Source organism: Mesorhizobium sp. M3A.F.Ca.ET.175.01.1.1, assembly GCF_004791945.1.
Classification (GTDB): Bacteria; Pseudomonadota; Alphaproteobacteria; order Rhizobiales; family Rhizobiaceae; genus Mesorhizobium.
This window is the reverse complement of sequence record NZ_SRTP01000004.1, coordinates 1-453,534: the sequence shown is the minus strand read 5'-3', so window position 1 is coordinate 453,534 and position 453,534 is coordinate 1. Positions and strand designations below refer to the sequence as shown.

General features: G+C 64.7%; 439 protein-coding genes, 4 tRNA genes and 5 pseudogenes (1 of these 448 only partly in view). 231 read left to right on the top strand and 217 right to left on the bottom strand.

The features are described 5' to 3' along the window. The 4 genes from xylB to EN818_RS13655 all read left to right on the top strand — a co-directional run. Positions 1-710, top strand: the 3' end of a protein-coding gene (gene xylB, locus EN818_RS13670; protein ID WP_135904588.1) for a xylulokinase. 745 nt of this gene lie to the left of the window's left edge; the window shows 710 of its 1,455 coding nt (coding positions 746-1,455); its start codon lies off the left edge, out of view; the stop codon is at positions 708-710. Positions 711-871: 161 nt separating this feature from the next. Beyond that, positions 872-2,197 carry a xylose isomerase gene (xylA, locus tag EN818_RS13665; RefSeq protein ID WP_095805021.1) on the top strand — a complete coding sequence of 442 codons (1,326 nt, stop codon included), beginning with the start codon at positions 872-874 and terminating at the stop codon, positions 2,195-2,197. A 198-nt stretch (positions 2,198-2,395) separates the two neighbouring features. Beyond that, complete coding sequence (locus EN818_RS13660; RefSeq protein ID WP_095805022.1) at positions 2,396-2,599, top strand: hypothetical protein; 204 nt, start codon at positions 2,396-2,398, stop codon at positions 2,597-2,599. A gap of 147 nt (positions 2,600-2,746) precedes the next feature. Beyond that, positions 2,747-3,451 carry a TIGR01458 family HAD-type hydrolase gene (locus EN818_RS13655; RefSeq protein ID WP_348631408.1) on the top strand — a complete coding sequence of 235 codons (705 nt, stop codon included), beginning with the start codon at positions 2,747-2,749 and terminating at the stop codon, positions 3,449-3,451. 237 nt (positions 3,452-3,688) lie between these two features. On the opposite strand, the gene EN818_RS13650 is transcribed toward EN818_RS13655, so the two are convergent. Further along, positions 3,689-4,669, bottom strand: a complete 981-nt coding sequence (locus EN818_RS13650) for a GlxA family transcriptional regulator (protein ID WP_095805411.1) — start codon at positions 4,667-4,669, stop codon at positions 3,689-3,691. Between the two features lie 79 nt (positions 4,670-4,748). On the opposite strand from EN818_RS13650, the gene EN818_RS13645 reads away from it, so the two are divergent. From EN818_RS13645 to EN818_RS13590, 11 genes are all read left to right on the top strand, one after another. Beyond that, complete coding sequence (locus tag EN818_RS13645) at positions 4,749-5,666, top strand: 3-keto-5-aminohexanoate cleavage protein (RefSeq protein WP_095805024.1); 918 nt, start codon at positions 4,749-4,751, stop codon at positions 5,664-5,666. 101 nt (positions 5,667-5,767) lie between these two features. Further along, complete coding sequence (locus EN818_RS13640; protein WP_095805025.1) at positions 5,768-6,391, top strand: HD domain-containing protein; 624 nt, start codon at positions 5,768-5,770, stop codon at positions 6,389-6,391. 2 nt (positions 6,392-6,393) lie between these two features. Continuing rightward, positions 6,394-7,488, top strand: coding sequence for a carnitine 3-dehydrogenase (locus EN818_RS13635; protein ID WP_095805026.1), 1,095 nt, complete (start codon positions 6,394-6,396; stop codon positions 7,486-7,488). 4 nt (positions 7,489-7,492) lie between these two features. Further along, positions 7,493-8,656: an acyl-CoA dehydrogenase gene (locus EN818_RS13630; RefSeq protein WP_095805027.1), complete on the top strand. Its 1,164-nt coding sequence runs from the start codon at positions 7,493-7,495 to the stop codon at positions 8,654-8,656. Positions 8,657-8,720: 64 nt separating this feature from the next. Beyond that, complete coding sequence (locus tag EN818_RS13625) at positions 8,721-10,799, top strand: acetate--CoA ligase family protein (protein WP_135904586.1); 2,079 nt, start codon at positions 8,721-8,723, stop codon at positions 10,797-10,799. Further along, positions 10,792-11,574, top strand: coding sequence for a carnitinyl-CoA dehydratase (locus EN818_RS13620; RefSeq protein WP_095805028.1), 783 nt, complete (start codon positions 10,792-10,794; stop codon positions 11,572-11,574). Before EN818_RS13625 ends, EN818_RS13620 begins: the two co-directional genes overlap by 8 nt. A 216-nt stretch (positions 11,575-11,790) precedes the next feature. Continuing rightward, a complete protein-coding gene (locus EN818_RS13610; protein ID WP_095805030.1) occupies positions 11,791-12,732 on the top strand; it encodes an alpha/beta hydrolase in 942 nt (313 codons plus the stop codon). Between the two features lie 117 nt (positions 12,733-12,849). Further along, positions 12,850-15,069, top strand: coding sequence for a hypothetical protein (locus tag EN818_RS13605; protein ID WP_165349938.1), 2,220 nt, complete (start codon positions 12,850-12,852; stop codon positions 15,067-15,069). A 10-nt stretch (positions 15,070-15,079) separates the two neighbouring features. Continuing rightward, positions 15,080-18,820 (top strand): hypothetical protein, encoded by a 3,741-nt coding sequence (locus tag EN818_RS13600; RefSeq protein ID WP_135904584.1) that lies wholly within the window; start codon positions 15,080-15,082, stop codon positions 18,818-18,820. A gap of 146 nt (positions 18,821-18,966) precedes the next feature. Beyond that, on the top strand, positions 18,967-19,644 hold the full coding sequence (gene rpe, locus EN818_RS13595) for a ribulose-phosphate 3-epimerase (protein WP_095805033.1): 678 nt from the start codon (positions 18,967-18,969) through the stop codon (positions 19,642-19,644). A gap of 136 nt (positions 19,645-19,780) precedes the next feature. Continuing rightward, on the top strand, positions 19,781-21,307 hold the full coding sequence (locus EN818_RS13590; protein ID WP_095805034.1) for a malonyl-CoA synthase: 1,527 nt from the start codon (positions 19,781-19,783) through the stop codon (positions 21,305-21,307). Between the two features lie 215 nt (positions 21,308-21,522). Here the strand turns inward: EN818_RS13590 and nagA are convergent, their stop codons facing one another. From nagA to EN818_RS13565, 4 genes are all read right to left on the bottom strand, one after another. Further along, positions 21,523-22,683 (bottom strand): N-acetylglucosamine-6-phosphate deacetylase, encoded by a 1,161-nt coding sequence (gene nagA / locus EN818_RS13580; protein ID WP_095805035.1) that lies wholly within the window; start codon positions 22,681-22,683, stop codon positions 21,523-21,525. Further along, positions 22,680-23,711 (bottom strand): SIS domain-containing protein, encoded by a 1,032-nt coding sequence (locus tag EN818_RS13575; RefSeq protein ID WP_095805036.1) that lies wholly within the window; start codon positions 23,709-23,711, stop codon positions 22,680-22,682. Before EN818_RS13575 ends, nagA begins: the two co-directional genes overlap by 4 nt. After that, complete coding sequence (locus EN818_RS13570) at positions 23,708-24,487, bottom strand: GntR family transcriptional regulator (RefSeq protein ID WP_095805037.1); 780 nt, start codon at positions 24,485-24,487, stop codon at positions 23,708-23,710. The genes EN818_RS13575 and EN818_RS13570 overlap by 4 nt, the downstream gene beginning before the upstream one ends. Positions 24,488-24,577: 90 nt before the next feature. After that, positions 24,578-25,459 (bottom strand): N-acetylglucosamine kinase, encoded by an 882-nt coding sequence (locus tag EN818_RS13565; protein WP_095805038.1) that lies wholly within the window; start codon positions 25,457-25,459, stop codon positions 24,578-24,580. A gap of 199 nt (positions 25,460-25,658) precedes the next feature. On the opposite strand from EN818_RS13565, the gene EN818_RS13560 reads away from it, so the two are divergent. The 6 genes from EN818_RS13560 to EN818_RS13530 all read left to right on the top strand — a co-directional run bounded on the left by EN818_RS13560 (position 25,659) and on the right by EN818_RS13530 (position 32,156). Continuing rightward, complete coding sequence (locus EN818_RS13560; protein WP_095805039.1) at positions 25,659-26,567, top strand: N-acetylmuramic acid 6-phosphate etherase; 909 nt, start codon at positions 25,659-25,661, stop codon at positions 26,565-26,567. Positions 26,568-26,620: 53 nt separating this feature from the next. Continuing rightward, on the top strand, positions 26,621-27,880 hold the full coding sequence (locus EN818_RS13555) for an ABC transporter substrate-binding protein (RefSeq protein ID WP_135904582.1): 1,260 nt from the start codon (positions 26,621-26,623) through the stop codon (positions 27,878-27,880). A 210-nt stretch (positions 27,881-28,090) separates the two neighbouring features. Then, entirely contained in the window at positions 28,091-29,017 is a 927-nt protein-coding gene (locus tag EN818_RS13550) for a sugar ABC transporter permease (protein ID WP_095805041.1), read from the top strand. Positions 29,018-29,244: 227 nt separating this feature from the next. Then, positions 29,245-30,084, top strand: a complete 840-nt coding sequence (locus EN818_RS13540) for a carbohydrate ABC transporter permease (RefSeq protein WP_095805042.1) — start codon at positions 29,245-29,247, stop codon at positions 30,082-30,084. After that, positions 30,081-31,142, top strand: a complete 1,062-nt coding sequence (locus EN818_RS13535; protein ID WP_095805043.1) for a Gfo/Idh/MocA family oxidoreductase — start codon at positions 30,081-30,083, stop codon at positions 31,140-31,142. The genes EN818_RS13540 and EN818_RS13535 overlap by 4 nt, the downstream gene beginning before the upstream one ends. 15 nt (positions 31,143-31,157) lie before the next feature. Then, positions 31,158-32,156 carry an ABC transporter ATP-binding protein gene (locus EN818_RS13530; RefSeq protein WP_095805044.1) on the top strand — a complete coding sequence of 333 codons (999 nt, stop codon included), beginning with the start codon at positions 31,158-31,160 and terminating at the stop codon, positions 32,154-32,156. 206 nt (positions 32,157-32,362) lie between these two features. Here EN818_RS13530 and EN818_RS13525 read toward each other — a convergent pair whose 3' ends face one another. The 4 genes from EN818_RS13525 to EN818_RS13510 form a co-directional block, all read right to left on the bottom strand. Beyond that, a complete protein-coding gene (locus tag EN818_RS13525) occupies positions 32,363-33,208 on the bottom strand; it encodes a fumarylacetoacetate hydrolase family protein (protein WP_095805045.1) in 846 nt (281 codons plus the stop codon). Positions 33,209-33,338: 130 nt separating this feature from the next. Then, positions 33,339-35,711 carry an aldehyde dehydrogenase family protein gene (locus EN818_RS13520; RefSeq protein WP_095805046.1) on the bottom strand — a complete coding sequence of 791 codons (2,373 nt, stop codon included), beginning with the start codon at positions 35,709-35,711 and terminating at the stop codon, positions 33,339-33,341. 242 nt (positions 35,712-35,953) lie between these two features. Continuing rightward, positions 35,954-37,003: a deoxyribose-phosphate aldolase gene (gene deoC / locus EN818_RS13515; protein WP_135904580.1), complete on the bottom strand. Its 1,050-nt coding sequence runs from the start codon at positions 37,001-37,003 to the stop codon at positions 35,954-35,956. Between the two features lie 186 nt (positions 37,004-37,189). Continuing rightward, complete coding sequence (locus tag EN818_RS13510) at positions 37,190-38,017, bottom strand: ferredoxin--NADP reductase (protein ID WP_095805047.1); 828 nt, start codon at positions 38,015-38,017, stop codon at positions 37,190-37,192. A 220-nt stretch (positions 38,018-38,237) separates the two neighbouring features. Between EN818_RS13510 and EN818_RS13505 the strand changes: the two genes are divergently transcribed. From EN818_RS13505 to EN818_RS13495, 3 genes are all read left to right on the top strand, one after another. After that, positions 38,238-40,310 (top strand): hydantoinase/oxoprolinase family protein, encoded by a 2,073-nt coding sequence (locus tag EN818_RS13505; RefSeq protein WP_135904578.1) that lies wholly within the window; start codon positions 38,238-38,240, stop codon positions 40,308-40,310. 3 nt (positions 40,311-40,313) lie between these two features. After that, complete coding sequence (locus tag EN818_RS13500; protein WP_095805049.1) at positions 40,314-42,020, top strand: hydantoinase B/oxoprolinase family protein; 1,707 nt, start codon at positions 40,314-40,316, stop codon at positions 42,018-42,020. Between the two features lie 124 nt (positions 42,021-42,144). Continuing rightward, entirely contained in the window at positions 42,145-43,236 is a 1,092-nt protein-coding gene (locus EN818_RS13495) for a phosphatase PAP2 family protein (RefSeq protein WP_095805050.1), read from the top strand. 35 nt (positions 43,237-43,271) lie between these two features. Here EN818_RS13495 and EN818_RS13490 read toward each other — a convergent pair whose 3' ends face one another. Genes EN818_RS13490 through EN818_RS13465 form a run of 6 tightly spaced genes read right to left on the bottom strand, consistent with a single transcriptional unit; the run spans position 43,272 to position 50,351 of the window. Next, complete coding sequence (locus EN818_RS13490) at positions 43,272-43,733, bottom strand: MarR family transcriptional regulator (protein ID WP_095805051.1); 462 nt, start codon at positions 43,731-43,733, stop codon at positions 43,272-43,274. After that, entirely contained in the window at positions 43,730-44,314 is a 585-nt protein-coding gene (locus EN818_RS13485) for an amino acid synthesis family protein (RefSeq protein ID WP_135904576.1), read from the bottom strand. Before EN818_RS13485 ends, EN818_RS13490 begins: the two co-directional genes overlap by 4 nt. Beyond that, positions 44,307-45,188: a hypothetical protein gene (locus EN818_RS13480; RefSeq protein ID WP_095805053.1), complete on the bottom strand. Its 882-nt coding sequence runs from the start codon at positions 45,186-45,188 to the stop codon at positions 44,307-44,309. Before EN818_RS13480 ends, EN818_RS13485 begins: the two co-directional genes overlap by 8 nt. After that, the gene (locus tag EN818_RS13475) at positions 45,185-46,729 is read right to left on the bottom strand and encodes a 6-hydroxynicotinate reductase (RefSeq protein WP_095805054.1); all 1,545 of its coding nucleotides are present in this window, start codon (positions 46,727-46,729) and stop codon (positions 45,185-45,187) included. The genes EN818_RS13480 and EN818_RS13475 overlap by 4 nt, the downstream gene beginning before the upstream one ends. After that, complete coding sequence (locus EN818_RS13470) at positions 46,726-49,494, bottom strand: molybdopterin-dependent oxidoreductase (RefSeq protein ID WP_129553549.1); 2,769 nt, start codon at positions 49,492-49,494, stop codon at positions 46,726-46,728. The genes EN818_RS13475 and EN818_RS13470 overlap by 4 nt, the downstream gene beginning before the upstream one ends. Continuing rightward, entirely contained in the window at positions 49,491-50,351 is an 861-nt protein-coding gene (locus EN818_RS13465) for a xanthine dehydrogenase family protein subunit M (RefSeq protein ID WP_095805415.1), read from the bottom strand. Before EN818_RS13465 ends, EN818_RS13470 begins: the two co-directional genes overlap by 4 nt. 253 nt (positions 50,352-50,604) lie before the next feature. Here EN818_RS13465 and pncA point away from each other — a divergent pair, with 253 nt between their 5' ends. Both pncA and EN818_RS13455 read left to right on the top strand, forming a co-directional pair. Next, entirely contained in the window at positions 50,605-51,219 is a 615-nt protein-coding gene (pncA, locus tag EN818_RS13460; protein ID WP_095805055.1) for a bifunctional nicotinamidase/pyrazinamidase, read from the top strand. Between the two features lie 34 nt (positions 51,220-51,253). Next, on the top strand, positions 51,254-52,678 hold the full coding sequence (locus tag EN818_RS13455) for a sodium:proton antiporter (RefSeq protein ID WP_176478335.1): 1,425 nt from the start codon (positions 51,254-51,256) through the stop codon (positions 52,676-52,678). Positions 52,679-52,913: 235 nt separating this feature from the next. Here the strand turns inward: EN818_RS13455 and EN818_RS13450 are convergent, their stop codons facing one another. The 8 genes from EN818_RS13450 to gcvA (EN818_RS13415) form a co-directional block, all read right to left on the bottom strand. After that, positions 52,914-53,657: an ABC transporter ATP-binding protein gene (locus EN818_RS13450; protein ID WP_245420302.1), complete on the bottom strand. Its 744-nt coding sequence runs from the start codon at positions 53,655-53,657 to the stop codon at positions 52,914-52,916. Next, positions 53,650-54,378 carry an ABC transporter ATP-binding protein gene (locus tag EN818_RS13445; RefSeq protein ID WP_095805057.1) on the bottom strand — a complete coding sequence of 243 codons (729 nt, stop codon included), beginning with the start codon at positions 54,376-54,378 and terminating at the stop codon, positions 53,650-53,652. The genes EN818_RS13450 and EN818_RS13445 overlap by 8 nt, the downstream gene beginning before the upstream one ends. After that, the gene (locus EN818_RS13440) at positions 54,375-55,337 is read right to left on the bottom strand and encodes a branched-chain amino acid ABC transporter permease (protein WP_095805058.1); all 963 of its coding nucleotides are present in this window, start codon (positions 55,335-55,337) and stop codon (positions 54,375-54,377) included. Before EN818_RS13440 ends, EN818_RS13445 begins: the two co-directional genes overlap by 4 nt. Continuing rightward, the gene (locus EN818_RS13435; protein ID WP_135904574.1) at positions 55,334-56,215 is read right to left on the bottom strand and encodes a branched-chain amino acid ABC transporter permease; all 882 of its coding nucleotides are present in this window, start codon (positions 56,213-56,215) and stop codon (positions 55,334-55,336) included. The genes EN818_RS13440 and EN818_RS13435 overlap by 4 nt, the downstream gene beginning before the upstream one ends. Positions 56,216-56,322: 107 nt before the next feature. Continuing rightward, positions 56,323-57,627 carry an ABC transporter substrate-binding protein gene (locus tag EN818_RS13430; protein WP_095805060.1) on the bottom strand — a complete coding sequence of 435 codons (1,305 nt, stop codon included), beginning with the start codon at positions 57,625-57,627 and terminating at the stop codon, positions 56,323-56,325. Positions 57,628-57,766: 139 nt separating this feature from the next. Beyond that, the gene (locus EN818_RS13425; protein WP_095805061.1) at positions 57,767-59,212 is read right to left on the bottom strand and encodes a hypothetical protein; all 1,446 of its coding nucleotides are present in this window, start codon (positions 59,210-59,212) and stop codon (positions 57,767-57,769) included. A 67-nt stretch (positions 59,213-59,279) separates the two neighbouring features. Further along, positions 59,280-60,584: a nicotinate phosphoribosyltransferase gene (gene pncB / locus EN818_RS13420; RefSeq protein WP_095805062.1), complete on the bottom strand. Its 1,305-nt coding sequence runs from the start codon at positions 60,582-60,584 to the stop codon at positions 59,280-59,282. A gap of 175 nt (positions 60,585-60,759) precedes the next feature. Continuing rightward, the gene (gcvA, locus tag EN818_RS13415; protein ID WP_095805063.1) at positions 60,760-61,734 is read right to left on the bottom strand and encodes a transcriptional regulator GcvA; all 975 of its coding nucleotides are present in this window, start codon (positions 61,732-61,734) and stop codon (positions 60,760-60,762) included. Positions 61,735-61,943: 209 nt separating this feature from the next. Here gcvA (EN818_RS13415) and speB point away from each other — a divergent pair, with 209 nt between their 5' ends. From speB to EN818_RS13375, 8 genes are all read left to right on the top strand, one after another. Continuing rightward, on the top strand, positions 61,944-62,999 hold the full coding sequence (gene speB / locus EN818_RS13410; RefSeq protein WP_095805064.1) for an agmatinase: 1,056 nt from the start codon (positions 61,944-61,946) through the stop codon (positions 62,997-62,999). Positions 63,000-63,156: 157 nt separating this feature from the next. Beyond that, entirely contained in the window at positions 63,157-63,957 is an 801-nt protein-coding gene (locus EN818_RS13405) for a transporter substrate-binding domain-containing protein (RefSeq protein WP_095805065.1), read from the top strand. 128 nt (positions 63,958-64,085) lie between these two features. Then, positions 64,086-64,754, top strand: coding sequence for an amino acid ABC transporter permease (locus tag EN818_RS13400; RefSeq protein ID WP_095805417.1), 669 nt, complete (start codon positions 64,086-64,088; stop codon positions 64,752-64,754). Further along, positions 64,751-65,398 (top strand): amino acid ABC transporter permease, encoded by a 648-nt coding sequence (locus EN818_RS13395; RefSeq protein ID WP_095805066.1) that lies wholly within the window; start codon positions 64,751-64,753, stop codon positions 65,396-65,398. The genes EN818_RS13400 and EN818_RS13395 overlap by 4 nt, the downstream gene beginning before the upstream one ends. A gap of 77 nt (positions 65,399-65,475) precedes the next feature. After that, a complete protein-coding gene (locus tag EN818_RS13390; RefSeq protein ID WP_095805418.1) occupies positions 65,476-66,555 on the top strand; it encodes an extracellular solute-binding protein in 1,080 nt (359 codons plus the stop codon). A 75-nt stretch (positions 66,556-66,630) separates the two neighbouring features. Beyond that, positions 66,631-67,665, top strand: a complete 1,035-nt coding sequence (locus tag EN818_RS13385; protein WP_095805067.1) for an ABC transporter ATP-binding protein — start codon at positions 66,631-66,633, stop codon at positions 67,663-67,665. Then, positions 67,662-68,516 carry an ABC transporter permease gene (locus EN818_RS13380; protein WP_095805068.1) on the top strand — a complete coding sequence of 285 codons (855 nt, stop codon included), beginning with the start codon at positions 67,662-67,664 and terminating at the stop codon, positions 68,514-68,516. Before EN818_RS13385 ends, EN818_RS13380 begins: the two co-directional genes overlap by 4 nt. Continuing rightward, positions 68,513-69,316, top strand: coding sequence for an ABC transporter permease (locus EN818_RS13375; protein ID WP_095805069.1), 804 nt, complete (start codon positions 68,513-68,515; stop codon positions 69,314-69,316). The genes EN818_RS13380 and EN818_RS13375 overlap by 4 nt, the downstream gene beginning before the upstream one ends. 43 nt (positions 69,317-69,359) lie before the next feature. On the opposite strand, the gene EN818_RS13370 is transcribed toward EN818_RS13375, so the two are convergent. The 10 genes from EN818_RS13370 to gcvA (EN818_RS13325) all read right to left on the bottom strand — a co-directional run bounded on the left by EN818_RS13370 (position 69,360) and on the right by gcvA (EN818_RS13325) (position 80,901). Continuing rightward, positions 69,360-70,763, bottom strand: coding sequence for an MATE family efflux transporter (locus tag EN818_RS13370; protein ID WP_095805070.1), 1,404 nt, complete (start codon positions 70,761-70,763; stop codon positions 69,360-69,362). 170 nt (positions 70,764-70,933) lie between these two features. Further along, positions 70,934-72,520, bottom strand: coding sequence for an FGGY-family carbohydrate kinase (locus EN818_RS13365; protein ID WP_095805071.1), 1,587 nt, complete (start codon positions 72,518-72,520; stop codon positions 70,934-70,936). Continuing rightward, positions 72,517-73,200 carry an HAD family hydrolase gene (locus EN818_RS13360; protein WP_095805072.1) on the bottom strand — a complete coding sequence of 228 codons (684 nt, stop codon included), beginning with the start codon at positions 73,198-73,200 and terminating at the stop codon, positions 72,517-72,519. The genes EN818_RS13365 and EN818_RS13360 overlap by 4 nt, the downstream gene beginning before the upstream one ends. Positions 73,201-73,218: 18 nt before the next feature. Next, positions 73,219-74,697, bottom strand: a complete 1,479-nt coding sequence (locus tag EN818_RS13355) for a mannitol dehydrogenase family protein (protein WP_095805073.1) — start codon at positions 74,695-74,697, stop codon at positions 73,219-73,221. 157 nt (positions 74,698-74,854) lie between these two features. After that, the gene (locus EN818_RS13350) at positions 74,855-75,625 is read right to left on the bottom strand and encodes an L-iditol 2-dehydrogenase (RefSeq protein WP_095805074.1); all 771 of its coding nucleotides are present in this window, start codon (positions 75,623-75,625) and stop codon (positions 74,855-74,857) included. Continuing rightward, positions 75,622-76,626, bottom strand: coding sequence for an ABC transporter ATP-binding protein (locus EN818_RS13345; RefSeq protein WP_095805075.1), 1,005 nt, complete (start codon positions 76,624-76,626; stop codon positions 75,622-75,624). The genes EN818_RS13350 and EN818_RS13345 overlap by 4 nt, the downstream gene beginning before the upstream one ends. A 41-nt stretch (positions 76,627-76,667) precedes the next feature. Next, the gene (locus EN818_RS13340; protein ID WP_095805076.1) at positions 76,668-77,492 is read right to left on the bottom strand and encodes a carbohydrate ABC transporter permease; all 825 of its coding nucleotides are present in this window, start codon (positions 77,490-77,492) and stop codon (positions 76,668-76,670) included. A gap of 12 nt (positions 77,493-77,504) precedes the next feature. Next, positions 77,505-78,377, bottom strand: a complete 873-nt coding sequence (locus EN818_RS13335) for a sugar ABC transporter permease (RefSeq protein WP_095805077.1) — start codon at positions 78,375-78,377, stop codon at positions 77,505-77,507. A gap of 140 nt (positions 78,378-78,517) precedes the next feature. Then, complete coding sequence (locus EN818_RS13330; protein WP_095805078.1) at positions 78,518-79,828, bottom strand: sugar ABC transporter substrate-binding protein; 1,311 nt, start codon at positions 79,826-79,828, stop codon at positions 78,518-78,520. 164 nt (positions 79,829-79,992) lie between these two features. Continuing rightward, entirely contained in the window at positions 79,993-80,901 is a 909-nt protein-coding gene (gcvA, locus tag EN818_RS13325; protein WP_095805079.1) for a transcriptional regulator GcvA, read from the bottom strand. 110 nt (positions 80,902-81,011) lie between these two features. On the opposite strand from gcvA (EN818_RS13325), the gene EN818_RS13320 reads away from it, so the two are divergent. Continuing rightward, positions 81,012-81,197, top strand: coding sequence for a hypothetical protein (locus EN818_RS13320; protein WP_095805080.1), 186 nt, complete (start codon positions 81,012-81,014; stop codon positions 81,195-81,197). Between the two features lie 21 nt (positions 81,198-81,218). Here EN818_RS13320 and EN818_RS13315 read toward each other — a convergent pair whose 3' ends face one another. Together EN818_RS13315 and EN818_RS13310 are read right to left on the bottom strand one after the other, a co-directional pair. Beyond that, positions 81,219-82,175: a sugar-binding transcriptional regulator gene (locus tag EN818_RS13315; RefSeq protein ID WP_095805419.1), complete on the bottom strand. Its 957-nt coding sequence runs from the start codon at positions 82,173-82,175 to the stop codon at positions 81,219-81,221. Between the two features lie 124 nt (positions 82,176-82,299). Then, complete coding sequence (locus EN818_RS13310) at positions 82,300-82,776, bottom strand: Lrp/AsnC ligand binding domain-containing protein (protein WP_095805081.1); 477 nt, start codon at positions 82,774-82,776, stop codon at positions 82,300-82,302. 139 nt (positions 82,777-82,915) lie between these two features. On the opposite strand from EN818_RS13310, the gene EN818_RS13305 reads away from it, so the two are divergent. After that, complete coding sequence (locus EN818_RS13305; RefSeq protein WP_095805420.1) at positions 82,916-83,935, top strand: 1-aminocyclopropane-1-carboxylate deaminase; 1,020 nt, start codon at positions 82,916-82,918, stop codon at positions 83,933-83,935. A 121-nt stretch (positions 83,936-84,056) separates the two neighbouring features. Then, entirely contained in the window at positions 84,057-84,689 is a 633-nt protein-coding gene (locus tag EN818_RS13300) for an HAD family phosphatase (RefSeq protein ID WP_095805082.1), read from the top strand. Between the two features lie 81 nt (positions 84,690-84,770). On the opposite strand, the gene EN818_RS13295 is transcribed toward EN818_RS13300, so the two are convergent. The 7 genes from EN818_RS13295 to ureC form a co-directional block, all read right to left on the bottom strand. Continuing rightward, positions 84,771-85,529 (bottom strand): class II aldolase and adducin N-terminal domain-containing protein, encoded by a 759-nt coding sequence (locus EN818_RS13295; protein ID WP_095805083.1) that lies wholly within the window; start codon positions 85,527-85,529, stop codon positions 84,771-84,773. Between the two features lie 121 nt (positions 85,530-85,650). Beyond that, positions 85,651-86,325: an urease accessory protein UreG gene (gene ureG / locus EN818_RS13290; protein WP_095805084.1), complete on the bottom strand. Its 675-nt coding sequence runs from the start codon at positions 86,323-86,325 to the stop codon at positions 85,651-85,653. Next, on the bottom strand, positions 86,322-86,762 hold the full coding sequence (locus tag EN818_RS13285) for a DUF3995 domain-containing protein (RefSeq protein WP_095805085.1): 441 nt from the start codon (positions 86,760-86,762) through the stop codon (positions 86,322-86,324). Before EN818_RS13285 ends, ureG begins: the two co-directional genes overlap by 4 nt. After that, positions 86,759-87,466, bottom strand: coding sequence for an urease accessory protein UreF (locus tag EN818_RS13280; protein ID WP_245454877.1), 708 nt, complete (start codon positions 87,464-87,466; stop codon positions 86,759-86,761). Before EN818_RS13280 ends, EN818_RS13285 begins: the two co-directional genes overlap by 4 nt. Beyond that, the gene (gene ureE, locus EN818_RS13275) at positions 87,423-87,986 is read right to left on the bottom strand and encodes an urease accessory protein UreE (RefSeq protein ID WP_095805086.1); all 564 of its coding nucleotides are present in this window, start codon (positions 87,984-87,986) and stop codon (positions 87,423-87,425) included. Before ureE ends, EN818_RS13280 begins: the two co-directional genes overlap by 44 nt. Continuing rightward, entirely contained in the window at positions 87,983-88,588 is a 606-nt protein-coding gene (locus EN818_RS13270) for a glutathione S-transferase family protein (RefSeq protein WP_095805087.1), read from the bottom strand. Before EN818_RS13270 ends, ureE begins: the two co-directional genes overlap by 4 nt. Before the next feature lie 106 nt (positions 88,589-88,694). Further along, positions 88,695-90,410: an urease subunit alpha gene (gene ureC / locus EN818_RS13265; protein WP_165350084.1), complete on the bottom strand. Its 1,716-nt coding sequence runs from the start codon at positions 90,408-90,410 to the stop codon at positions 88,695-88,697. Positions 90,411-90,574: 164 nt separating this feature from the next. On the opposite strand from ureC, the gene EN818_RS13260 reads away from it, so the two are divergent. Beyond that, entirely contained in the window at positions 90,575-90,952 is a 378-nt protein-coding gene (locus EN818_RS13260; RefSeq protein ID WP_095805089.1) for a hypothetical protein, read from the top strand. Positions 90,953-91,081: 129 nt separating this feature from the next. Then, on the top strand, positions 91,082-91,558 hold the full coding sequence (locus EN818_RS13255; protein WP_095805090.1) for a hypothetical protein: 477 nt from the start codon (positions 91,082-91,084) through the stop codon (positions 91,556-91,558). 20 nt (positions 91,559-91,578) lie between these two features. On the opposite strand, the gene EN818_RS13250 is transcribed toward EN818_RS13255, so the two are convergent. The 5 genes from EN818_RS13250 to EN818_RS13230 are packed head-to-tail and all read right to left on the bottom strand — an operon-like array spanning position 91,579 to position 93,971. Continuing rightward, positions 91,579-91,884, bottom strand: a complete 306-nt coding sequence (locus tag EN818_RS13250) for an urease subunit beta (RefSeq protein ID WP_095805422.1) — start codon at positions 91,882-91,884, stop codon at positions 91,579-91,581. A gap of 8 nt (positions 91,885-91,892) precedes the next feature. Beyond that, positions 91,893-92,486 carry a HupE/UreJ family protein gene (locus EN818_RS13245; protein ID WP_095805423.1) on the bottom strand — a complete coding sequence of 198 codons (594 nt, stop codon included), beginning with the start codon at positions 92,484-92,486 and terminating at the stop codon, positions 91,893-91,895. Positions 92,487-92,514: 28 nt separating this feature from the next. Continuing rightward, on the bottom strand, positions 92,515-92,769 hold the full coding sequence (locus EN818_RS13240) for a DUF1272 domain-containing protein (RefSeq protein WP_095805091.1): 255 nt from the start codon (positions 92,767-92,769) through the stop codon (positions 92,515-92,517). 11 nt (positions 92,770-92,780) lie between these two features. Further along, on the bottom strand, positions 92,781-93,083 hold the full coding sequence (locus tag EN818_RS13235) for an urease subunit gamma (protein WP_095805092.1): 303 nt from the start codon (positions 93,081-93,083) through the stop codon (positions 92,781-92,783). Between the two features lie 36 nt (positions 93,084-93,119). After that, positions 93,120-93,971 carry an urease accessory protein UreD gene (locus EN818_RS13230; RefSeq protein WP_095805424.1) on the bottom strand — a complete coding sequence of 284 codons (852 nt, stop codon included), beginning with the start codon at positions 93,969-93,971 and terminating at the stop codon, positions 93,120-93,122. 201 nt (positions 93,972-94,172) lie between these two features. On the opposite strand from EN818_RS13230, the gene EN818_RS13225 reads away from it, so the two are divergent. From EN818_RS13225 to EN818_RS13215, 3 genes are all read left to right on the top strand, one after another. Continuing rightward, positions 94,173-94,427 (top strand): acyl carrier protein, encoded by a 255-nt coding sequence (locus EN818_RS13225; protein WP_095805093.1) that lies wholly within the window; start codon positions 94,173-94,175, stop codon positions 94,425-94,427. Between the two features lie 4 nt (positions 94,428-94,431). Further along, positions 94,432-95,640, top strand: coding sequence for a beta-ketoacyl-[acyl-carrier-protein] synthase family protein (locus EN818_RS13220; RefSeq protein ID WP_095805094.1), 1,209 nt, complete (start codon positions 94,432-94,434; stop codon positions 95,638-95,640). 126 nt (positions 95,641-95,766) lie between these two features. Further along, a complete protein-coding gene (locus tag EN818_RS13215) occupies positions 95,767-96,471 on the top strand; it encodes a glutathione S-transferase N-terminal domain-containing protein (RefSeq protein WP_129553551.1) in 705 nt (234 codons plus the stop codon). Positions 96,472-96,480: 9 nt separating this feature from the next. Here EN818_RS13215 and EN818_RS13210 read toward each other — a convergent pair whose 3' ends face one another. From EN818_RS13210 to EN818_RS13195, 4 genes are all read right to left on the bottom strand, one after another. After that, complete coding sequence (locus EN818_RS13210) at positions 96,481-96,807, bottom strand: hypothetical protein (RefSeq protein WP_095805095.1); 327 nt, start codon at positions 96,805-96,807, stop codon at positions 96,481-96,483. Between the two features lie 82 nt (positions 96,808-96,889). Next, positions 96,890-97,501 carry a nucleoside triphosphate hydrolase gene (locus tag EN818_RS13205; RefSeq protein WP_095805426.1) on the bottom strand — a complete coding sequence of 204 codons (612 nt, stop codon included), beginning with the start codon at positions 97,499-97,501 and terminating at the stop codon, positions 96,890-96,892. Positions 97,502-97,844: 343 nt separating this feature from the next. Beyond that, a complete protein-coding gene (locus EN818_RS13200) occupies positions 97,845-98,951 on the bottom strand; it encodes a hypothetical protein (protein WP_095805096.1) in 1,107 nt (368 codons plus the stop codon). 170 nt (positions 98,952-99,121) lie between these two features. Beyond that, positions 99,122-100,927 (bottom strand): chemotaxis protein, encoded by a 1,806-nt coding sequence (locus tag EN818_RS13195; RefSeq protein ID WP_095805097.1) that lies wholly within the window; start codon positions 100,925-100,927, stop codon positions 99,122-99,124. A gap of 227 nt (positions 100,928-101,154) precedes the next feature. Between EN818_RS13195 and EN818_RS13190 the strand changes: the two genes are divergently transcribed. The 3 genes from EN818_RS13190 to EN818_RS13180 all read left to right on the top strand — a co-directional run bounded on the left by EN818_RS13190 (position 101,155) and on the right by EN818_RS13180 (position 103,566). Then, complete coding sequence (locus EN818_RS13190; RefSeq protein ID WP_095805098.1) at positions 101,155-102,108, top strand: D-alanyl-D-alanine carboxypeptidase family protein; 954 nt, start codon at positions 101,155-101,157, stop codon at positions 102,106-102,108. Positions 102,109-102,321: 213 nt separating this feature from the next. Then, positions 102,322-103,248 (top strand): DUF1003 domain-containing protein, encoded by a 927-nt coding sequence (locus tag EN818_RS13185; RefSeq protein ID WP_135904572.1) that lies wholly within the window; start codon positions 102,322-102,324, stop codon positions 103,246-103,248. Positions 103,249-103,489: 241 nt separating this feature from the next. Continuing rightward, positions 103,490-103,566: transfer RNA gene (locus EN818_RS13180), tRNA-Arg, on the top strand. 102 nt (positions 103,567-103,668) lie between these two features. Here the strand turns inward: EN818_RS13180 and EN818_RS32675 are convergent. Continuing rightward, a complete protein-coding gene (locus tag EN818_RS32675) occupies positions 103,669-103,980 on the bottom strand; it encodes a hypothetical protein (RefSeq protein ID WP_176478338.1) in 312 nt (103 codons plus the stop codon). Here EN818_RS32675 and EN818_RS13175 point away from each other — a divergent pair. After that, on the top strand, positions 103,960-104,784 hold the full coding sequence (locus tag EN818_RS13175) for an ankyrin repeat domain-containing protein (protein ID WP_176478339.1): 825 nt from the start codon (positions 103,960-103,962) through the stop codon (positions 104,782-104,784). The genes EN818_RS32675 and EN818_RS13175 overlap by 21 nt on opposite strands. Before the next feature lie 118 nt (positions 104,785-104,902). Here the strand turns inward: EN818_RS13175 and EN818_RS13170 are convergent, their stop codons facing one another. The 3 genes from EN818_RS13170 to EN818_RS13160 all read right to left on the bottom strand — a co-directional run bounded on the left by EN818_RS13170 (position 104,903) and on the right by EN818_RS13160 (position 108,280). After that, entirely contained in the window at positions 104,903-105,709 is an 807-nt protein-coding gene (locus tag EN818_RS13170; RefSeq protein WP_095805101.1) for a class I SAM-dependent methyltransferase, read from the bottom strand. Positions 105,710-106,034: 325 nt separating this feature from the next. Beyond that, complete coding sequence (locus tag EN818_RS13165; protein WP_095805427.1) at positions 106,035-107,114, bottom strand: nitronate monooxygenase; 1,080 nt, start codon at positions 107,112-107,114, stop codon at positions 106,035-106,037. 50 nt (positions 107,115-107,164) lie between these two features. Further along, the gene (locus EN818_RS13160) at positions 107,165-108,280 is read right to left on the bottom strand and encodes a LacI family DNA-binding transcriptional regulator (RefSeq protein WP_165349941.1); all 1,116 of its coding nucleotides are present in this window, start codon (positions 108,278-108,280) and stop codon (positions 107,165-107,167) included. A 600-nt stretch (positions 108,281-108,880) separates the two neighbouring features. Here EN818_RS13160 and EN818_RS13155 point away from each other — a divergent pair. The 3 genes from EN818_RS13155 to EN818_RS13145 all read left to right on the top strand — a co-directional run bounded on the left by EN818_RS13155 (position 108,881) and on the right by EN818_RS13145 (position 112,537). After that, positions 108,881-109,843, top strand: coding sequence for a sugar-binding protein (locus EN818_RS13155; RefSeq protein ID WP_095805102.1), 963 nt, complete (start codon positions 108,881-108,883; stop codon positions 109,841-109,843). Positions 109,844-109,979: 136 nt separating this feature from the next. Beyond that, the gene (locus EN818_RS13150) at positions 109,980-111,545 is read left to right on the top strand and encodes a sugar ABC transporter ATP-binding protein (protein ID WP_095805429.1); all 1,566 of its coding nucleotides are present in this window, start codon (positions 109,980-109,982) and stop codon (positions 111,543-111,545) included. Continuing rightward, positions 111,542-112,537: an ABC transporter permease gene (locus EN818_RS13145; protein ID WP_095805103.1), complete on the top strand. Its 996-nt coding sequence runs from the start codon at positions 111,542-111,544 to the stop codon at positions 112,535-112,537. Before EN818_RS13150 ends, EN818_RS13145 begins: the two co-directional genes overlap by 4 nt. 45 nt (positions 112,538-112,582) lie before the next feature. Here EN818_RS13145 and phnN read toward each other — a convergent pair whose 3' ends face one another. The 9 genes from phnN to EN818_RS13100 all read right to left on the bottom strand — a co-directional run bounded on the left by phnN (position 112,583) and on the right by EN818_RS13100 (position 122,594). Next, positions 112,583-113,209: a phosphonate metabolism protein/1,5-bisphosphokinase (PRPP-forming) PhnN gene (gene phnN, locus EN818_RS13140; protein ID WP_165349942.1), complete on the bottom strand. Its 627-nt coding sequence runs from the start codon at positions 113,207-113,209 to the stop codon at positions 112,583-112,585. Continuing rightward, positions 113,206-114,345, bottom strand: coding sequence for an alpha-D-ribose 1-methylphosphonate 5-triphosphate diphosphatase (locus tag EN818_RS13135; RefSeq protein WP_095805104.1), 1,140 nt, complete (start codon positions 114,343-114,345; stop codon positions 113,206-113,208). Before EN818_RS13135 ends, phnN begins: the two co-directional genes overlap by 4 nt. Positions 114,346-114,376: 31 nt before the next feature. Further along, positions 114,377-115,084, bottom strand: coding sequence for a DUF1045 domain-containing protein (locus tag EN818_RS13130; RefSeq protein ID WP_095805105.1), 708 nt, complete (start codon positions 115,082-115,084; stop codon positions 114,377-114,379). A gap of 144 nt (positions 115,085-115,228) precedes the next feature. Beyond that, entirely contained in the window at positions 115,229-116,041 is an 813-nt protein-coding gene (iolB, locus tag EN818_RS13125; protein ID WP_095805106.1) for a 5-deoxy-glucuronate isomerase, read from the bottom strand. Between the two features lie 376 nt (positions 116,042-116,417). Continuing rightward, on the bottom strand, positions 116,418-116,627 hold the full coding sequence (locus tag EN818_RS13120) for a DUF3329 domain-containing protein (RefSeq protein ID WP_095805431.1): 210 nt from the start codon (positions 116,625-116,627) through the stop codon (positions 116,418-116,420). A gap of 63 nt (positions 116,628-116,690) precedes the next feature. Beyond that, entirely contained in the window at positions 116,691-117,608 is a 918-nt protein-coding gene (iolE, locus tag EN818_RS13115; protein ID WP_095805107.1) for a myo-inosose-2 dehydratase, read from the bottom strand. 172 nt (positions 117,609-117,780) lie between these two features. Then, entirely contained in the window at positions 117,781-119,631 is a 1,851-nt protein-coding gene (gene iolD, locus EN818_RS13110) for a 3D-(3,5/4)-trihydroxycyclohexane-1,2-dione acylhydrolase (decyclizing) (RefSeq protein WP_095805108.1), read from the bottom strand. Positions 119,632-119,657: 26 nt separating this feature from the next. Beyond that, on the bottom strand, positions 119,658-121,592 hold the full coding sequence (gene iolC / locus EN818_RS13105; protein WP_095805109.1) for a 5-dehydro-2-deoxygluconokinase: 1,935 nt from the start codon (positions 121,590-121,592) through the stop codon (positions 119,658-119,660). Between the two features lie 156 nt (positions 121,593-121,748). Next, on the bottom strand, positions 121,749-122,594 hold the full coding sequence (locus EN818_RS13100; RefSeq protein ID WP_165350085.1) for a MurR/RpiR family transcriptional regulator: 846 nt from the start codon (positions 122,592-122,594) through the stop codon (positions 121,749-121,751). 154 nt (positions 122,595-122,748) lie between these two features. Between EN818_RS13100 and EN818_RS13095 the strand changes: the two genes are divergently transcribed. Then, positions 122,749-123,858, top strand: a complete 1,110-nt coding sequence (locus EN818_RS13095) for a Gfo/Idh/MocA family oxidoreductase (RefSeq protein WP_095805110.1) — start codon at positions 122,749-122,751, stop codon at positions 123,856-123,858. A gap of 12 nt (positions 123,859-123,870) precedes the next feature. Here EN818_RS13095 and EN818_RS13090 read toward each other — a convergent pair whose 3' ends face one another. Then, on the bottom strand, positions 123,871-124,572 hold the full coding sequence (locus EN818_RS13090; protein ID WP_095805111.1) for a YafY family protein: 702 nt from the start codon (positions 124,570-124,572) through the stop codon (positions 123,871-123,873). A gap of 127 nt (positions 124,573-124,699) precedes the next feature. Between EN818_RS13090 and EN818_RS13085 the strand changes: the two genes are divergently transcribed. After that, positions 124,700-125,335, top strand: coding sequence for a LysE family translocator (locus EN818_RS13085; protein ID WP_095805112.1), 636 nt, complete (start codon positions 124,700-124,702; stop codon positions 125,333-125,335). 27 nt (positions 125,336-125,362) lie between these two features. Here the strand turns inward: EN818_RS13085 and EN818_RS13080 are convergent, their stop codons facing one another. From EN818_RS13080 to EN818_RS13040, 9 genes are all read right to left on the bottom strand, one after another. Then, complete coding sequence (locus EN818_RS13080; protein WP_095805433.1) at positions 125,363-126,454, bottom strand: 3-deoxy-7-phosphoheptulonate synthase; 1,092 nt, start codon at positions 126,452-126,454, stop codon at positions 125,363-125,365. A gap of 809 nt (positions 126,455-127,263) precedes the next feature. Then, the gene (locus EN818_RS13075) at positions 127,264-127,686 is read right to left on the bottom strand and encodes a type II toxin-antitoxin system VapC family toxin (protein WP_095805114.1); all 423 of its coding nucleotides are present in this window, start codon (positions 127,684-127,686) and stop codon (positions 127,264-127,266) included. Next, positions 127,683-127,949 carry a type II toxin-antitoxin system Phd/YefM family antitoxin gene (locus EN818_RS13070; protein WP_095805115.1) on the bottom strand — a complete coding sequence of 89 codons (267 nt, stop codon included), beginning with the start codon at positions 127,947-127,949 and terminating at the stop codon, positions 127,683-127,685. Before EN818_RS13070 ends, EN818_RS13075 begins: the two co-directional genes overlap by 4 nt. Before the next feature lie 160 nt (positions 127,950-128,109). Continuing rightward, positions 128,110-128,904: an SDR family oxidoreductase gene (locus EN818_RS13065; RefSeq protein ID WP_095805116.1), complete on the bottom strand. Its 795-nt coding sequence runs from the start codon at positions 128,902-128,904 to the stop codon at positions 128,110-128,112. Between the two features lie 29 nt (positions 128,905-128,933). Next, positions 128,934-129,926, bottom strand: a complete 993-nt coding sequence (gene iolG, locus EN818_RS13060) for an inositol 2-dehydrogenase (protein WP_095805117.1) — start codon at positions 129,924-129,926, stop codon at positions 128,934-128,936. An 80-nt stretch (positions 129,927-130,006) separates the two neighbouring features. Then, a complete protein-coding gene (locus tag EN818_RS13055) occupies positions 130,007-130,777 on the bottom strand; it encodes an ATP-binding cassette domain-containing protein (protein WP_040972873.1) in 771 nt (256 codons plus the stop codon). Positions 130,778-130,779: 2 nt separating this feature from the next. Continuing rightward, positions 130,780-131,856 (bottom strand): ABC transporter permease, encoded by a 1,077-nt coding sequence (locus tag EN818_RS13050; protein WP_095805118.1) that lies wholly within the window; start codon positions 131,854-131,856, stop codon positions 130,780-130,782. Positions 131,857-132,086: 230 nt separating this feature from the next. Continuing rightward, positions 132,087-133,028 (bottom strand): sugar ABC transporter substrate-binding protein, encoded by a 942-nt coding sequence (locus EN818_RS13045; protein ID WP_129553554.1) that lies wholly within the window; start codon positions 133,026-133,028, stop codon positions 132,087-132,089. 323 nt (positions 133,029-133,351) lie between these two features. Then, positions 133,352-134,383 carry a LacI family DNA-binding transcriptional regulator gene (locus tag EN818_RS13040; protein ID WP_095805119.1) on the bottom strand — a complete coding sequence of 344 codons (1,032 nt, stop codon included), beginning with the start codon at positions 134,381-134,383 and terminating at the stop codon, positions 133,352-133,354. Between the two features lie 170 nt (positions 134,384-134,553). On the opposite strand from EN818_RS13040, the gene EN818_RS13035 reads away from it, so the two are divergent. Genes EN818_RS13035 through EN818_RS13020 form a run of 4 tightly spaced genes read left to right on the top strand, consistent with a single transcriptional unit; the run spans position 134,554 to position 138,096 of the window. Further along, the gene (locus EN818_RS13035) at positions 134,554-135,660 is read left to right on the top strand and encodes a fatty acid desaturase family protein (protein WP_245420303.1); all 1,107 of its coding nucleotides are present in this window, start codon (positions 134,554-134,556) and stop codon (positions 135,658-135,660) included. Between the two features lie 46 nt (positions 135,661-135,706). Then, a complete protein-coding gene (locus EN818_RS13030; RefSeq protein ID WP_095805435.1) occupies positions 135,707-136,021 on the top strand; it encodes a MocE family 2Fe-2S type ferredoxin in 315 nt (104 codons plus the stop codon). A gap of 16 nt (positions 136,022-136,037) precedes the next feature. Further along, positions 136,038-137,255: an FAD-dependent oxidoreductase gene (locus EN818_RS13025; protein ID WP_176478344.1), complete on the top strand. Its 1,218-nt coding sequence runs from the start codon at positions 136,038-136,040 to the stop codon at positions 137,253-137,255. A gap of 34 nt (positions 137,256-137,289) precedes the next feature. Continuing rightward, positions 137,290-138,096 (top strand): 3-methyl-2-oxobutanoate hydroxymethyltransferase, encoded by an 807-nt coding sequence (locus tag EN818_RS13020; RefSeq protein WP_095805121.1) that lies wholly within the window; start codon positions 137,290-137,292, stop codon positions 138,094-138,096. 33 nt (positions 138,097-138,129) lie between these two features. Here the strand turns inward: EN818_RS13020 and EN818_RS13015 are convergent, their stop codons facing one another. From EN818_RS13015 to hslV, 5 genes are all read right to left on the bottom strand, one after another. Further along, on the bottom strand, positions 138,130-139,089 hold the full coding sequence (locus tag EN818_RS13015; RefSeq protein WP_095805122.1) for a DUF1402 family protein: 960 nt from the start codon (positions 139,087-139,089) through the stop codon (positions 138,130-138,132). Positions 139,090-139,345: 256 nt separating this feature from the next. Continuing rightward, positions 139,346-140,656 (bottom strand): ATP-dependent protease ATPase subunit HslU, encoded by a 1,311-nt coding sequence (gene hslU, locus EN818_RS13010; RefSeq protein WP_095805123.1) that lies wholly within the window; start codon positions 140,654-140,656, stop codon positions 139,346-139,348. Positions 140,657-140,661: 5 nt separating this feature from the next. Further along, entirely contained in the window at positions 140,662-141,261 is a 600-nt protein-coding gene (locus tag EN818_RS13005) for a DUF2585 domain-containing protein (RefSeq protein ID WP_095805124.1), read from the bottom strand. Between the two features lie 4 nt (positions 141,262-141,265). Next, on the bottom strand, positions 141,266-141,790 hold the full coding sequence (locus EN818_RS13000; RefSeq protein WP_095805436.1) for a GNAT family N-acetyltransferase: 525 nt from the start codon (positions 141,788-141,790) through the stop codon (positions 141,266-141,268). A gap of 15 nt (positions 141,791-141,805) precedes the next feature. Beyond that, positions 141,806-142,357 (bottom strand): ATP-dependent protease subunit HslV, encoded by a 552-nt coding sequence (hslV, locus tag EN818_RS12995; RefSeq protein WP_095805125.1) that lies wholly within the window; start codon positions 142,355-142,357, stop codon positions 141,806-141,808. A 213-nt stretch (positions 142,358-142,570) separates the two neighbouring features. Between hslV and hisB the strand changes: the two genes are divergently transcribed. The 11 genes from hisB to EN818_RS12940 all read left to right on the top strand — a co-directional run bounded on the left by hisB (position 142,571) and on the right by EN818_RS12940 (position 151,135). Beyond that, the gene (gene hisB, locus EN818_RS12990; protein WP_095805437.1) at positions 142,571-143,170 is read left to right on the top strand and encodes an imidazoleglycerol-phosphate dehydratase HisB; all 600 of its coding nucleotides are present in this window, start codon (positions 142,571-142,573) and stop codon (positions 143,168-143,170) included. Positions 143,171-143,173: 3 nt separating this feature from the next. Then, positions 143,174-143,650, top strand: coding sequence for a DUF2628 domain-containing protein (locus tag EN818_RS12985; RefSeq protein WP_095805126.1), 477 nt, complete (start codon positions 143,174-143,176; stop codon positions 143,648-143,650). 1 nt (position 143,651) lies between these two features. Further along, a complete protein-coding gene (hisH, locus tag EN818_RS12980) occupies positions 143,652-144,302 on the top strand; it encodes an imidazole glycerol phosphate synthase subunit HisH (protein WP_095805127.1) in 651 nt (216 codons plus the stop codon). 2 nt (positions 144,303-144,304) lie between these two features. Continuing rightward, on the top strand, positions 144,305-144,595 hold the full coding sequence (locus tag EN818_RS12975) for a DUF1330 domain-containing protein (protein WP_095805128.1): 291 nt from the start codon (positions 144,305-144,307) through the stop codon (positions 144,593-144,595). 2 nt (positions 144,596-144,597) lie between these two features. Next, positions 144,598-145,344, top strand: coding sequence for a 1-(5-phosphoribosyl)-5-[(5-phosphoribosylamino)methylideneamino]imidazole-4-carboxamide isomerase (hisA, locus tag EN818_RS12970; protein ID WP_095805129.1), 747 nt, complete (start codon positions 144,598-144,600; stop codon positions 145,342-145,344). After that, a complete protein-coding gene (locus tag EN818_RS12965; RefSeq protein WP_095805130.1) occupies positions 145,341-146,180 on the top strand; it encodes an arginase family protein in 840 nt (279 codons plus the stop codon). Before hisA ends, EN818_RS12965 begins: the two co-directional genes overlap by 4 nt. Continuing rightward, complete coding sequence (hisF, locus tag EN818_RS12960; protein ID WP_165350086.1) at positions 146,177-146,971, top strand: imidazole glycerol phosphate synthase subunit HisF; 795 nt, start codon at positions 146,177-146,179, stop codon at positions 146,969-146,971. Before EN818_RS12965 ends, hisF begins: the two co-directional genes overlap by 4 nt. A gap of 9 nt (positions 146,972-146,980) precedes the next feature. Beyond that, entirely contained in the window at positions 146,981-147,304 is a 324-nt protein-coding gene (locus EN818_RS12955) for a phosphoribosyl-ATP diphosphatase (RefSeq protein ID WP_095805132.1), read from the top strand. Positions 147,305-147,449: 145 nt separating this feature from the next. Continuing rightward, positions 147,450-148,409, top strand: coding sequence for a type I pantothenate kinase (gene coaA / locus EN818_RS12950; protein WP_095805133.1), 960 nt, complete (start codon positions 147,450-147,452; stop codon positions 148,407-148,409). Positions 148,410-148,487: 78 nt separating this feature from the next. Next, positions 148,488-149,525: a glycosyltransferase family 2 protein gene (locus tag EN818_RS12945; protein WP_095805134.1), complete on the top strand. Its 1,038-nt coding sequence runs from the start codon at positions 148,488-148,490 to the stop codon at positions 149,523-149,525. Positions 149,526-149,593: 68 nt separating this feature from the next. Beyond that, a complete protein-coding gene (locus tag EN818_RS12940) occupies positions 149,594-151,135 on the top strand; it encodes a hypothetical protein (protein WP_129553555.1) in 1,542 nt (513 codons plus the stop codon). Between the two features lie 3 nt (positions 151,136-151,138). Here EN818_RS12940 and EN818_RS12935 read toward each other — a convergent pair whose 3' ends face one another. The 3 genes from EN818_RS12935 to EN818_RS12925 form a co-directional block, all read right to left on the bottom strand. After that, on the bottom strand, positions 151,139-151,750 hold the full coding sequence (locus EN818_RS12935) for an alpha-ketoglutarate-dependent dioxygenase AlkB (RefSeq protein WP_095805136.1): 612 nt from the start codon (positions 151,748-151,750) through the stop codon (positions 151,139-151,141). 166 nt (positions 151,751-151,916) lie between these two features. Further along, complete coding sequence (gene arfB / locus EN818_RS12930; RefSeq protein WP_095805439.1) at positions 151,917-152,354, bottom strand: alternative ribosome rescue aminoacyl-tRNA hydrolase ArfB; 438 nt, start codon at positions 152,352-152,354, stop codon at positions 151,917-151,919. Positions 152,355-152,435: 81 nt separating this feature from the next. Further along, complete coding sequence (locus tag EN818_RS12925) at positions 152,436-154,046, bottom strand: phosphoenolpyruvate carboxykinase (RefSeq protein WP_135904569.1); 1,611 nt, start codon at positions 154,044-154,046, stop codon at positions 152,436-152,438. Positions 154,047-154,388: 342 nt separating this feature from the next. On the opposite strand from EN818_RS12925, the gene EN818_RS12920 reads away from it, so the two are divergent. From EN818_RS12920 to EN818_RS12845, 15 genes are all read left to right on the top strand, one after another. Then, positions 154,389-155,090 (top strand): response regulator transcription factor, encoded by a 702-nt coding sequence (locus EN818_RS12920; RefSeq protein ID WP_006201274.1) that lies wholly within the window; start codon positions 154,389-154,391, stop codon positions 155,088-155,090. 119 nt (positions 155,091-155,209) lie between these two features. Continuing rightward, on the top strand, positions 155,210-156,994 hold the full coding sequence (locus EN818_RS12915) for a sensor histidine kinase (protein WP_095805137.1): 1,785 nt from the start codon (positions 155,210-155,212) through the stop codon (positions 156,992-156,994). A gap of 13 nt (positions 156,995-157,007) precedes the next feature. Then, complete coding sequence (locus EN818_RS12910; protein ID WP_095805138.1) at positions 157,008-157,469, top strand: serine kinase; 462 nt, start codon at positions 157,008-157,010, stop codon at positions 157,467-157,469. A 166-nt stretch (positions 157,470-157,635) separates the two neighbouring features. Beyond that, positions 157,636-158,037: a PTS sugar transporter subunit IIA gene (locus tag EN818_RS12900; RefSeq protein WP_095805139.1), complete on the top strand. Its 402-nt coding sequence runs from the start codon at positions 157,636-157,638 to the stop codon at positions 158,035-158,037. Then, a complete protein-coding gene (locus EN818_RS12895; protein ID WP_095805140.1) occupies positions 158,034-158,330 on the top strand; it encodes an HPr family phosphocarrier protein in 297 nt (98 codons plus the stop codon). The genes EN818_RS12900 and EN818_RS12895 overlap by 4 nt, the downstream gene beginning before the upstream one ends. A 440-nt stretch (positions 158,331-158,770) precedes the next feature. Next, positions 158,771-160,171, top strand: coding sequence for an adenosylhomocysteinase (gene ahcY / locus EN818_RS12890; RefSeq protein WP_095805141.1), 1,401 nt, complete (start codon positions 158,771-158,773; stop codon positions 160,169-160,171). A gap of 187 nt (positions 160,172-160,358) precedes the next feature. Then, positions 160,359-162,920 carry a PAS domain-containing sensor histidine kinase gene (locus EN818_RS12885; protein WP_135904567.1) on the top strand — a complete coding sequence of 854 codons (2,562 nt, stop codon included), beginning with the start codon at positions 160,359-160,361 and terminating at the stop codon, positions 162,918-162,920. Positions 162,921-162,924: 4 nt separating this feature from the next. Next, a complete protein-coding gene (tsaE, locus tag EN818_RS12880; protein WP_095805142.1) occupies positions 162,925-164,436 on the top strand; it encodes a tRNA (adenosine(37)-N6)-threonylcarbamoyltransferase complex ATPase subunit type 1 TsaE in 1,512 nt (503 codons plus the stop codon). Further along, the gene (locus tag EN818_RS12875) at positions 164,433-165,194 is read left to right on the top strand and encodes a nucleotidyltransferase family protein (RefSeq protein WP_095805143.1); all 762 of its coding nucleotides are present in this window, start codon (positions 164,433-164,435) and stop codon (positions 165,192-165,194) included. The genes tsaE and EN818_RS12875 overlap by 4 nt, the downstream gene beginning before the upstream one ends. 60 nt (positions 165,195-165,254) lie before the next feature. Then, entirely contained in the window at positions 165,255-168,374 is a 3,120-nt protein-coding gene (addB, locus tag EN818_RS12870; RefSeq protein ID WP_095805144.1) for a double-strand break repair protein AddB, read from the top strand. Further along, positions 168,371-171,883, top strand: coding sequence for a double-strand break repair helicase AddA (gene addA, locus EN818_RS12865; RefSeq protein WP_095805145.1), 3,513 nt, complete (start codon positions 168,371-168,373; stop codon positions 171,881-171,883). The genes addB and addA overlap by 4 nt, the downstream gene beginning before the upstream one ends. A 74-nt stretch (positions 171,884-171,957) precedes the next feature. Continuing rightward, complete coding sequence (trxA, locus tag EN818_RS12860) at positions 171,958-172,281, top strand: thioredoxin (RefSeq protein ID WP_041000044.1); 324 nt, start codon at positions 171,958-171,960, stop codon at positions 172,279-172,281. A gap of 130 nt (positions 172,282-172,411) precedes the next feature. Beyond that, positions 172,412-172,693: a cupin domain-containing protein gene (locus EN818_RS12855; RefSeq protein WP_095805146.1), complete on the top strand. Its 282-nt coding sequence runs from the start codon at positions 172,412-172,414 to the stop codon at positions 172,691-172,693. A 179-nt stretch (positions 172,694-172,872) separates the two neighbouring features. Further along, entirely contained in the window at positions 172,873-173,121 is a 249-nt protein-coding gene (locus tag EN818_RS12850) for a type II toxin-antitoxin system VapB family antitoxin (RefSeq protein ID WP_095805147.1), read from the top strand. Beyond that, positions 173,118-173,531: a type II toxin-antitoxin system VapC family toxin gene (locus EN818_RS12845; protein ID WP_095805148.1), complete on the top strand. Its 414-nt coding sequence runs from the start codon at positions 173,118-173,120 to the stop codon at positions 173,529-173,531. The genes EN818_RS12850 and EN818_RS12845 overlap by 4 nt, the downstream gene beginning before the upstream one ends. A 22-nt stretch (positions 173,532-173,553) precedes the next feature. On the opposite strand, the gene EN818_RS12840 is transcribed toward EN818_RS12845, so the two are convergent. From EN818_RS12840 to EN818_RS12820, 5 genes are all read right to left on the bottom strand, one after another. Further along, positions 173,554-174,879 carry a folylpolyglutamate synthase/dihydrofolate synthase family protein gene (locus tag EN818_RS12840; RefSeq protein ID WP_095805149.1) on the bottom strand — a complete coding sequence of 442 codons (1,326 nt, stop codon included), beginning with the start codon at positions 174,877-174,879 and terminating at the stop codon, positions 173,554-173,556. A gap of 149 nt (positions 174,880-175,028) precedes the next feature. Then, positions 175,029-175,955, bottom strand: coding sequence for an acetyl-CoA carboxylase, carboxyltransferase subunit beta (accD, locus tag EN818_RS12835; protein ID WP_095805150.1), 927 nt, complete (start codon positions 175,953-175,955; stop codon positions 175,029-175,031). Positions 175,956-176,051: 96 nt separating this feature from the next. Continuing rightward, positions 176,052-176,891 carry a tryptophan synthase subunit alpha gene (gene trpA, locus EN818_RS12830; RefSeq protein WP_095805151.1) on the bottom strand — a complete coding sequence of 280 codons (840 nt, stop codon included), beginning with the start codon at positions 176,889-176,891 and terminating at the stop codon, positions 176,052-176,054. A gap of 2 nt (positions 176,892-176,893) precedes the next feature. Next, positions 176,894-178,144 carry a tryptophan synthase subunit beta gene (gene trpB / locus EN818_RS12825; protein ID WP_135904565.1) on the bottom strand — a complete coding sequence of 417 codons (1,251 nt, stop codon included), beginning with the start codon at positions 178,142-178,144 and terminating at the stop codon, positions 176,894-176,896. Positions 178,145-178,230: 86 nt separating this feature from the next. After that, positions 178,231-178,890: a phosphoribosylanthranilate isomerase gene (locus EN818_RS12820; RefSeq protein WP_095805153.1), complete on the bottom strand. Its 660-nt coding sequence runs from the start codon at positions 178,888-178,890 to the stop codon at positions 178,231-178,233. 110 nt (positions 178,891-179,000) lie between these two features. Here EN818_RS12820 and EN818_RS12815 point away from each other — a divergent pair, with 110 nt between their 5' ends. Then, positions 179,001-179,219: a hypothetical protein gene (locus tag EN818_RS12815; RefSeq protein WP_095805154.1), complete on the top strand. Its 219-nt coding sequence runs from the start codon at positions 179,001-179,003 to the stop codon at positions 179,217-179,219. Between the two features lie 255 nt (positions 179,220-179,474). Here EN818_RS12815 and EN818_RS12810 read toward each other — a convergent pair whose 3' ends face one another. The 4 genes from EN818_RS12810 to EN818_RS12795 form a co-directional block, all read right to left on the bottom strand. Beyond that, positions 179,475-180,227 carry a M48 family metallopeptidase gene (locus tag EN818_RS12810; RefSeq protein WP_095805155.1) on the bottom strand — a complete coding sequence of 251 codons (753 nt, stop codon included), beginning with the start codon at positions 180,225-180,227 and terminating at the stop codon, positions 179,475-179,477. A gap of 119 nt (positions 180,228-180,346) precedes the next feature. Next, positions 180,347-180,829, bottom strand: coding sequence for a DUF2852 domain-containing protein (locus EN818_RS12805; protein ID WP_095805156.1), 483 nt, complete (start codon positions 180,827-180,829; stop codon positions 180,347-180,349). Positions 180,830-180,945: 116 nt separating this feature from the next. Then, complete coding sequence (locus tag EN818_RS12800; protein ID WP_095805157.1) at positions 180,946-182,088, bottom strand: benzoate/H(+) symporter BenE family transporter; 1,143 nt, start codon at positions 182,086-182,088, stop codon at positions 180,946-180,948. A gap of 3 nt (positions 182,089-182,091) precedes the next feature. Next, entirely contained in the window at positions 182,092-182,862 is a 771-nt protein-coding gene (locus EN818_RS12795) for an alpha/beta hydrolase (RefSeq protein WP_095805158.1), read from the bottom strand. A gap of 237 nt (positions 182,863-183,099) precedes the next feature. On the opposite strand from EN818_RS12795, the gene infC reads away from it, so the two are divergent. The 8 genes from infC (at position 183,100) to EN818_RS12755 (ending at position 190,157) form a co-directional block, all read left to right on the top strand. After that, positions 183,100-183,636: a translation initiation factor IF-3 gene (gene infC / locus EN818_RS12790; RefSeq protein WP_095805159.1), complete on the top strand. Its 537-nt coding sequence runs from the start codon at positions 183,100-183,102 to the stop codon at positions 183,634-183,636. Positions 183,637-183,845: 209 nt separating this feature from the next. After that, complete coding sequence (locus EN818_RS12785) at positions 183,846-184,493, top strand: isoprenylcysteine carboxylmethyltransferase family protein (protein ID WP_095805160.1); 648 nt, start codon at positions 183,846-183,848, stop codon at positions 184,491-184,493. Between the two features lie 259 nt (positions 184,494-184,752). Continuing rightward, positions 184,753-184,956, top strand: coding sequence for a 50S ribosomal protein L35 (gene rpmI, locus EN818_RS12780; RefSeq protein WP_027166935.1), 204 nt, complete (start codon positions 184,753-184,755; stop codon positions 184,954-184,956). 93 nt (positions 184,957-185,049) lie between these two features. After that, entirely contained in the window at positions 185,050-185,451 is a 402-nt protein-coding gene (gene rplT / locus EN818_RS12775) for a 50S ribosomal protein L20 (RefSeq protein ID WP_071100686.1), read from the top strand. A 142-nt stretch (positions 185,452-185,593) separates the two neighbouring features. Continuing rightward, positions 185,594-186,691, top strand: coding sequence for a phenylalanine--tRNA ligase subunit alpha (gene pheS / locus EN818_RS12770; RefSeq protein WP_129553558.1), 1,098 nt, complete (start codon positions 185,594-185,596; stop codon positions 186,689-186,691). After that, positions 186,688-187,110, top strand: coding sequence for a GFA family protein (locus EN818_RS12765; protein ID WP_095805162.1), 423 nt, complete (start codon positions 186,688-186,690; stop codon positions 187,108-187,110). Before pheS ends, EN818_RS12765 begins: the two co-directional genes overlap by 4 nt. Continuing rightward, entirely contained in the window at positions 187,107-189,515 is a 2,409-nt protein-coding gene (gene pheT / locus EN818_RS12760) for a phenylalanine--tRNA ligase subunit beta (protein WP_095805163.1), read from the top strand. The genes EN818_RS12765 and pheT overlap by 4 nt, the downstream gene beginning before the upstream one ends. 39 nt (positions 189,516-189,554) lie before the next feature. Next, positions 189,555-190,157, top strand: a complete 603-nt coding sequence (locus tag EN818_RS12755; RefSeq protein ID WP_095805164.1) for a nucleotidyltransferase family protein — start codon at positions 189,555-189,557, stop codon at positions 190,155-190,157. A gap of 109 nt (positions 190,158-190,266) precedes the next feature. Here the strand turns inward: EN818_RS12755 and EN818_RS12750 are convergent, their stop codons facing one another. Continuing rightward, a complete protein-coding gene (locus EN818_RS12750) occupies positions 190,267-191,262 on the bottom strand; it encodes an aldo/keto reductase (RefSeq protein WP_095805165.1) in 996 nt (331 codons plus the stop codon). 96 nt (positions 191,263-191,358) lie between these two features. Between EN818_RS12750 and EN818_RS12745 the strand changes: the two genes are divergently transcribed. From EN818_RS12745 to EN818_RS34425, 9 genes and pseudogenes are all read left to right on the top strand, one after another. Then, the gene (locus tag EN818_RS12745) at positions 191,359-192,249 is read left to right on the top strand and encodes a LysR family transcriptional regulator (protein WP_095805166.1); all 891 of its coding nucleotides are present in this window, start codon (positions 191,359-191,361) and stop codon (positions 192,247-192,249) included. Between the two features lie 323 nt (positions 192,250-192,572). Beyond that, the gene (locus tag EN818_RS12740) at positions 192,573-193,145 is read left to right on the top strand and encodes a cytochrome b (protein WP_095805168.1); all 573 of its coding nucleotides are present in this window, start codon (positions 192,573-192,575) and stop codon (positions 193,143-193,145) included. 65 nt (positions 193,146-193,210) lie between these two features. Further along, positions 193,211-193,786, top strand: coding sequence for a YceI family protein (locus EN818_RS12735; protein ID WP_095805169.1), 576 nt, complete (start codon positions 193,211-193,213; stop codon positions 193,784-193,786). Between the two features lie 268 nt (positions 193,787-194,054). Continuing rightward, the gene (locus EN818_RS12730; protein WP_095805170.1) at positions 194,055-195,041 is read left to right on the top strand and encodes a Gfo/Idh/MocA family oxidoreductase; all 987 of its coding nucleotides are present in this window, start codon (positions 194,055-194,057) and stop codon (positions 195,039-195,041) included. Between the two features lie 40 nt (positions 195,042-195,081). Continuing rightward, a complete protein-coding gene (locus tag EN818_RS12725; protein WP_095805171.1) occupies positions 195,082-196,740 on the top strand; it encodes an FAD-binding dehydrogenase in 1,659 nt (552 codons plus the stop codon). A gap of 178 nt (positions 196,741-196,918) precedes the next feature. Next, a complete protein-coding gene (locus EN818_RS12720) occupies positions 196,919-197,737 on the top strand; it encodes an FkbM family methyltransferase (protein ID WP_095805172.1) in 819 nt (272 codons plus the stop codon). 234 nt (positions 197,738-197,971) lie between these two features. Continuing rightward, on the top strand, positions 197,972-198,334 hold the full coding sequence (locus EN818_RS12715; RefSeq protein ID WP_095805173.1) for a VOC family protein: 363 nt from the start codon (positions 197,972-197,974) through the stop codon (positions 198,332-198,334). A 233-nt stretch (positions 198,335-198,567) separates the two neighbouring features. Beyond that, positions 198,568-198,726: pseudogene (locus EN818_RS34310) on the top strand (ATP-dependent Clp protease adaptor ClpS); the annotation flags it as partial. Positions 198,727-198,897: 171 nt separating this feature from the next. Continuing rightward, complete coding sequence (locus EN818_RS34425) at positions 198,898-200,130, top strand: ATP-binding protein (RefSeq protein ID WP_348631410.1); 1,233 nt, start codon at positions 198,898-198,900, stop codon at positions 200,128-200,130. 382 nt (positions 200,131-200,512) lie between these two features. On the opposite strand, the gene EN818_RS12705 is transcribed toward EN818_RS34425, so the two are convergent. Together EN818_RS12705 and EN818_RS12700 are read right to left on the bottom strand one after the other, a co-directional pair. Next, on the bottom strand, positions 200,513-202,285 hold the full coding sequence (locus tag EN818_RS12705) for an SLC13 family permease (protein ID WP_095805175.1): 1,773 nt from the start codon (positions 202,283-202,285) through the stop codon (positions 200,513-200,515). Between the two features lie 199 nt (positions 202,286-202,484). Then, on the bottom strand, positions 202,485-202,913 hold the full coding sequence (locus tag EN818_RS12700) for a hypothetical protein (protein WP_245420304.1): 429 nt from the start codon (positions 202,911-202,913) through the stop codon (positions 202,485-202,487). Between the two features lie 138 nt (positions 202,914-203,051). Between EN818_RS12700 and EN818_RS12695 the strand changes: the two genes are divergently transcribed. After that, complete coding sequence (locus EN818_RS12695; RefSeq protein ID WP_245454702.1) at positions 203,052-203,672, top strand: TetR/AcrR family transcriptional regulator; 621 nt, start codon at positions 203,052-203,054, stop codon at positions 203,670-203,672. 109 nt (positions 203,673-203,781) lie between these two features. Here the strand turns inward: EN818_RS12695 and EN818_RS12690 are convergent. Both EN818_RS12690 and EN818_RS12685 read right to left on the bottom strand, forming a co-directional pair. Then, positions 203,782-203,858: transfer RNA gene (locus EN818_RS12690), tRNA-Arg, on the bottom strand. 155 nt (positions 203,859-204,013) lie between these two features. Continuing rightward, positions 204,014-205,507 carry a HAMP domain-containing sensor histidine kinase gene (locus EN818_RS12685; protein ID WP_095805178.1) on the bottom strand — a complete coding sequence of 498 codons (1,494 nt, stop codon included), beginning with the start codon at positions 205,505-205,507 and terminating at the stop codon, positions 204,014-204,016. Positions 205,508-205,756: 249 nt separating this feature from the next. On the opposite strand from EN818_RS12685, the gene rpmH reads away from it, so the two are divergent. The 5 genes from rpmH (at position 205,757) to yihA (ending at position 209,734) form a co-directional block, all read left to right on the top strand. Further along, a complete protein-coding gene (rpmH, locus tag EN818_RS12680; RefSeq protein ID WP_008833937.1) occupies positions 205,757-205,891 on the top strand; it encodes a 50S ribosomal protein L34 in 135 nt (44 codons plus the stop codon). A 16-nt stretch (positions 205,892-205,907) separates the two neighbouring features. Further along, positions 205,908-206,261, top strand: a complete 354-nt coding sequence (rnpA, locus tag EN818_RS12675) for a ribonuclease P protein component (RefSeq protein WP_095805179.1) — start codon at positions 205,908-205,910, stop codon at positions 206,259-206,261. Positions 206,262-206,274: 13 nt separating this feature from the next. Beyond that, on the top strand, positions 206,275-208,092 hold the full coding sequence (yidC, locus tag EN818_RS12670) for a membrane protein insertase YidC (RefSeq protein WP_095805180.1): 1,818 nt from the start codon (positions 206,275-206,277) through the stop codon (positions 208,090-208,092). Between the two features lie 335 nt (positions 208,093-208,427). After that, positions 208,428-209,066 carry a CatB-related O-acetyltransferase gene (locus EN818_RS12665; protein WP_095805181.1) on the top strand — a complete coding sequence of 213 codons (639 nt, stop codon included), beginning with the start codon at positions 208,428-208,430 and terminating at the stop codon, positions 209,064-209,066. 32 nt (positions 209,067-209,098) lie between these two features. Beyond that, a complete protein-coding gene (gene yihA / locus EN818_RS12660) occupies positions 209,099-209,734 on the top strand; it encodes a ribosome biogenesis GTP-binding protein YihA/YsxC (protein WP_280952434.1) in 636 nt (211 codons plus the stop codon). Between the two features lie 57 nt (positions 209,735-209,791). On the opposite strand, the gene EN818_RS12655 is transcribed toward yihA, so the two are convergent. Beyond that, positions 209,792-212,194, bottom strand: coding sequence for a DNA translocase FtsK (locus EN818_RS12655; RefSeq protein ID WP_245454703.1), 2,403 nt, complete (start codon positions 212,192-212,194; stop codon positions 209,792-209,794). Positions 212,195-212,427: 233 nt separating this feature from the next. Then, positions 212,428-213,123, bottom strand: coding sequence for a TetR/AcrR family transcriptional regulator (locus EN818_RS12650; RefSeq protein ID WP_129553562.1), 696 nt, complete (start codon positions 213,121-213,123; stop codon positions 212,428-212,430). Positions 213,124-213,257: 134 nt separating this feature from the next. Between EN818_RS12650 and EN818_RS12645 the strand changes: the two genes are divergently transcribed. Next, positions 213,258-214,442: an HlyD family secretion protein gene (locus EN818_RS12645; RefSeq protein WP_095805184.1), complete on the top strand. Its 1,185-nt coding sequence runs from the start codon at positions 213,258-213,260 to the stop codon at positions 214,440-214,442. 107 nt (positions 214,443-214,549) lie between these two features. Then, positions 214,550-216,151 carry a DHA2 family efflux MFS transporter permease subunit gene (locus EN818_RS12640; RefSeq protein ID WP_095805185.1) on the top strand — a complete coding sequence of 534 codons (1,602 nt, stop codon included), beginning with the start codon at positions 214,550-214,552 and terminating at the stop codon, positions 216,149-216,151. A gap of 109 nt (positions 216,152-216,260) precedes the next feature. Here the strand turns inward: EN818_RS12640 and msrB are convergent, their stop codons facing one another. The 5 genes from msrB to EN818_RS12615 all read right to left on the bottom strand — a co-directional run bounded on the left by msrB (position 216,261) and on the right by EN818_RS12615 (position 220,025). Beyond that, positions 216,261-216,758 (bottom strand): peptide-methionine (R)-S-oxide reductase MsrB, encoded by a 498-nt coding sequence (gene msrB, locus EN818_RS12635; protein WP_095805442.1) that lies wholly within the window; start codon positions 216,756-216,758, stop codon positions 216,261-216,263. Between the two features lie 195 nt (positions 216,759-216,953). Next, a complete protein-coding gene (locus tag EN818_RS12630) occupies positions 216,954-217,511 on the bottom strand; it encodes a fasciclin domain-containing protein (protein WP_095805186.1) in 558 nt (185 codons plus the stop codon). A 213-nt stretch (positions 217,512-217,724) separates the two neighbouring features. Beyond that, complete coding sequence (locus tag EN818_RS12625) at positions 217,725-218,444, bottom strand: anti-sigma factor (RefSeq protein ID WP_095805187.1); 720 nt, start codon at positions 218,442-218,444, stop codon at positions 217,725-217,727. Further along, a complete protein-coding gene (locus EN818_RS12620) occupies positions 218,441-218,980 on the bottom strand; it encodes a sigma-70 family RNA polymerase sigma factor (protein ID WP_095805188.1) in 540 nt (179 codons plus the stop codon). Before EN818_RS12620 ends, EN818_RS12625 begins: the two co-directional genes overlap by 4 nt. 115 nt (positions 218,981-219,095) lie before the next feature. Beyond that, positions 219,096-220,025, bottom strand: a complete 930-nt coding sequence (locus EN818_RS12615) for a DMT family transporter (RefSeq protein ID WP_095805189.1) — start codon at positions 220,023-220,025, stop codon at positions 219,096-219,098. A gap of 94 nt (positions 220,026-220,119) precedes the next feature. On the opposite strand from EN818_RS12615, the gene EN818_RS12610 reads away from it, so the two are divergent. The 4 genes and pseudogenes from EN818_RS12610 (at position 220,120) to argB (ending at position 223,695) form a co-directional block, all read left to right on the top strand. After that, the gene (locus EN818_RS12610; protein ID WP_095805190.1) at positions 220,120-221,010 is read left to right on the top strand and encodes a LysR family transcriptional regulator; all 891 of its coding nucleotides are present in this window, start codon (positions 220,120-220,122) and stop codon (positions 221,008-221,010) included. A gap of 89 nt (positions 221,011-221,099) precedes the next feature. Then, a pseudogene (locus EN818_RS12605) lies at positions 221,100-222,266 on the top strand (amidase); the annotation flags it as partial. A gap of 182 nt (positions 222,267-222,448) precedes the next feature. Continuing rightward, the gene (locus tag EN818_RS33615; RefSeq protein WP_245518821.1) at positions 222,449-222,595 is read left to right on the top strand and encodes a hypothetical protein; all 147 of its coding nucleotides are present in this window, start codon (positions 222,449-222,451) and stop codon (positions 222,593-222,595) included. A 206-nt stretch (positions 222,596-222,801) separates the two neighbouring features. Then, positions 222,802-223,695 carry an acetylglutamate kinase gene (gene argB, locus EN818_RS12600; RefSeq protein ID WP_095805191.1) on the top strand — a complete coding sequence of 298 codons (894 nt, stop codon included), beginning with the start codon at positions 222,802-222,804 and terminating at the stop codon, positions 223,693-223,695. Positions 223,696-223,702: 7 nt separating this feature from the next. Here the strand turns inward: argB and bchE are convergent, their stop codons facing one another. Both bchE and EN818_RS12590 read right to left on the bottom strand, forming a co-directional pair. Continuing rightward, complete coding sequence (bchE, locus tag EN818_RS12595; RefSeq protein ID WP_095805192.1) at positions 223,703-225,271, bottom strand: magnesium-protoporphyrin IX monomethyl ester anaerobic oxidative cyclase; 1,569 nt, start codon at positions 225,269-225,271, stop codon at positions 223,703-223,705. A 201-nt stretch (positions 225,272-225,472) separates the two neighbouring features. Continuing rightward, complete coding sequence (locus EN818_RS12590; protein WP_095805193.1) at positions 225,473-225,949, bottom strand: Lrp/AsnC family transcriptional regulator; 477 nt, start codon at positions 225,947-225,949, stop codon at positions 225,473-225,475. 139 nt (positions 225,950-226,088) lie between these two features. On the opposite strand from EN818_RS12590, the gene phhA reads away from it, so the two are divergent. After that, entirely contained in the window at positions 226,089-226,922 is an 834-nt protein-coding gene (gene phhA, locus EN818_RS12585) for a phenylalanine 4-monooxygenase (protein WP_095805194.1), read from the top strand. Positions 226,923-227,106: 184 nt separating this feature from the next. On the opposite strand, the gene EN818_RS12580 is transcribed toward phhA, so the two are convergent. The 3 genes from EN818_RS12580 to EN818_RS12575 form a co-directional block, all read right to left on the bottom strand. Beyond that, positions 227,107-228,546, bottom strand: a complete 1,440-nt coding sequence (locus tag EN818_RS12580) for a GMC family oxidoreductase (protein WP_095805195.1) — start codon at positions 228,544-228,546, stop codon at positions 227,107-227,109. A gap of 37 nt (positions 228,547-228,583) precedes the next feature. Beyond that, on the bottom strand, positions 228,584-228,712 hold the full coding sequence (locus EN818_RS34300) for a hypothetical protein (protein ID WP_280952436.1): 129 nt from the start codon (positions 228,710-228,712) through the stop codon (positions 228,584-228,586). A 166-nt stretch (positions 228,713-228,878) separates the two neighbouring features. Continuing rightward, positions 228,879-229,640 (bottom strand): GGDEF domain-containing protein, encoded by a 762-nt coding sequence (locus EN818_RS12575; RefSeq protein ID WP_095805196.1) that lies wholly within the window; start codon positions 229,638-229,640, stop codon positions 228,879-228,881. A gap of 150 nt (positions 229,641-229,790) precedes the next feature. Between EN818_RS12575 and EN818_RS12570 the strand changes: the two genes are divergently transcribed. Continuing rightward, entirely contained in the window at positions 229,791-230,498 is a 708-nt protein-coding gene (locus EN818_RS12570) for a pyrimidine 5'-nucleotidase (RefSeq protein WP_095805443.1), read from the top strand. Between the two features lie 58 nt (positions 230,499-230,556). Here the strand turns inward: EN818_RS12570 and EN818_RS12565 are convergent, their stop codons facing one another. Beyond that, the gene (locus tag EN818_RS12565; protein WP_095805197.1) at positions 230,557-231,396 is read right to left on the bottom strand and encodes an LOG family protein; all 840 of its coding nucleotides are present in this window, start codon (positions 231,394-231,396) and stop codon (positions 230,557-230,559) included. 145 nt (positions 231,397-231,541) lie between these two features. Between EN818_RS12565 and dapD the strand changes: the two genes are divergently transcribed. From dapD to EN818_RS12545, 4 genes are all read left to right on the top strand, one after another. Continuing rightward, positions 231,542-232,396, top strand: coding sequence for a 2,3,4,5-tetrahydropyridine-2,6-dicarboxylate N-succinyltransferase (gene dapD / locus EN818_RS12560; protein ID WP_095805198.1), 855 nt, complete (start codon positions 231,542-231,544; stop codon positions 232,394-232,396). Positions 232,397-232,468: 72 nt separating this feature from the next. Continuing rightward, positions 232,469-232,831, top strand: coding sequence for a DUF805 domain-containing protein (locus EN818_RS12555; RefSeq protein WP_095805199.1), 363 nt, complete (start codon positions 232,469-232,471; stop codon positions 232,829-232,831). Further along, positions 232,824-233,201 carry a DUF805 domain-containing protein gene (locus EN818_RS12550; RefSeq protein WP_165349944.1) on the top strand — a complete coding sequence of 126 codons (378 nt, stop codon included), beginning with the start codon at positions 232,824-232,826 and terminating at the stop codon, positions 233,199-233,201. The genes EN818_RS12555 and EN818_RS12550 overlap by 8 nt, the downstream gene beginning before the upstream one ends. Positions 233,202-233,215: 14 nt before the next feature. After that, positions 233,216-233,917, top strand: a complete 702-nt coding sequence (locus EN818_RS12545) for a hypothetical protein (RefSeq protein ID WP_095805201.1) — start codon at positions 233,216-233,218, stop codon at positions 233,915-233,917. An 85-nt stretch (positions 233,918-234,002) separates the two neighbouring features. Here the strand turns inward: EN818_RS12545 and EN818_RS12540 are convergent, their stop codons facing one another. Continuing rightward, on the bottom strand, positions 234,003-235,022 hold the full coding sequence (locus EN818_RS12540) for a 2-dehydropantoate 2-reductase (protein ID WP_095805202.1): 1,020 nt from the start codon (positions 235,020-235,022) through the stop codon (positions 234,003-234,005). Between the two features lie 116 nt (positions 235,023-235,138). On the opposite strand from EN818_RS12540, the gene dapE reads away from it, so the two are divergent. From dapE to EN818_RS12520, 4 genes are all read left to right on the top strand, one after another. Next, positions 235,139-236,338, top strand: coding sequence for a succinyl-diaminopimelate desuccinylase (gene dapE / locus EN818_RS12535; RefSeq protein ID WP_095805203.1), 1,200 nt, complete (start codon positions 235,139-235,141; stop codon positions 236,336-236,338). A 2-nt stretch (positions 236,339-236,340) separates the two neighbouring features. Beyond that, positions 236,341-236,943 (top strand): transporter, encoded by a 603-nt coding sequence (locus EN818_RS12530; RefSeq protein ID WP_095805204.1) that lies wholly within the window; start codon positions 236,341-236,343, stop codon positions 236,941-236,943. A 167-nt stretch (positions 236,944-237,110) separates the two neighbouring features. Further along, positions 237,111-237,392, top strand: a complete 282-nt coding sequence (locus EN818_RS12525; RefSeq protein WP_095805205.1) for a type II toxin-antitoxin system ParD family antitoxin — start codon at positions 237,111-237,113, stop codon at positions 237,390-237,392. Further along, the gene (locus EN818_RS12520) at positions 237,389-237,706 is read left to right on the top strand and encodes a type II toxin-antitoxin system RelE/ParE family toxin (protein ID WP_095805206.1); all 318 of its coding nucleotides are present in this window, start codon (positions 237,389-237,391) and stop codon (positions 237,704-237,706) included. Before EN818_RS12525 ends, EN818_RS12520 begins: the two co-directional genes overlap by 4 nt. Here the strand turns inward: EN818_RS12520 and truA are convergent. The 4 genes from truA to def all read right to left on the bottom strand — a co-directional run bounded on the left by truA (position 237,703) and on the right by def (position 240,535). Then, on the bottom strand, positions 237,703-238,473 hold the full coding sequence (gene truA, locus EN818_RS12515) for a tRNA pseudouridine(38-40) synthase TruA (RefSeq protein WP_129553563.1): 771 nt from the start codon (positions 238,471-238,473) through the stop codon (positions 237,703-237,705). The two genes, EN818_RS12520 and truA, sit on opposite strands and share 4 nt — an antisense overlap. An 86-nt stretch (positions 238,474-238,559) precedes the next feature. Next, positions 238,560-239,066, bottom strand: coding sequence for an N-acetyltransferase (locus EN818_RS12510; RefSeq protein WP_095805208.1), 507 nt, complete (start codon positions 239,064-239,066; stop codon positions 238,560-238,562). Further along, a complete protein-coding gene (gene fmt, locus EN818_RS12505) occupies positions 239,063-239,998 on the bottom strand; it encodes a methionyl-tRNA formyltransferase (protein WP_095805209.1) in 936 nt (311 codons plus the stop codon). Before fmt ends, EN818_RS12510 begins: the two co-directional genes overlap by 4 nt. A gap of 6 nt (positions 239,999-240,004) precedes the next feature. Next, on the bottom strand, positions 240,005-240,535 hold the full coding sequence (gene def / locus EN818_RS12500; protein WP_095805210.1) for a peptide deformylase: 531 nt from the start codon (positions 240,533-240,535) through the stop codon (positions 240,005-240,007). Between the two features lie 103 nt (positions 240,536-240,638). On the opposite strand from def, the gene EN818_RS12495 reads away from it, so the two are divergent. Beyond that, positions 240,639-241,892 (top strand): DNA recombination protein RmuC, encoded by a 1,254-nt coding sequence (locus EN818_RS12495; protein ID WP_095805444.1) that lies wholly within the window; start codon positions 240,639-240,641, stop codon positions 241,890-241,892. Between the two features lie 263 nt (positions 241,893-242,155). On the opposite strand, the gene EN818_RS12490 is transcribed toward EN818_RS12495, so the two are convergent. Both EN818_RS12490 and EN818_RS12485 read right to left on the bottom strand, forming a co-directional pair. Then, the gene (locus EN818_RS12490; RefSeq protein ID WP_095805211.1) at positions 242,156-242,560 is read right to left on the bottom strand and encodes a GFA family protein; all 405 of its coding nucleotides are present in this window, start codon (positions 242,558-242,560) and stop codon (positions 242,156-242,158) included. Positions 242,561-242,591: 31 nt separating this feature from the next. After that, positions 242,592-243,551, bottom strand: coding sequence for a cation diffusion facilitator family transporter (locus EN818_RS12485; protein ID WP_095805212.1), 960 nt, complete (start codon positions 243,549-243,551; stop codon positions 242,592-242,594). 248 nt (positions 243,552-243,799) lie between these two features. Here EN818_RS12485 and EN818_RS34295 point away from each other — a divergent pair, with 248 nt between their 5' ends. Together EN818_RS34295 and sugE are read left to right on the top strand one after the other, a co-directional pair. Then, positions 243,800-243,925 (top strand): hypothetical protein, encoded by a 126-nt coding sequence (locus EN818_RS34295; protein ID WP_095805213.1) that lies wholly within the window; start codon positions 243,800-243,802, stop codon positions 243,923-243,925. A 264-nt stretch (positions 243,926-244,189) separates the two neighbouring features. After that, positions 244,190-244,504: a quaternary ammonium compound efflux SMR transporter SugE gene (sugE, locus tag EN818_RS12475; RefSeq protein WP_095805214.1), complete on the top strand. Its 315-nt coding sequence runs from the start codon at positions 244,190-244,192 to the stop codon at positions 244,502-244,504. A gap of 81 nt (positions 244,505-244,585) precedes the next feature. Here the strand turns inward: sugE and EN818_RS12470 are convergent, their stop codons facing one another. Next, positions 244,586-245,014, bottom strand: a complete 429-nt coding sequence (locus tag EN818_RS12470) for a DUF6481 family protein (RefSeq protein ID WP_095805215.1) — start codon at positions 245,012-245,014, stop codon at positions 244,586-244,588. Between the two features lie 227 nt (positions 245,015-245,241). On the opposite strand from EN818_RS12470, the gene EN818_RS12465 reads away from it, so the two are divergent. The 9 genes from EN818_RS12465 (at position 245,242) to EN818_RS12425 (ending at position 255,153) form a co-directional block, all read left to right on the top strand. Further along, entirely contained in the window at positions 245,242-246,297 is a 1,056-nt protein-coding gene (locus EN818_RS12465) for an LLM class flavin-dependent oxidoreductase (protein WP_095805216.1), read from the top strand. A gap of 120 nt (positions 246,298-246,417) precedes the next feature. After that, complete coding sequence (locus tag EN818_RS12460; RefSeq protein ID WP_095805217.1) at positions 246,418-247,584, top strand: AI-2E family transporter; 1,167 nt, start codon at positions 246,418-246,420, stop codon at positions 247,582-247,584. A gap of 277 nt (positions 247,585-247,861) precedes the next feature. Next, complete coding sequence (locus tag EN818_RS12455; protein WP_095805218.1) at positions 247,862-248,860, top strand: LLM class flavin-dependent oxidoreductase; 999 nt, start codon at positions 247,862-247,864, stop codon at positions 248,858-248,860. A 465-nt stretch (positions 248,861-249,325) separates the two neighbouring features. Then, on the top strand, positions 249,326-251,242 hold the full coding sequence (dnaK, locus tag EN818_RS12450) for a molecular chaperone DnaK (protein ID WP_095805219.1): 1,917 nt from the start codon (positions 249,326-249,328) through the stop codon (positions 251,240-251,242). A gap of 202 nt (positions 251,243-251,444) precedes the next feature. Then, the gene (gene dnaJ, locus EN818_RS12445; protein WP_095805220.1) at positions 251,445-252,575 is read left to right on the top strand and encodes a molecular chaperone DnaJ; all 1,131 of its coding nucleotides are present in this window, start codon (positions 251,445-251,447) and stop codon (positions 252,573-252,575) included. Positions 252,576-252,743: 168 nt separating this feature from the next. Then, positions 252,744-253,349, top strand: a complete 606-nt coding sequence (gene pmtA, locus EN818_RS12440) for a phospholipid N-methyltransferase PmtA (protein ID WP_095805221.1) — start codon at positions 252,744-252,746, stop codon at positions 253,347-253,349. Positions 253,350-253,538: 189 nt separating this feature from the next. Continuing rightward, complete coding sequence (locus EN818_RS12435; RefSeq protein WP_095805222.1) at positions 253,539-254,135, top strand: NADPH-dependent FMN reductase; 597 nt, start codon at positions 253,539-253,541, stop codon at positions 254,133-254,135. Further along, the gene (gene pyrF, locus EN818_RS12430) at positions 254,135-254,842 is read left to right on the top strand and encodes an orotidine-5'-phosphate decarboxylase (RefSeq protein WP_165350090.1); all 708 of its coding nucleotides are present in this window, start codon (positions 254,135-254,137) and stop codon (positions 254,840-254,842) included. The genes EN818_RS12435 and pyrF overlap by 1 nt, the downstream gene beginning before the upstream one ends. 23 nt (positions 254,843-254,865) lie before the next feature. Continuing rightward, positions 254,866-255,153, top strand: a complete 288-nt coding sequence (locus EN818_RS12425) for a DUF1330 domain-containing protein (protein WP_095805223.1) — start codon at positions 254,866-254,868, stop codon at positions 255,151-255,153. 504 nt (positions 255,154-255,657) lie between these two features. Here EN818_RS12425 and EN818_RS12420 read toward each other — a convergent pair. From EN818_RS12420 to EN818_RS12385, 8 genes are all read right to left on the bottom strand, one after another. Next, positions 255,658-256,533 carry an SMP-30/gluconolactonase/LRE family protein gene (locus EN818_RS12420; RefSeq protein WP_095805224.1) on the bottom strand — a complete coding sequence of 292 codons (876 nt, stop codon included), beginning with the start codon at positions 256,531-256,533 and terminating at the stop codon, positions 255,658-255,660. Continuing rightward, complete coding sequence (locus EN818_RS12415) at positions 256,530-257,168, bottom strand: 2-dehydro-3-deoxy-6-phosphogalactonate aldolase (protein ID WP_095805225.1); 639 nt, start codon at positions 257,166-257,168, stop codon at positions 256,530-256,532. Before EN818_RS12415 ends, EN818_RS12420 begins: the two co-directional genes overlap by 4 nt. Continuing rightward, complete coding sequence (locus EN818_RS12410; RefSeq protein ID WP_095805226.1) at positions 257,165-258,100, bottom strand: 2-dehydro-3-deoxygalactonokinase; 936 nt, start codon at positions 258,098-258,100, stop codon at positions 257,165-257,167. Before EN818_RS12410 ends, EN818_RS12415 begins: the two co-directional genes overlap by 4 nt. Further along, a complete protein-coding gene (locus EN818_RS12405) occupies positions 258,097-258,864 on the bottom strand; it encodes an SDR family oxidoreductase (protein ID WP_095805446.1) in 768 nt (255 codons plus the stop codon). Before EN818_RS12405 ends, EN818_RS12410 begins: the two co-directional genes overlap by 4 nt. Positions 258,865-259,016: 152 nt before the next feature. Then, positions 259,017-260,366: an EAL domain-containing protein gene (locus tag EN818_RS12400; protein ID WP_095805447.1), complete on the bottom strand. Its 1,350-nt coding sequence runs from the start codon at positions 260,364-260,366 to the stop codon at positions 259,017-259,019. A 108-nt stretch (positions 260,367-260,474) separates the two neighbouring features. After that, complete coding sequence (locus EN818_RS12395; RefSeq protein WP_095805227.1) at positions 260,475-262,283, bottom strand: polysaccharide biosynthesis protein GtrA; 1,809 nt, start codon at positions 262,281-262,283, stop codon at positions 260,475-260,477. 99 nt (positions 262,284-262,382) lie between these two features. Continuing rightward, positions 262,383-262,769: a GtrA family protein gene (locus EN818_RS12390; protein WP_245420307.1), complete on the bottom strand. Its 387-nt coding sequence runs from the start codon at positions 262,767-262,769 to the stop codon at positions 262,383-262,385. 8 nt (positions 262,770-262,777) lie between these two features. Next, positions 262,778-264,022, bottom strand: a complete 1,245-nt coding sequence (locus EN818_RS12385) for a glycosyltransferase family 2 protein (RefSeq protein ID WP_095805448.1) — start codon at positions 264,020-264,022, stop codon at positions 262,778-262,780. 277 nt (positions 264,023-264,299) lie between these two features. Between EN818_RS12385 and gshB the strand changes: the two genes are divergently transcribed. Together gshB and EN818_RS12375 are read left to right on the top strand one after the other, a co-directional pair. After that, on the top strand, positions 264,300-265,241 hold the full coding sequence (gene gshB, locus EN818_RS12380; RefSeq protein WP_095805229.1) for a glutathione synthase: 942 nt from the start codon (positions 264,300-264,302) through the stop codon (positions 265,239-265,241). 151 nt (positions 265,242-265,392) lie between these two features. Beyond that, positions 265,393-266,909 (top strand): annotated as a pseudogene (locus EN818_RS12375) (YifB family Mg chelatase-like AAA ATPase). Between the two features lie 26 nt (positions 266,910-266,935). On the opposite strand, the gene EN818_RS12370 reads toward EN818_RS12375, so the two are convergent. The 11 genes from EN818_RS12370 to lepA all read right to left on the bottom strand — a co-directional run bounded on the left by EN818_RS12370 (position 266,936) and on the right by lepA (position 279,272). After that, complete coding sequence (locus EN818_RS12370; RefSeq protein WP_095805230.1) at positions 266,936-269,104, bottom strand: malate synthase G; 2,169 nt, start codon at positions 269,102-269,104, stop codon at positions 266,936-266,938. A 251-nt stretch (positions 269,105-269,355) separates the two neighbouring features. Then, positions 269,356-271,392 (bottom strand): hydantoinase/oxoprolinase family protein, encoded by a 2,037-nt coding sequence (locus EN818_RS12365; RefSeq protein ID WP_176478340.1) that lies wholly within the window; start codon positions 271,390-271,392, stop codon positions 269,356-269,358. A gap of 180 nt (positions 271,393-271,572) precedes the next feature. Beyond that, positions 271,573-271,944: an endonuclease domain-containing protein gene (locus EN818_RS12360; protein WP_095805232.1), complete on the bottom strand. Its 372-nt coding sequence runs from the start codon at positions 271,942-271,944 to the stop codon at positions 271,573-271,575. A gap of 130 nt (positions 271,945-272,074) precedes the next feature. Next, complete coding sequence (locus tag EN818_RS12350; protein WP_095805233.1) at positions 272,075-272,422, bottom strand: hypothetical protein; 348 nt, start codon at positions 272,420-272,422, stop codon at positions 272,075-272,077. A gap of 117 nt (positions 272,423-272,539) precedes the next feature. After that, the gene (locus EN818_RS12345) at positions 272,540-273,049 is read right to left on the bottom strand and encodes a hypothetical protein (protein WP_095805234.1); all 510 of its coding nucleotides are present in this window, start codon (positions 273,047-273,049) and stop codon (positions 272,540-272,542) included. Positions 273,050-273,060: 11 nt separating this feature from the next. Continuing rightward, positions 273,061-273,573 (bottom strand): hypothetical protein, encoded by a 513-nt coding sequence (locus EN818_RS32670; protein WP_165349946.1) that lies wholly within the window; start codon positions 273,571-273,573, stop codon positions 273,061-273,063. A 149-nt stretch (positions 273,574-273,722) separates the two neighbouring features. Then, positions 273,723-274,406, bottom strand: coding sequence for a hypothetical protein (locus EN818_RS12335; protein ID WP_135904561.1), 684 nt, complete (start codon positions 274,404-274,406; stop codon positions 273,723-273,725). A gap of 21 nt (positions 274,407-274,427) precedes the next feature. Continuing rightward, positions 274,428-276,209, bottom strand: a complete 1,782-nt coding sequence (locus EN818_RS12330; RefSeq protein ID WP_095805235.1) for a hypothetical protein — start codon at positions 276,207-276,209, stop codon at positions 274,428-274,430. A gap of 120 nt (positions 276,210-276,329) precedes the next feature. Next, complete coding sequence (locus EN818_RS12325) at positions 276,330-276,851, bottom strand: ABC-three component system middle component 5 (protein ID WP_348631409.1); 522 nt, start codon at positions 276,849-276,851, stop codon at positions 276,330-276,332. Further along, positions 276,851-277,327, bottom strand: coding sequence for an ABC-three component system protein (locus EN818_RS12320; RefSeq protein ID WP_095805237.1), 477 nt, complete (start codon positions 277,325-277,327; stop codon positions 276,851-276,853). The genes EN818_RS12325 and EN818_RS12320 overlap by 1 nt, the downstream gene beginning before the upstream one ends. A gap of 139 nt (positions 277,328-277,466) precedes the next feature. Next, on the bottom strand, positions 277,467-279,272 hold the full coding sequence (gene lepA, locus EN818_RS12315; protein ID WP_095805238.1) for a translation elongation factor 4: 1,806 nt from the start codon (positions 279,270-279,272) through the stop codon (positions 277,467-277,469). A 303-nt stretch (positions 279,273-279,575) separates the two neighbouring features. Here lepA and EN818_RS12305 point away from each other — a divergent pair, with 303 nt between their 5' ends. From EN818_RS12305 to msrA, 4 genes and pseudogenes are all read left to right on the top strand, one after another. After that, entirely contained in the window at positions 279,576-280,631 is a 1,056-nt protein-coding gene (locus EN818_RS12305; protein WP_245420308.1) for a TadE/TadG family type IV pilus assembly protein, read from the top strand. A gap of 296 nt (positions 280,632-280,927) precedes the next feature. Beyond that, positions 280,928-281,635, top strand: a complete 708-nt coding sequence (locus EN818_RS12295) for a DUF1223 domain-containing protein (RefSeq protein ID WP_095805240.1) — start codon at positions 280,928-280,930, stop codon at positions 281,633-281,635. An 84-nt stretch (positions 281,636-281,719) separates the two neighbouring features. Further along, positions 281,720-281,974, top strand: a pseudogene (locus tag EN818_RS12290) (hypothetical protein); the annotation flags it as partial. Positions 281,975-282,206: 232 nt separating this feature from the next. Then, complete coding sequence (msrA, locus tag EN818_RS12285; RefSeq protein ID WP_095805241.1) at positions 282,207-282,950, top strand: peptide-methionine (S)-S-oxide reductase MsrA; 744 nt, start codon at positions 282,207-282,209, stop codon at positions 282,948-282,950. A gap of 49 nt (positions 282,951-282,999) precedes the next feature. Here the strand turns inward: msrA and EN818_RS12280 are convergent, their stop codons facing one another. Continuing rightward, positions 283,000-284,004, bottom strand: coding sequence for a cytochrome d ubiquinol oxidase subunit II (locus EN818_RS12280; protein WP_095805242.1), 1,005 nt, complete (start codon positions 284,002-284,004; stop codon positions 283,000-283,002). 1 nt (position 284,005) lies between these two features. Further along, complete coding sequence (locus EN818_RS12275) at positions 284,006-285,376, bottom strand: cytochrome ubiquinol oxidase subunit I (RefSeq protein WP_095805243.1); 1,371 nt, start codon at positions 285,374-285,376, stop codon at positions 284,006-284,008. 231 nt (positions 285,377-285,607) lie between these two features. Between EN818_RS12275 and EN818_RS12270 the strand changes: the two genes are divergently transcribed. Together EN818_RS12270 and EN818_RS12265 are read left to right on the top strand one after the other, a co-directional pair. Next, the gene (locus EN818_RS12270) at positions 285,608-286,534 is read left to right on the top strand and encodes an ABC transporter ATP-binding protein (protein ID WP_095805244.1); all 927 of its coding nucleotides are present in this window, start codon (positions 285,608-285,610) and stop codon (positions 286,532-286,534) included. A 14-nt stretch (positions 286,535-286,548) separates the two neighbouring features. Beyond that, the gene (locus EN818_RS12265; protein ID WP_095805452.1) at positions 286,549-287,310 is read left to right on the top strand and encodes an ABC transporter permease; all 762 of its coding nucleotides are present in this window, start codon (positions 286,549-286,551) and stop codon (positions 287,308-287,310) included. Positions 287,311-287,361: 51 nt separating this feature from the next. Here EN818_RS12265 and EN818_RS12260 read toward each other — a convergent pair whose 3' ends face one another. Together EN818_RS12260 and EN818_RS12255 are read right to left on the bottom strand one after the other, a co-directional pair. Beyond that, positions 287,362-288,399, bottom strand: coding sequence for a phosphatidylglycerol lysyltransferase domain-containing protein (locus EN818_RS12260; protein ID WP_095805245.1), 1,038 nt, complete (start codon positions 288,397-288,399; stop codon positions 287,362-287,364). A gap of 254 nt (positions 288,400-288,653) precedes the next feature. Next, the gene (locus EN818_RS12255) at positions 288,654-290,651 is read right to left on the bottom strand and encodes a PhoX family phosphatase (protein WP_135904556.1); all 1,998 of its coding nucleotides are present in this window, start codon (positions 290,649-290,651) and stop codon (positions 288,654-288,656) included. 216 nt (positions 290,652-290,867) lie between these two features. Between EN818_RS12255 and EN818_RS12250 the strand changes: the two genes are divergently transcribed. The 4 genes from EN818_RS12250 to EN818_RS12235 all read left to right on the top strand — a co-directional run bounded on the left by EN818_RS12250 (position 290,868) and on the right by EN818_RS12235 (position 294,166). Beyond that, entirely contained in the window at positions 290,868-291,212 is a 345-nt protein-coding gene (locus EN818_RS12250) for a hypothetical protein (RefSeq protein WP_095805453.1), read from the top strand. Between the two features lie 4 nt (positions 291,213-291,216). Continuing rightward, positions 291,217-291,918, top strand: coding sequence for a phosphatase PAP2 family protein (locus EN818_RS12245; RefSeq protein ID WP_095805247.1), 702 nt, complete (start codon positions 291,217-291,219; stop codon positions 291,916-291,918). Positions 291,919-292,009: 91 nt separating this feature from the next. Then, a complete protein-coding gene (locus tag EN818_RS12240; protein WP_095805248.1) occupies positions 292,010-292,279 on the top strand; it encodes a helix-turn-helix domain-containing protein in 270 nt (89 codons plus the stop codon). 189 nt (positions 292,280-292,468) lie between these two features. Further along, positions 292,469-294,166, top strand: coding sequence for a SulP family inorganic anion transporter (locus EN818_RS12235; RefSeq protein ID WP_135904554.1), 1,698 nt, complete (start codon positions 292,469-292,471; stop codon positions 294,164-294,166). 15 nt (positions 294,167-294,181) lie between these two features. Here the strand turns inward: EN818_RS12235 and EN818_RS12230 are convergent, their stop codons facing one another. Both EN818_RS12230 and EN818_RS12225 read right to left on the bottom strand, forming a co-directional pair. Then, entirely contained in the window at positions 294,182-295,108 is a 927-nt protein-coding gene (locus tag EN818_RS12230) for a DMT family transporter (RefSeq protein ID WP_095805250.1), read from the bottom strand. Positions 295,109-295,215: 107 nt separating this feature from the next. After that, positions 295,216-296,076, bottom strand: a complete 861-nt coding sequence (locus EN818_RS12225) for an ATP/GTP-binding protein (protein ID WP_095805251.1) — start codon at positions 296,074-296,076, stop codon at positions 295,216-295,218. A 112-nt stretch (positions 296,077-296,188) separates the two neighbouring features. Here EN818_RS12225 and EN818_RS12220 point away from each other — a divergent pair, with 112 nt between their 5' ends. Next, positions 296,189-296,974, top strand: coding sequence for a helix-turn-helix transcriptional regulator (locus tag EN818_RS12220; RefSeq protein WP_095805252.1), 786 nt, complete (start codon positions 296,189-296,191; stop codon positions 296,972-296,974). A 60-nt stretch (positions 296,975-297,034) separates the two neighbouring features. On the opposite strand, the gene EN818_RS12215 is transcribed toward EN818_RS12220, so the two are convergent. From EN818_RS12215 to EN818_RS12205, 3 genes are read right to left on the bottom strand one after another with little or no spacing between them, the layout of a single operon-like run. Further along, on the bottom strand, positions 297,035-297,835 hold the full coding sequence (locus EN818_RS12215; RefSeq protein WP_095805253.1) for a lipo-like protein: 801 nt from the start codon (positions 297,833-297,835) through the stop codon (positions 297,035-297,037). 41 nt (positions 297,836-297,876) lie between these two features. Continuing rightward, positions 297,877-298,815 (bottom strand): CHAD domain-containing protein, encoded by a 939-nt coding sequence (locus tag EN818_RS12210; RefSeq protein WP_095805254.1) that lies wholly within the window; start codon positions 298,813-298,815, stop codon positions 297,877-297,879. Next, the gene (locus EN818_RS12205; RefSeq protein ID WP_135904552.1) at positions 298,812-299,285 is read right to left on the bottom strand and encodes a CYTH domain-containing protein; all 474 of its coding nucleotides are present in this window, start codon (positions 299,283-299,285) and stop codon (positions 298,812-298,814) included. Before EN818_RS12205 ends, EN818_RS12210 begins: the two co-directional genes overlap by 4 nt. An 89-nt stretch (positions 299,286-299,374) precedes the next feature. On the opposite strand from EN818_RS12205, the gene EN818_RS12200 reads away from it, so the two are divergent. Genes EN818_RS12200 through EN818_RS12185 form a run of 4 tightly spaced genes read left to right on the top strand, consistent with a single transcriptional unit; the run spans position 299,375 to position 303,091 of the window. Further along, positions 299,375-300,079: a DUF1956 domain-containing protein gene (locus EN818_RS12200; protein WP_095805256.1), complete on the top strand. Its 705-nt coding sequence runs from the start codon at positions 299,375-299,377 to the stop codon at positions 300,077-300,079. Beyond that, positions 300,076-301,029, top strand: coding sequence for an HlyD family efflux transporter periplasmic adaptor subunit (locus tag EN818_RS12195; protein WP_095805257.1), 954 nt, complete (start codon positions 300,076-300,078; stop codon positions 301,027-301,029). Before EN818_RS12200 ends, EN818_RS12195 begins: the two co-directional genes overlap by 4 nt. Then, positions 301,026-301,946 (top strand): ABC transporter ATP-binding protein, encoded by a 921-nt coding sequence (locus EN818_RS12190; RefSeq protein ID WP_095805258.1) that lies wholly within the window; start codon positions 301,026-301,028, stop codon positions 301,944-301,946. The genes EN818_RS12195 and EN818_RS12190 overlap by 4 nt, the downstream gene beginning before the upstream one ends. Further along, positions 301,943-303,091: an ABC transporter permease gene (locus EN818_RS12185; RefSeq protein WP_095805259.1), complete on the top strand. Its 1,149-nt coding sequence runs from the start codon at positions 301,943-301,945 to the stop codon at positions 303,089-303,091. Before EN818_RS12190 ends, EN818_RS12185 begins: the two co-directional genes overlap by 4 nt. Before the next feature lie 240 nt (positions 303,092-303,331). Here EN818_RS12185 and EN818_RS12180 read toward each other — a convergent pair whose 3' ends face one another. Further along, positions 303,332-304,309: a threonine/serine dehydratase gene (locus EN818_RS12180; protein ID WP_095805260.1), complete on the bottom strand. Its 978-nt coding sequence runs from the start codon at positions 304,307-304,309 to the stop codon at positions 303,332-303,334. A 340-nt stretch (positions 304,310-304,649) separates the two neighbouring features. Further along, the gene (locus EN818_RS12175) at positions 304,650-304,973 is read right to left on the bottom strand and encodes a hypothetical protein (protein ID WP_095805261.1); all 324 of its coding nucleotides are present in this window, start codon (positions 304,971-304,973) and stop codon (positions 304,650-304,652) included. A gap of 186 nt (positions 304,974-305,159) precedes the next feature. Here EN818_RS12175 and mbfA point away from each other — a divergent pair, with 186 nt between their 5' ends. Continuing rightward, positions 305,160-306,143, top strand: a complete 984-nt coding sequence (gene mbfA / locus EN818_RS12170) for an iron exporter MbfA (RefSeq protein WP_095805262.1) — start codon at positions 305,160-305,162, stop codon at positions 306,141-306,143. Positions 306,144-306,189: 46 nt separating this feature from the next. On the opposite strand, the gene EN818_RS12165 is transcribed toward mbfA, so the two are convergent. After that, complete coding sequence (locus EN818_RS12165) at positions 306,190-306,534, bottom strand: antibiotic biosynthesis monooxygenase (protein ID WP_095805263.1); 345 nt, start codon at positions 306,532-306,534, stop codon at positions 306,190-306,192. Next, positions 306,531-306,899, bottom strand: a complete 369-nt coding sequence (locus tag EN818_RS12160; protein ID WP_095805264.1) for an NIPSNAP family protein — start codon at positions 306,897-306,899, stop codon at positions 306,531-306,533. The genes EN818_RS12165 and EN818_RS12160 overlap by 4 nt, the downstream gene beginning before the upstream one ends. A gap of 170 nt (positions 306,900-307,069) precedes the next feature. On the opposite strand from EN818_RS12160, the gene EN818_RS12155 reads away from it, so the two are divergent. Then, positions 307,070-307,744, top strand: a complete 675-nt coding sequence (locus tag EN818_RS12155; protein ID WP_095805265.1) for a winged helix-turn-helix domain-containing protein — start codon at positions 307,070-307,072, stop codon at positions 307,742-307,744. Between the two features lie 75 nt (positions 307,745-307,819). Here EN818_RS12155 and ligD read toward each other — a convergent pair whose 3' ends face one another. From ligD to EN818_RS12140, 3 genes are all read right to left on the bottom strand, one after another. Then, positions 307,820-310,327, bottom strand: coding sequence for a DNA ligase D (gene ligD, locus EN818_RS12150; protein ID WP_129553574.1), 2,508 nt, complete (start codon positions 310,325-310,327; stop codon positions 307,820-307,822). Between the two features lie 12 nt (positions 310,328-310,339). After that, positions 310,340-311,212: a Ku protein gene (locus EN818_RS12145; protein WP_095805267.1), complete on the bottom strand. Its 873-nt coding sequence runs from the start codon at positions 311,210-311,212 to the stop codon at positions 310,340-310,342. Between the two features lie 111 nt (positions 311,213-311,323). Beyond that, entirely contained in the window at positions 311,324-311,830 is a 507-nt protein-coding gene (locus EN818_RS12140) for a ferritin-like domain-containing protein (RefSeq protein WP_095805268.1), read from the bottom strand. A gap of 397 nt (positions 311,831-312,227) precedes the next feature. On the opposite strand from EN818_RS12140, the gene EN818_RS12135 reads away from it, so the two are divergent. After that, a complete protein-coding gene (locus tag EN818_RS12135; protein WP_095805269.1) occupies positions 312,228-312,374 on the top strand; it encodes a hypothetical protein in 147 nt (48 codons plus the stop codon). A 280-nt stretch (positions 312,375-312,654) separates the two neighbouring features. On the opposite strand, the gene EN818_RS12130 is transcribed toward EN818_RS12135, so the two are convergent. From EN818_RS12130 to EN818_RS12120, 3 genes are all read right to left on the bottom strand, one after another. Further along, on the bottom strand, positions 312,655-313,017 hold the full coding sequence (locus EN818_RS12130; RefSeq protein WP_095805270.1) for a DUF1850 domain-containing protein: 363 nt from the start codon (positions 313,015-313,017) through the stop codon (positions 312,655-312,657). Beyond that, a complete protein-coding gene (locus EN818_RS12125) occupies positions 313,014-315,110 on the bottom strand; it encodes a TRAP transporter permease (RefSeq protein WP_095805271.1) in 2,097 nt (698 codons plus the stop codon). The genes EN818_RS12130 and EN818_RS12125 overlap by 4 nt, the downstream gene beginning before the upstream one ends. A gap of 191 nt (positions 315,111-315,301) precedes the next feature. Beyond that, positions 315,302-316,261 (bottom strand): TAXI family TRAP transporter solute-binding subunit, encoded by a 960-nt coding sequence (locus tag EN818_RS12120; protein ID WP_095805272.1) that lies wholly within the window; start codon positions 316,259-316,261, stop codon positions 315,302-315,304. A 339-nt stretch (positions 316,262-316,600) separates the two neighbouring features. Here EN818_RS12120 and EN818_RS12115 point away from each other — a divergent pair, with 339 nt between their 5' ends. Continuing rightward, positions 316,601-316,972 carry a YciI family protein gene (locus EN818_RS12115; protein WP_095805273.1) on the top strand — a complete coding sequence of 124 codons (372 nt, stop codon included), beginning with the start codon at positions 316,601-316,603 and terminating at the stop codon, positions 316,970-316,972. Between the two features lie 123 nt (positions 316,973-317,095). Further along, the gene (locus EN818_RS12110) at positions 317,096-318,343 is read left to right on the top strand and encodes a DUF6596 domain-containing protein (RefSeq protein WP_095805274.1); all 1,248 of its coding nucleotides are present in this window, start codon (positions 317,096-317,098) and stop codon (positions 318,341-318,343) included. A gap of 90 nt (positions 318,344-318,433) precedes the next feature. Here the strand turns inward: EN818_RS12110 and cysK are convergent, their stop codons facing one another. The 5 genes from cysK to hrcA form a co-directional block, all read right to left on the bottom strand. Beyond that, the gene (gene cysK / locus EN818_RS12105) at positions 318,434-319,414 is read right to left on the bottom strand and encodes a cysteine synthase A (RefSeq protein ID WP_095805275.1); all 981 of its coding nucleotides are present in this window, start codon (positions 319,412-319,414) and stop codon (positions 318,434-318,436) included. Between the two features lie 186 nt (positions 319,415-319,600). Next, positions 319,601-320,218 carry a LysE family translocator gene (locus EN818_RS12100; protein ID WP_095805276.1) on the bottom strand — a complete coding sequence of 206 codons (618 nt, stop codon included), beginning with the start codon at positions 320,216-320,218 and terminating at the stop codon, positions 319,601-319,603. A 259-nt stretch (positions 320,219-320,477) separates the two neighbouring features. Then, on the bottom strand, positions 320,478-321,818 hold the full coding sequence (locus tag EN818_RS12095) for a sorbosone dehydrogenase family protein (RefSeq protein ID WP_095805277.1): 1,341 nt from the start codon (positions 321,816-321,818) through the stop codon (positions 320,478-320,480). Between the two features lie 277 nt (positions 321,819-322,095). After that, positions 322,096-322,293 (bottom strand): hypothetical protein, encoded by a 198-nt coding sequence (locus tag EN818_RS12090; protein ID WP_095805278.1) that lies wholly within the window; start codon positions 322,291-322,293, stop codon positions 322,096-322,098. 37 nt (positions 322,294-322,330) lie between these two features. Then, positions 322,331-323,413 (bottom strand): heat-inducible transcriptional repressor HrcA, encoded by a 1,083-nt coding sequence (hrcA, locus tag EN818_RS12085; RefSeq protein WP_095805279.1) that lies wholly within the window; start codon positions 323,411-323,413, stop codon positions 322,331-322,333. Positions 323,414-323,568: 155 nt separating this feature from the next. Between hrcA and rph the strand changes: the two genes are divergently transcribed. The 5 genes from rph (at position 323,569) to EN818_RS12055 (ending at position 327,030) form a co-directional block, all read left to right on the top strand. Continuing rightward, positions 323,569-324,285: a ribonuclease PH gene (rph, locus tag EN818_RS12080; RefSeq protein ID WP_095805280.1), complete on the top strand. Its 717-nt coding sequence runs from the start codon at positions 323,569-323,571 to the stop codon at positions 324,283-324,285. Positions 324,286-324,453: 168 nt separating this feature from the next. Continuing rightward, positions 324,454-324,864, top strand: a complete 411-nt coding sequence (locus EN818_RS12070) for a VOC family protein (RefSeq protein ID WP_095805282.1) — start codon at positions 324,454-324,456, stop codon at positions 324,862-324,864. Then, the gene (rdgB, locus tag EN818_RS12065; protein WP_095805283.1) at positions 324,864-325,535 is read left to right on the top strand and encodes an RdgB/HAM1 family non-canonical purine NTP pyrophosphatase; all 672 of its coding nucleotides are present in this window, start codon (positions 324,864-324,866) and stop codon (positions 325,533-325,535) included. Before EN818_RS12070 ends, rdgB begins: the two co-directional genes overlap by 1 nt. A gap of 5 nt (positions 325,536-325,540) precedes the next feature. Next, positions 325,541-326,704: a radical SAM family heme chaperone HemW gene (hemW, locus tag EN818_RS12060; RefSeq protein WP_095805284.1), complete on the top strand. Its 1,164-nt coding sequence runs from the start codon at positions 325,541-325,543 to the stop codon at positions 326,702-326,704. 5 nt (positions 326,705-326,709) lie between these two features. Then, entirely contained in the window at positions 326,710-327,030 is a 321-nt protein-coding gene (locus tag EN818_RS12055; RefSeq protein ID WP_095805285.1) for a low molecular weight protein tyrosine phosphatase family protein, read from the top strand. 119 nt (positions 327,031-327,149) lie between these two features. Here EN818_RS12055 and EN818_RS12050 read toward each other — a convergent pair whose 3' ends face one another. Both EN818_RS12050 and EN818_RS12045 read right to left on the bottom strand, forming a co-directional pair. Further along, a complete protein-coding gene (locus EN818_RS12050) occupies positions 327,150-327,338 on the bottom strand; it encodes a hypothetical protein (protein WP_095805286.1) in 189 nt (62 codons plus the stop codon). A 7-nt stretch (positions 327,339-327,345) separates the two neighbouring features. After that, positions 327,346-327,543 (bottom strand): hypothetical protein, encoded by a 198-nt coding sequence (locus tag EN818_RS12045; protein ID WP_095805287.1) that lies wholly within the window; start codon positions 327,541-327,543, stop codon positions 327,346-327,348. 197 nt (positions 327,544-327,740) lie between these two features. On the opposite strand from EN818_RS12045, the gene rsmI reads away from it, so the two are divergent. Both rsmI and EN818_RS12035 read left to right on the top strand, forming a co-directional pair. Then, positions 327,741-328,637, top strand: coding sequence for a 16S rRNA (cytidine(1402)-2'-O)-methyltransferase (rsmI, locus tag EN818_RS12040; protein ID WP_095805288.1), 897 nt, complete (start codon positions 327,741-327,743; stop codon positions 328,635-328,637). Further along, complete coding sequence (locus tag EN818_RS12035; protein ID WP_095805289.1) at positions 328,630-329,007, top strand: YraN family protein; 378 nt, start codon at positions 328,630-328,632, stop codon at positions 329,005-329,007. The genes rsmI and EN818_RS12035 overlap by 8 nt, the downstream gene beginning before the upstream one ends. Before the next feature lie 26 nt (positions 329,008-329,033). On the opposite strand, the gene EN818_RS12030 is transcribed toward EN818_RS12035, so the two are convergent. Beyond that, positions 329,034-329,840 (bottom strand): undecaprenyl-diphosphate phosphatase, encoded by an 807-nt coding sequence (locus tag EN818_RS12030; RefSeq protein ID WP_095805290.1) that lies wholly within the window; start codon positions 329,838-329,840, stop codon positions 329,034-329,036. Positions 329,841-330,160: 320 nt separating this feature from the next. Between EN818_RS12030 and EN818_RS12025 the strand changes: the two genes are divergently transcribed. From EN818_RS12025 to EN818_RS11965, 13 genes are all read left to right on the top strand, one after another. Then, the gene (locus tag EN818_RS12025; RefSeq protein WP_095805291.1) at positions 330,161-330,853 is read left to right on the top strand and encodes a glutathione S-transferase family protein; all 693 of its coding nucleotides are present in this window, start codon (positions 330,161-330,163) and stop codon (positions 330,851-330,853) included. Then, on the top strand, positions 330,834-331,991 hold the full coding sequence (queG, locus tag EN818_RS12020) for a tRNA epoxyqueuosine(34) reductase QueG (RefSeq protein ID WP_095805292.1): 1,158 nt from the start codon (positions 330,834-330,836) through the stop codon (positions 331,989-331,991). Before EN818_RS12025 ends, queG begins: the two co-directional genes overlap by 20 nt. 13 nt (positions 331,992-332,004) lie before the next feature. Then, a complete protein-coding gene (locus tag EN818_RS12015) occupies positions 332,005-332,907 on the top strand; it encodes an SDR family oxidoreductase (protein WP_095805293.1) in 903 nt (300 codons plus the stop codon). An 82-nt stretch (positions 332,908-332,989) separates the two neighbouring features. Continuing rightward, positions 332,990-334,072, top strand: a complete 1,083-nt coding sequence (gene mepA, locus EN818_RS12010) for a penicillin-insensitive murein endopeptidase (RefSeq protein WP_095805294.1) — start codon at positions 332,990-332,992, stop codon at positions 334,070-334,072. Positions 334,073-334,396: 324 nt separating this feature from the next. Further along, positions 334,397-335,416 (top strand): glucokinase, encoded by a 1,020-nt coding sequence (locus tag EN818_RS12005; RefSeq protein ID WP_095805295.1) that lies wholly within the window; start codon positions 334,397-334,399, stop codon positions 335,414-335,416. A gap of 165 nt (positions 335,417-335,581) precedes the next feature. After that, a complete protein-coding gene (locus EN818_RS12000; protein WP_245420309.1) occupies positions 335,582-337,420 on the top strand; it encodes an ABC transporter ATP-binding protein in 1,839 nt (612 codons plus the stop codon). Beyond that, positions 337,417-338,238, top strand: coding sequence for a 4-hydroxy-tetrahydrodipicolinate reductase (gene dapB, locus EN818_RS11995; protein WP_135904550.1), 822 nt, complete (start codon positions 337,417-337,419; stop codon positions 338,236-338,238). The genes EN818_RS12000 and dapB overlap by 4 nt, the downstream gene beginning before the upstream one ends. A 78-nt stretch (positions 338,239-338,316) precedes the next feature. Further along, positions 338,317-338,937, top strand: a complete 621-nt coding sequence (locus EN818_RS11990) for a 2,3-bisphosphoglycerate-dependent phosphoglycerate mutase (RefSeq protein WP_095805454.1) — start codon at positions 338,317-338,319, stop codon at positions 338,935-338,937. 72 nt (positions 338,938-339,009) lie between these two features. Then, positions 339,010-339,094, top strand: a tRNA-Leu gene (locus EN818_RS11985). 124 nt (positions 339,095-339,218) lie between these two features. Next, positions 339,219-339,938 (top strand): hypothetical protein, encoded by a 720-nt coding sequence (locus EN818_RS11980; RefSeq protein ID WP_095805308.1) that lies wholly within the window; start codon positions 339,219-339,221, stop codon positions 339,936-339,938. A gap of 87 nt (positions 339,939-340,025) precedes the next feature. Next, positions 340,026-341,714 (top strand): FAD-dependent oxidoreductase, encoded by a 1,689-nt coding sequence (locus EN818_RS11975; protein ID WP_129553576.1) that lies wholly within the window; start codon positions 340,026-340,028, stop codon positions 341,712-341,714. Next, positions 341,714-342,019 (top strand): UBP-type zinc finger domain-containing protein, encoded by a 306-nt coding sequence (locus EN818_RS11970; RefSeq protein WP_095805310.1) that lies wholly within the window; start codon positions 341,714-341,716, stop codon positions 342,017-342,019. Before EN818_RS11975 ends, EN818_RS11970 begins: the two co-directional genes overlap by 1 nt. Positions 342,020-342,049: 30 nt before the next feature. Continuing rightward, positions 342,050-342,250, top strand: coding sequence for a DUF1778 domain-containing protein (locus EN818_RS11965; protein WP_095805311.1), 201 nt, complete (start codon positions 342,050-342,052; stop codon positions 342,248-342,250). Between the two features lie 21 nt (positions 342,251-342,271). On the opposite strand, the gene EN818_RS32665 is transcribed toward EN818_RS11965, so the two are convergent. The 3 genes from EN818_RS32665 to EN818_RS11955 all read right to left on the bottom strand — a co-directional run bounded on the left by EN818_RS32665 (position 342,272) and on the right by EN818_RS11955 (position 345,410). Further along, positions 342,272-342,445 (bottom strand): hypothetical protein, encoded by a 174-nt coding sequence (locus EN818_RS32665; protein WP_095805312.1) that lies wholly within the window; start codon positions 342,443-342,445, stop codon positions 342,272-342,274. An 847-nt stretch (positions 342,446-343,292) separates the two neighbouring features. Further along, complete coding sequence (locus EN818_RS11960; RefSeq protein ID WP_095805313.1) at positions 343,293-344,114, bottom strand: aspartate/glutamate racemase family protein; 822 nt, start codon at positions 344,112-344,114, stop codon at positions 343,293-343,295. A 54-nt stretch (positions 344,115-344,168) separates the two neighbouring features. Next, complete coding sequence (locus EN818_RS11955; protein ID WP_135904548.1) at positions 344,169-345,410, bottom strand: D-amino acid dehydrogenase; 1,242 nt, start codon at positions 345,408-345,410, stop codon at positions 344,169-344,171. 564 nt (positions 345,411-345,974) lie between these two features. Between EN818_RS11955 and EN818_RS11950 the strand changes: the two genes are divergently transcribed. The 3 genes from EN818_RS11950 to EN818_RS11940 all read left to right on the top strand — a co-directional run bounded on the left by EN818_RS11950 (position 345,975) and on the right by EN818_RS11940 (position 348,801). Further along, positions 345,975-346,337: a septal ring lytic transglycosylase RlpA family protein gene (locus EN818_RS11950; protein ID WP_095805315.1), complete on the top strand. Its 363-nt coding sequence runs from the start codon at positions 345,975-345,977 to the stop codon at positions 346,335-346,337. A gap of 308 nt (positions 346,338-346,645) precedes the next feature. Next, a complete protein-coding gene (locus EN818_RS11945; protein ID WP_095805316.1) occupies positions 346,646-347,923 on the top strand; it encodes a polyhydroxyalkanoate depolymerase in 1,278 nt (425 codons plus the stop codon). Positions 347,924-348,183: 260 nt separating this feature from the next. Continuing rightward, complete coding sequence (locus EN818_RS11940; protein WP_095805317.1) at positions 348,184-348,801, top strand: transglutaminase-like cysteine peptidase; 618 nt, start codon at positions 348,184-348,186, stop codon at positions 348,799-348,801. 173 nt (positions 348,802-348,974) lie between these two features. Here the strand turns inward: EN818_RS11940 and EN818_RS11935 are convergent, their stop codons facing one another. The 4 genes from EN818_RS11935 to EN818_RS11920 form a co-directional block, all read right to left on the bottom strand. Next, positions 348,975-349,346 (bottom strand): helix-turn-helix transcriptional regulator, encoded by a 372-nt coding sequence (locus EN818_RS11935; protein WP_095805318.1) that lies wholly within the window; start codon positions 349,344-349,346, stop codon positions 348,975-348,977. A 10-nt stretch (positions 349,347-349,356) separates the two neighbouring features. Continuing rightward, positions 349,357-349,881, bottom strand: a complete 525-nt coding sequence (locus tag EN818_RS11930; protein WP_095805319.1) for a Smr/MutS family protein — start codon at positions 349,879-349,881, stop codon at positions 349,357-349,359. Continuing rightward, positions 349,878-350,984: a murein transglycosylase A gene (locus EN818_RS11925; RefSeq protein ID WP_135904546.1), complete on the bottom strand. Its 1,107-nt coding sequence runs from the start codon at positions 350,982-350,984 to the stop codon at positions 349,878-349,880. The genes EN818_RS11930 and EN818_RS11925 overlap by 4 nt, the downstream gene beginning before the upstream one ends. 125 nt (positions 350,985-351,109) lie before the next feature. Then, positions 351,110-351,817 (bottom strand): Tim44/TimA family putative adaptor protein, encoded by a 708-nt coding sequence (locus EN818_RS11920; protein ID WP_095805321.1) that lies wholly within the window; start codon positions 351,815-351,817, stop codon positions 351,110-351,112. Between the two features lie 202 nt (positions 351,818-352,019). On the opposite strand from EN818_RS11920, the gene EN818_RS11915 reads away from it, so the two are divergent. Together EN818_RS11915 and secB are read left to right on the top strand one after the other, a co-directional pair. Continuing rightward, positions 352,020-352,517: an FxsA family protein gene (locus tag EN818_RS11915; RefSeq protein WP_095805322.1), complete on the top strand. Its 498-nt coding sequence runs from the start codon at positions 352,020-352,022 to the stop codon at positions 352,515-352,517. 197 nt (positions 352,518-352,714) lie between these two features. Next, positions 352,715-353,215, top strand: coding sequence for a protein-export chaperone SecB (gene secB / locus EN818_RS11910; RefSeq protein WP_095805323.1), 501 nt, complete (start codon positions 352,715-352,717; stop codon positions 353,213-353,215). Positions 353,216-353,487: 272 nt separating this feature from the next. Here the strand turns inward: secB and dnaQ are convergent, their stop codons facing one another. The 5 genes from dnaQ to EN818_RS11885 all read right to left on the bottom strand — a co-directional run bounded on the left by dnaQ (position 353,488) and on the right by EN818_RS11885 (position 357,280). Then, a complete protein-coding gene (gene dnaQ / locus EN818_RS11905) occupies positions 353,488-354,204 on the bottom strand; it encodes a DNA polymerase III subunit epsilon (RefSeq protein ID WP_095805324.1) in 717 nt (238 codons plus the stop codon). 75 nt (positions 354,205-354,279) lie between these two features. Continuing rightward, positions 354,280-354,885: a dephospho-CoA kinase gene (gene coaE, locus EN818_RS11900; RefSeq protein ID WP_095805455.1), complete on the bottom strand. Its 606-nt coding sequence runs from the start codon at positions 354,883-354,885 to the stop codon at positions 354,280-354,282. A gap of 14 nt (positions 354,886-354,899) precedes the next feature. Then, a complete protein-coding gene (locus tag EN818_RS11895) occupies positions 354,900-355,733 on the bottom strand; it encodes a shikimate dehydrogenase (RefSeq protein WP_095805325.1) in 834 nt (277 codons plus the stop codon). After that, a complete protein-coding gene (locus EN818_RS11890) occupies positions 355,726-356,325 on the bottom strand; it encodes a Maf-like protein (RefSeq protein WP_095805326.1) in 600 nt (199 codons plus the stop codon). Before EN818_RS11890 ends, EN818_RS11895 begins: the two co-directional genes overlap by 8 nt. 133 nt (positions 356,326-356,458) lie before the next feature. After that, positions 356,459-357,280, bottom strand: a complete 822-nt coding sequence (locus EN818_RS11885; RefSeq protein ID WP_095805327.1) for a pyruvate, water dikinase regulatory protein — start codon at positions 357,278-357,280, stop codon at positions 356,459-356,461. A 399-nt stretch (positions 357,281-357,679) separates the two neighbouring features. Here EN818_RS11885 and hemE point away from each other — a divergent pair, with 399 nt between their 5' ends. The 3 genes from hemE to rho all read left to right on the top strand — a co-directional run bounded on the left by hemE (position 357,680) and on the right by rho (position 360,686). Beyond that, on the top strand, positions 357,680-358,708 hold the full coding sequence (gene hemE, locus EN818_RS11880) for a uroporphyrinogen decarboxylase (protein WP_095805328.1): 1,029 nt from the start codon (positions 357,680-357,682) through the stop codon (positions 358,706-358,708). After that, positions 358,705-359,241: a protoporphyrinogen oxidase HemJ gene (gene hemJ / locus EN818_RS11875; protein WP_095805329.1), complete on the top strand. Its 537-nt coding sequence runs from the start codon at positions 358,705-358,707 to the stop codon at positions 359,239-359,241. The genes hemE and hemJ overlap by 4 nt, the downstream gene beginning before the upstream one ends. Before the next feature lie 179 nt (positions 359,242-359,420). Beyond that, positions 359,421-360,686, top strand: a complete 1,266-nt coding sequence (rho, locus tag EN818_RS11870) for a transcription termination factor Rho (RefSeq protein ID WP_095805330.1) — start codon at positions 359,421-359,423, stop codon at positions 360,684-360,686. Between the two features lie 123 nt (positions 360,687-360,809). On the opposite strand, the gene EN818_RS11865 is transcribed toward rho, so the two are convergent. Beyond that, a complete protein-coding gene (locus tag EN818_RS11865; RefSeq protein ID WP_135904592.1) occupies positions 360,810-362,837 on the bottom strand; it encodes a thioredoxin domain-containing protein in 2,028 nt (675 codons plus the stop codon). A gap of 121 nt (positions 362,838-362,958) precedes the next feature. Here EN818_RS11865 and mnmE point away from each other — a divergent pair, with 121 nt between their 5' ends. The 7 genes from mnmE (at position 362,959) to EN818_RS11830 (ending at position 370,443) form a co-directional block, all read left to right on the top strand. Next, positions 362,959-364,269 (top strand): tRNA uridine-5-carboxymethylaminomethyl(34) synthesis GTPase MnmE, encoded by a 1,311-nt coding sequence (gene mnmE, locus EN818_RS11860; protein ID WP_129553580.1) that lies wholly within the window; start codon positions 362,959-362,961, stop codon positions 364,267-364,269. A gap of 163 nt (positions 364,270-364,432) precedes the next feature. Then, a complete protein-coding gene (gene mnmG / locus EN818_RS11855; protein WP_135904544.1) occupies positions 364,433-366,307 on the top strand; it encodes a tRNA uridine-5-carboxymethylaminomethyl(34) synthesis enzyme MnmG in 1,875 nt (624 codons plus the stop codon). Continuing rightward, entirely contained in the window at positions 366,304-366,945 is a 642-nt protein-coding gene (gene rsmG / locus EN818_RS11850) for a 16S rRNA (guanine(527)-N(7))-methyltransferase RsmG (RefSeq protein ID WP_095805333.1), read from the top strand. Before mnmG ends, rsmG begins: the two co-directional genes overlap by 4 nt. A gap of 17 nt (positions 366,946-366,962) precedes the next feature. After that, the gene (locus EN818_RS11845) at positions 366,963-367,760 is read left to right on the top strand and encodes a ParA family protein (protein ID WP_095805334.1); all 798 of its coding nucleotides are present in this window, start codon (positions 366,963-366,965) and stop codon (positions 367,758-367,760) included. A 54-nt stretch (positions 367,761-367,814) separates the two neighbouring features. Further along, complete coding sequence (locus EN818_RS11840) at positions 367,815-368,705, top strand: ParB/RepB/Spo0J family partition protein (protein ID WP_095805335.1); 891 nt, start codon at positions 367,815-367,817, stop codon at positions 368,703-368,705. Positions 368,706-369,008: 303 nt separating this feature from the next. Further along, a complete protein-coding gene (locus tag EN818_RS11835; RefSeq protein WP_095805336.1) occupies positions 369,009-369,635 on the top strand; it encodes a DUF1326 domain-containing protein in 627 nt (208 codons plus the stop codon). A 7-nt stretch (positions 369,636-369,642) separates the two neighbouring features. Beyond that, positions 369,643-370,443, top strand: a complete 801-nt coding sequence (locus tag EN818_RS11830) for a DUF2182 domain-containing protein (protein ID WP_095805337.1) — start codon at positions 369,643-369,645, stop codon at positions 370,441-370,443. Positions 370,444-370,579: 136 nt separating this feature from the next. Here EN818_RS11830 and holA read toward each other — a convergent pair whose 3' ends face one another. Then, complete coding sequence (holA, locus tag EN818_RS11825; RefSeq protein ID WP_095805338.1) at positions 370,580-371,623, bottom strand: DNA polymerase III subunit delta; 1,044 nt, start codon at positions 371,621-371,623, stop codon at positions 370,580-370,582. Positions 371,624-371,980: 357 nt separating this feature from the next. Here holA and EN818_RS11820 point away from each other — a divergent pair, with 357 nt between their 5' ends. From EN818_RS11820 to lpdA, 4 genes are all read left to right on the top strand, one after another. Next, the gene (locus EN818_RS11820; protein ID WP_095805339.1) at positions 371,981-373,213 is read left to right on the top strand and encodes a 3-methyl-2-oxobutanoate dehydrogenase (2-methylpropanoyl-transferring) subunit alpha; all 1,233 of its coding nucleotides are present in this window, start codon (positions 371,981-371,983) and stop codon (positions 373,211-373,213) included. Position 373,214: 1 nt separating this feature from the next. Then, on the top strand, positions 373,215-374,228 hold the full coding sequence (locus EN818_RS11815) for an alpha-ketoacid dehydrogenase subunit beta (RefSeq protein ID WP_095805340.1): 1,014 nt from the start codon (positions 373,215-373,217) through the stop codon (positions 374,226-374,228). 11 nt (positions 374,229-374,239) lie between these two features. Further along, a complete protein-coding gene (locus EN818_RS11810; RefSeq protein ID WP_095805341.1) occupies positions 374,240-375,610 on the top strand; it encodes a dihydrolipoamide acetyltransferase family protein in 1,371 nt (456 codons plus the stop codon). Between the two features lie 267 nt (positions 375,611-375,877). After that, positions 375,878-377,275 carry a dihydrolipoyl dehydrogenase gene (lpdA, locus tag EN818_RS11805; protein ID WP_095805457.1) on the top strand — a complete coding sequence of 466 codons (1,398 nt, stop codon included), beginning with the start codon at positions 375,878-375,880 and terminating at the stop codon, positions 377,273-377,275. A 142-nt stretch (positions 377,276-377,417) separates the two neighbouring features. Here lpdA and EN818_RS11800 read toward each other — a convergent pair whose 3' ends face one another. Continuing rightward, the gene (locus EN818_RS11800; protein ID WP_095805458.1) at positions 377,418-378,521 is read right to left on the bottom strand and encodes a saccharopine dehydrogenase family protein; all 1,104 of its coding nucleotides are present in this window, start codon (positions 378,519-378,521) and stop codon (positions 377,418-377,420) included. Between the two features lie 148 nt (positions 378,522-378,669). On the opposite strand from EN818_RS11800, the gene EN818_RS11795 reads away from it, so the two are divergent. Further along, the gene (locus EN818_RS11795; RefSeq protein WP_095805342.1) at positions 378,670-379,098 is read left to right on the top strand and encodes an Lrp/AsnC family transcriptional regulator; all 429 of its coding nucleotides are present in this window, start codon (positions 378,670-378,672) and stop codon (positions 379,096-379,098) included. 221 nt (positions 379,099-379,319) lie between these two features. On the opposite strand, the gene EN818_RS11790 is transcribed toward EN818_RS11795, so the two are convergent. The 5 genes from EN818_RS11790 to EN818_RS11765 form a co-directional block, all read right to left on the bottom strand. Further along, a complete protein-coding gene (locus EN818_RS11790) occupies positions 379,320-381,353 on the bottom strand; it encodes an aldo/keto reductase (protein ID WP_095805459.1) in 2,034 nt (677 codons plus the stop codon). A gap of 57 nt (positions 381,354-381,410) precedes the next feature. Beyond that, a complete protein-coding gene (gene ugpC / locus EN818_RS11785) occupies positions 381,411-382,496 on the bottom strand; it encodes a sn-glycerol-3-phosphate ABC transporter ATP-binding protein UgpC (protein WP_095805343.1) in 1,086 nt (361 codons plus the stop codon). Between the two features lie 12 nt (positions 382,497-382,508). Next, positions 382,509-383,345 (bottom strand): carbohydrate ABC transporter permease, encoded by an 837-nt coding sequence (locus EN818_RS11780; RefSeq protein WP_095805344.1) that lies wholly within the window; start codon positions 383,343-383,345, stop codon positions 382,509-382,511. Further along, entirely contained in the window at positions 383,342-384,202 is an 861-nt protein-coding gene (locus EN818_RS11775) for a sugar ABC transporter permease (RefSeq protein WP_095805345.1), read from the bottom strand. Before EN818_RS11775 ends, EN818_RS11780 begins: the two co-directional genes overlap by 4 nt. 345 nt (positions 384,203-384,547) lie before the next feature. Then, a complete protein-coding gene (locus tag EN818_RS11765; RefSeq protein ID WP_095805346.1) occupies positions 384,548-385,816 on the bottom strand; it encodes an ABC transporter substrate-binding protein in 1,269 nt (422 codons plus the stop codon). A 106-nt stretch (positions 385,817-385,922) separates the two neighbouring features. Here EN818_RS11765 and EN818_RS11760 point away from each other — a divergent pair, with 106 nt between their 5' ends. After that, positions 385,923-386,789: a helix-turn-helix domain-containing protein gene (locus EN818_RS11760; RefSeq protein ID WP_095805460.1), complete on the top strand. Its 867-nt coding sequence runs from the start codon at positions 385,923-385,925 to the stop codon at positions 386,787-386,789. Between the two features lie 4 nt (positions 386,790-386,793). On the opposite strand, the gene EN818_RS11755 is transcribed toward EN818_RS11760, so the two are convergent. Both EN818_RS11755 and EN818_RS11750 read right to left on the bottom strand, forming a co-directional pair. Next, a complete protein-coding gene (locus EN818_RS11755; protein ID WP_095805347.1) occupies positions 386,794-387,009 on the bottom strand; it encodes a hypothetical protein in 216 nt (71 codons plus the stop codon). After that, complete coding sequence (locus EN818_RS11750) at positions 387,006-387,761, bottom strand: COG4280 domain-containing protein (RefSeq protein WP_095805461.1); 756 nt, start codon at positions 387,759-387,761, stop codon at positions 387,006-387,008. The genes EN818_RS11755 and EN818_RS11750 overlap by 4 nt, the downstream gene beginning before the upstream one ends. Positions 387,762-387,943: 182 nt before the next feature. Here EN818_RS11750 and EN818_RS11745 point away from each other — a divergent pair, with 182 nt between their 5' ends. The 7 genes from EN818_RS11745 to EN818_RS11715 all read left to right on the top strand — a co-directional run bounded on the left by EN818_RS11745 (position 387,944) and on the right by EN818_RS11715 (position 396,014). Then, positions 387,944-389,437: an aldehyde dehydrogenase family protein gene (locus tag EN818_RS11745; protein WP_095805348.1), complete on the top strand. Its 1,494-nt coding sequence runs from the start codon at positions 387,944-387,946 to the stop codon at positions 389,435-389,437. 148 nt (positions 389,438-389,585) lie between these two features. Then, the gene (locus EN818_RS11740) at positions 389,586-390,605 is read left to right on the top strand and encodes an LLM class flavin-dependent oxidoreductase (RefSeq protein ID WP_095805462.1); all 1,020 of its coding nucleotides are present in this window, start codon (positions 389,586-389,588) and stop codon (positions 390,603-390,605) included. Between the two features lie 136 nt (positions 390,606-390,741). Further along, on the top strand, positions 390,742-391,713 hold the full coding sequence (locus EN818_RS11735) for a sugar ABC transporter substrate-binding protein (protein ID WP_095805463.1): 972 nt from the start codon (positions 390,742-390,744) through the stop codon (positions 391,711-391,713). Positions 391,714-391,856: 143 nt separating this feature from the next. Further along, positions 391,857-393,359, top strand: coding sequence for a sugar ABC transporter ATP-binding protein (locus EN818_RS11730; RefSeq protein ID WP_176478342.1), 1,503 nt, complete (start codon positions 391,857-391,859; stop codon positions 393,357-393,359). Beyond that, the gene (locus tag EN818_RS11725) at positions 393,356-394,372 is read left to right on the top strand and encodes an ABC transporter permease (RefSeq protein ID WP_095805350.1); all 1,017 of its coding nucleotides are present in this window, start codon (positions 393,356-393,358) and stop codon (positions 394,370-394,372) included. Before EN818_RS11730 ends, EN818_RS11725 begins: the two co-directional genes overlap by 4 nt. A gap of 81 nt (positions 394,373-394,453) precedes the next feature. Next, entirely contained in the window at positions 394,454-395,455 is a 1,002-nt protein-coding gene (locus tag EN818_RS11720) for a substrate-binding domain-containing protein (protein ID WP_095805351.1), read from the top strand. Positions 395,456-395,567: 112 nt separating this feature from the next. Further along, positions 395,568-396,014 (top strand): hypothetical protein, encoded by a 447-nt coding sequence (locus EN818_RS11715; protein ID WP_095805352.1) that lies wholly within the window; start codon positions 395,568-395,570, stop codon positions 396,012-396,014. 113 nt (positions 396,015-396,127) lie between these two features. Here EN818_RS11715 and EN818_RS11710 read toward each other — a convergent pair whose 3' ends face one another. Further along, a complete protein-coding gene (locus tag EN818_RS11710; RefSeq protein ID WP_095805353.1) occupies positions 396,128-397,186 on the bottom strand; it encodes an ornithine cyclodeaminase in 1,059 nt (352 codons plus the stop codon). Positions 397,187-397,188: 2 nt separating this feature from the next. Next, complete coding sequence (gene rocF, locus EN818_RS11705) at positions 397,189-398,121, bottom strand: arginase (protein WP_095805354.1); 933 nt, start codon at positions 398,119-398,121, stop codon at positions 397,189-397,191. 135 nt (positions 398,122-398,256) lie between these two features. On the opposite strand from rocF, the gene EN818_RS11700 reads away from it, so the two are divergent. Next, entirely contained in the window at positions 398,257-398,697 is a 441-nt protein-coding gene (locus EN818_RS11700; protein WP_095805355.1) for an Lrp/AsnC family transcriptional regulator, read from the top strand. Between the two features lie 97 nt (positions 398,698-398,794). On the opposite strand, the gene EN818_RS11695 is transcribed toward EN818_RS11700, so the two are convergent. Continuing rightward, positions 398,795-398,869, bottom strand: a tRNA-Gly gene (locus EN818_RS11695). Between the two features lie 209 nt (positions 398,870-399,078). Here EN818_RS11695 and EN818_RS11690 point away from each other — a divergent pair. The 4 genes from EN818_RS11690 (at position 399,079) to EN818_RS11675 (ending at position 402,048) form a co-directional block, all read left to right on the top strand. Next, entirely contained in the window at positions 399,079-399,576 is a 498-nt protein-coding gene (locus EN818_RS11690; RefSeq protein WP_095805356.1) for a prolyl-tRNA synthetase associated domain-containing protein, read from the top strand. 74 nt (positions 399,577-399,650) lie between these two features. Continuing rightward, positions 399,651-400,637 carry a thioredoxin gene (gene trxA, locus EN818_RS11685; protein WP_095805464.1) on the top strand — a complete coding sequence of 329 codons (987 nt, stop codon included), beginning with the start codon at positions 399,651-399,653 and terminating at the stop codon, positions 400,635-400,637. Between the two features lie 240 nt (positions 400,638-400,877). Next, entirely contained in the window at positions 400,878-401,549 is a 672-nt protein-coding gene (locus tag EN818_RS11680) for an LON peptidase substrate-binding domain-containing protein (protein ID WP_095805357.1), read from the top strand. Between the two features lie 253 nt (positions 401,550-401,802). Further along, positions 401,803-402,048, top strand: coding sequence for a Trm112 family protein (locus EN818_RS11675; RefSeq protein WP_095805358.1), 246 nt, complete (start codon positions 401,803-401,805; stop codon positions 402,046-402,048). Between the two features lie 129 nt (positions 402,049-402,177). On the opposite strand, the gene EN818_RS11670 is transcribed toward EN818_RS11675, so the two are convergent. From EN818_RS11670 to EN818_RS11655, 4 genes and pseudogenes are all read right to left on the bottom strand, one after another. Beyond that, positions 402,178-405,510: an error-prone DNA polymerase gene (locus tag EN818_RS11670; protein WP_135904542.1), complete on the bottom strand. Its 3,333-nt coding sequence runs from the start codon at positions 405,508-405,510 to the stop codon at positions 402,178-402,180. Then, the gene (locus EN818_RS11665; protein ID WP_095805360.1) at positions 405,507-406,982 is read right to left on the bottom strand and encodes a DUF6504 family protein; all 1,476 of its coding nucleotides are present in this window, start codon (positions 406,980-406,982) and stop codon (positions 405,507-405,509) included. The genes EN818_RS11670 and EN818_RS11665 overlap by 4 nt, the downstream gene beginning before the upstream one ends. Then, positions 406,924-408,042: a hypothetical protein gene (locus tag EN818_RS11660; RefSeq protein ID WP_095805361.1), complete on the bottom strand. Its 1,119-nt coding sequence runs from the start codon at positions 408,040-408,042 to the stop codon at positions 406,924-406,926. Before EN818_RS11660 ends, EN818_RS11665 begins: the two co-directional genes overlap by 59 nt. A 114-nt stretch (positions 408,043-408,156) precedes the next feature. Then, positions 408,157-408,788: pseudogene (locus EN818_RS11655) on the bottom strand (LysE family translocator). A gap of 135 nt (positions 408,789-408,923) precedes the next feature. On the opposite strand from EN818_RS11655, the gene EN818_RS11650 reads away from it, so the two are divergent. After that, positions 408,924-409,361 (top strand): metallopeptidase family protein, encoded by a 438-nt coding sequence (locus EN818_RS11650; protein ID WP_135904540.1) that lies wholly within the window; start codon positions 408,924-408,926, stop codon positions 409,359-409,361. Positions 409,362-409,454: 93 nt separating this feature from the next. Here EN818_RS11650 and EN818_RS11645 read toward each other — a convergent pair whose 3' ends face one another. Then, a complete protein-coding gene (locus tag EN818_RS11645; RefSeq protein WP_095805362.1) occupies positions 409,455-409,661 on the bottom strand; it encodes a DUF1737 domain-containing protein in 207 nt (68 codons plus the stop codon). Between the two features lie 627 nt (positions 409,662-410,288). Here EN818_RS11645 and EN818_RS11635 point away from each other — a divergent pair. The 4 genes from EN818_RS11635 (at position 410,289) to EN818_RS11620 (ending at position 415,333) form a co-directional block, all read left to right on the top strand. After that, entirely contained in the window at positions 410,289-411,815 is a 1,527-nt protein-coding gene (locus tag EN818_RS11635) for a DUF4173 domain-containing protein (protein WP_095805364.1), read from the top strand. Positions 411,816-411,818: 3 nt separating this feature from the next. Continuing rightward, positions 411,819-412,514, top strand: a complete 696-nt coding sequence (locus tag EN818_RS11630; RefSeq protein WP_095805365.1) for a response regulator transcription factor — start codon at positions 411,819-411,821, stop codon at positions 412,512-412,514. After that, positions 412,502-414,076, top strand: coding sequence for a HAMP domain-containing sensor histidine kinase (locus tag EN818_RS11625; RefSeq protein ID WP_095805366.1), 1,575 nt, complete (start codon positions 412,502-412,504; stop codon positions 414,074-414,076). Before EN818_RS11630 ends, EN818_RS11625 begins: the two co-directional genes overlap by 13 nt. Before the next feature lie 90 nt (positions 414,077-414,166). Beyond that, entirely contained in the window at positions 414,167-415,333 is a 1,167-nt protein-coding gene (locus EN818_RS11620; RefSeq protein WP_095805367.1) for an FAD-binding oxidoreductase, read from the top strand. Between the two features lie 121 nt (positions 415,334-415,454). Here the strand turns inward: EN818_RS11620 and EN818_RS11615 are convergent, their stop codons facing one another. From EN818_RS11615 to EN818_RS32660, 3 genes are all read right to left on the bottom strand, one after another. Then, the gene (locus EN818_RS11615) at positions 415,455-417,344 is read right to left on the bottom strand and encodes a patatin-like phospholipase family protein (protein WP_135904537.1); all 1,890 of its coding nucleotides are present in this window, start codon (positions 417,342-417,344) and stop codon (positions 415,455-415,457) included. 120 nt (positions 417,345-417,464) lie between these two features. Next, complete coding sequence (locus EN818_RS11610; RefSeq protein WP_095805369.1) at positions 417,465-417,890, bottom strand: GNAT family N-acetyltransferase; 426 nt, start codon at positions 417,888-417,890, stop codon at positions 417,465-417,467. Next, positions 417,887-418,060, bottom strand: coding sequence for a hypothetical protein (locus EN818_RS32660; RefSeq protein ID WP_165349953.1), 174 nt, complete (start codon positions 418,058-418,060; stop codon positions 417,887-417,889). Before EN818_RS32660 ends, EN818_RS11610 begins: the two co-directional genes overlap by 4 nt. Between EN818_RS32660 and leuD the strand changes: the two genes are divergently transcribed. From leuD to leuB, 5 genes are all read left to right on the top strand, one after another. Then, the gene (leuD, locus tag EN818_RS11605; RefSeq protein WP_095805370.1) at positions 418,059-418,664 is read left to right on the top strand and encodes a 3-isopropylmalate dehydratase small subunit; all 606 of its coding nucleotides are present in this window, start codon (positions 418,059-418,061) and stop codon (positions 418,662-418,664) included. The two genes, EN818_RS32660 and leuD, sit on opposite strands and share 2 nt — an antisense overlap. 84 nt (positions 418,665-418,748) lie before the next feature. After that, positions 418,749-419,678: a hypothetical protein gene (locus tag EN818_RS11600; RefSeq protein WP_095805371.1), complete on the top strand. Its 930-nt coding sequence runs from the start codon at positions 418,749-418,751 to the stop codon at positions 419,676-419,678. A gap of 334 nt (positions 419,679-420,012) precedes the next feature. Next, positions 420,013-420,396: a RidA family protein gene (locus tag EN818_RS11595; protein ID WP_095805372.1), complete on the top strand. Its 384-nt coding sequence runs from the start codon at positions 420,013-420,015 to the stop codon at positions 420,394-420,396. A 58-nt stretch (positions 420,397-420,454) separates the two neighbouring features. After that, positions 420,455-420,805: a VOC family protein gene (locus tag EN818_RS11590; RefSeq protein ID WP_095805467.1), complete on the top strand. Its 351-nt coding sequence runs from the start codon at positions 420,455-420,457 to the stop codon at positions 420,803-420,805. 76 nt (positions 420,806-420,881) lie between these two features. Further along, a complete protein-coding gene (leuB, locus tag EN818_RS11585; protein ID WP_095805373.1) occupies positions 420,882-421,985 on the top strand; it encodes a 3-isopropylmalate dehydrogenase in 1,104 nt (367 codons plus the stop codon). On the opposite strand, the gene EN818_RS11580 is transcribed toward leuB, so the two are convergent. The 3 genes from EN818_RS11580 to EN818_RS11570 form a co-directional block, all read right to left on the bottom strand. Beyond that, positions 421,982-422,665, bottom strand: coding sequence for a DUF805 domain-containing protein (locus EN818_RS11580; protein WP_245518820.1), 684 nt, complete (start codon positions 422,663-422,665; stop codon positions 421,982-421,984). The two genes, leuB and EN818_RS11580, sit on opposite strands and share 4 nt — an antisense overlap. A 70-nt stretch (positions 422,666-422,735) precedes the next feature. Continuing rightward, a complete protein-coding gene (locus tag EN818_RS11575; RefSeq protein WP_095805375.1) occupies positions 422,736-423,446 on the bottom strand; it encodes a DUF805 domain-containing protein in 711 nt (236 codons plus the stop codon). 98 nt (positions 423,447-423,544) lie between these two features. After that, positions 423,545-425,416 carry a DEAD/DEAH box helicase gene (locus tag EN818_RS11570; RefSeq protein ID WP_095805376.1) on the bottom strand — a complete coding sequence of 624 codons (1,872 nt, stop codon included), beginning with the start codon at positions 425,414-425,416 and terminating at the stop codon, positions 423,545-423,547. Between the two features lie 77 nt (positions 425,417-425,493). Here EN818_RS11570 and EN818_RS32655 point away from each other — a divergent pair, with 77 nt between their 5' ends. Then, the gene (locus tag EN818_RS32655; protein WP_186815525.1) at positions 425,494-425,658 is read left to right on the top strand and encodes a hypothetical protein; all 165 of its coding nucleotides are present in this window, start codon (positions 425,494-425,496) and stop codon (positions 425,656-425,658) included. Positions 425,659-425,948: 290 nt separating this feature from the next. Beyond that, a complete protein-coding gene (locus tag EN818_RS11565) occupies positions 425,949-426,983 on the top strand; it encodes an aspartate-semialdehyde dehydrogenase (RefSeq protein WP_095805377.1) in 1,035 nt (344 codons plus the stop codon). A 172-nt stretch (positions 426,984-427,155) separates the two neighbouring features. Here EN818_RS11565 and EN818_RS11560 read toward each other — a convergent pair whose 3' ends face one another. Beyond that, a complete protein-coding gene (locus tag EN818_RS11560; RefSeq protein ID WP_095805468.1) occupies positions 427,156-427,545 on the bottom strand; it encodes an ACT domain-containing protein in 390 nt (129 codons plus the stop codon). Between the two features lie 194 nt (positions 427,546-427,739). Here EN818_RS11560 and EN818_RS11555 point away from each other — a divergent pair, with 194 nt between their 5' ends. From EN818_RS11555 to EN818_RS11545, 3 genes are all read left to right on the top strand, one after another. After that, on the top strand, positions 427,740-428,645 hold the full coding sequence (locus EN818_RS11555; protein WP_135904535.1) for a bestrophin family ion channel: 906 nt from the start codon (positions 427,740-427,742) through the stop codon (positions 428,643-428,645). A 130-nt stretch (positions 428,646-428,775) separates the two neighbouring features. Continuing rightward, positions 428,776-429,186 carry a DoxX family protein gene (locus tag EN818_RS11550; RefSeq protein WP_095805379.1) on the top strand — a complete coding sequence of 137 codons (411 nt, stop codon included), beginning with the start codon at positions 428,776-428,778 and terminating at the stop codon, positions 429,184-429,186. Positions 429,187-429,348: 162 nt separating this feature from the next. Next, a complete protein-coding gene (locus tag EN818_RS11545) occupies positions 429,349-429,612 on the top strand; it encodes a glycine zipper domain-containing protein (RefSeq protein ID WP_095805380.1) in 264 nt (87 codons plus the stop codon). Positions 429,613-429,688: 76 nt separating this feature from the next. Here the strand turns inward: EN818_RS11545 and rpsP are convergent, their stop codons facing one another. The 6 genes from rpsP to EN818_RS11515 form a co-directional block, all read right to left on the bottom strand. After that, positions 429,689-430,090, bottom strand: a complete 402-nt coding sequence (gene rpsP, locus EN818_RS11540) for a 30S ribosomal protein S16 (RefSeq protein WP_095805381.1) — start codon at positions 430,088-430,090, stop codon at positions 429,689-429,691. Positions 430,091-430,193: 103 nt separating this feature from the next. After that, complete coding sequence (locus tag EN818_RS11535; RefSeq protein WP_095805382.1) at positions 430,194-430,520, bottom strand: chorismate mutase; 327 nt, start codon at positions 430,518-430,520, stop codon at positions 430,194-430,196. A gap of 24 nt (positions 430,521-430,544) precedes the next feature. Continuing rightward, complete coding sequence (ffh, locus tag EN818_RS11530; RefSeq protein WP_095805383.1) at positions 430,545-432,146, bottom strand: signal recognition particle protein; 1,602 nt, start codon at positions 432,144-432,146, stop codon at positions 430,545-430,547. A gap of 310 nt (positions 432,147-432,456) precedes the next feature. Further along, complete coding sequence (locus tag EN818_RS11525) at positions 432,457-433,386, bottom strand: CPBP family intramembrane glutamic endopeptidase (RefSeq protein ID WP_095805384.1); 930 nt, start codon at positions 433,384-433,386, stop codon at positions 432,457-432,459. A gap of 266 nt (positions 433,387-433,652) precedes the next feature. Further along, a complete protein-coding gene (locus EN818_RS11520) occupies positions 433,653-434,252 on the bottom strand; it encodes a DUF1236 domain-containing protein (RefSeq protein ID WP_095805385.1) in 600 nt (199 codons plus the stop codon). Positions 434,253-434,317: 65 nt separating this feature from the next. Next, positions 434,318-435,415, bottom strand: a complete 1,098-nt coding sequence (locus EN818_RS11515) for a putative zinc-binding metallopeptidase (protein ID WP_095805386.1) — start codon at positions 435,413-435,415, stop codon at positions 434,318-434,320. Positions 435,416-435,679: 264 nt separating this feature from the next. Between EN818_RS11515 and EN818_RS11510 the strand changes: the two genes are divergently transcribed. Continuing rightward, on the top strand, positions 435,680-436,477 hold the full coding sequence (locus tag EN818_RS11510) for a lytic transglycosylase domain-containing protein (RefSeq protein ID WP_129553617.1): 798 nt from the start codon (positions 435,680-435,682) through the stop codon (positions 436,475-436,477). 251 nt (positions 436,478-436,728) lie between these two features. Here the strand turns inward: EN818_RS11510 and EN818_RS11500 are convergent, their stop codons facing one another. Next, positions 436,729-437,949: an argininosuccinate synthase gene (locus EN818_RS11500; protein ID WP_095805388.1), complete on the bottom strand. Its 1,221-nt coding sequence runs from the start codon at positions 437,947-437,949 to the stop codon at positions 436,729-436,731. A gap of 177 nt (positions 437,950-438,126) precedes the next feature. Here EN818_RS11500 and EN818_RS11495 point away from each other — a divergent pair, with 177 nt between their 5' ends. Continuing rightward, entirely contained in the window at positions 438,127-438,768 is a 642-nt protein-coding gene (locus EN818_RS11495) for a LysE family translocator (protein ID WP_095805389.1), read from the top strand. 4 nt (positions 438,769-438,772) lie between these two features. Here the strand turns inward: EN818_RS11495 and EN818_RS11490 are convergent, their stop codons facing one another. From EN818_RS11490 to EN818_RS11465, 6 genes are all read right to left on the bottom strand, one after another. Further along, entirely contained in the window at positions 438,773-439,240 is a 468-nt protein-coding gene (locus tag EN818_RS11490; RefSeq protein WP_095805390.1) for a hypothetical protein, read from the bottom strand. Continuing rightward, entirely contained in the window at positions 439,237-440,472 is a 1,236-nt protein-coding gene (gene rlmN / locus EN818_RS11485) for a 23S rRNA (adenine(2503)-C(2))-methyltransferase RlmN (RefSeq protein WP_095805391.1), read from the bottom strand. The genes EN818_RS11490 and rlmN overlap by 4 nt, the downstream gene beginning before the upstream one ends. A 149-nt stretch (positions 440,473-440,621) precedes the next feature. Further along, a complete protein-coding gene (locus EN818_RS11480; protein ID WP_245420310.1) occupies positions 440,622-442,028 on the bottom strand; it encodes a glycosyl hydrolase in 1,407 nt (468 codons plus the stop codon). 87 nt (positions 442,029-442,115) lie between these two features. Further along, the gene (locus tag EN818_RS11475; RefSeq protein ID WP_095805392.1) at positions 442,116-442,622 is read right to left on the bottom strand and encodes an invasion associated locus B family protein; all 507 of its coding nucleotides are present in this window, start codon (positions 442,620-442,622) and stop codon (positions 442,116-442,118) included. Between the two features lie 258 nt (positions 442,623-442,880). After that, entirely contained in the window at positions 442,881-443,243 is a 363-nt protein-coding gene (locus tag EN818_RS11470) for a YkvA family protein (RefSeq protein WP_095805393.1), read from the bottom strand. Positions 443,244-443,574: 331 nt separating this feature from the next. Next, the gene (locus tag EN818_RS11465; RefSeq protein WP_095805394.1) at positions 443,575-443,868 is read right to left on the bottom strand and encodes a 4a-hydroxytetrahydrobiopterin dehydratase; all 294 of its coding nucleotides are present in this window, start codon (positions 443,866-443,868) and stop codon (positions 443,575-443,577) included. 52 nt (positions 443,869-443,920) lie between these two features. Between EN818_RS11465 and EN818_RS11460 the strand changes: the two genes are divergently transcribed. Then, positions 443,921-444,439, top strand: a complete 519-nt coding sequence (locus tag EN818_RS11460) for a low molecular weight protein-tyrosine-phosphatase (RefSeq protein WP_095805395.1) — start codon at positions 443,921-443,923, stop codon at positions 444,437-444,439. Here EN818_RS11460 and thpR read toward each other — a convergent pair. Continuing rightward, positions 444,343-444,939: an RNA 2',3'-cyclic phosphodiesterase gene (thpR, locus tag EN818_RS11455; RefSeq protein ID WP_095805396.1), complete on the bottom strand. Its 597-nt coding sequence runs from the start codon at positions 444,937-444,939 to the stop codon at positions 444,343-444,345. The two genes, EN818_RS11460 and thpR, sit on opposite strands and share 97 nt — an antisense overlap. Before the next feature lie 118 nt (positions 444,940-445,057). Continuing rightward, a complete protein-coding gene (locus EN818_RS11450; protein ID WP_095805397.1) occupies positions 445,058-445,699 on the bottom strand; it encodes an arylesterase in 642 nt (213 codons plus the stop codon). Between the two features lie 76 nt (positions 445,700-445,775). Here EN818_RS11450 and EN818_RS11445 point away from each other — a divergent pair, with 76 nt between their 5' ends. The 4 genes from EN818_RS11445 to EN818_RS11430 all read left to right on the top strand — a co-directional run bounded on the left by EN818_RS11445 (position 445,776) and on the right by EN818_RS11430 (position 450,713). Next, the gene (locus tag EN818_RS11445; RefSeq protein WP_095805398.1) at positions 445,776-446,474 is read left to right on the top strand and encodes an ABC transporter ATP-binding protein; all 699 of its coding nucleotides are present in this window, start codon (positions 445,776-445,778) and stop codon (positions 446,472-446,474) included. Beyond that, on the top strand, positions 446,474-449,014 hold the full coding sequence (locus tag EN818_RS11440; RefSeq protein WP_135904533.1) for an ABC transporter permease: 2,541 nt from the start codon (positions 446,474-446,476) through the stop codon (positions 449,012-449,014). Before EN818_RS11445 ends, EN818_RS11440 begins: the two co-directional genes overlap by 1 nt. A 243-nt stretch (positions 449,015-449,257) precedes the next feature. After that, on the top strand, positions 449,258-450,025 hold the full coding sequence (locus EN818_RS11435; RefSeq protein WP_095805400.1) for a Bax inhibitor-1/YccA family protein: 768 nt from the start codon (positions 449,258-449,260) through the stop codon (positions 450,023-450,025). Positions 450,026-450,140: 115 nt separating this feature from the next. Continuing rightward, on the top strand, positions 450,141-450,713 hold the full coding sequence (locus EN818_RS11430; protein ID WP_095805401.1) for a GNAT family N-acetyltransferase: 573 nt from the start codon (positions 450,141-450,143) through the stop codon (positions 450,711-450,713). Positions 450,714-450,818: 105 nt separating this feature from the next. On the opposite strand, the gene EN818_RS11425 is transcribed toward EN818_RS11430, so the two are convergent. Then, positions 450,819-451,205: a DUF2794 domain-containing protein gene (locus EN818_RS11425; protein ID WP_095805402.1), complete on the bottom strand. Its 387-nt coding sequence runs from the start codon at positions 451,203-451,205 to the stop codon at positions 450,819-450,821. 419 nt (positions 451,206-451,624) lie between these two features. Next, positions 451,625-452,419 (bottom strand): thioredoxin family protein, encoded by a 795-nt coding sequence (locus EN818_RS11420; protein WP_095805403.1) that lies wholly within the window; start codon positions 452,417-452,419, stop codon positions 451,625-451,627. Positions 452,420-452,603: 184 nt separating this feature from the next. Between EN818_RS11420 and EN818_RS11415 the strand changes: the two genes are divergently transcribed. Then, positions 452,604-453,278 carry a ceramidase domain-containing protein gene (locus EN818_RS11415; RefSeq protein WP_095805404.1) on the top strand — a complete coding sequence of 225 codons (675 nt, stop codon included), beginning with the start codon at positions 452,604-452,606 and terminating at the stop codon, positions 453,276-453,278. Positions 453,279-453,534 lie beyond the last annotated feature (256 nt).

The following is a 453,534-nucleotide window of genomic DNA, read 5'->3' as shown; positions in this document are numbered from 1 at the left end:
GCCACGCCTTCGTGTCGCTCGGCACCTCAGGCGTGCTCTTCGCCGCCAACGCATCCTACCTGCCGAATCCGGAAAGCGCGGTGCACACCTTCTGTCATGCGCTGCCCGACACCTGGCATCAGATGGGTGTCATCCTGTCGGCCACCGATTCCCTCAACTGGCTGTCGGAGATCACCGGAAAGAGCGCCGGCGACCTGACCGGAGAACTCGGCGACACGCTGAGGGCGCCGACGGGCGTCACCTTCCTGCCCTATCTTTCGGGCGAGCGGACGCCGCACAATGATTCCGCCATTCGCGGATCCTTTGCCGGGCTGGCGCATCAATCGAGCCGGGCCGTGCTGACGCAGGCGGTGCTCGAAGGCGTCGCCTTCGCCTTCCGCGACAGTCTCGAAGCGCTGAGGACGGCCGGCACGACGCTGACCAGGGTGACCGCGATCGGCGGCGGCTCGCGCTCGCGCTACTGGCTGAAGGCGATCGCCACGGCGCTGCAGCTGCCGGCCGACATTCCGGCCGACGGCGATTTCGGCGCCGCCTTCGGCGCGGCGCGGCTCGGCCTGATCGCCGCGACGGGCGCCGATCCGCTTGCCGTCTGCACCGCGCCGGCGACCGATGCCACCATCGAGCCGGAGGCCGGCCTTGGCGGCGCCTTTGCCGACGCCTATCAGCGCTACCGCGCGCTTTATCCAGCGATCCGGGCGGCAACGGCGTGAGCGGGCGCGAGGCCCTGTAGTCGAATGGGGAGGCGCGAGGCACCCCGCTTTGCCCTGCCGGGCATCTCCCTCTCAAGGGGGGAGATCAGCTGAGGCGTCCCGCTTACTTGAACCAATTACGCCTGAGGTAATCGGGCGAACCATCTGGAGAGGAAGAAACCATGAGCAGCGGCTTTTTCGGCGACATCGAGAAGATCAACTATGAGGGGCCGGATTCGACCAATCCGCTGGCCTACCGGTTCTACAATCCTGACGAGGTCGTGGCCGGCAAACGGCTGGAAGACCATCTGCGTTTCGCCGTCGCCTACTGGCACTCCTTCGCCGCGCAGGGCGGCGACCCCTTCGGCGGGCAGACTTTCGATCGGCCCTGGTTCGCCAAACCCGGCGGCGTCGACACGATGGAACTGGCCAAGCTCAAGGCCGACGTCGCCTTCGAGATGTTCTCACTGCTCGGCGTGCCCTATTTCTGCTTCCACGATGCCGATATTCGCCCCGAGGGGAAGGACTTCTCCGAGAGCGCGGCGCGCCTCGACGAGATCGCCGACTACTTTTCGGCCAAGATGAAGCAGACTGGAGTCAAGCTGCTCTGGGGCACGGCGAACCTGTTCTCGCATCGCCGCTTCATGGCGGGAGCGGCCACCAATCCCGATCCGGACGTTTTCGCCTATGCGGCGGCGACGGTGAAGAAATGCATCGACGTCACCAAGAAGCTGAAAGGCGAGAACTATGTGCTGTGGGGCGGACGCGAGGGCTATGAGACGCTGCTCAACACCGATTTGGCGCGCGAGCAGGAACAGGCCGGCCGCTTCCTCAGCCTCGTCGTCGACTACAAGCACAAAATAGGATTCAAGGGCACGATCCTGATCGAGCCGAAGCCGCAGGAGCCGACCAAACACCAGTACGACTATGACGTCGCCACTGTTTACGGCTTCCTCAAGCGGTTCGGGCTGGAGAAGGAGGTCAAGGTCAATATCGAGCAGGGCCACGCGATCCTGGCGGGCCATTCCTTCGAGCATGAGCTGGCGGTGGCCAATGCGCTCGGCATCTTCGGCTCGATCGACATGAACCGCAACGACTACCAGTCGGGCTGGGACACCGACCAGTTCCCCAACAATGTGCCGGAAATGGCGCTGGCCTACTACCAGATCCTGCAAGGCGGCGGCTTCAAGACCGGCGGCACCAATTTCGACGCCAAGCTGCGCCGCCAGTCGCTCGATCCACAGGATCTGCTGATCGCCCATATCGGCGGCATGGACGCCTGCGCGCGCGGCCTCAAGGCGGCAACAAGAATGATCGAGGACAAGGCGCTGTCCGGCCCGCTCGCCGAGCGCTACGCCGGCTGGAACACGGCCGAAGGCAAGGCCATGCTCTCGGGCAAGCGCACGCTGGAGGACATCGCCGAGCGCGTGGTCAAGAAGAAGATCGAACCGCAGCCGCGCTCCGGCCGCCAGGAGCTTCTGGAAAACATCGTCAACCGTTACGTCTGACGAATCAGCTCATGGCCTGTCCCCGCATCAATTCGCGGGGCGCGGCTGGCTGCAATTGCCTTTTTGCGCCGGGCAAGACTCCACGACAAGGTTTTGCCCCGCGCCGCCCTCCAATCGCCCCGCTCTTGCCTTCAAACAGCCGTCACGGAATTCGTATAGTGTGCACATGTGGCGGGAAGGATAGAAGGAGGCGAACACATGCAGCACGAACGCGAAATCGACGCCCTGCTCTCGCCAGGCGAGGCCGGTTCGATCATCGATCGGCTGATGGCGCTGCCGCATTCGAAGGACGGCGCCCGCAAAACGAATGAATGGGATCGCGCGGTCGCCGTGCGGCTCGAAACAGCACTGGCCAAGAGCATGCGCTCGCGCATTGTGCGCGACAATCGCGACGCGGCCTGATGCCTTCCGTGACTGATTCTTCAGTAGTCTGATTCTTCCGTGGTTTGACGAACGGAGACTGTTTCTCCATCCTTCAGACATGATACGCGCGGTGCTTCTGGATCTTCTGGGTGTCGTCTACGATGGCGACGCTCCGATCCCGGGGCCGTGGCCGCGATCGAGCGTCTGCGCAAGGCAGGCTTGCCTCTCCGCTTCGTCAGCAACACGACACGCTCTGCCCGCAACGCGATCATCGCGCAGCTCGCCGGCATGGGTATTGCGGTTGAGGACGCGGAATTGCTGACGCCGGCGCGTGCGGCCGTCGACTGGCTGCGCATGCATGACAGGCGGCCGCATCTGCTCGTCCATCCCGACCTGGAAGCCGAATTTTCCGAAGTGGGAGACGGCAGCGGCCGCGCTGTCGTCGTCGGCGATGCCGGCGAGGTCTTCGACCATGCCAGCCTCAACCGCGCCTTCCGCGAACTCATTGCCGGCGCCGATTTCGTGGCTTTGGCCACCAACCGCACCTTCAAGGATACCGACGGCCAGCTCAGCCTCGACGCAGGGGCCTTCGTGGCGGCGCTCGAATTCGCCAGCGGCCGCAGCCCGGTCGTGCTGGGCAAGCCGTCGCCGGATTTCTTCCTCTCGGCGCTCGCCGGCTTGAACTGCCCGCCGGCCGATGCGGTCATGGTCGGCGACGATGCCGAAAGCGATGTCGCAGGCGCCCGGCGCGCCGGACTTGGCGCCGCGCTGCTTGTGCGGACGGGTAAGTATCGCGTGAATGATGAGACGCGTTTCGAGCCGGCGCCTACGGCCGTGGTCGACGACCTTGCCGCCGCGGCCGACTGGATACTCAAAAGCGCGCCGCGCTGAGAGCGAAGCGCTTTGAAGTCTTTGTTCGATGCATGTCGTTGCCCGCTGCGCACTTTTAGGCGACATGCATTAGGTTGATGCATGTCGTGTCCCCAAAACCGCTGCGCACTTTGGGCGACATCGCATTAGGTTGATGCATGTCGTGTCCCCAAAACCGCTGCGCACTTTTGGGCGACATGCATTAGGTTGATGCATGTCGTGTCCCCAAAACCGCTGCGCACTTTTGGGCGACATGCATTAGCCACGCCGCAACCTGACCGGCGCTTCGCCGAAGGTCCTGGAGAAAGCCCTGGAAAATGCCGCGGCGGACGAAAAGCCGGTACGGCCGGCAATGTCGGCCATCGCTATGCGCGTGTCGACCACCAGGCGGCGGGCGGCGCTGAGGCGCAGCCGCAGATAATAGGCGCCGGGTGTCTCGCCGATCGACTTGCGAAAAATGCTCTCCAGCGTGCGTGCCGTGACGCCGGCCCGCTTCGCCACCGCGTCGATGGTCAGCGGCTGGTCGACATGCGCTTCCATCAGGCGGATCGCCTGGGCGAGCCGCGGGTCGTAGCCGTCGAGCCGGCCGAGCGAGACCAGCGGCTGCGCGTCGGTCGCGGCCCGCGCCTGGTCGTAGATGAAGACGCTCGCCACATCGAGCGCGGCCGCCATGCCGAGCCTTGTGCGCACCAGATGCAGCATCAGGTCGAAGGTCGGCGAGGCGCCGCCGGAGGTGAAGACCGGCCCGTCGATGACATAGCGGTCCGGCCGCACGTCGACACCGGGGAACGCGGCGGAAAAATCCTCCATGTCCTCCCAATGCGTGGTGGCGCTGCGCCCTTCGAGCAGTCCGGCGCGCGCCACCAGCCATGTGCCGGCCTCGACGCCGCCGCAGGCGCGCGCCGCACGAGCGGCGCGGCGCAGTCCGGCTATCAGCGCCGACGTGGCATAGTTCTGCGTGCCGAAACCGGCGACGACGACCAGCATGTCGGTTGGCTCGGCGGCGTCGAAGCGGCCACTGACCGCCACCGGCAGACCGCAGGTGGTGACCGGCGCCTCGCCGGTGACCGAGACCAGCTTGAAGTCGAATAGCGTATCGCCGGAGATGCGGTTTGCGGCGCGCAGCGGGTCGACGGCCGACGCGACGCACATGATCGAAGCCCCAGAGAACACCAGGAACGTCACTTTCAACGTCTCGTGCTCGGGGCGAAAGATCGTCGGCTTTTCGCTTTTTATCATGATGCCTTCGTAAAACGCAAAACAGTTTCCGGCAAGTCGGGCATTGTTGGTGTCTGATATGAATTTGGGAGGAAAGACCATGCCGCTCGCGATGAACCGTGAGGTCTTCATTACTTGTGCCGTGACCGGCTCCGGCGGCACGCAGGACCGCAGCCCGAATGTGCCGCGCTCGCCCAAGCAGATCGCCGATTCGGCGATCGAGGCTGCCAAGGCTGGTGCAGCGATCGTCCACTGCCATGTGCGCGACCCGGAGACCGGCAAGCCCAGGCGCGACGTGCATCTCTACCGCGAGGTGACCGAGCGCATACGCGAGGCCGACGTCGACGTGGTGCTCAACCTCACCGCCGGCATGGGCGGCGACATGGTGTTCGGCTCGCCGGAGAGTCCGCTGCCGCTCAACGAAAAAGGCACCGACATGGGGGGTGCCTCCAACCGTGTCGAGCATGTGCGCCAGTGCCTGCCGGAGATCTGCACGCTCGATTGCGGCACCATGAACTTCGCCGAGGCCGACTATGTCATGACCAACCCGCCCGGCATGTTGCGCGCCATGGGCGGCATGATGACGGCGATGGGCGTGAAGCCCGAGATCGAGGCCTTCGACACCGGCCATCTGTGGCTCGCCAAGCAACTCGTCGAAGAACAGGTGCTGAAGCCGGATGCTCTGGTGCAGCTCTGTATGGGCGTGCCGTGGGGCGCGCCGGACGACCTCAACACCTTCATGGCGATGGTCAACAACGTGCCCTCGACCTGGAACTGGTCGGCTTTCTCGATCGGTCGCAACCAGATGGCCTATGTGGCGGCGGCGGTGCTCGCCGGCGGCAACGTCCGCGTCGGGCTCGAGGACAATCTCTGGCTCGACAAGGGCGTGCTTGCGACGAACGCGCAGCTCGTCGAACGGGCGGTGAGCATCGTTTCGAATCTCGGCGCGCGGGTGCTTGGTCCGGACGAAGTGCGCAAGAAGCTCAACCTCACCAAGCGGGCGCCGATCGCGGCATGAGCATTATCCCGAAAAGTGGGAGCGGGTTTTTGCTTCGCTGACCTTCGGTTCGGAAAAGATCATGCTCCAACAAGATTGAACAACGGGTGTCGGGTGTCGATATGGGTACCGTAAAGTTCACCGCGATGAAGGACGGCGACAGGGAAGACTACGAATTCCTGACCGCCCACGAGATCGACTATGCCGCCAGGACTGGCGACCGGCTGCTCGATGCCCTTGTGCAGCTCGACGAGGGCCTGTCGGGCTACAAGATCACCCGGCTCGGCCATTCGCTGCAGGCGGCGACGCGCGCCTGGCGCGACGGCGCCGATACCGATTGGATCGTTTCGGCGCTGCTGCACGACATCGGCGATATCTACGCGCCCTATAATCATGACGAATATGCCGCCACGATCCTGAAGCCCTTCGTGCGCGAGCAATGCACCTGGGTGGTGGAAAAGCACGGCGATTTCCAACGCCTCTATTACGCGCATCATCTCGGCGGCAACCGGCATGCCCGCGACCGCTTTGCCGGCCATCTCTATTTCGACGATTGCGACCAGTTCTGCGAGCGCTGGGACCAGTCGAGCTTCGATCCCGACTACCAGACGCTGCCGATAGACTTCTTCCGGCCCTTCGTGCTCGAAGTCTTCGCGCGCAAGGCCTACGACCCTGCGGTGATCCGCGCGGGCGAGCGCGTGCCGCTCACCGATCCCGAAACAGCCAAGACAAGAACCGGAGCCTGAGCATGAGCATCATCAACAAGGCGGCCGCCATCGGCGGCGGCGTCATCGGCGCCGGGTGGGTGGCGCGGCTGCTCCTGAACGGTATCGACGTGTCGATCTTCGATCCTGATCCCGAGGCATCGCGCAAGGTCGGCGAGGTGATGAAGGGCGCGCGACGCGCCTACAAGCAGATGCTGCCCGGCGGCCTGCCGAAGGAAGGCAGGCTCACCTTTGCCAAGACGATCGCCGAGGCGGTCGCGGACGCCGATTTCATCCAGGAGAGCGTGCCGGAGCGGCTCGACCTCAAGCACAAGGTGCTGGCCGAGATCGACCTGCATGCGCCGGCGAACGCCATCGTCGGCTCGTCCACCTCCGGCATCAAGCCGACCGACATGCAGGTGGCGATGAAGAAGCATCCGGAGCGGCTGGTCGTCGGGCATCCGTTCAACCCGGTCTATCTGCTGCCATTGGTCGAGATCGTCGGCGGCCAGCAAACCTTCCCGGAAGCAATCGAGGTCGCCAAGGAACTCTACGCCTCGATCGGCATGAAGCCGGTGGTGGTGCGCAAGGAGATCGAAGCGTTTGTCGGCGACCGCCTTCTGGAAGCCTGCTGGCGCGAGGCGCTATGGCTGGTCAAGGATGGCATCTGCACCGTCGAGGAACTCGACGATATCATGCGCTATTCCTTCGGCCTGCGGTGGGCGCAGATGGGCATGTTCCAGGTCTATCGCGTCGCCGGCGGCGAGGCCGGCATGCGCCACTTCATGGCGCAGTTCGGACCCTGCCTGAAATGGCCATGGACCAAGCTGATGGACGTGCCGGAGTTCAACGACGAGTTGGTCGACCTTATCGCAACGCAGTCGGACGAGCAGGCGAATGGCCTGTCGATCCGGGAGCTGGAAAAGATCCGCGACGACAATCTGGTCGCGATCATGGACGCGCTGTCGAAGCAGAACAAGGGCAAGGGCTGGGGCGCCGGCGCGCTGCACAAGGGCTATACCAGGCAGCTCGCCAGGCTGGCGGCGAAGAAGCCTGTTTCCAGGGCTGCCGAAAAGGCAAAAGCGGCCAAGCCGGTGAAGGCCGAAAAGTCGAAGAAAGTCGGCAAGAAGAAGGGCTGAGGCGATGCATTTCGGGCTTTCGGAAGAGCAAAAACTCATCGTCGAGACGACGCGCGCGTTCGTCGAGAATGAGCTTTACCCGCATGAGCGCGAGGTCGAGCGCACCGGCGTGCTGCGCCGCGAGCTGATTGACGAGCTGAAGGCCAAGGCGATCGAGGCCGGGCTCTATGCCGCCAACATGCCGGCCGACGTCGGCGGCGCGGGGTTGGATACGGTCAGCTGGCTGCTCTACGAGAAGGAGCTCGGCCGCGCCAACTACGCGCTGCACTGGACTTGTGTCGCGCGTCCCTCCAACATCCTGCTCGCCGGCACGCCGGAGCAGCGCGAGAAATATCTCTTCCCCTGCATCCGCGGCGAGAAGTGGGACTGCCTGGCGATGACGGAGCCCGGCGCCGGCTCCGACCTGCGCGGCATGAAGGCGACCGCCGTGCAGGACGGCGACGACTGGGTGCTCAACGGCACGAAACATTTCATCAGTCACGCCGACATTGCCGACTTCGCGATCGTGTTCATGGCTTCCGGCGAAGAGGATTCGCCGCGCGGCAAGCGCAAGAAGATCACCGCCTTCTTCGTCGACAAGGGCACCAAGGGTTTTTCGGTGCGCGACGGCTACCGCAACGTCTCGCATCGAGGCTACACCAACGCCATCCTCGAATTCGACGACTGCCGGCTGCCGGCGAGTCAGGTTCTGGGCGAAGTGCATAAAGGCTTCGAGGTCGCGAACTCCTGGCTCGGCGCGACGCGCCTGCAGGTCGGCGCCACCTGCCTCGGCCGCGCCGAGCGCGCGCTTTCGCACGCCATCGAGTATGCCGCGCAACGCCAGCAGTTCGGCCAGCAGATCGGCAAGTTCCAGGGCGTTTCATTCAAGCTCGCCGACATGGCGACGGAATTGAAGGCGGCCGACCTGATGGTGTTCGAAGCCGGCTGGAAGTACGATCAGGGCACCGTCACCGATCAGGACATGGCGATGGCCAAGCTGAAGGCCACCGAGATGCTGGCCTTCGTTGCCGATGAGGCGATCCAGATCCATGGCGGCATGGGGCTGATGGACGACCTGCCGCTGGAGCGGATCTGGCGCGACGCGCGCGTCGAGCGCATCTGGGAGGGCACTTCGGAGATTCAGCGACATATTATTTCGCGGGCGCTGCTGCGTCCGTTCGGCGCTTAGAGCATGATCAGCAAAAGCCGGACCCGGTTTTTGGAAAAAATCACGCTCAAACGAAAAGATGGCCATGCATAAACTCGAACGTCTCCTGCGCCCGAAATCGATCGCCGTGTTCGGCGGAGCGCAGGCCGCCATCGTGGTGGCGCAATCGATCAAGATGGGCTTTGCCGGCGAGGTCTGGCCCGTGCATCCGACAAAGGACGAGGTCGCGGGCCGCAAGGCCTACCGCTCGGTCGCCGATCTGCCGGGCGCGCCCGATGCCGCCTTCGTCGGCGTCAACCGGCATCTCACCATCGAGGTCGTCAAGGCCCTGGCCGAGCGCGGCGCCGGCGGTGCCGTCTGCTTTGCCGCCGGCTTTCTCGAGACCGAGGCCTATGACGAGGACGGCGAGCGGCTGCAGGCCGAGCTCGTCGCCGCCGCCGGCCAGATGCCGATCATCGGCCCGAACTGCTACGGGCTCATCAACTATGCCGACGGCGCGCTTTTGTGGCCCGACCAGCATGGCGGCATCCGGCTGCCGGAAGGCGACACGGGCGTCGCTATCATCACCCAGTCCTCCAACATCGCCATCAACATGACGATGCAGAAGCGCGGGCTGCCGATCGCCTTCCTGATGACGGCCGGCAACCAGGCGCAGACCGGCCTCTCCGAAATGGCGCTCGGCCTGATCGAGGACGAGCGCGTCACCTCGCTCGGCATGCACATCGAGGCCTTCGACTCGGTCGCCGGCTTCGAGCGATTGGCAGCGAGAGCGCGCGAGTTGAAGAAGCCGATCATCGCCATGAAGGTCGGCCGCTCGGAGCAGGCGCGGCAGGCGACGGTGACGCACACCGCGTCGCTCGCCGGTTCGGACGCCGCGTCGGGCGCCTTTCTGAGGCGACTCGGCATCGCGCGCGTCGATTCCATTCCGGCCTTCATCGAAGCGCTGAAGCTGCTGCACATCACCGGGCCCCTGCCCGGCAACAGGCTGTCGTCGATGAGCTGCTCGGGCGGCGAAGCTTCGGTCATGGCCGACACCGCGGAAGGGCGCTGGGTGCATTTTCCAGGTCTGACCGGCCAGCATCGCGCCCATGTCAAATCGACGCTCGGGCCGCTTGTCGCCGTCGCCAATCCACTCGACTACCACACCTTCATCTGGAACAACGAGCCGGCGATGACGGCAACCTTCACCGCCATGGTGTCGGGCGGCTTCGACCTCAACATGCTGGTGCTCGACTTCCCGCGTCCGGACCGCTGCTCGGATACCGACTGGTGGGCGACGCTGCGCGCCTTCGAGGCGGCGCTGAAGACCAACAAGGCGCAGGGCGCGATCGTCTCCTCGCTGCCCGAGAACCTGCCGGAGGAATACACGGCCGGGCTGATGGCGCGCGGCATGGTTCCGCTCTTCGGCATTTCGGAAGCGATGGACGCCGCCCAGGCGGCAGCCTTCATCGGCTGGGCCTGGCGCGAGCCCGAGGCGCAGCCGGTCGACACCACGGCCTCCGGCGCGACCGACGGCGGGCATGTAACCCCCGACGAAGCGGAGGCCAAGGACCGGCTGATCAAGGCCGGCCTGCCGGTGCCGAAGGGCGAGCGCGCGAGCAACGCGGTCGAGGCGGTGATCTCGTCCATGGCGCTCGGCTTCCCGGTCGCGCTGAAGGCGCTGGGCGTCACCCACAAGTCGGAAGTCGGCGCGGTGCTGCTGAACCTCAAGGACGCCGAATCCGTCAGCAACGCCGCGCATGACCTCCTGCCGCTCGGCACCGGGCTCTATGCCGAGCGCATGGTGCGCGACGGCGTCGCCGAACTGATCGTCGGCTTCACCCGCGACCCGATGTTCGGCGCGGTGATGACGCTCGGCACCGGCGGTGTGCTGGTCCAGCTTTTGCGCGACAGCGTCACCCTGATGCTGCCGGCGACGCGCGACGACATCGAGGCCGCCTTGCGCGGACTGAAGCTCTATCCATTGCTCGAAGGCTATCGCGGCCGGCCGAAGGCCGATGTCGCGGCCGCCATCGACGCGATCGCCGGCATTGCCGACTTCGTGCAGAAGAACGCCGGCGAGATCGAGGAACTCGACATCAACCCGCTGATCGTCTGCGCCGAAGGCAAGGGCGCCTGGATCGCCGACGCGCTGCTGGTGCTTGGAGAAAAGAAGAATGGCTGACGTCATCACCGCCCGCCGCGAGGGCACGATTCTCGAAGTCACGCTCGATAGGCCGAAGGCCAACGCCATCGACCTCAAGACGTCGCGGCTGATGGGTGAGACCTTCAAGGCGTTCCGGGACGATCCCGGTTTGCGCGTTGCCATCGTCAAGACGGCCGGCGACAAGTTCTTCTGCGCCGGCTGGGACCTGAAAGCGGCGGCGGGCGGCGATGCGGTCGACGGCGACTATGGCGTCGGCGGCTTCGCCGGGCTGCAGGAACTGCGGGACTTGAACAAGCCGGTCATCGCCTGCGTCAACGGCATGGCGGTGGGCGGCGGTTTCGAGTTGGCGCTGTCCTGCGACCTCATCTACGCCTCCGACCACTCCTCCTTCGCGCTGCCCGAGATTCGCGCCGGCACGCTGGCCGATGCGGCGACGATCAAGCTGCCGAAGCGCATTCCCTACCATGTCGCCATGGACCTGCTGTTCACCGGCCGCTGGATGGACGTCGCGGAGGCGCATCGCTGGGGTCTCGTCAACGAGGTGCTGCCCAAGGAAAAGCTCGAAGACCGCGTCTGGGAGGTCGCGCGGCTTTTGGCCAGCGGCCCGCCGCTGGTCTTCGCGGCGATCAAGGAGACGGCGCGCGTGGCGGAAGCGCTGACCTTCCAGGAAGCGATGAACAAGGTGACGCGCCGGCAGCTGCCGACGGTCGATATCCTCTACGGCTCGGAGGACAATCTGGAAGGTTTTCGCGCCTTTGCAGAGAAGCGCGACCCGGTGTGGAAGGGCAGATAGACCGCAGACGATGGCGTTCCGTCACACCCCCCTCTGTCCTGCCGGACATCTCCCCCGCATGGGGGGAGATTGGCAGTTTCATCGCCCGGGCTCTTCCTGCAACGTTGGCGATTGGCGAAAGCGAACGCGACATCCGATCTCCCCCCTTGCGGGGGAGATCTCCGGCAGGACAGAGGGGGGTACCTGGGCTCAACCTTGCCAGTCGGTCCGGCCAGCATGACCGACTACAACTCCCTCATCGACGCCGAGACCTGGGCCTTCATCGAGAGGACCAACTCCTACTATCCGCCTGACACGATCGACTGCACGATCGCGGAGCAGCGCGAAATCTACGACCGGATGTGCCGGGAATTCTTTGCCGGCTATCCGCAGGGCGTCAGCGCCGAAACCACCGCCATCGCCACGCCGGCCAACAGCATCCCGGTCCGCGTCTATCGCAATGCGACGCCGGACAGGGCCGCGATGGTGCTTTATGTCCATGGCGGCGGCTTCATCCTTGGCGGGCTCGACAGCCATGACGACGTCTGCGCCGAGCTTTGCGCGCGCACCGGCTACGAGGTCGTATCGGTCGACTACCGGCTGGCACCGGAGCATGTGCATCCGGCGGCCTTCGACGACGCCATGAGCGCCTTCGAGTGGGCTGCCAGCACCTACGATCGTCCCGTCCTGCTCTGCGGCGACAGCGCCGGCGGCAATCTCTGTGCGGCTGTCGCCCATGCGACGCGCGGCCACAAGAAGAAGCCCTTTGGCCAGGCGCTGATCTATCCCAGCCTTGGCGGCGACCATTCCCGCGGCTCCTATGTCACGCATGCCGAGGCGCCGATGCTGAGCATGCGCGATGTCGAGTTCTACAAGCATATCCGTACCGGTGGTGAGGACCGCACGGGCGACATCACGCTGTCGCCGCTGGCCGATGCCGATTTCGCCTACCTGCCGCCGACCGTGCTGATCACCGCCGAATGCGATCCGCTGTCCTCCGACGGCGAGGCCTATCGCGACCGCGTCGTCGCCGCCGGCGGACATGCCTACTGGCTCGAGGAGCCGGGGCTGGTGCACGGCTATCTGAGGGCCCGGCACACGGTCGGCCGGGCGCGGTCGAGCTTCACGCGCATCGTCGAGGCGGTGACCGTGCTCGGCAAGGGCGGCTGGATCTGGTGAGCGCCGCAACCGGCGACGCCTGCTTTCCCGGCTCATCGATCTCCCTGCATTGAACCTTTTCGCGTCTGCCCGCGACTGACGGAATGCGCCGCATCGGTGCGACCGGGAAGGACCGCCATGACCCAAAACCTGGAGCCTCCGAGATCTCGGGGAAGAACAGAACACCGTCTGCGCGACGGGGTCGATGCGCTGGGCTTTCGGCTGATTCCGTTGACCCTGCCAGGGAGCCGTCGTATCGTGAACAGGCGGAAAACAGACAATTCTATCAGGGACGAACGAGCCGGAACGCCGCGCCTTGCCCTGATTTGCGCGGCAAAACCGGATGGTTCTTCCGACGACTTCGGGGGGAGTTCCATGTCTTGCGACCATGGCTCGTTCAGGCATTCTCGTGGCGCCCGCTTGCGCCGAACAATCGCGACAGGCAGCGGAATTCTTGCGCTCGCGCTGTCCGCCGGCCTCTGGCTCGGTGGCGCGGCCGAAGCCCAGGAAACGCAAATCATCTATCCGGGCTCGATGGCGGTGACCGGCTTCCCCGGCACCATCATTCCCGGTTTCGACACTGCCGATTCCGAAAAGGGCGGCCTGCCGCCTGGCGTCGATCCGGTCGATGAAACCTTCATCGACACCTCGCGTCCCTCGTTGCGCATCTTCGATGTCTCGCATCTGGGCGGCCGGGCTTCCGGCCAGCTCGTCTACACCCCGCCGCCTTTCGAGGTGACCGCCGGCCAAATCGGCGAGGTGTTCGGGCTCACCTATGACGACGGCGTGCGCGACGGCGAGCCGTCCGGGATTCCGAACCTCTATGCGGCCGCGACCTCGCTGCACGGCATCCAGATCGTGAAGCCCGACGCCGATGATGACGGACGCCCCGAGCGGCAACGCCACGGCGCCGCGGGCGCCGTTTTCATGGAGGGCCAGTTCGGCGCCGAGAGCGGCGGCGGGCCGGGGACGATCTGGAAGATCGACGGCATCACCGGCGCCGTGTCGAAATTCGCCGACATCGAAACCAACAGCGGCCCCGGCATCGGCAACCTTTCCTTCGATCCGACGCACCGCGAGTTCTTCGCCTCGGATCTCGACACCGGGCTGATCCATCGCATCGACCTCGACGGCAACCTGATCGACAGCTTTGACCATGGCGTTGCCGGGCGCCCCAAGCATGGGCTTGCCCCGGTCGCCGACGACGGCGCCGTGATGAACATCCAGTCCGCCGCCTTCGATGCTCAAGATCCTGCCAGTTGGGGCTACACCCAGGACGAGCGGCGTGTCTGGGCCGTCACCTATCATGGCGGCCGGCTCTACTATTCGGTCGGCGAGAAAGCCGAGATCTGGTCGGTCGGCATCGCCAGCGACGGAGGCTTCGCCGGCGACCCTCGCTGGGAACTGACGGTCAAGGCCGAGAAGGACTATGCCGTCACCGACATCGCCTTCGACAACAAGGGCTTCATCTATCTCGCTCAGCGCGGGCCGGTCGAGAACCGCTACGACTACAGCCGCTTTGCCGATTCCGGCGAGGGCGAGGTCATGCGCTACGGACGCGAGGATCCGGACGATCCGGCGACGGAATCGGTCTGGGTCGAAGAACCGCAGGAATATGCAATCGGCTTCCCGCAGGGCAACCGGCAGTCGGCGGGCGGCGTCGACCTGCAATATGGCTACGATGCCGACGGCAATCTCGACACGAGCGTCTGCACCGACACGCTGGTCAACACCGGCGACAGGCTGCGCGACAATCCCGAGCTTGCCGAGCGGCTCGCCGCCGGCGGTCCCTTCGCCGTACATGGCGTGCAGGTGACGCCAAACGCGCAGGTCAAGCCGGCGAACATGCCGCCCTTCGGCTCGTGGTTCGTCGATTTCGACGGCTTTTTCGAAGATTCGGATGTCGAGGGCCATGTCGGCGACGTCAGGGTGTGGCGCCCCTGCGAGGGCCGCGCCGGCTATTATGAGGAAATCCCCGGCGGCTACCTGCCCCCCTTCTATCCGCCGGAGTTCCCGCCGCCCGGCAACCTGCCTCCCTGCCTGGACGTCGATGATGTTCACTATTTCTGCACGCCGCGCGGACTTGCGGCCGATCTCTATCTTCGGGACACAGCCGGCTTCGGCGGCGACTCGATCAAGGCCCTGTCCAAGACGCCTGGCGTCGAGGTGGTCTCGCCACCCCTGTCGCATGCGCCGGGCAAGCCCTACAGGATCGGCATCATCGGCCACAATGCGGGCGACACCGTCAATGTCGGGCTGTGTTTCTACAAGAAGTCGGACCAGGACAAGGGCGGTTACTATCCTTGCTGCAAGATGACGCTGCCGCTCAGAACGCCGGCCGTCAGTTGCGAACGCTGAGGAGGGATCGATGAAGACTCTCGCCCTTCCCCGCTTCGCCTCGAACAGCGCGAAAACCGTCATGGAGACGATCTCGAAACCCATGTCATATGCCAGGCGCGGCGCGCGCTGGCTGATGGCGGCTGGTCTCGCGTTCGCCATGATGCCGGCATTGTCGGCGCTCGCCCAGGACAAGGCTCCGGCCGCGACCAGTCAGGCGGCCAGTCCGGAATCCGTTGGCGGACGCGACAGACCGCGCGGCCTCAATCCGGAGCTCGGCCGGATCGTGCCTTTCTTCACCAAATCGGGCGGCCAGAGAAGCTGCGACGAGGTCGAATATGTCCTGACCTTCGGCATCCGCGGCGACCCGAAGGACTTCGACAGACCCAGCGTGGCGGCGCTGCTGAAGGCGACAAGGCTCGACTTCAAGGACCAGCTGCCACATGGCCTCCAGATCGTCAGTGTGGATGTCGCGGGCGACGGCACAAGCGCTTCGGGAGGGCCGCTGCCTGCCGCTTCGATCGCCACGTCGGCCGATCCGAACGACACCGCGACCGTCTCCAATTTCAGGATCAGCGCTTCCAACCTCGACGGCGTCGGCGCTGCACATGAGCGCGTCATCACCTTCCGGATCAAGGCGAAGATAGACCATGCGGTGTTTCCTGCGCCGTCGGCAGTCGACAACCAGGGCCAGATCAAGGTGTCGCTCAGGGGCGGTCCGGCAACCGTCATCCCCTCGCAGGACCCGGACAAGCCCGACGACGATGACTTCCTCACCGGCGTGAAGACCTCGGTCAAGATCGCCCCAACCAAGTGCAATCCGCCGCCTCCCCCTCCTGCCAAGGAATGCTTCAAGGTCGAACGCGGCACGGTCGATTGCGTGCCCGGCGGCGGCGCCTTCCTCTATCACATGCCGGTCGGCCCCGAGATGAGCGGGAAATGGGTGCAGGTGTCGACGACGACGCCCGGCGTCAGCATCGTTCCCGACATACAGCCGGTGCCTGCCGGCGGTGGCGTGCTGAACTGGAAGATCATCGGCGCCTCGCCTGGCCAGACCATCCATCTCGTCGTCACCGGCATCGAGACCTATGCCGGCCCGAAGCAGGGCTGGGGGCTCTGCTGCACCCAGACGATCGACATCGTCATTCCGAGCGATCAGAGATGTCCGCCCAAGGACAAGGAACCCGACCTCAAGGTCGAGAAGCACGCCGACGTTCCGCGCTGCACGATGGCCGGCGGCTGCGATTTCACCATCACGGTGACCAATGTCGGCGACGGTCCCTATAACGGCAAGATCGTGCTCGACGAGGTGACGCTGCCGGCCGGCTCGGTGCTCTCCTCGGGCCCGAACGCGCCCTGGGTCTGCGCGCCAGGGACGACGCCGATGACCTGCACCCATCCGGTGACCACGCTCAGCCCCGGCGCCTCCGTCGACCTCAGCCTCGGCTTCAAGCCGGCGGGAGGCTGGCAGGGTAGCGCGCTGCGCAACTGCGCCACCTACGACTACCGCGCCAGCGGCAAGCCGCTGTTCGGCAGCCAGCAGAACGACCGCGGCTGCGCCTCGATCCCGATCTGCCGCCGCGGCGACCATGATCCGCAGTGCCAGCCTCCGGTCGAGAAGAAGGTCGACCTGATCCTGAAGAAGCGCGCCCGGGTCCCGGTCTGCACGCCGAACGGTGTCTGCTATTTCGTGATCGACATCATCAACAACGGCACCAACAGCTATAACGGGCCGCTGACGGTGATCGACAGCTATCCCGGCGGCGCGCCGACCTCCTCGACCTTCGGGCCGAGCCCGCCCTGGACGTGCGGACCGAACGGCCCCGGCCAGTTCCGCTGCGACAATGCCGGCATCACGCTGCCCGCGGGCGCGTCGGCGTCGATCGTGGTCAAGGCGGTCATGCCGGCAAACTATCGGTTGGACGCGGTGCAGAACTGCGCCGAGGTGAAGGCCATTCCCGGTGAGGTCGACCTCACCAACAACCGGGCCTGCGCGAGCGAACGCATCCGCCGACCGAACGGCCAGCCGGGCCTGCACATCACCAAGATATGCGAGGGATCGCTCGCCGGCGCGGCCGCCGTTTCATGCCGCATCACCGTCAGCAACGCCGGCACCGCTGCCCCCACCGGCCCAGTGCGGGTCAACGATGCCGCCACGCTGGTGGCGGGCGGCGCGCCGGTCGCGATCCAGACCGTCAACCCCGACGGCGCGGAATGGATGTGCGGTCCGGTCCCTGCCAACACGCTGTCGTGCCAGATTCCAGGCGCCGCGATGACGCCCGGAGCGAGCCGGCATTTCGACGTGACCGTTTCCGCGAGGGGCGAATTCGAGAATTGCGCGCGCGGCTCCTACGGGCCGGCACCGGGAGACGACATCGTCTATCCGATCGGCCGCGCCTGCGACAAGGGCGGCGGCGGTTCAACGCTGCGCGTCGAAAAGACCGGCGATGCTGAGTGCCGGCCGGGCCAGCCTTGCGCGTTCGAGATCACCATCACGAATGAGGGGCCGAACGCCTTCTCCGGTCCGGTTCGCATCGGTGATGCGATCGGCATCGACGGCCTCGGCCGCCTGGAGGGCGTTGCGATCACCTCGATCGACCCGCCCTTCGGCTGCTCGCCGGAGCCGGCGACGCTGCCGGCATCCTGCATCGCCAGCCTGACGCTCGGTGCCGGCGAAAGCCATACGCACCAGGTCACGGTCACCCTCCCCGATGACGGACGCCTCGCCAGTCTGCAAGGCAGCCTCAACGGCCAGAACTGCGTTGGCGTGCTTTCTCCGAACACGCCGGTGCAGGGCGGCGGCGAGGTGCTGTCTGAGCCGAGCCAGATCCAGGGTGATCGCGGCAAGGCCTATGCGTGCCATCCCTTCAGCATCAGGCGCGAGGTGAAGGCCCAATGCTCGAACGGCATGGTGCTGAATGCGGCCGGGCGCTGCGTCTGTCCGGAAGGCACCAGCTTCCGCAACGGCCAGTGTTCCGGCGGCCCCAAGCTGCTGCCGCTTCCGGTGCCGGAGCGCTGTGTCCTGCTCAAGGGCCAGATCCGCACGGCAGATGGTCGCTGCGTCTGTCCGCGCGGCACCGAACTGGAGAACGGCAGGTGCGTGGCAAGCGAGCAGCCGCAGGAACCGCCGTGCACGCTGCGTCCCGGTCAGTATCGCGATCAGGACGGCAACTGTGTGTGCCGGCGTGGCGAACTGGTGAATGGCGTGTGCCAGGTCGTCCCGCCGAAATGCTCGATCCGCGGCGCGGTGCCGACACCGGACGGCTGCGCCTGCCCGGACAACACGCATCTCGACCGCGTCGCCAAGGCCTGCGTGCCCGACCGGCAGCCGCCGAGCCAGTGCCGCATCCGCGGCCAGGTGCGCAATGCCGACGGCGATTGCGTCTGCCCGAGGGGGACGGCGCTGAAGGGCAAAGCCTGCGTGCCGGTCAAGAAGCCGCAGACGTGTTCCATCCGCGGCCAGGTCCTCAACAAGCGCGGCGCCTGCGTGTGCCCGCGCGGGACCGAAGTGATCGACGGCAGATGCGGCAGGTTTGAAGACGCTGAATGCGCCCCGGGCTCGCAGATGATCGACGGCATATGCCAGCCGATCATCAGGCGGCGCTGTCCGGCCGGCACGACCGGACAGTATCCGGACTGCTTCCCGATCCGCAGACGGCCAAGCCTGGAGTTCGAGCCTGGCCTGCTGCTCAACCCGAACATCCTTCAGCAGGTGGTGCCGAGGCGGCCGCAGCGACTGCAGCAGGATCCGGCGACGAACGACATCCAGTAGCAGGCCCACCCCCGCCGGACCAGAAGCCGGCGGGGCATCGGCTTGCCAAACATGCTTCCCCTTGGCGGGCCGATGGTCTAGGCAGACGCGCAGACAAGGCGCCCTGCGAGGAGGCGCATGGAAAAGATGCCTGGAGAAGCCACAGCATGAGCAAGAAGACCCTGATCGCGCCATCGGTGCTGGCGTCGGATTTCTCCAAGCTCGGCGACGAGGTCGAAGCCGTCGTGGCGGCGGGCGCCGACTGGATTCATCTCGACGTCATGGACGGCCATTTCGTGCCCAACATCACCTTCGGGCCGCCGGTGGTGAAGGCGATCCGCAACCGCACCAAGGCCTTCTTCGACTGCCATCTGATGATCGCGCCGGCCGACCCATACCTGGCGGCCTTCGCCGATGCCGGTTGCGACGGCATCACCGTGCACGCCGAGGCCGGGCCGCATCTCGACCGCTCGCTGCAGACCATCAAAGGCCTCGGCAAGAGGGCCGGTGTCTCGCTCAACCCGGCAACGCCGGAATCGGCGATCGAATATGTGCTCGACCGGCTCGACCTCATCCTGATCATGAGCGTCAACCCAGGCTTCGGCGGTCAGGCCTTCATTCCGGCCATCGTCGACAAGGTGAAGCGGGTGAAGGCGATGATCGGCGACAGGCCGATCCGCATCGAGATCGACGGGGGCATCTCGCCGGACACGGCGCCGCTGGTCACCGCAGCCGGCGCCGACGTGCTGGTGGCGGGCGCGGCGATCTTCAAGGGCGGCAGCGTCGAGGCCTATCGGGCAAACATAGAGGCGATCCGCTCGGCAGCCGACAAGGCCGCCATCTAAGCGGCCGATTTGCTCGGCCGGCTCCGGCAGGGCGCGCCACAGTCGCAAATGGCTGTCGTTCAAGGGCAAATCTGATATTGCCCGTGAGGGACGACGAGCGCCGAATGCTTCGCCAGCCCAACGGCCAGGATGGATCATGATCAACCATTTGTTCGATGCCTTTCGCGCCCGCATGCCGGCGCCTGATCGTCTCCTGATGGAGGCCGACGACGGTCGTTCGATGTCTTATGGCGACATGCTGACGAGATCGGCGCAACTGGCGCATGCGCTGGTTCAGGCCGGCGTGAAGCCTGGCGATCGCGTTGCCGTCCAGGTCGAGAAGAGTCCCGAAGCCGCGCTTCTCTATCTCGCCTGCGTGCGCGCCGGCGCTGTCTTCCTGCCGCTCAACACCGCCTATACGCTGCCTGAGCTCGACTATTTCTTCCGCGACGCGGAGCCACAGCTGGTTGTCTGCGACCCGGAAAGAGCGGCCGACATCGACCCGCTTGCCGCCTCGGCGGGGGCTGCGACGCTGACGCTCGGTCACGATGGACGGGGCACGCTTGCGGACCGCGCCGAGACGCAGCCGACGAACTTCGACAATGTCGCGCGCGGACCGGACGACCTTGCCGCCATCCTCTACACATCCGGCACAACCGGCCGCTCCAAGGGAGCGATGCTCAGCCACGAGAACCTTGCCTCCAACGCCCGCGTGCTGGTCGAGCAGTGGCGTTTCGGCGCCGACGACGTGCTGATCCATGCGCTGCCGATCTTTCACACGCATGGGCTGTTCGTCGCCACCAACGTCCTCCTGATGGCCGGCGCCAAGATGCTGTTCGAGCAGAAGTTCGATCCGGGCCGGATCATCTCGCTTCTACCCCGCGCGACCGTGCTGATGGGCGTGCCGACCTTCTATGTGCGGCTGCTGCAGCAGCCCGGCCTGACGCAGGATGCGACCAAGGCCATGCGGCTGTTCATCTCCGGCTCGGCGCCGCTGCTTGCCGAGACGCACAAGGCTTGGCGCAAGCGCACCGGCCACGCCATTCTCGAACGCTACGGCATGACCGAAACCAACATGAACACCTCCAACCCCTATGACGGCGAGCGGCGCGCAGGCACGGTCGGTTTTCCGCTGCCGGGCGTTTCGCTGCGCATCACCGAGCCCGAAACAGGCAGTCCGCTCGCGCAAGGCGCGATCGGCATGATCGAGGTCAAGGGTCCGAACGTCTTTGCCGGCTATTGGCGGATGCCGGGAAAGACCAAGGCCGAGTTTCGCGGCGACGGCTTCTTCATCACCGGCGATCTCGGACTGATCGATGCCGATGGCTATGTCCACATCGTCGGTCGCGGCAAGGACCTGATCATCTCGGGCGGCTACAACATCTACCCGAAGGAGGTCGAAAGCGAGATCGACGCGCTCGACGGGGTATCGGAGAGCGCGGTGATCGGCGTTGCCCACCCGGACTTCGGCGAAGGCGTCACAGCGGTCGTGGTGCGCAAGCCGGGATCGGCAGTCAGCGCCGCCGACATTTCCGGCGCCATCGCCGGTCGGCTGGCGAAATACAAGCATCCGAAACGCGTGATCTTCGTCGATGAATTGCCGCGCAATACGATGGGCAAGGTGCAGAAAAACGTGTTGCGCGAGACGTACAAGGATATCTATGCGGCGGTCAAAGCCGGCTAACGGTTAGCGCGTCGAGACCTCGGATATTGGCCGAAACGCCTGTCGCTTCGTCATCCTATGGCGAAGCAAGGAGCGCAGCGACGCGGCGCAGACCATAGGATCCATTCCGTGACTTCAAAGCACGGCGACGGTCCAGAATTCTGCACCGCTGCATTTTTCGGCTGGGGTCACGGCATGGATCCTCGGGTCAAGCCCGAGGATGAGAAGGAATAGGCTCAGGCTCCAAAAGCCTTCTCACCGCCGATCCAGACGTTCCTGACCTCCAGCCCTTCCGACAGGCCGACAATGTCAGCGGCGGTGCCGTTGGCGAAGCGGCCGAGCCGGTGCGCCTGGCCGATCGCCTCGGCCGGATAGAGCGAGGCCATGCGCAGGGCTTCGTCGAGATCGACGCCGACGACGCGATGAACGAAGCGCACGGCGGAAATCATGTCGAGGTCGGCGCCGGCCAGCGTGCCGTCGGCGAGACGCAGGCTGCCGTCCTTGCGGTAGATGGTGCGGCCGTTCAGCGTGAACGACGTCATGTCGGTACCGATGGTCGCCATGGCATCGGTGACCAGCAGGATCTTGCCGGGTCCCTGCTTGGCGCGCAGAGCAAGCATCATCGTGGCGGGATGGACGTGAATACCGTCGGCGATGATGCCGGCATAGAGGCTATTTGTCTCGATTGCAGCGCCAGCCAGCCCCGGCTCGCGGTTGCCGACCTGGCTCATGGCGTTGAAGAGGTGGGTGACCACCTTGGCGCCGGCTTCGGCGAAGGCAATCGCCGTGGCGTAGCCGGTGTCGGAATGGCCGAGGCTGACGATGAGACCGGCTTCGGCGAGCGCCGTGACGCGGGAAAGCGCGACCGATTCCGGCGCGATGGTGGTGAGCAGGACCGGAAGGCGCTCGCGGGCGGCGATCAGCGCCGCCTCGTCGGCATCGGTCATCGGCCGGATCAGCGCCGGATCATGCGCGCCCTTGCGGGCGACGGACAAATGCGGCCCTTCGAGATGCAGGCCGAGAAAGCCCGGCACCTTCTTCCGCGCGGCCTCGGCGCCGGCGGCGACCGCGGCGGCGGTTATGGCCGGCGTGTCGGTGATCAATGTCGGCAGCAGCGCGGTGGTGCCGAAAGGCGCATGCGCGCGGCAGATGGTTTCGATCGAGGCGACATCCGGATGGTCGTTGAGCATGACGCCGCCGCCGCCATTGACCTGGATGTCGACGAAGCCGGGAGCCAGCAGGCCGCCGCCGGTCTCGACCCGCAAGGCGCCGGCTGGGATGGCGGTCTCGGGCAGAATGGCCTCGATCAGGCCGTCCCTGACGACAAGGGCGGCATCGTCGTGCCAATCGGCGCCGTCGAAGATGCGGGCGCCAGTGAGGGCGAAACGGTCGCTCATACGGTTTCCGTCACCTTGCGCAGGTTGCGCGGCGTGTCCGGGTCGAGGCCGCGATGGCGGGCGAAGCTCTCGACGAAGCCATAAAAGGACACGATCAGCGTCAGCGGATCGGTCAGCGGATGGCCGGTCGCGACATGCGGCAACAGTTGCGCGCTTGTCGCCTTGTTCGAGGTAACGAACACGGCAGCGCCCTTGCCGGCCAGACTGTCGGCGGCCTCGGCAACCGACGGCTCGGAGCCGTCGCGGGCGGCAAGCGCCAGTACCGGGAAGCCCGGCCCGACCAAGGCCAAAGGCCCATGCATCACCTCGGCGGCGCTGTAGGCCTCGGCATGCATGGCGCAGGTCTCCTTGAATTTCAGCGCCGCCTCGTTGGCGATCGCGGCCGACGGGCCGCGGCCGAGGATGAACAGCGAGCGCGGCGTCTCCAAAGCGCCAGCAAGCGCCATCCAGTCGCAGGCGATCGCCTTGCCGAAATGCTCGGGCAGGCGGGCGAGTGCCGAAAGCAGCGCCTGATCGCCGGTGGCGTGCGCCATCAGCGCCAGACCGGCCACGGCCGAATTGACGAAGGTCTTGGTGGCGGCGACGCTGCGCTCCGGCCCGGCGAGAATGTCGATGGCATAATCGGAAGCGCGCGCCAGCGGCGAATCGGCAGTGTTGGTGATGGCGACGGTCAAGGCGCCGCCGGCCCTTGCCGTTTCGGCCATGGCGACGATGTCGGGGCTCTTGCCCGACTGCGAGATCGCCAGACAGGCCGAGCCGGCCAGCCTCAGCTTCGCGCCGTAAATCGAGGCGATCGACGGGCCGACCGAGGCGACGGCGAGGCCGGCGGTCAGCTCGACCGCGTATTTCATGAAGGTTGCGGCATGGTCCGACGAGCCGCGCGCGACGGTGACGACGAAATGCGGATCGCGCTCGCGAATGGCGCGGCCGGCCTCGGCAAGCACCTTGGCCGAACCGTCCAGCAGACGGGCGGTGGCTTCGGGGATCTCGTCGATCTCGCGCCGCATATGGGTGACGGTTGCGCTCATGGCCGGCCCTCCTCGCCCGGCCCGGTCAGCCGGAGTTCGGCGACGAAGTCATAGGCGTCGCCGCGGTAGATCGAGCGGGTGAATTCGATCACCTTGCCGCTCGCCAGATAGGAAATACGTTCGATGTGCAGGCCGGCAACCCCCGGCAGCACTTCCAGGAGCTGCGCGTCCTCGTCGCCGAGATTGGCGGCGGAGATGCGCTGCACCGCCCGCACCGGGCGGTTGCCGGTCAGTTCCAACGCCGCGTAGAGCGAGGAGCCGATCGCTTCAGGGTCGGGGAGCACGCTGGCCGAGATTGCCGCGCGCTCGATCGCCAGCGGCGTGTCGTTGGCGATGCGCAGGCGCGCGACGCGCGCCACCAGTTCGTTCGACGACAGGCCGAGCACCATCATCTCGTCCGGAGAGGGCGCGTAGAGGCCGCGGTCGAGCCAGGCCGAGCGTACCGCCATACCGCGGCGCGCCATGTCCTCGGTGAAGGAGGTGAGCCGCGACAGCGACTGCTCGACCCGCTCCATGCGCGGCGCGACGAAGGTGCCGGAGCCATGGCGCTGAACGAGGATGCCGCCCTTGACGAGATCCTGCACCGCCTTGCGTACGGTGACGCGCGAGATGTCGGCCTTGCTGGCGATGTCGCGCTCGGACGGCAGCGCGTCACCCGGACCGATCAGGCCGCGATTGACCGCTTCCTCGATGCTTCTTCGCAGTTGCAGGTAGAGCGGGGCGCCGCTTTGCGAGGACTCCTTCAGCATGGCGAAGATCTGGTCGGCGGCGCTCATCGCGGCGCCTCCGGCAGCATGGCGAAGATCTGGTCGGCGGCGCTCATTGCGGCGCCTCCGGCAGCATGGCGAAGGTCTGGTCGGCGGCGCTCATTGGACGGCCTCCGAATCACGGGCGAAGATGCGCACGGCCATCTGCACCGCGCCGCCGAGCGCATCGTCGAGCGGGGCTTTCAGCAGCGCCTGGTAGCGCGCCGACAGGCGCGGCGCATAAAGCGGTGCCAGGCCGCCAAGCAGGCAGAGCGGCGCATCACCGGCAAGGTCGAGCGCCCCGAGCGACGCCTCGACGTCGGCAACCGCCTTGTCGAGGATCCAGTTGGCGACGAGATCGCCCTTGGCCGCATGCTCGAAGACCTTGGGCGCGAAACCACCGAAGTCGCCGGGCTTGGCCTTGGTGGTGAACTCGACGACGTCCTCGGGATTGTTGCGGAAGACGCCAAGCATCGCCTCCGTCAATGGCGAAGCCGGGCGGATGCCGTCATAGGCAAGCAGCGTCTGCTCGAGCAGGTCGCGGCCAATGCGGGCGCCGCTGCCCTGGTCGCCGACCTGGAAGCCCCAGCCGCCGATGGCGCGCGACTTGCCGCCCTTGCGCGCCATATAGGCGGTGCCGGTGCCGAGGATGGCCATGGCGCCGTCGCCGGAGCCGACCGCGCCTTCCAGCGCGATCTCGGCATCGGTCTCGACCCGGCTCTTGCTGAACGGCAGGATCGCTTGCAGCTGCTGCCTGTAGGTGCCGACATTGGCGCCGGCAAGGCCGAGAATGGCTGGCGTGTGCGGGATCAGTTCGGGATCCTGGCCCGCGGCAAGGAAAGCCTGCCTCGCCGCCTCGACGATGTTGGTGCGCGCGCCGGTAAGGTCGGTGCGGATGTTGGCCGCACCGCTCTTGGCGCGGCCGACGACAACGCCGTCCACGGTCGCTAGGGCCGCCCTGCAGCTGGTGCCGCCGCCATCGATGCCAAGCACGAAAGTCACGCGATTTCTCCTCCGAACGGATAATACCAATAAAATACCAATAGCCAAGAGTTAATTTCGGTTTCAAAAAGATTAAGGCATATTTTATTGATAACGCACGATAATTTGCCGAGCAGTCGATTTCCCGACAGGGAATTCGTTAATCGATATGGACAAGTGGTATTTTTTTGGTATTGTTCGCTCAGTCGGAGGACAACAAATGGCCGAGACGCGCACCGAAGCGCTCCACCAGAATGCCGAGGGACTGGATATCCAGAGCCCTGATGCCATTCTGATGTCTCTGGCCAATGCGCAGATCGAGGCCGCCAAGGCCGTGCACGGCGCCATTCCGGCCCTTGCCGAAGCGGCCGAGATCATAGCAAGGCAATTGAAGCGCGGCGGCAGGCTCGCTTACGCCGCCGCCGGCAGCTCCGGCCTCATGGCCGTTGCCGACGCGCTGGAGCTTCCGGGCACGTTCGGCATCGCGCGTGACCGGATCGCCATCCTGATCGCCGGCGGCGACGAGGCGTTCCGCACGCTCGCCGGCGGGCCGGAAGACGACACCGAGGAAGCCGCCGCTGCGGTGGCAAACGCCAACATCGGCGAGGGTGACTGCCTGATTGCCATCTCCGCCAGCGGATCGACGCCCTACGCCGTCCGGGCCATCGGCGACGCGCGGCGCCGGGGCGCGGCGACGATCGCGATCGCCAACAACAAGGACGCGCCGCTGTTCGGGCAGGCCGACGTCGCGATCCTGCTCGAAACGCCGCCGGAACTGATCGCCGGCTCGACGCGCATGGGCGCCGGCACCGCGCAGAAGATCGCGCTCAACATGCTGTCGACGCTGGCCGCGGTCCATCTCGGCCATGTCCATGACGGCTACATGGTCAATCTCACCGCCGACAACATTAAGCTGCGCGAGCGCGCGGTGCGCATGGTCGCCGCCATCAGCGGGCGCAGCCGCAACGATGCGGCGCGCCTGCTCGAAGAGAGCGGCGGCGTGGTCAAGACTGCCATTCTGCTCGCCGCGGGCGCTGCCAACGCCGATGCGGCCGAGAAGATACTGGAAGGAGCCGGCCAGAAGCTCAGGCCGGCGCTTTCCGCGATCGAGGGGAGCAAGGGGCGCTAGGCCTCCGTTCTCATCAAAACCGAACCTGCAAAAGGTCAACAGGGAGACTGAAGATGACGACCAAACTACTGACGGCCCTTCTGCTCGGCACGAGCATCCTCGGCACGACCGGGATGGCTCTGGCCGAGGACGTGACGCTCAACATCGAAAGCTGGCGCGGGGACGACCTCACCATCTGGAAGGACAAGCTGATCCCGGCCTTCGAAGCCAAGAACCCCGGCATCAAGGTGGTGTTCGCGCCGTCGGCGCCGACCGAATACGATGCAGCGCTGGGCGCCAAGCTCACCGCCGGCTCGGCTGGCGACCTGATCACCTGCCGGCCGTTCGACAAGTCGCTGGTGCTGTTCCAGAAGGGCAACCTCGCCGACCTCTCGTCGCTGCCCGGCATGGACAATTTCTCGCCCGTCGCCAAGGCGGCCTGGCAGACCGACGACGGCAAGGCGACGTTCTGCGTGCCGATGGCTTCGGTCATCCACGGATTCATCTACAACAAGGATGCCTTCGACAAGCTCGGCCTCAAGGTGCCGACCACGAATGAAGAGTTCTACGCCGTGCTCGACAAGATCAAGGCGGACGGCACCTATATACCGATGGCTATGGGCACCAAGGATCTCTGGGAAGCTGCTACCATGGGCTACCAGAACATCGGCCCGAACTACTGGAAGGGCGAAGAAGGGCGCCTGGCGCTGATCAAGGGCGAGCAGAAGCTGACCGATGCCGACTGGGTCGAGCCCTATAAGGAACTGGCCAAGTGGAAGCCCTATCTCGGCGACGGCTTCGAGGCACAGACCTATCCGGACAGCCAGAACCTGTTCACGCTCGGCCGCGCCGCCATCTACCCGGCCGGCTCGTGGGAAATCGCGCTGTTCAACACCCAGGCGCAATTCAAGATGGGCGCCTTCCCGCCGCCGGTACAGAAGGCAGGCGACACGTGCTACATTTCCGACCATACCGACATCGGAATGGGCCTGAATGCGGCCTCGAAGCATCCGGAAGAGGCCAAGAAGTTCCTGTCCTGGGTCGCCTCGTCGGACTTCGCCACCATCTATGCCAACGCGCTGCCGGGCTTCTTCAGCCTGAACAAGACGCCGGTGAAGATGGAAGATCCGTTGGCGCAGGAATTCGTCTCCTGGCGCGACAAGTGCAGGTCGACGATCCGCTCGACCTACCAGATCCTGGGGCGCGGCACGCCGAACCTCGAGAACGAGACCTGGGTTGAATCGGCCAACGTGATTAATGGCACAGACACGCCGGAGGCCGCGGCCAAGAAGCTGCAAGACGGTCTCGATAGCTGGTACAAGCCGGCGAAGTAACTCGCATCGGACCGGCCGGGCGCCTGCCCGGCCGGCCTCCCATAATAGCGATTGTCGGCGCCGCCTCTCGGTCTTACCCTCATCGTTGCGGGGAAGACGAAGCCGCAATTAGCGGGCCTTGTCCTCCCCGAGGGACCATCGGGCCGTGCATCGGGGCATCAGCTAGAGCATCATTCGACCTGGAACCGAGAGCCGGCGGAGACCGAACTCATGGCCGAAATACGACCCAAAAGACCGATCCGCTGGCATATCGGCGTCTTTCTGGCGCCGGCGGTGCTTGTCTACACGGCGATCCTGATCCTGCCGCTGTTCGGCACGCTGCAGCTCTCGCTGTTCCGCAACATCAGCCAGTCCCAGGTATTCGTCGGATTGGAAAACTTCCGCACGCTGTTCGGCGATCCCAACTGGTCCGCGGGCTTTTGGAATGCTCTGAGGAACAACGTCTGGTTCTTCATCATCCACATGCTGGTGCAGAACCCGATCGGTATCCTTTTGGCCGCACTGCTCTCCAGTCCGAGACTGCGCTACGCCACCTTCTATCGCACGGCGATCTTCGTGCCGACGATCCTGTCCTTCGTCATCGTCGGCTTCGCTTGGAAGCTGATCCTGTCGCCGCTGTGGGGCGTGGCGCCCTACATGCTCAACCTCGTCGGCCTGAAGAGCCTGTTCACGCCGTGGCTGGGCAAGGAAGAATACGCGCTGACCGCGCTCAGCCTGGTCTCGGTCTGGCAGTTCGTCGGCATCCCGATGATGCTGATCTATGCCGCGCTGCTGTCGATCCCCGACGAGGTGATCGAGGCCGCCGAATGCGACGGCGTCACCGGCATGGCGCAGTTCTGGAAAATCAAGCTGCCGCTTATCCTGCCTTCGATCGGTATCATCTCGATCCTGACCTTCGTCGGCAATTTCAATGCCTTCGACCTGATCTATACGGCGCAAGGGGCGCTTGCCGGGCCGAACTATTCGACCGACATCCTGGGCACTTTCCTCTACCGCGCCTTCTTCGGCTTCCAGCTGCAAGTCGGCGATCCGAACATGGGCGCGACGATCGCCACGATGATGTTTCTGATCATCCTTGCCGGCGTCTGCGTCTATCTGTTCCTCATCCAGACGCGCCTGCGTCGCTATCAGTTCTGAGGGTTGGAGATGTTGTGCCTAGCTACCCCCCTCTGGCCTGCCGGCCATCTCCCCCTCAAGGGGGGAGATCAGATGTCGTCGTCGCTTTCGCAACCCTTCAGCGCTGCAGAACAGGTGCCAAGTTCAACGCTGCCGATCTCCCCCCTTGAGGGGGAGATGGCCGGCAGGCCAGAGGGGGGTGCCTTGGCGTCATCCTCTGGGAAAGCAGCTCATCAGGAGGATTTCCAATGAGCACCGCGACCCATTCGCTTCCCCGCACCATCGGCGCCCATGCGGTCCTTTTGACCTATACGGCGATCGCGCTGTTCCCGGTGGTCCTGGTCATCATGAATTCCTTCAAATCCCGCGCGGGCATCTTCGGCGCGCCGCTGACGCCGCCGACGCCGAAGACTTTCGACCTGATCGGCTACACCACCGTGATCGGCCAGGGCGACTTCCTGCATTATTTCCAGAACAGCCTCGTCGTCACCGTCGCGTCGCTGTTCTTCGTGCTGCTGTTCGGCGCCATGGCCGCCTTCGCGCTGTCGGAATACCGCTTCCGCGGCAACACGATGATGGGACTCTACCTGGCGCTTGGCATCATGATCCCGATCCGGCTCGGGACCGTCGCCATTTTACAGCTGATGGTGGCGAGCGGGCTGGTCAACACGCTGACGTCGCTGATCCTGGTCTACACGGCGCAGGGGCTGCCGCTCGCCATCTTCATCCTGTCGGAATTCATGAAGCAGGTGTCCGACGATCTGAAGAATGCGGGCCGGATCGACGGGCTGTCGGAATACACGATCTTCTTCCGGCTGGTGCTGCCGCTGGTGCGCCCGTCGATGGCAACCGTCGCCGTGTTCACCATGATCCCGATCTGGAACGATCTGTGGTTCCCGCTGATCCTGGCGCCTTCGGAAGAGACCAAGACGGTGACCCTGGGTGCGCAGCTCTTTCTTGGCCAGTTCGTCACCAACTGGAACGCGATCCTGGCGGCGCTGTCGCTGGCGATCCTGCCGGTGCTGATCCTCTACGTCATCTTCTCGCGGCAGCTGATCCGCGGCATCACCTCGGGAGCCGTCAAGTGAGTTCAGAAAAGCCCCTTCGCGTCGTCGTCGCAGGCCTCGGCAATATGGGCCGCAGCCATGCGCTCGCCTATCACACCAATCCGGGCTTCGAGATCGCGGCTTTGGTCAACCGCTCCGACGTGCCTCTGCCGGACGGGCTGTCGGGCTACGGCATCCGGCGCTCCTTCGAGGACGCGCTGCGCGACGAGAAGCCGGACGTGGCCGCGATCGCCACCTATTCGGACAGCCATGCCGACTACGCGGTGCGAGCCTTCGAAGCCGGCTGCCACGTCTTCGTCGAGAAGCCGTTGGCAACGACGGTGGCGGACGCAAGGCGCGTCGTCGACGCGGCCAAAGCCAACGGCAGGAAGCTGGTGATCGGCTACATCCTGCGCCACCATCCGTCCTGGATGCGGCTGATCGCCGAGGCGCGCAAGCTCGGTGGGCCTTACGTGTTCCGCATGAACCTCAACCAGCAGTCTTCCGGCCACAGCTGGGAGACGCACAAGCAACTGATGCAGACGACGTCGCCGATCGTCGACTGCGGCGTCCACTATGTCGACGTGATGCTGCAGATCACCGACGCCAGACCGGTCGAGGTACGCGGCATGGGCCTGCGGCTGACCGACGAGGTCGCGCCTTCGATGTACAATTACGGCCATCTGCAGGTGCTGTTCGACGACGGTTCGGTCGGCTGGTACGAAGCCGGCTGGGGACCGATGATCTCGGAGACCGCCTTCTTCGTGAAGGACGTGATTTCGCCCAAGGGCTGCGTGTCGATCGTGATGAAGGAGGGTATCAAATCCGACGACATCGATACCCACACCAAGACTTCGAGCATCCGCCTGCACAGCGCCGCAACCGGGCCGGACGGCAGGTTCGCCAAAGAGGACGAGCTGCTGTCGATGGAAGGCGAGCCGGGCCACCAGGAGCTATGCGACCGCGAACAGGCCTTCCTGCTCAGGGCCATCCGCGAGGATCTCGACCTCACCCGGCACATGGACGACGCGGTGAAGTCGCTCGCGGTCTGCCTTGCCGCCGACGAAAGCGTGCGCAGCGCCGCCGCCGTAAAACTCTAGAACAGGAACGACGCCGTGGGCTCGCTGAAGATCGAGAATGTGAAGAAGGCCTTCGGGCCGGTCGAGGTGCTGAAGGGCATCGACCTCGAGGTCAATGACGGCGAATTCGTCGTCTTCGTCGGTCCCTCCGGCTGCGGGAAATCGACGCTGCTGCGCGTGATCGCCGGACTGGAGGACTCGACTTCCGGCCGCGTGCTGATCGACAGCGACGACGTCTCGGTGACGCCGCCTGCAAAGCGCGGCATCGCCATGGTGTTCCAGACCTATGCGCTCTACCCGCATCTGACGGTGAGGAACAATATGGCGCTCGGCCTCAAGCAGGCCGGCACGCCCGCGGCCGAAATCGAGCGCCGCATCAAGATCGCTTCGGCAATGCTGTCGCTCGAGCCCTATCTGGAGCGTCGGCCTGCAGAACTGTCGGGCGGCCAGCGCCAGCGCGTCGCCATCGGACGCGCCGTGGTGCGCGAGCCAAAGCTGTTCCTCTTCGACGAGCCGCTCTCCAACCTCGACGCAGCGCTGCGCGTCAACACAAGGCTGGAGATCGCGCAACTGCACCGGCGGCTGAAAGCGACGATGATCTATGTCACCCACGACCAGGTGGAGGCGATGACGCTGGCCGACAAGATCGTGGTGCTCAGCGCCGGCCGCATCGAGCAGATCGGCAGCCCGATGGAGCTTTACAATTCGCCGGCCAACGAATTCGTCGCCGGTTTCATCGGCTCACCGAAGATGAACTTCATCGACGGCGCCAAATTGGGCGAAACGGCCAAGACCATCGGCGTGCGGCCGGAACATCTGACCGTCGATGCGACGTCGGGCGCCTGGAAAGGCACGGTTGTGCATGCCGAGCATCTCGGCGCCGACACCAATCTTTACCTCGACTGCGAGAAGGCCGGGCTGATCACCGTGCGCATCTTCGGCGTCTACAATGCCGAACCCGGGGCCACGCTCTATGCGACGCCGGATCCGGCGAAGACGTACCGGTTCGGTGCGGACGGCAAGGTGTTGAGGTAGCGCCGACTTCTCCTTCTCCCCTTGCGGGAGAAGGTGGCCGCGAAGCGGCCGGATGAGGGGTGTTGGAAGGATCTCGCCGTAGCAGAATTAAGCGCCCGGGATCCTTCAATCTTCGAGGGCGCACTCCGCTGGAGCACCCCTCATCCGTCTCGGCGCTGCGCGCCGATCCACCTTCTCCCACAAGGGGAGAAGGGGAAGTCTGCGCCCTACTCGTCCGCCTTGAACGTCTGCTTCTGCTGGCCCATGCCTTCGATGCCGAGTTCCACAACATCGCCGGCCTTGAGGAACACCGGCGGCTTCATGCCGAGGCCGACGCCGGGCGGGGTGCCGGTGGAGATGATGTCGCCGGGATGCAGCGACATGAACTGGCTGAGATAGGAAACCAGATATCTGACACCGTAGACCATGGTCTTGGTCGAGCCGTTCTGCATCGTCTTGCCGTTGACGGTCAGCCACATATCGAGGTTCTGCGGGTCCGCGACCTCGTCCTTGGTCACCAGCCACGGGCCGATCGGGCCGAAGGTGTCGCAGGACTTGCCCTTGGTCCACTGGCCCTTGCGCTCGGCTTGGAAAGCCCGCTCGGAAACGTCGTGCGCGACACAATAGCCGGCAACATAGTCCAGCGCGTTCTCCTCGCTGACATATTTGGCGGTCTTGCCGATGACCACGCCGAGCTCCACTTCCCAATCGGTCTTGACCGAACCGCGCGGAATAAGCACGTCGTCGTCCGGCCCGACGATCGCCGAGCTTGCCTTCATGAAGATGATCGGCTCCGACGGCACTTGGGCGCCGGTCTCGGCGGCATGGTCGGAATAATTGAGGCCGATGCAGATGAACTTGCCGGTGCCGGCAACGCAGGCGCCGATGCGTGGCTTGCCGGAGACCGCCGGCAGCGATTTCGGGTCAAGCTTGGACAGCATGTCGAGCGAGGCCGGATGAAGCGCCGTGCCGGCGATATCGGCGACATGGGCCGAGAGGTCGCGGATCTTCCCGTCCTGATCGAGCAGGCCGGGACGTTCGCTCCCCACCTCGCCATAGCGCAGCAGTTTCATCTTCTTCTACTCCTCAGTGAGATTGCCTGGACCGCCCCGCCGCCGTCGATACTGCAAGCCGCAGCGGACGTACAGGTGGCGCGGCGAGATACACGGGAAGATCGAAGCTGTTCCAACGTGCCGAACGCAGTCAGTCGCCGTATGGCACCCAGACGTTCTTGACCTCGATGGCGCGGCGCAGGAAGACCTCGCCGGCGGCATCGTTGGAAGCCCAGTCGAGGCTGCGGCCGTTGCCGGTCCAGACGCGCTTGAGGTTGCCGATGGAATCGGCCTCCGCCTTGGCGCAGGTGTCGGCGTCGGCGAAGACCCAGAGCCCGTCGAGGTCGTCATGCTTGGCCAGCACCCCACAGAGCTCGGCGCTGCGGCCGGTGACGATGTTGATGGCCCCTGCAGGCAGATCGGAATATTCGATCACCTGGTAGAGATCGGTGGCAAGCAGCGGATGGCGTTCCGACGGCACGGCCACCACGGTGTTGCCCATAGCGAGCGCCGGCGCTATCAGCGAGATCAGCCCAAGCAGCGGCGCATTGTCCGGCGCGACGATGCCGATGACGCCGACCGGCTCATGCAGCGCCAGCGTGACGGCGCGGGCCGGCGGCTGGTGCACGCGGCCCTCGAACTTGTCGCTCAGCCCGGCATAGAGGAACAGCCGCTCGATCGACTGCTCGACTTCTTCCCGCGCGGCCTTTGCGGTGGCGCCGGTGAGTTGCACGAGCCGCGCAGCGAACTCCTCGGCGCGGCCGGACAGGTTTTCGGCGAGATAGTACAGAACCTGGCTGCGGTTGAAGGCCGTCGCCTCCGGCCAGGCCTTGCAGGCGCGCGCGGCGGCGACAGCGTCGCGGATGTCCTTGCGGTTGCCGAGGCCGACCTCGCCGGCGAGCTTGCCCTTGGCGGTGGCGACGGCAAGCGAGTAATTGCCGTCCGGCCGCACCTGCTTGCCGGCAATGAACAGCTTTGCCGTGCGATCGATGAGGGAGCCGTCGGCCTGCTCGACGGGTGAGGCGGACGGCGCCGCCGGCTTGATCACCGGACCGACGGGCAATTTCGCCGCAAGATATTCGAACATACCTTCGCGCCCGCCTTCGCGGCCAAAACCGCTCTCGCGGTAGCCGCCGAAGCCGCAGGCGGCGTCGAACATGTTGGTGCCGTTGACCCAGACAACGCCGGCCTTCAGTTGCGGCGCGACATGCAGCGCCAGGTTGACGTTCTCGCTCCACACGGACGCGGCAAGACCGTAGCGCGTGTTGTTGGCAAGCTCTATCGCTTCCTCGGTGTTGCGGAAGCTCATCGTCGCCAGCACCGGTCCGAAGACCTCTTCCTGCGCCAGGATATTAGCCGGCGAAACGCCAGTCGCGAGCGTCGGCAGGTGATAATAGCCGGAGGACGGCAGGGCGGCGTCCGGCTGCCAGCAGATGGCGCCCTGCTTCGCGCCTTCGGCGATCAGGCCCTTGACGCGATCGAGCTGGGTGCGGTCGACCAGCGGACCGATATCGGTGTTCTTGTCGAGCGGGCTGCCCACGCGCAGCCGGCTCATCCTGACCTTGACCTTGGCGATGAAGGCCTCGGCGATGCCTTCCTGCACCAGGAGACGCGAACCGGCGCAGCAGACCTGGCCCTGGTTGAACCAGATGCCGTCGACAAGACCCTCGACGGCGCTGTCTAGGTCGGCATCCTCGAAGACGATGAAGGCCGACTTGCCGCCGAGTTCCAGCGACAGCTTCTTGCCCGATCCAGCCGTTGCCTTGCGAATGATCTTGCCGACCTCGGAAGAGCCGGTGAAGGCGATCTTCTGAACGCCGGGATGATTGACGATGGCGGCACCCGCCTCCGGTCCGCCCTGGACGATGTTGACGACGCCCTTCGGCACCCCTGCCCGCTCGCAGATCTCGGCGAACAGGATGGCGGTGAGCGGCGTGAACTCGGCCGGCTTCAGCACCACGGTGCAGCCGGCCGCAAGCGCGGGCGCGATCTTCCAGGCCAGCATCAGCAGCGGGAAATTCCATGGAATGACCTGGCCGACGACGCCGACCGGCTTGTGGTCGGGAAAATCCTTCTCCAGCGTCTGCGCCCAGCCGGCATGATGGATGAAATGGCGGATCGCCAACGGCACGTCGATGTCGCGGCTCTCGCGGATCGGCTTGCCGTTGTCGATCGATTCCAGCACCGCGAACAGCCGCTGGTGGCGCTGCATGGCACGGCCGATGGCGTAGAGAACCTTGCCGCGTTGATAGCCCGAACTGGCGCTCCACTTCGGCAGCGCCTTGGCGGCGGCGGCAACCGCGGCATCGATGTCGGCAGCGCCGGCGTCGGAGACCTTGGCGAGCAGCTTGCCGGAGGACGGCTCGCTGGTGTCGAAGGTCTTGCCGCTCGCGGCCGCCTTCCAGGCCCCGTCGATGAACAGCGCTTTTGCGAAATCGCGTCCGGCAAGCCAGGCATCCGCCTCGTTGCGGGCCTCCGGCGCCGGGCCATATTCCATGGCGTGATAGCGTTCGAGGATGTTCATGCGGCGGCTCCGTAAGGGGAGATTTTCTTGAAGGCTGGCGTTCCTTCGCGCCCCCCTCTGTCCTGCCGGACATCTCCCCCACGAGGGGGGAGATCAGCCTTCGCGCCTGTCTGCTGCTGTCCTGCAATGTCGGCGATTGGCGAAATCATCGATGACAGCCAATCTCCCCACAAGTGGGGGAGATGTCCGGCAGGACAGAGGGGGGCGCGAAGGAACTCGACGTTCAAGGTTGCTAGCCCGGTTCAAGCCATCGCGTGGCGATGGTTGGCCGAATAATGGCCGGTCAGGTGATGCTCGAGCTGGCGCTCGATGTCGGTGAGGAGACTGGAGGCGCCGAAGCGGAACAGATCCGGCTCGAGCCACGGCCGGCCGAGTTCCTCCTTCATCAGCACCAGCCAGTCGAGCGACACCTTGGCGGTCGAGATGCCGCCGGCCGGCTTGAAGCCGATGAGATAGCCGGTCTCCTCGAAATAGGCACGGATGGCGCGTACCATGGCCAGGCCGACGGGAAGCGTGGCGTTGACGCTTTCCTTGCCGGTGGAAGTCTTGATGAAATCGGCGCCTGCCATCATTGCCACCATCGAGGCCAGCATGACGTTGCGCAGCGTGGCGAGGTCGCCGGTGCCGAGGATGACCTTGAGGTGGGCATCGCCGCAGGCGGCGCGCATGGCAACAATCTCGTTGAACAACTCGCGCCATTTGGCGCCGTAGACCAGGCCGCGCGGAATGACGACGTCGATCTCGTCGGCGCCGTCGCGCACCGAGGCCTCGATCTCCTGCAGTCGGGTCGAGAGCGGCGCGAGCCCGTGCGGGAAGGCGGTGGAGACGGCCGCGACGTGGATGCCGGTGCCGCGTACCGCATCGACCGCGGTGGCGACGAAGGTATGATAGACGCAGACCGCCGCCGGACGGATGCTTTCGCCGGCAATGCCGAGACCCTCGACGATATCCCTGCGCAGCGGGCTGATCGCCTTGGCGCAAAGCCGGCGCACGCGCTCATCGGTGTCGTTGGAGTTCAGCGTGGTAAGGTCCATGCAGGCAATGGCGCGCAGCAGCCAGGCCGCCTGGTTGTCGGCCTTGATCGAGCGCCGCTTGGTCAGCGTGGCGACACGACGTTCCAGCGCCGAGCGGTTGACGCTGCGCACCGAACCCAGGAAGCCGAGATCGAGCTTCATGCCGGGATTGCGGGCAAAACCGTGTTCCAGCGGCAGCGGCGTGTTGGCGGCAGTCCGCGCCGGCAGCGGCATGACCTTGGACGCGCCGGCGCCGGCCTCGCGGATGGTGCTGCTCATCTCCTGCCCTTTCATTTCAGCGCGCTAGCGCGCCTTATGCCTTCGTGCCTGTCGGCACGCAGGAAGATAGCTCGTGAAGCGACGCTTCACGAGTCTTTCAAGGGGTCATATCGGAAAAAGGCCGCCGAAGCAGCAGATTTTTGACCGTATGGTCAAAGCACCGATGTTGACAGGCTGCGACGCGCCTCAGCCGACGAAGGCGCGCTCGACGACGAAGCTTGCGGGATGGCTGAGCGAGCCTTCCTGGAAGCCGAGGCTTTCGGCGAGTTCCTTGACGTCCTTCAGCATGTGCATCGAGCCGCAGATCATGATGCGGTCGGTCTCGGGATTGAGCTTGTCGATGCCGAGATCGGAATAGAACTTGCCGGAGCCGATCAGCGCGGTGATGCGGCCCATGCGCGCGGATTCCTCACGCGTGGTGGAATTGTACAGCGTGACGCGACCGCCGGTCAGCTCGCCGATCAGCGGGTCGGTCTCGAGCGCGGCGACGAGTTCCTGGCCGTAGACGAGCTCGGCATTGTCGCGGCAGGTGTGGGTGAGGATGACCTCGTCGAACTTCTCATAGGTGTCGGGATCGCGCAGCAGGCTGGCGAAAGGCGCGATGCCGGTGCCGGTCGAAATCATGAACACGCGTTTTGCCGGCGTCAGCGCGTCGAGCACCAGCGTGCCCGTCGACTTCTGGCGCATGATGACGGTGTCGCCGACCTGGATCTTCTGCAGTTCGGAGGTGAGCGGGCCGTCCGGCACCTTGATCGAGAAGAATTCGAGCTCGTCGTCCCAGGCGGGGCTCGCGACCGAATAGGCGCGGAAGATCGGCTTCTCGGCGTTGGGCAGGCCGATCATGACGAACTCGCCGGAACGGAAGCGCAGCGACTGCGGGCGGGTGATGCGGAACGAGAACAGCCGGTCGGTGTAGTGCTTCACCGAAACGACGGTCTCGGCATAGACATTGGCCGGAATCGGGAACTTCAGCGGGCGGGCGCCGGCGATGTTGACCGCGGATGTCGTGTTCATAAAACCCAACCTTCCGGCGCAGACGCTGGGCCCCGGCGCCAAACTTTTCCCTGCGCGTCCGAACGGTCAGGTTCCGACGTGCTCCTCACACACTGCCAAGCGGTAAGCTCTTGTGTCGTGAATTTATTAGTATACAAATGATCTTCAGGTCAAGATGGCAGCGTAAAACGCCTTTCCAAACCGAGGCATATCCGTAGTCCTGGCATTTCGGGTTTCGGCGATGAATGAGAAATTTTCGGCGTCGGCGGGAAGTGTCGTTGCCGGCGTCGACGTCGGCGGCACCTTTACCGATCTGCTTTTGATCGACGGCAAGGCGGGCGGGAAGGTGCATATCGCCAAGACGCCGACCACGGTGGAAAATCAGGCCTTTGGCGTGGTCTCGGCGCTGGCCGCCACCGGTTTCCCGGTCGATGGCATCGACCTCATCGTGCACGGCACGACGACCACCACCAATGCCGTGCTGGAGCGCCGGCTGGCGCGGACCGGCATGATCACCACGCGCGGCTTTCGCGACGTGATCGAGCTTGGCCGGCGCACGAGGCCGCAAGCCTATGGCATGACCGGCATCTTCGTGCCGGTCATCCCACGCGATCTGCGGCTCGAAGTGTCGGAGCGGGTCGAAGCCTCGGGCGCGGTGCGTGTGCCGCTCGACGAAACGCAGATGCGCGAGGCGGTGAAGCGGCTTCTAGACGCCGGCTGCGAATCGCTCGTCATCCATTTCCTGCATTCCTACGCCAATCCCGCGCATGAGCGGCGGGCAGCCGAGATCGCGGCAGAGCTTTGGCCGAATAGTCACATCACCAGCGGCCATGAACTGCTGTCGGAAGCACGCGAGTTCGAGCGCGGCGTGACCGCCGCGGTCAACGCCTCGGTGCAGCCGATCCTGGAACGCTATGTCGAGCGGCTGCGCGCGGAATTGGCCTCCAAGGGCTATGCCCGCGACTTCCTGATCATGAACGGCAATGGCGGCATGATTTCGGCCCGTTTCGTCACCCGGGAATCGGCGAAGACGGTGATGTCCGGTCCGGCTTCCGGCGTGATTGCCGCTGCCTACACCGGCAAGCGCGCCGGTTTCGGCAATCTCGTCACCTACGACATGGGCGGCACGTCGACCGACGTGGCACTGATCCGCAACGCCGAACCGGCCGTGTCGAACGAGATCGAGATCGAGTATGCGATGCCGATCCACGTGCCGATGGTGGCGGTGCACACAGTCGGCGCCGGCGGCGGTTCGATTGCGCGCGTCGATGCGGCCGGGCTGATCCAGATCGGCCCGGAAAGCGCGGGCGCCAATCCCGGGCCGAACTGCTACGGACGCGGCGGCATGGAACCGACGATCACCGACGCCAACCTGGTGCTCGGCCGGCTGGCGCCGAACAAGCTGTTGGCCGTCGACAATCCGGCGACCGTCGAAAGCGTGACTGCAATCTTCGCGGACAGGATCGGCAAGCCCACCGGCCTCTCCGGCGTCGAGGCGGCGGGCGCCGTGCTGAGGCTCGGCAACATGAAGATGGCTGGCGCCATCCGCATGGTTTCGGTGTCGCGCGGCCACGACCCGCGCGATTTCGCGCTGTTCGCCTTCGGCGGCGCCGGCCCTCTGCATGCGACGGCGCTCGCACGCGAGCTTGGTCTGCCACGAGTGCTGGTGCCGGCCCGGCCCGGCATCACCAACGCGCTCGGCTGCGTCGTCGCCGACCTGCGCCACGACTTCGTCAACACGGTCAACCAGCCGGTGGGCAGTCTCGACGAAGCAAAGCTTCGCGAATTGTTGGAACGGCACCGGTACGAAGGCGAGGCGCTGATCGCCAAGGAAGCGGTGAAGCCGGATGCGATCCGCGTGACGCACTCCGCCGACATGCAGTTCGTCGGCCAGACCCACATCATCAACGTGCCGCTGCCGTCGTCGTCGGTGACGCGGACGACACTGCAGCAGCTGTTCGAGAAGGCCTATTTCGCGCGCTTCAAGGTCGAACTGCCGGAAATCCGCGCCAACCTCGTCAATCTCAACACCTCGGTCACCGGCGTGCGGCCGCAGGTCGACCTGTCGCGGCTGATCGACCCGGCGGGGCGCGCGGCAACGCTTGACGAGGCAAGGCGAGAGATCAGGCCGGTCTGGTATCACGGCGCCTGGCGCGAAACACCGGTCTATGCCCGCGAACAGCTGCCGCTCGACGCCGTCATCGAGGGGCCGGCGATCCTCGAGCAGATGGATGCCACCACGGTGCTCGAACCCGGCGACCGGGCGCGCTCGGACGCCGACGGCAACATCGTCATCGACATCGGCGAGGCCTGAACAATGGCCGTCGAAGCAGCAAAGCTCGACACGATCACGCTTTCGGTGCTGCAGGCGGCCCTGCAGCAGGTCTGCGACGAGATGGATTTGACGTTTTCCCGCGCCGCCTTCTCGCCGGTCATCGCCGAGGCCAATGACCGCTCCGACGGCATCTATTCGGCCGCCGACGGCTCGCTCGTCGCGCAAGGCAGCCAGGGCTTGCCGGTGTTCGTCGGGGTCATGCAATATTCGACCAAGACGGTGATCGAGATGATCGCCGACGGTCGCTGCCTGGCGCCGGAGCCCGGCGACATCTACATCGTCAACGACCCCTATCTCGGCGGCACGCATCTGATGGACGTGCGCTTCGTCATGCCGGTCTATCGCGACGGAAAAATCTTCTGCTGGCTATCCAACACCGGTCACTGGCCGGACATCGGCGGCTCGGTGCCGGGCGGCTTCTCGGCTTCGGCCACGGCGGTCGAGCAGGAGGGCCTGCGGCTGCCGCCGGTGAAACTGTTCAAGAAGGGCGCGCTCGATCCAGAGATCTACGCCATCATCTGCTCGAACATCCGGGTCGCGGACCAGCGCATCGGCGACATCCGCGCGCAGGCGGCGGCGCTGCTGATCGGCCAGGACAGACTCAATGAAATCCTGGATCGTTACGGCGACGAAACCGTTATCGAGGCGATCGCGGAACTGCGCCGCCGCGCCGCCGAGCAGATGCGCGCCTCGATCGCGGTCATACCGGACGGCGTCTACCGCTCGCAGGCCTTCGTCGATTCCGACGGAGTGGTGAACGAGCCGCTGAACATCAATCTGACCGTCGAGAAGACGGGCGACACGCTGACCTTCGATTTTGCCGGTTCGTCGAGACCCTGCGCCGGGCCGATGAACAGCGTGCTGGCGACGACCTTGTCATCCGTTTACCTCGCCATGCGCCATATCTTCCCGGAAGTGCCGATCAGCGCCGGCGCCTTCGAGCCGCTGGTCGTCAAGCGTCCGGAGGGCACTTTCCTCGACGCCAAGTATCCGCGGCCGGTGTCGGGCTGCGCGGCCGAGGTTTCGCAGCGTATCGCGGAAGCCGTGTTCGCGGCCATGGTGCAGGCGTTGCCGGAGAAGGTGACGGCCGCGCCCGCCGGCTCCAGCGGCAACTTCGCGCTCGGCGGCAACGACCCGGCGCGCGGGCGCGACTACGTCATGTATCAGATCTCCGGCGGCGGCTATGGCGGCAATGCCGGCCATGACGGCTTGAGCAACGGCTGCTCGACCATCGGCATTTCGAAGTCGCCGCCGGTAGAGATCATGGAGCAGGCCTTTCCGGTGCTCTACCGGCATTATGCGCTGCGCGAAGGTTCCGGCGGAGCGGGCAAGCATCGCGGCGGTTTCGGGCTTGCCTATGAGGTGGAGATCCTGCGCGGAGAGGCGCGGGCCTCCTTCGTCATGGACCACGGCCGCTTTGGGCCGCAGGGCGCGCTCGGCGGCAGGGATGGCGCGCCGAACAGCGTGACGGTGTTCCGGGGCGGCGAAGCGCATGTGCCGCCGCATCTGTCCAAAGAACAAGACATCGCGCTCAAGGCCGGCGACCGCGTGCGCGTCGGCACGCCAGGCGGCGGCGGCTATGGCGACCCGCGGGAGCGTGATCCGAAGCTGATCGCGGAAGATGTCAGGCTTGGCTACTATACCGCCGAGCAGGTCAGGGACGAATGGGGCCTTGATCTCGAAAAGTGAATTCGCGGTTATCTCACGCGAGACCAAGCAGTTGCCCAAAGGCGCCTCAAAACCAAGCTACCCGGATAAGGAGATATTAATTCTGCACCCATAGATGAAAAGGTGAACAGCGCTGGGGGCGTTCATGGACTTATCCAGTGGGGTAGCGGGGCATGCCATCGTGCCGGCTCAGACTGGCCGGCCGGTGGACGCCACAAAAGTCGACACCGTCTCACGCAGACTGCTCGCTCTGTGCCTGCTTTATGTCCTTGGAGCGGCTCTGGCCTGGCCTTCGGCATACGCCGACGTGGCGCAGATGTATTTGTCGGAACTGGCTGTCCGGGGATCATTCTCATTCCTCGTCATGATCATCCTGGCGGCCGTGATCCTGTCACCGGACGCGCCGGTCGGGTTCATGGTGAGATTGTTTCGCTCGAACGGGCTGCGGGCGGCACTTGTCGTTGTGATCTTCATTCTGTCGCTTGCGGCGTTCACGACGTGGAAGGTGAACATACCGGACATCGTGCCATTTTATTGCGACAGGGCTCTGGCCGATATCGGGGAGTTCCTGCACGGCCAAGCGCCATGGCGGATCGCTCACGCATTCGATTCCGACACCTTGGCGATGCTGGTGGCGGTCGCCTATGCCAAGATCTGGTTCGTCGAATGGTTCGGTTTGCTGTTCTTTGCGGCGCTAGGCGCCAATCAGTTGGTGCACCTGCGCTATCTCACCGCTCTTGCGCTTGTCACCATGGTGGTCGGAACCCTTCTGGCGACGCTGTTTTCCTCCGTCGGACCGATCTTTTACGATGAGTTTCTTGGCGGCACCCGCTTTGCGGAACTCGTGGAGGTGTTGAAGCAGCGACCGGGCAACCAGCATGTGCTGCTCTATTCCGACTACCTGCTCGACAGCTACAGGGCGGACCTGCCGGCTCTTGGCACCGGCATATCCGCCATGCCCAGCATGCATGTGGCGATCGCCACTTTGAACGCGTTCTATCTTGCGCGGCTCAACCGCTGGCTCGGCGTGGCCGGATGGGCATTCGCGATCTTCATCCTGTTCGGTTCGGTCTATACCGGCTGGCACTATGAAGTCGACGGCTACATCGCGATGCTGGTCGTCGCCGTGATCTGGCATCGCACCGCGGGCATAGAAGCCAAACTCGGCGCCGCCGGTTCGATGCCGGCATTGCACCCCTCGCCGGAAGCTCTAGCGGGCGCGAGTCCTGCGGGCTGACATCCTGGATGCGGCATTCCGCGCACGGCATCCGTTCACGCCAGCTTCGCCAGCAGCCTCAGGAACGTCGCGACTTCCTTGGCCGAGAGCGGCGCCAGCGTTTCCTCGGTGATGGTGCGGGCAAGCGGGATCAGCCGCTCGATCGCCTCGCGACCCTCGGCCGTGAGATTGACCAGCAGCCGCCTCTTGTCGACCTCGTGCTTGGAGAGCTCGACCAGGCCGCGTGCCTTCAAACGGTCGATGACGCCCTTCACCGTGGCGGCATCCATGGCGATCAGCGTGCCGAGCTGGTTCTGCGAGGTCTCGCCGATGTCGTGGAGCTTGGCCAAAGCTGCGAATTGCGGTGGCGTCAGATCGGCGATGTGGGCCGCGAAGATGGCGACATGGCGCTGATGGGCCTTGCGCAGGATGAAGCCGACCTGATCCTGCAGATGATAGCCGTTCTCGTCCGGCTCTTCGGCCTCGACCAGCCGCAGCAGATTGTCCTCGCCGCTCACCGCAGTCCGTCCCATGCCTTGATGTCGCTCGCAGCCAGCCCACCCATGCGGTCATGGATACGCGGGCCGCAGGTCATGGCGAGGCAGAACAGGATCTCGTCGGCACGCGGGCCGTCGCTGATGCCGACCTCGATCGCGTCGAAATGGCTGCGCACATAGGCGGCGTTGATGTGCCCGAGCGGCACGTCGAGCCGCGATCCGAAACCGCCGACCTTCTTCGCCGAGGGCACGATCGCCTTGGCGTCGCCGAGCCGCTCGCGCATGGCATAGCCGCCCGGCACGTGCCACAGCGCGCCGTGCTCGACCTCGCCGGCGGAACCGACGATGGCGCCCTTGCCGTAGCCGTCGATCTTCTTCACGTCGCCGCCCAACGCGGCGATCAGTCTGTCGGTCAAAAGCAGCCCGAGCGGCTTCAGGTCCTCCATCGCGCTCTGCAAATCCTCGACATAACGCCCGGCGAATGGATTCCTGACCACGGCAAGGGCGGCGGCGCGGCGGCGTGGCTCCTTGGCCACCGGCCCGCCGTCGTGAAAAATCTCCTCGGTCAGAACCGCGACCTTGCGGATCGGAAAGTCAGGCATGAGCAGTTTCCTTCACCTTATGCTTGTTGGGCGCGGCCAGCGCCACTGAGCCACTGATGCGGGATTGGCCCGCGAGAAACAGCGCCGATGCGGCAATCAAGCCGCGCCGGCGAAAATCTTCGGCGACGGCAAGGCCGTTGTCCAGCGCGCGAGTCACCTCGCGAGGCGAAAGCGCGCCGACGCCTTGCGTCACCAGTCGCTCGCCGAGATCGCTGTCGGGCACTAGATCGCATGCGCGCACGCGACGGATCGCCGGATGGCCGGGGAGGTCGACGGCGTTGGCGATTAGCGTTGCCGCCGCATCCGCCTCGGCGCCGGTCCGCGCAAGCACAGTGACGGCGTCGGCAATGCCCAGCGAGAAGGAACGGCCGCGCCAGCCACTGGTGGCAACGCCGCGCACATGATCCTCAGCGCGAACAGCGATGCGATCGGCAAGGCCGTGCCCGGTGCCGGCAATTGCCAATATCATCGACTGTGTCCGGCCGAGATGGATGGCGCTGTCGCCGCCATTGTTGACGTAAGCGCGATCGAGGCGGCGGCCGGCAAGCAGCGCGGCCAGAATTTCGTCGGCTACCGAACCGGCAACGGCTGCCATCGGCGTGATGAAGGTTTCTGCCAAGGGCACCACGGAAGCCTCCATGCGCAGCGCCGTCGGTCCGGCGAAAGCGCGCGGCCGCAAAGATGCAGGTCGGCGCAGTTCGGGGAGCTCCTCGACCAACTCGGTCAGGATCGTCTGGAAGCGGGTGACGGCCTGGCCATAGGCGGCCCTGCGCTCGTCCTCCTCGCCGAAGGCCTCGATGACTAGATCGATCGGTCCATGGTTGAGATGGAGCCGCCGGCCATCGGCGAGCCAATGCGCCTGCGGGCCGTTCATTGCCCGGCCTCGCTGGCCCGGGCGCGGCGCAGTTGCGCCAGCGGCGGCCAGGGATTGCCGGCCGGCGCGCCGGCACCACGGCGCGGGTTGAGGTATTCGCCGCCTCTGGCAAGAATGTCCTCGACGCTGCGGATCTCGCTCTCGTAGCCGCCAAGCCTGACATAATCGTCGCGGCGCATGGTGAACTCGATCGGCGCCACCAGCGCCGGCGTCGGCACGTAACCGAAGGCGCCTTCCGGCACGCGAGTGACGTCGACCATCAGCGTGATGCCGCCGCCCGGCCAGACATAGACCGGCGCGCCGCCGACCGTGACATAGGTCTTCAGGCCCTGCACCGAGCGGGTCAGGTTGACGGGGTTCTCGGTGACACCGGCGCGCAGCGAGCCGCCGGCGCCGCCGATGAAGAGAACCGTGCACAGCGCCGGCTCGCAATTGTCCTCGATGAGGCCGACGGATTTCTGCAGCCGTTCGGGGAAGGGCCTTTCCACCGGTTTGAGCTGGTCGTCGAGCTCGTAATACGCGAACTGCTCGCCGGTGGTCGAAACCATGAGCAGCGACAGGCCGGGACGGGCGCCTTTCTTGGCATTCCAGTCGCCCAGGATCGACAGCGGATCGGAAATCGTGGTGCCGCCCCAGCCGAGGCCTGGCTCGGAGACCTTGAAGTAGCGGCCGGGCGTCGAGCGGCGGCCGATGATTTTTATCCCCGTATCCTGCCAGCCCAACACCTTGCCGGCCTGGTGCTCGGAGACGACCCCGGTGATGTGGTCATCGACCACCACCACCTCGTCGACCAGCCCGCGCCATTGCGTGGCGAACATGCCGATGGTGGCCGAGCCGCAGCCGACGCGCATGCGGTGCTCGACCTTGCCGTCGATGACCGGCGCCTTGCCCGCCTCGACGACGACCGTCGCGCCGCCGTCGATGGTGAGCTCGACCGGCTTCCTGTTGCACAGATTGAGCATTGCATCGCAGGTGGCGCGGCCCTCGGCTTTCGAGCCGCCGGTCAGGTGATGGACGCCGCCCAGCGACAGCATTTGCGAACCGTATTCGCCGGTGGTGACATGGCCGATCGCCTCGCCCTCGGAACGCACGGTTGCCGTCTCGTCGCCAATGTGGCGGTCGGTATCGATCTTCACCTTGACGCCGCAGTAGGAGAAGATGCCTTCGGTCACGACCGTGACGAGATCGACGCCTTCGACCTCCTGGCTGACGATGAAGGGCGCCGGCTTATAGTCCGGATAGGTGGTGCCGGCGCCTATTGCGGTGACGAAGCGGCGGCCGGTGTTGACCAATTCGCCATTCCAGGCTTCGCCCTCGGCAACGAAAGGCACGACCGCGCCGCCGGTCTCGGCCGCATGATCGAGAATGGTCAGCGGATCCATGCGCACGATGCGGCCGCCGACATTGCCGTAACGGTCGCAGGCGCCGGTGCGGCCGTCGGCGATGTAGCACATGACCGGGCAGGCGTCGCAGCGGATCTTTTCCGCCACCTGCTTCTCGCCGGGATCGTGGGTTTCGAAACGTTCGGCAAGCTCGCTCATCTGCGTGCCTCCTTTTCGCGGATCGCCGCCAGGATGCGGCTCGGCGTCGCCGGCACCTTGGTGACCAGAACGCCGGCAGCATGACGGATGGCGTTGAGGATCGCCGGCGCCGTCGGGATCAGCACATGCTCGCCCAGGCCCTTGGCGCCGAAGGGTCCTTCCGGATCCGGAACCTCGACCAGTATGTGCTCGATCGGCGGCACGTCGCCGATGGTCGGGATGAGGTAGTCGTGCAGGTTCTCGGTGCGGCCGGGGATATATTCCTCCATCAGCGCCATGCCGATGCCTTGCGCGATGCCGCCCTCGATCTGGCCCTCGACCAGCAGCGGATTGATCGCCTTGCCGACATCGTGGGCGGCGGTGATCTTGATCAGCTTGACGATGCCCAGCTTGAGATCGACCTCGAGCTCGGCGATCTGCGCGCCATAGCCATAGACGGCGTAGGGCTTGCCCTGGCCCTTGGCGTCGAGCGGCAATGTCGGCGGGTCGTAGGTCTCCTCAGAGACGAACACCAACCCGTCGGCATCCATCTTCAAGCTCGACAGATCGACACGCCGGGTCGCCTCGCCCTCGCGGATATTGAGGCTGGCCCCCTCGAGCGCGATCGTCGCCTGTCCGGACACATTGGCGAAGCGCAGGATCTTTTCGCGCAGCGTGCGGCCAGCCTTTTCCGCCGCCTTGCCGGTCACGAAAGTCTGGCGCGAGGCGGATGTCTTGCCGGCGTCGGGCGTGATGGCGGTGTCGGCGCTCTTCAGCCGGAATTTGTCCAGCGGCAGCCCGAGCGCGTCGGCGCAGATCTGCGCGATCACCGTGTTCGAACCCTGGCCGATATCGACGGCGCCCTGGTGCAAAACGACGTCACCGGAAGCCGAAATGCCGACCTTGATGGTCGAGGGATTGGGCAGCGAGGTGTTGCCGCAGCCATACCAGCAGGAGGCGACGCCGACACCACGCTTGCTTGCCGTGCTGGCAGCGTTGAAGGCTTCCGATTCCGCCAGCGCGCGCTGCCAGCATGGGCGCAGCGCTTCCAGGCAATCGCCGATGCCAACCCCGGACGCAAGGTGCTGACCGGTGACTGTTTCGGAACCGTTACGAAGGCAATTTTTCAAGCGAAAATCGAGCCGGTCCATGCCGAGCTTGTCAGCGAGTTCGTCATAGAGGGTCTCCTGCATGATCGTCGCCTGCGGCACGCCGAAACCACGGAAGGCGCCGGCGATCGGGCCGTTGGTGTGGATGGCGCGGCCTTCCGCCCGGTAGTTCGGCGTTAGATAGGGACCGGAGGCATGCACCGGCACGCGGTTGGCGACTGTCGGTCCCCAACTCGCATAGGCGCCGGTGTTGAAGTCTCCCTCGAAAATCATGCCGATGACGCGACCCTCGGCATCCGCGCCGATGGTCGCCTTCATCTCGGCAGGATGGCGCTTGGTGGTCGACATCATCGATTCGTTGCGTGTATAGGCGAGCGCCGCCGGGCGTCCCGTCTTCATCGCCACCAGGCCGATCAGCGGCTGCAGCGATACATCGAGTTTCGAGCCGAAACCGCCGCCAGTGGCGGTCGGCACGATGCGCACGTTGTCGACAGGAAGGCCGAGCACCTTGGCGGTGTCGTCACGATCCATATAGGGTGCCTGCGTGCAGGCGACGACGACCAGCGTGTCGTCATCCATGTAAGCATAGCCGGCTTCCGGCTCGATGTAGGCGTGCTCGACAAACGAGGTCTCGATGGCGCCGGACACGGTGACGGCGGCGGCGGCAAGCGCTGCGTCGGGGTCGCCGCGCTCGACGAAGCCCGATGTGAGCAGGTTCGCCGGCCTGTGCTGGTGGATCAGCGCCGCGCGCTCGGCTTTCGCCTCGTGGGGCTGCAGGACATGCGGCAACTCCGTCCAAGCGATCGGGAAATCGGTCAGGTCGAGATCGAGGATCGCCTCACGCTCCCCGGCGACAAGCGCCACCGCCTCGCCGCGGAAACGGGCGAAACCTTCGGCGAGGGCCGGCTGGTCGGCAAAGGGACCGATGACGCCGAAGCAGTTCTTGCCGGCAATGTCGGCGGCGGTGAAAACGCCGGCAACGCCGGTATGGGCTTTGGCCCAGGCCTTGATATCGCCGAAACTGAAGCGGGCATGGTAGTGCGGGGAGCGGACCACGAGAACGGCCAGTGCGTCGGCCGGGAAGGTGTCGCCGCCAAATTTCTCGGCGCCGGTAACCTTGGGCAGGCCGTCGAGCCGGATGAGCGAGGCGCCGACAGCGCGCCCGGCCTCGGGCAAGCGATGGTCGACGCCGTTCATATGCTGCCAGGCATCCATCACCGCCGCGACGATTTTCCTGTAGCCGGTGCAGCGGCAGAGCACGCCGCCGAGCGCGTCCTGGGTTTCGGCCTCGCTCGGCGTGGGATTGCGTTGCAGCAGCGCTGTTGCGGATACCAGCAGGCCAGGCGTGCAGATGCCGCATTGCGCGGCGCCGTGTTCGAGGAACGACGCCTGCAGCGCGGAGAGCCCGCCATTGGCGAGGCCCTCGACCGTGGTGACTGATGCACCGGACACCGAGGCCGCCGGCACAAGGCAGGCGCAGACCGGATTGCCGTCGACCAGCACGGTGCAGGCGCCGCAATCGCCGGCGTCGCAGCCGACCTTGGTACCGGTCAGCCGCAACTCGTCGCGCAAGACCTGCGACAGCCGCCGCACAGGCGGCACAGACACGCTGACCGCAGCGCCGTTGACCTCGAAGGCAATGTCGGCACGTTCCATGCTGGAATCGGTGAGGCTCATGCCGCCGCCTTGGCGCCGCCACCGACGCCGGCGGCGGCACACACAGCACGGGCCACGATCTCGCGCGCCGCGTGCTCTCGATACTCGGCGCTGCCGCGCACATCCGCAATGGGAGAGAGCTCATCGACCGGTGCGGAAAACGCCGCATCGGCGAGCGCTGGCGTGACGGCTTGGCCGCGCAGGGCCGCCTCGACGCCCTCCAGACGGCGGGCGACGGCCGAACAGGCACCCACGGCGATTGCCGCATCCGCGACCACGCCGCCCTCTGTCACGAGCCGAGCCGCAGCCATGGCGATGGAGATGACGAGATAGCGCCGGGCGCCGAGCTTGACGAAGGAAGATGCGCCGGCGGCGGAGCGCTTCGGAATACAAATGGCGGTGACCATCTCGCCGGAGTGCAGCGCGGTGCGGCGGTTGCCGAGGATGAAGCCGTCGAGCGGCAGATGCCGTGTCTGCTGCGCCGATCGCAACTCGACCTCGGCATCCAGCACCATCAACGCCGGCACACCATCCGCCGCGGGCGAGGCGTTGCAGAGGTTGCCGGCAACGGAGGCGACGTTCTGGATCTGGACGGACCCCACTTCGCGGGCGGCTGCCTTCAGCGCGTCGAACGCCGGCGGCAGCGGCTGGCGCACGATATCGGTCCAAGTGGTGCGGGCGCCGATCCGCCAATGCTCTTCGGTCTCGACGATGCCGCGCAGCGCGGCCAGTCCGTTGATGTCGAGGATGTTGTCGCGAAAAGGTTTTGCGCCCTGCGCGGGATAGAAATCCGTGCCGCCGGCGAGGATGCGCCAGCTGTCCTCGCCAAGCAAAGCGAGCGCCTCGTCGACCGTGGTGGGTTTCGCGTAACGGATCACGCTTTGCCTTCCCAAAAAGGGGCCTTTCCGAGGGAACCTGCCGGCCTCCAGCTCGAGCAAATTCATTCGTATGCAAATGATATCAACTTCGCCGCGATTGTCAAAGCGATGTGGGCGCAAGAACCTGTCCCGATCCAGAGCCACGGCTTTGTTATGCCTTAGAGGTTGACGCCGCCGGCCATCTGATCAAGGTTCTGCCTCCGGTCGCGTCAGCGGCATTTTGCTGGAGCCCAGCCCAACGAGAGGGAGCCCCATGGCCGAGGAAGCGCTCATCGTCATCGACCTGCAGAACGACTTCTGTCCCGGCGGCGCGCTGGCGGTCGCCGGCGGCGACGAGATCGTGCCCTTAGTCAACGACCTGATCCGGCGGTCCGAGCATGTCGTGCTGACGCAGGACTGGCACCCGGCCGGCCATTCGAGCTTCGCCTCCAGCCATCCGGGCAAGCAGCCCTTCGAGGCCGTCGAAATGCCTTACGGGCCGCAGACGCTTTGGCCGGACCATTGCATCCAGGGCAGCCTCGGTTCCGATTTCCATTCAGGCCTCGCCTGGACCAAGGCCGAGCTGGTGATCCGCAAAGGTTTTCGCACGGCAATCGACAGCTACTCGGCTTTCTTCGAGAACGATCATACGACGCCGACGGGCCTCGCCGGCTATCTTAAGGAACGGGGGATCGAGGCGGTCACTTTGGCAGGCCTTGCCACCGACTTCTGCGTTGCCTTCTCGGCGCTCGATGCGGTGAAGCAGGGCTTCAGGACGACCGTGCGGCTCGACGCCTGCCGCGGCATCGATCTCAACGGGTCGGTCAATACGATGCTCTCACGCATGCGCGATGCCGGCGTGATGCTCGAAGACCATTTGGCGGACTGACCCGACTGTGAGGCATCGAGGGAGCTTCACAGACATGGCGGGAGCTTTGGCTGCGGGCGCGATTGCCGCGGCCATGACGGTTTTTCCGCAACCAGCCTTCGCCGCCGAGGCGCACGACCTCCCCGGCGCCGCGATGTCGCTCTGGTGGGCGCTGCCCTTTGCGGGACTGCTGCTGTCGATCGCGACAGGACCGTTATTGTTTGCGCATCTCTGGGAGCACCACTACGGCAAGATCGCCGCCACCTGGGCCGCACTTGCCGTCGTTCCGCTTGCTCTTGCCTTCGGCCTCCCGTCGGCAAGCGCGGCGGTGCTGCACACGGTGCTTACCGAGTATCTTTCCTTCATCATCCTTTTGTTCGCGCTGTTCACCATTTCCGGCGGCATCCTCGTTGCCGGCAACATTCACGGCACGCCGCTGGTCAATGCCGGCCTGCTGCTTGTCGGCGCGATCCTGGCCTCGGTGATCGGCACGACCGGCGCCTCGATGATCCTGATCCGGCCGATCCTGCGCGCCAACGACAACCGGCCGTTCAACGCGCATGTGGTGATCTTCTTCATCTTCCTGGTGTCCAACATCGGCGGCTCGCTGACGCCGCTCGGCGACCCGCCGCTGTTCGTCGGCTTCCTGCGCGGCGTCGACTTCTTCTGGACCACGGTGCACATTCTGCCCGACACGCTGTTCGTCGGCGGCCTGGTGCTCGCGGTGTTCCTGGCGATCGACATTCTCTTGCACCGACGCGAGGCCGGCGCGCCCAAGATCAAGGACCCGACCCCGGACACCAAGGTGCGCATCCGTGGCCTGCCCAATGTGCCGCTGCTTGCCGGCGTCATCGGCGCGATCCTGCTATCCGCGAGCTGGAAGCCGGGCGTTAGTATCCCGGTCCTCGGCGTTCACCTCGAGCTGCAGAACGTCGTGCGCGATGCAATCATCCTGATCACCGCCTTCGTCTCGCTCGCCGTCTCGCGCAAGGAGTATCGCGCCGCGAACGGGTTCAACTGGGGGCCTATAGCCGAGGTGGCTAAGCTCTTTGCCGGCATCTTCATCTGCATCGTGCCGGTCATCGCCATCCTGCGGGCCGGGATGGACGGCGCGCTGGCGCCGCTGGTTTCGCTGGTCACGTCGGCCGATGGCCAGCCCAATGACCTCGCCTATTTCTGGCTGACCGGAGGGCTGTCATCCTTCCTCGACAACGCGCCGACCTATCTGGTGTTCTTCGAGCTGGCCGGCGGCGATGCGCAGCACCTGATGACCGAGGCCGCATCGACGCTCGCCGCAATTTCGGCCGGCGCCGTGTTCATGGGCGCCAACACCTATATCGGCAATGCGCCGAACTTCATGGTCTACGCCATTGCCCGACACAGCGGCGTGAAGATGCCCGGCTTCTTCGCCTACATGGCTTGGTCGGGCCTGGTGCTGATTCCGGCCTTTTTGATCGCGGGATTTTTGTTTTTCGGGTGAGCTGAGCTATTCAACTTCCACCGCCTGCGCCGCCGCTCATCTGGCTGCCGCCATCTTCTCCCCGTGAACGGACAGAAGGGCACTGTCATCGCCGACGCTGTAGAATGGGCGCCGAGGCCGCAGCCAGCCTCTTTCTCCCCGTTCACAGACCGTTCACAGGGAGAAATGCCCGGCAGGGGCCATGAGGGCAGCCCGACGCTCGAAGAATCTTGGCACGGACAGCGAACTCGACGCCTTATCCAACCCCCACATATCGCCGGACTGCCGACGGATCGGCACGCAGCTCCTCGACGTCGACCGTCTCGCGGTTGCGGCCGTTCTCGATGAAGCAGACGCGGTCGGCGACCGACAGCACGGCGTCGACGCGCTGCTCGACCAGGACCGTCGAGACGCCGAGCCCGCGCAGCTTGGCCACCGTCTCGCGGATCTTGGCGATCATCGACGGCATCAGCCCTTCGGTCGGCTCGTCGAGCAGCAGCACCTGCGGCTCGAGGCAGAGCGCGCGCGCCATGGCAAGCATCTGCTGTTCGCCGCCGGACAGCGTGCCGGAACGCTGTTTCAGCCGCTCCCTGAGCAAGGGGAAGAGATCGAGCACTTTGTCGCGCGTCGCCTTGCCCTTGCCGCGCGCCATCAACCCGATCTCGATGTTTTCCGCCACGCTCATCTCGGCGAACAGCCGCCTGCCCTGCGGCACATAGGCGACGCCGGCCTTCGGCACGTCATGCGCGGCAAGCCCGGTCAGCTCCTTGCCGTCCAGCCTGATCGAGCCGGCCGCCGCCGGCACCAGTCCCATGATCGCCTTCAGCGTCGTCGTCTTGCCGGCGCCGTTGCGGCCGAACAGGCAAAGCACCTCGCCCTTGTTGAGGACCAGGTCGAGGCCGTAAAGCACCTGGACCTCGCCGTAGAAGCATTCGAGCCCGGATATGGAGAGCAGACCTTGGTCGACCATGAGGGGATCGACCATGAGCGGATCAGCCATGGGTCGCTCCGAGATAGGCATCCTGGACTTGGGCGTTGGCGCGGATCTGCTCCGGCGTGCCCTCGGCGAGAATCTTTCCCGAATTGAAAACCGTGATCCGGTCGGCAAGCTCCATGACCACCGGCATGTTGTGCTCGATGAGCAGCACGGTCGCGCTCTTGGCGATGTCGCGCACCAGCTCGATGAAATTGTCGATCTCGCTGTCGGCGAGGCCTTGCGTCGGCTCGTCCAGGATCAGCAGACGCGGCTTCAGCGCCAGGCCCATCGCAACTTCCAGCAAGCGCTGATGTCCATAGGATAGGTGCCCGGCAAGCGTTCCGGCGCGGTCAGCAAGCCCCGTGCGCTCCAGCGCCGCCATGACGCCGGTCCTGACCGCGCCCTTCGAGCGGCCGTCGGTCAGCGTGCGCTGCACCGGCAGCGCGACATTGTCAAAGGCCGTGAGGTTGGCGAGGACGCTGGTGATCTGGAACGTATAGGCGACGCCGAGGCGAACCCTGCGATAGGCCGCCATGCTGGTGATATCGGCACCATCGAAGAGGATCATGCCTGAGCTTGGCTGGATGCGGCCGCTGAGCAGGCTGACGAAGGTGGTCTTGCCGGCGCCGTTGGGGCCGATGATGGCGCGAATTTCGCCAGGCATCAGGGCGAAATCGACGCCATCGACGGCGCGCAGGCCGCCGAAATGGCGCGACAGCCCCTTGGTGGTGAGCAGCGGCATCATGGCAACCACCCGAGCCAGCGTTGGCGAATGCTGCCCAGAATGCCCTTCGGAAAGAACAGCACAAGCAGAATGAGCGCGATGCCGACGATCAAAAGATAGGCTGAGGTGAAGCTGCTGGCGATGTCGGTGACGTAATACATGAACAGCGTGCCGACGAGCGGCCCCAGCGCCGTCGCGGCGCCGCCGAGCAGCACCCACAGCAGCGGCAGGATCGAATATTGCACCGAGGCGAAACTCGAGCCGATATAGCCGAACAGCAGCGCATAGGCCGCGCCGGAGGCAGCGCAGATCGTGCCGGACAAGACCACGGCGGCGATCTTGTTGGCGACCGTATCGTAGCCGAGCATCTTGGTGCGCTCCTCATTCTCGCGAATGGCGACCAGCACGCGGCCGAAGCGGGAGCGGACGACGGCAAGGGAAGCGATCAGCACGAGCGAGAACAGCGCCAGCGCGCTCATGTAGCGCACGTTGGGGTTGGTGAGGTCGAGCGAGGCGCCGCCGAAGCTCAGCGTGCGCGCCGCCTGCTGGATGACCAGGCCCTGGTCGCCGCCGGTCCAGGCGGCAAAATACAGGATCAGCAGATAAAAGATCTGCGCGAACATCATGGTGACGATCATGAACGCCACTCCCGATGTGCGCAGCGCAAGCAGGCCGATGAGCAAGGCGAGCAGCGCGCCGCAGGCGATCCCGGCAATGAAGGCTTCCGGTACGCCCCAGCCGAGATGATAAACGGTCAACCCCGCTCCGTAGAGGCCGGCGGAAAAAAACATGGCGTGGCCGAGGCTGAGCAGGCCGACATAGCCGAAGAGCAGATTATAGCCCGTGGCGAAGACTGCGAGCGTCATGATGCGGGCAAAGAGACCCTGATGGTAGTCCGGCAGAATGAAATTCAGCACGAACAGAAGCGCGATGACGCCGATATGCAGCGCATAGATTTTTGCCGGCGAAGTCTCCGTCATCGCGGCGTCGTCCCGAACAACCCTTGCGGCCTGAACACCAGCACCATGGCAACCACCAGCGTGGCGATGATCTTGGCCAAAGTCGGCGAGAAGAACACCGAGATGATGCCGTCGGAGAGGCCGATCAGGATGGCGGCGATCACGGTGCCGCGCAACGAGCCCAAGCCGCCGATGATGACGACGATGAAGGACAGCAGCAGCGGGTCCTGCCCCATCAGGTAATGCGCCTGGCTGATCGGCACGATCAGCACCGCGGCGGTCGCGGCAAGCATGGCGCCGATGGCGAAGACGCCGGCATAGACGCGCACGACCGGGATGCCGAAGGCCTGCGCCGTCTCGCGATCATACTGGGTGGCGCGCATGACCAAGCCGATTTTGGTGCGGGTCAGCACCAGCCAGGTCAGGACGAGCAGCAGCGCGGAGGCGGCAACCACCGACAGCTTGTAGCCGGAATAGCCGAACCACGGCAGCAGGATGCGATAGCTGAAGGGCGGCTCGACCGGGCGCGCCTCCGGCCCGTAGAAGGTCAGCGCCAGCTGCTGGATGATGTAGAGCATGCCGATGGTGGCGACGATGGTGCCTTCAGGATTATAATTCAGCCGGCGCAGCACCAGCCGTTCGGCGATCAGCGCGACCAGCCCGACCACCAGGGGCGCGATCACGAGCGCGGCCACGAAGCCGATCGCCGGATGGCCCGCGATCATCGTCGAGATCGCCCAGGCAAGCACCGCGCCCAGCATGAAGAACTCGCCATGTGCGACGTTGACGACGCGCATGACACCGAACACCAGCGACAGCCCAAGCGCCGTCAGCGCCAGCACGGCGGACGTGACGAGGCCTTCGAGCGCGGCAAGGAGGAGATGGGGTCCGAAATGCATGGATTACACACAGGCTGGCGCCGAGTGCACCCCCCTCTGCCCTGCCGGGATGTCCGGCAGGACAGAGGGGGGTGGCTTGGCGCTCACGCTCGGTGAAACGTCAACGCTCACAGCGGCTGCGTCGTGTAATCCCCTTCCGGCTCGTAGAGGCCGTCCTCGATCTTGGTCTTGTGCACCACCTTGAGCTTGCCGCCCTCGACCTTGGAGATGTTCTGGATGCCGAAGCATTGGTGGATCTTGCCGTTGAAGGTTTTCGGACCCTGCGGATGCTCCGGTCCCTCGGCGAATTCGGTCAGCGCTTCGGTGGCCTCGACCAGCTTGGCGCGGTCTTCCGGCCCTTTGTAGCCGGCGTCCTCCATCGCCTTCTTGACGACGTAGAGCGTCTCCCAGCAGCCGAACATGTGCGAAGCGGTGGAGACGTCCTTGGGATCACCGACGGCGGCGCCGTTGTCGTCGATGCCGACGGCGGCGCGGTAGGTCTTCTGTGCGGCGGAGTCACCGGGCTGCGCATAGCGCGGCGAGCCCTCCCAGAAATGGCTGCCGTCGAGGAACTCGAGACCGGGGCTGTTGATGTCGGTCGCCTCGAGCGAGTCCATGAAGCCGAACAGCTGCGGACGGTTCGATCCGTAGAACTCGCCGAGCTCCTTGACGAAGGTGAGCACGGCCGGGCCGACCATGACGTGGTAGATCACCTCGGTCTCGGCCGGAATCTGCGGGAAGTATTTGGTGAAGGACGACTCCGTCGGCGGGATGGCGATCTGCGCGATGACGTCGCCGCCTTGCGCCTTCAACGCCGGCGGCAGGTAGTCGCGATGGTCGTAGCCGAAGGCGAAGTCGGGGAATATCTGCGTTACCTTCTTGCCGGCATTGGCGGCGATCCAAGGCGCCATCGACTGGATCTGGCTCTTCACATCGGTGATGCCGGGCTGGAAGACGTAGCGATTGAGCTTGGTCGAGGCGACATGATGGCCTTCGCTGACCACGAAATAGGGGATCTTGTTCTCGCCGGCGGCGGGGGCCGAGCCGATCACGACATGCGAGAACAGCGTGCCGAAGACGATGTCGGTCTTGTGCTGGGTGGCGAACTTGGCAACCACCTCGGCGCCGCGGGCGGGATCGGTGCCGTCATCCTCGATCACCAGCTCGACCTGGCGGCCGCCTATGCCGCCGGCGTCGTTGATCGCCTTGACCGCGGCGGCGCTCGTCTTCTCGTACCAACGGCCGTAGGCGGCGCCGATGCCGGTGCGGTGCGACTGGAAGCCGATCTTGATCGGCGCCGAGCTCTGCGCCTGGCTATAGCGGACGAAGCCGGGCGCAAGCGCAAGGCCGGCGCCGGCGGCGATGCCCTTCAGCGCGGTGCGGCGGGAAAGCCTTGTCTTGGAGAGGTCGAAGAATCCGTTCTTGTCAGCCATGTCCGTTCCCCTGTTTTTTCAGTTCTGACCAGCGATAAGGCGGCGCGATCCTCCTCTGTCGGAGGACACGAAAATTGCATGTGTACAAACTAAATCACCAAAGCTCCGACGTGGCAAGCGAGCTTCCCGAAGGACACTCTCAGCCCGCTGTCGGCGTGGCGAGCAGCCATAGGCCGAAGATGGTGTAGGCGATCATCAACAGGGTCAGCGGAAGCTGGCTGAGCGCGGCGCGCGAGGGCTGCGGATGCAGCCGCCAGGCGAGGCCATGCGCGACAAGCACGGCCAGCACATGGCCGGCAATGATGACGCCAGCCTGAACATTCCACAGCCACCAGGCCGACGCGGCGCCGGCGGCGACGCCGGCCTCGACCAGCCTGTCGGCGGTGCCGAACAGGTTCCAGCCGAGCGCGAACGGATCCGACAAGGCGACCAGCGCATATTGGCCGTCGACCAGCAGCGCGGTCAGGTAATGCGCGATGTGATAGGCAAGCGCGATCGGAACGATCGACCACACCAACAGACCGGCAGATTCCTTGAACGAGCGTCCACCGACAAGACGCTGGCCGAGAAGAACGGCGAGCGCGAACACGGCCGCGAGCAGGACGAAGGTGAGCACCAGGCCGAGGCTGCCGATGCCGATCAGCGCGGTGCGACCGGGAAACTCCAGCGGATTGACGCCGAACAGGCCAAGCCAGAAGAACGTCTTCGACAGGCCGTCGAAGGATACCGAGGACAGCGCCAGCAACAAGAAGGCCATGCCGCTCAGCGGCAAGGGCTCGGCGGCGAGCAGCTTCGCGCCCGGCCAGCAGAGACTGAGCCGGCCTTCTTCGCGCTGAACAGGCGCGAAGCGGGCGACCATGGAAAAGAAGATGGTCAGGAATTCGCCGCGCCGGCTCCAGTCGCCATAGCCAAAGGCAAGCATGGCGACGAAGCTGAGCAACCAGTAGGCGCCGGCGGCCGAGGCCAGGCGGGAGGGATCGTCGGGCGCCGGATCGATCAGCTCGAACCAGGCGAAGGCGAAGAACAGCACGAAAGCCGGCCAGACCCCGAACCATCTCGGCAGGCGTAACTGTTGTGTTCCGTCGCCCGAAAGCCGGAAGAGGCGAGCAGCGACACGCCACGGTCCGTACCAGGGATTGAGCCATGACCAGAGGTCGCCGAACACGCCTTGCAGCAGCGTGAAGCCGGCCCAGAGCAGGGTCCAGATCACCAGCGGCAAAGGGTTGGAGAGCGGGTCACGACTGCCGAACAGGCCGGCAGCGATCAAAAGTGCAAAGCCGGCAAAAGAAAGCAGGCTGACGATCGTGCGCGGGCTGTCTGCGAAGACGAACAAGGCGAGGCGTCTGCGCCAGAAGCGGTCGAGGGCGGCAGGCGGCAGCAGCGCGAGAGCGAGGAAGCTGACGGCCACGGCCAGCGCACCGCCGGCGATGTAATAGCCGGTCGGCAGAAGCAGGACATGGCCGCGGTCGGAGGCGTGGGCGAAGGCGGGGGTGGGGAGGACGAGGGCAGCGACTACTGCGAATGTCCAAGGGCAGTTATCTGCCGAGTCGAGATCCTTCGCACCCCCCTCTGTCCTGCCGGACATGTCCGGCAGGACAGAGGGGGGTGGGCGGGAACTCAAGCTATGCGAGATTTCCATTTGGCTGGCGGTCTCACACCTTGACCAGCTGCCTCACCCGATCCTTCTCGCCAAAGATCTGGAGATACCGTTTGATCTCCTTCTCGTCGCCCGTCGCCTTGGCCGGATTGTCCGAGAGCTTGACCGCCGGCCGGCCGTTGGCTTCGCTGACCTTGCAGACCAGCGAGATGGCGTCGAGGCTGTTGGTCTCGGTCGGCGCGCAGCCTTCGAAATCGTTGGTGAGGTTGGTGCCCCAGCCGAAGGACATGCGCACCTTGCCCTTGAAGTGGCGATAGGTCTCCTCGATGGTCTCGACCTCGAGACCGTCGGAGAAGATCAGCAGCTTCTGTTTCGGGTCCCTGCCCTTCTCGCGCCACCAGGAGAGGATCTTCTCGCCGCCTTCGATCGGCGGCGCGCTGTCGGGGCGGAAGCCGGTCCAGTCGGCGATCCAATCCGGGGCATCGCGCAGGAACGCAGATGTGCCGAACGTGTCGGGCAGCACGATCAATAGATTGCCGCCATAGTAGCGCTGCCAATCCTGCAGCACCTTGTAGGGCGATTCTTTCAGTTCCTTCTCGGAATTGGCGAGAGCGGCAAACACCATCGGCAATTCATGCGCATTGGTGCCGAGCGCCTCCAGGTCGTTGTCCATGGCCAAAAGCACGTTGGAGGTGCCGGTGAATGCTTCGCCGATGCCTTCCTTCAGCGCCTCGACACACCAGCGCTGCCACAGGAAGGAGTGGCGGCGGCGCGTGCCGAAGTCGGAGATGCGGATGCCCGGCAAGGCTTTCAGTCGCTCGGTCTTGTCCCACATCTTGGCCTTGGCGCGCGCATAGAGAACGTCGAGCGCGAACTGGCCGAAGGAGCGCATGGCGGCGCGCGAGCGCAACTCGTTGATGATGGCGAGCGCCGGGATTTCCCAGAGCGTCGTGTACATCCAGGGGCCGGCGAAGGAGAGCTCGAACTGGCCGTCGCGCTTCGAAAGCTCGTATTCCGGCAGCCGGAAGTTCTCCAGCCAGGCCAGGAATTCCGGCTCGAATATCTGCTTGCGGCCGTAAAAGGTGTTGCCGCCCAGCCAGATCATCTCCTTCTTGGAAAAGCGCAGGGTGCGGGCATGGTCGAGCTGCTCGCGCAATTCGCCCTCGTCGATCTCGTCGGCAAGCCGCACCGAGGTGGTGCGGTTGATCAGCGAAAAGGTGGCTTCGACCTTGGGGTACATGCCCCAGATCATCTGCAGCATCAGAAGCTTGTAGAAGTCGGTGTCCAGCAGGCTGCGGACGATCGGATCGAGCTTCCAAGTGTGGTTGTAGACGCGCCGCGCTATATCGGTCTTTGCCATGTCCTGCCGCCGCCTTCGCTGTTCGCTCTAGCTTCTTGTTTGAGCAATTCCCCGGAGGGAACCTGCCAAACACATTTCCTGGAACTGCTCCGAAAGCCTCTTAGCATCCAATTTTCGAAAGTTCTGCTCGGTTTGCGGGCTGGCCCGACAAAAAGCAACCGGGCAAGTCCAGCGATCAGGACGATGTGCGGGCGCCGATGACCTTGAGCGCTGGGCGTTTCCTGCGGCTGGGCAGGCGGCCGGCGACCGGCGCATCGGCGCGGCCTTCGTCCTGTTCCTTCTCGGCAAACAGCCAGTCGATGAAAAGCTGGACGATCGGCGTCAAGCGCATCTCGTTGCGGCAGACGACGTAGAAGTCGTCGACCGCCGGCACCGATAGCGTGAAGGGTGCGACGAGCATGCCTCGGGCGAGCAGGGCACGCGCCGTTACCGAGTCCCCCAGCGCTACGCCGTGCCCGTGGACGGCGGCTTCCGCCGCCGTGCGTGCGTCGCCCAGATGATGGCGGCGGCCGCGTTCCAGATCGAGCGCATCGGCGGCGGCCAGCCAGGTGTGCCATTCGCGGCCATCGTCGCCATGCAGGAAGACATGGTCGGCGAGGTCGCGAACGCTGCGGATCGGACGGTTGTTGATCAGCGTCGGGCTGACCACGGGAAACAGTTCGAGGCCCGACCATTTGCGCATCCAGCAATCCGTCCAGCTGCCATCGCCATAGTGCACGCAGACGTCGATGTGCGGGGCGCGGATGTCCCTGGCATCGTTGGACGGCATCAGCGTCAGCCGGATGTCCGGGTAGCGGGCGGTGAAGGAGCCCAGCCGCGGCGCCATCCACAACAGAAGCAGCGCCGGAACGCAGGAGACCGAGAGCGTGCCGGCGCTGGCGGGCCTCGTCATGCGCTGCGTGGCGGCAGCAATGCCGTCGAAGGCCGCCGACACGGCCGGCAGGAGCTCGGCGCCGTGCGGCGTCAGCTTGACCCTCTGGCCGGCCCGCTCGAACAGGCTGACGCCGAGCGACTGCTCGAGCGCCTTGATCTGGTGGCTGATGGCGCCGTGGGTGACATTCAATTCACCCGCGGCCTTGCTCAGCGAGGCATGGCGCGCCGTCGCCTCGAAGGCGCGCAGCGGGTTCAGCGGCGGCAGGCGTTTGGGCATCGGCAATCACCAGAAGGTTGTGAGATTTTCTCACAATGATCACCCTAACAATATCAATTGATTTTTGAAAGCAGCTGCCCGACACTTCGCCCATAACAGCTTCATGACGTGAAAACTGCAGGCAGCCTGCGCGCAGCGGTCCGACCCGTATGGTGGTCGGCACCGCGAGGTCCGCACAGGCATCCATCAGTCGTAGAGGAGGACAGAGCATGGGTTACGATCGCGGCAAGCTCGAAGCGTTGCGCCGCAAATATGGCGAGAGCCATGGCGGCGAAATGTTCGATCCGAAGTTCCGCAAGGTCGCCGACAAGATCTTCAACAAGAGCGGGACGCGGCTGGCGCCCTATTCGGGCATCCCGACCTTCCTTGCCGCGCCCTACCGTCAGGTGGCTGCCGACAATCCGGATTTCGGCGACCTGCAGGTGGCGATGATCGGCGTGCCGATGGATCTCGGCGTCACCAACCGACCGGGCTCGCGCTTCGGGCCGCGGGCGCTGCGCGCCATCGAGCGCATCGGCCCCTACAACCATGTGCTGGAATGCGCACCGACGCATGAGCTGAAGGTCGCCGATATCGGCGACGTGCCGTTCCAGAGCCGGTACCGGCTGGAGACCAGCCATGACGACATCGAGCGCCGAATGAACCAGATCGTCGACGCCGGCGTCATCCCGCTCTCGGTCGGCGGCGATCACTCGATCAGCCACCCGATCCTGAAGGCCGTGGGCAAGCACGCTCCGGTCGGGATGATCCATATCGACGCCCACTGCGATACCAGCGGCCTGTTCGACATGACGAAGTTCCACCATGGCGGGCCGTTCCGCAACGCGGTGCTGGACGGCGTGCTCGACCCGTCGCGCACGATCCAGATCGGCATCCGCGGCTCGGCCGAATATCTGTGGGAGTTCACCTACGAGTCCGGCATGACGGTCGTGCACGCCGAGGAGGTGACCGGCCTCGGCATTCCCGCCATCATCGAAAAGGCGCGCAAAATAGTCGGCGACGGCCCGACCTACGTTTCCTTCGACGTCGACAGCATCGATCCGGCCTTCGCGCCGGGCACCGGCACGCCCGAGGTCGGCGGGCTGACGACGCGCGAGGTGCTGGAACTGCTGCGCGGACTAAAGGGCCTCAACATCGTCGGCGGCGACGTCGTCGAGGTGGCGCCGCAGTACGACGCTACCACCAACACAGCCCATGTCGGCGCCCAGGTCCTGTTCGAGATCCTGAGCCTGATGGTGTTCAGCCCGGCGATCAAGAAGGACTGAACCAACTCTTTGTTTTCACGCAATTCCAGACGGAAGCTATGGCGAAGTCGCCAAGCCTGAACCGGGTCCACTTTCCTGGAATTGCTCTAGCCAATACGACCGCCGCGCTGGAGCCGGCGGCCGGATTCAACAACAAGCTTCCAGCAGGGGAACCACCATGACTTTTCACAACGCACTGAAATCCGCCTTCGCAGCAGCCATGATGCTCGGGGCCGCCTGCCTCGCCACGCAGGCGCGGGCCGATGCCGTCGACGACATCACCAAGGCCGGCGCTATCAACGTGGGCATCTTCTCGGACTTTCCGCCCTTCTCCTCGGCCAGCGCCGACATGAGCATCAAGGGCTATGACATCGACGTCGCGCAGGCGATCGCCGATTCGCTGAAGGTGAAGCTCAACCTGGTCAGCGTCACCGGCCAGAACCGCATCCCGTATCTGACCGACAAGCGCGTCGACATACTGATGAGCGTCGGCTACTCGAAAGAGCGCGCCGAGGTGATCGATTTCGCCGCCGCCTACGCACCCTACTACATCGCCGTCATCGGCCCGGCCGCGCTCGCCGTCAAAGGCAAGGAAGACCTCGCCGAGAAGTCGATCGCCGTCAACCGCGGCACGCTGGAAGACACCTCGCTGACCGAAGCGGCCCCGGCTTCCGCCGACATCCGCCGTTTCGACAACTACAATTCGGTCATCCAGGCCTTCATCGCCGGCCAGACGCAGCTGATGGTGGTCGGCAACGACGTCGGCGCCCAGGTGCTGGCCAAGCAGGACGCGCTGCAGCCGGAGCAGAAATTTCAGCTGCTGACCTCGCCCTCGCATATCGGCCTCAACAAGAACGAGGACCGGCTGAAGCAGGCGGTCAACGACGCGGTCGCCAAGATGCTGGCCGACGGCAAGCTCGACGAGAGCTCCAAGGCCTGGCTGAAGACGCCGCTCAATCCCGACAACCTCAAGGATTGATGCCTTCGAGCGGTTCAGCTTTCAAAGAAACGCTGAACCGCTCTAACTATTTTTTTACGCAATTCCGGACGGAAAACCGCGACGCAATTTTCCTGGAATTGCTTGAAGGGAAGCCAGGATCCATCGCCATGGGCTACAGCCTCGACTTCGGCTGGCTTGCAGGTGCGGCAGGCGCGATCGCGCGCGGCGCGGCGACGACGGTGCTTTTGATCGTCGTCACCACGCTGGCGGGAACGTTCCTCAGCATCCTCGGTGCGGCGGGAAAAAGGAACGGCCCCCGGCTGCTCAGGCAGGCGATCGGTGTCTATGTCGAGGTGATGCGCAACACGCCATTTCTGGTGCAGCTGTTCTTCATCTTCTTCGGGCTGCCCAGCCTCGGCGTGCGGCTCGACCCGATCCTGGCTGCCATGCTGGCGATGACGCTGAACATGGCGGCCTACACGATCGAGATTGTCGGCGCCGGGCTCGACGCCGTGCCGCGCGGGCAGACGGAGGCGGCGCTCGCGCTCGGGCTGAGGCCGCGGCTGGTGTTCGTCAAGATCGTGCTGCCGCAGGCGCTCAAGGTGATCTACCCGGCGCTGACCAGCCAGATCGTCATCATGATGCTGGAGTCGGCCGTCGTCTCGCAGATCGCGGTGCGAGAGCTGACCTATGAGGCCGACATGCTGCAGGCTCGCACCTTCCGTGCCTTCGAGACCTACCTGGTGGTGACCATGGTCTATCTCGGCCTGTCGATGGGACTGCGCCGGCTGCTCGTTGCCGGCGGCGGCCGCGCGCTTGGAGCCGGCGTGTCATGATCGAATTCACCTTCTGGGACATATTGCGCAACCTGCTGCTCGCCGCCCGGTGGACGGTGCTGTTGTCGCTCGCCGCCTTCGTCGGCGGTGCGCTGGTCGGGCTGGTGGTCCTGTTCTTCCGCATCGCCAAGAACAGAACGGTGCGGCGCATCGCTTCCGGCTATATCGCGCTGTTCCAGGGAACGCCGCTGCTGATGCAGCTGTTCCTGATGTTCTTCGGCCTGCCGATGCTTGGACTGCGCATCGAGCCGTGGACGGCGGCGGTGCTCGGCCTCACTTTCTTTGCCAGCGCCTATCTCGCCGAAATTTGGCGGAGCGGCGTCGACGCGCTGCCGCGCGGACAGTGGGACGCCGGCGCCAGCCTCGGGCTGCACTATTTGCAGGAACTCAGGCTGATCATCCTGCCGCAGGCCTTCTCGATCACGCGGGCGCCGACCGTCGGCTTCCTGGTGCAGCTGATCAAGTCGACGGCGCTGACCTCGATCATCGGTTTCGAGGAACTGGTCAGGACCTCCAACGCCATCAACAACGCGACATTCGAGCCGTTCACCGTGTACGGGCTGGTGTCGCTGATCTTCTTCGTCATGTGCTTTCCACTGACGCAATACGCCCGCGCGCTCGAGCAACGAGCGGCGGCCCACTGATCCGCCCGACGGCGGAATGCAACCGAGGGAACCCGCCGGACAACCGGCACAAACAGAGGAGAATAGAGATGAACGGACTGATCGAAAAATCCATCACGCGGCGCGGCCTGCTCGGCGCGGGCGTGGCCGCGGCGGGCGTGCTCGCCATGCCCGCGATCCTGCGGGCGCAAGACAAGTCGCTGAAGGTCGGCGTCTATGGCGGCTACTTCAAGAAGTCGTTCGACGAGCATGTCTTCCCCGCCTTCACCAAGGCGACCGGCATTGCCATCGAATCCGTCGCCGAGCCGACCGGCGAAGCCTGGCTGGTGCAGCTCGAGCAGGCGGCCAAGGCAGGCCAGGCGCCGGCGGATCTGTCTATGATGTCGCAGACCTCGACCTTGAAGGGCCAGTCGACCGAATTGTGGACGCCGCTCGACACCTCGAAGTTCAAGCACTTTGGCGACCTGTTGCCCCGCTTCGTCAACAAGTATCCGGACGGCCGCGTCGCCGGCATCGGCGCGGTGGCCTGGTGGATCACGCTGGTCACCAACACCGACGTCTACAAGGACGCGCCGACGTCGTGGGCGGCCCTGTGGGACAAGGCCAATGAGGACAAGCTCGGGCTGCTGGCGCTCGCCTCCAACTCGTTCCTGCTTGAGGTGACGGCCAAGACATACATGGGCGGCACCAACGCGCTCGATACCGAGGAGGGGCTCAACAAGGCGTTCGAGAAGCTGGCCGAAGTCAAGCCGAACGTGCGGCTCTGGTATCGCGACGAGGCGCAGTTCGAGCAGGCGCTGAAGTCGGGCGAGATCCCGATGGGCCAGTATTACCACGACGTCACCGGGTTGGCCGCCGCCGACGGCTTCCATGTCCGCTCGACCTTCCCGAAGGAAGGCGGCATCCAGGATTCCGGCAATTGGGTGCTGTCGCGCGCCTCGACCAAGGTCGACGAGGCCCACGCCTTCATCGACTTCATGAGCGAGCCGTCGATGCAAGGCGTCATGTCGCGCAAGGTGGGCACCACGCCTACCTTGAAGAAGGAGGTGCTCGACCTGACGGCGGAAGAGTTCGCCGCGGTGTCGTCGGACATCGAGCCGATCATCCCGCGCTACGACCTCTATACCTCGAAGGCCGACTGGATCAACCAGAAGTGGACAGAGCTGATCGTCGGCTGAGCCGCTTGACAGCATCGACCTGACCGGCCGCCGGACATTGTCCGGCGGTCCTCGCAGTTCAACGAGGGGTGAGCCATGTCCGGCCTCAACATCAACAGCATCACCAAGAAATTCGGCAACTTCGCCGCCGTCGACAATATCCAGCTGAACGTCCCGCACGGCACTTTCGTGTGCCTGCTCGGGCCATCGGGCTGCGGCAAGACCACGTTGCTGCGCATGATCGCCGGGCTGGAAGAACCGACCAGCGGCGCCATCCTGCTCGACGGCGATGACATCACGCCGCTGCCGACGCACAAGCGCAATCTCGGCATGGTGTTCCAGTCGCTGGCGCTGTTCCCGCACTTGTCGGTCGGCGACAACATCTCCTACGCGCTGCGCATCCGCGGCGCTTCCAAGGACGAGCAGCGCAAGCGCGTCGACGAGTTGCTGGCACTGATCCATCTGCCCGGCTTCGCCGACCGGCCGGTGACGAAATTGTCGGGCGGCCAGCGCCAGCGCGTGGCGATCGCCCGGGCATTGGCGCTGTCGCCAAAGCTGTTCCTGCTCGACGAGCCGCTGTCGGCGCTCGACGCCAAGCTGCGCGAGGCAATGCAGGTGGAACTGCGCCAGCTGCAGCAGCGGCTCGGCATCACCACCATCGTCGTCACCCACGACCAGCGCGAGGCCATGACCATGGCCGACCTCGTCGTGGTCATGGGCCACGGCAAAATCCTGCAGGCGGCGCCGCCGATCGAGATCTACCGCAAGCCGGCCGACGCCTTCGTCGCCGACTTCATCGGCATCACCAACCTGCTGCCGGCGGAGGTCGACAGCGCCGGGCGCACCACCATCCTCGGCACCGCCATTCCAGGCCTCACGATGCCGGCAGGGTGGCGCACAGCCTCGGTGTCGATCCGGCCGGAGGATGTGCATCTGGGCAAGCCCGGCAGTGGTATCAACGGCGAGGTCAGCTTCGTGCGCGATCTCGGCGGCACGATCGAGACCTTCATCGATGTCGGCGGCACCAGCATCGTCGCGGTGACGACACCGCGTCAGCGTCACGATGTGCCGGTCGGCGCCAAGGTCGGCGTCGTGCTGCCGCCCGAAAGCTGCGTGGTGCTCGGCTCATGAGACGCGACACCCCCAAGTCGGTAGCCGACTACACGCCGCTGTTCTTTCCGGGCCTGATGCTGATCATCTTCTTCGTCATCCCGTTCTCAACGATGATCGTGGTGAGCTTCTTCAGGCGCAATCCCTCGGGCTTCTACACGCCGGATTTCGTCATCGACAACTACGCGCGCTTCCTGTCCGCTTTCTTCGGCGGCGTGCTCGGTTTCTCGCTGATGCTGGCGGTGCTGGTCGCCGTCTGCTGCGTGGCGATCGCCTTTCCCTTCACCTATCTCCTGACCAAGCGGCCGCGCCATGTGCAGACCCTGTGGCTGGTCGGGCTGCTTTCGGTGCTGTCGCTGTCGGAAGTCATCATCGGCTTCGCCTGGTCGACGCTGTTCTCGCGCACCGCGGGGATCACCAACCTGTTCGTGGCGATCGGCTTGATGGACAAGCCGGTGGCGCTGCTGCCGACCTTCGGCGCGGTGCTGACCGGCATGGTCTACCAGGCGCTGCCCTACACGATCCTGGTGCTCTACCCGGCGCTGGTGCGCCTCGATCCGACCCTGCTCGAGGCGGCGCGCACGCTCGGCGCCTCGCCGGTGAGGGCCTTCTTCAACGTCGTTGCGCCGGCGCTCCGGAACACAATCGTGGCGACGTTGATCATGGTCTTCGTTTTCGCGCTCGGCTCCTATCTGCTGCCGCAGATCCTCGGGCGGCCGCAGCACTGGACGCTGTCGGTGCTGATCACCGACCAGGCGATCTACCAGTCCAACATGCCGTTCGCGGCGGCGATGGCGGTGTTCCTGGTGCTGATCTCATTGGCGCTGGTCGGCATGACGCTGCTCGTCGGACGCAAGGAGAACGCGCTATGACCGCCACCTGGCTTCGCCGCCTTTACTTCACCGTCGTCGCGCTGTTCCTGGCGGCGCCGCTCATCGTCGTCGCCGGCGTCTCGATCAACTCGCGGCAGGAACTCACCTTCCCGCCGGTCGGCTTCTCGCTCGCCTGGTATGCGCAGATCTTCACCGATCCGGAATGGCGGCTGGCGCTGATCCATTCGGTGACACTGGCGGTGTGCTCGGCGGCGATCGCAGTCGCTATCGCGCTGCCGCTCGCCTGGTTCCTGTGGCGCCGGATCGCGCCCTGGGCGAACATATTCCAGGTGCTCGGGCTGGCGCCCTTCATCCTGCCGCCGGTGATCACGGCGCTCGGGTTCCTCAGCTTCTGGGCGACGGTCGGTCTGTTCGGCCAGTTCTTCACCGCCATCATCAGCCACGCGATCTTCTTCGTGACGCTGCCGCTGGTGACGCTGTCGCTGGGCTTTGCCTCGATCGACCGCTCGCTGGTCGAGGCCGCCGCCACCATGGGCGCCGACGACCGCAAGGTGCTGAAGACCGTGGTGCTGCCGCTGATCCTGCCTTACCTCGTCTCCGGCTACGCCTTCGCCTTCGTGCTGTCGCTCAACGAATACATCGTCGCCTACATGACGATCGGCTTCACCACCGAGACCCTGCCGATCAAGATCTTCAACGCGCTGCGCTACGGCTACACGCCGACCATGGCCGCGGTGTCGGTGTTCTTCGTGGCGGTGGCGGCGCTGGTGTTCGGCGCGATCGCGCGGTTCGGCGACATCCGCAGGCTGCTCGGCGCGATGTCGTCCGACGGCAGCTGACCAGACGAAAACGGCTGCGGGTTGGCTCGCGGCCGTTTGTTTCTCAATGCCCGAAGGATAGTGCAGGCGCGATGCGGTCGCGCCGCAGCCAGCGCACCAGCAGCAGGGCAGCGACGACGGCAAGTCCCGACGACAGGCCGATCCAGATGCCGACGCCCTGGAGGCCGAAACGAAAAGCGAGCAGCACGCCGAGCGGCAGGCCGATGCCCCAATAGCCGATCGCGGCATAGATCATCGGGACCTTGGTGTCGTGCAGGCCGCGCAGCATGCCGGCGGCGACGGCCTGCGCGCCGTCGAAGATCTGGAACAGCGCCGCAAAGGCCAGGAACGACCCCGCAAGCGTGATCACCCTGGCATTGGCCGGATCGGCGAGGTCGATGAAGGCGCTGATCAAAAGATGCGGGCACAGGATCATCACCAGCCCCATCAGCGCCATGAAGGACACGCCCATGACAAAGGCGGTCCAGCCGGCGCGCGACACGCCGTGCGGATTGCCGGCGCCATGGGCGAGACCGACACGCACGGTCACCGCCTGGTTGAGGCCGAGCGGCACCATGAAGCTGATCGAGGCGATCTGAATGGCGATCGCGTGCGCGGCCAGCGAGTCCGCATCGATCAGGCCCATCAGGAGTGCGGCGGCGTTGAAGATCGTCACCTCGAAGGCGAGGATGCCGGCGATCGGCAGGCCAAGCCGAAGCAGACCCTTGAAGCGGGGCCAGTCGGAGCGCCAGAAACGGCCGAACAGGCGATAGCGGCGGAACCTCTTTTCCAGCATCACCACCGCCGCCAAGCCGGCAAACATCAGCGTGCTGGATAATGTGGTGGCAAGGCCGGATCCGGCAATGCCCATCGAGCGGACGCCGAGATTGCCGAACATGAAGACCCAGTTGAAGAAGACGTTGCAGGCGACGGCGACGAAGACGATGGCCAGCGCCCAGCCCGGCCGCTCCAGCGCCGAGATGAAGGAGCGCAGCACGATATAGCCATAGAAGGGCAGCACCGCCCATTGCAGCCAATGCAGGTAGACGCCCGCCTGATGCGCCAGCTCCGGCTTCTGGCCCATCGCCAACAGCACCTCTTCGCCATGCCAGAGGAAGATCCAGATCGGCACCGAAACGAGGATCGCCAGCCACAGACCCTGGCGCACGGTGCGGCGCAGGTCGCGCACCGAATGGCGATGGCGACCGAGTTCCGTCGCCATCATCGGCGAGGTCGCCAAAATCAGGCCGAGCCCGAAGATCAGCGGCATGAAATAGATGTTGGAGCCAAGCGCGCCGGCCGCCAGCGTATCGGGGCCAAGACGGCCCATCATCATGACGTCGGTGGCGGTCATGGCAGTCTGGCCGAGATTGGTGAGCACCATCGGCCAGGCGAGCGCCAGCGTCGCCCTGATTTCCTGACGCCAAAGATTTTCCGGCGCGCGAGCGCCGGCTTCGATCACAGACATTTTCCGCTCTTCCGACCGCGGCGCATCGGGACAAAGGCCCGGAAGCCGCAAGGCAAACGGCGAAAATGGGCGCCGTTTGCGTCGTCTTGTGAACGAAACGCGACATAATGGCAAGCAGGAGGAGCGCCCAGCCATTGAGCCAGCGGGAGTGGGCCGGCGGCGAAAGTCCGCTATTCTATTGCGTCGAGCGCGCGCCGCTGCCGGTGCATTTCCAAGAAAATGCGGTAGTCGCGATCGAAGCGCGGGGCTGCGGCGGGGTTCGAGGCACGCGTCTTGCCGCCCTGCTGCATGGCAACGCAGGCCGCGTTCAGGTCGGGGTAGAGACCGGCAGCTGTCGCCGCCACCATGCCGGTGCCGAGCAGCACCGCCTCGTCGGCCAGCGGCTCGATGACGGTGCAGCCGGTGGCATCGGCATAAAGCTCCATCAGCAGCGGATTCTTAGTGTGGCCGCCGGTGACATGCAGCGTGTCGATCAGGTAGCCGTTCTCGTTCAACGCTTCGAGCACATGGCGCACGCCGAGCGCGATGCCGACGGCGGTGCGCCAGTAGAGCCTGCACAGGCTGTCGAAGGAGGAATCCAGCGTCAGTCCGCTCACGACGCCGACCGCGTGCGGGTCGGCAAGCGGCGAGCGGTTGCCGTGGAAATCCGGCAGGACGTGCAGCCGCGCCGCCAGCGCCTCGCCTTCCGCGGCGCGCAGCTCGGTGACGCGCCTGGCGATCCTGGCATGCATCGCCGCATCCGGCTCGCCGCCGGCGCCATGCCAGCGGATGATGTGGTCGAGCAAGGCGCCCGTTGCCGACTGGCCGCCCTCCGACAGCCACAGCTTCGGCAAGGCCGCGCCGTAATACGGCCCCCAGACGCCGTCGAAAGGCTGCGGGTCCCGCGACATCGCCATGACGCAGGACGAGGTGCCGGCAATCAGCGCCAGATGACGGCTGATATTCGTCTCGTCGCTGGCAAAGCCGCCGAGGACACCGAGCGCGCCGGCATAGGCGTCGATGAGACCTGCGCCGACCCGGCATTTTTCGGTCAGGCCGAGCTCGGCCGCGGCCTGCGCTGTCAGCGGACCGATATCGGCGCCGACCGGGCTCGCCTTTTCCGGAAGGCTGCCGTGCTCGAAGAGATCATCGAGGCCGACGAGCGCGAAGAAATCGCGTCGCCAACCGGTTTCCTCATGCGCGAGATAGGTCCATTTGGCCGTCAGCGTGCATTGCGAGCGGGCGAGCGAGCCGGTCGCCTTCCAGGTCAGGAAATCGGCGAGATCGAACAGATAGCCGGCTTCGTTCCATGTCCCGGGCAGGTTGCGCTTCAGCCACATCAGCTTCGGCGTTTCCATCTCCGGCGACATCACGCCGCCGATATAGCCGAGCACGGCATGGCCGCTCCTGGTGCATTCGTCGGCCTCGGCGATGGCGCGATGATCGAGCCAGACGATGGTGTCCCAGCGCTTCTCGCCGCTGACCGAGACGCTGAGCTGGCCGCCCTGCCTGTCGCGAACGACCAGCGAGCAGGTGGCATCGAAGGAAATGCCGACGATATCGGCGGCAGCGACATTCGCTTTGTCGCGCGCCGCACGTACGGCGGCACAGACGGCCGACCAGATATCCTGCGAATCATGCTCGGCGTGATCGGCCTTCGGCTGGTGCATGGCGATCGGCCGCTCGGCACGCCCCAACAGGTTGCCGGCAGAGTCGAGAATGCCCGCGCGAGCGCTCCCGGTGCCGACATCGACCGCGCAAACGAAACTCGTCGTCAAGATGCTTTTACTCTCGCTCCCAGGCCTGCAATCAGATCGGGCAATTGCAGCATGTCAGCGAATATAGAGTCCGGTTCCGTCGACGCAAGCCGCGCCTTCAAGGCGGGGTTGTCGGCATGCGAACCGCCGGTGAAGGCAAAGACCCGCATGCCGGCCGCCCGTGCCGCCGCGATGCCGGCCGGGCTATCCTCGATGACCAGGCATTTGCGCGGATGCGCGCGCATGGCGGCGGCGGCATGGAGAAACAGATCCGGCGCCGGCTTGCCGCGCTTGACCATGGCGGCGCTGAAAAGATGCGGCTCCAGCAACGCCAGCAGGCCGGTGACGTCGAGCGCGTAGCGGATACGCTCCAGCGTGCCGGAAGAGGCGACGCAATAAGGCAGACCAAGCCTTGGCAGGATCTCCTTGATGCCGGGGATCGGCGCTAGTTCCTCACTGAATTTGCGCATCAGCTCGGAGCGCATGGCGGTCAGGTGCTGGTCGCTGATTTCGAGCCCGAAATCGCGGCCGAGGATCTCGCGCACGCTTTTCATGCTTTTGCCGAGGAAATGCTCATAGGCGGCATCTTCGCTGACCGTGCCGCCGGCAAGCTCGATCATGTCGAGCAGCGCCGAGACGGACAGCGCTTCGCTATCGACCAACACGCCGTCACAGTCGAAGATGACCAGATCGGGCGTCATCCCGGCTGTTTCCAGGACTCAGAGCTTGCCGGCGAGATAGCGCGTCAAGGTTTCGCGCGCGCCGTTCGCCCACAGCGCGTTCAGCGCATGGGCGAAGGCTCCGGCGAAGCCGGCGGAGCGGCCGACATCGCCGTAGATGTCCTCCATGGCAAGCCAGGCGCCGGGCGCATCCTTGGCGGCTTTCGCGCTCGCCTGCATCCGGTCCCAGTTCGGATCGTTCGGCTCGATGACGGCGCCGCTGTCGGTGGTGCCGAAGCAGTAGCGGCACCAGAGCGCCGATTCCAGCGCCAGGCCGGTGATACTTTTTCCCGCCTTCAGCCGGTCGGCAATAGTCGGGATGATGAACTTGGGCTGCCGGTTGGAGCCGTCGAGGCACAGCCTGCGGATGGTGTCGCCGATCTTCGGGTTAGAGAAGCGGCGTTCGATCAGCTGGTAGTAGTCCTCCAGCACAGTGTCGGGCACCGGCGGCACCGTCGGGATGATCTCGTCGCGCTCCAGCTTGGCGAGGAAGCCGCGCACCAGCGGCTCCTGCATCGCCTCGTGAACGAAATGGATGTCCATCAACCCGGCCGGATAAGCGATGGTGGCGTGCCCGCCATTGAGAATGCGGATCTTCATCAGCTCATAGGGCGCGACGTCTTTGACGAACTGCACGCCGGCCTTTTCAAGCGGCGGGCGGCCGGCGGTGAAATGATCTTCCAGCACCCATTGCTTGAACGGCTCGCAGAAGACCGGCCAGTTGTCGTCCAGCCCGAAGTCGCCGGCCAGGATGCCGCGCTCGCGGTCGGTGGTGGCCGGCGTGATGCGGTCGACCATGCCGTTCGGGAAGGCGACTTTGTCCCGCACCCAGTCGGCCAGGTCCTCGTCGATCAGCCGGGCAAGGCCGATGACGCCATCGGAAGTGACATGGCCATTGTGAGGGATGTTGTCGCAGGACATGACGGTGAAGGGCACGATGCCGTCGGCGCGCCGGCGCAGCAATCCGGCAAGGATGATGCCGAAGACGGTTTTCGGCACCGCGCCTGGCTGAGCATCCGCAACGATGTCGGGATGGGCCGGGTTGAACTTGCCGGAGGCTGGATCGATGAAATATCCGCCTTCGGTGATGGTCAGCGAGACGATCCGTATCGCGGGATCGGCGAGTTGCTCGACGATCGCGTTTGCATCCCCGGGCATCAGGAAGTCGATCATGGCGCCGGTGACGCGGGCGCTCATATGGCCCTGGTCCTGCTCGACCACCGTGGTCAGCCAGTCCTGCTCCTCGAGCCTGGCACGGCCGAGCTTTTCGCCCTCGAACACGCCGGCGCCGATCAGCGCCCAGTCATGTCCGAGCCCGGAATTGAACAGGTCGTCGAGATAGACGGCCTGATGCGAGCGGTGGAAGTTGCCGACGCCGAAATGCACGATGCCGGCTTTCAGCGAGGAGCGGTCGTATTTCGGGCCGGAAACCTTCGAGGGAAGCGTTGCGAGGTTGGAGGAAGAGAGTTTCACGGTCATCTTGCTTACCCTTCGGCCGATCTGCAGCCCAACAATTCCGTCTCGATCGGGAGAGCGGTGAGGGACGGCGCGGTTGTTCCGCGCTGCCCCTCACCAGCCCCGCGGCGCATTCTCTCCGGAGGAAGAGAGAAGCACCTTCCCCCTCAACTCATCCGCTTCAACTCATCCATTGGCCGCCATCGACGTTGTAGGTCTGGGCGACAATGTATTCGGCCTCGTCGCTGGCCAGGAACACGGCCATGCCGGCGAGGTCCTCCGGCTTGCCCATGCGGCCGTAAGGCACGCCTTCGCCGACCAAGCGCTTCTTCTCTCCCTTCGGCCGGTTCTCGTACTTGGCGAACAGCGCGTCGACCTGATCCCACATGTCGCTCTCGACGACGCCGGGGGCGATGCCGTTGACGTTGATGCGATGCTTGATCAGGTCGAGCCCGGCCGACTGGGTGAGCGAGATGACCGCGGCCTTGGTGGCGCAGTAGACGGCGACCAGCGGCTCGCCGCGCCGGCCGGCCTGGCTCGCCATGTTGATGATCCTGCCGCCCCGGCCAGCCGCGATCATCGAGCGGGCGGCGGCCTGCAGCATGAACAGCGTGCCGGCGACATTGACCGCGAACAGCTTCTCATAGCTCGCCTTCGTGATCTCCACGATCGGCGCCAGATCGAAGATCGCCGCGTTGTTGACCAGCACGTCCAGACCGCCGGCCCTCGCCTCGACCGCCTGCACCGCGGCATCGATCGAGGCCTGGTCGGTGACGTCCAGCTTCAAGGCGTAGGCCTTCCCTCCGATCCCGGCCGCCGTCTTCTCCGCGGCCTGAAGATCGATATCGGCAACCGCCACAGTTGCCCCTTCGCGCGCATAGGCTTCGGCGAAGGCCTTGCCGATGCCGCGCGCCGATCCGGTGATCAGCGCCGATTTGCCTTTCAGCCTCATTGCAGGAGCGCCTTCCCGTCGGCGCCGAAGCGATGGAGCTTGGCCCTGTCGGGCGTCAGATAGACGGTGTCGCCGTGCTTCACCGCGACCTCACCGTCGGCGCGCACATTGATTGTGCCGATGCCGTCGGTCTGGACATGCAGGAAGGTGTCGGAGCCGAGATGCTCGGCAACGCCGACCGTCGCCTTCCAGTCGCCGGCCGTGGTCGAGATGTTGATGTGCTCCGGCCGGATGCCGATGGTCTTGGCGCCGTATTTGTCGGCCGGCGCGCCTTCGATGAGGTTCATCTTGGGCGAGCCGATGAAACTGGCGACGAACAGGTTCTTCGGCGTCTTGTAGAGTTCCATCGGCGAGCCGACCTGCTCGATGTTGCCGGCATTGAGCACGACGATCTTGTCGGCCATGGTCATGGCCTCGACCTGGTCGTGGGTGACGTAGATCATCGTCGTCTTCAGCTGATGATGCAGTTCGCTGATCTCCAGCCGCATGGTGCCGCGCAGCGCCGCGTCGAGATTGGACAGCGGCTCGTCGAACAGGAAGGCCGAAGGCTGGCGCACGATGGCGCGGCCGATGGCGACGCGCTGGCGCTGGCCGCCGGAGAGCTGGCCCGGACGGCGCTCGAGATAGTTGGTGAGGTTCAAGACGCGCGCGGCGTCCTTCACCTTCTTGTCGATGGTTGCCTGGTCCTCGCCCGCCATCTTCAGCGGGAAGGCGATGTTCTTGGCCACCGTCATATGCGGATAGAGCGCGTAGGACTGGAAAACCATGGCAAGCTTGCGCTTGGCCGGCGCCTCGCGGGTGACGTCGCGGCCATCGATGCTGATCGTGCCGCCGCTGGTGTCCTCGAGACCGGCGATCAGACGCAGCAGCGTGGACTTGCCGCAGCCCGACGGCCCGACGAACACGACGAACTCGCCGTCCTCGATGACGAGGTCGATATTCGGAATGATGGTCGTCGACCCGAAGGACTTGGAGACGTTCTTGAGCGTGATATTTCCCATGGTTTCCTCCCCGGGGATTTCGTCCGCCGCTTGCGGCGCTGTTACTTCACCGCGCCAAATGTCAGGCCGCGCACCAGCTGCTTCTGGCTGAACCAGCCCATGATCAGGATCGGCGCGATCGCCAGCGTCGAGGCCGCCGAGAGCTTGGCCCAGAACAGGCCTTGCGGGCTGGAGAAGGAGCTGATGAAGGCCGTGAGGGGCGCGGCGTCGGTGGTGGTCAGACGGATGGTCCAGAACGCCTCGTTCCAGGCCAGGATGATGTTGAGCAGCATGGTCGAGGCGATGCCGGGCACCGCCATCGGCGTCAGCACATAGATGATCTCGTTCCACAGCGAGGCGCCGTCCATGCGCGCCGCTTCGAGGATCTCGCCCGGGATCTCGCGGAAGTAGGTGTAGAGCATCCAGACCACGATCGGCAGGTTGATCAGCATCAGCATCACGGTCAGGCCGACGCGGCTGTCGAGCAGGCCGGTGTCGCGGAAGATCAGGTAGATCGGAAACAGCACCGCGACCGCCGGCATCATCTTGGTGGAGAGCATCCACATCAGGATGTCCTTGGTGCGCTTGGTCGGCGAGAAGGCCATCGACCATGCCGCGGGGATCGCGATCAGCAGCGCCAGCACGGTCGAGCCGACCGACAGGATCACCGAGTTCAGGAAGAACTTGAAATAGCCGCTCTGCGCCTGCACCTCGGCATAGCTTTCGGTGGTGCCGGACGGGAACAGGGCGAAGCCCTGGATCGCCTCCTGCTCCGACTTGAACGAGGTGATGATCGTGTAAAGGATCGGGAAGAAGATCAGCAGGGCGACGATCCAGGCCGCGGCCGTGGCGATCGTCTTGTGCTGGGTGGTGACTGCGCGTGCCATCCTATCCTCCCTTTACTTGTCCAGGTTCTTGCCGACGGCGCGCATGACGAAGAAGGCGACGATGTTGGCGAGAATGACGGCGATGACGCCACCGGCGGATGCCTGGCCGATTTTGAATTCCAAAAGCGCCTTCTGATAGACGAGGAAGGGCAGGTTGGTGGAGGCGTAGCCCGGACCGCCATTGGTGGTGACCAGGATCTCGGCATAGACCGAGAGCAGGAAGATGGTCTGGATCAGGATCACGACGGTGATGGCGCGCGACATGTGCGGCAGCGTCAAATAGATGAAGCGGCTGATGAAGCCGGCGCCGTCCATCTCGGCCGCCTCCTTCTGCTCGCCGTCAAGCGATTGCAGCGAGGTGAGCAGGATCAGCGTCGCGAAGGGCAGCCACTGCCAGGCGACGATCAGAATGACCGCTGTCAGCGGGTGCTGACCGAACCAGTCGATCGGTTGCATGCCGAAGAAGCGCGCAATATCGGCGAAGACGCCGTATTGCGGATGCATGATCATGTTCTTCCAGACCAGAGCCGCGACCGGCGGCATGACGAAGAAGGGCGAGATGACGAGGATGCGCACGATCCCCTGCCCCCACATCGGCTGGTCCAGGAGCAAGGCCAGCAGGATGCCGCCGATCACGGTGATAGCCAGCACGCTGACGACGATTGTGAGCGTGTTCAGGATCGACTGCAGGAAGGCCGGGTTGGAATAGAAGAGCTTGTAGTTGGCGAAGCCGACGAACCCATCGCGGATCGGATTGAGCGGGTTGTACTGGAGGAACGAGAACCAGAGCGTGAAGACCAGCGGCACGATCATCCAGATGAACAGCAGGATCACCGATGGCGCCATCATGAAACGGGCAAGCGAACGGGTTTGCTGAGTAGCCATGACGGTCACCCTCCAAAGGTCAGCCAGATTTTCAGAGCCGTGCCAGTATTTTTCAGCTGCGAAGGTGGCCGCCCGAACTGGGTTTCGGGCGGCCGTTGCCGGTCATGATGCGCTACCGGCGTTCGGCACCGGGAGGAGCCTTACTTGATGTAGCCGCCTTCGGTCATCGCCGCGGTGGCTGCGTCCTGGGCCTGCTTCAGCGCGTCGTCGACGCTCGACTGGCCGGCGAGGGCTGCCGAGAAGAGCTGGCCGACGGTGGTGCCGAGGCCCTGGAATTCAGGGATGGCGACAAACTGCACGCCGACATAGGGCACCGGCTTGACGGTCGGATGCGTCGGGTCGGCAGCGTTGATGGAGTCCAGCGTCATCTTCGCGAACGGCGCCGCCTTCTGGTACTCCGGATTGTTGTAGAGCGAGGTTCGCGTTCCCGGCGGAACGTTGGCCCAGCCTTCCTTCGAAGCGACCAGCTCGAGATAGCCTTTCGACGTCGCCCAGGAGACGAACTTCTGCGCCGCATCCGCCTTCTGCGTGCCGGCGGGGATAGCCAGCGACCAGGCCCAGAGCCAGTTGCCGCGCTTGCCGAGACCGGTATCGGGGGCCAGCGCGTAGCCGACCTTGTCGGCGACCTTGGAGGCCTTCGGATCGGAGACGAAGGAAGCGGCGACGGTGGCATCGATCCACATGCCGCACTTGCCCTGCTGGAAGAGCGCCAGGTTCTCGTTGAAGCCGTTGGATGAAGCGCCCTCCGGGCCGTCGGCCTTCATCAGTTCGACATAGAACTGCAGCGTGTTCTTCCATTCCGGCTGATCGAATTGCGGCTTCCAGTTCTCGTCGAACCAGCGGGCGCCGAAGGAGTTCGACATGGCGGTCAGGAAGGCCATGTTCTCGCCCCAGCCGGCCTTGCCGCGCAGGCAGATGCCGTTCACGCCGTTGGCGCGGTCGGTCATCTTGTCAGCGGCTTGCTTGATGAAGTCCCAAGTCGGGGCGTCGGGCATCTTCAGCCCGGCCTTCTCCATCAGGTCCTTGCGATACATGACGAAGGAGCTCTCGCCGTAGAAGGGCGCCGCATAGAGCTTGCCGTCGACCGAGAGGCCGCCGGCGATGGCCGGGATGATGTCCTTGACGTCGTAATCGTCGCCGAGCTTGTCGAGCGGCAAGAGCCAGTTCTGCTTGGCCCAGATCGGAACCTCATAGGTGCCGATGGTCATGACGTCGTACTGGCCACCCTTGGTGGCGATGTCGGTGGTCACGCGCTCGCGCAGCACGTTCTCTTCGAGCGTGACCCAGTTGAGCTGGATGTCAGGGTTCTTCTTGGTGAAGTCGTCGGTCAGCGTCTGCATGCGGACCATATCGCCGTTGTTGACGGTGGCGATGGTGATGGATTCGGCATGCGCGGCGAAAGCGAAGGCGCTGGCCGATAACAGGCCAAGGGTGAGCGTGCGAAGTTTCATCAAAATTCCTCCCTAAAACCAAGTTGAGCATTTGCCTTGGCTTTGGGCAATTACTCACTTAGCGTGAATTATGTCAAGCCGGAATCGATGCTGCATCGCAGCACAAATCGACGCCGCGCGGCCCGGAGGGGCGCTGGGCGAGGTCTGACTTGATGTCGGGAACTTTACTGGGAGGCGATCTCGGAGAGGATCCAGTCGCGGAAGGCACGGATCTTCGGCACGTTGCGCCGCGCCGTGGGATAAACCAGCCAATAGGCATGCCCGTCGTCGCCGACCAGGTCGAAGGGCTGGATCAGGCGGCCGTCGGCGAATTCGTTCTGGAACAACGCCTTGGTGACGATCGCCACGCCTTGCCCCGCAATCGCGGCATTCGCCTCGTAGGCCTGCGCACCCATGCTGGTGCCAGGCCGGCTGGCGAGTTCTTCCGTCGGCAGGCCGGCGAGCGCGAACCATTCCTTCCACCAGATGTCGCCTGGATCGAGGATCGGCAGCTTCAACAGATCGGCCGGCTCCTTGACGCCGCCGATGCTGGCCGCGAGCTTCGGGCTCAGCACCGGTGTGAAGTCGGCCTTGAACAGCATGTGGGTTTCCACTCCCGGCCAGTTGCCGCCGCCGGAACGGATGGCGATGTCGATGTCCTCGCGGGCAAAATCGACGACCCGGTTCGAGGTGTCGACGCGCACCGCCAGCGAGGGATGCGCAACCTGGAACGAGCCCAGATGCTGCGCCAGCCAGTTCGAGGCGAAGGTGAGCAAGGTGGAGACGCAGAGCACGCCGTCGGCGCCGGCTCGGGCCGCCGCATAGGCGCCGCTCAGCAGCGCGAACGCCTCGCTGACGGCCGGTGCCAGGCGCTGTCCGGGTTCGGTCAGTTCGATCTGCTTGGGCCGGCGCAGGAACAGGGGCGCGCCGATGCGCTCCTCGAGCAACTTGATCTGATAGCTCGCGGCGGCCTGAGTCATGCCGAGCTCCTCGGCGGCCTTGGTGAAGGAGAGGTGCCTCGCCACCGCCTCGAACACCCGGATCGCCTGCAGCGGCGGGAGCTGGACATTCTGCCGGGCGGTGAGTTCGGGCATAAGGCCTCTTTATGGGTCATGATCGACGTTTGATTGGAAGCAATGGCCAATCGAGCCGATATCTGAGGTCGACGATCCGTCCAATTCAAGTCTAGCGGAGGCTGACGACCATGACCACGCTTCAGGAAAAGCTCGTTTCGATCCCTGCGAATGGCTGGTTTTCCGCGCTGACGCGCGAGTTTTCACGATTTTCGCGCCGCAGGCGCGGATATATCGACGTCAGGGAACTGTCGCCGCATCTGCAGCGGGACATGGGCTTTCTCGACGGCAACGATCCGCTCGGGCGCCACAAGTAGCCAGCTCTCTTTTATCAGCGATCAGCTCCCGAGCAAGGCCGCCGCCGTGCGCTCATCGGTGATGAGGCCGTTGACCAGCCGCCGGTTCACGGCGGCCAGGATACCCGGCAGCTTGCGCTCGCCCATGGCGAGCGCAATGACCAGGGACTTCTCGCGCGAAGGCAGCGCGGCCGACGACACCCGGTCGTTGGTGATGCCCTCGATCATGCGACCCTCGCGATCGAACACCCAGCCGACGATCTCGGCGACGCCGCCGGCCTTCTGCAGCGCCTTCAGTTCCGTTTCGGAAATGAAACCGTCCTCATAGAGCGGCGCTTTCGGGCCGAGATCGCCGATGCCGACGAAGGTGACGTCGGCCTCCGCCGCCAGCGCCAGCGTCGGCTGGATCATCGGCTGGTTGAGCAGCATCTCGCGCTCTTCCGGCGAGGAGGCGATGACCGGCAGCGGCATCGGAAAGGAGCGCGCCTTGACGCGGTCGGCCATGGTGAAGATGACGTTGTAGAAGGCCGCCGAACCGTCCGGCGAGATGTTGCCGGTCAGCGACACGACCTTGTGCTGCGGGCACTCCATCGGCGGAAGCTGCTCGATTGCCGCCTTCAGCGTGCGGCCGGTGCCGATCGCCATGACGATGGGCGTCGGCGAGCGCAGCCGCCGTTCGATCTCGGCGGCGGCCGCCTCGGCGACGCCGATCGTGGTCGAGGACGAGGTCGGATCGCTCGGCACCACCTCGACCAGATCGAGCGCAAAGCGTGATTTGAGCCGTGCAGCGAGGTCGAGGCAGTTGGCGATCGGATGATCGACCCTGACCTTGATCAGCCCTTCGGAGACGGCCAGCGACACGAGACGCTGTGCCGTCTGCCTGGAAATACCCAGCGTCGCGGCGATCTGGTCCTGCGTGTTGCCGGCAACATAATAGAGCCAGCCGGCGCGCGCGGCGTCGTCCAACCTTGTGCTGCCGGCTTCCTGTCGCGCGTTCACGTCCGCCTCCCCGAAACTGCGCATAGCTTACAGCGAATGCAGCCATGCGCAATTGTCTATTGAAAGAGCATTTGCTTGCCTGAAATTGCAGCGGCCGCGGGAGACGTTCCTCCGCATAGGGCCGTCAAAACGGCAGGCGCGCGTTCTCCTTGACCTCCTTGAGGACGAAGAAGGTGCGTATCTGCCTGACGCCCGGCAGCGTGATCAGCTTCTGCCCGTGCAGCTTGTTGAAATCCGCCATGTCGCGGACGCGGATCTTCAGCAGGTAGTCGAAGTCGCCGGCCACCAGATTGCAATCGAGCACGTCCTTCATGGTCAGCACCGCTTTCTCGAAGGCGGCGAAACTCTCCGGCGTCGAGCGGTCGAGAACGACGCCGACCATGACCAGCGTTCCCAGCCCCACGGCGGCCGGCGAAACCTCCGCCCTGACGCCGGTGACATAGCCCTCCTCGAAGAGCCGCTGGGTACGCCGATGGCATGTCGCGGGGCTGACATTCACGCGCACGGCGAGTTCGGCATTGGTGAGCCGGCCTTCCGCCTGAAGCGCGCGCAAAATCCTGACGTCGACGCGATCGAGAGTCGTTGTGAAAGATTCTTCCAAAATTTGGCTGCCAAATGATCGAATGCTGCGAAATCTGTATCACGGCATAGCTGGCAAGCAAAGGAGCCCTTGAAGATTGAGAGCACCTTTCGCGAGCTTTTGCTTATCTTTCCAAATGTCATTTTTCGGAGCCTGGTCGATGTCGCTGCTGGAGAAATTCGAACGCTACAAGCTCACTTTCGGCCCGACGCCGATCGAGCATCTGCCGCGGCTGACCGCGGCGCTTGGCGGCAAGGTGCAGGTCTATGCCAAGCGCGACGACTGCAATTCCGGCCTGGCGATGGGCGGCAACAAGCTGCGCAAGCTCGAATATATCGTGCCGGACGCGATCGCCTCGGGCGCCGACACGCTGGTGTCGATCGGCGGCGTTCAGTCCAATCACACGCGAATGGTAGCGGCGACGGCCGCCAAGCTCGGGATGAAGTGCGTCGTCATCCAGGAGAAGTGGGTGCCGCACTACGACGCCGTCTATGATCGCGTCGGCAATATCCTGATGACGCGCCTGATGGGCGCCGACAGCCGGCTGGTCGATGACGGTTTCGACATCGGCATCCGCAAGAGCTGGGAGGACGCCATCCAGTCGGTGAAGGACGCCGGCGGCAAGCCCTATCCGATTCCGGCGGGCGCCTCGGTGCACAAATATGGCGCGCTGGGCTATATCGGCTTCGCCGAGGAAGTGGCGCAACAGGAAGCGGAACTCGGCTTCAAGTTCGACTATATCATCGTGTGCGTCGTTACCGGGTCTACCCAGGCCGGCATGATCGTCGGCTTCGCCGCGCAGGACCGGGCGGATCGCGTGATCGGCATCGACGCCTCAGGGACGCTCGAGCAGACCCGCGCCCAGGTGCGTCAGATCGTCGACAACGCCGCCGAACTGGTCAGCCTCGGCCGCAAGGTCCGCGAAGACGAAATCGTCATCAATCCCGACTACGCCTATCCGGCCTACGGTGTGCCATCGGAGGAAACCAACGAGGCGATCCGGCTTGCGGCGCGCACCGAGGCCATGATCACCGACCCTGTCTATGAAGGAAAATCGATGCAGGGCCTCATCGATCTCACACGCCAGGGCTTCTTCCCGGCAGGTTCGAAAGTGCTCTACGCCCATCTCGGCGGCGCGCCGGCACTCAACGGCTACAGCTACTATTACCGGGAAGGCTGACCGGCCGATCTGAGTCACCAAGCCAGTTCCAGCATCAAGGCGCTTCCAGCCCGCCAATCGACGGCAGGGCGGTTTATCTCGGTGGCGAAACCCATTAAGGGGATCGGCAAAGGAGCCTTGCATGACGCCGAGAGCGGTTTTCTGGGATATGGACGGCACGCTGGTCGACAGCGAGCCGCTGCACGAGGCGGCGCTGATCGCCGCGCTGCGCAGCGTCGGCATCGCGCCGCCGACCAACCTGCATGAGCGCGTGCTCGGCATCGCCGCCTGGCCGGTGTACGAGATGCTGCGCGACGAGTTCGGCCTCGACCTGCCCTTCGACGACTGGATCGTGCGCAAATACGACCACTACCTGCCATTGGCCGAAACGCTGAGGCCACGGTCGGGCGCGATCGAAGTGTTCCACGAATTGCGGGCGCAGGGAATCGAGCAGGCCGTGGTGTCCAATTCCGACCGGCTGATCGTCGACGCCAATCTCAGCGCGGTCGGTCTCGTCTATCCCGGCATGCATACGGTGAGCCGCAACGACGTGCGCCAAGGCAAGCCGCATGCGGAGCCCTTCCTGCGCGCCGCCTACCTCGCCGGTGTCGATCCGGCGGATGCGGTCGCCGTCGACGACAGCCATACCGGCGCCATGGCGGGACTTGCGGCGGGAATGAAGACGATCTTCTGGCCGGAGGCGCCGATGGAAGGGCCCCCCGGCGCCATCGTCATCAACAGCGCCGAAGAGCTGCGAGCCGAACTCGGACTCTGAACGAGTCGCAAGGTCGCTACCGCCCCTCATCCGCCCTTCGGGCACCTTCTCCCCGTATGGTGACGGGAGAAGCAAGAAGCTTCAATTCCGGTAGGCGGGCTCCTCCTCGTCGAGGATCGCCTTCAGCTCGGAAAGATGGCGCTCGGCCTGGCCGGGATAGTCGTCCATCTCGCTGGCCGTCTTTTCCGCGATCTCGTCGGAGAGCCTGCGCAACGGGCGGCCGGTCCACAGCGCCTTGATGTAGGTCTCGGCGGCGCGCTCGAAATAGAACATGCGGTTGAAGGTGTCGGCGACAGTGTCGCCGATGACCATCACGCCGTGATTGCCCATGACCATCACCTTGACCTTTGGGTCGTTGAGAAGCTGCGAGCAGCGCTCGCCCTCTTCCTCGAAAGCCAGCCCGCCATAGTTGGCATCGACGACATGGCGATTGAAGAACATCGCCGAGTTCTGGTCGATCGGCGGCAGCGTCGAGTCAGCCAGCGAGGCAAGAACCGTAGCGTGGATCGAATGCACATGCATGACGCAGCGCGCATGCGGCACGTTGCGATGAATGGCGCCGTGCAGGCCCCACGCGGTCGGGTCCGGGGCGTTGGGGCCGGACAGCGTGTCGGGGTCGCTGGCGTCGATCAGGAGCAGGTCGCTCGCCTTGATGCGCGAGAAATGTACCTGGTTCGGGTTCATCAGGAACTTGGTGCCGTCCTCGTTGACGGACAGCGAGAAGTGATTGGCCACCGCCTCATGCATGTTCAGGCGCGCGGTCCAGCGGAAGGCGGCCGCGAGATCGACACGCTCTTCGTAGTAAGGCAGGTTGGTCTTCTGCAGGCGGGCAAGGCTCATCGCAAATCCTCCGGTGTCCCGGAGCATGCCGTGCAAGGCGGTGGCCAGCAACCGCAAACTGGTGGGTCAGGCCGTCACGCAGTTCGGTGTCCGAAGACGCTGGCTGCTTCCAATAGTCATTTTACGCAGTTCCGGACGGAAAACCGCTGTGCATTTTTTCCGGGATCGCTCCAAGCCGCGCCGATTGCAGCCCGCCATGCTCGACAATGAAGTCGATCACCTCCTGCAAGCCCTTGCCGCGCGATAGATCGGTGAAGGCGAACGGCCGTTTGCCGCGCATGCGGGCGGCATCCGCCTCCATCACGTCGAGGTTGACGTTCACATAGGGCGCGAGGTCGCTCTTGTTGATGATGAGGAAATCGGAGCGGGTGATGGCCGGGCCGCCCTTGCGCGGGATCTCCTCACCCTGGCAGACCGAGATGACGTAAAGCGTCAGGTCGGCGAGATCCGGCGAGAAGGTGGCGGCGAGATTGTCGCCGCCGGATTCGATGAAAACAATGTCGAGGCCGGGGAACTTCTTGTTCAGCTCGGCGATGGCCCGCAGGTTGATCGAGGCGTCCTCACGAATGGCCGTATGCGGACAGCCGCCGGTCTCGACGCCGACGATGCGATCCTCCGGCAGAGCCTGCAGGCGCGCCAGCATCATGGCGTCCTCCTTGGTGTAGATGTCGTTGGTGACGACGGCGATCGAGAACTGGTCGCGCAGAGCTTTGCAGAGCTTTTCGGTCAGCGTCGTCTTGCCGGAACCGACGGGGCCGCCGATGCCGATGCGAAGGGGACCGTTGGGCTGGCTCATGCCGGAAACTCCGTGATGGCGAGAACCGCGAAGCCTGCCCCGATCAGCAGGCAGAGCGGCGAATAAAGGCGCTGGTCGAGCCGGGCGAAAGGCTGCTCCGGCGCAAGCCGGCGCCACCAGGGCGTGAAGCCGGCTATGCCGCGGCCGAGGAAGACGAGGCCGATGAGCAAGGCGGTGGTGGCGAGCCCCTCTCTCGGAAAGGGCGTGGCGAATAGACCTGCGAGCGCCAGCGGCCAGAGCGTAGCAAGCGCAAGGCAAGCGGCAACCGCGAAGCTCGCCACGGGCGACGGCATCTCGTCGACGCCGCGAAAGCCGACGACGGCACGGGCGCAGGATTTGGCGTCCGTGCCCGGCCAGATGCCGCCGAGGCCCCAATAGACATGCAGCGTGGTGATCAGAAGCAGAACCAAGGAGATGATCAAGGCAAGGATGATCATGAGCGGAACAGTCGCGAATATTGGGTTTCGTGCTGCATGGCCATGATGTCCGACACGAAGGCCGAGCCGCCGAGATCGTCAAGCGAGGACCTCGCCGCGCGGGTCGCCGTCGCAAGTGCCAAAGGCTCGAAGCCGGCCAACAATGATGTGGCATCAACCTGACCGAGGACGCCGAGCCGGATCGCGGCCTGCAGGAGATTGGAGAAGAACGCCTGCAGAAAGGCGGAAAGCGCCTCGGCAAGGCCGATGCCATGGCTGCCGGCAACGGCGCCGACCGCAACGCAATAGGGACAGTCGCTCGGCAGGCGTTCCAGCGCCGGGCATGGCCATGCGGATGCGGCCTTGAGAAAGGCCGCGCCCTGCAGCATGGTTTCGAGGTGGCGCTCCTTTGAACCGGCAAGCGCCTCTGCAAGCGTGGCAAGCTCCGCCAGATCGCCGCCGTCCCGCGCCCGCCGCCAGCTTTCGGCGAACAGCACCGCATCGTTCCAACCGGAGCCCATCTCGACCAGCGTCTCCAGCCAGCCGGCAAGATCGTCGCGATCTGAGATCAGCCCGTCATGCACGGCGCGCTCGATACCATGGCTGTAGGAATAGCCCCCGACCGGAAAGGACGGCGACAGCCAGGCCATCAGCCGCAGCAGCGCTATGCCGGACGGCTGCTCAGTCATGGTGATGGTGATCATGACCATGCTCATGGCGGTCATGACCGTGATGATGGTGATGATGGTCATGCGCGTGGCCGCCATGGTCGTGACCATGTCCGGAATAGGCGCCGCGTACCGGACTGAACGGCTCGGACACTTCGCGCACCACAGCGCCAAGCCCTTCCAGCATCGCTTTGATGACATGGTCGCGCAGGATGAGGATGCGGTCCTCCTCGATCGCCGCTGCGAGATGGCGATTGCCGATATGCCAGGCGAGTTCGGTCAGATGCACGGCGTCGCGGGCGCGGACGTCGTAGACCTCTTCCGGCGCGGCGATAATCTCGAGCTGCCGGCCGTCCTCCAGCACCAGCCGGTCGCCATTGTTGAGCGCCACCGGTTCGGGCAGATCGACCAACACCTTGCTGCCAGTTGCCGTTTCGATGGCGCGGCGGCGCAGATGCCGCTCGTCATGCGCCAGCACGGCCTGGTCATAGGGTGCCACCGCTTCCGCCGCCCCGGCGGATAACACCCGGACGGCGCGCGGGAATTTGGTGAAATCGGTGGTGATGTTGAGCTTCATTTCATGGCTCCGCCATTAGCCTGCGATCTTGCACGAGCGGGTCGCGACAGCACGCGATCAAAATAGGCCTTGACCCGTTCGGATTCGATCGGGAATCGACCGGCGCGTGCCCAACCGCCCATGTCGCCGAGCAGGACATCGACGGCCGAGAAGCGGTCGCCAAGCGCGAACGGCTTGTCGCCAAGCCGCCGATTCAGCGCCTTCACCTCGGAAGCGAAATCATGGGCCGCGGCCGGGCCGACATCGACCCGCAGCTCCTTGGGCAAGATGAAGCGGTGACGCAGCTTGTTCCACAACGGCGCCTCGAATTCCGACTGGGCAAAATGCATCCAGGAATCCATCTCGGCGCGGCCGGCGAGACCGGGACCGGCGCCCATGCCCTTTTCCGCATGCTTGTCCGCCAGATAGACGCAGATCGCCGCCGAATCCGTGATCCTCAGATCGCCGTCGATCAGGATCGGCACCTTGCCGGAAGGATTGAGCGCAAAGGCCTCCGGCGAGCGCAGCTTGACCTCGACGAACTCGTAGGGCTGACCGAGTTCCTCGAGCATCCACAGCACACGGCTGACCCGTGAGCCTCGCGATCCGACAGCTTTGTACATTGTTGAATCTTTGCCTTTTTCCGGACCCTAGACCATCCCAGCCGTCAGACCAATGGCGGTCAAATGAAGATGTCGAAGAGCCGCAGATGGACCAAATCGAACAGCGTTAGAACAGGAAATACCGCTGCGCCATCGGCAGCACCGTCGCCGGCTCGCAGGTCAGCAGCTCGCCGTCGGCGCGGACCTCATAGGTTTCCGGGTCGACCTCGACATGCGGCGTGGCGTCGTTCAGCACCATCGAACGCTTGCCGATGCCGCCGCGCGTGTTCTCGACCGCGACCATGGCCTTCTCCACGCCCAGCCTGCCCTGCAGGCCGGCATCGAAGGCGGCCCTGGAGACGAAAGTCACCGAGGAGTTGGTCAGCGCCTTGCCATAGGCACCGAACATCGGCCGGTAATGCATCGGCTGCGGCGTCGGGATCGAGGCGTTGGGGTCGCCCATGGGTGCTGCGGCGATCGAGCCGCCGACCAGCACCATCTCCGGCTTGACGCCGAAGAAGGCGGGATTCCACAGCACGAGGTCGGCGCGCTTGCCCACCGTCACCGAGCCGATCTCCTTCGACAGGCCATGCGCGATGGCCGGGTTGATGGTGTATTTGGCGATGTAGCGGCGGACGCGGAAATTGTCGTTGTCGCCGGTTTCCTCAGGCAGCGCGCCGCGCTGGCGCTTCATCTTGTCGGCGGTCTGCCAGCAGCGGATCGCCACCTCGCCGACGCGGCCCATGGCCTGACTGTCGGAGGAGATGATCGAGAAGGCGCCGAGGTCGTGCAGTATGTCCTCGGCCGCGATCGTTTCCTTGCGGATGCGGCTTTCGGCAAAGGCGATGTCCTCGGGGATCGAGGGCGACAGATGGTGGCAGACCATCAGCATGTCGAGATGCTCGGCGAGGGTGTTCACCGTGTAGGGCCGGGTCGGATTGGTCGAGGACGGAATGACGTTGGGCAGGCCGCAGACCTTGATGATGTCGGGCGCATGTCCGCCGCCGGCGCCTTCGGTGTGGAAGGCATGGATGGTGCGACCCTGGATCGCCGCGACCGTATCCTCGACGAAGCCCGATTCGTTCAGCGTGTCGGTGTGGATCATCACCTGCACGTCATAGGCGTCGGCGACCGACAGGCAGCAGTCGATCGCGGCCGGCGTCGTGCCCCAGTCCTCATGCAGCTTCAGCGAGCAGGCGCCGGCAAGCACCATTTCCTCGAGCGCTGCCGGCCGGGAGGCATTGCCCTTGCCGGCCAAGCCGATGTTCATCGGGAAGGCGTCGAAGGACTGGATCATGCGCGCCATGTGCCAGGGACCCGGCGTGCAGGTGGTCGCCAAGGTGCCATGCGCAGGACCGGTGCCGCCGCCGAGCATCGTCGTGATGCCGCTCATCAGCGCTTCCTCGATCTGCTGCGGGCAGATGAAGTGGATATGCGCGTCGAAGCCACCGGCGGTCAGGATCTTGCCCTCGCCGGCGATGATCTCGGTGCCGGGACCGATGATGATGGTGACGCCGGCTTGGGTGTCCGGATTGCCGGCCTTGCCGATGGCCGCGATGCGCCCGTCCTTCAGCCCTATGTCGGCCTTGACGATGCCGGCCAGCGCATCGACGACCAGTGCGTTGGTGATCACGGTGTCGACCGCGCCCTCAGCCCGCGCGGCCTGGCTCTGGCCCATGCCGTCGCGGATGACCTTGCCGCCACCGAACTTCACCTCCTCGCCATGCACGGTGAAGTCCTCCTCGACCGCGATGAAGAGTTCGGTGTCGGCCAGCCGTACCTTGTCGCCGACGGTCGGGCCGTACATCTGCGCATAGGCGGCGCGGCTAATTCTGGCCATCAGCGATTGCTCCCGAAATGAAGTTCGATCGAATTTGGGCCGCACATTGTCGCCATCCAATGGTCACGCAATGACCCGCTCGGCGACACTTTGCGTACCCATTTGGCGGTTGAGGTGGCCGAGTCAGCCCAAAACAACCGTTTGCCCAACCGATGGAAGGAATATCCATGCGCAAGACGATACTCTTGGCCGCGGCCGCCACCCTGATGCTGGCGGGCGCTGCAAACGCTCAGCAACAGCCGACCCCGCAACCCCGCCCAGCGCCGGCTGAGCCGGCCACGCCGAAGGCCCAGCCGGGCGTGCCATCCATCCAGAGCGTCAGCATCGTCGACATCACCGAACTGCCCAAGGACACGCAGACCCAGGTCAACCAGATCGTCGCGCAGCGCGGCGACGCCGGCCTGCAGACATTGCGCAAGTCGATCGACGCCACGCCCAAGGTGAAGTCCGCGCTGGAAGCCAAGGGCATCACGTCGGCGCAGGTGATCGCCGCCAGCATGCAGCCGAACGGGGCGCTGACCCTGATCACCAAGAAGGCGAGCTGATCGCGCGCCGGGGCGGGTCGGATTTCGGCCCGCCCGTCCAACGACGCAAGGAACCTTCGCCCGAGAGGAATCGTTTTGCTTTTTTCGCGCCAGCTCGCGCCCCGCAACGAACCCTGTCAGGAGCGGACGATGGCGATCAGCCCGTTCAAGAGCCGACCTTTTATCGCCGCGACCTTCGTCGCGGCACTCGCGACACCTGCCTTCGCGCAGGGCCCGGAAAGCACCGAGACCGTCAACAGGATCGTCGGCTCCGCCGTCAACCAGGAAGAGGCCAGCACGAACGCCGAGATCGGAAAAGTCAGCTCGGCGATCGACCGGACGCGCGAGAACATCAGCGCGGTGCGCAAGACGTCCAAGCTCGACAAGGTCGATATCGTGTTCCTGACCGACGCCGCGCGCAGCGAAGGCGGTCCGCCGCCGGCGATCGAGAGCAAGGTACGGCAGCACAAGGACGACGTCGCGCAACTGCGCCAGGAGATCGAGGCGAACGCGCTGCTGTTCAACGCCATCGATTCCCGCCGCGTGCTGACCGAGGATGTCCTCGCCGTCGAATTCGACGATCCCGGCAAGATCGTCATCTACGCGGCTGCCAAGCCGGCGAAGTGATCGAAGCATCGGGGCAGACCTCACAGCTTGCCCATCACCTTCTGCTGAAATCCGAAGACCTCGCGCTTACCGCCGAGCGGCACCAGCGTCACGTCGCGCTCCTGCCCAGGCTCGAAGCGCATGGCCGTGCCGGCGGCGATGTCGAGCCGCATGCCGCGCGCGCGTTCGCGAGCGAACTTCAGGCCTGCGTTGGTCTCGAAGAAATGATAGTGGCTGCCGACCTGGATCGGCCGATCACCGCTGTTGGCGACTTTCAGCGTGACCGTCGGCAGGCCCTTGTTGAGCTCGATCTCGCCTTCTGCCGTGACGACTTCGCCGGGGATCATCACGAACCTCACAGCACGCCGAAGGCGAGGCCAATGCCGACCGCCGCGCAGGAGGCACCGGCGGCGCGGGTCAGGCCACGAAACCGCGTCCCGAGCCCGAGTGCTGCCGTGATGCCGACGGCGTGCAGAAGCGCCGTCGCAACGGCGAAGCCGGCCACGTATTCGAGGCCGGCTGCTGTCTCCGGCACTTCGGTGCCGTGCGCATGGCCATGGAAGAGAGCAAATAGGCCGATGATCGCGACACCTGCCGAGACCGGCAGGTCTACCGCCAGAGCCACAAGCAGGCCGAGCGCCACGACGGAGGCGAGAATGCCCGGCTCGACGAAGGGAACCGGCACCTGCAGCATTCCGAGCGCGGCGCCGGCCAGCATGACGCCGACGAAGGCAAGCGGCCATGCCCAAACTGCCCTGCCGCCTTTCAGCGCTGCCCACAGGCCGACGGCGATCATCACCGCCACATGGTCGAGGCCGGACATCGGATGCTCAAAGCCGGCGGTGAAAGAGGAGGTGGTGCCGATTCCGACATGGGCATAGGCGGGCATCACGGCTGCCACGAGCAGGATGGCTGCAAGCGTGGTGCGTATCGTCGAACCGAAGATCATCATAGCCTTCCTTCTGAACGTTTTCGGGTCAGGCGGCCTTGGCGGGGCCGCAGCCCTCGGCCTTGAGCACGCGTCTGGTCGAGGCCGGATATTTCTCCAGTTTTGCCGCCGGCCGGATCGGCCGGGGCGAGAAATTGCCGCCGCAGTTCGGGCAGACGCCCCCCAGCACATTCTGGGCACAGTCGGCGCAGAAAGTGCATTCGAAGGTGCAGATCACGGCGTCCGTGGCATCGGGTGCCAAGTCCTTGTCGCAGCATTCGCAGTTAGGCCTGAGCTCCAGCATTGCGCTTCTCCTCACCTGATCGGTTCGTGAACTGTCACCAGCTTGGTGCCGTCGGGAAACGTCGCCTCGACCTGGACGTCGTGGATCATCTCGGCAATGCCGTCCATGACCTGTGCGCGGGTGACGACATGGGCGCCGGCTTCCATCAGCTCGGCCACGGGGCGGCCGTCGCGGGCGCCCTCGACGACGAAGTCGGTGATTAAAGCAATCGCCTCGGGGTGGTTGAGCTTGACGCCGCGTTCCAGCCGCTTGCGCGCCACGATCGCCGCCATGGCGATGAGCAGCTTGTCCTTTTCACGCGGCGTCAAATTCATGCGTCTTTCCAGTATTCAAAACCAAACCATTCGAGGTCAGAGTGACCATAATTTGGGCAGGCCAGCCTGCCCGTTGAGCAGCTCGATGAGCGGTACCAGCCGCTTGCGGAGCCGGTAGCCATCGCCGGCGGCAAGCCTCGCAAGAAGCTTGCCAGATCGGCCGACGCTCCAGAAACTGGCGCCGCCCCGGTCTGCAATGATCGTGCGTGCCGGCTCGAGGAGCATCTCGGCGCGCGGTGAGACCAGGAGCAGCGTCGCAATGGCCACCGCCCCGCCAGCCACCGCCGGGTGCTGAAGCCTGGCCGCTATCTCAGGTTCGATGCGGAAATCTTCGGCATGGACCAGGGCGCCTTCCTGGCGGATCCGCCAACGGTCATGGAAGCTGCCGGCAATCATGCGCTCGCCCATGGCGAGCCGGCCGAAAAGCGTGGCCTCCAGCAGCAGCGCTTCGGCGCCGGCGGCGAGCTCGACATCCAGCGTGCGGGCGAAGGCCGCGCGGTCGAAGACGATTGTCTCCTGCGGCAGCCAGGCGAGGCGGCCACCAGCGCCGACGCCGAGATCGACGCGGGTCTCGGCCCGGTCCGAGGCCGCCCGATAGACCTTCTCGCACGCCTGGGTGGTAATGGAGACCGACGCGCCGGCATCGACCTTCACCTCCCAGGCCAGCCGGTCGCCGCCGGTCAGCCCGCCGGCGGTGTTGATCAGCACGGCCTCCAGCGGATCACCCCGCACGGCGGGCATGCGGATCTTGGCCGATCCGTCCTGATAAAGCCGTTGAAGACGCGTGCGGCCGCCGGCTCTGCCGCAGAAAAGCCTGGCTCGCCCGGCAACCCGTTGAGTGGCCGGCGTCGGGTTCGCGGTCAAGCGAGGCAAGCTATCGTCGATCATGTCCACGGCGCCAACGTTAAGCACTCCGGCCGCTTTGTCGATATAGAGCTTGTTGCTTGACATTGTTTCGGTTTCTATAGAGGGAAGCCACCCTGGAGCGTCACGCGGTGCCTGGCGAGGTAGAAGGCGACGACGTTCGCAGATCCGGGATCAAAGGGCGCTGATCCGTTGGCGTCGGGAAACGACAGGGGAAGGAACCGAATGGCTGACCAGCTGGCGACCGAAATCATCGAGAAGATCAAGGCTCATGCCGAGACCGGGGGCGAGGAAATCACCACCAGCACCGACCTCAACACGCTGGGAATCCATTCGCTGGAGCTCACCGAGATCATCTTCGATCTCGAGGAGAAATACGGCATCGAGATCGAGATGAACACGGTCGATGCCTGGAGCAACCTGAAGAACGTCGGCGACATGGTCGAGGCGGTTCGCGCGCTGATCGCGAAAAAAGCCTGACTGCATGCTGAAACGCGTCGTCATCACCGGCATTGGCGGGATATGCGGGCTCGGCAACGATGTGCCCGCCATCTGGAACGAAATGCGCGCCGGCCGCTCGGCGATCGGCACGATCGAGAATCCGTTCCTGCATGATTTGAAGGTGAAGGTCGGCTGCGAAGTCAAGACGTTGCCGGACCACGGCATCGACCGCAAGCAACTGGTGTCGATGGACCGCTTCAGCCTGCTGGCGGTGATCGCCGCCCGGGAAGCCATGCGGCAGTCCGGCTTGGCGGCGCATGCCGACAACACCTACCGGATGGGTGCCGTCGTCGGCGTCGGCGTCGCCGGCTTCGAGACCATCGAGGAGAATTATCGCGCGATCCTGGTGGATGGGCGCAGCCGCGCCGCCATCTTCACCGTGCCGAAGGTGATGCCGGGTGCGGCAGCCGGCCAGGTCAGCATGAATCTCGGCCTGCGCGGCCCGGTGTTCGGCGTCACCTCGGCCTGCTCGTCGGCCAATCACGCCATCGCCAGCGCCGTCGACCAGATCAGGCTCGGCCGCGCCGACGTGATGGTCGCCGGCGGCACCGAGGCGCCGCTGGTGTGGGGCGTGCTCAAGGGCTGGGAAGCGCTCAGAGTGCTTTCGCCCGATACGTGCCGGCCCTTCTCGGCCGACCGCCAGGGCCTGTCGCTCGGCGAAGGCGCCGGCATGGCGGTGCTGGAAAGCTACGATCACGCCACGGCGCGCGGTGCCACCATCCTGGCCGAGATCGCCGGCACCGGCCTGTCGGCCGACGCCTCCGACATCGTCGCGCCGACCGTCGAGGGACCGGAGGCGGCGATGCGGTTTTGCCTGGCGGATGCCGGGCTCAATCCGGAAGATATCGACTATCTCAACGCGCACGGCACCGGCACCAAGGCCAATGACCAGATCGAGACGGCGGCGATCAAGCGCGTCTTCGGCGAGCACACGCGCGGACTCTCGGTCTCTTCGACAAAGTCCATGCACGCGCACTGCCTCGGCGCGTCGGGCGGGCTGGAGATGATCGCCTGCATCATGGCCATCCGCGACGGGGTCGTGCCGCCGACGGCGAATTTCCGCGAGCCCGACCCCGACTGCGATCTCGACGTGACGCCGAACACGGCGCGCGAGCGCAAGGTGCGTGCTGCGCTCAGCAACAGCTTCGCCTTCGGCGGCACCAATGCGGTGCTGGCCTTCAAGGCGGTCTGATACCGCCCAGCCGGGCTTCATTTTTGTGCATGTCATTTTCGCAAAACCCGCTGCACAGCTTTGCGCGACATGCGGTAGTTCCTTGCGATGCTGCCCCGCGCCTCTCCGCGCAAGCTGGAGCCTTCGATGACCGACCTGTCCGCATTCCCGATCGCCCAGCGCTGGCCGGGCAAGCATCCCGACCGCATCCAGCTCTATTCATGGCCGACACCGAACGGCGTGAAGATCTCGATCGCGCTGGAGGAGATCGGGCTGCCTTACGAGGCGCATCCGGTCAACATCGGCAAGAATGAGAGCTGGACGCCGGAATTCCTGTCGCTCAACCCGAACGGCAAGATACCGGCCATGATCGACCCCGGCGGCCCCGGCGGCAGGCCGATCGGCCTGTTCGAATCGGGCGCCATCCTGCTCTACCTCAGCGACAAGACCGGCAAGCTCATTCCGGCCGACCCGATCCGGCGCTACGAGACAATCCAGTGGGTGTTCTTCCAGATGGCCTCGATCGGGCCGATCTTCGGGCAGGTCGGCTTTTTCAACAAATTCGCCGGGCGCGAGATCGCCGACAAGCGGCCGCTGGAACGCTACCGCGACGAGTCGCGGCGGCTGATCGGCGTGCTGGAGACGCGGCTGAAGGGCCGGCAATGGATCATGGATGACGACTACACGATTGCCGACGTGTCGACCCTCGGCTGGATGCGCAACCTGATCGGTTTCTACGAGGCGCGCGATCTCGTCGGCTTCGATGATTTTCCTGGTGTCGCTGCATGGCTGGAGCGCGGCCTCGCCCGACCCGCCGTGCAGAGAGGCCTGACCGTCCCGGCGCGAGGCTGAGAGCCGGTTTTACTTGGTCTTGGCCTTGGCACCGCCGCGGCCGAGCACGGAGGCTGCAAGGCGCGCAGTGGCGACCACCGCGCCGGTTGCAGCGCTTGCCACGGCCCGGATCGGTCCGGCCTTGCTCGCCGCCGGCTTGTGCGGCTTTGCCGGCTTCGCGGCGACCTTGTGCGTGGCGCCGGGCACTACCTTCTTGGGCGCCGCCTTGCCGAAGCTCGGCTTGGCGTCCTTGGAGCGCTCGGCAACCGCCGGGCCGGCGCCGGCCTTCGCCTGCGTCGCCCTGGACTGACTGGTCCTGCTTCTTGCAGGCGCGGGTTTTCTGGTCTTGGCTGCCATCGGACGGTTCCCTTTTTCTTATCGGCCATAACGGCCCGGAACTCTTAAGGTTCCCGCCCGAAAATATTGAAAATTGAGCGGGTTAACCAATAACCAGATCGGCTGCCCTGCGCCGTGCCAGCACCCGTTCGATGTTGGGCATGTCGTTGGAGGCGATCCAGGCGCGGGCGTCCTCGTCGGAGCGGCCGTGGCCGCGCCAGCGTTCCATCAGCCGGCGCTCTAGCTCGCCCCGCGCCACGTCGACGAAGATGGTGAAGTCGAACAACGGCGCCAGCCGCGACCACGGCTCCTCATCGAGCAGCAAGTAGTTTCCCTCGACCAGGATGAATTTGGTGTCGGCGGAAACGATCTCGGCGGCGGCGCGCGACAATTCCATGCTGCGGTCGAAGACCGGAATGGCAATGTCGGGCTCGCCGGAGCGGATGCGCTTCAACAGCGTCTCGAAGCCGGCGAAGTCGAAGGTCTCCGGCGCGCCCTTGCGCGAGCGCAGGCCGCGGCGGTTGAGAACGATGTCGTCATAGTGGAAGCCGTCCATCGGCACGACCTCGGATGTGCCTTCGGGCAGCAATTCATTGAGGTTCGCCGACAGCGTCGACTTGCCGGATCCCGGCGGCCCGGCGATGGCTACGATGAAGCGCTTGGCTTTGCCGGCACGCTTGAAGATGGCGGCTGCGATATGGGCGATTTCGGACATTCGGCGCCTTTCCGGAAGCGATTTCGGCCGCATCTTGGCGGCAGTCGGCGGAAATTTCAAACCTGCTCTTTGGTGATGGGATTCGATCGCTTGCGGGCCAGTCGGTGCCTTCGCGACTAGCTGGAGCGCCCATCCCTTCGTCATCCATGGGCGGATCAAGGAGCGTAGCAACGCAGCGCAGACCCGAGGATCCATTCCGTGACTTCGGATGTTCCGCCGCGATTCAGAATTCTGCGCCGTTGCGCCCTTCGGCGAAAGTCACGGCATGGATTCCAGGGTCTGCGCGACGGAGCTTCGCTCCTGCTTCGCCCTGGAATGACGACCTCAAGGCTGGCCCGAATGTTCAAGCCGGAGCCGAACGGCCGATACGCAGGAAGTCGCCGTCAAATGGCACCGCCTTCTCCGTGCCATCAGAGCCAAGGATGCGCATTCCCCCACTATCGGTTTCGATGCTCACCGGCGCCTCGGTATCGGCAGCCGGAACCACGCCTATGACATGGCGGAAGGAGACGCTGCGCCCTTCGTTCAGCGCGAAGGCCGTCGCCACGCCCTCATGCTTCAGCCAGTTGTCGCCGAGCGACGCGGCATGGCCGACCGCGGCACGGCCGTCCTCGATGCCGAGCACGCCGAGATGGCGGCCGCTCCAGGGCGCGTAGTCGCGCCCGCCATTGCTGAACCACAGCATCGTCACCGGCAGCTCGTCCGGGTTCTTCAGCACCAGCACCAGGTCCTGCTCGGCGCGGCGGGCGAGCGCCGTCCAGCCCGGTCCGCCGTGATCGGCCTCGACCAAAGTGATGAAATCCTCGCGCCGGTCCTCCATGCGGTAGTCGGTAAGATCGGTGGTGCCGCCGGCGGCGAGCGGGAACCGGGTCAGATCGGTGGCGCGGGCGGGATAGGCGAGCCGGAAACGGCCGCGCGCCGGATCGGGCTCGAGCGGGGTGGGCGGCGTCACCGCCAGGCGCTTCGGCGAGAAGCCGAGCCGCCCGCCGCCCCGCATCACGGTAATCGGATGATGCGCAACGGAGATGGCGCCGGAGCCGCCGGAAAAGACATGTTCCTGATAGAGGAACGGATTGCCGTCGCGAAGTGTGAAAATCTTGTCCACGCTGGCGCCCATTACCTTGCGCCGCAGGCGGAACACGGCCCGCCAGCCGTCGGCAATGGCGCCGTTCTCGACGACGTCCCACGCACTGTTGGCCGGCCAGCCATGCAGGGGTGCGGCCTCGACATCGCTGGTGGAAAACGGCGCGCAGAGGAAATCGCCCGAAAGCCGCACCGTGCCCTCAGGCAGGTTTTGCGGCAGCGTCTCGCGCGGCGCGCCGACCCAGGGCGCGCGGTGCAGCGGGTTGAGGACGTGGCCGTCGGCCTCGACCTCCATGGCGGCGATATGGCCTACCGTCAGATCGAGCGAAACCGAAATGCCCTTTGCACCGATCGTGACCGCGTCCATCGTTCTACCTCGAATCGTTCGGGGCGCCAGCAAAGCCTGCTGAGGGCGCTCGGCGCAAGCGAGGTGATTGGCAATTTGCATCATTGCTTGTCTAGCAGCGGTAGCGCGAGTCGATCACGGTCGACCGCCGGCGCTGCATGATCCCGGCCTCACCCAACGTCCGCCGCCCTTTACCGCTTATACTCCCGCACCGGCGACTTCGTGCCATCGGTGTAAGTCACCTGCACGGCCATCGAATTCACCTCGTCCTTGACCTTGAAGTAGGGCTGGTAGTCGGCGGGGATGGCGTAGGGGTCCTTCGCATCGCAGGGCGGCATGGCAAGCGTCTTGTCGAGCGCGGTGCCGTTCAGGCTGTAACGCACTTCCTTGATGGCGCAGCGGAAGGACAGCATCTGCGTGAAATAGACCAGCCCGTGGTTACCGCTGGCGTCGAAGGCGATCCATGAGGTCCAGAACTGGTCGAGGATCTGCTTGTTGCCCTGCTGCAGGGCCGTGTCCGGATCGAAGCGGATGTCGAACGGACCAGTCTCGCGGCCCCTGATGTCGAGATATTTTATCGCGATGCTGGTGGCCGCGGTGCTGTCGGGCAGCTCGAAACTGGGATTGGGCATCGGCTTGCCGGTGCGCTGGTCGTTCATCGCCATCAGCCCGGTGTCGGTGAACGGGCCGCTTTCGCCGAGCCGCCAGGAAATAGCGGTGGCCGGTTCTGGCAGCGAGATCGTCATCGACCAGCCGGCATTGGAGCGCGTCGGCGTCAGCGTCGGCCTGAAGCGTGACGGATCGAGCACGTCGCCGAGCGCGGCCAGCCGGGTCCGGCTGCGGTCCAGCCAGTCGGCCAACTGGGTCTGGTCGACAAAATATTTGAGCAGGCCGCCGTCTTTTTCATAGGAGACGAACTTGGTCAGCGCCTGCGCCTCGCTACGCTTGTCGGCCAGCGTCTGACTGCCCAGACGGTCCTCGGAGAATTCCTGCGCCTCGAGGAAATAGGCCGGCGCATAGTCCGGATTGGCCGATATGAAGGCGTTGAGCTTGTCGAGGCGCTGAGCGTCGTCGAACTGCAGGAAATGGACAAGCTTGATCGACGGCGCCTTGGCCTTCTCGGCCAAGGTGCCGAACACTTCGCGCGCGCCGGCCTTGCCGTCCTGGACGCGGAGCAGCGTGGCAAAGCGCGTGTAGGGGTCGATGGCGTCGACGTCGAAGCCGGCAAAGGCGAGGTAGGAGCGGCGGGCGTTCAGCATATCGCCGGCCAGCTCATAGACGCGGGCGTTGTGGTAGAACTCGTCGGGGCGTTTGGGGTCGGCGATCGCGCCGCCCTGGGCGGACAGCTGGGCGAAGCCCTTGGCTATTGCGTCGATGGACGCGGCGATCTGCTCGGTCGTCGCCTGCAGCTTGTCGGCCTGGGCCTGCTGCTGCTTCTGCCCGGCAGCCAGGGTGTCGGCGGTCTGCTTGACCGCCTCGACCGTCTTCTGCGTCTCGGCGCCCTGGGCCGCCTGCTGCTGCTGGGCGGAGGCGATCTCTTGCGTCTTCTGCGCCACCGTGTCGGTGGTCTGCTTCACCGCCTCAACCGTCTTTTGCGTCTCGGTGACGGTCTTTTCGATCTTGGCCACCTTCTCGGAAACGATGCCCAGCGACTGCTGCAGCTCGGCCACCGCCGGCACCAGGGCGGCGATGACGCCGTTCTGGGAACTGGTTTCCTGCTGGATGCCATAGACGCCGGCGGCGATCGCAGCCGCACTGGTGGCGAAGATCAGCGCCGGCATGGCCCTCGCCGCCAGAACCAGCCGCAGCACCATGGCGATGGCGATGACCAACGCCGCGACCGCCGCGCCCAGCGCAATATAGGCGGCGAAAGGCCCGAGCGGGTTGAGCACGTCGCCGATCGCGCCGCTGACAAAGGCAAAGCTCGCCGCCCATTTGCCGGTGCGGCTTAGCGATGCCCGCAGCAGCGAGGTCGTACCGGTGGCGATTTCCGACATGCCGATTCCCCCAAATCGATGAAGGCATCATAGCGGGAAGCTGGGGTGGAAGGCAAAGTGGGGGCCGGTGACCGCCAATGCCCTAGATTTGGCATGGAAGCAAAGTAACCCGGCACAAGCCATGAAAGCTGGGCAAACTCGCCGCCACAGCGGTTAACCAGTTGGACGCGGCGGGCGGGTTAGGCTAGCTTCGCCTCGTCTCAGCAACAGCCGCGTCCAGAACAGTCTTGTCCTACCTGCGTTCCTTTCCGCTCATCCAGAAATTGCTGGCCATGCTTGCGCTGTTCATGCTGGTCGCCGGCTGCACCACCGCGGCACCCCCGGAAAGCGTGCTGGCCGTGCCGGCGGCGCCGCAGAAATATGCGGCGATCGTGGTCGACGCCAGCACCGGCAAGCAGCTGTTCGAGGTGAATTCGACGGCGCAGCGCTATCCCGCCTCGCTGACCAAGATGATGACGCTCTATCTGCTGTTCGAGGCGCTGGAGAGCGGCCGGGTGAGCAAGGAGACGCAGATTCCGGTCTCCGGGCACGCCGCCTCGCAGCCGCCGACGAAGCTGCGCTTCCGGCCCGGCGAGACGATCGACGTCGATTCCGCCATCCGTGCGATCGTGGTCAAGTCCGCCAACGACGTGGCAGTGGCGGTGGGCGAATATCTGGGCGGCAGCGAGGACCAGTTCGCCGCCATGATGACGGCCAAGGCGCGCCAGCTCGGCATGACGAGCACCATCTTCCGCAACGCCTCCGGCCTGCCCGATGGCGGCCAGGTGACGAGCGCGCGCGACATGGCGGTGCTGGGAATCGCGCTCAGGCACCGCTTCCCGCAGCATTTCCACTATTTCTCCGAAAGCGACTTCATGTTCCGCGGCCGGCTGGTGCGCGGCCACAACGACATGCTGGGACGCGTGCGCGGCGTCGACGGCATCAAGACAGGTTTTATCCGCGCCTCCGGCTACAACATCGTGACGTCCTACAGCGCCGACGGCCGCCAATTGATCGTGGTGGTGATGGGCGCCGACAGCGCACGGCAGCGCAACGACCATGTCGAGGCGCTGATCCAGCGCAGTCTTACGGCGACCGTGGCGGATGCGCAGCCGAGGCTGATGTATGCCGGGCAGCAGCCGACGGGTTCTCCGCTTCCCGATTCGACGCCGTCCGGTTTGCCGGGTTTGCCATCACAGTAGATCGTCACAAAACAAATCGCCGGCGAAGGATCTCTTTCGCTCGAGGCGGAGGAGGGCAGCGCCACTCTGAGTGCTGCATGCATATCGCTGCTGGGCGCCATGCTGCGTCGCCCGCCCATCACAAGAACTTTACAGAGATGCGGCATTTCACCGTGACAATGGATATGCCGCGCCGGCTTGGCGTATCGTATCGGAAAGACAGGAGCACCGACGATGGCCAGCGACCCCAAAGCGCCCGAGCAGAAAGATAACGAGCAGCAGGAGACCGGCAGCGAATATTTCGAGGCGGCCACCGTTCCGGAAGACGCGCAGGAGGCTGCCGACGAGATCCTCGAAGCGCCGGAGGTGCCGGATTCGGAACCGCATGTGCCGGGAGCAGTGCGGGTCAAGCCGAAGAAGAAGCCGTCGGCGATCAGCGGCCGAAAGTTCCGCAAGCGCGACCTGGTGCGCATCGACGATCTCAGGCCGAGCCTTGCCGACCGCATCCGCTCCGACCATCCCGACCTGCCGCGCGGCGCCCGCATCAGCCGCGAGGAGCTGGGCCGCTACCGCATGCGCTACATGGAGGAACTGCTGCAGCAGGAGCACGGCGAATTCTCCGAGCTCGACCGCCAGGTGGTGGAATCGATCGCCAGGCAGGACACCATCTCGGAGAACTCCGAAGAGGAATTCGAGGAGCACCGCTCCTTCGCCGACCGCGTCTCCGACAACATGGCCGAGTTCGGCGGCAGCTGGTGGTTCCTGATCTCCTTCGCCGGCGTGCTGTTCCTGTGGATCGGCATCAACCTGTTCGAGGGCGTGGCGTCCGCCTTCGATCCCTACCCATTCATCCTGCTCAACCTCCTGCTCTCCTGCATCGCCGCCATCCAGGCGCCGGTGATCATGATGAGCCAGAAGCGGCAGGAGGCAAAAGACCGGCTGCGCTCCTTCAACGACTACCGGGTGAATCTGAAGGCCGAGCTGGAAGTGCGGCACCTGCACGAAAAGCTCGACTACCTGATCTCGCGCCAATGGCAGCGGCTGGCCGAGATGCAGCAGATGCAGCTCGACGCCATGCACGAACTTACCGGCGCCAAGAAGCCGAAGCGCGCGGCGCGGGGGGTGCGGCGGCGGGCGGTGAAGAGCGAGATGGCGGGGTGAGACGGCGGCATTCGCTCAGGAGATAGCGCGCTCAAGCCAGGCCGCGCTTGCCAGAACGGCGGCGGAGAGATCGTTCGCTTCGGGCGCCGGGATGTCGCCCGCTGCTGCCGAAGCCCAAGCTGGCGGTCACGGGCCTCAATGCCTCGCCATTCCAATTGGCCGTTGAAGCGCGCGTCTGCTTCCGCTAAGAAGCCGTGGCTGGCCGGCTCACTGGCCGGTTCGTTTTCCGGTTTCCCGGGAAGCACCCGTAGCTCAGCTGGATAGAGCGCTGCCCTCCGAAGGCAGAGGTCACAAGTTCGAATCTTGTCGGGTGCGCCAAAAAATCAAGTGCTTAGCTATTGTGTGTGTGGGCGACACCAGTTTCCCCCACGGCGTCTCGATGAATTTGCGATATTCTGTTCGAGTTCATCGCGCGGAAGTTCAAGCCGACAAACCAAAGAATAACCTGCCGTACTCCTTGGCCTTTACATAAGCGTCTGCTAAAATTCGCTCCTGCAGGGAGCCGGTGCCGCAATGCGAGCCAAGCTTCTGCGCGGCAGCGATGTCGGGTGGCTGCGTAATTGCACCCCGGCCAACGCTGTCGATGATGCCGTCTCGCCGTTGAAAATCCCAGAACTCATCAGAGAGGATGCAATGATCAAGCGGCGCATGTGGGGGATAGGGGTTTCGTGGGTTCTTTGGCTTTTGACACTGCCCGCCCAGGCGAGCGCCTTGGGTGATCTTGTCAGGCATGGCGACGTCGCAGGGGTGGCTTCCGCCTTGGACAAAGGAGCCGCTATCAACGAAGTAGACGGTGTTACTGCGCTCTATATCGCCTGCGAAGCCGGCAATGCCGAGTTGGCAAAACTTCTGATCAATCGCGGGGCGGACGTCAACCTGCCGGTCAGCTGGCAAAGGACGCCACTCTACGCCGCCAACAAGGCTGGTCATGCCGACGTCGTGAAATTGTTGCTCGACAATGGGGCCAATCCAAATCAGGTGGCGAAAGCGCAAACCCCGCTGCACGTGGCTGCCGAGAATGGCTGCCTTCAGTGCGTCATCTATCTTGTGGATGCTGGCGCAGACGTCAATGCACTGACATCGAATGGAAATCCGCCCATACATCTGGCCAAGCTCAGTGGTCATGAAGACATCGCGGCCTACTTACGCGGGCACGGCGCCGGACGACCGGCCGTTGCGCCGATTTCGGCACGACTTGCATCGGCAAGCGCTGAATCGGGCAAAGAGATTTTCGACGGTATCTGCGGGGCTTGTCATCTTGCATCGCCGAGCCTCAAGATTCCCAAACGGGTCAATCTGTGGGGCGTGGTGGGGCGCCCGAAGGCTTCACAAAGCGATGTCCCCTATTCGTCATCTCTGAAGGACGCCGGCGGCACATGGACCTTTGAGGAGCTCAATTCCTTTATCTCAAACCCCGCATTCACCTTTCCTGGGACAGATATGATTTTCCCGGGCCTACAGGACGAGAAGAAGCGAGCGGACCTGATTGCTTACCTGCGGACCTTGAGCGACGCGCCGTTGCCGCTTCCGAATTGATTGCGGCTGTGATGCCAACTGGCGAAGCTTCGGGCCTCGCAATCCTCATCGGCTGACACACGGTCCCGGTTGTGGAAATCCCACTTCGCCGGGCCGCCGCCCGGCCATCGATGCGGCGCTATTCCCGCCCAACCATACCCCTGCAAGCCCAAGCCACGTTGGCAAACGATCGCGGCCCATCCGGCCGCCCTGCCTCATAGGCATCCCGGACCGCCGCCTCCACGCGCTCCCTCTCATCGCCCCCCAGCGTGGTCATGTACTTGCCGAGCGGACCTTCGCCGGCGCCGATCGGGGCCCAGTAGTCGGCGAAATTCTCGTAGTCCATGCGGATCATCAGCTCGGTCTCGGTGACGTCGGCAAGACCGGCTTCGACGAAGGTACGCTTCATCTCGCCGGGCTGCATCATCGGCTGGAAGCAATAGCGGCTGCGCATCTGGCGGCCGGCTTCGCTCAGCGCGGCAGCCGTGTCGATCATCATGCGCATGCCGGGCATGCCGCCGTAGTGGTCCCACACCACGGCCGCGACCACGCCGCCCGGCCGCACCACGCGACGCATCTCGGCGACCGCCTTGCCGGTCTCCGGCACGAAGTGGAGCACCAGCAAAGCCAGCGCGCGGTCGAAGCCGTCGTCCTCGAATGGCAGGGCGGTGGCGTCGGCTTGGGCGATGGTGATGCGCGGATCGCTGTTGCGCTGCCTCGCCGACTCGACGAACACCGGCGAGAAATCGATCGCCTGGATCTCGGCGAGAGCGGCGGATTTCGCCAGCTCGAAGGTCAGGCTGCCGGTGCCGCAGCCGACATCGAGGATCTTTTCGCCGGCGCCGAGACCGGCGAAGTCGATGAATTTGGGGGCCAGCCTGCGGCTCCAGCGGCCCATGAGCTGCTCATAGCCAGAGGCGGCGTGAACGGTGAAGCTCGAGGTCATTTCGCCCTCCCTTCGCTTGGTTCAGGCGCTTGGTTCAGGCTAAACCGCGAGGGGAAGGATGCCAAGCCGCGAGTGCCGGGGCGACCGCCCGAGGCAAATGCATGTGTGTAGCGGTTGTGGGGCAACGACATGCATCAAATCAAATACTTAAAGCGCGTCGCCTGAATCCGTTTCAGCGCGACGCTTTAGATTGCTTCGGGCTGGCATCGTTTTGCTTGACAGGCCGGCGCCGCCCCTCATTGTCCTGCTGGACATTTCGCCCTGTAAACGGGGCGAAAGGGCTGCAGCAGGCGATTTCGCCAAACCCCAAAACGGGGAACCTCGCTCAGGCATGCGTGGTCTTGCGGGCCGAGAGGGCGTTGAACACCCTGCCCGTTTCAGCAACAAGCGTTCGCACCAGTTCCTGCGCCGGAAGCTCCCGGTTCAGCGCGGCCGCCTGCCCGTAGAGATGGAAGGCGAAATTTGCCTGGTCGGCATCGCCAAGCGGCCCGCTCAGCGCATACATTTGCGGGAAATCGGGGAGGCGCGTCCGGTTTTCCTCCATCTCCAGGGCATAGCGTGTGCGCCTGGCGCGGGCGACCCGGCCCGAATAGGCATCGGTGACCATCGTGTCCATGTCCGTCGCCGCACGGATCAATGCTCGGCGCGGTGGGTCGGTGCCGGCTTCGTCGCACGACAGAAAGCCGGTGCCGATCTGCACGCCGCTGGCGCCGAGAGCGAAGGCGGCCGCAATGCCCCGGCCATCGGCGATCCCTCCGGCTGCGATGACCGGAAGCTTGACGGCATCGACGATCTGGGGAACCAGCGCCATCGTTCCAACGCCATCGCCAGGGCCTGTGGGCGCGTGCGAACCCCGGTGGCCTCCCGCTTCCCATCCCTGCGCTATGACCGCGTCGGCACCGCTGTCGGCGAGCTTGCGTGCCTCGGCAACGTTCGTCGCGGTGCTGATGATTGCGATCCCGGCCTGCTTCAGCCTGGCGACCTTGGCCGGGTCCGGCATGCCGAAGTGAAAGCTCACGACCGGCGGCTTTATATCGAGGACCAGGTCGAGCTTTTCGTCATCGAAACCCGGCCCGATCGGGGGAAGCCTAGTCGGCGGCTCGAGAGACAGTTCTTCATAGTAAGGCCGCAGCCTGGCAATGGCCTCCGCCAGGACGGCATCGCTGGTGCTGGACTGCGGGCAGACGAGAAAATTGAGGTTGATCGGTTGGCTGGTCAGGGCGCGCAGCCGCTGCGTGACGCTGCGCAGGCCGTCCGGCAGCATCAATGCGCAGCCGAGCGATCCCAACCCGCCGGCGTTGCTTACCGCCGCCGCGAGTTCCGGTGTCGCCGAGCCGGCCATCGGCGCCTGGATGATGGGATGTTCGATGTTCAGCAGATCGCATAGGCGATGGTTCGGCCACATGAGCGCGTTTCCGGTGTAGCGCGCCAGCATAGGCCTGTGTCAGGTCCCGGTCACCGGAATTGTGCGGGCACGCTCGCCACGCTCTCCCGTTCCACCAAGGGGCATTCCAGCTTGGTGATCGGATAGCGGCCGCGGCCGGGCACCGGCGGGGTCTCGAGCTGCTCGATCGCCCACTGGCCCATCGCCAGATGCGGCAGGATCGAGGTGGTGAGCGGCGGGAACAGGTGGCGAGCGATCTCCTCGTCGTCATAGCCGACGACGGAAATGTCCCCAGGGATATGCAGGCCCGCTTCCTTCAGCGCCTCGTAGCAGCCGATCGCGGTGCGGTCGTTTTGGCAGAAGATGGCGGTCGGGCGGTCCTTCAGCGCCAGCAGCTTCACCGTGGCGGCATAGCCGGCGCTGGCCGACCAGTCACCTTCGACAACCAGCTCGGGATCGAAGGGGATGTCGGCGGTGGCCAATGCGCGGCGGTAGCCTTTCAACCGATCCTGCGCGGCCTGCATCCACGGCTCGCCGGTGATGGTGGCGATGCGACGGTGGCCATGGCCGATCAGATGCCTGGTCGCGCTCTGGCCGCCGGCGATCTCGGACGGCACCACGGCCGGAAAGGCATAATCGGCGGTGTAGCAGTTGAGCAGGATCACCGGAATGTCGAGGCTGTAGAGGAACTCGGGGGCGGTGATCTCGCGGGTGAAAATGGTCATGTAGATCAGCGCCGAGATGCCGCGCTTCGTCAGGGCTGAAATAGCGCGCAGTTCCATCACGGCGTCGCCCATCGTCTGCGCCACCAGAAGCACGTTGCCGGCATTCCACGAGGCCTGGCGGGCGCCTTCGATGGCGACCACCGCCTCCGGGCTGGTGGCGAGCTGGTCGACGGCAAAGCCGATGACGCCGTCCAACCCCTCGAAGGGCGTCACCGGCGGGCGCAGAGCGGAAAAGACCGGCGGCGAATAACCGAGCGAGCGGGCCGCCTCGATCACCCGGTCGCGCGTCTGCTGCGACAGGCGGATGCCCGGCGAATTGTTGAGCACAAAGGAGACCGTCGCCTGCGAGCAGCCGGCGGCGCGCGCAATGTCGGTCATGGTGACGCGGCCCTTCGGCCTCGCCGACGGCTTGCGGCGCCGAGAGGCATCCGGAGGGTCGCGCAGTTCCGTCGGTTCGCTCATGGTCGTTTCCCAAACCCGGCCGGTTGTTAAGCAAGGCCGGCCGCAACGGCAAGAAGGTTTTCGTCCGGCGCGCCGGCTTTGGTTATAACTATTATCAGACGCAACTTGTTCCGCGCCAGCCGCATCGCCTACCGACGAAATGGCCGAAGGGTCAGCAAGACTGACGATTCGTGGCGGAATTCCCGCCAGATGGCGGCTTCTCGACGCCGTCGGTTCTTCTTCCCTGACAGCCTCAGGTCCCGGCATCTCCGCTGCTGGCGCCCGCCCAGCGACTCCATTACTAATACTATTTACTAATATCTGTAAGCGTTCTACTGTCAATTCGTCGCGGCCGGCCCAGCTTCGCCGGCCCCGGCAGGTGCGATTGCGGCACGCCACGAGGCCGGCAGGGATCCGGAACAGGGCAGCCGCACTCTCACGAAAATGTCAGACAAATCGGACTATTTACGAACTGCAAATCAGTGTCTAGTGTTCCGGTCGCGGCTGGAGGGGCCCTGAACTTTGGTTGCCCGACCCCTTTTGCATACCAGGGCTTGGGAGGAGAGGCGTCGGGGCCGCAGCCGAGATTTCCGCGATCAGTTTTCAAAAGGGAGGTTGAACATGAAATCTGTGATCCGTAACGCATCCATCGCCGCGGCGGCGCTGGCGCTCGGCCTGTCGGCGAGCGCGATCGCGCGTGCCGACGACAAACCGACGCTGGCCTTCGTCGTCAACGGCGCGTCCGACTTCTGGAAGGCGGCGGAAGCCGGCGTGAAGAAGGCTCAAGGGGAACTGCCCGACTACAATCTCGAGCTCAAATATCCCGAGCAGTCCTCGGTCGCCATCCAGCAGCGGCTGATGGACGATCTGGTGACCGCAGGCGTCAAGGGTATCATGGTCTCCGCCGTCGACCCCAAGACCTCGACCGACGGGCTGAACAAGATCGCCTCCGAGACGGCACTGTTCACCACCGACTCCGATGCGCCGCAGACCAAGCGCGTCGCCTATATCGGCTCGTCGAATGTCGACGCCGGCAAGCAGGCGGCCGAGATCGCCAAGAAGGCAATGCCGAACGGCGGCAAGTGCCTGGGCTTCGTCGGCCTGCTCGGCGCCGACAACGCCAAGGAGCGCATCCAGGGCATGAAGGACGGCCTTGCCGGCAGCAAAATCGAGCTGGTCGACGTGCGCGGCGACGACATCGACCAGGCGCGGGCCAAGAAGAATGTCGAGGACGCGCTGGTCGCCAGCCCCGACATCACCTGCATGGTCGGCTTCTATTCCTACAACACGCCCCGCATCTATGAAGCGCTGCGCGACGCCGGAAAGCTCGGCCAGATCACCGTCGTCGGCTTTGACGACGATCCGATCACGCTGGGCGGCGTCAAGGAAGGCACGGTGGCCGCGACCGTTGTGCAGCAGCCGTTCGAATGGGCCTATCAGGGCATGAAGCTGATGGCTTCCTACCTCAAGGGCGACAAGTCGGGCATCCCGGCCAACGGCCTGATCATCGTGCCGACCAAGATCATCGGCAAGGACGACGTCGACGCCTATGCCGCCAACCTCAAGGCGATGGCGGGCAAATAAGCCCAATGGGCTTGCGCCGGCTCGAGCTCGACCTCGAGCCGGCGTCCGTATTGACGGGTCTGCCAAGGCCCGTCAGTCTGTTGCCGCAGGCTGCCGACAAGCGCCGTCAGTGTGGCGCGCGATGAATTATGGCGTGATGAATTATTCCGACCCATCCATCGTCCAATCCGCTCCGTTCCTGAGCCTCGAGAACGTGCGCAAGATCTATCCCGGCGTCGTGGCGCTGGACGGGTTCTCGATGGAGGTCAGGCCGGGCGAGGTCATCGGCCTGGTCGGCGAGAACGGCGCCGGCAAATCGACGCTAATGAAGATCCTGGGCGGCGTGACGCGGCCGGACAGCGGCAGCGTCACCGTCGACGGCACAGCGCATGACGGCCTTACCGTGGAAGCCAGCATCGGTTCCGGCATCGCCTTCGTGCACCAGGAACTCAACCTGTTCGAAAACCTCGACGTCGCCGCCAACATCTTCTTCGGCCGCGAGCCGCTGAAGGCCGGGCCGCTGAGGCTGGTCGACCGCGCCAGGCTGCGCGAGATGGTAGCGCCGCTGTTGAAGCGCGTCGGCGCCAATTTCTCGGCCGACACCCCGGTCGCCTCGCTGTCGCTGGCGCAGCAGCAAATGGTCGAGATCGCCAAGGCGCTGTCGATCAAGGCGCGGCTGGTGATCCTCGACGAGCCGACCTCCAGCCTGCCGATCGCCGAGACCGACAAACTGCTCGACGTCATCAAGGGGCTGCGGGCGGAAGGCATCAGCGTCATCTTCATCTCGCACCGGCTGCACGAGGTCGAGCGCGTCGCCGATCGCGTCGTGGTGCTGCGCGACGGCATGCTCGCGGGCACGCTGCCGAAATCCGAGATCAACCACGATCAGATGGTCAAGCTGATGATCGGGCGCATGCTGAAGGAGCGCGAGAAGGCTGCGGAGGCGGCGCGCGCGCCTGGCGGCGTCGCGCTCTCGGCGAAGGCCGTGCGCTCCAGCGCCTATCCCGACCGCCCCGTCGATCTCGATGTGCGGCACGGCGAAATCCTCGGGCTTGCCGGTCTGGTCGGCTCGGGCCGCACGGAACTGGCGCGGGTGCTGTTCGGCATCGACGAGCGGCTCGGCGGCAGCGTGACGCTGGACGGCAAGGCGCTGGATGTCGGCTCCGCGGCGGACGCGGTGGCGAGCGGCATCTTCCTGGTGCCGGAGGATCGCAAGCTGACCGGCATCCTGCTCGACCTGTCGATCGCGCAGAACATATCGCTGCCCAACCTGCCGGCGCATGCCAAACGCGCGATGGTCTCGACCAGCGCCGAGATCGCCACGGCCGAAAAGCAGAAGAGGAACCTCGGCATCAAGGCGCCGTCAGTGCTGACCCGCACCGGCACCCTGTCGGGCGGCAACCAGCAGAAGGTGGTGCTGGCCAAATGGTTGGCGATGAACCCGAGGCTGATGATTCTCGACGAGCCGACGCGCGGCATCGATATCGGCGCCAAGGCCGAGATCTACGGGCTGATGCGGTCACTGGCCGATGCCGGCGTCGCGGTGCTGATGATTTCCAGCGACATGGAAGAGGTGATCGGCGTCTCGGACCGCATCGCCGTCATGCATGAGGGGCAGATCTCCGGCATTCTCGACCGGGACGATTTCAGCCAGGAGAACGTGCTTCGGTTGGCGGTGGGCAAGAAGCCCCTGCCGGCGCACGCCGTGGGAGGAGTGCAATGAGCAAGAAAGATCTCGGCCTGCTGGTCCTGATCCTGGTGGTCGGGGCGGTGGTGACGGCCATCAACCCGCGCTTCCTGTTGCCGATCAACCTCGCCAACACATCCAACCTGATCGGCCTGTTCGGCATCCTGTCCATCGGCCAGGCCTTCGTCATCATCACCGGCGGCATCGAGCTCTCGGTGGGCTCGCTGGTGGCGCTGCTCGGCACGCTGTTCATCGACTTCATCGCCGTGCGCGAGATGGACTGGCCGCTGGCCTTCGTGCTGATCATCGTGCTCGGCGCCGTCATCGGTTTCGTGCATGGCTGGCTGATCACGCGGCTCAAGATGCAGCCCTTCGTGGTGACGCTCTGCGGCCTCCTGATCTACCGCGGCGTGGCGCGCTTCTACACCGCCGACGGCACGGCGGGCTTCGCCTTCGGGCAGAATTTCCCGGACCTCGAATTCCTGACCGCGGGCCGTTCCTATGGCGTGCCGAACAGCTTCATCGCGCTCATCGTCATCGCCATGGTGATGTGGGTGGTGCTGCACCGCTCGGTGTTCGGGCGCTATCTCTACGCCATCGGCAAGAACGAGGAAGCGGCGAAGTATTCCGGCATCCGCACCGGACGGGTCGTGATCGCCGCCTATGTCATCTGCGGCGTGCTGACGGCACTGTCGGCGATCTACTTCGCCATGTACACCCGCTCGATCTCGCCGGCCAGCCACGGCCAGTTCTACGAACTCTACGCCATCGCCGCGGCAGTGCTCGGCGGCTTCTCGCTGCGCGGCGGCGAGGGCTCGCTGATCGGCGTCCTGCTCGGCACGGTGCTGCTGCAGGAACTGCAGAACCTGGTCAACCTGCTCGGCATCCCCTCCTCGCTGAACTTCGCGGTGATGGGCGGGGTGATCCTGATCGGCGTGCTGGTCGACCAGCAATGGGGCGTGTTCCGCGCCCGGCGCCGGATGATGGAAGCGACGCGCAGGAACGTCGCCGGCGCGCCTGCGGAGTAGCTCTGCCTCGTCCTTCTCTCCTTGCGGCAAAAGGGAAAGGCTGCCTCAGATCATCCCGGACAGGTCGGAGAACGCCATTGCCTTGCGCAGCACCTCGGCGAAGCGCTCGCCGGCGATCTCCATGGCGCCGCTGTTGTCGATCGAGGTGACGTCCGGCCCGGCGAGCGCAACGCTGGTGCTGCGGGCCAGACGAGCCAGCACCTCGCCGCGCGATTCACGGCCGCGCGCCGCCAGGCGCTGTGCGAGGATCTCGGGCGCGGCGGTGATCTCGACCACGGCAAGGTTGCAATAGCGCGCGCGCAGCGCCGTGATGGCGGCGCGGGAGACATTGGCTACCGCGACATGACCGCGGGCAATCGCTCCATCGACATCGGCCGGCAGACCATAGCGCAGGCCGTGCGCGTCCCAGCAGATGGCAAAGGCGCCGTCGGCTTCGGCCTCGGCGAAGGCAGCATCGGCCAGCGTGTCATGATCCTCGCTTGCCGCGTCGCTCGGCCTGGTGATCACCCGGCGCACGAAATGCAGCCGAGGCTCGCCGGCAAAACGGCTTTTTGCATAGCCGATCACCGTGTCCTTGCCGGCGCCGCTCGGGCCGACCACCGCGACGAAGACGCCGGTGCGGATAGGATGCGCTTCGGTGAGCTCGCGCTCGATCAGTGCCGAAACCATCATGCCACCCGGCGCCCTTCGCGCCAGACGGTTCGCACGACCGGGACGTGGTCGTCGACGCGCACGCGCACCAGGTCGGCGCGGCGGCCCGACCCGATGACGCCTCGATCAGTCAAGCCGACAGCCTCGGCCGGGTTCTTGGAGACCATGGCGACAGCCTGCGGCAGAGAGATGCCTTCCACGACATTGCCGAGGAAGAAGGCCGACTGGATCAGGCTGAAGGGAATGTAGTCGGATGACAATATGTCGAGCAGGCCGTCGCCGGCGAGCGACCTCGCCGAGACGTTGCCCGAATGCGAGGCGCCGCGCATGACGTTGGGCGCCCCCATCAGCACGCCGAGGCCCGCCGCCTTGGAAGCCCTTGCCGCCTCCTCGGTGGTCGGGAACTCGGCAACCTGCACGCCCTGCTCCACCGCTTCCTCGACATGGCCGGCGGTAGCATCGTCATGGCTGGCGAGCACGATGCCGCGCTCGCGGCAGGCGGCGGAAATGAAGGCGCGGTTCGGGCCAGAGTTAATCGCCGATTCCGCCATGCGCTTGTCACAGAATTCCTGGAAATCGCGGCCCGTCAGCTTCAGCTTGCGCTGGTAATACGAGGCATAGGTCTCGATGTCGACGAACTGGCGCTGGCCCGGCGCATGGTCCATCAGCGAAGCGAGCCTCACCCGGTCGTCGGCCTCGAAATTGACGAAGGCTTTCAGGCAGTCCGGCGCCGAGACCTCGCAGCGCAGATGGATGAAGTGCTCTGCCCGCAACCGATCCTGCTTGACGCTGTCGGCGATCGCGTCGGCGAGCTTGCGGATGTCGTCGGACTTCAGGTCGGCATCCTCGTCCATGCCGACGCGCAGGGCGTCGAGCACGGTGGTGATGCCGGCGGTCGCCACCTGCGCGTCATGGGCAAGCACGGCGGCGATCGGGTTCCAGCGCACCTTGGGACGCGGCGCGTAATGGCCTTCGAGATGGTCGGTGTGCAGCTCGACCAGACCCGGGAGGATATAGTCGCCGCCCATGTCCTCGCCGGCGCGGGTAGCGCCCGGCTCGATCGCTGCGATCAGGCCTTCGCGCAGCAGCAGAGAGCCCTCGACGATCTCGTCGGCAAGCACGATGCGGGCATTGGCGAGCACGGTTTCGGCGGTCATTTCAGGCGGTCCATGGTCTCAGGCACTGGCATCAGGCGGTTTTTCTGGCGGGGCGGCGGCTGAGCGCATGGTGGGAGAGCACCATGAACGGCGCGCCCGGTTCCGGCTCGACAAACAGCGTCAGCGCATCCACCGGCACCGGATGCAGCAGCACGTCCGCGAACAGGCTGTCGATTGCTGCACGAAGACGGCGGCTTTCCTGTGGCCCAACGCGGCCGGACACCGTCATGTGGAACCGGAAAGTCTCGAAAACGTAGGGATAGCCCCATTGGCAAAGATTGCGGAACTCCTCCGGCTTCAGCGAGTCGGGACTGCGCCGTTCGATCTCGGCTTCCGTCAGCGGCGCGCGAAACCGGTCGAAGCCGCGCACGACCTCGCCGGCGAAACTGTTGAGGGCGGCAAACGGGGCTTCCGGCACCAGCGCGAAAAAACCGTCGATCTGGCCGACGACAAGCCGCGGAATGACGACTGGTGGCGCCGCTTCGGCGAAACTGTCGAGGGCGACGCGAAGCGAGGCTTCCGTCTCGTTCGGCGCCAGCCGGAACGGCGCCTTCAGCGTTGCGTGGAATCCATAGCGCCTGGCAGAAGCGGTGTGAAAGGCCACTTCGGCCGCCGACAGATCACCCACGGCCTCGACTGGGCGCGTCGCCGCGCCGAAAGGGTCGCGTCCCAGCCAGTTGGCGGCGACGCGCGCCAGGCGCTCGTCCTGCCGTGGCGTGTAATAGATGGCGTAACGCATGAAAGATCCTCGTCAGCCCGCCATAGGTGATTTCCATGACGGATTGACGAAGCTTTCGTGGGTTTTCGAAGGCAAATAAACCCTGGCGGTGCTTAGCCGGCGACTTTTTTAGCGCTGGACCAACAGTTCGGGCGGCGTCGGACCTCAAGCCTTCATCAGCCACTCATGTTCGGTCGCGTTATGGAACTTCCAGGTCCGCTTCGGACCGGCCATGACGTTGAGATAATAGAGATCGTAGCCGTGGCAGGCCGCGCAGGGATGGTACCCCTTCGGGACCAGCACGACGTCGCCGTCCTCGATCGCCATTGCTTCGTCCAGATCGCGCTCGCCGTTGTCGTTGGCATCCGTGTAGACGCGCTGGAAGGCAAAGCCTTGCGGCGGGTTGAGCCGATGATAGTAGGTCTCCTCGAGATAGGACTCGGCCGGCAGATTGTCCTGGTCGTGCTTGTGCGGTGGATAACTGGAAGTGTGGCCGCCGGGGGTGATGACTTCGACCACCAGCAGCGAGTCGGCGGGTTTGCCCTCGGGCAGGATGTTGGTGACGTAGCGCGTGTTGGTGCCTTTGCCGCGCACTTCCTGGCCGAGATCCTCGGGTCCGATGACGCGTGCTGGAAGCCCACCGCCGAGGCCCGGCGCCGAGCAGACCGCGAGCTCGAGCTCGGTATCGGCGGTCACCGACCAGTCGGAGCCCTGCGGCACATAGACCGACCAGGGCTTGCCCTCGAAGGGCGACATGCGCTCGCCGAGCAGGCCGAGACCCTTGCCGCCGACCGATGCGCTACCCTTGCCGGTGACGAAGACCAGGCAGACCTCGCGGTTGCCCGTCTCGCCGGATGCCGTCTCGCCGGGCTTCAGGCGATGGAGGTCGAAGCCGACGTAAGTCCAGCCGGCGCTTTGCGGCGTGACGTGAGCGACGCGGCCGTGCCCCTTGTCGGCCTTGACGAGCAGTTTCGACATTTTTTGTCTCCTTAGTTCCGGGACATTCCGATTTTTCAGTCTGTTTGCAGCCGAGATCGCATCGTTCGATGGACTATTTACAAAGCTTGGAGATTGGCCGGTCCCTCTCAATGTCGTCATCCTAGGGCGCAGCAGGAGCGAAGCTCCGTCGCGGAGACCCTAGGATCCATGCCGTAACCTCGGTCGAAAGGCGCAGCGGAGCAGAATTCTGTACCGCGGCGGCTGTGTTGACGTCACGGCATGGATCCTCTGGTCTGCGCCGCGTCGCTTCGCCCGTGGATGACGGAGCGAGAGGCGTTTCGGCCAACCGCCAACGTATGCGATCCCTCAGACACGCAGGATCCAATCCACAAAAGCTTCTGCGCCATGGTTCCGATCATTCTTTCGGCTCAACAGGCGGCTTCTCCTCGGCCGGCTTGTATAGGTAGAAGAACTGCCACACCGCATAGCCGGCGAAGCCGAGCGCGATGACGCCCCAGAAAGGTGTGCCGGAGGCGAACTCGATCACCGACCAGACCAGGCAGACGGCGACGACGGCGATGCGTCGCCACAGCGGCCGGAAGAAGGGGTGCTCATAATCTTTCATCGCGCCAATCCAGGTTTTTTCCAAGCGCCTCAGATAGAGCGAGCGCCCCGGCAAATCCACCAGTCAGGCATTCGGGAAGCCTTGCGTCTCCACCGTATAGCCGGCGGCCGTCATCACCCGCATCAGCTCTCTGTGGCCGACCTCAGCCATCTTCAGCGGCGGGTTCTTCTTCGGATCCTGTTCGGCCTCGACGACGAACCAACCCTCATAACCGTGATCTGCGAAGCGTTGCACGATGGCGCCGAAATCGAGCGAGCCGTCGCCCGGCACGGTGAAGGCGCCGAGCGCGACTGCATCGAGGAACGACTGCTTCGTGCGATCAAGGGCGTCGATGACGCCCATGCGCACGTCCTTCACATGGACGTGGTTGATGCGCTTGTGATGGTTGTCGATGGCGCGCAGCACATCGCCGCCGGCAAAGGCGAGGTGGCCGGCATCGAGCAGCAGCGGAATGCCTTCGCCGGAGTGGCGCATGAAGGCGTCGAGCTCCGGCTCGGTCTCGACGACCGCCGCCATGTGATGATGATAAGAGAGCGGCATGCCCTGCTCGGCGCACCATTCACCGAACTCGGTGAGACGCCTGCCGTACGCCTTCATCTCGTCGCCCGTGAGCTTCGGCTTGGTGGCCAAAGGCTTCGAACGGTCGCCCTGGATCGAGCGGCCGACCTCGCCATAGACAATGCAGGGCGCGTTGACGGCCTTGAACAGGTCGATCATCGGCTCGATGCGGTCCTTGTTCCTGGACATGTCCTCGTTGACCAGCGTGCCGGAAAACCAGCCGCCGCAGAGCGTGACGTCGGCCTCCTTCAGGATCGGCAGCATCACCTTCGGGTCGTTGGGGAAGCGGCGGCCCATCTCCATGCCGGTGAAGCCGGCCGAACGCGACTGCCGCAGACATTCCTCCAGCGACACGTCGTCGCTCAATTCCACGAGATCGTCGTTCCACCACGCGATGGGGGACATGCCCAGTTTGGCTTTCAAGTCGTCACTCCAGATTCGGATTATCCAATTTTCGTTGGTCGACGCTGCCCCTCATCCGCCTGCCGGCACCTTCTCCCCGTATAGTGACGGGGAGAAGGACTAGCTCCAGCGCTGACGCCCCCTCTCCCCGTTCTTCACGGGGAGAGGGTATGGGTGAGGGGCCGCGCCGGCTTCAATCACCGATGCTCTGCATCTGCTTTTTGTCCTCATATTTCTTGCGCGCGGCGTTCACTTCGCGTCGCGACGAGACTTCCGGCACGGCGACATCCCACCAGTGGCCGCCGGCCTCGGTCGAGACCAGCGGGTCGGTGTCGATGACCAGCACGGTGGTCTTGTCGTTGCCCTTCGCCTTGGCGAGCGCCGTCTCCAGTTCGGCGATCGAGGCCACCTTCTCGGAAATCGCGCCGAGACTTGCAGCATGCGCGGCAAAGTCGACTTCCGCCATCACCTCGTGGCGGGCGTCCTTGAGCAGATTGTTGAAGTTGGCGCCGCCGGTCGCCATCTGCAGCCGATTGATGCAGCCATAGCCGCGGTTGTCGAGCAGCACGATGGTGAGCTTCAGGCCCAGCATCACCGATGTGGCGATCTCGGAATTCAGCATCAGATAGGAGCCGTCGCCGACCATGACGACGACTTCCTGGTCGGGCTTCGCCATCTTGACGCCGAGACCGCCGGCGATCTCGTAGCCCATGGTCGAGAAGCCGTACTCGGCGTGATAGGAACCGGGCGCGCCCGCCTGCCACAGCTTGTGCAATTCGCCCGGTAAACCGCCGGCAGCGTGCAGCAGGGTGACGCCCGACCCCAGGGCGCGCTGCACGGCGCCGATCACCTGCGCATCGGAAGGATAGGCGGCATTGGTCGAGGCCGTCACCTTGGCGGCCGCGGCCTGCCAATCCTTCTTGCCGCTCAGCGCGTTGTCGGTCCAGGCGGTCGGCGCCTTCCATCCCTTCAATGCAGCGGCGAGTTCGGCCAAACCTTCGGCCGCGTCGGTGACCAGTGGCAGCGCCCAATGCTTGCCGGCGTCGAAACCTTGCGTGTTGAGGCCGATGATGGTGCGGTCGGCATTCTTGAACAGCGCCCAGGAGCCGGTGGTAAAATCCTGTAGGCGGGTGCCGACGGCAAGCACTACATCGGCCTCTTCGGCCAGCCGGTTGGCGGCCGAGGTGCCGGTGACGCCGACCGCCGCCATGTTAAGCGGATGATCATCGGGCAGGGAGGATTTGCCGCCTTGCGTCTCGCAGACCGGAATGCCCGCGTCCTGCACCAGCTTGGCCAATTCTGCGGAAGCCTGCGAATAGAGCACTCCGCCGCCGGCGATCACCAGCGGTTTCCTGGCGCCCTTCAGCGCCGCCACCGCGACCTGCAGTTCGTGGCGGTCCGGGCGGAGCCGACGCGGCGTCCAGACGCGCTCGGCAAACAGGCTTTCGGGATAGTCATAGGCCTCGGCCTGCACATCCTGGCAGAGCGACAGCGTGACCGGGCCGCACTCGGCCGGATCGGTCAGCACCTGCATGGCGCGATTGAGGGCCGGGATAATCTGTTCCGGCCGCGTGATGCGGTCGAAATAGCGCGAGACGGCGCGGAAGCAGTCGTTGACGCTCGCCGTGCCGTCGGAGAAATCTTCCGCCTGCTGCAGCACCGGATCGGGCAAGCGGTTGGCGAAGACATCGCCGGGCAGCAGAAGCACCGGCAACCGGTTGACATGGGCAAGGGCAGCAGCGGTCACCATGTTCAGCGCGCCGGGGCCGATCGAGGTGGTCGCGGCCATGAAACGGCGGCGGAAATTCGCCTTGGCATAGGCGATCGCGGCATGCGCCATCGCCTGTTCGTTATGGGCACGGAAGGTCGGCAGCTCGTCGCGGACCTGGTAGAGCGCCTCGCCGATGCCGGCGACATTGCCGTGGCCGAAAATCGCCCAGACGCCGCCGAAGAGCGGCAGCTTCCTGCCGTCGATCTCGGTCATCTGGCGGGACAGAAAGCGGGTCACTGCCTGCGCCATCGTCAGGCGAACGGTGTTGGTCATTGTCGTTTCCTCCGGATGCCGCCTTGTTATGCTGCCTTGCGGCCGCGCGCGGCAAGCCACGCCTCGGTCAGCTGCTCGAAGCGCGAGGCCATGTCGGCGACAGCCTCGTCATCCGACATCTTGCCGGCAAGCCATTGTTCGGCGGCGTTGATGAAGATGGTGCGACCGACGGCAAATCCCTTGACGACCGGCGCATTGGCCGTTGCGGCAAAGGCCGCGACCAGTTCGTCCTGCGGCGCCTCGAGGCCGAGCAGCACGACGCCGCGGCACCAGGGATCGTTCCTGACGATCACCTGTTCGATCTTGGCCCAGGCGCCTGCCGAGGCTTGCGGTTCGAGCTTCCACCAATCGGGCTTGATGCCGAGCGCGTAGAGTTCTTCCAGCGCGCGAGGAATGGTGGTGTCGTCGAGCTTGCCGTGCTTGCCGGCGATGATCTCGACCAGAAGTTCCCTGCCGACCTTGCGCGCGGCTTCGAACAGGGCTCTCAGCTTCTGCTGCTGCTCGCTCTTCAGCGCTTCCGGATCGTCCGGGTGGTAGAAGCAGAGGCATTTGATGCAGTGGTCGACCGGCCAATCGATCAGCTGCGAGCCGATGTCCTGCGAGAACTCGAAGCGCACGGGCCGCGACCCCGGCAATTCGACCGGGCGGCCGAGCCAGGCGAAGGGGTGGCGGGCGAACTCGAACATGGCGTCGCGGCCGTATTTCTCGTCGATGAGCATGCCGTAGCCATCTCGGCCGGCGGCGACCTTGGCCGCCGCCTTGACGGTGAGCACCTTGAAGTCGGGGATACGCGACGCGTCGGCTCCGACCTTGGCGGCGACATCTTCCAACTGGACGCGATGATCGCAGGCGAGCGCCATCAGCGATGGGATATCGCGCCGGCGCGTGGTCGCCCAATGGATGTGGTTGATCGCGTCGTCCTTGCGCAGCGCCAGATGTCTGCTGCCGTGCTTCAGGAAAAACTGCAGCTCCTCGAAAGTCGGATATTCCGGCGCGCAGAGCAGGCGCGACACGGCGAAGGCGCCGCAGGCATTGGCCCAGGTGGCGGCCGTGGCAAAACTCTCGCCGCCGAGCCAGCCGCGCAGGAAACCGGACATGAAGGCGTCGCCGGCGCCGAGCACATTATAGATCTCGATGGGAAAACCCTTGCCGACGATGCCGTCCTCGAGATCGTCGCTGATCGGGCCGTCATAGACGATGCAGCCCTTGGCGCCGCGCTTCAGCACAATGGTGGCCGAGGACAAGGAGCGGATCGTCTTCAGCGCGCTCAGGCAATCGTCGGCGCCCGAAGCGATCATGACCTCCTCTTCGGTGCCGACGATGAGATCGCAATCCGGCAGCACCGTCTTCAGCTGCGCCGAGACGCGGTCCGACTTGACGTAGCGCTCGAAGCCCTCGGCGTGACCGGCAAGACCCCAGAGGTTCGGACGGTAGTCGATGTCGAACACCACCTTGCCGCCTTTCGCCTTCATGAGGCGGATCGCCTTGCGCTGGGCGGCATCGCAATTGGGGCGCGAGAAATGCGTGCCGGTGACGACGACGGCGCGTGCCGAGGCGATGAACGCCTCGTCGATATCCTCTTCGGACAGCGCCATGTCGGCACAGTCGGAACGGTAGAAGATCATCGGCGAGACGCCTTCGTCCTCGACGGACAGCAGCACAAGCGCCGTCAGCCGCTCCTTGTCCGTCTTCAATCCGTCGACAGAGACGCCTTCACGGCTGAGCTGCTCGCGGATGAAGCGGCCCATCTGCTCGTCGCCGATGCGGGTGAGCAGCGCCGAGCGCAGGCCAAGCCTTGCAGTGCCAACGGAAATATTGGCCGGGCAGCCGCCGACCGACTTGGCGAAAGAGGTGATGTCCTCCAGGCGCGAGCCGATCTGCTGGCCGTAGAGATCGACCGAGGCGCGGCCGATCGTGATGACGTCGAGCGGCGGATGTTTCGCTTCCACGGCTTCGCCCATTCGAACCTCCCATCGGCCTTGCTGTGCAGAGCAGCGCTGTTTTGGGCAGCACGCGCGGACGGCAGCGTGGCGCCGTCAATATGAAATAATAATTCCAATCTGTAGTCAATATGGAATGAGTGTTCCCGGATGGAAAAACGGCGACGGCGATGCCGTTCAAGCCCTGCGTTTGCGGCCGGCGTCGCGACGTTTTTCGCCAACGGCAACGGTCAATGCCATGGCGAGCGCCATCGTCGCCGACAGCGAGCGGAAGCCGCCGAAATCGGCTTCGGCCACTTCGAACCAGACCCGGGCGAATTGGGCAAGCGGCGAGAAAGAGCTGTCCGTGATGGCGACGATCGGCACGCCCTGCTCCGAGATCGAGCGTGTCTCCTCGATGGTCGCCGGTGCGTAAGGCGAGAAGCTGATGGCGATTACCGCGTCGCGCGGCGTGGCGAAGCCGATTATTTCGGCATTGAGGCCAGCCGCGGATTCAACGAGCTGGTTGCGGATCTTGAGCTTGCCCAGCGCGTAGGCGATGTAGGACGCGACCGGGTAGGAACGGCGCTTGGCCAGCACGTAGATGGTCTCGGCCCTGGCTAGCAAGGCAACCGCCTGCTCGAAATGCGCATCGTTCAGCGCACGCGAAATGTCGCTAAGCGAGGTGCTGGCGGCGGCGACGAAGCCGTCGAAGATCGCCCGGTGTCCGGCACCTTCCTCAGCCTTGGCGCGCAGTGCCGCAAGCCGCTCGTCATAAGAGGAATTGCGTTCACGCAAGCGCTCGCGAAACACAAGCTGCAGGCTGGTGAAGCCATCGAAGCCAAGCTGCTGGGCGAAGCGGATCAGCGTCGAGGGCTGGACGCCGGCCGAAGCGGCGATGCTTGCCGCCGTCCCAAAGGCGATGTCGTCGGGATTGTCGAGCGCATAGGCGGCGATCTGCGCGATGCGCTTCGGCAGGCTCGCACGCCGTTCCAGGATCGTCGTGCGCAGCGTTTCGAAATCGCGAGGCACCCGTTCGTCCATCGTCGCTCCGCCCACGGCCATGCTGGTGTTCCTCTCCTGCCTCATCATAGCGGCTTCGCGCAAGAACACCATAAAAAATGATTTGGACGTTCCATTTTCTACCAAAATGGATTAATTCATCCATGTCATCTACCCCTATCTCGGAGACATCGACATGGTCGGAGTGGGCCTCATCGGCACGGGCTTCATGGGCAAGTGCCACGCCATCGCATGGAACGCGGTCGGCACCGTCTTCCCTGATGTCGACAAGCCGAGGCTGGTGCATCTTGGCGAGGTGACCGACGAGCTTGCCCGGCGCAAGGCCGGCGAGTTCGGCTTCGCCAAGGGATCCGGCGACTGGCGGGCCGTGGTCAACGATCCGGAAGTCGAGGTCGTCTCGCTGACCACGCCCAACCAGTTCCATCCGGAAATGGCGATCGCCATCCTGGAAGCCGGCAAACATCTTTGGTGCGAGAAGCCGATGGCGCCGGGCTTCGACGAGGCCGAGGCGATGGCGAAGGCGGCCAGGACATCCGGCAAGGTGGCCGCGCTCGGCTACAACTACATCCAGAACCCGGCGATCCGGCACATCGGCGCGCTGCTCGAGGAAAAGGTCATCGGCGAGGTCAATCTCGTGCGGATCGAGATGGACGAGGACTTCATGGCCGACCCCGACGCGCTGTTCTTCTGGAAGCATGAGGCCGCCTCCGGCTATGGCGCGCTCGACGATTTCGCCGTGCACCCGCTGTCGCTGATCAAGGTGCTGTTCGGCCGCGTCGCCCGCGTCATGTGCGACATGGTCAAACCCTATGCCGACCGGCAGGTCGCGTCCGGCGGGCGCCGCGCGGTCGAGACCTACGACATCGCCAGCGTGCTGATGCATCTGGAGAACGGCGTCGCCGGCACGCTGCTGGTCAACCGCTCGGCCTGGGGCCGCAAGGGCCGCATCGCCATCCAGATCTTCGGCTCGAAGGGCTCGATCCTCTACGACCAGGAGCGGATGAACGAGTTCCAGCTCTACCTCACCGCCGACCGGCCGACCGAACAGGGCTACCGCACCATCCTGGTGGCGCCGCACCACAAACCATACGGTGCCTTCGTGCCGGCGCCCGGCCACGGCCTCGGCTTCAACGACCTCAAGATGATCGAGTGCCGCGAGCTGTTGATGCGCATCGCCGGCAAGCCGGCGCGGATCATCGACTTCGACGAGGGGCTGGAGATCGAGCGCACGGTGCATGCGATGGCGCGTTCGTTCCAGGAACAGCGTTGGATGGATGTAAGGTAAGCTAGCCCCTCGTCAGGTGGTGCTCGCCGAGGCATCGACCTCCCAGCCCTCCACCCAGGTCTGGCGCAGGCGGTCGCCTTCGCCCTTGAACCACAGGCCCGTCGTCCTGCAGTCCTCGATGCGGTCGCTGCGGAAGTTGCGGATGGCCTGGCGCAGTTCGCACCAGGCGACGATGTTGGCGGTCTCCGCGTAATAGATGAGCGCTACCGGACGGATGATGCGCTTTGTGTCCCGGCCCGCTTCGTCGCGATACGACAAATCCAGCTTCTCCTCGTCGCGAATTGCGCGGCGCACCAAGGCGAGATCGATCGCGCCCGCCGACGGTGCCGCGAACCCCCAGGCATGCAAGGCATTGGCGTCGAGCGTCTGCCGCAAGGGCGGCGGCACGGCGCCAGCGATCTTGGCGCCGACGCGCTTGGCGGCCTGCTTGAGCTCCTCGTCACCGGTGCGTTCGAGCAGCGCCAGCGACAGCACGATCGCCTCCATCTCCTCGATCGAAAACATCAGCGGCGGCAGGTCGAAGCCGGGGCGCAGGATATAGCCAATGCCGCGCCCGCCCTCGATCGGCACGCGCATCGCCTGCAGCGCTGCGATGTCCCGGTAGACCGAGCGCACCGTCACCTCCAGCCGCTCGCCGATCATGGCCGCCGTCACTGGTTTCCGAGCCAAGCGCAGGATCTGGATGATCTCGAACAGACGCGACGCCTTGCGCATTTTCCCACCGGCTTTCAACGCAACTGACACACCCTCGTCAGTTGGGGCGTTCTATAGGAGCGTGCATCGGCTTGAAAAGCAACGGATTGCTCGCTGGCTTGGCCGTATGGGAGTGCACGCAACTGACATGAGCTACACGGAAAATCTCTGGCTGTTCTTCGTCCTGCTGTTCGGCATCATCGTCGTGCCCGGCATGGACATGCTGTTCGTGCTGGCCAATGCGCTGACCGGCGGGCGCGACCGAGGTCTGGCAGCGACCGGCGGCATCATGCTCGGCGGCGTCGCGCATACGCTGAACGGCGCGATCGGCGTCGGCCTGCTCATACATTTCGTGCCGATCCTGTTCACGCCGCTGCTGATCGCCGGCGCCGCCTACATGGCCTATATCGGGATCACGCTGATGCGCAGCTCCATCACTGTCGACGACAATGGCCCACCGGGCAGCCGCACTGCGTGGAAGGCGTTTCGCCAGGGCTTGGTCACCTGCCTGATCAACCCGAAGGCCTATCTGTTCGTGATTGCCGTCTATCCGCAATTCCTGAAGCCGGCTTACGGTCCGATCTGGATGCAGGCGACCGTGATGGGCCTGCTCACAGTGGCCACGCAGGCGGCGATCTATGGCGGGCTCGCCATCACCGCCGGACGCAGCCGGAAACTGCTCGTCGACAATCCCCGGGCGACGATCATAGCCGGGCGCGCGGCGGGGCTGCTGCTGTTCGCGGTCTCGGTGTTCACCGCATGGGAGGGGCTGAGGGCGGCGTGAAAAGAGGCCGCCGCCCTCGCGATCCGGTCACGCAGCGCCCTGCCGGATGGCGAGCGCCTCGCGCTTCATCGAGCGGCGCCACTCGACGGCGCCGGCAAGCCCGTGCAACACCGTCTCGGTCGTCGCCCAGTCGATGCAGCCATCGGTGATGCTTTGGCCATAGACAAGCGGCTTACCGGGCACGACGTCCTGGCGGCCGGCGACGAGATTGCTTTCGATCATGAGGCCGATGATGCGCTCGTCACCCGCGGCAACCTGCCCCGCCACGTCGGCGGCGACCTTCGGCTGGTTCTCCGGCTTCTTGGCGCTGTTGGCGTGGCTGACATCGATCATCAGCCGCGGCGCGACGCCGATGCGGGCGAGCTCGGCCGCGGCGGCGTCAACGCTTGCCGCATCGAAATTGGGCACAACGCCGCCGCGCAGGATGACGTGGCAGTCCTCGTTGCCGGTGGTCGCCGCGATGGCGCTGCGGCCGCCCTTGGTCACCGCCATGAAGTGATGCGGTTGGGCGGCCGACTTCACTGCCTCGCCGGCGATCCTGAGATTGCCGTCGGTGCCGTTCTTGAACCCGACCGGGCAGGAGAGGCCGGAGGCGAGCTCGCGGTGGATCTGGCTCTCGGTCGTGCGTGCGCCGATCGCACCCCAGGCGACGAGGTCGGCAATGTATTGCGGCGTCGTCATGTCGAGGAACTCGGTCGCCGCCGGCAGACCGAGATTGTTGACGGCGGAGAGCACGTTGCGCGCCATCCTGAGCCCCTTGTCGATGTTGAAGCTGCCGTCGAGGTCGGGATCGTTGATCAGGCCCTTCCAGCCGACCGTGGTGCGCGGCTTCTCAAAATAGACGCGCATGACGATCTCGAGCCGGTCGGCCAAGGCCTCGCGCAGCGCCGCCAAACGGCTGGCGTAGTCCACGGCGGCAACCGGATCGTGGATGGAGCAAGGGCCGACGATGACGACCAGTCGATCGTCGGCCCCGGTCAGGATGGAATGGATGGCGTTGCGCGAGGCGGCAACGGTGCGCGTCGCCGTGAGTGAGCGCGGTATCTCGCGCATCACGTCGTCCGGCGTGCTCAGGACTTTGAGTTCGGTGACCCGAAGGTCGTCTGTGGTGGTCAACACGGCTTTCTGCTCCTGGTTTAGGAGACCTGCCGGCTGAAACAAAAAAGCCGCCAGGTCTGGCGGCTTGTCGGATTTTTATGCTGCAATCTTCAGATCGAGCGCAATCCTCCCGCCGCCAGCGAGCTACCGTAGCTAAAGTACCAAAACGAGGCGGTCAGGTGGATCATGCGGCTCATATAGTCGAAGTCGAGGCGCTTGTCACGTGTCGGTAGGGGCTCGACTTGAAGTTTGTCTCGCCTGAACGTGGTTCAACAGTGAGACGACATATCGTTCCATCTCAAGCCTGCGAGCGGTATTGAGAACGCTTGTCCACGTATCCTGCGGATCAGCACCGCGGGCGATCATGGCCGGCGCGTTGTGAAATGAGTCTGCAAGCATACGTGCTGTACGTAGTTCATCGGTCGCGCGAATTTCGACGAGGACGATGCCGAGAATCCTCAGGATATTTTCGTTCGTGATGGGTTGAGGATCACTCAATTGAGACACCTTTCTTTCGGTGCGGGCCTCGTCTCAGCTTGAAATGTGCTCGTGGCCTTGGGGAAACCAGATGCCACGACGAAACCAGTTGCCCATCCCAAATTCGGTATGACGTGATTTTGATCGAGATCATCCATGTTCTTGATCATCTCGATGCTGACGACCTTTTGCACGGATCCGAAGGCTAGCGAGAACAGTTGTAGAGCGTCGGCTTCCGACCGCGCGGTGACGCCAACCCCAAGATGGCCGCTTACCGTGATCCAATATGGGTGCATCGAGACATTCTCTTGTGGCGAGGGAACATGGGCGCTCTCGAGCCCGACATGCCCTGTTCATGCAGTCCAGGGATCGAAAATTTCGATTCCAAAGCCTTCGAAATCCTTTGTGTTGCGCGTTGCCAAGGTGAGCTGCTGCGCAATCGCGGTGGCCGCGATCAGGCCGTCCATCGACGACAGACCGCGACCGCGGCGCTTGGCAAGCCCCATTAGGTCGCCCCAGGCCAACGCAACCGCTTCATCCACCGGCAAAACCCTCTGCTCGAAGCGCTGCGGCAAGTCCCGAGCGAGCCATTCAGCCAGTGCCTCGCGTTTGCGGCCGTCATCCATGAGGGCAACGCCGCGCCGGATCTCGGCGATCGACACAACGCTGATGAACGAGCGGTCCTCGTCAAGCTCGTCCAGCCAACCCAACACGCGTGTGTCTGGAGCCGGCCTCGTCACTTCGGACAGGACATTCGTATCAAGCAGTATCCTCACAGCGGCAGGTCACGCGGCTCGTCGCGTTGACGCTCAAGGTTCAAATCGGAGCCGCGCAACGGCGACTCCAGCAGGAACTCAGCGAGGGTGCCTTTCCGTGCGGTCTTGCGCCGCCATTCGTCTACCGACACGACGACGACGCTTGGTTTGCCGTTTCGGGTGATCGTCTGCGGCGACGATTGTGCCCGATCTATAACCTCCGAGAGCCGGGCTTTTGCCCCAGCGACCGTCCAGCTCACATCTTCTTTGGGTCCAGGCAGCATTTCAATCTCATGCCTATTCTGACCATCCTGACTATATGGGAATAGCGATGTCGCGGCAACAGGGCTTACAGGGCCCAGGACGCCCTGGCAGGCGCGCGAGGCCAATCACTGCTGCACGGACGGCCGAACTGCTTGTGGACGCGAGGTTACTCGGTTGCACCTACTCGCCGATCACGCCGGCGATGTTCTGGTCGTAGTCGACCAGCGACCCCGTCATGACGCCGGCCTGCGGGCTCAGCATATAGGTGATCAGCCGGGCAAGCTGCGCAGGCTTCACCAACTGGCCCATCGGCTGAGCGGCCTCGGCCTTCGCCAACCAGTCGTCCGGCGCGTCATGCCACTTCTTCTGCACGATGTCCTCGCCTTCGGTGTCCATCCAGCCGGGCAGCACGGCGTTGCAGCGGATGCGGTTGCGCCGATGGGAACTCGCGACATTCTTGGTCAAGGTCATCAGCGCGCCCTTGCTGGTCGAATAGGCCGTCAGAAAGGACTGGCCGGCATGGGCAGACATCGACAGCACGTTGACGATCGAGCCCGGCGCCTTGCGCTCGAGAAGATGCGCGACCAGGCCCTGCATCAGGAAAAAGGGGCCGCGCACATTGGTGTCGAATATCTGGTCGAAAAGCTCCTCTGTGGTCTCGACCAGCGAGCCGCGCGCCGAGGTGGCGGCGGCGTTGACGAGCGCATTGACGGTGCCGAAATGCGCGAGCGCCATGGCGACGGCGCGCTTGCAGTTGGCGACCTTGGCGACGTCGGCGCTGATGAAGATGGCGTCGACGCCTTTCTTCTTCAGCGCGGCGACCGCCTTGTCGCCCTTTTCCTGCGAGCGGCCGACCAGCGCCAGTGCCCGGCAGCCCTCGTCGGCAAGCGCCTCGGCGACGGCGAAGCCGACGCCCTGCGCGCCGCCGGTGACGATGGCACGCGTTTCTGAATTGCGACCGGCCAAACCGCTCATCGCTCTGCTCCTGTAATCAACTCAAAGGTTCAATCGACGCGGACGGTCTTGCCCGTCTTTGCCGACTGCAAGGCCGCGTCGGCCAGCTTCAGCGCGACCAGCCCGTCCCTGCCGCTCGGCGCCGCCTTCTTGCCGGCGCTGTTGGCGGCAATGAAGGACGCGATCTCATTGGCATAAGCATCGATGTAGCGGGTCATGAAGAAGTCGTGCAGCGGCGGCCGGGTGTAGCCCTTGTCGTTGGCAAGCTCGATCGAGACCGGCCGCTGGTTTTCGGCGGCGACCATGCCCTTCGACCCATGCACCTCGATGCGCTGGTCGTAGCCATAGGTGGCGCGGCGCGAATTGGAGATGACGGCCTGCCTGCCGGATGCGGTTTCCAGGATGACGCTGACCGAGTCGAAATCGCCGGCTTCGCCGATCTTCTTGTCGACCAGCACCGAGGCGTGGGCGCTGACGGCAACCGGCTCCTCGCCGAGCAGGAAGCGCGCCATGTCGAAATCGTGGATGGTCATGTCGCGGAAAATGCCGCCGGAGCGGGCGATGTAGTCGAGCGGCGGCGGGCCCGGATCGCGCGACGTGATGGTGACCATCTCGACGTCACCGATGGCGCCGTCGTCGATCGCCTTGCGGACGGCGGCGAAATGCGGATCGAAGCGGCGGTTGAAGCCGACCATCAGCGTGGCGCCGGCCTTCTCGACCACTGTCAGGCACTGCTCGACCCGCTTGACGTCGAGGTCGATCGGCTTCTCGCAGAAGATCGCCTTGCCGGCCCTGGCGAAGCGTTCGATCAGGTCGGCATGGGTGTCGGTCGGCGTGCAGATGATGACGGCGTCGATGTCCTTGGCCTGCTCGATGACGTCGATCGTGCGCACCTCGGCGCCATAGGCGCCGGCCAGCTCGGTTGCGGCTTTCTCGAAGGCATCGGCCACGGCCACCAGTCTGGCCTGCGGGTTGGAGGCAACCGCGCGGGCATGCACCTTGCCGATGCGGCCGGCGCCGAGAAGAGCGAAGCGGAGAGTCATGGAATGTCCTTTGAGGTGGTTCTAATGCGTGTCCGCGCCTGCCGGCGCGGACGATTTGGGTGATCTTGGCGTGGCGCCGGTCAGGCGGCCTGGAGTTCCGCCTGTCCGGTCTTGGCGCCGGTGATGTAGGCGACGATGTCGTTGCCGTCAGTGTCCTGCTTGCGCAGATTGGCGACGATGCGGCCGCGCCGGAAGACGACGATGCGGTCGACCAGGTCGAACACCTGGCGCATGTTGTGGCTGATCAGGATCAGCGGCTCGCCATTCTCCTTCAGCGTGCGGATGATGTTTTCGACCTGCGCCGTCTCCTGCACGCCGAGGGCCGCCGTCGGCTCGTCCATGATGATCAGCTTCGAGGCAAAGGTCGCGGTGCGGGCGATCGCCACGCACTGGCGCTGACCGCCCGACATGTGACGGATGGTGCTGGAAAGGTTGGGAATCTTCACCGCCGTGCGGATCAGTGCCGCCTCGGTCGCCTTGCGCATCGCCTTGCGGTCGAGGATCGAGAACGGCCCGAGGTTGAACAGCACCTTCTCGCGGCCGAGGAACAGGTTCGACGGCACGTCGAGGTCATCGGCCAGCGCGAGGTTCTGGAACACTGTCTCGATACCGGCCTCGCGCGCCTCGATCGGGCCGGCGAAATTCACTTCCTTGCCGTCGAACCAGATCTTGCCGTCGGTGCGCTGCTCGACGCCAGTGATCTGGCGCACGAAGGTTGACTTGCCGGCGCCGTTGTCGCCCATGATGGCGACATGCTCGCCCTTGCGCAGCTCGAAATTCGCTTCCTGCAGCGCATGCACGCCGCCATAGTGCTTGGTGAGGTTTTCGGTCTTCAGAACGATGTCCGACATGGTCAAGCTCCTATCGCCCGGCGGCGCTGGCGCCACTGATCGAGAACGACTGCGCCGACGATGATGACGCCCTTGACCATCTCCTGGTAGTAGGCGTCGAGGCGCAGGAAGGTGAAGCCGGAAATAATGACGCCGAAGATCAGCGCGCCGATCACCGTGCCGATGATCGAGCCGCGGCCGCCCGACAGCGAGACGCCGCCGATGACCGCCATGGCGATGGCGTCGAGTTCGTACATGACGCCCATGCCGGCCTGGGCGGTAAGGTTCTTGGAGCAGAGCACCACCGCGGCGAGCGACGCCAGGATGCTGGCGATGGCATAGACGAGCACCTTGTGGTTGGCGATCTTGATGCCGGACATGCGCGCGGCGTCCTCGTTGGAGCCGATGGCGTAGCAGTGCTTGCCGTATTTCGTGTAGCTCAGGATCAGCTGGAACAGGATCGCCAGCGAGATGAAGATGATGACCGGCATCAGCCCCTTGCCGATCGTGGCGAAGCTGTCGGTCGGGAACGAGATCGGCTGGCCCTTCGACCACCATTTGGCGATGCCGCGCGCGGTGACCATCATGCCGAGCGTGGCGATGAAGGGCGGGATGCGGGTGTAGGCGATGAGCAGGCCGTTGATCAGCCCGGCTATCAACCCGCAGCCGATGGCCACCAGCAGCGGCACGATGACCGGCAAGTCGGTCCAGCCATAGTCGATGAACATCGCCTTGGGATTTGGATTGCCGTTGACCGTCGCCACCTGGGCGAAGCTCATGGCGATCATGGCGGTGGCGCCGACGACCGAGCCCGAGGACAGGTCGATGCCGCCGCAGATGATGACCTGGGTGACGCCGATGGCGATGATGCCGACGATCGAGACCTGCAGGATGATGATCTGCAGGCGCTGCTCGTTGAAGATGGCGTCGACATTTTCACGGGTGTTGAAAAGGAAGCTGTCGCCGAGGAAGACGCGGCCGATCAGCTCGAAGGCGCCGACGAGAATGACGAGCGCCAGGAGCACGTTGAACTCGGCAGGCCAGGGGCGCTTCTTGGCATCGTAGCTCAGCCCGCCAATGCCATGCGATGTCTGTGACACGTCTTCTTCCTCCGAATGGCCGCGCCCCGCTCTCCCGCGCTGTGGGCGGAGAAAGGAAGGGCGGCGGCGCTTCACCAGCAGCCGATGTCAGCCGGTCCGATGCCTTCCTGCGCCGCTCCTTGCAGGGCGGGTCAGCTTTCGATGGAAAGGTGACCCGCCGTGGAAGTTTCCTGGCAATTCCGTGCGGAAAACCGCTCAGCTCGTTTCCTGGAATTGCCTCTCGCGCAGCCTCAGTTCTTCTTCAGGAACTTGTCGATGTTGGCCGGCGTGACGAGCTGGAACGGAATATAGACCTTTTTTTCCACCTTCTCGCCCTTGGAGAGCTTCAACGCCGCATCGAGCGCACCGGCACCCTGGCCGGCAGCGTCCTGGAAGACCGTCACGTCGAGATCGCCCGCCTGCATCGCGGCCAGCGCGTCCTGGGTGGCGTCAACGCCGCCGACCACGACCGACTTCATGTCGATGTTGGCGGCCTTCATGGCCTGGATGGCTCCGATAGCGCTTTCGTCGTTGTTGGCGATGACGCCATCGAACGGCTTGCCGGACGACAGCCAGTTGGTCATCAGGTTCTGCGCCTGGTCGCGGTCCCAGTTCGAGGTCTGCTTGTCGATGATCTTGATGAAGCTGCAGTCCGGCGTGGCGATCACTTCCTCGATGTCCTTGGTGCGCTGCACCGCGGCTTGGTTCGAAAGCTCGCCCATGATGACATAGACGTTGGCTTCCTTCTTGCCGGCTTCCTTGAACAGTCGGCAGGCTTCCTGGGTCTCGAGCGTGCCGGATTCAGCCTCGTTCGAAGCGACGAAGGCCTGGTTGTCCGGCAGCGAGTCGACATTGACCGGCTGGCGGTTGACGTAGACCAGCGGAATCTTGGCCGCGGCGGCCGCGTCCGACATCGCCTGCGTGGCCGAGGTGTCGACCGGGTTGACGATGATGGCGTCAACGCCCGAGGCGGCGAAGTTCTTGATCTGGTCGAGCTGCTTGGCGACATCGTTCTGCGCGTCCTCGACCTGCAGCTCGACGCCGTCCATGCCCTTGGCCTGGGCGATCATGCCGTTGCGCAGCACGGTCAGGAAGTTGTCGTCGAACTTGGCCATCGACACACCGACTTTGGCGGCAAAGGCCGACGAGCACATCAGCGCCGACAGCGCGAGGCCCAAAAGCAGTTTCTTCATTTTATCTCTCTCCTCCACTTGGTGTCCGGCTGCACCGATTGAACCGGAATCCCCGATCCTGCGGGGAATCTCTCCCGACGATCATTTCGGCTCCGGCGACGTTTTCCGACGGCTGGAACGCCAGGCTCCCGCTTGAAACAAATGTTCCCGGAACGAAAGGACCAAAATGCTCTGCTAGTGAAATATTTATTCCATTTCGTGGGACGGCGTCAAGGGCGATTCCAAAATGGAGCGCCGGATTTTCGCAGGCGGACCCTGCAACATTCTATCAGGGTGATGGATCCCATCATCATTGACGGCCACCCTTGGCCGGTCGCTAATCCCTAGATGTTTTCCGGCAGGTAGATGTCGAACGGCAGGAAGGTCTGACCCGGAGCATTCGCGGCTCCGGTTTCGATGGCGTGCGCCATCAATCCGACAAGCTCGCGGCAGAGCGCCGGCAGCGGCGTCGAGATGACCATGGTGAGGACGTTGTCCGCGAGCGCAGCCCGCGACTCGGCGTTGATCTCGTTGCAGATGACCACCGGCATATTCGCGGGCTTTGCGGCCCGCAGCGCCGAGACCGCGCCTTCCATGCCACCGCCGGCGACATAGCAGCCGGCAAGATCGGGATAGCGCGCCAGAAGATCGAGCATCGCATCATGCGTCACCTGGTTGGCTTCAAGGTTGACCAGCGTCTCCAGCACCGTGAATTCCGGGGCATGCTCGCGGAAGAACGATCTGAAGCCGATCTCGCGCAGCTCATGGCCATGGAAGCGGTGGCTGCCGACGAACAGGGCAACCTTGCCGGGCTTGCGTGCCGCCTTGGCGATCATCCAGGCCGCACTGCGCCCGACCTTGCGGTTGTCCAGGCCGACATAGCCCTCGCGGATGCCGGCGGCGAAGTCGGAGAGCAGGGAGAAGACCGGCTGCCCTCTCGCCTTCAGCGTCTCCACGACCGCCGTCAGCGTCGGATGATCCGGCCCGACAGCGGCGATCGCCCTGGATTTCGCCGCCAGCTTTCGCATCTGGGCGGCAATCTCGCTGGGCGCGAGGGAGGCAGCGAAATCGATAGTGGCGACGCCGCGGAATCGTTGCGATTGCGAGACCGCCAGTTCGAGCTCGCGTGCAAAATCGTTGTAAAAAATATCATTGCCCCTCAGGAGCAGGAAGCCCAGCCGGTATTCCGGCAATTCCTGGCGCATACGTTGCTTGATGAGCCCGGCCGCGTGATAGCCGATGTCGGTCGCGGCCTCGTAGACACGGCGCGCCGTCTCCTCCTTTACCGGCAGACGGTTGTTGAGCACCCGGTCAACGGTGGCGACGCTGACGCCGGAGACGCGAGCCAGATCGATGATGGTTGGCCGCTTTGCCATGAAACCTCCGTTTGCTGCCCATTCACGTTACATCATTCTGATGTGAAATGATAGAAACTATCTTTGTGATATTGAGGCTATCATCCATTAGCGCTATTTTGCGCCTCGACGCCCGCCATAGCGCCCGTTTTGCATGCGGGCGACTCGCCAGGCGCTGACGGAGGAACCTCATGACGGCAACGATGGACGCAGCACCGTCCCGCCGCGACTACAGCCTGGTCGGTCGTGATGCCAAGCTCGCGGTCGAGAACGGACTGGCATCGGCCGAGTGGTACCACACCGAGATCCCGCGCAAGCAGATGAAGGAACTGATGCAGCGCTCGGACCAGCCGGCGATCCGCGACACCATCATCTGGCTCGGCGCCCTGATCATCAGTGCCGCAGGCGGCGCCTGGTTCTGGGGCACCTGGTGGTGCGTGCCCTTCTTCTTCGTCTACGGGACGCTCTACGGTTCCTCGACCGATTCCCGCTGGCACGAATGCGGCCACGGCACGGCGTTCCGGACGCAGTGGATGAACGATGCCGTCTACCAGATCGCCTGCTTCATGATCATGCGCAATCCGGTGACCTGGCGATGGAGCCACACGCGCCACCACACCGACACCATCATTGTCGGCCGCGATCCGGAAATCGCCGTGATGCGGCCGCCGGACCTGGTTCGCACCGTGCTGGCCTTCGTCGGCATTCTCGACGCCTGGCACGCGATGAGCGACATGCTGCGCAACGCGGCCGGCAACATCAGCGCGGCGGAAAAGACCTTCATTCCCGAGCAGGAGCAGCCGAGGGCGATCCGCATCGCCCGGATCTGGACGGCGATCTATGCCGCCACGATCGCCCTGGCGCTCTATTTCGGATCGTTCCTGCCGCTGATGCTGGTCGGCCTGCCGCGGCTCTACGGCGCCTGGCACCACGTCATGACCGGCCTGCTGCAGCATGGCGGCCTCGCCGACAATGTCACCGACCACCGGCTCAACAGCCGCACCGTCTACATGAACCCGATCAGCCGCTTCATCTACTGGAACATGAACTACCATGTGGAGCACCACATGTTCCCGATGGTGCCCTACCACGCCTTGTCGAAGCTGCATGAGATGATCAAGCACGACCTGCCGGCGCCGACGCCGTCGATCCTGGCCGGTTACCGCGAGATGATCCCCGCCTTCCTGCGCCAGCTGCGCTACGAGGACTATTTCATCAAGCGCGAGCTGCCGCCGACGGCGCGGCCCTATCGGGAGGACCTGCACAGCGATGATCCCGCTGCGGCGGCGGCCGAGTGACCGCCCGGCACGAATGCCGGGCAATTCAATTTCGCCGGAGGACAAAATGAGCGACTGGGTCGAGGCCTGCACGGCCGGAGACATCGACGAAGAGGACGTGATGCGGTTCGACCACGGCGGCAGAACCTACGCGATCTATCGCAGCCCCGATGACGAATATTTCGCGACCGACGGGCTGTGCACGCATGAGAAGGTGCACCTGGCCGACGGGCTGGTGATGGACGACATCATCGAATGCCCCAAGCACAATGGGCGCTTCAACTACAAGACCGGCGACGCCAGGGGCGCGCCGGTATGCGTCAATCTCAAGACCTATCCGGTCAAGGTCGACGCGGGCAAAGTCCTCATTCAGGTCGGGTGACGCGATGGCGGGAGGAATGGTCGTCATCGGCGCCGGCGAATGCGGCGGGCGCGCAGCGCTCACCTTGCGCGATCTCGGTTGCGAAGGTCCGGTTACGCTGGTCGGCGACGAGCCGCACCTGCCCTATGAAAGGCCGCCGCTCTCGAAAGAGGCCATGACCGGTGAGGCGCCGGCCATCAAGGCGATCGCCAGCGACGAAATTCTTGCCGAGCGGTCGATCCGGCACCTCCATTCCGTGCGGGCCGTCGGCATCGACCGCGCCGCGCATCTCGTAACTCTCTCGGACGGCTCCTCACTCCCCTATGACAAGCTGCTGCTTGCAACCGGATCGGTGCCGCGCAGGCTGCCGATGCCGGGCCTGGGCGGACGCTGCGTCTATCTCAGGACATTCAACGACGCGCTCGCCATCCGCGCTCATCTTCGGGCGGGCAACCGCGTCGCCATCATCGGCGGCGGCTTCATCGGTCTCGAGCTTGCCGCCTCCTCGCGCAAGCTTGGCGCCACGGTCTCCGTCATAGAGGCGCAGCCGCGAATCCTGATGCGCGGCGTGCCGGCCGACATCGCCGAAATCATCCATCAGGCGCATGAGGCCGAAGGCGTGAAAATCCTCACCGGCCAGGGCATCACGGCGATAGCCGATGACGGCACTCAGGTCCGCATCACGCTTGCCGACGGCCAGCAGATCGTTGCCGATCTAGCAGTGATTGGCATCGGCGCGGTGCCGGTGACGGCGCTCGCCGCCGAAGCGGGACTTGCCATCGACAACGGCATCGCCGTCGACCGGCAATTGCGTACCGCCGATCCGGATATTTTCGCAGCCGGCGACTGCTGCTCGTTTCCGCTCGCCATCTATGGCGGACGACGCGTGCGGCTGGAGGCCTGGCGCAATGCGCAGGAACAGGGCGCGCTCGCGGCCAGGAACATGCTGGGGGCAAACGAGGATCATGCCGCCGTGCCGTGGTTCTGGTCGGATCAATATGGCCTGACGCTGCAGATCGCCGGACTTTCCGACGAAGGCCGCTCGATCGTGCGTCGCGACCTCGACGACGATGCTTTCATCCTGTTCCACCTGGCTGAGGATGGGCGGCTGGTGGCGGCGAGCGGCATCGGCCCGGGCAATGCGGTGGCGCGCGACATCCGCCTGGGCGAGATGCTGATTGCCAAGCGGGCAAAGCCGGCGCCGGAGGCGCTGGGGTCGCAGACGGTCAAGCTGAAATCACTGCTGGCGGCGTAAGCGGCCACATCAACAGACACATCGAGGGGTGGAAATGGCACGCAGCAGACCGACCGTCGCCGATTTGCAGTCGCTGAAGGGCAAGCGCCAGCTTTCCAAGCTGCGCGTCTTCTCGCTGGAGGAGGCCGAGGCCGCCGAGCGCGCCGGCATCGACCTCATCTCGGTACCTTATGATTTGATGTTCGATCCGCGATTCCGCGACGCCGCGCCAACCTGCTTTGCCATTCCCGGCGACGAACGCGTGAAGCTCGGCGCGACCACCGACGAGATCCTGCGCATGGCGGTGAAGCTGCGCGCGGCCAGTGCCGACGCCATGTATTGTTCGGCCAGCCTGCAGACCATTCGCCGGCTGCGCGACGAGCACATTCCGGTCTGTGGCCATGTCGGCCTGATTCCGGCGCATGCGACCTGGACGGGCGGCTTCAAGGCGGTGGGCAAGACGGCCGAGAGCGCGACGTTCGTCTGGAAGCAGGTCAAGGACCTCGAAGCAGCCGGCGCTTTCGCCGCGGAGATCGAGGTGGTGCCGGCTGGTGTCTCCAGCGCGATCTCGCGGCGCACGTCGCTGATCATGATCTCGATGGGGGCCGGTGCCGGCTGCGACGCGCAATACCTGTTCTCGGAAGACGTGCTCGGCAGCAATCGCGGCCATTATCCGCGCCATGCCAAGCGCTATCGCGACTTCGCGGCGGAATTCGACCGTCTTCAGAACGAGCGCATCGCCGCCTTCCGCGAATATGCCGCAGATATCCAGTCCGGCGCCTATCCGGCGCCACGGCACATCGTCGAGGCGGATGCGGAGGAACTGCGCAAATTCGAAGCTTTCCTGGCGTCCGAAGGCTGATCCGCCAAGCCGGGCCAGATCGGCATCCGCCGGTCAGAAAAGCGCCTTCAACTCGTTCAGCTTGTCGTTGACCAGCCAGCCGTAATAATTTTCCTCGGGCAGCTTTTCCGGCTCGCCGGCGGCGCGGCGCTTCTCGTTCTCCTCCTTCAGCGCATAGGCGCGCTGCTCGGGATTGCCGACATTGTAAAGCGTGGCGGTCAGGCCGGGATTGTCGGAGATGTCGAAGCCGGCGATGCTCTTGTAGGCATCGATCGACTTCCTGATCGTGGCGGCGACGTAAGGCAATGTCAGGTCCGGGTCCATGATGGTCTTGTAGACCGCGTTCGGATCCTCGACGTCGAGCTTCGGCAACCCCGAGACTTCGTGCACGAGGTCGCTCATCTGCAATGCCGTCAGCGGGTTGAGCTGGCCGAGGCCGAAGGTCTGGCCGGCATAGTAGGGCTGAAAGAAGGTGGCGCCGAAACGGTCGTTGGGGAAGCTTGTCCCGCCGACGCTCCTGCCGCGGAAGGCGTGGTTCCAGACCTGTTCGCGGCACTCCCAGAGGTCATAGCTACCGCTCACGCCGGCGCATTTCTTGAACTCGGGCCGCTGCACGAAATCGCTGACGTCCTCGCCCTCGTAGGCGAAGGTCAGCTTGCTCGACAGATACGACATCGTCTTGACGTAGTAGGTCTGCAGCCGGTCGTAGGCGTCGACATTGTAGGTATGCTCGCCGACGATGGCGCCAACGATGTGCATCGGATCGATGCCATAGGCCGCGGCCGCCTTCCTGATCTTGGCGCGAAGCTCGGCGTCGTTCTGCAACAGCGCGTAGACCTTGCGGTATTTGGCCTGGAAGGTGGTGTTGGTGGCCTGGGTGCGGCGGCTGGAAGCGCCGGGAATGTCGGGCTGCACCGCGTTGCGGTTGCCGGGCGGCACCATGGTAGCCGCATCGGCCGTTGCCACTAGAGCAGCCAATGCCAGGCCGATAAAGAGGACCACTTTTTTCTTCATGCGCCGCCGCCACTTTGGAACGGACCAGCCATCAACGGGTCGCCGACCTGTTCCAACCACTCATTTTTGCGCAATTTCGGACGGAAAACGCACTTTTCCTGAAATTGCCTCCGGAATCGGGCGGCAAACTAGGTAAAGCGCGCGGGAGAGTCGAGAGAAGGCCATCGCCCGCCACCAAGAATGGCGGCGGGATGCTTCCATTTGGCCACACCTTGCGCATCAGGCCGGCAGTTGCGCCGGCCTGAAACGGTGCTTGTCAGAGGATGAAGCGCGACAGGTCGGTGTTGCGCGACAGGTCGCCGACATGCTTCTGCACATAGGCGGCATCTATGGTGACCGCGGTGCCGTTCCGGTCCGGCGCGTCAAAGGAGATCTCGTCCAGGACGCGCTCCATCACCGTCTGCAGCCGCCGGGCACCGATATTCTCGACGCTGGCGTTGAGATCGACGGCAATGCCGGCGAGCGAATCGATGGCATCGTCGGTGAAGCTGAGATCGACGCCCTCCGTCTTCATCAGCGCAATGTACTGCTTGATCAGGCTTGCTTCCGTCTCGGTGAGGATGCGGACGAAATCCTGCTTTTCCAGCGCGCGCAGCTCGACGCGGATGGGCAACCGGCCCTGCAGCTCCGGCAGCAGGTCCGACGGCTTCGACACGTGGAAGGCGCCGGAGGCGATGAACAGGATGTGGTCGGTCTTCACCGGCCCATATTTGGTCGCAACGGTGGTGCCTTCGACCAGCGGCAGCAGGTCGCGCTGCACGCCTTCGCGCGACGGTCCGCCTGAAATGTCGCTTCTGGCGGCGATCTTGTCGATCTCGTCGAGGAAAACGATGCCGTCGTTTTCCGTGGCATCGAGCGCGCGGCGCACCACTTCGTCCTGGTCGAGCAGCTTGTCGGACTCGTCGCTGATCAGAAGCTCGTAGGATTCCTTGACCGTCGTCTTGCGGGTCTTGGTCCTGCGGCCGCCCATGGCCTTCGACAGCATGTCGTTGATGTTGAGCACGCCGATGTTGCCGCCGGGCATGCCCGGAATCTCGAAGCCCGGCATACCGCCGGTGCCCGTATCGGCGACCTCGACCTCGATTTCCTTGTCGTCGAGCTCGCCGTCGCGCAGCTTCTTGCGGAACGAGTCGCGCGTGGCCGGGCTCGCCGTCTTGCCGACCAGCGCCTCGAGCACGCGCTCCTCGGCGTTGATGTGGGCGCGGGCCTTGACGTCCTCGCGCATCTTCTCGCGCACAAGGCCGATGGCGACCTCGACGAGATCGCGCACGATCTGCTCGACATCGCGGCCGACATAGCCGACCTCGGTGAACTTGGTCGCCTCGACCTTGACGAAAGGAGCCCCGGCAAGCCGCGCCAGGCGGCGCGAGATTTCGGTCTTGCCGACGCCGGTCGGGCCGATCATCAGGATGTTCTTGGGCATCACCTCTTCGCGCATCTGGCCGTCCAGTTGCTGGCGGCGCCAGCGGTTGCGCAGGGCGATGGCGACGGCGCGCTTGGCGTCCTTCTGACCGATGATGAAGCGGTCGAGTTCCGAAACGATTTCGCGGGGAGAGAAGGTGCTCATATCAGTCAAATTCCACTTTGCCACTGCCTGATGGACTCGAACGGATGCAGCAGCATGATCACGTTGAGCGTCAGATTGTCCCGGATGATGTAGCCCGTGCCGAACTCGAAGATGAGCGCCAGGGCAACGACCACCCATATAGGAAGCTTTCGCGCCATCACAAATCCGAGCACCATGAACAGCGTGTCGGACACGGAGTTGATGACACTGTCGCCGTAGTAGTTGAGCGAGATGGTGCCGGCGCGGTAGCGCTCGATGATAAACGGGCTGTTCTCCAGAAGTTCCCAGCCGCCTTCGATGAGGACGGCGAAGGCCAGCCGCAGCCCCACCGGCGAGCGCGGGAACAGGAAGGTGCCGAGCGCGTAGAACAGGAAGCCATGGATGATGTGCGAGAAAGTGTACCAGTCGGAAATGTGCTGGGAGTTCTCCGAGCTGTTCACCACGCCGTGCCAGAGCTTGACATAGCCGCAGGTGCAGATCGGCGGATGACCCATGCCATAGAGAACGCCGGCCTGGAAGACGACGAGAGCCAGCACCAGCAGCAGCCCCATGCGCCAGCTGTCCTCATAGGCGGAAAGTGTCTTGTCTTCCTCGGATGCGGTCATCTGGTCATTCCCCCTCTTCCAAATCGGCCTCGTCCGCATCGACGGCCATCAACACGACGTCGCCATATTCCGACTGCCTGCGGCCTATCGGCCTGAAGCCGGCCTTCTCATAGGCGCGGATGGCGCGGCCGTTATCGGGATGCGGATCGATGATGACGCGCGGCGCGCCTTCCTCGAACAGCGCCTCTACGAACTGGCGGACAATGGCCGAGCCGTGACCGATGCCGACCAGCTCCGGCGGACCGATCGACAGATCGATGCCCAGCGTGCCGAACGGCTGGTCGGCATAGGGGTGGTCGTCCTCCAGATGCGGATCGTAGCTCTGCAGATACGCGATCGGCCTGCCGTCGAGCTCGACGATCAGGGGCTCGACCGAAACCGACGAGATGTGCTCGCGGATCTCGGCGATTTCCTTGTCCGGATCGCCCCACCATTCAGCCAAATGCGGTTCTGCCAACCAGCCGGCGATCATCGGCAGGTCTTTTTCAGTGACCGGCCGAAAATCGTAGACATGGGCTTGATTGGGCATCATGCCGACGCCGGCTCAGGCGGCATCGAGCGTTTCGACGACGAAGTTGCTGTTGGTGTAGACGCAGATGTCGGCGGCGATCTGCATGGCCTTGCGGGCGATTTCCTCGGCATCCTTTTCGGTATCGATCAGCGCGCGGGCCGCGGCCAGCGCATAGTTGCCGCCGGAGCCGATGGCCATGACGCCGTGCTCGGGTTCGAGCACGTCCCCGGTACCGGTCAACGCCAGCGAAACCGACCTGTCGACAACCAGCATCATTGCTTCCAGGCGGCGCAGATAGCGGTCGGTTCGCCAGTCCTTGGCGAGCTCGACGCAGGCGCGCGTCAGCTGATCCGGATATTGCTCCAGCTTGGCTTCGAGCCGCTCGAGCAGGGTAAAGGCGTCGGCGGTGGCGCCGGCAAAGCCGGCGATGACGCTGCCGTCCTTGCCGATGCGGCGCACTTTCCTGGCGTTGCCCTTCATGATGGTCTGGCCAAGGCTGACCTGGCCGTCGCCGGCAATCACGACCTTGTTGCCTTTGCGCACGGTGACGATGGTCGTGGCGTGCATGGTCAGTTCATTCGACATTTCCAGCTCCGATTCGCGCTATCCCTTTGAAAGGCGATTGGCGCGGTACGAGTGAGTTTGATCGGCCATATGTATGCATGCGGCGGGTGATTGCAAACCGCTCTCCGGCAACGCCGATACCGTCTGGAATGGCAACTGGCAATCGCCGGATCATGCTGATAGAAGGCTTTCGTTTTCAAGCCCGAGCCCGGGCAGGACAGTCAGGACAGAGTTATGCCGCCCCGTTCCGCCGAAGTCAGCCGCAAGACCAAGGAAACCGAGATTTCGGTCTCGGTCCATGTCGACGGCAAGGGCAAGGCCGAGATTTCGACGGGCGTCGGTTTCTTCGATCACATGCTCGACCAGCTGTCGCGCCATTCGCTGATCGACATGACCATCAACGCCAAGGGCGACCTGCATATCGACGACCACCACACGGTCGAGGATACCGGCATCGCGATCGGCCAGGCGCTGAGCCAGGCGCTGGGCGACCGGCGCGGCATCATGCGCTATGCCTCGCTCGACCTGGCCATGGACGAGACGCTGACCAGGGCGGCGATCGACGTTTCAGGGCGGCCGTTCCTGGTCTGGAACGTCGCTTTCTCGTCACCGAAGATCGGCACGTTCGACACCGAGCTGGTGCGCGAGTTCTTCCAGGCGCTGGCGCAGAATGCCGGCATCACGCTGCATGTCACCAACCACTACGGCGCCAACAACCACCATATTGCCGAGACCTGCTTCAAGGCGGTCGCGCGGGTGTTGCGCGCAGCGCTGGAACGCGATCCGCGCCAGCCCGAGGCAGTGCCTTCCACCAAGGGTTCGCTGAAAGGTTAGGCGATGGCGATCTATGTCGTGATGGACCCGCCGGCGGGCGCCAGCAGAGGCGACGCCACGCGCTTCGTGCGCGACGGCTTCACCTGGCTGGGCTTCCTGTTTTCGCCGCTGTGGCTCGCCTGGCACCGGCTCTGGATCGAAGCGGCCCTCACCTTCGCGGTGATGGCCGTGCTGCCTCTGCTGGCCGAGAAACTCGGGCTTGAGTGGGCCGGCTCAGCGCTGTCGCTGCTGGTGTCGCTCTATGTCGGTTTGGAAGGGCAGGCCCTGCGTATCGCGGCGCTCCGCCGCCGTGGCTGGCGCGAATGGGGCGTGGTCGAGGCCGGCTGGCTCGCAGACGCCGAGATCCGTCACGCGCTCGAAGCCGAAGCGGGGGCCGAGGAACAGGCGCCTTTGCCGCGCATCGTTCCGGACACGCAGCTGGCGCGACCGGCCCAGACGGGCTTGGCGCTGGGACTGACCCACACGCCGGGACGGCCCTGACATGCGGGTTGCGATCATCGATTACGGCTCGGGCAATCTGCGCTCGGCAACAAAAGCCTTCGAGCGGGCCGCGCATGAGGGCGGCATTGCCGCAACCATAGAGCTGACCGCCGATGCCGAGCGGGTGGGCACCGCCGACCGCATCGTGCTGCCGGGCGTCGGCGCCTATGCCGACTGCGCCGCCGGCCTGCATGCCGTGGCCGGCATGTGGGAAGCGGTGGAAGAGGTGGCTCTTCGCAAAGCACGGCCGTTTCTCGGCATCTGCGTCGGCATGCAGCTGATGTCGGAACGCGGTCTTGAGAAGACGATCACCAAGGGGTTCGGCTGGATTGCCGGCGACGTCGAGGAGATCGCGCCGGCCGATCCGGCGCTGAAGATCCCGCAGATCGGCTGGAACACGATCGAGCTTGCCCGTCCGCACCCCTTGTTCTCAGGCATCGAGACCGGTCCGAAAGGGCTGCACGCCTATTTCGTGCATTCCTATCATCTTCAAGCCACGAAGCCAGACCAGGTGCTGGCGACGGCCGACTATGGCGGCCCCGTAACGGCCGCGGTTGCACGCGACAACCTCGTCGGCACCCAATTCCATCCCGAGAAGAGCCAGGCGCTCGGTCTGGCGCTGATCGCCAATTTCCTCAGATGGAGGCCCTAGGCATGAGCAAGAAGGGTTATTGGATCGCCCTGATCGACGTCCGCGATCCCGACGTCTACCAGAAATATATCGAGGCCAACGCGAAGGCCTTCGCCAAATATGGCGCGACGTTTCCAGTGCGGGCGGGCCGCTATTCGAATCCGGAAGGGCCGACCGGCAATCGTCACGTGGTGGTGGAATTCCCGTCCTACGAGACAGCGCTCGCCTGTTATGACTCGCCCGAATACCAGGAAGCCTCCAAATTCCGGCTAGCTGCGTCGACCGGCCATTTCGTCATCGTCGAGGGTGCCTGACCGTGATCCTGTTTCCCGCGATCGACCTCAAGGACGGCAAATGCGTGCGCCTGAAGCATGGCGACATGGCGACCGCCACCATCTACAACGATGATCCGGCGGCCCAGGCGAAAGCCTTCGAGGAGCAGGGCTTCGAATGGCTGCATGTCGTCGACCTCAACGGCGCCTTCAAGGGCCAGAGCGTCAATTCCGCCGCGGTCGGCGCCATCCTGAAAGCGACGAAGAACCCGGTGCAACTCGGCGGCGGCATCCGCACGCTACCGCAGATCGAAGACTGGCTGGACCGCGGGCTGGCGCGCGTCATCCTGGGCACCATCGCAGTGCGCGAGCCGGAGCTGGTGAAGCAAGCCTGCAAGGCCTTTCCCGGCAGGATCGCCGTGGGCATCGACGCCAAGGGCGGCAAGGTCGCCGTCGAAGGCTGGGCGGAAGCCTCGGAACTCGGCGTCATCGAGTTGGCGCAAAAATTCGAAGGCGCGGGCGTCGCCGCCATCATCTACACCGACATCGACCGCGACGGGGTGCTGACCGGCATCAACTGGGATTCGACCATCAGCCTCGCCGAGGCCGTATCGATCCCGGTGATCGCTTCCGGCGGGCTCGCCTCGATCGCCGACATCGTGCGCATGACCATGCCCGACGCGACCAAGCTGGAAGGCGCAATCTCCGGCCGGGCGCTTTATGACGGGCGCATCGATCCGGCCGAGGCGCTGGCGATCCTGCGCGGCGAGAGCCTGGAGGCCAGGCCGTGAAGGTTTCGATCATCCTGGCGTCCTATGACAGCGGCCACTATCACGGCGGCTGGGGCCAGGGTCCCGACGCGCTGATCTCCGGCGGATTGGCCGACGCCCTGAGGCTGGCCGGCCACGAGGTCGACGTGCACGACATCGGCAAGGTCGTCGAGGACGAACAGGAGCGCGAGATCGGCACCGGATTTGCCGTCTGCAATGCCGTCTCGGGCGAGGTTCGCATCGCGCTGGACAACGGGCGATTTCCCATCGTTCTGGCCGGAAACTGCCTGACCAGCGCGGGTGCCGTGGCCGGCGAGGGCGCAGACGCCATCATCTGGGCCGACCAGCATGGCGACCTCAACACGCCCGACACCTCCACCTCCGGCCTTCTCGACGGCATGGCGCTGGCGACCGTGCTTGGCCTCTGCTGGCGGCGGCTGGCGATGCAGATTCCGGGGTTCAAGCCGATCGATCCGGCTCGTTGCGTGCTGGTCGATGCGCGCGACCTCGACCCCGCGGAAAAAGAGCTGCTGGATAGGCAGCCGATTCTTCGCACCGAATGTCCAGGCTGGGCGGGGGTGGCCGAGACGCTGAACGCAGCCGGCGCCGAGCGGGTCCATATGCATCTCGATCTCGATGTGCATGACCCTGAGGAGTTGCAGGCCAATCACTACAGCACGCCCGGTGGTCCGGCGCCGGAACAGGTGCGTTCGGCCATTTGCGGCCTTGCAGGGCGGCTGAGCATCGCCGGCCTCACCATCTCCGCCTATGACCCGGCTTTCGACGCCAAGGGCGAGGTGCCGCCGCTGGTGGGCGGATTGCTTGTCGACCTGCTCGCGACGCTGGAGAAACGCTGATGCTGAAGGCCCGCGTCATCCCTTGCCTCGACGTCAAGAACGGCCGCGTCGTCAAGGGCGTCAACTTCGTCGACCTCATCGATGCGGGCGATCCGGTCGAGGCCGCCAAGGCCTATGACGCGGCTGGCGCCGACGAGCTTTGCTTCCTCGACATCACCGCTTCGTCGGACAATCGCGAGACGATCTTCGACGTCGTCGCCCGCACGGCGGAACAGTGCTTCATGCCGCTCACCGTCGGGGGCGGCGTGCGCCAGGTGGCCGACATCCGCAAGCTGTTGCTGGCCGGCGCCGACAAGGTGTCGATCAACACGGCCGCGGTGAAGACCCCCGATTTCGTCGCGGAAGCCGCCGACAAGTTCGGCAACCAGTGCATTGTCGTCGCCATCGACGCCAAGAAGGTGTCGGCGGCCGGCGAGGCCGACCGCTGGGAGATCTTCACCCATGGCGGCCGCGAGAAGACCGGCATCGATGCGGTGGAATTCGCGACGCGGATGGTGGAGCGCGGCGCCGGCGAGATCCTTTTGACCTCGATGGACCGCGACGGCACCAAGGCCGGCTACGACATCGCGCTGACGCGCGCCATCGCCGATGCGGTGCGAGCGCCGGTCATCGCTTCGGGCGGCGTCGGCACGCTCGATCACATGGTGGAAGGCATCCGCGACGGCCATGCCGGCGCGGTGCTGGCCGCCTCGATATTCCATTTCGGCACCTACACCATCGCCGAAGCCAAGGCGCATATGGCAAAGGCCGGCCTGCCGATGCGGCTGGACTCGGCCGCCCATCGGACTTAAACCGCTGCTATGGCTCAATTTTCGCTCGCCGAGCTGGAAACGATCATCCATCAGCGCGCCCATTCGGGCGACCCGGAATCATGGACGGCGAAGCTGTTCGCCAAGGGCATGGACAAGGCGGCGCAGAAGCTCGGCGAGGAAGCGGTCGAGGCCGTTATCGCCGCCATCCGCGGCGACCGCGCCGCCCTCGTTTCGGAAAGTGCGGATCTTCTATATCATTGGCTGGTCGTCCTTGGCATTGCGGGCGTTCCGCTGGACGACGTGATGAAGGAGCTCGAGGGACGCACCGGTCGCTCGGGCCTCGCCGAAAAGGCGTCGCGGCCCAAGGGCTGACCGAAAGAGACGGATAGAGCATGACGTTGCCCGAAAACCGCTTCTCACTTTTCGGCATCATGCTCAAAGGGACGGATAGAGCATGATGTCGCCCGAAAACCGCTTCTCACTTTTCGGCATCATGCTCTAGGAGGGCAGGAACTCGATGGACCAGCTTGCTCCTACCGAGAAATATTCCCCCTACCGATTTTTTTCCGCCGAGCAATGGTCACAATTCCGCGCCGATACGCCGCTGACACTGACCGAGGACGAGATCCACCGGCTGCGTTCGCTCAACGATCCGGTCGACCTCGAAGAGGTCAAACGCATCTATCTGTCGCTGTCGCGCCTGCTCTCGGCGCATGTCGAGGCAAGCCAGCTCCTGTTTCGCCAGCGCCAGGCCTTCTTCAACGCCGAGGATGCGACCAAGACGCCCTTCATCATCGGCATCGCCGGCTCGGTCGCCGTCGGCAAGTCGACCACGGCACGCGTGCTGAAGGAACTTCTGGCGCGCTGGCCCTCGAGCCCCAAGGTCGATCTCATCACCACCGACGGTTTCCTTTTGCCGAACGAGATCCTGCGCCGCGACAATCTGATGGAGCGCAAGGGCTTTCCTGAAAGCTACGATGTCGGCGCGCTGCTGCGCTTCCTGTCGGGCATCAAATCGGCGCAACGCAATGTGCGGGCGCCGGTCTACTCGCACCTCACCTATGACGTCATCCCCGGCGAATTCGTCACCATCGACCGGCCGGACATATTGATCTTCGAGGGCATCAACGTGCTGCAGCCGGGCAAGCTGCCGAAGGACGGCAAGATCGTGCCGTTCCTGTCCGATTTCTTCGACTTCGCGATCTATATCGATGCCGACGAGACGCTGATCCACCAGTGGTACATCCAGCGCTTCATGCGGCTGCGCGAGACGGCCTTCCGCAATCCGGAATCCTTCTTCCACCGCTATTCGCAACTGTCGCAGGACGCCGCGCGCGCCATCGCCGAAGGTCTGTGGGCCAATATCAACCTGAAGAACCTGCGCGAGAACATCCTGCCGACACGGGCGCGGGCCGACCTTATCCTGCGCAAGGGCGCCAACCACCTTGTCGAGGAAGTGGCGCTGCGGAAATTGTGACGACTGGGTTAACGGGGCTTTAGGCAATCCGGGCTTAGCTTCCGGCCGGCAACTTTAGCGGGTGTCGGGAGCAACCTGGTGAACAAGGTGAGCAATGCCGCGGGCCGCAGGACCCCGGCCTATTCCCTGGTTATTCCTATCTTCAATGAAGAAGCGGTGCTGCCGCTGCTGGTGCGCCGGATCACGGCTTTGCTCGACAGGCTGGACGCAAGCGGCGAAGCCATCTTCGTCGACGATGGCAGCCGTGACACCAGCGCCATTTTCCTGCGCGGGATGGTCGTCGAGGAGCCGCGCTTCCGTCTTATCGAGCTGTCTCGCAACTTCGGCCATCAGATCGCGATCACGGCTGGCATGGACGCCGCCGCTGGCGACGCCGTGATCGTCCTGGATGGCGACCTTCAAGATCCGCCAGAAGTGGTGCTCGATCTCATTGCCAAGTGGAAGGAAGGCTACGAGATCGTCTACGCCCGACGCGTCAAGCGCGAAGGCGAGTCCCTGTTCAAGCGAATGACCGCCAAGCTGTTCTACCGCGTGCTGGAACACATGACCTCGGTCACCATCCCGCGCGATGTAGGCGATTTCCGACTTGTCGGGCGCAAGGCGCTGGAGACCTTCAAGAGCATGCCCGAGCGCGATCGCTTCGTGCGCGGCATGTTCGGCTGGATGGGCTTCAGGCAGACCGCGGTGCCGTTCGAGCGGCCGATGCGAGCGGCCGGGGAAACCAAATATCCGTTCTGGAAAATGACGCGGCTGGCGGTGCACGGCATCATGAGCTTTTCAGACAAACCGCTGCGCCTTTCGCTGTGGGTAGGCCTCGCCATTGCCGGCGTCGCTGCCCTGCTCGGCCTCTATGCCCTGTTTTCGTGGCTTTTCGTCAGCGGTGTCGTCCATGGCTGGACGTCGACAGTGGTGATCATCTCCTTCCTGTCAGGCATCAACCTCTTCATGACCGGCATCATCGGCCTTTATGTCGGGGGCATCCACGCCGAGGTGAAGCGCAGGCCCCTCTATGTGATCGATCGCCTGAACGGCTTCGAGGAAGCGATCTCCGCGATGACCAATGCCGAAGCCTCGAAGGATCGGCCGACGGCGACGCGCGAGCAGCGCTTCGGCTGACGTTGGGACAGGCTATGGAATCCCAAAGAACGTATGCTGCGGCCGAGGCACTTGCGGAGCAGCGCGCGATGTCCGCAGTCCAGGATCGCACGGTGGCGAGTCTTTCGAACGTCACCGGCCGGGTGCGCCATTTATGGGTCATGGTTTCCTGCCTATTGGTTCTGGCGATTGCTGTGCCATGGCAAACGCGGTGGGGTACGATACCCGACACAAGCTGGATCATCACCATGTGCGAGCGCGTGCTGGCTGGGGATCGCTTGTACGTCGACCTCATAGAGACCAATCCGCCCTTTACCATATGGCTGTACCTGCCGGCGGTTTATCTCGCCAACATCCTTGGCGTGGCTCCCGAATATGTGGTCCATGGCTACTCTTACGCCATCTGCATTTTCGGCTTGGGCTTTGCCGGCTTTGTAGCCCATCGCGCCCAGTTTCCCGGGAATTCCGAACTCTCCGCCTTTCTCCCGATGTTCCTGGCCCTGCTTGTGGTGTTTCCCGGCAATAGTTTCAGCGAGCGCGAGAATTTGGGAATAGCCATGTTCTTGCCGCTGCTGGTCCTTGATGCATGGCGCGCATCGGAGGACCGGAGGTCGGAGCCCGATTGGTGGTTGGCGGCGGCGGCCGGCCTCTCCGGCAGCATCATGGTTCTGGTGAAACCTTACTACGCGCTCATGGTCGTGGCGCCGGCGCTCTACGTCGCCTGGCGCCGGGGCAGCATCAGACACTTGTTCGCCATCGAATATTGGGTCGCTGGCATTGCCTGTCTGACTTACCTGACGGCGGTATTTTGCCTTTACCCAGAATTCATCCGCGACCTCTATCCGAAGCTCGCCGACACATATTTGCGCTACAAGTGGTACGTGCCGACAATCCTTACCTATGGCGGCGCATACCTGGTCTCCCTCTGCTTTCTCATGCGCTTGCAAACCGGCCGGGCGCTGCCGCCTCTGGTGATGGTGCCGGCGGTCGCATCCGCTGCCGCCTTGGTGCCCCTGATCTACCAAGGAAAAGGCTGGCCCTATCATGCCTATCCGGCCGTCGTCCTGCTCCTGGGCTCGATCCTATGCAGCGTCGCCACACGGCCACCCGGCATGACGCGCATGTCCCTTGCGCAGAAAATCCTCTTGGGGGCTGTGATTGCATCAAATTGGCTGCCCTTCGCGACGACCCAGAAGCCTGGATCGGATTTCGTTGCGACCATACGTGCCGCCGTCGATCATCCCACGGTCGGCCTAATCGGCTCCGGCGTTCAAATCGGCCACCCGCTCACCCGAATGCTCGACGGACGATGGATATCGGCCTATTGCAGTGATTGGTTTGGCAGCTTCGCCAGCGCATTCGCGCAATCGGAACGCGCCCGGGGAGACGCAGTCGACGCAGCTCGGCATGAGGCGCTCGAACGCAGTTATCTCAATGCCAAGATCAAGAATTTCGAGACAAAGAAACCTGATCTGATCCTTATCCAGAAGGCGGACACCTTCTGGATCGCGCAAGTGATGAAGCGTGGCGATTTCGCCAACTTCATGAAGGACTATCAATTGCTTACCGAGGATCAAAGCGTAGGTGTCTATATTCGCAGCGGTTCGAGAAAACTGGGCGCGAGTGGGTGACACTCAGCGGCAGACCCGCCGCAGCGTCAGGTTGATGCGGCCGCCGTTCTTCAATAGAGCCGAGGTCGCCGGATAGATGCGGTCGACGCCGTGGAAGGCGAGGCGCCCCTCGCCGCCGAGCACGACGACATCGCCGCTTTTGAGCCTGAACGACTTCGTCGCACCGTCGCGCGTGGTCTGACCGACGCGGAAAAGGCAGTCGTCTCCCAGGGACACGGAGACCACGGGTGCGGCGAAATCCTGCTCGTCGCGGTCCTGGTGCAGGCCCATTTTGGCGTCGCTCGAATAGAAATTGACGAGGCAGGCTTCCGGCGGGTGCGGATAGGCCGACACCTCGCGCCAAAGCTGCATCAAGGCCTCGGGGATCGGTGGCCAGGGCTGGCCGGTGACCGGATGCGTCGGCTGGTAGCGATAGCCGCGCTCCTTGTCGGTCACCCAGCCCAACGCGCCGCAATTGGTCATGCGCACGCTCATTTCCTTGCCCGTGCGCGGCATGGCCGGCACGTAAAGGGGTGCAGCCTGCACCACGCGCCTGATTTCTTCGACCAGAGCTTCCTGGGCCGGGCGGGAAAGATAAGCCGGCATATGGCGAACGCCCTTGGGCAGAACGAGCATGCGAGTTGATCCGATGAATTTTGCCGGATCATGCCACCCGGCGAGAGGCACCGCGACCCGAAAGAGCTTGCCCTTCGAGGATCGAGCGGTTCAGCTGTTCACCGCTCCAGGTTTTGTTTTACGCCATTCCGGTGGGAAAACCGCTACGCACTTTTCCTGGAATGGCCTAGTCGCTGTCGACCCGGCCGCGCAGCTTCTTGACCGTCGAGCGACCGGCCTTGGTCTTGAGGCGGCGTTCGACGGCGCCTTTCGAAGGTTTGGTCTTCTTGCGCGGCGGCGGTGGCGGCTCAGCCGCTTTCATGACCAGCGCGGTCAGCCGGGCCCTGGCGTCAGCGCGGTTCTGCTCCTGGGTGCGGAAGCGGCCGGCCTCGATGACGACGACGCCGTCCTTGGTGGCGCGCTGGCCGGCGAACTTGATCGTTCGCTGCCGCACGCGCTCGGAAAGGCCCGGCGCGTTCGCCGCGTCGAAGCGCAGTTGCACCGCGGTCGCCACCTTGTTGACATTCTGGCCGCCCGGGCCGGAGGACCGGATGAAATCCTCGCGCAGATCACCGGGGCTGATGACAGCCTCGTCGGCGATGATGATCTTGTCGTCGGCGTTCATGCGCGCAGTCATGACGCGGCGGCGAGAAAAAGAAAAGGCCCGGCCGGAGCCGGGCCCGAATCGGCAACAATGCGACGGCCGCTATTCGGCCGCTTCCTGCAGGCGCGGCGCGGCGCCCATGATGGCGGCGTCGACATGCTGCTCGAACTTCTCGAAATTGACGGCGAACATGCTGACCAGCTTCGCCGCCTGCCGGTCGTAGGCGGGCTTATCGGCCCAGGTCGAGCGCGGATCGAGGATGGCACTGTCGACGCCCGGAACCGCCACCGGCACCTCGAAGCCGAAATTCGCGTCTGTCCGGAAGGCTGCGGCATTCAGCGGGCCGTCGAGCGCGGCACCGAGCAAGGCGCGCGTCACCTTGATCGGCATGCGCCGGCCGGTGCCGTAGGCGCCGCCGGTCCAGCCGGTGTTGACCAGCCAGCAAGCGACGCCGTGGCCGGCGATAAGCTGGCGCAGCAGATTGCCGTATTCGGACGGGTGGCGCGGCATGAAGGGCGCGCCGAAGCAGGTCGAGAAGGTCGCCTCCGGCTCGGTGACGCCCTTTTCGGTTCCAGCGACCTTTGCCGTATAGCCGGAAAGGAAGTGGTACATGGCCTGCGCAGGGGTCAGCCTGGCGATCGGCGGCATCACGCCGAAGGCGTCGGCGGTGAGCATGATGATGTTCTTCGGGTGGCTGGCGCGGCCGCTCCGGCTGGCGTTGGGAATGTAATCCAGCGGGTAGGCGCAACGGGTGTTCTCGGTGAGGCTGCCGTCGTTGAAATCCGGCAGGCGGCCGGCGTCGAGCACGACGTTCTCCAGCACGGTGCCGAAACGCTGCGTGGTGGCGAAGATCTCCGGCTCGGCCTCGGCCGACAGCCTGATGGTCTTGGCGTAGCAGCCGCCTTCGAAATTGAAGATGCCATGCGGACCCCAGCCATGCTCGTCGTCGCCGATCAGCGTGCGCGAAGGATCGGCCGAGAGGGTGGTCTTGCCGGTTCCGGAGAGGCCGAAGAAGACCGCGGCGTCGCCGGCGGGTCCCTCGTTGGCCGAACAATGCATCGGCATCACGCCTTTTTCCGGCAGCAGGTAGTTCAGCATGGTGAATACCGACTTCTTCATCTCGCCGGCATAGGAGGTGCCGCCGATCAGCACGATCTTGCGCGTCAGATCGACCGCGATCACGGTTTCGGTGCGGGTGCCGTGGCGCGTCGGGTCGGCGCGGAAGGACGGCAGATCGATGATCGTCATTTCCGGCACGAAGCGCTCGAGTTCGGCCGGTTGCGGACGGATCAGAAGGTTGCGAATGAATAGCGAATGCCAGGCGAATTCGGTGACGACCCGAACCGGCAGCCTGAGATCGGCGTCGGCGCCGCCGACAAGGTCCTGGACATAGAGGTCCTTGGTTGCGGCATGGGCGCGGAAGTCGGAGAGCAGCGCCTCGAACTGAGCAGGCGAGATCGCCTTGTTGTTGTCCCACCAGACATGCGGCTCGGTCCTGTCGTCGCGCACGACGAATTTGTCCTTGGGCGAGCGGCCGGTATGCTGCCCCGTTTCCGCGACCAGCGCGCCATGCGCGGTCAATCTGGCCTCGCCGCGGCGGATCGATTCCTCATAGAGAAGTGCTGGTCCGAAATTGTAGCGCACCATGCCCGTGGTCGTCAGGCCGATCGCATCAATCGCGCAGTCGGGGTTGCGTTTTCCGGCTTCCAACATCAACTGTTCCTCTCTGGATTGGCCGCGCCAGCTTGGCGAATGTCTCAAGGCCGGCCAGGGTGCCTAGATGGTGAGAACCAGAAAAGCCGAATGATATCAAATCATTAATCGATTTAAAAAATTTGAAAGTTGTTTAAATCGTTTAAATGTGCAAAAAGTCACAGAGGTTGCCCAAAGGATTGGCAGGCTTCGATCGTCCAATCCCGAGTCGGGTGCGATCGTGTGTAGCGGCAGGCTGTCCGTGACTTCGGACGGCGCCTATGCCACATTTTGTACCCAATTTGTCCTGCAAAAGCCCCTTCTCGACGACAGAAGGGACAGCCCATGAGGGAGCCGCTTGAAATGGCAACAATCGCGCTTGTCGATGACGACCGCAACATTCTGACTTCGGTGTCGATCGCGCTCGAGTCCGAGGGCTATCGGGTCGAGACCTACACGGATGGTGCGTCGGCACTGGAAGGCCTGGCGGCGCGTCCGCCGAACCTTGCCATCCTCGACATCAAGATGCCGCGCATGGACGGCATGGAACTGCTGCGGCGCATGCGGCAGAAATCCGACCTGCCGGTGATCTTCCTGACCTCGAAGGACGATGAGATCGACGAGCTGTTCGGCCTCAAGATGGGCGCCGACGATTTCATCCGCAAACCCTTCTCGCAGCGCCTGCTGGTCGAGCGGGTGCGCGCGGTGCTGCGCCGCACCAGCGCCCGCGAGGCGGCGGCCAAGGCGCCAAGCCAGCAGGCGCGCTCGCTCGAGCGCGGCCAACTCGTGATGGACCAAGAGCGGCACACCTGCACCTGGAAGGGCGAGCCGGTGACGCTGACGGTGACCGAGTTCCTGATCCTGCATTCGCTGGCGCAACGGCCAGGTGTGGTAAAAAGCCGTGATGCGCTGATGGACTCAGCCTATGATGAGCAGGTGTATGTCGATGATCGCACCATCGACAGCCACATCAAGCGGCTGCGCAAGAAGTTCAAGGCGGTCGATGACGACTTCGAGATGATCGAAACCCTTTACGGAGTGGGATACCGGTTCCGCGAAGCTTGAATGGTGAATGGTGAATGGTGAATGGTGCGAGCGGCACCTATGATCCGGCTCTCTTGAGCGCCCATTGTTCCATTCACCATTCACCATTCACCCTTAACCAGGACAGGGACTGCTATTCGATGGCAGTGGAGACAGAGCGAGTCAGGCGGATGGGCGCGGGGAAGCGCCCATCGCGGATTCTGCCCGCCTTCGTGTCGAAGGTCACGGTGCCGATGCGCCGCTTCCTCGGCCACCACATCTTCTCCAGCCTGACGCGGCGCATTCTGTTCCTCAACCTGGCCGGCCTCGCCGTGCTGGTGACGGGCATCCTCTATCTCAACACCTTTCGAGACGGGCTGATCGACGCGCGGGTGGAAAGCCTGATGACGCAAGGCGAGATCATCGCCGGCGCCATCGCCGCCTCGGCGACGGTCGAGACGGATTCGATCAGCATCGATCCGGAAAAGCTGCTCGAGCTGCAGGCCGGCGAAAGCCTGGGGCCCGGCTCCGACCAGCTCGACAATCTCGATTTCCCGATCAATCCGGAGCGCGTCGCCCCGGTGCTGCGGCGACTGATCTCGCCGACCCGGACGCGCGCCCGCATCTATGACCGGGACGCCAACCTTCTGCTCGATTCGCGCCACCTCTATTCGCGCGGCCAGATCCTGCGCTACGACCTGCCGCCCGTCGACGACGAGGAACCGGGGGTTTTGGAACGTGTCGAAAAATTCGTGTTCGACTTCTTCCGCAACAAGGATCTGCCGATCTATCACGAGCAACCCGGCGGCAACGGCGCGGCGTTCCCGGAAGTGGTCAAGGCGCTGACCGGCAGCCCTTCCACCATCGTGCGGGTGAGCGAGCAGGGCGAGCAGATCGTCTCGGTCGCGGTGCCGATCCAGCGCTTCCGCGCCGTGCTCGGCGTGCTGATGCTGTCGACCGAAGGCGGCGACATCGACAAGATCGTCGCTGCGGAGCGCAAGGCGATCCTGCGCGTCTTCGGCGTCGCCGCCCTGGTCACCGCGATCCTGTCGATGCTGCTCGCCTCGACCATCGCCAACCCTCTGCGGCGGCTGTCCGCCGCTGCGGTGCGCGTGCGGCGCGGCATCAAGAGCCGCGAGGAGATACCCGACTTTTCCGACCGGCAGGACGAGATCGGCAATCTGTCGATCGCGGTGCGCGACATGACCAACGCGCTCTATGCCCGCATCGAGGCGATCGAGAGCTTCGCCGCCGATGTGTCGCACGAACTGAAGAACCCGCTGACGTCGCTGCGCAGCGCTGTGGAAACGCTGCCTTTGGCGAAGAACGAAAATTCGCGCGGGCGGCTGATGGAGATCATCCAGCACGACGTGAAGCGGCTCGACCGGCTGATCACCGACATTTCCGACGCTTCGCGTCTCGACGCCGAGCTGGCGCGCGAAGATGCCGGCACGGTCGACCTGAAGAAGTTCGTCACCGATCTGATCGCCGTCTCGCGCGAGACGACCCGCCACAAGAAGGCGGTCGAGATCGAGCTCAAGATCGGCAAGCTGCCGCAAGGGGTCAAGGGCTATTTCGTGGTCGGCCACGACCTCAGGATCGGCCAGGTCATCACCAACCTGATCGAAAACGCGCGTTCCTTCGTGCCCGAAGAGCATGGCCACATCACGGTGTCGCTGGCGCGCGCCGGCAAGTTCAACATCATCACCGTCGACGACAACGGTCCTGGCATCCGGGCCGAGAACATCGACCGCATCTTCGAGCGCTTCTATACCGACCGGCCGGCCGGCGAGGCGTTCGGGCAGAATTCCGGCCTCGGCCTGTCGATCAGCCGCCAGATCGTCGAGGCGCATGGCGGCACGCTGACAGCCGAGAACATCCCAGGCACCAAGCCCGGCGAGATCAAGGGCGCGCGCTTCGTCGTGACAATGCCCGCCGAAGGCTGACCTCGGGCGAGCTATGGCAGATCCAGCCGCGAAGCCACTCAACATCCATGGGACGGCGATCCTGATCGGCGAGCGCGGCGTGCTGATCGTCGGGCCGTCCGGCTCGGGCAAGACGACATTGGCCCTGGCGCTGATCGACCATTGCCGCGCGCGAGCGCAGTTCGCCCGGCTGGTCGGCGACGACCAGTTGTTTGCAAGCTGTCACGGCGGCCGGCTAGTCTGCCGTACCCCCGCCACCATCGCCGGCCTGGTCGAGGTGCCCGGCATCGGACCGCAGCCAGTGCCCTTCGAGCCGGCCGCTGTAATCGACCTCGCCGTGCGCTTGGTGGAACGGAGCGAGACGGCGCGTCTGCAGGACGAAGCGACCGAGGAGTTCGCCGGTTGTGCGGTTCCGATTGTCGATGTTGTCCGACAAAACGCCACATCCGCGCTGCCGGTTGTGATGGCGCGGCTCTCGGCCCGGCTTTTTTCATGACCCGGCGCGGATTTTTTTGTTGCAATGCGTCAAAATGGCTCGGGCCGGCGCAATTTTGGGCTTGTCAACCGGCCGCGCGTCGACAAGATAGCGCTCCCGCCGCCTGGAATGGCCGGCGAACATAAGATACGCCTGTGAAAACGGCGATGACGGGAGCCTTCAACGAATGATCGGACTCGTGCTCGTGACGCACGGTCAACTCGCCAACGAGTTCCGGCATGCCGTAGAACATGTGGTGGGACCACAGGACAATTTCGAAACCGTTGCGATCGGCGCCGACGACGACATGGAGAAGCGCCGCGCTGACATCGTCGACGCAGTCGCGCGCGTCGATACCGGAGCCGGCGTCATCGTGCTCACCGACATGTTCGGCGGCACGCCCTCCAACCTCGCCATCTCCGTGATGGAATCCGGCCGCACCGAGGTGATCGCCGGCATGAACCTGCCGATGCTGATCAAGCTGTCGTCGGTTCGCAAGGGCGACAACATGGCCGCCGCGCTCGACGAGGCGCAGGCAGCGGGCCGCAAATACATCAACGTCGCCAGCCAGCTTCTGAGCAGCAAATGAACACCCAGGCGCCGGAGAAGGACGAGGTGGTGCGGGAGTTTCCGATCGTCAACCAGCGCGGCCTGCATGCCCGCGCCTCGGCCAAGTTCGTCCAGGTCGCAAGCGGCTTCGATGCCACCATCCATGTCGAAAAGGATGGCGTGAAGGTGGGCGGGACCTCGATCATGGGCCTGATGATGCTGGCGGCAAGCCCCGGCTATTCGATCCGTGTCACCGCCACCGGACGGGAAGCCGGACCTGCCATGGACGCGCTGGAACAGCTGGTCGCTTCGCGCTTCGGCGAGGAAATCTGACGGCAGTCTTTGGTTCGACGCATGTAGTGACCCCAAAACCGCTGAACACTTTTGGGCGACATGCTTTTTGGTTCGACGCATGTCGTGACCCCAAAACCGCTGAACACTTTTGGGCGACATGCTTTTTGATTTGATGCATGTCGTTGTCCCAAAACCGCTGCGCAGTTTTGGGCGACTGCTTTTTGGTTGATGCATGTCGTTGTCCCAAAACCGCTGCGCAATTTTGGGCGACATGCTTTTTGGTTGATGCATGTCGTTGTCCCAAAACCGCTGCGCAGTTTTGGGCGACATGCATTGCCTGAAAGACATGCACGAATAAAGATTTCTTTATATCCCATTGTCGTTTGACGCCCGATCTGCTAGTCAGACCGGCATTTCGCGCCCCTCCATGCGCCTCCCGGCGCCGGCGCGCTCGAGACAAATCACACCGGAGTACTGCCATGACGGGTAGCAAGGACTATGTGGTCGCCGACATCTCGCTTGCCGGCTGGGGCCGCAAGGAGATCGAGATCGCCGAAACCGAAATGCCGGGCCTGATGGCCTGCCGCGAGGAATTCGGCGACAAGAAGCCGCTCAAGGGTGCGCGCATCACCGGTTCGCTGCACATGACGATCCAGACGGCGGTGCTGATCGAGACGCTGAAGGCGCTGGGCGCCGATATCCGCTGGGCCTCCTGCAACATCTTCTCCACCCAGGACCATGCCGCGGCGGCGATCGCCGAAGCCGGCATTCCGGTGTTCGCGATCAAGGGCGAGACGCTCGAGGATTACTGGGACTACACCGACAGGATCTTCCAGTGGGCCGATGGCGGCACCTCCAACATGATCCTCGACGATGGCGGCGACGCCACCATGTACATTCTGCTCGGCGCCCGCGCGGAGGCCGGCGAGGACGTGCTGTCCAATCCCGGCAGCGAAGAGGAAGAGATCCTGTTCGCGCAGATCAAGAAGCGCATGAAGGCTTCACCGGGCTTCTTCACCAAGCAGAGGGATGCGATCCGCGGCGTCACCGAGGAGACGACCACCGGCGTCAATCGCCTCTACCAGCTGCAGAAGAAGGGCCTGCTGCCCTTCCCGGCGATCAACGTCAACGACTCCGTCACCAAGTCGAAGTTCGACAACAAATACGGCTGCAAGGAATCGCTGGTCGACGGCATTCGCCGCGGCACCGACACGATGATGGCCGGCAAGGTCGCGGTCGTCTGCGGCTATGGCGACGTCGGCAAGGGCTCGTCCGCCTCGCTGCGCGGCGCCGGCGCCCGCGTCAAGGTGACCGAAGTCGACCCGATCTGCGCGCTGCAGGCGGCGATGGACGGTTTCGAAGTTGTCACGCTGGAAGACGCCGCGCCCACCGCCGACATCGTCATCACCACCACCGGCAACAAGGACGTCGTGACGCTCGACCACATGCGGGCGATGAAGGACATGGTGATCGTCGGCAACATCGGCCACTTCGACAACGAAATCCAGGTGGCGTCGCTGCGCAACCTGAAGTGGACCAACGTCAAGCCGCAGGTGGACATGATCACCTTCCCGGACGGCAAGCGGATGATCCTGCTGTCGGAGGGCCGCCTGCTCAACCTCGGCAACGCCACGGGGCATCCGAGCTTCGTGATGTCGGCCTCGTTCACGAACCAGGTGCTGGCGCAGATCGAGCTGTTCAGCAAGCACGGCCAGTATCAGAACCAGGTCTATGTCCTGCCCAAGCATCTCGATGAGAAGGTCGCGCGGCTGCATCTCGGCAAGCTGGGCGCCAGGCTGACGGAGCTGTCTTCCGAGCAGGCCGCCTATATCGGCGTGACGCCCCAAGGACCGTTCAAGCCGGAACACTACCGCTATTAACCAAGACGCAATAATCTACCATATATTGAAGCCGGGTGGTTGACTTTCCGCCCGGCTTTATTTTTGCGTCAATGATTCTTCACGCCGATTCCGGCAGGGTTTATTGTTGTGATTCGCGGTCCGGGGACAGATGGGCCGGGGACGCATCAGGGCGGTCTTGCATTCAAGCGGCGAAGAGGACCAAGACATGCCGGGGGAATACCCGCCAAGCGCGGGAGAGGCCGTTTCCGGCGGCCACGAGGATTCGAGGATGAGCGGCTCCGCCGCCGGTGGCGGGTTTCCGCGGCGCGCCGCGCGGATCGGCGCGTTTGTCGCGACCTTCGTGCTTGCCGGCCCGCTGCTCTGCGTGGCGGCGCAGGCGCAAACCGGCTTCGCGCAGGCGGCGAAGCTGTCGGTCAGCACCGTCGAGGTGATGCAGCTCGCCATGTTTGCCGGCGTCATGGGCGCGGCGCTGCTGTCGGCCATATTCCTGATCCGCGAGCGGGCGCGCACGGCGGCGCAGAACGCCGAGCTCAGGGCGCGTATCGCCGACGTCAACGCGGCGCTGCAGCGTTCCGAGGCGCTGCTCAACCTGCGCGACCAGCGCGTGGTCGTCTGGACCTCGGACAACAAGAAACCGGAACTCATCGGCAGTCTGCCGCTCGAAAGCGGCGCGCCCGATGACCGTGCCGCCTTCCTGGCCTTCGGCCGCTGGCTGATGCCGCGCTCGGCAGCCGCGTTGGAACACGCGGTCGCCGCCTTGCGCGAAAAGGCCAAGACCTTCGATCTCGTCATCGAAACGCAGGCCGGCATGCCGCTCGAAGTGCATGGCCGCAAGAGCGCCGCGCATGTGCTGGTGCGCTTCATCTCGCTGTCCGAGACGCTGCGCAGCCAGGCCAGGTTGAAGATCGAGAACCAGCGGCTCAACGCCGACTACGACATCATTTTCGGCCTCCTCGACGCGTTGAAGATGCCGGCATGGCTACGCGCGGCCGACGGGCGGCTGAAATGGGTCAACCGCGCCTATGCCGAGGCTGTAGAGGCGCAAAGCGCCGAAGCGGCCGTGCGCGAGGCGAAGGAGTTCCTCGGCGGCCAGGCGCGCGAGCAGATCGTCGAGCAGCACAAGTCGCGCGCGGTCTTCGAGCAGACGCTGTCGACGGTGATCGAGGGCGACCGCCGGATGTTTTCGGTGACCGACTTCGCGAGCGCCGAGGGCGCGGCCGGGCTCGCCTGCGACACCAGCGCCATGGAGACGATCCGCGCCGAATATGAGCGCACGGTGCGCAGCCACGCCGACACGCTCGATCAACTCAACACGGCGGTGGCGATCTTCGACACCGACGAGAAGCTGCGCTTCTTCAACCAGGCGTTCCAGAAGCTTTGGAGCCTGGACAGCGGCTTCCTGCACAGCGCCCCTTCCAATGCGATGCTGCTCGACCGGCTACGCAGCGAGGGCAAGATCGCCGAACAGCCGGAGTGGCGCCGCTGGAAGGAGAACCTGCTTGGCGCCTACCGGGCGGTCGAATCGCAGGAGCACTGGTGGCACCTGCCGGACGGCAAGACGATCCGCGTGGTCGCCAACCCGCAGCCGAAGGGCGGCGTCACCTGGGTGTTCGAGAACCTGACCGAGAAGATCGATCTCGAAAGCCGCTACCAGACCGCGGTGCGCGTGCAGGGCGAGACGCTGGACAACCTCGCAGAGGGTGTCGCCGTGTTCGGGCCTGACGGGAGGCTCCGGCTGTCCAACCCCGCCTTCGTCGCGCTGTGGGGGCTGGAGCCTGATGCGATCAAGCCCAACGTGCATGTCTCGGCGATCCGCGACCTTTGCGATCGGCGCGCGGCCGACAGTCCGTGGGGAGGCTTCGTCGCCGCCATCACCGGCTTCGACGACGAGCGGCGCGATCGTCACGGCCAGGCCGAACTCGTCGACGGCACGGTGCTGAGCTATGCGGTGATCCATTTGCCGAACGGGCAGGTGATGATGACCTTCGTCGACGTCACCGACACCGTCAATGTCGAACGGGCGCTGAAGGACAGGAACGAGGCGCTGGAGAAGTCGGACCAGTTGAAGAACGAGTTCGTGCAGCATGTTTCCTACGAGCTGCGCTCGCCTTTGACCAACATTATCGGCTTCACCGAGCTGTTGTCGCTGCCCGCGACCGGGCCGCTGACGCCGAAGCAGCGCGAATATGTCGAGCATGTCGGCTCGTCGTCCTCGGTGCTGCTCACCATCGTCAACGACATACTGGACCTGGCGACGGTCGATGCCGGCATCATGCAGCTCGACATTTCGGAGATGAGCATCGAGAGGACGATCACGGCGGCGGCCGAGCTGGTTGCCGATCGGCTGGAAGAGCATTCGATCAAGCTCAAGGTCGATGCGGCGGCGGCCCCCAAGAGTTTCCATGGCGACGAGATCCGCATCCGGCAGATCCTCTACAACCTGTTGAGCAATGCCGCGAATTACGCGCCGGAGGCGAGCACGATCATCCTGTCTTGCCGCCAACTGGCCGAAGGCGTCGAGTTCTCCGTCCATGACGACGGACCCGGCATGCCGCCGGATGTTCTGGAATCGGTGTTCCGCCGCTTCGAGCCGCGCGCCAATGGCGGGCGGCGGCGCGGCGCCGGGCTGGGGCTCTCGATCGTCAAGAGCTTCGTCGAACTGCATGGCGGCAGCGTGCGCATCGAGACCGGCAGGGACCAGGGCACCACCGTCGTGTGCACCTTCCCCGACACGCCTTCCGGTGGTATCCGCGAAGCGGCCGAGTAACAGTTTGGCAGGGATGGTGGTGGAGCGTTTTCTCGCCGACGAGGCGGCGACGGCACGGCTTGGCGAGGACCTCGCCATGGCGGTGCGCGCCGGCGATGTGATCGCGCTGAAGGGCGACCTCGGCGCCGGCAAGTCGACGCTGGCCCGTGCCCTGATCCGGGCGCTTGCCGATGATGCCAGCCTCGAAGTGCCGAGCCCTACCTTCACGCTGCTGCAGAGCTACGACACGCGCATACCGGTCCATCATTTCGACCTCTACCGCCTTGCCTCCCCGGACGAACTCGATGAGCTTGGGCTCGACGATGCGCTGGAGCAAGGCGCGGCACTGATCGAATGGCCGGAACGGGCCGGAGACCGTTTGCCGGCGGGCGCGCTCCAGGTGGAGCTTGCAGAGCACGGCGAGGGGCGGCTTGCGACAATCGCCGGACAAGATGCCGTATTCGAACGCGCCGCACGGTCGTTGGCGATGCGCGATTTTCTCGCCACGGCCGGATGGGGCGAAGCCAGCCGCCGCCATTTCGTCGGCGATGCGTCCGCCCGCTCCTACGAGATCGTCTCGCTTTCCGGGCATGCGCGGCGCGTGCTGATGAACTCGCCGCGCCTCGTGCTCGGCCCGCCGGTGCGCGACGGCAAGCCATATGCGGTGATCGCCCATACGGCGCAGTCGGTGACCGCCTTCGTCGCCATCGACCGGGCGCTGCTTGCGGCCGGTGTCAGCGTGCCGGTGATCCATGCTCAGGACCTCGACCAGGGTTTTCTTCTGCTCCAGCATCTCGGCTCGGAAGCTTTTTTGGGAACCGACGGCCAGCCAATCGCCGAGCGCTACGAGGCAGCCGCGGAACTGCTGGCCGCGATGCATGGCAAGGCTTGGCCGGAGCGCATGGAGGCCGCGCCCGGCGTGTTCCATGAGGTGCCGCCATTCGATCGCGACGCCATGCTGATAGAGGCCGACCTTCTGGTCGACTGGTATGTGCCGATGGCGACCGGCAAGCCGGCAAGCGATGCCTTGCGGGCCGGCTACTACAAGGAATGGAATGCGGTGCTCGATCGGCTCGCTGGAAGCGAAAATTCGCTGATGCTGCGCGACTTCCATTCCCCCAACATCATCTGGCGCGGCGAGCGCTCCGGCCTCGACAGGCTCGGCATCGTCGACGTGCAGGACGCGCTGATCGGCCCGGCCGCCTATGACGTCGCCTCGCTTGCCATGGATGCACGCGTCACCGTCTCGCCCGAGATCGAGCAGCGGACGGTCGCGGCCTATGTCGCGGCGCGGTATGCTGCGGGCGCCTTCGACGAGGCCGGTTTCGCCGAGGCCTATGCGATTATGGCGGCGCAGCGCAATTCGAAGATCCTCGGCATTTTCGTGCGACTCGAAAAGCGCGACGGCAAGCCTTACTATCTGAAACATCTGCCGCGCATCCGCGACTATCTGAGGCGGGCCCTGGCGCATCCGGCGCTCACCGGCCTGAGGGATTTCTACATGGCTCACGGCCTGCTGGAGGAACGCTCGCCATGAGGCCGACGACCGCGATGGTGCTGGCCGCGGGGCTGGGGAAGCGCATGCGGCCGCTCACCGACACGATGCCGAAGCCGCTGGTGAAGATCGCAGGCAAGGCCCTGCTCGACTGGGGGCTGGACAGCCTGGAAGCTGCCGGGATCAGCAAGGCGATCGTCAACGTGCACTATCTGCCGGAGCAGATCATCGCCCATGTCGCCGGGCGCCGGGAACCGGAGATCGTCATTTCCGACGAGCGCGAGGCCTTGCTGGAATCGGCGGGCGGCATCGTCAAGGCGCTGCCGCTCTTGGGCAGCGAGCCCTTCTATGTCATTAACGCCGACACGTTCTGGATCGACAGCGGTGAGCCCAGCCTGGAGCGCCTTGCCCTTGCATGGAACGCCGCCAGAATGGATATTCTGCTGATGCTCACCGATCTCGACTCAGCGACCGGACACGGCGTCGGCACTGATTTCATGGTCGCGCCGGATGGCGCCTTGCGCCGCTCGAAGGGCGATTCGGCCGGCCTGATCTATGCCGGCGCCGCGATCATCCATCCCCGCATCTTCAAGGACGCCCCGACGGGCTCACATTCTCTCAATGTCTATTTCGACAAGGCGATCGCCGCCGGCCGGCTGTTCGGGATGGCGATGAGCGGCCGTTGGATCACGGTCGGCACCCCCGACGCCATTCCGGCCGCCGAGGCGGCGGTCGCCGGCGCTCTAGCGACCGCATCGGCCCAAAAATCGGCTCCGATTTTTGGAAGGCACGATGCGTAGATTCAAAAAGTTAGATCGTCCTTTGTGCGCCCCAACGGGCACACGGCGATCCCATGCGGTATGAGCGGCTCGCGCCGCGTCTTCTCCATCCCGCCCGGAGCGCCGTTCTTGCCGACGCTGGCGGAGGCGTTGCTCGACGGCAGCCTCATTCCCGGCTTCCGCTTCGACGGCGACCCATTGGCATTGGCCGACGCCACCATCTATGTGCCGACGCGTCGCGCTGCGCGGGCGCTGCGCGGCGTCTTCGTCGATGTGCTCGGGCGCCGGTCGGCCATCCTGCCGACCGTGCGGCCGCTCGGCGAGTTCGATGAGGACGAGGCGGCCTTTGACGCCGAGGCCGCACCGGCAATCGAACTTGCACCGCCGATCGCCGCGCAGGAGCGGCTCCTGTTGCTGGCGCCGCTGGTGCGCGCCTGGAAGGAGAGCCTGCCGGCGCATGTCGCGGCTCGGTTCAACGAAGAGTTCGTCGTGCCGACCTCGGCCGCCGACGCCATCTGGCTGGCGCGCGACCTTGCGCGGCTGATGGACGAGATCGAGACCGAGGGCACGGATTGGGGCAAGCTCGCGACGCTGGTTAGCGGCAACCTCGCAGGCTGGTGGCAGGTGACCCTCGATTTCCTCGGCATCGTCACCGACAACTGGCCGAAGCTGCTTGCCGAGCGCAACCGCTCCAATCCGGCGGCCCATCGCAGCGCGCTGATCCGGCTGGAGGCGGCGCGGCTGCGGCGCAATCTGCCGGCCGGACCGGTGATTGCCGCCGGATCGACCGGCTCGATTCCCGCGACGGCGGAGCTGCTTGCCGTGATCGCAAGTCTGCCCAGCGGCGCCGTCGTGCTGCCCGGTCTCGACCGCGAGCTGGACGATGCGTCTTTTGCGGCGATTTCGGCACTGGGCGCGCGACCGGCGACGCTCGGCCATCCGCAATACGGCCTGGCGAAGCTGATCGGCGGCATCGGCATCGCACGGCGCGATGTCGAGCCGATCGGCGCAGCGGCGACGCCGCTGGCATTGCGTGCGGCTCTGGTCGGCGAGGCGCTGCGGCCGGCCGAAACCACCGAGCGCTGGACGGAAACGAGGCCGCGCTTCACGGCAACAGACCTCGAGCAGGCGCTGGCCGGCGTGACGTTGGTGGAGGCGGCCAACGAGCGGGACGAGGCCGCGGCGATCGCGATCGCGCTGAAGCGCGCCGTGGAAATGCCAGGCAAGCGCGCGGCGCTCGTCACAGGCGACCGCGCGCTGGCGCGGCGGGTCTCGACCGAGCTTCTGCGCTTCGGCGTCGTAGCCGACGACTCAGGCGGCACGCCGCTCGTCAACACGCCGGCGGCCAGTCTCTTGAGGCTCGCATTGCAGGCAGCGTTCCGGCCCGGCGACCCGGTGGGCCTGCTGTCGCTGCTCAAGCATCCGCTGCTTGGGCTCGGCCTCGAACGCCACGCCCTGCGCAAGACGGCCGAACTGATCGAGCTGGTGGCGTTGCGCGGCGGCACCGGCCGGCCGGACATTGCCTCGCTCAGTGCGCTCTTCGAGGCGCGGCTCGCCGGCCTCGGCGACGACAGCCGTCCGCCCTTCTGGTTCCCACGCCTGACCGTCAACGGCATCGAGCAAGCGCAAGATGTGCTTGGCCGCCTTGCCGAAGCGCTCGCCCCTCTCACGGCGATGCGCGGCGACAAAGACGCCGACATCGCGACGCTGACGCGTGCAAGCGTCGAAACGCTGGAAAGCCTTGGCCGCGCGCCCGACGGCAGCCTCGCCGGGCTCTATGGCGGCGACGCCGGCGAAAAGCTGGCGGACCTTTTGCGCTGGTTGATTGCCGCGGCCTCTCCCTTCATCTTTGCGGCCGGCGAATGGCCGGACGTCTTGGAAGCGCTGATCGCGCCGGAAACGGTCAAGCCGGCGCATGGCACCGACCGCAACATCGCCATCTGGGGTGCGCTGGAAGCCCGCCTGCAGAGCGTCGACACGCTCGTCGTCGGCGGCCTCAATGAAGGTGTCTGGCCCCGGAAGCCTGAGAGCGACCGCTTCATGTCGCGGCTGATGAAGACCGGCATCGACCTCGAGCCGCCGGAGCGGCGCATCGGTCTTGCCGCGCATGATTTCCAGATGGCGATGGGCAGCAAGGAAGTCGTGCTGACGCGCTCGGCGCGATCCGGCGACGCGCCGGCTGTTCCGTCGCGCTGGCTGCAGCGCATCCTTACCTTCATCGGCAAGGATCCCGCGATGGGGCTTCGCCAGCGCGGCGATGCGCTGCTTGTCTGGGCGCGCGCGCTGGATGCCGGCGAAAGACAAGAGTTCGCAACCCGCCCGCAGCCGAAGCCGCCGCTCAGCCTCAGGCCGCAGCATTTCTCGGTCACCGAGATCGAGACGCTGCGCCGCGACCCGTATGCGATCTATGCCAGGCGGGTTCTCAGCCTAATGCCGCTCGACCCGCTCATCCGCGATCCCGGCGCCGCCGAACGCGGCACCCTGTTCCACGAAATCCTGCATCTCTTTTCCCGACGGGTTGAGGATCCGCGGGAGCCTGGCGCGCTGGCAGCTCTCATCGAGGCCGGGCGCCTTTGCTTTGCCGACGCAGCACTGCCGCCAGACATCGAGGCGGTGTGGTGGCCGCGTTTCGAAAAGCTTGCCGCCAACATCATCGAATGGGAGCATGGCCGCGCCGAAGCGGTGGCCAGGCGCTTTGCCGAGGAGCGCGCGGAGAAGACGATTGTCGGTCGCACCGGCGTCACGCTCTCCGGCTATGCCGACCGGGTCGACCTGCTTGCCGGCGGCATGGCCGATATCCTCGACTACAAGACCGGCTCATCGCCCTCGAAGGCACAGGCGCACACGCTGCTGTCGCCGCAGCTGGCGCTCGAAGGCGCGCTTCTCAGACGCGGCGCGTTCAAGGAGCTGGGTATCTGCGAGCCCTCGCAGCTTGCCTTCGTGCGGCTGAAGCCCAACGGCGAGGTGTTCGAGGAATCGATCCTCGAATACAACCGCAAGCCAAGGACCGCCAACGACCTGTCCGAGGAAGCCTGGGCGCGGCTGGAGCGGCTGCTCTTCCACTATGCCGATCCGAACACCGGCTATCTTTCACGCGCGCTGCCCTTCCGCGAGGGCGAGGCCGATGGAGACTACGATCATCTGGCGCGCGTGCTCGAATGGTCGGCCGGCGGCGCAAGCGAAGACGAGGCGGAAGGATGAAATATCCGATCCCCTCCGATACCGCCGCCAGCCAGGCGTGCGCCTCCGATCCCGGCAATTCCGCCTGGGTGTCGGCCAATGCCGGATCGGGCAAGACGCATGTGCTGGCGCAGCGCGTCATCCGGCTTCTGCTCAACGGCACCGATCCCTCGAAGATCCTGTGCCTCACCTATACGCGCGCCGCCGCCGCCAACATGTCGAACCGCGTGTTCTCGACCCTGTCGGAGTGGACAGCACTTGCCGATGCTGAGCTTGCGGCGAGGATCGCGGCGCTGGACGGCCGCGGCGCCGACCGCGATACCCTGCGCCGCGCGCGCCGGCTGTTCGCCGAGGCACTGGAGACGCCGGGCGGCCTGAAGATCCAGACCATTCACGCCTTTTGCGAATCGGTGCTGCACCAGTTTCCGCTCGAGGCCAACATCCCCGCGCATTTCGAGATGCTCGATCCGCAGATGGAGGCCTCGCTGTTCGCGGATGCCCGTCGCGACATGATCTCGGGCGCGAGCGCCGGCGTCGAAGGCCTGGCGGAAGCCTTCGCCATGGTGCTGGAGCGCGGCGGCGAGTCCGGGCTGGACGCGCTGCTTTCGGAAATCGTCGGCAAGCGCGACGAATTGCGTGCCTTCATCGAAAAGCTCGGCAAGGGCCGGGACTTCCGGCCGCTTTTCGCCGAGTTCGGCTTCCGGCTCGGACAGACTGCCGATGACATCGCCGCGTCGGTCTGGCCGCTGACGGGCTTTGCGCCAAGCCAATTCGCCGAATTCGCGCGTGCTGCCGAAGCAGCCGACGCGCGCCAGGTGCTGAACAACGTCCTGCCTTACGCAGAGAGCGCCTTTGCCGAAGCCGATCCGATCCGGCGGCTGCGGCTGCTCGGCAAGGCCTTCCTGCGCTCCGACGGCGATCCTTACGACCCGCCGAAAGTGTTCAAGAAGGCATTGGTCGATCGGCTGCCCGACCTTTCGGAGCGCTACCTCCAAGCGGCCAAGGCGATCCTGGAGGTGTCGGATCGGCTGGCGCTGTTCCGCATGCTCGAAGGCACGGCGGCCGCGCTGACCGTCGGCGGCTGGCTGATCGCCCGCTATGAGCAGCTGAAGCGAAGCCGCGGCTTCCTCGACTTCAACGACCTGATCACCCGTATCGTCAGCCTGCTGTCGCGGCCCGATGCCGGGCCATGGGTGCAGTTCAAGCTCGACCAGGGCATCGACCACATACTGCTCGACGAAGCGCAGGACACCAGCCCCGACCAGTGGGAAGTGGTGAAGAAGCTGACCGAAGAATTCTTCGCCGGGCTCGGCCAGCGCGAGGCGGTGCGGCGTACCGTTTTTGCCGTCGGCGACGAGAAGCAGTCGATCTATTCATTCCAGGGGGCGGCCCCAGATTCCTTTGCCGAAAGCCGGCTATTGTTTGCCGGGCGCGTGCGCGACGCGGAGGCCTCCTTCGCCAACCTAAAACTCACCTGGTCATTTCGCTCCAGCGACGACGTGCTGGCGGCAGTCGACCGGGTCTTTGCCGAACCGGGCGTGCGGCGCGGCATCAGCCATGATCCCGATCCGCTGAGCCACAAGGCGATCCGCACCGACGCGCCGGGCTATGTCGAGGTGTGGCCCTCGATCGGCGCCGAAATGGTCGAGGAGCCAGACGACTGGACCCTCCCGGTCAACCACGCCAGCGCACCCGCCGTGCGCGTCGCCGAGCATGTTGCCGCGACCATCCAGCACTGGCTGAGGAACGGCGAGGTCATCGAGGGCAAGGGCCGCAAGCTGACTGCCGGCGACATCCTTGTGCTGGTGCGCAAGCGCGACCGCTTCGTGCATGCGCTGTCGCGCAGCCTCAAGAACCGGCAGATCCCGGTCGCCGGTGCGGATCGTCTGAGCCTGCCCGGCCATATCGCCGTGCAGGACCTGATCGCGCTCGGCCATTTCCTGATCCAGCCCGAGGACGACCTGTCCTTGGCCGCGGTGCTGCGCAGCCCGATCTTCGACGTCTCGGAGGAAACCTTGCTGGCGCTCGCCGGCAAGAGGCCCAGGAGCCAGTCGTTGATCGGCTCGCTCCGCCAGCACGCTGCTGCAGATGAGGCGCTGGCCGCTATCGTAGGCCGGCTCGATGGCTGGGCGAACGAGGCCGCTTTCAAGCCCGTGTTCGAATTCTATGCCGCAGCGCTGGCGCGCGACGGGCTGCGCCGCAAGATGACGGCGCGGCTCGGGCCGGAAGCCGGCGACATCCTCGACGAATTCCTGAGTTTTTGCCTGGCCGAGGAGCGCACCGGCCTGCCTGGGCTGGAATCCTTCCTGTCGACGCTGGAAAACAGCGGCCCCGAGATCAAGCGCGAGATGGACCAGACCCGCGACGAGGTGCGCGTCATGACCGTGCATGCCGCTAAGGGTCTTGAAGCGCCGGTCGTCTTCCTGGTCGACGGCGGCTCGGCACCTTTCAGCGACCAGCATCTGCCGCGGCTGATGGCGTTCGAAGGCTCGGGTGCGCAATGGAAAGGCAAGGGCTATCTGTGGCGCTCGGCCGGCGACGTCGCCAATGGCGTTTCGCGGGCGGCCTCGGCGCGGGCGCGCGAACTGGCGGACGACGAGTACCGCCGGCTGCTCTATGTCGGCATGACCCGCGCCGAGGACCGGCTGATCGTCTGCGGCTATCACGGCAAGCGCCAGCCCAGCACCGGCACCTGGCATTCGGTCGTCAGCCGCGCGCTGACCGGCGCGCCGGAAAGCACGGAGCGGCGGCACCCCGCGACGGCCGATGTGGCGGTGCATCGCTTCCATATGACGAAGCTGCCGCCGGTGGCGTACACCGGGACCGACGAGACGGCGACGTTCGAACATGCCGCACCGCTGCCGGACGGCTTGTTCCGACCGCTGCCGCCTTACGAGGACCTGCCGCGACCGTTGTCGCCCTCCGGTGCGTCGGCGCTGATCGACGAAACGACCGAAGCACTGCCCGACACGCGCTCGCCGGTGCTGGACGCCGAGGCCGAGCCCGGCTTCGCGGTGATGCGCGGGCTGGCACTGCACAAGCTGCTGCAGATGCTGCCCGGGATCGCCGAGGGCGAAAGGCAGGATGCAGCGGAACGCTATCTGGCACGTGCCGGTGCTGCTTGGCCGAACGGTGAGCGCGAAAAGGCGCTGGAAGCAGTGCTGTCGATCCTTTCCGACGGCCGGTTCGATGTGCTGTTCTCGCCATCGTCGCGGGCCGAAGTCGCGGTCATGGGCAGCCTGGAGGTCAAGGGCAAGCTGCGCTCCATTTCCGGCAAGATCGACCGGCTGGCGGTCACGCCGGAAAAGCTGGCGATCGTCGACTACAAGACCAACCGGCCGGCGCCGACGAGCCTGGCGGAAGTGCCGCCGGCCTATGTGCTGCAGCTGGCGCTCTACCGCGCGCTGCTCCAACCGCTCTATCCGGGCCGCGACGTGTCGGCGGCGCTGCTGTTCACCGAGGCGCCCAGGCTGATCGAGCTGCCGGCCGCGGCCATGGACGACGCCCTTGCTCGACTCACGGCAGCGTGACACAAGAACTGCTTGAAGATCGCCACCACAACCACCACATTTGGTGCAACCCGAGTTTTCGAAAGGATTTCAGCATGGCCACCGTCAAGGTCGACAAGGGCAATTTCCAGGCCGATGTGCTCAACGCCAAGGAGCCGGTCGTGGTGGATTTCTGGGCCGAGTGGTGCGGTCCCTGCAAGATGATCGCCCCGGCGCTGGAAGACATCGCCAAGGAGCTCGGTTCGAAAGTGAAGGTTGCCAAGCTCAATATCGACGAGAATCCCGAGCTTGCCGCGCAGTACGGCGTGCGCTCGATCCCGACGCTGATGATCTTCAAGGGCGGCGAAGTCGCCGATATGAAGGTCGGCGCGGCGCCGAAGACCGCGCTCTCGCACTGGATCAACGGCAGCCTCGCCTGAGCCAATCCAAACATTCGAACGAACGAGCCCGGCCATCGCGCCGGGCTTTTCTTTGGCGCCATCGCTGACGGCGCTCTGGCACTGCCGACGCGGCCATCCACCTCCTCTTCTACGCGAAAAGGAGAACCCCATGACCGGAACAGCCAAGGCCACCGTCTTCATCGACAATGAGCGGGTCATCGTCACCGAATACCGTTTCCAACCGGGTGACAACACCGGCTGGCACCGCCACGGCCACGACTATGTCATAGTGCCGCTGATGGATGGCAAGGTGAAGCTTCTGACCAAGGAGGGTGAGTCCTTCGCCGAGATGAAGAAGGGTGCCCCCTATTTCCGCAAGGAAGGGGTCGAGCACGACGTCATCAGTGCCAATGACGGGGAATTTGCCTTCATCGAAATCGAGCTGAGGTGAGATGGCGAGCCATCAACTGCCATCTTGATGGCAATTGCTGATCGACCTATATATTCTCCTAAAGCGCGTCGCGCTGAAACGTATCCGGGCGACGCGCTTTAAGTCTTTGATTTGATGCATGTCGTTGCCCAGAACCGCTACACACTTCTGGGCGACATGCATTAATAACGGAGGTCTGTATGGCCGAACCACAGCTCTCAGTCCGTAGCGCAAAAGCACGGGATCTCGCACATCGACTTGCTCGTCGCGAAAATCGGTCCATAGCCGATGTCGTCGAACGCGCGCTTGAATCCTACGAAATTCGTGAGGCAGGGCGCGAACCCGCATCCACCTTCTATGCTCGCCTGGCAGCGAGCTGTGGCACCGACATTGATCTGGAGAAAATTATCCGCGAAGGCCGTCAGGTTCATACGGGACCTGATCTTTGATTTTCGTCGACACCAACGTGATTTCTGAGACGCTCAAGAAGGTACCGGACCCAGCCGTTCTGGCTTGGCTTGTCCGCAACGATGCCGAATTGGCCCTTCCTACCGTGGCCATTGCTGAAATCGCCTTCGGCATCCAAAAGATACGACCCGATGAGCGTGCCGTTCGCCTGGAGCAAGGGCTTTCTCAGTGGCGCCACCGCTTTGCCGACCGCATTTTTGGACTGACGGAAGAGGCTGCCCTGGCTTATGGCGAGATCATGGGGACCGCCTTGCGCCAAGGCCGTGGCATGTCGGCTCCCGATGGCATGATTGCGGCGATCGCACGCGTCAACGGTGGTCGACTGGCAACACGCAATCTGCCCGATTTTGGCTCCGCCAACCTTGACCTGATCTCACCGTGGGATTTCTGAGCCGCCTCTTGGACCGATTGCGTCAGGTCGGCGGCGTGCCGTTCTCCTCCAATACTGCGCCGGCGAAATAGAGCGAGCCGCCGATGAGGATGCGCGGCGCCGGACCGTCCCATGTGTCGCGCAGGAGCATCAGCGCGTTGGCGACGGAGCTGACCGGCTCGGCCGACAGGCCAGCCTCGGTGGCGCGCAAGGCCAATTCGTCATTCGGCACGCCGGCATCGCTGTTGCTCACCGGCACCGTGTAGACATGCCGCGCAAGGCCCTTGAAAGCGCTGAAATAGCCGGTCTGGTCCTTGGTGTTGATCATGCCGGAGATCAGGAACAGCGGACGCGGGTTCTTCTCCTCCTGCTCGGCCAGCGCCTCGGCGATGACGACGCCGGCGCCCGGATTGTGGCCGCCGTCCAGCCAGATGTCGGCGCCCTTCGGCGCCAGCTCCACCAGTCTGCCCTGCGACAGCTTCTGCATGCGGGCAGGCCAGGCGGCTTGCGTCATCGCCCGCTCGGCGGCACGGTGGCCGATCTCGAATCCCGCGGCCTTGATCGCGGCGATCGCCGCCGCGGCGTTGGCGAACTGATGCCGGCCGGGCAGTCGCGGCGGCGGCAGGTCCATCAGGCCTTGCTCATCCTGATAGACCATGCGGCCGTTCTCCTCGAAGGCGAGGAAATCCTGGCCGTAGACGACGGTCGGGCAATCGAGCCGCTCGGCCGTATCGATCAGCACCTCGAGCGCCGTGCCGCTTTCCTGCGCGCCGATGACCACCGGGCAGCCGCGCTTCATGATGCCGGCCTTTTCGGCGGCGATCAGCTCGACCCGGTCGCCGAGATAGGCCTCGTGGTCCATCGACACCGGCATGATCACCGAGACAGCCGGCCGGGCAATGACGTTGGTGGCGTCGTAGCGGCCACCGAGGCCGACCTCGATGATGGCGGCTTCGGCCGGATGTTCGGAAAACAATATGAAGGTGACGGCGGTGAGGATCTCGAAGACGGTGATCTTCTGGCCCGCATTGGCCTCGGCGACGCGCGCGATCGCCTCGGCGAAGACCTGGTCATCGACCAGCTTTCCGCCGCCTTCGGCCGCCAGCCGGTAGCGCTCATGCCAGTTCACCAGATGCGGCGAGGTGTGGACATGGACGAGATGGCCTGCCGCTTCCAGGAGCGCGCGCGAAAAGGCGGCACAGGAACCCTTGCCGTTGGTGCCGGCGATGTGGATCACGGGCGGCAGCCGGTCCTGCGGATTGCCGAGACGCTCCAGCAGGCGGGTAATGCGATCCAGCGAAAGGTCGAAGCCTTTCGGATGGAGCGCCATCAGTTGTTCGATTTCACGGTCGGCGGCGAGCGTTGTCATGGGCCGAATCCTAGAGCAATTCCAGGAAAAGTGCCTCCGGAATTGCGTAAAACGAGAAAATCAGAGCGGGTCGCTACTCTACCAAGCTGTAGCGCTCCAGGCATATGAGGGCCGCCCGCGCAAAGCGGGGCTCGGCGAACGATGTCGTTTCAGGCCTGCGGCCGCGCCTCGGCGCCGACCAGCGTCGGCGGCAGGATTTCCGGTTCGAGCGGCTTCTGCGCTTCCGGCACCTTGAGCAGCATCTTCACCAGCCGCGCGATGGTCTGGCGCATCTCCAGGCGCGAGACGACCATGTCGACCATGCCGTGCTCCATCAGATATTCGGAACGCTGGAAGCCGTCCGGCAGCTTCTCGCGGATGGTCTGCTCAATGACGCGCGGTCCGGCAAAGCCGATCAGCGCGCCGGGCTCGGCGATATGGACGTCGCCCAGCATGGCATAGGAAGCGGTGACGCCGCCGGTGGTCGGGTTGGTCAGCACGACGATGTAGGGCAGACCGGCTTCCTTCAACCGGTCGACGCCGACCGTAGTGCGCGGCAACTGCATCAGCGACAGAATACCCTCCTGCATGCGGGCGCCGCCCGAGGCCGCGAACAGGATCAGCGGCCGCCTGCGCTGCAGCGCCACCTCGAAGGCGTGGACGATGGCATCACCCGCAGCCATGCCGAGCGAGCCGCCCATGAAGGCGAAGTCCTGCACCGTCACCACCACCGGCAGGCCTTCGATGGTGCCGGTCGCATTGAGGATGGCATCATCCAGCCCGGTCTTGGCCTTGGCCTCCTTCAGGCGGTCCGTGTAGCGCTTCTCGTCGCGGAACTTCAGCGGATCCAGGACGACCTTGGGGTTTTCCAGAGTCTCGTATTTGCCGTCGTCGAAGAAGTATTTCAGCCGTTCCCTGGCCGAAATCTTCATGTGATGGCCGGATGACGGGATGACGAACTGGTTCGATTCGAGATCCTTGTGGAAGATCATCTCCCCGGTCTCGGGATCCTTGATCCACAGGTTCTCCGGCATGTCGGTGCGCCGGCCGAGCATCGAGTTGATCTTCGGGCGAACGTAGTTGGTGATCCAGTTCATGGCTTCGGCTCCCGTCCTAGAAGAAACCTAGAGCAATTCCAGGAAAAGTGTGTGGCGGTTTTCCGTCCGGAATTGCGTAACGACAAATAGGCAGACTTATTCGGCGGCAGCAAGGCGGGCCGAGCGGACGCCCTGGGCGAGGCCGCTGACCAAAGTGGCGACGGCCTCGGCCGGATCGGCGGTCTTCTCACCCTTCGGCCCCAGCACGTTGGCGACAGCGTTGACGATCGCCGTGCCCACGACGACGCCGTCGGCCGAAGCGCCGATGGTGCGCGCCTGCTCGGCGGTCTTGACGCCGAAGCCGACGCAGACCGGCAGCGCGGTATGCCCCTTGATGCGCTTGACCGCCGCAGCGACCTTGGCGGTGTCGGCGAGCGCGGAACCAGTGATGCCGGTCATCGATACGTAGTAGACGAAGCCGGAGGTATTCTCCAAGACCTTGGGCAGGCGCTTGTCATCGGTGGTCGGCGTCGCCAGCCGAATGAAGTTGATGCCGGCCTTGAGCGCCGGGATGCAGAGCTCCTCGTCCATTTCCGGCGGCAGGTCGACGACGATGAGGCCGTCGATGCCGCTGGCCTTGGCGTCGGCGAGGAACCGGTCGACGCCATAGATGTAGATCGGGTTGTAGTAACCCATCAGCACGATCGGCGTCTCGTCGTCGCCGGCGCGGAATTCGGACGCCATCTTCAGCGTCTTGACCAACGTCTGACCGCCCTTCAGCGCCCGCAGGCCAGCCGCCTGAATCGCCGGACCATCGGCCATCGGATCGGAGAACGGCATGCCGAGCTCGATGATGTCGCTGCCGGCCCCCGGCAGCGCCTTCATGATGGCCAACGAGGTCTCGTAGTCCGGATCGCCGCCCATGAAATAGGTGACCAAAGCCGGACGGCCCTCGGATTTGAGCTTCGCCATGCGGCGGTCGATGCGGGTGGTCATTGTCAGATCTCCATGCCCAGCATCTTGGCCACCGTATGCACGTCCTTGTCGCCGCGGCCGGACAGGTTGACGATGACGATCTGGTCCTTGTGCATTGCCGGCACGATCTTCATCGCATGCGCGATGGCATGCGCGGATTCCAGCGCCGGAATGATGCCTTCGACGCGCGTCGTCAGTTGGAAGGCCTCCAGTGCCTCGTCGTCGAGGATCGGCTCATATTGGACGCGGCCGCTGTCGCGCAGCCAGGAATGTTCGGGTCCGACGCCCGGATAGTCGAGACCGGCCGAGATCGAATGGCCGTCGAGGATCTGGCCGTCGGAATTCTGCAACAGATAGGTGCGGTTGCCATGCAGCACGCCGGGCGCACCGGCATTCATCGAGGCGCAATGCTCGACGCCGTCGAGGCCGCGTCCGCCGGCTTCGATGCCGATGATGCGCACATCCTTGTCGTCGAGGAAGGGATGGAAGAGGCCAATGGCGTTGGAGCCGCCGCCGACGGCGGCGATGATGACATCGGGCAGCCGGCCTTCCTGCTCCAGCACCTGGGCGCGGGCTTCCCAACCGATCACCGATTGGAAATCGCGCACCAGCTCCGGATAGGGATGCGGGCCGGCGGCGGTGCCGATCAGATAATAGGTGTCCTCGACATTGGTCACCCAGTCGCGCAGGGCCTCGTTCATGGCATCCTTCAGCGTGCCGTGGCCGGCGGTGACCGGCCGCACCTCGGCGCCGAGCAGCTTCATGCGGAAGACGTTGGGGCTCTGGCGGGCGACGTCGGTGGCGCCCATGTAGACGACGCAAGGATAGCCGAAGCGCGCCGCAACGGTTGCCGCAGCGACACCGTGCTGGCCGGCACCGGTCTCGGCGATGATGCGCTTCTTGCCCATGCGCTTGGCGAGCAGGATCTGGCCAAGGCAGTTGTTGATCTTGTGCGAACCGGTGTGGTTCAGGTCCTCGCGCTTGAAATAGACCTTGGCGCCGCCGCCGAGGCCCTTCGCCGAGGAAACCTCGCGAAGATGCTTCGTCAGCCCCTCGGCGAAATAGAGCTTCGAGGGCCGCCCGGCATAGTGGGTCGACAGGTTCTGCAGCTCGGCCTTGAATTCCGGATCGGTCTTGGCCTTGTTCCACTGCTCTTCGAGATCGAGGATCAGCGGCATCAGCGTCTCGGCTACGAAACGGCCGCCGAAAATGCCGAACATGCCCTGCTCGTTGGGTCCGGTGCGGAAGGAATTGGGCGTGGCCGGCCTGTTCATCGCCGATCTCCTAAATTCTTGACTTGCGAGCATGTCCATACCGGGGATTCCACTTTTCCGGGACATGCTCGGTTTGAAAAGGCCGCTCAGGCGGCGCGGTCGTCGCGCGCGGCCCTGACGGCCCGGAAAAACTGCTCGATCAGCGCCGGATCCTTGACGCCCGGAGCACTCTCCACACCCGACGAAACGTCTATTCCGGGCGGATTGGCCAGTCTCAGGGCATCGCCGATATTGGCCGCGTTGAGCCCTCCGGAAAGCATGTAATCGACGCCGGCGTCAAGGCCGGCAAGGATGCGCCAGTCGAAGGCAATCCCGTTGCCGCCGGGCAATTGCGATCCCCTCGGCGGCTTGGCGTCGAAGAGGAAGCGATCGGCGACGCCGATGTACGGCTTTGTCCGTTCGATATCCGCAGCCTCGCCGACCGACAGCGCCTTCATGACCGGCAAGCCATAACGGGCCTTGATCTCCGCCACCCGTTCCGGCGTTTCGGCGCCGTGGAGCTGCAGCATGTCGGGCCGCACCTGGGCGACTATCTCATCCAGGAAGCCATCATCGGCATCGACGATGACGGCGACGGCCATGGCCTTGCCGATTGCCGCCTGGCGCAGGCGGCCGGCCTCGGCCGGGTCGACATAGCGCGGGCTCTTGGCAAAGAAGATGAAGCCGACATGGCTGGCGCCGCCGGCAAGGGCAGCGGCCATCGCGGCGTCGGTCTTCAGTCCGCAGATCTTGATGTCGAGCGTCATGGCGCGGGATTGGCACGAAAAGCCGCAAGAGTCGAGAAAAAGCATGCTGTTGCCGGGCGAGCGCAATGCGCTAACTTTGAAATAAACCATGCAGGCGGGAGCAGACGACCATGGCCGACCAGACCGTCGCCGAACTCAGACAGAAGATCGCGCAGGCGCGCGAGGTGATCGCGCTTCTAATGGACAAAGCCGCCTTCAACGGCGCCGAGGCGCACCGGGCGCTCGACTATTTCGGCAGCGATGCCTTCGACCGGAATTTCCTGCCGTGGCCGCATTCAGGCGAAGAGGGGCTCAGGCCGGAGGAATTGAACGCGGCGAATGACGATTGATGGTTCTCGGGGCTCGGCAACAGTGCCTTCGTCATTCTAGGGCGGAGCAAGGAGCGCAGCGACGCGCGCAGACCCTAGAATCCATTCCGTTACGCTAAGGCGTTGCCACGGTTGCAGAATTCTGCGCCGTCGCGTTCTGCGCGGAGGCCACGGAATGGATCCTCGGGTCAAGCCCGAGTATGACGACGTCACGGGGATAGGCCAATCTTCGACGTTCCCGCTATGGCAAATAGCTTGGGCCACCGCCTACCGACCCTATTCAAATACAATCGCCTGCAACGCCCCGCCGTTGCGCTTCAGCCAGTCCTTGCAGCGGTCGGTCTCCGGGCAGAGCTTCTCGCACAGCTTCCAGAATTTCGGGCCGTGGTTCATCTCTTTCAGATGCGCCACCTCATGCGCCACCAGGTAGTTGATCACCGGCGGCGGGGCCATCATGATGCGCCAGGAGAAGGAGAGATTGCCCTCCGAGGTGCATGACCCCCAGCGGCTGGACGTGTCCTTGTAGCGGATCGCCTTGGCGCGCTTGCCGATCGCCTCGGTGTGCTTGACCACCAGCTTCTCGATCTCGCGCTTGGCCTCGCGCTTGAGATAATCGGCGATGCGGCGCGGCAGGTGCACGCGCTCGCCATGGACGACCAGCAGCGGGCCGCGCTCGTCGCGCACAATGGTGACGGTGCCGCGCTTTGCCGGCTCATGGACGATGCGGTGCGGCACGCCGCGGATCGGGATCTTGATGCCTGGCCGCACCTGCGGGCGCGTCGGCACCTTGGCCAGGCGCTGCTCCAGCCAGTCCTGATGACGGTCGAGGAACTTTTCCACCTCGCCGCGCCGCAGGCCCGGCGGCACCGTGATGCGCAGGCCCTGGCCGCCGGAATCGATGCGCAGCGTGAGCCGCCGGGCCCGCGCGCTCTCGACGATCTTGAGCGGCAGCGTGCGGCCGGCGACGCAATGCTCGCGCTCGACGACAGGCTTGGGCTTGGTCAGGTTGCGAAAGAAGCCGAGGGTCATGGCTGGACGATACGCGATTCGAGGAAAACGGCCAGAGCAGGGAAGCGACATGGAGAACAAAAAAGAAACGGCGCCGCTGGCGCGACGCCGCATTTCATAACGCTAGGTAGACACGGGCCTCAGTCGTCAAGCAGGTTTTCGCCCTTGCCGCGCTTCGGTCCTGTCGCTCCGGTCGGGCCGGTCGTAGTGGTCGGCGCGGTCGACTTGTTGCGATTGGCCATGAAGCGGTCGAACTCTTCCTGGTCCTTGGCGCGGCGCAGTTCGCGGGCATATTCGTCGAACTCGCTCAGCATGTCGTCGAGCTTGCGGCGCTCCTCGGCGAGGCGCTCGAGTTCCTTCTCGCGCCACTCGTCGAAAGCGACGTTGCCGGTGCGGGACGAGCCATGGCCCCAGCGGGCGGCCCTGTCGGAACCGCGGCGGCAGCCGGCGAAGATGCCGTCGGTCGCGCGGTTGACGTCGCGCTTGAAGCCGTCGAGCCGGTCGCCCCAGATGATGTAGGCGAGCATGGCGAGGCCGAGCGGCCAGAACACCATGAAGCCGATCACCATCAGTGCGATGGTCGCCGGCGTCCAGGCCGGACGGATCAATGCAGATGTGTTCATTTCCTTCCAATCCTTCCGTTGGAGACAGCCAAACCGGCTGCGTGGAATCGAAATGGGAAGGCGAAATCGGCGATTCAAGACAAGTCCGGCCAAAACCGGCGAAGAGCCTGAAAGGATTATCGCTTTTTGAGCTTTTCGAGGAAAAGCACCGCCATGCCGGTAACCAGGCCCCAGAACGCCGCACCGACACCGAACAGTGTGAGGCCGGAGACGGTGACGGCGAAGGTGACGGTCGCCGGCATGCGCTCGGCCTCGTCCTTCAGCGCGATCGAGAGCGCATTGGCCAGCGGCGCCAGCAAGGCCAGGCCGGCGACCAGAACGATGAGGCCGTGCGGCAGGACGGCGAAGACCGCCACCAGCGAAGCGCCGAAGACGGCGAAGATCAGGTAGGCCAACGAATAGAACGGACCGGTCTTCCAGCGTTCCCCCGGATCGGGATGGACGTCCGGCCCGGTGCAGAGCGCCGCCGAGATCGCCGCTAGATTGGTGGTGCCGGCGCCAAAGGGCGCCGACAGCAGCGAGAACAGGCCGGTGACGCCGATCAGCAGGCGCGAATCGGGGTGGTAGCCGGCCGCCCGCAGCACGGCGAGGCCGGACAGGTTCTGCGAGGCCATGGTGACGAGATAGAGCGGCAGGCCCAGGCCGATGACGGCGCCGGTGCTGAAATCAGGCATGATCCAGGTCAGCGTCGACAGTTCGGGCGCCGGCAAGCCGCCGACGCGGCCGGTGAGGAAGGCGGCAAGGCCGCCGCCGACCAGCACCACGAGCACCGACAGAGCCGGATTGAACAGCCGGATCACAAAGAAGGCGGCGATCAGCGGCAGGATCAGCCACGGATCGGCCGGAACCGCCTTGATCGCGTTGACGGCGAAACTGACCAGGATGCCGGCCAACATTCCCGAGGCAACCGAGGCCGGGATGCTGGCGATCAGCCGGGCCAGCGGCTTCAACAGGGCGGTGGCGACCAGCAGAATGCCGGTGATGACGAAAGCGCCGACGGCCTCAGCCATGGAGAAGCCGCTGGAGGCGGCGACGAGCGCCAGGCCCGGCGTCGACCAGGCGGAAATGACCGGCATTCTGGTGCGCCAGGACAGCCACAGGCATTCGAACGCCATCGCCAGGCAGAGCGCCGTCACTCCGCTTGCCGTCTCGATTTGCGTCGCGCCCACCGCCTTGGCGGCGGCGATGACGACGGCCAGCGTGCCGCCAAAGCCGACGATCGCCGCAACGAAGGCGGATATGGGAATGGAAATGCGCATCGGTCAGGCGGTCCGTCGCGCCATGTCGCCCACCGCCCGCAACAGCATCCGGATATCCTCGGGGCGGGACAGGCGATGATCGCCATCGGGGATCAGCGACAGCGTGACGTCGTCGGCCGGGAGCAAGGCCGCCAGCTTCAGCGCATGGCCCGACGGCACATCCGGATCGGCCAGGCCTTGCAGGATATGCACCGGGCAGTGGGTGTCGATCGGCCCGGCCATCACCCGGTTCGCACGGCCGTCCTCTATCAGCGCGCGCGTGTAGATATAGGGCTCGTCCGAATAGTCGGACGGCTCGGCGAAGAACCCTTTTTCCTCGAGATCCTGCCGCTGCGCGTCTGTCAGCACAGGTTCGATCAGTTCGAGTGTGAAATCCGGCGCGGGGGCGAGCAGCACCAGGCCGACGACGCGGCTGTCACCCGCCTTGCGCAGTTCCTGCACCATGCGCAGCGCAATCCATGCGCCCATCGAGGAGCCGACGAGAATCTGGTTGCCTTGGCTGAACCGTCGGAAGACGGCAAGGCTCTCGGCCAGCCATTTCGAGATCGTGCCGTCGGCGAAAGCACCACCCGATTCCCCGTGGCCGGAATAGTCATGGCGGAGATAGGCGCGCCCTTCGCGGCTCGTCCAGTCCGACAGGGCTTGCGCTTTCGTGCCCAGCATGTCGGACTTGTAGCCGCCGAGCCAGACTACGCCCGGCGCGGCACCCGGCATCTGCCTGACGGCGATACTTGACCCGTCCACGTCGATGAAAACTGGCGCGCTGGCGTTCATGACTCTATCCTTCCTGGCCGGTCTTTTGACACAACCGACGGTTCAACGAAAAGTGCTCGCGTGTTTTCTTGCTGGTGCAGAGGATGCAAGCTTCTGGGGCAAGCCTCTGGGGCAAGCTTGCAGGTGATTTTCCGATAAGCCTGTGCTATTGACTCCGCCCGCGCGCTCACCACATTGGCGCGTCCACCTGTTTGAATCTAGACAACCCAGAACGAAACGGCCGAGGAGACCACGACCATTCGCAGACCTTTCAAAGCAGCGGCGCCCACCAAGGACGGCCCGCGCTCCAACCGAGACATCCGGGTGCCCCGGGTCCAGCTCATCGACGCAGAAGGCCACAACCGTGGCGAAGTTTCCATCAACGACGCATTGCTGCTGGCCGAGGAGGCCGGGCTCGATCTGGTCGAGATTTCTCCCAACGCGCAGCCGCCAGTCGCCAAGATCCTCGATCTCGGCAAGCTGAAATACGCCAACCAGAAGAAGGCGGCCGAGGCGCGCAAGAACCAGAAGGTCATCGAGATCAAGGAGATCAAGATGCGCCCGAACATCGACAGCCATGACTACGAGACCAAGATGAAGGCCGTGCGGCGCTTCTTCGAGGACGGCGACAAGGTCAAGCTGACGCTGCGTTTCCGCGGCCGCGAGATGGCGCATATGGAGCTGGGCATGCAGCTTCTGAACAAGGTCCGCGAGGAAGTGGCGCAGATCGCCAAGGTCGAAGCCGAGCCCAAGCTCGAAGGCCGGCAGATGATGATGGTGCTGGCGCCGCGCTGACCGCGCCGCGCCTGCGCCTGCGGCAGGAGTCGTGCCGGCGTGACCGTCACAATCCTTGCGCCGATCACGGCTTCGGGAACAGAATTGACCGTAACCGCCGCGCTTGCGCTCTAATATCCGCCCGAATCGCCGGGCACGGCGTCCCGACGATCGGCGGGGCGCCTGTTTTCAATCCGATCGCCAGCAATCTGGACGATCGGAATTGGATCATGGTCGATGAGGTGAAGGTCTCCGCCGCCAGCCAGGTGGATGGGTTGGGCGGCTACCAGCAGATGCGCAGGCTGGTGCTGGCGGTGCTGGTCGCGGTGCTGTTCGCCGCGCTGCTGTTCGGCCAGTCGACCTTCCCGCCCGATACATGGGTGCATGAGTCGATCGAGATGTTCGGCGTGCTGCTGATCTTCCTCGGCGTCGTCGGACGCCTGTGGGCGACGCTCTATATCGGCGGACGCAAATCCTCCGAAGTGGTCACCGGCGGGCCCTACTCCGTTACCCGCAACCCGCTCTATGTCTTTTCGACCGTCGCCGCCGCCGGCGTCGGCGCGCAGATCGGCTCGTTCACCGGGATCATCCTGTTCGCGCTGCTGTGCGCAGGCGCCTTCCACATCGTCATCCTGCGCGAGGAGAAATTTCTCAAGCAGGTGCTCGGCGCCCCTTACGAGGCCTATCTGGCGCGCGTGCCGCGCTTTTTTCCGAACCTCTCGCTCTACGACGAGGGCGACACCGGCAGCTTCAAGCCGCGCCTGCTTCTGAACACGCTGCTCGACGGGCTGGTGTTCCTGGTGGCGCTGCCGGCCTTCGAGCTGATCGACGGCATGCAGCAGTCGGGGATGCTGCCGGTGTGGTTCACGCTGCCTTAGGAACGGATGATCTTCAGGTGGCGTCGGCCTGCAAATGGCGGCCTCACCTGAATCCCAAACGATCCTGTCGGTGCATCGCGAGGACACCGCGTCGCATGGCTTGAGGTGTTGCGCAGCGGCCCTGTTTGATCTATAGGACCGCCGTTCCAAGAAAACCGCCCGGCAGGGCATGCCGTGGCGGTTTCATTTGCTTTTCGGGCTTTGGTCGGCCCGAAGCGAGAAAGAAGCGCGATGGTGCGCCACATTACGGAGTAGCAAAATGCCCAAGATGAAGACCAAATCGGCCGCCAAGAAGCGGTTCAAGATTACTGCCACCGGCAAGGTGCTGTCGGCCGCCGCCGGCAAGCGCCATGGCATGATCAAGCGTTCCAACAAGTTCATTCGCGATGCCCGCGGCACGATGGTTCTGGCTGAACCGGACGGCAAGAAGGTCATCAAGAATTTTCTGCCGAACGGCCTCTAAACCCTCGGCCTGGACAGCTTTTTGTTTTTACGCAATTCCGAACGGAAAACCGCTAAGCACTTTTCCTGGAATTGCTTTTAAGGAGATCATGACATGGCACGCGTAAAGAGAGGCGTTACCGCCCACGCCAAGCACAAGAAGGTCCTGAAAGCCGCCAAGGGTTTCTACGGCCGCCGCAAGAACACCATCCGCATCGCCAAGCAGGCGGTGGAGAAGTCGCTGCAGTACGCCTACCGCGACCGCAAGAACCGCAAGCGCTCGTTCCGCGCGCTGTGGATCCAGCGCATCAATGCGGCGGTGCATGAGCACGGCCTGACCTATGGCCGCTTCATCGACGGCCTCAACAAGGCCGGCATCGAGATCGACCGCAAAATCCTTTCCGACATGGCCATCCACGAGCCGCAGGCTTTCGCCGCGCTTGTGGCCAAGGCCAAGGTCGCGCTCGAATATCTGAAGAACACCACGCCGAATGCCTTTGAGAGCGCTGTCGCCTAAGCCAGCGCTTCCCAAGCATTCGCAATTCTGACTTTGGGGAACCCGCGCTGGCACGGCTGGCGCGGGTTTTTCTTATGCCCGATGTAACCAAAATGGCGACGCACCGGCTCCTGGTGGTTGCCCGACCGAAGAGAGTTTCGCCGTGAACGCCACCGCTGGAAATCTTGAAACCCTTGAAGCCTCCCTGCTTGCCGAGATCGCGGCGGCGGCCGACGAGCCGGCGATCGAGGCGGTGCGGGTCTCGGCACTGGGCAAGAAGGGATCGGTCTCCGAGATGCTGAAGACGCTCGGCGCGATGAGCGCAGAGGAACGGCAAGTGAAGGGCCCTGCCATCAACGGCCTGAAGAACCGCGTCAGCGATGCGCTGGCGGCGCGCAAGGCGGAGTTGAGGGACGTGGCGATCACGGCCCGGCTCGCGGCCGAGAGGGTCGACGTGACGCTGCCGGTGCGCCAATCGCCGGCCGAGCGCGGCCGCATCCATCCGATCAGCCAGGTGATCGACGAGATCGCCGCGATCTTCGGCGATCTCGGCTTCGCCATCGCCGAAGGTCCGGACATCGAGACCGACTATTACAATTTCACCGCGCTGAACTTCCCGGAAGGACATCCGGCGCGCGAGATGCACGACACCTTCTTCTTCCAGCCGGACGAGAAGGGCGAGCGCAAGCTGTTGCGCACGCACACCTCGCCGGTGCAGATCCGCACCATGGAGCGGCAGAAGCCGCCGATCCGCATCGTCATCCCCGGCAAGACCTACCGGCAGGATTCCGACGCCACGCACTCGCCGATGTTCCATCAGGTCGAGGGCCTGGTGATCGACAAAACCGCCAACATCGCCAACATGAAGTGGGTGCTGGAGGAATTCTGCAAGGCCTTCTTCGAGGTGCCGAGCGTGAAAATGCGCTTCCGGCCGTCCTTCTTTCCGTTCACCGAGCCCAGCCTCGAGGTCGACATCCAGTGCGACCGCTCGCGGCCCGGCGAAGTGCGCTTCGGCGAAGGCTCCGACTGGATGGAAATCCTGGGCTGCGGCATGGTGCATCCCAACGTGCTGCGCCACGGCGGCCTCGACCCCGATGAATACCAGGGATTTGCCTGGGGCCTGGGCATCGACCGCATCGCCATGCTGAAATACGGCATGCCGGACCTGCGCGCCTTCTTCGACGCCGACGTGCGCTGGCTGTCGCATTACGGTTTCAGGCCGCTCGACCTGCCGACGCTGTTCGGAGGGCTCTCCGCATGACGGCCCCACACACCGGCGGATGCCGCTGCGGGGCGGTTCGCTTCGAGGCCTCGGCCGAGCCGCACCACATCAGCTATTGCCATTGCAGCGACTGCCGGCGCGCCAGCGGGGCGCCGGTGTCAGCCTTCGTCGGCTTCATGACCGACCAGATCGCGCTCGAAGGCAAGTCGCTGAAGGGCTATCAGAACGGCCCGGTGGAGCGCAGCTTCTGCGGCATCTGCGGCTCGCCGATCGCCTATACCGACGAGCGGCTTGCCGGCCACATCTACTTCACGCTCGGCGCCATGGACATGCCAGCCTATTTCAGGCCGACGCTGCATGCGCATGTGCGCGAGCAGCTGCCCTTCCTGCATATGCCCGATTCACTGCCGCGTCATTTGAAGACGAGCGTGCCCAGACCTTCGGAAACACAGTCATGAAATTCACCCTCTCCTGGCTCAAGGACCATCTCGAGACCGACGCCTCGCTTGCCGAGATCGTCGAGCGGCTGACCGCGATCGGCCTCGAAGTCGAACGTGTCGACGACAAGGCGGGGCTGAAACCCTTCGTCATCGCCAAGGTGCTGACGGCGGTGCAGCATCCCGATGCCGACCGGCTGCGCGTGCTCACCGTCGACACCGGCGACGGCAAGCCGCCGGTGCAGGTCGTGTGCGGCGCACCCAACGCCCGCGCCGGCCTCATCGGGGCCTTCGCTGCACCCGGCAGCTATGTTCCCGGCATCGACGTGACGCTGTCGGTCGGCAAGATCCGCGGCGTCGAAAGCCACGGCATGATGTGCTCCGAGCGCGAGCTGGAAATCTCGGACGAGCACAACGGCATCATCGATCTGCCCGCGGATGCGCCGGTCGGCACCAGCTTCGCCGCTTATGCCCATCTCGACGATCCGGTGATCGAGATCAACTTGACGCCGAACCGGCCGGACGCGACCAGCGTCTACGGCATCGCCCGCGATCTCGCGGCGAGCGGGCTCGGCCGCCTGACCGGCGGCGGGATCATGCCGCATGCCGGCGAGGGCTTATGCCCGGTCAAGGTGAAGATCGAGGCGCCTGAACTCTGCCCGGGCTTCGCGCTCAGGCTGGTCAAGGGCGTCAAGAACGGCCCGTCGCCGAAATGGCTGCAGCAGCGGCTGATGGCCATCGGGCTTCGGCCGATCAGCGCGCTGGTCGACATCACCAACTACGTCACCTTCGACCGCGGCCGGCCGCTGCATGTCTTCGATGCCGCGAAGGTCGCCGGCAATCTTACCGTGCGCCGCGCCAAGGACGGCGAAAAGGTGCTGGCGCTCGACGGCCGCGAATACACGCTAACGCCGGAAATGTGCGTCATCGCCGACGAGGACGGCGTCGAATCGATCGCTGGCATCATGGGCGGCGAGCATTCCGGCTGCGACGAGAACACCACCGATGTGCTGATCGAATCGGCGCTCTGGGACCCGATCACCACGGCCCGCACCGGCCGCACGCTCGGCATCATCACCGACGCGCGCTACCGGTTCGAGCGCGGCGTCGACCCCGAATTCATGGTTCCCGGCGTCGAGCTGGCAACCAAGCTGGTGCTCGATTTCTGCGGCGGCACGCCGAGCGAAATGGAAGTGGCCGGCTATGCCGGGCATAAGCCGAAGATCGTCTCCTTCCCGCTCTCGGAAGTGAAGCGGCTGACCGGCATTGAAGTGCCACGTGAAGAGGCGCTGGACATCCTGACCCGCCTCGGCTTCCAGCCGCAGGGCGCGGGCGACCTCGTCCAGGTGAAGGTGCCGTCCTGGCGGCCGGATGTCGACGGCAAGGCCGACCTGGTCGAGGAAGTGATGCGTATTCACGGCGTCGACAACATCGCGCCGCAACCGCTCACCTCTCATGGCGCAGTCAACGGCAAGATCCTGACCACGCTGCAGGTGCGCACCCGAGCGGCCAAGCGCGCGCTGGCCGTGCGCGGCATGATGGAGGCCGTCACCTGGTCATTCATCCCGGCCAGGCACGCCGAGCTGTTCGGCGGCGGCCAGACCGCGCTCAAGCTCGCCAACCCTATCGCCGCCGACATGTCGGACATGCGGCCGTCGCTGCTGTCCGGGCTGATCAGTGCCGCGCAACGCAATGCCGACAAGGGCATCGGCGATGTGGCCCTGTTCGAGGTCTCCGGCACCTATGAGGGCGACGCTGCCGACCAGCAGCGGCGTGTCGCCGCCGGCGTGCGGCGCGGCACGGCCAAGCTCGACGGCTCGGGCCGCAGCTGGGCCGGCAATGCCGGCGCGGTCGGCGTGTTCGACGCCAAGGCCGACGCGATCGCGGCGCTCGAAGCCTGCGGCGCGCCGATCGACCGGCTGCAGATCGAGCCCGGCGGCCCGGCCTGGTATCATCCCGGCCGCTCGGGCACGATCAAGCTCGGGCCGAAGACGGTGCTCGGCACTTTTGGCGAATTCCACCCGAAGACGCTTGAGGCGCTCGATGTCTCCGGCCCCATCTGCGGCTTCGAGATCTATGTCGACGCCGTGCCGGAGCCGAAAGCCAAGCCGACGCGCACCAAGCCGAAGCTCGAGCTGTCGCCCTTCCAGGCGGTGAAGCGCGACTTCGCCTTCGTCGTCGACAAGGCGGTCGAGGCCGGCACGCTGGTGCGGGCAGCGTTAGCCGCCGACAAGAAACTGGTCACCGGCGTGTCGGTGTTCGACGTCTTCGAGGGTGCCGCGCTCGGCGCCGCCAAGAAGTCGATCGCTATCGAAGTCTCGATCCAGCCGGTCGAGAAGACGCTGACCGACGAGGATTTCGAGGCGCTGGCAAAACGCATCGTCGAGAACGTCAACAAGCAGACGGGCGGCGTTCTGCGCGCGTAAGGCATTGCCGAGCGGTGGCGAATCGCCCTCCATTGGGCGATGCACCATCTGCGCTATTCCGGCCTGCCTTTCGAGGAGCAACGCGCGGCGTTCCTCGCCATCGTCGCGTCCGATCCCCTGCTTAGCGAGACGCTGGCGCGGGTACGCGCGCTGGCCTTGCCCGACTGGCTGGTGGTTTCCGGCGCGCTCTACAACAGCGTGTGGAACCATCTGACCGGAAAGCCGCCGGGCTACGGCATCAAGGATGTCGATCTGTTCTATTTCGACGATGCCGACCTCTCTTACGAAGCCGAGGATGCGGTGATCCGCCGGGCGGCCAAGCAGCTCCAGGGATTGGCGCTGCCGGTCGAGGTGCGCAACCAGGCGCGGGTGCATCTGTGGTATCCGGCGAAGTTCGGACGGGAGTGTCCGCGCTACACGAGCGCCAGCGAATCCGTCAGCTATTTTGCCTCTAAGACGCATGCGGTCGGGGTGCGGTTCAACGACGCCGGAGAGTTGGATTTGGTGGCGCCGTTCGGGCTCGACGATATTTTTTCGTTCCGCATCACCCCGAACCGGGTGCTGGACAACCAGCGGACGCACGAAGCGAAGGGGAAGAGGGCGAGGGAGACCTGGCCGGAGATTCGCGTGGTGCCGTGGTAGTACCATCGAAATAGGAAATGTCGGTGCGAGGCCTCGCGCCACGTCTCACATCGCTGCACTCGCGGCGCTAGAAAGGGGACGCCGAAGCGCCCCTTTCCCTTGCCGTCGCTCACCCATTCACCAGCGCCAGCAGTTCCTCGGTATAGCGCTTGCCGACCACTTTGTCGGGCGACAGCGCATCGCCGATGGCCGCGACCTCGGCGGCGCTCAGCTCGATCCCGGCAGCCGCGGTGTTCTGCTCCAGGTGCCGTATCTTCCTCGCGCCGGGGATCGGCACGATGAAATCGCCCCGGTGCAGCACCCAGGCGAGCGCCAGCTGGGCGGATGTCACGCCCTTTGCGGCAGCCATCTTCTCCAGCACCGCGATAACGGCGTTGTTGGCTTCCATAGCCTCGGCCTGGAAACGCGGCTGGCCGAGGCGCCAGTCGCCCGCGCCGAGAGTGTCGGGCTTGGCGATCGTGCCGGTGAGCAGGCCGCGGCCGAGCGGGCTGTAAGGCACGAAGCCGATGCCGAGCTCACGGCAGACGGCGAAGACCTCGTCCTCGGCATCGCGGGTCCACAGCGAGTATTCGCTCTGCACGGCGGCGATCGGATGCACGGCATGCGCCCGGCGAATGGTCGCCGCGCTCGCCTCCGAGAGGCCGAGCGCGCGCACCTTGCCCTCGCGCACCAGCTCGGCCATGGCGCCGACCGTGTCCTCGATCGGCACGTCCGGGTCGACGCGGTGCTGGTAGTAGAGGTCGATGACATCGGTATCCAGCCGCTTCAGCGAGGCTTCGGCCACCGCCTTGACATGCTCGGGTCGGCTGTCCACCCCGGCCATGCGCTCGGTGCCCGTGCCTTCGTCGAGGATCTTGAAGCCGAATTTGGTGGCGATCGTCACACGATCGCGTACCGGCTTCAGCGCCTTGCCGACCAGGATTTCGTTCTCGTAGGGCCCGTAGACCTCGGCCGTGTCGAAGAAGGTGACGCCGATCTCGACGGCGCGGCGCAGCGTGGCGATCGCCTCGGCTTCCGGCTGGCCGCCATAAGCGAAGCTCATGCCCATGCAGCCGAGGCCGACGGGAAAGACTTCGAGTTCAGTTCCTAATTTGCGGGCTTGCATGGCGCATCTCCTTGTTTCGACGAGAAGGAAATAGCGGCTTGGGTATCGTTCGATAACCATGGTTCTGTTGCACGACTTGTTCTAAAGAATAGATCAATGAATCGCGCCAACCTCTCGCAGCTTGCCGTGCTCGCCACCGTGGCTCAATGCGCCAGCTTCCGCGGCGCAGCGCGCGAGCTCGGCATCGCGCCGTCAGCCGTGAGCCACGCGGTGTCGAGCCTGGAGGCGCGGCTCGGCGTGCGGCTTTTGTCACGCAGCACACGCAGCGTCGCCCCGACCGAGGCAGGCACGCAGTTGCTGGAGCGGCTGCGGCCGGCGCTTTCCGAGATCGACCTCGCTCTGGAGACGGCGGTCGAGGCGCGCGACCAGCCGGCCGGCAATCTCAGGCTCAGCGTGCCACGCACGGCAGCACATCTGGTGCTGACGCCGCGTCTCGGCGCTTTCGCCGCCGCCTATCCCGACATCGCGCTGGAGATCGTCATCGAGGACCGCTTCACCGACGTGGTCGAAGGCGGTTTCGATGCCGGCGTGCGGCTCGGCGAAAGCCTGCAGCGCGACATGATCGCGGTGCGCATCGGGCCGGATATGCGCGGAGCAGTGGTCGGCGCGCCGTCCTATTTCGCGACCATGCCCAGACCTCGCCACCCGCGTGAGCTCGCCGAGCATCGCTGCATCCGGTTCCGCTTCTCCAGCGGCATTCTCTATCGCTGGGAATTCGAGAAGGACGGCGAGGAAATCGAGTTCGCCGCGCAAGGGCCGCTGATCCTCGACGAGGACCATTTGATTGCCCAGGCCGCCATCGATGGCGCAGGACTGGCCTTCGTCTTCGAGCCTTATGTCCGCGCCCCGCTCGCCGATGGCCGGCTGATCCGGGTGCTTGAGGACTGGTGCCCGTCCTTCGAAGGCTTCTTCGTCTACTATCCGAGCCGCCGCCAGATGCGGCCGGCGCTGAGGGCTTTCGTGGATTTCTTCAGGGTGAGCGGGTAGGCGCGCGGCGGGCCGGTAGCAGGCAAATCGTTTCGGCGTCGCTCGCAATCCTGTCGCACGTCGGCGCTGCCCCTCATCTGCCTGCCGGCATCTTCTCCCCGTTGAACGGGGAGAAGGGGCTGACCGCAACGCCGGCGCCCTTGTTGCGACTTCAGACACCAGCGACAGGGCGCAGGCTATTTTCTCCCCGTCACTATACAGTCACTACACGGGGAGAAATGCCCGGCAGGGCGATGAGGCGCGGCGCTGGCGTCTGGAGTCTTTTTGAGAACCAGGCCTGGGATGCCTTGGAAGAAAGCCGAAGCCGTTAGCGTTTTTGGGCCATGCGACCAACCATCACCAACACCACGACCCGCTACGGATGGCCAAGCATCGTGCTGCACTGGCTGATCGGGGTGATCTTCATCGGCCAGTTCGGGCTCGGTTTCGTCATGATGCGGACGCCTAGCCAGCGCACCGCCTTCGAGCTGATCCAGCTGCACAAGTCCTTCGGCTTCCTGCTGCTTGGGCTGATCATCCTGCGCATCGCCTGGCGGCTCGGCAATGCGGCGCCGGCGCTGCCGGCCTCGGTCGGCACCCTGGAGCGGCGCACGGCGCCGCTGGCGCATTTCGCACTCTACGCCTTCCAGATCGCGCTCCCCCTTTCCGGCTGGGCCTTGGTATCGGTGTCGACGCTGGAGATCCCGAGCATGCCGTTCAACCTGTTTGTAATGCCAAACCTGCCGCTCACCGAATCCGACGCCGCCGAAAGCTTCTGGTCGGCCGCGCATTGGTATCTCGCCTATGCCGGCATCGCGCTGGTGGCGCTGCATGCAATGGCGGCACTGCGCCATCATTTCCTGCTCCGCGATACGGTGCTGACGCGCATGATCACGCCTTCATCGGGCGGGGAATAGAAGGGCCCCATGGTTCGTTGGTGGCGAGACGACAGCAATGAGCTGCCTCAGGAAAGGACCATCCCATGCATGCGCGCAGCCTCGGATTGGCGGCTTTGGCCGCTTGCCTTGCCGTGCCCGTTTACGCGGCGGCGGCGCTCAGCGACGCGGCCGGCAGCTACGCGATCAGCCCGGCGGGCTCCAGCATCCGCTTCACCATCGGCAAGGCGGGCGGTGGCGGCTTCGACGGCGCCTTCGGCCGCTTCAAGGGCACGATCCGCATCGACAATGCCGATGTCGGCCGCTCGAAGGTCGACCTCACCATCTATCCGGAAAGCGTCGGCACCGGCCAGGCGCGCATCGACGCCTTCCTGCGCTCCGACGCGGTGTTCGACAGCGCCAACAATCCGGAGATCGAGTTCCGCTCGACAGGCGTGACCCGCACCGGGGAGACGACGGCCGTGGTCAGCGGCCGGCTGACGGCGCGCGGCAAGACGTTTTCGGAAAAATTCACCGCTGAACTCAATGGATTGAAGGGCGGCACGATCAGGTTCCACGTCACCGGCAAGGTGCTGCGGTCACGTTACGGCATGGATGTCGGCACGCCGATCTATTCAAATGTCGTCGACTTCGACATGACGCTGATGGGGAAGAGGGGCTAGTTCCGGTCGCGCGTCCTCGGGTTCGTCATCCTAGGGCGAAGCAAGGAGCGAAGCGACGCGCGTAGACCCTAGGATCCATGCTGTGACGCTAAGGCGTTGCAACAATTACAGAATTCTGCACCGCTCCACCCTGCTACCGAAGTCACGGAATGGATCCTCGGGTCAAGCCCGAGGATGACGAAGGTGCTTTGTGACCGGCGTCCCGCATTGGCTTTTCCAGCGATTTCGGGCAAACCTCGTCGCCTGTTAATCGACATGGAGAAGCACAATGTTCCGATGGGGTGTTCTGTCGACGGCCAAGATCGGCCGTGAGCAGCTTTTGCCGGCGATCGTCGACTCGGAAAACGGCGTGCTGTCGGCGATCGCCAGCCGCGACCTGGCGAAGGCGCGGGCATTGGCCGACCGCTTCGGCGCGCCGCATGCCTTCGGCTCCTATGAAGAGCTGCTCGCATCCAAGGTCGTCGATGGGGTCTACATTCCGCTGCCGACCTCGCAGCATGTCGAATGGACGGCGAAGGCCATCGAGGCCGGCAAACACGTGCTGGTCGAGAAGCCGCTGGCGCTCGATGCCAAGGACATCGCGCCGCTGATCAAGCTGCGTGACCAACACAAGGTGCTGGTCTGCGAGGCCTTCATGGTCGTCTACCACCCGCAATGGATCAAGGTTCGCGATCTCATCGCCAGCGGCGCCATCGGCCGGCTGCGTCATGTGCAGGGCGCGTTCTCCTACTACAATGTCGACCCCAACAACATGCGCAACAAGCTCGACCTCGGCGGCGGCGCCCTGCCCGACATCGGAGTCTATCCGACGGTGTCGACACGCTTTTCGACCGGCAAGGAGCCGGTGCGCATCCAGGCCAACATCGAGCGTGACAAGACCTTCGGCACCGATATCTATTCCTCGGTGCGCGCGGATTTCGGCGACTTCGAGCTGTCCTTCTATCTGTCGACGCAGTTGGCAGCGCGGCAGGTGATGGTGTTCCACGGCGAGAAGGGGTTCATCGAGGTGCTCTCGCCCTTCAATGCCGGGCTCTACGACCACCACCGCATCGAACTGCACAACCAGAACCACACCGAGGCGCAGGTCTTCCGCTTCCCCGGCACGCAGCAATACCGGCTGGAATGCGAGGCCTTCGTGCGCGCAGCCCAGGGCGGCAAGGACCGCGTTTTCACGCTGGAGGAATCGGTGCTCAACCAGAAGGTCATCGACGCCATCTTCCGCGCCGGCGAAAGGGACGGCTGGGAGCCGGTCTGACTCGGAATCGATCTGCCGGCATCTTTGAGGGGAGGAGAAGATGGCTGACGACGCTGACGTCATCATTGTCGGCGCAGGCCTGGCCGGGCTCGTCGCCGCGGTTGAGCTCGCCGAAGCCGGCAGGAAGATCATCATTGTCGACCAGGAGCCGGAGCAGTCGCTGGGCGGCCAGGCGTTCTGGTCGTTCGGCGGGCTCTTTCTCGTCGATTCGCCGGAACAGCGGCGCATGCGCATCCGCGATTCGCACGATCTGGCGCTCGAGGACTGGATGGGCACCGCCGCCTTCGACCGGCCTGAGGATTTCTGGCCGCGCCAATGGGCGGCGGCCTATGTCGGCTTCGCCGCCGGTGAGAAGCGCTCGTGGCTGGTCGAGAGGGGATTGAAATTCTTCCCCGTCGTCGGCTGGGCCGAGCGCGGCGGCGGCAATGCCGTCGGGCATGGCAATTCGGTGCCGCGCTTCCACGTCACCTGGGGCACCGGGCCCGGTGTGTTGGAGCCCTTCGTGCAGCGCGTGCGCGAGACACAAAAGCGCGGGCTCGTGCAGTTCAGGTTCCGCCACCGGGTCAGCGAGATCACGCGGACAGGCAAAGTCGTCACCGGCGTGCGCGGCGACATGCTCGAACCAAGCAGCGTCGGGCGCGGCTGCAAGAGCTCGCGGGAAGTGACCGGCGACTTCGAGCTCGGCGCCCAGGCGGTGATCGTCGCTTCCGGCGGCATAGGCGGCAACCATGAGCTGGTGCGCAAGAACTGGCCGCAGCGGCTGGGCCCAGCGCCCAAGCGCATGATCACCGGCGTGCCCGACCATGTCGACGGCCGCATGCTGGCGATCACCGAAGCCGCCGGAGGTTCGATCATCAATCGCGACCGCATGTGGCATTACGTCGAGGGCATCAAAAACTGGGCGCCGATCTGGACCGATCACGCGATTCGCATTCTGCCAGGCCCGTCGTCGCTCTGGCTCGACGCACACGGCAGGCGCTTGCCGGTGCCGCTCTATCCGGGCTTCGACACGCTGGGCACGCTCAGCCACATCATGAGAACCGGCCATGACTATTCCTGGTTCATCCTGACGAAAAAGATCATCCAGAAAGAGTTCGCGCTGTCGGGCTCGGAGCAGAACCCGGATCTTACGGGAAAAAGCTGGCGACAGGTGCTCGGCCGCGCGACGTCGGGCATTCCCGGCCCGGTCAGGGCGTTCATGGAAAAAGGCGAGGATTTCATCGTCGAGGCCGAGCTGCCGAAACTGGTGGCGCGGATGAACGCGCTGGCCGGCGGCGAGCCGCTGCTCGAGGTTACGCAGGTGGAGCGTGAGATCCGCGCCCGCGACCGACAGCTCGACAATCCGTTCTCGAAGGACATGCAGGTGACGGCGCTGCGCGGCGCGCGCGCCTATCTCGGCGACAGACTGATCCGCACCGCCAAACCGCACAAGATGCTCGATCCGGCAAACGGCCCGCTGATCGCGGTGCGCCTCAATATCCTCACCCGCAAGACGCTTGGCGGCCTGCAGACCGATCTCGACAGCCGCGTGCTCGATGCCGAGGGCGAGCCGGTGCCGGGACTCTATGCTGTCGGCGAAGCCGCCGGCTTCGGTGGCGGCGGGGTGCATGGCTATGCGGCGCTGGAAGGCACCTTCCTCGGCGGCTGCATCTTTTCCGGCCGCAGCGCCGGGCGGGCGGCGGCACGCGCTGCGGCGTGAACCCGCGAAGATTCCGAATGGATGCCGCCAAGCTCCACCATATGGCTGTGTTCCTAACATTAGCAAAAGCGCATAAGTGTTTGCGAACGTGAGTTCGGTGCCGCCGATCTAACGCGCCGTCTGCTGGGTCAATCGGGCGCCCGACCGCCCTTGGCATGGTGGAGGATTGAAAATTCAGGTGAGCTACTACTCGAAGCTCTATCATATTGAGGGCCTCGCGCGGGCCATCGGGTGGAAGAAATCGATCTCGGTACTGCTCCGCCGTGTGTTGGGCATCGGAGCGCCCATGAAAGTCCGTTGCGGTGGACATGACCTGCTGGTCAGGCCCACCGACAGCGACCTGTTCGTGATCTCGCAGGTCTTCGGGCACTGCGAATACCAGATCGGCGAAGCGGGCCAGAACGCGCTCAACCGCCTCGCGAAGGAGTGGCGAAGAAAAGGCTTCGTCCCTGTGATTGTCGACGCCGGCGCCAATGTCGGCTACTCGTCAATCTTCTTCAGCGACAAGTATCCTGATGCCCTGGTGATGGCTGTCGAGCCGGACCGCCGGGCCTTCGAAGCGTTGATTTCGAACTGCGCCGAATCGGAGCAGATCGTGTCGGTCTACGGCGCACTGTGGCGCCACGACGGCCAGGTTGCACTGGTCAACACCGATCGCCCCTCATGGGCACGCGCCGTATCTGAAGGCCAAGGTGTGCCTTCGATCACCCTGAAGAGCCTGCTTGCCAAGGTGCCCAAGGCCAAACTGCTGATCCTGAAAATGGACATCGAAGGTGCGGAGCGGGAGGTCACGCGTGACTGCGGCAAGCTGCTCAGGGATGCGCCGTGCATCATTGTGGAGCCGCACGACTTCCTGTTTCCCGGCCGCGGCTGCCTCTCGTTCGTCTACGCATCGCTGACCGAAAGGAGCATCGACAGCCTTGTGAGCGGCGAGAACCTGATCTTCATAGCGTCGGAATTGCTGACCCCCAAAACCTCACGGCGGAGAGCCGGATGAAAGACCGTCCAGACTGTGTCCAAAAGCGCGTCGCGCTGAAGCGGCTTCAGCCGGCGCGCTTTAGTAGCACCGAGACTTCTTCGGCGCGTCTGGAGGCTACCGATCGACGACAAGGCGCGGCACTCTTGACGCCATGCAGTCGATCGAATTTTCGCGGCTCTTTCCCCCTGGAACGCGACGCAGGTCTGTGCGTTTGGACATCAGCCGCGGCGGTGAAGACGGAGTGCGCGCACAATGGCCTCCATCCGATACATTGCGACGGACGTCGATAAATCCGTCGCATTCTATCGCGACAAGCTCGATTTCTCGGTGAACATGCACAATCCCGGCAAGTTCGCAGCGCTTGTTCGTGACGATCTGACGCTCTATTTGAGCGCCCCGGGTGCGGGCAGTGGCGGAACTGCGGGCGGCGATCCGGAGCCTGGCGGGTGGAACCGGTTCATGATCGTCACGAAAGACCTGGATGGCCTCGTCGGCCGGCTGAACACCGGCGGGGCAGACTTCAGAGGAGAAATCAGCGAGGCGGGAGCCGGGCGCGCCAGGCTCCTGGAAGATCCCTCGGGCAATCTGATCGAGCTGTTTGAATTCAAGACATAAGTGATGCTTCTGCCTGTCTAGTTTGCTTGGAGCCGCTGCCTCCCAGCGAGGCCGAAGCACCCGGCTGTTCAGCCACCAAGTCATTAACAATTCATGCAGCGTGGCGCAGTATTGTCGGCCTGAAGAAGTCTGACAGATGAGCTCTTCCCTTGCGCGACAGCCCTGCCGAAGCGACCAATTTGCAGCTTGTCATCCACAACGACGATGAGACTCCGTGACCGTTCGTCGTCGACCTCGTCCGCTCGATCTTCGACCGATCGGAGGCGGAGGCTGAAGCCTTTGCCGCAATAGTGACGCAGCAGGGAAAGGCGGTGTGCGGCAGCTATCCTGTCGCCGTCGCAAAGGCGATGCTGGATACGGCGCAGCAGCGCATCAAGGCAGCCGGCCACCCGCTTCGCATCACGACCGCTGCCGGCGGAAGCGAAACCACGTCCAAGGACGGTCCTCCGGCACAGACTTTGCGCGACAGAAAGTTCAAATATGCCTATGAGGCCATCGCCTGGCATTTCGCGGGACTGGCGCAGGACGAGATCGTCGCGACGTCCCGCCAGTTTCCCGGCCATATGCGCGCCGACGTGCAGGTCGCGCTCGACAAACTGTTCTCGACCTCGCCCATTCGCTTCTTCGGCCTCTACGAGCAACACCGCTACGAGACGCTGACCTATGCCGCGCTGACAAAAGACGGACAGTACGCGGTCACCATCTCGGCGGCGCAATACCAGGATGTCGATATCGGCGAGGACGAACCGATAAGGTGTCTCACCAACGGCTTGTGGCTCAATCGCGACCAGGACCTGCCCTACGCGGTGGTGCTGTCCTTTCACCGTGAGTACGGCCGCGAGGCCGGAACCTGCGTCGAGATCGCCATGCCGGCCGGCGAGGGCGGCGTGGCGCTGGTGAACCGCTGCTTTTCGGAGCTGGAGGCCGCGATCAATGCCGCGCGCTCCTATCGCGGCAAGGTTCTCTCGCTCGAGACCGAAAGCGACTATAGCGGCCGCTCCAAGGGCGTGATGGTGCATCGCTTGCCGCAAGTTCCGCGCGAGGCGGTCATCCTGCCGGAACGCACCCTGAAGCTTCTCGACCGCAACGTGATCCGGTTCATCGAGAGCCGGGAAGCCCTGAGGCGACTTGGGCAATCGACACGCAAGGGCATCCTGCTTTACGGGCCGCCGGGCACCGGCAAAACGCACACCATTCGCTATCTCGCCGCCAACCTGCCCGGCCATACGACGCTCATCATAACGGCCGGCCAGATGGGCTTGCTGTCGCACTATATGACGCTTGCGCGGCTGCTGCAGCCGGCTACGGTGGTGATCGAGGACGTGGACCTCATTGCCCGCGACCGCGAGACTATGGGGAGCCCGTGCGAAGAGTCTCTCCTCAACGCGCTGCTCAACGAGATGGACGGATTGAAGGACAACGCCGACATCCTGTTCATCCTGACCACCAACCGGCCCGAACAACTGGAAGCTGCGCTTACAGCGCGGCCGGGGCGTATCGATCAGGCCATCGAGGTGCCGCTGCCGGACGACGGCAGCCGGGAGAAGCTGGTCCGCCTTTACGGCGGCGGCCTGAAACTGTCCGACAAGATCGTGAACGAAGCCGTTATGCGCACGAAGGGCGTCAGCGCCGCGTTCATCAAGGAGCTGATGCGCCGTACCGCGCAAACGAGCATCATGCGTGGCGACGGCGAGGCCGTCACCTCCAAGGACCTCGCCGAGGCCCTGGACGACATGCTGTTCACGGGCGGCCGGCTCAACGTCAAGCTGCTTGGCGGAGCAGCCGAGGAGCCATGACGTTGCCGAGCGGTGACCAATAACGGGCTGGCGACGGGCGACCCATTCGCTGCCGCGGCGGAACAACCAGGTTCGATAGAGCAGGAGATCCCAGCTCCACCTTGAACTGTCCGGACGTTTGATCTCGTCGATCTCCCAACCACAAGCACAGGCCCCTCGTTGCGATCTCTCAGTCGCTTATCGACCGTTGGCAAGCCGCTCATCGAGCCCGACGAGAATCTGCTCCCAAGACTTGCCGTGATGGTCGGCGCGTATTCGAAACGGAACAGTCGGGCCGCTTTCACAGCCATTGCCGCGCCGCGGATGCGATCCCCTATCTTGTCGCGGATTTGATGGCCGCCGCGGCGCTGACCCTGGGATTCGCCGTCTGCTTTTTCGCTGATCAGTTCATCGGCCACACGATCGTCAGCATCGGCACGGCGACAATGATGACCAGGAACGACAGCGGCAGTCCCAGGCGCGGATAGTCACTGAAACGGTAACCTCCCGGCCCCATGACGAGGGTGTTGCACTGGTGTCCGATCGGAGTGAGGAAGTCGCAGCCGGCGCCGATGGCGACCGCCATCAGAAATGCTTCCGGCCTGTAGCCCAGATCGCCGGCAAATTCTGAGGCGACAGGCGCCATGACAAGAACGGTGGCGGCATTGTTGAGGAATGGCGTGACGGCCATGGCGGCGACAAGGATGAGCATCAGTGCGCCGGGCGCTGGAAGAATGCTCGCGAGCTGGGCTAGTTCTCCGGCAACCAGTCCGGTCGCCCCTGTGCTGCGCAGCGAGTCGCTCACCGGAATGAGCACGGCGAGCATGATGAGAATGGGACCATCCAGCGATTGGTAGACGTCCCGCAGCGGGATGACCTGGAAAAGCACGATCCCCACCGCCGCCGCAAAGAAGGCGACGGAAACAGGCAGCAGACCAAAGGCCGTCGCCACCATCGCCAGAGCAAGGATTGCTACCGGCACGACGCCTTTGCGGACGCTGCCAAGAAGGATCGGCCTTTCCGCCAGTGGCAGGCAGCCGAATTCGCGCAGGATCTCGGGCATTGTCGCTGCGTTGCCCTGCAACACGACGACGTCGCCGAGCCTGAGTTCGACTTTGGCGAGCCTGCGGTCGAGGCGCTGGCCGCGGCGGCTGACGGCCAGCAGATTGACATTGAAGCGATCGTAAAGGGCAAGGCGCTGCGCGGTCCAGCCGATCAACGAGGAGCTTTCGCCGATTACGGCCTCGATAGCTACCCTTTCGCCGGTGGTGGCGTCCTCATCCACCCGATCCCCGGTGACGCTTAGCTTACCCTGCGAGACAAGGCGATCGAGCGCCGCCGGGTCGCCTTCGAGCAACAGGATGTCATTCTCCTTCAGGACGGCATCGGGCAGCGGCGTCATCCGCATAGTTCGATTGCGCAAGATCGATGTCACGACGGCATCGCCGCCGGCGAGTTTTATGAGGTCGGCGACGGTTTTCCCAAGCACGGTGGAATCGCTGACAATGCGAGCCTCTGTGAGGTAATTCCTGATGTCGAGGGCTTCATTCAGCGCCGCGCCGAGCTTTTCGCGCGCCGGTACCAGCCAATAGAAGAACAGCAGGAAGATCATTCCTGCGACGGCTACAGCAGCTCCGACGGGTGCGAAGTCGAACATGGTGAACGCGGTTCCGGTCAACTCCTCTCGCACTCGGGACACAACGATGTTGGGGGAAGTTCCCACCTGCGTCATGAGACCGCCGAGCAGTGATCCGAACGCCATCGGCATCAGGAATATCGACGGTGAAATGCTGGATCGGCGCGCGAACTGAAAGGCGATCGGGATCATGATGGCCAGCGCACCGATATTCTTGACGAAGGCAGACAGTAAGGTCACCACGATCACCAGCAGCGCCAGTTGCGACCGAACACCCGACAATTTCGGAGCAAAGCGCTCGATGGCAACTTCCATGATGCCCGAGCGCGCTATGCCTGCGCTCACCAGCAGAGCGCTGCCGACGATGATCACGATATCGTCGCTGAAGCCGCTGAAGGCTTCGTCGAAGGGCACAATGCCAACGGCGAGAGCAAGCAGGAGTGCCGCCGCCGCGACGAGATCATATCGATAGCGACCCCACACGAACGCTGCCATCATCACGAAGGTGACGGCGAACGACAGAATTTGCGGCGTGGTCATTCTTCGGATGCTCCGCTAAGCGGCTGATCAGAACGCCCAGACTGCCCTTTCGTTGCTTTGGCTGTCGACGGCCCTGCCAGCCTCCGTTCCGAACGGCCACCGGCGGGATGGCCGATCGGCTCAACCCGGCCTCAAGCGCAGTCGCCTGCGATCGTCAGCTTACAGGAAGACCCCTGCCTCTGACTTCAAGCCGCTGCATCTATTCGGTTGTCACCTCGACCAGAGCGGTGACCGGCTTGCCATCCGCAAGGATTGGTTGGTGACGATCGTCTGCAAGCAGAATGCCGATGACGTGCCTACCGGTCGGGCTGGGGCAATGGCCGAAGCGCGCCTTGATCAGATCACCGCCGAAGTCGCTGTTCATGCTGTTGTAGGGACGGCCAGGAATGTTGCATGTGTTGCCCTCGGGATCGATCTTCATGTGTATGTGGCCGCATTGACGGTTCGCTCCACATTGCCCGGCAGGAAGAAGCGCGAAGTTGCTTTTCACGACGACACCGATCACGCCTTCCGGATCGCTGCTCAACCGGACCACAGTCTCGGCTTGAGGCCAGACGATTTCCAGCGTCGGAACTTCCTGCGCTTGCGCGGTCACCAGGCAAAGCGCCGTGAATGCAAAGCCGACCATCGAGATGGAACGAAGCATTGGGAACCTCCTATATTGTAATCATCGATTACATTCGTGCGCATCCGGGCGCAAGGAAAATAATCGGTGCTTACATCGCTATTCTGTGATAGCCGTCCCCGCATGGATGCGAACCATCAGATGAGCAAGGAAAGCACCAGACGCTATCATCACGGGAACTTGGTCGAGGCTCTCGTCGCGGCGACGGTAGAGATCATCGAAGAACGGGGCGTCGAGCATGTTTCCGTTCGCGAAGCGGCCAAGCGGGCAGGTGTTTCGCCCGGAGCTCCGTTTCGCCATTTCCGTTCAAAGACGGCTCTGATGACTGCGGTAGCGGAGCAGGCCATGGGCAGACTGACCGAAGCGGTCACAGAAGCTCAGTCAAATGCCGGCGGCTGCGACCCCCTGACGGCTTTCGAGGCTATCGGCCACGGCTATTTGCGGTGGGCGCTCGCCAATCCCACGCATTTTGAGATCCTCAGCTCCCGAACACTGATCGATTTCGATTCATCCGACAGCCTGCGTGAGCAGAACAATGCCATTCGTCATCTGATGGTCGAACTGCTGACCGAGGCGCGCGTGCAGGGGCAGATTTCGAGCGGCCTGAATTTCGATCACCTCCTGCTTGGCGCGCGGGCTCTGGTCTATGGTCTGGCACGAATGGCGATCGACGGCCATTTTCCGGAGTGGCATGTCGCCGAGCCTCCCTCGGAGGCAATGAGGCACACGCTTCACCTCTTCATAAGGGAGATCGCCAAATGATGAGGCGCCTCACCTGGAATTAGCGCCGCAATCGGCGGCGTTCAGCGTTCGCAATGAGAGCAAATCTAGAAGGTCGTCCGCCAACAAACTCGACGAGTTGGAAACGAAATGGCGCGCCCGAAGAGATTCGAACTCCTGACCCCCAGATTCGTAGTCTGGTGCTCTATCCAGCTGAGCTACGGGCGCGCAACAGGCCGTGGATGACACAAGCCCCGCGATCCGATCGTGACGACCGGACGCGACGAGACGTGTTCCCTAACGACTGAATTCCGGAAAAGCAAGCCGATCCGGCAAAAGTTTTGTAGCAGGCGTTTTGGCGGCGCGGATCAGGTCGACACACCTCAGGCCGGGCGGCGCAGACTGCCTCGCGCTTGGTCGAGCCGCACCGGCTGATCCGGAATGGTGACGGCGAAGGTGGTGCGGCCGCCGATCGATTCGACGAGCTCGACCGTGCCGCCATGGGCGCGGATCAGCTCATGGGCGATCGCCAGGCCGAGACCGGTGCCGCCGCTGCGCGCCGAGCCGCGGAAGGCCGCGAACAGGTTCTCGCGCGCCTTGGGCGGCAGGCCGGGGCCGGTATCGGTGACAGTGATGCGGCTGACGCTGCCGACGCGCTCGGCCGAGACCGCCAAGCGGCGCACCACCGCGCTCTCGGTGTCGGCGGCCATCGCCTGCACCGAGTTGCGGCAAAGATTGGTGAGCACGCGGAACAGCTGGTCGGAATCGGCGTCGACCTCGAAGGCGAGCTCGACGGCGTTGATGAACTCGATGCCTTCCTCGATGTCGAGCAGGCCATGCACATCATCGACCAGCTGGCGCAGCCGCAGGCGGCGGCGCGACGGCGCCGGCTCCTGGGTGCGGCCATAGGCGAGCACGCCCTCCGAATAGGCGACGGCGCGATCGAGCGCGCGCAAGAGCTTCGGCGCGAAGGACTGCACGGTCGGATCCTTCACCTGGCGCAGGCGGTCCGACATCAGCTGGGCGGAGGCCAGAATGTTGCGCATGTCGTGGTTGATCTTCGAGACCGCCAGCCCAAGGTCGGCGAGATGCTTCTGCTCGGACAGCATCTTCTGCAGCCGCTCCTGCATCTGCGACAGCTCGCGCTCGGCGACGCCGATCTCGTCGGCGCGGGCAGCGGGACGAATGATGCGCCCGGGATCGTCGGGCGCTTCGGAAAAGGACAGGATCGAGCGCGTCATGGTGCGGATCGGCCCGATCATGATGAGGTCGATCGAGGCATAGACCAGCATGGCGGTGAACAGCGATATCAGCAGCGAGACGACGGCGACGTTGCGCGAATAGCGCAGCATCGCATTGCGGAGGCTGTAATCCGGCATGATCAGCTCGAATTCCTTGTCGCTGTCGCCGACCGGACCGAAGACGCGCAGCATGCGATTGCCGCCGAAGAACAGCGTGTCGAGCGCCCCGGTCATGCCGTTGACCAGCCCGACATTGGCGATGTCGATATGCTCGTCGACCTGCGGGGGCATGTCGGCCACGACCAACAGCCGCGAGACGCCGCCGTCGCGCACCGCGATCGCCCTGGCGCCGATGGCCATCAGCACGTCGTTCTGGGCGGCATGCGACAGCGAGTTGGGCTCGCCCTGCAGCAAAACGATCGACACCGCGGCGGCGGTGTTCAGCCGCTCCTTCAGCCAGCTCACACGGTAGCTGGCGATCCAGGGCAGGAAGATCAGGATTTCGGCCAGCAGCACGAAGACGATGGTGAGCAGCAGAAGCTTGGTCGACAGGCCGCGCGACAGCGGCACCCGGCGCGCCGCGTTTGCCGCCGGCAGCCGTTGCTTTTCATCCGTGGGCAGAGCTTCGCTGGTCATGACGCGGTCTTCACGAAGGCTTGATCGCCAAGATTATGCGATTTGCGGCTTTTTTCCAATTTTGTCCCTGGCGTTATGAAAAATTCCCCGCCGCGGGGCCGGATTGACTTCCAAAAACCTTCTTTCTATAAGCCCGCTCACGCTCGGGCCGTTCGTCCGGCGCGGTTTCGATCGCGCCCAAGGTCCGGCGAAGCTCCTGTTACACAGTGACAGAATCAAGAAGGGCCGCACGCCGCGGTATTAAAACAAATGAAGCGTACCTACCAACCGTCCAAACTCGTCCGCAAGCGCCGGCACGGTTTCCGTGCCCGTATGGCTACCAAGGGTGGCCGCGGCGTCGTTGCTGCCCGCCGCAACCGCGGCCGCAAGCGGCTCAGCGCCTGAACGAAAGACGAGATCGTTGCCCGCAACCGGCAAGCCAAAGGGACAAACTCCCGGGCGGCTTCTGAAACGCGCGGATTTCCTAGCTGTGCGCGGCGGCGAAAAGCGCCGCGGACGGCTTTTTCTCGTCGAGGTTCTCGACCGCGGCGACCAGCTTGCGCCACGCGTCGGCTACACCGTCACCAAGAAGGTCGGCAACGCCGTGGTGCGCAACCGCGTCCGGCGGCGGCTCAGGGAAGCCGTGCGCGTCCATGCCGCCGATGACATGGCGCCCGGTAATGACTATGTCATCGTCGGGCGCGAAGACGTGCTCGCCATTCCGTTCGGCCAGTTGAAGGCCGAACTTTCCCGCCGGCTGCGCGGCACACGATAGGCCAAGGCTTTCGATGGAAAACAACCGCAATTTCTTCATCACCATTGCGCTGTCGGTGCTGATCCTGACGCTGTGGCAGGTGTTCTACATGAACCCGAAAATGGAGCAGCAGCGCGAGGCGGCCCGTATCGAGCAGCAGCGCGTGGAGGCGCAGAAGAAGGACGCGGGCACCGCCAATTCCGGCGCCGCCTCGACGCAGGCTCCGGCGCCGGGCGCCATCCCCAACGCGCCGGGCGGCGAAGCCGTCACGGCGGCCAGCCGCGACCAGGCTATTGCGGCGACGAAGCGCATCAGGATCGACACGCCGAGCCTCGAGGGCTCGATCAACCTGACCGGCGCGCGCCTCGACGACATCAAGCTCAAGCACTACACCGAGACGGTCGACAAGAACTCGCCCGAGATCCAGTTGCTCAACCCGCAGGCGCTGCCCACCGGCTATTTCGCCGAGATCGGCTTCGTCGGCAGCGACAAGACCGGCACGGTGCCGGGCGCCGACACGGTGTGGAGCGTCGACGGCAATCCGACGCTGACGGCATCGTCGCCGGTGACGCTGACCTTCACCAACGACAAGGGCCTGACCTTCAAGCGCACCATCTCGGTCGACAATGATTACATGTTCACCGTGTCCGACACGGTGCAGAACTCGGGAACCGCTGCCGTCAGCCTGTTCAACTATGGGCGCGTCACACGCTACGACAAGCCTGCCGTCGCCAGCACCTATGTGCTGCATGAAGGCCTGATCGGCGTCACGGGGACGGAGGGGCTGACGGAATACAAATACGCGGCGATCGAAAAGGACAAGGAAGTCAAGCCAGGCAAGTCGACCGACGGCTGGCTGGGCATCACCGACAAATACTGGGCCGTCACCCTGGTGCCGACCGAGAAGCAGCCCTTCCAGCCGCGCTACGGGTTTTTCGAGGACGGGCGCCACCGCTATCAGTCCGACTTCCTCACCGACGCGATCAATGTCGACGCCGGCCAGTCCGCGACTGTCGAGACGGAGATTTTCGCCGGCGCCAAGGAAGTCGCCAAGATCAACGCTTATGAGGCTGACCGGCACATTCGCCAGTTCAACCTGCTGATCGACTGGGGCTGGTTCTATTTCATCACCAAGCCGATGTTCTGGCTGATCGACACGCTGTACAAATTCTTCGGCAATTTCGGCCTGGCCATCCTGGCCACCACCGTCATCGTCAAGGCCATCTTCTTCCCGCTCGCCAACAAGTCCTACGCGTCGATGGCGAACATGAAGAAGGTGCAGCCGAAGATGCTCGAGATCCGCGAGAAATACGCGGACGACAAGATGAAGCAGCAGCAGGCGATGATGGAGCTCTACAAGACGGAGAAGATCAATCCGCTGGCCGGCTGCTGGCCGGTGGCGCTGCAGATCCCGGTCTTCTTCTCGCTCTACAAGGTGCTCTACATCACCATAGAGATGCGGCACGCGCCGTTCTTCGGCTGGATCCATGACCTTGCGGCGCCCGATCCGACGTCGGTCTTCAACCTGTTCGGCTTGCTACCCTTCGCGGCTCCGGCTTTCCTGCCGCATATGGGCGCCTGGGCGGTGGTGATGGGCATCACCATGTTCCTGCAGATGCGCATGAACCCAGCGCCGCCGGACCCGACCCAGGCCATGATCTTCACCTGGATGCCGGTGGTCTTCACCTTCATGATGGGCAGCTTCCCGGCCGGCCTGGTCATCTACTGGGCCTGGAACAACCTGCTCTCGATCCTACAGCAGGGCGTGATCATGAAGCGCCAGGGCGCCAAGATCGAGTTGTGGGACAATCTGGCGGCGATCTTTCGCAAGAAACCATCGCCGGCGGAGTAGCCGGCCCCCGAGAACCTCGATTGCAAGAACCCCGGCTCGACCGGGGTTTTTGCTGTCGTCGCTTCCTCGAGGCAATTCCCGCACGGACGACATTACTCATGCTGGAATAGCCTTGGCTGAAACTCCGGCCCGCCATCTCTCGTAGCTTTCCAGTCCTCCCCACTAAGGCCGCGACGGCTTCCGGCGCAGCGTCGCCGGTGTTTGGGAGGCCGTGCGGCAGGGGTCCCGCGCTGCTTCGCGGGATCCCGACTCATCGCGCCTGTCTGCGCCAGGTAGACCACCGGTCGCGCATCGCTATAAGCTCCATCCCCTGCAAGGGTGGACGGAGCCAGCCGATGACCGGACCCAATCCCAATATCAAGCATCCGATCCCGATGCATCCGCGCGTCGGCTTTTTGAAAGGACTGGTGAGCGCGCCCAACATCGAGGTCGGCGACTTCACCTATTATGACGACCCCGACGGTCCCGACAAATTCGCCGAAAAATGCGTGCTGCATCACTACCCCTTCATCGGCGACAGGCTGATCATCGGCAAATTCTGCGCCATCGCCGAGGGCGCACGCTTCATCATGAACGGCGCCAACCACGCGATGTCAGGCTTCTCGACCTATCCGTTCAACATCTTCGGCCATGGCTGGGAGCAAGGTTTCGACCCGCAGACATGGTCGAAGGAGATCCGCGGCGACACGATCGTGGGCAACGACGTATGGATCGGCATGGATGCGGTGATCATGCCCGGCGTAAAGGTGGGCCACGGCGTCATCGTCGCCGCGAAATCGGTTGTCACGCACGACGTGCCGCCCTATGCGATCGTCGCCGGCAACGCGGCCAAGGTGGTAAAGATGCGCTTCGACGATTTTACGGTGCGACGGCTTTTGAAGGCGGCCTGGTGGGATTGGCCGGTCGACAAGATCGGCCGCAACCTCGACGCCATCCGTGGCGCCGACATTTCAATGCTGGAGGCCGCGGTTTGAACGCGCAGGATAAAACCACGACCGAAACTGCGATAAGTCCGGAGCTGTTCAGCCGCGCGTGGATCTTCATCCGCGGCGTGCCTTCGATGAAGTTCCTGCCGCCGGAAGGGCCGCCGGAGATCGCCTTTGCCGGCCGTTCCAACGTCGGCAAGTCGTCGCTGATCAATGCGCTGGTCGGCCACAAAGGCTTGGCCCGGACCTCCAACACGCCGGGTCGCACGCAGGAGCTAAACTATTTCGTGCCGGACGGATTCTCCGGCGAAGGCGCCGACCTGCCGCCGATGGCGCTGGTCGACATGCCGGGCTACGGCTATGCCAGCGCGCCGAAAGACAAGGTCGACGCCTGGACGAAGCTGATCTTCGAATATCTGCAGGGGCGCGTGACGCTGAAGCGCGTCTATGTGCTGATCGACGCCCGCCACGGCATCAAGGCCAAGGACGAGGAAGTGCTGTCGCTGCTCGACAAGGCAGCGGTGTCCTACCAGATCGTGCTGACCAAGACCGACAAGATCAAGGCGGCGGGCGTGCCGAAGCTGATCGAGGAGACATTGGCCAAGATCAGGAAGCGGCCGGCGGCGTTTCCGGCGGTTCTGGCGACCTCTTCGGAAAAAGCCGCAGGGCTCGAGGAGCTGCGCGCGGCGATCGCGCTGGTGGCGAACGGCGGCTGAAGACCCTTCCTGCGGCCATCTTTGGATCGGACTCCACTCGCCCGATCCACGCCCTGCTCAATCCGTCTCGTCGCGTTCCGGCGCAGGCTCGCGCCGGCCGGTCAGGATCTCACGCTTGCCGACATGGTTGGGGGCGCCGACCAAGCCTTCCTTCTCCATACGCTCGACCAGCGAGGCGGCGCGGTTGTAGCCGATGCCGAGGCGGCGCTGGATGTAGGAGGTCGAGCATTTCTTGTCGCGCTTGACCACTTTGACCGCCTCCTCGAAAAGGCCGTCGCCATCCTCGGCGTCGATCGAGCCCTTGTCGAAGACCGGGCCAGTATCGGCCGTCTCTTCCTCCGTTTCCTCCTCGGCAGTGACCGTATCAAGGTATTCGGGACGGCCTTGCGCCTTCAGATGCGCAACGACGTGCTCGACCTCGAGGTCGGAGACGAAGGGGCCATGCACGCGCGCGATGCGCCCGCCGCCGGCCATGTGCAGCATGTCGCCCTGGCCGAGCAGTTGCTCGGCCCCTTGCTCGCCCAGGATGGTGCGGCTGTCGATCTTGGAGGTCACCTGGAAAGAGATGCGGGTGGGGAAATTGGCCTTGATCGTGCCGGTGATGACATCGACCGAGGGGCGCTGCGTTGCCATGATCAGATGAATGCCGGCGGCACGGGCCATCTGCGCCAGCCGCTGGATGGCGCCCTCGATCTCCTTGCCGGCCACCATCATCAGGTCGGCCATCTCATCGACGATGATGACGATGTAGGGCATAGGCGCGAGGTCGATCTCCTGATCCTCGAACAGCGGTTCGCCGGTGCCCTTCTCGAAACCGACCTGCACCTGCATGACGACGGTCTCGCCCTTGTCGCGGGCGGTCGCGGCGCGCTGGTTGTATCCGTCTATGTTGCGCACGCCGAGGCGCGCCATCTTGCGATAGCGGTCCTCCATCTCGCGCACCGCCCATTTGAGCGCGGTGACCGCCTTCTTGGAATCGGTGACGACGGGCGTGAGCAGATGCGGAATGCCGTCATAGACGGACAGTTCCAGCATCTTGGGATCGACCATGATGAGGCGGCATTCCTCCGGTTTCATCCGGTAGAGCAGCGACAGGATCATGGTGTTGATGGCGACCGACTTGCCCGAACCGGTGGTGCCCGCGACCAGCAGATGCGGCATCTTGGCCAGTTCGGCGATCACCGGCTCGCCGCCGATCGTTTTGCCGAGGCCCAGCGCCAGCTTGCAGGACGTGTTGCGGAAGCCGGGCGATTCGATCAGCTCGCGGAAATACACCGTTTCACGCGTTTCATTGGGCAGTTCGATGCCGATGACGTTGCGGCCCGGCACCACGGCAACGCGGGCCGAGACGGCCGACATCGAACGGGCGATGTCGTCGGCCAATCCGATGACGCGGCTGGATTTCACGCCTGGCGCCGGCTCGAACTCGTAGAGGGTGACGACCGGACCCGGCCGGACGTGGATGATCTCGCCCTTGACGCCGAAATCCTCCAGCACGCTTTCAAGCAGATCGGCATTCTGTTCCATCCGCTCCTGCGACATGTAGAAGCCCTGGCCTTCCGGCGGCATCTGCAGCAATTCCTCGGAAGGAAGCGCATAGCCCTCCGAAACGGCCGCCGGCACCGCCTTGCCGGCGACAGGCAGGGAGGGCGCCGGCTTCGCGGGCCGGGCGCGCTTTGTCTCGGAAACCGGCACAACGGCTGCCGCTGCGGGGGCGCGCGATGCAACCTCCTCATGGTCGGCCGGGAGAACGGCGGGCGCGCCGGCCGGGGGCGTCACCGAAGCAGGGCTTGCGGCCGACCCGTTCGAACGCCATTCGATGACGCGGTAGAGCGAGGTTGCCTCTCCGCTGGAGACGGAGCGCGCGGGGCCCGGCTGCGCCGAAGGATGCGCCGTTGCGGCAGCGACAGGCCGCGCCGGTTCGTTCAGGCGGGCCCGCGCCAGGCGCTCGGCGAGGAAAGGCATGCTGAACTCGAAAAACGCATGATCGGAAAGATAGGACCAACGCATTTTCGGCTGCGGCTTCTGCGCGGGCGCGGCGACCGCGCACGGCGGCCCGGCTGCAGCGGCGGAAGCCGCGGCGGGAGTTGCACTGACTGGATTGGTAGCCTGAGCCGGCGTCGCGGGGCGGAGGGAATCAGCGGCGGTGGCGGCCGCCTTGGCTGGCGCCTCATCGTCCGGCTGTGGCGCAGGCCGCTTGTCGCAATCCGGCGTGCGGGTGAACCGCACATTGGGGGCGAGGAAGAAATATTGCTGCCAGGCGGCACCGCCGAACTCGCCGCCAGGCGAATCGGACGAGGCGGTATGCGATTCGCTTCCGACCGCCGTGCGCAGCGGGACGACCTCTCCCTGCGGCGAAGCCGCGCTGTGGCGCCGCGCCTCTTGCGGACGGCGGAAATCGTCATTGCCGTCCGTGGAAACACCGGGAGGATTGGCACGGGAAAAGCGCATGGAAGTCATACTCGGGACTCTTCAAAGGAACAGGTCCCGAGACATAGGAAGCGATGGTTAACAAGCTCTTCCGATCGGCTCGGCCAACAGGCTGATCCACGAGCCAATTTTCGAACGAGGAGAGCGCGTGCCATTGCCCGGACACCGTGCTTGATCTGTCGACGTCGTCCTAGGCGAAGCAAGGAGCGAAGCGACGTGGGCAGACCATAGGATGAAGAACTGACAGGCATAAGGCGCCTGGATCATGCGGTCCGTGCCTGCTCCTCGGCGGCAAGCTTCTCGGTGCCGTAGGCCTTCAGGAAGACATCGACTCCCGACTTCACCACATGCTCGATCTCGGCCTGGCTCGGCGCCTTGCTGCGATAGGAAAAGATGCACTGGCGGAACAGGCCGGCAAGGCAGAGTTCGGTAAATTGATAGGCGGCAAGATCGACGTCGTCGATCTTGAGCAGGCCGCGTTCGATGGCCGCGTTGAGGAACAGCATGACCTTGTCATGGCCGCGCTTGGGGCCACGCTCGTAGAAGCGCGCGCCGAGCTCGGGAATCCGGTCGGCGGCGCCAACGACGGTGCGCTGCGCCTGGATGACCTTGGCAGAAGTGATCTTGACCGACAAAATCGTGCCGAACTTGACCAGCGTCTTGCGCAGGTCGTCGAAATGGTCGAGCACCTCGTACATGTTCTTGAAGATGGTGCCGCGCTCTTCCTCGATGAGCGCCTCGAACAGCTCTTCCTTGTTGGCGAAATAGACATAGATCGTGCCCTTCGACACGCCGGCCTCGCGCGTGATGTCGTTCATCGACGCGGCCTCGAAACCCTTGTCGATGAAGACACGGCGTGCGCCTTCGATGATCTGGGCGCGCTTTATCGGATCCTGCCCGGCGGCCGGGCGGCCTTTGCGCGTGTCCAGCAGATCGCGATCGGCTGTCGTTTCGACCATTAAAGTCACACCTCACGAAATATTTCGAACCAAGCGGTTCGATTTGCACTTGATATGATCCTCTTTACGCGCTATGTCAATCTCCAATTCGAACCGAACGGTTCAGTATGACTGACTTGCCCAGAGAGATTATCATGTCCTCGAATGCGCCCGCTACAGCCGAAGTCCGCACGTTCCCGAACGCCAAGGTCCAGCCCTCGACCGAAGCGCCGGAAATCCCTATCCAGCCCGCTCCCGTCGCGCCGGCCGAAGCTCCCCCGAAGAAGAAGCGTTCGCTCCGTTCGCTGCTCCTGCCGATCATCGGGCTCGGCCTGCTCGGCGCCGGTTCCTGGTATGGCTACAACTTCTGGACCGACGGCCGGTTCATGATCTCCACCGACGACGCCTATGTCCAGGCCGACATGTCGTTCGTGTCGCCGAAGATTTCCGGCTATGTCGACAAGGTGCTGGTGGGCGAGAACCAGCAGGTCAAGGCCGGCGATCCGCTGTTCATCATCGAGGACGGCGACTACCGGATAGCCGTCGCCCAAGCCGAGGCGCAGATCGCCACGCTGGCAAAGACGCTCGACCGCATCGACGCCCAGACCAAGGCCGCACAGGCCTCGCTGGCGCAGGCAGAAGCGCAAAAGAGCGCCGATCAGGCCGCCGCCGACAACGCCGCGCGCGCGCAGGATCGCGCCGCGCAGCTGCTCAAGACCCATGTCGGCACGCAGGCGCAGCTCGACGACGCGCAGACGGCACTCGACCAGGCCAAGGCGGCACTTGCCGGCGCCGATGCGCAGATCACCGCCGCGCAGGCCAATATCGGCGTGCTGGAGGCGCAGCGCGCCGAATCGGCGAGCACGCTCGCTTCGCTGCAGCTCACCCGCGACAAGGCCCAGCGCGACCTGTCCTTCACGGTGCTGAAGGCGCCTTATGACGGCGTCGTCGGCAACCGCTCGGTCGAGCAGGGCGATCTCGTCAGCCCCGGCCAGAAGCTCGCCGTGGTGGTGCCGATGGACAAGCTCTACATCGTCGGCAACTTCAAGGAGACGCAGCTTGGCCGGCTGGTGCCCGGCGAGAAGGTCCGCATCACGGTCGACGCGATCGACGGCCAGAGCTTCGAGGGCAAGGTCTCGTCGCTGGCGCCGGCCTCCGGTGCCGTCTTCTCGCTGCTGCCGCCGGAAAACGCCACCGGCAACTTCACCAAGGTCGTGCAGCGCGTGCCCGTGCGCATCGACGTGCCGGCCGCCGTGCTCAAGACCGGCAAGCTGCGCGCCGGCCTGAGCGTCGTCGTCGCCGCCGACAGCCGCACCGCGCCCGCCGCGACGACCAACTAGCTGCTTTGGCGGCGGCTCAGCGGCCGATTGAGCGCTGAGCCGCCCAGCCTGCCAACGATCTGTTCGGACGCAATTCCTTTCCTGGAATTGCTGTAGGAGGCCAGGATATGGCAACCGCAACCATAACCGCAGGATCACTACCAGCACGGCCGGCCGCCGCCGCACCCGCAGACCACATGCCGGTTCGCCGCGTCGTCGCCTTCCTGGCGATGGTGTTCGGCATGTTCATGGCGATCCTGGACATCCAGATCGTCTCGGCATCGCTGGCCGAAATCCAGGCCGGCTTGAGCGCCAGCTCCGACGAGATCCCGTGGGTGCAGACGGCCTATCTGATCGCCGAGGTGGTGATGATCCCGCTGTCGGGCTTTCTCAGCCGGATGCTGTCGACGCGCGTGCTGTTCACGATCGCCGCTGCCGGCTTCACGGCGGCCAGCGCGCTCGCCGCGACCGCGACCAACATCGACCAGATGATCGTTTACCGCGCCATCCAGGGGTTCATCGGCGGCGGCATGATCCCGAGCGTCTTCGCGGCAGCGTTCACCATCTTCCCGCCGTCGCGTCGCGCCGTCGTCTCGCCGATGATCGGCCTGGTGGCGACGCTGGCGCCGACCATCGGGCCGACGGTCGGCGGCTATATCAGCCACGCCATGTCCTGGCACTGGCTGTTCCTGGTCAATGTCGTGCCGGGCATACTGGTGACGACGGCGGCCTGGTCGCTGATCGATTTCGACAAGCCGAACCTCAAGCTGTTCAGCAAGTTCGACTGGTGGGGGCTGGCCGGCATGGCCGCCTTGCTCGGCTGCATGGAATATGTGCTGGAGGAGGGGCCGAACAATGACTGGCTGCAGGACCAGGCAGTGTTCATCAGCGCCATCGTCATGACCATCGGCGGGATCGTCTTCTTCTGGCGCGTCTTCACCGCCGAGGAGCCGATCGTCGACCTCAAGGCGTTCAGGAACATCAACTTCGCCTTCGGCTCGATATTCTCCTTCGTCATCGGCATCGGGCTCTACGGACTTACCTACCTCTATCCGGTCTATCTCGGCCGCATCCGCGGTTATGATTCGATGATGATCGGCGAGGCGCTGTTCGTCAGCGGCCTGGCGATGTTCTTCACCGCGCCCATCTCCGGCATCCTGTCGCGCAAGATGGATCTGCGGCTGATGATGATGATCGGCTTCTTCGGCTTCGCCACCGGCACCTGGTGGATGACCCACCTGACAGCAGACTGGGATTTCTACGAGCTGCTGATCCCGCAGATCCTGCGCGGCTGCTCGATGATGCTGTGCATGGTGCCGATCAACAACATCGCGCTCGGCACCTTGCCGCCGGAGCGGCTGAAGAACGCGTCCGGCCTGTTCAACCTGACCCGCAATCTCGGCGGCGCCGTCGGCCTGGCCATCATCAACACGGTGCTGATCGACCGCAACGCGTTCCACTACGCCAGGCTTTCCGAGCATGTGCAGTGGGGAAGCGCCGAGGCTCAGGCCAAGCTGCAGAACATGACGCTGAATTTCCAACAGACCGCCGGGCTCGATGCCCCCAGCGCTGCGATCTCGAAACTGTCAGGCATGGTGCAGCAGCAGGCCTCGCTGCTGTCCTTCATGGATGTGTTCTTCATGCTGACAGTGCTGTTCGCGACGCTCGGGCTTTTCGTGCTGTTCATCAACAAGCCCGCCGAACAAGCCGGCGGCGGCGGAGGCCATTGAGGCGCGCCGGATCCCCCGCCCGGCGCCCTCGTGCATGACCCCGGAGATCGGCAACGATTTCCGGGGTTATGTTTTTGAAAGCTTCAAATTCCTGCAGCTCAGGCGCCGCTCAGGCCGCGGCCGGCTTGAAGCTGAGCGCCACGCCATTGATGCAGTGGCGCAGGCCGGTGGGCGGTGGGCCGTCATCGAAGACATGGCCGAGATGGCCGCCGCAGCGGCGGCAATGGACTTCGGTGCGGGTCATGCCCAGCGAGCGGTCCTCGGTCTTGCCGATCGCGTTGGCGATCTCCTGCCAGAAGCTCGGCCAGCCGGTGCCGGAATCGAATTTCGTCTCCGACGGGTAGACCGGCAGGTCGCAGCCGGCACAGGCGAAGATGCCCTTGCGGTGCTCGTTAAGCAGCGGACTCGTCCCTGGATATTCGGTGCCTTCCCGGCGCAGCACGTCGAAGGCTGCATCGGAAAGGATGGCGTGCCATTCGGCATCAGTCTTGGTGATCTCGAAAGTCTCGGTGGCCAGAGCCGGCTTTGCGCCGCCGATGCGCAGCGTCGCTCCGGTTCCGATGGCGATGGCGGCGGCACCGCTCCAGAGAAAATCGCGACGGTTCATGGCCTTTCCTCCTGACGTCATCTTAGCAACTATGGCGCCGCCGGAAAATCAAAAGCCGGTGACGGCCCGCGCGCCACTCCGCATCGACCCAAGCCCTTGGCGGTGCGGAGCGGCGCTAGACGACAGCACGGATCATGGGAGGACGATCGTGCGGCCGGCGGAGACAATCTATCTTCGACGGCCGCGCGCGCTTTGTTACATCTTCGGCAGAAGAACCTTGTCGATGACGTGGATGACGCCATTCGACTGGCGCACATCGGCGATGGTGACATGGGCGACATTGCCGTTCTCGTCGGTCACCGTGACCTTGCCCTTCTGCGACTTGAGCGTCAGCTCGCAGCCGCCGACGGTCTTGACCTCATGCGCACCGCCATCGGCCTTGGCCATCTTGGCGACGTCGGCGGCCATCGCCTTGGCGGCAATGACATGGCAGGTGAGTATCTTGGTCAGCTTGTCCTTGTTCTCGGGCTTGAGCAGCGTCTCGACCGTACCGGCGGGAAGCGCCGCGAAGGCTTCGTTGGTCGGCGCGAAGACGGTGAACGGACCGGCGCCCTCCAGCGTGTCGACCAACCCGGCGGCCTTGACGGCGGCGACCAGCGTGGTGTGATCCTTCGAATTGACGGCATTCTCGATGATGTTCTTCTTGGCATACATCGGTGCGCCGCCGACCATCGGATTGGCGGCATAGGCAGCCACGCCGAGCGTGGAAAAACCGATGATGGAGGCAAGCAAAAGGGTGGCGAGTTTACGCATGGTGTCAGTCTCCTCGGGTTGTTTTTCCCGTCCTTTGGGAACGCGAGGAGATACGCTGCAAGAAAAACTTAGTTTCACGTGGTGATGAAGATTTTTTCAGCCAGGAAAGCTGAATGGCCATCGCCGGTTGGCGCCTGAAACTGGCGGTTCTGCGCGAGGAGCCCCCGAATAGACTTACTCTAGTCTCGGAAATTCCCCTTGGCAGGATATCGATCAGATGCCCTTGAGGTCGCCTGCGGCGACGACGGGCCCGGTCGGCTGACCGGTCGGCGAACCGCCCGCCGGCTCGAGGCTGACGGCGAGCACGGCGCCTTGCGCGAGCTTCTGCTGAACGATCGGCGAGACGGCCATGCGTGCGGTCTGCCCGGCGGGGATGACGCCCATCGAGACAGGCGCGTTCTTGCCCTCGATCATCCACAACTCGAAATCCTTGCCGGTGCCCCGGTCGCCGGAAACCAGCGACAGGCCGACCTCACGGCGGGCGGCATCGTAGACGGCGAGGTATTTGACTGGGCTGTTGTCGGCGGCGAGCGAGGCGACCAGCCTGGTCCCGGGCTGCGGCGCCGGGGGGCTGAGATAAGGCAGCGCGATATAAAGCGCGAGCGCAGCAATCGCTACTGCGGTCAGGCTGCGCCAGAAGGCGAGGCTCGACCACAGGCCGGCGCGCGGTTCGGCGGAAGCGGCCGGCGAGGCAAACAGCCGCCGGTCGATCGCCGCCTTCACTGCCGGCGGTGGCTCGACCGCGGCATAGGCCGCCGCCATCGGCGCAAAATGGGCCTCCCAGGCCTCGACGAGGCGAGCGAAAGCCGTATCGGTGTCGATGCGGCGCAAAACGATCTGGCGTTCGTCGGCCGGCAGAACGCCGAGAACGTATTCGGCGGCGAGCAGGTCGTCGCCTCCGCGTTCCGGTCCGTTGTCTTCCGCCAGGGTCATCTTTCCAGACATTCTCTCAGTTTGAGCAGGCTTCGCCGCAGCCAAGTCCGCATCGTGTTCAGCGGAACCTTGTGGCGTTCCGCCAGCTCGGCATAGCTTTCGCCGTTCAGATAGGCGCCCCGGACGGCCGCCGCCCGGTCTTTCTCCAGTTCGTCGAGGCAATGGTGGATGCGTTCGGTCTCGCCGCCCGCCACGGCTGCGGCCTCGGGTCCCGGCGTCGGATCGGCGACGTCAAGTGCGTTATCGATGCTGGCGGAAGGACTGCGCCGCGCCCTGATGCGATCGATCGAATGGTTGCGCGCAATGGCCACCAGCCAGGAAATCGGGCTCAGCTCGGAAACGGCGAAACGGTCCGCCTTCGTCCAGATCTTGACGAAGACCTCCTGCAGCGCTTCTTCCGCATCTGCCCTGTCCCTCAATACACGAAGGCAGACGCCGAAGAGTTTCGCGCTGGTCTGCCGGTAGAGCAGATCGAACGCGGCCCGGTCCTTCATCGAAGTCCGGACAATCAGCTTGCTGATATCCTGAGGCCCCATGGCGGGCAAATTAGAAGATTGCGATCTATTTGCAACGGGCGCCCAGGGCTATCCACCAGAGGTTGCCGAACTTTCGATGCCTCCGTGGCGCTCGCCGGGGAATTCGAAGCACCTGTCAAACCGCAACGGTGGATGGCGTTCTTCGGCTCGTTGCGCGCAGGACGATCAACCCTGCAGCCGCGATCAACGCCATGCCAAGTACGGTCCAGAGATCCGGGATCTCGCCGAAGAAGACAAAGCCCCATAATGCGGCGAACGGCAGGTAGGCATAGTCGAATGTCGCGATGACCTGCGGCCGCGGCGACTGGTAGGCCTTCGCCAACCCGACACTGATCCCGACCATGAGCCCGGCAAGAATGAAGATCACTTGCCAGTTGTGGCCGTCCATTGTGGCCCAGCTTGCGGACAGGAATGGATAATGCATCGCGGAGCCAATGCCCGCATATGCGATCGACAAGCTCGCGACGCTTCCAAAGGCAAGCAGCACCAGGTTCAGCCAAAGGGTCAGCGTCAGCGCCGGAACGTGGCTGCATTTTGCGCGCGTGAGCACCGCGGCAAGCGCGTAGAGAAAAGCCGCGACTATCGGGACAAGAGCCAGAGGGGTGAACCCGGATGCCGCCGGCCGAACGATGAGAAGCACGCCGGCAAAGCCTGTCGAAATGGCAAGCCAATGCCGCGCCGAAATCGGCTCATGCAGAAAGACCGCCGACAACCCAACGATGAAAAGCGGTCCGGTATAAAGCGATGCCGCCAGCACCGGCAGGCTCAAGAAGGGGATCACCCCGTATATGGCCAGATACATCAGCGTGAGGGCGAGGCTGCGCAGCAGGATCCATCTCAGCCCCGACGGCCAGGAGCGGCGTCCGGCCAGCAAAGCCAGGACTGGAACAACGAAGAGCGACCTCAGCACGTAGATTTGCCATAGCGTCATGTCGGCGCTGACGAACTTGATGAATGCGTCGGCAAGCGCCATGGCGAAGACGGTGACCAGGATGGTGATGACACCTGACCCGATCCTTAGAGAGGGACTTTTCGATCCTGGCATCCGGGCCTCCAATGCAATGGACCCTGTTTTCGCAGGATGGCATAATGGCGGGTAGGCGCCTCAATTGAACTTCACTAATCGAGAAAATCGAACAATGGACCGCTCTGACCTGCCCGCCCTTCAGGCCTTCGTGGTCATTGCCAGGCAAGGCTCGTTGCGTGCGGCGGCACGGGTTCTAGGCGTAAATCCGCCAGCGATCTCGCATCAGTTGAAGACCTTCGAGGAGCGCCTTGGAACGGCGCTTTTCCTGAGAAGCACGAGGTCGGTCACCCTGACCGACGCGGGGAGAGCCCTGTATGAAAGCAGCAGCCATTTGCTGGCAGCCCTCGATGAGGCTCTGGGCTCGGTCCGCAACGCTGCGAGAGCGCGGTCGGGCCGGCTGCGGATAACGCTGCCCTTTCGAGCCTGGCAGGTGATCCTGGCGCCGAGGATCGCCGCGTTCCAGCAGGCTTATCCCGAGATCGTGCTCGACTTGACGATCGACGAGGCCTTGACGGACGTCGTCGCTCGCGGCTTTCATGCCGGCATCCGTCTTGGCGATTACCTGCAGGACGAGATGATTGCCGTTCGCCTGTCGCCTTTCGAAGAGGCGGCATACGTTGCTGCGCCGGACTACCTGAAGCGCTACGGCGTTCCATCTCGCCCGCAGGACCTACTCGATCACGTCTGCATCCGCCATCGGCAGGTCACGTCGGGCCGCCTGTCGGAATGGCGGTTCAACGGTCCCGAAGGTGATCTATCGGTCGAGGTGGATGGCCCGCTCATCATGGACGACATGCGAGCCGTGGTCGACGCCGCGCGCTTGGGCCTGGGCATCGGCTGGTCGCTGAGGCGCGGGGTCCAGCAGGATCTGGACAATGGAGCGCTCCTCCAGGTTCTGTCTCGTTTCACACCATCGCGGCCGGGATTCTTTGTCTATTTCCCCAAGTCGCTCCAGCATCTCGGGCCGCTTCGCGCCTTCATCGAACATTTCCGCTGCGCCTGAGCGAGCGATTTCTACCTAGCCTTGCCGGCGATCGTTTCCTACGGTGATGATTGCAAAGTGGTTTGGCCTTCCGGGGCGGGAAAACAGCGATGTCGATCGAGCGCGTGCTTTGGGAACAGGATGCGACCGGGCTCGCGGAGCTCGTGCACAAGGGGGAAATCTCGCCGCCGGAGCTGGTCGATGCGGCGATTGCGCGGGCCGAGGCGACACGGCCCGACATCAACGCCATCGCCGAGCCGCTCTACGACGCCGCGCGGACGCGCGCACGAACAGTCGACCGCAAGCTGCCGCTCGCCGGCGTGCCCTTCGCGCTGAAGGATCTCGGCATCGGCATCAAGGGCGTGCCGGTCCATGGCGGCAGCCGCGTCCCGGCTTTCACGGCGGATTTCAACTCCGTGATGGTGGAGCGCTATCTGACTGCCGGCCTGATCCCGATCGTCACCAGCACGTCGCCGGAGCATGGGCTGCGGCTGATGACGGAGTCCGCCCGTTTCGGCGTCACCCGCAACCCCTGGAACACCGGACACACCACCGGCGGCTCATCCGGCGGCTCCGCGGCGCTGGTGGCGGCGGGCGTGGTGCCGGCCGCGCACGCCTCGGACGGCGGCGGCTCGATCCGGGTGCCTTCCGCCTGCAGCGGCCTCGTCGGGCTCAAGACCTCGCGCGGCCGGGTGCCGTTGACGCCGCTGGTCAGCGAGAGCTGGTACGGCATGGTCGTCGACCACGCCGTCAGCCGCTCGGTCCGCGACACGGCACTCTTGCTCGACCTGACGCATGGCGCCGATCCGCTCTCGCCCTATGCGGCGCCGGCGCCGAAAGGCTCCTTCGCCGCGGCGGCGGCGCGCGACCCGGGCAAGCTCAGCCTCGCCGTCTACAGGAAATCACCGGTCGGCCTGCCGGTATCGGCCGAGACGTTGCAAGCGCTGGATCGGGCGGTCGCGCTGGCACGCGAGGGCGGCCACACGGTCGAGGAGATCGACCTGCCCTATATCGACCGCGACTTCATGGCCGACTTCTGCAAGTCGGTCGTCTCGGCGGTGGCCGGCACCATGCGCGCCGAGACCCTGCGCGTCGGCCGCAGTGTGATCGGCGACCTCGAGCGCGCCACGCGCGTGCTCGCCCGCTTCGGCGAGATCATCCCGGCCGGTGAGATCTACCAGGTGCTGCAGCGGCTCAGCGCCGCGTCGCGCCGCCTGATCACCGAAACCGCGCGCTACGACGCGGTGCTGATGCCGATCATTGCCCACCCGCCGCTTGCCTGCGGCTCGATGGACCCGAAAGGCGCCGACGAACTGATCGAGAACCTGCTCGACAAGCTGCATTTGACCCGGCTCCTCAACATCAAGTCGCTGTTCGGGCAATTGATGGACAAGAGCCTTGGTTCACCCACTGGCCGGCGATCCAGAATGTCAGCGGCCAGCCGTCGATCGCGCTGCCGGTGCATGTCACGGCCGCCGGGCTGCCGCTCGGCATCCAGGCGGCCGGACGTCCGGGCGACGAGGAGACGCTGCTGTCGCTTGCCGCGCAAATGGAGAAGCTGTCGGGCTGGCTCGGGCGGCGCGCGCCATTGAAGACGCCTGGTTAGAACTGCAAGCACGATTTCGTCATTGTGACCGCAAAGCCGTTTGCGGCCTGCGGCAATTCCCGTTAAGACGCGCGCCATCCCAAAGCGCATCGCGACCTACAGATTCGCGCGACGCGCTTTAGATCTTTGTTTTGATGCATGTCGTTCTCCCAAAACCGCTGCGCACTTTTGGGCGACATGCACTAGCCACTTTGGGAGCCGTATCGATGACGGACATCGCCGCCACCGCCGAAATGCAGGCCGCGCTGCTTTCCAGAGCGCTGCCCTACATGCAGCGCTACGAGAACAAGACCGTGGTGGTGAAATATGGCGGCCACGCCATGGGCGACAACGAGCTCGGCAAGGCCTTTGCCCGCGACATCGCGCTTCTGAAACAATCCGGCGTCAATCCGATCGTCGTGCATGGCGGCGGGCCGCAGATCGGCGCCATGCTCAGCAAGATGGGCATCGAATCCAAGTTCGAGGGCGGGTTGCGCGTCACCGACCAGAAGACGGTCGAGATCGTCGAAATGGTGCTGGCCGGCTCGATCAACAAGGAGATCGTGGCGCTGATCAACGCCGAGGGCGAATGGGCGATCGGCTTGTGCGGCAAGGACGGCAACATGGTGTTCGCCGAAAAGGCGCGCAAGACGATGATCGATCCGGACTCCAACATCGAGCGGGTGCTCGATCTCGGCTTCGTCGGCGAGCCGGTCGAGGTCGACCGCACGCTGCTCGACCTTCTGGCGCGCTCGGAGATGATCCCGGTGCTGGCGCCGGTGGCGCCGGGCCGCGACGGCCACACCTACAACATCAACGCCGACACGTTTGCGGGCGCGATTGCCGGGGCCTGCCGCGCTTCGCGCCTGCTGTTCCTCACCGACGTGCCCGGCGTGCTCGACAAGAACAAGAAGCTGATCGACGAGCTGACGGTCGCCGAGGCCAGGGCGCTGATCAAGGACGGCACGGTGTCGGGCGGCATGATCCCGAAGGTCGAGACCTGCATCGAGGCGATCGAACGCGGCGTCGAAGGCGTCGTCATCCTCAACGGCAAGACGCCGCATTCGGTGCTGCTCGAACTGTTCACCGAGCACGGCGCCGGCACGCTGATCGTGCCGTAGCAAATCTTCAGCCGACTAATCTTCTTTCACCCGACACATGCCCAGCTTCGATGACGGGCGCGGCCGGCTTTCGCGCCGGGTGCCGAAAGATCATCGATTCCTCCTCGACATCCTGCGGCGCGCCCCAGAATTCGGCTAGCGTCGGGCCGTCCTTCACGCGACGATCGCGGGCGAGAAAGCCCCAGACCTCGCGGAGCCAGACCCGGCGCCCCATCTTGGTGTACCAGCGCATCGAATGCCGCTGCTCGGGATCGGGGTGGAAAAGGATGCGCGCCAGCGCCTTCGGCCGTGACTGCACGGCGAGCTCGATCAGCTTGACGGTGAAGAACAGCATCCACGGTTTCAGCCGCGTCATCGCCAGCACCTGGTGCTTGTAGTCCCAGAGGCGCGCGTCCCTTTGGATCACCTTGCGATCCTTGGCGATGCGGAAGAACGGAGTCCAGCGATGCGGCGTGACATAAAGGGCCTGGATCTGGTCCGGGTCATAGGCGATGAGCTGGCGGAAGCCGCGCCAGAGATCGCGAAAACCTTCGTCCTCGAAGCCGGCCACCCAGGTCGCCATCGACAGGATGCCGTGCCGGCGCAGCAGCCGGATCGCCTCACGATCGGATCTGGTGCTGCCGCCCTTGCGGATCAGTGACAGCGTCTCCTCATCGGTGTTCTCCATGCCGAGCAGCCAGCGGATGACGCCGGCCTTGCGATAGAGATGCAGGATGTCGGCGTCGCGCACGATGTCGTCGGCGCGGGTCGAGCCGACGATCAGCACCGGCACGTTTTCAGCGATCATGGCATCGAGGAAGGCGCGCCAGGCCTTCTTCGAGGATGTCGGGTTCTCGTCGGCGAGGTTGACCAGTTCGACGCCATGCTGCCGGTGCAGCCAGGCGATCTCCTTGGCGAACTTGACAGGGTCGCGGTGCCGCCAGCGGGTCCAGAAGCCACGCTGGCCGCAATAGTTGCAAAGATGCGGGCAGCCGCGCGAGAACTGCATGACCACGGCCCGCTTGCCGCCCCAATAGCTGTAGCGGCCATGATCGATCAGTTCCCAGCCGATGCGGTAGGCATCGAGGCCGGCGATCGTCGTCGCCGGCGGCGTGGCGAAGGGGCGGCCGAGATCGTCGCGATAGGCGATGCCGGCAACGCCCGAGAACGGCCGGTGCTTTTCCAGCGCCTCGAGCAGCGCGACGATGGTCGCCTCGCCCTCGCCGCGCACGATGAAGTCGAAGGCATGTGTCTGGCTCAATATGTCGCGCCAGTGATAGGTCGGGAACACGCCGCCATAGATGATGATCGCTCCCGGCGCGCGGAGCTTGATCATCTCAGCGATCCGCAAGGCGGTCGGATGCGCCGAGGTCGAGCCGGAATGGCCGATGAGGACGACGTCGGCATCGTCGCGCAACGCCTCATCGACGAGCATCCCAAGCGGCATCGGGCCGAACTCGGCATCGACCAGGCGCACCCGATGGGCGGCGTCGAGCAGCGGGCCGCCGATCGCCAGGAGCCCGAGCGGCGGCAGGTGATCATCGGGCACCCGGCTGCCGATGGCGGTGTGCGGCGGATTGACCAGCACGATGTTCATGGCGGACCTCCATTGCGGTTGGTCCGCCGGTCCTAGCGGTCGATGGCGAAGCCGGCTTGGCGCGGTTCAGCAGTTTCCGAGCAGCTTTTGCAGAGAATTGGCGAGGTTGGCCTCTCGAGCGGTTCAGCTTCTTGCCCGCTCCAAAGTTTGTTTTCGTGCAAGTCCGGACGGAAAACGCTGTTTACCTTTGCTGGAAGGCCGCTAGCGCCGCAGATGCGCGAGCGGCACGTGGCCGGGCCCCTTGATGTTCTGCAGCACCAGCTGTGTGTGGACATCGCGCACGCCGGGAAAACGCATCAGCCGGTGCATGACGAAGGCGTTGAGGTCGTCCACCGACGGCACCATCACATGCAGCAGGAAGTCGTAGTCGCCGGTCATCGTCCAGCAGGACGAGACCTCATCCATGCGCTGCACGGCGGCGATGAAGCTTTCCGGCGAGCCGTCGCTGTGGCTGACCAGGCGGACCTGGACGAAAACCTCGACCATCAGGCCGAGCGAGCGGCGGCTGAGAATAGCGGCGAAGCCCTTGATGATGCCGGCGCCTTGCAGGGCCTCGAAGCGGCGCGCGCACGGGGTCGTCGACAGGCCGATTTCCTGCGCCAGTTCGGACACCGGTTTTCGGCCGTCGCGCTGCAGGATGTCGAGCATCTTTATCTCGAACTCGTCAAGCTGAGGCATTTCTGCTCCCATTTCCGCAAATCGGAGCGAACTTTACCTCAAAAGCCGCCGTTATACCATCAACTAAGCTGATTTGCCTCGCGGGCCGCCGCTACTGTCATCCCCAATCCACCGATCACGATGTTGAGGAGGAACTGCCATGACGATCAGCGTTGCCGACTACGCCCGGGACTGCGCTGCACAGGGCCTTCGCGGCGACTATTCGGTCTGCCGCGCCGATTTCACCGTGGCGCAGGGCTATGATTATTCGGCCGAGGAGCAGGCGGTCTGGCGCACGCTCTGCGACCGGCAGACGAAACTGACGCGGAGACTGGCGCACCGCTCCTATCTTGACGGCGTGGACGCGCTCGGGCTGCTCGACAAGATTCCCGATTTCGAGGAGATCAGCGATAAGCTGCGCAAGCTGACCGGCTGGGAGATCGTCGCGGTGCCGGGCCTCATTCCCGCCGGGCCCTTTTTTGATCACCTCGCCAGCCGCCGCTTCCCGGTGACCAACTGGCTGCGGACACAGAAGGAGCTCGACTACATCGTCGAGCCGGACATGTTCCACGATTTCTTCGGCCATGTGCCGATCCTGACGCAGCCGGTCTTCGCCGATTTCATGCAGATGTATGGGCAGAAGGCCGAGGACGTGATCGCGCTCGGCGGTGACGAGATGATCACGCGGCTCTACTGGTACAGCGCCGAATACGGCCTCATCCAGGAACCGGGCCAGCCGGTGAAGGCCTTTGGCGCCGGGCTGATGTCCTCGTTCACGGAGTTGCAGTTCGCCGTCGAGAGCAAGGACGCGCATCACGTGCCGTTCGACCTGGAGACGGTGATGCGCACGGGCTACGAGATCGACAAGTTCCAGCGCGCCTATTTCGTGCTGCCGTCCTTCGACGTTCTGCGCGATGCCTTCGCCAGCGGCGATCTCTCCGGCATCGTCACGCGATTCAAGGATCAGGCGGCGCTCGACCCGGCGACGGTTTGAGGTTGGCTTCGCCCGGCCGACCTTCGGAGCGGTTCAGCTGCCATTGAGCGGCTGAACCGCTGTGGGCTCATGCCCCACGGATTTCTCCAAAAGCGGCCAAGGCGGCGCCGGCTGCCATTCCTGGCACCGGCGCTGCCTGCCTTGTTTCCGCGGACGGAAGTCGCTGCAGGCTGTGCCGATTGCTTCACACGGTGATCAGCTTGCTGAGATGATCGCCGAGGCGGCAGGCCAGCGCGGTGATGGTCGTCGTGGGATTGCACTCGCCGGAGGTGCAGAAAACCGAGGAGCCGCCGACATAGAGATTGTCCATGCCGTGCACCTTGCAATTGGCATCGACGACACTCTTGGCGACATCGGTCCCCATGCGGGTACCGCCCATGTGGTGGTGACCGGCCGTTTCCTCGTCGGTCGGGTAGTCGCCGCCATTGCCGATCCAGTCGGCGATGCGGACGCGGCCGAGATTCTTCTGCGCCATGGTGGCGCCGAAGAGTCTCAGCCCTTCGAGCAAGGTCCGCCGCTCGAGCGGCGACTTCTGCCAATGGAGCTCGATGCGGGGCACGCCGGCGTGGTCGACTTCGGTCCTTGAAAGTTCGATCCGGTTCGAGGCCAGCGGGGCCTGCTCCCAGGCGACATAGAGCTGGGCGGCGCAACGCAGGTTCTGGCTTAGCTTGTAGGCCGCCCATTCCGCCATGTCCGGCGCCGTGCAGGCAAGGTCCGCGATCAGCCGCTTGATGTTGGGATAGGGCGTCTCGATCAGGCGGATGCCGAAGTTCAGGATCTGCAGCCGCTCCATCGCGGGCAGGGTCGGCGAGAAGAACGCCTCGTTCGAGGCATCGACTTCGAACTCGTCGTAATTGGCCAGAATGGCATTGCCGCCCTCGAAGGTCGGGTGCTCCATCCAGTAGCGGCCAAGTGCCGTGGCATGCGGCACCACCGCTCCATTCGAGCGCTGGTTGGACCACAGCAGCAGCCTGGAATTCTCCAGCCCGCCGGTGCAGGTGATGAAATAGTCCGCCGTAAAGGTCCCGGCATCCTGTCCGTTCGACCATAGCCTGGCGCCGGTGACGCGCTTGCCGTCGCCGGCAAGCTCGGTGGCATAGGTGTTGAGCACGACGGCGATGTTGCTGCTCTGGTCGAGTTCGCCAGCGAACTTCTCGGCGAAACGCACGGCCGGGCTCTTGATCAGCTGCACCCAGCGGATGTCGTCCGAAATTGGCACATCCGGCCGGAATTCGGGAAGTTCCAGTATATCGTGGACTTCGGACAGATAAGGCTCGATGTCGGCGCGGCTGATCGGCCAGCCCGTGTCCGGCGCCCAAGCCTTGGGCTCGAAATCCTGGCGGTCGAGCACGCGGCACCAGCCGGCCCAGTGGTTGGACGAGCCGCCCATGAAGCGCAGCCGCGTGATGTCGAGGTCGAAATAGTAGTCGCCGACCGTGTTGCCGCGGTAGAAGTCCTGCGATTCCTCGCTGAACTCGCGCGATCCGGCCTCCAGCACAACCACCGGAATGCCGGCGGCACCGAGCTTTCTGGCGATGGTGGTGCCGGCCGGGCCGGAACCGAGGATGCAGACCCTTGGCTTGAAGCTCGCCTGCTTGAACGCCTCATAGCTGTCGAAGATCATGCAAGATCGCTCCGCTTCAGGATCCAGCCATTGACCTCTATGATGTCGTCGGGGACGATCTCATCCGGGCGATGACCGGCTGGTTGCGGAACAGCGACAGCGCGGGCAGCGCGATCAGTGCCTGGACGATGCCGCGGCGCGATATTTTCTTGATGAAGACAGTCATGACAGATCTTTCGATAAGGCCTCTATCCACGCATGTCGTTCCCTGAACGGCACACGTTCCGCCCCAGAAGCCAGTTCCGTGCCAAACCGCGTGCAAACCGGGTCACACGCAGAAGTTTAGCGCGGTCGAATATAGAAATGGTTAGGACGGCCGAGCGAGTCGGCGCTCAGGCGGCCTCCGAGATGTCGCGGTCGAGGATCGAGAGATTGCGGCCGCGATGCTTGGCCTCGTAGAGCCGGCGGTCGGCTGCGCGCATCAGCTCGGAGACGGTAGCGCCCTCGCCGCAGGTGACGCCACCGATGGAGACGGTGAGGGGCACGGTCCGCTCGTCGATCGGACGGAATCGGACCAGCTCGACCTCGCGGCGGATGCGCTCGGCGACGCGCCTGGCCTCCTGTTCGGAGGCGCCGGCCAGGAAGGCGGCGAATTCCTCGCCGCCGATTCGGCCGAGCACATCGCCGCTGCGCACGCCGCGCTGAATGGCCGCCGCGATCAGAAGCAGCGCCTCGTCTCCGGTCAGATGGCCGAAATTGTCGTTGATGGTCTTGAAGTGGTCGGCATCGATGATGAGCAGCGCGCCGCGGTCGGACTTGCGCCGCGAGCCGTCGAGCGCCGCAAAGAAGGTCTCGCGATTGAGCATGCCGGTCATGTCGTCGCGGCTGGCCTTTTCCGACAGGCGGCGATGCGCGGCGGCGAGCTGCGCGTGGGCGCGAGCGAGTTCACGATGCGCATTTTGCAACCGGTCGCTCTGCCAAAAGGCGCCGAAGCTGGCGATCCAGGCCAGCACCAGGGGACAAACCGTCGAGGTTAGCCAGATGGTGCGGCCGATCGTAAAGCCCATTCCCGGAACCACGATCAATGTCAACAAAAGCGATGCTGCAACCGAGGCGAACGCCACGGCTGCGGACTTCAAAACTATGCGACTCATTCGCCGACTCCCACCGGACTGCTTGTGTGCCAGCAAGCGCTGAAGGCGACCTTTCGGAGACGGTTAAAATTTGAAGGGAGACGCGTTTTCGCGGTGGCAGACGCGCAGAAGTTGTGGATAAAGCCGGCGTCGGCATGCCATAAGGACGGCATGACGACCCTGCCCGATCCCGCCCGTTTCGCCCATGTCACCGACTGGGTGTTTGACCTCGACAACACGCTCTATCCGCATCATTCGAACCTGTTCGCGCAGATCGATGTAAAGATGACCGCCTATATCGGCGAGTTGCTGACGCTGCCGCGCGAAGAAGCGCGCAAGCTGCAGAAGGAGCTCTATCAGGAATATGGCACGACGCTGAACGGCCTGATGACGCGCCACGGCATCGATCCAGACGACTTTCTCGAGAAAGTGCACGACATCGACTATTCCTGGCTGGTGCCGGATCCCGTGCTCGGGGCCGCGATCCGCCAGCTTCCCGGCCGCAAGTTCATCTTTACCAACGGCGACCGTAGGCACGCCGAGCGAACGGCGCGGCAGCTCGGCATACTCGAGCATTTCGACGACATCTTCGACATCGTCGCGGCGAGGCTCAATCCGAAGCCGGCGCGGCAGACCTATGAGCGGTTTGCCGAGCTGCATGCCGTGACCGGTCACAATGCGGTGATGTTCGAGGATCTGGCCCGCAATCTCTCGGTGCCGAAATCGCTCGGCATGACGACAGTGCTGGTCGTGCCGCGCAACTTCGAGCCGACATTCTCCGAAATCTGGGAGCGCGACCCGGAAAACGAGGACGACGTCGATTTCGTCACCGACGACCTCGCCAGCTTCCTCACCGCGATCGTCGAAGTCACGGCTTGAGGCAACGTCAGGTTACCGGGACGCCCTCAGCATCCGCCTAGGCGAGCGGCCGACCCCGTCAGAGCTCGTAGAAGCGGCGCACGATCTCCCAGGCCTCGTCGGCGGTGTCGACGAAGTCGATGATGTCCTGATCGCCGGGCGAGATGGTGCCCTGCTCGGCGAGGAAATCGAGGTCGATGGCCCTTCCCCAGAAGGCCTTGCCGAACAGGATCACCGGCACGCGCTCCATGCGGCCGGTCTGAATCAGCGTCAGCGTCTCGAAAAATTCGTCCATCGTGCCGAAGCCGCCGGGAAACACCGCGACGGCCTTGGCGCGCATGACGAAATGCATCTTGCGGATGGCGAAATAGTGGAAGTTGAAGCAGAGCTCGGGCGTGACATAGGCGTTCGGCGCCTGCTCGTGCGGCAGCACGATGTTGAGGCCTATCGACGGCGCGCCGACATCGTCGGCGCCGCGGTTGCCCGCCTCCATGACGCCGGGCCCGCCACCGGTGACGACGACGAACTCGCGGTAGTAGGACGCCGCCGACTGCTGCGAGCAGAGGCGGGCGAATTTGCGCGCCTCCTCATAGTATTTGCTGTTGAACTCGAGGTTCTTCTTCTGCGTCTCGTTCTTGGCCGCCCAGGCGGCGCCGCCCGGCTCTGGCAGACGCGCGCCGCCGAACAGGATCACCGTCGAGCGGATGCCCCGTTCGGCCAGGATCATCTCCGGCTTCAGCAGCTCGAGCTGCAGGCGCACGGGGCGCAGTTCGCGCCGCGTCATGAAATCGGGATCGTTCCAGGCCAGCCGATAGGTGTCGGCGCGCGTCTGGGGGGTGTCCGGCACGCTTTTTGCCCGCTCCAGATCCTCGTCTGAATGCGGCAACGGCGTCCAGCCCGCCTTTTCCATGGGAGTCATTCGATCCACCCGTCCTAATCCTTTGCTTGCGCCGTCCCGTGACGCAACCGCGATTGACCCCCATCGCACCTTCACATAGGGTCCGCGCGACTTTCGGAACAGGTTAAGGGGCAGCCCCTTAACAGCTTGGTAATGGAGCGAATTCATGTCGAAGCCAGATCTTGCGAGCCTCGAAAAGACCATCGAAAAGGCCTTCGAGGAACGCGACACGATCTCGACTGCGACCCGCGGCGAAACGCGCGACGCCATCCAGTCGGCACTCAATCTGCTCGACCGGGGTGAGGCGCGCGTCGCCGAACGGCAGGAAGACGGCAAGTGGCACGTCAACCAATGGCTGAAGAAGGCGGTGCTGCTCTCCTTCCGCTTGAACCCGATGGAGATCATCAAGGGCGGTCCGGGCCATGCGGTATGGTGGGACAAGGTGCCGTCGAAGTTCGACGGCTGGGGCGCCGTCGATTTCGAGAAGGCCGGCTTCCGCGCCGTGCCGTCGTCGGTGGTGCGGCGCTCCGCCTATGTGGCGCCGGGCGCGGTGCTGATGCCGTCCTTCGTCAATGTCGGCGCCTATGTCGACTCGGGCACCATGGTCGACACCTGGGCCTCGGTCGGCTCCTGCGCCCAGATCGGCAAGAACGTGCATCTGTCGGGCGGCGTCGGCATCGGCGGCGTGCTGGAGCCGATGCAAGCCGGCCCGACCATCATCGAGGACAATTGCTTCGTCGGCGCGCGTTCCGAGGTGGTCGAAGGCTGCATCGTGCGCGAAGGTTCGGTGCTCGGCATGGGCGTGTTCATCGGCCAGTCGACCAAGATCGTCGACCGCGCCACCGGCGAGGTCTTTTACGGCGAGGTGCCGGCGAATTCGGTCGTGGTCGCCGGCTCGCTGCCGGGCAAGCCGCTGCCCAATGGCGAGCCGGGTCCCAGCCTCTACTGCGCGGTCATCGTCAAGCGCGTCGACGCCAGGACCCGCTCCAAGACCTCGATCAACGAATTGCTGCGCGATTGATCTTTTCCGGAAACGGACGCACCTTCCGCCAGCGCGACATTCCGTCGCGCTGATTGAATACGGAGGGGCGACATGGACTGGAAGTACCTGCTGACAAGTTTCGACGGTCGCATCAACCGCGCCAAGTTCTGGGCTGGCATCGGCGTGTTCATCGCCATCGCCATCCTTGCTTTCATTCTCGATTCGATCCTGGGCACACGTTTCACGACCGCCAGCGGCGCCGAGGTCGGCGTCATCGGCGTGCTCGTGGCACTGGCGTCGATCTACTTCGCGATTGCTCTCTACGCCAAACGCTGGCACGACCGGAACAAGTCGGGCTGGTGGACGCTGATCGGCCTCATTCCCATCATCGGCAGCATCTGGCTGCTGGTCGAACTCGGCATCCTCGAAGGCACACGAGGCGCTAATCAATACGGACCGGACCCGCTTGCCTGAAAAATCGGACCTCATCTGGCTCTTCTTCAAGACCTCGGGCCGCGTCAGCCGCGCGGCCTATTTTCTCGGCGGCCTGCTGGTCGCGCTCGTCCAAGCCTTCCCGCTCTACCGCTTCACGCTGGTGCCGGAAGGCTCGGCCGAGAGCAACATGTGGTCGTTCGTGTTCTTCATCACCTTTCTCGCCTCCTTGTGGTCGAACATCGTGCTGGCGGTGAAGCGGCTGCATGATCTCGACAAGCCCGGCATCGCGGCGCTGGTGCTGTTCGTTCCCGTCATTTCAATCATCGCCTTCCTGGTGCTCTGCCTGTTTCCGGGCCAGCCGGGGGCCAACCGCTACGGCAGCCGCACGAACGCGCCGGCCGATCGCTGAGTGCCGGGACGCCGATGCGCTACCGCACGCTCGACCCCAAGCTGATCATCGAGACCGCGGAAAGGCTGGCGGAGCGCGTGGGCGAGCGCTTCCCGGAAGCCGGCCTGCGCGGCGTCGCCGGCGAACTGGTGTCGCTGTCGCGGGACCTCGCCGAGGCAGCCAGGGAACTGGGAGCGCCGATCTGGTGGCTGCGCGGCGTGATCGCTGCGGCCTTCATTGCCGGCGCGGCGATGTTCCTCTTCGTCGGCACCATTCTGCCGCTCGACCGCATTTCGGGGACCGAGGATGCCGTGCAGTCGGTGCAGGGCATCGAGGCGACGATCAATACGGTCATCCTGGCGGTGCTCGGCTTCCTGGCGCTGATCCGCACCGAGGAGCGCATCAAACGCAAGCGCGTGTTTCGCGCGTTGCACGGGCTGCGCTCGCTGATCCATGTCATCGACATGCACCAGCTGACCAAGGACCCGGCAACGCTGTCGGCCGACTTCACGCCAACCGCCCATTCGCCGGCGCGCATCACCAATGCCGCCGATCTTGCCCGCTATCTCGACTATTGTTCGGAGATGCTGTCGATCACCGGCAAGGTCGCGGCGCTGTTCGCGCAATCGGTCAATGACGACGTGGTCATCAACGGCGTCAACGACATCGAGAATCTGAGCTCGAACCTGTCGCGCAAAATCTGGCAGAAGATCACGCTGATCGAGGATCGCCGGTAGAGCGGTTCAGCTTCTCACAAAATCGCTGACCCGCTCAACGCATTTGATATCACGCAATTCCGGACGGAAAACCGCTGCGCAGTTTTCATGGAATTGCCCTGACGGCTTCCGGCGTGAGACCGGGCGGTCCGTGTTTGTCCGCCTCCGCCTGACGCACCAGCGCCGCGACGCGCTCGATCGTCGGCGCCGGCGTGCGGGTCTTGCTTGCGAGGCTGAGCACCACACCCTGCAACGCGTCGATTTCGGTCGAACGGCGGCGCTCGAGGTCGTCCCACATGGAAGAACGCGCCCGAGGATCGATCGCCAGCATGCGCCGGGCCAGGACTGCGAACAGCCAATCCGGCAGCCTCAGCACTTTCGGCAGCAGCGACGGGGACAGACCGGCGATCCGCGCCGTCCCGATGCCGGCTGCCTTCATCGCGGCGAGCGCCTCCTCGATCTGGGCGGCCAGGATGAGGCGCCAGCGGCGGTCGGCAAGTTCCGTCGCCAATGGCAGGCCGGAGAGCGCCACCAGCGCGTTGTTGAGGTTCATCAGTAGCTTGCTCCACTGCACGGCCTTGATGTCGGAATGGGCTTCGACGCCAAGCCCTGCGACGTCGAGCAGCCTGGAAAGGCGCGCGTCCTCGACCATCACCTTGCCGTCGCTGGCGCGATGAACATGCAGCGGCGTCCCGCCGTCCGGCGACAGGACGACGTTGAACGGCACCATCCCGGCAAGCACACGCAGCCCTGGCAGTCCCGCGCGCAGCCTGGCCGCGTTGGAGACGCCGTTCTGCAGGCTGAGGACAATTGCATCGGGGCGGGCGTGCATCCCGACAAGCGCCGCCATCTCCTCGGTCGCGCCGCTCTTGACCGTGACGACAACGATGTCTGCATTGGACAGCGCAGCCGCGGGATCGTCGGTCACCGCAAGCGCGCCAGGGTCGAGGCGGCGATCGAGGCCGTCAAGATCGCTGACGCGAAGCCCGCTCTTGCGCATGGCCGCGACGATGCGGCCGCGCCCGAGGAAATTCACCTTGCGGCCCGCCAGCGCCAGGCAGCCACCGACATAGCAACCGATGCTGCCGGCGCCGGCAATCGCGATCGTCTTTGCGTCATTGGCCATGCGATCACCCCGTCCTGGCTCGCAATTATACGGCATGACAACCATATTGTCGGCGGCATGGTCGGCCATCGTGTCCGACCGTGACAGTCCTGCCGCTTTCGATTATCGCTTTGCCCATGAGCTTGCCGACAGACCCCGCCCAGAATCTTGCCGCCTTGATCCGCTGTCCTTCCGTGACCCCCGCCGAAGGCGGCGCGCTGCAGGCGTTGGAGACGATGCTGATGCCGCTCGGCTTCTCGGTCGAGCGACCGGTGTTCGCGGAAAGCGATACGCCCGATATCGAAAATCTCTATGCCCGCCGCTCCGGCAACGGGCCGCATCTGATGTTTGCGGGCCATACCGACGTCGTGCCGGTCGGCGACGAGGCGGCGTGGACGTATCCGCCCTTCGCCGCCGCGATCGCCCATGGCGAGATGTATGGCCGCGGCGCCGTCGACATGAAGGGCGGCATCGCCTGCTTCGTCGCCGCGGTGGCGCGCCATGTCGAAAAGAACGGCGGGCCGAAAGGCTCGGTCTCGCTGCTGATCACCGGCGACGAGGAAGGACCCGCCATCAACGGGACCACCAAGCTGCTGGAGTGGGCGGCCGCCAAGGGCGAGAAATGGGATGCCTCGATCGTCGGCGAGCCGACCAATCCGGACGCCCTCGGCGACATGGTCAAAATCGGCCGGCGCGGCTCGATTTCCGGAATCGTCATCATCAACGGCCGCCAAGGGCACGCCGCCTATCCGCAGCTGGCCGACAACCCGGTGCGCGGACTGATGAGCCTGGTCGACGCGCTGCTCCATCCGGTGTTCGACAAAGGGACCAAGGATTTCCAGCCGACCAATCTGGAAGTGACTTCGATCGACGTCGGCAACCCGGCCACCAACGTCATTCCAGCCAGGGCGACGGCCGCCTTCAACATCCGCTTCAACGACAGTTGGACTGCCGAGACGATCCAGGCCGAAATCCACAACCGGCTGGACCAGGCGGCCGGGCGCAAAAAATACCGGCCGGGCAAGACGGCCCCAATCGACTACGAGCTCGTGTGGCGTGACCGGCCGAGCCATGTCTTTCTCACCCGCGACGAGAAGCTGATCGACACGCTGAGCGCGTCGGTTGCCGCCGTGGTCGGCAAGACGCCGGCGCTGTCCACCTCCGGCGGCACCTCCGATGCCCGCTTCATCAAGGATTATTGCCCGGTGGTCGAGTTCGGGCTGGTCGGCAAGACCATGCACATGGTCGACGAACGCGTGGCGCTGGCCGACCTCGAGACGCTGACGCGGATCTACGAGCGCTTCATCGAAGACTGGTTCGGACAAGGCCTGGCGTAACCATGCTTTCGGCGGAAGAAACCTTTGCCTCGCTGGCCGGCGCCTGGCGGCTGATGTTCGGCAAGGCCGACGGCCTGCGCATGCTCGACCTTTCGGCTGATGGTTTCTGGAACTCGTTCTTCGCTATCGTCGTCGCGGCCCCGGCACTGATCGTCGGCTGGGTCGGAATCGCCAACGAGATCGGCGATCCAACCGCCTTCGCCGGGCGCTTGGGCATATTGCTCCGGCTGGCGGCCGTGGATATCGGTTCATGGGTGCTGCCGCTCGTGGCGCTTGCGCTTGTCGCGCCGCGCGCCGGCATCGGCGGCCGCTTCGTCCACTATGTCGTCGCTTCCAACTGGGCGTCGGCGATCATTGCCTGGCTGATGCTGCCGTCTGCGCTGCTCAGGCTGTTCCTGCCCGCCACGGATGACGCAACCGGGCTGGTGGCGCTGGTGCTGTTTGCGCTGTCGATGGTGCTGACCTGGCGCATGACCAATGCGACGATCGGCAAGGGTGCTGCCGTCGGCACCGCCGTCTTTGCCGGCATGTTCGTTGCCTCGCTGCTGGTGCTGTTCGGGCTGCAGGCGCTGCTCGGCATCGACATACCTGATCCCGGCACTTAGAGCGGTTCAGCTTTTCACAGAATCGCTATCCGCTCCAACCAGTTGGTTCCACGCAATTGCGAGACCGCTACGCTTTCCTGGAATTGCTCCAGGTCCGCCGCTGCCTGGTCTGTTGATGCAGCCGTGCTGGGTATGATATTATCATACCATCTACCGAGGAGGCAAACATGTCTGCTGCCGAGAAACGTACGTTCAGCCTACCGGCCGAACAATCTGCCTTCATCGACAAGCTTGTACAATCCGGCGCATATGCAACCAGCAGTGAGGTCATCCGCGCAGGACTCCGAGCCCTGCAGGAGCGCGACGCCGCCGTCGAGCGTTGGCTGCGCGAGGAAGTCGCTCCGACTTACGATGCCTGGAAGGCAAACCCCGGCAAGGGCATTTCTCCGGAGGAGATGGCCGAACGTGCGCGCAAGCGTCGTGAGACCCGTTCGCAGAAGAAGCCGTGAAGCGTCGGGCGGTCGTCTACACGCCTGCTGCCAGCGACGATCTCGATCGTATCTACCACCTCATTGCGGAGGCCAGCAGCGCGACCACGGCAAGCAGCTATGAAGGTCGGATCCGAGCGTTCTGCGAGCGCCTCGAATACGGCTCGGAACGCGGCACCGTCCGCGATGACGTGCGGCCGGACCTTCGGGTTGTCGGATTTGAACGCCGAGTAGCCGTTGCTTTCACCGTGGAGCCCGAACGCGTGGTGATTCTACGTCTATTCTACGGCGGAGCCAGCTGGTCGGATGACATCGCCGAGGACGACCTCGGCTAATCGACCCGCCCAACGGACGTCTGGAGATAATCCACCCCGACAAGAAACAGCCCGTCGGGCGGAGCAACCTGGCCGCAAGCGGCGCGGTCGCGCGCTTCCAGCGCCGCCTTGAGATCGGCAGCGCTCCAGGAGCCGTCGCCAATACGCCTCAGCGACCCCACCATCGATCGCACCTGGTTGTGCAGGAAGGAGCGCGCCGAGGTCCGCACCTCGATGAGATCGCCGGCACGGCCGACATCGAGCCGGTCTAACGTCCTGACCGGGCTTTCGGCCTGGCACTGGGTGGAGCGGAAGGTGGTGAAGTCATGCCGACCGAGCAGCAGCTTCGCCGCCTCGTCCATGGCCTCGGCATCGAGCCGTTTCGGCACCCACCAGACCTTGCCTTTTTCCAGGGCCGAAGGCGCACGACGATTGAGGATACGGTAGAGATAGTGCCGCCCCGTTGCGGAGAAGCGTGCATCGAAGTCGTCGGCAACAACCGCTGCCTTCAGAATGGCGATGCGCGCGCCGGCCGCCTGAAGATGGGCGTTGACGGCATCGCGCACCTTGTCGCCGGGCCAGGCCTTGGCGAGATCGACATGCGCCACCTGGGCGGTGGCGTGCACGCCGGCATCGGTGCGGCCGGCGGCGCGCAACCGCAGCTCTTCGCCGCAGAACTTGGCGATCGCCTGCTCGATCGCCTGCTGCACCGAAGGCTGGTCCGCCTGGTGCTGCCAGCCTGCGAATTGGCTGCCGTCATATTCGATATCGAGACGAAAACGCGGCATGCTCGTCGGTTGGTTCGCGCTCAAAAAGTGGTCTTGCGGAGCATGATCCTCTCCGAAAACCGGTTCCCACTTTTCGCGATCATGCTCTAGGCGGCGAGCGCGGTGAAGGCCGAGGCGTAGACCAGCTTGCCGGCTTCGGGCGCGTCACCCCAGGCCAGAGCCTGCAAAGCCTCGCCCTGATACTCGCTCTCGAACTTCTCGGCGCGCCCGTGGCTGTAGCCGAAGCGGCCGTAATAGGCCGGGTCGCCCAGCACCACGGCCAGCCGCTCGCCGGCTTCCTTGAGGCGGAGATGCGCCTCGCGGATCAGCGCGCCGCCGATGCCGGTGCCATGGAAGGACGGCTCGACCGCCAGCGGCGCCAGCGCCACGGCGGCGAAGCGCTTGCCGCCATTCTGCACGAACAGCCTGGAAAACAGGATATGGCCGACGACCTGGCCGTCTTCTTCCGCCACCAGCTCGACCACGGTGTCGCCACCGGCGACCAGCGCGTCGACCAGGCCGGCCTCCGCCTGCTGGCCGAATGCATGCTCTTCGACGAGGCGGATCGCCTCGCGATCCCGCGGCGTCGCCGCGCGTATCGACATCATGCTCATGAGAGTTTCATTCCTTTTTCGATCTTGGCCCCGCGCAGGAACTCCTGCGCGGCGGCGGGCCTTCCACCCGCCCGTTGAACTTCGACCAGCCGGACCGCGCCTGACCCGCAGGCGACCGTCAGCCGGTCATCGAGAATTCCTCCCGACTCGCCGACGCCATCCGAGAGCGTCGAGCGAAGCAGTTTCAGCCGCTCTGGGCGGCCGCCAATTTCGACCTCGCACCACGCGCCCGGAAAGGGCGAGAGGCCGCGGATGTGGTTGTGGACTTCGCCGGCAGGCCGCGTCCAGTCTACGCGTGTCTCCGATTTATCGATTTTTCGGGCATAGGTCACCCCCGTAGTCGCCTGTGAGGCAAATGTCAGACAATTTATCCCCAACTGCGCGAGGGCTTCCACCATCAGCGGAGCGCCGATCGTCATCAGGCGGTCATGCAATTCACCGGCGGTGATATCGGGTCCGATGGCACATTTTTCAACCAATGCCACCGGACCGGTGTCGAGGCCTTCCTCCATGCGCATCACCATCATGCCGGTCTCCGCATCGCCGGCCATGATGGCGCGCTGGATGGGCGCAGCACCACGCCAGCGCGGCAGAAGCGAGGCGTGGCCGTTGAGGCAGCCTAGCCTGGTTGCCTCGAGAACCGCTTTCGGCAGCAGCAGGCCATAGGCGACGACTACGGCGACATCGGCCTGCAAGGCGGCGAACGCCTGCTGCTCGGCCTCGCCTTTGAGCGAAGCCGGCGTCCGCACCGCGATGCCCAGCCGTTCGGCCTCGCGCTGCACGGGCGAGGGCGTCAATTCCAGTCCGCGGCGGCCGGCGGCGCGCGGCGGCTGCGTGTAGACGGCGGCGACGTCATGGCCCGCCTCGGCGACGGCGCGCAGCGTCGGCACCGAAAACTCCGGCGTGCCCATGAAGATGACGCGAAGGGGCATGATCCCCTAGCCCACCATCTTGCCCGGCGCCTTGTCCTTGGCGAGCTTCTTGAACTTCTTCACCACCATGTCGCGCTTCAGCTTGGATATGTGGTCGATGAACAGCACGCCGTTGAGATGGTCGATCTCATGCTGCAGGCAGGTCGCCATCAGCCCTTCGGCCTGCATCTCCTGAAGCTTGCCGTCGCGGTCGAGATATTTCACCCGCACGGCGGCGGGACGCTCGACCTCGGCATAGTAGTCCGGGATCGACAGGCAGCCTTCCTCATAGACCGAGCGCTGGTCGGAGCTTTCGAGGACTTCCGGATTGATGAAAACATGCGGGGCCGGCGGCTCGCCTTCCTTGGCAAGGTCGATGACCAGCATGCGCAGCGGCTCGCCGATCTGGACCGCTGCCAGGCCGATGCCCGGCGCGTCATACATGGTCTCCAGCATGTCGTCGGCGAGTCTGCGGAGGTCGCCATCGACGCGCTCGACCGGCTTCGAAACCTGGCGCAGGAGAGGATCGGGAAGAATGATGAGCGGCTTGATCGACATGGCGTCTCACCTAAGACCTCGCTGGAAAAGCGTCAACCGGGGCTCCGGTGGACTGTTCACGTTTTGATCTGTGCCGGGCGACCGAATCGGCTATGGTGCCGCCATGAACGACACGACCTCGATCTTTTCAGAACCGGTCGCGCGGCTCGGCGCCACCACGATCACGCTGGGCCAAGCGCTGTTTGTTGGCGCGCTTCTGCTGCTGGCTCTGTTCGTGGCGCTCGTCGTGGCGCTATGGCGCGCCGCCGGGGCGCGCGCGATCGCAGCGAGCGAAGCCGCCGACCATGCGCGCGACACCGAGGCCCGGATGGCCGACATCCTGCAGGCCCAGGCCGAGATGCAGGGGCGCATGGGGGCGATCGCCGAAGTGTTCGGCGCCAGACAGGCCGAACTCACCCAGTCGCTCGGCCAGCGTCTCGATGCCATGACCGGTCGCCTCGGCCAGACCATGGCCGAACAGACCAGGTCGACGCATGAAAGCCTGGCCAGGCTGCAGGAGCGGCTGGCGGTGATCGATACCGCGCAGGGCAACATCCAGTCGCTCGCCGGCCAGGTGGTGCAGTTGCAAGCGATCCTGTCCAACAAGCAGACGCGCGGCGCCTTCGGCCAATCGCGCATGGAGGCGATCATCGCCGACGGCCTGCCGCACGGCGCCTACGAGTTTCAGGCAAGCCTCTCCAACGGCAGCCGGCCAGACTGCCTGGTGCGGATGCCCAACGGCGCACCGATGCTTGCCATCGACGCGAAGTTTCCGCTCGAAGCCTGGAACGCCATCCGTGCCGCCGAAGGCGCCGACCTGCAGAAGTCGGCGGCACAGGCCTTCCGGCGCGACATCGAGGTGCATATCCGCGATATCGCCGAGAAATACCTGATCCAGGGCGAGACGCAGGACACCGCTTTCATGTTCGTGCCTTCTGAATCGGTATTCGCCGAGATCCACGAGAATTTCGAGGCGGTCGTGCAGAAGGCGCATCGCGCCCGGGTCGTCATCGTTTCACCGTCGCTGCTGATGCTGTCGATCCAGGTCATACAGGCTATCCTCAAGGATGCCCGCATGCGCGAGCAGGCGCATCTGATCCAGGGTGAAGTGATCCGCCTGATGGAGGATGTGGGGCGCGTCGACGAGCGGGTGCGTCGCCTGCAGACGCATTTCGGTCAGGCAGCCAAGGACATAGACGACATCCTCGTCTCGACCTCGAAGGTCACCAAGCGCGGCCAGAAGATCGAGGCGCTGGAATTCGCCGAAGGCGAAACCGAGCCGGCCCGCGGCGGTCCGGCCAGGATCGAGCCAAGCGCGCGGGTGGCGGATTCCAAGACAGGCCAGTTACGGCTTAGGGTCGTGGAAGACAGCGAGTAGCTGCTCGACGCGGAGGTTGGAAAGAGCGATTCTTCCTAGGTGCATACCTTGGAGATAGGTCAGAACGCCCATCGCTTCGTCATTCTATGGCGGAGCAAGGAGCGAAGCGACGCGCGCCAACCCTAGAATCCATTCCGGCGTTGCCGCGGTGCAGAGTTCTGTGCCGCCGCGCGCTTCAAGAGACGTCACGGAATGGATGCTCGGGTCAAGCCCGAGGATGACGAAGGTGAGAAGGCTTCCGCCAATCGCCAAGGGCTTCGCTGCTACTGCTCCTCGATCGTCGTCATGCCTTCGAATTCAGGCAGCCAATGCAGCGCCGAGCGGTGCCAGACCTGTCTTCTGGGAACGAGCTCCTCGCGCTGACGCGCTGTGCCGACCCTGATGCCATAGATTTTCGGTCCGTCGCCCACCGACGTGGCATAGAGATGCGACCCGCACTCGCCGCAAAAGCCCTGCGCGCGCTTGGCCCCGCTCGAGCCGGTCTTGATGTAGACCTTCGGCGTGCCGCTGGTGATCCTGTAGTTGCTTTCCGGCGCCGGGACCGTCACGCGGAAAGCGGTGCCGGTCAGTTGCTGGCAATCCGTGCAGTGGCAGATCGAGGTCTTTTCCGGATCGACCTCCGCCTCATAGGTGATGGCGCCGCAATGGCATCCGCCGTCGATCTTCATCAGCCTTCCTCCTCAAGAGTTTGTCCTAAGCCTAGTCCTCGCCGGCCGCCTCGGCGATGGCCCTGCGCCGCAGCTCCCATGTGCCAGTCGCCTGCGGCTTGACGAACAGTCTGGTGATCTGCGGCATCTCTTCTTTCAGCCGCGCCTCCAGCCGCTCGACGCAAGCTTCGATATCGGGAGCGGTGAGGTGATCCTCGAACTCGATGCTCAAGCCGGCGACGATCTCCTCCGGGCCGATATGGACGCTCAATATACCGTTCGCCTGCTGCACGGCCGGGTCCTGGCCGGCAATCGCCAGCACCTTCCTCTGCACCTCCGGTGAAGCGGGCTCGCCAAGCAGCAGGCCCTTGCTCTCGCGCGCCAGGAAGATGGCGGTCGCGCCGAGGATGATCGCGATGCCGATCGAGCCGAGCCCGTCGAGCTCGGGGATTTCCAGGAGTTCGGCTGACAGGATGCCGGCAAATGCGACCATCAGTCCGAGCAGCGCCGCACTGTCCTCGAACAGCACGGTATAGACGCTCGGATCCTTGCTGCGGCGCACCGCCTCGAGCCAGCCCTGCCGGCCCTTTTGGCGACGGAACTCCTTCAGCGCCACCAGCCAGGAACTGCCTTCGAACAGGAAGGACAAGGCGAGCACGACATAGTTGACCTTGGCGTTGACGACCGGTTCGGGCGTCATGATGTGGATGATGCCCTCATAGAAGGAAACGCCGGCGCCGAGCGCGAAAACCAGAAGCGCGACGATGAAGCTCCAGAAATAGAGCTCGCGTCCATGTCCGAGCGGATGCGTGTGGTCGGCGGGGCGCGCGGCGCGATGCATGCCATAGAGAAGCAGTGCGCCATTGCCTGTGTCGACCAGCGAGTGAACGCCTTCCGACAGCATGGCGGACGAGCCGGTGAAGAGGGCCGCGGCGAACTTGGTCAACGCGATCGCAAGGTTGCCGGCGAGCGCGGCATAGATCACCCTTTTCGAACCGGCATGCCCTGCCATTCGCGTTCCTGACCTGTCTGACGCCGACGAGCTTAGCGGCGCGGCGACCTAAGCTCCACAGACAATGCGCCAGCGGTCCCGAGGTTCACGGCGGGGTTAGCGCTATAGTTCAGTCGCTGCTTTCCGAGTCCGCGCCGTGCCGAGCAAACTGATCGAAATCGCCGAAACCGGCTCCGACCATGCGCAGCCACTTGCGGTCGGGCGCTTCTCTTGTTTCACTTGGCTGCCCACAAGCGGAGGAGCGAATCATGGCTAAAGGTGCGATGAAGGCGGGCAAGGAACCCCGCAAGCCGAAGAAGGACGCGAAGAAGCCTGCCGCGGCCCCGGCCCTCAAGGCGCCGCCCGTCAAGGCGATCAGGATCAAGGAAAAATAGCCTCTCACGATCCTTCTCGACTCAATTTGCAGCCGGCAGCATGGACAGTGCTGCCGGTGCTTTGTTGATCGGGGAACTGGGCAGCGACGCGCTCTAGACCTTTGTTTTATGCATGTCGTTTTCGCAAGACCGCTGCACAGTTTTGCGTGACATGCAGTATTTCAGCGCAGCGAGGACGACCTCGCTTTTCATGAAACTTGGCCGGGACGACCCGCCACTTCCCGCATTCGCAACACGCGATGCCGGATCGATGGGGTGACTGTGATGTCCTGGATTTTTCTGTTCTTCGCCGGTCTGTTCGAGATCGGCTGGGCGGTCGGCCTCAAATACACGGACGGCTTCTCGAGGCTGATGCCGACCGTGCTGACAATTGCCTCGATGATCATCAGTCTCGGCTTGCTCGGCCTGGCGCTGAAGACGCTGCCGGTCGGTACGGCCTACGCGGTCTGGACCGGGATCGGCACCGTCGGCACGGCCTTGCTCGGCATCTGGCTCCTCGGCGAGCCGGCGACCGTGGTGCGACTTGCCTGCATCGGCCTGATCGTCTGCGGCATCGTCGGGCTGAAGCTGGTCGCCTGACACGCCCGAGCAAAGACACCAGGACAAACGCCTTCAGGGCCGCCACTGGCGACCCTGAGCCATCTTGGAACGAAACCGCTGTTAGCGGGCGGAGAAGCCTGGCGGCGTCCGGCCGACGCGCGCCTTGCGGGCAGCGTAGCGCGCATCGCGCTTGGCCTTACGCTCGGCCTCGTCGGCGAGCAAGCGCGCGATGCGCTCGTTCTCCTCGGCTTCGCGGATCTTGGCCTCGGCTGCCGCCACTTCTTCGGCGGCTATGCGAGCCGCTTCAGCCGCTGCCTCGCGCTCGGCCCTCTCGGCCGCTTCGCGCGCCAGCTTTTCCTGCTTCAGCCTGGCCTTCTCGGCCTCGCGGATAGCGCGGGCCTCGAGAATTGCCTTGCGCTCGGCCTGACGCGCCAGCACCGCTGGGTCGTCGGCGGCCGGCCTTGCCTTGAAGCGCTCAAGGAGCGCCTTCTTTGCCTCGTTCGCGGCGTTGCGCCGCTCGAAAATGTCTTTTTCCCTGTAGATAGCCAAGTCCACTTCCTTGCAGTCAATTCGCGACGCTTACATACGCGCGAAAGTCATGAGTTCAAGCGCCAAATCGGTATGCCAGCCATGAAATTCTGAGCTGTTGCCGGCGGGATACGTCCTGGTTCGCGCGATGCACTGTTCACGAATCGCGCCACTGGCGGGCGGCACCGCCGATCGCTACCTCTAGCGCCGAGAGACAACGCGCAAACAGCGCACCAGGATGCATGAAAATGGAACTCGGCCTCTACACTTTCGCGGATGTCAGCCCGGAACCGGGTCCCGGCGCCATCGGCCCGCATGAACGGCTGCGCAACCTGATCGAGGAAATCGAGCTGGCCGACCAGGTCGGCCTCGACGTGTTCGGCCTCGGCGAGCATCATCGTCCCGACTACGCGGCCTCGGCGCCCGCCGTGGCACTGGCCGCTGCGGCGGAGCGCACGAAGCGCATCAAGCTGACCAGCGCGGTCACCGTGCTCTCATCCGACGATCCAGTGCGCGTCTTCCAGCAGTTTGCCACACTCGATCTCTTGTCCGGCGGCCGCGCCGAGATCATGGCCGGCCGCGGCTCTTTCATCGAGTCCTTTCCGCTGTTCGGCTACAAGCTCGAGGACTATGACGAGCTGTTCGCCGAAAAGCTCGACCTGCTGCTCGCCATCCGCGACAGCGTGAAGGTCACCTGGTCCGGCAAACTGCGGGCGCCGATCAACGGTCGCGGCGTCTATCCACGACCGCACCAGGAGAAGCTGCCGATCTGGATCGCGATTGGCGGCACGCCGCAGTCCGCCGCCCGCGCGGGCGCGCTCGGCCTGCCGCTGGCGCTCGCCATCATCGGCGGCGAGCCGGCGCGCTTCGCGCCGCTGTTTCAGATTTATCGCGAAGCGGCAAGGCGGGCCGGCAACGACCCGGGCTCGCTTGCCACCAGCCTCAACGTGCACGGCTTCATCGCCGAGTCGACCGAGAAGGCGGCCGACGATTTCTACGCGCCGCAGGCCGAGGTGATGAACCGGATCGGCCGCGAGCGCGGCTGGGGGCCGACCTCGCGGGCGCATTTCGACCAGTCGCGCGGACCGAACGGCGCGCTGTTCGTCGGCAGTCCCGAGCAGGTCGCGGAAAAGATCGTCGCGCAGCACAAGATCTTCGGCAACGACCGCTTCCTGGTGCAGATGGCGATCGGCACCATGCCGCATGCCAAGATCATGAAGGCGATCGAGCTCTACGGCACCAAGGTGGCGCCGATCGTGCGCAAGGAGACGGCAAAGCCCGTCCCGGCTGTGGCGGCGCAGTAGCCTGGCCGACATTCTGAGGGCGACGGACCCGATGCTTCCGTCGCCCTCGGCTAACGGAACTTTTGGCGCGTCAGGGGCGTTTCCGCCCATGCCGCCCATTGCGGCGCCTGAGGGGAAAGGATGAAAGCCGAGTCGACCACCTCGGGCGCAGGCATGGCCGAAACCCCTGATCCGCCCAAGGTCGGGCCGGAAGTGCGGCTTATGCGTTCGCTGCTGATCGGCATTTTCCTGCTGATGAGCGTCTATGCGCTTTATTTCGGGCGCGACTTCTTCATGCCGGTCATCCTGGCTTTCCTGCTGGCGCTGACGCTGACGCCGATCGTGCGCTTTCTGCGCAAGCACGGCATACCCGATGTGGTCTCGGCGACACTGCTGGTGCTGCTCTCGGTCTTCCTGATCGCGTCGGCCGGCTACCTGCTCAGCGGTCCGGTCATCGAGCTCATCAACAACTCCTCCTCGATCGGCATGCAGCTGACCGAGCGGCTGGCACAGCTCAAACGGCCGCTCGAAAAGATCATGGAAATTTCTCACCAGCTGGGCGGGCTCACCGAGACGTCCCAGGAACCCGGCGTGCAGAAGGTCTCGGTGGCGCCCTCCGGCATCCTGTCCACTGCCGCGGGCAATGTGCTGTCGGCCGGCACCAGCATCACCATCGTCTTCGTGCTGTCGCTGTTCCTGCTCGCCTCCGGCACGCTCTTCTACGAGAAGATCATCCAGTCCTTCGCCAGCCTCAGCCAGAAGAAGCGGGCGCTGCGCGTGGTCTACGACGTGGAGCGCGAAATCTCGCATTACCTGCTCACGGTGGCCGTCATCAATGTGGGGCTGGGCACGGTGATCGGAATGGGCCTTTGGGGGCTCGGCATGCCCAACCCACAGGTGTGGGGCGCGGCGGCGACGCTCCTCAACTTCCTGCCTTATGTCGGGGCGCTGATCACCCTTCTGCTGGTAACGATAATCGCGCTGATCAGCTTCGACAGCATTTCCTACGCGCTGCTGGCGCCGAGCTTCGTCTTGCTCTGCGATCTGGTCGAGGGCCAGTTCGTGACGCCGATAATGGTGGGACGCAGGCTCGAGATCAATGCGGTCGCAGTCTTCATCGCCATCGCTTTCTGGTCGTGGCTGTGGGGCTTCATCGGCGCGTTGATGGCGGTGCCGCTGCTGGTGGTGGTGAAGGTGTTCTGCGACCATTTCGAAGGCTTGAGCCACGTCGGCAACTTCCTGGCCGCGCAGCAGACCATCGTCGTCGACGACGAGGCGGACGAGAACAACCACAAGCCTGCTGCCTGAAGACGCGTCGGGAAAACCGAAAGACAGCGGCTTAGGTCGCTGGCAATGGCATGTCCTCAAGGACCGCTGCGCATTGGGGGACAAGCGTTGTATCTGGCCCAATCCTTGGTCCGCTCCCCTTGTTTGCGGCGGCCAGGGCGAGTGCCTATATCGGGCCGGTCAAAGCCCGGACCTTCATGACCGCGGTCCCCTTCGACATCGATCCACAATCGCCCCGCATCGGCGATCGCGGAGCGACCGATGCTCCGCAGCAAAAAACATCGTGGAGAGGTAAGACATGACGGCCCTTTCGGTTCTCGACCTGTCGCCGATCACCCATGGCGGCAACGCCTCGCAGTCGCTCGCCAATTCGCTCGACCTCGCCCGCCATGCCGAACGGCTCGGCTACAGGCGCTACTGGCTTGCCGAGCACCACAACATGCCGGGTATCGCGAGTGCCGCGACTTCCGTGGTGATCGCGCATGTCGCCGGCGGCACCAAGTCGATCCGCGTCGGCGCCGGCGGCATCATGCTGCCCAACCACGCGCCGCTGGTCATCGCCGAGCAGTTCGGCACCTTGGCCGCGCTCCACCCCGGCCGCATAGACCTCGGTCTCGGCCGCGCCCCCGGCACCGACATGGCGACGGCGCGCGCGCTGCGCCGCAACCTGGAGGCCAGCGATAATTTCCCGCAGGACGTCGTCGAGCTGATGGGCTACTTCCAGCCGGCCGAGGAGGGCCAACGCATTCGTGCAGTGCCCGGCGAAGGCCAGGAGGTGCCGGTCTGGATCCTCGGCTCCAGCCTCTACGGCGCACAGCTCGCTGCGCTGCTCGGACTGCCTTACGCGTTCGCTTCGCATTTCGCGCCGGCCGAGCTGGAGCACGCGCTGGAGGTCTATCGCACCCGCTTCCAACCCTCGGCGCAGCTCGACAAGCCCTATGTCATGCTCGGCCTCAACGTCTTTGCCGCGCCCACCGACGCGGAGGCGCGGCTCTTGTTCACCTCGCTGCAGCAGGCTTTCGTCAATTTGCGCAGCGGCCGCCCCGGCAAGTTGCCGCCGCCGGTCGAGAACTATGAGCGCGACCTCGATCCGGTCGCCAAGATCATGCTTGGCCAAGCGCTGTCCTGCGCCGTCGTCGGTTCGCCGGAAACGGTGCGCCAGGGCATCGCGGCCTTCGTCCGCCGCACCGGCGCCGACGAGCTGATGGTGACGGCCCAGATCCATGACCATGCGGCGCGCGTGCGCTCGTTCGAGATTCTCGCGGACGTCCATGGATCGATCTCACGGGCGGCGTGACCCCAAGCGGCTTTGCCGGCTTTTGTCTGCGAAGGGCAGCCGTCTTCCCCAAGCGCGAGCCGTTCCGTGACCGATGATCTCGACCAGCGCATGCAGTTCGCCATCACGCTGGTGATCGCAGGCGGGAGTCATGTCTCTGCGAAGCTGCAGGCGCTGTGTCCGCAAGCCTTCGACGCCTGATCCCGGCGACTGCGACGATTTTGCCCGCGCCGGATTTGGCGCGCGCGGCCGCATCGGGCGATCAAATCGGCTGCGATATGCTTGATTCAAGTCGTTTTGGGGCGGCGGAACGGGATCGCCAACTGCTTGCGCAGGATGCTTGCGCGCCGTGCAGCCTGTTCTTATATACGCGCCAAGCCGTCCGGCCCTGGCAGACCGGGACGGGACGGCATTCTTGTGAACAGGGGCTTTCGTCGGAACGCCTTTCAGGGTCCTGAGAGCCTGCTTAGAGGAGAGACTAGAGCAATGGCAAAAGTTATCGGTATCGATCTCGGCACCACCAACTCCTGCATCGCCATTATGGACGGCAAGGAGCCCAAGGTGATCGAGAATGCGGAAGGTGCGCGCACGACGCCTTCCATCGTCGCCATCTCGAGCGACGGCGAACGTCTCGTCGGCCAGCCGGCCAAGCGCCAGGCGGTCACCAATCCGGAAAACACCATCTTCGCGGTCAAGCGCCTCATCGGCCGCCGCTATGACGATCCGGTGACGGAGAAGGACAAGAAGCTTGTCCCCTACAAGATCGTCAAGGGAGACAATGGCGACGCTTGGGTCGAGGCCAGCGGCAAGAAGCAATCGCCCAGCCAGATCTCGGCGATGATCCTGCAGAAGATGAAGGAAACGGCGGAAGCCTATCTCGGCGAGAAGGTCGAGAAGGCGGTCATCACCGTTCCGGCGTATTTCAACGACGCCCAGCGCCAGGCGACCAAGGACGCCGGTAAGATCGCCGGGCTCGAGGTGCTGCGCATCATCAACGAGCCGACCGCTGCCGCGCTCGCCTACGGCCTGGAAAAGAAGGACGGCAAGACCATCGCCGTCTATGACCTTGGCGGCGGCACTTTCGACATTTCGGTGCTCGAAATCGGCGACGGCGTCTTCGAGGTGAAGTCGACCAATGGCGACACCTTCCTCGGCGGCGAGGATTTCGACATGCGCCTGGTCGAGTATCTGGCGGCCGAGTTCAAGAAGGAACAGGGCATCGACCTGAAGGCCGACAAGCTCGCCCTGCAGCGCCTGAAGGAAGCGGCCGAGAAGGCCAAGATCGAGCTGTCGTCGACGACGCAGACCGAGATCAACCTGCCCTTCATCACCGCCGACGCCAGCGGGCCCAAGCACCTGACGATGAAACTCACCCGGGCGAAATTCGAAAGCCTGGTCGAGGATCTCGTGCAGCGCACGATCGATCCCTGCAAGGCAGCGCTCAAGGACGCCGGCCTGAAGGCGGGCGAGATCGACGAGGTGGTGCTGGTCGGCGGCATGACCCGCATGCCCAAGATCCAGGAGATCGTGAAGCAGTTCTTCGGCAAGGAGCCGCACAAGGGCGTCAATCCGGATGAGGTCGTCGCGCTCGGCGCCGCGATCCAGGCCGGCGTGCTGCAGGGCGACGTCAAGGACGTGCTGCTGCTCGACGTGACGCCGCTGTCGCTCGGCATCGAGACGCTGGGCGGCGTGTTCACCCGGCTGATCGAGCGCAACACGACGATCCCGACCAAGAAGAGCCAGGTGTTCTCGACGGCCGAGGATTCGCAGTCTGCGGTGACCATCCGCGTCTTCCAGGGTGAGCGCGAGATGGCGGCCGACAACAAGCTGCTCGGCCAGTTCGACCTGGTCGGCATCCCGCCGGCCCCGCGCGGCGTGCCGCAGATCGAAGTCACCTTCGACATCGATGCCAACGGCATCGTCAACGTCTCGGCCAAGGACAAGGGCACCGGCAAGGAGCACCAGATCCGCATCCAGGCCTCGGGCGGTCTGTCCGACGCCGACATCGAGAAGATGGTGAAGGACGCCGAGGCCAATGCCGAAGCCGACAAGAAGCGCCGTGCCCTGGTCGAGGCCCGCAACCAGGCCGAAGCGCTGGTGCATTCGTCGGAGAAGTCGCTGAAGGAGTATGGCGACAAGGTCTCGGAGGCTGACCGCACCGCCATCGCCGACGCCATCTCGGCGCTGAAGGCTGCTGCCGAAGGCGACGACGTCGCCGCCATCGAGGCCAAGTCGCAGGCGCTCGCCGAAGCGTCGATGAAGCTTGGCCAGGCCATGTACGAGGCCTCGCAGAAGGAAGCGGCGGAAGCCGACGCGAAGGCGGACGCCGCCAAGGACTCGGACGTGGTCGACGCCGACTTCGAGGAAATCGACGAAGACGACGACAAGAAGAAGTCGGCCTGAGCCGGCTGACGGCAGATAGTTGCGAAGAGCCCGGCGCAAAGCCGGGCTTTTTTGCAACCCCGAGCTAAAAAGTGACGGAAAAACACTGCAGGAGCCCGGCTCGGCACTAGCATCCGGGCATCATCGCTCCTAAATCGAACAACGTGCCGGCAAACGTCGCAACAATGCTTGAAGACATTGAGCATCCGGACAGCGGGAAAAGATGAAAGCTGATTTCTACGAAACGCTGGGCGTGCAGAAGGGCGCCGATGACAAGGAGCTCAAGAGCGCTTTCCGCAAGCTCGCCATGCAGTTCCATCCCGACCGCAACCCAGGCGACCATGCCTGCGAGCACAAGTTCAAGGAAATCAACGAAGCCTACGAGACGCTGAAGGATCCACAGAAGCGCGCGGCCTATGACCGTTTCGGCCACGCCGCCTTCGAGCAGGGCGGCATGAACGGCGCTGCGCACGGCTTCGGCGCCGGCGGCTTCGCCGACATTTTCGAGGACATATTCGGCGACATGATGGGCGGCCGCCAGCGCCGCTCCTCAGGCGGCCGGGAGCGCGGCGCCGATCTACGCTACAATATGGAGATCTCGCTCGAAGAAGCGTTCTCCGGCAAGACGGCGCAGATCCGGGTTCCGGCCTCGATCTCCTGCGCGGAATGTTCGGGCAGCGGCGCCAAGCCGGGCACCCAGCCCGCCACCTGCGCCATGTGCCATGGCCACGGCAAGGTGCGCGCCACGCAAGGCTTCTTCTCGATCGAGCGGACCTGCCCGCAATGCCAGGGCCGCGGCCAGACGATCAAGGACCCCTGCCCGAAATGCGCCGGCCAGGGCCGCGTCACCGAGGAGCGTTCGCTGTCGGTCAACATTCCGGCCGGCATCGAGGACGGCACCCGCATCCGCCTTGCCAATGAGGGCGAAGCCGGCCTGCGCGGCGGACCGTCGGGCGACCTCTATATCTTCCTGGCGGTGAAACCGCACGAATTCTTCCAGCGCGACGGCGCGGATCTCTACTGCAAGGTGCCGATCTCGATGACGACGGCTGCGCTTGGCGGCTCGTTCGAGGTGACGACGCTCGACGGCACGCAGACCAAGGTGAAAGTGCCGGAAGGCACCCAGAACGGCCGCCAGTTCCGGCTCAAGGGCAAGGGGATGCCGGTGCTGCGCCAGCCCAATGTCGGCGATCTCTACATCCAGACGGCGGTCGAGACGCCGCAGAATCTGTCGCGGCGCCAGCGCGAGCTGCTGGAAGAGTTCGAGCAGCTGTCCTCGAAGGACAACTCGCCGCAGTCGAGCGGCTTTTTCGCCCGCATGAAGGACTTTTTCGAGTCTTTCGGCGAGAGCTGAGATTTTCCTGACGCAAGTCGTTGCCCCAAAACCGCTTCGCACTTTTGGGCGACTTGCGTTACCGCCCCCGCACCAAGCGTCATCAACACCTTATGCCAGATTGACGCCTTGCCTTGTTCCACCTAGCTGTTAAGTAGCGGGGCGGGGGGAGCGTTGAGGAGAGCTCGCATGGCACGTGGTCCCGGGTTGCGCAAAGCGCTTGCGGAAAAGTTCGATGACGAGCTGAAGTTCTTCAAGGGCTGGATCGACAAGCCCAAGGCGGTCGGCTCCATCGTCCCTACCAGTTCGGTCACCGCACGCAAGATGGCCTCGGTCGTCAACCCGAAGTCGGGCCTGCCGGTGCTCGAGGTCGGGCCCGGCACCGGCGTCATCACCCGCGCCATTCTCGCCCAAGGCGTGAAGCCGGAAAATCTCTACGCGGTCGAGTATTCCACCGACTTCGTGCGTCACCTGCGCCGGCTCTATCCGGGCGTCAACGTCATCGAGGGCGACGCCTTCAATCTGAATGCCACGCTCGGCGACAAGCGTGACATGGTGTTCGATTCGGTCGTCTCGGGCGTGCCGCTGCTCAATTTCCCGGTTGCCCAGCGCATCGCCTATATCGAAAGCCTGCTCGACCGCATTCCCGCCGGCCGGCCGATCGTCCAGCTGACCTACGGGCCGATGTCGCCGATCCCGCCCGGCCGCGGCGACTACACCGTCAAGCATTTCGATTTCATCATTCGCAACATTCCGCCGACGCAGCTGTGGATCTACCGGCGCAATGCGCATTAGATGAGAAGGGATTAGGGGAATAGGGAAAATCGAGGCAACTCCCTTACTCCCTTACTCCCTTACTCCCTTACTCCCTTACTCCCTTACTCCCTTACTGCCCTACTCCCCTACTCCCTTAACCCCTGTCCCCTCATCCAGCCGTTGATTTGAATGGCCCCTGGCTGTACCTGTCCGGGAACAAGGTGGCCAATGGCAGTAATCCCGAAAATCCTCGTCTTCGCCGGCTCGGTGCGCACGGGCGCGTTCAGCGGCCGGACGGCCGACGTGGCGCAGAAGGAACTCGCCTTGCAGGGCGCCGAAGTGACGCGCATATCGCTGGGCGACTATCCGTTGCCGATCATGGACGAGGACCTGGAAAAGGAAAAAGGCGTCCCGGAAAACGCTGTCCGGCTCGGCCGGCTGATCGGCACCCATGACGGGCTTCTGATCGCGACGCCCGAATATAATGGCTCGATCCCGCCGCTGCTGAAGAACGCGATCGATTGGGTAAGCCGCATACGCAGGGAAGGCAGCCGTCCGTTCAGGCCGCTCTCCGCCAAGCCCGTCGGCCTCTGCTCGTCCTCCGAGGGCAAGTTTGCCGGCATACGCTGCATCAATCATCTGCGCGCCGTGCTGGTGCGCTGCCAGATGGAAGTGATTACGCCGGAATGTTCGGTGTCGAACGCCGGCGAGGCCTTCGACCAGGATGGGCAGTTCCGGGACGAACGACTACACCAATCGATGGAGCGCCTATGCCGGACACTGATCGAAACCTCGCGCATGCTGTCCATCCGGATCGAGGCGTGATGCACTCCGTGCAGGCCGAAGGGATGCGCGACAGGCTGATCGTCGGCCTCGACCTGCCGACGCTCAAGGACGCCGAGAGGGCAGTGCGCGAGCTGGAAGGCTCCGTCTCCTTCTATAAGATCGGCTACCAGCTCGCCTTCGCCGGCGGGCTCGACTTCGCGCGCGAACTCGCCAGCGGCGGCACCAAGATCTTCCTCGACATGAAGCTGCTCGATATCGACAATACGGTGGCCAAAGGTGTCGAGAACATCGTGAGGATGGGCATGTCGATGCTGACGCTGCATGCCTATCCCAAGACCATGAAGGCGGCGGTCGAGGCAGCCAAGGGCAGCGATCTCTGCCTGCTGGGGGTCACCGTGCTGACCTCGATGGACGAGCAGGACGTGATCGACGCCGGCTATGAATACGACCCGCACACGCTGGTGCTGAGGCGCGCCGAACAGGCGCTGCATGCCGGCATGGGCGGCATCGTCTGCTCGGCCGAGGAGGCGGAAGCGGTGCGCCGGATCGTCGGCCCCGACATGGCTGTGGTGACCCCCGGCATCCGTCCGGCAGGCAGCGATCATGGCGACCAGAAACGCGTGGTGACGCCGGCGCAGGCTATTCGCAACGGTTCCAGCCACCTCGTCGTCGGCCGGCCGATCGTCGCCGCGCCGGACCGGCGCGCGGCGGCCGAGGCGATCCTGGCCGAGATGCAATCCGCCTGACGTTTCAAACCGGAGGAAGACAGATGCCAAAGGGATACTGGATCGCACGCGTCGATGTGCGCGACGCCGAGGGCTACAAGGACTATGTCGCCGCGGCCAAGCCCGCCTTCGAGCGCTTCGGTGGAAAATTCCTGGCGCGCGGCGGCGAGCACGAAAAGGCCGAAGGTCCCGGGCGTGGCCGCAACGTCATCATCGAATTCGAGTCGCTGGCGGCGGCGCGCGATTGCTACCACTCGCCCGAATATCAGCGTGCCGTCGCCATCCGCCAGAAGGTGGCCGACGGCGAGATCGTGCTGGTCGAGGGGGTTTAGGTCGTCGAAGTAAGGGGATCGGCTGCGTTGGCACGTTGGAGATTAGCCGACACGCCCATCTTGTCGTCATCCACGGGCGGAGCAAGGAGCGACGCGACGCGCGCAGACCCGAGGATCCATGCCGTAACTTCAACGCGCCGCTACGGTCCAGAATTCTGCCCCCGCTGCACTCCACGGACCGGGTAACGGCATGGATTTCAGGGTCTGCGCGCGTCGCTTCGCTCCTTGCTCCGCCCTGGAATGACGAAGTTTTTGGACGTGCTTGCAACCCTGGCGGCCTGCCCGCTATCACCTGGAGCGCCGTGAAGTCGGCCATGGTCTGGAAGGGCCGCCCGATTCGACGAAAGCAATGCTGGAGCGGGCAAGCTCGAATGGCACAGATATGTGCATTCGCGAAGGATGCGGGTTCTTGCGACTTTATTCAACAGTCACAGAACTACAGCTCTCCGCATGGTTCTTCACTTCCTAACCAAGCCCGCCAGAAGCCCACCGGCCGGAGCGGTATCAGGCGATCAGCACGCGCGGCTCGAAGCGGCCCCTGACTGGCACATCCAGAACGAAGGTCATACCGGCTTGCGGGTCGAGCTGGCGTTGCTTGTCGTCCTTGCCCTTCCAGGCCGACGTCACCGCCAGGCGGTCGGCCTTCGCGCCGACGAAGGCGGGACAGGACGGCTGCGTCACCGGCATCGCGACCTCGCGCAGCAGCGTGCCGTCGGGCGAATAGGCCTTGACCGCCTTGCCGCCCCAGACGGCATTCCACAGCACACCGTCGCGGTCGACGACGGAGCCATCGACATAGCCCTTGTACGAGCGATGATCGACAAACACCTTTGCCTCGCCTGTCGGCAGGCCGGTCGCCGCATCGCAGGCGACGCGCATCAGCAGCCCGGTCGCGGTGTCGGTGTAATAGGCGATGGTTCCGTCCTGCGAGAAGCAGATGGAATTGGAGACGGTGATTCCCGAAAACAGGCGCCGCAGCTCGCCTTTGAAGAACCAGTAGATCGAACCGGCACCCTTCTCCTCGTCCTTGCCCATCGTGCCGGTCCAGAAGGCACCGCAAGGGTGGACGCGGGAATCGTTGGAACGGGTGAGCGGGTTGTCGGCCTCGATCGGTGTGTGCAACGTCAACCTGCCGGTCTCGACGTCCCGGACATGGAGGCCCGTCTCGGTGGCGATCAGCTGGCGGGCGTCATCGATGATGGCGATGGCGCTGGCCATCAGGCCGAGATCGTGGACCTTCAGGGTGCCGCTGAGCGGCTTTTCCAGCAGTTTGCCGTTGACGATGTCGAACCAGAACAGCGTGTCGGTGACCGGATCGTAGCTCGGGCCTTCGCCCAGCTGGCAGATGTGGTCGCTCAAGACCGAAACGCTGTCCATCATGCCGCTCCGAAGGCTTCGTCCCAGGCGGCGACCGCGGCGCGGGCGCGCTCAACCACCTCTTCGGCGGTGGCGCCCGGCTTGTAGAGGCTCGATCCGAGGCCGAAGACGCTGACGCCAGCCGTCTTGTAGCCGGCAAAATCCTTGTCGGAAACGCCGCCGACAGCGCCGATCACGGTGGCGGCCGGCAGCACGGCGCGCATCGCCGAAATGCCGACGGCGCCGAGCACGCTTGCCGGGAAGAATTTCAGCGCCGAGGCGCCGAGCCTGATGGCAAGGAACGCCTCGGTGGGCGTGAACACGCCGGGCATCGTCACCATGCCATGGTGCATCGCGCGGCCCATGACTTCGGCATCGATGTTGGGGCTGACCAGCAGCCGGCCGCCGGCCTCGTGCAGGGCGTCGACATCGGCCGCAGTCAGCACCGTGCCGGCGCCGACCAGCGCGGTTTCGGGAAGCGCCGCGGCGATACTGGCGATGGAGGTGAACGGCTCGGGCGAATTGAGCGGCACCTCGATCGCCTCGATGCCGGCGTCGAAAACCGCCCGGCCGATCGCCACCGCTTCGGTCGGCTTCAGCCCGCGCAGGATGGCGACAAGGCCGCGCCGGAGTTTTGGAAAGGGTGCGGTCTCAGTCACGCTGCGCCTCCGATCATGCCGTTCTCGCACGCTGCCTCGATGAGGCCAGCGCGCACCGCTTCGTCCGCATCGACCGTCCTGAAGGGCAAGCCGGCCAGGTCCAAGACTGCGCCGTAAAGGTTGGCGAGCGCGCCGGAGGCGATCAACACCACCGGCGTTTCGCTGAAGCCATAGCGGCGCGTGGCCGAGGCGATCTCGCCGCCGATCAGCAGTCCGGACAGGCAGGCTGCGGCATCCTCGGATTTCAAATCCTGTAGCAGTCCCGCGGCGCGGATCGCGAACAGCTTCGAAATGACGTCGCCGCCCTCGCCCAGCGCCTGCTCGCACCATTGGCGGAAGAAAGGATTGTCCGCCGCCACCGGGGCCGGATGCTCGCCTAGCGAATGTTTCAGGATCGAATGCGCGGACAGCACCGAAAACAGCTCGCCCGTCGGCCAGGTGCCGAAGCCGGCGACCGCGCCGTCCTCGACCACGACCCATTTCGAATGCGTCCCGGGCATGCAGACAAGGTGGCGGCCATTTGCCGGCAGGCCGGCGCCGGCAAGCTGGGTCTCCTCGCCGCGCATGACATCCGGCGCGTCGGCCAGGCGCTGCGCCAGCCCCGGCACGATGCGGACATCGCGGCGCTCGCTCTCGATGCGGGCGGCGCCGCGCAAAATGGCGCCGATCGGCGCCGGCACGCCGACATAGGGCGCCTCGAGCCAGCCCTGGCGCGAACCCGCCATGCCGCAGATGATCACCGGCAGCGCCTGGGGAGCGCCCATGGCGGCAAGATGTCCCTCCAGCACCTTCGCAAAACCTTTTTCGCGCGCGGTGATCAGCCCGTCATCGCTTCGCCGCTCGGCAAGCACCTTGCCGGAAGCATCGAGCAGCCAGGCCCTGAGCCTTGTCGTGCCCCAGTCGAGCGCGGCGATCGCCGGGGCGCCGCTCAAAGGAAGCCTCCGTCGACGATCAGCATCTGCGCCGTCAGCATGCGCGAGGCGTCGGACGCCAGGAACAAAACCGTGCCGACGACGTCGTCGGGTTGCATGACCTCCTTGATGCACTGCTTGGCGACATGGGCGGCGAGCGAGCCTTCGGTGACCCAGAGCTTCTGCTGCCGCTCGGTGATCACCCAGCCCGGCGCGATCGCGTTGACGCGGATGCGGTCGGCGCCAAGCTTGCCGGCAAGGCCCTTGGTGAGGCCGAGTATGCCGGCCTTGGCAGCGGTATAGGCCGGCATGTCGGGGTGGTTGATGAGATAGGAGGTCGAGGTGAAGTTGATGATCGAGCCGCCCCCGGCGCGCTTCATGCCGGGCGCCACAGCCTGCGCGGTGAAGAAGTGCGGCCGCAGGTTGATGGCCAGATTATTATCCCAGAACTCGACGGTGACGTCTTCCACCGCATGCCGGTCGTCGAGCGCCGCGTTGTTGACGAGCACGGTGACGTCGCCATGCGCTTCAGCCGCCTTCGCCGCCGAAACGCGCAGGGCCTCGACGTCGCGCAGGTCGGTCTTGAGATAGAGCGGCCGCCGGCCAAGCTCCTTTTCCAGGCGGTCGGCAAGCGCCCTGCTGGGCTTGTCGGCGATGTCGAGAAAGGCGACCCTGGCGCCCTGCCGCATGAAGCCTTCCGTCAGCGCGGCGCCGATGCCGGAGCCGCCGCCGGTGATCAGCACCGAGGCGCCGTCGAGGTCGGCGAAACGCGCCGATGGCATCATGATCTCTTTCTCCCTTTGGCCGGCGCGCATCCTAGCCAGAGACGTCGTCCGGGCAAGGGAGAAACGTCAGATTTTCGCGCTTATGTCTGACAAAAGCACATGGAGACGTCCGCAGCCGGCGGACCGGGCCCGGCGGAGGACGGATAGGCCGGTCAGATCGCCTTGGCGTGCAGCGCGCCGCGATAGGAATCGCGCAGGTAGCCGAGCGTGGCGTCGGCGTCGACCGGCTTGCCGAACAGATAGCCCTGGCCGCCGGCGCAGCCGAACTGGACGAGGCGGTCGGCCTGCGCCTCTTCCTCGATGCCTTCGGCGACGACGTCCATGCCGAGCCCTTCGCACATGGCAAGAATGGCGCGGATGATATGCTCCGACGGCCGGTCGTCGAGAATGGAGGCGACGAAGGCGCGATCGATCTTGAGCTTGTCGAAATGGAACTCGCGCAGGCGTCCAAGCGAGGACTGGCCGGTGCCGAAATCGTCGAGCGAGACACGGATGCCGACACGGCGCAGATCGGCGACGATCTTTTCGGCCGAAGCCGGATCGTTCATCAGGCCGGTCTCGGTGATCTCGATCTCCAGCCGGCGCGGATCGAAGCCGGTGCGGTCGAGGATCGCCAGGATGTGCAGGCCGGTGTTCTGGTCGACGAGCTGCGAGGGCGACAGATTGAAGGACAGGAACAGATCCTTCGGCCAGCTGCGAGCCGCTTCGGTCGCCTTGCGCAGCACGAGCTGCGAGAGCGGGCCGATGATGCCGCGCTCCTCGGCGATCGGGATGAAGACGCTTGGCGGCACCATGCCGAGGTCGCGATCGGTCCAGCGCGCCAGGGTCTCGAAACCGATGGTGCGGCGGGTGTTGAGATCGACGATGGGCTGGAAATGCGGCTCGACCTCGCCGGCCGAGACGGCGCGGCGCAGCGCCTGCTCGATGCGGGTGACGCGCTTGGCGGCCTCCTCCATCTCGCGGGTATAGACGACGACGCGGCCACGGCCCGAACGCTTGGCGTGATAGAGCGCGGTTTCGGCCTTGTTGAGCAGGATCTCGGTGGTCTCGTCGCCGGAATAATACAGCGAGCAGCCGACCGAGGCGGAGAGTCTAGCGGTGCGCTCGCCGACATCATAAGGCGCCGAAAGAATCTCGATGAGCATGCGCGACTTCTCGGCCGCCGCCTCCTCGCTGAACACCATCGGGTAGAGGAAGGCGAACTCGTCGGCGCCGATGCGGCAGACGGTGGAATAGCTGTCCATCGAGGCGCGCAGCCGCATCGCCACCTGGATCAGGATGTCGTCGCCGGCCTTATGGCCGAACAGGTCGTTGATCGGCTTGAAGCCATCGAGATCGAGAATGCCGACTGTGAAGGGCGCCGGGTCGTCGGCGCGGTCGCTGATCAGGCGATCGACCTTGTCGACGAAGCGACGATGGTTGCCAAGCCCGGTCAGCGGATCGGTGAGGGCCAGATCCGTGCTTTCCCTGCCTGGCTGCCCGGTGCCAAACGTCGTTTGCATCATGTCCCTGTGGTGACTTCGATATTTGCGCGGAGACTGGCAGGAAACCCTTTAGGAAGCGTATCGAAAAAATCGATTTTTTCGACCCCCGAACGGCATGCTCCGCAATCAGCCCGCGTGCCTGACGCGATAGAGCTCGATCATGCTGCCCCTGGTCTCCGCGACGGGTTCGAGCCAGTCCGGAATGCTGCCGTTGATCAGCCCGGCCAGGAAGCCGCCTGGGGCCTTCCTGGCCAGCAGGACGCTTTCGGGGCTGCCGGGGCAGACCGCGACCAGGCCGACGCCATGTGCATGCACGATCCGTCGCGCGTCGTCGGCCGAGCCGAGGAAAGCGTCGAGTGCCAGGAGGTTGCCGGCGATGTTGCGGTGATAGGGGCCGGCAAAGACGCGATGCGCGGTAAAGGCCAGGATCGGCGAGCCGAGATTGGAAGTGGCAAGCACGGTGGTGCCGGGAATGCGGCCGAGCGACGCGAAGCTGGCCTTGTTCTCGCAGGCTTTGTCGGCGGTCCCCTCATCGGCGGGGGACGCGCTTCCTTCCAGAGCCAAGGACGTTGCGGCTGCGGCGCCGGTCCAGACCGGATTGACCGAGACCAGCCAGACGGCGGCCAGGCGCAGCGCTACCCCGACAGAGGAATTTGTCGCCGCGCGGGCGCGCCATTTCGCAATCCAAGCGGAAAGAGGGATCAGCGCAAAGGCGATCGAGAATGTGGTGCCGCGCACCTGCCAGACGCCGACGAGGAAAGAAGCGACAAGAAGCGCGCCGACGAGGCTGTCCTGGCGGCGCCAGCCGCCTCGGCCCAGGCGCAGCGCCATCAGAGCGAGCGCCAGGAAGGACGTGCCGTAGCGGGCGGCCACGCGCCTGGGATCATGAGTTATAAGTGTCACGAGCGACTGGGCTTCCTCGATGTGATCGAGCCAGAGCTCCTTGAGACGCGGGTCGAGGGTGGCGTAGGGCGCGGCCAGGCATTGCGGAAAGAAGGCCATCACGACAGCGCCGAGCACGATGGCAAGCAAGCCCAGACAGAGCAGGCGCCGCAGCCAGTCGCGAGAGGCCACGTCGACCGACGCAATCGCCGACAACCCTGCACCGGCAATGGCGGCGACGACGAACTGCGCCGTCGAGAAGGCATCGCATTGAGCCTCGCCCCAGGCTGACGCCGGAATGGTGGCAGCGAAGACGAGCGTCGAAACGCCCGCGAAGCCGAGACCGAAATCGCGGGCGATGGCGCGCTCGCCGGCGCCGTCGACGACGTACAGCAGCGACACGCAGACGCCGAGTGTGGCGACATAGGGCAGGGTCTCCATCCCGACAGCGAGGGTCAGCGCGGCGCAGAGGCCGGAAAACAGGGCCGCCGTCCTCTGGGCCGGCGCTTCGAGCAGCAGGGCGAGGCTCGCCATGGTCAGCATGAGCTGGACGTTGTGATGATCGAGCGCAGCGGGCCAATAGATGCCGACGAAATTATAAGCGGCGGCGCCGATCACGACCGACGGCAGCACCGCGCCCCCACCGGCGAAATTGCGCGCGGCGCGCGCGGTGAAGAACAGCGTCGCCAACAACAACAGTGCCGGCCAGAGGACCTGGGCCACCGCTTCGGCGAGCGGCATGCTGCCGGTCAGCGCGTAAGCGGCCATGATGAGGGTGGCGATCGGGACGTCGACCAGCCTTGACCAGTGCATGACGAAGCCGCCCTCCGGGCCCATTCTGTACTGATGAAGGTCGAACCAGCCCTGGCCGTTCAGCAGGTCGCGCACTTCGACAAGCCGCAGCAGATTGTCGTTGTTGCCGGCATCGGCCAGCGGGCGAAAGCCTGTGGCGGCGCTGACCGTGAGCACGACCAGGGCTGCCAACAGCGCCAGCATGAGATCCTTTGTCCAAGAGCGGCCGGTTGCATCCTTGGGGAGCTGCACAGGATTCATGAGGGTCACGGAGGTAACTTCCAGCGTGTTTTCGGCGCAGGCTAGGCCGCTTCGTTCAACAAAGCGTAAAACCGCTTGCCCAAGGCGGCGCGGCCGCGGCTAGTCGCGAGCCGGAAACACCCAAACCGATGACAGGACATAGCTCACCGCGCTCGCCGCAACGGTGGTCAATGCCGACATCGAGAGCGGCGACATGGCAAGATCCGTCACCGCCACATGCGACACCAGACCGGAGAAGGCGGCGCATCCGACCTGCAGCGCAAGATAGCGCGGCATCGCCTCGGCATGGTCGTGCTGGCCGCCGAAGGTCCAACTGCGCTGCGCCGAATAGGCGACGACGAAGCTGACCGCATAGGCGGCGACACTGCCGGTGAACGGCGAAAGTCCGAGCGAGACCAGCAGCCAGGACAGGGCGAACAGAAGCAGGGCGGCGCCGACGCCCACGGTGAGAAACCGGAAAAGGCGGGTCTGCAGAAAGGGAGTCAAGGCCCGGTTCATGCGGCCTGGCCCAACCGCGCATCGTCGGCCGAGCCGGCTGAGGCGGCTTTCAGCCGCTTGACCGGTATTTCCAGGACGCCGAGCAGGAACGCCGAGAAGAAGGCCTGCAGCGAGATGACGATCAGGCTCAGGCCCAGCACGACGACGCGCGGAATTGCCGGATCATCCAAGGGGCCGAATCCGAGGCTCGCCCAACGCAAAAGTGCATAACCGAAGAACAGCGCACCGCCGGCAAAGCAAATGCCGGCATTGGCCGCGAGGCGGTCGGTGCTGATGGTTCTGGTCAGCCAATCCGATCGCCTGTTCGGCGGCAGAATGCCGGTTATCTCGGCATAGTAGCGCGAGATGGCGCCGAAGGTGAGAAGCTGGACGCCCACCACCACCATGAAGCAGGCCGCGACGAATGTGTTGAGGTCGAGCGACAGGTTGTCGATCACCTGCAGCGGGCCCAGCAGCAACAGCGTCACCAGCAGCGCGCCAAGGCTGAGCAGCACGGTGCCGGGTATGAAGAACATCCAGCGCGGATTGTGCACCAGCAGGAACTTCAGATGGCGCCAGCCGTCCCGCCAGGTGCGCAGGTGCGGCGGACGGCTGCGGCCGTCGGGCTTCAGCGTGGTCGGCACCTCCTCTATGCGCAAACCCGCAAGGGCGCTGCGAACCACCATCTCGCTGGCGAATTCCATGCCGCTCGTCTGCAGGTCGAGCTTCCTGATACGCTCGGCGTTGAACCCCCTGAGCCCGCAATGGAAGTCACCCGTCTTGATGCGGAAGAACAGCCGGCCGATGAAGCTGAGCACGGGGTTGCCGAGATAGCGGTGCAGGACGGGCATGGCGCCAGGCTCGATGCCGCCCTGGAAGCGGTTGCCCATGACCAGATCCGCGCCGTCGCGCAGGCGCGAGACGAAGGCCTCGAGCGCGCCGAAATCATAGCTGTCGTCCGCGTCGCCCATGATGATGTAGCGGCCCCTGGCGGCGGCGATGCCGCCCATGAGCGCGGCACCATAGCCCTTCTGCGCCACCGGAACGACCTGGGCGCCGTTGTCCGCCGCGATCTGCTGGGAGCCGTCCGAGCTGCCATTGTCGGCGATCAGCACCTCGCCGGCGACACCCGCCCTGTCGAGGAACGCCCGCGCCTTGCGGATGCAGGTGGCGAGCGTCTCGGCCTCGTTGAGGCACGGCATGAGGATGGTGAGTTCGAGTTCCTCGGCCGAGGCGGTGCGAATGGCGGTGACGGCGTTCATGGTCATTGTTCCATCGGCGACCCCTCCGGCTTCGTCCGGCGAGGGCATTCGGCGCTCACCCTTGCACGGCAAGGCTTAAGAAAACGATGACGCGCGGCATCATCTTGTCTCCATTGGCCGGCGAGACGAGGTTGCGGCGGCCTTGCCGGCAATCTTGCAAATGACGCGATTGGCAGGAGCCGCCGAGTTCCCTATATCGGCGTTACTCGACGCAATTCCGGACCGAAAACCGCCGGGCACTTTTCCTGGGATTGCTCGACCCCGCCGGAGACCGCAGATGCCGCTCAAGATCGCCGTCCAGATGGACCATGTTTCCACCGTGTCGATCGCCGGCGACACGAGCTTCGCGCTGTCGCTGGAGGCGCAGCGGCGCGGCCACAAGCTCTACCACTACACGCCCGACCGGCTGTCGATGCAGGGCGGCAAGGTGTTCGCGCGCGTCGAGGAGATGCAGGTGCGCGACGAGAAGGGCAGCCACTATGCGCTGGGCGAGCCGGTGCGCACCGATCTCGCGGAGATGGACGTGGTGCTGCTGAGGCAGGACCCGCCCTTCGACATGAACTACATCACCACCACGCACATGCTGGAGCGGATCCATCCGAAGACTCTGGTGGTCAACGACCCAGCCTGGGTGCGCAACAGCCCGGAAAAGATCTTCGTCACGGAATTTCCCGACCTGATGCCGGAAACGCTGATCACCAAGGATCCGCAGGAAGTGGCGGCCTTCCGCAGGGCGTTCGGCGACATCATCATCAAGCCGCTCTACGGCAATGGCGGCGCCGGCATCTTCCACCTGCACGAGGCCGACCGCAACCTCGCCTCGCTGCTCGAGATGTTCGGCCAGCTGTTCCGCGAGCCCTATATCGTGCAGCGCTATCTGAAGGACGTGCGCAAGGGCGACAAGCGCATCATCCTGATCGACGGCGAGCCGGTCGGCGCCATCAACCGCGTGCCGGCCGAGCACGATTCGCGGTCCAACATGCATGTCGGCGGCCGCGCCGAGAAGACCGAGCTGACGGCACGCGAGCGCGAGATCTGCGCCCGCATCGGGCCGTCGCTGCGGGAGCGCGGCTTCATCCTGGTCGGCATCGACGTGATCGGCGACTACATGACCGAGATCAACGTCACCTCGCCGACCGGCGTGCGCGAAGTGCGGCGTTTCGGCGGTGCCGATATCGCCAGCCTGTTCTGGGACTGCGTCGAGGGGAAGAAGGGCTAGCTCCTCTCTGCCGCCGGGGCGCGGGACCTGCCATGGCAAATGTTCCCGTAATGTTCTTGATCAAAGCGAAAATCTGTGGTTGTCTAACCTGACCTCGCTCGCGGCCTGATCGCAAAGCCGCGTGCGAGCCGCAGCGGGGGGTTCAGACAAGATGGTGGCGCGGGTTCGCACGGTGGCTTTCCAGGGCATCGAGGCCGTGCCGGTCGATGTCCAGGTGATGATCGCGCCGGGCAAGGTCGGCATGCAGATCGTCGGGCTGCCGGACAAGGCCGTGGCCGAGAGCCGAGAACGGGTGCAAGCCGCACTGCATGCCTCCGGCCTGTCGATGCCGTCGAAGAAGGTGACGGTGAACCTGGCGCCGGCCGACCTGCCCAAGGAGGGCAGCCATTACGACCTGCCGATCGCGCTCGGCCTGATGGCAGCGCTCGGCGCCATTCCGGGCGACATGCTGGCCGGCTATGTCGTGCTCGGCGAATTGTCGCTCGACGGCACCATCGCGGCGGTGGCCGGTGCGCTGCCGGCGGCGATCGGCGCCAACGCGGAAGGAAAAGGCCTGATCTGCCCGTTCGCCTGCGGGCCGGAAGCGGCCTGGGCCGGCAAGGACTTCGACATACTGGCGCCGCGCAGCCTGATTGCCGTCGCCAACCATTTTCGCGGCACGCAGGTGCTGTCGCGCCCCGAGGCGGGCATCCAGCTCGCGGCGCGCGACCTGCCGGATCTCGCCGACATCAAGGGCCAGGAAAGCGCCAAGCGGGCGCTGGAGGTGGCGGCGGCGGGCGGGCATAACCTCTTGATGGTCGGACCGCCCGGCTCGGGCAAGTCGATGCTGGCGCAGCGGCTGCCCTCCATCCTGCCGCCGCTGGCGCCGAAGGAACTCCTGGAAGTCTCGATGATCGCTTCCGTTGCCGGCGAGCTCGGCGAGGGCAAGCTCACCGACCGGCGGCCGTTCCGGGCGCCGCATCATTCGGCCTCGATGGCGGCGATGGTCGGCGGCGGCCTGCGGGCACGGCCGGGCGAGGTGTCGCTTGCCCATCACGGCGTGCTGTTCCTCGACGAATTCCCAGAATTCACGCCGCAGACGCTGGATGCTTTGCGCCAGCCGCTGGAGACGGGCGACTGCGTCATCGCGCGCGCCAACCACCGCGTCACCTATCCGGCGCGCATCCAGCTGGTGGCGGCGATGAATCCGTGCCGCTGCGGCATGTCGGGCGAGCCGGGCTATCGCTGCCTGCGCGGCGAACGCTGCCGCACCGACTACCAGGCGCGCATTTCCGGCCCGCTGCTCGACCGCATCGACTTGCGGATCGAGGTGCCAGCAGTCTCGGCCAGCGACCTGATCCGGCCGGACCGCGCCGAGACCAGTGCTGCAGTAGCGCAGCGCGTGGCGCGTGCCCGCGCCATCCAGCGCGAGCGCCTGGAAAGGCTGGGTGCGGCAAGCGCCACCACCAATGCGCATTGCCCCCCGGCAATCGTCGAGGAGATCGCCAAGCCGGATGCCGCCGGGCTGACGCTGCTCAAGGACGCCAGCGGGCGCGCGCCTACCACCGGGTGCTGAAAGTGGCGCGCACGCTGGCCGACCTCGATGCCAGCGAGACCGTCGGCCGCATCCATCTCGCCGAGGCGATCTCCTACCGGATGAGCGCGGAGCGCATGGCGCAGGCGGCGTAACAGGCTGCCCAAATCAGCCGCGGGCGCTACCGCGGGTTCGCCTTCAGCTCCAGCCGCCTGGCATGCAGCACCGGCTCGGTGTAGCCGTTGGGCTGGCTGGTGCCCTTGAACACCAGGTCGCAGGCAGCCTGGAAGGCGATCGAGTTGTCGAAGTCCGGCGCCATCGGACGGTAGAGCGGATCGCCGACATTCTGCAGATCGACGATCGCCGCCATGCGCTGCAGCGAGTCCCGGACCTGAATCTGCGAGCACACTTTGTGGCGCAGCCAGTTGGCAAGGTGCTGCGAGGAGATGCGCAGCGTGGCGCGGTCCTCCATCAGGCCGACATCGTTGATATCGGGTACTTTCGAGCAGCCGACGCCCTGGTCGATCCAGCGCACGACATAGCCGAGAATCCCCTGCGCGTTGTTGTCGAGCTCGCGCTGGATCTCGTCCGGCGTCCAGTTCGGCCGCACCGCCACCGGCACCGACAATATGTCGTCGAGCCTGGCCTTCGGACGGCTCTGCAGCGCCACCTGCACGGCGCGCACGTCGACCTTGTGGTAGTGGGTGGCGTGCAGCGTCGCCGCCGTCGGCGAAGGCACCCAGGCCGTGTTGGCGCCAGCCTTGGGATGCGCGATCTTCTGTTCCAGCATCGCCGCCATCAGGTCCGGCATCGCCCACATGCCCTTGCCGATCTGGGCGTGGCCGGCGAGCCCGCATTCCAGCCCGGTGTCGACATTCCAGGCCTCATAGGCGGAGATCCAGGCGGCCTGCTTCATGTCGCCCTTGCGGATCATCGGGCCGGCTTCCATCGAGGTGTGGATCTCGTCGCCGGTGCGATCGAGGAAGCCGGTGTTGATGAACACGATGCGTTCCCTCGCCGCGCGGATCGCCTCCTTGAGGTTGACGGTGGTGCGCCGCTCCTCGTCCATGATGCCCATCTTGATGGTGTTTTTGGCCATGCCGAGCAGCGCTTCGACACGATCGAAAATCTCGACGGCGAAGGCGACCTCCTCGGGCCCGTGCATCTTAGGTTTCACCACATACATGGAGCCGGCGCGGGAATTCGCGCGCCGCCCGTTGACGCCGACATCGTGCAGCGCGATCAGCGCGGTCACCGCGGCGTCCATGATGCCTTCCGGCACCTCGTTGCCGTCGCGGTCCGTTATCGCCGGATTTGTCATCAGGTGGCCGACGTTCCTGACCAGCATCAGCGAGCGGCCGGGCAGCAGCACCTGGCCGCCATGCGGCGTGGTGTAGCGGCGGTCGGGGTTGAGCTTGCGGACGAAACTCTTGCCGCCCTTGGTGATCTCTTCCGTCAGGTCGCCCTTCATCAGGCCGAGCCAGTTGCGGTAGACGACGACCTTGTCCTCGGCATCGACGGCGGCGACCGAATCCTCGCAATCCTGGATGGTGGTCAAGGCGGATTCCAGGATGACGTCGGCGATGCCGGCCGGGTCGGTCCTGCCGATCTCGTTGGCGCGGTCGATTGTAATCTCGATGTGCAGGCCGTTCGTGACCAAGAGCACCGCTTCCGGATTGGCGGCCTCGCCACGATAGCCGACGAACTGTTTCGGATCGGCGAGCGTCGTGGCGCCGGCCCCCTCGCCCGCCTTCAGCGCGCCGTTCTCGATCGAAAGCCCGTTGACGCCGCCCCACTTGCCCGTGGTCAGCGGCACCGACTGGTCGAGGAAGTCCTTGGCCCAGGCGATGACCTTGGCGCCGCGCCTGGGGTTGAACCGCTTGCCCTTTTCGGCGCCGCCGGTCTCGGGAATGGCGTCGGTGCCGTAGAGCGCGTCATAGAGCGAGCCCCAGCGGGCATTGGCGGCATTGAGCGCATAGCGCGCGTTCATCACCGGCACGACGAGCTGCGGCCCGGCAACGACCGCGATCTCGGGATCGACTTTCTCGGTGCTGACGCTGAAAGCCGGGCCTTCCGGCACCAGATAGCCGATCTCCTTCAGGAAGGCCTTGTAGGCCGCCATGTCGATCGGCGCGCCGTTCTGGCGGTACCAGGCGTCGAGCTTTTCCTGCAGGGCGTCGCGCTTGGCGAGCAGCGCGCGGTTCTTCGGCGCCAGGTCATGGACGATGGCCGAGAAGCCGTTCCAGAATTTTTCAGGATCGATGCCGGTGCCGACCGCTGCCTCCTCGGCCACGAAATCATGGAGCTCCCGGGCAATCCGCAACCCGGCGATCTCGATGCGGTCGGTCATCAGCACGTCTCCCGATGAGTGGCTTTGCCGGGCGTTTGGCATGTTGGGGGGCGGGGGTCAATTCGGCTTAGGGTGAAGGAGGGGCGCGGTTTCCCCTTCTCCCCTTGTGGGAGAAGGTGGATCGGCGCGCAAGCGCCGAGACGGATGAGGGGTGTTCCAGCGGAGTGAGGCGTTGGCGTTCCCTGGAGCACCCCTCATCCGTCGCCTTCGGCGACACCTTCTCCCACAAGGGGAGAAGGAGAGGGCTGCTCTCACACCGCGATCCGCGGCCGTCCCGAGGCCACGGCCACCACTTGCGCCTCGATGAACATGCGCTGGCTCTCGATGGTCGAGACCTTGAACTCGGTGGCGACCTCGATCTCGGCGCTGTCGGTACCGGCGTCCCTGGCGCGCTGGGCGACGATCGCGCGCACATCGGCCTCGGCCGCGGCGATCGCCGCCGCCTCGTCCATGAAATCGCGCACCGTCTGCCCCGACGAGAGGCGGAACAGGCCCTCGGCCGGCTGGCTGACGCGGGCTTCGGCGGAGACGCGGACCTGGCCGACGACGGCGCCGAGCGCATTGGCGACATCGGTGTCCTCCGGCACGATGCAGCCATTGCCGATCAGCGGCGGCAGGCCGGCATAGTGCAGCGGCGCCGAGGCGCCGAGGCCGATCACCGGCCGGTCGAGCGCGACGCTGAAGCGGGCGATGCCGGGATGGGCATCGACGGCCCGCTGCACCAAGGCATGCGCGACGGTGGCGGCGCCATCCAGGCCGTCCTCGGCGAAGGCGGTTTCGAGGATGTATTCGGCCGACCAGCGCGTCAGCGTCACCAGCACGCGCTCGGCAAGCGCTTCCGGCGTCGCCGCGATGGCCAGGCCGCGGCCGTCGCGGCGGCGGGCGAAGAGCTCGGCACCGAGACGGGCGGCGGTGGCGTCCCAATTGGCCTGCTTGCCCAGCACATGGGCGGCGTCGGAGGGCGTGAAGCCGCAGATGTGCACGAGACCCCGCGCCACCAGACGGTTGAGCGTGGCGTTCTGGGCGTTGGAGGCGAGCAGCCGGTCGAGCGCCAGCGGAACGGCGCCGATCGCCTCGTAGAGCTTTGCTTCCGGGGCGCTGAGGCCGGCGGCGAGGCGATCCGGCACGCCGGTGCGCACGGCAAAGCGGCCATCCGAGCGGCCGGGGTTGGAGGCGCGCAGCTGCCATTCCAGCTCGACGGTGACGGCCTCGCCATGCGCCATGCCGGCCAGCGCCAGCGGAACCAGGCGGCGCGGGCCGAGCAGGATCTGCGGCTCGAGCGCGCCGTCCTCCAGCGCCACTTCAGAATCGCCGCCGAGGCCGAAGGTGCGCATCGCCACCGCCTCGACCATGGTGCGGAACCCGCCGACCGTGGCGCCCTCCGGGTCAAGCCGCGGCCGGCCGCCGTCCAGCACGGCGACGTCGGTGGTGGTGCCGCCGATGTCCGACACCATGGCGTCGTCGAGGCTGGTCATGTGGCGGGCGCCGACAAGGCTGGCGGCGGGGCCGGACAATATCGTCTCGATCGGCCGCTGGCGGGCAAAACCCGCCGACACCAGCGCGCCGTCGCCGCGCACCACCATCAAGGGTGCTGCAATGCCGCGCTTGGCAAGAAAGCCTTCCGTCGCCGCCACCAGCCGGTCGATCATCGAGATCAGGCGGGCATTGAGCAGCGTGGTCAGCGCGCGGCGCGGGCCGCCGAGCTTGGCCGACAATTCATGGCTGGCGGTGACCGGCAGGCCGGTCCTGTCGCGGATCAGGTCGCGGGCGGCGAGCTCATGCGCCGGGTTGCGGGTGGCGAAATAGGCGCAGACCGCAAAGCCCGACACCGTGCCGCCGAGCTCGGGGAGCGCCGCCTCGAGCCCCGAGAGGTCGAGCTTGGCGGCATTGCCGTGCACGTCATGGCCGCCGGGGCAGTAGACGACGGGATCGGTGCCGAGCGCCGTCTTCAGCCCGTCGCGGGCAAGGTCGGCCTCGGAAAAGCCGATCATGACCAGAGCCACGCGCCCGCCCTGGCCCTCGACCAGCGCGTTGGTAGCCAAGGTGGTCGACATCGAGACGAGCTTGATCGCGCCCGGATCGGTCCCGGCCTTCTCCAGCACGGCGTCGACCGCGCCGGAAATGCCGACGGCGAGATCGTGCCTGGTGGTCAGCGCCTTGGCCTTGGCCAGCACCTTGCCCTTGCCCGGGTTGTCCAGGGGGCCGCCCTCCTCCGTCCACAGCACCGCATCGGTATAGGTGCCGCCGGTGTCGATGCCGAGGAACAGGGGATGCGGTTTGGCGGTCATTGGGTCCAGACGAGAAGTTTTTGCTGCGAAGCCCTTAGCCGATACGGGCGATTGGATAAAGATGGGAGACGTGGGCCACGGATGGCCTTCCCTTCTCCCCTTGTGGGAGAAGGTGGCTCGGCGCGCAGCGCCGAGACGGATGAGGGGTGCTCCGGCTTGGCAAAGACATCCGCCCTGGCCTCACCGCCAGGGTTGCAAACTCACATCGCGCACATAGGCGATAATGGTATCGCACACCGCCTCCAGGTCCTTCAGAACATCGTCGTTCCAGAACCGCAGCACGCGAAAACCCCTGGCCTTCAGTTCAGCATCGCGCTCCTTGTCATGGCGCGACTCCGCATGCTGGCTGCCGTCGATTTCGACGATCAGCCGAGCCTCGGCACAGACGAAGTCGGCTACAAACCGACCAACCGGCACCTGACGTCGGAACTTGATCTTGTCGAGGCGGCGGCCGCGCAATTCCTGCCACAGACGGTCCTCCGCCTCCGTCGGCTCGCGACGCATCGTGCGGGCGAAATTGCGCTTGGCCGGGGTTACGGGTTGATGCGGCATGAAGCGAGATTAGGCAGCGTCCTCATTTCGTCCACTTTTCCAACGTCGCACTCCGTCACACACCCCTCATCCGTCTCGGCGCTACGCGCCGATCCACCTTCTCCCACAACGGGAGAAGGAGAGGGCTCCGCTACTCCGCCAGATCCACCGTCTCGGTGGAATGCTCTGTGCAGATGAAGCAACAGGTGTCGCAGGGCTGGTCGTTGTCGGGACCGACGCCGGCGGTGACGGAATCGTCGCCGTTGACCCAGGCGCCCCAGCAGATGTGCTCGCCGGGCTCGCAGGTGATCGGCACCGATTTCTTCGCCCCCGGCCGGATGAGGAACACCTTGTCGTTGCCCGGCCAGACCTTGCCGCTGTCGCGGCCGAACAGCTCCAGCGCCACGCCATCTTGCCGCTGGTTCCGGACATAGAGCGACATGTCGGCGGCGAAGGCCGGGCTGGCGAGGAAAAGGGCGGCGAGCAGAGCGCGAATCATGGTGAGGTCCCCTGAGGAGTAGAGCACGGGTGGAGTGCGTAATCTCCCCCCTTGTGGGGGAGATCAGCAGCTTCGGCGCCCCGCTCGTCATGCAACTCCGGCGATATGGGAGGCGCGCTACCTTCTCACCACCACATGCGGCGCGAATGCCTTCACCGCCTCGACCATGTCGTCGCCGCGGATGTCGAGCGAGGAGATCTCCATGTGCACGGTGGTCTTGCCGAAGGGCATCAGGCCGAAGGCGTTGGCGGCGGCGTATCTGATTGCGTCGGGCGGCTCCTCGGTGAGTTCGAAATTGAGCATCGCCGCGCCCTTGCCGCCGGAGGCGAGGCGCACGCTCCTGACCTTGCGCCACGGCACCAGCACGTCGCCGGCGCGGCTATCGCGGAAACCTTGGCTGTTCAGCACCACCTTGACCGAGGTGTCGAAGGCGCCACGCGCGATGAAGAAGCCGAGCGCCAGGCAGGCGGCAGCCAGCAGCGCGATCCACAGCACATGGCCGCTGTTGGCTCCGGCCGCCGCGCCCTGCAGCGCGCCGAAACCGAACATGGCGCCGATGATGACCGGCCCTATGGCCGGGAGGATTTTCCCTGAGACGCTGTTGCGGATTTCGAGCGGGTCGACCATTTTCCGCCCATTCAGCGCTCGGATTTCAGTAGTGTCCAGATCCAGCCGATGAAGGTCAGGACCAGGAACGGATAGCCGGCGGCGGGCAAGGGCGCGGAGGTGGGCAAAAGCGGTGTGCCCCACAGGATCATCGCCGCCGAGACGGTGAAGAGCAGGGCCGCCGCGAAAGCGGTGAGCCGCATCCACAGCGCGAAGGTGTTTTGGGCGCTGACCATGACGAGCCCCGCCGCCCACAGTGCAATGCCGCCGACATAGGACGGTACGCTGGCCTCGAGTCCCGCCGCATTTCCGGCCAGAAGCAGGCATTCGCCGGCCAGGAAGGTGAGGAAGCCGGCCGCGACGAGGTCATCGCCGAGCCGCTGGTATTTCATGGTGAGGAGTGCTGCCGCAACAACGATCGCCACGCCGTCGATGGTCCACAGCGTCTCGCGCAACGCGTCGCTGGCAACGAAGGTGCCCGCCATGCCCAACGCGCCGCCGATAGCGAGGCCGATCGCGGCGACGGTGTCCGAGGTGGAGCGCATGTTGGTGTCTCCCCAAGCCGGGGAGAGGATACAACGAGGTGAGGGGATGGTGAAGGCTGCTCAAAAGCGCAGGCTCGCAATCGATCGCCCGTGACAGCGGATGAAAGATGGGGGGCCTTACACCCAACCACCTTCCGACAATAGGTCCTTCAGTCGCCGAACACTATTACGCACCCAACCCGAGCCGTAAAAAAAAGACCAGGAATCGCCAGAAGTCCAAAACCAATAAGGTACAATATCGCTGTCATCGTTGCGAGCGGACGGAATTCATATCTATCCCTAACGTTATAGTATGACCGGAGCACATCTACGCTCAAGCTTCGGTCATTTCTGGTTGAAAAAGCGTCAGATGCAACCTTAAAGTCAACTTTTGACCTATCCAGCCATTCGGCTCTACGTAGCAATTGCCTTGCCACGCCGGATCGCCTTGACATGATGGTGACAAACATTGACCGAAGATTCCTAGCGGTAACTGTCGATATTTGTCGTTCAACGTAGTCTGATATGTCGTCAAATCGTTTTATTACAGGATGTGCAAACACTCGATATATTATCGTTCCAATTCCAAGAGACAGTGCTCCGAAATAGATACAATTGAGTCTGCCGATAAAACTTATCCATGGGCCGCATTGCTCGTGGCTTCCCGAGCCAATAAGCCCTCCAAGCCCGCCCATAAAGGGCCTCAGAGCCTCATGGTACAGAATCAAATAACCCACGAACGGGGTTGCTATGCTCAAGGAGGCTATCTTGGACTGCCCAAACCCTCTCAAGGCATGCCAGTTAACTACCTTCTGAAACCATGTATCTGGCACGTACGCCTGATTGTCGGACATCGCAATCGCCCCAATTCGCATCTAAGCGAGCTTCAATGTCCTGTTCTCATGGGTGTAGGTCTCCCCTACCGTATATTCCTGTGAATCCAAGTCCGGAGCAATCATGGACGTGGCTATTATTATTTGATGCTCTGACACTGCCGACTTCGATCGTTTTGCCAGCACTCTTTGAAAATTTTGGCTCCGCTCTTGCTCCATTCCTTTGTCTTCAATTGTATCCATAAGAAGGAACCTTGGATGCGCGAAGGACGGGTCGTTTGCCGCAGCGAATAGAAAGGCCGCAAAGAAACTGTTGCGCATATACACCATCGAACTGGCAGAGAAGAAGCTCTCCCCATTAACCGACATTCGGTCTCCATCGAACTCAAAGTCGAATCGATTTGCCTTGGAGAATGTTGTCTGTCGTTCTAGGTCACTCTTCAAGAAATCGAGTGTAACTAGTTCTATCGAGCGCCGCGCTTTGGACAGCTGCTCCTTTGTCCTGGCGTTTTCACTGCGAATTACAGCGTCAAGCGTAGCTATCTCAATGTTTAGGGCTTCTGCCTGCCTTGTCAGTTCGGCTAGCTCTTCGACAACTTCGCGCTTGAAGGCAAGTTCCTCGAGTTCTTTGTAAGCGTAACCTGCCCTGCGGTTCAGGTCGCGCAGCTTTAGTCGCATTTCAGTTGTCGGCGTTCGGACAGCTACCCGATAGAGTTGAGATGCCTGCTCCCAAAGGACCCTTAGCCTCTCAACTTCTGCGCGCCATTCCGCTGCCTGCCGATGTCGATCGGATTGCAACTCCTGCGACTGGTCAAGCTGCCTCTGATAGTCGTTGAGGAGGCGCATCGACCTCCTTTTTGTGAGGTCATGATCATACGCGTTCTTACAGAGCGCACACGCCCCCTCCACCTCATTTTCACGGATTGGGGATAGGCAAGCCGGGCACAAGTCGAACTTGAGATTCGAAAATTGCTCTACGACTGCACCAGACTCGGTTAGTTGCTCAATCTTGCGTCCCAACGCGGCAATGAAATCGTTCGAGTCTACTATCTCGAATTCGATATCCCGAAGTTGGACCGTTAGCCTGGCTATCTCCTCTTGGAAACTGACCACCCTGCCTAGAGTCGCATCCTGATCATTTAGGGTTAGGCGATCGTCGAATTGCGCATCAAATATCTGCGCCTCAAGCTTTTCGATCTCGGAGTTCAACTCGTCCAGGCGACGCTCGAGCCCGGCCTGTTCCTGCCCCAGCCACTCCAACGTCAATGGATGCCCAGATCGCCCATGAGTCCTTATCAGGGTCGCTTGTTTTTTTGAAACATCCGTGAACTCGGCCTCGGCCTCCCGCCTCCTGATCTTAGCCTTATAATATTTGTCGCTGTATGCTCCGCACAGCAAATCGCCAACCGATTGCCGAGTCAGCGCATCATCGAATGTCTGACTTCTAAATATCTTATCCACGGGGCTAAGCTGGTCTGAATACAGAAGCCTCAACACCTGATTCATTGTCACTTTGGTCGTTTGATTATCATACTGCACTTCAGGCAGGCCAAGAAACCGGAATAGGACCTGTGAGAAGCTGTCTTTCTCGCCCCGCCTGTAAGGATAAATTTCCCAGCCTTCGCCCGCCGATGCCAGAGCTTCTTGCCAACCACCAAGAAAAATGCGCATCGGACGAGATGACTTAGGATCGATGTCCCTTGAAAGCGCCAACTGCTGGCCATTAATCCTGACTCCGATAGTCACGCTATCGCAACGCAAGGCGCTCTCACGCCATTGAGTCTCAAGGAAGTCTCCGCCGAGCGCATAAAATAAAAAGTCCATAATTGTGGACTTTCCGGAGCTATTTTCACCCCTTATAATATTCAACCCAGAATGAAAATCGGCCGAGAATACCGTTTTCCCTGACCCAAAGACCGAGAGATGTTCAACCTTCAGATTGGCTTAAATATTGTCATAGCGATACTCATCCAAGCCGGAGCGGTGCTTCAAGCCGCCATCGCCGGCATAGGGTAACTTTATCAACTCTTGTGAGAGGAACTCCACCAGCTCCCTATTATTGTCGTTAAATTTCGCGGTTAACGAATTTAGTCCGCTGCTTAACGCATCCACATCGATCCTAACAGCTGCATCTCTGCTCCCCGACGCGACCCCGGCGGATATCAATCCACCTAAAGCAGCCATCTGTATCGGCTCCATGCGAGCGAAAAGCGTCCTCGGGGCGGGAGTGACATCGTATTTCGTGGCGATGTATGCCTTTAGGATGCTGTTTTTTCTCTTCGCAAAATTTTTGATCGACCGGCTTGCTGTTATTTCCTTGATTAACCACGGAAAACAGAGGAAGAAATCAACTATCCTGAGCTTCTGATAATCTATCTTCTGCTCGTCTGCTGCACGCAAAGCGCATATCATGCGAAAGACAGTATGGTATGGGTCATAGGCAGAAGAATATGATAGCGTAAACATCAATGCCACCGAACCCAGCATCGATCGGCGAGCCAGAAAATCATACCCTTTATAAGAGTATGAGTGATGAGCAAGTGGTCGCTCCCAACACTGGCGTCTATTTCGGCTATTGTTGGATTTATGATCTTTTCCTCAACGACGCACTCGACAGATGTGCGGTCTAGAGCTTGGCCGTTGTGCATTATATGCGCTTCAAACACCTCGTGAATTCTTGACAGGAAGATAGCGAATATTTTTTGTGCTGAGCTAAAGGGCTCAAGGGCCATGAGCTTCTTCTGAAATAGCTCTTTCTTTTTCAGGGCACTTTTGATTTCGTCACTACGCCCTACATACGCAAGTTTGTCCTCAAGACCGACGATCTCTTCATCTTCGCGGTGATCGACGAACATCTGGAGGGCGTCGATGAACGAGTCAACTTGTTCGCCAGACTGAATCTGGGCGTTAAGCTTTTCGATCAGGACAGCGACCTGGGACAACCTGTTCCTTCCCCCTGTAGGAACGAACCGCAATTCGACGCGTCTGGGTTAATGTTGTCAATCTACAGGAGTTTCGCAAGGCCCAGCGTCCACAATTCGGTACTACGTGCCGTGGTCCTCTCAGCAGAGGATAGATATACTAGTCCCCCATCTTCAGCGCCTGGATAAACGCCTCCTGCGGAATATCCACCTTGCCGAACTGCCGCATCCGCTTCTTGCCCTCTTTCTGCTTGTCGAGCAGCTTGCGCTTGCGGGTGACGTCGCCGCCGTAGCATTTGGCGGTGACGTCCTTGCGCAGCGCCGAGACGGTCTCGCGGGCGATGATGCGGCCGCCTATTGCCGCCTGGATCGGGATCTTGAACAGATGCTGCGGGATCAGCTCCTTCAGCTTCTCGCACATGGCGCGGCCGCGCTTTTCTGCCGCCGTGCGGTGGACCAGCATCGATAAAGCGTCGACCGGTTCGTCATTGACCAGGATCGACATCTTGACCAGGTCGCCCTCGCGGTAGTTCGTCAGATGATAGTCGAAGGAGGCGTAGCCCTTGGAGATCGATTTCAGCCGGTCGTAGAAGTCGAACACGACCTCGTTGAGCGGCAGGTCGTAGGTCAGCATGGCGCGCTTGCCGACATAGGAGAGATCGGCCTGGATGCCGCGCCTGTCCTGGCAGAGTTTTAAAATACCGCCGAGATAGTCGTCGGGCGTGAGGATGGTGGCGCGGATCCACGGCTCCTCGATCGAGGCGATCTTGACCACGTCGGGCATGTCGGCCGGGTTGTGCAGTTCCTTGGTCGTGCCGTCGATGAGGTTCATGCGGTAGACGACGGACGGCGCGGTGGCGATGAGGTCGAGGTTGAACTCGCGCTCCAGCCGCTCCTGGATGATCTCCAGATGCAGCAGGCCGAGGAAGCCGCAGCGGAAGCCGAAGCCGAGCGCGGCCGACGTCTCCATTTCATAAGAGAAGGAGGCGTCGTTGAGGCGCAGCTTGCCGACGGCGGCGCGCAGGTCCTCGAAATCGGCGGCGTCGACCGGGAACAGGCCGCAGAACACCACCGGCTGCGCCGGCTTGAAGCCGGGCAAGGCCTTGGCCGTCGGGCGGCGGTCCTCGGTGATGGTGTCGCCGACGCGGGTGTCGGCCACTTCCTTGATCGAGCCGGTGAAGAAGCCGAACTCGCCGGGGCCGAGCTCGTCGACATTGACGCGGGCCGGCTTGAAGACGCCGGTGCGCTCGACGAGGTATTTCGCGCCGGTGCCCATCATGCGGATGGTCTGGCCCTTCTTCATCACGCCGTCGATGACGCGGACCAGCACGATGACGCCGAGATAGGCGTCGTACCAGCTGTCGACCAGCATCGCCTTGAGCGGAGCGGCAATGTCGCCCTCGCGCGGCGGCGGCAGCTGGTGGACGATCGCCTCCAGCACGTCCGGCACGCCGAGGCCGGTCTTGGCCGAGATCTGCACGGCGTTGGAGGCGTCGAGGCCGATCACCTCCTCGACCTGCTCGCGGATGCGCTCGGGCTCGGCCGCCGGCAGGTCGACCTTGTTCAGCACCACGACGATCTCGTGGTTGTTGTCGATGGCCTGGTAGACATTGGCCAGCGTCTGCGCCTCGACGCCTTGCGACGCGTCGACGACCAGCAGCGAGCCCTCGCAGGCGGCAAGCGAACGCGACACCTCATAGGCGAAGTCGACATGGCCGGGGGTGTCGATGAGGTTCAGGACGTAGTCCTCGCCGTTCCTGGCGCGGTAGTTGAGCCTGACGGTCTGGGCCTTGATTGTGATGCCGCGCTCGCGCTCGATGTCCATGGAGTCCAGCACCTGCTCCTTCATGTCGCGCTCCTCCAGCGCGCCGGTGAGCTGGATCAGCCGGTCGGCAAGCGTGGATTTGCCATGGTCGATATGGGCGACGATGGAGAAATTGCGGATGTGGTCGAGCGGGGTCGTCATGCGGCGCGCTTTAGCAGGGGCGGGTTTAAGGGGCAAGCGGCGGGAGGTTTTGGCGAGGCATCCCCCTCTGGCCTGCCGGCCATCTCCCCCTCGAGGGAGGAGATCAAACGCTCGACCGCCTTCGCCAATCTCCGCCGTCGCAGTTCAAGGCGCGGCGCTGGAACTGCCGATCTCCCTCCTTGAGGGGGAGATGTCCGGCAGGCCAGAGGGGGTGCCCCGCTTAAACAATCATCCACTCCTTTCGGGCATCATCCGCAACTCCTGATGGTACACGGCACGTTGCCGCGGTTGCGAAGGTTCCAAATGTTCAAGCAGTTCCTGCATTCGAGCGACGGCTCGATGATGCCGATTATGGTGTTGGCAACCATCCCGCTGCTGCTCGCGGTCGGCTTTTCCGTCGATTACACCTCGGCGGTGACGACCCGAAGCGACATGCAGAACGCGCTCGATGCGGCGATCATCTCGATCACCACGCTGCCGACCACGACCTCGAAGGCCGACCGCCAGGTCGCGCTGCAGCAGGCCTATTTAGCCAATGCCGGGCAGGGGACCGCCTCGCTGACCAGCGTCGACATCGGCGCCGACGGCACCGCCAGCTTCAGCGCCACGGCGAGCTACCCGATGCCGACCAATTTCATGCAGATCGCCAAGATCAGCTCGGTGCAGGTCGGCGTCGGGTCGTCGGTGCGCAAGACGCCGGCGCTGGTGCAGACGACGTTCAAGGTGACGAAAGTGTCGGGCTACTGGAACAAGACGATGACGCTCTACGGCACCAGGTTCGGCGAGACCGGCGCCAAGCCGCTGATGACGGTCACCTATGCCTATAATGGCTATGGCGACCCGAAGGGCTACGGCACGACGACGGTCAAGACCATCAACGGCAGCACCGAGACGACGGTACAGCAGCAGGTCTGCACGACCAGCACGGTGAAGAACTTCAACGACCTGCCGGCCGGGGCGATCACGCAGAGCAGCGGCAGCAAGAAATATGTGACGACCTGCGCCGACACCTTCTATCCGGCCAACGGCGCCGGCGCGACGATCGACGTCAGCGCGATGGACCAGCTCTACCTGGAAATGGACGTGCCCTCGGGCAATCCCAAGGTGCTGAAGTCGAACGACCCGGCCACCTCGAACCGGCTCTATATGGGCGTCAGTCCAACCGACATGCCCGAGGTGGCGACGGGCCAGACCGTCAACATCTTCACCGCCGTGCCCTGCGGCCAGCCCGGCTACCAGGCCTGGGAAGACGGCGGCAATCCCGTGCCGGCGGCCGTCAGCAATGCCGACTTCTTCTACACCGTGCAAGGCAAGTGCGACTACAACCAGCGCCCGTCGGCGACGGTGCTGACGCAGTAGCGCGAAGCGCCGCGATCCTTCACACCCCCCTCTGGCCTGCCGGCCATCTCCCCCGCAAGGGGGGAGATTGGCAGCTTCGCCGGCGGCGCGCCTCCTTGCAGCGTTGGCGATTGGCAAAGGCCAACACGACAGCTGATCTCCCCCCTTGCGGGGGAGATGGCCGGCAGGCCAGAGGGGGGTGCTGTCCCGCCAACGTCGCGCATTGACGCCATTCAATCACAAACCGGTGAAGCCTGTAACGAAGCGGTCCGGCGCGGCGAAGTTGGAGCATGACCCGCCGCAACGGAGACTTCCCCATGACTGGACGCAAGGCAAAAGCCGGCAAGGCAGCGCTCGCCGGCGCGGCGCTGATTGCGCTGGCGGCAAGCTCGGCGACAGCGGCGGCGCAGCCGCTGACCGTGGTCGAGCTGTTCACCAGCCAGGGCTGCTCGTCCTGCCCGCCGGCCAACGCCAATCTGATCAAGGTCAAGGACCAGCCCGGCGTGCTGGCGCTGTCGTTCAACGTCACCTACTGGGACTATCTCGGCTGGAAGGACAGTTTCGGCCGGCAGGAATTCACACAGCGCCAGTTCGCCTACGAACCGGCGCTCGGCCATGACGGGCCGTTCACGCCGCAGGTGGTGGTGAACGGCAGCGCCGACGCCGTCGGGGTCCGGCCCGGCGAGATCGAACGGTTGATTTCGGCAAGCTCCCGTGCCGAAGGCCCGGCGCTGGCGCTTGGGCAAGGCAAGGTGAGCATCGGCGCCGGCATGGCGCCGGGCGGCAAGGCCGACATCTGGCTGGTGCGCTACGACAAGCGCGTCGTCGCGGTGCCGGTGGCGCGCGGCGAGAACAGCGGCCGCACGCTGCCGCACGCCAATGTCGTCCATTCGCTGGAGAGGCTGGGCAGCTGGAACGGCAGCGCGACGACGTTGCCGCTGCCGGCGGCGGGCGCCGGCCTCAACACGGCGGTGCTGGTGCAGACGCCCGGCGGCGGGCCGATCCTCGCGGCGGCCTCGGACTGATCAGCATTTTTCCGCGCCGAAGCCGCAGACGGCGGCAGCGCACCAACGGGCTCGCACGGCGCGCCACAACACAAGGAGACCACCATGACCAAATACCTGACGCTGCCGGCGCTGGCCTTCGCGCTTGCCGCAACCGCGCTGGTTGCCGGGGCCCGCGCCGACGACGCGACCAACGCCATGAAGCCCGCCAATGCGATGGCTACCGAGGCGATGAAGCCGGCAGGTGCCATGAAGCCCGATGCGACGGCGACGGATGCCATGGCGGCCAACGCAATGAAACCGGCCACCGATGCGATGAAGCCGAATGCCATGAAGCCGGTCGATGCGATGGCCCCGGCTCAATCAATAAGTGAGGCGGTCCCCGCCTCTCGCGGGCGAGGCCGAACAACCGCCAAGGGCGCGGCTGTCGCAAGCCCAAGTTCCTCGCCCCGCAGAGCGGGGGAGAGGTGGCTCGGCGAAGCCGAGACGGAGAGGGGGAGCGCCGTCGACGACACGAACCGCCGCACGGCAAAGTGAGCACCCAGTGGCAGCTTCCATCGTATATACTGGAACCAAACCAAGGAGATCAGACATGAACGGCATCAAGACAAGGGCCATGCGGCGATCGCCATTCCTTGCCCGCGGCGCCCTTGCGGCGCTCGGCCTTGCGGCCGTGGCGGCCGCCGGCTTCTGGCAGACGCCGGCCCGGTCGGCGGAAGAAGCGGTGGTGATCCCACCGCCGGCAATAGACGAAAAGGCGGCGGGCGGGACCGAGAAGGCCGTGTTCGCCGGCGGCTGCTTCTGGGGCGTGCAGGGCGTGTTCCAGCACGTCAAGGGCGTCAGCAAGGCCGTCTCCGGCTATGCCGGCGGCAGCGCCGAAAACGCCGTCTACGAGATCGTCGGCAGCGGCCGCACCGGCCATGCCGAGTCGGTCGAGATCACCTACGATCCCTCGCAAGTGACCTACGGCCAGCTGCTGCAGGTGTATTTCTCGGTCGCGCACAACCCGACGCAGCTCAACTATCAGGGCCCTGACCACGGCACGCAGTACCGCTCGACGGTGTTTGCCGAAAATGACGAGCAGAAGAAGATCGCCGAGAGCTACATCGCCCAGCTCGACAGGGCCAAGGTGTTCGGCAAGCCGATCGTGACGACGCTGGAGACCGGCAAGACTTTCTATCCGGCCGAGGATTATCATCAGGACTTCCTGACGCTCAACCCGACCTATCCCTACATCGTCTACAACGACCTGCCGAAGGTGGCTAATTTGAAGGCGCTGTTCCCCAAGCTCTACAGCGAAAAGCCGGTGCTGGTGCTGGCGGCAAGCAAGAGCTGAGGTTTGCTGAGGGGGGCGCGAAGGATCGCGGCGCCTCCTAGCTTAGCGCTCAATCATACGTCAGATCCGTCGCCTTTCCGCCGAACACGCGGTAGGCGTAGAAGGAATAGAAGATGATGATCGGGAGCACGACGACGACGCCGGCCAGGATCACCGCCAGGCTCTCCGGCGCCGAGGCGGCCTGCCAGATGGTCAGCCTGTCGGGCACGACGAAGGGATAGAAGGACCAGGCGAGCCCGGCAAAGCCGAGCGCGAAGATGGCGGCGAGCGTCAGGAACGGCATCAGCGCGTGGCGGTCGCCGGGCTTCGGCAGGTGAAAGGTCTGCCGCCACAGCCACAGGAACAGCAGCGCCGAGACGATGGGCAGCGGCGAGAGATAGAGGATCTCCGGCCACAGAAACCATTTGTCGAAGATGCGCGGGCTGGCGAAGGGCGTCGCCAACGACACCGCGACCATGCCGAGCGCCGTCAGCACCAGCGTGGTGCGCAGCCAAAGCACGGCTTTGCGCTGCAGATGGCCCTCGGTCTTGTAGATCAGCCAGGCGGCGCCCATGGCGGCATAGGCGGCCGACAGGCAGAGCGCGACCAGCGCGCCGAAGGCGACGCCACCGAAGCCGACGTCGAGGCCGAGCACATAGACGCCCAGCATATAGCCCTGCGCCAGCGCGGCGATGGTGGAGCCCAAGAAAAAGATGCGGTTCCAGCGGCGCTTCTTGCCGGCCGGCACCTTGGCGCGGAAATCGAAGGCGACGCCGCGCAGGATAAGCCCGACCAAAAGCACGAAGACCGGCAGGTAGAGCGCGGTGAGGATGGTGCCATGCGCCATCGGGAAGGCGACCAGCAAAAGGCCGACGGCCAGCACCAGCCAGGTCTCGTTGGCGTCCCAGAACGGGCCGATTGCCGCGATCATGGTGTCCTGCTCGGCGTCTTCGGCGCCGGCGAACAGGATGCCGATGCCGAGATCGAAGCCGTCGAGGATGACGTAGATGAGGATGGCGAGGCCCATCAGGCCGGCGAAGATCAGCGGCAGCGCGGTCGGCCAGTCGAAGCTCATGTCAGGCGCTCCCTTCCTGGGCGGCCGGCTGCGACAGCGCCGCATTCATGACGCCGGGCAATGGCGAGGTGTCGCCGTCCTTGGCCGCTTTCAGCGCCAGATGCACCAGCACGCCGAGATAGGCGATCAAGAGCAGCACATAGAGGATGAGATAGATGGCCAAGGTCAGCGCGACATGGCTGCCGGCGACAGGGCCGACGGCGTCGGCCGTCCTCAGGACGCCGGTGACCAGCCAAGGCTGGCGGCCGATCTCGGTCGTGTACCAGCCGGCAAGCGTCGCCACCCAGCCGGAGATCGTCATCGGCACCATGATCAGCGCCAGCGGCTTCGGCAGGCTGTGGCGGCGCTTGAGGAAGAAGGCGGCCGACCAGGAGACGACGAGCATCAGGAGGCCGGTGCCGACCATGATGCGGAACCCCCAGAACACCGGGAACACCGGCGGATGGTTGCCGGGATAGCCGTTCAGCCCCGGCACGACGCCGCTCACGCTATGGCGCAGCACGAGGCTGGCGCCGCCGGGAACGGCGAGCTCGAACCTGTTTTCCTTGGCCGCCTCATCGGGGAGCGCAAACAGAACCAGCGGCACGTTGGGGCCGGTGTTCCAGTTGGCTTCCATCGCGGCGATCTTCTGCGGCTGGTGCTCCAGCGTGTTCAGGCCGTGCTGGTCGCCGGCAAAGATCTGGATCGGGATCAGGATCGCGGCGGTGAAGACGCCGGTGCGCAGCGCCTTCCACATCGATTCCGAGCGATCGCCGTAGAGATAGCGCAGTGCCGACAGGCCGGCGATCAGGAAGGAAACCGTCAGCCCCGAGGCGAGCAGCATGTGGACCAGCCGGTAGGGCATGGAGGGATTGAAGACGATCGCCCACCAGTCGAGCGCATGCGCCTTGCCGTCGCGCATCTCGAAGCCGGCCGGCGTCTGCATCCAGGAATTCAGCGCGATGATCCAGAAGGCGGAAACCGTGGTGCCGCCCGCCACCAGCACCGTCGCCAAAGTGTGGATGCGGTTGGAGACGCGGCGGAAGCCGAACAGCATGATGCCGAGGAAGGCGGCCTCGAGGAAGAAGGCGGTCAGCACCTCATAGGCGAGCAGCGGCCCGGCGATGTTGCCGACGGTTTCCATATAGCCCGGCCAGTTGGTGCCGAACTGGAAGCTCATGGTGACGCCGGAGACCACGCCCATGGCGAAGGAGAGCGCGAAGACCTTCACCCAGGTGAAATAAGCGCGCATCCAGGCGGAGTCGCCGGTCCTGTTGTAGCGCAGCTTGAAGAACAGCAGCACCCAGCCAAGTGCAATGCTGATCGCCGGAAACAGGATATGGAACGAAATATTCGCGCCGAACTGGATACGCGACAGAATAAGCGGGTCCATGGCTGGCTCCGGCTGCTGCTTGTTCTTGGAGAGTAGGCCGCAAACACGCCCCGGTCAAAGCGGCGCGGCGCCGCGCGAGGCGCGTTGTCGCAGCAAGTGTGAACAATCCGTCAGGCGTTTTGGCCGGGCGCGGTGGCCAGAACTGTCAGGAGGGGCATTGACTTCCGGCCGCGCGAACCGACATTCACGGCATTCCACCGCGCAGCACGATTTCCGATAGCCGTTTTCAGCATGTCCGCCATCATCTCCATTTCCGGTGTCACGAAAACCTATGCCACCGGCTTCAAGGCGCTGAAGGAGATCAATCTCGACATCGAGCGGGGCGAGATCTTCGCGCTGCTCGGACCGAACGGCGCGGGCAAGACGACGCTGATCTCGATCGTCTGCGGCATCGTCAACCGCTCCTCCGGCAGCGTCAGCGTGGACGGCCACGACATCGGCCGGGACTATCGCGCGGCGCGCAGCCTGATCGGGCTGGTGCCGCAGGAACTGACCATCGATGCCTTCGAGACGGTCTGGGCGACGGTCAATTACAGCCGCGGCCTGTTCGGCAAGCCGGCCAACAAGGATTTCGTCGAGAAGGTGCTGCGCGATCTCTCGCTGTGGGAGAAGAAGGACGCCAAGGCAATCACGCTTTCGGGCGGCATGAAGCGGCGGCTGATGATCGCCAAGGCGCTGTCGCACGAGCCGCGCGTGCTGTTCCTGGACGAGCCGACGGCCGGCGTCGACGTCGAGCTGCGCCAGGACATGTGGGCGATGGTGCGGCGGCTGCGCGAGGACGGCGTCACGATCATCCTGACCACGCACTACATCGAGGAGGCCGAGGCGATGGCCGACCGCGTCGGCGTCATCAACCGCGGCGAGATCATCCTGGTCGAAGGCAAGGCCGAACTGATGCGCAAGCTCGGCCGCAAGCAGATGACGCTCGAATTGCGCGCGCCGCTCAGGGCGATCCCGGAGAAGCTGGCGGGTTACGCGCTGGAGCTCTCGCCGGGCGGCGGGCAGCTCACCTACACCTATGACAACCAGAGCGACCGGCCGGGCGTCGCCTCGCTGATCCGCGATCTCGAAGCGGCCGGCATCCAGTTCCGCGATCTCGACACCAAGAACAGCTCGCTCGAGGAGATCTTCGTCAACATTCTGAGGCAAGAGCCATGAACCCGCGCGCTGCCATGAACCTTCGTGCCGTGTGGGCGATCTACCGGACGGAGATGGCGCGTGCGTTCCGCACCGTGCTGCAGAGCATCATTTCGCCGGTCATCTCGACATCGCTCTACTTCGTCGTGTTCGGCTCGGCGATCGGCTCGCGCATCACCGAGATCGACGGCATCAGCTATGGCGCCTTCATCGTGCCGGGGCTGATGATGCTGTCGCTTCTAACGCAGTCGATCTCGAACGCCTCCTTCGCCATCTACTTCCCGAAATTCGTCGGCTCGATCTATGAGCTGCTGTCGGCGCCGGTCTCCTATCTCGAGATCATCATCGCCTATGTCGGCGGTGCCGCGACCAAGTCGATCATGCTCGGCCTGATCATCTTAGGCACCGCGGCGCTGTTCGTGCCGCTGAGGATCGAGCATCCGTTCTGGATGGTCGCCTTCCTGGTGCTGACGGCGGTGACCTTCAGCCTGTTCGGCTTCATCATCGGCATCTGGGCCAAGACCTTCGAGCAGCTGCAGCTGGTGCCGCTCCTGATCGTCACGCCGCTCACCTTCCTCGGCGGCAGCTTCTATTCGATCCATATGCTGCCCGGCATCTGGAAGACGGTCACGCTGTTCAACCCGGTAGTCTATCTGATCAGCGGATTCCGCTGGAGTTTCTACGGCAAGGCGGACGTCTCGGTCGGCGTCAGCCTCGGCATGACGCTGGTGTTCCTGGCCGCCTGCATCGCGATCGTGGCCTGGATCTTCAAGACAGGGTACCGGCTCAGGAATTGAGCAAGGGCGGTTCCTCTTCCCCGCCCTTGGCGGGGGCGAGGAAACAGCGCTTCAAATCGCCTTGATCAGACGCAACAGCCCCAGCATCTCCATCAGCGTGCCCTTGCGGAAGGCGATGTAGGTCGGCTCTTCCACGCCGTGGAAGCGACGCTTGAAGGCAGCCTGGCCCTGCAGGTTGAAGCGCGAGCGGTTGACCCAGGGCGATCGGTAGGCACGCTGGAAGGTGCTGCGCCAGAAGCTCGATTCGGCAAACCCGCTCGGCTCGACGTCGAGCAGCGGCGACAGGCCCAGCGTGACCACCGAGATGCCTTCCTCGCGGAAGCGGTCGACGGCAAATTTCGTCAGGCCGATTTCGGCATGGGACGTGGCGTCGACATGCTTGCGCTTGAAGGCCGTGGTGTAGCCGATGATCTTGCCGCCGCTGAACAGCGGATCGAAATCGAGCAGGGCGACGAGCTCGCCGTCCGGACCATGCAGGACGAAGCGGCGCATGTCGGCGCCGAGATGCTCGGCGAAGGGACGGTTGAGAAAGCCCATCTCCCAGCGTTTGACGATGCGCTCGCGGCGCCAGTTTTCGGACAGCCTGGAAACCTCGTCGAGAAACAGGCCGCGTCTGTCCTCGGCGAAGGTGAAGCCCTTCTTCGTCAGCCAGCGCTCGGAATAGCGCACGGTCTCGTTGCGCCTGCCGGAAAAATCATGCGCCGGCAACTGCAGCCTGGTGTCGATGCCGAGCCGGTTGACCTGATAGCCGAGGCCGGCCAGCACCTTTGCCGTCGCAGCGCCGATCTGCACGAACCACGGACCGCCGGCCGCCTCGACGAAGCGCTTGATGTAACCGGGCCGGTCCGACGGATGCACCACCGGATCGCCGAGAGCGAAGTGATGCTTCATCTTGGTGCCGAAGGCGATGTAGCCGTCGCCGTCGCTGAAATAGGAGAGTTTCTGCTGAACGGCGGTCGAATAGGCGAGCGAGAAGTCGCCGTGCCGACGAACCAGCGCCAGGCGCTCGAGATGGGTGAGCTCGCGCCGCTGCACCTTGGGCGCTGCGGCGTCGAGAAACCTGTCGATGTGGATGCGCAGTGGGGGCACGGCCGGGTTTCCGCTTAGCGATAGGTGGAGACCCTCGAATCAGTCGCCTGGCGCGACGTAACCACCTGTCGCGCCAGCGCCATATAGGATGCAATCGGGCTGGAATGAAGGCCAAAAGTCGGCGACGACAGTGGCCGACGTCACCACCACCGGCGGTGACGTGATGCTGTGGTCATTCTGGAAATCAGCACGTCGGGGAGGCTTCGGCCAGTCCCCAACGTCTGTGACGGTGCCCCGTCGAGCGCCTCGGCGTGTCAGACGGCGATTTTGCCGCCGCCCTGCCTGGTGATGGCGACGACCGAAGGCCGCACTGGCATGTCCGGCTTGAAGTCCGGCCAGCGCGTCGATGGGTCCTCGTAGTAGGACGGGCGGCCGAAGCCTTCCCAGTCCTCGCCGCCGTCGCCCGGATGCTGGACGGCGACGAAGGCGGTCTGGTCGTTGGGCGCGAACAGCGGGCCGCACATTTCGGCGCCGATCGGCACGCGGAAGAACAGCTTCGAGGTCGCCCGCGCGGCGCCTTCGGTATCCACGGCCCAGAGGCCGTCGGTACGGCCGGTGGCCTTCGGGCCCTGGCCGTCGGTCGCGACCCAGAGCCGGCCGGCCGAATCGACCGCGCAATTGTCCGGCATGCCGAACCAACCATTGGCGGTGGTGGCGGTCGAGAAGGTGGCGCCGACATCGGCCACGGAAGGATCGCCGCATTTCAGCAGCACTTCCCATTTGCCCTTGGCGGCGGCGAAGTCGCCGCCGTCCTCGACGATCTCGATGATGTGGCCAAAGGCGTTTGCGGCGCGCGGGTTGGCGGCGTCGACCTGGTCGGCCTTGCGCTTCGAATTGTTGGTCAGCATGACATAGACCTTGCCGTTGCCGGCATTGGGCTGGATGTCTTCCGGCCGGTCCATCTTGGTGGCGCCGAGCAGGTCGGCGGCGCGGCGCGTCTCGATCAGCACGTCGGCCTGGCTGGCGAAGCCGTTCTCTCCCGTCAGCGGACCTTCACCGAACACGATCGGCATCCATTCGACGGTGCCGTCCTCGGCGAACTTGGCGACATGCAGCGTGCCGTCGTCGAGCAGGTTCATGTTGGCGGCACGGTCGTTTGCGTTGAACGCGCCCTTGGTGACGAACTTGTAGACATAGTCGAAGCGCTCGTCGTCGCCGAGATAGAAGACGACGCGGCCGTCCTTGGCGACGATCGATTCGGCGCCCTCATGCTTGAAGCGGCCCATGGCCGTGCGCTTCCGCGGCACCGAATTCGGGTCGTTGACGTCGACCTCGACGATCCAGCCGAAGCGATTGGCTTCGTTCGGCTCCTTGGCGAGATTGAAGCGGTCGTAATGCGCGCCCCATTCATAGGCGCCTTCCGGAATGCCGAGCCGCTTGTAGTTGGCCGCTTCCCTGTGACCCTCCGGCAGGTCGCCCGAGAAATAGCCGTGGATGTTTTCCTCGGCCATCACATAGGTGCCCCAGGGCGTGACGCCGCCGGCGCAATTGTTGAGGGTGCCGATGACCTTGGTGCCGGACGGATCGGCATTGGTCTTGACGCGGTCGTGGCCGGCGACGGGGCCGGAGAGCGCCATCTCGGTGTTGGAGGTGATGCGGCGGTTGAGCTTGCCGTCGCGCACGACCTGCCATTTGCCGCCCTCCTTGCGGATCTCGACAATGGTGCCGCCGTGGGCGGCCATCTCGACATCGACCTGCTCCTTGCTCAGCGGCGCGACCTCGGCGGTCTTCTTGCCGTCCTTGTCGACGATCTTGACGATGCCGGGAAACATCAGGTGCGGGTTGGTGTATTCGTGGTTGACGACCAGCAGTCGGTGCTCGGCCGAGCCGTCGATAGCGATGTAGCCGACATAGTCGTTGTTGTAGCCGAACTGTTTGGCCTGAGCATCGGCCGACTGCTTGGTCGGGTCGAAGTCCGGTGAATCGGCAAAGAGCGGATCGCCCCAGCGCAAGAGCACATCGGCATCGTAGCCCGGCGCGACATGGTGCTTGTCGTCGATGCCGGCCTCGAGCTCGTCGAACTTGAAGGCGGAAGCCTCACCGGCACGCGCTTCGTCGGCTGCGACCAGCGCGAGCGGGCTGACGGTGGCGGCAATGGCCGAAATGGCCAGGGATCCCTTGAGGAAGCCGCGGCGCGAGAACCGCGCGGCAATGATCTCGCCCATGGTGCGGTTGTCGGTGGGATTGACGGGCGGACCGTCATTGTCCTCGAGCTGGCTGGTGCGGAAGCGGGTTTCAGGGGAATCGGTCATGAGCTGTCCTCTGGCTGCTTGAGATGGCTGGGTCTGCGACCTTGGGACCCGTATAGCCGGAGGATCACACTTTCGTGACAGCGCAGGGGTTGCAGCGCTGCTTTGCCGGCTGATGCCCGGGAGCGGCTTGCCCGGCTCGCGCTCAGCTTGACGGTTTCGCGCGGTTGGGAAACAAGGACGCAGCAGGCACGGCGACGCCGGTTCGGAGGGACGAAGGTGAGTTTCTGGGGATTGGCGCAGCTCGGCGTCTCGACGGTGATCTTCCTGTTGGCGGCAACCGCCGCCAAGCAATGGGGACTGGCGCCGAGCCTCGGCAAGATCGTGCTGACGCTGGCGCTCTACTCGCTCGGCAACCTGATCATGCTGAGGCTGATCCGCGAGTTCGGCATGTCGGTGTCGTTCAGCCTGTCGGCGGTGATCCAGCTGGTCTCGGTCAATATCGTGGCGTTGCTGTTCTTCGGCGAGCGGCTCAATGTCTTTCAAGCGACCGGCGTCGTGCTGGCGATCGCCGCCGTGGCGCTGATCACGCTCGGGCCCTATATGCAGCGGCTCTGGGCCTGAGCGAATGAAATCCGCCGCAAGCGCGCTGCTCAACAAGATCGAGTTTCCGGTGCTTCTGGCCGGGCTGGTGATCGCCGGCGGGCTATGGGGATTGCTGGAGCTGATGGAGGTGGCGCGGGCAACGACGCCACATGGCTTCGACACTGATATCCTGCTCGCTTTCCGCCATGCCGGACAGCCGGACAGTCCGATCGGCCCGGCGTGGCTGGAAGGGGCGGTGCGCGACATCACCGCGCTCGGCAGCACCAGCGTGCTGGTGCTGATCACCGGCGCTGTCATCATCTATCTTCTGCTGATCCGCCGGCCGACGACGGCGCTCTTTGTGTTCGTGGCGGTGGCGGGCGGCCAAGTCGTTTCCAGCTTGCTCAAGTTCGAAGTTGACAGGCCGCGGCCCGACCTCGTCTCGCATCTGGTCGACGAGACTTCGCTGTCCTTCCCGAGCGGCCATGCCATGCTGTCGGCAATCACCTATCTCACGCTCGGCTCGCTGGCGGCGCGGTTCCTGCCGGACCGGACCACAAAGATCTTCGTCCTGTGCCTCGCCGTGCTGATCACGGTGCTGGTCGGCACCAGCCGGGTCTATCTCGGCGTGCATTGGCCGTCGGATGTGCTTGCCGGGTGGTGCGCGGGCTTCGCCTGGGCCATGCTGTGCTGGCTTGCCGCGCGCCTGCTGCAGCGGCGCAAGGTGGTGACCGACAGCGAGTAGCCCATGTTTTATCCATCGTTGATGATGCTTGAACCATCATGATATTTGTATTATCCATTGATACTGCAGACTCAGACAAGGGTTCTGGCCGATGATTACTGCCGCGCAGATGCGCGCCGCGAGGGCGTTGGCCGGTATCGACCAGAAAACGCTTGCCGAACGAGCCGGCGTTTCGCTTCCAACGATCCAACGCATGGAGGCGAGTGAAGGCGTCGTCAGAGGCGTGGTCGACACGCTGATGAAGGTCATCCAGGCGCTGGAAGAGGCCGGGGTGGAACTGATCGGCGAGAACCAGGCCAGCGAGCGCGGCGGCAGGGGCGTGCGCCTCAAGGCCACCGTGGCGCAGAACTCGCAGGGCTGAGTCGCGACCGCATCGGCCCGAAATCGGCTCGATTTCGGAAAGCACGATGCGGCGTCGCAGGTTTTCGCGACGGCGACCGCCGACACCAAAGCCGACGATCCCGCCGCCTCGGTCTTTGTTTTGTGCCTGTCGTTATCCCCAAAACGCTATGAACTTTTGGGCGACATGCACTGGAGCGGAAGGCAGTCCATGGATCAGGTCCGGCGGGCAATGCATCACCACGCGCGACCGACATTCGCCGAGCTTTTCACGCCGAAGCTGGTCACAGTGCTGCGTGAGGGCTACACGCTCGCGCATTTGCGGGCCGATACGGTCGCCGGACTGACAGTCGCCATCGTCGCGCTGCCGCTTTCGATGGCGATCGCGATCGCGTCCGGCGTGACGCCCGAGCGCGGGCTCTACACCTCGATCATCGGCGGCTTCATAATCTCGGCGCTCGGCGGCAGCCGCTTCCAGATCGGCGGCCCGGCCGGCGCCTTCATCGTGCTGGTGGCGGCGACCGTCGCCCGCGCCGGTGTCGACGGCCTGCTGCTCGCGACCATGATGGCCGGGGTCTTCCTGCTCGTCATCGGCTATCTGAGGCTCGGCACCTACATCAAGTTCATTCCCTATCCGGTGACCGTCGGCTTTACGGCCGGCATCGCCGTGATCATCTTCTCCGGCCAGATCGTCGAGCTGCTCGGCCTCAAGCTCGCCGGCAAGGAGCCCGGGCCGCTGGTGCCGAAGCTGATTGCGATCGGCGAGGCGGCCGGCACGATCAATCCGGCGGCGGCGTTCGTGGCGGTGCTCACCATCGCGGCGATCGCCCTTCTCAAGCGCTGGCGGCCGAAATGGCCGGCGATGCTGATCGCCATCGGGCTGGCCTCGCTGGTGGTGACCCTGTTTGCGCTGCCGGCGGAGACGATCGGCACGCGTTACGGCGGCATCCCGCGCAGCCTGCAGTGGCCTTCCCTTCCGCCGGTGACCCTGGCCAAGATGATCGACGTGCTGCCGGACGCCATCTCCTTCGCGCTGCTCGGCGCGATCGAATCGCTGCTGTCGGCGGTCGTCGCCGACGGCATGAGCGGGCGCCGGCACCGCTCCAACTGCGAACTGGTGGCGCAGGGCTTCGCCAACATCGTCTCCGCGCTGTTCGGCGGCATCTGCGCCACCGGCACCATCGCCCGCACCGCCACCAATGTGCGGGCGGGCGCGCACGGCCCGGTCTCGGGCATGCTGCATTCGCTGATCCTGCTCGTCCTGATGCTGGCGGCGGCGCCGTTGGCGAGCTACATCCCGCTTGCCGCGCTGGCCGGCGTGCTAGCCGTCGTGTGCTGGAACATGTTCGAGAAGCAAGCCTTCGCCACGCTGCTGCGAGCCTCGCGCGGCGGCGCGCTGGTGTTGATGGCGACATTCCTCATCGTCATCTTCCGCGATCTCACCGAAGGCATCGTCGTCGGCTTCGTGCTGGGGTCGATCCTGTTCATCGACCGCATGGCCAAGTCGATCGCCGTCGAAGCCGACCAGACGCTGGTGCCGGAAGACGTCGCCGATCGGCCGAGCGCCTATGATTCCAGCGAGGCGGCCGATGCCGACACCGTCGTCTATCGCATCTCCGGCGCCTTCTTCTTCGGCGCCGCCTCGACCGTCGGCGCGGTGCTCGACCGCATCGCCGACCAACGGCGGAACTTCATCCTCGACTGCTCGGCGGTGCCGTTCTTCGATTCCACCGCCGCCAATGTCATCGAGGGCGCGGCGCACAAGGCCAAACGCGCGGGCGTTCGCTTCATCATCGCGGGTGCTGCGCCGCAGACCCGGCGCATGCTGATCAACCACGGTGTCAAGCGGCCGCTGGTGACCTATGCCGCCTCGATCCGCGATGCGCGGGCGCAGCTTAAAGGAACGTAGGGGCCGCTGCTTCCCTCAAACCGTCGCTTCGATGGGCTCGGCAAGTTTGGGGTTGGCGCGCGCGGCGATCAGGCAGCCGGCAACGATGAGGCATGCCCCGATCAGCGTGGTCCCGGCCACCTCCTCGCCGAAGAAGAACCAGCCAAGCGCGATCGCCCAGATGAAGGCCGAGTATTCCGTTGGGATCAGATATTGCGCCTCGGCGCGGGCGTAAGACCAACTCATCAGGAACTGGCCGGTGAGCGACAGCATCGTCACGCCGGCGAGCGGAAGCCAGAGGTCGCGCGGAAGCGCGACGGCAAGCCACGGCGCGGCGAGGCCAAGCATGATCGCGACGCAAAGATTCTGGAACAGCATGATCTCGACCGGCTTGGCCAACAGCGCCTGCTGCCGGGCGAGGATCAGGTTGTAGCCATAGAACACCGTCGACACGAGCACGGCCGCCGTACCGAGCAGGGCATCCTGCGAATAGCTCGCCTGCCCGAATTGGCCCGCCAATATGATGGCGACGCCGGCGATGCCGGCCAGCGACGCCCACACGGCCTGCCGCCGGATTCGCTCGCCCAGCAGCAGCGCGGCGAGGAAGAGGGCAAACAAGGGCGCGACGAAACTGAGCCCGACCGCCTCCGCGAGCGGCAGCCTGGCGAGCCCCCAGAAGAACGAGACGAGAACGACGCCGACAATCGCCGCGCGCAGCGCATGCAGTCCCAGCACTCGAAGGGTCGGTCTCGAGCGCGTCCCTGCCGACCAGGCCGCGCCCGCGACAAGGGCTGCGACCGTGCTGCGCCACAGCAGCGTATTGTACACGCCGACCGCTATGACCAGGGACTTCATCGCCGCATCCATCCCGGACAGCAGGAAGATGGCGAGCGCGCATACCAGCACGGGGATCATCGGGGAAACGGCGCCGGTCGGGCTGGGTGTCTTCACGGCTTCGCTCATGTGACGGATCACAGCCGGATATCGGGGAGCGAAAGGCAAAGCCAGATGGCAGACCCGTCGATATGGCGGTCCAATGCCGATCGGCGTCGTTCCCGTCACGATGGCCGTCAGTCGATCTTCAGCGCCGCGATCTCGCCTTCGTTCATCAACGGGACATAGATGGTCGAGTTGCCGTTGCTGCCGATGTCCGCGCTGCCGGGCTTGAAAGTCGCGACCACCTCCGGTGTGCCGCCGGCCTTGTAGCGGTAAAGTGTGCCGGTCATGTAGGCGGTGGCATAGATGCTGTCGCCGATGGCGATGACACCGTCGAGGTCGGCGAATTCTTGAGCCCCCGGCAAAGGCGTCACCGTCCTGCTGGCAAGGTCGACCGACAGCAGGCCGCCCGGTCGCGCGGTGCTGAAATCGGGCTTGATGCCCTTGCCCCAGGACGCGACGACGAGCCTTGCGCCGTCGGCGAAGATGCCGTTGGGAGAAGCCAGCAGCGCGTCCTTGACGAACAACTCCGGCTTGTCGCCGCCGATGCGGTAGATCGCGTCGGCCAGCATGTCCGTGACATAGACCTTGCCGGAGGCGTCCGATGTCATGTCGTTGAGGAAAACGGCGTTCGGCACCTCGATGCTCGCGACCAGCCTGCCGCTGGCCAGGTCGACGACACGGACCTTGGTGATGTCGGCGACATAAAGCCTGCCGCCGGCGATCGCCATGCCCTTGGGCGCGTCCATGCCGTCTGCCCAATGGCGGGTGACGACCTTGCCGTCCGGGGACAGCAGCGACAGGTAGCCGTTGCCGTCGGCCTCGCCGGGGTTGCCGGCGATGTTGGAGACGACGATGCGGTTGCTGGCGGCATCGAACAGGGCCGATTCCGGCTGCTCGAATCCGCCGGCGCGCCAGATTTCGCCGGCCTCGGCGGCGGTGACCGTTGCTGCGCCGAGAAAGGCGAGAATGGTCGAAGCGATCAGGGTCTTCATGGTGCTCTCCTGTTGTGACGGCGGAGAGCTAGGTTTTCCGATACTTTTCTGGAAGTACCGTTGCCGCTAGTATCGAAGATCGATACGAAATCGCAGAAACGAGGTGCATTCCATGAACGCTCCGATCTTCGAGGCGCTCAAGCGGACGCTGAAGGCGAAGGGCCTGACCTATCGCATGCTGGCCGAACGCATGGGCGTTTCCGAGCCGACGGTGAAGCGCATCTTCCACGAGCGCAACTGCAAGCTCGACCGTCTGATGGAGATCTGCGCCGCCGCTGAGGTGGAGCTGGAGAACGTGCTCGGCTCGATGAACCGGGGGCCGGGGCCGGCCAACCACGTCGCGCCGGAGATCGAGCGCAGACTGGCGGCGCGGCCGGCGCTGCTCTTCGTCTTCATCATGTTATCGGAGAAATTCACCCCCGAAGGCATCATGCGCTCGCAGGGTCTGAGCGAGGCCTCGATGTTCCTCTATCTGCGCGATCTGGAGGAGCTCGGGCTGGTGGCGCTCGGGCGCGGCCTGTCGGCGAGGCTGCTGGTCGAAACGCCCATCCAGTGGGATTTCGAGGGGCCGCTGAAACCGCATTTCGAGACGACCAACAAGAACTTCATCGGCTGGGCGATCGGCCATCTGGACAGGCAAGCGACGTTCGTCAGCTTCTCGCGCAGGATGCGGCCCGAGACGGCAGAGATGTTGCGGCGCGAGGCGGAGGAACTGGCCGAGCGCGCCAGGCTGCTTGCCCATCACGACCAGCACACGACTCCCGAGGATCAGCTCATCGGCTACAAATGGACCTTTGCTTTCGGCGCGACCCCGTTTCCGGCGATCATGCCGATCGGGCCGCACCCGAGAGATGCCAGCGCCCGGCGCACTGCCGGGAAGCCCAGCGTGCCGGCCTAGAGCAGTTCATCGCAATTCCGGACGGAAAACCGTTTCACACTTTTCCCGGAATTGCTCCAGCTATTCCGCGGCCTTGGCCTCGGCAATCTTGTCCTCCCAGGTTACGGCCCGGTAATCGAAGCCGTACTCCAGCGTCGGCTTGACGATGCGGAAGAAGGGCGACAGGTCGAAATCGCGCGGCGTGTAGAGCGAATGGTGGCGAATGTGCAGGATTTCGCGGCGCATGTAGCTCGACTGTGCCGAGGCACGTCCGGGCGCGCGGGTGATCTCGGGCAGGACCGGATAGCGTATCTGGCCATAGGCCTCGGCGATCAGCGTCGAGCAGATGGCGCGTGTCGGGTCGCCGGAGCCGAAGGCCAGCATGCGGCGGCGCCAGCGCACCGGCACCGGCGGCATCGGCATGAAATAGCGCAGCATGTCGAAGATGTTCTTGAGGTCGTACCGGAGACCCAGCTTGCCGATCATGAAGGCGACGACCTTGTCGCGATCCTCCGGGGTGAGCCCGCTCGCGCGGCAGATGCGCGTGTTGTAGGTGCGGTAGCGCGACAGCGGCACGGCGACGCAACCCTCGCCGAGCGTCACCTCGATCAGGCGCGGGCGTTCCGACCCGTCGTCCGGTTCGGCCAGGACGTCACCGACATAGAAGGCGGCATGCGACCAGGTCGACTGGGTCAGATACTTGATGACCGCCGAGATCTTCTGGTTGCCCTCGATGAGCAGGATGTCGCCGGGCTGCAGTGTGCGGCGCAAGGTTTCGGCATCGGACGGCGTATAGGGCTCGTAACCCGAGGACTCGTCCTGCAGGCGGCCGGCAAGCCAGCGGCCAATTCGATCGAGAAGGGTGTCGGCTGGCGCACTCATGCCAGACAGCGATTACCACAAGCCGGCTTTCGAGACCACAATCAGGCCGTGGCCGCGCTCGTTTCCGCCGGAGGCGCCGTGAGATCGCCCCGCGCCTTGCGCGCCAGCTTCCTGGCCGAACGCCTGGGGCTGTCATCGAACAATTCCGCGGCCTCGGCAAGGCAGGCCCTGGTCAGGCTCTTCTGCGAGCGTTTCAGGAGCTTGCGCAGAAGCCTGGTCTCGCCGGGCGGCCCGAGCGGCTCGCCATCGGCCTCGAGCAACGCGCGCATGACGAAGACATCGTGCAATTCGCCGAGCAGCTCGCCGAGCTTGTCGACCGCTTTGCGGCGGGCCTTGATCGGCGTCGGCCACAGGCGACCGAGCAGCGACAGATGCATGGAGTGCGTCTTGGCCGCCGTGCGCAATTCGTGAAAGTCGTCGGCCCCGCCGCGCGAGCCGGCCTTGTCCAGGGCCTTCCTGGCTCGCCGCAAGGTGGCGCGCGCGCCCTCGGCCAATATGTCCGCCGCCCGCTCCGGCTGATCGGGAAGCGACAGGCCGTCGGTCCGCTCGAGCCCTTCCTGACAGGCGGCTATCGCCGCGTTTATGGCGGCGTCAAGGCCGGGCCCGGCATGAAGCTCGTGCTGGCGCAACACCAGCCGCTCGCGCACGGAATCAAGACCGCCACCAGCGCTCTGTTTCGGAAAGGCGTCCGACAGGCGATCGAGGGTCTCGATCAGAGCGGTCGCCTCGCGCGGGCCGGCAAGCAGCGCCGAGACCTGCCTGTAGCACTCGTTTTCGGTCTGCCAGAAGGATTCGTCTCCGGAACGAACCAGGCGCAGCAAGGCGCGGATGCTCTTCAGCCGCTTGCGGCACTTGTGCAGCCCCTGCTCCGGCATGTCGCGCGCCTTTTCGAGATGGCCGAGCGCCTTGCCGATCTCTGCGGCCAATATGCGCCGGACCTCGCCGGTCAGCGGAAGGCGCGGATCAATGCGAAAGCTCATGCGGCGATCTCCGGAATTCCCCCGAGGGCGAGCGACGCGTTGTAGAACCTTTGTTCGCCGGTGACCTCGCGACCGAGCCAGTCCCGCAGCATTTCGCCCGGTACGTCCTCCGGCGTTTCCAGTTCCGCGACCACCAGACCGGCGAGAACTCCCCCGAAGACATCGACTTCATAAAGATAGCCGCGGTGCCTAACATGGTGGCGTGTCTTGTCGATGACACGTCCGACGGCGAAGGCCATCGTCTCCTCGGCATCGGCCAGCGGGATCGGATATTCGAACTCGTCGCGCTCGCGCGCGCTGCTGCCGAACTTCAACGTCAGCCGGGCGGAGTTGTCATCGCTGATGCGCACCCGCACGGTGCGCCCCGGCGCCGCCGCAAGATAGAACTGGCGGATGCGAATATGCGCCTCGGCCCGATCGCGCCAGGCGGAACTGGCGACCAGGAACTTGCGTTCGACTTCCTTGACCATGGCCGCGCACTAAAGCGCGCGTGAGCCGACATGGCAAGCCGAAGCTGTAGACGACTTGACTTTAATCAATCGATTGATTAAACAGCGCCATGGGCAAGAAAACGAAGCCTGGAACGACGTTGCGCGAAGCATCTCCCGCCGATCAAACGCGGGCGGCGCTCGTGCATGCCGCCCTCAAGCTGTTCGGGCGGCAGGGCTTCGACGGCACCTCGACGCGCGAGATCGCCGCCGAGGCCAAGGCCAATATCGGCTCCATCGCCTACCATTTCGGCGGCAAGGAAGGCCTGCGCGCCGCCGCCGCCGACTACATCGTCGAAACCATCCAGGGGATTGCCGGCCAGGCGCTCGGCGCTGCCCGGGCGGCGGCCCCCGCCAGCCCCGAAGCCGCGCGGGCTCAGCTCTTTTTCGCGCTGGAGCGGATGGTCGGCTTTGTCGTGGCAAGTCCCGAGGCCGGCGAGATCGTACAATTCGTACTGCGCGAGCTTTCCCACCCGACGGCGGCGCTCGACCGCATCTACGCCGGCGTGTTCGAGCCGACGCACCGGCGGCTGTGCCAGATCTGGGAGCAGGCGACCGGCGAGCCGGCCGAGAGCGAGGCCACCAAGCTCACCGTGTTCACGATGATCGGCCAGGTCATCTATTTCCGCATCGGCCGCGAGGCGGTGCTGCGCCGGATGGGGTGGCGCGAGATCGGCAACGCCGAAGCCGCCAAGGTGGTGTCGGTCGCAACGAACAATCTCAAGGCCATGCTGGCGGCACGCGATCCAGCCGTCGCCAAGGAGCGCAAATCATGAGCTTCCTCTGTTCGCTACCGCTCGCGGCCCAGCTGTTCGGCGCCTGCGCCCCGGCGGCGCCGCTCGCCGTCGGCTATGTCGAGGGCGAGTATGTGCTGATGGCGCCGATCGAGGTGGCACAAGTGACCACGGTCAACGTCAAGCGCGGAGACCGGGTGACGACAGGCACGCCGGTGGCGACGCTGGAAAATGCCGATGCCGAGATTGCCGTGGCGCAGGCCCAAGCCGCGCTCGCCCAGGCGCAGGCGCAGCTTGCCGACCTCAAGGTGGGCAAGCGCCCGGAAGAGATCGCGGTGCTCAAGGCGCAAGTGGATATGGCGAAAGCGCAGGCGGCGGACGCCAAACGCAAATATGAGCGCGCCAGCGACCTCTACAAACGCGGTACCGGCACGCAGGCCGACTATGACACCGCCTCCGCCTCGCTGGAGACCGCCAATGCGCAGGTCGGCCAAGCCGAGGCCAATCTCGCGGTCGGCGGCCTGCCGGCTCGATTGGAGACGATCAAGGCCGCGGAGAACCAGGTCAAGCAGGCGCAATCGGAACTGGGGCAGGCGCGATGGCGATTGTCCAAGCGTGTGCTGGCGGCGCCATCGGCCGGCCGCATCGACGACGTGATCCGCAATCCCGGCGACACAGCCGGTCCGACCGCCCCGGTGATTTCGATGCTGCCGGACGGCGCGGTGAAGCTCAGCGTCTATGTGCCGGAGACCGCGTTCTCGTCGGTGAAGGTCGGCTCGCTGCTCAGGGTGCGCTGCGACGGCTGCGGGCCCGACCTCAAGGCGCGCGTCAGCTATGTGTCGCCCGATCCGGAGTTCACGCCGCCGGTCATCTACTCGCTCGAGAACCGGCAGAAGCTCGTCTATCTCGTCGAAGCGCGGCCGGAAGGCGATGCCGGGCCGCTGCAGCCCGGCCAGATCGTCGACGTCGATCTGGCGGATCTCAAGAAATGAACGTCATCGACGTCCGCGGGCTGGTCAAGCGCTTCGGCAGCAAGACCGTCGTCGACCATGTGACGATGACGGTCGCCGAGGGCGAGATCGTCGGCTTTCTCGGGCCGAACGGTTCGGGCAAGACGACGACGATCCGCATCATGTGCGGCCTGCTGACGCCGGATGAGGGCGAGGGCGAGGTGCTGGGATACGACATCCGCGCCGAGTCGCTGAAGATCAAGCGCGAAGTCGGCTACATGACGCAGAAATTCTCGTTCTACGAGGATCTGACCATCGGCGAGAACCTCGAATTCGTGGCGCGGCTCTACCAGCTGAAGCCGGTCGAGGAGCATGTGTCCAGGACGCTGGAGGAGCTCGGGCTGGCGACACGCCGCAACCAGCTGGCCGGGACGTTGTCGGGCGGCTGGAAGCAGCGGCTGGCGCTCGCCGCCTGCATCATGCACCAGCCCAAGCTGCTGCTGCTCGACGAGCCGACGGCCGGCGTCGACCCGAAGGCGCGGCGCGAGTTCTGGGACGAGATCCACCGGCTGGCGAGCGGCGGGCTGACCGTGCTGGTCTCCACCCACTACATGGACGAAGCCGAGCGCTGCCACCGCATCAGCTACATCTCCTATGGCAAGATGCTTGCCACCGGCACGGTGGAGGAGGTGGTCGAGAATGCCGGGCTCACCACCTTCGTCGTGCAGGGGCCGCGGCTCGACCGGGTAGCCGAAGCGCTGCAGGGCCGTCCGGGCGTCGACCAGGTGGCGCCGTTCGGCGCGACGCTGCATGTCGTCGGCTCCGACAAGGCCGCCCTCGAACAGGCCCTTGCCGATGTCGAGAAGCAGCACAAGGGCGTGACGGTGACTCCGGGCGAAACCAGCCTGGAGGACGTGTTCATCCAGTTCATGTCCGGCTCGAAGGACAACATGGCATGAAAGATGGCTTAAGAGCGGTCTTCTCCTTCGCCAGACTCGGCGCGCTGCTGATCAAGGAGTTCATCCAGATGCGGCGCGACCGCGTCACCTTCGCCATGATGCTCGGCGTGCCGCTGATGCAGCTGGTGCTGTTCGGGTTTGCCATCAACAACGACCCGAAGAGCCTGCCGACGGCGTTGGTGGCGATGAGCAACGACAAGTACACGCGCGCCATGGTCTCCGCCCTGCAGATGACCGGCTACTACCGCTTCGACCGTGTGGCCGAGAGCGCGGCCGAGGCCGAGGCGCTGATGGCCAAGGGCGCCGTCTCCTTCGTCGTCACGATCCCGGCCGACTTCTCGCGCCGCGTCGAGCGTGGCGACAGCCCGCAGATCCTGATCGAGGCCGACGCGACCGACCCTTCCGCCGCGAGCGGCGCGATTTCGACGCTGAGCACAGTGGCGGGCCAAGCCCTGCTGCGCGCCCAGGGCATGCAGGCGACGGCGTCGGAGAATGCCAGGCAGCAGCTGCAGGTGGTGGTGCACCAGCGCTACAATCCGGAAGGCATCTCGCAATACAACATCGTGCCCGGCCTGCTCGGCGTCATCCTGCAGATGACCATGGTGATGATGACGGCGATGGCGCTGACGCGCGAGACCGAGCGCGGCACGATGGAGAACCTGCTTGCCATGCCGTCCAGCCCGGCCGAGATCATGCTCGGCAAGGTGCTGCCCTTCCTCGCCGTCGGTGCCGTGCAGGTGGCGGTGGTGCTGGTGGCGGCGAAGCTTCTGTTCAGCATACCGTTCGTCGGCAGCCTGACGCTGCTGCTCTCGTCGGTGCTTATCTTCGTGCTGGCGCTGGTGCTGCTGGGCTACACCATCTCGACCATGGCCCGCTCGCAGATGCAGGCGATGCAGCTCACCTTCTTCTTCTTCCTGCCGTCGCTGCTGCTCTCGGGCTTCATGTTCCCCTATCGCGGCATGCCCGGCTGGGCGCAGATCCTGGGCGAAGTCTTCCCGCTGACGCATTTCCTGCGCATCACGCGGGCCGTCATGCTCAAGGGCGCCGACGTCCCGGCGGTCGCGGCGGAAATCGGCTGGCTGTTGCTGTTCGTGGCGGTGTTCGCCGGCACCGCGCTGCTGCGCTTCCGGCGGACGCTCGATTGATCGTTTCTGGGTGCAGACGTTTTAATGCCGGCTGGACAGCGCCCCCCTCTGTCCTGCCGGTCATCTCCCCACTTGGGGGGAGATTGGCTGTTTCTGCGCCTCACTCATTCTGCAACGTTCGAGGTTGGCGAAGGGCGGCGTGAAGTCTGATCTCCCCCCAAGTGGGGAGATGGCCGGCAGGCCAGAGGGGGGCGCGAAGGATCGCTGCGGAACCTGGATCGCGGCACTCTTCGGCTACACCTAACCCGCAGCCATAATCTCCGCATACACACTGAGATCGACATTGCCGCCCGAGAGCACCACGGCGACGCATTTGCCGGCGAGGTCGATCTTGCCCGACGAAAGCGCCGCCAAGCCGACTGAGCCGCCGGGCTCGACCACCAGCTTGAGATGGGTCATGGCGTCGCGCATGGCCTGCCTGACGGCGTCTTCGGAGACGGCGATGCCGCCGGCGAGATAGCTGCGATTGATCTCGAAGGTGAGCGCGCCTGGTTCGGCGACCAGCAGCGCATCGCAGATCGAGACGTGGCCTGGCTCGTTCGACACCCTTTCCCCCTTGGCAAGCGAACGTGTCGTGTCGTCGAAGTGCTCGGGCTCCGCCGCCCAGACAGACGTGCCGGGCAAAACATCCTTGACGGCGATCGAGATGCCGCTCGACAGACCGCCGCCGCCGCAAGGGATAACGACCGCGTCGAGCTTGGCTCCAAGCGCGCTTGCCTGCGCCACGAGTTCAAGGCCGATCGTGCCCTGGCCGGCGATGATGGCCGGATCGTCATAGGGCGGGACGAGCACCATGCCACGCTCGACATAGGGGCGAACCACCGTCGCGCGGTCCTCGCGGTAGCGGTCGAACGGCACCACCTCGGCGCCCATCTTGCGCACATTGGCGATCTTGATCGCCGGGGCGTCGGCCGGCATGGCGATGACCGCCTTGACGCCGAACATCGCGGCGGAAGCGGCCACCCCTTGCGCGTGATTGCCGGAGGAGAAGGCGACGACGCCGCGGCCGCGCTCTTCCTCGCTCAGCGAGGACAACTTGTTATAGGCGCCGCGGAACTTGAAGGAGCCGGTGCGCTGCAGCGTCTCCGGCTTGAACAGGATGCGGCCGCCATAGCGGTTGTTGATCTCCGGCGATTCGATCAGCGGCGTTTCGACGATCAGGCCGGAAAGCCGTGCGGCAGCGGCGCGGATGTCGGAAATACCGGGCAGGGTGGTCATGAGTGTGGCCTCGCGGAAAATGACGCTTCGATGGTGCACGGAAACCGTGGCGGCGCGCCAACGAAATAATGTAACGGTTACAATGTTTGGCTGAATACAATCAAACGTTGGCGCCGCCCCTCATCTGGCTGCCGCCATCTTCTCCCCGTGAACGGGGAGAAGATCCTGTCATCGCTGCGTTCGCCAATGACCGGCGTTGCAGCTAGGGCGCGGTGGTTGCGGCCAGCCCTTTCTCCCGTTCACGGGGCGCCAGGGACAAATGAGGGGCGGCGCCAACGATGGCGACCAGCGACGGCGACGGCCCTCCGCTTCGGCTTCGTCCGCTGCGACGGACCCCTCCTCACCCCAGCAACGCCCGGGTCCTTTTCTTGCCGCCGGCCTTGCGCCAGCTGTTGAAGCGGTGGGTGGCGGCGGCAAAGGAGATCTTCATCTGCTGGGAGACCGAATAGCGCGACTTGCCTTCGTCGAACATGCGGTAGCAGCACTCGACACCTTCGTCGGTCAGCTTGCCCTCCGGCGTCTTGTTGTGCGGATTGGCCGGATCGAATCTTTCGACCTGTTGTTCTACCAGCCCCTTGAGGCGCTGCAGATCGGCCTCGATGCCGGCGATGAGATCGAGAATGGGTTTGGGATCGAATGCGTGCGGCGGCTGCTTTGGCGTCATCCTAGCTTCCTTTGCGGCTGATGCCGGCTATATAGGTGAACATTCGGCAATAAGGAAGGGCGTGGCGGACGCCGGGGTCGATAAATCCCTGGATCAACGAATTCTGCCTGCGCCGCAGCACCCGCGATTGACCCTCGCCATCCAAGCCCCTAGTTTAGAACAATTCTAAACTAAGGTGATTTCCTCATGCTTTCCCGCGTTTTCGGCTTTGGCCGCCGTTCCTTCGATTCACTGTCGGAGCAGGAGATCCTGGCGCTGGCGATCTCTTCCGAAGAGGACGACGGGCGCATCTACCGGGCCTATGCCGACGGACTGACGGCAGACTTTCCGCAATCGGCCAAGGTCTTCGAGGCGATGGCCGAGGAAGAGGACGGCCACCGCGACTCCCTGATCGAGCTGCACCGCAGGCGTTTCGGCGAGCGCATTCCGCTGATCCGGCGCGAGCATGTCAGGGGCTATTACGAGCGCAAGCCGGACTGGCTGGTGCGGCCGCTCGGCATCGATCATGTGCGCCAGCAGGCCGAAGACATGGAGCGGCAGGCCTACCGCTTCTATGTCGAGGCCGCCAAGCGCACCACGGATGCCTCGACGCGCAAGCTGCTCAACGATCTGGCGGCGGCCGAGCTCGGCCACGAGAATTCCGCCCATGAACTGGAGGAGACGCACGTCCCGGGCGCGGTGAGAGAAGAGGAGGCGACGGCCGAACAGCGCCAGTTCATCCTGACCTATGTGCAGCCGGGGCTGGCCGGACTGATGGACGGATCGGTGTCGACGCTGGCGCCGATCTTCGCTGCCGCCTTCGCCACCCATCAAACGTTTCAGACCTTCCTGGTCGGCCTGGCCGCCTCGATCGGCGCCGGCATCTCGATGGGCTTTACCGAGGTGGCCTCCGACGACGGCAAGCTGTCGGGCCGCGGCTCGCCGGTGAAGCGCGGCCTAACGGTCGGCATCATGACGACGCTGGGCGGGCTTGGGCACGCGCTGCCTTACCTCATCCCCTATTTCTGGACGGCGACGATCGTTGCCGCGATCGTCGTGTTCTTCGAACTCTGGGCGATCGCCTTCATCCAGAACCGCTACATGCAGACGCCGTTCTGGCGCGCCGCCTTCCAAGTGGTGCTGGGCGGCGCGCTGGTGTTCGGCGCGGGCGTGCTGATCGGGAATGCGTAAGGGCCGACTCTCCTTCTCCCCTTGCGAGAGAAGGGAGTGCCGCGTTTCACCCATTCACCGCGCGACTATCCTTCGGCGCCTCGGCCCTTTCAGTGAGCCCGTAATCACGCACCACATGGGCGATGCGCAGACGATAGCCGGCAAACAAACCGCCACGGCCGGCCTTCTGCGCCTGCCGGTGCTCCTCGGTGTTGCGCCAGGCCTGGACCGCTTCCTCGTCGCGCCAGAAGGACAGCGACAGGACGCGTTTGGGGTCGGCAAGGCTCTGGAAGCGCTCGATCGAGATGAAGCCGTCGATGCCGTCGAGCAAAGGCCTGAGGTCGGCGGCGATGCCGAGATAGGCATCGCGCTTTCCTTCGGCTGGCTCCACCTCGAAGATGACTGCGATCATGCCTCTATCCCTTCCCTGACGGTGACGTCGGTGCGAAAGACCTGCCTCGGCCCATGCGGCCCGGACACCAGCTTGAGAAAGATGCGGTCTTCCTTGAGGATGAACTTCTCACGCTGGGCGAAGGCGTAGTTTGCCTTGCCGGCCGGGTCCGCGGCAAGCCGAGCGCGATAGGCTTCGTAGGCCGCTAGGTTCTCGATATTATAGGCGGCGTAGGCGGTAGTCGCCGAACCCTCATGCGGCGCGAAATAGCCGATGAGGTCGGCGCCGCAGCGCGGGATGGCCTGGCCCCAGGCACGCGCATACTGCTCGAAGGCCGGCTTGCCGAACGGGTCGATCTGGTAGCGGATGAAGCAGGTGATGGTCATTTTGGTCTCCTCGCAGGTTGGGTTGGCGACAGTTCGACCACCGTCGAAACATCGCATGCATTGGTGTGCTAGCTTTGCTGTGAGGAGTGTTCGCTGCTTTCGCGTCCGCTCCTTGAACTGAAACGAGAATAATGCTTTTCTGACAGGGACGCTTCGACAGGGATCGAACTATGCGCGAGGGACCCGATATTGCCCGCATCGCCAGCCTGATCGGTGATCCGGCCCGCGCCAACATGCTCAATGCGCTGATGGGCGGCACGGCGCTGACCGCGTCCGAGCTGGCGCTGGAGGCCGGTGTGTCGCTGCCCACCGCTTCCTCGCACCTGTCGAAGCTGATGGATGGCGGACTGCTGACGTTGGCGAGCCACGGCCGGCACCGCTACTACGGGCTCGCCAGTGCGCAGGTGGCGGGCATGATCGAGGCGATCATCGGCGTCGCGGAGGCTGTCGGTCCGAAGCGGGTGCGGCCCGGGCCGCGGGATGCGGCGATGCGCGTGGCGCGGGTGTGCTACGATCACCTTGCCGGCGAGCAGGCGGTGGCAATGCTCGACCGCCTGGTCGACCGGAAGATCCTGCTGCGCGAGGACGACCAGATCAGGCTTTCGCCGTCCGGGGCCTCGCATTTCGCCGCGCTCGGCATCGAGATCGATGCCAAGGCGCGGCGGCCGGTGTGCCGCGCCTGCCTCGACTGGAGCGTGCGGCGGTCGCATCTTGCCGGCACGCTCGGCGCCGCCATCCTGGACAAGATCATTGCGGTGAAATGGGCAAGGCGCGAGGAGGGCAGCCGCGCCGTGGTGTTCTCGCCGAAAGGCAAGCAGGCTTTCGAGCGCGTATTTCTGCGCTGATTTCGCTGCCGAAACGAAAAATTGATTTTGCGCAATTCGGGACGTAAACCGCCGCGCACTTTTCCTGGAATTGCCCTAGCCCCGTTTCAGCGGCTTGCCCAGCTTGAAGAACTCTTTCCACGGATCGGCCTTGTTCAGCTGCTTCAGCGTCGTCGCGTCGCCGATCGGAAACGCGTTCGGCGGCAGGCCGGCCTCGATCTCCGGCCAAGTCACCGGCATCGACACCGTCGCGCCCTTCTTGGCTCGTGAAGAGTAGGGCGCGACCGTGGTGGAGCCGCGGCCGTTGCGCAGATAGTCGACGAATATCCTTCCGGTGCGCGCCTTCTTCGACAGCGTTGCGGTATAGCGGTCGGGCGAAGCCTGCTCCAGCGCGCGGGCGAAATGATGCGCGAAATCCTTCACTTCATCCCAGTCGGCCGACGGCTTCAGCGGCACAACGACGTGAAAACCCTTGCCGCCGGAGGTTTTGACCAGGTTGAGCAGCGACAGCTCGTCGAGCTTCGCGCGGATGTCGAGCGCCGCATCACGCACAGCCTGAACGCCGATGCCTTCGTCCGGGTCGAGGTCGAAGACGATCTGGTCCGGGCGGTCCAATTCGTCGACGGTGCAGCCCCAGATGTGGACCTCGACGACGCCGTACTGGACCAGCGCGGCGATGCCGTCGAAATCCTTGATGAACAGGATCTCCTCGCCGTCGGTCGGATCCTTGGTCCTGGCGATCTTATCGCTCATGCCGGGCGAAGCATGCTTCTGGAAGAAGCGCTGGCCATGGATACCGTCCGGCGCCCGCACCAGGCTCAGCGGCCGGTTGACGACGAACTGCTCCATGCGCGGCCAAACCAGCGCGTAGTGGTCGAGCAGGCCCTGCTTGGTGACCTTCTCGTCGGGCCACAGGAACTTGTCGGGATGCGAGAGCTTGACCGAGGTCCTGGCGGTCCCGGCCGCGGGCTTCGACGCAGCCTTGGCGCCGCTCGCCTTCCCTTCCGCCTTGCCGGGGGCTTGCTTCGGCTTTTCCTGCACGACTTCCTCCGCCGGCTTGTCCTCGCGCAGCCCCTGGAAGGCAGCGTGGCGGATTATACGGTCGGATGTCCAGCTGCGGAACTCCACCTCCCCGACGAGCTTGGGTTCGACCCAGGTGAGGCCCTTGCCCTTGGGCACGGCGGCCGCGAATGGCGAGGTCTTGGCCTTGAGGCCGTCGAGCTGCTTCTTCAGGTCCGCCGCGACCTTGCCGGAAAAGCCGGTGCCGACGCGGCCGGCATAATGCAGCTTGCCGCCTTCATAGTAGCCGACCAGCAATGAGCGCAGGCCGCGCCCGGTCTTGTCCGAAGGCAGGTAGCCGCCGATGACGAACTCCTGGCGCAGCGTGCATTTCGACTTGATCCAGGTGAGACCGCGGCCGCTGCGATAGGGCGCATCGGCGCGCTTGGAAACAACGCCTTCGAGGCCCATGCGGCAGACATGCTGCAGCATGACCTTGCCGGGCTCGTTGAAATGGTCGCTGAAGCGCAACGCCGAGTCCTCGGCTTGCTTGCCAAGCAGGTCGGCCAGGGCCTGCTTGCGCTCGACCAGCGGCTCGCCGCGCAGATCCTCGCCGTCCAGCCGCATCAGGTCGAAGACGTAGTAGACGAAGCGATCGGTGCGGCCGGCCGAGAGATCGGCCTGCAGCAGGGCAAAGGACGACACGCCGCTGTCGGCCAGGACGACGATTTCGCCGTCTATGACGGCATCGCGGCATTTCAAGCCGGCCAGCCCGGCCACCGCCGGACCTTCGAACTTCTTCGTCCAGTCGAGACCGGTGCGCGTCAGCAGCCTGACCTCGCTGCCGGCGATCTGCGCCTGCATGCGATAGCCGTCGAACTTGACCTCATGCACCCATTCCTCGCCCGACGGCGCGGTCTTTTCCAGCGTGGCGAGCTGCGGCTCGATGAATTCCAGGCGGGCAGCCTTGGCCTTGGCCGTGGCCGGCCTGTTGGAGTGCCAGACCTTCGGCTTGGCGCCCCTCGCGGTCTTGCCTTCGCCGACCTCCTCGACAGTGAGGCCGGACTTCACCGATTGCGGCGCCTCGGCGAGAATGTCCTCGCCGGGCCGGGCGGCGGCATCGTTGGACTTGATCAGCAGCCAGTTGTCGCGCTTCTCGCGCGGGCGCGGCTTCAGCCTGACCAGATGCCAGCGGCCATTGAGCTTGTGGCCTTCGAGTTCGAAGTCGATATGGCCCTTCTTCATGGCCTTGGCCGGATCGCCATCCGGGATCCATTTGCCTTCGTCCCAGACGATGACCGAGCCGCCGCCATACTCGCCCTTCGGAATGGTGCCCTCGAACGAGGCATAATCGAGCGGGTGGTCCTCGACATGCACGGCCAGCCGCCGCTCATGCGGATCGAGGCTTGGACCGCGCGTCACCGCCCAGCTCCACAGCACACCGTCATATTCCAGCCGAAAATCGTAGTGGAGCCGCGTCGCGGCGTGCTTCTGGACGACGAAAATGCCGCCCGTTTCCCCTTTCTTGCGGCGATCGACCTTGCCGGCCGGCTCGGCGGTTTTCCGAAAATTGCGCTTTGCGTGGTATTGCTCGAGGCTGGCCATGAGGCTGTGCTCCTATGCGGATTTGCGCTTGGAGGCCGACGCCTTCCTGCCCCGCCTCGCCGGCGCTGCGGCCTTCGAGGATTTCCCGGTCTTCGTGCTTGAGCCGCCTTCGGAGGAAAGGCTCTTCTTCAGCGCATCGAACAGGTTGACGACGTTGGAAGGCTTGGGTTCAGCCTTGGCCTTCGGCGCCTTCTTGCCGGCCTTCTTGGCGCGAACCAGCTCGAGCAGCGCCTCCTCGTACCTGTCCCTGAACCCGGCGGGGTCGAACTTGCCCTTCTGCTTGTCGATGATGTGCTCGGCGAGGTCGATCATCTCGCCTTCGGGCTTGCTGGCCTTGATGTCGTCGAAGACGCTGCCGGGCTCCCGCACCGTGTCGCCGTAGCGCAGCGTGGTCAGCACCATGCCCTTGCCGCGCGGCTCGATCACGGCGGGCCGCTCCCGCTGATAGAGCACGATGCGGGCGAGGCCGGCCATCTTCTTCTCGGCCAGCGCATCGCGGATCACCGCAAAGGCTTCCTCCGATACCTTGTCGGCCGGCGTGACGTAGTAGGGCGTGTCGAGATAGATCTGTTCGATCGAGGACTTGTCGACGAAGCCATCGAGATTGAGGGTGTGCGAGGACTCGATCTGCACCGCCTCGATGTCTTCCTCCTCGATGTGGATGAACTCGTCCTTGCCGACCTCGTAGCCCCTGACTTCGTCGCCTTCCTCCAGCGGCTTGCCGCTTTGCTGGTCGACATAGATGCGCCGGACACGGTTGCCGGTCTTGCGGTTGAGGACGTGAAAGGAAACCTTCTCGGCGTGGCTGACGACATTGGTCAGTTCGATGGCGCAGGTGACCAGGGAAAGCTTGAGATAACCGCTCCAGGCGGGGCGCGGCGCCATGGGGAACTCCTTGCATGATGATGCGAGTCGAACCGGAACGGTCAAGCACCGCTTCGGTTCCGGCGCGCGAAGGCCGGCGCGGCGCGCCGGCCTTGCATTCGGTCGGCAAGCCTATTCGGCAGCCTGCAGGTTGACCTTGCTTTCGGCGATCTCGGTGAGCTTGCGGTCGGTCGCCTGCTCTTCCTTGAGATTCTTGGCCAGCACATTGGCGCAGTCGCTGCGGCCGAGCTGCTTGGCCCAGGCGATCAGCGTGCCGTAGCGCGTCATCTCATAGTGCTCGACGGCCTGCGCCGAAGCGATCAGCGCGGCGTCGAGGACTTCCTTGTCGTCGACATCGCCGCTCACCTCGTCGGCCTCCTCGAGAATGCCGTCGATGGCCGGACAATTCACCGTCTTGGCCTTGACGCCGTGCAGCTCGAACACCTGCTCGACCCGCTCGATATGACCCTTGGTCTGTTCGAGATGCTTTTCGAAGCCGGCCTTCAACTGCGGATCGGTCGTCTTGTCGATCATCTTCGGCAGCGATTTCTCGATCTGCTTCTCGGCATAATAGATGTCGCGCAGCGTATGCACGAAAAGATCATCCAGCGTCTTGATGTCTTTCGAAAAGAAACCCATGGCGGTTGCCTTCCATGTCTCGTGTTGTCGGGAAGTTGCGCCGGCCCGGCCGGCGCCAACGCGACCGGCTCTCGACCGGCCTTGTCTGGTCAACGTAACCGTCTCGGGCAAGTTCCTGAGGCATGCAGGTCGAGCAAGGAAATTCCGACGTGCGCTTGCGATTTGAAACAGAAGCGCGCTCAAGCGACATTCAGACGAAACATATGTGATGCAAAAGTCACACGAGCCGGAAACGCGACAAAAAGCACCGAAAGACCGCGAATCAGCCGCAATCCAGCCATGAAGCAACGGGTTTCGGACCAGAAATTAACATCACGTTCACCGACTATTCACGCCTCGACGCTATATTCCCGAACAATTCGGACGGGACATCCGAAACGGGACAGGGACTGGTAAAATGAACTTCTGGAACCACATCGCCGGCTATGCCGCCGCCATTCGCGAATTCGTCGCGCCGACCTATCGGCCGGAGCGCTATTACATGCGCGGCCCGGGACCGGCCTGCGCGCGCCGCGGCAGCTCGCTCGGTGTCGGCACGCACTGACCACGATGCCCGACAGCCGCCACAACAGCCGGATCTGCAAGCCGGCCGCCGGCCAGCGCGCCACGACCTATCGTGACGAATGCCCGGCCGTCGCCGACGGCCGGCGTGCGACAACGCCGCGGCTTTGAGGCCGCAGCCGGCTGACTTAGTGTCTTAAGACATGGGCAGAGAGGCTGCCGAAGCCGCCAAGCCGCCCGACCTGAAACCTGCTCTTTTCCCGCCCACCGACCAGACCCTCTCGGCGATCGCATTCGCGGATCCCGCGCTATGCTCGCTGGCTTCAATCCTGGCAAGGCCGAAGCACGATCGCTTCTCCCGCCGTCTTGCCGAGGTCTCGGCAGCTCGTGGCCGTACACAACGTCCATCCCTGCCTGGTCGCCCCCGACGCCGCGAGCATCAGGCGCGGCTGAGGTCCGATCCGTGGCACGTAGCTCCACCAGCCGTTCCGCAAGACCGAACCTTCGGGCGGGTCCATGCCGGCCCCGGAGCCCTGGATCCGTGCCTCGATCAGCTGAAGCCCGGCAGGCGTGACTTTCCAGTCTTCCTGCCAGCGCGTCCGTTCCACCGAATGCGTCCACGACAGCGTGAAGGCGGCGACGGCAAGGGTCACCGTCTTGCCGGCAGCCAGGATGCACAGGCTCATAGGGAACCGGCCGCGGGCGCCCGGCTTGCGCGCCAGCAGTGCCAGCCGATCCACGCAAGCGCCAGGGCCCAGCCGGTCTCGTCGGTGAGCGGCAGTGCCGCGACCAGGAGCACGCCCGCGGCGAAGGCGACCAAGCGTTCCCACCAGGCCATGCGGCGCGCGAGGAAGCCGACCGCGGCAGCGCCCCAGAGCACGATGCCCATGCAGGCTTTGGCGAGGATGTAGGCGACCTCGACCGGATAACCGAACGAAGCGGCGATCGGGCCGGCATCCTGCAGCATCAGCGCCGGCGTGTAGACCGCCATGAACGGCACGACGAAGCCGGCGATGGCGAGCTTTGTCGCCTGGATGCCGATCTTCAGTCCGCTTTCCTTCGCCATCGGCGCGGCGGCGAAGGCGGCGAGCGCCACCGGCGGGGTAAGGTCGGCCATGATGCCGAAATAGAAGACGAACATGTGGCTGACGATCAGCGGCACGCCGAGCGACAGCAGCGCCGGGCCGGCGAGCGAGGAGGTGATGATGTAGTTGGGGATGGTCGGGATGCCCATGCCGAGCACCAGGCAGGTGAGCATGGTCAGCACCAGCGACAGGAACAGATTGTTCTCGCCGATGGAGATGATCCAGCCGATGAAGGTCGAGGCGATGCCGGTCAGCGTCAGCGTGCCGATGACGATGCCGACGATGGCGCAGGCGATGCCGACCGGCAGCGCGTTCTTGGCGCCTTCGGCAAGCGAGTCGACGCAGATGCGCAGCGTCTCGCGACCACCTCTGAAAGTGAAGCAGGCGGCGACAAGCGCCACGATGACGAGGCCGAGAATGTTGACGCCGAACCGCATGAAGGAGGCGGCAGCAAGCCCAAGCGCCAGCCAGAAAACGACGCGGAAGGCAAACGGCCCGATCAAGGCCGCCAGCGGCGTGCCGAGGATCAGCACGATGGTCAGCGCCAGGCCCATGGTGCCGGCGAAGATCGGCGTGTAGCCGGCAAACAGCAGGTAGACCAGCACGGCAAGCGGCAGCACCAGCGGCCAGTGCTGACGGACCGCGTCCCAGGGATCGGGCAGGTCATCCTTGGCCATGCCGTGCAGGCCCGCTTTGCCGGCCTCGAGATGCACCTGCCAGAAACAGGCGCCGAAATAGAGCAGCGCCGGAATGATCGCGGCCTTGACCACCTCGGCGTAAGGGATGTTCAGCGTCTCGGCCATGATGAAGGCAACCGCACCCATCACCGGCGGCATGATCTGGCCGCCCATCGAGGAGGTCGCCTCGACGGCGCCGGCAAAGGCCGGGCGGAAACCGAAGCGTTTCATCAGCGGGATGGTGAACTGGCCGCTCGCCACCACATTGGCGACGCCCGAACCGGAAATGGTGCCCATCAGCGCCGAAGAGAGCACGCAGACCTGGGCCGGGCCACCGCGCCAGGAGCCGACCAGGCCAAGCGCGAAATCGTTGAACAGCGCGATCATGCCGGCGCGTTCGAGAAAGGCGGCGAAGACGACGAAGATGAAGATATAGGCGGCCGAAACATAGACAGGCGTGCCGTAGATGCCTTCGGTGCCAAAGGCGAAGGTGTCGACCAGCTGCGCGAAATCATAACCGCGATGGATGAAAGGCGGCGGCAAATGATTGCCGACGAAGCAATAGGCGAGGAAGATGAAGGCGATGACCGCTAGCGGCAACCCCATCAGCCGCCTTGCCGCCTCGAAGACGAGCACCACCAGCAGCGTGCCGACGATCAGGTCGGGCGTGGTGAGAAAGCCGGAGCGGCGGATGAGGTCGGCATAGAAGACCCAGTTGTAGAGGCCGGTGGCGAAGCCCAGCACGCCAAGCGTCCAGAAACCTGCTTTGGCTGCCGCGCTGGTGGCGCGCAGATTGGCGATCAGAGCGAAACCGAGCAGCAGCAGGAAGCCGACATGCATGGCGCGCACCACCTGGCTCGGCAGGCTGCCATAGGCAGCGATGTAAATCTGGAAGACGGAAAAGGCGACGGCAATCAGGAACGCCGCCTTGCCGGCGATGCCGTCGCCAAAGCCCGGCGGCAGGCCTTCGAGAGTCTCTTCGACGGCTGGCGAAATGACGGTCGGAGTTTCGGCCATTCAGCGGGCTCCTGGCGGGCGGTATCCATGCCCGAAAAGGGGCAGGTGACGAGCGAAGCGAGGCGGAAGGGGTCACCTCAATTGCGTCGACCTTCATCTAAGAAGATGGAGCGCGTCGCAGAGGACCCCACCCGTCCATCGGCCTTCTGCGGCTTGTCCACCCTCCCCTCAAGGGCGAGGAAAATCGGCGCCTACTTCAGCAGCCCTTTTTCCTTGTAATATTTCTCCGCGCCGGGATGCAGCGGCACCGGCATGCCGTCCAGCGCCTTGGCCGGGTCGATCGCCTTGGCGGCGGCATGGGCGGCGGCGAGCTGGTCGAGATGCTCGAACATCAGCTTGGTCATCTGATAAGCGGTCTCGTCGGAAACGTCGGCCCGGGTGACGAGGAAATTGCCGACCGCGGCGGTCGCGACATCGTCTGTCTGGCCCTCGTAGGTTCCCTTGGGAATGACGACCGAAAGATAGGGCGAGCCGATCTTGGCGACGTCCTCGGGCGGCACGGCGACGACGTTGATCGGTATCGAGGTGGCGAGATCGCGGATCGAGGCGACGCCCAGGCCGGCCGATTGAAGCGTGGCGTCCAGCTGACGGTTCTTGATCAGCTCGACCGATTCGGCGAATGGCAGATATTCCACCCTGCCGAGGTCCTCATATTTCAGCCCGGCGGCAGCGAAGATGGCGCGGGCATTGAGCTCCGTGCCGGAGGCAGGCGCACCAACCGACAGGCTCTTGCCCTTGAGGTCGGCAAGCGTCTTGATGCCTGACTCCTTGCTGGCGACGATCTGGATGTAGTTGGGATAGATGGCGGCAATGCCGCGCAGCTTGTCGAGCTTGCCCGGGAAGCCGGCCTCGGTGTTGCCTTCCGCGGCCATCTTGACGGAATCGCCGAGCGCGAAGGCGATCTCGCCCTTGCCCTGCTGCAGCAGGTTGAGGTTTTCGACCGAAGCCTTGGTCGCCTGGACCTGGGTGCGGGCACCTTCGATGCCCTTGCCGTAAATCTCGGATAGCGCGACGCCGAGCGGATAATAGACGCCGGACGTGCCGCCGGTCAGCACGTTGATGAATTCCTGAGCTCGAGCCGACGCTGCGCCGAGGCCGAGCGACAGCGCCAAAGCGCCGGCGGCAATAAATTTGGTTCTGAAATAGAACATGGTGAACTCCTCCCTGTGACATCAATTCGGGGAGAGTTTAGACAGCAAGCGGTAAATGCCAACCCGCAATTGCAGTCATTAGACGAACGGTTAAGGAGCGGCGAAAACGGACGACAAACGCTCAATTCCGGCCTGTTTCGGTCGGCCACGCGGGGCACGGCTTCGGCCGCGAACGTCAATCCGGCGGCGCTGCGGTCGCGGCGATTTCAAGTGCCCTGGTGCTTGCGAAATCTCGGAACGAAGACAAAAATTTTCGCCAGCCTGTCGAAATCGACCGGGGCCGCGCGACTTTAGCTCGGCCCGCGACCACGCGGCCTTCGGAAAAAACGGGAGAAGACCATGCGATACATGCTTTTGATTTACAACGACGAGGCCGCGATGGCGAACACGCCAAGCGAAAAGACCTATCAGATCAGCGCAGCCTATGGCGCTTATACCGAGGCGCTGAAGAAATCCGGCGCATGGCTTGCCGGCGACCGGCTGCGGCCGACGCAGGCGGCGACCGTGGTGCGGACGGCCAACGGCAAGACCAATGTGCTCGACGGTCCTTATGCCGACACCAAGGAGCAGCTCGCCGGCTTCTACATGATCGAGGCGACGGACATCGACGCGGCGATCGAATGGGGCGCGCGCTGCCCGGCGGCCAGCACAGGGACGGTCGAGGTGCGGCCGATCTGGGAAATGACCGACTACCTGTCTAAGGCGGGATGAGTTTTCCGCGAACGCTCATCCCGCTTTATCTTCCTGTTTGAGCATGATCTTTTCCGAACCAGCGGTCCGCAAAGCGAAAATCGCTGCATATTTTCGGGTTCATGCATTGGAAGCGACGCTGTGATGGAGAATCGCCCGGACATGGCGCGGGCGGCGGCCGAAGCAGCCGCCCGCCGCAGCTACGGCAAGCTCGTGGCCTGGCTCGCCGCCCGGACGCGCGATGTCGCCGGCGCCGAGGATGCGCTGGCCGATGCATTCGCGGCCGCGCTCGAACGCTGGCCGCAGAACGGTGTGCCGGAAAAACCGGAGGCCTGGCTGTTGGCCGTGGCGCGACGACGAAGCGTCGATGTCGTCCGACGGCGGCTGACCGGCGAGGCGGCCAGCGACCATCTCCAGCTGATCGCCGAGGAGGTGGAGGCCCGCGTGAACCACGAAGAATTGCCCGACGAGCGGCTGCGGCTGATGTTTGCCTGCGCCCATCCGGCGATCGACGCCACGGTGCGGGCACCGCTGATACTGCAGACGATCCTCGGCTTCGACGCCGCGACGATCGCCTCTGCCTTCCTGGTGTCGCCGGCGACGATGGGACAACGGCTGGTGCGGGCAAAGGCTCGCATCCGCGAAACCGGCATTCCGTTTCGCGTGCCGGAGCGGGGCGAACTCGGCGAAAGGCTCGATGCGGTGCTGGAGGCGATCTATGCGACCTTCGCCGAAGGCTGGACCGACCCGGCGGGCACGGAGACGCGCCGGCGCAGCCTCGCCAGCGAAGGCATCTGGCTTGGCAGGCTGGTCGCCTCGCTCATGCCTGACGAGGCTGAGGCGCTCGGCCTCCTGGCGCTGATGCTTTTCGCCGAGGCGCGACGCGCGGCGCGGCGCAGTCCCGAAGGCGACTTCGTGCCGCTCGCCGAACAGGACGTTGCATTGTGGGACGGCGCGCTGATCGACGAAGCCGAGGCCCTGCTCGAACGCGCCGCAGCCAAAGGGATCATCGGCCGCTACCAGCTCGAAGCGGCCGTGCAGTCGGCGCATACGGCGCGGCGGCTGAGCGGCCGCACCGACTGGGCCGCGATCCGCCAGATCTATGACGCGCTGATGGCGATTGCCGCCTCACCGGTGGTGGCGATCAACCGCGCCGTGGCGATCGCCGAGGCCGAAGGCGCGGCCGAGGGCCTTGCTGCGCTCGACCGGATCGGCGACGACAGGCGGCTTGTCCAATACCAACCCTATTGGGCGGCGCGCGCCGAGCTGTCCGCCAGGCTGGGCAAGCTTGCCGAGGCCACGGAAGCCTTCGACCAGGCGATCGGGCTGGAACGCGATCCGGCCTTGCGCCGTCACCTGCAGGCCCGACGGGCGAAACTTGCCGGCAACTGAGACCTGCTCGCGGCTTGCCGCACAAGCGGTCGGCATTTCGGCCAGGCAGGGTGAGCCTTCTCGAGATGTAACGAATTGGCTCTCGGGCGCCTAAGCCCCCAGCCCGTCGAACAGGATCGTCGACAGATAGCGCTCGGCGAAGGACGGGATGACGACGACCAGGTTCTTGCCCTTGTTCTCCGGCCGTGAGCCAACGACGATTGCCGCCTGGAGCGCAGCGCCCGACGAGATGCCGACCGGCACGCCTTCGAGGCGGGCGACGAGGCGCGAATTGGCGACCGAGTCCTCGTTCGAGACCCTGACGATCTCGTCATAGATCGAGGTGTCGAGGATCTTTGGCGCGAAGCCGGCGCCGATACCCTGGATCTTGTGCGGGCCGGGCTGGCCGCCGGACAACACCGGCGAGGCTTCCGGCTCGACCGCCACGACATGCACCGAAGGCTTGCGCTTCTTCAGCACCTGACCGACGCCGGTGATGGTGCCGCCGGTACCGATGGCGGAGACGAAGATGTCGACCTCGCCATTGGTGTCGTTCCAGATCTCCTCGGCCGTCGTGCGGCGGTGGATTTCCGGGTTTGCCGGATTCTCGAACTGCTGCGGGATGATGGCGTTGGGGAGCGTCGCGGCAAGCTCGTCGGCCTTGGCGATGGCGCCCTTCATGCCCTTCGGCCCTTCGGTCAGCACCAGCTCGGCGCCGAGCAGCGCCAGCATCTTGCGGCGCTCGACCGACATCGTCTCCGGCATGGTGAGGATCAGCTTGTAGCCCTTGGCGGCGGCGGCGAAGGCAAGCGCGATGCCTGTGTTGCCGGAGGTCGGCTCGATCAGGGTCGTCTTGCCGGGCGAAATCTTGCCGGCCTCCTCCAGCGCCTCGATCATGGAAACGCCGATGCGGTCCTTGACCGAAGCGATCGGGTTGAAAAATTCGAGCTTGGCCAGGAGATTGGCGACGACGCCCTTCTCCCTGGCGAACTTGTCCAGCCGCACCAGCGGCGTGTCTCCAATCGTCTCGGTGATCGAATTGAAGATGCGGCCGCGACCGGGGATGCGCGCGGAGGTGACGGGCTTGTTCATTGGTTTTGCTCCCAAGGCAATGTAGAGGCAGACAGAATAGGGATTTCAGCCGCGCAAGATAGGCTGGGCGCCGAAAATATCCGAGTGGGGCGATTGCTCAAAACCGCGCCGCGCCGGAAATGCATTTTCCAGATTGGGCCGTTTTCGGAACGGATTCGCTGAAATGATGGCGGGTTGGGACGGCAGCTATTGACGAGCGGCGATCGCGGCTGCCGCCCCCACCATGAAGCCGGCGGCGGTGCGGTTCAACAGCTTGAGCGCGCGCGGCGACTTCAGGAACCAGCGCGCCTTGGCGGCGAGCGCCAGATAGGGCACCAGCACCACGAACAGAACGATTGCGGTGAGCGCGAGAAGGACGCCGTAGTCGGCCAGCGTGATCGCTTTGAGATCGACGATGGTGGGCGTAATGGCGAGATAGAAGATCATCGTCTTCGGGTTGCCGAGCGTCAGCGTCAGCCCGGCGATGAAGCTCGCGGCCAGGCCGCCCTTGCCCTTGCGGGCCTCGACAGTTTCGGGCGAGATGCCGGTGGTCCAGAAGCGCCAGCCTAGGAAGGCGAGATAGGCGACGCCCGCCCATTTGATGGCGAGGAAGACCATGCCGAAGCTCTGCGCGATGAAGGCGAGGCCGAGCACCACAGCGGTGAGATAAGTGACGTCGCCAAGCATAAGGCCGAAGAACATCGCCAGCGAAGAACGAAAGCCCGAACCGAGCGCACGGGCGACAAGCGCCGTGACGCCGGGCCCCGGAATGGCGGCGGCCAGGCCGAGGGCCGCGCTGTAGGCGAGAAATCCTGTCAGTGTCATGGTTGAGCCTGGAGCGTGGGGAGCGATGTCGAGCCGCCCTTTATCATGATACCGGGGCAACGGTAATTCCCTGACGGCGGGATTCGTTGCGCCAGTCCGAGTATGACGACGTCAGTCGGCAATCTCCGCTGTTGGGAGCGCCCGCTCAGCGTTGCTGGACATGTCTGAGATTGGTTGACATTCATGCGATCGTCAGCCACGGGCGGAGCAAGGCGCGACGCGACGCGGCGCAGACTCTGGGATGACGAGGTTCGGGTGGCTACCCGCCGTAAGTGATGCGCCAGATGGTGCCGTTGCCGTCCTCGGTGAGGATCAGTGCTCCGTCCTTGGCCACCGCGACGCCAACCGGACGGCCCCAGACCGCGTCATCGGCGATGACGAAGCCGGTGGCGAAATCCTGATATTCTCCGGTCGGCTTGCCGTCCTTGAATTTCAATCGCACCAGCTTGTAGCCGGTGCGGACATTGCGGTTCCAGGAGCCGTGCAGCGCGACGAAGGCATCGCCCTTGTAGTCGGCGGGGAAGTTGCCGCCTTCATAGAAGGCGATGGTGAGCGGCGCCGAATGCGCCTGCATCAGCACGTCGGGAACCGTGACCTTTTCCGCGAGATCGGGGCGTGCGCCCTCGTGGCGCGGGTCCTCGTTGCCGCCGAGATAATACCAGGGCCAGCCATAGAAGGCGCCGTCCTTGACGGCGGTGGCATATTCGAAGGGCACGTTGTCGCCAAGCTCGTCGCGTTCGTTGACGACGCACCAGAGCGCGCCGGTCGCCGGCTGAACGGTCATGCCGGAGCAGTTGCGCAGCCCGGTGGCGACCATCCGGCGGTTCCTGCCGTCGGGATCGAAGGCGAGCACATCGGCGCGGCCCTCCTCCGGCCCCCAGCTGGCGCCAAGCGGCTGCGATCGCGCCCATTCCTCGACCCCGCCCTTCGGCCTGGCGCCCATATCCTCGGCGACGTTCGAGCCCGAGCCGACCGACAGGTAGAGCGTCTTGCCGTCGGGCGAGAAGGCGATGTCGCGCGTCCAGTGATGGCTTGAAGGAATGTTCGAGACGATCGTCTCCGGCTTGCCGGAGGCTTGCATGTCGCCGTCACGATAAGCAAAACGAACGACGCTGTTGCTGTTGGCGACATAGACCCATTGCGGCTTGTCGCCAGGCGGATAGAAGGCGATGCCATAGGGGCGGGTAAGACGCTTGGCGAAGATCGCTTCCGCAGCGGGCTTGGCGCTGCCCTCGGCCAGGCGGTAGACGCGGACCTGGTTCGCCCTGCTGTCGGCGACGAAGAGATCGCCGTTCGGCGCAACGCGCACGACACGCGGGCTGTCGATGCCGGAAGCCACGAGCTCGACGGAAAAGCCGGGCGGCACGATGGGCTTGGCGCCCTCCGGGCGGTCGGTCAGCCCGCCGCCGTTCGAGGCGGAGTCGGTGACATAGGGCTGCTGCAGATCGTCCGGTTTGATGAGACGCCTCACGCCGGGACGATCGGCCTTCCAGTCACCGAAGGCTTGCTTGCCGGTCAGCAAGGGCTGGTCCGCCTGCTGCGCGAAGGCGCCGGCGGCCAGCAACAGTCCGAGAGCGGCCAGGCCCGCGATCCGGATCATGCTGTTCTCCCTGTTTGATCGCCGCTTTCGAACGGCTCATGCATCAGCGCAGAAACAGCTGGGATCAAGAGGCGTTCCATTCAATTGAAGCGCGTCGCGCCGAAACGGATCAGGCGACCCCCTTGTCTCTATGGATGTCGTTCTTTCAAGACCGCTGCACGCTTGGCGCGACATGCAGTAGGCGCGCACCAGAGTTCGGCCGGGTGGCCGCCCGTTTTGCGCACTGCTTGTCTCAAACCGCGTCTCCCAAGAACCGCTGTGCCCTTGGGGCGAAGCATCAGCCGTCCTCGGAGTCGAGATCCTCGTCGAGCTGCCTTTCCAGCTCGACCAGATCGGCCGGCAGCGGCAGGCCCATGGCGCGAAGCTCCATGAGCTTCTCGCGCAGCTGCTCCTGTATCTCGTGCTCGTCCTCGGGCTGGTTGACCATTTCCTCGAGCAACAGGCTGATCTGAGCCTTGAGCGATTCCAGCGCCATCTCCACCCTCCTTGCAGCGATATCCGTAATCTTTCGCTTACCGAAGCATGCGCGAAATCAGCTGCGCCGTATAGTCGACCATCGGCACGATGCGCGCGTAGTTCAATCGGGTAGGCCCGATGACGCCGAGCGCGCCGATGACGCGGGCATCCTTGTCGCGATAGGGCGCAACGACCAGCGACGAGCCGGACAGCGAGAACAGCTTGTTCTCAGAGCCGATGAAGATGCGCACGCCGGAGCCCTGCTCGGCAAGGTCGAGCAGCTGCAGCAGGCCGTCCTGCGTCTCCAGATCATCGAACAGATGGCGCAGCAATTCCAAGTCGGCCTGGGCGGTGACATTTTCCAGGAGGTTGGCTCGGCCGCGCACGATGAGCCGCGCCGGTAGGCCGCTGTCGGCGCCAGCCCAAACCGCGAGGCCCTTTTCGACCAGTTCCTGCGACAGCGTGTCGAGCGCCGCCCTGGTCTCGTCCTTGATGCGGCCGATCTCGACCCGCACCTCGGCGAGCGTCCGGCCGCGTATGTGAGCGTTGAGGAAGTTCGAAGCCTCGTGCAGCTGCGAGACGGTGATGCCTGCCGGCAGATCGACGACGCGGTTCTCGACGTCGCCATTCTGCGACACCAGGACTGCCAACGCCTTGGTCGGCTCGAGCTGGATGAACTCGATATGCTTCAACGCCACCTCGTTCTTGGCGGCAAGCACCAGGCCGGCGCCGCGCGACATGCCGGACAGCATCTGGCTGGCTTCGGTCAGCATATGCTCCAGCGTCGCGCCGGAACCGGAGGCACGCACCTGCGCCTCGATGGCGCGGCGCTCCTCTTCGGAGAGATCACCGAGCTCCATGAAGGCGTCGACGAAAAAGCGCAGGCCGGTCTGTGTCGGCAGGCGGCCGGCCGAGATATGCGGCGCGTAGATGAGGCCGAGTTGCTCGAGGTCGCTCATCACGTTGCGGATCGTGGCCGGCGACAGCGAGGAGGGCAGGATGCGCGACAGGCTGCGCGAGCCGACAGGCTCGCCGTCGCGCAGATAGGAATCGACAATGCGCCGGAAGATGTCGCGCGATCGGATGTCGAGCGACTGAAGCACGGGCGACTGCGACGCGGGATCGACTGCCTTGTTCATTCCAGCCAGAACCTCCGGTTCTCAAAAGATATAGACTCCCGGCCCTGCGGCGCAACCCGGCCCCTTTTGCTTCGCGCGCCCTTTTCCTTTGCGCCACGCACCGCATGCGTCTACAAGCCGCCGACGAATCCGGAAGAAGAACAGAAAGAGTCCCGATGCGCCCCTCCAAACGCCAAGCCGACGAAATGCGCGCCATCTCCTTCGAGCGCGGCGTCTCCAAGCATGCCGAAGGGTCGTGCCTGGTGAAGTTCGGCGACACGCATGTGCTGTGCACGGCGAGCCTGGAGGAAAAGGTGCCGGCCTGGATGCGCAATTCCGGCAAGGGCTGGGTGACGGCGGAATATGGCATGCTGCCGCGCTCGACCGGCGAGCGCATGCGGCGCGAGGCGTCCGCCGGCAAGCAGGGCGGCCGCACGCTGGAGATCCAGCGCCTGATCGGGCGCAGCTTGCGCGCCGTGGTCGACCTGCAGGCGCTGGGCGAGCAGCAGATCACCGTTGACTGCGACGTCATCCAGGCCGATGGCGGCACCCGCACCGCCTCGATCACCGGCGGCTGGGTGGCGCTCCATGATTGCCTGCGCTGGATGGAGGCGCGCCAGATGGCAAGCGTCTCGAAGGTGCTGAGGGACCATGTCGCCGCGATCTCCTGCGGCATCCATGACGGCCAGCCGGTCATCGATCTCGACTATCTCGAAGACTCGTCGGCCGGCACCGACGCCAATTTCGTCATGACCGGCAAGGGCGGCATCGTCGAGATCCAGGGCACTGCCGAGGGCGAGCCGTTTTCCGAGGAGCAGTTTGCCGCGCTGATGGGATTGGCCAAGAAAGGTATTTCGCGGCTGGTGAGCTTGCAGCAGATGGCGGTGGCGTAGGTTTCGGATGCCGAGCCCAGGCACCCCCCTCTGGCCTGCCGGCCATCTCCCCCTCAAGGGGGGAAATCGGGTATCAATCGCCAACATCGCAGAAAGGATGCCGACGCAGCCACAGCCAATCTCCCCGCTTGAGGGGGAGATGCCCGGCAGGGCAGAGGGGGGTGCCTCGTGACTCCCTCGGCGATTCTGGAATCAGCGCTCTACGTCACAGATCTAACCGCTGCCGAACAGTTCTATCGCGACATCCTCGGCCTCGAGGTGCTGGGCAAGGTCGAAGGCCGGCACGTGTTCTTCCGCTGCGGCAACGGCGTGCTCCTCCTCTTCAATGCCGAGGCAACCAAAATACCGCCGGCACCCGACGCCAAAGTGCAGGTGCCGCCGCACGGCACGGTGGGCGAAGGCCATCTCTGCTTCACCGCAAGCGCCGACGAGATCGCCGAATGGCGCAAGCACCTGGCGGCGAGGAACATCGCCATCGAAAGCGATTTTGAATGGCCGCAGGGCGGACACTCGATCTATATCCGCGACCCGTCGGGCAATTCGATCGAGTTCGCCGAGCCAAGGATCTGGGGCCTCTGATGCATTCTTCGCATTTTCATTCCCTGAGGGGACAGAAGATCGTCGTGGCCAGCCACAATGAAGGCAAGCTGCGCGAGTTCGCCGACCTGATGGCGCCGTACGGCTTCGAGGCGAAGTCGGCCAAGGAATACGGCCTGCCGGAGCCGGACGAGACGGGCACGACCTTCGAGGAGAACGCCTATATCAAGGCATATGCCGCTGCCAAGGCGACCGGTTTGCCGGCGCTGTCCGACGATTCGGGACTCTGTGTCGACGCGCTCGATGGAGCGCCCGGCGTCTATACCGCCAACTGGGCAGAGACGCCGGACGGCAGCAGAGATTTCGGCATGGCCATGCAGCGCACCGAAGTGGCGCTGCAGGAGGTCGGCGCGACCGAGCCGGCGCAGCGCACCGGCCGCTTCGTCGCCGTCATTTGTCTCGCCTTTCCCGACGGCGAGGCCGAGTATTACCGGGGCGAGGCCGAAGGCAGGCTGGTGTGGCCGCCACGCGGCACGCTCGGTTTTGGTTACGATCCGGTGTTCCTGCCCAACGGTTTCGACAAGACCTTTGGCGAGATGAGCGCGGAGCAAAAGCACGGCTGGAAGCCCGGCCAGGCGACGGCACTGTCGCACCGCGCGCGCGCCTTCCAGAAGTTTGCGCAAGCGCGATTGGATATGGCGCGCCTGGGATGAGCGGGATGACCATGCCGCTCGACCGCAGCCCAGGCTTCGGTGTCTACATCCACTGGCCGTTCTGCGCGGCCAAATGCCCGTACTGCGACTTCAACAGCCATGTTCGCCACCAGCCGGTCGACCAGGAGCGTTTTGCACGCGCCTTCGCGATGGAGTTGGCGGCCATGCGCGCCCGCACCGGCCCGCGCGAAGTGACCAGCATCTTTCTTGGCGGCGGCACGCCATCGCTGATGAAGCCGGAAACGGTTGGCGCGGTGCTGGAAGCGGTGGCGAAGAACTGGACGGTGCCCGCCGGGATCGAGGTGACGCTCGAGGCCAATCCGTCCTCGGTCGAGGCCGAGCGCTTCCGCGGCTATCGCGCGGCCGGCGTCAACCGCATCTCGCTCGGCGTGCAGGCGCTGAACGACAAGGACCTGCGCTTCCTGGGGCGGCTGCACAATGTCGCGGAGGCGCTGCATGCGATCGGGCTGGCGCGGGAAATCTTTCCGCGGCTGTCCTTCGACCTGATCTACGCGCGGCCTGGCCAGACGCCGGAGGCCTGGCGGGCGGAACTCGAAGAAGCGATCGGCCATGCCGCCGACCACCTGTCGCTCTACCAGCTGACCATCGAGGAGGGGACGCCGTTCCATGCGCTGCACGCGGCACGGAAGTTCATCCTCCCCGACAACGACCATGCCGCCGACCTTTACGCGCTGACACAGGACGTCACCGAGGCGCATGGGCTGCCGGCCTATGAAATCTCCAATCATGCGCGGCCGGGGGCCGAGAGCCGTCACAATCTGACCTACTGGCGCTATGGCGAATATGTCGGGGTCGGGCCGGGCGCGCATGGCCGCTTCGTCGAGAATGGCCGCCGCACCGTGACCGTCGCGGAAAGAATGCCGGAGACCTGGGCCAATCTGGTCGAGGCCAAAGGCCACGGCGTCACCGGCGGCGAGGTGCTGACCCGCACTGAGGAAGCCGACGAGTTCCTGCTGATGGGGCTGAGGCTTGCCGAAGGCATCGACCTCGCGCGCTACGAGGCGCTTTCTGGACGCGGCCTATCGAGCGCGAGGCTTTCGGTGCTGCAGCAGGAGGGACTGGTGGCGCCGGTCGGCAATGCCCGCCTGCGCGCCACCACCGCCGGCATGATCGTGCTCGACGCCGTGGTGGCGGATCTGGCGCGGTAACACCTTTGAAGAATGTTCTGTTCGTCTGCAGCCAGAACCGCCTGCGCAGTCCGACGGCCGAGCAGGTGTTCTCCAAGCGCCGCGACATCGAGGTCGAATCGGCCGGCACCAATCACGATGCCGACAATCCGCTGACGCATGAACTCGTCGCCTGGGCCGACATCATCTTCGTCATGGAAAAGGCGCATCGGGCCAAGCTGCAAAAGAAATTCCGGGCGAGCCTGAAGGGGGCCAGACTGATCTGCCTCGACATCCCGGACGACTACGCGTTCATGGATCCGGAACTGGTGCGGATTCTGGAGGCGAGGGTAGGCAGATATCTCTGAGGATGTGGCGCTTCCCCGCGCATTCGTCATTCTCGGGCTTCAACGGCATGGATCCCAGGGTCTGCGCGCGTCGCTCCGCTCCCGCCTTGGGATGATGACCGCGAACGTCGCCAGATGCTTCAAGCGTCGTGCTTCTGGCGGTGCTTGCCGCGGGTCTTATCCGCATGCGCCTCGCCGTTGCGGACCGGCTTCTGGTCCGCCTTGCCGCGGCGGGCGCCGTGCTGGGCGGCGATCGGATGTGGGGGAATGCCCTCGCGGGCGGTCTTGCTTTCAAGTCGGCTGATGAAAATGTCGAAGCGATTGGGCATCGTCCGGTCAGTGCTCCGTCGTGCTTTCGGTTTCGTTCGGGACGTCTTGAACCGCAGGGCGCGGAAGCGGCTTCATCACTTCCTCGTCCTTTGTCCTGGCGGCGGGTTCCCCATTCTCCGCACCGGCAACCCTTTCCGATCCGGCAAAGCGCTTGCAGCCCGAATAGTAGGGCGTGAAAGCGTCCTGTATGATCAGGCTGTCCATCCTGTCCTCCTCCTCGGGGAATCAGGAGTAAATCCGCCTTGCGCGGTTTGGTTCCGCATCGTGGCAAAGGCATGGCGATCGCCTTTGCATCGCCATCACGTTTTGCAACCGGAGATCAGCCGTGGCAAACAGACCTTGTTCTTGCGCAATTCCGGGCGGAAAACCGCTGCGCACTTGCTCGGAGGGGAGGGCTTCAATTGAGCAGCGAGAAACGCAGCTATGTGATCGGGCAGACCGAGATGCCGGCGCGGCCGCTGGAGCCGGCGCTCTATCTGGTGGCGACGCCGATCGGCAACCTTGCCGACATCACGCTGCGCGCGCTGGAGACGCTGGCGAGTGCCGATGTCGTCGCCTGCGAGGACACGCGAGTCTCGCGCGTGCTGCTCGATCGCTACGGCATCCGCCGCCGCACCACGGCCTATCACGATCACAATGCCGCCGAGGCCGGGCCGAAGCTGATCGAGGCGCTCGCAGCGGGGCAGAGCGTGGCGCTGATTTCGGATGCCGGCACGCCGCTGGTGTCCGATCCTGGCTACCGGCTGGTCGGCGAAGCGCTGGAGCGCGGCATCCGCGTCGTGCCGGTGCCTGGGCCTTCGGCGGCGCTCGCAGCGCTGACCGCTTCCGGGCTCCCCTCCGATGCGTTCCTGTTCGCCGGGTTTTTGCCGGCCAGGGCCGGGCAGCGGCTGACCAAGCTCGAAAACTACAGGCAGGTTGCGGCGACGCTGATCTTCTTCGAATCGCCGCGCCGGCTCGCCGAGACGCTTGCCGCGATGGTCGAGGCGCTCGGCGGCGCGCGCAAGGCCGCGATCGGCCGCGAGCTGACCAAGACTTTTGAGGAAATGCGCACCGGCACGCTTGCCGCGCTCGCCGATCACTATGCGGCGGCCGACACGCCGAAGGGCGAGATCGTGATCTGCGTCGGCCCAGCGGAAGCAATGGCGGACCAACCGGCCGACATCGACCGGCTGCTGTTGTCGCTCGCGGCCGAAATGCCGGCCTCCAAGGCGGCGGCGGAGGCGGCCAAGATGACCGGCGGCCAGAAACAGGCGCTTTACCGGCGGCTGCTGGAGCTCAGGGAAGTCAACGGTGACTGAGCGCGGCGTCGGCAATCGGCGCAAGGCCTATCGGCGCGGCCATCGCAGCGAGTGGCTGGCGGCGCTGGCGCTGATGCTAAAGGGCTACCGGATTCTCGCGCGCCGCCACCGCACCAGGCTGGGCGAGATCGACCTGATCGCCAGGCGCGGCGATCTGGTGCTGTTCGTCGAGGTCAAGGCGCGCCGCACGCTGATCGAGGCGATGGAAGCGATCGCCCACAGTTCGGAGCGCCGCATCGAGGGCGCCGCCGATCTCTGGCTGTCGCGCCAGCCGGATTATGGCCGGCTGTCGGCGCGCTTCGACATGGTGGCCGTGCTGCCCTGGCGCTGGCCGGTGCATGTCGAGAACGCGTTTTATGGCAGGAATTGAGCCATCCACTTCGCGGCGGTTTAGCCTCACCCCCAGATCATCAGCGCCACCAGGCCGAGCCCGCCGACCACCAGCCGCCACCAACCGAACAGCGAATAGCCGTTGCGTGAGACGTAATCGAGCAGGAAGCGCACGACGATCAGCGCGCTGACGAAGGCGGCGACGAAACCGACGGCGATGATCGGCAAGTCGGCCGAGGTCAGCACGTTGCGGTTCTTGAACAGGTCGTAGGCGAAGGCGCCGACCATGGTCGGCATGGCGAGGAAGAAGGAGAACTCGGCGGCCGCGCGCTTGTCGACACCCAAGAGCAGCGCGCCGACGATGGTGGAGCCGGAGCGCGAGGTGCCGGGGATCAGCGACAAGCACTGGAAGAGCCCGATCTGCAAATAGAGCCTGGTCGGGAAGCGTTCGACGTCACGGTAGTACGGCTTGAGATTCATGCGGTCGACCGCAAGCAGCACCGCGCCGCCGATGATCAGCATGATGCAGATCAGCCGTGGCGATTCGAACAGGAAGGTCTTGATGAAATCGTGCCCCAGCGCGCCGATGATCGCCGCCGGCAGGAAGGCGATCAGGATGCCAATGACGAAATGCCGGGTCAGCCGGTCATGGGGCAGTTCGAGCAGCATCTGCCAGAGGCGGCGGAAGTAGACGCTCAGGATCGCCAGAATCGCGCCGAGCTGGATCAGGATCTCGAAGGCCTTGCCGGTCGAGTGGAAGCCGAGGAAATGGCCGGCAAGCAGGATATGGCCGGTCGAGGACACCGGGATGAATTCGGTCAGGCCTTCGAGCAGTCCAAGCAACAGCGCTTCGACGATGGTCTGGCTTTCCATGGCAACCTCTGCTTTTCGAATGACGGCTTGGGAAAGGGCTTGCTTGTCATGGGACGGAAGTCCCCCTATAGGTCGCAGCACCCTGACAGTCCTGGAATCGGGCGAAGACTTACCGGCGCCAAAAACGATTCGCCAGTGTGGCAATCCGGAATTCGCCGCACCTGGGAGCCGCGCACTGTGCTAATTCCGGATTCTGAGCCACACTGTCAACTTTGAGTTCTAGTGCGGTTTCGGATTTGAAGTTCCTGGACGCGCTGATGCCATTGAGGGTACAGGAACTTCAAATCCACCACACTAGTGCGCCCTATCATCGCGGAACCATGCTGACGCTTTTCCACCATCCGATGTTCGCCACCTGCCGGTTCGTGCGCCTCGCCTTCGGCGAATATGGCGAGGAGCTGGCGCTGATCGAGGAAAAGCCTTGGACGCGGCGCAAGGAGTTTCTGGCGCTGAACCCGGCCGGCACGCTGCCGATCCTGCTCGCCGAAGGCGACGTGCCGATCATCGGCGCCATGGTGATCGCCGAATATCTCGACGAGACGCGCGGCGTGCTCAAGCGCGACAAGCGGCTGTTCGCCGAGGATCCAATGCAGCGCGCCGAGATCCGCCGGCTGACCGACTGGTATCTCAGCAAGGCCGAAAGCGAGGTTACCCGCCATCTGGTGCGCGAGCGCGTGCTGAAGCCGGTCATGCCGGAGACGGCCGGCGGCGGCTCGCCCGATTCGGCCGCGATCCGTGCCGCGCGCGCCAATATCCGCCAGCACATGAAGTATACCAACTGGCTGGCCGGCACCCGCCATTGGCTGGCCGGCAACAGGGTGACCTATGCCGACCTCGCGGCGGCGGCGGCGCTTTCGGTGCTCGACTATCTCGGCGAGATCGACTGGCGCGAGCATACCGCGGCGCGCGAATGGTACACGCGGGTGAAATCGCGGCCGGCCTTCCGGCCGCTGCTGTCGGATCGGGTGCGCGGCCTGTCGCCGGTGTCGCATTATGCGGACCTCGATTTCTAGCAGGGCAAAACTGCGCGCGCTGATCGACGCGGAGGCGCGGCGCGCCGGCTTCGAGGCTATTGCCGTGACCACGCCGGACGCGATCCCTATGGCGCCCGCGCGGCTGGCGGAATTCGTCGCCGACGGTTTTCACGGCTCGATGGGCTGGATCGCCGAGACGATCGAGCGCCGCGCCGAGCCCTCGACGCTGTGGCCGGAGGTGCGCTCGATCATCGTTCTGGCGATGAACTACGGGCCGGACCACGACCCGCGCGACGTGCTCGGCAGGCGCGACCGGGGCGCGATTTCGGTCTACGCGCAAAACCGCGACTATCACGACGTGATGAAGGGCCGGCTGAAGGAAATCGCCGGCAAAATCGTCGCGCGCGCCGGCGGCGACGTGAAAGTCTTCGTCGATACGGCTCCAGTGATGGAAAAGCCGCTGGCCGAAGCCGCCGGCCTCGGCTGGCAGGGCAAGCACACCAACCTGGTCAGCCGCGCGCATGGCTCATGGCTGTTCCTCGGCACCATCTTTACGACGGCCGACCTCGAACCCGACGCGGCGGAAGAGGACCATTGCGGTTCCTGCCGCGCCTGCCTCGATGCCTGCCCGACCGGCGCTTTCCCGGCACCCTACCGGCTCGATGCGCGGCGCTGCATTTCCTACCTCACGATCGAGAACAAGGGGCCGATCCCGCACGAATTCCGCGAGGCGATCGGCAACCGCATCTATGGCTGCGACGATTGTCTCGCCGCCTGCCCCTGGAACAAGTTCGCCAGCGCTGCCTCCGACGCCAAGCTTGCCGCGCGCACCGATCTGCGCGAGCCGCCGCTGTCGGAACTCTTGAAGCTCGACGATCCGGGGTTCCGGGCTTTCTTCTCGGGCTCGCCGATCAAGCGCATCGGCCGCGACCGTTTCATCCGAAACGTGCTGATCGCCGCCGGCAATTCGGGCGATACTTCGCTGACGCCGGCCGTGCAAAGCCTGCTCGAAGACGGCTCACCGCTGGTGCGGGGTGCGGCAGTTTGGGCCCTGTCGCGACTTCTCTCCAACCGCGACTTTAGAGACCTCGCCACCGCCGTGTTGCAGACCGAAGGCGATCCAGCGGTGCGCGACGAATGGTTTTCGGCGCTGCCAGACCGCGCAGAGCTTCACTGATGGGGGTTCATTGATGGGCGAAAGACGCTTCTTCATCTTCGGCGCCGGCTATTCCGGCAAGGCGTTCGCGCGGGCCAACGAAAGCGGTGCGCCGATCCTGGGCACCACGCGCTCGCCAGAAAAGTCCGATGGGTTGCGCCACGCCGGCATCGAGCCATTGCGCTTCGACGGTTCGCTGACGGGTGAGATCAGCGACGCACTGCGGCAAACGACGCATCTCATCGTCTCGGTGGCGCCGGATGAAGCCGGCGACCCCGTCCTCAACGCCAGCGGCGAAACAATCCGGGCGCAAATGCCGGCGCTGGAATGGATCGGCTATCTCTCGACCGTCGGCGTCTATGGCGACCACGGCGGCGCCTGGGTCGACGAGAGCGCCGAATGCCGGCCGGTGTCCAAGCGCTCTGTGATGCGGGTGGCGGCCGAACAGGCGTGGCTGGCCCTTGGCCGAGAGATCGGGAAACCAGTGGCGATCCTGCGGCTTTCCGGGATTTACGGCCCGGGCCGTAATGCGCTTGGCAATCTCGAGGAGGGCACCGCGCGGCGGCTGGTCAAGCCCGGCCAGGTCTTCAACCGCATCCATTGCGACGACATTGCCGGCGCGCTCTGGCATCTGGCCGACAAAAATCTCGGCGGCATCTTCAACGTCACCGACGACGAGCCGGCGCCGCCGCAGGACGTCGTCGCCTATGCCGCCAAGCTGATGGGCGTCGAGGCGCCACCCGAAATTCCCTTCGAGACCGCCGAGCTTTCGCCCATGGCGCGGTCCTTCTATGGCGAGAACAAGCGCGTCACCAACAAGGCGATCAAGGCGGCCGGCTACGAATTCCGCTTTCCCAATTATCGTGCGGCCCTTGACCGGATGTGGACCGACGGGAACTGGCGCGACGGCGAGCCGCGCAGCCCCATGAAACGCTAGTGATCGAAGCGCGGCCCGCGACATGATATGATTCGCGCCACGCCAGACCGCTGACGGATCGACTGGAGAGGGAACCGGCCTGATGACATTGCGATCGCTGCCCGACAGGAAACCCTTCCTGAGCGCCGCGCTTGCGCTTGTGACGCTGACCGCGTTGGCCGCAGGCGCAATCTCTGCCGAGCAGAAGGCAAAGGACCTGTTCGGCGCCAAGAAACTGCCGGCCGTGGCATCGGCGCAATCCTTCGGCTTCTATTCCAAGGGCTGCTTCAGCGGCGGCGTTGCGCTGCCGATGGAAGGTCCGACCTGGGAAGTGATGCGTCCCTCGCGCAATCGCCGCTGGGGCCACCCGGTACTGATTGGGTTGATAGAGAAACTGTCGCGCGAGGCCCTGGCCGACGGCTGGCCAGGTCTCTTGATCGGCGACATCTCGCAGCCGCGCGGCGGCCCGATGACGACCGGCCATGCCTCGCACCAGATCGGGCTGGATGCCGACATCTGGCTGACGCCGATGCCGAGGCGAGCACTGACCTATGCGCAGCGCGAGACGATGAGCGCCACCTTGATGGTGAACGAAAAGACACATCTGGTGAAGGAGGCGCTGTGGACCCCGGCGCATACGCGGTTGTTCAAGCGGGCGGCCAGCTATCCGGAGGTCGAGCGCATCCTGGTCAATCCCGGCATCAAGAAGAAGCTGTGCGACACGGTCACCGGCGATCGCTCCTGGCTGCGCAAGATCCGCCCGTTCTGGGGCCATGACTATCATTTCCATATGCGCATCGGCTGCCAGCCCGGCTCGATGGGCTGCAAGGCGCAGGAGGCGACGCCTGCCGACGACGGCTGCGGCAAGGCGCTGGCCTGGTGGTTCACCGAGGAGCCGTGGCGGCCGAACAAGAATCCGGATGCGCCGAAGGCGCGCGACCTGATGACGATGGCCAACCTGCCGAGAGAATGCCAGGCGGTGCTCGCCGCGGCCGATGCGCCGTCGCTGCAAGCAGTCACCTATCAGGGCGGCAGCGCCACCGCGGTGGCGGTGGCCGAACCCCAGCCGAGCGAGCCGGCGCAGACGATCTCCAGCGATGCGGCTGCGCTCCCGGCGCAAGCCAGCGCCTTCGCCCCCACACCGAAGATCGGTATCCCGCTGCCAAGGCCAAGACCGGGGAACTGACGCCGAAGCCATTTGGGCGGGCCAATTGTCGAAGTCAGCGCCGTGCCTCATGCCCTACCGTGCCCAGCGGATAGAGGGGTTACAGATTGAACCGGATACATAGGTAACAGTTCTCCCCCTATGATGCGGCCGCCGCACGATTGGCGAAACCGCCAACGAGCTTCCCTCTCCTCGTCCTTATATGGAAGAGGACGCCGGCAGGCAGGTGAGGGGCGGCGCCGACGCTGGATAGATAGGCACCGAAGCGGCTTTCCCTTTCCAGGGTCATGCGCTAGTCAACGCACAGACGACGGCGGGTGGCCCGAACAGGGACGAGCAGACAGAATGGCAGGCGAAGACGACACAGCGCTGCGGTTTCCGGTCTTGATCGGCGACATAGGTGGCACAAATGCGCGGTTTTCGGTCGTGCTCGACGCCAATTCGGAAGCGACCGAGCCGCAGATCGTCCAGACGGCCAATTTCAAGACCATCGACGAGGCGATCCAGGCGGCGGTGCTCGACCGCTCGTCGGTGCGGCCGAATTCGGCAGTGCTGGCGGTGGCCGGTCCGGTCGACGGCGACGAGATCCGGCTCACCAACTGCCCCTGGGTGGTCAAGCCCCGCCAGATGTTCACCAATCTGGGCTTGAGCGAGATCGTCGTGCTCAACGATTTCGAGGCGCAGGCCCTGGCCGTCGTGGCGCTGGGCGAAGAGCATATGGAAAAGATCGGCGGCGGCACGCCGGAGCCCAATGCCGGCCGGGTCGTTCTCGGCCCCGGGACCGGGCTCGGCGTCGCCGGGCTGATTTACGCGCTGCGCCACTGGATTCCGGTTCCAGGCGAAGGCGGCCACATGGACATCGGTCCGCGCACGCCGCGCGACTTCGAGGTGTTTCCGCATATCGACAAGCTCGATGGCCGCATCTCCGGCGAGCAGATCCTGTGCGGCCGCGGGCTGGTCAACCTCTATCGCGCGGTGGCCAAGGCCGACGCCAGGCCAATGCCGTTCACGACGCCGGCCGAGGTCACCGCGGCGGCGCTCTCGAAATCCGACGCTGTGGCGGAAGAGGCGCTGTCGCTGTTCGTCACCTGCCTCGGACGCACCGCCGGCGACCTGGCGCTGGTGTTCATGAGCCGGGGCGGCGTGTTCTTGACCGGCGGCATCGCGCAGAAAATCGTGCCGGCGCTGAAGGCCGGCAATTTCCGCGCCGCCTTCGAGGACAAGGCGCCGCACAGCGCCCTGCTGCGCGCGATGCCGGTCTATGTCATCACGCATCCGCTGGCGGCGCTTCTCGGCCTCGCGGCCTATGCCAGGACGCCGTCGCTGTTCGGCGTCCAGACGGCAGGTCGGCACTGGCGGGCGTAGCTTTTCGAGCTCTCGGAACCGCAGCGTCAGGTCCCGAACCGCGCCGCGACGAAGTTTCGCCATAGGCAAGGAGCAACCGGGGCGCTAAGAGAAGTGCCAAATCTTGCCGCCTCGGTCCTGCGAGAACCACGAAGCACTCCTGATTTGACAGCTCAAGCCCAAAACATGCTGAAGGTGCGGCCCGGCGAGGTTACGGCGGTGCTGCGCCGCATCCTCAAGGAAAACGGCAATGAATATCGCTGGTCCTATGTGGTCGCCGTCGCCTGCCTGCTGATCGTCTCGGGCACGACGGCCTTCACGGCGTGGATCATGGCGCCGATGGTCGACCAGATCTTCTACGAACGGCGCGGCGACATGATCGTCTGGATCTGCGCCGGCTTCATGGCAGCCTTCCTGCTGCGCGGCTTCGCCGGCTACGGCCAGGCGGTGACGCTGGCCAAGATCGGCAACAATCTGGTGGCGCGCTACCAGAAGCGCATCTTCGACCATCTGATGAAGCTCGGCGTCGGTTTCTTCAACGACACACGGTCCGGCCGGCTGGCGGCACAGGTCAATGAGAATGTCGGCGGCATTCGCGACCTGCTGTCGCTGACGCTGACCTCGATCAGCCGCGACGCGGTCACGCTGGTCGGTCTTGTCGGCGTCATGATCTACCAGGATCCGGTGTTGTCGCTGAGTTCGCTGCTGATCGGACCGCCGCTGATCTGGGCGGTCGTCTACATCACCCGCCGGCTGCGGCGCATCAACCGCGAGTCCGTGCTCATCAACTCCCGGCTGACCGGGGCCGTGCAGGAGGCGACCCAGGGCATCGCAATCGTCAAGGCCTTCACCATGGAGCAGGAGCTGGCACGCCGCATCGGCGTCATGGCCGACACGGCGGAGCAGCGGAACAACAAGATCGCCCGCGTCTCGGAACGGCTGTCGCCGATCTCCGACATTCTGGCCGGTCTGGCCGTCACCGCGGTGCTGGCCTATTCCGGCTATCGGGCGCTGGTACTCGGGCAGCCGCCGGGCGCGGTCTTTTCCTTCATCACCGCGCTGATCATGGCCTACGACCCGGCGAGGCGCCTAGCCCGCATGCAGGTCGGCATGGAGCGCGCGCTGGTCAACGCCCGCATGATCTACGAGCTTCTCGATCTCGAGCCGCAGCAGAGCGACGCGCCAAACGCGGCCGAGGCCAGGATCACCAGGGGTGAGGTGCGCTTCAACAATGTCTCGTTCGGCTATTCGGCCGACCTGCCGGTGCTGCGCGATCTGAGCTTCACCGCCGCAGCCGGCAAGGTCACGGCCATCGTCGGCGCCTCCGGTGCCGGCAAATCGACGCTGGTGGCGCTGCTGCAGCGCTTCTACGACGTCGACGGCGGCAGCATCGAGGTCGATGGCCAGGACATTGCCAAGGTGACCAAGCATTCGCTGCGCCAATCGATCGCCTATGTGGCGCAGGCGCCCTATCTGTTCGAGGGCACGATCCGCGACAACATCCGCTACGGCCGGCTTGCCGCCACCGATGCCGAGATCGAGCTGGCGGCAAGGCAGGCCGCCGCCGACGAGTTCATCCGCCAGCAGCCGCGTGGCTACGACACACCTGTCGGCGAGAACGGCGTGACGCTGTCGGGCGGGCAGCGCCAGCGCGTCTCGATCGCCCGCGCCATCGTGCGCCAGGCGCCGATCCTTTTGCTCGACGAGGCGACCTCGGCGCTGGACAATGAGGCGGAAGCGCGCGTCCAGGAAGCGCTGACCCATGTCATGGAAGGGCGCACCACCATCGTGATTGCGCACCGGCTGTCGACCGTGGTCAACGCCGACCACATCATCGTGCTGGAGGAGGGCAGGCTGGTCGAGGAGGGCACGCATGCCTTGCTGATGGCCGATCCGAACAGCGTCTATGCCCGCTTCCATCGGGTGCAGGGCAAGAAGGGCCTGGGGCTTGTCGATGACGCCAAGCCAATCCAAACTCCGCCCCCGCGCAGCCGCGCGAAGAAGGCGGTCGGGAGAAACGCATGAGCGAAGCAGGCGATATGGGCCTGGTGGTGGTCGGCGCCGCCGGCCGCATGGGCCAGACACTGATCCGCGCCATCCACACCATGCCCGGCGCGCGCGTTGCCGGCGCGGTGGAGCGGCCGGGCTCGCCGCATCTCGGCAAGGATGCCGGCGAGCTTGCCGGCATCGGCATCATCAACGTGCCGATCGTCGACGACCCGCTGCCGGCCTTCGCCAAGGCCGACGGCGTGCTGGATTTTACGGCCCCTGGCGCAAGCGTCGAGTTCGCCGGCTATGCCGCGCAGGCGCGCATCATCCATGTCATCGGCACCACCGGCTGCTCGGCCGACGACGATGCCAAGATCGCGGCCGCGGCGCGCCATGCGACAATCGTCAAGTCCGGCAATATGAGCCTCGGCGTCAATCTGCTGGCGGTGCTGGTCGAACAGGCCGCGCGCGCGCTCGACCCGCAGGATTTCGACATCGAGATCCTGGAAATGCATCACAAGCACAAGGTCGACGCCCCGTCCGGCACGGCGCTGCTGCTCGGCGAGGCGGCGGCCAATGGCAGAGAGATCGCGCTCGCGGACAACAGCGTGCGGGTGCGCGACGGCCATACCGGGCTGCGCAAGGCGGGCACGATCGGCTTCGCCACGCTGCGCGGAGGGTCGGTGGTCGGCGACCACAGCGTCATGCTGGCCGGCACCGGCGAGCGCGTCACGCTCTCCCACCACGCCGAGGACCGGGCGATCTTCGCCCGCGGCGCCGTCAAGGCCGCACTCTGGGCACGAGGCAGGAAGCCCGGCCTCTATTCCATGCGGGACGTGCTCGGTCTCGCCTGAGACGACCCGGAAAAACTTGTCATTCCGCAATTCCGGAGGGGAAAACCCGCTCTGGTGTTGTTCAACGAAGGAGCAAACATGTCGGGAACTCTCGTGCTCGTGCGCCATGGCCAGAGCGAATGGAACCTGAAGAACCTGTTCACCGGCTGGCGCGACGTCGACCTGACCGAGCAGGGCAATGCGGAAGCTCTTGCCGCCGGCGAGAAGCTCAAGGCACGCGGGTTGAAATTCGATATCGCCTTCACCTCCGACCTGAAGCGGGCGCAGGAGACGTGCCAGCACATCCTCGACGTGGTCGGCCAAAGCGATCTCGAGACCATTCGCCACCTGGCGCTCAACGAGCGCGACTATGGCGACCTTTCCGGCCTCAACAAGGATGACGCGCGCAAGAAGTGGGGCGAGGAGCAGGTGCATGTCTGGCGCCGCTCCTACGACGTCGCGCCGCCCGGCGGCGAAAGCCTGAAGGACACCGGCGCCCGCGTGTGGCCCTATTACCTGCACGACGTGCAGCCGCATGTGCTGCGGGGCGAGACCGTGCTGGTCGCCGCGCACGGCAATTCGCTGCGGGCGCTGATCATGGCGCTGGACGGCAAGAGCGGCGAGGAGATCGTCAAGCTCGAGCTCGGCACCGGCGTGCCGGTGATCTACAAGCTCAACGCCGATTCCACCGTGGCTTCGAAGGAAGTGCTGGCGGGGTGAGCCGGCGGCCAGCCGGGTTTGAAAAAAGCGCGTTGACACGCTTCGTTCGCCCGCTTACATGAGCCCGCACCAGCCCAGATGGCGGAATTGGTAGACGCGCACGGTTCAGGTCCGTGTTCCGCAAGGAGTGGAGGTTCGAGTCCTCTTCTGGGCACCAAATTCCCGTTTCAGACGCTCTGAAGCGATGAGCAAAAAGCCCGGATTTTCCGGGCTTTTTTGTGCCCTGCAACTCGTCCCGAGTTGAACCGTTCCTATCTTGTCGGTCAACCCGAGGTTCCGTGATGCCCAAGCCATTCAAGGAATGGAAGGTTCTGCCGCATGGCAGGCTCACTTCTGTCGACGACAATATTCTGACGGTGACCGGCGACATACCGATGCCCGTCGGCAACATGAAACGGCGCATGACCGTGGTGCGATTGCGCGACCAACGGCTCGTCATCTTCAGCGCCATCGCGCTTGATGACGACCAGATGCGCGCGATCGAGGCCTTTGGCCAGCCGGCCTTCCTGATCGTCCCGAACAATCATCACCGGCTCGATGCAAAGCCATGGAAGGACCGCTATCCCGGCCTTCAGGTGATTGCACCGCCGGGCGCGCTCGACAGCGTCGGGAAGGCGGTACATGTCGATGCGACACGCGGCGACTTTGGCGACCCCGACGTCAAGCTCATCACCGTCCCCGGAACCGGCGAGCGCGAAGCGGCGCTGCAGGTTGACGGACCAAACGGCACGACGCTCGTCCTCAACGATCTCGTCGGCAACATCCGCGATGCATCCGGCTTTGCAGGCTGGGCGTTGCGAATGATGGGATTTGCCGGTGATGAGCCGCATATACCCTTGCCGGTCAAGCTGACGATGGTCGGCCACAAGGCCGCGCTCGCAGCGCAGTTGAGACGATGGGCGGAACAACCAGCGCTCAAGCGCATCCTTGTATCGCATGGCTCCGTCATCACGGATGATCCGCAGGGGGCCTTGCGCAAGCTGGCGACGTCGCTCGGATAGATGAAAGCATAGCGACCAACCTCCCCTGGCGGCCAGGTGCCGAACAAAGCGCTTCAAACCCGGCGACCGCGGCGCTACGCTCGCCCCATGGCCCCTTTCGTCAGCCCGACCATCGCTGCTCGTCGCGACCAGATGTTTCCCGTCCTGGCCGATGCGGACATCGAGCGGATGCGCCGGTTTGGCGAACCTGGTGCCTATGCCGCGGGCGACCGCATCGTCACGGCCGGCGAGGTGTCGCCCGGGCTGATCGTCATCCTGTCGGGCAAGGTCGAGATCACGCAGGCCGGCGGGCTCGGCCGGCCCGAGCCGATCATCACCTACGGCGCCGGCAACTTCATTGGCGAGCTGGCGCAGCTTTCGAGCCGGCCGTCCCTAGTCAATGCCGAGGCGATCGAACCGGTCGAGGCCATCGTCATCCCCTCGCAGCGGCTGCGCGACCTGATGGTGCAGGAGGCCAATCTCGGCGAGCGCGTCATGCGGGCGCTGATCCTGCGCCGTGTCGGCCTGCTGGAGAGCGGGACCAGCGGACCGATCATCATCGGCCCTGGCGGCAATGGCGACGTGTTGCGGCTGCAGGGCTTTCTCACCCGCAGCGGCCTGCCGCACCGGGCGCTCGATTCCGACGACGATCCCTGCGCCAAGACGCTGATCGCGCGTTTCCACGTCGATCCGCACCATCTGCCGATCGTGCTCTGTCCGAATGGCAAGCTGCTGCACAATCCGGGCGAAAGCGAGCTCGCCCGCTGCGTCGGCGTGTTGCGGCCAGTCGATGCCGACAAGGTCTATGACGTCGCCATCGTCGGCGCCGGTCCCGCCGGGCTGGCGGCGGCGGTCTATGCGGCCTCCGAAGGACTGTCGACGATCGTGCTTGATTGCCGCGCCTTCGGTGGTCAGGCGGGGGCTTCCTCGCGCATCGAAAACTATCTCGGCTTCCCGACCGGCATTTCGGGCATGGCGCTGATGGCGCGCGCCTACAACCAGGCGCAGAAGTTCGGCGTCGAGATGGTGATCCCGGATGGGGCGAAGCTGCTCGGCGCCGCCGCCGAAGGCGCCCGCTATAAGCTCGAAGTCGGCGACGGCGAGATGGTGCGCACACGCACCGTGGTGATCGCCAGCGGCGCGCGTTACCGCCGCCTCGATATCGCCAACCTAGCGCAATTCGAGGGGACGTCCGTGCATTATTGGGCCTCACCGATCGAGGCGCGGCTGTGCCAGGACCAGGAGGTGGCGCTGGTCGGCGCCGGCAATTCGGCCGGCCAGGCGGCCGTCTATCTGGCGAGCCAGGTGCGCCAGGTGACGCTCTTGGCGCGGCGCGACAGCCTCAATGCCACCATGTCACGCTACCTGGTCGAGCGCATCGAGGCGCAGCCGAACATCGAGGTGCTGGCAGAGACCGAGATCACGGCACTGGAAGGCCACGACGGCAATCTCGACCGGGTGCGCTGGCGCAACCGGCTCACCGGCGAGGAGACGGCGCGCGCCATCCATCATATCTTCCTGTTCATCGGCGCCGACCCCAACACCGACTGGCTGGCTGATTGCAACGTGGCGCTCGACGCCAAGGGCTTCGTTCGCACCGGCCCGGACGTGAAACCGGGACATGGGTTGATGGAGACGAGCCGCAGCGGCGTGTTCGCCATCGGCGATGTGCGCTCCGGCTCGACCAAGCGGGTCGCCGCCGCCGTCGGCGAAGGCGCCCAGGTGGTGGCGGCACTGCATGCCTATCTTGCGCAGAACGGCGACCCCCCCGGTGAGAACGAACCCAGGAGACCGTGATGGACGAATGTGGGCATACGGACGGCATCAAGGACGTCACGCCGAGCGCGCTCGGCTGCGAGGAATGCCTGAAGAGCGGATCCTGGTGGGTGCATCTCAGGCTCTGCCGCACCTGCGGCCATGTCGGTTGCTGCGACGACTCGCCCAACCGCCACGCCACCAAGCATTTTCACGCGACCCAGCATCCGGTCATCGAGGGCTACGATCCACCGGAAGGCTGGGGCTGGTGCTATGTCGACGAGGTCTTCATCGACCTCGGCGCGCGGACGACGCCGCAGAACGGCCCAATACCGCGCTTTGTTTGATTTGAACAGTGAGTTAGCATAGTTGAGATAATGAAGACCAAGCTCCCAGACAAAGCTCGCAAGGGCATATCCGACGCTCCCATTGAGCCGAAAGAGTTGCTTGATCGAACGCTCATTACGGTCACGGCAGCAGCCTATGCGCAGTTTGTCGCCCAGCTTGACGCGCCTCCGAAGCCCAATGAGAGATTGCGCAAAACGATGAACGCGCCTCTGCCTTGGAAGAACGAATAACGATCTCGCGGCGAAGCCGCCCTACTTCACCGAACTGGTGACGGTGCGGTCGAGGGCGCTGGGGTCGCGGTTGTTGCCGGCGAGCGCGCCGATGATCAGAAGGCTGACGATGATCGGCACAAACAGCATGGCGACACGCGCTTGCACGTAGAAAATGGCACGCCATTCGTTGCGTTTTTCGGGGTCGTCGTTCATCGCGCTCACTCTGTCCTGCCTCCCGAGGCGGGAGATAGTAGCGAAGCGTTAAACAACCCCTTCCGATTCCGTTAACGCTGAGGTTTTGGCGGCACGGGCCATTGTTTGTTTAGCCCGCAGAATGCACGGCGCTGGCCACAAGCCATCAGGCGGCGGATGAAGGCGAGGCGGAATTTTCTGGCGCTGGTGCCGCCTGGCATCAATGGCCCAACCATGCTTCTAGCGCCGGCCGGCTCGCCCTTCGGCGAAAGGCGAGTATGCAGACTCAGCCGGGCCGTGACTGGCTCCGAAACTGAGTAGCAAAGGATGCCGCGACCACCACTCTTCCAGATGCGGCAGCAGCGACTTTCGCTTTTAGGACGAGACTGGGTCAGCCATGCCGGGACCCGGACTTTAGACCGTTCCCCGGCTTGGCCCGTGCGCCTTCTCTAACAAGGATTGCCAGGGGGACAAAGAGGGGCGTGGTGCGTTGCGCACTCATGCACACATTCGTTTCCTACTTTGTAAGCGCAACAACCGGTGTCACAGGTATAAGGCCCGCATTGCACAGAGACCTTTGTGACAAGCGGAGTCGACATTTGCGGTGCTGGCACCGGTTTTATGTAGGTAAAGGCCATCAACTGCGTCTTGTCAAAAACTTTGACTGCAGTTTCGTCCGAGGATGCCGTCGATAGGCACGTGACGGTGACTAGCGCCGCTATTAACACACGAAGCATTGTTTCCTCCTGCGCTAACTGCGTTACAGCAAGCGCATCTTGCAAACTATTCCACGAGTCCATTATCCATTGTTGCCTCACACTTGTTTCGTGGAATATTTTAAGTTGGAGTGGATTCGTAGCCGTCCGCTTCACCTCGCCGGCAGGGCAAACAGCCTGCCGCCGGCCGGCACGACGTCATCGATGCCGGCAAGCCGCAGGCAGTGCCAGGCCATGGCGTGATTGCTGGAGGTGACGGGGATACCGATGCGTCGTTCGAGCTCCGCCACCGCCTCGGCGACACGCAGACTGGTGCAGGAGATGAAGATCGCCTCGACGCCCGGTACGGCAGCCATGCGCTCGGCCGCCGCCTCGATCGACGCGAGCGAGATGCGGGCCGCTTCCCGGTCGTCGCGGCGGTCGAAGGTGGCGACGGCTGATATGTCGAGGCCGCGGCCATTGAAATAGCGGACCAGCCCCTTGTTGATCTCGGGCGCGTAGGGCGTGAGCAGGCCTATTCCCTTGACGCCCAATGCCTTGAAGGCGGCAAGCGCGCCGGTGACCGGCGTGGTGCAGGCGACACCCGGCCGCGCCTTGCGGATCTCGGCGAACACGGCTTCCTCGCCGAGGGTCATGGTGGCGGAAGTGCAGCCGAAGCCGACGACGTCGAGCGGGATGCTGGGCAGGATGAGGTCGACCGTCGGCGCGATCCGCGGGCCCATGGCGCGCAGCGTGTCGGGCGTGATGTCGTTGTCGTTGAAGAGGCGCGCCTCGTAGAAGGCGACGCCCGGAATGCGGACCAGCGCGCGGAACTCATGCTCCAGCGTCTGGTCGGTGGCAAGGATCGCCAGTCCGATCGCCGCGCGCGAGGCAAGGCCGCCGTCGATCTCCGACGGCAACACGCCCAGATCGACCGGCTTGGGATCGAGCGATTCCGAAGATTGCAGGCGGGTAGCAGCTGCGCTGACAGACATGGCATTCCCTTTCTTCTGATCGATCCTGCTCGGGTCCAGTCTTGGATCATGCTCTCAGTTCAAAAGACCGTCCATGGAAATGGCCGGCCGGCGTCCGGCGATCAGATCGGCGGTGATGCGGGCCGAACCATGCGACATGGTCCAGCCGATATGGCCATGCCCGGTGTTGAAGTAGAGATTGCGCAGGCGGCGACGTCCGAACTCAGGCAGGTTGTTCGGAGTCATGGGTCTGAGGCCCGCCCACATCTCGGCGCGGTCATAGTCGGCGCCTTCCGGGTAGAGCTCCTGCGTCACGCCCTTCATGAAGGCGAAATCGGCCGGCTTGTGGCTGGTGTCGTAGCCGGCGAACTCGGCCGTCGCGGTGATCCGCAGCCGGTCGCCGAAGCGCGACATGGCGACAAGATTGTGCTCGTCGACGGAAGCGATGGTCGGCGGCGCCGGCCGGTTGCCGACCGGAATGGTCAGCGAATAGCCCTTGATCGGATAGATCGGCAGGCTGATGCCGACCGTTTTGGCGATCAGCGGGCTGTAGGAGCCGAGCGCCAGCACATAGGCATCGCCCTTGAAGCTTCCCTTGTCGGTCAGCACCTGCGTGACGCCGTCGCCTGAGGTCTCGATGCCGGTGATTTTCGTGCCGGTATGGATCACACCGCCGCGCTCTACAACCTTTGCCGCAAGCGCCCGCGTGAACTTGGCCGGATCGCCGGTCTCGTCGGTCGGGCAATAGATGCCGCCGGCGATCTTTTCTTTGGCCGAGGCCAGCGCCGGATCGAGCGCAACGACGCCGTCGCGGTCGAGCACCTCGATCTGCTGCCCGTCCTCCTCCAAAAGCTTCATGTGCTCGACGCCCCTGTCGAGCGCCTGCTGGCTGCGGTGGAAATAGAGGATGCCGCGATCGTTGCGGTCGTAATCTATCTGCTCGTCGGCGATGACCTCGTGCAGGACGGATTGCGAATAGGCGGCAAGGCGATGCTTGAGCAGCGTGTTGCGACGGGCCTTCTCTGCCGTGCATTCCATCAGGAACAGCCATGACCAGCTGTAGAGCCTGGGATCGGACGAGAGCTTGAAGCGCAGAGCCTGGTCCTTCAGCACCAGCGATTTCAAAAGGATCATCGGCGCCTTCGGCGACGACCAGACGAAGGAATGTCCCGGCGCGATCATGCCGGCATTGCCCCAGCTGGTCTCGGCGGCGACCTGGGACTGGCGCTCGAGGACGATGACCTCGTGCCCATCCTTCTGCAGCTGATAGGCGGTGGTGACGCCAACCACGCCGCCGCCCAACACGATCACGCGCATGGCGCCTCCGGAGATCGCAAGCCGGCGCAGTTTAGAGCGTGGATTGCGGTCTGCAATGGCACACATACCCACATGTCGGCGGGACAGCGCCCCCTGGTGGCCTGCCGGCCATCTCCCCCACGAGGGACCCACTTGGGGAGGAGATCAGCAGCTTCGCCGGCACAGCTTTTCTGACAACGTTGGCGATTGGCGAAAGTCTGGGCGACATTCGATCGGCAGCACGTCAGCGCCAGCACATTCCTGATCAATCGCATCGGCGTGGCCGCTTCGAAAAGACGATCCTTCATCGCGATGGGCGCGCAATAATGAAGCGCAAGGAAGCGAAGCAGTCGCTCCAGCTTCTACTTGGGGACTGAGGGCCAGTCCTATTCGAGACTTCCAGCGCAGCGGTCCGGTTCTTCATTAACAATACGTTGACGCATTGCGAAAAAGTCATGACGAACTGTTTCGCGGCGACTCCAAACGTGTGCCTCTGCCATGGAACCGACAGACAGCTGCCGCATTTCCCGCCTCATTCGACACTTACCGGCGGGGCCTGTCTTGTAAACGGAGCTGTCCCCAAAGATGAAGAGAACCAAGCGGACCGCGCTTGTCGCGGTAACGGTCGCGGCTGGCCTGATGGCTGGCGCCTCGGCAGCTTCTTCGGCCGCCGCACAGTGCGGCCGAGCGTCCTGGTACGCGCTGCATTCCAGAACCGCCTCCGGCGAGCGCATGAACCCTTCGGCACTGACCGCCGCACATCGCACCTTGCCGTTCGGCACCAAGCTCAAGGTCACCAACAAGAACAACGGCCGCAGCGTCGTCGTTCGCATCAACGATCGCGGCCCGTTCGTCAGGGGCCGGGTGCTCGACCTCTCCCGCGGCGCGGCCGGCCAGCTCGGCTTCATCGGCTCGGGCCATACCGCGGTGTGCATGGCGCGGGTGTGAGGCAGCCATCGACCGTGACCATTGCCGGATGCGAAGGCCGGGTTCCGCCGGTGCGACCCTGCTGCCGGTGAATCCCGGTTCGGTGTCCGGCAACAGCGGCCGGACAGGTTTCCTGCACATTTCGGCAATGCACAGTGAGCCGGCGCCGCCGTTCGATGCGGGTTTTCAACACCTTGGACAAAAGAAGCATTGATCACTCGGCGTGACCTATTGCATCGCAACAATATCTTGTTAACGTCGTTGCGAGACATTTGAGGCTCGGCGCTGCCCGTCGTCGTTGAGTCGGAAGGCCGGCAGCGGAGTTGTCGATGTTCTACCAGCTCTACGAACTGAACCATGCGGCGCTGCAACCGGTCCGCCTTTACGCCGACGCGGTGCGGCTGCTTTATTCCAACCCACTCAATCCGATCTCGCATACGCCCTTCGGCCGTTCGGTCGCGGCGACCGCCGAGCTCTTCGAGCGCACCACGCGCCGCTACGGCAAGCCGCAATTCGGCCTGAGCAAGGCCGTGGTCGACTGGAACACGGTCGACGTCGTGGAAAGGACCGTCTGGTCCAGGCCGTTCTGCAACCTCGTGCGGTTCGAGCGGGCTCTGCCGGCAGGGCGCAAGCCGGACCCCAAGCTTCTGATCGTGGCGCCGATGTCCGGCCACTACGCGACGCTGCTGCGGGGCACGGTCGAGGCGATGCTGCCCCATGCCGACGTGCACATCACCGACTGGGTCGATGCCCGCATGGTGCCGCTCGCCGACGGCAGTTTCGACCTGGACGACTATATCGACTACATCATCGACATGTTCCACGCGCTTGGCCCCGACACCCATGTCATGGCGGTGTGCCAGCCTTCCGTGCCGGTGCTGGCGGCGGTTGCGCTGATGGAAAAGCGCGGCGATCCCTTCGTGCCTTCGACCATGACGCTGATGGGCGGCCCGATCGATACCAGGCGCAACCCGACCGCGGTCAATCTTCTCGCCGAGGAAAAGGGCAGCGGCTGGTTCCGCGACAACGTCATCATGAAGGCACCTTGGCCGGTGCCCGGCTTCGGCCGCGAGGTTTATCCCGGCTTCCTGCAGCTTTCGGGCTTCATGAGCATGAACCTCGACCGCCACATCCTCGCCCACAAGGACTTCTTCATGCACCTTGTGAAGAACGACGGCGACAGCGCCGAGAAGCATCGCGACTTCTACGATGAATATCTGGCGGTGATGGATCTGACGGCGGAATTCTACCTGCAGACCGTCGATACGGTGTTCGTGCGTCACGCTCTGCCGAAGGGCGAGATGAAGCATCGCGGCGAGGCGGTCGATCCTTCGGCGATCCGCAACGTCGCCCTGTTCACCGTGGAAGGCGAGAACGACGACATTTCCGGCCTCGGCCAGACCGAGGCCGCACATGACCTGTGCATCAACATTCCGCCCGACAAGCACGCGCATTACATGCAGCCGGCCGTCGGCCATTACGGCGTCTTCAACGGTTCGCGCTTCCGCTCCGAGATCGTACCGCGCATCGTCGACTTCATCACGGGCTATGGCAGGCAGAGCCGCGTGGCCGCGAAGCCCAAGCTGGTGCGCTCCGCCAAGGCGTGAAAGACAGATCCGCTCGCCGATGAAGCGATTCCAGGACGGCGGTCCTCCGCGTCGTCGCCTCGTACCTATGCTTGCAGGCGCCACTACCAAAGGCTGCATTGTCGAGGCGGTCGGCGGCGTTCAGCCCGAGGGCTGTTGCGAAATAGCCGCTCTCGCGATCGTGCGGGTAACCATGCCGTCAAACTAGCCGCCGTCGCTAATTGACACGGACTGTAAATCGCCCTTAACGTTTCGTTAATAAAAACAGGGCGGCGGGGGCAATGACTTCCTCAGCGATGGCGCGGATGCTGCGTTTGTGTGCAGTCGCAGGGCTGGCGATCTCGGCCCACTGGGCGGTGCCGGCTTGGGCGGCCGGCGCCATGACGACCGGTGGCCTGACGTCGCAGCCGATTGGACATTACGATTTCTGCAAGAGCCATCCGGGCGAATGCAACATCCGGCCAAACAATCTCGCACCGGCCAAGATGACCGAGGGGGTCTGGCGCAAGCTGACAAGCATCACCGCGAAGGTCAATGCCGCGGTCAGGCCGATGAGCGATCTCGATCACTACGGCAAGGACGAAGTCTGGGCCTATCCGGACGACGGCTTTGGCGATTGCGAGGACTATGTGCTGGAAAAGCGGCGCGAGCTTTCCGGCATGGGCATTTCGCTCGCCGATCTTCTGATCACCGTCGTGCGCAAGCCTGACGGCGAGGGCCATTCGGTGCTGACCGTCCGCACCGACAGGGGCGATTACGTCCTCGACAATTTGACCGACAAGGTCAAAGCCTGGGACGAGACAGGCTACCGCTTCCTCAAGCGGCAGGCGATCGACAACACCGGCCGCTGGGTTTCGATCCGCGATGGCCAGCAGGTGCTGGTCGGCTCGGTGCAGTAGGCGAGAGCCTCGAGTCTGGCGGCCGCGCCGCCCGGGACCGCTTCCATCGCATTTTGCCAGATAGCGAGCGTCGGCGCCGCCCTGCCGGGCATTTTTCCTCGGTTCACGGCCGTGCATGGGGAGAGGATGGCGGCCGCCAGATGAGGGCAAGCGCCGACGTTGCCAATTGCCGCTTACCGCCCGCGTCGACCGAGCGCCGCACGGACCGACGCAGTGATTGTCCGCAGTTCCGCCTCGTCCAGCCTCTCGATGCTCTCGGCCAGGAGGTTGGCCAGCTCGGTCGCGGCGGGCGACAGACCCGACGTATCGATCCTGACCCGGGGATGCGAGGTCTCGGCCAAACGGGCGAGGTCCTCGGCATCGTCCCAGATGATGTTGAAATAGCCGATGATCTTCTGGATCAGCGTCCAGGTCGGCGCCCCGCGGCGGCCATGCTCGAGCGCCGACAGATAGGCGGCGCTGACCCCGATGGCTTGCGCCATCGCCTTCTGGCTGACGCCGCGCTCGGCTCGCAGCGCCCGCAACTTTTCGCCGAACGGGGTCACGGGGCCATTCTCATGCGCGCGTGCGTCTCAACCGGACATAGAGCGCGCCCGAGCCGCCGTGGTTGCGGGCGGCGTGATCGTGACTCGAGACAAGATGCCGGAAAGCCGGTGTAGACAGCCAATGCGGCACCGAACGCCGCAGGATCCCGTCGCCGCCGGAGGACGAGCCCTTGCCGGTGATGACGAGGACATAGCGGATGCCGCCGGCATGCGCGCGATGCAGGAAGGTAAGCAGCAGCGAATAGGCCTCGTCCTGCGTCATGCCATGCAGGTCGACGCGGCCCTCGATCGGCAGCCGGCCCTTTTTCAACTTGTGCAGCGTCTGGTCGTCCAGCGCGTGCGCAACATGCTGCACCTTCGGCTTCGCGGCGATTGCCGGAACGCCGTTGACCGGTGGGGGCTCCGGCGTCGCGTTCGGTTTCACGAGGTCGGGAATCTCTACCGCGGCCTTGCCCTTGAGCGGCCGGGCCGTCCGAGCAACCAGGTTCCAGAGGATGCGGTCATCCTCGCTGAGCTTGTCGTCGCGGCGGGTCATCGGCGCACTCCGTTGACCAGCACGCGCGGGACCAGCGCATAGAAATCGGCGGCGTTGCGGACAACACCGGCGATTTCGCCCGCCGCATCGCCGGAGCCGGCAAAGAGATCGCCGCGCGCCGGACCGGTAATGGCCGAGCCGGTATCCTGCGCGATCATCAGGCGACGAAACGGCTTCTGGTCAAAGGCAGTGAGACTCGGCGCAACGATATGGAAAGGCGTGCCGAAGGTATGCAGCAAGCGGTCGACAGCGACCGAGCGGCCCGGCGCCAGCGGCACCTTGGCGGCGGCGATGGGACCGAGTGCTGCATCTTCGACCGGGGCTTCGCGAAAGAAGATGTAGGAGCGGTTCCGCCACAGGATCTCGTCGACGCGGTCGGGATGCGCCTTGAACCAGGCGCGGATCGACTGCATCGTCACCTTCTCGAGCGGAATCTCGCCAAGCTCGCTCAGGATCCGGCCGGGACCGGTGAAACGCTGGCCGGACTTCGAGGCATAGGTGACGCGGCAGAGCCTGCCGTCCGTCAACTTCAGCCGCGCCGCGCCCTGCACGTGGATGAAGAAGGCATCGACCTTGTCGGCGAGCCAGGCGATTTCGAGATTCCGACCGGAAAGCGCGCCGCGCTCGATCGCGCCGCGGTCGAAATATTCGATCAAGCCCGCCGGCGTTTTACGCGCGAAGGCGAGATAGGGGTCCATCCCGGCCGGCCGGTTGCCATCGTCGATGTCGATGAGATCCGCAGGGCGCGAAAGCAGCGGCACGCTGAAGCGGTCCGTCCTGACCGGCGAAGCCTCAGCCTCCGGCTCGTAGAAGCCGGTGACCAGGCCGGGGCCGCCGTCTTCCGCCGCCACCAGCATCGGAACGAAATGACGCTCGAAAAAAGACCGCGCCTCCGACGCATCCGGGACCGAAACGGCGCGCGCCTCGGCATAGGCTTCGGCAAAGGCGTCGCCAGCGACGCCGAGCGAGCCGGTGCGATAGGACTTGACGAGGACGTGGAAGGCAGAGCGCCGAAACGCCGCGTAAGCGGCGGCATGATCGTCCTCATCCCAGCCGGGCAGGTCGCTGAAGGTCGTTTGGCTGAATGCGGGAGAGAGCGACATGGCAGCCGCCGCCTAGAGCCGGATGATTTCAGGCGGATTCGACCTGAAATCGGGATCCGGCTCCAAATCATAAAACATGATGTCGTCCGAAAACCGCTTCACACTTTTCGGCATCATGCTCCAGGTCAGTCTTCTTCTTCCGTGGCGACGAGCTTCCAGTTCGGATCGCGCGAGCGGGTATCGCGGAAGAAGGTCCAGACGTCCTTGACCTCGGCCACTTTCTCCGGATCGCCGTCAATGACGGCGCCGACCTTGTCGCGGGTTGCCGAAACCAACTCGCTGACGATGCGCAGCGTGATATGGGCCTCGCTGCCCTTCATCTCCGCGGCGACGATATCGACCTTGTCGATGCCGACGAAAGAGGACTGGATCTTTTCCGATTTCGCCTCGCGCTCGCCGATCGCAGCGGCGAAGCTGTCATAGACCTCGCGCGACAGCAGGTTCTTCAGCGTCTTGCGGTCGCCGTCGGCAAAGGCCATGACAATCATCTCATAAGCCATTTTGGCGCCGTCGATGAAGGTCTTCGGATCGAAGGACGGGTCGTTGTCCTTGATCGTCCGCAAGCCCTTGTTGAGGTCGCTGTCGGGCTTGGCGAACGCATCGATCGCGGCATAGGTCTCGGCGGCGGTCTCGCCAGGCATGCGCTTGCGCGGCAGCGACACCACATTCTCCGATTTCTGCGCCGCGTCCTGGTCGCGCGTGCGGCTCGCCGAATAGGGATCGAAGGGCGGACGCTCGTTTCCGGTGCGACGGCCCAGCACGTTGCGCAGCTGGAAGAAGATCACAACTGCCGCAATCAAAAAGAAAATCGTGCCGAAGTCGAAGAAACCCATATCTTCCGCCAACTCGATCCCTGTACCGGCCGGACCGCCAGAGCTTCTAAGAAGGCGGCGGTCGCATAGCGTTCATCACCCAAAGCATATAGAACGGCGGGCGCAATCATTCAAATCAAAGGCAGCCATACCTATCTAAGGGCGCCAAGGCCAGCGGCGATTGTCGCCGAGCCTGCGAAAGAAGAAAGCGATCGGTCGACACTTGCGCGTTTCGTTCATTCCGCTGTTCCTGCTCCTGCTGCCGTTGCTGGAGATCGCCGGCTTCGTCATTGTCGGCCGTGAAGTCGGCGCCTTGGCGACGGTTGGGCTGGTCATTTTGTCCACCATCGCCGGCAGCCTGCTGCTCCGGCTCCAGGGCTTTGGCGTGATGGCCCGGGTGCGCGCGGAGATGGACGCCGGACGCGATCCCAGCCGCCAGCTCGCGCATGGCGCGATGATCGTGCTGGCTGCGATCCTGCTCATCATTCCAGGCTTCATCACCGACATTATCGCCATCCTGCTTCTGCTCCCGCCAGTGCGCGACCTGGCCTGGCGCCTGCTCAAGAACCGCATCGTGATGGCGACCAGCTTCAGCGGCGGCTTTCGCGCCCGCAGCCGCGACAAGACCATCGATCTCGACGACAGCGACTATTCGCGTGCCGACGACTACAAGCGCGGGCCGGACCATGATTCGCCCTGGCGACGCCTCAAGGACGACTAGGCCCGGGCACCGTTGCGCCGAGTCGCGGATCGGCGCCTGAAAATCCCGTCCCGACTCTCGCTTGCCACAGGACCGCTGCGGATTTTCGGACGACATGCACAGGGCGGCGAAACTTGTCTTGTGCTGCCGACCATGGTAGCGAACCCCCGATTTCAATCCGGTCAGCAACGCTGCCCAGGCAAAAGGACCACAGGCTCATGGCCAGCAATGATGACGCCGCGGCAGGCGCCGCCAACGGCAACGGCAACCAGACGCAGCCCTCGCTCAACGTGCTTGCCCAGTATGTGAAGGACCTGTCCTTCGAAAGCCCCGGCGCACCCAACTCGCTGCGCGGCCGCGACAAGGCTCCGGGCATCGCCATCAATGTCAACGTCAACGCCAATCCGCTGTCGGACAAGCAGTTCGACGTCAACCTGACGCTGAATGCCAAGGCCTCCTTCGACCAGGAGGTGCTGTTCAACGTCGAGCTGGTCTATGGCGGCGTCTTCGCCATCGCCGGCTTCCCGCAGGAGCACATGCTGCCGATCCTGTTCATCGAATGCCCGCGGCTGCTTTTCCCCTTCGCCCGCCAGATCATCGCCGAGGCGACCCGTAATGGCGGCTTCCCGCCGCTGATGCTCGACCCGATCGATTTCGCGCAGATGTTCCAGCAGAAGCTGGCCGAGGACCAGGCGGCGGCCAAGGTTCAGGTGAGCTGAGACGGCCACCGTCGCATCTTATCGAAACGCCCGGCTTCGTGCCGGGCTTTTTGTTGCCTTCGACGTGGCGCTACGACGGCTCGGTCGTCATCCTAGGGCGCAGCAAGGAGCGAAGCGAAGCGCGCAGACCCTGGGATCATGCCGTGACGCTAAGGCGTCGCCGCGGTTACAGAATTCTGCACCGTTGCAGTCTACGGCAAAGGTCGGGGCATGGATACTCGGGTCAAGCCCGAGCATGACGACGTGAGGGTGCTTTCGGCCAATCCTCAGCATCAGGCGCTACCAGCGCCGACTGCCACCTTCAGCCACAGCGCCTTTTCGCCAAGCGCCGAGACAAGGGCGGCATGCGCGGCGCGATCGGCCTCGGTGAGGCGCGGCGGCAGCGCGATCGGCCGGGCAACGATCGAGATGTCGATGTCGGCCACCTCGCCGGCGCCGTTCACCTGCACCGCCACGGCATCGAGGATCAGCGCCGCCTGCTTGCCGCCGATGAGCTCGATATAGACTTCGGCCAGCAATTCGGAGTCCAGGAGCGCGCCGTGCTTGGTGCGGCGGGTGTTGTCGATGCCATAGCGCCGGCAGAGCGCATCGAGCGAATTCGGGCCCATCGGATGCTTGCGCCGGGCCAAGGCCAGCGTGTCGACGATGCGGCCCGGATCGATGGCCGGATGGCCGAGCCGGCTGAATTCCAGGTTGAGGAAGCCGAGGTCGAAGGTGGCGTTGTGCGCGATGAGCTTGGCCCCATCGGTGAAGGCCAGCCATTCCTCGACGATCTCCGTGAAGGTCGGCTTGCCGACGAGATCGGCCGCGCTGATGCCGTGCACGGCCTGCGCTTCGGCGTGGATCGCACGCCCTTGCGGATTGATGAACTTGTGGAAGGTGCGGCCGGTCGGAAAGCGATTGACAAGCTCGACCCCGCCGAGCTCGATGATGCGGTCTTCGCGCAAATCGAGGCCGGTGGTTTCGGTATCGAAGATGATCTCACGCATTTCGAATCGGTCCGCTCTGGATACCAGAATCACAAACCGGAACAAAATGGCAATGGGGTCTGCTGACAGGGGCCGTCAGGAAGCGTCCTTGCCGGAGTTTTCCCCCGTCAATTCGCGGATGATGGCTTCGACCGCCCGGCGCGCGGCATCGAAGCCCTGGCCGGTGTCGACGATGAAATCGGCCTGGCGGCGCTTTTCGGCGTCCGACACCTGCTTGGCGAGGATCGCGGCAAACTTCTCCTCGCCCATGCCGGGCCGTGCGAGCACACGCTCTCGCTGGATGTCGGCGGGCGCGGTGACGACCACGACCTTGTCGACGCGGTCGCGGCCGCCGGTCTCGAAGAGCAGCGGAATGTCGAGCACGGCGAGCGGCGCGCCGGCGGCGCGATGGCTGGCAAGAAACGCATCGGCATCGGCCCGCACCAGCGGATGGATGATCGCTTCCAGCTTGCTTAGCGCGGCCGGATCGCCCAACACCTTTTCGGCCAGCCTGGCGCGGTCGACGACGCCCGATCGCGTCGTGCCGGGAAAGGCCGCCTCGACCAGGGGCGCGGCCTTTCCTGCATAGAGCCGATGCACGGTCTCGTCGGAATCATGGACCGGCACGCCGGCCTCGGCGAACATCTTCGCCGTGGTCGACTTGCCCATGCCGATCGATCCGGTGAGGCCGAGCACGATCATGGCGTTGTCCGTCATCAATGGGCTTCGATGTCGGCGACGATGATGCGCCGCAATTCCGGCGTGACCTCCGGCTTTTGCCCGAACCAGAGCTCGAAACCAGGCACCGCCTGGTGCAGCAGCATGCCGAGGCCATCCACAGTTTTCAGACCGCGGGTTCTGGCCGCAGCGAGCAACGGTGTTTCCAGCGGCATATAGACGATGTCGGTGACGATGGCATGGCCGGGCAGGCCCGCCGGGTCGGCGGCAAGAGCCTCGTTGCCATGCATGCCGAGCGCCGTGGTGTTGACGAGCAGGCCGGCATCGGAAAGCAATTCCCCGACAGCGCCGGCGCCATGCGCGGAAACCCCGGCGCCGAACCGGTCGGCGAGTTCCTGAGCTCGCGCCAGCGTGCGATTGACGATGCGGATGTCGCCGATGCCGCGCTGTTTGAGCGCGTGGATCACGGCCCGGGATGCTCCGCCCGCCCCCAGCACCACGGCCGGACCATTGGCCGCCCAGCCCGGTGCGTGGTCGTCGAGATTGGCGGCAAAGCCGTGGCCGTCGGTGTTGCCGCCCCACAGAACCCCGTCCTCGAACCACAGCGTGTTGACCGCGCCGATTTGCTCGGCGGCGTGATCGCGGCGGGCGACCCCCGCGAAGGCGGCTTCCTTGTGCGGAATGGTGACGTTGCCGCCACGATAGCCACCGGCACCGATCGATTTCAGGAAGCGGGCAAAATCGGCCAGCGCGACGTCGATCGCCTGGTAGCTGCCGTCGATGCCATATTGCGCCAGCCAGTGGCCATGGATCTTCGGCGAGCGCGAATGCGCGATCGGATGACCGGTGACGAACGCCCTCCTCTCAGCCATCGATGGCTCCCAGGGCGCGCAATTCCTCCAGAACCGGCAAGAGCGGCAGGCCGACAATGGTGAAATAGTCGCCTTCGATCTTCTCGAACAGCTGGATGCCTTCGCCCTCGATCTGGTAGGCGCCGACGCTGGACAGCGCCTTGGCGCCGACGCGGGCCAGGTGCCGGCCGATGAAGGCCGGGTCGAGCTTGAGCATGGTGAGGCTGGCAATGCCGACATGGCGCCACAGGACCTCGCCATCTCGGCAGAGCACGGCGGCGCTGTTCAACTGATGCGTCTTGCCGGACAAAGCCAAAAGATGCCTGCGCGCGCCTTCCATGTCGGCCGGCTTGTGGAAGACCTCGTCACCCAACGACAGCGTCTGGTCGCAGCCCAGCACCAGAGCGCCGGGCTTGCGCTCGCTGACTTCCGTTGCCTTGGCCTCGGCGAGGATCGAAGCCACGTCCTCCGGCGAGGCGCCGCTGTCCTGCAAGGGCGCCTCGAGCGCGCGTTCGTCGACATTCGCCGGCACCGCCTCGATGTCGAGCCCGGCATTGACGAGCATCGCCTTGCGGAAAGGACTGCCCGAAGCGAGGATGATTTTCTCGGCCATGGTTTTGTGGTTGCCTAAGGTTTGAACTGGGCAGGAGACGAGTGCGGCGAGCAATTTCTTGGATCGCTGCACTCCTCGGCCACGGTTACGAGCGACGCGGCGGTGGTCGTCAGCCGCGCATCGCCGGCCCCAGTTATCTGTTCTTTCCGCGCAGGGCAACGATGGCCGCCGCCGTTTCCTCGATGGAGCGGCGGCTGACGTCGATCATCGGCCAGCCATGCCTGGTGCAGAGCTGGCGCGCATAGGCGAGCTCCTCGTTGATCGAGACGCGATCGATATAGTCGGTCGAGACATAAGGGGCGGTGTTGCCGAGGATGCGGTTCTGCCGCACATGCGAGATGCGCTCGGCAGTGGCGACCAGGCCGACGATCAGCGGCGTCTTCGCGGCGATCAGACTTTCCGGCAGCGGCACGCCCAACACGATCGGGATGTTGGCGGTCTTGATGCCGCGGTTTGCCAGATAGATGCTGGTCGGCGTCTTCGAGGTGCGCGAGATGCCGATCAGCACGATATCGGCGTCGTCCATATTGGCCGGCAGCTGACCGTCATCATGCTCCATGGTGAAGTTCAGCGCATCGATGCGGCGGAAATATTCGGCGTCAAGCACATGCTGGGCACCGACGCGCCGGCCGGCCGGCGTGCCGAGATAGGATTGGAAGACACTGAGCACCGGCTCGAGCACCGAAACGCAGGGCAGGCCCATGGCGGCGCAGCGCTCGTCTATGCTGCGCGCGAGCTTCTGGTCGACGACGGTGTAGAGAATGATGCCGGGCTCCTGCTCGATATCCTCGAACACCTTGGCGATCTGCTTTTCGGTGCGGATCAGCGGATAGATGTGCTCGATGGCCCGCGCGTCCTTGTACTGGGCGGACGCCGCGCGGCCGGCCGCCAGCAGCGTCTCGCCGGTGGCGTCGGAAATCAGATGCAGGTGAAAGAAGCTCTGGGGTTTGTTCACAAGGGCGGTTCCGGGCTGTGGGCAGATGTGGACAAGGCTGGACGAAAAATCGGGGCCGGCGAAGGCGACTGTATCAGATGCCAGCTTGTCCACAATTCGCCCCGCTGTAGGCTTTGCCGCGGCGCTGGGGACAAAACTGGGGATCAACTTTCCTTGGCCGGTACCATCCACAGTGCCAAATTCGAGGCGGCAAGGCCAAGCCGCTGACTCCACAGCCTGAATCCGGTTCTTCCCCAGATCCCTCCAATTTGCGAACAAGGGCGCGCGACAATATGCTGACTGGCGTTTTCGGGCGGCAGGCGGGACAGGTCGCAACCACCACAACCAACAGACTCTTAGAATCAGAAGACTCTTTTAAAATAGATATTTGATTGTAAGAGACCCAAGGATCGACGCCTGATGGCTGGGAAACGGATCATGCTGGACGTCCTCAAGGGCCAGACGGTCTCACCGCCGCCGCTCTGGATGATGCGCCAGGCAGGTCGCTACCTGCCGGAATATCGCAAAACCCGGAAGCGGGCCGGATCCTTCCTCGATCTCTGCTACGATCCCGAGCTTGCCGTCGAAGTGACGCTGCAGCCGATCGAACGCTTCGGCTTCGATGCCTCGATCCTGTTCTCCGACATCCTTGTCGTGCCCAATGCGCTGGGCCGGGAAGTCCGGTTCGAAGAAGGCCGCGGGCCGATCCTGAAGCCGATCGCGGCGGCCGAGATACCGGCGCTCGATGGCGAAACGTTTCACGTGAATCTCGAGCCGGTCTACGAAACGGTGCGTCGCCTGCGCGCGAAACTGCCGGATGAAACGACTCTGATCGGTTTCTGCGGCGCACCCTGGACGGTGGCCACCTATATGATTGCCGGCCACGGCACGCCGGATCAGGCGCCGGCACGGCTTTTTGCCTATCGCGAACCGGAGGCTTTCGCGCGGCTTCTGAAGCTACTGGCCGACCATTCGGCCGCCTATCTCATCCGCCAGATCGAGGCCGGCGCCGATGTCGTGCAGATTTTCGATTCCTGGTCGGGCGTTCTCGACGACGCCTCGTTCGAGGCGTTCTGCGTCGAGCCCGTGGCCGAGATCGTGCGGCAGGTGAAGGCTGCGCATCCCGATGTCCCGGTGATCGGTTTCCCGAAAGGCGCCGGCGAGCGCTATCGCGACTATCGCAAGAAGACGGGAATCACCGGTCTTGGCCTCGACTGGACCGTGCCGCTTTCGATGGCCAAGGAGTTGCAGAGCGAAGGCGCGGTGCAGGGCAATCTTGATCCGCTGCGGCTGGTCGCCGGCGGCAAGGCGCTGGCTGACGGCGTGGCCGCCATTCTTCGGACGCTCGGCGATGGCCCGCTGATCTTCAATCTCGGCCATGGCATCACGCCCGAAACACCGGTGGCGCATGTCGAGGCGATGGTGAAAATGGTGAGGAGCCGCGGATGACCGGTATAGCCAGCGAGAACAGCACCGGCCAGGCGATGAAACGCATGGTGATCGGCATCCTCGTGCTTGTCCTGCTGACCGGGCTGCTGTTCCTTGTGGCGCCGGACAGCTTCTATCTTTGGGCAAAGGCGATCCATGTCATCGCCGTCATCTCGTGGATGGCCGGCATGCTCTACCTGCCGCGGCTCTTCGTCTACCATGCCGATGCCGAGAGGGGCTCGGCGCAGTCCGAGACCTTCAAGGTGATGGAGCGCAGGCTGCTGCGGGCCATCATCAATCCGGCGATGACCGTGACCTGGGTGTTCGGCCTCTGGCTCGCCTGGAAAGGTTTCGCTTTCCAGGGCGGCTGGCTGCACGCCAAGATCGCCGCGGTGCTGCTGCTTTCAGGGCTTCACGGCTATTTCGCCGGCGCGGTGCGAAAATTCGCCGAGGACCGCAACGAAAAGAGCGCCAAGCACTGGCGGGTCGTCAATGAAATCCCCACATTGTTGATGATCGTCATCGTCATCCTGGTCATCGTGAAGCCGTTCTGAGATTCCCAAGAACGGGCCGGATGGCCCAGCAAAAGGCGGCTTGCTCTTTCAGGCGACCGACGATAAAAGACGGGTCTTCCTTCCCGTCATGCGCCGCCCCCTTTTCGCTTTCGGCCGCGCCCGGCATTTGTCGCATACCAGCCGATTTTTCTCCCCAAAGCCTACCCAGAGTCTATCTAATGCAAGAAATGAAACTCGCCGAGTTCAAGAACAAGAAGCCGCCAGAGCTGATCGCTTATGCCGAATCGCTCGAGGTCGAGAACGCCAGCGTCATGCGCAAGCAGGAGCTGATGTTCGCAATCCTGAAGAAGCTCGCTGCCCAGGACATAGAAATCATCGGCGACGGCGTGGTCGAGGTGCTGCAGGACGGTTTCGGTTTCCTGCGCTCGGCCAACGCAAACTACCTGCCCGGTCCCGACGACATCTATATCTCGCCGTCGCAGATCCGGCGCTTTTCGCTCAAGACCGGCGATACGGTCGAAGGACCGATCCGCAGCCCGAAAGAGGGCGAGCGCTATTTCGCCCTGCTCAAGGTCAACACGATCAATTTCGACGATCCGGAGAAGATCCGGCACAAGATCCATTTCGACAATCTGACGCCGCTCTATCCGACCAAGCGGCTGAAGATGGAGATCGACAATCCGACCTCGAAGGACATCTCGCCGCGCGTCATCGACCTGGTCGCACCGATCGGCAAGGGACAGCGCGCGCTGATCAACGCGCAGCCGCGTACCGGCAAGACGGTTCTCATGCAGAACATCGCGCACTCGATCACCGCCAACCATCCGGAATGCTATCTGATCGTGCTTCTGATCGACGAGCGCCCGGAGGAAGTGACCGACATGCAGCGCTCGGTGAAGGGCGAGGTGATCTCCTCGACCTTCGACGAGCCGGCCGCCCGCCACGTGCAGGTCGCCGAGATGGTGATCGAAAAAGCCAAGCGCCTGGTCGAGCATGGCCGCGACGTCGTCATCCTGCTCGATTCGATCACGCGCCTCGGCCGCGCCTACAACACCGTCGTGCCGTCATCCGGCAAGGTGCTGACCGGCGGTGTCGACGCCAACGCGCTGCAGCGCCCGAAGCGCTTCTTCGGCGCCGCCCGCAACATCGAGGAAGGCGGTTCGCTCACCATCATCGCCACGGCGCTGATCGATACCGGCAGCCGCATGGATGAAGTGATCTTCGAAGAGTTCAAGGGCACCGGCAACTGCGAAATCCAGCTCGACCGCAAGGTCGCCGACAAGCGCATCTACCCAGCGATGGACATCCTCAAGTCCGGCACCCGCAAGGAAGACCTGCTGGTGCCGCGCGCGGATCTGCAGAAGATCTTCGTGCTGCGCCGCATCCTGGCGCCGATGGGAACGACCGACGCGATCGAGTTCCTCATCGACAAGCTCAAGCAGACCAAGACCAACGCCGATTTCTTCGATTCGATGAACACGTGATCGGGTGGGGCGCTGCCCCTCCTCTTCGTCATCCTAGGGCTTGACCCGAGGATCCATGCCGTGACCTCCGCCGTCACGGCATATCCTAGGGTCTGCGCGCGTAGCTTCGCTCCTTGCTCCGGCCTAGGATGACGAGCCCCGCCGCAGCAACTTCTCCAACTCCGCGGCATCGGTTGCCACCGGCAGGCACACTTGCCCGGTGCAGAGCCAGGCGCCTGGCTTATCCGTCGGCGGCAGCACGCCGCCGGGCAGCAGCGGTCGATTCGGTTCCGTGCCGATCGGAACGACGACATCGACACGCCTTGGGTCCGGTGTTCGATTCGCTACCGGAACGAGGCTTGAAGACTCAGTTCCATCTATAATGACCAGCTTCAGCGGTTCGAGCGCCAGCGCGCAGGCGTTGATGATGCCGGCCTGGCCATAGGCCTGCTGGGCGGCGCGGCCGACGGCGTGCTCGGCCGTCGTCCAGGCCTTGTCCCAGAGTTCGAGATCGCCGGTAAGAGACGAGAGCCGAACCAGTGCTTCGATGATCTGGCTGGTGGCCGAAGGGATCGCCTCGTCGACATCGCCGCGGATGCGGATCAGGACGTCACTGCTGTCCGACGCCGTCAGATAGTAGCCGGTCTCTGCACTGTCCTGATGCCAGCGGTCGAGCTGGTCGATGAACTGCTTGGCATGGTCCGAGTAGATCGAATTTCCGGTCGCCTCGAACAAGGCGATCGCGGCATTGGTCATGGCGGCATAGTCGCTCGACAAGGCCGGGAACAGCTTTTTGGCGCCCAGCATCGAATGCGGTAACCGGCCATTCTGGCTGGCTCCGACAATATGAGCGAAGGCCTTGGCCGCGGCCTCGATCCAGTCGGATCGCCCGAAGGTTCGGCCAGCTTCGGCGAGAGCGGCGATCATCAGGCCGTTCCAGTCGGTGAGCGCCTTGCCGTCGCGTCCCGGCCTGACCCGCTTTTCCCGGCTGGCGAGCAGCTTGGCCTTCAGCGGCGCAAGTTGGATGCAGTCGGCGACGCCCTGGCGTTGTTGTCCGGCGGTCTGGCTGATAATCGGCTTGCCTTCCCAGCCATGAGGAGCGGCCAGCTCGAAATAGCGGAAGAACATAGCCGTCTCGTCCCCGAGTGCGGCTTCGACCTCTCCCGGGCTCCAGGTGTAGAACAGCCCCTCCTCGCCTTCGCTATCGGCATCGAGGCTGGCGACAAAGGCGCCGCCGTCGTCGCGCATCTCGCGCAGCAGCCAGGCGATCGTTTCTTCGATTCGTATCCGGAACAACTCGTTCTCGCTCGCCGCATAGGCCCAGTTGCAGAGGCGGATGAGCTGGGCATTGTCGTAGAGCATCTTTTCGAAATGCGGCACCAACCATTCGGCGTCGGTCGCATAGCGGCTGAGGCCGCCGCCGAGATGGTCGTAAATGCCGCCGGCGAGCATCCTTTCGAGGCTGAGCAGCACGGCGTCGCGGTGGGCAGCGTGGCCGTCGCGGAGCCAGGACAGCCATAGGGTGTGCATGAACGGCGCGTTGGGGAATTTCGGTGCGCCGCTCAAGCCCCCGAGATCGCGGTCGATCATGCGGTCGATACGCCCGGCGAGGTCGGCCAGCGTGCCGCGGTCGAGCGCCGCCCTGCCCTGGGTTCCGGCAAGCCGCTGCTCCACATGGGCGGCCAATCCAGCGGCGCTGTCGGCAAGGCTTTGCCGCTTCTCCCGCCATGCCTTGTCAACCGCTTCCAGCACCTGGATGAAGCCGGGGCGGCCGTAGCGGGCCTCGCGCGGAAAATAGGTGCCGCCCCAGAACGGCTTGCCGTCGGGCGTCAGGAACATGGTCAACGGCCAGCCGCCCTGCTCGCCCATGGCATGGAGTGCCGCCATATAGATCTGGTCGATGTCCGGGCGCTCCTCGCGATCGACCTTGATATTGACGAAGAGCCGGTTCATGACGGCAGCCACGGCGGCGTTCTCGAAGCTTTCATGCGCCATGACATGGCACCAGTGGCAGGCGGCATAGCCGATGGAGAGAAGGATCGGCCGTTCGAGCTCCTTGGCTTCGGCCAGGGCCGTCGGCGACCAGGCCCGCCAGTGCACGGGATTGTCGCTGTGCTGCTGCAGGTAGGGACTGGCCTCTTCGGCAAGCAGGTTTCGTGCGGGCAGGGTCACGATGGGCGGCTCGGCATGATCGTTGATGAGCGACAATTCCGGCAAGCCAGCAGCAGCGTGTCCGGAATTGTGAAACGAAATACCTAGGGCGGTTCGGCAGGTCGGGCAAATGGTTTCCCAGATGGCTTCGAAGGATTCGATCGTGGCGCTGTCGAGCGGCCGCCTGCCGGCCGGGGTCGCTGTGGTCCGCATCTCGGGCCCGAAGACTCGATTCGTGGTCGAAACGATCGCTGCCGGAGGCGTTAAGGAAAGGCATGCCACGCTGCGCAAGCTGACGGCGTCGGATGGCTCGGTCATCGATCACGGGCTTGTTCTGTTCTTTGCGGGGCCGGCAAGCTTTACCGGCGAGGACGTCGCCGAGTTCCATGTTCATGGCGGCCGCGCCGTTGCCGCGAAGCTGCTCGAGGCGATCACGGCCTTCGATGACATCAGGCACGCCGAGCCGGGCGAGTTTACCCGGCGCGCCTTTCTCAACGGCAAACTCGATCTGGTGGAGACGGAAGCGTTGGCCGATCTCGTTAGTGCCGAGACGGAAGCGCAGCGCCGCTTTGCCGTGCGCAATGCGGAAGGCGTGCAGAGCGATCTTTACGCGGGCTGGCGCCGGCGGCTGATCCATGCACGCGCGATGATCGAGGCGGAGATCGACTTCGCCGAGGAAGACGATGTGCCAGGCTCTGTTTCGGACGCGGTTTGGTCTGATGTGGCCACGATGATTGTCGAGATCGAACGCCACATCCGCGGGTTCAAGGCCGCCGAAATTATCCGCGACGGCTTTGAGGTGGTTATCCTCGGCGCGCCAAATGCCGGCAAGTCCAGCCTGTTCAATGCACTCGCCCAGCGAGAGGCGGCGATCGTGACTGACGAGCCGGGGACCACCCGGGACCTACTGGAAGTGGCGCTTGATCTGAACGGGATGCGCGTTCGGGTCGTCGATACAGCCGGTTTGCGCGAGGCCGTCGGCAAAGTCGAGACTATCGGCATCGAAAGGGCACGCGCCAAGGCCGGCGGCGCCGACCTTGTGCTGCTGCTGGAGGACATGACAGGTCCCCTGCCCGTGGGCGAGATTCCGGCAGGTGTGCCTTTGCTCAAGCTGGGGACGAAAGCTGATCTCGGAGCTGGACAGCCGAACGGCTATGATCTTTTGATCTCGTCGAAGGACGGCACGGGGCTGACCGCGCTGCTGGACGTAATTGGCAGCCGCGCTGCGCAAGCGATCGGCGATGCCGGCGATATCCTGCCGTCGAGGCTTCGGCACGTCGAGCTCTTGAACGAGGCGAAGGGCTTTCTTGCGAGGGCCCGTTCCGGGGTGAGCCCGGAACTGAGGGCTGAGGACCTGCGCTTGGCGGCCGATCGTATCGGGAAGATCGTCGGTGCCGTTGACGTCGAGGACCTGCTCGACGTCATCTTCTCGCAGTTCTGCATTGGGAAGTGACTCACGTGAAACACCGGATCGCGGCGCGCCGGCGTGACTCACGTGAAACACCGCAGGCTGCAATGGTGGCGTGTTTCACGTGAAACGAGTCGGGCGTTCGTCCTTGACAGCGCGGGGCAGCGGGGACATGTGTTCGGACGATCTCTGAAACCGGATTCTTGAAATGACCAATCACTATGACGTGGTGGTGGTGGGCGGCGGCCATGCCGGATGCGAGGCGGCCAGTGCTGCCGCGCGCGCCGGCGCAAGGACCGCGTTGGTGACGCTGCGTTTCGAGACGATCGGGGTCATGTCCTGCAACCCGGCGATCGGCGGCCTCGGCAAAGGGCACTTGGTTCGCGAAATCGATGCCATGGACGGGGTGATGGGGCGCATCGCCGATGCCGCCGGCATCCAGTTTCGCCTGCTTAATCGCCGCAAAGGCCCGGCCGTGCGCGGACCGCGCACTCAGGCTGACCGCAAACTTTATCGACTCGCCATGCAGGCGGCGATCGGCGATCAGGCCAATCTCGACGTGATTGAGGGCGAGGTTCTGGATCTCGCGATCGAGGACGAGCGGGTCGAGGCCGTCCTCGTTTCCGGCGACCGGCGGCTGGCCTGTGGTGCCGTGGTGCTGACCACCGGCACCTTCCTGCGCGGGCTGATCCATATCGGCGAGAAGAAAATGGTTGCCGGCCGCATGAACGAGCAGGCGAGCATGGGCTTGTCGGCGACCATGAGCCGCGCAGGCTTCAAGCTTGGACGCCTGAAGACGGGAACGCCCCCTCGCCTCGATGGCCGCACCATCGACTGGGCGTCGCTGGAAAGCCAGGCGGCAGACGAGGATCCGGTCCCGTTCTCGCTGATGACTGACCGGATCACGAATCCGCAGATTCATTGCGGCATTACCCGCACCACGCCGGCGACGCATGATCTAATCCGTGCAAATCTCGGCCGCTCGGCCATGTATTCCGGATCGATCGAAGGTGTCGGACCGCGCTACTGCCCGTCGATCGAGGATAAGATCGTCAAGTTCGGTGATCGCGAGGGTCACCAGATCTTTCTCGAACCGGAAGGCCTCGACGACGACACCGTCTATCCGAACGGAATTTCGACCTCGCTGCCGGAAGACGTGCAGCTTGACATATTGAAGACGATTACCGGGCTGGAGCGAGCGACGATGCTGCAGCCGGGCTATGCCATCGAATACGACCATGTTGATCCGCGCGAACTGAGGACGACGCTGGAGACGAAGCGCATTGCCGGCCTGTTCCTGGCCGGGCAGATCAACGGCACGACCGGCTATGAAGAGGCCGGGGCGCAGGGACTGCTTGCCGGCATCAACGCTGCGCGGAAGGCTTCGGCCAGCGAGCAGATCGTGCTCAGCCGCACCGAGGCCTATATCGGCGTCATGATCGACGATCTTACCAGCCGCGGCATCGCCGAGCCCTACCGCATGTTCACCTCACGGGCCGAGTTCAGGCTCTCGCTGCGCGCCGACAACGCCGATGAGCGGCTGACCCCGCTGGCTGCGAAGCTCGGAATTGCCTCGTCTCATCGAATGTTGCGCTTCCGCGAGATGACGCAGCAACTGGACCAGGCGCGTGCGCTGGCCAAATCCGTGACGTTCACCCCGAACGAAGCGGCGCGGCATGGGCTGGAGATCAACAAGGACGGCGTGCGGCGCTCTGCCTATGAGCTGCTTGCGCATCCCGGTGTCGACATGGCTTGGCTCACCCGCGTCGAGCCCCGCTTTGCCGCGCTGGATGGCAAAACGGCGGAACGGCTCGAGACAGAGGCCAAGTATGCCGTTTATCTCGAACGCCAGCAGGCTGATGTGGCGCAGATCAGGCATGAGGAGTCGCGCCTCATCCCGGAGAGCATCGACTTCTCAGGCGTGCCCGGGCTGTCGAATGAGTTGAAGCAAAAGATGAAGATCCGTCGGCCACGCTCGATCGCTGATGCGCAGCGGATGGAAGGTATGACGCCGGCGGCCCTTGCCATCATCGTCGCCCATGTCCGCAATGTCGAGCTCGCCGTGCGGAAGGACGTGGCGTGAGCGCTGATGCCTGGGAAGACCTGCAGCAGGCTGCCGGTGCGGTTTCACGTGAAACATTCGAACGTCTCAAGGTCTTCGAGCGGCTCTTCCTCAAATGGAATCGCAGCATCAATCTGGCGGCGCCGTCGACGCTGGAGGACGTCTGGCGTCGCCATGTCCTCGACAGCGCTCAGCTTGCCCGAATCGCGCCTGTCGCAAAGCGGTGGGTCGACATCGGCTCGGGCGGCGGCTTTCCCGGATTGGTGATGGGTTTCCTGCTGGCCGAGCGCGCGGGCGCGTCAATCGACCTGGTCGAGAGCAACCGCAAGAAAGCGTCGTTCCTGCAGTCCGTCGTTGGCCAGTTCGGGCTGCCGGCACGAGTCCTCGCGCGGCGCATCGACGACAGCTATCCTTTTATTTCCGCACCGGAAATTGTGACAGCGCGGGCATTGGCGGCACTGCCCGAACTGCTTGGTCTGTCAGCGCCCTGGCTGACGCAAGGGTCGCGCGCGCTCTTTCATAAAGGCCGGGATTACCGAGCCGAAGTGGAAGAAAGCGCTCACCGCTGGACCTTCGATCTGGTAGAACATCCCAGCATGACCGACCCCCACGCCGTCATCCTGGAAATCACCGATCTGCGCCCGGCGACCCCACAATGAATTACTGGCATAGACCCATGAAAACTGGACCGCGTATCATCACCGTTGCCAACCAGAAGGGCGGCGTCGGCAAGACGACCACGGCGATCAATCTGGCCACCGCGCTGGCCGCGATCGGCGAACAGGTGCTGATCGTCGATCTCGATCCGCAGGGCAATGCCAGCACCGGTCTCGGCATCGACCGCAAGGACCGCACGGTGTCGTCCTACGACGTGCTGACGGGCGAGCTCGAGCTCGAAGCAGCCGCGGTGCCGACGGCGGTACCGGGCTTGTCGATCGTGCCTTCGACCCTCGACCTGCTCGGCATCGAGATGGAGATCGCCTCGGCCCCCGACCGGGTGCTGCGCCTGCGCAATGCATTGCGCGCCGCTGCCGAACGCGCGGCACCGTTCGGCTATGTGCTCATCGACTGCCCGCCGTCGCTCAACCTTTTGACTTTGAATTCAATGGCGGCAGCCGATTCGGTTCTGGTGCCGCTGCAATGCGAATTCTTCGCGCTGGAAGGTCTCAGCCAGCTGCTCGAGACGGTCGAGCAGGTGCGCCGCACGATCAATCCGGATCTCACCATCCAAGGCATCGTGCTCACCATGTTCGACGGCCGCAACAACCTCGCCAACCAAGTGGTGCAGGACGTTCGGGCGCATATGGGCGACAAGGTTTACGAGACGATCATCCCGCGCAATGTGCGCGTTTCCGAAGCCCCCTCCTACGGCAAGCCGGCGATCCTTTACGATCTCAAATGCTCGGGCAGCCAGGCCTATCTGCAACTCGCCTCCGAAGTGATCCGCCGCGAGCGCAAGCTGCGCGCAGCCTGATCGCATCCTGATGACGATTAGCCGATTCCATCCCGAAACGACCTGGACAGAATAATGAGCGAAGACCAATCGAGAAAAAGACTGGGCCGTGGGCTCGCGGCGCTGATCGGCGAGATCGACCGTCCGGCAGTGGCGGAAAAGCCGAGCCAAGTCGCGGCGGACGGCAAGGTGCCGATCGAGTTCGTCAGCCCCAACCCGAAGAACCCGCGCCGGCATTTCGGCGATGCCGAGCTTACCGATCTGGCGCAATCGATCCGCGAACATGGCGTGGTGCAGCCCGTGGTGGCGCGGCCAGCGCCGTCGCAGCCCGGCCGTTACGAGATCATCGCCGGCGAGCGGCGCTGGCGGGCGGCGCAACGTGCAGGACTCACCGAGATCCCGCTGATCGTGCGCGACGTCAACGATCGCACCGCGCTGGAACTGGCGATCATCGAGAACGTGCAGCGCGCCGACCTCAATCCGGTCGAGGAGGCGCAAGGCTACCAGCAACTGATCGACGAGCATGGCTATACCCAGGCCGATCTCGGCCAGGTGATCGGCAAAAGCCGCAGCCATGTCGCCAATACGCTCAGGCTGCTCAAGCTGCCCGGGGTCATCCATGACATGCTTGTCGACGGCGCACTGTCTGCCGGGCATGCGCGCACGCTGGTGACGGCCGGCGATCCGGCCGGGCTTGCGAAGCGGATCGTCGAGGAAGGACTTTCGGTCCGCCAGGCCGAAGCACTGGCGCAGATGCCGGCCGGTCCGACGCCGGCCAAAGTGAAAACCGCGTCGAGCGCGCCGGACAAGGATCCCGACACGCTGGCGCTGGAAAAGCTGATGACCGACACGATCGGCATGATCGTCAGCATCGAGCACAAGGGCAAAGGCGGCACGCTGCGGGTCAATTACCGCACGCTGGACCAACTCGACGAGCTCTGCCGACGTCTCAAAGACGAACGCTAGGCCATTGAGGAAGAACTGTATTTAGCCGGCAAATTATCTTCCAGCTTAAGATGAACGTCGGGGCCTTTTCGAGAAGAAGCGGTTGCAGCCGGCAGGCGCGATGAGAGGCAGCCGAAGCTGGCCCGGCCTGTTCCTTGACAGTGCGCGGTATCGGCGTAACCTCCATTAGGTGCAACTGAACAATATGCCCTGGCGCGCCGAGAAGCCGTGATGTCGGGCTATGTGCCGTTCCTCCGATGCCAGCGAAGCGGCGCCCATCTCGTCTAGCCGTGCCGCCGCGCCTGACAGAGCAGGGAGGTGAAAATGGCAATCAGTTGGCAATTGTCTGGGAGCTATTTCGAAAATTGCAATTGCGACGTCGTGTGTCCCTGTCTGTTGTCCACCAACGCGCAGTTGACCTCGAAGCCGACGCAGGGCGTCTGCGATGTCGCCCTGGTGTTCCACATCGATCAAGGCAATTACGGCGACGTCCGGCTGGATGACCTCAACGTGGCGATGATCGCTCACACGCCGGGTCCGATGGCGGAGGGCAACTGGACGGCTGCCGCCTATATCGACGAGCGTGCGGACGACAGGCAGATGGAAGCGCTGGGTGCGATCTTCACCGGTGCCGCAGGTGGCCCGATGGCTGCCTTTGCGCCCATGATCGGCAACAATCTCGGAGCGAAGAAAACGCCGATCAGATACCAGGTCGACGGTAAGAAACGGTCGGCGGAAATCCCTGGCGTCATGCACATGGCCGTCGAACCGCTGCCAACCATGCGCGAGGACGGCGAGATGTGGGCGGCGACCGGACATCCCGTCAATCCCGACAGGCTCACAATGGCGATGGGCGTACAAGGCAGCACGTTCAGCGACCACGGCATGAACTGGGACAATTCCGGCCGGAACGGCCATTATGCCCCGATCAACTGGTCCGGCCAGCAATAGGCGTTCCATGGCCGGAGCAGACCCGCTCGCGCTGCAAAGAAACATCATTCTGGCGCTGCTGATCGCTGTCGCGGCGGCGGCCTGGGCTCTGCTGGTCCTGCAGCAGAGCGGCATGGACGCCGGCATGTCGATGGAGATGTATTCACCCACCATGGGCATGACGGCGCCGGTGTTTCTTGCTGTCTGGATCATCATGATGGTCGCGATGATGTTCCCGACGGCCGCGCCGATGATCCTTATGTTCCATCGAGTGCAGACCGGCAAAATGGGGCGCGGCGAAACCTTTGTCTCGACCTGGGCTTTCGTGGCTGGATACATGCTGGTCTGGGGTGCGACGGGCGCGCTAGCCTTTGCCGGCGCGGTTGCCGGAGAACTGCTTGCCGCGCAGGCGGGAATGTCCGCCGCGACGGCCGCGCGCATCGGTGGTGTGCTGGTGATCGTCGCGGGCGCCTACCAGCTTTCCCCATTGAAGGACCTTTGCCTGGCCAAATGCCGCACTCCACTTGGGTTTATCCTCACCTCATGGCGCGACGGTCATTGGGGCGCGGTGCGCATGGGCCTGACGCATGGGCTCTATTGCCTCGGCTGCTGCTGGCTGTTGTTCGTCGCGCTTTTTCCGCTCGGGATGATGCACATCGCGGCAATGGCCGTGGTCACCCTGCTGGTCTTTGCGGAAAAGACCCTTCCGGCGGGAGGGCGGATAGCAAAGGTGTCCGGGATTGCTCTGCTGCTCTACGGTGCCACCGTGCTCGTCTTTCCGCAGGCGCTGCCGACCTTCCAGGCGGCGGACGGCATGACCATGAACTGAACGGCAGAACAAGTGCCATGGCGCGAAGGGGGCTAAAGCGCGACGCGCTGAAACGGAGTCAGGCGACGCGCTTTAAGTCTTTGTTTTTACGCATGTCGTTGCCCCAGAACCGCTGCGCACTTCTGGGCGACATGCTTTAGCGCTGCCCCAGCCTGGCGCTTTCCACCGCGATGCCGAGCAGGGCCTGGCGCGCCAAGGCCTCCGATAAATCGGGCCGCTTGCGGGTCTGCAGCACCGCCGTCTGCAATCGGTTCAGCGCGCGGCCGAGCGCTTCGCTGCTCCAGCGTTCGAGTGTCTTTTCGACCAACCTGCGGCGCGAAAAGAAAACCGGCGGGCGGGCGGCGGCGACGACCGACGCGGCATTGCGGCCCCCCGATTCCATCTGGCCGCGCATTGCCTGGATCGCCTGCAGCTGCCGCATCGCAGCCGACAGCACCAGGAACGGGTGACCACCCGACTGGCAGTGGCGGGTGAAGGCGGTGTCGAAATCGCCGATCCTGCCGTCGAGCACGGCATCGACCGCGTCGTCGAAGGAGGCGCCGGACACATCGCCCGACATCGCATTGACGTCGTCGAGGACGATCTCCCTCTTGCCGTGGGCGTAGAGCACCAGCTTCTCGATCTCGCCGCGCGAGGCCAGCCGGTCTCCGCCGAGATTGCGGCGCAACGCCTGCCTGGCGTCGAGCGTCATCGACATGCCGGCCTTGCGCAGTTCGTCATCGATGACCGAATCCAGATCCCTGGCCTCGTCGGCATAGCAGGGCAAGGCCATGGCGTTGCCGGCGGCTTCGACGATGGCTCGCAAGCCGGTGCCCTTCTTCAGGTCGCCGGCTTCGATCAGGATGACCGCATCCCGTGCCGGCTCGCTCGTCAGCGCCTTGATGTCGTCGGCCAGGGCCTTTTGGCCGCTGGCATTGCGCACCCAGAGCAGCCGCCGGTCGGAGAACATCGGCACGGTGCGGGCCTCGTCGAGCAGGCGGCCCTGGTCACGGTCGACTTCCGCGCCGTCCAGCTTGACCACCGAGAACGGGTCGTCGAGCGGCAGGCCGGTCTTGGTGGCAAAGGTCTTGGCCCGCTCGGCGACCAAGCCGCGATCGGGGCCGTAAAGCAGGACAATCGCCATCGCGGGGTCCGGCTTCGCGAGCCACGAATCGACCTCGTATCCCTTCTTCTGTGCCATGCGGGGTGAGTTAGCACGGGGCGGGGTGAGGGAACCAGAGGTTCGGCCATTAAGGGCGGCAGGTGGTCAGGCCGCGGCAGGCAGGTGAGGGGCAGCGTCACCGCCGGCAAATGGGCGCTGACCGAACCTACCGCCGACTTGCCTCCTCTTGCGCCTAACGCCCAGCCACCATTCGCCAAATTGCGCGGGAGGCAAAAACATCGACAAGAAATTTCGCTGCCATATCTGCATCTTGTCGGCCATGGGCTGCCGCCGCCGGCGGCGGCCGGCAACAGGGAAGGCAGCCGCTATCTCGGCCGATGAAATGGCGGCGCGGATGTGCCACTATCGCACCGGCAACATTGGAGGACGAAGGTCATGGCCGATGCTGGAATGTTGCGCTTTCATGTGCCCGAGCCCGAGGTTCGGCCCGGCGGCACGCCCGATTTCTCCAATGTGACCATTGCCAAGGCAGGCTCGGTGCCGCGTCCGGAGATCGATGTCGATCCGCGCAGCATCCGCGACATGGCCTTCTCCATCATCCGGGTGCTCAACCGTGCCGGCGAAGCGGTCGGTCCGTGGGCCGGGCTGCTCACCGACGAGGAGCTGCTCGAAGGCCTGCGCAACATGATGACGCTGAGGACCTTCGACCAGCGCATGCAGATGGCGCAGCGCCAGGGCAAGACCTCCTTCTATATGCAGCATCTCGGCGAGGAGGCGGTGAGCACCGCCTTCCGCAAGGCGCTCAAGCCCGGCGACATGAATTTTCCGACCTACCGGCAGGCCGGACTGCTCATCGCCGACGGCTATCCCATGGTCATGATGATGAACCAGATCTATTCCAACGAGGCCGATCCGCTGAAAGGCCGGCAGCTGCCGATCATGTATTCGTCGAAGGAGCACGGCTTCTTCTCGATTTCCGGCAATCTGGCGACGCAATACATCCAGGCGGTCGGCTGGGCGATGGCCTCGGCGATCTCCAACGACTCGCGCATCGCCGCCGCCTGGATCGGCGATGGCTCGACGGCGGAGTCCGATTTCCATTCGGCGCTGGTCTTCGCCTCGACCTACAAGGCGCCGGTCATCCTCAATGTCGTCAACAACCAGTGGGCGATCTCGACCTTTCAAGGCATTGCCCGCGGCGGCGCCGGCACTTTCGCGGCGCGGGGCCTCGGCTTCGGCATCCCGGCCCTGCGCGTCGACGGCAACGACTACCTCGCCGTTCATGCGGTGGCCAAGTGGGCGGCCGAGCGCGCGCGCAGCAATCTCGGGCCGACGCTGGTCGAATATGTCACCTACCGCGCCGGTGCGCATTCGAGCTCGGACGATCCGTCCGCCTACCGGCCGAAGGCGGAATCCGACGCCTGGCCGCTCGGCGACCCCATCATCCGGCTGAGAAACCATCTCATCCACAAAGGCGTCTGGTCCGAGCAGCGCCACACCCAGGCGGAAGCCGAGATCCTCGAGACGGTGATCGCGGCGCAGAAGGAGGCCGAGAGCCACGGCACGTTGCATGCCGGCGGCAAGCCGTCGACTCGCGATATGTTCGAAGGGCTCTATGCCGTGATGCCGCCGCATCTCAGGCGCCAGCGCCAGCAGGCGGGGGTCTGACATGCCGAGAAAGACCATGATCGAGGCGATCCGCGACGCCATGGATGTCTCCATGGCACGCGACGAGCGCGTCATCGTCTATGGCGAGGACGTAGGCTTCTTCGGCGGCGTCTTCCGCTGCACGCAAGGGCTGCAGGCGAAGTATGGCAAAAGCCGCTGCTTCGATGCGCCAATCAGCGAATCCGGCATCGTCGGTTCGGCCATCGGCATGGCGGCGTATGGGCTCAAGCCCTGCGTCGAGATCCAGTTTGCCGACTACATGTATCCGGCCTACGACCAGCTGACGCAGGAAGCGGCGCGGCTGCGCTACCGTTCGAACGGCGATTTCACCTGCCCGATCGTGGTGCGCATGCCGACCGGCGGCGGCATTTTCGGCGGCCAGACGCACAGCCAGAGCCCGGAAGCGCTGTTCACGCATGTCTCCGGCCTGAAGACGGTGGTGCCGTCCAATCCGCATGACGCCAAGGGGCTGCTGATCGCGGCGATCGAGGATCCGGACCCGGTGATTTTTCTCGAGCCGAAGCGGCTCTACAACGGCCCCTTCGACGGTCATCACGACCGGCCGGTGACGCCGTGGTCGAAGCACGCGCTCGGCGAGGTTGCCGACGGCCACTACACGGTTCCGCTCGGCCAGGCGGCGATCCGCCGGCCGGGCGCGGCGGTCACCGTGATCGCCTACGGCACCATGGTCTATGTCGCGCAGGCCGCTGCCGAGGAGACCGGCATCGATGCCGAAATCATCGATCTCAGGACATTGCTGCCGCTCGACCTCGACACCATCGTCGCCTCGGTGAAGAAGACCGGCCGCTGCGTGGTGGTGCATGAGGCGACGCTGACTTCGGGCTTCGGCGCCGAGCTGGTCGCGCTGGTGCAGGAGAACTGCTTCTACCATCTGGAGGCCCCGGTGGCGCGAGTCGCCGGTTGGGACACGCCTTATCCGCATGCGCAGGAGTGGGAATATTTCCCCGGCCCCGCACGGGTCGGGCGGGCGCTCGTCGAGACCATGGAAGCCTGAGAGGAATCACGATGGGCGAATATGTGATCAAGCTTCCCGATGTCGGCGAAGGCGTCGCCGAGGCCGAGCTCGTCGAGTGGCATGTCAAGCTCGGCGACCTGGTGCGCGAGGACACGGTGCTGGCGGCCGTCATGACCGACAAGGCGACGGTCGAGATTCCGTCTCCGGTCGACGGCGAGATCCTGTGGCTCGGCGCCGAGATCGGCGACACGGTGGCGATCGGGTCGCCGATCGTGCGGCTGAAGGTTGCCGGCGATGGAAATGTCGTGGCGGGCGCGCAACCGTCGGAGGTCATGGCGGCACCGACCCCCACCCCTGACCCCTCCCCACAAGGGCGAGGGGAACACGCTTCGACCGCCAAGGCCGCTGCCAGGCCAATGACTTCTTCAACCGCAGAGGCGCCGGCACGAGATCGTGAGCCGGCACCGCAATCCCCCTCCCGCTTTCGGGGGGTCAGGGGTGGGGGTGCTGCGCCGACTTCTGGCGCGCCGCGCGCGGAAGGCGAAAAGCCGCTGGCCTCGCCCGCGGTGCGGCTGCGCGCGAAGGAGGCCGGCATCGACCTGAGGCAGGTTGCAGGGAGTGGTCCGGCCGGGCGCATCAGTCATGAGGATATCGAAGCCTTCCTGGCCCGCGGGCCGCAGCTTGCCCGCGCCACCGGCTTGACGCGCAAGGACGGCGTCGAGGACATCAAGGTCGTCGGGCTGCGGCGCAAGATCGCCGAGAAGATGGCGCTCGCCAAATCGCGCATCCCGCACATCACCTATGTCGAGGAGATCGACGTCACCGCGCTGGAGGAGCTGCGCGCCACGCTCAATAAGGAAAAGCGCGGCGCGCACGGAGCGGACAGGCCAAAGCTGACGCTGCTGCCCTTCCTGATGCGCGCCATGGTCAAGGCCATCGCCGACCAGCCCAGCCTCAACGCGCTGTTCGACGACGAAGCCGGCATCATCCACCAGCACGAAGGCATTCATATCGGCATCGCCGCGCAGACGCCCAACGGCCTCGTCGTGCCGGTGGTCAAGCATGCCGAGGCGCGCGACCTGTGGGATTGCGCCGCGGAGGTCAACCGGCTCGCCGAGGCGGCCAAGTCGGGCACGGCGAGCCGCGACGAGCTTTCGGGCTCGACCATCACCATCACCTCGCTCGGCGCCATGGGCGGCGTGGCGACGACGCCGGTCATCAACCATCCGGAGGTGGCGATCGTCGGCGTCAACAAGATGATGGTGCGGCCGGTGTGGGACGGCACGCAGTTCATGCCGCGCAAGATGATGAACCTGTCATCCAGCTTCGACCACCGCGTCATCGACGGCTGGGATGCCGCCGTCTTCGTCCAGCGCATCAAGACGCTGCTGGAGACGCCGGCGCTGATCTTCGTGGAATAGTCGTATGGATGCGGACGGTGCCCCCTTAGCTTCGTCATCCTCGGGCTTGACCCGAGGATCCATGCCGCGACCTCGGCCGAAGGGCGCGGCGGACCAGAATTCTGGACCGTTGCAACGCCCTCACGTCACGGCATGGATCCTGGGGTCTACGCGCGTCGCTACGCTCCTTGCTCCGCCCCAGGATGATGACGTTCCAAGGATATCGGCCAATCGCCACGGTCTGCGATTGGGTCAGCCAAAATCCCCGTGCTCAGCAACGAGAACGTCATGAAAGAAATCTCCTGCAAGCTGCTCGTCGTCGGTGCCGGTCCAGGCGGTTATGTCTGCGCCATCCGCGCCGGCCAGCTGGGCGTCGACACCGTCATCGTCGAGGTTGGCAAGCCGGGCGGCACCTGCCTCAATGTCGGCTGCATCCCGTCCAAGGCGCTCATCCATGCGGCGGAAGAGTTCGACAGAATCGCGCATCTGGCGGGGGCACAGAGCCCGCTCGGCATCGCGGTGGCCACGCCGGCGCTGGATCTGGCGCGGACGATCAGCTGGAAAGACGGTATCGTTAGCCGGCTCACCAGCGGCGTCGCGGGGCTATTGAAAAAGGCCAAGGTCAAGACCGTGCATGGCTGGGCGACGTTCCGGGACGGCAAGAGCGTCGTGGTCGAGACCGAGACCGGGACCCAAATCATCCGCGCCGAGACGGTGGTGATTGCCACCGGCTCGGCTTCGGTCGCCTTGCCGGATCTGCCCTTCGGCGGACCGGTCATCTCGTCGACCGAAGCGCTGGCGCTCAGCGAAGTGCCGGGCAAGCTCGTCGTGGTCGGCGGCGGCTATATCGGGCTCGAGCTCGGCATGGCCTTTGCCAAGATGGGCGCCAAGGTCACTGTGGTCGAGGCGTTGCCGCGCGTGCTGGCGCAGTATGACGCCGAGCTGACAAGGCCGGTGCTCAAGCGTCTGGGCGAACTCGGCGTCGAGGTGATGCAAGGCGCCAAGGCCAGGGGGCTGTCGACCAAAGGCGATGCGCTGCTTGTCGAGGCGGCCGACGGCAAGAACGCCAAACTCGCTACCGACAAGATCCTGATAACGGTCGGCCGCAAGCCGCTCACCGAGGGTTGGGGCCTGGAGCAGATCGACCTCGACATGGCGGGAAAATTCATTCGCATCGACGACCAGTGCCGCACCTCGATGCGCGGCATCTACGCCATCGGCGATGTCACCGGCGAGCCGATGCTGGCGCATCGCGCCATGGCGCAGGGCGAGATGGTGGCCGAGATCGTCGCCGGCCACAAAAGAAGTTGGGACAGGCGCGCGATCCCGGCGATCTGCTTCACCGATCCGGAGCTGGTCACCGCCGGGCTGTCGCCGGACGAGGCGAAAGCGCTCGCGGGCGAGATCAAGATCGGGCAGTTTCCGTTCTCCGCCAACGGCCGCGCCATGACCAAACAAGGCGAGGACGGTTTCGTCCGCGTCGTGGCGCGGGCAGACAATCACCTGGTGCTCGGCATCCAGGCGGTCGGGCAGGGTGTGTCGGAGCTGTCGGCGGCCTTCGGCCTGGCGCTGGAAATGGGGGCGCGGCTGGAAGACATCGCCGGCACCATCCATGCACATCCCACGCAGGGCGAGGGGTTCCAGGAAGCGGCGCTGAAGGCGTTAGGCCACGCGCTGCATATTTAGAGGGAGCGATGGCCGGCAGGCCAGAGGGGGTCGATGCGACTGGATGCGACTCCGTTGCGACAGATGGAGGTTGGCGCTCCACGCGCGGCGACCCTCTGTCGCCTTCGGCGACATTTCCCCTCAAGGGGGAAGATCACACAGCTCACCCCGCTAATCGGCTCACCATCTCGTGCTGGGCGTAGGCGCGGCCGAAGCGGTTGGCGAGGAAGGCGTCGAGCGCGATGTCTTCCTGGCGGACAAAGCCCTTGGCCGGCAGGGTGCCGTCGGCCAGCATGTCGAGCACGGCGCAGATGCCGGAGGCGGTGGTGATCTGGATGGCGCTGCGCACGACGTCGCCGACGCGGTGCGAGTAGATCTTGTTGGCGTAGGTCTCCTGCAGCAGGCGGCCGTTCCTGCGGCCGGAGACGGTGACGAAGACGATGACCACGTCCTGCAGCGTCGCCGGCAGCGCGCTCTCGAAAATGTCCTTCAGCACGTCGCGGCGGTGGCGCAGCCCGAGATCGTTGAGCAGCGCCTTCATGATCGCGGCGTGGCCGGGATAGCGGATGGTGCGGTAGTTCAGCGTGCGCACCTTCCCCTTCAGCGTCTCGGCCAGCGTGCCCAGACCGCCGGAGGTGTTGAAGGCCTCGTAGGTGACGCCGTCGAGCGAGAACTCCTCGCGCTCCTCCAGCGGCGGCACCTCGATCAGCTCGCCCTCGACGATCGCCTCGCAGGGCTCGCAATATTCGTTGATGACGCCGTCGGTACTCCAGGTCAGGTTGTAGTTCAGCGCGTTGGACGGATATTGCGGCAGGGCGCCGACGCGCATGCGCACGCTTTCCAGCGTGTCGAAGCGGCTGGCGAGATCGTTGGCGACGATCGAGATGAATCCCGGCGCCAGGCCGCATTGCGGAATGAAGGCACTGTTTGCGGCGCGCGCCAGCTCCTTCACCCGGCGCGTGCTGACGACATCCTCGGTGAGGTCGAGATAGTGCACGCCGGCGGCGGCGGCTGCCTCGGCGATGCGCGTGGTGAGGTGGAAAGGCGCGGCGCTCAGCACCGCGAACTTGCCGGCGAACACTGCCTCCAGCGCGCCCGGCGCCGCGATGTCGAGCTCGCGCGTCGCGACGGCGGCGGGCAATTCGGCCGCGGCGAACTGGGCGGCCGAGCGGTCGACGAGCGTGACGTGATAGTCGCCCGTGGCGCTGAGCATCTCGGCGATGGTCGAGCCGATCTTGCCGGCGCCGACGACAACGATGTTCTTCATGATCATACCCTCTCCAATTCGGGTGGGCCAATTCGGACGGGGCCGATTCGAGCTGCCGGGATCATCGCAGCTTGCCCGTCGAAAAGAAGCGTGGAATCTGTCAAAGTGAAGCTCAAGTTTAAGCTTATTGCCGAGAGGTTTCGTCGAAATGATCAGCAATGCCGAACAGGCCCTGCTTTCGCTGCTGCGCGCCAACGCACGCGCCTCGACCGCGGAGCTCGCAAGACAGCTCGGCGTGTCGCGCACCACGGTGCAGAGCCGGATCGAGCGGCTGGAACAGCGCGGCATCATCGCCGGCTATGGCGTCAGGCTGTCACCGGACTATGAGCAGGGGCTGGTCAAGGCGCATGTCCTGCTCACCGTCACGCCCAAGCTCGCCGACAAGGTGGTGCGCAGCCTGGAGGCGCTGCCGCAAGTCAGGACGCTGCATTCGGTGAGCGGCAATTTCGACATGATCGTCATCGTCGACGCGCCGTCGATCCGCGATCTCGACGCGCTGCTCGACCGGATCGGAGCGATGGACGGGGTGGAACGGACGTCGTCGTCGATCATCTTGTCGACGCGGGTGGATCGGTGAGGCGGGGCGGTGGAACTGCTGATCTCCCCCCTTGCGGGGGAGATGGCCGGCAGGCCAGAGGGGGGTGTGAAGGAATGCCGGCTTTGGCCTGTCTTCTCGTGCCAGTCACATGTTAGGAGACGCCGGCGGGACAGCACCCCCCTCTGCCTTGCCAGGCATCTCCCCCGCAAGGGGGGAGATTGGATGTCGCGGCGGCCTTCGCCAATCTCAAGCGTCGGCTCCTACGCCCGCCTTCTCTCCGGCCCGTTGTCCAGCCACGCCACATCTTCCGCCGACAGCTCAATGTCCAGCGCCTTCAAGCTGTCCTCGAGCTCGTCCAGCGTGCGCGGACCGATCAGCGGCACCGACGGGAAGGGCTGCGCCAAGACGTAAGCCAGCGCGACATGGATCGGGCTCTTGCCGAGCCTCCGCGCCAGTTCGATCGCCCGGTCGCGGCGGCCGAAATTCTTCTGCGAATACCAGACGCGCACCAACTCCTCATTGTCGGTGCGGTCGCGGCCGGCGCGATCGGTGAAGAAGCCGCGGCCCTGGCTCGACCAGGCGAAGTTCGGCATCTGCCTTGCCGTCAGCCAGGCTTTCCAATCATCGCTCGAAGAAGTGATGCAGCCGGCCCAGATCGGCTCCAGCATCTCGGCCAGCGAGAAATTGTTGGAGAGCGCGCCCGGCTTCTGCTTGCCGGTGCGCTCGGCATAGGCAATCGCCTCATCCATGCGCTCCATCGTCCAGTTGGAGCCGCCGAACGGGCCGCGGATGCGGCCGGCCTTCACCTCCCGGTCCATGGCGTCGACGAATTCGCCGACCGGCACGTCCGAATTGTCGCGGTGCATGAAATAGATGTCGACATGGTCGGTCTGCAGCCGGTCGAGCGACTGGGCGAGCTGCTTGCCGATCACATCGGGGTAGCAGAGCGGCGAATGGGCGCCCTTGGCGATGATGACCGACTGTTCGCGCACGCCGCGATTCTTCAGCCATTGGCCGAGCAGCGTCTCGGTGTAGCCGCCGCCGTACACATAGCCGGTGTCGAACAGATTGCCGCCGGCCTCGAAATAAGCGTCGAGCAGGATCGAGCCCGAGGAGAAGGTGCGGAAATCCTCGAAGCCGAGCGCCAGCCGCGAAGCCGGCCGCGGCAGTCCCGGAATGGTGCGCTTGCCGATGGCGGTGCCGCCGGCCCTGAGCGGCCGGCCGGAGATGGTGTTGATGCGCTTTGCCGGCTTCTCGATTTCGTATTCCAGCCCGACCGCGGCACGCCATTTGTCGAGAACACGCAGATTATGGAGGCTGTCGGCCCAACTCATGCCCGGCCAGGCGAATTCCTGCCGGCCCGCTTGGATTGCTTCGCCCGCAGCGTCGACCTCGAAGGAATAGAGATGACGCGTCTCGTTGACGCTGACGGTTTCGCGCGCAGCCCCGGATCGGACCACGTCGATCCGGCCCAGGCCGACATCGCGGTTGCCGCCGGCGAACCAGAAGTCGGGCACCTCGATGTGACCCTTGGTGCCGAAGATGCGCAGCACATTGTCCTGGTTCAGCGAAATGCTGCAGGAGACCTCGGCGACGATGCCGCCCGGGAAGGTGAGCAGCGCCGAGGCCCACTCGTCGACTCTCGATTGGCCGAGATGGGCGGCACCCACTACCCTGTCCGGCTCGAGGAAAGGTCGTCCCGCCGCCGCACCCGCGATCAGCCGCGCCATCGACACCGGATAGCCGCCGACATCGAGAATGCCGCCGCCGGCAAGCTCGTTGGCATAAAGCCGATGCTCGGGCATGAAGCCCGGCATGGCGAAGCCGAAGCTCGACTTGATCATGCGAACCTCGCCGATGACGCCTGACTTGATCAGCTCGACCAGCTGCCGGGTCTGCGGGTGAAGCCGGTACATGAAGGCTTCGCCCAGGAACGTGCCGGCCTTGCGGGCCGCGTGCATCATGGCATCCGCCTCGAAGGCGGTCAGCGCCAGCGGTTTCTCGCACAGCACATGTTTGCCGGCTTCCGCGGCCTTGATTGCCCATTCGGCGTGGCCGGGATGCGGTGTCGCGATGTAGACGGCGTCGACGCAGTCATCGGCAAGCAGCGCCTCGTAGCCGCCGAGGATGCGCGCACCCGCAAAGGCTTCGGCGAGTCCCGGCTTGCCGGGGTTGCGGGCGCCGAGCGCGACCAGCTCGCCGGTACGCGACTGCGCGACGCCGCCGGCGAAGGATCTTGCGATGCTGCCGGGCCCGAGAATGCCCCAGCGAATCTTTCTGGATATGGATGTCATGTCAAAATTCTCCATGGGTCGCCGCGCTCGCCTTGGCGATCGGGCAGGAAAGGAAAGTCAGCGGATGCGCGCGCCTGTCTTATCGAAGAGCAGCGAGCGGTCGGCCTTGATCGAGACGGTGAAGTGGTCGCCGCTGGCGCGCTGACGCGCGGCCTCGCGCTCGATGATCAGCTCCTCTGGCCCGGCATCGGCATAGACGTAGCTTACCGAGCCCAAATGCTCGGCGACCTCGGCCTTGACGGCGATGTCGCAGTCGCCTTGCCCGGCCTCGAAGAAATGCTCGGGCCGAACGCCGAGCGCCACCTCGGCGCCTGCGGCCGGTGCCGCGTCGCAAAGCGGCTTGCGCAGTCTCGCGCCGCCATGATTGACGAGTTCGATGGTCGCGAAGCCGTGCCCTGCCTCGACGACCCTCGCGGCGATAAAATTCATCTTCGGCGAGCCGATGAAGCCGGCGACGAAGCGATTGGCCGGATCGTCGTAGAGGTCGAGCGGAGCGCCGATCTGCTCGACATTGCCGGCCTTGAGCACGACGATCCGGTCAGCCAGCGTCATCGCCTCGGTCTGGTCGTGCGTCACATAGATCATGGTGGCGCCGAGTTCCTTGTGCAGGCGCGAGATTTCGATCCGCATCTGGACTCGCAATTCGGCGTCGAGGTTGCTGAGCGGCTCGTCGAAGAGGAAGACCTGCGGCTCGCGCACGATGGCGCGGCCGATGGCGACGCGCTGGCGCTGGCCGCCGGACAATTGCTTCGGCCGCCGCTGCATCAGCTCGTCGATGCACAGGATTTCGGCGGCGCGCTTCACCCGCCGATCGGTGTCGGCCTTGGGGTTGCCGTTCATCCTCAGACCGAAGCTGAGGTTCTGCTCCACCGTCATATGCGGATAGAGCGCGTAGGACTGGAAAACCATGGCGATGCCGCGGTCGGCCGGCTCGACATCGTTCACCACCTTGCCGCCGATGGCGATCTCGCCGCTGCTGATGTCCTCGAGCCCGGCGACCATGCGCAAGAGCGTGGACTTGCCGCAGCCGGACGGGCCGACGAAGACGACGAACTCGCCATCGGCGATGTCGATGCTGGCGCCATGGACGACTTCGAAGACGCCGAAGCGCTTGACGACATTGGTGAGGGTGACCGCAGCCATCCTGGTCCTGTCCTATTTGACTGCGCCGGCGGCGATGCCGGCGATGAAATGACGCTGCAGCAGCACGAAGACGACAAGCATCGGCACGGTCAGCATGACGGCGCCGGCCATGATGCCGCCCCATGAAACCTTGGTCAGGCCGATCAGCGTGCCGAGCGCGACCGGCGCCGTCATCGCGCCGGGCTGGCTGTTGATCAGCAGCGGCCACAGATAATTGTTCCAGGAGGCGAGGAAGAGGATGATGGCAAGCGCCGCCAGCATCGGCCGCGCCAGGGGCAGCGCGACGAAAAGGAAGATGCGCCACTCCTTCACGCCCTCGACGCGCGCGGCGTCGAACAGCTCGGCCGGCATCATCGAGAAGGCCTGGCGCATGAAGAGCACGCCGAGCGAATTGAACAGCGGCGGCACGATCAGCGCGACCCAGGTGTTGGCGAGCTGGAAGTCGCGCGCCACCATTATGAATTGCGGGATCAGCACGACCGCATAGGGAAGCGTGATGGTGCCGAAGATGATCGCCACCACCATGCCCTTGCCGAAGAACTCGTAGCGCGCCAGCGCCCAGCCGGCCATCGAGGTGAGCAGCACCGACAGAAAGGTGTAGGTCACCGCGACCGAGACCGAGATGCCGATGGCGCCGATGAAATTGGTGTCGCGCTCGAGATTGCCGACATTGTCGAGGAAGCTGTCACGCGGCAGAAGCTGGATGCCGGGGCTGAAGATGGCGTTGTCGGGCATGGTGGCGAACACCACCATCATCCACAGCGGGAACAGCCAGACCAGCGCCAGCGGCGTCAGGACGAGATGTAGCAGGATGCTGCGGCCGAGGCGATTGTTGGCGCGCGAGGTCATTTCGGGTCTCTCGTCAGCCAGAGCTGCACCAGGGTGATGGCGATCGCCAGCCCGGCCATGGTGTAGGCGATGGCCGAGGCATAGCCGAAATTGAGCGAGCGGAAACCCTGGCGGTAAAGCAAGAGACCCAGCGTCTCGGTGCCGCCGCCCGGTCCGCCGCGCTCGGTGATCAGGAACGGCTCGGTGAAGAGCTGCATGGTGCCGATGATCGACAGCACGGCGCAGAAGACGATCACCGGCTTCAGCAGCGGCAAGGTGATGTAGAAGAACTGCTTGACCTTGCTGACGCGATCCAGCGTCGCCGCCTCGTAGACGTCGTCCGGAATGGACTGCAGGCCGGCGAGGATGATGATGGCGTTGTAGCCGGCCCAGCGCCAGGTGACCGCGATCATGATCAGCGCCATGGCCGGCGTGACGTTGGAGAACCAGTCGATTTTCGGCAGGCCGACGCCGTTGAGCAGCTTGTTGACGATACCGAAATCAAGGCTGAACATCAGCCGGAACACCGCCGAATAGGCCACCTCGCCGACCACGACCGGAGCGAAGAAGGCGAAGCGGTAGAGACCGCGCAGTTTCAGCAGTGGCGAATTCAAGAGCACCGCCATCACGATCGCCAGCGCGATCATCACCGGCACCTGGATGACGAGGATCAGCAGGGTGTTCTTGAGCGCGTTGAAGAAGGCCGGGTCGCCGATCAGGCGGCCCCAGTTGAAGGCCGGCGCGAATCGCCACGGCACGGTGCGAGTCGCCTGGAAGGAGATCAGGAAGGAACTGATGATCGGCCAGATCCAGAAAATGGCGAAGACCAGCAGATAGGGCGTGAGGAAGCGATACGCGGTGGCGTTCCGGTAGCGCATCGTCTTCCTCCTTTCCGGTTCCGGGATTGTGACATGCCGCCTCTGGCGTCGTGTCAGCTATAATGCCGGTGTGGCTCGCGGTTCCATTTCAGCGCAGCCTCAACTGTCGATGCCGCCGCCGCCCCTCATCGCCCGCCGGGCACTTCTCCCCGTATAGTGACGGGGAGAAGGGGCTGGGCGCACCGCCGGCGCCCCCCCGACCTTGGCGATTGGCGAAACCGTTGGCGACAGCGCCCCTCTCCCCGTCACTATACGGGGAGAGGATGCCGGCAGGCAGGTGAGGGGCAGCGCCGACGGTCCGGCAATCTTGCTGTCGAAACTGCCAGCGGCACCATTCCCGCCTCCTCACTTTACCGGCAGGCCGGTCGCCGAGGCGATCTGGTTGGCGGCGTCGTCGAGCGCCGCCTTGGCATCCGGATAGCCGCCGCCCAGATATTTGGTCTGCACGGCGCGCATGATGATCTCGGCATCGCTCTGGAACTGCGTGCCGCGGCTCGGCACCACCTTGGGCAGGGTGGCGAGAATGTCCTTCCACACCGCCTGGCCGCCCCAGTAGTCCAGACCCTGCGAGACGTAGGGGTCTTGGAGCGCCGAGATCAGCGACGGCACCAGGCCGAAATCCTTCAGCATGGTGATCTGGCCTTCATTGGTCTCCAACGTGTATTTCAGATAGGCGTAGGCCGCTTCCTTGTTCTTGCTGGCCGAGGTGATGGCCAAGGAGGAGCCGCCGAGATTTGCGGCACGCGGCCCGTCGGCGGTGAGGCTGGGCATCGGGTAGACGCCCCACTTGCCGCTCTCCTTCGGCGATTCGGTGCGGATCGTGCCTTCATACCAGCCGCCATAGACCTGGCTGGCGACGGTGCCGGCGGTGTTGTTGGTGATCTTGGTGCCCCAGTCGGCCGACGACATGATGCCGGCGTCCTTCATCTCCTTGATCTTGGTCAGGGTATCGACGCATTTCGGCTGGTTGACCGTGATCGACTGGCCGTCCTCGGCGAAGTAGCCGCAGCCTTGCTCGTTGGAGATCATCCGGAAGAATTCGGTGTCGCCGTTGAAATCGGCATTGGTCATGGTGACGCCGGGATTGACGGCCTGGATCTTCTTGCCGGCGGCGATGAAATCGTCCCAGGTCTTGATCGAGGCGGGATCGACGCCAGCCTTTTCGTAGAAGTCGCGGCGGTAGAACACCGCCACCGGTCCGGAATCCCACGGCATCGCGTAGGCCTTGTCGCCCACTTCGAGCTCGGTGCGCTTGAAATCGGGGAATTTCTTCTCGTCCTCGGCGGTGTAGCCAAGCGTGTGCAGGTCAACGAAACAGTCGGGGAACTGACTCCAGTAGTTCTCGGCCTCGCCATTCTCGATCGAGACGATGTCGGGCAGACCGACGCCGCCGGCGGCGCAACCGGCAATCGACTTGTCATAGGTAGGCTGATTGCCGAGGTCCTGAACGGTGACCTTGATGTCGGGATACTTCTTGTTGAAGCCGGCTACCGTGGCCTTCAGCGAGGAAGCGGCGATGTTCCAGCTCCAAATCGTGATTTCGCCGGATTGCGCCAGCGCCGGGCCGGAGCCCAGCGCAAGCAAAAGCGTGGCGCAGGTCAGTGTGGTGCGCATTGAAATCCTCCCATTTCGTTTGCTCTCTCACCGTGAGCGTGGCTAGATTATGCGGCGCGGAAGGCTTGTCCCCGACAAAGGGAATAAGAAGTTGGCGGAAAGTAAGATGCCTGGGCGTCCGTTCTATCAGCCCGGCGCGAGCAGCGTCGAAGGCCTGCCCTTGGCGCTGCAGATGTTCCACAACCATCCGCTGGTGATGCTGAAACCCCACTGGCACGCCCAGGTCGAGGTGAACTTCATCGTGCGCGGCAGCGTGCATTACCGCATGGCGGAGCATGAGATATCGCTTTCGGCCGGCGAGATGTGCCTGTTCTGGGGCGGCCTGCCGCACCAGATGGACGACCTGACGGATGACGCCATCTATGCCGGCGCGCACCTGCCGCTGGTGCATTTCTTCAGGCTGCATTTGCCGGCCGATGTCAGGCACCGGCTGATGACCGGGGCGACGCTGGTGACGAATGCCACCGACCAGTCTGACAATGATAATTTCAGACGCTGGAACGAGTATGCGCGCTCGGGCGATCCGGCAAAGGCCGAACATGCCGTCAACGAGCTGCTGTTGAGGCTCGAGCGGGTGCGCTTCGAGCCGTACCGGCTGGTGCCGGGGACCGGACCGGGGCAAGGTGCCGGCAATCCCTTCGACCAGCAGTCGTCGCGCAATGTCGGGCGCATGTGCGACTTCATCGCCGAAAATTTCCTTTACGACATCGATTGCGTGAACATCGCTGCCGCCGCCGACATTCACCCGAAATACGCCATGAGCCTGTTCAAGAAATCGACCGGCATGACGCTCAACGAGTATGTCAACCTGCTGCGGCTGAGCTACGCGCAGGCGCTGCTGATGCATGAGGATGCCAATGTTCTTAAGGTGGCGATGGACTCCGGCTTCGGCTCGCTGAGCGCCTTCAACAAGTCGTTCCGCAAGCTTGCCGGCATGTCTCCCTCCGATTTCCGCAGGGCGGGCGGCCGGTAGCCCATCACCTCTCTCCCTCACGTGCCGCGCGGCGGGCGCTCTGCCACAATATGGCGAGGCAGCCGAGCAGGATCAGCACGCCGCCGGCGAGCGGCGGCAGTCCGAGCAGCTTCACGGCCGCTCCGATCAAGGCGATCAGGACCAGCGCCAACAGCGCCAGGCTGCCGTCGTCGACGAACATGCCGACCAGCTCCTTCAGGATGAGGCTGAGGATCTTCATCGGGCGCTTCCTTCAGCGGGCCTAGGATAGACGCCGCGCAGCCGGCGCACGATGGCGAAGGACGTCCCGGCAATGATGCCGAAAATGGCTATGAGCGCGAAATCCTCGCCGGGCCACTCGGCGCCGAGGCCCTCACCGGTCCAGAATACGCCGAAGCTGGTCAGCATCAGCCCGACAATGAATTTGAGCGCGTTTTCCGGAACGCGCGCCAGCGGGCGGTGGACGGCCAGGCCGACAAGCATCACCAGCACGAAAGCCGCCAGCGCACCCAGGCTGGCATAGAGCGTCTGCCCATGCGCGGCGCCGACGGCGACGACGATGAACACCACCTCCACGCCTTCGAGCAGCACCGCCTTGAAGGCCGCCACGCCGGCCAGGTAGTCGGCGCGGCGGTCGGCCGCCTGGCGGCCAAGCGCGGCGGTCTGCCGCAAGAAGGCCGCCTCCTCGTCGCGCAGCGCGAGGATGCCGGCTCTGCGCAGGATCGCCTTGCGCAACCAGCGCATGCCGAACAGGATGAGAAGCACGCCGACCACGAATTGCAGGACGGTGATGGGGACGAGCGCCAGCAGCGGTCCGAAGGCCAGCACCAGCGCCGCCAGCACGGCGAGAGCCAGCGCGGCGCCCGTCAGCGCCGGGCGCCAGCTGCGCGTCACGCCGACGGCAAGCACGATGGTGAAGGCTTCGACGACCTCGACAAAGGACGCCAGGAACGATGCCGTGACGGTGGAGAGGATGGGTGTCAGGTCGTGCAAAGGTCGGGTCTCCAGCATTGCCGCCGAGTGATCACGCTCGACGCGCAGCCCTTGTTCAATCGGTTATGAAGCCCAAACTATGGCAGATTGGAATATGCGGACGACCGGCGGCGGCGTGCCCGCCTTGCAGCCCGATCTTAGGCGATGCCATAACGCCACGAACCAGCTAAGGAAACAACCGGATGGCGATACCGGCGAGACGTCTTTCCCCACGCACCCCGATCGACGGCCGGCACCGGCAGATGCTGATCGACGGCCAGTGGTGCGACGCTGTCAGCGGCCGGACATTCGAAACGCGCAACCCGGCCACCGGCGCCCTGATCGGCACCGTGCCGCAGGCCGACGCGAAAGACATCGATCTCGCGGTTTCTGCGGCGCGCCGCGCCTTCGAAGGGCCGTGGAGCCGGTTCAAGCCCTATGAGCGACAGCTGCTCCTGCTGAAGATTGCCGATCTGATGGAGCGGCATTGGGAAGAGCTGGCGCTTTCCGACACCACCGATATGGGCATGCCGATCACCCGCACCCTGGCCAACAGGAACCGCGTGCTCGGCATGCTGCGCTTCTATGCCGGCATGGCGACGTCGATCCACGGCCACACGATCGGCAATTCGCTGCCGGGCGAGATCGTCTCCTACACGCGCAAGGAGCCGGTCGGCGTGGTCGGCGCGATCATTCCCTGGAATGCGCCGACCGCCGCCTCGATCTGGAAGATCGGCCCGGCTCTGGCCACCGGCTGCACCATCGTCTTGAAGCCCTCGGAAGAGGCGCCGCTGACGCCGCTCCTGATCGCCGACCTGATGCAGGAGGCCGGCGTGCCGCCCGGCGTCGTCAATGTCGTGACCGGCACCGGCGCGGAAGCCGGCGCGCCGCTGGCCGCGCATATGGATGTCGACAAGCTTGTCTTCACCGGCTCGACCGCCACCGGCCAGGCCATCCTGCGCGCCTCGGCCGCCAACATGAAGCGCGTGTCGCTGGAACTCGGCGGCAAGTCGCCGGTGATCGTCTTGGCCGATGCCGATATCGAGCGCGCCGTGCCGGTGACGGCGATGTCCGTGTTCGCCAATTCCGGCCAGATCTGCATTGCCGGCTCGCGGCTTTTCGTCGAGCGGCCGATCTACGACGAATTCGTCGAGCGCGTCGCCGCCTTCGCCGCGAAACTCCGCATCGGCGACGGCGCCGATCCCGACACCGAGATCGGGCCGCTGATCTCACCGCGGCAGCTCGAGCGTGTCACAGGCTTCATCGAGGACGGCGCGCGCGAAGGCGCGCGGCTGCTGACGGGCGGCATGCGCATCACCGAGGGCGCCCTGGCCGCCGGCAATTTCATGACGCCCGGTGTGTTCTCAGGGGTCAGCGACGGCATGCGCATCGCGCGCGAGGAAATTTTTGGGCCGATCATCTCGGCGCTGCCCTTCGACACGCTGGACGAGGCGGTGCGGCGCGGCAACGACACGCCCTACGGACTCGGCGCCGGCGTGTTCACCCGCGACGTCGGCAAGGCGCATCAGCTCGCCAACCGGCTGCGCGCCGGCTCGGTCTGGGTCAACACCTATCACGCCATCGACCCGGCGGTGCCCTTCGGCGGCTACAAGATGAGCGGCTACGGCCGCGAGGGCGGCGCCGAGCATCTCGATGAATATCTCCACACCAAGGGCGTCTGGATCCGTACTGATTGACAGTCTGTATCAATTCAGTGTCCGTTGAATCGCTGCCCTGCCCTACTACCTGTCTTCACGAAATTCCCAGGCCGAAAGCGTTGGCTTTTCCTGGGCAACAAACGAATTTCAGCGGCTCGGCGAGCCGCTCCGGACTGGAATGGAGCGCATGAAGAAGATCGGGTTTCTTTCGTTCGGGCATTGGTCGCCCGCGCCGCAATCGGGCACGCGCTCGGGAGCGGACGCGCTGCTGCAATCGATCGACCTGGCGGTCGCGGCCGAGGAGCTCGGCGCCGACGGCGCCTATTTCCGCGTCCACCATTTTGCCCGGCAGCTCGGCTCGCCCTTCCCGCTGCTGGCCGCGGCGGGCGCGAAGACGAAGCGGATCGAGCTCGGCACCGCCGTCATCGACATGCGCTACGAAAACCCGCTCTACATGGCCGAGGATGCCGGCGCGGCCGACCTGATCGCCGGCGGGCGGCTGCAGCTCGGCATCAGCCGCGGCTCGCCCGAGCAGGTGATCGATGGCTGGCGATACTTCGGCTACGTGCCGGAAGAGGGCAAGAGCGACGCCGACATGGCGCGCCGCCACGCCGAGATTTTCCTGGACCTGCTGCGCGGCGAAGGTTTTGCGCAGCCCAATCCGCGGCCAATGTTTCCCAACCCGCCCGGGCTGCTGCGCCTGGAGCCGTTCTCCGCTGGCCTGCGCGAGCGCATCTGGTGGGGTGCCGCCACCAACGCCACCGCCGAATGGGCGGCCAGGCTCGGCATGAACCTGCAGAGCTCGACGCTGAAATTCGACGAGAGCGGCGAGCCGCTGCACATCCAGCAGGCCGAGCAGATCCGCGCCTACCGCGCCGCCTGGAAGGAAGCCGGCCACGCCAGGGAGCCGCGCGTCTCGGTCAGCCGCAGCATCTTTGCGCTCGTCAACGACATGGACCGCGCCTATTTCGGCGGCAGCGAGGGCGAGGACCATTTCGGCTATATCGAGCCGGAGAAGCGCGCCGTCTTCGGCCGCACCTATGCCGCCGAGCCGGACGTCCTGGTCGAACAGCTCAGGCAAGACCAGGCGATCGCCGAGGCCGACACGCTGCTGCTCACCGTGCCCAACCAGCTCGGCGTCGACTACAACGCCCATGTCATCGAGGCGATCCTGAAGCACGTCGCGCCGGCGCTGGGCTGGCGCTAAGCCGGACCGACTTCCCCAATATTGCTGCGGCGCTCGGGATGTGGCTTACCGTCGATATTGACACCTGATAAAATAACATCTTACTTTCACGTAATCGGTTACGTAACCGATTACGGCTTAATGAGTGGAGGAAAGCATGAGCAAGACTTCAAAGTCGCATGGACTCGATCTAAGCCGCTTCTCGCGGCGCCAGTTTCTCAGGACCAGCGCGCTTGCCGCCGGCGCGCTCGCACTGCCATTCGGCCCGGCTTTCGCTGCCGACAAGCCGAAGGTCGGCCTGGTCATGAAGTCCCTGGCCAACGAGTTCTTCAAGCAGATGCAGGCCGGCGCCGAGGCGTATGCGGCCAAGAACAAGGACAAGTTCGATTTCGCCGCCGTCGGCATGAAGGACGAGCGCGATTTCGCCGCGCAGGTCGATGCGATCGAGAACTTCATCACCCAGAACTACAACATCATCGTCGTGGCGCCGGCCGATTCCAAGGCCATGGTGACGCCGATCGCCAAGGCGCTGAAGGCCGGCATCAAGGTCATCAACATCGACGTCGCGCTCGACGAGGAAGCCAAGAAGAAGGCCGGCATCGATCTCGCCTTCTTCGGCCCGGACAACCGGGCCGGCGCCAAGCTGGCGGGCGACGCGCTCGGCAAGGCGCTGGGCAAGGGCGGCAAGGTCGTCATCCTCGAAGGCAATCCGGAGGCCGACAACGCCAAGCAGCGCAAGCTCGGCTTCGACGACGCGGTCAAGGAACACGGCCTCGACCTGCTCGACTCCAAGACGGCGCATTGGGAGACCGAGGAAGCCAACACGCTGATGACCAACTTCCTTACCCAGCACCCGGATATCCAGGGCGTGATGGCGGCCAACGACTCGATGGCGCTCGGCGTCGTCAAGGCGATCGACGCGGCCGGCAAGTCGGGCCAGATCAAGGTGGTCGGATTCGACAACATCCCGGCCGTCGGGCCGCTGCTCAAGGAAGGCAAGATGCTCGCCACCGTCGAGCAGTATGGCGCGCAGATGGCGGCGCTCGGCATCGACTACGGCCTGCGCGAGCTCGCCGGCGAAAAATTCTCCGGCTGGGTCAAGACGGACATCAAGCTGGTCACGGCGTGAAACTGCCAACGGCACCAGCGTCGATAGCTGGTGCTATCGCCCATTTTACCTGATCGTCGCCGCCGGCCTGTTCCGGCGGCGAGGATGGCGCGTTCCTATCGCTTTCGCGGTAGAAGAGCGGAGCTCAGGACTTTTCGCTGCCCATGGACGACGTGATTCTTTCCCTTCAAGGGGTCGGAAAGATCTTTCCCGGCGCCGTCGCGCTGAGCGACGTCTCGCTGTCGATCGCGCGCGGCGAAACCCATATCATCCTGGGCGAGAACGGCGCCGGCAAGTCGACGCTGATCAAGCTGCTCGCCGGCATCTACCAGCCGGACAGCGGCTCGATCGCATTCAACGGCGCGCCCTATGAGCCGAAGACGCCGCATGATGCGCAGCAGAGCGGCATCCGCATCGTGCATCAGGAACTCAACCTGCTGCCCTATCTCAGCATCGCCGAGAACCTGATGCTGGAAAGCCTGCCGCGCCGCGCCTTCGGCATCGTCGACGGCAAGGCGCTCAACCGGCGCGCGGTGGCGTTGCTCGAGGAGGTCGGGCTCGACGTCGACCCCCGGACCCGCGTCGAGGCGCTGGGCGTCGCGCAGATGCAGCTGGTCGAGATCGCCAAGGCGCTGAGCTACGACAGCAAGCTCCTGGTCCTCGACGAACCGACGGCGACGCTGACGCCGCCGGAGATCAAACGGCTCTTTTCCATCATCAAGCGGCTGAAGGCCAAGGGCGTCACCATCATCTACATCTCGCATCGCCTGCATGAGGTGTTCGAGATCGGCGACCGGGTGACCATTTTGCGCAACGGCAGGCTGGTGGCGACACGCAACCTCCGCGGCCTCGCAGTGCCCGACCTGGTGCGCATGATGATCGGCCGCGACATCGCCGACGAATACAGCTTCGACGCCTCGATCGTGCCGGGCAAGATCGCGCTGAGCGTCGCCAGTCTGAAGCGCAGCGCAGCGACGCCCGAAATTTCCTTCGCCGTCCGGCATGGCGAGATCCTGGGCGTCGCCGGATTGGTCGGCAGCGGCCGCACGGAGGCCATGCGGGCCCTGTTCGGCGCCGATCCCAAGCTCGACGGCATCGTCGAGATCGACGGCAGGCCGGTAGCGATCACCGCACCCAAGGATGCCGTGCGGCATGGGCTCAGCCTGCTCACCGAGGACCGCAAGGGCCAGGGGCTGCTGCTCGACCTGGCCGTCGACAAGAACATCACCATCACCGATCTGGCAAAGGTTTCGCGCCATGGGCTGGTCAACCGCCGCGCCGAAGCCGCAGTGGCCAGGGATCTGATCGGCCAGCTGCGCGTCAAGGCAAGCTCGATCGAGCAGGCGGTGCGAAACCTCTCGGGCGGCAACCAGCAGAAGGTGGTGCTGGCCAAATGGCTGTTCCGCGGCACCTCAACGCTGATCCTCGACGAGCCGACGCGCGGGGTCGACATCGGCGCGCGGCGAGAGATCTACCAGCTGCTCTGGATGTTGGCGGCGGCGCAGAAGGGCATCATCATGGTGTCGTCCGACCTGCCCGAGCTGATGGGCATGTGCCACCGCATCATCGTCTTCTCGAAGAACAGAATCGTCGGCGAGGTGCCGCGCGCCGAATTCGACCAGGAGCGCATCCTGTCGCTGGCCTATCAGGAGTATGTGCGACCATGAGCGAGACGTCCGAACCCCTCGTGGCGGCGCCCGTTTCCCCCGGCCGGGCGAAGTTCCTGCGCTTCCTCATCCGCGACGCCGGCGTGCTCCTGGCGCTGGTGCTGATCACGCTGTTCTTCTCGCTCAGCGCGCCCTATTTCGCGACGCCCGGCAATGCGTTGAAGATCTTCGTGCAGATCGCCATCAACACGGTTCTGGCGGCAGGCATGACCTTCGTCATCCTCACCGGCGGCATCGACCTTTCGGTCGGCTCGGTGCTGGCGCTGTGCACCGTGGTCGGCGCGACGGTCATGATCAACGAGAGCCTGTCGCCGGCGGCGGCGATCACGCTGGCGCTGCTCGCCTGCATGGCAACCGGGGCGGCCTGCGGCCTGCTCAACGGCTGGATCTCGACGCGCTGGAAGATCCCCTCCTTCATCGTCACGCTCGGCATGCTCAACATGGCGGCGGGTGCCGCCCGCGTCGTCAGCGACAACTCGACCATCACCGGCCTGCCGCAGAGTTTCGTCGATTTCGGCAACCTGATCATCGGCGGCTTCCTGCCGTCGATCTTCCTGGTCGCGGTGCTGGTCATCGCGGCCGGCTGGTTCGTGCTGCGCTTCACCGTCTTCGGCCGCATGATCTTCGCCGTCGGCACCAATGACGAGGCGGTGCGGCTCTCCGGCCATAACCCGGACTTCTACAAGGTCGCTGCCTTCACCATCAGCGGCCTGACGGCCGGCATCGCGGCCATGGTCTATCTCCTGCGCCTCAACATCGGCAGCCCGATCGCCGGCGTCGGCTACGAGCTCAACGCGATCGCCGCCGTCATCATCGGCGGCACCAGCCTCAGCGGCGGCAAGGGCTCGATCATCGGCACGCTGGTGGGCGCCTGCATCCTGCAGGTGCTCAGCACCGGCTTGCAGCTGCTTGGTGTCGGCGACAATTTCAAGCCGATCGTGATTGGCCTTGTCATCGTGCTCGCCGTCATTCTAGACGCGTATCGGGAGCGGCTGTTGCGGAGGATCCGCTAATGCACGCCGCGCAAAAATGCGTAGGCGTTTTTTCGCCCGGAGTTGCGTGGGACAAGCAGGAGTAACCAGGACCAAAGGGCTATGACAACGATTGCCGATGTCGCGCGCTACGCCGGAGTGTCCGTCGCAACCGTGTCGCATGTGATGAACCGCACGCGCCATGTCGAGCCAAAGACGGCCGAGCGCGTGCGCGCGGCGATCGCCGCCCTGCGCTACAGCCCCAATTCGCTGGCGCGCAGCCTGCGGCGCGGCGAGACCAAGACCATCGGCCTGCTGCTGCCCGACAATTCTAATCCCTTCTTCGCCAGCGTCGCGCGCCAGATCGAGGATGCGGGGTTCGTGGCCGGCTACACGGTGATTCTGTGCAACTCCGACGGCAACGCCGAAAAGGAGGAGCGCTATCTGTCGGTGCTGATGGCCAAGCAGATCGACGGGCTGATCTTCGCCGGCTCGTCGGACCACGCGCGGGTGTTCTCGCGCCTTTCACCCGACGTGCCGGCGGTGCTGCTCGACCGCGAGATCCATTCGGTCAATGTCGATTCGGTGCTGGTCGACCACGATCACGGCGGCTATCTCGCCGGCCGCTACCTGGTCGGGCTCGGCCACCGAAGAGTCGGCGTGATCGGCGGTCCGCGCGATTCGAGCTCCAGCCCCGCCCGCCAGCGCGGCTTCACCCGGGCGCTCGAGGAAGCGGGCCTCGACCTGCCCGCCGCATCGGTGGTGGATTCGGACTATCAATTCGCCGGCGGACGGCTGGCGATGGAACGCCTGATGGAACAGGTGCCGGAGATCACGGCGGTGTTCGCCTGCAACGACCTGATGGCGATGGGCGCCATCACCGCGCTGCGCTCGCGCGGGCTGCGGGTTCCCGACGACATGTCGATGGTCGGCTTCGACGACATTCCCTATGCCGTCACCACATGGCCGCCGCTGACGACGATCGCCCAGCCGGTGGAGAAGATCGGCACGCGCGCGGTGAGCCTGCTTCTCGAGCGCCTCGGCGAGCCGGCGGCGCCGTCGCGCCGTGAGGTGCTGGCGCCGGTGCTGGTCGAACGGGAGAGCTGCGCGGCGGTGCGCGGATAAAGCATGGATCTCGAAATTGAGAACAGGTTTTCTTACTTCGGGCCGTGAACTCATAAATGCGGAAGGACCAGCACGGGTGGAAAGCAGGCGATGAGGTTGCTATCCTTCTAGGATGAAGCATGAACGTCTTTGCGCGATCGCTCACAACTTCGCCGACTCGATGGCAAGTGGCCTGGGCTTTGTTGTCGGCTACTGCCAAACCGACGTGTTTGGAGAGGCCGCCATCAGCACGGGTGGAGTAATCGAGATCGACTTCCTGCGCGGGAGTGTTGTCAGAGGCCGCCCTTCGGACCAATTGAAAAGTGCTGCGGTCATATTTGGGCAAGCCTTTCCTGCCTTCTGCAAAAGGAACGGCGCGGAGGTGACGGACTTCCAGAGTTTTCTCGCTGCGTTTGATGCCAGAGGCGGCAGGTGTCGCGCAGTGCTGACCGTTGTAGATCGAAACGGCCGCAGTTCTCTTACGGAGTATGATGGCGTCCCGTTGAAGCGCTTAAGAGTTCTGGACACGTTGGGCCGTATACGCCGAAAAACGAGGCAGATCGAAAAAGTTGGCCAGTAAGCCAGTGTCCCGAATGGCGACATGCATTGGTGGCGGCAATTGTTGACGCCGGCGCTGCCCCTTATCTGCCTGCCGGCATCTTCTCCCCGTGAAACGGGGAGAAGATGAAAGGCTTATGCCGCCGGCTGCATCGCCGCTCTCAGCAGCATGCCGAACAGGTCGCGCGGCTCGTCGGGGTCGGCGAGCAGGTCGAGCTCCTCATAGAGGCCGGTGGCCTGGAGCTGATCGCGGACATAGCGCAGTGCCGAAAAATCTTCCGTGGCGAAGCCGACGGAATCGAACAGGGTGATCTGTTCCGGCGCCTTGCGCCCTTCTGCCTGGCCGGTTATCACCTGCCACAGCTCGGTCACCGGATGGTCGGCGTCGAGCTGCTGGATCTCGCCCTCGATGCGCGTCTGCGGCGGGAACTCGACGAAGATGTCCGAGCGCAGCAGGATATCGCGATGCAGTTCCGTCTTGCCGGGGCAGTCGCCGCCGACGGCGTTGATGTGGACGCCGGAGCCGACCATGTTGTCGGTGAGGATGGTGGCGTACTGCTTGTCGGCGGTCACCGTGGTGATGATGTCGACGCCTTCCACCGCATCCTGCCCGGTCGAGCAGATGGTGATGTCGAACCCCTTGCCGGCGAGGTTGCGGGCGCATTTTTCCGAGGCCTGGCGGTCGATGTCGTAGAGCCGCAGCCGGTCGATGCCGAGCAGCGCCTTGAAGGCGATGGCCTGGAATTCGGACTGCGCGCCGTTGCCGATGATGGCCATGGCGCGCGAGCCCTTAGGCGCCAGGTATTTGGCCGCGACAGCGGATGTGGCCGCGGTGCGCAGCGCCGTCAGGATGGTCATCTCGGTCAAAAGCATCGGATAGCCGGAGCCGACATCGGCGAGCACGCCGAAGGCGGTGACGGTCTGGCGGCCCTCGCGCATGTTCTTCGGGTGGCCGTTGACATATTTGAAGCCATACATCTTGCCGTCGCTGGTCGGCATCAGCTCGATGACGCCGTCATGGCTGTGCGAGGCGATGCGCGGCGTCTTGTCGAACAGCTCCCAGCGGCGGAAATCCTCCTCGACATAGGCGGCGAGCTCGGTGAGGAAGCGCTCGATGCCGATGGCGAGCACCAGCTTCATCATGCGGTCGACGCTGACGAAGGGGACGATGGCAAGGCGCGACGGCTGGGTCATGATCAGAGGCTTCCGGAATGGCTGCGGGTCGGGCGGTCCATGATGCGGCGGCCCATCAGGCTGGCGGTGAGGTCGACCATCAGCGTCGCGGTGCGGCCGCGCTCGTCGAGGAACGGGTTCAGTTCGACCAAGTCGAGGCTGGAGACCAGACCGCTGTCTGACAGCATCTCCATCACCAGATGCGCCTCGCGGAAGGTAGCGCCGCCGGGCACCGTGGTGCCGACCGCGGGCGCGATCGAGGGGTCGAGGAAGTCGACATCGAGGCTGACATGCAGCAGGCCGTTTTCCGTCTCGACGCGGCTCAGGAAAGCGCGCAGCAGCGGCGCGATGCCGTGTTCGTCGACGGCGCGCATGTCGTGCACGGTCACGCCGGCCTCGTTGAGCGCCCGGCGCTCGGCCGGATCGACGCTGCGCAGGCCGATGGTGCAGATGCGGCTCGGATCGACGGCCGCCGGCAGATCCGGGAAATAGCCGGTGAAGCCGGGACGACCGCTGGCATAGGCGAGCGGCACGCCGTGCAGATTGCCGCTGGTGGTGGTGTCGAGCGTGTGGAAATCCGGATGCGCGTCGAGCCACAGCACGAAGAGCGGCCGGCCGCGTTCGGCGGCGCGGCGGGCGACGCCCGAGACCGTGCCGGCGGAGATCGAATGGTCGCCGCCAAGGAAGATCGGCATGGCATCCCTGGAAGCCGTGTAGGCCGTCTCGGCGATCGCCGCCGTCCAGGCTGAAATCTCCGGCAGCGCCTTGAGCGCGAGATTGCCATGGACGACGGCGCGCGCCCGAGCCGGCTGAACCGCGCCCCAGTCCTCGACTTCATGGCCGAGTTCCGACAGCACCCAGACCAGGCCTGCAGTGCGCAGCGCGCTCGGCCCCATCTCGCATCCCATCCTGCCCGCACCGTCCTGCACCGGCGCGCCAACGATCCTGCAACGCATGATTCTTTTAGCCCCTGCGATTTGATTGCGCGGATTGGATCATCACGGGCTGGCGGTTTGAACAGGGAAAATTGGCATTTCGGGAAGGATGATCTATCATTTCGATCAGCTGTTCTGACCGAAATGCAAAGCCAAATGGATACGCTACACGAAAGGCTGGTAACGCTTCTGAGGCACGATGCGCGGCGCAGTGTCTCCGATCTCGCCCTCGACCTCGGCGTTTCGCGCGCGACGGTCAGGGCGCGCATGGAGCGGCTGGAAAAATCCGGCGAGATCATCGGCTACACGGTGGTGCTGCGCGCCGACGCGGTCGACCAGCGCATCCGCGGCGTGATGATGATCGAGATCGAAGGCCATGCCGCCGACCGCGTGATCAGGGCGCTCGGCGGCTTCCCCGAGGTCTCGACCATCCACACCACCAACGGCCGCTGGGACCTGGTGGTCGAACTCGGCACCGCCTCGCTGACCGAGTTCGACGCCGTGCTGCGGCGGATAAGGCTGATCCCCGGCATTACCGGGAGCGAGACGAGCCTGCTGCTGGCGACGCCGCGGACGACGCGGGCGAGGTTGGCGTAGGTATTGCCGAAGAGATTCTGTGGGGCAGCTCAGCTCCAAAACGCGAAAAAGCCGCGGAAAACCGCGGCTTTTCGTTTGCTTGATCCCTGAAGGAAACTGGAGCGGGTGAGGCGATTCGAACGCCCGACCCCAACCTTGGCAAGGTTGTGCTCTACCCCTGAGCTACACCCGCTCGCGCGGCTTTGGGCCGCAAGCCGCGCCTATATGGCCGAAGAGCGCGGCGATTGCAACAGGGAAATGACGGTTCTTTTCGAGCTAGCTCGCCATGCGCCGGGACCCGCCCGGGCGCCGTGGATTCGCCGGCTTCGTGCCAAGCCGGCCTTGCCCCGGGGGCATCATTGGCCGTAAAGGCATCAGCCGTTCTGGACGACGCGAGGACCGATGCCGAAGACCGAAGCCGAGCTTTTCGCCTTTCTTGCCGATCTCGGCATTTCCGCTTCGACCGTGCGGCACCCGCCGCTGTTCACGGTCGCCGATTCGCAGGCGCTGCGCGGCGAGATCCATGGCGGGCACACCAAGAACCTGTTCCTCAAGGACAAGAAGGACAATTTCTTCCTCGTCACCGTCGGCGAGGAGGCCGAGGTCGACCTCAAGCAGATTCATCACATGATCGGCGCCGCCAGCCGCGTGTCGTTCGGCAAGCCGGACATGCTGATGGAGCTGCTCGGCGTCATCCCGGGCGCGGTCAGCGTCTTCGGCCTGATCAACGACACGGCCGGGCGGGTCAAGCTGGTGCTCGACCAGGAGTTGATGAGCCACGCGGTGATCAACGCCCATCCGCTGACCAACGAGGCGACGACGTCGATCAGCGCCGCCGATCTGGTCAAATTCGTCGAGGCAACCGGTCATGATCCTGTTATCTTGAAAGTCTCGGCCTGATCGCCACATGGATGGCACGAACCGAGCAACATTTCGCGCCCTCCGATGCCGGCGCGACCGAAAGGGCAAAAGACATGAGTGGCAACAATCCGTTCAGCGGCATCGGCGGCGGGTACGCCCAATCCGTGCAGTATGGCGGCGGCGATCGCGATCGCGCCAAGCCTTCGCTCGGCGAGGCGCCGGCCGCGGCCGAACTGATCAAGGACACCACGACCGCCAGCTTCGCCGCCGACGTCATCCAGGAATCGCGCCGGCAACCGGTGCTGGTCGACTTCTGGGCGCCCTGGTGCGGCCCTTGCAAGCAGCTGACGCCGCAGCTGGAGAAGGCGGTGCAGGCCGCCGGCGGCAAGGTCAAGCTGGTCAAGATGAACATCGACGAGCATCCCTCGGTCGCCGGCCAACTCGGCATCCAGTCGATTCCGGCTGTCATCGCCTTCAAGGACGGCCAGCCGGTCGACGGCTTCATGGGCGCCATTCCCGAAAGCCAGATCACGCAGTTCATTCAGAAGATCGGCGGCAAGGGCGGCGGCGCGCCGCAGATCACCGAGGCGCTGGCCGCGGCGACGGAAGCGCGCGAGGCGGGCGACGTTCAGACCGCGCAAGACATCTATGAGGCTATCCTGGAGCAGGCGCCGGACACGGTCGAGGCGATCGCCGGACTGGGCGAGATCCTGTTCGAGGCCGGCGACACGCAAGGCGCCGAGGCCCTGCTGGCGCAGGCCCCGGAGGCCAAGAAGGACACTCCGGCGCTTGCCGCCCTGCGCGCCAGGATGACGCTTGCCGCGGAGGCCGCCGCGCTCGGCAATCCGGCCGAGTTCGAGCGCCGCCTCGCCGCCGATCCAGCCGACCACCAGGCGCGCTTCGATCTGGCGATGGTGCAGAATGCGCACGGCGAGCGGATGCAGGCCGCCGACAATCTGCTGGCGATCATCAAGGCCGACCGGACATGGAACAACGACGGCGCCCGGGCGCAGCTGTTGAAGTTCTTCGAGGCCTGGGGAATGACCGACGAGGCGACGCTTTCGGCGCGGCGCAAGCTGTCGTCGCTGCTGTTTTCCTAGAGCGTTTGCCGGCTGTCTTGCCGCATGGGCTTGCGGCAGGGCGCGGATGCGCCAGATAGTTCATGTCGCCCAAAGCTGCATAGCGGTGATGGGAGAACGACATGCCTAAGAGCAGCAGGTCGCCGCCGCGACGCGCTCTGGGTGCATCGGGTCGCAATCCGGCCTTGGACTGCCGGTAAGGTTTCGCATGCGCCGGCTGCGGCATAGCCCGCTTGCCGGCGAGGGTTTCGGAGGGTTGAGGTGCAGGTCGGAAATGCGCGCTACCGGCTCGCCACGGATTTGCCGTCGACGATCCCGGTGTTTCCGCTCGCAGGGGCCTTGCTGCTGCCCGGCGGGCGCATGCCGCTCAACATCTTCGAACCGCGCTATCTGCAGATGATCGACGAGGCCATTGGCGGGGCGCGGCTGATCGGCATGATCCAGCCCAGCCTCGACGGCATGCTGCGCGAGGACGGCGAACCGCAGCTGTGCAGCGTCGGCTGCGCCGGGCGTATCATCTCGCTGGCCGAGACCGGCGACGGCCGCTATCTGATCTCGCTGCAGGGCGTGTGCCGCTTCCGCGTCGCCCATGAGCTGCAGGTCAAGACGCCGTTCCGGCAATGCCGTATCGCGCCGTTTCTGGCCGACCTCGAGGAGGACCAGGCCGGCGGGGAGGTCGACCGGCCGTCATTGCTCAAGGCTTTCCGTGCCTATCTGCAGGCCAACGACCTCGAGGCCGACTGGGAGAGCGTCAGCCGCGCCGAGAACGCCATGCTGGTCAACGCGCTGTCGATGATGGCGCCTTACGGCCCGGCCGAGAAGCAGGCGCTGCTCGAGGCGCCCGACCTCAAGACGCGCGCCGAGACGCTGATCGCCATCACCGAAATAGCGCTGGCGCGCGAGGATGAGGATTTTGGCTCGAGCCTGCAGTAAAGTGGATTGACATTCAGGCGAGGCCGGCCTGCGATCGGCGGCTTCCTGCGCTTCCTGCGCTTCCTGCGCTTCCGGCCTTCGCCGGCCGAAGCATTCATGATAGTGACGTGGGAGTAAGACAAGGCTTCGGCCGGCGGAGGCCGGTGCTCACGTACTTCAAGTACGCTCCGCTCCGGTTCTCGGAAAGCCACCATTCTCGACTCGGCCTGGCCTGAATCTCAACCCACTTAGGCCTGGCAGTAGGAAAAGTGCGATGGCAGCGGATGGACGTGACGGACAGAAGGCCACGGTCGACCCAAGATTGCTGGAGCTGCTCGCCTGCCCGCTGACCAAGGGGCCGCTGACCTGGGACGCCGAGCGCGGCGAGCTGATCTCGCGGGTGGCGAAGCTCGCCTATCCGGTGCGCGACGGCATCCCGATCATGCTGCCTTCGGAAGCCCGCACCATCTCGGCTGAAGATCTGCTGACGCCGCCGCCGAGGTTGAGCGGGCCTTCCTAAATGGCGATGTCTTCTAGGTGTATCGACGTAGAAGGTTGCGATCCTTCGCGCCCCCCTCTGTCCCGCCGGCAATTCAACATTCTGCATCGTGGCAGCAGCTACGATAGGCTCCTGCTACTTCGCGTCGCCCTACTGAAAGTTCCGCCCCTTGGGCATGACCTGTTGCGCGGCACCCGACAGGGCCTCGATGTCCTGGCCGACCGGCAGGCCGCGGTTCGCCGGGGCTGGCCGGTGCGCAGTGGGCTGATGCGCGATGATTGGCGGCCCTGCAGCCTCGTGCAGGAGCACGCTCAGCCAGGAGGTCAGGTCCTCGATCCTGTCGGCGACGATATGGATGACGTCGGATTCGTGCTGCAGCTTGCCGGTGACGCGGATGAGGCGCGCGCCCATGACCACCGGGCGGAAGCGGTCGAAGACGCGCGGCCAGATGATGACGTTGGCGATCGCCTTCTCGTCCTCGAGGGTGAGGAAGATGGCATTGCCCTTACCGGGGCGCTGGCGCACCAGCACCAGGCCGGCAACGGTGACGCGCCGGCCGTCGCGGACCGAGGGCAGGCGGGCGTTGGGGGTGATGCCGGCGCGGTCAAGCCGCTCGCGCAGGAAGGCCACGGGGTGCTCCTTCAGCGACAGGCCGAGCGAGCGGTAGTCGTGGACGACATGCTCGCCGAGCGGCATTTTCGGCAGCCTGGTCTCCGGCTCCAATTCACGCAGGCCCAGCCCCGGCTGGTCGAACAGCGGCAGTTTCTCGGCGGCGCTCCTGCCGTCGAGCGCGCGCACCTCCCAGAGTGCTGATCGGCGGTCGAGGCCGAGCGAGCGGAAGGCATCGGCCTGTGCCAGCCTTTCGATCTCGCCGACATCGAGGCCTGAGCGCAGCCAGACGTCCCTGACCGAGATGTAGCCGCGCCCACGCTGGGCGAGAAAGATCTTCATGCGCTCCTCGGACAGGCCCTTGATCTGGCGGAAGCCGAGCCGAACCGCATGCGCCGTTTCGATGACGCTGCGCATCGAGGCGTGGCGCTCGAGGATGCGCGAGGGATCGAAGACCGCCTCCTCCAATGTGCAGTCCCAGAGGGAATGGTTGATGTCGACCTCGCGCACGTCCACGCCATGGTCGCGGGCATCGCGCACGAGCTGGGCCGGTTGGTAGAAACCCATCGGCTGAGAATTCAGAATCGCGGCGCAGAAGACGTCCGGGTAGAAGGCCTTGAACCAGCAGGAGGCATAGACCAGCAGAGCGAAGGACGCGGCATGGCTTTCGGGAAAGCCGTATTCGCCAAAGCCCTCGATCTGCTTGAAGCAGCGCTCGGCGAAGTCCTTTTCGTAGCCCCTGGAGACCATGCCGTCGATCATGCGCTGGCGGTAGTTGCCGATCGTGCCGGTGCGCTTGAAGGTGGCCATGGCGCGGCGCAGCTCGTCGGCCTCGCCCGGCCTGAAGCCGCCGGCGACGATGGCGATCTTCATCGCCTGTTCCTGGAACAGCGGCACGCCGAGCGTCTTGCCGAGGATCGCCTCCAGTTCCGGTTTCTGGTAGTCGGCCTCCTCCTTGCCCTGCCGCCGGCGCAGATAGGGATGCACCATGTCGCCCTGGATCGGGCCGGGGCGCACGATCGCCACCTCGATGACGAGGTCGTAGAATTCGCGCGGCTTCAAGCGCGGCAGCATCGACATCTGGGCGCGTGATTCGATCTGGAAGACGCCGAGCGTGTCGGCCCGGCAGATCATGTCGTAGACGCGGGAGTCTTCCGCCGGCAGAGAGTTCAGCCCGTAGGAGCGGCCGTATTCGTCGCGCGCGTCCTGGTAATGGTCCTGGAGCAGGGTGAGGGCGCGCTTCAGGCAGGTCAGCATGCCGAGCGCAAGCACGTCCACCTTGAGGATCTTCACCGCGTCGAGATCGTCCTTGTCCCACTCGACCATCTTGCGCTCCTCCATCGCCGTCTTGACGATGGGCACGACTTCGTCCAGCCGGTCCCTGGTGATGACGAAGCCGCCGACATGCTGGGAGAGATGGCGGGGAAAGCCCATGATCTCGTTGGCGCGTTCCAGCACCTGCCGCGCCAGCGGATCGCTGCGGTCGAGGCCGCCGGCATTGGCCTCCCTGTCGCCGAGCTCGGAGGTCGACCAGCCCCAGATGGTGCTCGACAAGGCGCTGCGGACATCCTCCGACAGGCCCATGGCTTTCGCCACCTCGCGCAGGGCCGAGCGGCCGCGATAGCTGATGACGGCGGCGGCAAGGGCTGTCCGCTTGGCGCTGTATTTCTCGTAGATATAGGCGATGACCTCGTCGCGCCGTTCATGCTCGAAGTCGACATCGATGTCGGGCGGCTCGTTGCGCTCCTCGGAGATGAAGCGCTCGAACAGCGCATCGATCCGGTCGGGCCCGACCTCGGTGATGCCGATGCAGAAGCAGATGACCGAATTGGCGGCCGAGCCGCGCCCCTGGCAGAGGATGTTCTTGCTGCGGGCGAATTTGACGATGTCGTGGACGGTCAGGAAATAACGCGCATAGTTGAGGCGCTCGATGAGGGCGAGCTCTTCCTCGATGCGCTGCGTGACATGGGCGGGAACACCGGCCGGATAGCGCACGCATGCCCCTTCCCGCGCCAGGCGCTCGAGCTCGGCCTGGGGTCCCAGCCCGGACTCGGTCGGCTCGTCCGGATAATTGTATTCGAGATCGCTGAGCGAGAAGCTCAGCTCCTCGGCAAAGCGCAGCGTCTCCGCCAGCGCCTGCGGGTGCCGGCGGAAAAGACGCGCCATCTCCAGCGGCGGCTTCAGATGACGCTCGGCATTGGCCGTCAGCTCCAGCCCGACTTCGGAAACGGGCGTGTTGAGGCGAATGGCGGTGAGCACGTCCTGCAGCGGCCGGCGGTCGGCGGCATGGTAGAGCACGTCGTTGGTCGCCATCAGCGGGAGGCGGGCCTGCTCGGCCATCGCCGCCGCCTGCTCGATGCGGAAGCGGTCATTGCCGCCATAGTCCGGGGCCACGGCCAGCCTGAGCGCCGCGCCGAAGCGATCCTTGAGCCGGCTAATAAGTGGCAGGCTGTCTTCCGTCCGGGCCGACAGATGAGGCAGCATTGCAAGCGCCATCCGATCGCCCCATTCGAGAAGGTCATCCAGCTCGAGCAGGGTCGCGCCCTTCTCGTTCTCCTCGCGCAGATTGGCCTGGGTCAGCATGCGGCAGAGATGCCCCCAGCCTTTGCGGTCGCGGGGATAGGCGAGGATGTCCGGCGTGCCGTCGCGAAAGACCAGGCGGCAGCCGGGATGATAGGCCAGCGTCTCGACCTTGGCCTGCTGCCAGGCGCGCACGACGCCGGCCACTGTGTTCCTGTCGGCAAGTCCGATCGAGGCAAAGCCGTAGAATTTCGCCGTGACCACCAGCTCCTCCGGCTTGGAGGCGCCGCGCAGGAAGGAGAAGTTCGACTGGATGCCGAACTCGGCATAGGGGATGGCGGTCAGCGCGTTCATGCGAAGACACCGTGCATGAACCAGCGCGGCGGGACGTGAGAAGCGTCGTAGAGGCCTTGGCGATAGAGCCAGTAGCGGCGCCCCTCGCTGTCCTCGATGCGATAATAGTCGCGGGTCGGCGCCTCTTCCTCGCCGGGCAGCCTGCGCCACCATTCCGCCGCGATGCGTTCCGGTCCCTCAGCCCGGGCGACGCGGTAGAGCGCGCGGCGCCAGCGGAAATTCATCGGCGGGCCCTCGGGGATTTCGGTCGCCGGCACCTCGATCGGCTCGGGCGAGCGGAACAGCCGCACCGGCCGCTCCGGCGGGTAGATGCGCATCGGCGGTGCCGAGCGGCCGGACTGTTTCGGCGGCATGCGCTTTTGCGGCGCTGCCGCGAAAGGGACCATCGCGACGGCGCGCTCCGGCAGATGGCTTTCGACGACGACCGGCTTCAGCACCGCGGCCTCGCCGAGGCGGGCGCGGATGCGGTCGGCGAACAAGGCGATGTCGGCTTCGTCGTCGGTTGTCTCGCCGGCAAGGTCGCCCTGCAGCATGTCGAAGGCGGCAACCGAGAGCACGCAGAGCCGCACGAGGTCGAAGCCGAAGCCGGCGTCGATGTCCTGCTCCAGCGCTGCAAGCCTCTCGTGGAACAGCCGCCTGATCAGCTGCGGCTCGCGCAGCGGACGCGAGGTGCCGACGGCGATGCGGCTGACGGCGCCGTCGACGCGGAAAAGCAGAAGGGCGAGCGCCCTGGCGCCCTCGCCGCGGCGTTCGAGATCGCTCTTCAGGGCCGTGGCAAGCCGGCTCACCAGGCGCTCGATGTCGTCGGTCAGCACGACCGGCTCGGCAAGATGGCGCTCCACCGAGAGCGGCGCCACCGGCAGGCGTGGCGACACCGCCTCGTCGAGGCGGCCGAGCGCCTGGTCGAGACGCAACAGCAAGGTGGCGCCGAAGCGGCGGGCGAGCGGCGCCCGCGGTGCCGCCATCACGGCGCCCGCCGTGCGCAGGCCGACGCTTTCCAGGCTGGCGCGTATCTCCGGGGCAATGCGCAGCGCAGACAATGGGAGCGGCGCCAGAAGCGCCTCCTCCTCGCCGCCGGCGATGATGCGGTCGCCGTGGTAGCGTGCCGCCGCCCAGGCTGCTCCCGGCGTCGAGGCGAGGCCGGCACGGACATCGAAACCCTGCTGGAAGAAGCGGGTGCGGATCTCGTCCTGCATGGCGCGCTCGCCGCCGAACAGATGCGTGCAGCCGGTGACGTCGAGGAAGAGCCCATCCTCGCCGTCGATCGCCACCAGCGGCGTGTAGCGGTCGCACCAGTCGGCAAGGCCCTCGAGCAGGCGGCGGTCGGCTTCCGTATCGGCCTCCACCACATCGATCGAGGGATGCATGGCGCGGGCGTCGGCAATGCCCATGCCGCGCTTCAAATTGAGCGCCTCAGCCCGTTCGTCGAGGGCTGCGATGCGCTGGGCGTTGCTGTCGCGATGGCTGATCACAAGTGGTGGGTGAGGTGGGGCCAGGTGATCCGAGGGCCGGGAACGCCAGGACCGCCCCAGACGCTGACGCAGGATCCGCTCCGCCGGCAGATGCGGAAACCACAGCGACAGGATTCGTTGCCCACTCTTCCTGGAACTTTCTTTCCTCGTCTCTTCTTTCTTCGCCCCTTCTTTCTTCGAATGCGTGCTCATCGGGGTTCCACTCCAGTGTGAATTGTCCGGGCAGGGCCGTGCGGCTCTTGCCGATATCGACGGTGAAAGCGGGGCGGCCGATCGAGCCGGCGAGCGGGCCGGCGAGCGTCTCGCGGCTGGCCGAGAGTGCCGCCGAAACAATGAGGCGCACGGGCGCGGCGGTCGGCGCGGCCTCGCCCGCCTGGCGCAGGAGCAGCACCGGCCGGCCGGCGTTCTGGGCGCGGGCATGGAGGCGGCGCGTGGCGGTGAGGTCGAGAAGCCGCGGGCTGCCGCGGATCTCGAGGATGACGGCGCCAAAGGCCGCCATGCGCGCGGCCTCCTCGGCGATCCACAGCGCATCACGCAGTTTCGGCGCCTCGGAAAACAGCAATTGCGCGGGCTCGATGCCGAAGAGAGCGTGGAGCCCGCTGGCGTAGAGAAAACCGGCCTCGCGGAAGATTTCAGCGGTGCCGATCCACAGGACCGGCAGGCCCTGCCTCTCCTTCAGGATCAGGCTGACGATCGACAGCGCAAAGCCGGCAACGGCCCCGCCATCGCGGGTCTCCAGGCCATGGATCTCGCTGAGCGCCGCCTTGGGCAGACCGCCGCCCAGCGTTGTGTCGAAGCGTTCGATGCCGGTATGCAGGAAAGCGTCCGGCAGGGCCACGGCAAGGCCGCGCCGGACGATTGTGAGGTCGGAGCCGGCGGCATCGTTGGAAATTTGTTTTTCCGCAATTGCGGACGGAAAACCGCTTCGCACTTTGCCTGGAATTGCTTTAAGCGCGCCGACCGCCGGCGTTTCCAGGCGCTCGGGCAGCGTTCCCTCTATCTTCGCGATCTGGCGGCGCAGGGCAAAAACAGTGTCCCGCGCCACGGCGCTCATCGCCATGACGTTCACTTCCGGCAGCAATTGTTCCTGTTATGTTCCTATAGATTCCAGAGCGCCTTGGAAGAGTCAAGCAGACTCACAAGGAATTTATTCCTTAAGAAAATTGCCTTTGGTTCAGCGCTGGCCGCCGAAAGCCAGTCGCGCGGCAAGCCCAGCAAAGACGGTTCCCAGCAGGATCTGCGGCGCCCGTTGGAAGCGCGTGCGCCTCGACAAGGCGACACCGATCCGGCTCGCGGTCAGGATAACCAGGCCATTGACCACCAGCCCGATGAGGTTGAGCACGGTCGCCAGCATCAGGATCTGGCCCGCGACGGACCCGGCCTCGGGATGCACGAACTGCGGGAACAGCGCCAGCACGAACAGCGCCATCTTCGGGTTGAGCAGATTGGTAAGCAGGCCTTGCCGGAGATGCGAGCCCGCGAATAGCGCGGCAGGCCGGCGACCGGCGCGAATGCCGTCCCTTCGGAACGGAAAGCTTTCCAGGCGAGGTAGGCGAGGTAGGCCGCGCCGGCATAGCGCACGACGTCGTAGGCGATCGGCGCTGCCACGAAAAGTTGCGACAGCCCGAAGGCGGCAGCGAGCGCGTGGCAATAGGTGCCGGCGGCGATGCCGGCATAGGTCGCCAGGCCCGAGGCGCGCCCCTGGCTGGCGCTGCGGGAGGCGATCAACAGCATGTCCGGCCCCGGCGTGGCGGTCAGCGCGAGACAGGCAATGGCGAAAAGTCCAAGGGTGGAAAGGTCCGGCATGAGAAGCTCCTGAGTCATGGCCGGAACCGAGCCATAGCCGATTCAACCTCAACGGCAAAGGATTTGAGCGCGGAATTGCGGCTCAATTGCCTCGACCGGCGCAAAAGCCTATATGCCGGGATCAAAGGACACTTCATGGCCCGCATCTACAAGACCCGCACCTGGCACGATCAACTCTCGCCATCGATGGAGGAGATGGAATTCCTGGCGCTGGAGGCTTACGCCCATCTGCCGGACGAATTCCGCACGCTGACCGGCGAGATCGTCATCCAGATCGCCGACTTCCCGACCGACGAGATCATGGACGACCTGTCGCTGGAGACGCCCTTCGACCTGCTCGGCCTGTTCGAGGGGCGCGGCATCGCCGAGCGCTGGAACCCGCAGACCGGCGAGGGGCCGAACCGCATCACCCTCTACCGCCGCGCCATCCTCGACTACTGGTCCGAGAACGAGGAGACGCTGGGCGACATCGTCACCCATGTGCTGATCCACGAGATCGGCCACCATTTCGGCCTGCCGGACGACGACATGGAGCGGATCGAGGAAGCGGCCGAGCAGGCGGCGGCAGGGTGAGTGCTCACGCGCCATTCCGCTGACGCCTCGTTCCTTCGCGCCCCCCTCTGCCCTGCCGGGCATCTCCCCAACTTGGGGGGAGATCGGCAGCATCTACCAATCGCTGAGCTTGGTGTCCGGGGCGTAGTCCTGGCCTTCGATATCCTTCACCACGGCCTGGCCGCAGCGCATCGACTTGGTCGTCTTGTCATAGGCATAGGTCGGCGAGCCGAACAGGTGCCAGCCCTTGTTTAGGGCCGCCGTCACCTTGTGGCAGAAGGTGGAGTCGTCCGGACCGGACAGAAAGCGGTAAAGTTTCATTTTTCGACCCTGTGGTGAGTTGCAGCCAGCCGGCGTTGGACGGTCATCATGCGATGACGACCGCGTCGCAGGCAAGCGATGCGATCTTGGCGAGCGCCCGCTCGTTGAAGGCGGGCATGTAGAGCACCAAGCGGCGCGAACGGTAGGTTTCCATGACCGATCTATGGCGGTTGGGGACGAGTGAGGCAAGTCGCGGAGGAGTCTCCCCCCTTGAGGGGGAGATGGCCGCGAAGCGGTCAGAGGGGGTCGTCTCGCACAAAGCGCCAACGCTGTTTCTCGTCGCGGGGTAGCGCCGGCGCTTCACGCGCAGCGACCCCCTCTGTCGCCTTTGGCGACATCTCCCCCTCGAGGGGGGAGAGGACGCCGGCGCCCTCCCCTCTGCACGAAATCTGCAAATCCTTGCGGAAAACCTCCTCCAATCCGCCGCAAGCCCTCCGCGGCGGCCGGCGAGACAGGCGGCATGCGAACACATGCAAAACCCCGTTGGTCCCTGCCGCGCCGGCTGCGCAAAGACGGCTGGTGGCTCGCCGAGCCGCAAAGGCTGCGCCCGGGCGCCAACATCCTGCCCTTCATCCCTGGATCGCGGCATGCAGTCCGGACCGCCGCCGTCCTGAGGAAAGCCCGGCCATGACCGCGACATCACTTGCCCCGAGCTATTGCCGCCGCGTCGGCGCCGCCGTCCTGCTGGTGGGGCTGGGGGATTTCCTTCTCTATGACCAGCCGATCGGCATCACCGTCTTCCTGTTCGGCATGGTGCTCGCCGGCGCGGTCGTCGCCATGCATCCGGCAGCGATAAGCAATGGCAGGGTCTGGCTGAGACCGCTGGCGCTGTTTGCCGGGCTGCTGCCGCTGGTCGAAAATGTCAGCCCGCTCTCCGTGCTGGTCGCGATCGTGGCGCTGGCTCTATTCGCGCTGTCGCTGGGCGGGCGGCTGGGCCCGGGGCTCGCCCGCATCGCGAAGCAGATCTGCCTGTTCCTGCTTGCAGCGCCCTTCCGCTTCGCCCGCGACTTCATTGGCTGGCGCAAGGCAGCGCGGCGGCTTGGGCGACGGGGGATCCGGCTGGCGGCAATCACCGTCTGGATCATGCCGCTGACCCTCGGCGCGGTCTTCCTCGCCTTGTTCGGCGCCGCCAACCCCATCATCGAACACTGGTTCTCACTGATCGATCTCTACGCCTTGCTCGAATATATCGAGGTCGGCCGGGTTGTCTTCTGGCTGGTCGTGCTCGCCGGCGTCTGGGCTTTCCTGCGGCCGCGGCTGCCGCGCTTCGTCTCCCGCATCAGGCGCCTCGCGCCGGCCGCGCCAACGGCAAGACCGGCAAGGGCTTCCGCCGAGGACATCATTTTCGGCAAGGCGGCGATCCTGCGCGCGCTGATGGTTTTCAACGCCCTATTCGCCGTGCAGACCGCGCTCGACGCCACGTATCTGTGGGGCGGTGTGGCGCTGCCCGATGGGCTGACCTATGCCGCCTATGCACATCGCGGCGCCTATCCGCTGGTCGTCACCGCGCTGCTTGCGGCCGGCTTCGTGCTGGCGGCGCTCAAGCCCGGCAGCGAGACCTCGCACGACCCGCTGATCCGCCGGCTGGTCTATCTGTGGGTGGCGCAGAACATCGTACTGGTCATCTCCTCTATCCTTAGGCTGGACCTCTATGTCGATGTCTATGCACTGACCTATCTGCGCATCGCCGCCTTTGTCTGGATGGGGCTGGTCGCGGCAGGGCTGGCGCTGATCATTGCTCGCATCGCGCTCGGAAAATCCAGCGAATGGCTGTTCTCCGCCAATCTTCTGACGTTATCGGCGACGCTCTATGCCTGCTGCTTCGTCAACTTCGCCGCGCTCATCGCCAACTACAATGTCGACCACTCCCTTGAAATGACCAGACACGGCGTTCCCCTCGACATCTGCTATACGCGTTCGCTGGGTCCTGACGCCCTGCCGGCTCTCGGTCGCTTCTTCGACCATCAAAAGCGATCGTATCCCGACCGCGAGGCCGGCGATGAGACCGATCTGATCGCTGAAGCCCATTATCGTGCCAGCCAGAAAAACTGGCGCGCCTGGAGCTTTCGCGACTGGCGGCTTCTGCGCTATCTCGAGAAGAACGGCGCGCTTGCCGATCCTGCCGTCACCCAACCCTATGCGCCGGGCCACTGATTCATGCCGCACAATATCCTCGTCGCCGACGACGACCCGCACATCCGCGAGATCATCTGCTTCGCGCTGGAAAAGGCCGGCATGAAAACCCACGCGGTTTCAGACGGCGCCGCGGCCCTGCAGGCGGTCGAGCGCCGTCCGCCGGACCTCATCGTGCTCGATATCGGCATGCCGGAGATGGACGGGCTGGAGGTCTGCCGGCGGCTGCGGCAGCGCTGCGACATTCCGGTGCTGTTCCTGTCGGCGCGGGACGAAGAGATCGACCGCATCCTCGGGCTTGAGATGGGTGGCGACGATTATGTGACAAAGCCGTTCAGCCCGCGCGAGCTGGTCGCCCGCGTCAACGTCATCCTGCGGCGCGCCCGCCCCGTGGCGGTGGAGGAGACGGATGAGCGGCAGTTCGCGCATGGCAGACTGACGCTGGTTCCGGCAAGCCATGCGGCGAGCTTCGACGGCAGGCCGCTGGTGCTGACGGCCATCGAGTTCGCGATCGTGAAGGGATTCCTTGCCCGACCGCAGCACGTGCTCGGCCGCGATGCGGTGATGGCCAATGCCTATCAATCGAACATCCATGTCTCCGACCGCACCGTCGACAGCCACATCCGCAACATCCGCGCCAAGCTGGCGGCGGCCGGCTGCAACGATGCGATCGAGACCGTGCATGGCGTCGGCTTCCGGCTCGGCCGATGCGGTGGTTGAGCAAGGAAAAATGGCGGCCGCGGCTTGCCACCGTCGTCGTCGCCATCCTGATCGTGGTGATGGCGCTGCCGCTGGTCGGACTGTTCTTCTTCCGCCTCTACGAGAACCAGCTGATCCGCCAGACCGAGGCCGAGCTCATCGCGCAAGGCGCCGCTCTTGCCGCGATCTACGCCCGGGAGGTGCGCGACGCCGGCATCGCCCAGGACAGGCTCGGACCGCCGGTCCCGTCCGATGCGGCGAGCGCCCGCGACTATCCCTACCACCCGATCGAACCGCGCCTCGACCTTGCCGCCGACGATGTGCTGCCGACCCGGCCGCCAGGCCTTCCTGCCGCTGCCGATCCGGGCTTCGCGGCGATCGGCGTGCGCCTGTCAGGCATGCTGGAAGAGATACAGAAGACGACGCTCGCCGGTTTCCGGCTGCTCGATCCCCGCGGCGTCGTCATCGCCGGCCGCTCGGAAGTCGGACAATCGCTCGGCGAGGTCGAAGAGGTGCGGCAGGCCTTGGCCGGGCGCTATGCCAGCGAGCTGCGCTTAAGGATTCCCGACCAGCCGCCGCCGCCCCTCTACTCGGTGAGCCGCGGCACTAGGGTGCGCGTCTTCGTCGCCATGCCGGTCGAGGTCGAGGGCCGGGTCGCCGGCGTGGTGTACCTGTCGCGAACGCCGAACAACATCATCAAGCATCTCTATGGCGAGCGCGGCAAGGTGACGCTCGCTGCCATCGCCATGCTCGGCGGCACGCTGCTGATCGCGCTCATGTTCATCCGCACCGTCAGCCGGCCGATCTACGCGCTGATCGAGCGGACAAAGCGCATCGCCGTCGGCGACCGCGAGGCGATGCGGCCGCTCGACCATCACGGCACGCGCGAGATGGCAGAATTGTCGGCTGCGTTCCTCGACATGGCCGGCAAGCTGCAGGCGCGCTCGGACAGCATCCAGACATTCGCCACCCACGTCTCGCATGAGCTCAAATCGCCACTGACGGCAATCCAGGGCGCGGCGGAGCTGCTGAGGGATTCCGGCGGCACGATGGACGAGGCCGAGCGGCAGCGCTTCGCCAACAACATCGTCACCGATGCCGGGCGGCTGAACCTCTTGGTGCGTCGGCTGCTCGAGCTGGCGCGGGCGGAAAACCTGGCGCCCAGCGGCGAAAGCACGACGCCCAGCGCGGCGCTCGCGCTGCTGCCGGTCGACACCAGGCTGGAGGTCCGCATCGAGGCCGGCGGCGAGGTCGCAGTCGGCATTTCCGGCGAGAACCTTGCCATCGTGATCGCCAATCTCATCGACAATTCGGCGCGGCACGGCGCGAAGCTGGTTTCGATCAAGGCCGCGGTCGCAGGCGGCAGGGTCGTGGTCCATATCGGCGACGACGGCGACGGCATTTCGCCCAGCAACCGCGCAAAGGTGTTCGAGCCATTCTTCACCACGCGGCGCGAGAGCGGCGGCACCGGCATGGGGCTCGGCATCGTGCTGGCCCTCCTGAAAGCGCATGATGGCACGATCAGACTGGTTGACTCCGAGCGCGGCACGCGCTTCGAGATCAGTCTGCCTTTATCAAGTTGAGCATGATCTTATCCGAAAACCGGCACCCGCTTTTCGCTTACGCGGTCCTTCGGTTCGGGATCATGCTCTGGAGCCGGAGAGCCGAAAGAAGTGCAGTACGACATCGTCATTATCGGCGGGGCCATCGTCGGGTCCTCGATCGCCTATTATTTGCGCGAGGAAGGGTTCCTGGGCTCCATCGCGCTGGTCGAGCGCGATCCGCAATTTTCCCACGCGGCGACAACGCTCTCCATGGCCTCGATCCGCCAGCAATTCTCGATCCCTGAAAACATCCGCCTGTCGCAGTTCACGCTGAAACTGTTCCGGCGGCTCAAGGAGACTTTCGGCGCCGACGCCGATATCGGCTTTCGCGAGGGCGGCTATCTCATCCTGGCCGGCGAGTCCGGGCTGCCGATCCTCGAGGCCAACCACGCAGCGCAGATCGCCGAAGGCGCCGACATCGTGCTCGAGGATGCCGGGCAGCTGACGCGCCGCTTCCCATGGCTGTCGGTGGAGGGCATTTCGGCTGGCGCCTATGGCCGCACCGGCGAAGGCTGGTTCGACGCGCATGCGATGCTGATGCTGTTCCGCAAGGCGCTGCGCGAGAAGCAGATCGATTTCATCACCGCTTCCGTCACCGGCATCGCGCGGCAGGGCAACCGCGTCACCGGCGTGAGCCTCGACAATGGCGAGACGCTGAAGGCCGGCATCGTCGTCAACGCCGCCGGCCCGAACGCCGGCAAGGTGGCGGCCATGGCCGGGCTCGAGCTGCCCGTCGAGCCGCGCAAGCGCAACGTGTTCGTCTTCGAGGCGCGCGAGAGATATGCCGACATGCCGCTGCTGGTCGATCCATCCGGCATCTATGTGCGGCCGGAAGGCTCGGTCTACCTGACCGGCGGCGCCGAGCCGGAGGAAGGGGATTGCGCGCCCGATCCCAACGATTTCGACGTCAACTGGCCGCTGTTCGAAGAGGTGATCTGGCCGGTGCTCGCCACCCGCATCCCGGCCTTCGAGGCGATCAAGCCGACGCGCGCCTGGGTCGGGCACTACGACTACAACACGCTCGACCAGAACGCCGTGGTGGGGCCGCATCCGGAAGTCGAGAACTTCATTTTCGCCAACGGCTTTTCCGGCCACGGGCTGCAGCAGGCGCCGGCGGTCGGCAAGTCGCTCGCCGAGCTCATCGTGCATGGCGGCTATCGCACAGTGGACTGCTCGGCCTTCGGGTATGAACGGATCGCGCAGGGACGGGCGTTCAGGGAGCTGAACGTGATCTGAGGGTCATTCCCGGTTTTGCTCTTAGTGCGGTTCAGCGCTTCGCGGAATCGCTGCCCCCTCCAAGTGTTTGTTTTTTGCTTTTGCGCGGTTCCGGCCGCCACGCATCTCTCCTGAAATTGCTCTAGTAGGTGAGCGTGATCTGCATCTGCGGCAGCGGCCGTGGCGCGGTCTCCGTGAAGTCGGGCCCCTTGTCTTCCCATCGATGCCCCTGGGCGATCAGCCCTGCCAGCAGGGCCCTTGCCTCGGCCCGCTGCATGGCTCCCTCGAAGGCAAAGGGCGGCACCGGGTTGGTGGTGCGGGCCGTCTCATAGGCTTTCACATACTCGGCTATTTTCGGTTCGTAGTCAGCGCTCTCGGCGACCGTGATGGTGTAGCGCTGCAAGGCTGAGGCGAGGTTGCGCCAGCGCGTCCAGTAGTGGGCATCGAAAGAGAACTCCGCGAATGTCTCGCCGGCCCGCGTGCCTTTCTCGGAGACCTGCTCCAGGATACGCGCTGGCATGTTCAGATTCATGCCGCCCTCCTCGGGCGTCAGGGGAACGTGGACGATGCGCTCGCGATTGCCGGGCGCCCGCGACTGAAGCAGGTCGCGCCAGTTCTGCATCGTGGCGACGATGCCGAATACGAACGCCGCGATCTCGCGGACGGACTTCATGCCGGAGAGGGACTGATACTGGGCCTGCCAGCCATCATCGGGCTTCGGCAGAAAGACTCCCCTGTTCTGCCTGTCATTTGCGTCGGGATAGACGAGGTCGATGGCGAAGGTCGGCCAACGCGGCAGCGGCGCGTCGAAAAGATGGATGGGGAAGTTGCTGCAGATGCCGCCATCGGAAAACCAGCAGCGTCGGAAGGCAGCCGTGTCGGATGGCTGTTCGGCGCCGCCGGCGGCAAGCGAATCGGTAGCCTCCAGGGGCGTTTTCGGACTGCTCTTTTTGAGCGCCGGCGCATCCACGCCGTCCGCGGCGGCGGGATCGAAGATTTCATGCAGCGGCACAGCGCTGATCAGCAGCGGGAAGCTCAGGCTCATGCGGGTGGCGACCAGGACCGGGAGCTTTCCATATTCAGGCAGGCGATAATAAGTTTCGCCATTGAAGCGACGCTGCTTGCCCGATTCGCCGATCATCCAGTCGACAAGGTTCTCGGGAAACAGAGCATCGAACTCACGCTTGAGGAACCAGAAATGGGTGTCCTTGTCGAAGGGCAGGCTGCGCGGTTCGCTGTGCGAAACGTCGGTGGTGATCATCGTCAGGGAAACGGCATGACTCGATTGAGGCTCCTGCGGGTAGGGCGGCGCTTCCCACAGGTCCTCGAACAGGAGCGGCCTGGCGTCGGCCTGGCCGGAGAGGTTCTGCAGCGTTTCATGCAGCCAATCGGTGAGCGCCGGTTTGCCCTTTCCCCGGAACGACCCGGCGCCCCGCTTGCCGCAGCAGAGGCCGAGAAGGTTGCGCCGCACCACCCGCGCGACGCGCAGGGCGGCAAAGACTGCCCCGAGCGCATAGGCGCCGAGGAATGAAGGAACCGCGTGCAAGACGATCGCCAGGGGATCCGAGAAGAAGCCGGCGGCCCACCAACCCCAGCAGAGCAGAGCGAAGAGCCCGAATGTCTCGACTGGTGCGATCGCAAACACCGCGACGACGGTCTGAAGCCACTTGCGAAGCGGGCCGTCGTTTCCGGCAAGCACGACAACCAGCCTGTAGGCAGCGCTAGCGCCCGAGGCGGGCTGGAACAGGCCGAAGATGAAACCCTCACCCGAAAGCGTGCTGGACACTCCAGCCAGACCGGCGAAACCGACCTGCGACGGGGCTTTGGCGATTTCCTGCCCGGCGGTCTTTCGCCGCTCCCCGACCGCGGCGGCGGCGCAGGCGGCAGCGGCGATCGCGCCGGCGGAGGTTCCGCCGATGCTCTTGAACCGGTATGTCTCGGACAGCTTCAGGGCCGCGTTGGGATAGACTATGCCGCTGGTGATGCCGCCCTTCATGACGAGATCGCAGTATTTGAACGCACTCTCCGCCAAGGGCCCCTCCTCGAAAGCAAAACGACCGGACAAGGAAGCATTTGATGCCGCATCTACTTCCTGTCGGTGACTGTTGCTTTGGGAGGATGAGCCTCTTCTTGAGAAAAGTCGATCGTCGAGTCAGCGCTTGCGGGCGAACCAGAAAGCGTCGGGCATGCGCGTCATGCCGATGCGTTCGTAGAAGCCGACGGCGTCGGGCATCGAGATCAGGCTTATGGCGACCGAAGGGCCGAGCTGGCGACGGGCCTCGTCCATCAGGCCCTTGCCGATGCCGAGCCCTTGCGCCGATTTGGAAACGGCAAGCTCGGAGATGTAGCAGACCCAGGAAAAATCGGTGACGGCGCGGGCAACCCCGATCAGCGGCTTGTCGTCGACTTCGAGGCGCGCCGTCAGCACCAGGTTGGCGTTGCCGAGCATCGCCTTCAGGCGGACTTCGTCGTCGACAGGCCGCGTCTCGCCGAGGCCGGATTCCACCAGCACGCGGCGGAACTCGGCGGCGTCGAGCGTGGGCTCGCAAGCATAGAGGATTCGGGAATGGTCGGTCATGCGGCCAGACTGCACCAGTCGGCCGCGATCATGAAGCCGTTTTTCGCCAGGCCATCCGATCCGCCATGGCGCAATGGTCCGCACGAACAGTTGCCTTTCATTTGCCGCCGGCTTTGTGTAAAGCGTGCGCCAAGTTCTCCCCGCAACGAAAGAAGACGGGCAAAAGCCATGGACAAATTCACCAAGCTCACCGGCGTCGCCGCGCCGATGCCGATCGTCAATGTCGACACCGACATGATCATCCCGAAGGATTATCTCAAGACGATCAAGCGCACCGGGCTTGGCACCGGCCTGTTTGCCGAGATGCGCTACAAGGACGACGGTTCGGAGAACCCGGATTTCGTGCTCAACAAGCCGGCCTACCGCAAGGCGCAGATCCTGGTCGCCGGCGACAATTTCGGCTGCGGCTCGAGCCGCGAGCATGCGCCCTGGGCGCTGCTCGATTTCGGCATTCGCTGCGTGATCTCGACCTCGTTCGCCGACATCTTCTACAACAACTGCTTCAAGAACGGCATCCTGCCGATCACCGTCAACCCGGAAGACCTCGACAAGCTGATGGACGATGCCTCGCGCGGATCGAACGCGACGCTGTCGATCGATCTCGAAGCCAAGGAGATCCGCGGCCCGGACGGCGGCGTGGTCAAGTTCGACCTCGACGACTTCAAGCGCCATTGCCTGCTCAACGGTCTCGACGACATCGGGCTGACCATGGAAAAGGCCGGCGCCATCGCCTCCTTCGAGAAGAGGAACGCCGAGCTGCGCCCCTGGGCCTAAGCGGCGGCAATCGAGATTCAGGTCCGGGTGGCGAAGCGCCGCCGCCGGGAGGTCTTTGGGTGACGGCTGAACGGAGGAACAGTCATGACACGCTCGCTTCTGGCCGGCGCCTGCGCGCTGGCGTGGCTGCTCATGCCGGCAGCCGGCGTGCATGCGCAGACCGACCCGGTGCTTGTGCCGGCTGGCGATGCGTCCGGCGGGGCCGCCGACCAGGGATCGGGCAGCGACGATGCGGCCGCCGATGAGGACAAGCAGGCCCCGATCCCCTTCGAGGGCGGCCAGTTCACCATCACGCAGGAAGAGCAGTATGGCGAGAAGGTCCTGGCCTTCGACGGCAAGCAACTGGCCAGCAACTACGATGTCTTCCTCGACAGAATCGCCGAGATCGGCGGCGTCAAGGTCGCCCTCTTCAACGTTGGCGACGGCGGCAACCAGTGCGGGCCGGCGAGCGTGATCGCCTGGAAGGCGCAAGACGGCGAGATCCAGACCACCACGGTCGAGCAGGACGAATGCGGCGCACCGCCGGCTGCCGTCTCCGCAAGCGCGATCTACTACGTGCCCTATCTTCTGCCCGGGGATTCCAAGCCGGCGCTGCAATGGTCGCCGAGGACGGGCCTGACGACCTCGGGCGAACTCACCTACACGCCTGAGCCGGGAACCGACTGGAAGGATGTCGATCCGTCCAAATACGACAACATCATCGACGCCTTCCACAACGAGGCCGTCTACAAGGCGGCCGAGGCGCTGCTCGGCAAGGACATGCCGGACATGGCGACCAGCCTGCTGGTCGGCGGCGGCACCGAAAAGACCGCGTCCGGCGCCTTCTATGCCACCGGCTGCGTGCCGCATGATTGCGGCGGCAGCGACGGCTTCCTGGCTGTCGACCCCGTCCAGCACAAGGTCTACTTCGCCCGCCGCGGCGACAATGGCGAGCCGCTGACCTGGCCCGACGTGAAGAGCTGGCCGGCCGATATCAAGAAGGCGTATGACGACGCGCAGGGGTCGGGGAATTAGGAATCGGCAGGGCGCGACTATCGCGGCTTCGTCATCCACGGGCGGAGCGAAGCGCAGCGGAGCGCAGACCCGAGGATCCATGCCGGGACCGTTGCCGCAGAGTGGGGCGTTGCAGATTCTGCACCGTTGCAACGCTTATAGTTCACGGCATGGATTCCAGGGTCTGCGCGCGTCGCTTCGCTCCTTGCGCCGCCCAGGAATGACGACCGGAGGAGTTTGCGGCCAATCTCTCACGTAGCCTGCTTGTCCTGACAACGGGTCCGCCCGGCTTGGCCCACGACGAGATCGCATTACTCTGCTAGACGGACGCGACCATCACAAGGAGGCCGCCTCCATGCGCAAGCTCATCTCGACCGGTTCGCCCTTCGAAAAGACCGCCGGCTATTCGCGCGCGGTGGTGCAGGGCGACTGGTGCTTCGTGTCCGGAACGACCGGCTACGACTATGCCACCATGACGATGCCGGAGACGGTCGAGGCGCAGGCGCGCAATTGCCTCGCCACCATCGCCAGGGCTTTGGCCGAGGGCGGCTTCGACATGGCCGATGTGGTGCGGGCGCATTACTACATCACCGACCAGGCCTATGTTGACGTGGTCTTTCCCATTCTTGGCGAGGTCTTCGGCGACATCCGTCCGGCTGCAACGATGATCGTCTGCCAGCTCAACAAACCGGAAATGAAGATCGAGATCGAAGTGACGGCGCTCAAGCGCCCGCAGTGACGCGGTCGCCCAAAAGGCATTTGGGCAATGACTTGTGCAAAGCGAGGATCAGCCGATGGTGAAGGTCAAGCGCATCGTCGCTAACATCGCCACGCAAGACACCGCTGCGGCGAAGCATTTCTATCAGGATGTGCTCGGACTTGACGTGTTGATGGATCAAGGCTGGATCGTCACCTGTGGCTCGGCCGAGACGATGACCGTGCAGATAAGCTTTATGGCCGAGGGCGGGTCGGGTACGCCGGTACCCGATCTCTCGATCGAGGTCGATGACGTCGACGCAGCGTTCGAAGCCATGAAGCGTGCCGGCTTCCCTATCGAATACGGCCCCGCCGATGAGCCCTGGGGCGTGCGGCGCTTCTATGTGCGCGATCCGCTCGGCCGGCTGGTCAATATTCTCTCGCACCGGTGATGGTTGGCAGGCTTGCGCCGCAAGCGCTTGGCGTTTAGCAAGGCCGCGGTTCAAAACTCTCCCGGGACGGTTCTCCATGACTTCGAAAAATCTCTTCCTGCTCGCCGGCGACGGCATCGGCCCCGAGGCCATGTCCGAGGTGAAGAAGCTGATCGGGGCCATGAACGAAAAACTCGACAGCGGCTTCGCCACCGACGAGGGGCTGGTCGGCGGCTCGGCCTACGACGCGCATGGCGCGGCGATCTCCGATGCCGACATGGCAAAAGCGATGGCGGCGGACGCAGTGCTGTTCGGCGCCGTCGGCGGGCCGAAATGGGACAATGTGCCCTATGAGGTGCGCCCCGAGGCGGGGCTGCTGCGCCTGCGCAAGGACATGGAGCTGTTCGCCAATCTGCGGCCGGCCATCTGCTATCCGGCTTTGGCCGCGTCCTCCTCGCTCAAGCAGGAGGTGGTCGAGGGCCTCGACATATTGATCGTGCGCGAGCTCACCGGCGGCGTCTATTTCGGCGAGCCGAAGCAGATCATCGATCTCGGCAACGGCCAGAAGCGCGGCATCGACACGCAGGTCTACGACACGTTCGAGATCGAGCGCATCTCGGGCGTCGCCTTCGAGCTGGCGCGCACGCGCCGCAACCAGGTCACCTCGATGGAAAAGCGCAACGTCATGAAGTCGGGCGTGCTGTGGAACGAGGTCGTCAGCCAGACGCACAAGGCCAGGTACAGCGATGTCAAGCTCGACCACATGCTGGCCGATGCCGGCGGCATGCAGCTGGTGCGCTGGCCGAAGCAGTTCGACGTCATCGTCACCGACAATCTGTTCGGCGACATGCTGTCCGACATCGCCGCCATGCTCACCGGCTCGATCGGCATGCTGCCTTCGGCATCGCTCGGCGCACCGGACGTCAAGACCGGCAAGCGCAAGGCGCTCTATGAGCCAGTGCACGGTTCGGCGCCCGACATCGCCGGCAAGGGCATCGCCAACCCGATCGCGATGATTGCCTCCTTCGCCATGTGCCTGCGCTATTCCTTCGGCATGGTGGCGGAAGCCGACAAGCTCGAAGGCGCGATCGCCGCCGTGCTCGATGACGGGCTTCGTACCAAGGACATCATGTCCGAAGGCATGAAGGAAGTCGGCACGACGGAGATGGGCGACGCCATCATCGCCAAGTTCCTGGGTTAAGCCGCATCGAGCAGGCTTTCAGGCCGGGTCGGCTCCGGCTGGCATCGGCCCCCACCGGTTGTCCCCGAATTGAGAGGGAAGAAGCCCGAAGATGAGAATGGCCACGCCCCGAATGCCGGAGTGTAGCAAAGCAAGGCAAGCCAGCCGGTCAGCCCGATGTCGTGCAGACGCCGCACGACGAGCGCGATCGACGGCAGGATTGCTACCAGCACGAAAAGCAGGGCAGGAATATACCCGATTGAGGTCCTTGGACCATCATCGAAACCGCTTATCGCCAGGTTGAGCAGGATGCCGAAACCGAACAGCGCGACGAGCACGGCGTAGAACCAGAGATGGAACGCCCAAAACTCCTTACGACGGGCTCGGCCGGTGAAATTGCGATAGTCGTCGCCCAGAGCTCGCAGGAAATAAGCCCACAGTCCCAGGGACTTGGCGGGGCGGATTTCAGTGGTTCGGCCGAGCTGCGGCTGCAGACTGCCGCTTGGTGATGGTACGACCGATCCTACGGCCACGATGTCGTGCGCAGTGCCATCGTCCGGCGAGAACTCGACCAGCATGCCTCTGGCGAGGGCTACATCGTTGGTCAGGTCGCTGCGGCCGAAGATGTAGCGTTTGCCGTCAACGCCGTTGATGTAGCCGTAGTCGTGATCCTTGTCGTAGTGAAACACAGTTCCGCGCATTGGCTCCCCCTGCATCGCGTCGCCGCAGACTATCTAAAGTTGTATAAAATTTCAATGCGCACGTATCGCGCTAGAATCTCACCCCGCCCGGCACCGGTCCCCACTTATTGTCGCCGGCCTGGGTCGGGATCAGCCCGAAGACCAGGGTGGCCAGTCCGCCGACATAGGGCAGGAAGCAGAGGATTGCGAGCCAGCCGGTCAGGCCGAGATCGTGCAGGCGGCGCACAAGCAGCGCGACCCACGGCAGGAACGTCAGCAGAATGTAGAGAACGACAAGGCCGATCATGACGATCGGCAGGTCGTCGCCCTGTTCGATGCCGCTTCCCAAATCCACGGAGAGGCCGACGCCGACAAGGACGGCGAGGCCGACCGTCCAGAACAGGCAAAAGCCCCAGAATTCCTTGCGCCGGGCACGACCGGCGAAGTTGACATAGTTCGTGGTCAGGCCACGCCAGAAATAGTCCCAGAGGCCGGTGGTCTGGATCGTTCCGTTGTCGGCGTTGCGGCCGAATGGCGTGGGCGCCGCAGGTGCGCTGCCCGGCATTGGACGCGCGGCCGCCACGGCCGGAGCGGCATTGTCTGTTTGGCCGGTAACGCGGGCGCGGACCGAATAGATATTGCTTGCCCGGTCGCCATTCGGCTGGAATTCGACTTCGGCGCCCCTGGTCAGCGCCATCTCGCGGCGCAAATCCTCGCGCGCGAAACTGTAGCGCTTGCCGTCGGCGCCGCTGATGAAGCCGAAGCCTTGCTGCTCGTCATAGTGCAGAACTTCGCCGCGCATCGCCCTGTCCCCGTTGCTGCGCCGTGCCCAGACTGTTCAAAGTCGCGGCGAATCGCAAGAGGCATGCGTGAGGTCGGCGGCGCTGGCAGGCTGTGCGGTCAGCCCGGCCGCTTCTTCGGATTCTTGTGCTTTGCCGGCTTGTCGAATTTCGGCCGATCGAGTTTTGATTTTTCGAATTTCGGTTTGCCGGACTTTTTCGCCCAGGGTTTTGAGTCCGCCGCGTCGGTCGGCCGCTGCTCGCCCGGCGCGCGCTTCTCGAATTTGGGCGTGCTCTGATCGAAAGCGCGCTTGCCGCGATGCGGCTTCTTCTCGGGCCGCGGCGGCTGGTAGCCGGCTCGCGACAGATCCGGCGTGCTGTCCAGCCGCTTCACGGCGATGCTGCCCTGCAATTTGCGGTCGGGGCCGATCGCGGCGAGGAAGCGGTCGGCCCAGTCGGCGGCGATCTGCACGAAGGTTTCCTCCGGCTGCATCTTGATGGCGCCGATCTCGCGTTTGGAGATGCTGCCGGTGCGGCACAGCATCGGGATCAGCCAACGCGGTTCGGCATTCTGCCGGCGGCCGACCGACAGCGAGAACCAGACACTGGCGCCGAATTCGTCGCGGCGGCCGGGTGCTTCGTCACGGCGTGTAAACTGCTCCTTTGACGGTGCAAAGGGCGCGACCTCGAGCAGATCCTCGGGTGCCGAGCGGCTGCCGCGGCAGAGCCGCACGAAGGCGGCGGCCACCAGTTCGGGGCCATGCCGCTCGAGCAGTGCGCCGGCGAAATCACGCTCCTCTTCCTTGACCGGCTCGCCGAAGGCCGGATCGGCGAGGATGCGCTCGTCGTCGCGCCGCAGCACCTCGTCGGCCGAGGGCGGGTTGCCCCAAGTCGCGGCCAGGCCGGCATTGTGCAGCAGCCGTTCGGTGCGGCGGCGGGCGTTGCCCGGCACGATCAGCGCGCTCACGCCTTTTCGTCCGGCACGTCCGGTGCGCCCGCTGCGGTGCAGCAGCGTCTCGGGATTGCTCGGCAGGTCGGCATGGATGACCAAGTCGAGATTGGGCAGATCGATGCCGCGCGCCGCAACGTCGGTGGCGATGCAGACCCTGGCGCGACCGTCGCGCATCGCCTGCAGCGCATGGCTGCGCTCGTTCTGGCTGAGCTCGCCCGAAAGCGCCACGACGGAGAAATTGCGGTTGTTGAAGCGCGCGGTGAGATGGTTGACGGCGGCGCGGGTGTTGCAAAACACCATCGCGTTGGTGGCCTCGTAATAGCGCAGCACGTTGATGATGGCGTTCTCGCGGTCGGCCGGCGCGACGGAGAGCGCCCGATACTCGATGTCGAGATGCTGCTTTTCCTCGCCCCCGGCCGAGATGCGCACGGCATCGCGCTGGTAGCTTTTCGCCAGCGTGGCGATGGAGCGCGGCACCGTGGCGGAAAACATCAGCGTGCGGCGCTCGGCGGGCGCGGCATCGAGGATGAATTCGAGGTCCTCGCGAAAGCCGAGATCGAGCATCTCGTCGGCCTCGTCGAGCACCACGGCCTTCAGCGCCGACATGTCGAGCGCGCCGCGGGTGATGTGGTCGCGCAGCCGGCCCGGCGTGCCGACGACGATATGGGCGCCGCGCTCCAGCGCGCGCCGCTCGCTGCGCATGTCCATGCCGCCGACGCAGGAGGCGACCGTTGCGCCGGTCAGCGCGTAAAGCCATTCCAATTCGCGCCGCACCTGCAGCGCCAGCTCCCGCGTCGGAGCCACCACCAGCCCCAGCGGCGCGCCGGCGTCGGCGAAGCGTTCGGCGCCGCCGAGCAGGCTCGGCGCCAGGGCAAGGCCGAAGGCCACCGTCTTGCCGGAACCGGTCTGGGCCGAGACCAGCGCATCGGCCGCGCCGAGCCCAGGGGCCAGCACCGCTTTCTGAACCGCTGTCAGTTCGTTATAGCCGCGGTTCTGCAGCGCCTCGGCAAGCGCAGGCACGATCGTTTCGAAACTGGACATCTTTGTCTTTCGGAATTCGGGTCTGCCTATCGGGCAGCACAAGCCGGCCAGCGCAGACACGCCAAAGGATATTTTGCGTGTTCGTACTTCCTGCGTCCGCCATTGTACAGCGCAAGCGGCACCGCCTCTTCTTCTCCCCGTGGGAGAAGGTGGCCGAGCCAAGCGCGGTCGATGAGGGGTGCTCCAGCTTGGCGATGACGGCGATCCGTCGCTCCACCCTCAACCGTCTCGGCGCCGATTGACTCTTTTACCAAACCGCGTAAAAGCCCGCTTCGAACGGGATCGTCCTCGATGCGCGGCCTTTTGATGGCTCTTCTTGCACTCGATGCCCCCAGCCTCAATGCGAACCATTGGGCCGGGCGCTTCGGCGCGTCCCCGCGTTCCAGCAAAACCACGGCCAAAACAACCACCACCAAAACGGTGTGATTCCCTTGGCCTAACCACCCTCTCCCGGGTTCGGCCCGGGGGACGGAACCCGCATAGGCCGGCGGGTTCTCTCCAACAACCAGCGGAGAGGGACAAGGAGATTTCGATGAGTTTCAAGGTTGCGGTAGTCGGCGCCACGGGCAATGTGGGCCGCGAAATGCTCAACATTCTGGAGGAGCGCGGCTTTCCGGTGAGCGAAGTGGTGGCGCTGGCCTCGCGGCGCAGCCAAGGCACCGAAGTGTCCTTCGGCGACCGCACGCTGAAGGTCAAGGCGCTCGACACCTACGATTTCTCCGACACCGACATCTGCGTCATGTCGGCCGGCGGCAACGTCTCCAAGGAATGGTCGCCCAAGATCGGCAAGCAGGGCTGCGTCGTCATCGATAATTCCTCGGCCTTCCGCTACGACGCGGACGTGCCGCTGATCGTTCCCGAAGTGAACCCGGATGCGATCGAACAATTCTCGCGCAAGAACATCATCGCCAATCCGAACTGCTCCACGGCGCAGCTCGTGGTAGCGCTGAAGCCGCTGCACGATGTCGCCACCATCAAGCGCGTGGTCGTGGCAACCTACCAGTCGGTCTCCGGCGCCGGCAAGGAAGGCATGGACGAGCTGTTCACCCAGACGCGCGCGGTCTTCGTCGCCGACCAGGTCGACATCAAGAAGTTCACCAAGCGGATCGCCTTCAACGTCATTCCGCACATCGACGTCTTCCTCGACGACGGCTTCACCAAGGAAGAGTGGAAGATGGTGGCCGAAACCAAGAAGATGCTCGACCCCAAGATCAAGCTGACGGCGACCTGCGTGCGCGTGCCGGTGTTCATCGGCCATTCGGAAGCCGTCAACATCGAGTTCGAGAAGCCGATCACGGCCGACGAAGCGCGGGAAATCCTTCGAGACGCTCCCGGCTGCCAGGTCTTGGACAAGCGCGAGAACGGCGGCTACATCACGCCGCTCGAATCGGCCGGCGAGGACGCTACCTTCATCTCGCGCATCCGCGAGGACTCGACCGTCGACAACGGCCTGTCGATGTGGGTCGTCTCCGACAACCTGCGCAAGGGCGCGGCGCTGAACGCGGTGCAGATCGCCGAGCTTCTGGTCGAGCGGGGGCTGATCCAGCCGAAGAAGAAGGCAGCCTGACGGCTGTTTACCCAACGCTCACGGGCTGTTCCGCCGCTGCCGCGGGCTTGTCGATCGGCGGCGATGTTGGAGCTGCCGATCTCCCCCCTCGTGGGGGAGGTCGGCCTTCGCATGCGCCTTCGCCAATCGCCAGCGCTGCAGAGAGCGCTGTCGGCGAAGCATCGGTTCTCCTCTACCAGTTTGCCAGTATCTCCATCGCCTCCTCGGCCCGATCGGCTGGGACGAACAGGTGGTCGTGGTGGAAAGCCGACACCGGATTGACACCCATGCCGGCTGCTGCCAGCCGTGCGGTGATGGCGGCGAGGAAGCCGACCGCCTCCAGCGAGGAATGGACGTCCAGCGTGATCATCCGGCAGCGGAACGTGCCGGCAAGACCTGCGGCTTTCGCCTCTGTCTCGGTTACGATCAGCGTCAAGCCTTCCGGTTCGCGAAAGCTCATGACCGGATTGAGCGCATCCGGCACGGCCGCGCCTGGTGCCAGCGTTGCGAAGAGGTGGACGTCCGGCAGCAGCTGCGGCGCCATCGACGCGAGCAGTTTTTGCAGATTGGTCTCGCCGGTCATTTTCTCTCCTTCGACGGTGACGCAAGCCTGGCGCGGAACCGGCAACTAAAACGGCGAGTCCTATATTCGAGCGACATCGCAATGTCGCGGGCGGCCGGACTTGCGCGGCTGGTGAATAGCACAATACACAAGATCAGGGCCGCCACTGTCCCGCGGGAGCAGGGCAGTGTTGCCGGAATTGGTTGAGGGTTTCGATGATCGTCCGTCCGCGTCCGGGATTCCTGCACCTGTTCTTCATCATGCGCGGCTCGGTGGTGCCGCGCATCCTGCCGCAGATCTTCGGCTTCGCCGCCTATGGCGCGCTGGTGGTGGTGATCGTGCGGGCGCTGAAGCTCGATTTCGGCAATGCCGGCACCGCGCCCTTCGCCCTGCTCGGCGTCGCGCTGTCGATCTATCTCGGCTTCCGCAACAACGCCGCCTATGACCGCTGGTGGGAAGCGCGAAAACTGTGGGGCCAGCTCGTCTTCGATATCCGCAATCTGGCGCGTGCCTCAACCGGCCTGATCGAAGAGCGCAGCGAGCTGCGCGCCCTGCTGATGGATGCGATCGCGTTCTGCCATTTCCTGCGCGGCCAGCTGCGGCGGGTAGACGCCTTGCCGGAGGCGCGGGGCTTCATTGGCGATGATGTCGAAGCTGTAGCGAAAGCGGTCAATGCCCCGGACGCCATGCTGCGCAGGATGGGTGCGCGAGTCGCGGCGCTGCGCAAGAGCGGCGCGATCGATACGATCGGCTACCGCATCCTCGACGAGCGGCTGTCGGAGATCGCCGCAGCGCAGGCCGGCTGCGAGCGCATCACCGGCACACCGCTGCCCTTCGCCTACACGCTGCTCCTGCAGCGCACGGCTTACGTCTTCTGCCTGCTGCTGCCGTTCGGACTGGCGTCGGCCGCCGGCTGGGCGACGCCCTTGTTCACGGCGCTGATCGCCTACACCTTCTTCGGCCTCGATGCGCTGTCGGAGGAGCTTGAGGACCCCTTCGGGACGCAGCCCAACGATCTTGCGCTGGAGGGTCTTTGCCGTGTCTGCGAGATCTCCGTGTTCGAAGCGCTCGGCGAGACGCCGCCGGCGATGATCCCGGCCGACAAGTTCAATTTCTCCTGAGCCGGGCGGACGCTTGCCGCAGCCGTCCCGAAAAGAACAGCGCCGACTCCTGTAGGATCGCGACGCCGAGCGCCGTCCTTGGTTCGACACTGGCGAGCAGCCAGGGTTCGAACATCAGGAGACAACAGCAATGAGCATGACTGACGCCGCGCCTGTCTCGAACGGCGCGTTGTGGAGCGGGCGCGCCCTCAGCGCCGTCGTGATCCTGTTCATGATCTTCGACGGCGTCATCAAGCTGCCGCCGCTCGCCGTGGTCACCGAGACAATGACCGCGCTCGGCTGGCCGGCCGACGCAAGCATCGCCCGTCTCCTCGGCATCATCGGGCTGGTCTCGACCGCGCTTTACGCGCTTCCGCGCACCTCCGTGCTCGGCGCCATCCTGCTCACCGCCTATATGGGTGGCGCCATCTCCACGCATGTGCGCATCGGCAACCCGCTGTTTTCGCACACGCTGTTCGGCGTCTATCTCGATATCATGTTATGGGGCGGGCTCTATCTGCGCGACGCTAGGGTGCGCGCGCTGTTCCCGTTCAGTCGCTGAAGCGGGTCGCGGTGAAGAATTCGGCCCGCCCCGGAGCGGGGCACCGTCACCGTAGCCCGCGCGCGGAGCCGCCAATCTTCATTGTTCCAGGGATCAATTTAGCCGGTCGCGAGTTAATGACGTGGCGGCGAGGACGGCGATCCCCGTGAGAGAGGAACCAAAATGAAGAAAGTTATTACCATTCTGGTGCTGACGATGGCGCTCGGCGCCTGCTCGCAGACGGAAAAGGGTGCGGCTGTGGGTGGTCTGGGCGGTGCGGCCGTAGGCGCCGCAGTGGCAAATGATCCGGTGGAGGGCGCGGTGGTCGGCGGCGCCGTCGGCGCAGTGGCCGGCGCGCTGATCGGAAGGGCCAGCGAACCCGATCGCTGCCGCTACCGCGACCGTTACGGGCGCGTCTACATAGCGCGCTGCCCGCAGGGTTACTGAGGCATTGCATTAGGTTCGAAAGAAAAGAACGGCGGGTTCATGCCCGCCGTTCTCGTAAGCGAAACCGACGCCGAATTTACTCGGCGGTAGCAGCTTCCGCTTCGGCCGGCGCGGCGCTCGCCGCAGCGACGGCAGCAGCGGCATCTTCCTGTGCCTTCTTCAGCAGGGCGGCGCGTTCCTGCGCCTTCTTGCCTGGCAGGGCCTTTTGCGGGTTCGAGCGGGCCGAACGCTTGGCAATGCCGGCTTCGTCGAGGAAGCGGAGGACGCGGTCGGTGGGCTGAGCGCCGTGCGAGAGCCAGTGCTTAACGCGGTCGGCGTCGACCTTGACGCGCTCGCCGTCCTTCGGCAGCAGCGGGTTCCAGGAGCCGAGCGCCTCGATGAAGCGGCCGTCGCGCGGCGAACGGGCGTCGGCGACGACGACATGGTAGTAGGGACGCTTCTTCGAGCCCGCACGGGCCAGTCTGATCTTCAGTGCCATTCTCTTTCTCCTAAAAGCTCTGATTTCGTTGATCGGTTGAGGCTGGTCATTTGTGCATGTCGTATCCCAAAACCGCTCGGCACTTTTGGGCGACATGCATTGATCAGCCGGCTTTCGTCACGCCGTTGTTGGCGGCGATCTGTTCGTGATGACGGATGACTTCGCGGACCACGAAGTTGAGGAACTTCTCCGCGAAATCTGGATCGAGATGCGCATCCTTCGCCAGTTGGCGAAGGCGGGCGATCTGCTGCTGCTCGCGCGCCGGGTCGGCGGGCGGCAAGCCATGCTCGGCCTTCAGCACGCCGACCGCCTTGGTGCAGCGGAAGCGTTCGGCCAGCATATGGATGAGGGCCGCGTCGATGTTGTCGATCGAAGCGCGGTAGCCCGCCAGGATGGCGCGTGCGTCGGCCATATCCTTGTCCTCGTTCATCGCCGTCTCACTTCTTCTTGCCCATCATTTCTTCTTTCCAAGGCCAGGCAGCCCGCCGCCGCCCAGGCCGGGAAGGCCGGGCAACTTCATGCCGCCAGGCAGGCCGGGCAGCCCGCCGCCGCCGGGCAGGCCGCCCGGCAGGCCCTTGCCGAGACCGGCGGCCTGGGCCTGCTTCTGCAGCGCCTCGAGCTGCTTGGGATCCATCTTCGACAGGTCGGGCATGCCACCGCCCATTAAGCCGCCCGGGCCGCCAGGCATCATGCCGCCAAGCCCCATCTTCGAGGCAAGGCCGCCCATCATGCCGCGCATCAGGCCGCCGCCTTTGCCCTTGCCGCCCATCGCCTTCATCATGTCGGCCATGCCGCGATGCATCTTCAAGAGCTTATTGATCTCGGCAGCATCGGTGCCGGATCCGGCGGCGATGCGCTTCTTGCGCGAATGCTTGAGAAGATCCGGGTTGGCGCGCTCGGCCTTGGTCATCGAGGAGATGATGGCGAGCTGGCGACGAAACATCTTGTCGTCGAAACCAGCGGCGGCAAGCTGATCCTTCATCTTGCCCATGCCGGGCATCATGCCCATGATGCCGCCCATGCCGCCCATTTTCGACATCTGCTGAAGCTGCGCGGCAAGGTCGTTCAGATCGAACTTGCCCGACTGCATCTTTTTCGCCATCGCAGCCGCCTGTTCGGCGTCGATGGTTTCGGCGGCCTTCTCGACCAGCGAGACGATGTCGCCCATGCCGAGGATGCGGTCGGCGATGCGCTTGGGGTGGAATTCCTCGAGCCCGTCCATCTTCTCGCCGGTGCCGATCAGCTTGATCGGCTTGCCGGTGACGGCGCGCATCGAAAGTGCGGCGCCGCCGCGGCCGTCGCCATCCATGCGGGTGAGCACCAGGCCGGTGATGCCGACGCGCTCGTCGAAGCTCTTGGCCAGGTTGACGGCGTCCTGGCCGGTCAGCGAGTCGGCAACCAGCAGGATCTCGTGCGGCGACGACACCTTCTTGATGTCGGCCATCTCGATCATCAGCGGCTCGTCGATATGCGTGCGGCCGGCGGTGTCGAGGATGACGACGTCATGCCCGCCAAGCTTTGCCGCCTGCACGGCGCGGCGGGCGATGTCGACCGGACTCTGGCCGGCGATGATCGGCAGTGTGGCGACCTTGGTCTGCTCGCCGAGCTGGCGCAGCTGCTCCTGCGCGGCCGGACGCCGCGTGTCGAGCGAAGCCATCAAGACCTTCTTGTTCTGACGCTCGGTCAGCCGCTTGGCGATCTTGGCCGAGGTCGTCGTCTTGCCGGAGCCCTGCAGGCCGACCATCATGACGACGACCGGCGCCGGTGCGTTGAGATCGACGGCTACGCCTTCGGCGCCGAGCATGTCGACCAGCTCGTCATGGACGATCTTGACGACCATCTGTCCGGGCTTGATCGACTTCAGCACAGCGGCGCCGACCGCCTTCTCGCGCACCTTGTCGGTGAAGGAACGCACCACCTCCAGCGCCACGTCGGCCTCGAGCAGCGCCCGGCGCACTTCGCGCAACGCCGCCGAGACATCGGCCTCGGACAGCGCGCCGCGGCCGGTCAGGCCGTTCAGGATGGAGCCAAGGCGCTCTTGCAGGGATTCAAACATTCGACTTCCTTTTCTCTGGCACCTGCGGATGCCGGAGAGGTAATGCGTTCGCGTCAAGTCGCCAAACAAAGCCAAAGCCAAAAAGCACCCGGGGGCGCATTGCGCTGCCGGGTGTTGGCCTCCAGGATCGGTTTACAGCACTTGCCTCAAACGAGGGCTCGGCGTCCTGGTCGGCTTCGCGAAGGGAAACTCGTCGCGGAATTCGTGGGGTGTAGACAGGAAATCGGGCTCAGAGTCAAGGCAGACGCCGCTTCGGGGCCAAAGGCCGCGATGCCGAGCGGCTAAGGACAGCCGATCGGCCGTTCAAATCCTACGGCGCGACCTTCAGCGGCGAACGGCGGTGGAGAAGCAGCAGCATCGTCAGCAGGGTGCTGGCGATACCGATCGCGGCGATGAGCACGGCGTCCCATGTCGTCCAGCCCGGACCCTCGAGCGGCTTGGCGTTGAGCAGGGCGAAGGAATTGTAGCTCTGCTGATGCGAGATCAGCAGGAAGCCGGTCAGGTTGTTGCCGAGATGGGCGCCGAAGGCGGCGCCTAGATTGCCGGTCCTGTAGACCAGCAGGGTCAGAAGCAGGGCGAAGGCGGCGATGGAGACCAGCACGCAGGCATTGATGGCCAGCGTCGAGGCCGTGCTCCAGTGCAGCGCGGTGAACAGAAGCACCGGCAGCGTCGCCCAGATCAGCGGGCTGCCAAACCTGCTGGCGAACCCGCGCAGAAGATAGCCGCGAAACAGCACCTCCTCGGAGGAGGTCTGCAGAAAGGCAAGCAGCAGGATCGGGACGAGGAAGAGTAGCCATGACGCGAGCGGGATCGGGCCGCGGTCGATGTCCGGCTGCAGGCCGTAAAGCAGGATCTCCGAAATCAGCGAGGTGATCAGGACCGCGATCAGGCCTTTGACAAAACCGTCCCACGACACGCGCCGGGTGGTGCCGATCAGGGCCGAGAGCGGCTCGCCATGGACGAAACGCATCGCCACCCACAAGCCGATCCAGATGCCGGCAAACGACAGCAGCGCGGTGAGAATTCCGACCGGCGAGGCGAGGAAGTCCTGCACATGCTGCCCGGTCGACGGGCCAAGATGCCAGACGACAAAGGCATAGGTGCCGGCAAAGAGCACGAGCACCGTCATGGCCATCCAGAAGGCGACCACGATCGCGGTTCCGAGAAGAAGCCGCGGGATAGTGGTCTTTCGGTTGGGCGAGCGCCGGTAACTCTCGAAGGCGGCACTGTGGATGGTCATGTGGGTCCCCGGCCGAACGCTTTCGGCTGTATGATGTAGGAGGACGGCGGTTACCGCGCGATTACCGTAGCGTGGGTCGTGGCTGAATTGGCTGCTTCGAGCGCACAATGCGGCGCCGACACCCGACGCGATCAATGTTCCAGCCAGCCTCCGGCCGTGGCGCTTCGGCCAATTCGCGAACGTATGCCGCGACGCGACAAGCCGCTTCCAGCACGCAAGCAAACGGCCGCCATGGCTAGCGGCCGTTTGTGGTGTGAGTCTCGCAATCAGCGCATCACATAGACGATGCGCCGCGTGCCCGGATCGACCAGCGCCGGCTGGTTGTTCACATAGACATAGCGGTAGTTGTAGTCCGGGATTTCGCGCAACTCGACCGATTCGGGCAGGGTCGCCCCGGTCACCACCTCGCCTTCGAGATAGACGGGATCGACCCGGTGCGTGGTCACGTAGGTGCCGACCGCGGCCGGCGGCCTGGCGATCGGATCGATCGGCTCGCCCGCAACGATCGCTGCGGTATAATTGTCCGTATAGATATCGTCGGCTGGCGGCTGGACGATGGCGATGTTTGCTTCGGCCGGCCGGCGCGTCAGCACGACGCGGTTGCCGCCGAACTCGCCCGTCACATAGTCCGAATAGACCCAGCCGTTGCCGCCCGCCTCGGCGATGGTGCACCATTTGCTGTTTTGGATGCAGCCGGTGAGCGTTGCCGACTGGCCAGCCGCCAACACGCCAATGACGGGATATTGCGGGCCGGGACCGGCGCGCACATTGAGATCGGTCACCGCCGAGACAGGGGTATCGGCCAGGGCAGCGCCCGACAGGGCGAGCAGCGCACCGGCAACCGCCGGAAACAGAACGCTTTTCATGGTTTCTCTCCGTTTTTCAACGCTCCCTCGGGCTCGGAAACGAAACCAGGCCTTATGCGTTCCGGCTAAAGTGCTGCCGCCTCCTCACGAATTGTTCCATGGTCTTGCTGCAGACCGCTCAAAAGAGCGTGAACGAAGGCGAGTTTTCGCGCCGTCATATCCGAGATCACGAAGGGGTAGAGGTCGGGCAGGCCCATGCAGCGGTTGATCGAATTGGAGGCCTCCGACAACACGAGCCAGCGGGCAAGGATCTTTTCGAACGACTCCGGCGGCGGATCGGGATCCGCAGGCGCCGGCTGCAAATGCCCGCCCGTATCGCCCCGCGGCAGCGCGTCGGCGTCCACCGTCTCCAGCCGCCCGAGCGGGAAATTCAGCGCATGCACCATCTCCAGCGTGTCGGTGATGTGCAGGTAATGCGCCCAGGTCTCGGCCCAGTCCTCCCAGGGATGCGACGTCGCATAGGCCGAGATGTGGTGCTGCTGCCAGTCCGGCGGCGCACCGCCGGCGTAATAGGCCTTCAGCGCCTGCTCGTAATCGGCCTGCTCGTTGCCGAACAGGGCGCGGAAGGCCGCAAGCCGTTGCGGATCGTCGCGGATCAGCCGGTCCCAGTAATAATGCCCGAGTTCGTGACGGAAATGGCCGAGCAAGGTCCGGTAGTTCTCGCCCATCTCGACGCGCCGCCTCTCTCGCTCGGCGGAATCGGCCTCGGCGACATTGAGCGTGATCAGGCCGTTGTCGTGGCCGGTGAGGATGCGCTCACCGCCCGGCCCGCCGCCGATCGGGTCGGCGAGGAAGTCGAAGGCAAGCCCAGCCTCGTCCGAAGGGTCGGCCTTCGCGACAACCGGCAGGCCACAGGCAAGCAGCGAATAGACGGCGCGCTTCTTCGCCGCCTCGACGCGTATCCAGCGCCGGCGATTGCCGTCCACCGACAGGTCCGGGATCAGTTGGTTGAGCGCGCAAGCGCGGCAGAAGGCCCGGTCCGGCTCGGCGCGCCAGTTGCAGGCGCATTCGTCGGCATTGCCGCAGGGCAAGACGCCGCCGGCGCCGGAGAGCACGAAGCGCGCCTGCTCAGGGTCATAGAGCACCAGGCTGGCGCAGTTCAGGCATTGGGCGTTCTCGAAATAGAGCCGGTGGCCGCAATTTGGGCAGTCGAACAGCTTCATCTGTCATCGACCCGTGGGAAGGGAATGGGAGCTGGGCTTGGCCCAAACGCCTGTCGAGGCGCTGCGTTCCAACGCTATCTCGCCGCAAGCTGGGCGCCCCCGGGCGCCACATCTTTCACAAAACCGAGGGCCCGCCATAATAATTACTTGATCGTGGGCAAATTCCCCGGCATTCGCCGGTGCAACCGCGGGGGCGGTGACAATCGGCCGCTTCGCTGGCAAATTCGCAACCGGGACGTGATTCAGGCAAACCAGGAGAAAAGCATGGCATTTCTTGCCAAGGGAAAGGTTTTTGTGGCCGCGACGCTCGCGGTCTTTGCAATGGTGACGGGCGCCGAGGCAGCAGGCAGCTGCGGCAAGAACGGTGCCGGCTTCGAGGCCTGGAAGCAAGAGTTTGCCGCTGAGGCCAAGGCAGAGGGTGTGGGCCAGAGGGGCCTGTCCGCATTGGCCGGCGCGACCTACGCGACACGGACGATCGCCGCCGACCGCGCCATTCACAAGGCTTTCAGCGGCTCGGTGGAAGAGTTCATGAAGCGCCGCGGCGGGGCCGCGATCATCTCCAAGGGCCGCGCACTGAAGAAGGCGAACGCGGCGCTGTTCGACCGGATCGAGCAGACCTACGGCGTACCGCCGGGCGTGTTGCTCGCCATCTGGGGCATGGAGACGGGCTTCGGTGCGTCCATGGGCAACCAGAACACTGTCTCGGCCATTCTGACGCTGGCCTATGATTGCCGCCGCCCGGACTATTTCTACCCGCATGCCATTGCAGCGCTGCAGCTGGTCGACCGCGGGGCGCTGACCTCGGCGTCAGTCGGCGCCATGCATGGCGAGATCGGCCACACGCAGTTCCTGCCCGGCAACGTCCTGAAATACGGCGTCGGCAGCGGGAATCTGCGCGACAAGAACACGGCCCTGGCTTCCACCGCCAATTTCCTCAAGGGTCATGGCTGGCAGGCGGGCGCGAGCTATCAGGCAAACATGGGCGCCATTGCCGGCTGGAATTCGGCAAGTGTCTACCAGCAGGCCATCGCCCGTATCGCCGAAGCGATCGACGGCGAGTGACGGGCTCTTTCTGCTTTTGACCTAAATTGGCTGCGCTGGAGATTTGCGAAGGCCGAGGTGACGGCCAATCTCCCCCCTTGCGGGGGAGATGTCCGGCAGGACAGAGGGGGGTGCTGTCCCGCCAGCCTGTTTAGCAAATCGTCGCCGGATATTAATGCCGCGTTCGGTTGCAAATTGTGGGGGTCGGCGATCCTTCCCACCCCCCTCTGCCCTGCCGGGCATCTCCCCCGCAAGGGGGGAGATCGGCAGCTTCACTGGCGGTTCCGTGCCGCGAGCGTCCTGAGCCGCAGCGCGTTGAGGCGGATGAAGCCGGCGGCATCCTTCTGGTCGTAGGCGCCGCGGTCGTCCTCGAAGGTGACCAGCGCGTCCGAATAGAGCGTCTTTTTCGACTTGCGGCCGGTGACCATGACGTTGCCCTTGTAGAGCTTCAGCCGCACCGTGCCTTCGACGTCTTCCTGGCTCTTGTCGATCATCGCCTGCAGCATCACGCGCTCGGGCGAGAACCAGAAGCCGTTGTAGATGAGTTCCGCATAGCGAGGCATGAACTCGTCCTTGAGATGCGCGGCGCCGCGGTCGAGCGTGATCGATTCGATGGCGCGGTGGGCGGCGATCAGGATGGTGCCGCCGGGGGTCTCGTAGACGCCGCGCGACTTCATGCCGACGAAGCGGTTCTCGACGAGGTCGAGGCGGCCGATGCCGTTGTCGCGGCCGAGGTCGTTCAGCGCCGCCAGCATGGTGGCCGGCGACAGCTTCTTGCCGTTGAGCGCGATCGGATCGCCCTTCAGGAATTCGATCTCGATCTCGGTGACGGCGTCCGGCGCGTCCATCGGCGAGACGGTGCGCTGGTGGACGAATTCCGGCGGCTCGCTCCACGGGTCCTCCAGCACCTTGCCCTCGGAGGAGGAGTGCAGAAGGTTGGCATCGACCGAGAAGGGCGCCTCGCCCTGCTTGTCCTTGGGCACCGGGATCTGGTGCTGCTCGGCGAAATTGATGAGATCGGTGCGCGACTTGAACGACCAGTCGCGCCACGGCGCGATGACCTTGATGTCGGGATTGAGCGCGTAAGCCGAAAGCTCGAAGCGGACCTGATCGTTGCCCTTGCCGGTGGCGCCGTGGGCAATGGCGTCGGCGCCGGTCTCCCTGGCGATCTCGACCAGATGCTTGGAGATCAGCGGCCTGGCGATGGAGGTGCCGAGCAGATAGGTGCCTTCATAGACGGCATTGGCGCGAAACATCGGAAAGACGAAGTCGGCGACGAACTCCTCGCGCACGTCGACGATGCGAATGTCCTTGATGCCCATCAGCTCGGCCTTGCGGCGCGCCGGCTCGAGCTCGCCGCCCTGGCCGAGGTCGGCGGTAAAGGTGACGACTTCGGCACCGAGCTCGGTCTGCAGCCATTTCAGGATGATCGAGGTGTCGAGGCCGCCGGAATAGGCGAGCACGACTTTCTTCACGTCTTTGGTCTTGGACATTTTGGCGGTTCCGGCAAAGGTTTCGCGGGCGAGGTATCACGGCCCTTCCAGGCCGCGCAAGAGACGAACCGGGCCCGCCTTGTCGCATATGCTGGACCAGAGACGGCGCCGGTCAGCCGCTGGCGTGGATGAGACAGCCGTATTATAGCCATGAGATCACTCGCAGGATCGATATTCATGTCCTTCGTTCCCGACACCACGACGCTGATCCAGTTCGCCATCGCGACGGTGATCCTGGCGATCACGCCGGGACCGGACATGACGCTGTTCGTGTCGCGCACGCTGAGCCAGGGCCGCGCCACCGGCTTCGCCTCGATGGCCGGGGCGCTCACCGGCACGCTGATCCACACCACGCTGGTGGTGGTCGGCATCTCGGCACTGATCGTCGCCTCGCCGATGGCGTTCTTCGTGCTGAAGGTCTTCGGCGCCGGCTATCTCGTCTTCCTGGCCTGGCAGGCGGTGACGAAGGGCTCGGCCTTCTCGCCGGAAAAGAAGGAGGGGCCACGGATCTCGCTGTTCCGCAGCTGGGCGGCCGGGCTCGGCGTCAATTTGCTGAACCCGAAGATCATCCTGTTCTTCATGACGTTCCTGCCGCAGTTCGTCTCCGTGGACGATCCGCATGCGCCCGGCAAGCTGTTCTTCCTCGGCCTCATGTTCATCGTGCTGTCGATCCCGGTGACGGCGCCGATGGTGCTGGCGGCGGAGAAGTTTTCGGCGGCGATGAAGGCCAGCCCGCGCGTCACCCGCGCGGTCGACTATCTGTTCGGCGGCGTGTTCTCGGCCTTCGCGCTCAAGATCCTGACGGCGCAGGCGAAGTAGGCGGTTAGGACTCCGGACTGAGCAGCGGTTCGCGGCGCCAGCGGCCGGCCGAGCGGCCGGCGGACAGCCAGTAGAAGATGCCACCAACCATGCCGCTGCCGATCACGGCGAGCCCGGCTCTGGTTTCGGTGACTTCGAAATTGGCAGCGGCGATGTGATAGACGAAGCCGAGGAAGACGAGCGCGATGACGGCGCCACCCAGCGCGTAGAACAGCCAGTCGCGCCGCCCGAGCACTTCGGCGATGAGGATGACGGCGGCGGCCGGGATGAAGGCGAAATAAGCCACGAACAGGGCCACGAACGGCACCGAGAAATAGAGCGAGGCGGTGGCCGCCGGCTCCGGATGCTGCGGCGTGTAGCCGAGATGGGCCAGGAACAGCACGTTGAGGAAGGCGCTGGCCGCCAGCGAAGCGACGATATAGCCGATCAGGATGACGGCGAAGCGGACGAGATAGGTGATGAGGCGCCTCACGCCTCGCCGTGTCCCGCGATCATCATCGCCTCCAGCGCCAGCCGATCGACCTTGCGCATGCGTTCGGACTCCGACTTCAGCTGGCCGCAGGCGGCGAGGATGTCGCGGCCGCGCGGCGTGCGGATCGGCGAGGCGTAGCCGGCATTGTTTATGTAGTCGGCGAACTTCTCGATCGTCTCCCAGTCCGAGCACTGGTAGTTGGTGCCGGGCCAGGGATTGAACGGGATCAAATTGATCTTGGCCGGAATGCCCTTCAAGAGCTTCACCAGCGCCTTGGCGTCCTCGAGCGAATCGTTGACGTCCTTCAGCATCACATATTCGAAGGTGATGCGCCGGGCGTTCGAAAGGCCCGGATAAGCACGGCAGGCGGCGATCAGCTCCTTCAGCGGGAACTTCTTGTTGATCGGCACCAGAAGGTCGCGCAGGTCGTCATTGGTGGCGTGCAGCGAGATCGCCAGCATGACGCCGATCTCCTCGCCGGTGCGGGCGATCTCCGGCACCACGCCGGAGGTCGACAGCGTGATGCGGCGCTTCGACAGCGACAGCCCGTCACCGTCGGAAGCGATCAGCAGCGCCTTCTTCACCGCCTCGAAATTATAGAGCGGTTCGCCCATGCCCATCATGACGATGTTGGAGACTTTCCTGCCCTCGGCCGGAACGATGGCGCCGTCCGGCGTGTCGCGGTCGGGGAAGTCGCCCAGCCGGTCGCGCGCGGTGAGCAGCTGCGCCAGGATTTCTTCCGTCGTCAGGTTGCGCACCAGCTTCTGCGTGCCGGTGTGGCAGAAGGAGCAGGTCAGCGTGCAGCCGACCTGCGAGGAGATGCAGAGCGTGCCGCGTCCTTCCTCGGGGATGTAGACGGTCTCGATCTCGACCGGGCGGCCGGCGCCGCGCGGCGGAAAGCGGAACAGCCATTTGCGGGTGCCGTCGGAAGAAATCTGCTCCTCGACGATCTCGGGCCGGGCGACGGTGAAGTGCTTGTCGAGCTCGGCGCGCAGATCCTTGGAGATGTTGAACATATGGACGAAGTCGGAAACGCCGCGCACATACATCCAATGCCAGAGCTGCTGGGCACGCATTTTCGCCTGGCGCTCCGGCACGATGCCGGCTTCGACAAGGGCGGCGCCAAGCTCGGCGCGGGTCAGGCCGATCAGCGAAGGCTTCTCGGTCGCCGTGGCGCGGGCGCGCAAGGCGTCGCGTGCGCCTTCGGCGGTCAGGTCAAACGAAAGGGTCATGGTTGCGCCAATATAAGCGGTTTGCGGCCGATTTCAGCATCGTGCCCGAAATGAAGCGCGCCGCATAGCACAGCTCGGCGGCGGAGTCATGCGTCGGTGCCGACGCGGTCGCAAGCCCCGGTACTGCGCAAGCAACCGCCGCACCGGAGCTACTTTGCAGTTGAAATCGCGATGACAATCGGATGATCACTGAGCAAGAGCTCGAGCGAGGTTGCGTTGTTCCGTGTCTGGATAAGATCGACGCCAATGGTCGGGTCGTAGACGCTCAGGGAAGCGCCCGTGACACCAAAGTCCACTGTCACTTGATCTTGGCCGTTCAACCGTTCGTCCCATACGATCAATTGGAATGTCCCATCACTGTGCTGGAGCAGAAGATCGTGAACCGTCGGAGGCTGGTCCACGATCGTGTAGTCCAACTGTCCGGGCGCAGCGACGGTGCCCTTGTCAGCCAGTATGGTCGTCATGTTGTGAAGGTAGGTCGCGGCCTTGCGGGGCGAATAATCGGGCTTGAAGAAACCGAACGACTGGTTGCCGGCCTCATCGGTGCGGTCCCTCAGCAGGTAGACTGACGTGTATGCATAGCCGCGCTTAAACTGCGCGAAATACAGATTCAGCAAGTTCAAGCCCTGCAGCTCTTCCGTCACGCGGCCCGAGATGTTGGCGCCGGTTTCGGTCGTGACGCGGGGCAGTGTTTCAAGTTGTTCTTGAGTGTAGCCCCGAAACCACTTCGACCATGTCAGGCCGAAGTTGCCGAACAAACCGTCGACCCGCGATGCATAGGTGGGGTCGGTGGCATCCCACGCCTTGTTGTCCGCCGGATCGGGCGAATGCGGATGATAGAGATAATTGTGTACATTCGCATATTCCGCATATTTGGTGCCATCTGGCATCAAGGTTCCGGCGCCCGGAGGGATTGCCAGAAACTGCAGGCCGACATTGTCTTGCTGCGCGCCCGGTTCAGAGATCGACCAAACGGGATATTTCGCAAGCGCCGGATCCGCTTTGATCGCATGATATAGGTCACGCTGCAGCTTCGCGACGGCCATCCAGGAGAACTCGCCGCCGCCCTTTTCGCCTTGATACTCAACGGACCAGTTGTTTGGCTCGTTGTTGCCTTCAAAGGCAAGCAGCGCGCCATTGTCGGCCAGTATCTTGCCGGTTTCGACCAGCTTCTTTACGTCGGTCCCGCCACTCACCAGTCCCCAGCTGAGGCGGGCGCCAGTTTGCCGATGCAGTTCCAGAAAGGTCCGCATGGTTGTGGGACCATTGTCAGTTAATCCCTCTATTCCCGCCCTCACCCATCGAAAGCCGCAGTAGCGGATCATCTCGATGGTCTTGGCCAAGGGCTGGCCCCTGTCCGGAAACGAGGTAACGACGCCGATGCTGTTGAGAAAATCGGTAGTCGGAATGGCCGTTCTTTGCCCAGCAAGGGAATCCTGGGGCCAGACAGTCAGCATCATTGCAATCGCGAGGCACCCGCCGATGGTAGAGCTAACGGTTTGACGAGCGATGGCCGGACGAACGTCCTTGCGGCGATCAGCCCCGTGCTGCCTCATGACAATTCCCGATAGCGGGTCAGACCAATGCGTCGGTGTCGAGTCCGGGCTTGGAGGCCCGGCCTAATCGTCAGATATGGCTCCTGCCTATTTGCACTTGGCAATCGAGGACAGCGCGGCCGAGATGCCCTTGAGCGAGAAGACATAAGAAGTGGGGTTGCCGCGACCCGACTTCGCCGAGACCTTCATGTCGGTGCCGGTCTTCATGGCGGCGATCAGCACCGGCTCTTCCGCCGCGTTCTCAACCCAGGCCGACTTGCCGCGGGTGAACATCGAGAACGACTTCTTGTCGATGGTGACGGTGGCCTTGGAGCCTTCCTGGAAATTGTAGCCGGCAATGAACTGCGGCTCGTAGGAGACCTGCTGCCCTGGGCGCTGGCTGACGAAGAAGAACATGTCGCCATGGTCGAGCGTCGGCGGCTGCTTGTCGGTCGGCACGGTCAGCACATAGCAGACCTTGCCGCCCTGCGACTGGTAGCTGTAGGTGCCCCAGGCATTGTGCTGGCCGATCTTGGTCGCCTGTTGTGCCAGCGCCGGCGCCGCGAAGGCGGCCGCCAGGACCAGGCTGTAAACTGTAGCAATCAATCCGCGCATTGTTCTTCCCGTATTCCGACTGGTGCGGAGGCGGGCCGCGTGGCGTCCTGCCGTCGCTTCATTTTGATTTAATCAGGGTTACCAAACGGTGAATTTTCCTCAAGAAAAGGAGATCACCCCCGGAAACCGCCACCATCCGCGCCAACGCCGGAAAGGCGGCAGGCGCGACGTCCCGGCGCGAACTTGGAGGCCACGAAAACGGCAAGAGTTTGTCTTTTCGCGCAGGCGGCCCGCGGTCTCGTTGCAACCGCTCCGACGTCAGCTCTTGTCGGCCAGCGCATCCCTGGCCGCCTGCCTGTGCGCGGGCGTGATATGGGCGCTGACGGCGGTAATCGCGGCCGTCAGCACGGCGAGATCGTCGGTGAAGCCGAGGCCGAGGACGAAGTCGGGGATGAAATCCACCGGCAGCACGAAATAGCCCAGTGCGGCAAGCAGCATGCCCTTGGCGCGCAGCGGCGTGTCCTTGTCCATGGCGCAGTAATAGGCGGCAACCACCTCATCCATGAACGGGATCTGGCGGGCCGCTTTCTTGGCGGTACGCCAGAACTTCTCGCGCACCTCGCCCTCGCCGGCGAGCTTGTCGCCGAAGCCGAAGAAATCAGAACCGGATTCCTGCGCCATTCGTTTCTCCTTGGCCCGCGCGTGTCTTTGCACGACGGCCCGCCGGGACTGATGTGGTGAAAGCGTTGCAGCGCTACAAGAGTTCGAAGGGGGCTGGCTGGGAAAATCGATGGGAATGTTGGCCGAGGCCGCCCTCCCATCGTCATCCACGGGCGAAGCGACGCGGCGCAGACCCGAGGATCCAGGCGCTACTTTGCGGCGCCGCCGCAGTGCAGAATTCTGCTCCGCTGCGCCCTTCGATCAAGGTAACGGCATGGATCCCTGGGCCTTCGCTCCGCTTCGCGTCGCTACGCCCAAGGATGACGACATCGAGGTAGCCGCGTCGATGGTCCTACCCAAAATAGCGGTTCATCTGCTTGGCCAATTCGATGTCGAGCGCGGTCACGCCGCCTGCGTCATGGGTGTTCAGCGTCACGTCGACGGTCTTGTAGACGTTGGACCAGTCGGGGTGATGGTCCATCTTCTCGGCGGCCATTGCGACGCGGGTCATGAAGGCGAAGGCCTCGGAGAAGTTCTTGAAGCCGAAGCTGCGCTTGATCGAGCCGCCGTCTGCGGCCAGCGACCAGTCTTCGAGTTCGGCGAGCGCGGCGGTGATCGCTTCCTTGCTGAGTTTCTCTCTGGTCATGTCGGTTTCCTGTGCTATTCGGGAAAATGACCTGCACCATAGCGCCGGATCGATGAGCGCGAAGCCGATAAATTCCATTCTGTTCGTCTGCCTGGGCAACATCTGCCGATCGCCCTTGGCTGAAGGTGTGTTCCGCGCCGTGTGGAGCGAATGCGCGCAGGGTCGGGAGATCGTGCTGGATTCGGCCGCGACCAGCGGCTGGGAGGTTGGCTCCGCTCCCGATCCGCGCTCGATCGCGGTCGCCATGGGCCACGGCATCGACATTTCCGGGCAAAGGGCACGCAGGATAGCGCCCGGCGACTTTTCGCGTTTCGACCTGATCCTCGGCATGGATCGGGCGAACGTCCGCGACCTCAAGGCAGTGGCGCCGCCTTCAGCGGCCGACCGCATCCATCTCTATCTGGAATTCGCGACCGGCAACGGCGGTGACGTGCCCGATCCCTATTACGACGGGGCGGAAGCGTTCGCCTCTGTCTACCGCATGATCCGCGAAGCGTCGGCATCGCTGGCGAAGCGGCTCGATGCACGCGCGTCGGCGCCAGTCAGCGGCCAGGCTTCCTCGACGATGTAAGGGCCGCCGCCGACCGAATCGCGCGACGACATCAAAACGAAGCGGCCGACGCGGAAGGCCAGCGCGGAAAAATTACCGCGCGCCGAAAGATATTGCGCAACGTCCAGCGGGCTCGAATTGCGCAGGCGCGCCAGCGTCACATGCGGTGTGAACTTGCGTGGATCGGCGGGCAGGCCGAGCCGTTGGCAGATGCGGTCGATCTCGCTCTGCAGCGCCACCAGATCCGGCGAGGCGGACACGCCGGCCCACACCGCATGCGGCTTCTTGCCGCCGAAGGCGCCGACACCTGAGAGCGTCAGCGGAAAGGAGGGGCGGTGGACGCGGTCGAGAGCGTTGGCGATCTCGTCGGCGACATGGCCTTCGACATCACCGATGAAGCGCAGCGTCAGATGATAGTTTTCGACATCGATCCAGCGGGCTCCGGGCAGGCCGCCCCGGAGCAGGGACAGCGAAAGAGCAGCGTCACGCGGAATTTCGAGGGCGGTGAAAAGACGTGGCATTAGAAGCCTCCTGTCCTCGAATCGAAACTCTCAGCCGTAGCGAATCATCGATAGCCGAACGGAGCAAGCGGTTTGTTCGTTCCGTAGTTTCCGCAACGGAAAGCGTTGCTGGAAGGACTCACGACCCATCGCCGAGGGCGGCGATGGCCTTTTCGACGGTCGGCAGGATGCGCTCCACCATCACGTCGACACCTTTCGGGTTGGGATGCAGACCGTCCTCCAGTTGCAGATCCGGCTTTCCCGCAACCCCTTCGAGAAAGAACGGATAAAGCGGTACGCCATATTTCGACGCCAATTTCGGATATATGGCGTCGAAGCTCTTCTGGTAGTCCGGCCCGAGATTGGGAGCGGCGCGCATGCCGGCCAGAAGCACGGCGATCTTGCGTTCTCTCAGCTTCGCCAGCATCGCATCGAGGTTCTTCTCGGTGATCGCGGGCGAGACGCCGCGCAGCATGTCGTTGGCGCCAAGCTCGAGGATGACGAGCCTCGTCCCGTCCGGCACTGACCAGTCGAGACGCGCCAGGCCGCCGCTGGACGTGTCGCCGGAGACACCGGCATTGGCGACCGCGACATCGAGCCCCTTGGCCTTCAGCGCCGCCTGCAGACGGTCGGTAAAGCTTTGCCCCGGGTCCAGGCCAAATCCGGCCGTCAGGCTGTCGCCGAAGCCGACGATGCTGAACGTCTCGGCGCGCGCCGGCGAAATGCCGCAGACGCCAAGAAAAAGCATGAGGGCCGCGACAAGCCTGTGTTTGAAAGCCATGCGTCGAGCCCCATATGACCAAAACCATTTCCCGGGAGAAGGCCTCTCCTTTTCCACCATATAGGACGCTTTCACTGTGACAGAAGCCGTCATCGCATTGAGGGATGTCTCGCTGACGCTCGGCGAGGGGGCGTCTTCGGTTCATGTGCTGAAAGGCGTCAGTCTCGAAGTGGCCAACGGCGAGGCCACGGGCATCGTCGGCCCGTCGGGGTCCGGCAAGTCCACCTTGCTGATGGTTCTGGCCGGGCTGGAGAGGGTCGATTCAGGAACGGTTCGAATCGCCGGCGAAGTGCTCAACGGCAAAAGCGAAGACCAGATTGCCTCGTTTCGGGGACGAAACATCGGCATCGTGTTCCAGTCCTTCCATCTGATCCCCAACATGACCGCGCTCGAGAATGTCGCGGTGCCGCTGGAACTGGCCGGCCACGCCGATCCCTTCGGAGTAGCGGCGCGGGAGCTGGCGGCGGTGGGTCTCAGCGACCGGGTGACGCATTATCCGGGCGAGCTTTCCGGCGGCGAACAGCAGCGCGTCGCGATCGCCAGGGCGCTGGCGCCGTCGCCGCGCATCCTGATCGCCGACGAGCCGACGGGGAACCTCGACCAGGCGACCGGCAAGCAGGTCGCCGACCTGCTCTTCGCCAAGGCGGCCGAGCGCGGCATGACGCTGGTGCTGGTCACCCACGATCCGGCGCTTGCGGCGCGCTGCGCGCGCCAGGTGGCGATGCGCTCGGGCCGCATCGAGGACGCGCAGAGACCGCTGAAGGTGCCGGCCTGATGCGAACGCTGACATTGGCCATCCGCTTCTCGCTGCGCGAGATGCGCGGCGGCTTGTCCGGCTTCATGATCTTCCTCGCCTGCATCGCGCTCGGCGTCGCGGCGATCGGCGGCGTCAATTCGGTGGCGCAGGCGATCACCGCCGGCGTCGCCAACCAGGGCCAGACGCTGCTCGGCGGCGATTTGCGCTTCCAGATCAACCAGCGAAGCGCCTCAGGTGCCGAGCTCGGTTTCATAAAAGGCCTTGGCGCGGTCTCGCTCAATTCCGGCATGCGCTCGATGGCGCGGCTCGAGGACGGTTCCGACCAGGCGCTGGTCGAGGCCAAGGCGGTCGACGACGCCTATCCGCTCTATGGTAGGCTCGAAACCGATCCGGCTCTGCCCAAGACGGAGCTGTTCGGCGAAAGATCCGGTGTTTTCGGCGCCGCCGCGCCCGAGCTATTGTTCGATCGCCTCAATCTCCATGTCGGAAGCCGGCTGAAGCTCGGCAGCGCCACCTTCGAACTGAGGGCGCGGCTGGCCAGCGAATCGGACGCGGTCTCGGACGGTTTTGGCTTCGCGCCGCGGCTGATGATCTCGCGCGAGGGACTTGCCGCGTCTGGCCTGGTCCAGCCGGGCAGCCTGGTCGAGAACGCCTACAAGGTGCGCCTGCCCGACGGCACGTCAGAGGCGCGAATCAAGGAAATCCAGGCGCAGGCCGCACAAGACTTTCCGCAGGCCGGCTGGTCGATCCGCACCCGCAGCAACGCAGCACCGGCGCTGTCGTCCAATATCCAGCGCTTCTCGCAGTTCCTGACCCTGGTCGGGCTGACGTCGCTGGTGGTCGGCGGCGTCGGCGTGGCGAACGCGGTGCGCGCCTATCTCGACGGCAAGCGTGGCGTCATCGCCACCTTCAAGAGCCTTGGCGCCTCGGGCGGCTTCGTCTTTGCGGTGTACCTCGTCCAGATCCTGCTGATCGCCGGTCTCGGCATCGTGCTCGGCCTTGTCCTCGGCGCCGCGTTGCCTTTCGTGGCGAGCGCCCTTTTGCAATCGGTCATTCCGGTGCCGGCGGAAGGCGGCTTCTATCCCGGCGCGCTCGCTCTTGCCGCGCTGTTCGGCCTCCTGGTGACGCTGGCCTTCGCGCTGCTGCCGCTCGGGCGCGCCCGCGACGTGCCGGCGACGGCGCTGTTTCGCGAGATGGGTTTCGAGAGCCGCGGCCTGCCGCGCCTGCCTTACTTAGCCGCGGCGCTCGGAATCGTGCTGGCGTTGGCCGGCCTGGCGATTGTTGCAGCCGATGACCGCCGCATCGCCTCGATCTTCGTCGGCGCCACGGTCTGTGCCTTCCTGGTGCTGCGGCTGGTCGCAGCGCTGGTGCAATGGGCGGCGAGCCGCAGCCCGCGCGTGCGCTCGGTCCCGCTCAGGCTCGCGCTCGGCAACATCCACCGGCCAGGCGCGCTGACGCCGTCGGTGGTGCTGTCGCTCGGGCTTGGCCTGACGCTGCTGGTGACCTTGGCGCTGATCGACGGGAATCTGCGACGGCAGATCTCGGGCAACCTGCCGGAGCGGGCGCCGAACTTCTTCTTCGTCGACATCCAGAACAGCGACGTCGATGCCTTTGCTGCCCTGATCGGAAATCAGGCACCGCGGGGGACGCTGGCCAAGGTGCCGATGCTGCGCGGCCGGATCATGGCGCTCAACGGCGTTGCCGTCGACAAGATGAAAATTCCGGCGCAAGGCGCCTGGGTGCTGCGCGGGGATCGCGGCCTGACCTATGACGCGAAGCTGCCGGACAACGCCACGCTCAGCGAAGGCACGTGGTGGCCGGAGAATTATTCCGGCGAACCGCTGGTGTCGTTCTCGGCCGAGGAGGGCAGGGAACTCGGGCTGAAGCTCGGCGATACCGTCACCGTCAACGTGCTCGGCCGCAACGTGACGGCGAGAATCGCCAATTTCCGCCAGGTCGAGTGGGAGACGATGGGCATCAACTTCGTCATGGTGTTCTCGCCCAACACGTTCGCCGGGGCGCCGCATGGCTGGCTGGCGACGCTGACCGACAAAGGCGCAACCACGGCCGACGATGCGCGGCTGCTCAACGCGGTCACCCGCGCCTTTCCGGCGGTGACGACGGTGAGGGTCAAGGACGCGCTCGACATCGTCAACCGGCTGGTCGCACAGCTTGGCACGGCGATCCGCGCCGCCGCCGGCGTGGCGCTGATCGCCTCGGTGCTGGTGCTGTCGGGCGCCTTGGCCGCCGGCAACCGGGCGCGCGTCCACGATGCCGTGGTGCTGAAGACGCTCGGCGCGACGCGCAGGACGCTGATCACGGCATTCTCCCTGGAATATGCGCTGATCGGGCTTGCCACCGCGTTGTTCGCGCTCGCCGCGGGCGGTGTCGCGGCGTGGTTCGTGGTCGCGCACATCATGACGCTGCCTTCGCATTTCATGCCGGAAGTGGCGGTGGCGACGATCTTCGTGTCGCTGGCGGTCACCGTCGGCATCGGCCTGGCCGGCACCTGGCGCGTGCTCGGCCACAAAGCTGCCCCGGTGCTGCGCACTCTCTGATTTCGCGAGCTTGGGACCGGCTTCCAGGGTTAAATCTTTGTAAGGTTTGCCAGATAGAAGGGCCGAACGCCGGCCTTTTTGCCTCTCACGAAGCGTTACGACCGGTTACCGTCTTGTTCTTGACGCCAATAACCATCATATTTCGCGCAGGCATGCTGGCGCCCCGCCAGCGGCGCCTGGTCCCAAGAGGATGCTCCGAGGGGACCTGTCACCGGACGGGGCAGAGGCAACAGAGGATTTCCTATGGCTGATCCCATTCGCAACTACCAGACGAGCACCGGCGTGCGCGTCGATATCGATCAGGGCCTGCGGGCCTATATGATCAAGGTCTACAATTTGATGGGGCTCGGCCTGCTGATCACCGGCCTTGCCGCGGTCGGCACGATCATGCTGGCCACCACAACCGATCCGGCCTCGGCAGTCGCCACGCTGTCGAGCGGCGAGATGCTCACCTCCTTCGGCTACGCGATCTTCGCTTCGCCGCTGAAATGGGTGGTGATCTTCGCCCCGCTGGCAGCAGTGATGTTCCTGTCGTTCCGCGTTCAGTCGATGAGCGTCGCGGCCGCCCAGACGACGTTCTGGGTCTATGCCGGGCTTGTCGGCCTGTCGCTGTCGTCGATCTTCCTGATCTACACCCCGGCCAGCATCTCGCAGACCTTCTTTGCTACCGCGGCTGCGTTCGGCGGTCTGTCGCTCTACGGCTACACGACCAAGCGCGATCTTTCCGCGTTCGGCTCGTTCCTGGTGATGGGCCTGATCGGGCTGATCATCGCGTCGCTGATCAACATCTTCCTGCAATCGTCGGCGCTGACCTTCGCCGTATCGGCGATCGGCGTGCTGGTCTTCGCGGGCCTCACCGCCTACGACACGCAGAGCATCAAGGAGATGTATTACGAGGGCGACGCCACCGACACTGCCGGCCGCAAGGCCATCATGGGCGCGTTGAGGCTCTATCTCGACTTCATCAACCTGTTCATGTTCCTGCTGCAGTTCATGGGCGACCGCCGTTAAAGGCGGGTCCGGTCGGTTGGACCATTGAGTTCCGGAAGGGCGGCCCAACGGCCGCCCTTTTCTTTTGTGCCGGGTTTTGCTGTTATGGCGGGCATAATAACGGCTTGCCCAAATTATGAGCAGTACTGTCATCAGAGCCGCTCTGACAGCGGACCTCGACCGAATCACCGAGATTTACGCCGATGCGGTCGCGAACGGCACGGCGAGCTACGAGCTCGAACCGCCGAGCCGGGCTGAAATGGGCAGCCGATTCGAAAGCCTGATGGCGGGCCACTTCCCCTATCTCGTGGCCGAGAAGAATGGGCTCGTGCTCGGCTATGCCTATGCCGGCCCGTTCCGGCCGCGGCCTGCCTACCGTTTTATCGTCGAGGATTCGGTCTATGTCGCGCCGGAGGCCAAGGGCCAGGGCCTCGGGCTGCTGCTGATGCAGGCGCTGATCGAGGCAGCGCGGAAGGCCGGCTTCCGGCAGATCGTCGCGGTTATCGGCGACGGCCATGCCGACAGCGCTTCCGTGCGGCTGCACGAGAAGCTGGGCTTCCGTCATTCGGGAAGCCTGGAAGGTTCTGGTTACAAGCACGGCCGCTGGCTGGACACCGTGTTCATGCAGCTGCCGCTCAATGGCGGCGCGGCATTGCCGCCCGATCCCGATTCGCTGCCGGAGCGGAGATTCCGGGAGAGCTGGAATTGAGGAACTGAAGAACTGAGGAACTGAAGAACTGAGGAAAAAGCGCCCGGCGCGCCCGAAAGCCGCTGTCCGATTTCGTTCTTCAGTTCCTCAGTTCCTCAATTCCCTTCACGCTTCGACCACCTTCAGCTTGGGGTCGAAGACCCCGAGCACGCGGCCTAGCTCCTGGCCGCGCTTCAAGATGCGTCCGCCGGCGGCTATGACCGCAAACGCGCCCTGCCGACGCGCCAGTTTGGGGTCCTTGACGATCTGGAACAGCGGCACTTCGCTGGCGCGGCGGAAGACGGAAAAGACAGCACGATCAGTGAGATGATCGATGGCATAGTCGCGCCATTCGTTGGCCGCCACCATGCGTCCATAGAGTCTGAGGATCTGGTCCAATTCGCGCCTGTCAAAACGCACCGGCTGATCGAGGCGCGCGCGTCGCGCCTCATGCAGCGGGATCAGTATTGCGGATGCTTCCCCATCCTCCGCCCCGCTGCTGTGATCGGTCATGCCGCGATCCTTCGATTGATCTTGCGCCTGCCAAGGTTGACGCTTTCGTGGCCGAATTGCAAGGCCCGGCGAAGCACTCCGGGGTCGTGCTGTTTCCAAAAGGTCCAGTCACGTTTGCGAAACGTGTGTTGTCATTGGTGATGCTCCGCCACATTCCTGCCACATTTTATCCGCGCTAATGCCCCAATGTCCGACGAGTTTACCGGCGTTGCCTGAGACGGTTCGGTCCGGCACCGGCTCGTAAACCCCAAGCCCCCCGCCCACGGGTCAGCGTCGGATCGAACCAACCTCGGTTTTTCCTTGGAAAAATCAGGTGCGACGATCCCAAAACCTGAATGACCGGCGTCAGAAGCAAGCTGACGCCGGTTTTTTATTTTCCTTATCCCCAAGGGGAGAAGGGGTGTCGCTGTTACTGAGCGTCAGGGCTTGCGGATGAAGGCGGCGCCGAGAATCGGTCCTGGCGAGCCGTCCTTGCCGACGGACTGCAGCAGCACCGCGCAGCCGCCCTTCTTGGAGATTTCAGTCATCGGCAATTCGTAACGCTGCGCCTTGCCGTGCCACAGGCCGGCAGTCTGGATATCGGAGACGGCGTTCCAGTAGGTCAGGCGCCGGCCGCTGTTCTCGCCTTGGCCGATGTTCACCGTCTGCGGCGGGTCGAAATAGACGATCACGACATGGGCGTCGCTCGGGCCGTTGCCGGCATCGCCTGCGTCAATCATGACGCGATCGCTGGTGCGGCTGACCTTGATGCCGACCCGCATGCCTTCGCCGGTCTTGTCCATGCGGGCAAGCGCTGCGTCGACTTCCTTGCGGCTGGCGCCGTTGACATGGCTGCGGCCATTGATGATGGCCTGCGGGGTGTAGACCGAGCGGCTGCCGAAGGAGCGCATGTAGTCGTACTGGCGCTCGGTGTTCTCCTTGCTGCTCAGCGTGTCCTGCCAGCCGAGATAGTCCCAGTAGCTGACGTGATAGGCGAGCGCGATGATGTTTTCCTTAGCGGCGAGCTCGGCAAAGAATTCGTCGGCGGGCGGGCATGAGCTGCAGCCTTGGCTGGTGAAGAGCTCGACCACACCCAATGGTTTTTCGATCTGGGATTTCTCGGTTTGCGGCTTGCCGGCCTGCGACTCCTCGGGCTCGCTTGCCTGTCCCATGCCGCCAAGCGCGGCGAGGGCCAGCGCAAGCGCCGCAAGCCGCAACGGTCCTCGAGATCCCATGACTGACCCAAATTTCCCGCCGGTGGCGCCGGCCTTGTTGTGATTGCTAAAATATGTGGCAGAAGCGACCGTCAACGGGAAGTCACGTTGCGGTGAAATTTTGTCGTTGCAACCACAGATGAGGCCGCAATAGGAGAGTCATTGCATTTTTCGAGGCGGTTCGATTCGAGGCGGCATCATCACCATGTGGCAATCTTTCCTGACGCCCGTCGATCTCTATTGCGAGCGGACGGGACCAGGACTTTGGGCCGAGCCGGCCAATGCTTTGACCAACCTTGCTTTCATCGCCGCGGGACTGTGGGGCGTCTGGCAGGTGCGGCGGCATGAGACAGGCGTCTTCGCGGCGGTGCTGGCCTGGTGGGTGGTGGCGATCGGGGTCGGCTCGACCCTGTTCCACATCTTCGCCAACAAAGGGACGATCTGGGCCGACATCCTGCCGATCGCCGGCTTCACGCTTGCCTACACGCTGTTCAACCTGCGCCGTTTCCTGCGCATGGAATGGGGCAAGGCGATCGCGATCTTCATCGCCTTCTATGTCGTGGCCGGGTTGATCACTTTTGCCGTGCCGGACTGGCTGCGGCAGGCCTCCAACGGCACGACCGGCTACCTGCCGCCATTCCTGGCGCTGGCCTTCTTCGGCGTCTGGGCAGCTGCCATCGGCAACCCCGCCGGCTGGTACAATCTCACCGGATCCACGATCTTCGTCGTCTCGGTCGTCTGCCGCATGATCGATCCGATCGTGTGCCCGGCTTTCCCGCTCGGCACCCACTTCCTGTGGCATGTCCTCAACGGGCTCATGCTCGCTGTGCTGCTGGCTGCGACGGCGCGTTTTGGGACGCCGAAATCGAAGCAGCAGTAGGCAGTAGGCAGTAGGCAGTAGGCAGTAGGCAGTAGGCAGTAGGCAGTAGGCAGTAGGCAGTAGGTGGCCCTTTCCCTACTGCCTATTGCCTGACTCCTAGTCCCTGGCTGCTGCTAAGCAGCCAGATCGCGCAGCACGTATTGCAGGATGCCGCCGTTCTTGAAGTAGTCGAGTTCGTCCAGCGTATCGATGCGGCAGACGATCGGGATGGTCTTCACGGTGCCGTCGCCATAGGTGAGCCTGGCCGCCATCTTCT

Coding starts and splice junctions, on each gene's coding strand:
- EN818_RS13205 (WP_095805426.1), bottom strand. CDS start 97,501: ATGTCCGAAATCGCCCATATCGCAGCCGCCATCTTCAAGCGTGCCGGC.
- EN818_RS12705 (WP_095805175.1), bottom strand. CDS start 202,285: ATGACCACGCCGCAAATTCTGTCGTTCGCCGTCACCTTCGTGATGATG.
- pheT (WP_095805163.1), top strand. CDS start 187,107: ATGAAATTCACCCTCTCCTGGCTCAAGGACCATCTCGAGACCGACGCC.
- EN818_RS12255 (WP_135904556.1), bottom strand. CDS start 290,651: ATGACCGATTCCCCTGAAACCCGCTTCCGCACCAGCCAGCTCGAGGAC.
- EN818_RS12130 (WP_095805270.1), bottom strand. CDS start 313,017: ATGAGCCTGTGCATCCTGGCTGCCGGCAAGACGGTGACCCTTGCCGTC.
- EN818_RS13320 (WP_095805080.1), top strand. CDS start 81,012: ATGACCACGCTTCAGGAAAAGCTCGTTTCGATCCCTGCGAATGGCTGG.
- EN818_RS12740 (WP_095805168.1), top strand. CDS start 192,573: ATGCGACCAACCATCACCAACACCACGACCCGCTACGGATGGCCAAGC.
- EN818_RS11560 (WP_095805468.1), bottom strand. CDS start 427,545: ATGACCGGCGAGACCAATCTGCAAAAACTGCTCGCGTCGATGGCGCCG.
- EN818_RS11700 (WP_095805355.1), top strand. CDS start 398,257: ATGGATACGCTACACGAAAGGCTGGTAACGCTTCTGAGGCACGATGCG.
- rdgB (WP_095805283.1), top strand. CDS start 324,864: ATGCATTCTTCGCATTTTCATTCCCTGAGGGGACAGAAGATCGTCGTG.
- EN818_RS13605 (WP_165349938.1), top strand. CDS start 12,850: ATGACCCAAAACCTGGAGCCTCCGAGATCTCGGGGAAGAACAGAACAC.
- hisB (WP_095805437.1), top strand. CDS start 142,571: ATGCCGCCCCGTTCCGCCGAAGTCAGCCGCAAGACCAAGGAAACCGAG.
- pmtA (WP_095805221.1), top strand. CDS start 252,744: ATGGCACGTGGTCCCGGGTTGCGCAAAGCGCTTGCGGAAAAGTTCGAT.
- EN818_RS12460 (WP_095805217.1), top strand. CDS start 246,418: ATGAAAGCCGAGTCGACCACCTCGGGCGCAGGCATGGCCGAAACCCCT.
- EN818_RS12225 (WP_095805251.1), bottom strand. CDS start 296,076: ATGAAGACCCTGATCGCTTCGACCATTCTCGCCTTTCTCGGCGCAGCA.
- ureG (WP_095805084.1), bottom strand. CDS start 86,325: ATGAGCCAGCCCAACGGTCCCCTTCGCATCGGCATCGGCGGCCCCGTC.
- EN818_RS12295 (WP_095805240.1), top strand. CDS start 280,928: ATGACTGGACGCAAGGCAAAAGCCGGCAAGGCAGCGCTCGCCGGCGCG.
- EN818_RS12270 (WP_095805244.1), top strand. CDS start 285,608: ATGTCCGCCATCATCTCCATTTCCGGTGTCACGAAAACCTATGCCACC.
- EN818_RS13380 (WP_095805068.1), top strand. CDS start 67,662: ATGAGACGCGACACCCCCAAGTCGGTAGCCGACTACACGCCGCTGTTC.
- EN818_RS13150 (WP_095805429.1), top strand. CDS start 109,980: ATGAATTATTCCGACCCATCCATCGTCCAATCCGCTCCGTTCCTGAGC.
- EN818_RS12120 (WP_095805272.1), bottom strand. CDS start 316,261: ATGTTCTATTTCAGAACCAAATTTATTGCCGCCGGCGCTTTGGCGCTG.
- EN818_RS11945 (WP_095805316.1), top strand. CDS start 346,646: ATGTTCTACCAGCTCTACGAACTGAACCATGCGGCGCTGCAACCGGTC.
- EN818_RS12925 (WP_135904569.1), bottom strand. CDS start 154,046: ATGTTGGAAGCCGGAAAACGCAACCCCGACTGCGCGATTGATGCGATC.
- EN818_RS11760 (WP_095805460.1), top strand. CDS start 385,923: ATGCCTGGGCGTCCGTTCTATCAGCCCGGCGCGAGCAGCGTCGAAGGC.
- EN818_RS13215 (WP_129553551.1), top strand. CDS start 95,767: ATGACCGACCTGTCCGCATTCCCGATCGCCCAGCGCTGGCCGGGCAAG.
- EN818_RS11550 (WP_095805379.1), top strand. CDS start 428,776: ATGAGCATGACTGACGCCGCGCCTGTCTCGAACGGCGCGTTGTGGAGC.
- EN818_RS11555 (WP_135904535.1), top strand. CDS start 427,740: ATGATCGTCCGTCCGCGTCCGGGATTCCTGCACCTGTTCTTCATCATG.
- EN818_RS13280 (WP_245454877.1), bottom strand. CDS start 87,466: ATGACCGCCATGAGCATGGTCATGATCACCATCACCATGACTGAGCAG.
- iolC (WP_095805109.1), bottom strand. CDS start 121,592: ATGGGCGAAGCCGTGGAAGCGAAACATCCGCCGCTCGACGTCATCACG.
- EN818_RS12610 (WP_095805190.1), top strand. CDS start 220,120: ATGGACCGCTCTGACCTGCCCGCCCTTCAGGCCTTCGTGGTCATTGCC.
- EN818_RS12345 (WP_095805234.1), bottom strand. CDS start 273,049: ATGGTCGACCCGCTCGAAATCCGCAACAGCGTCTCAGGGAAAATCCTC.
- EN818_RS13005 (WP_095805124.1), bottom strand. CDS start 141,261: ATGACCGCATCCGAGGAAGACAAGACACTTTCCGCCTATGAGGACAGC.
- EN818_RS11535 (WP_095805382.1), bottom strand. CDS start 430,520: ATGAACGAGGACAAGGATATGGCCGACGCACGCGCCATCCTGGCGGGC.
- EN818_RS13430 (WP_095805060.1), bottom strand. CDS start 57,627: ATGGCTGACAAGAACGGATTCTTCGACCTCTCCAAGACAAGGCTTTCC.
- EN818_RS11440 (WP_135904533.1), top strand. CDS start 446,474: ATGCGAACGCTGACATTGGCCATCCGCTTCTCGCTGCGCGAGATGCGC.
- EN818_RS11835 (WP_095805336.1), top strand. CDS start 369,009: ATGGCAATCAGTTGGCAATTGTCTGGGAGCTATTTCGAAAATTGCAAT.
- EN818_RS11495 (WP_095805389.1), top strand. CDS start 438,127: ATGTCCTTCGTTCCCGACACCACGACGCTGATCCAGTTCGCCATCGCG.
- EN818_RS12215 (WP_095805253.1), bottom strand. CDS start 297,835: ATGAGTGCGCCAGCCGACACCCTTCTCGATCGAATTGGCCGCTGGCTT.
- EN818_RS13250 (WP_095805422.1), bottom strand. CDS start 91,884: ATGATCCCCGGCGAAGTCGTCACGGCAGAAGGCGAGATCGAGCTCAAC.
- phhA (WP_095805194.1), top strand. CDS start 226,089: ATGACGATCAGCGTTGCCGACTACGCCCGGGACTGCGCTGCACAGGGC.
- EN818_RS11955 (WP_135904548.1), bottom strand. CDS start 345,410: ATGCGCGTGATCGTGTTGGGCGGCGGCGTGGTTGGCGTCACCACCGCC.
- EN818_RS12985 (WP_095805126.1), top strand. CDS start 143,174: ATGGCGATCTATGTCGTGATGGACCCGCCGGCGGGCGCCAGCAGAGGC.
- EN818_RS12385 (WP_095805448.1), bottom strand. CDS start 264,022: ATGAACGCCGTCACCGCCATTCGCACCGCCTCGGCCGAGGAACTCGAA.
- EN818_RS12465 (WP_095805216.1), top strand. CDS start 245,242: ATGGAACTCGGCCTCTACACTTTCGCGGATGTCAGCCCGGAACCGGGT.
- EN818_RS13345 (WP_095805075.1), bottom strand. CDS start 76,626: ATGGGAAATATCACGCTCAAGAACGTCTCCAAGTCCTTCGGGTCGACG.
- xylA (WP_095805021.1), top strand. CDS start 872: ATGAGCAGCGGCTTTTTCGGCGACATCGAGAAGATCAACTATGAGGGG.
- gshB (WP_095805229.1), top strand. CDS start 264,300: ATGCCGCTCAAGATCGCCGTCCAGATGGACCATGTTTCCACCGTGTCG.
- EN818_RS11840 (WP_095805335.1), top strand. CDS start 367,815: ATGAGCGAAGACCAATCGAGAAAAAGACTGGGCCGTGGGCTCGCGGCG.
- EN818_RS13375 (WP_095805069.1), top strand. CDS start 68,513: ATGACCGCCACCTGGCTTCGCCGCCTTTACTTCACCGTCGTCGCGCTG.
- EN818_RS13285 (WP_095805085.1), bottom strand. CDS start 86,762: ATGATCATCCTTGCCTTGATCATCTCCTTGGTTCTGCTTCTGATCACC.
- EN818_RS13590 (WP_095805034.1), top strand. CDS start 19,781: ATGATCAACCATTTGTTCGATGCCTTTCGCGCCCGCATGCCGGCGCCT.
- EN818_RS13340 (WP_095805076.1), bottom strand. CDS start 77,492: ATGGCACGCGCAGTCACCACCCAGCACAAGACGATCGCCACGGCCGCG.
- EN818_RS12140 (WP_095805268.1), bottom strand. CDS start 311,830: ATGGGTTTCTTTTCGAAAGACATCAAGACGCTGGATGATCTTTTCGTG.
- EN818_RS12840 (WP_095805149.1), bottom strand. CDS start 174,879: ATGACAACGCTCGCCGCCGACCGTGAAATCGAACAACTGATGGCGCTC.
- EN818_RS12490 (WP_095805211.1), bottom strand. CDS start 242,560: ATGAAGATCGACGGCGGATGCCATTGCGGCGCCATCACCTATGAGGCG.
- EN818_RS11595 (WP_095805372.1), top strand. CDS start 420,013: ATGCGCAAGCTCATCTCGACCGGTTCGCCCTTCGAAAAGACCGCCGGC.
- EN818_RS13640 (WP_095805025.1), top strand. CDS start 5,768: ATGGGTACCGTAAAGTTCACCGCGATGAAGGACGGCGACAGGGAAGAC.
- EN818_RS13040 (WP_095805119.1), bottom strand. CDS start 134,383: ATGGCAAAGCGGCCAACCATCATCGATCTGGCTCGCGTCTCCGGCGTC.
- EN818_RS11925 (WP_135904546.1), bottom strand. CDS start 350,984: ATGTCGCTCTCTCCCGCATTCAGCCAAACGACCTTCAGCGACCTGCCC.
- EN818_RS12045 (WP_095805287.1), bottom strand. CDS start 327,543: ATGGACAGCCTGATCATACAGGACGCTTTCACGCCCTACTATTCGGGC.
- EN818_RS12730 (WP_095805170.1), top strand. CDS start 194,055: ATGTTCCGATGGGGTGTTCTGTCGACGGCCAAGATCGGCCGTGAGCAG.
- EN818_RS12115 (WP_095805273.1), top strand. CDS start 316,601: ATGCGATACATGCTTTTGATTTACAACGACGAGGCCGCGATGGCGAAC.
- EN818_RS11720 (WP_095805351.1), top strand. CDS start 394,454: ATGACAACGATTGCCGATGTCGCGCGCTACGCCGGAGTGTCCGTCGCA.
- EN818_RS13230 (WP_095805424.1), bottom strand. CDS start 93,971: ATGATCGACGATAGCTTGCCTCGCTTGACCGCGAACCCGACGCCGGCC.
- EN818_RS32670 (WP_165349946.1), bottom strand. CDS start 273,573: ATGCGCTCCACCTCGGACACCGTCGCCGCGATCGGCCTCGCTATCGGC.
- dnaJ (WP_095805220.1), top strand. CDS start 251,445: ATGAAAGCTGATTTCTACGAAACGCTGGGCGTGCAGAAGGGCGCCGAT.
- EN818_RS13600 (WP_135904584.1), top strand. CDS start 15,080: ATGAAGACTCTCGCCCTTCCCCGCTTCGCCTCGAACAGCGCGAAAACC.
- nagA (WP_095805035.1), bottom strand. CDS start 22,683: ATGAGCGACCGTTTCGCCCTCACTGGCGCCCGCATCTTCGACGGCGCC.
- iolG (WP_095805117.1), bottom strand. CDS start 129,926: ATGACTCTCCGCTTCGCTCTTCTCGGCGCCGGCCGCATCGGCAAGGTG.
- pncA (WP_095805055.1), top strand. CDS start 50,605: ATGGCCGAGGAAGCGCTCATCGTCATCGACCTGCAGAACGACTTCTGT.
- EN818_RS12155 (WP_095805265.1), top strand. CDS start 307,070: ATGCGCGAGGGACCCGATATTGCCCGCATCGCCAGCCTGATCGGTGAT.
- EN818_RS11970 (WP_095805310.1), top strand. CDS start 341,714: ATGGACGAATGTGGGCATACGGACGGCATCAAGGACGTCACGCCGAGC.
- EN818_RS12920 (WP_006201274.1), top strand. CDS start 154,389: ATGGCAACAATCGCGCTTGTCGATGACGACCGCAACATTCTGACTTCG.
- EN818_RS11845 (WP_095805334.1), top strand. CDS start 366,963: ATGAAAACTGGACCGCGTATCATCACCGTTGCCAACCAGAAGGGCGGC.
- EN818_RS12645 (WP_095805184.1), top strand. CDS start 213,258: ATGTCCTCGAATGCGCCCGCTACAGCCGAAGTCCGCACGTTCCCGAAC.
- EN818_RS13025 (WP_176478344.1), top strand. CDS start 136,038: ATGGTCGTCATCGGCGCCGGCGAATGCGGCGGGCGCGCAGCGCTCACC.
- EN818_RS11990 (WP_095805454.1), top strand. CDS start 338,317: ATGTCGGGAACTCTCGTGCTCGTGCGCCATGGCCAGAGCGAATGGAAC.
- EN818_RS12955 (WP_095805132.1), top strand. CDS start 146,981: ATGGCTCAATTTTCGCTCGCCGAGCTGGAAACGATCATCCATCAGCGC.
- EN818_RS11415 (WP_095805404.1), top strand. CDS start 452,604: ATGTGGCAATCTTTCCTGACGCCCGTCGATCTCTATTGCGAGCGGACG.
- EN818_RS12640 (WP_095805185.1), top strand. CDS start 214,550: ATGGCAACCGCAACCATAACCGCAGGATCACTACCAGCACGGCCGGCC.
- EN818_RS13070 (WP_095805115.1), bottom strand. CDS start 127,949: ATGCTGCCTGGACCCAAAGAAGATGTGAGCTGGACGGTCGCTGGGGCA.
- EN818_RS11740 (WP_095805462.1), top strand. CDS start 389,586: ATGAAGAAGATCGGGTTTCTTTCGTTCGGGCATTGGTCGCCCGCGCCG.
- EN818_RS13085 (WP_095805112.1), top strand. CDS start 124,700: ATGAGCTACACGGAAAATCTCTGGCTGTTCTTCGTCCTGCTGTTCGGC.
- EN818_RS12405 (WP_095805446.1), bottom strand. CDS start 258,864: ATGATGCCATCGGCGCGTTTCGCCGACCTCGACGGCGCCTCGGTGCTG.
- EN818_RS13660 (WP_095805022.1), top strand. CDS start 2,396: ATGCAGCACGAACGCGAAATCGACGCCCTGCTCTCGCCAGGCGAGGCC.
- EN818_RS13195 (WP_095805097.1), bottom strand. CDS start 100,927: ATGTCGGAAATCGCCACCGGTACGACCTCGCTGCTGCGGGCATCGCTA.
- EN818_RS13100 (WP_165350085.1), bottom strand. CDS start 122,594: ATGGACGAACGGGTGCCTCGCGATTTCGAAACGCTGCGCACGACGATC.
- ugpC (WP_095805343.1), bottom strand. CDS start 382,496: ATGGCTGCGGTCACCCTCACCAATGTCGTCAAGCGCTTCGGCGTCTTC.
- EN818_RS12050 (WP_095805286.1), bottom strand. CDS start 327,338: ATGCCCAATCGCTTCGACATTTTCATCAGCCGACTTGAAAGCAAGACC.
- EN818_RS12530 (WP_095805204.1), top strand. CDS start 236,341: ATGCTTTCGGCGGAAGAAACCTTTGCCTCGCTGGCCGGCGCCTGGCGG.
- addB (WP_095805144.1), top strand. CDS start 165,255: ATGAGCGGCTCGCGCCGCGTCTTCTCCATCCCGCCCGGAGCGCCGTTC.
- EN818_RS13425 (WP_095805061.1), bottom strand. CDS start 59,212: ATGTCCGGCAGGACAGAGGGGGGTGCGAAGGATCTCGACTCGGCAGAT.
- EN818_RS12425 (WP_095805223.1), top strand. CDS start 254,866: ATGCCAAAGGGATACTGGATCGCACGCGTCGATGTGCGCGACGCCGAG.
- EN818_RS12230 (WP_095805250.1), bottom strand. CDS start 295,108: ATGAGCGAAGCCGTGAAGACACCCAGCCCGACCGGCGCCGTTTCCCCG.
- EN818_RS12745 (WP_095805166.1), top strand. CDS start 191,359: ATGAATCGCGCCAACCTCTCGCAGCTTGCCGTGCTCGCCACCGTGGCT.
- EN818_RS12265 (WP_095805452.1), top strand. CDS start 286,549: ATGAACCTTCGTGCCGTGTGGGCGATCTACCGGACGGAGATGGCGCGT.
- EN818_RS12685 (WP_095805178.1), bottom strand. CDS start 205,507: ATGACCAGCGAAGCTCTGCCCACGGATGAAAAGCAACGGCTGCCGGCG.
- EN818_RS12650 (WP_129553562.1), bottom strand. CDS start 213,123: ATGGTCGAAACGACAGCCGATCGCGATCTGCTGGACACGCGCAAAGGC.
- EN818_RS12545 (WP_095805201.1), top strand. CDS start 233,216: ATGCGCTACCGCACGCTCGACCCCAAGCTGATCATCGAGACCGCGGAA.
- fmt (WP_095805209.1), bottom strand. CDS start 239,998: ATGCCCCTTCGCGTCATCTTCATGGGCACGCCGGAGTTTTCGGTGCCG.
- EN818_RS13030 (WP_095805435.1), top strand. CDS start 135,707: ATGAGCGACTGGGTCGAGGCCTGCACGGCCGGAGACATCGACGAAGAG.
- EN818_RS12625 (WP_095805187.1), bottom strand. CDS start 218,444: ATGACCCTGGCGGAAGACAACGGACCGGAACGCGGAGGCGACGACCTG.
- dnaQ (WP_095805324.1), bottom strand. CDS start 354,204: ATGCGTGAGATCATCTTCGATACCGAAACCACCGGCCTCGATTTGCGC.
- EN818_RS13570 (WP_095805037.1), bottom strand. CDS start 24,487: ATGAGCGCCGCCGACCAGATCTTCGCCATGCTGAAGGAGTCCTCGCAA.
- EN818_RS13635 (WP_095805026.1), top strand. CDS start 6,394: ATGAGCATCATCAACAAGGCGGCCGCCATCGGCGGCGGCGTCATCGGC.
- EN818_RS12525 (WP_095805205.1), top strand. CDS start 237,111: ATGTCTGCTGCCGAGAAACGTACGTTCAGCCTACCGGCCGAACAATCT.
- EN818_RS12630 (WP_095805186.1), bottom strand. CDS start 217,511: ATGCGTAAACTCGCCACCCTTTTGCTTGCCTCCATCATCGGTTTTTCC.
- mepA (WP_095805294.1), top strand. CDS start 332,990: ATGACATTGCGATCGCTGCCCGACAGGAAACCCTTCCTGAGCGCCGCG.
- EN818_RS13540 (WP_095805042.1), top strand. CDS start 29,245: ATGAGCACCGCGACCCATTCGCTTCCCCGCACCATCGGCGCCCATGCG.
- cysK (WP_095805275.1), bottom strand. CDS start 319,414: ATGAACAAGCCCGTCACCTCCGCGCGCATCCCCGGTCGCGGCCGCATC.
- EN818_RS11675 (WP_095805358.1), top strand. CDS start 401,803: ATGGCAGCGGATGGACGTGACGGACAGAAGGCCACGGTCGACCCAAGA.
- EN818_RS12575 (WP_095805196.1), bottom strand. CDS start 229,640: ATGAGTCGCATAGTTTTGAAGTCCGCAGCCGTGGCGTTCGCCTCGGTT.
- EN818_RS11755 (WP_095805347.1), bottom strand. CDS start 387,009: ATGAAGATCCTCAGCCTCATCCTGAAGGAGCTGGTCGGCATGTTCGTC.
- EN818_RS12850 (WP_095805147.1), top strand. CDS start 172,873: ATGGCCGAACCACAGCTCTCAGTCCGTAGCGCAAAAGCACGGGATCTC.
- sugE (WP_095805214.1), top strand. CDS start 244,190: ATGTCCTGGATTTTTCTGTTCTTCGCCGGTCTGTTCGAGATCGGCTGG.
- EN818_RS12895 (WP_095805140.1), top strand. CDS start 158,034: ATGAACACCCAGGCGCCGGAGAAGGACGAGGTGGTGCGGGAGTTTCCG.
- EN818_RS12590 (WP_095805193.1), bottom strand. CDS start 225,949: ATGCCTCAGCTTGACGAGTTCGAGATAAAGATGCTCGACATCCTGCAG.
- EN818_RS13145 (WP_095805103.1), top strand. CDS start 111,542: ATGAGCAAGAAAGATCTCGGCCTGCTGGTCCTGATCCTGGTGGTCGGG.
- EN818_RS13160 (WP_165349941.1), bottom strand. CDS start 108,280: ATGAGCGAACCGACGGAACTGCGCGACCCTCCGGATGCCTCTCGGCGC.
- EN818_RS13610 (WP_095805030.1), top strand. CDS start 11,791: ATGACCGACTACAACTCCCTCATCGACGCCGAGACCTGGGCCTTCATC.
- EN818_RS11625 (WP_095805366.1), top strand. CDS start 412,502: ATGCGGTGGTTGAGCAAGGAAAAATGGCGGCCGCGGCTTGCCACCGTC.
- EN818_RS12025 (WP_095805291.1), top strand. CDS start 330,161: ATGCTGACGCTTTTCCACCATCCGATGTTCGCCACCTGCCGGTTCGTG.
- EN818_RS13000 (WP_095805436.1), bottom strand. CDS start 141,790: ATGCCCAATCAAGCCCATGTCTACGATTTTCGGCCGGTCACTGAAAAA.
- EN818_RS11980 (WP_095805308.1), top strand. CDS start 339,219: ATGCCCAAGCCATTCAAGGAATGGAAGGTTCTGCCGCATGGCAGGCTC.
- holA (WP_095805338.1), bottom strand. CDS start 371,623: ATGGCACAGAAGAAGGGATACGAGGTCGATTCGTGGCTCGCGAAGCCG.
- EN818_RS13550 (WP_095805041.1), top strand. CDS start 28,091: ATGGCCGAAATACGACCCAAAAGACCGATCCGCTGGCATATCGGCGTC.
- EN818_RS11450 (WP_095805397.1), bottom strand. CDS start 445,699: ATGGCTTTCAAACACAGGCTTGTCGCGGCCCTCATGCTTTTTCTTGGC.
- EN818_RS11500 (WP_095805388.1), bottom strand. CDS start 437,949: ATGTCCAAGACCAAAGACGTGAAGAAAGTCGTGCTCGCCTATTCCGGC.
- EN818_RS12570 (WP_095805443.1), top strand. CDS start 229,791: ATGACGACCCTGCCCGATCCCGCCCGTTTCGCCCATGTCACCGACTGG.
- EN818_RS11645 (WP_095805362.1), bottom strand. CDS start 409,661: ATGAAACTTTACCGCTTTCTGTCCGGTCCGGACGACTCCACCTTCTGC.
- EN818_RS13450 (WP_245420302.1), bottom strand. CDS start 53,657: ATGGCTGATCCGCTCATGGTCGATCCCCTCATGGTCGACCAAGGTCTG.
- EN818_RS12180 (WP_095805260.1), bottom strand. CDS start 304,309: ATGACCACCCTGCCCGGTATTTCCGACATCCGCGCCGCTGCCGCACGG.
- EN818_RS13225 (WP_095805093.1), top strand. CDS start 94,173: ATGGCTGACCAGCTGGCGACCGAAATCATCGAGAAGATCAAGGCTCAT.
- EN818_RS13395 (WP_095805066.1), top strand. CDS start 64,751: ATGATCGAATTCACCTTCTGGGACATATTGCGCAACCTGCTGCTCGCC.
- phnN (WP_165349942.1), bottom strand. CDS start 113,209: ATGATGGTTTCGGCACTGATCGAGCGCGAGCTCACCGAAGCGCATCCT.
- EN818_RS11600 (WP_095805371.1), top strand. CDS start 418,749: ATGACACGCTCGCTTCTGGCCGGCGCCTGCGCGCTGGCGTGGCTGCTC.
- rph (WP_095805280.1), top strand. CDS start 323,569: ATGCGCCCCTCCAAACGCCAAGCCGACGAAATGCGCGCCATCTCCTTC.
- EN818_RS13370 (WP_095805070.1), bottom strand. CDS start 70,763: ATGTCTGTGATCGAAGCCGGCGCTCGCGCGCCGGAAAATCTTTGGCGT.
- EN818_RS12110 (WP_095805274.1), top strand. CDS start 317,096: ATGGAGAATCGCCCGGACATGGCGCGGGCGGCGGCCGAAGCAGCCGCC.
- def (WP_095805210.1), bottom strand. CDS start 240,535: ATGTCGATCAAGCCGCTCATCATTCTTCCCGATCCTCTCCTGCGCCAG.
- EN818_RS12175 (WP_095805261.1), bottom strand. CDS start 304,973: ATGACGCCAAAGCAGCCGCCGCACGCATTCGATCCCAAACCCATTCTC.
- mbfA (WP_095805262.1), top strand. CDS start 305,160: ATGCTTTCCCGCGTTTTCGGCTTTGGCCGCCGTTCCTTCGATTCACTG.
- EN818_RS12125 (WP_095805271.1), bottom strand. CDS start 315,110: ATGGCCGAAACTCCGACCGTCATTTCGCCAGCCGTCGAAGAGACTCTC.
- msrA (WP_095805241.1), top strand. CDS start 282,207: ATGAACGGCATCAAGACAAGGGCCATGCGGCGATCGCCATTCCTTGCC.
- EN818_RS12220 (WP_095805252.1), top strand. CDS start 296,189: ATGAACGCTCCGATCTTCGAGGCGCTCAAGCGGACGCTGAAGGCGAAG.
- ahcY (WP_095805141.1), top strand. CDS start 158,771: ATGACGGGTAGCAAGGACTATGTGGTCGCCGACATCTCGCTTGCCGGC.
- lepA (WP_095805238.1), bottom strand. CDS start 279,272: ATGACGACCCCGCTCGACCACATCCGCAATTTCTCCATCGTCGCCCAT.
- EN818_RS13505 (WP_135904578.1), top strand. CDS start 38,238: ATGAATGAGAAATTTTCGGCGTCGGCGGGAAGTGTCGTTGCCGGCGTC.
- ligD (WP_129553574.1), bottom strand. CDS start 310,327: ATGGCCAGCCTCGAGCAATACCACGCAAAGCGCAATTTTCGGAAAACC.
- EN818_RS11730 (WP_176478342.1), top strand. CDS start 391,857: ATGGACGACGTGATTCTTTCCCTTCAAGGGGTCGGAAAGATCTTTCCC.
- EN818_RS12810 (WP_095805155.1), bottom strand. CDS start 180,227: ATGACCCTCGGCTTCTTTCGCAACCTGACCAAGCCCAAGCCTGTCGTC.
- EN818_RS11715 (WP_095805352.1), top strand. CDS start 395,568: ATGAAGCATGAACGTCTTTGCGCGATCGCTCACAACTTCGCCGACTCG.
- EN818_RS13255 (WP_095805090.1), top strand. CDS start 91,082: ATGGCGATCAGCCCGTTCAAGAGCCGACCTTTTATCGCCGCGACCTTC.
- coaE (WP_095805455.1), bottom strand. CDS start 354,885: ATGATCGTGCTCGGCCTCACCGGATCGATCGGCATGGGCAAGTCGACC.
- EN818_RS13385 (WP_095805067.1), top strand. CDS start 66,631: ATGTCCGGCCTCAACATCAACAGCATCACCAAGAAATTCGGCAACTTC.
- EN818_RS13270 (WP_095805087.1), bottom strand. CDS start 88,588: ATGTACAAAGCTGTCGGATCGCGAGGCTCACGGGTCAGCCGTGTGCTG.
- EN818_RS34295 (WP_095805213.1), top strand. CDS start 243,800: ATGGCTAAAGGTGCGATGAAGGCGGGCAAGGAACCCCGCAAGCCGAAG.
- EN818_RS11735 (WP_095805463.1), top strand. CDS start 390,742: ATGAGCAAGACTTCAAAGTCGCATGGACTCGATCTAAGCCGCTTCTCG.
- EN818_RS13510 (WP_095805047.1), bottom strand. CDS start 38,017: ATGAACACGACATCCGCGGTCAACATCGCCGGCGCCCGCCCGCTGAAG.
- EN818_RS12145 (WP_095805267.1), bottom strand. CDS start 311,212: ATGGCGCCGCGCCCCGCCTGGAGCGGTTATCTCAAGCTTTCCCTGGTC.
- EN818_RS12800 (WP_095805157.1), bottom strand. CDS start 182,088: ATGCGCATTTCCATTCCCATATCCGCCTTCGTTGCGGCGATCGTCGGC.
- EN818_RS13335 (WP_095805077.1), bottom strand. CDS start 78,377: ATGGCTACTCAGCAAACCCGTTCGCTTGCCCGTTTCATGATGGCGCCA.
- EN818_RS12820 (WP_095805153.1), bottom strand. CDS start 178,890: ATGACGCTCGACATCAAGATCTGCGGACTGAAGACCGACGCCGCGATG.
- rpsP (WP_095805381.1), bottom strand. CDS start 430,090: ATGGCACTGAAGATCAGACTGGCCCGTGCGGGCTCGAAGAAGCGTCCC.
- pncB (WP_095805062.1), bottom strand. CDS start 60,584: ATGGCAAAGACCGATATAGCGCGGCGCGTCTACAACCACACTTGGAAG.
- EN818_RS11610 (WP_095805369.1), bottom strand. CDS start 417,890: ATGACCGACCATTCCCGAATCCTCTATGCTTGCGAGCCCACGCTCGAC.
- EN818_RS12915 (WP_095805137.1), top strand. CDS start 155,210: ATGGCAGTGGAGACAGAGCGAGTCAGGCGGATGGGCGCGGGGAAGCGC.
- trpA (WP_095805151.1), bottom strand. CDS start 176,891: ATGACCACCCGCATCGACCGCCGCATGGCGAAGCTCAAATCCGAGGGC.
- EN818_RS12935 (WP_095805136.1), bottom strand. CDS start 151,750: ATGCTCGTTCTGCCCAAGGGCGTTCGCCATATGCCGGCTTATCTTTCC.
- EN818_RS12435 (WP_095805222.1), top strand. CDS start 253,539: ATGGCAGTAATCCCGAAAATCCTCGTCTTCGCCGGCTCGGTGCGCACG.
- EN818_RS12350 (WP_095805233.1), bottom strand. CDS start 272,422: ATGATTCGCGCTCTGCTCGCCGCCCTTTTCCTCGCCAGCCCGGCCTTC.
- coaA (WP_095805133.1), top strand. CDS start 147,450: ATGGACCAGCTTGCTCCTACCGAGAAATATTCCCCCTACCGATTTTTT.
- EN818_RS11670 (WP_135904542.1), bottom strand. CDS start 405,510: ATGAACGCGCTGACCGCCATCCCCTATGCCGAGTTCGGCATCCAGTCG.
- EN818_RS11820 (WP_095805339.1), top strand. CDS start 371,981: ATGGCCGATGCTGGAATGTTGCGCTTTCATGTGCCCGAGCCCGAGGTT.
- rpmI (WP_027166935.1), top strand. CDS start 184,753: ATGCCCAAGATGAAGACCAAATCGGCCGCCAAGAAGCGGTTCAAGATT.
- EN818_RS13235 (WP_095805092.1), bottom strand. CDS start 93,083: ATGAATTTGACGCCGCGTGAAAAGGACAAGCTGCTCATCGCCATGGCG.
- EN818_RS13485 (WP_135904576.1), bottom strand. CDS start 44,314: ATGCCTGACTTTCCGATCCGCAAGGTCGCGGTTCTGACCGAGGAGATT.
- gcvA (WP_095805063.1), bottom strand. CDS start 61,734: ATGCCCAAACGCCTGCCGCCGCTGAACCCGCTGCGCGCCTTCGAGGCG.
- EN818_RS13555 (WP_135904582.1), top strand. CDS start 26,621: ATGACGACCAAACTACTGACGGCCCTTCTGCTCGGCACGAGCATCCTC.
- EN818_RS12975 (WP_095805128.1), top strand. CDS start 144,305: ATGAGCAAGAAGGGTTATTGGATCGCCCTGATCGACGTCCGCGATCCC.
- EN818_RS13625 (WP_135904586.1), top strand. CDS start 8,721: ATGCATAAACTCGAACGTCTCCTGCGCCCGAAATCGATCGCCGTGTTC.
- EN818_RS11650 (WP_135904540.1), top strand. CDS start 408,924: ATGGCCCGCATCTACAAGACCCGCACCTGGCACGATCAACTCTCGCCA.
- EN818_RS13305 (WP_095805420.1), top strand. CDS start 82,916: ATGTCGCTGCTGGAGAAATTCGAACGCTACAAGCTCACTTTCGGCCCG.
- EN818_RS13645 (WP_095805024.1), top strand. CDS start 4,749: ATGCCGCTCGCGATGAACCGTGAGGTCTTCATTACTTGTGCCGTGACC.
- EN818_RS13480 (WP_095805053.1), bottom strand. CDS start 45,188: ATGAACGGCCCGCAGGCGCATTGGCTCGCCGATGGCCGGCGGCTCCAT.
- EN818_RS12090 (WP_095805278.1), bottom strand. CDS start 322,293: ATGGCGCTGGAATCGCTCAAGGCTCAGATCAGCCTGTTGCTCGAGGAA.
- EN818_RS12455 (WP_095805218.1), top strand. CDS start 247,862: ATGACGGCCCTTTCGGTTCTCGACCTGTCGCCGATCACCCATGGCGGC.
- EN818_RS12395 (WP_095805227.1), bottom strand. CDS start 262,283: ATGAATCCTGTGCAGCTCCCCAAGGATGCAACCGGCCGCTCTTGGACA.
- ffh (WP_095805383.1), bottom strand. CDS start 432,146: ATGTTTGAATCCCTGCAAGAGCGCCTTGGCTCCATCCTGAACGGCCTG.
- EN818_RS11420 (WP_095805403.1), bottom strand. CDS start 452,419: ATGGGATCTCGAGGACCGTTGCGGCTTGCGGCGCTTGCGCTGGCCCTC.
- EN818_RS13525 (WP_095805045.1), bottom strand. CDS start 33,208: ATGAAACTGCTGCGCTATGGCGAGGTGGGGAGCGAACGTCCCGGCCTG.
- EN818_RS12135 (WP_095805269.1), top strand. CDS start 312,228: ATGAACTTCTGGAACCACATCGCCGGCTATGCCGCCGCCATTCGCGAA.
- EN818_RS13120 (WP_095805431.1), bottom strand. CDS start 116,627: ATGAAAGATTATGAGCACCCCTTCTTCCGGCCGCTGTGGCGACGCATC.
- argB (WP_095805191.1), top strand. CDS start 222,802: ATGACGGACATCGCCGCCACCGCCGAAATGCAGGCCGCGCTGCTTTCC.
- EN818_RS12305 (WP_245420308.1), top strand. CDS start 279,576: ATGTTCAAGCAGTTCCTGCATTCGAGCGACGGCTCGATGATGCCGATT.
- speB (WP_095805064.1), top strand. CDS start 61,944: ATGGGTTACGATCGCGGCAAGCTCGAAGCGTTGCGCCGCAAATATGGC.
- EN818_RS13065 (WP_095805116.1), bottom strand. CDS start 128,904: ATGAGCGGTTTGGCCGGTCGCAATTCAGAAACGCGTGCCATCGTCACC.
- EN818_RS12100 (WP_095805276.1), bottom strand. CDS start 320,218: ATGACACTGACAGGATTTCTCGCCTACAGCGCGGCCCTCGGCCTGGCC.
- EN818_RS13475 (WP_095805054.1), bottom strand. CDS start 46,729: ATGAGCGAGCTTGCCGAACGTTTCGAAACCCACGATCCCGGCGAGAAG.
- pyrF (WP_165350090.1), top strand. CDS start 254,135: ATGCACTCCGTGCAGGCCGAAGGGATGCGCGACAGGCTGATCGTCGGC.
- hisH (WP_095805127.1), top strand. CDS start 143,652: ATGCGGGTTGCGATCATCGATTACGGCTCGGGCAATCTGCGCTCGGCA.
- EN818_RS12360 (WP_095805232.1), bottom strand. CDS start 271,944: ATGCCGCATCAACCCGTAACCCCGGCCAAGCGCAATTTCGCCCGCACG.
- EN818_RS11510 (WP_129553617.1), top strand. CDS start 435,680: ATGGCATTTCTTGCCAAGGGAAAGGTTTTTGTGGCCGCGACGCTCGCG.
- lpdA (WP_095805457.1), top strand. CDS start 375,878: ATGAAAGAAATCTCCTGCAAGCTGCTCGTCGTCGGTGCCGGTCCAGGC.
- EN818_RS11960 (WP_095805313.1), bottom strand. CDS start 344,114: ATGTCTGTCAGCGCAGCTGCTACCCGCCTGCAATCTTCGGAATCGCTC.
- hslU (WP_095805123.1), bottom strand. CDS start 140,656: ATGAGCACCTTCTCTCCCCGCGAAATCGTTTCGGAACTCGACCGCTTC.
- EN818_RS12855 (WP_095805146.1), top strand. CDS start 172,412: ATGACCGGAACAGCCAAGGCCACCGTCTTCATCGACAATGAGCGGGTC.
- EN818_RS11580 (WP_245518820.1), bottom strand. CDS start 422,665: ATGCGCGGAACTGTGTTTCACTACGACAAGGATCACGACTACGGCTAC.
- EN818_RS12095 (WP_095805277.1), bottom strand. CDS start 321,818: ATGATCCGGATCGCGGGCCTGGCCGCTCTCGGACTGTTGCTGGCCGCC.
- EN818_RS12620 (WP_095805188.1), bottom strand. CDS start 218,980: ATGGGGCCTCAGGATATCAGCAAGCTGATTGTCCGGACTTCGATGAAG.
- EN818_RS12725 (WP_095805171.1), top strand. CDS start 195,082: ATGGCTGACGACGCTGACGTCATCATTGTCGGCGCAGGCCTGGCCGGG.
- EN818_RS13020 (WP_095805121.1), top strand. CDS start 137,290: ATGGCACGCAGCAGACCGACCGTCGCCGATTTGCAGTCGCTGAAGGGC.
- EN818_RS13015 (WP_095805122.1), bottom strand. CDS start 139,089: ATGAAGAAAAAAGTGGTCCTCTTTATCGGCCTGGCATTGGCTGCTCTA.
- EN818_RS12540 (WP_095805202.1), bottom strand. CDS start 235,022: ATGGCCAATGACGCAAAGACGATCGCGATTGCCGGCGCCGGCAGCATC.
- rho (WP_095805330.1), top strand. CDS start 359,421: ATGCAAGAAATGAAACTCGCCGAGTTCAAGAACAAGAAGCCGCCAGAG.
- arfB (WP_095805439.1), bottom strand. CDS start 152,354: ATGAACGCCGACGACAAGATCATCATCGCCGACGAGGCTGTCATCAGC.
- EN818_RS11890 (WP_095805326.1), bottom strand. CDS start 356,325: ATGGCCGAGAAAATCATCCTCGCTTCGGGCAGTCCTTTCCGCAAGGCG.
- EN818_RS11525 (WP_095805384.1), bottom strand. CDS start 433,386: ATGACCATCCACAGTGCCGCCTTCGAGAGTTACCGGCGCTCGCCCAAC.
- EN818_RS13495 (WP_095805050.1), top strand. CDS start 42,145: ATGGACTTATCCAGTGGGGTAGCGGGGCATGCCATCGTGCCGGCTCAG.
- bchE (WP_095805192.1), bottom strand. CDS start 225,271: ATGAACATCGTGCTGGTCAATCCGCCGCACACCGCCATCGGCAGCCGG.
- EN818_RS11725 (WP_095805350.1), top strand. CDS start 393,356: ATGAGCGAGACGTCCGAACCCCTCGTGGCGGCGCCCGTTTCCCCCGGC.
- EN818_RS13295 (WP_095805083.1), bottom strand. CDS start 85,529: ATGAGCCTTGCCCGCCTGCAGAAGACCAACCTGCCTTACTACGAAGAG.
- EN818_RS13330 (WP_095805078.1), bottom strand. CDS start 79,828: ATGAAACTTCGCACGCTCACCCTTGGCCTGTTATCGGCCAGCGCCTTC.
- EN818_RS12420 (WP_095805224.1), bottom strand. CDS start 256,533: ATGATGGACAGCGTTTCGGTCTTGAGCGACCACATCTGCCAGCTGGGC.
- EN818_RS11790 (WP_095805459.1), bottom strand. CDS start 381,353: ATGACATCCATATCCAGAAAGATTCGCTGGGGCATTCTCGGGCCCGGC.
- EN818_RS12665 (WP_095805181.1), top strand. CDS start 208,428: ATGACCGGACCCAATCCCAATATCAAGCATCCGATCCCGATGCATCCG.
- EN818_RS12510 (WP_095805208.1), bottom strand. CDS start 239,066: ATGAGCATGATGTCGATACGCGCGGCGACGCCGCGGGATCGCGAGGCG.
- rpe (WP_095805033.1), top strand. CDS start 18,967: ATGAGCAAGAAGACCCTGATCGCGCCATCGGTGCTGGCGTCGGATTTC.
- EN818_RS11830 (WP_095805337.1), top strand. CDS start 369,643: ATGGCCGGAGCAGACCCGCTCGCGCTGCAAAGAAACATCATTCTGGCG.
- EN818_RS12485 (WP_095805212.1), bottom strand. CDS start 243,551: ATGGCAGGGCATGCCGGTTCGAAAAGGGTGATCTATGCCGCGCTCGCC.
- EN818_RS13130 (WP_095805105.1), bottom strand. CDS start 115,084: ATGCGTTACGCCATCTATTACACGCCACGGCAGGACGAGCGCCTGGCG.
- EN818_RS13210 (WP_095805095.1), bottom strand. CDS start 96,807: ATGGCAGCCAAGACCAGAAAACCCGCGCCTGCAAGAAGCAGGACCAGT.
- rocF (WP_095805354.1), bottom strand. CDS start 398,121: ATGCGTTGCAGGATCGTTGGCGCGCCGGTGCAGGACGGTGCGGGCAGG.
- leuB (WP_095805373.1), top strand. CDS start 420,882: ATGACTTCGAAAAATCTCTTCCTGCTCGCCGGCGACGGCATCGGCCCC.
- EN818_RS13500 (WP_095805049.1), top strand. CDS start 40,314: ATGGCCGTCGAAGCAGCAAAGCTCGACACGATCACGCTTTCGGTGCTG.
- EN818_RS12910 (WP_095805138.1), top strand. CDS start 157,008: ATGGCAGATCCAGCCGCGAAGCCACTCAACATCCATGGGACGGCGATC.
- EN818_RS13170 (WP_095805101.1), bottom strand. CDS start 105,709: ATGACCTCGAGCTTCACCGTTCACGCCGCCTCTGGCTATGAGCAGCTC.
- EN818_RS13095 (WP_095805110.1), top strand. CDS start 122,749: ATGGTCGGAGTGGGCCTCATCGGCACGGGCTTCATGGGCAAGTGCCAC.
- EN818_RS11965 (WP_095805311.1), top strand. CDS start 342,050: ATGAAGACCAAGCTCCCAGACAAAGCTCGCAAGGGCATATCCGACGCT.
- EN818_RS12280 (WP_095805242.1), bottom strand. CDS start 284,004: ATGAGCTTCGACTGGCCGACCGCGCTGCCGCTGATCTTCGCCGGCCTG.
- deoC (WP_135904580.1), bottom strand. CDS start 37,003: ATGAGCAGCACCATCCGCGAGGCCGGCGCCGGCGCGTCCAAGGTCATG.
- hemJ (WP_095805329.1), top strand. CDS start 358,705: ATGACCGGTATAGCCAGCGAGAACAGCACCGGCCAGGCGATGAAACGC.
- EN818_RS11570 (WP_095805376.1), bottom strand. CDS start 425,416: ATGTCCAGTTTCGAAACGATCGTGCCTGCGCTTGCCGAGGCGCTGCAG.
- EN818_RS13245 (WP_095805423.1), bottom strand. CDS start 92,486: ATGATCTTCGGTTCGACGATACGCACCACGCTTGCAGCCATCCTGCTC.
- EN818_RS32660 (WP_165349953.1), bottom strand. CDS start 418,060: ATGGCTTTTGCCCGTCTTCTTTCGTTGCGGGGAGAACTTGGCGCACGC.
- EN818_RS12275 (WP_095805243.1), bottom strand. CDS start 285,376: ATGGACCCGCTTATTCTGTCGCGTATCCAGTTCGGCGCGAATATTTCG.
- EN818_RS13200 (WP_095805096.1), bottom strand. CDS start 98,951: ATGGACGCGGTCACGATCGGTGCAAAGGGCATTTCGGTTTCGCTCGAT.
- EN818_RS12555 (WP_095805199.1), top strand. CDS start 232,469: ATGGACTGGAAGTACCTGCTGACAAGTTTCGACGGTCGCATCAACCGC.
- EN818_RS34300 (WP_280952436.1), bottom strand. CDS start 228,712: ATGACTGTCTTCATCAAGAAAATATCGCGCCGCGGCATCGTCCAGGCA.
- dapB (WP_135904550.1), top strand. CDS start 337,417: ATGAGCGAAGCAGGCGATATGGGCCTGGTGGTGGTCGGCGCCGCCGGC.
- EN818_RS13055 (WP_040972873.1), bottom strand. CDS start 130,777: ATGTCGGACATCGTTCTGAAGACCGAAAACCTCACCAAGCACTATGGC.
- EN818_RS12795 (WP_095805158.1), bottom strand. CDS start 182,862: ATGAACGCCAGCGCGCCAGTTTTCATCGACGTGGACGGGTCAAGTATC.
- EN818_RS13185 (WP_135904572.1), top strand. CDS start 102,322: ATGGCCAGCGACCCCAAAGCGCCCGAGCAGAAAGATAACGAGCAGCAG.
- EN818_RS11775 (WP_095805345.1), bottom strand. CDS start 384,202: ATGCGCTACCGGAACGCCACCGCGTATCGCTTCCTCACGCCCTATCTG.
- EN818_RS11780 (WP_095805344.1), bottom strand. CDS start 383,345: ATGACCTCGCGCGCCAACAATCGCCTCGGCCGCAGCATCCTGCTACAT.
- EN818_RS32665 (WP_095805312.1), bottom strand. CDS start 342,445: ATGAACGACGACCCCGAAAAACGCAACGAATGGCGTGCCATTTTCTAC.
- EN818_RS13440 (WP_095805058.1), bottom strand. CDS start 55,337: ATGACGGAGACTTCGCCGGCAAAAATCTATGCGCTGCATATCGGCGTC.
- thpR (WP_095805396.1), bottom strand. CDS start 444,939: ATGCCACGTCTTTTCACCGCCCTCGAAATTCCGCGTGACGCTGCTCTT.
- EN818_RS11975 (WP_129553576.1), top strand. CDS start 340,026: ATGGCCCCTTTCGTCAGCCCGACCATCGCTGCTCGTCGCGACCAGATG.
- EN818_RS13400 (WP_095805417.1), top strand. CDS start 64,086: ATGGGCTACAGCCTCGACTTCGGCTGGCTTGCAGGTGCGGCAGGCGCG.
- EN818_RS11660 (WP_095805361.1), bottom strand. CDS start 408,042: ATGGCGATGAGCGCCGTGGCGCGGGACACTGTTTTTGCCCTGCGCCGC.
- leuD (WP_095805370.1), top strand. CDS start 418,059: ATGGACAAATTCACCAAGCTCACCGGCGTCGCCGCGCCGATGCCGATC.
- EN818_RS12655 (WP_245454703.1), bottom strand. CDS start 212,194: ATGACTTCCATGCGCTTTTCCCGTGCCAATCCTCCCGGTGTTTCCACG.
- EN818_RS12715 (WP_095805173.1), top strand. CDS start 197,972: ATGGCCTCCATCCGATACATTGCGACGGACGTCGATAAATCCGTCGCA.
- EN818_RS11920 (WP_095805321.1), bottom strand. CDS start 351,817: ATGGGTTTCTTCGACTTCGGCACGATTTTCTTTTTGATTGCGGCAGTT.
- EN818_RS13045 (WP_129553554.1), bottom strand. CDS start 133,028: ATGAAGAAACTGCTTTTGGGCCTCGCGCTGTCGGCGCTGATGTGCTCG.
- EN818_RS13035 (WP_245420303.1), top strand. CDS start 134,554: ATGACGGCAACGATGGACGCAGCACCGTCCCGCCGCGACTACAGCCTG.
- EN818_RS13360 (WP_095805072.1), bottom strand. CDS start 73,200: ATGACGCCCGATCTGGTCATCTTCGACTGTGACGGCGTGTTGGTCGAT.
- mnmE (WP_129553580.1), top strand. CDS start 362,959: ATGGCTTCGAAGGATTCGATCGTGGCGCTGTCGAGCGGCCGCCTGCCG.
- truA (WP_129553563.1), bottom strand. CDS start 238,473: ATGCCGCGTTTTCGTCTCGATATCGAATATGACGGCAGCCAATTCGCA.
- EN818_RS11895 (WP_095805325.1), bottom strand. CDS start 355,733: ATGGCTGAGAGGAGGGCGTTCGTCACCGGTCATCCGATCGCGCATTCG.
- EN818_RS13240 (WP_095805091.1), bottom strand. CDS start 92,769: ATGCTGGAGCTCAGGCCTAACTGCGAATGCTGCGACAAGGACTTGGCA.
- EN818_RS11520 (WP_095805385.1), bottom strand. CDS start 434,252: ATGAAAAGCGTTCTGTTTCCGGCGGTTGCCGGTGCGCTGCTCGCCCTG.
- mnmG (WP_135904544.1), top strand. CDS start 364,433: ATGACCAATCACTATGACGTGGTGGTGGTGGGCGGCGGCCATGCCGGA.
- EN818_RS12785 (WP_095805160.1), top strand. CDS start 183,846: ATGGTCGATGAGGTGAAGGTCTCCGCCGCCAGCCAGGTGGATGGGTTG.
- EN818_RS12330 (WP_095805235.1), bottom strand. CDS start 276,209: ATGGACTTTTTATTTTATGCGCTCGGCGGAGACTTCCTTGAGACTCAA.
- EN818_RS13470 (WP_129553549.1), bottom strand. CDS start 49,494: ATGAGCCTCACCGATTCCAGCATGGAACGTGCCGACATTGCCTTCGAG.
- EN818_RS13620 (WP_095805028.1), top strand. CDS start 10,792: ATGGCTGACGTCATCACCGCCCGCCGCGAGGGCACGATTCTCGAAGTC.
- EN818_RS11545 (WP_095805380.1), top strand. CDS start 429,349: ATGAAGAAAGTTATTACCATTCTGGTGCTGACGATGGCGCTCGGCGCC.
- dapD (WP_095805198.1), top strand. CDS start 231,542: ATGTCGAAGCCAGATCTTGCGAGCCTCGAAAAGACCATCGAAAAGGCC.
- EN818_RS12885 (WP_135904567.1), top strand. CDS start 160,359: ATGCCGGGGGAATACCCGCCAAGCGCGGGAGAGGCCGTTTCCGGCGGC.
- EN818_RS13445 (WP_095805057.1), bottom strand. CDS start 54,378: ATGATGCCGCTGCTCACCACCAAGGGGCTGTCGCGCCATTTCGGCGGC.
- EN818_RS13630 (WP_095805027.1), top strand. CDS start 7,493: ATGCATTTCGGGCTTTCGGAAGAGCAAAAACTCATCGTCGAGACGACG.
- EN818_RS13165 (WP_095805427.1), bottom strand. CDS start 107,114: ATGTGGCCGAACCATCGCCTATGCGATCTGCTGAACATCGAACATCCC.
- EN818_RS11800 (WP_095805458.1), bottom strand. CDS start 378,521: ATGAAGAACATCGTTGTCGTCGGCGCCGGCAAGATCGGCTCGACCATC.
- EN818_RS11430 (WP_095805401.1), top strand. CDS start 450,141: ATGAGCAGTACTGTCATCAGAGCCGCTCTGACAGCGGACCTCGACCGA.
- EN818_RS11480 (WP_245420310.1), bottom strand. CDS start 442,028: ATGAGGCAGCACGGGGCTGATCGCCGCAAGGACGTTCGTCCGGCCATC.
- EN818_RS13220 (WP_095805094.1), top strand. CDS start 94,432: ATGCTGAAACGCGTCGTCATCACCGGCATTGGCGGGATATGCGGGCTC.
- EN818_RS12210 (WP_095805254.1), bottom strand. CDS start 298,815: ATGAGCTTTCGCATTGATCCGCGCCTTCCGCTGACCGGCGAGGTCCGG.
- gcvA (WP_095805079.1), bottom strand. CDS start 80,901: ATGCCCGAACTCACCGCCCGGCAGAATGTCCAGCTCCCGCCGCTGCAG.
- EN818_RS12160 (WP_095805264.1), bottom strand. CDS start 306,899: ATGACCATCACCTGCTTCATCCGCTACCAGATCGACCCGTTCGGCAAG.
- EN818_RS12235 (WP_135904554.1), top strand. CDS start 292,469: ATGGATCAGGTCCGGCGGGCAATGCATCACCACGCGCGACCGACATTC.
- EN818_RS12750 (WP_095805165.1), bottom strand. CDS start 191,262: ATGCAAGCCCGCAAATTAGGAACTGAACTCGAAGTCTTTCCCGTCGGC.
- iolB (WP_095805106.1), bottom strand. CDS start 116,041: ATGTCGAAACTGCTCGTCAAGGCCGACAAGGGGCACGGCCGCGTCGCT.
- secB (WP_095805323.1), top strand. CDS start 352,715: ATGGCCAGCAATGATGACGCCGCGGCAGGCGCCGCCAACGGCAACGGC.
- EN818_RS13155 (WP_095805102.1), top strand. CDS start 108,881: ATGAAATCTGTGATCCGTAACGCATCCATCGCCGCGGCGGCGCTGGCG.
- EN818_RS11950 (WP_095805315.1), top strand. CDS start 345,975: ATGAAGAGAACCAAGCGGACCGCGCTTGTCGCGGTAACGGTCGCGGCT.
- EN818_RS12240 (WP_095805248.1), top strand. CDS start 292,010: ATGATTACTGCCGCGCAGATGCGCGCCGCGAGGGCGTTGGCCGGTATC.
- rplT (WP_071100686.1), top strand. CDS start 185,050: ATGGCACGCGTAAAGAGAGGCGTTACCGCCCACGCCAAGCACAAGAAG.
- EN818_RS12165 (WP_095805263.1), bottom strand. CDS start 306,534: ATGATCGCAGTCATCTTCGAGGTGGAGCCAGCCGAAGGAAAGCGCGAT.
- EN818_RS13560 (WP_095805039.1), top strand. CDS start 25,659: ATGGCCGAGACGCGCACCGAAGCGCTCCACCAGAATGCCGAGGGACTG.
- EN818_RS11475 (WP_095805392.1), bottom strand. CDS start 442,622: ATGCGCGGATTGATTGCTACAGTTTACAGCCTGGTCCTGGCGGCCGCC.
- msrB (WP_095805442.1), bottom strand. CDS start 216,758: ATGAACCGTCGCGATTTTCTCTGGAGCGGTGCCGCCGCCATCGCCATC.
- EN818_RS11930 (WP_095805319.1), bottom strand. CDS start 349,881: ATGACCCGCCGCGACGACAAGCTCAGCGAGGATGACCGCATCCTCTGG.
- EN818_RS12185 (WP_095805259.1), top strand. CDS start 301,943: ATGAAAGATGGCTTAAGAGCGGTCTTCTCCTTCGCCAGACTCGGCGCG.
- EN818_RS12695 (WP_245454702.1), top strand. CDS start 203,052: ATGAGCAAGGAAAGCACCAGACGCTATCATCACGGGAACTTGGTCGAG.
- EN818_RS12615 (WP_095805189.1), bottom strand. CDS start 220,025: ATGCCAGGATCGAAAAGTCCCTCTCTAAGGATCGGGTCAGGTGTCATC.
- accD (WP_095805150.1), bottom strand. CDS start 175,955: ATGAACTGGATCACCAACTACGTTCGCCCGAAGATCAACTCGATGCTC.
- trpB (WP_135904565.1), bottom strand. CDS start 178,144: ATGAACAGGCCGGCCACGCCCAATTCCTTCCGCACCGGACCCAACGAG.
- EN818_RS13135 (WP_095805104.1), bottom strand. CDS start 114,345: ATGACCGCCGAAACCGTGCTCGCCAATGCCCGCATCGTGCTTGCCGAC.
- EN818_RS12245 (WP_095805247.1), top strand. CDS start 291,217: ATGAAATCCGCCGCAAGCGCGCTGCTCAACAAGATCGAGTTTCCGGTG.
- EN818_RS32675 (WP_176478338.1), bottom strand. CDS start 103,980: ATGCCTGACAAGATCACCCAAGGCGCTCGCCTGGGCGGGCAGTGTCAA.
- EN818_RS12580 (WP_095805195.1), bottom strand. CDS start 228,546: ATGATCTTCGACAGCTATGAGGCGTTCAAGCAGGCGAGCTTCAAGCCA.
- EN818_RS12365 (WP_176478340.1), bottom strand. CDS start 271,392: ATGACCGCCAAACCGCATCCCCTGTTCCTCGGCATCGACACCGGCGGC.
- addA (WP_095805145.1), top strand. CDS start 168,371: ATGAAATATCCGATCCCCTCCGATACCGCCGCCAGCCAGGCGTGCGCC.
- EN818_RS12755 (WP_095805164.1), top strand. CDS start 189,555: ATGCACCATCTGCGCTATTCCGGCCTGCCTTTCGAGGAGCAACGCGCG.
- EN818_RS13355 (WP_095805073.1), bottom strand. CDS start 74,697: ATGACCGTGAAACTCTCTTCCTCCAACCTCGCAACGCTTCCCTCGAAG.
- EN818_RS11635 (WP_095805364.1), top strand. CDS start 410,289: ATGACCGCGACATCACTTGCCCCGAGCTATTGCCGCCGCGTCGGCGCC.
- EN818_RS11465 (WP_095805394.1), bottom strand. CDS start 443,868: ATGACCAGAGAGAAACTCAGCAAGGAAGCGATCACCGCCGCGCTCGCC.
- EN818_RS11810 (WP_095805341.1), top strand. CDS start 374,240: ATGGGCGAATATGTGATCAAGCTTCCCGATGTCGGCGAAGGCGTCGCC.
- dapE (WP_095805203.1), top strand. CDS start 235,139: ATGAGCTTGCCGACAGACCCCGCCCAGAATCTTGCCGCCTTGATCCGC.
- EN818_RS12195 (WP_095805257.1), top strand. CDS start 300,076: ATGAGCTTCCTCTGTTCGCTACCGCTCGCGGCCCAGCTGTTCGGCGCC.
- EN818_RS12190 (WP_095805258.1), top strand. CDS start 301,026: ATGAACGTCATCGACGTCCGCGGGCTGGTCAAGCGCTTCGGCAGCAAG.
- EN818_RS13520 (WP_095805046.1), bottom strand. CDS start 35,711: ATGAACATCCTCGAACGCTATCACGCCATGGAATATGGCCCGGCGCCG.
- EN818_RS13405 (WP_095805065.1), top strand. CDS start 63,157: ATGACTTTTCACAACGCACTGAAATCCGCCTTCGCAGCAGCCATGATG.
- EN818_RS11460 (WP_095805395.1), top strand. CDS start 443,921: ATGAGCGCGAAGCCGATAAATTCCATTCTGTTCGTCTGCCTGGGCAAC.
- EN818_RS13350 (WP_095805074.1), bottom strand. CDS start 75,625: ATGAGGCTGAAAGGCAAATCGGCGCTGATCACCGGATCGGCGCGCGGC.
- EN818_RS11575 (WP_095805375.1), bottom strand. CDS start 423,446: ATGCGCGGCGAAGTTCTGCACTATGACGAGCAGCAAGGCTTCGGCTTC.
- EN818_RS13455 (WP_176478335.1), top strand. CDS start 51,254: ATGGCGGGAGCTTTGGCTGCGGGCGCGATTGCCGCGGCCATGACGGTT.
- queG (WP_095805292.1), top strand. CDS start 330,834: ATGCGGACCTCGATTTCTAGCAGGGCAAAACTGCGCGCGCTGATCGAC.
- EN818_RS12335 (WP_135904561.1), bottom strand. CDS start 274,406: ATGTCCGACAATCAGGCGTACGTGCCAGATACATGGTTTCAGAAGGTA.
- EN818_RS12370 (WP_095805230.1), bottom strand. CDS start 269,104: ATGACCGACCGCATCGAGATCGCCGGGTTGCGGATTGCCCGGGAGCTC.
- EN818_RS12565 (WP_095805197.1), bottom strand. CDS start 231,396: ATGACTCCCATGGAAAAGGCGGGCTGGACGCCGTTGCCGCATTCAGAC.
- EN818_RS13090 (WP_095805111.1), bottom strand. CDS start 124,572: ATGCGCAAGGCGTCGCGTCTGTTCGAGATCATCCAGATCCTGCGCTTG.
- EN818_RS11690 (WP_095805356.1), top strand. CDS start 399,079: ATGCCGAAGACCGAAGCCGAGCTTTTCGCCTTTCTTGCCGATCTCGGC.
- EN818_RS12030 (WP_095805290.1), bottom strand. CDS start 329,840: ATGGAAAGCCAGACCATCGTCGAAGCGCTGTTGCTTGGACTGCTCGAA.
- hslV (WP_095805125.1), bottom strand. CDS start 142,357: ATGTCGAATGAACTGACCATGCACGCCACGACCATCGTCACCGTGCGC.
- EN818_RS12805 (WP_095805156.1), bottom strand. CDS start 180,829: ATGAACACATCTGCATTGATCCGTCCGGCCTGGACGCCGGCGACCATC.
- EN818_RS12940 (WP_129553555.1), top strand. CDS start 149,594: ATGTCCGCAGTCCAGGATCGCACGGTGGCGAGTCTTTCGAACGTCACC.
- EN818_RS12765 (WP_095805162.1), top strand. CDS start 186,688: ATGACGGCCCCACACACCGGCGGATGCCGCTGCGGGGCGGTTCGCTTC.
- EN818_RS11745 (WP_095805348.1), top strand. CDS start 387,944: ATGGCGATACCGGCGAGACGTCTTTCCCCACGCACCCCGATCGACGGC.
- EN818_RS11940 (WP_095805317.1), top strand. CDS start 348,184: ATGACTTCCTCAGCGATGGCGCGGATGCTGCGTTTGTGTGCAGTCGCA.
- EN818_RS12900 (WP_095805139.1), top strand. CDS start 157,636: ATGATCGGACTCGTGCTCGTGACGCACGGTCAACTCGCCAACGAGTTC.
- EN818_RS12400 (WP_095805447.1), bottom strand. CDS start 260,366: ATGCAAACGACGTTTGGCACCGGGCAGCCAGGCAGGGAAAGCACGGAT.
- rlmN (WP_095805391.1), bottom strand. CDS start 440,472: ATGACCCTTTCGTTTGACCTGACCGCCGAAGGCGCACGCGACGCCTTG.
- EN818_RS12495 (WP_095805444.1), top strand. CDS start 240,639: ATGAACGACACGACCTCGATCTTTTCAGAACCGGTCGCGCGGCTCGGC.
- EN818_RS11565 (WP_095805377.1), top strand. CDS start 425,949: ATGAGTTTCAAGGTTGCGGTAGTCGGCGCCACGGGCAATGTGGGCCGC.
- EN818_RS11710 (WP_095805353.1), bottom strand. CDS start 397,186: ATGACCCAGCCGTCGCGCCTTGCCATCGTCCCCTTCGTCAGCGTCGAC.
- hemW (WP_095805284.1), top strand. CDS start 325,541: ATGACCATGCCGCTCGACCGCAGCCCAGGCTTCGGTGTCTACATCCAC.
- EN818_RS11815 (WP_095805340.1), top strand. CDS start 373,215: ATGCCGAGAAAGACCATGATCGAGGCGATCCGCGACGCCATGGATGTC.
- iolD (WP_095805108.1), bottom strand. CDS start 119,631: ATGACCAACACCGTTCGCCTGACGATGGCGCAGGCAGTGACCCGCTTT.
- EN818_RS11795 (WP_095805342.1), top strand. CDS start 378,670: ATGATCAGCAATGCCGAACAGGCCCTGCTTTCGCTGCTGCGCGCCAAC.
- EN818_RS11425 (WP_095805402.1), bottom strand. CDS start 451,205: ATGACCGATCACAGCAGCGGGGCGGAGGATGGGGAAGCATCCGCAATA.
- EN818_RS12700 (WP_245420304.1), bottom strand. CDS start 202,913: ATGGTCGGCTTTGCATTCACGGCGCTTTGCCTGGTGACCGCGCAAGCG.
- EN818_RS11470 (WP_095805393.1), bottom strand. CDS start 443,243: ATGGCGCAGGAATCCGGTTCTGATTTCTTCGGCTTCGGCGACAAGCTC.
- hemE (WP_095805328.1), top strand. CDS start 357,680: ATGGCTGGGAAACGGATCATGCTGGACGTCCTCAAGGGCCAGACGGTC.
- EN818_RS11515 (WP_095805386.1), bottom strand. CDS start 435,415: ATGAAGCTGTTCGACTGCCCAAATTGCGGCCACCGGCTCTATTTCGAG.
- EN818_RS34425 (WP_348631410.1), top strand. CDS start 198,898: ATGCGCGCCGACGTGCAGGTCGCGCTCGACAAACTGTTCTCGACCTCG.
- EN818_RS12815 (WP_095805154.1), top strand. CDS start 179,001: ATGGCCGACCAGACCGTCGCCGAACTCAGACAGAAGATCGCGCAGGCG.
- trxA (WP_095805464.1), top strand. CDS start 399,651: ATGAGTGGCAACAATCCGTTCAGCGGCATCGGCGGCGGGTACGCCCAA.
- EN818_RS11435 (WP_095805400.1), top strand. CDS start 449,258: ATGGCTGATCCCATTCGCAACTACCAGACGAGCACCGGCGTGCGCGTC.
- yidC (WP_095805180.1), top strand. CDS start 206,275: ATGGAAAACAACCGCAATTTCTTCATCACCATTGCGCTGTCGGTGCTG.
- EN818_RS13435 (WP_135904574.1), bottom strand. CDS start 56,215: ATGCATTTCGGACCCCATCTCCTCCTTGCCGCGCTCGAAGGCCTCGTC.
- EN818_RS13650 (WP_095805411.1), bottom strand. CDS start 4,669: ATGATAAAAAGCGAAAAGCCGACGATCTTTCGCCCCGAGCACGAGACG.
- rpmH (WP_008833937.1), top strand. CDS start 205,757: ATGAAGCGTACCTACCAACCGTCCAAACTCGTCCGCAAGCGCCGGCAC.
- dnaK (WP_095805219.1), top strand. CDS start 249,326: ATGGCAAAAGTTATCGGTATCGATCTCGGCACCACCAACTCCTGCATC.
- EN818_RS12875 (WP_095805143.1), top strand. CDS start 164,433: ATGAGGCCGACGACCGCGATGGTGCTGGCCGCGGGGCTGGGGAAGCGC.
- trxA (WP_041000044.1), top strand. CDS start 171,958: ATGGCCACCGTCAAGGTCGACAAGGGCAATTTCCAGGCCGATGTGCTC.
- EN818_RS12325 (WP_348631409.1), bottom strand. CDS start 276,851: ATGTTTACGCTATCATATTCTTCTGCCTATGACCCATACCATACTGTC.
- EN818_RS12000 (WP_245420309.1), top strand. CDS start 335,582: ATGCTGAAGGTGCGGCCCGGCGAGGTTACGGCGGTGCTGCGCCGCATC.
- EN818_RS11765 (WP_095805346.1), bottom strand. CDS start 385,816: ATGCGCACCACACTGACCTGCGCCACGCTTTTGCTTGCGCTGGGCTCC.
- EN818_RS12200 (WP_095805256.1), top strand. CDS start 299,375: ATGGGCAAGAAAACGAAGCCTGGAACGACGTTGCGCGAAGCATCTCCC.
- ureE (WP_095805086.1), bottom strand. CDS start 87,986: ATGAAGCTCAACATCACCACCGATTTCACCAAATTCCCGCGCGCCGTC.
- EN818_RS13260 (WP_095805089.1), top strand. CDS start 90,575: ATGCGCAAGACGATACTCTTGGCCGCGGCCGCCACCCTGATGCTGGCG.
- EN818_RS13300 (WP_095805082.1), top strand. CDS start 84,057: ATGACGCCGAGAGCGGTTTTCTGGGATATGGACGGCACGCTGGTCGAC.
- EN818_RS12005 (WP_095805295.1), top strand. CDS start 334,397: ATGGCAGGCGAAGACGACACAGCGCTGCGGTTTCCGGTCTTGATCGGC.
- EN818_RS12205 (WP_135904552.1), bottom strand. CDS start 299,285: ATGGTCAAGGAAGTCGAACGCAAGTTCCTGGTCGCCAGTTCCGCCTGG.
- EN818_RS11630 (WP_095805365.1), top strand. CDS start 411,819: ATGCCGCACAATATCCTCGTCGCCGACGACGACCCGCACATCCGCGAG.
- EN818_RS12015 (WP_095805293.1), top strand. CDS start 332,005: ATGGGCGAAAGACGCTTCTTCATCTTCGGCGCCGGCTATTCCGGCAAG.
- hrcA (WP_095805279.1), bottom strand. CDS start 323,413: ATGAACAAGGCAGTCGATCCCGCGTCGCAGTCGCCCGTGCTTCAGTCG.
- EN818_RS13575 (WP_095805036.1), bottom strand. CDS start 23,711: ATGAGCGCAACCGTCACCCATATGCGGCGCGAGATCGACGAGATCCCC.
- EN818_RS12735 (WP_095805169.1), top strand. CDS start 193,211: ATGCATGCGCGCAGCCTCGGATTGGCGGCTTTGGCCGCTTGCCTTGCC.